The following is a 441,525-nucleotide window of genomic DNA, read 5'->3' on the forward strand; positions in this document are numbered from 1 at the left end:
CCACAGCTGCTCGGGCAGGACCAGGTCGTTCTGCACGTCGTCGAGCAGTCCGCGCCGGGTGACCGTTGCCTCGAGCACCGTTTTCACCGCGCGCTGGGCCCGGCCGAGCAGCCGGCCGGCGTCCTCGTCGAAGTCCTCCGGCAGCAGGTACTTCCCGTGCTCGAGCCGGACCGCCTTGTGACCGCGGTCCTCGACCCCGGTCCGGACCAGGACGCCGACGGTGGCGACGGCCGCGATCCCGGCCAGGACCACCGCCGACCACGCGGCCACGTCGGCCGGCAGGGTCGCCGCCATGACGATCAGCGCCAGGATCCAGCCACCGACGCAGACCGCGAGCCACACCAGCAACTGGCCGAGCGTGTTCCCGGGAGCGATCGACCAGGACGTCTCGCGCTTCGGCTTCGGCCTCCCGGCCGGCACGAACAGGTCCGGCCTGGTGCCGTACAGCCGCCGTACCCGGGCCGGAACGTCGGGTGCGAACACCGGCTCCATCGGCACCTCCACGGCGGTCGACACTGTCCGCACTCAGCGTAGCCGGGAGAGTTTCACTTCGAGGCCGTCGAGAACCAGTTCGAGACCGAACCCGAACAGTCGATCCAGGTCGTAGTCGAAGTCGAAACCGCCCTGGAACACCGCCCGGAAGCCGGCCAGGTCCTCGAGGTTGATGACGGCCGTGATCGGGCCCATGTGCTCGTCGGCCCACTCGTCGGCGGTCATCCCGGTGTCCTGCTCGGCCTGGACCTCGGCCTCCATCGCCAGCGCGATCCCGCGGACGTACGCGAACACGGTGATCGCCGTGTAGAGCGCCGTACTGCCGTCGAGCCCGAACGGACCGAGCGCCCGCAGGACGGCGTCCGTGTGCGGCAACAGGTTGGGCAGAGCCTGCGGACGGCTCAGACTGACCGCACTCGCCAGCCACAGGTGCCGCCGGTACGCCGCCCACTGCAGCCGGGCGACCGCCTCGATCGCCGCCCGCCAGTTCGCGGCCGGCTGCTTCGGGACGGGGAACTCGCCGATGGCGACGTCGACCATCCGCAGGACGAGCGCCTCCTTGCCGCCGACGTACCGGTAGAGCGCCATCGTCGACACCCCGAGGTCGGCCGCGATCCGTCGCATCGACACCGCCGCCAGCCCTTCGGCGTCCGCGATCGCGATCGCGATCCGGATCACCTCGTCCCGGTTGAGCTCGGGCACCTGCCGGGCCGGTCGCCCTCCCGGCCTCGCCCGCGGCGGCCCGACGACGGTGCCGACACCGGGCCGGGCCTCGACCAGATCTTCCTGCTGAAGCACCTGAAGCGCTTTCGTCGCGGTCGCCATCGCCACCCCGAACTCCCGGACCAGCGTCCGGGTCGACGGCACCCGGTCGCCTGGTGCCAGCTCGCCCGCCGCGATCCGGCGGCGCAGCTCAGCCGCGATCACCTGGTACGGCGCGTCCGCCATCGAGCCCTCCTGCACTAGTGCACTTGCGCCCCTGCATTGGACTTGCCGGGCAGTGCGCTTCACGGTGTACGTGTACAGCGTACGTGCACTAGCTCAGCGAGAGGAAACCACCGATGACGAAGAGCGTGCTGATCTCCGGCGGCGGGATCGCCGGCCCGGCCCTGGCCTACTGGCTGCGGCGGCACGGGTTCACCCCGACGGTCGTCGAGATCGCGCCGGCGCCCCGGCCGGGCGGACAGACCGTGGACCTGCGCGGCATCTCCCGGGTGGTGGCCGACCGGATGGGCCTGATACCGGCGATCAGGACGGCGCAGCTGCACGAGCGCGGCCTGGCCTACGTCCGGTCCGACGGCCGGACCGTCGCCGCGATGCCGACCGAACTGCTCGACGGCGCCGGCCCGGTCGCCGACGTCGAGATCCTCCGCGGCGACCTGGCCGGCATCCTGCTCGACGCGACCGCCGGCGACGTCGAATACCGGTACGGCGACGCGGTGACCGCGCTCGACCAGGACACGACCGGCGTCGACGTCACGTTCGCGAGCGGGCTGCGGCGACGGTTCGACCTGGTGGTCGGCGCGGACGGGGTGCACTCCCGGATCCGGCGGCTCGCGTTCGGTCCGGAGGAGGAGTTCGTCCAGCATCTCGGCGGCTACGGGTCGTTCTTCACCGTCGAGACGCCCGAGCCACTGGACCACTGGATGAAGATCTACTCGGCTCCCGGTGGTCGCTGGGTCGGGCTCCGGCCGGACCACGACCCGACGTACGCCAAGGCGCTGCTGAGCTTCCGCTCCCCGGTCCTCGACTACGACCGGCATGACGTCGCGGCCCTGAAGGCACTGCTGGCCGAGCGATTCACGGGACTCGGCTGGCACACCGGCCACGTCCTCGCGGCCCTGCGCGACGCGGACGACTTCTACTTCGACAGCACCAGCCGGGTCGTCGTCCCCGAGTGGTCCCGCGGCCGGGTCGTGCTCGTCGGTGACGCCGGGTACTGCGGTTCCCCGCTGGCCGGCCACGGGACCGCGCTCGCCCTGGTTGGTGCGTACGTCCTCGCCGGCGAGCTGGCCGCCGCGGACGGCGATCACCTGCGCGCCTTCCCGGCGTACCAGGGCGAGCTGCAGGCGTACGTCGACCAGCGGATGGAACTGCCTCCGGGCGGACTGAAGATGGCGATGCCGATGACTGCCGCCGGTATCTCGGTGCGCAACGCGCAGATCCGCCTCATGACCTCGCGTCCGTTCGCCGGCGTGCTGAAGAAGCTGGCGGCTGCCGGGCCGGACCGGATCGCGTTGAAGGACTACTCAGTCGAGGGGGGAGACCCAGTCGGGGTTGCGGCCGAGGAGGCCGAGTAGCTGGTCGAAGTCGGAGGCGTCGCCGGGGACCTTGACGCTGCGCTCGAACGCGGCGCCGGGGCCCCGGACCGCGTCGGTGTCCGGGATCCGGCGGGCCAGCGCGAACGCCTGCTCGACCAGGTCCGGCGGCGGCTCGTACGGGACGTCGATCGCCCGGGCCAGGTCCCAGGCGTGCACCACGCAGTCGAGCTGGTGGAAGGTGAGCGCGATCCGGCGCGGGAACGAGCCGAACTCGCGGACCTCCATTAGCCGGTCCAGCGCGCCGCCGTCGGCGAACGCGTCCGCGACCCGCGCGTTCGACCGCCGGTAGGCCCCGGACGGGTGGTCCCCGAGGCGGCCGCCGTTCCAGGCCTGTACCGGGGCCGACCCGTTCAGGGCCGCGGCCGCGAAGCCCTCGTTCTCGCTGACGATGTGGCGGAGCAGACCGCGGACGGTCCAGTCCGGGCAGGGGGTCGGGAACCACAGGTGCTCCGGCCGCACCTGCATGACGACCTCTCCGAGCACCGCGCCGGCCCTACGATCCAGATCCCGGATGTCCATCCGCGCTCCTCCCGTCGGCTGCCCCAGCCGAGCATAGGCGGCCGGGGCTGGTTTGGGCAGGGACCTGGTTCAGCACAAGGGACATCCCGCGTGGCGCGTGAGATGATGCGGCGATGGGCTTCCAGATGACCGGCCTGCCGGATGCCGACCGTGTTCTCGACGAGTACCCGTTCGCCGTCGTCCTCGGGATGATGCTCGACCAGCAGTACGGGATGGAGCACGCCTTCCGCGGCGGCTGGAAGGTGCTCAGCCGCTTCGGCACCCTCGATCCGGCCGCGATCGCGGCCGCCGAGCCGGAGGCGTTCAAGGCGCTGTGCTCCCAGCCCCCGGCGATCCACCGGTTCCCCGGCTCGATGGCGGCCCGCCTGCAGGAGCTCGCCGCCCTGGTCGAGACCCGGTACGACGGTGACGTCACCCGGCTGTGGACCGAGCCGACCACCGGCAAGGAGCTGTCCAAGCGCGTGCAGGAGCTGCCCGGCTTCGGCAAGCAGAAGGCCCAGATCTTCGTCGCCCTGCTGGCCAAGCAGCTCGGCGTCCGGCCCGAGGGCTGGGAGGCGGTCGCCGGTGACTACGCGCTGGACGGCTACCGGTCCGTGGCCGACGTCGTGGACGCCGACTCGCTGACCAAGGTCCGCGAGTACAAGCAGGCCAAGAAGGCGGCCGCGAAGGCGCCGGCCGGCTGATCAGCGGCCCGGGACGCGAGTCCGCCAGAGCAGGTAGACGAAGTACGGCGCTCCGATCAGGGCCGTCAGCAGCCCCGCGGGGATCTGTGCGGGCGCCAGCAGCGTGCGACCGAGGCTGTCCGCGACGCTGACCAGGATCGCGCCGAGCAGCGCGGCCACCGGCAGGATCCGCGTATGCCGGCCGCCCACGAGCGCCCGGGCGGCATGCGGAGCCACCAGCCCGACGAACCCGACCACACCGATCGCGGACACGGCCGCTGCCGTCAGCAACGCCGCGCAGAGCAACGCCAGCAGCCGGGTGCGCTCCAGCCGTACGCCGAGGATCCGCGGTACGTCGTCGTCCAGCGCCAGCAGATCGAGTTCGCGCCGGGCGTGCACGATCACCGGGGTCAGCACGAGCAGCGCGAGCGTGACCGGCACGACCTGCGGCAAGGTGCGGCCGTACGTGCTGCCGGACAGCCACGTCATCGCCAGGCTGATGTTCCACGGGTCGGTGGCGACGATCAGCAGCGTGATGACCGCGGTCGCACCGGACGAGACCCCGACCCCGATCAGCACCAGCCGGTCGGAGCTGAGACCACCCCGCCAGGACACCAGGTAGACCAGCGCGAACGTCGCCAGCGCGGCCGCCGCGGCGACCCCGGACAGCAGCCAGATGCTTGCTGCCGGCAACAGGACGAGCGTGATCACCGCGCCCACACCGGCACCGCCGGTGATGCCGAGGATCCCCGGCTCCGCCAACGGGTTCCGGCAGACCGCCTGGACCGTCGTACCCGCGATCGCGAGAGCCGCGCCGCACAGCACGGCGGACAGCACCCGCGGGAACCGCTGATCGAGGACGTAGGTGATCGCCCGGCCGGAGCGACCGTTGATCCAGTTGACGACGTCCCCGGTCCGCAGGAAGGCGTCACCGGCCAGCATCGCGAGCAACCCGGCGACGACCAGCAGTACGACGAGCACCACCGTGACGAGCACGAACGTCCGCCGGCTCCGCAGCCCAGAGCTGGCGCCACCCGGCGTGCGGCTCGGCCCGGAATCCCGGTACCGCCGCGCCAGCCACACCAGCACGACCGCACCGACCATCATCGTCATCACACCGGTCGGGATCTCCACCCCGGCCTGACCACCGAGCAGGGCCCGGAGTACGACGTCCGCGGCCAGAACGACCAGGACGCCGGCCAGTCCGCTCAGCGGAAGCAGGACGCGGTGCCGCAGCAGCCCCGGCACCAGTGGAGCGATCAACCGGACCAGGACCGGCGCGACCAGGCCGACGAAACCGACCGGACCGGCCACCGTGACCGCGGCGGCCGACAACAGCACGGTCAGCAGCGTGATCAGCACACGCACCCGCCGTACATGCACCCCCAGCACCGATGCGGTGTCGTCGCCGAGGGCGAGGATGTCGAGCTTGGGGGCGAGCAGCAGCGCGCCGAGGATGCCGACGGCGACGATCGGGGTCATCTGGGTGACCGCGTTCAGGTCGGTCTGGACGAGCGTGCCCGCACCCCAGGCGAACGTCCCGACCGTCTCCTCGCGGTAGAGGAGCAGCAGCAGCGTGGTCACGCCGGCCAGCGCCATCGCGACCGCCGAGCCGGCCAGGATCAGCCGGGTCGGCCCGGACGAACCGCCGGCCGACAGCGCGAGCACCAGCGCGGCCGCTGCCAGCCCGCCGAGGAAGGCGACTCCCCCGGCGGGCAGCACCGGCAGCGAAACCCCGAACGCGGCCACGACCACGACCGCGAGATACGCCCCGGCGTTGACCCCCAACGTGTCCGGCGAGGCGAGTGGGTTCCGTGCCAGCGACTGCAGCCCGGCGCCCGCGAACCCGAGCGCCACGCCGACCAGTACGCCGGCCAGCAGCCGCGGCAGCCGGGACGCGATCAGCACGTTCGCCGAGTTGTCCGTGCCCTGGCCGACCAGCAGGCGGAGCAGGTCGCCGGCGTTCACCGACGACGTGCCCTGGGTGAGGTGAACAGCGGCCAGGAGGACGACCGCCACCGTGGCGAGGACGAAGACGGTCGCCACCCGGAGTCGCCGTACCGGCTGCTGCAGGGCCTCCGGGACCTGGAGCTCAGGTCCCGGGGCGGTCACCTGGGTCAAGAGGTGACTGCCTGGACGGCCGCGTCGATGAACTGCTCGGTGGACTTCGGACCGCCGAACATCCAGATGCCGTCGGGCAGCCGGTGGGTGTCGTCGGCCTTCACGAACGGCAGGTTCTTCCAGATCGCGTTCTTGGCCAGGTCGCCGCCGAACACGTCCCCGCCGTCGGCGTCGTTGGCGATGTAGAGGAAGTTGCCGTTCGGCACCTTGGTCAGGCCCTCGAGGTCGGTCTGGGCCAGGCCGTAGTCCTTGTCACCGGCGCCGGTCCAGCCGTTCTTCAGGCCCAGCTCGGTCATCACCGCGCCGAGCAGCGAACCGGTGGTGTACATCCGGATCGAGATCGTGCTGCCCTGCTTGTAGCCGTCGGACATGGTGAAGCTCTCGCCGGCCTTGCCCGCGTCGGCGATCTTCTGCTTGGCCTCGGCCACCTTCTTGTCGAAGTCCGCGTTGATCTGCTTGGCCTGGTCGGCCTTGCCGATCGCGCTGCCGATCAGCTCCAGGTTGGTCTTCATCTGCGGGATCGCGTTGGCCGCGTCCGCGCCCCGGATGACCAGCACCGGCGCGATCTTCTCGAACTGGGTGATCGAGTTCGGCGACTCGTCGGTGGTGGTGATGATCAGCTCGGGGCCGAGCGCGGCGATCGCGTCCACGCTGGACTCGCCGCGGGTGCCGACGTCCTTCGCGGAGCCGTCCAGCTTGGCCGCGGTGACCCAGTTCGTGTAGCCCTTGACGTCGGCGACGCCGACCGGCATCACCCCGAGGGTGATCAGGTTCTCGATCGCACCCCACTCCAGGCCGACGACCTTGGTGGCCGGTGCCTTCAGGTCGATCTTCTTGCCACGCGCGTCGGTGACCGAGACCGGCTGGGCGGTGGTCTGCGCACCGGCTTCGGTGGTGGCGGGCTCGCTCGTCCCACAGGCCGTCAGCACGAACGCGGCGGCAGCGAGCAGGGCGGTGATTCTCTTCATTGGTCGACTTTCAGATAGTGGTGGTGACGCGGCTCAGGTGTTTGCCGATAGGGCGGGTGGAGACGAGGCCGGTGGCGGGGTCGGTGCCGACCTCGATGCGGATGCCGTAGGTCTCGGTCAGCGCCTCGGACTCGAGCACCTCCTCCGGCGTCCCGGTCGCGCGGACCCGCCCCCGGTCGAGCAGGGCGATCCGGTCCGCGACGGCGGCGGCCTGGTTCAGGTCGTGCAGGACGACGCCGACCGCCACCCCGTGCACGTCGGCGAGCTCGCGCATCAGGTCGAGGATCTCGATCTGGTAGCGCAGGTCCAGGAAGGTGGTCGGTTCGTCGAGCAGCAGGACGCCGGTGTCCTGGGCCAGACAGGTCGCGAGCCAGACGCGTTGCAGTTCGCCGCCGGACAGCTCGTCGACCGCACGGTCCGCCATCGCGGTGACCCCGGTGACCTCCATCGCGTGGTCGATCGCGCGTACGCCGTCCGGGTCGTCGGTCCGCCAGCGGCCGCGGTGCGGGTGCCGGCCGTAGCCGACGACGTCGCGCACGCTCACCCCATTGGGCGTCGGACGCGACTGCGACAGCAGGGTGACCTTGCGGGCGAAGTCCTTGGCGGACAGGTCGAGCGCACTCGTGCCGTCCGGGAAGGTGATCCGGCCGCCGTCGGGGTGATGAAGCCGCGCCAGCGCGCGCAGCAACGTCGACTTGCCGCTACCGTTCGGCCCGACCAGCGCGGTGACGCCGGCGGCCTCGATCCGCAACGAGGCGCCGTCGACCACCAGCGTGCCGTGATACCCCAGGCGCAGGTCGTCGCCCGCGAGCCCCACCAAGTGCTGCATGCAGCAGAGGATAGCCTTACCTAATTGAACTGTCAGCTTCGCGTTCTGTCCGTGGACCGGATCAGAGCGTGAGCGCCAGCCGGGTGGCCTGGTCGATGGCGCGCTTCGCGTCGAGTTCGGCGGCGACGTCGGCACCACCGATCAGGTGGACCGGGCGTCCGGTCGCGCGGAGTGCGTCGGCGAGGTCGCGGACCGGCTCCTGACCGGCGCAGACGACGATGGTCTCGACGTCCAGGACGCGCGCATTCGCCCGCTTCGGGCCGAAGGTCAGGTGCAGGCCGGCGTCGTCGATGCGCTCGTAGTTGACCCCGCGCAACTGCTCGACCTGCTTGTTCTTGAGGGCGGCCCGGTGCACCCAACCGGTGGTCTTGCCGAGGCCGGTCCCGATCTTGCCGGTCTTGCGCTGCAGCAGGTAGACCTGTCGCGGCGACGGCTCCGGACGGGGTGTGGTGAGGGCACCGGGGGCGAGTGTCGGATCCGTCACACCCCACTCCGCCTTCCACGCGGCCAAGTCCAGCGTGGGGGACGACTCGGTGGTCAGGAACTCGCTGACGTCGACGCCGATCCCGCCCGCGCCGATCACCGCGACCGTGCGGCCGACCGGTCTGCGGTCGCGGACGACGTCGACGTACGAGAGGACCTTCGGGTGGTCGATGCCGGGGATCGCCGGGACGCGCGGTACGACGCCGGAGGCGAGCACGATCTCGTCGAATCCGGCCAGGTCCTCGACGGTCGCGCGCCGGCCGAGGTGCAGTTTCACGCCGGTCAGCTCGAGCCGGCGCCGGTAGTACCGGATCGTCTCGGCGAACTCCTCCTTGCCCGGGATCCGCTGCGCGATCCCGAACTGCCCGCCGATCTCGTCCGCCGCCTCGAACAGCTCCACCGCGTGCCCTCGCTCAGCCGCTGTCACCGCCGCGGCCAGCCCGGCCGGTCCCGCCCCGACGACCGCGAGGTTCTTGGTACGGCGGGTCGGCAGCAACCGCAGCTCGGTCTCACGGGCCGCTCGCGGGTTGACCATGCAGCTGGCCGTCCGCTTGGCGAACACGTGGTCCAGGCAGGCCTGGTTGCAGGCGATGCAGACGTTGATCTCGTCGGCCCGGCCGCTGGTTGCCTTGAGCACCCAGTCCGGATCGGCCAGGAACGGCCGGGCCATGCTGACCAGGTCGGCGTCACCGCGGGCGAGCACCTCCTCGGCGACCTGCGGCAGGTTGATCCGGTTGGAGGTCACCACCGGGATGCTCACGTGCGGGCGGAACGCGGCGGTCACGAACGTGAACGCCGCGCGCGGAACCGAGGTGACGATGGTCGGCACCCGCGCCTCGTGCCAGCCGATCCCGGTGTTGATCATCGACGCCCCGGCCGCCTCGATCTCCTTGCCCAGCGCAACGACCTCGTCCCAGGTCTGGCCGCCCTCGACCAGGTCGGCCATCGACAGCCGGTAGATCACGATGAAGTCGGCACCGACGCGCTCCCGGGTCCGCCGGACGATCTCGACCGCGAGCCGGCGCCGGTTCTCCGGGGTGCCGCCCCAGCGGTCGGTCCGCTGATTCGTCCGCCCGGACAGGAATTGGTTGATGAAGTAGCCCTCGGACCCCATGATCTCGACCCCGTCGTACCCGGCCTCGCGGGCCAGCGCCGCGCAGTCGACGTACGCCGAGATCTGCCGCCGTACGCCGCGATCGGTCAGGGCCCGTGGCTTGAACGGGTTGATGGGCGCCTTGATCGCCGACGCGGACACGCTGAACGGGTGGTACGCGTACCGGCCGGCGTGCAGGATCTGCAGCGCGATCCGGCCGCCCTCGGCGTGCACCGCGTCGGTGACGATCCGGTGCCTGCGGGCCTGCCGGCGGCTCGTCAACCGGGAGCCGAAGGGGGTGAGCCGGCCGGCGCGGTTCGGTGCGTAGCCGCCGGTCACCATCAGGCCGACGCCGCCGCGGGCCCGCTCGGCGAAGTACGCGGCCAGCTTCGGGAGGTCCTTCGCACGGTCCTCCAGCCCGGTGTGCATCGAGCCCATGATCACCCGGTTCGGCAGCACGACATGGCCGAGGTCGAGCGGTTCCAGCAGATGCGGATATGGACTCATCCACGTCCTCGCTTCGCTCCGGGCGCGGATGAGGCACCAGACGGACTGTGCTTTTTGATGACTTCGCTCCGCTCAGTCATGACTTGTCCTTCCGCAGGGCGTCGATCACTTCGTCGCACCACTCCACGAACGACTTCTCGGCCCGGATGCCGCCGCGGAGGACGAGGTACTGGTGCAGATCCCGGCCGGTCAGGGCGGCCGGCTTCGGGAAGTCGCGTCGCTGGATCCCGCGGTACACCTCGAGCCGGGTCGCGTGCTCGGCCCGGTGCCGCTCGACCTCCCGGAGTACGACGCCCGGATCGCCGAGCGAGGCACCGCGCAACTTCACCCCGAGCCCGTCCCGCAGGACCGCGGGATCCTCCGGCTCGGCCAGCCACCGGGTCAGCTCCGCCTTGCCGGCCGCGGACACCCGGTACACCTTCTTGTCCGGCCGCCCGTCCTGGGCGACCTCGGTGTGCCGGACCCAGCCGGCCTCGTCCATCCGGCGCAGCACCCGGTAGATCTGCTGGTGGGTGGCCGGCCAGAAGTAGCCGATCGAGCGGTCGAAACGCCGGGCCAGCTCGTAGCCGGACCCGGCCCGCTCGGTCAGCGAGACCAGGATCGCGTGCTCCAGCGCCATACCCGGCAGCCTAGCTATGCAACTGGTTGCAGTGCACCTGATTGCATCCCATGTCACACCGCCCGAGGGCGAACGGACAGAGGAGAGGAGGCCGGAATCACAGCGCCGGGGGCGGCGTTGATCCAGGAGAATGGTTGCAGACGCCACCTATGACGGGATCGAGGAACCATGGACCAGCAGGCCCACCCGACCAGGACGACGTTGCCCGGGATCGGCACCCGGTACGACCTGATCACCGAGGGTGGCAAGCACGTCTCGATCGTCGTGCACAACGACGGCCGACGGTTCCTCGGCTTCCACGATCCCGACGACGACGACAACTGCAAGGACTCGGTGCCGCTGGATCCCGGGGAGGCGTCCGCGCTCGCCCAGTTGCTGATCCCGGCCCCGCTCGACCCGGTCCGCGGCGAGATCGAGATCGATCTGGTCACCGAGCACATCCCGGTCACGGCCAAGTCGCCGTACTCCGGCCGCACGCTCGGTGACACCCAGGTCCGCACCCGGACCGGCGCGTCCATCGTCGCGGTGCTGCGCCGGACCGGCGCGACCCCGTCGCCGACCCCGGACTTCCGGTTCGCCACCGGCGACACCCTCGTGGTCGTCGGCACCCGCGAAGGCGTCGCCGCGGTGTACGACCTGATCCTGGGAGGGTGAGGTGCACGGCGACACGACCGCCCTGCTGATCGAGTTGGGCGCGGTCATCCTTGCCCTCGGCATCCTCGGCCGGATCGCCTCCCGCTTCGGGATCTCGCCGATCCCGCTCTACCTGCTGGCCGGCCTCGCCTTCGGCCACGGTGGGCTGCTGCCGCTCGCGGCCAGCGAGGAGTTCGTCGCCACCGGCGCCGAGATCGGCGTGATCCTGCTGCTGTTGCTGCTCGGCCTGGAGTACACCGCGTCCGACCTGGTCGGCACGCTGAAGACGCAGTACCTCTCGGGCGTCGTGGACTTCCTGCTGAACGCCCTGCCCGGCGCGGCCGTCGCGCTGCTGCTCGGCTGGGGCCCGGTCGCCGCGGTCGCGCTGGCCGGGGTTACCTGGATCTCGTCGTCGGGCGTGATCGCCAAGGTGGTCGGCGACCTCGGCCGGCTCGGTAACCGCGAGACCCCGGTCGTGCTGGGGGTCCTCGTCCTCGAGGACCTGTCGATGGCGGTCTACCTGCCGATCCTGACCACGCTGCTGGCCGGTGTCGGGCTCGCGGGCGGCAGCATCGCGTTGCTGATCGCGCTCGGCACCGTGAGCATCGTCCTGTTCGTCGCCCTGCGCTACGGCCGGGTGATCAGCCGCGCGGTGTCCTCCGACAACCCGGAGATGCTGCTGCTGGTCGTCCTCGGGCTGACACTGCTGGTCGCCGGCATCGCCCAGCAGTTGCAGGTGTCGGCCGCGGTCGGCGCGTTCCTGGTCGGGATCGCGCTGTCGGGTGAGGTCGCGCACGGCGCGCGGAACCTGCTCAGCCCGATGCGGGACCTGTTCGCCGCGGTGTTCTTCGTCTTCTTCGGGCTCAGCACGGATCCGCGCGACATCCCGCCGGTGCTCGCGATCGCGCTCGGGCTCGCGCTGCTGACCGCGGGCACCAAGATCGCCACCGGCTGGTACGCCGCCCGCCGGGCCGGCGTGGGCACGGCCGGCCGCTGGCGGGCCGGCGGCACCCTGGTCGCCCGCGGCGAGTTCTCGATCGTCATCGCCGGGCTCGCGGTCGCGGTCGAACCACGGATCGGCCCGCTCGCGACGGCGTACGTCCTGATCCTGGTCATCCTCGGCCCGATCGCCGCCCGCTACACCGAGCCCATCGCCCGCCGCCTCACCACCCGCAAGCAAACCCCCGCCGCCCCACCCGCCGCCGAACGCCTCGACGACCCAGCCAACACCCCTACCTGAAGCGCCGGGGGTTGGTGACGTCAGCGGGCACGCATGTTCTGTGCCGCTTGGACGACTGTTTGCTCGACGCGCTTCGTGCGGGTTTCGGGGCGCTTGGCGAGGGTGATCCACTCGAGGATCGCCCGGCGGGCGGACGGCGGGAAGGCCTGGAAGTGCTGGTCCGCCGGTGGGTTCGCGGCCAGGGCCGACGCGAGGTCGGCGGGGACGATCAGGTTCTGCGCGTCGGCGAGCAGGTCCCACGTGCCGGTGCGTTTGGCCAGGTCGACGAGCTCCTGGCCGGCCGGGTCCATCAGGCCGGCCGCGGTCAGCCGCTCGATCCGCTCTCGGTTGACCTTGCTCCACGTGCTGCGCGGATTCCGCGGCGTGAAGCACTGGTACGTCGACGTGTCGTCCCGCCTCACGGTCTTGCTGTCGATCCACCCGAAGCACAGCGCGTGCTCGACCGCCTCGGTCAGGCTCGGTCCGGCCGGATCGCGGCGGACGATCAGCCAGACGGATCGCTCGACCCGCCCGTTGGCCGCCAGCCAGGCCCGCCAGTCGTCCACCGTCAGGTCCAGCGCGACCTCATCTGTGCTCATGAGAACAGCATGCGCCCGATAAGTGCTCACCGAATGAGCACTTAACTCAGAAGAGTGCGTCCCCGCGCTCGTGGTCCAGCAGCGCCTGCTTGCGCTCGAGACCGCCGCCGTACCCGGTCAGGCTGCCGGTCGAGCCGACGACGCGGTGGCAGGGGACGATGATGCTGATCGGGTTCTTGCCGTTCGCGAGGCCGACCGCCCGCGATGCGCCCGGGACCAGGCCGAGCGTCCGGGCGAGCTCGCCGTACGTCGTCGTCTCGCCGTACGGGATGTCCCGCAGCGCCGTCCACACCCGCTGCTGGAACGGCGTCCCGGCCAGGTGCAGCGGTACGTCGAACGTCGTCCGCCCGTGCTCGAAGTACTCGGTCAACTGCTCGGCGACCGCGGGCAGGACGGAGTCGTCGCGGTCGCCGAAGGTCTCCATCGGCGGGCGGTGCCGATGCTGGTCCATGTAGACGCCGGCCAGGCTGTGGTCCTTCTCGACCAGCGTGAGCGGGCCGAGCGGGCTGTCCACCACGGTGTACGTCACCGCGTCGACTCCCACTGCGCCCGGTCGATCCGGTAGAGGACGTGCCGTTGCAGCCGGTGCCCGTCCGGCAGGCGCGGGTGGTCGAAGTCGCCGGCCGCGTCGTGGATCATCCCGATCCGCTGCATCACCCGCTGGGACGGCACGTTGGTGGTCGCGGTGAACGAGACGATCTCGTCCAGCCCGGCCGGACCGAACCCGTGGGCCAGCGCCGCCCGGGCCGCCTCGGTCGCATAGCCGTTGCCCCAGGCACCTTTCGCCAGCCGCCAGCCGATCTCGACCGTGGGCATGAAGTGCGCCTCGAAGCGCGGCACCGCCAACCCGGTGAACCCGATGAACTCCCCGGTGTCGCGCACCTCCAACGCCCACAGGCCCCAGCCGGCCGCCTCGATCTGCTCGCTCGCCCGATCGACCATCGCATCGCTGTCCGCGCGAGACTGCACCGCGGGGAAGTGCTCCATCACCACCGGGTCGGCGTTCATCGCGGCCCACGGCTCACGGTCGGAGTCGCGCCACTGGCGCAGCAGCAGGCGGTCGGTGGACAGGTCGGTCATGCGCTCTCCGCGGTGGCTGGTACGACGGGTGGAATCGTGTTGATCGCGTGGTCGCCGGTGGCCCACAGGTACTGCACGGCGTACGCCCGCCACGGGCGCCAGGCCCGCGCGTGCGCGATCAAGGGCTTGGGGGCCTCGGGCAACCCTAGGCCACGGGCGGCGTAGCGGATGCCGAGATCGCTGGCCACGAACGCGTCCGGGTCACCGAGCGCCCGCATCGCGATCGACTCGACCGTCCACGGACCGATCCCCGGCAACGCGGCCAACTGCGTGCGGGCCCGGTCCCAGTCGCTGCCCGCACCGAGGTCGATCTCGCCGGCGGCCAGCGTGCCGATCAGCGTCGTCAACGTCGTACGACGCGACTTCGGGAACGCCAGCGTCTCCGGGTCGAGCCCGGCCAGCGCCTGCATCGTCGGGAACAGGTGCGTCAGTCCGCCGGCCGGATCGTCGATCGGCTCGCCGTGCCGGACCACGAGCCGGTGCGCGTGCGTCCGCGCGGCCGCCGTCGACACCTGCTGCCCGAGCACGGCCCGGACGGCGAACTCCTCGCCGTCGACCGTGTGCGGGACCCGGCGACCGGGCGCCTTGGCGATCAGCGGCGCGAGCACCGGATCGCTGCTCAGCAACTCGTCGACCGCGACCGGGTCGGCGTCGAGGTCGAGCATCCGGCGGCACCGGCTGATCGCGATCGCCAGGTCTCGCTGGTCGGTGAGGGACAACTGGCAGGCAATGTGGTCCGGCATCGGCTTCAACGCGACCACACCATGGCCGTGCGGGAGCCGGAGCGTCCGGCGGTAGTGGCCGTCACGCCACTCCTCGACACCTGGCACCCCGGTCGCGATCAGGTGCCCGAACAGGTTGTCCGGCGTCAACGGCGCCCGGAACGGGAGTCGCAGCGAGATCGTGCCCGGTGCGGTGGTCGTCGTACCTCGTCGGGCTCGGGCGCGCAGCTCGGTCGGCGCGAGAGCGAACACTTCCTGCACTGTCTCGTTGAAGGTGCGCACGCTGGAGAAGCCGGCCGCGAACGCGATGTCGGCCATCTGCAGGTCACTGGTCTCGATCAGCAGCCGCGCGGTCTGCGCACGTTGTGCCCGGGCGAGGGCGAGCGGACCGGCGCCGAGCTCGGCCTGGAGCTGACGCTGCACCTGCCGCACGCTGTAGCCGAGCTGGGCCGCAAGTCCTGGTACGCCGTCGCGGTCGACGACCCCGTCCGCGATCAGCCGCATCGCCCGGGCGACCAGGTCGGCGCGGTCGTTCCACTCCGGCGACCCGGGGCTGGCGTCCGGCCGGCACCGCTTGCACGCGCGGAACCCGGCCTGCTGGGCAGCCGCGGCGCTCGGGTAGAACACCATGTTCTCGACCTTGGGCGGCACCACCGGGCAGCTCGGCCGGCAGTAGATCCGGGTCGTCAGCACGGCGGTGAAGAACCACCCGTCGAAGCGCGCGTCCTTCGACTGGACCGCGCGGACGCACCGCTCTCTGCACTCGTACACGCCCTCCAGCATCCCTGCCGCCGCCGACAGTCTCTAGCGGTTTTACGACGTGCAGGTGTCGCGAGAAAACGACGCCAGGATCTGGGGTCGCTTTCCCGCCAGAGTCGGGGCTGCGCGCTCGGTGGACTGGAGGACATGAACGAACTGACTGACAAGTTGGCCCTGGTGACCGGTGGCAGCCGCGGCATCGGCGCGGCCACGGCGATCACCCTGGCCGAGCGCGGCGCCGACGTCGCGCTGACCTACAACAGCTCGCCCGACGCGGCGGCCAAGGTGGTGAAGGAGATCGAGACCCTCGGCCGGCGCGCCTACGCCTTGCCGGTCGACTCAGCCGACGCGAGTGCGGTGGCGGAAGGGGTCGCGCAGGCGGCCGAACGGCTCGGCGGTCTCGACATCCTGGTCAACAACGCCGGCGTCGGCGCGATCGGCCCGATGGGCGACTTCACGCTCGAGGATCTCGACCGGGTGCTCGCGGTGAACATCCGTGGCGTGTACGCCGCCGCGCAGGCCGCCGTACCCCGGATGGCCGACGGCGGCCGGCTGATCCACCTCGGCAGTTGCGCGGCCGGACGGGTGACCAGCCCGGGGATGACGCTCTACGCGATGAGCAAGGCCGCCCTGGTCGGCCTGAGCAAGGGGCTGGCCCGCGAGTTCGGGTCGCGTGGCATCACCTCGAACGTCGTCCAGCCCGGGCCGATCGACACGGACATGAACCCGGCGGACGGTCCGTTCGCGGCGGCCCAGATCGCCGACCTCGCCCTGGACCGCTTCGGCACCACCACCGAGGTCGCCGCGGCCATCGCCTACCTGGCCGGCCCGAACGCGGCATACCTCACCGGCACCGAACTAACCATCGACGGCGGCCACACAGCGTGAGCCGTCGACCTGAGCGGACGGCCTGAGCGGTCGGGCCTAAGCGATCGGGCCTGAGTGGTCGGCTCGAGCGGTTGTCGGTGGCCGCGGCTAGCGTCGCGGCATGCGCTACTCCGTCACGGTCGGTGCGGTCGGACCAGGACGCGACCCGCGCGGGCTCGCCGAGCTCGCGCGGGTGGCCGAGGACTCCGGCTGGGACGCGATGTTCCTCGAGGACTACCTCGTCTACCAGGGCGACGCGTCCCAGCCGACGTACGACCCGTGGATCTGCCTGGCGGCGATGGCGGTGGCCACCACGCGGATCAGGATCGGTACGACAGTGACGCCGCTGCCCCGGCGGCGGCCGTGGAAGGTCGCCGCCGAGGCGGTCGCGCTGGATCACCTGTCGGACGGACGGTTCGTGCTCGGGGTCGGGATCGGCGACCCCGGTGATCCCTTCCTGGACACCGCCGAGCCGAAGGTGCTGGCGGAGCTGCTGGACGAGGGGCTCGAGGTGATCGACGGGCTGTGGACCGGGGAGCCGTTCAGCTTTCACGGCAAGCACTACCGGCTCGACGGCGTGCAGCTCACCGCCCGTCCGGTGCAGCGTCCGCGGATCCCGATCTGGGTCGGCGGCAACTTGCTCGTGCCCGCGGTCCGGCGCCGCATCCTTCGCTGGGACGGCAGTTGTGCCTACAAGGGATCGACCGACGCACCGCAGCAGCTCACCCCGGACGACGTTCGCGCACTGCTGGCCGAACGCAACGATCCGGCGGCGTCCGACGTGAGCCTGCGCGGCCGTGGTCCGGCGGCGTTCGACGTGAAGGTGAGCCGGGGTGATCCGGCCGCGTTCGCCGCCGCGGGGGCGACCTGGTGGGGACGCTGGATCGCGCCCGCCGCCCCGGAGGAGACGCTCGCGATCATCCGGCAGGGGCCGCCGAGCCGTTGACAGAGCCGAGGGCGGGAGAGAGACTGCGGATGTTTTTAACGTTCAAAACGTTCGTGGGAGGGCGCCGTGGCTACCTTGAAGCAGGTCGCCGCGCACGCCGAGGTGTCGGTGCAGACGGTGTCGAACGCCCTGAACGCACCCCATCGCCTCCGCCCGGACACGCTCGAACGGGTGAACCGCTCGATCGAGTTGCTGAACTACCGGCCCAATCGTAACGCCCGCAGTCTGCGCACCAGCGCGGTCGAGCTGATCGGCTACTGCGTCCCGAGCTGGCCGAACCAGACCCACCTGGTGATGGACCAGTTCCTGCATGCGCTCTGCGCGGCCGCGGAGACCAGCGGCCGGCACATCCTGCTGTTCACCGCACCCGAGTCCGTCGAGGGCATGCCGACGTACGACGACCTGCACGCGCGCCGCCTGGTCGACGGGTTCGTGCTGTCGCAGACGCAGACCCACGACCCGCGGCACGGCTGGCTGAAGGACCAGCAGATCCCGTTCGTGTCGTTCGGCCGGGTGTGGGGAGCGTCCACCCAGCCCGGGCCGTGGGTCGACGTCGACGGGGCGGCCGGCTCCGCGATGGCCGTGCGGCACCTGCACGAGACCGGCCGGCGGCGGATCGCCTTCCTCGGCTGGCCGCACTCCTCCGGCCTGGCCGAGGACCGGCTCTCCGGCTGGCAGGACCAGTGCACGGAGCTCGGCCTGCCGACCGACGGTCTGGCGCGGCACTGTGCCGAGGACACCATCGACGAAGGCGCCCGGGCCACCGCCGGACTGCTCGACAGCGAGCAGCCCCCGGACGGGATCGTTGCCCTGAGCGACATTCTCGCGCTCGGTGCGTTGCGGGAGCTGGGCGATCGCGGGCTGACTGCCGGGGTCGATGTGGGCGTCACCGGGTTCGACGACTCGCCGCTGGCGTCCGTCGTCTCCCCGGGGTTGACCAGCCTCCGGCAACCGATGGACCAGATCGCTTCCGAGCTGATCGCCATCCTCACCGGCACTCAGGACGACGTGCCGGCCGAACGACTGCTGCAACCCGAACTGGTGATCAGGGGCAGTTCAGCCCCTGGCTGATGTGGTGCGTGCGCGCCGCAAGAAGGAGGACACCGCCATGACTCTCCGCCCAACAGTCAGACGCAGCACCGCCCCACCCCGCCGGGCCCGGCGTACGGCCGGCGTCGCGCTGCTCGCCGCAGCGACCATCCTGGCCGGCACCGCCTCCGCGACCGCCGGATCCACCCCATCGCAGGGCAATGCCGGGTCAACGTCGCCGCAGGCAACCACCGGGGCGACCAGCGGACCGTCGGAGCTCTCGGAAACCACCCGGCTGGCCGACCGGCGCTCGCTGGTCGTCGGCGACCGCGCGTACGCGATGGGCGACGAGACCGGCCTCTACCCCGCCACGGGCTGGCACATCCGCGGCGAGATGGGCGGCTTCTGGACGCAGCCGATCAAGCTCCTCGACGGACTCTGGTTCGGCCTCGACGGCGAGTGGCTCGGCAAGGACGTGGCGGCACAGAAGTACACCAGCGGCCACGGCTACAGCCGGATCGACTACTCCGGTGACGTCCGCGTACGCCGGACCGACTTCGTCCCCGACGGCGTCCGCGCGACCCTGGTCGGCCTGACGCTCGAGTCGACAACGGCGAAGACGGTCAAGCTCGACGTGGACGCGCACTCCGAACTGATGTCGTCGTACCCGTGGGGCTGGACGACCCCGAGCGCGGCCGACGCGAACCTGCCGGACACCGGTGCGTACGCCGCCGGCTCGTTGCGGTTCCGCGAGCAGGGCACGCCGTCGTACCCGAACGCGACCGCCCACGACTTCGCTGCGTTCGTCGGATCGTCCCTGCGTCCGACGAGCCACGCGCTCGGCCCGGACCATCGCGGCCCGCAGGATCCGGCGGTGATCTGCCCGGCCGACGGTACGACGCCCGCGCGCTGCGACGACTCGCTGGTCGGCAAGGGCACCGGCGGCCGGCTCACCTACGACGTCAAGCTCGCGCCCGGGAAGTCGAGGACCGTCTGGTTCGCGGTCGCCGGCTCGGACGACGGGGTGTCCGCCGCGCACCGTGAGTACCGCCGGGCGCTGAGCAGCCCGGAAGCGTTGCTGAAGGCAAAGGCCCGGGACCGCCGGCAGATCGACAGCATGTCCGCGGTGGACCTGCCTGGTGACCGGCTGCTGCAGCAGAGCGTCGAGTGGAGCAAGCAGAACCTCGCGGACTCGGTGCAGGAAGCCCGCAACCTGCGCATCCGCGATGTCAACGAGGGCAAGGACTACCCTGCCCCGGCCGGCACGGTCGAGGCCGCGCGCTGGTTCGGCGCGGGGTTCCCGGACTACCCGTGGATCTTCGCGACCGACGGTGAGTACATGGCCTTCGCCGCGGTCGCGGCCGGTCAGTTCGACACCGTGAAGGAACACCTGCGCGCGCTCCGGGACATCAGCGACCTCCTCAACGACCGCAGCGGCAAGGTCGCGCACGAGGTGGTCCCGACCGGCGACGTGTACTTCGGCTCCAACCAGAGCGCCGGGAACACCGACGAGACCGTCAAGTTCCCGAGCGCGGTCGCGCTGCTGTGGCGATGGACCGGCGACGACCGCTTCCGGGACTCGATGTACGACTTCAGCGTCCGCAACCTGCAGTACGTCTACCGCGAGCTGGACGAGGACGGCGACGGCTGGCCGGAGGGTCTCGCCAACGTCGAGCGCAGCGGGATGGGTGTCGAGAAGCTCGACAGCACCGTGTACCTCGCCCGCGGTCTGCGCGACCTCGCCGACCTGGCCGCGTCGAAGCGCGACCGGAAGATCCAGCAGTGGGCGACCGCCCGGGCCGACGACCTCGAGTCCCGGTTCGAGGCGCAGTGGTGGGTCCCGCAGGCGATGGGGTACGCCGATTCCGTCGACGACCCGGCCGACCCGGCGAACGACAACACGCCGATCTTCCAGCGGCACTGGATCGGCGTCACCCCGATGGAGGCCGTGCTGAACCGTCCTGGTCGGCCGGACGCGCCGTTGTCCTCGGCCGAGCACGCGGCGATCGCCCTCGACCAGCGCGAGAAGCCTTGTTACACGGGCGAATTCGGGCTGTACCACACGGGCACGGGGCCGACCTCGGATCCGGCCGGCAACCCGGGCCCGTCGTGCGATCCGGTCGTCTCGCAGGTGAAGAGCGAGCGCGCGATGTTCGGCCTGAACACCGCGATCATGGCGGTTGCTGAAGGCAACTACGGTCGCCTGGGCCGGGACCAGCAGCAGGTGTACACCACCGGCAACGCACGGATCCAGCTCGACCCGACGGTGTGGGAGACGCCCGGTGCGATGCCGGAGATCGCGCCGTCACCCGACGCGCCGGCGAACATCGGCCGGCCGTTCTACGACCGGTCGATGGCACTCCAGGCGTGGGGCGCGTACGGCATCCTGTGGCCGGTCGTGCACCAGCAGCTGGGCGTGGCCCCGGACCTCGGGTACCGCACGCTCGCGGTGGTCCCGCAGCTCCCGGAGGGCCAGCAGAAGGTGGCCGGAAGCAACATCCGGGTCGGCCGCGGCTCGGTCGACGTGTCCGCACGCCTTGCAGGCAACGAGTTGCGGACCGACGTGAAGGTCAGGGGCGTCGGCGCGAAGACCACGGTCGGCGCTGTCCTCCCGACCGGCGCGACGGTGAAGCGGGTCACGCTGGACGGCCGCTCGGCGTCGTACAAGCTGGTGACCACGGCGCGTGGAGTGGAGGTGCACGTCGCGGCCCGCGGTTCGTCCTCGGCGCTGCGGATCACGCTGAACTGATTGCTTGATTCAGACCCCGGCCGGCGCACAACCGTTCTGTGCGCCGGCCGGCTTGTCGTCGGTAACGACACGGAGCGGTGCCGATAAGCGCACAGAAGCGGGGCCCCTCCGAGTATGAGTCGGAGGGGCCCCGCATAGCTGAAGGAAGGTGACGTCTCCAGCCTCCCGAACGGGTCCGTTGGGCCGGCAGACCCCGTCACCGGTCTACCTCGGTGGGGATCCCCACCGCTAGGGTCCTCGGTTTCCGTTCGACCCGCCGCTCGGATCAGAAGCGGCGTGTCGACATTTCTACCGCCGCCCCCCAGGGCCGCACAACCCTTTCCAGCCAAGAGATTTCGTCAATTCGCGAGCCACCGCGTGTCGTCCACAGTGACCACGCAACCATCCACAGAAATGTTCCGGGTTATGCACACCCCCTGTGCATAACCCGGGCTCAGCCCTTCGCCGGTTTCAGCGCCAGCGGCCGCAGCAGAAGGTAGCCGACGTACACACCGAGTGCACTGACCACCAGGATGGTGGGTACGGCGACAGCGAGTGGCGGCCGCCGGTAGCCGACGCTGTCGAGCGCGTCCGCGAGCCACTGGGCGATCAGCAGGAACTCGGCCGCGGCCGCCGGCAGGATCGACAGCGGCAGCAGCGCGACGCCACGCCAGAAGCCGAACCGGTAGAACGTGATCCCGAGCAGCCAGCCCGCCGCCTCGTGCGACAGGATCAGCAGGAAGAACTCGGTGAAGATCAGCCCCGCCTGCGAGGCGTCGGTGAACAGGTGCGGGTTCTCCAGCGTCTGCGACCAGCCCCGCCAGCCGTAGACCAGGTGCTCGAGCTGGTACACCACGACCCACAGCACCGCGGTCGCGACCGCGGCACCGGTCAGATAGATGCCTGCGGCAATGGAAAACATCCGGCGGGTGACGCCCTGCGCGATCAGCAGGGTGAAGTACGCCGGGGCGATGCTGATGCCGATCGCCATCGAGAAGTACTTCGGCGACTGGGTGCCGTAGTCCCACACGCTGTGGTCGATCCCGCCGGTGGCGAGCTGGAACGCGACCCCGCCCACGCCGAACGCGACCAGCATGACAATCCAGTAGCCGCCGAGCATCGGCCGAGTACCGGTGATCACCGCCAGCAGCACCTGCCGCAGCCGGTTCACCGCGGTCGTCCCGCGCGGCAGCGCCGGCGGACGCTCGAGTACGGCGCTCATCGCCGCCCTCCCTGTCCGTTGGACGTGAGGTGCACGAAGAGGTCCTGGAGACCGACCGGGCCGATCTCGAGACCGGCCGCCCGGGCCTGCGCGAGGAGCGCCGGGTCGAGGTCGCCGAGCACCGTGGTCGACTTGGTGCCGCCGAGCTTCTCCTCGGCGAGCACGGTGAACCCGCCGGTGAACTCGTCCACCACCGCGGCCGGGCCGACGATCGACGCACCGCGGCCGCGGAGCGCGTCCACCGGTGACTGGGTGACGAGCCGGCCGCGGTCGAGGATCACGACCTCCTCGAGCATCGGGCTGACCTCGCTGACCAGGTGGGTCGACAACACGATCGTCCGCGGCACCTCGGCGTAGTCGGTGAGCAGGGCGTCGTAGAACAGGTTGCGGGACGGCACGTCCATGCCGAGGTACGTCTCGTCGAACATCGTCAGCGGCGCGCGGCTGGCGAGCCCGAGCACGACGCCCAGCGCGGACTTCTGCCCGCGGGACAGCTTCTGCACCTTCTTCGTCGTCGGGACCTCGAACCGGTCGAGGAGCTCCTCGGCCAGGTCGCCGTCCCAGTACGGACGCAGGCTCGCGGCCAGGCCGAGCACGTGCTTGACCGGTGCCGCGTCGACCAGGTCGCCCGACTCCCGGATCAGGCAGACCCGGCTGGTGACGACCGCGTTCTCGTACGGCTCGGCCGCCGTACCGAGGTCGCCGCCGTCGATCAGGACCCGGCCCTCGTCCGGTCGGCGGAACCCCGCCAGCACGGCGGCCAGCGTGCTCTTCCCGGAACCGTTCCGGCCGAGCAGCCCGTGGATCTTGCCCGCCGCCAGCCGCAGGTCGAGCCGATCCAGTGCCGGCACCCCGGCGAACCGCACCGACAGGTTCTCCGCCCGCGCGCCCAGCGCATACCCCGTCGCGGTGGCCGGCTCGGCGGATTCGAGCATCTGGTTGGTCATCAGGCGTCTCCGTAGATCGTGTCTGGTGATCCCGCGCCGTAGCGTGCCGAGTGCCGCGCAGTAGGTGCGGGATCACCAGACACGATCTGAGTGCGGATGTGCTGGACGACGTCTGTGAGAGGTACGCCGATGGCCTTGGCCTCGCGGATCATCGGGTCGACCACGTCGGCGAAGAACGAGTCGCGCCGACCGGTGCGGAGCAGGTCCCGCGCGTTCGGGCTGACGAACATGCCGATCCCGCGCTTCTTGTAGAGCACCCCCTCGTCGACCAGCTGGGCGAACCCCTTGGCCGCCGTGGCCGGGTTGATCCGGTAGAAGGCGGCGTACTGGTTCGTCGACATCACCTGCTCGTCCTCGGCGAGGACGCCGGTGACGATGTCGTTCTTGATCTGCTCGGCGATCTGCAGGTAGATCGGACTCCGGTCGTCGAACATCACCGCCTCCTCTCCGCGGTCGAAAGGTTCGTAGGTTCATTACTTGAGTAACGAACCATAGCACCGGCTGGGGCAAGCCGGTCAACCGGCTTCGTGCGACGACGCCTGCAGCGCCTTCTTCAGCGCCGGCACCACCGGGCCGACCCTGACCGCCAGTTGCGCGATCCGGTCCTTGTGCCGCTTGCGCTGCTCCTTGGTCACGACCGTCCGCAGGTCACCGGTAGCGGCCAAGGTGATCACCGCCGCGTCCCGGACGTCGATCCGGGTGACCAGCCGGGCGGGCCGCAGGGTGTCGGTGGCGTTCCGCAGCAACTGGCGCCGGACGAGCGGATGCCGCAGCGTCACCCGGTACGTCGGGAAGACGCCGAGAGCACGGTAGTGCTCGACCTTGATCAGCCGAGCGCTTTCGAGCTCGTCCCGGACGTCGCGGACGATCCGGCCGTGCCGGCGGTCGATCCACGTCCGCCACTTCCGCGGACCGATCCGGCGGATGTCCTTCAGCACCTCGGCCAGCACCGGGTCGGCCGGCGCGGCGGCCTTGGTCACCCGGGCCCGACTGTTGTCGTCGGCAAGGTTCCCCCGCAGTTGGAGATCCACGAGCGCGGCCGCGCGGAGGATCCGCCCGAGTCGGCCCCACCGGCCGGTCAGCCGGCCTGTCCGCGGATCGTAGGCGAGCAGGAAGAGCCGTGCGGCCAGGGTGTCCGGGGCCTTGACCCGGCCGAGCGCGACCACCCGCCGCCGGCTGACGGCCGGCCGGCGCGGCAGGGTGCCGCGGGCACCCCGGACGAGAGTGAGATGACTACCGCTGCTGCTACTCATCGTCTTCCTCCTTGGCCGGGCGGCCCGGACGGCGTTGCTTGCCGACCCCGGACGGGAGCCGGCCGGCGTCCGCGAGCGCCCGGCGGAGCAGGTACTCGATCTGGGCGTTGGTGCTGCGCAGGTCGTCGGCTGCCCAGCGGGCCAGCGCGTCATGCACCACGGGATCCAGCCGGAGCAGGATCTTCTTGCGTTCGACGGCCACGACGGCCGCTCACTGGTACAGCGAGCCGGTGTTGACCACCGGCTGGGCGTCCCGGTCGCCGCACAGCACTACCATCAGGTTGCTGACCATGGTCGCCTTGCGCTCCTCGTCCAACTCGACCACGTCGTGCTCGGACAGCCGGGCCAGGGCGAGCTCGACCATGCCGACCGCCCCCTCGACGATCCGCTGCCGGGCCGCCACCACGGCGCCGGCCTGCTGGCGGCGGAGCATCGCCTGGGCGATCTCCGGCGCGTAGGCCAGGTGGGTGATCCGGGACTCGATCACCCGGACCCCGGCGGCCTGCACGCGGGCGCCGATCTCGGTCGACAGCGTCTCGGTGATCTCGTCGGTGCTGTCCCGCAGCGACAGCCCGCCGTCGTCGGAGTGCACGTCGTACGGGTAGCTGTTGGCGATGTGCCGGACCGCGGTCTCGGTCTGGATCGCGACGAACTCGACGAAGTCGTCCACCTCGAACATCGCCTGCGCGGTGTCCTCGACCTGCCAGACCACGACCGCGGCGATCTCGATCGGGTTGCCGTCGGCATCGTTCACCTTGGCCACCGCGGTCTCGTGGTTGCGGATCCGGGTGGAGACCTCCTTGCGGGTGGCGATCGGGTTCACCCAGCGCAGGCCGTTGGTCCGGATGGTCCCGGCGTACCGCCCGAGGATCTGCAGCACCCGCGCCCGCCCCGGCTGCACCGGCGTCAGTCCGGCGGCCACGATCACCCCGGCCACGAAGACGACGATCGACACCACGACCAGCGCACCCTGCGACTGCCCGGCGCCGACGATGAACAGCACCACCCCGGCGACCACCAGCACGAACGCCAGCCCGGCCATCGGCCACCCGTTGATCTCCCGCGCGGCCCGCTCGGTCACCTTCGGCGCCGGCATCTCGACCGCCACGTCCAAGTCCGTCATCACTGCTCCTCTCGAATAGCTGAAAGGTAGCATTGTGATATCACATTTTCAAGGCGGCTCTCCGGTTCGCGACGCGGCCCGCGGTCAGAGCGGCTGCGCGAGAGCGGTCAGGTGGTGTTGCCAGGTGGTCGACCGGGAGTTCGGGAGCGGGTCGATCGCGGAGTCTGACCAGGCGTGCACGGGCCGGATGCCGTGCAGGGCGTTTAGGAGCCACACCTCGGTGGACCGGAGGTCGGCGGCCGTGCGGGCTCGCTCGGCCGTCTCGACGCCCTGGCTCGCGGCGATCCCGCGGAGCAGCCGAGCGGTGACCGACGGCAGCAGCGGGCGGTCGGCCGGCGGGAAGCAGAGCGTGCCGTCCTCCCACCACGCGACGGCGGAGTACGCCGCCTCGAGGACGACGCCGTCCTGGTCGCGCAGCAGGATCTCGTCGGCCCGGTGCGCGGCCGCCTCCCGCAGCTTCCCGAGCAGTTCCAGGTCCGGACCCTTCACCCGCGGCGCCGTCCGTGGGTCGGGCCCGTCGTGGACGACGACCCGGACCCGGCCGCCGGCCGGCGGTGCGGGCCGGAGCTGGACCGCCAGCTCGCCCGACGTCCGGAGCTCGAAGCGCGGGAACCAACGCCCGAACCCGGGCAGCCGGCCGACCTGGTCGCTCCAGAACGCCGTCGCGTCCACGCCCGCCGCCGCACACGACCCGGCGAACCGTTCCCGGTGCAGCTCGAGCCCCCGGACCCTGCCGTTGGCGACCAGGAACGAGTCCACCACCTGCACACCACTCATCTCCCCCACCCTTCGGCCGCGGCGTTCCCGCCGACGGCTGCTGTTGCCTTCAGCACCATTTCGTCGTACTCCGCGACCGGCTCGGAGTCGAGCACGATCGCCCCGCCCGCGCCGACCACGGTCCCGGACGGCGTCAGCACCGCCGTCCGGATGACCACGCTCAGGTCGGCCCGCCCGTCCACGGTCAGGTAGCCGAGCGCTCCCGAGTACACGCCGCGCGCACTCCACTCGAGCTCGTCCAGGATCTCCATCGTCCGGATCTTCGGCGCCCCCGTCATCGACCCCGGCGGGAAGCACGCCCGGACGGCGTCGACGGCGGACACCCCGGCCCGCAGCCGGCCGCGCACGGTGGTCACGAGCTGGTGGACGGTCCGGTAGCTCTCGACCGCCATCAGCTGCGGCACGTGCACGGTGCCCGGTTCGCTGACGCGGCCGAGGTCGTTGCGGATCAGGTCGACGATCATCAGGTTCTCGGCCCGGGTCTTCTCGTCCTCGGCCAGCGCCTTGGCCGCCAGCTGGTCGGCCGCCGGGTCCGGGTCCCGCGGCGCGGTCCCCTTGATCGGCCGGCACTCGGCCCAGCCGTCCGCGTCCACGGTCAGGAACCGTTCCGGCGACGAGCTGGCGACGGCGAGGTCGCCGTACCGGAGGAAGGCGGCGTACGGCGCCGGGTTGTGCGCCCGCTGCCAGAGGAAGAACTCGAACGGGTCGGGCACCGCCGGCAGGCGCACGCGGTTCGTCAGGCAGACCTCGTACGTCTCGCCCGCCTCGAGCGCGGCCCTGCACCGGGCAATCCCGTCGAGGTACGTCGCCCGGTCCTGCTCCAGGTGGGCCTCCAGGTCGAGCCGGGCGATCGCCGGCTCGTCCACGCCGGACATCGACCAGTGGGCCGTGATCCGGGCCGCCCGGTCCAGCCAGCCGTCGTCGGCGGTGTCGACGCTGACCAGGTAGCTGACGTCCCGGTCGTGATCGATCACGACGAACCGGTTCGCCCAGATCCACAGGGCGTCCGGCGTCGGCGCCTCGTGTTTCGCCGCTCCCCCGGTCAGCGCCTTCAGCTCGTAACCGAAGTACCCGACGTAGCCGCCGGCGAACACGCCCGCCAGCTCCTCGGGTACGTCGCCCGGCCGGGCGGCCCGGTCGGCGATCAACCCTTGCAATTCGGCGAACACGTCGCCGTCGGCAACGTCCCGGACGACCACCTGCGCCGCGCGCCCGAGCGTCGTACCCAGCACCGAGACCCGCCGGGCCGCGCGGTCGGTGAGGCTGCCGTCGAGCCAGAACGCGACGGGTTCGCCGGCCAGCAGCTCGCGGTAGACCGTCTCACCGTCGAGCGCCCGGTCGACCCTCCGGACGAACCACCGCAGCGCACTCACAGGCACACGGTACCGACCGCGGGCCTGCTCCGGGGCCGGCGATCAGGTCCCGGTCAGGGCGAGCTTGGTGCGCATGGCGGTGATCCGACGGATCGGGATCGCGACCTCGAGGCCGTCCTTCGACTCGGCCCGGTCGGCGAGCCAGCCGGCGGCGGTGTCCCGGCGGACGTCCGGCGTACCGGGCAGGTAGAGCGCGTCGACCAGGCGCTGGGCGTCGTCGCGGGTACGGATCAGGTAGACGTACCGCTCGCGCTGGCTCTCCATCACGTGGAACCCGGCGTGGTGCAGCTTGTCCTTGAGCTCGGTGATCTCGCCACCGGCCGGGAACTGCGGGGTCGAGCGCAACCGCGTGGTCAGACCGCTCAACGTGCGGATGTCACCGCGCCGGAGCGGTCGCACGGCCGGCACGATCGCGGCCAGTACGCCGCCTCGTCGCAGCACCCGGGCCGCCTCGGACAGGACCGCGGGCAGCGGCTGCAGGACGGCGAGCCCCATCGAGCAGGTGACGACGTCGAAGACCTCGTTCGCGAACGGGAGATGCAGCGCGTCCGCCTGCACCTTCGGGCCCGGTGCGCCGGCCAGCTGGGCCGGGTTGTTGTCGACGCCGACGACCCACCGCCCGTACAGCTCCCGCGCGACCGGACCGTTGCCACAGGCCAGGTCGAGGACCCGGCGGGCCTCGCCGGACACGGCCCGCACCAGCCAGCGGTACGGCGTGTGGTCGCCTGCTACCGCACGGGACAGCAGGGCTTCGGTGCTGCCCGGAGCCGCGGTGTGGAACTCCCGCAGGTACTCCGGCCAGTCGATCTCGTTCTCAGGCATCGCGGAGAGAGGCTACCTCGTGCGCACACCCTGTACAGCATCGAGCGCTGAGTGTGCGCGGTCTTAATACAGCTTTGAACGTCAGACCCGGCTGACGAAGATGTGCCCGGCCGTCTCGTCGCTGATCACGCCGCCGGCCTCCCGGCTGCCGACCAGGACGCCCTCGGCGTCGAGGGTGGAGTCGACCTCGCGGCCCGGCAGCGCACCGGCCTTGCGCAGCACGGCCATCGCACCGTCGTCGGTCTGCACCGGCTCGGCGATCCGCCGGACCAGCACCCGGACGCTGTCACCGGTCGCGCCGTCGAGCACCTTGTCCAGCGGCTCGACACCGATCCGGAAGTCCTCGATGCCGCTCGCCTGGCCGTCCTTCTGCAGCTCCTCCAGGCCCGGGATCGGGTTCCCGTACGGCGACTCGGTCGGGTTGTCCAGGATCTTCAGCAGGCGGAGCTCGACCGCGTCGCTCATCACGTGCTCCCAGCGGCAGGCCTCCGCGTGCACGTCCTCCCACTCCAGCCCGATCACGTCCACCAGCAGGCGCTCGGCCAGGCGGTGCTTGCGCATCACCCGGACCGCCTGCTTCCGGCCGACCTCGGTGAGCTCGAGGTGGCGGTCGCCCTCGACCGTGACGAGCCCGTCGCGCTCCATCCGCGCCACCGTCTGGCTGACCGTCGGACCGGACTGGTGCAGCCGCTCGGCGATCCGCGCGCGCAGCGGCAGGATGCCCTCTTCTTCCAGCTCGTAGACGGTCCGCAGGTACATCTCGGTGGTATCGATCAGCTCGCTCACGACAACCATTCTCGCCTATGCAGGCAAGCCTCACCCAATCGGCGACTACGAGCGGGTACCGATGGAGGATGCGGAACGAGACAGCGGTGATGTGGTTCCGGCGCGATCTCCGGCTCGCCGACAACCCGGCGTTGCTGGACGCCTGCGCCGCCGGGGACGGACGGGTCGTCGGGGTGTTCGTGCTGGATCCCTTGCTCTGGGACCGTTCCGGGGACCAGCGCCGTGACCACCTGACCGCCTCGCTGCGGAGCCTGTCGGAGTCGATGGGCGGCCGGCTCGTCGTCCGGCGGGGTGATCCGGTGCGGGTGATACCTGAGCTCGCCGACGAGGTGGGTGCCGCCAGTGTCCATGTCAGCGCGGACTACGGCCCGTACGGGCAGCAGCGTGACCAGGAAGTTGAAGGCGCATTGAAGTGTCCACTGGTCGCGACCGGTTCGGCGTACGCGGTCGCGCCGGGCCGGGTGCTCAACCAGCAGGGCAGTTCCTACCAGGTGTTCACGCCGTACTTCCGCGCCTGGCTCGAGCATGGCTGGCGCAAGCCGGCCGACGCGCCCTCCGACGTGACGTGGGTCAAGGCCGACGGCTCGGACCTGCCCGACGCGACGGCGACCGGAGCCGGCGAGCAGGCGGCCCGGGAGCACTGGCACGACTACCTGGAGGAGGTCGGCGGGTACGACGACGAGCGGAACCGGCCCGACCTCGACAGCACCTCGCGGATGTCGGTCCCGTTGAAGTACGGCGAGATCCACCCGCGGACGATGCTCGCCGACCTCGCCCGCAAACGCAGTGCCGGCGCGGAGGCGTACCGGCGGGAGCTGGCCTGGCGGGAGTTCTGCGCGGACCTGCTCGCGCGGTATCCGCAGGCGGCCTGGAAACCGTTGCGCCCGGAGTTCGAGCGGATGGTGTACGACGACCCCGGCGACGCGTTCGAGGCCTGGTGCGCGGGCCGGACCGGGTTCCCGTACATCGACGCCGGGATGCGGCAGCTCGCCGAGTCCGGCTTCATGCACAACCGGGTGCGGATGGCGGTCGCGTCGTTCCTGGTCAAGGACCTTCATGTGCACTGGAAGTTCGGTGCCCGCTGGTTCATGCGGCGGCTGCGCGACGGCGACCTGGCGTCGAACTCGCTGAACTGGCAGTGGGTGGCCGGCTGCGGCGCGGACCCGGCGCCGTACTTCCGGATCTTCAACCCGGTCGGGCAGGGCCTGAAGTTCGACCCCGACGGTGAGTACGTCCGGCGCTGGGTGCCCGAACTGCGGCAGCTCGAAGGCAAGGCGGTGCACGAGCCGTGGAAGTACGGCGGCGTCGAGGGCTACCCGGAGCCGATCGTCGACCACGCCGAGGCCCGCCGCGAGGCCCTGCGCCGGTACGAAGCCATCCGCTGACGTCCTCGGCTCTTGACTCGGTGTCGACGCTTACCCCTATAGTGCTAGTTACCTAGATGAATGGGGTAATCGATGATCGAGTTCCATCTGGACGGCCGGTCGGGGGTCTCGCCGTACCAGCAGATCGTCCAGCAGGTCCGGAACGCGTTGCGGCTCGGCCTGCTCCGGGAGGGGGACCAGTTGCCGACCGTCAAGGACGTGGTCGCGACGCTGGCGATCAACCCCAACACCGTGCTCAAGGCGTACCGCGAGCTCGAGCACGAGGGCCTGGTCCAGGCCCGGCCCGGCCGCGGCACGTTCGTCACCCGCACGCTGACCGACAACAGCCTCGCCGCCCACGGCCCCCTCCGCCAGGACCTGCGCCGCTGGCTCGCCAAGGCCCGCAAAGCCGGCCTCGACGACGAGAGCATCGAGGCGTTGTTCCTGACAACCTTTCGGACCGCCGCTCAGGAGGACATAGCATGACCGCCGTCCTGCAGGCCCACGGGTTGGGGAAGCGGTACGGGCGCCGGTGGGCGCTGACCGATTGTGAGCTGGAGGTTCCGGCCGGACATGTGGTCGGGCTGGTCGGGCCGAACGGGGCGGGCAAGAGCACGTTGCTCAACCTGGCGGTCGGGATGATCACCCCGACGACCGGGACCGTGGAGGTGCTGGGAACCGCGGCCGGGGTGGAGCAGGCGAAGGTCGGGTACGTCGCCCAGGACACGCCGACGTACAGCCGGCTGAGCGTGGCCGACCACCTGAAGCTGGGAGCCCGGCTGAATCCGGCGTGGGACGATTCCCTTGCCCAGCAACGGATCCAGAGCCTCGGGTTCGACCTCAAGCAGCGTGCGGGCAGGCTGTCCGGCGGTCAGCGGGCGCAGCTCGCACTGACGCTGGGCCTGGCCAAGCGTCCCGAGTTGCTGATCCTCGACGAGCCCGTCGCGGCCCTCGATCCGCTGGCCCGGCGCGAGTTCCTGCAGGACCTGATGGAGGCGGTCGCCGACCAGAAGCTGAGCGTCGTGCTGTCCTCGCACCTCGTCTCCGACGTCGAGCGGGCCTGCGACTACCTGATCGTGCTGGTCGGGTCCCGGGTCCAGGTCAGCGGCGAGATCGACACCCTGCTCGCCACGCACTACCGGCTGACCGGACCCCGGCGGGCCGCCAAGGACCTCCCCCGGAATCAGCACGTGGTGACCGAGAGCCACACGGACCGGCAGTCGACGTTCCTGATCCGGACCGAGCAGCCGATCCTCGACCCGGCCTGGTCGGTCAGCCGGCTCACCCTCGAAGACCTGGTGCTGGCCTACATGGGCCGCACCGCCCCGGCCCAGCCGGAGCGCCCGCTGCTGGAGGTACAACGATGATCTGGCTGACCTGGCGGCAGTTCCGCGTCCAGTTCCTGGTGGTCGCCGCGGTCGTCGCCGCCGCGATCGTCGTCCTGGCCGTCACCGGGCCGGGCCTCGCGGACGACTACCGGCGACTTACGACCGAGTTCATCCGCAACCTCGCCTTCGAGCGGCTCAACCCGAATCTCTACTACGTCGGCCAGGCCCTGCTGTACGCCGTTCCGCCGGTCGTCGGCGCCTTCTGGGGCGCACCGCTGATCGCCCGGGAGCTGGAGACCGGGACGCACCGACTGGTCTGGAGCCAGAGCATCGGCCGGCGCCGCTGGCTGGCGACCAAGGTCGGGATCGCCGGCCTGAGCGCGATCGCGATCACCGGCCTGCTCAGTCTCGCGGTCACCTGGTGGTCCGACCCGATCGACGACGCGCTCAACGCCGGCCAGGACTCGAACACCTACCTGCCCCGGATGTTCCCGCCGGTCTTCTCCGCCCGCGGCCTGGTCCCGGTCGGGTACGCCGCCTTCGCGTTCGCCCTCGGGGTCGCGGTCGGTCTCGTCGTCCGCCGTACCCTGGTCGCCCTCGCGGTCACGCTGGCCGTGGTGATCCTGGTGCAGATCCTGACGCCGACGTTCGTCCGGCCGCACCTGCTCGCGCCGACCGACCGGATGATCGTGGCGTCCGCGGAGAACATCCGCGGCTTCATGCTCGACGGGTCGGGGCCGGATCCACAGGTGAAGCAGATCGAGGTCGCGACCGGTGTCGTCGGCGCGTGGAAGCTGTCCGACGAGACCGTCGACAAGTCCGGCAAGGCGCTGAGCATGCTGCCGTCGTGGACGATCGAGTGCGAGCCGGGTCCGCCGCCGCACCTGCGCCAGGAAACGGCACCCAACCCGAAGCGGGACGCCTGCTTCCAGCGACTGGCCGACGAGGGCTACCGGCAGCACGTCCGCTACTTCGCCGCGGACACCTTCTGGTCCCTGCAGTGGCGCGAGTTCGGCCTGTTCGTGCTGCTGGCTCTCGGGCTGACCGGGTTCAGCTTCTGGCGGATCCGCCGCGACCTGTCCTGAGCCGTCGTCCGAGCAGGGCAACCGCGAGCAGGGCGGCGGCCACGACGGCCGAGGTCCAGGGCAGAGTGACCGCGAGGACGACGCACCCGGCCAGGCCGACCGCGTTGACGGCGCGAGGCCAGCGACGTTGGTCGGCCGGCTAGGTGAACGCGGACGCGTTCGCGATCGCGTAGTACAGCAACACTCCGAACGACGAGAACCCGATCACCCCGCGGAGATCGGTCGTCAGCACCAGCACCCCGACGACCACGGCCAGCGCGAGCTCGGCGTGGTGCGGCACCTGGAACCTCGGGTGTACGGCGGCCAGCCACGTGGGCAGATCCTGGTTGCGGGCCATAGCCAACGTGGTCCGGCCGACGCCGGCGATCAGGGCCAGCAACGCGCCAAGGCTGGCGAGCGCCGCGCCGATCCGGACCACGGGCTCGGCCCAGGCGACGCCGACCGCCTCGGCCAGGGGTGCGGTGGTCGTCGCCGGGTCGAGCACGCGCAGGAGCGCGACGCCGATCAGCAGATAGATGCCAATGGCAAGGAACAGCGCGATCGTGATCGCCCGCGGGATAGTACGCCGAGGGTCTCGGACCTCCTCGCCCATCGTCGCGATCCGCGCGTAGCCGGCGAACGCGAAGAACAGCAGGCCGGCCGCCTGCAAGACCCCGTAGACGGACGCCTCCGCGAGCACCGGCACCTCCCGGTGCGACTCGGCTCTGAACAGCAGCACCAGCACGAGCGCGAGCACCACCAAGGTGCACGACACCAGGATCCTGGTGAGCCGGGCCGTCCTGGTCACCCCGCGATAGTTGACCGCCGCCAGCCCGGCCACTGCCAGCAGCGCGACCAGTCTGCGCAGCCAGCCACCGCCGGGCACGACGTACGTGGCGAACGTCAGCGCCATCGCCGCGCACGACGCCGTCTTCCCGATGACGAAGCACCACCCGGCCGCGAACCCCCACCACTCCCCCAGCCGCTCCCGCCCGTAGACGTAGGTACCGCCCGAGACGGGGTAGACGGCCGCCAACTGCGCCGACGACACCGCGTTGCAGTAGGCAACCACCGCGGCGATGACCAGTCCGATCAGCACCCCGGATCCGGCGGCGTGGGCGGCCGGGGCCCACACCGCGAACACCCCGGCGCCGACCATCGAGCCGAGGCCGATGACGACCGCGTCGCCCAGCCCGAGGCGTCGCGCGAGCGCCGGCCGGGCGGCCATCAGACTGCCTTGAGCACACCCAGGAGGCGGGCGACTTCGGCCGCGACGGCATCGCGGGCCGGGCCGAGGTACTTGCGGGTATCGACCAGCGACGGGTTGTCGGCGAGGGTACGGCGGACCGACCCGGTGAACACGTTGTTGAGGTGGGTGGCGATGTTGACCTTGGTCATGCCCGCCTCGACCGCCCGGGTGAGGTCGGGGTCGGCCACCCCTGAGGACCCGTGCAGCACCAGCGGTACGGCGACCGCCGCGCGGAGCTCGCCGATCAGGTCGAAGTCGAGGGTCGCGGTGCGCTCGGTCATCGCGTGCGACGAGCCGACGGCGACCGCGAGCGCGTCCACCCCGGTGGCCTCGGCGAAGGCCACCGCCTCGTCGGGCCGGGTGCGGGCGCCGGGAGCGTGGACACCGTCCTTGCCGCCGACCTCGCCGATCTCGGCCTCGACGAAGACCCCGTGGTCGTGGCAGAAGGCCGTGACCTCGGTGGTGGCCGCGACGTTGTCGGCGTACTCGAGCTGCGAGGCGTCGTACATGACCGAGGTGAAGCCGAGGGAGACGGCCTCGGTGACCAGGTCGCGGTCCATCGCGTGGTCGAGGTGGACGACGACGGGGACGGTCGCGGCCGCCGCGGCGGCCAGGGTGGCCACGCCGATCGGCTTGAGCGCGCCGTGGTACTTCACCGCGTTCTCGCTGATCTGCAGGATGACCGGTGCGCCGGCCTGCTCGGCGCCGGCGATCAGCGCGGTCGCGTGCTCCAGCTGGATCACGTTGAACGCACCGATCCCGCGACCGGCCTTGGCGGCGGCGAGCACGACCTCGGCCCCGGAAACCAACGGCATGACTGCTCCTTCTAGTTGACGGCGACCTGGGGCTGCCAGCGCCGGTACGCGGCGAGATCGATGTCTCCGGCAACCGGTGTGAGGACCGCGGCGGCGGAGGCGGCGACGGCGGATTTCAGCACGGCCGGCCAGTCCGGCTCAGGCGACTCCGCGACCGCGGCGGCGACGACCGCCGTACAGGCGTCACCCGCACCGGTGGGGTTGCCGGAGACCGTCTCGACCGGGAGCGCACGCCAGACGCCCTTGTTGCTGGCAGCAACCATTCCACGGGATCCGTCGGTGATCACGGCCGCGGCCGCGCCGAGCCGGACCAGCTGCCGGGCGCCGTCCTCGACCGAGGTGTCACCGAGCGCGTCCCGCAACTCGGCCGCATTCGACCGCACCACCGCTCCGGCCTTCGCGGCGGCGGTGAGCGCGTCGCCGCCGGCGTCGATCACGGTCAGTACGTCGTGATGCCGGGCCCGGACCGCGAGCTCGGCGTACGCGTCGGCCGGCAGCCCCGGCGGCAGACTGCCCGAGCATGCCAGCACCTTGAGCCGTCTCCACGGCATCCGGTCGAGGAACGCCCGCCACTCGTCCGCGGTCACCGCCGGACCGGCCTCGTTGAAGATGGTCGCGTCCCCGTCGGCACCGTTGACGATCGCCACGGTCCGGCGTGTCTCGCCGGCGATCGGGGTCAGCAGCGCGGTCAGCCCGGCGTCGAACAGCTCCTCGGCGACGAGCTCGCCGGTGACGCCGCCGACGAAGCCGAGCACGAGCACCTGGTGCCCGAGGGTCGAGGCGACCCGGGCGACGTTCACGCCCTTGCCGCCGGCCCGCTGCCGGAGCGCGGCGACGCGGTGGCTTCCACCCAGCACGACCGAGTCCACCTCGTAAGTGACGTCCAGCGCCAGGTTCAGCGTGACGGTGCCGATCATGGTCCGATCAGTCCAGCCACGACCCGGCCCGCATCACCTTCTGGACGGCGTACTCCGCGTCCAGGAGCACCAGGTCGGCCCGCTTGCCGGTCTCGATCGCGCCGACGTCGTACCAGCCGAAGGTCTGGGCGGGCGTGGTCGAGGCCATCCGGGACGCGTCCACCAGCGAGACCCCGGCCTTGACCGCGTTCGCGTAGGCGACGTCCATCGTCAGCGTGCTGCCGGCGATCGAATGCGAGCCGTGCGCGAGCGTCACCAGCCCGTCCTTCACGTCCACCTCGAGGTTGCCGAGCTTGTACCGGCCCTCCGGCATCCCGGTGGCCTCCATCGCGTCGGTGATCAGCGCGATCCGGTTCACGCCGGCGGCCGCGAGCGCGACCCGGACGACCTGCGGATCCACGTGCAGGCCGTCGTTGATCACCTCGAGCAGCAGCCGCTCGTCGTTGATCGCGGCGCCGACCGGACCGGGGTCGCGGTGGTGGAACGGCCGCATCCCGTTGAACAGGTGGGTCGCCACCGTCGCCCCGGCGTCGGCCCCGGCGATCATCTGCTCGTACGTCGCGTCGGTGTGCCCGAGGGCCGCGACCGCACCGGCGTCGACGACCTGCCGGATCGCCTCCAGTCCGTTCTCGAGCTCGGGCGCGATCGTCACCATCCGGACGACGTCGCTCAGCACCTTCGCCAGGTCGTCGGTGAGCGGCGGGCGCAGCAGCGTCGGCTCGTGCGCGCCGCACCGGGCCTCGGACAGGAACGGCCCTTCGAGGTGGACGCCGGCGATCACGCCGTCGGCGACCAGCTCCGCCAGGCACGCGGTCTGCGCGACCAGGTCGTCCAGCGGCGAGGTCACCAGGCTGGCCAGCGTGGTCGTGGTCCCGTGCCGGGCATGGAAGGCCGCGACCTTCCGCGCCTCCTCCGGATCGGTCGTCGAGTACGTCGACCCGCCGCCACCGTGGGTGTGGAGGTCGACGAACCCCGGCACGACCGTCACGTCACCCAGGTCCTCCGGCCGCTTGCCGTCGGCGGGCATCCCTTCCGACCGCCGGCCGAAGGCGCGGATGTCCTCGTCGACCACCTGGATCCAGGCGTTCTCCAGCACGTCGTCCGGCGTGACCAGCCGGCCCACCCGATAGGTCGTCATTCGGCGTCCTCACTCTCGTCGGCGGCGACGCGGTCCCAGGCCATCTGGGCGGCGCCGAGGCAGCCGGCCTCCTCACCCAGGACCGCGGCGACGATCTCCGGCTCGCGCTGGAAGGTCAGCCGGGCGTGGATGCCGTCGCGGAGCGGCTGCAGCAGCGTCTCGCCTGCTCCGACCAGTCCACCACCGATCGCGATCCGGGTGGGCGCGACCAGGGTGGTGTAGAGGACGAGCGCGTCGACGAGGACCCGGAGCGCGTCGTCCCAGACCTGGGCGGCGTCGGGGTCACCGGCCGCGAGCAGCTCCAGCACCTCGCGGGCGCCGTCCACGGTCCGTCCGGTGCGGGCGCCGTACCGGCGGGCGAGGGCGGCGGCGGAGGCGACCGTCTCGAGGCAGCCCCACTGGCCGCAGGCGCACTGCTCGGCGGCGTCGCCGTGGACGAACCGGGTGTGGCCGAGCTCACCGGCGTACCCGTCGCCGCTGACCAGCGAGCCGTCGACCACCATCGCCGCGGCGATGCCGGTGCCGAGCGGGAGGAACATCGAGTTCGTGGTGCCGGCCAGGGCGCCGTGGCGCAGCTCGGCGTACCCGCCGGCGCGGACGTCGTGGGCGAGCACGACCGGAACCTCCTCGCCGACCGCCTCGGTCAGCGCGGCCAGTACGGGCGTCCCGACCCAGGCCAGGTTCTCGGCGCTGACGGTGCCGGTCGCGGCGTCGATGACACCGGGGACGACCACGCCGATCGCGCGCACCCGGTGACCGTCGGCGGTCGCCTTCTGGCCGAGCTCGACGACGGCCTCGACGAGCGCGTCCAGGATGGCGCGGCCGCCGCCCCGCGGATCGGGCACGGCCCGGGGAGTCGGCCTGGTCTCGCGGTGCACGACGGCACCGTCGGCGGCGACCAGGCCGCACTTCATCCGGGTTCCACCGAGATCGACGGCGACCACGACTTCACAGGGCTCCACGGAGCGCCATTATGCAGCGTTACCGGGCAGTCTGAACATCCATGAGCAGTCCATGGACACGGTTGCACCAGACCAATCGCGGCGCTGGTTCGGTTGCGTCCGAAGATCCGCGGGCAGGGCGCCGCGGGTAATCGGCCGCCACCGGGTCAGGCGCGCAGCCCCCGGTCGAACGCCGCCACCAGGAACGCGACCAGGTTCTCGGCCAGTTTGCCGGAGTTCTCCGCGTCCTCCAGTCCCGGTGCGCGTGACAGCGCCTGCGACTGGTGCAGGGCGAGCAGGCCGAGCATGTTCACGTACCCGAACGCGACCGCGTCCGGAGTCGCGTGCGGCAGCGCGGCCTGGAGCGCGGCCAGGTACCGCGCCTCGATGGGATCGGACTCCGCGGCGTACAGCTCGCGGATCCGCTGGCTCGGATCGAAGGCGATCCGGCCGATGAACCGGGCCACCACCGCACCGCGTTCACCGCGGCGCAGGACCAGGTCGAGCCCGGGCTCGATGAACGCCCGGATCAGCTGCTCCGGGTTGGGCCGGCCATTGGCCTCCAACTGGTCCAGCCGCCGCCTGCGCTCGGTGTTGACCGGCGCCATCGCGCGGGCCACCGCCGCCCGCAGCAGCGCTTCCTTCGAGCCGAAGTGATAGTTCACCGCCGCGATGTTCGCGGCTGCCGCGACCGTGATGGCGCGCAGCGAGGTCCCTTCGTAACCCCCTTCTCCGAATCGTTGCTCAGCGACGTTGAGCAACCTCTCCCGGGTCGATTCGACCGGCGTTTCCACAGAGTTCTCCTTCCCCCCGGCCACTGCTTGCTCAGGCACCCCACCTGCTCACTCGCCGTAGCCTGCAGTCAGCATAGTTCAAACGGTCGTTTGAACAGGAGTACTCAGCTCAGTTATCGCCGAGAATTCCTCAGATTTCTCTGAAACTCCTTCATTCCCATCGGGATCGCTACTCACACCTCTGTCATTCGGCTGGTTGCCCCGGTCTCCTTGTCTCGGGCTCGGGACGGCCCGGCAGCGCCGAATCGGTGACCGTGTGTGGCAACACGAACGACTGACCGTGAACGACTAGGGTCGAGGGCCATGAACGATGCGGTGTGGATCGCGAGGCGGTTCCAGGGACCGGAGAGATCCGGGAACGGCGGGTACGTCGCCGGCCGGGTGGGGACCGTGCTCGCGCGGGCCCTCGACGACGGCCGGGTGCCGCAGGTGACGCTGCGGATGCCGCCGCCGCTCGAGCGGGACCTGGACCTCGTCGCCGGCCACGAGGACGCCCGGTTGCTCGACGGGGAGGCCGTGGTCGCGTCCGCCGTACCGGTCGCTGCGGAGGTCCTCCACGACGCCACGATCGAGCCGGTGGGGCCGGAGGAGGCCGCGGCGGCGGAGGCGTCGTACCGCGGTCTGACGAACCATCCGTTCCCGACGTGCTTCGTGTGCGGGCCGGCGAACGACGGTGGCCTGCACCTCAAGCCCGGTCCGATGGGTGACGGGCGGACGGCGTGCACCTGGAAGCCGGCCGCCGATCTCGCGACCGGCGGCGACGGTCTGGTGGACGCGGTCTTCCTCTGGGCCGCGCTCGACTGCCCGGGCGGCTGGGCGATCGACCTCGAGGGCCGGCCATCCGTGCTGGGTCAGCTCACCGCGTGCATCGACGCGCGCCCGCAGGCCGGCGAGGCGTGCGTGGCCCTCGGTCGCTACCTCGGCGAGGACGGCCGCAAGACGTTCACCGCGAGCACCCTGTACGACGCCGACGGCCGGGTGCTCGCCCGGGCGCGGCACACGTGGATCACCGTCGACCCGGCGTTGTTCAACTAACGGGCGCGGGCGGCGTGGGCGCGGACCTTCGCGCGGTTGCCGCAGGTGGCCATCGAGCACCAGCGACGGCGCCCACGAGGATCCAGGAAGAGCCAGCCGCACGACTCCCCCGGACAGATCCGGATGTGCGCCCTCGACGGTCCGGTGAGCAGCTCACCCGCGTGCAGGGCGACGTGGTCGAGCGGCTGCGCGAGGTCCTCCGGCAGCTCCCAGGCGGCGCCGTCGTCCGTCGGCACGAGCTGCCGTCGCCCGGAAGCCTTCTCGACCACCCGGGCGACGGCCTCGAACGCGTCAGCGCCCGCCTGGCCGGTCAGTACGTCGTACAGGTCGGCCCGGAACTCCAGGGCCGCGGTCAGCCGGCGGGCCGCCTCCGTCGGTTTGCCGCTGGCCTGCTCGATCAGGCGGAACACTGTCGCCGGCGGCAGCAGGCCGACGTACGAGCTCCAGATCAGGAAGGCCTCGTACGACGTCAGCCACTCGGTCCGGGCCGGGCCGGGAGTGGTCCAGTCGGACCGGGTGTTGACGAAGTCGAGCACCGGGTCCGCGCCGACCGGCTTGGGCAGGACGACGCCCTGCACGAGCTCGAGGTGCGACGGCAGCCCGTTCATCGGGTCAGCGACCTGCCTGGCCGGTCTGGTTCGGCTGGGTCGGCTGGGCGGGCTGGCCGGTGGTCGGCACCGGGATGCTGACGTTGCCGTTCTGCGGGATCACCATGAACTGGATCTTGCCCGACTCGATCGCCGTCTTCAGCAGGTAGCCCTGCGCCCCGAGCATCGCCACCTGCTGCTTGACCGACTGCAGCTCGACGTTGACCTGCTGGTTCTTCTGCTCCTGCGTCGCCTTCGCCAGCTCGGCCCGCTGCTTGGCCTCCAGGCCGTCGATGATGCCCTTGTCCACCGGCGTCGGCTTCTGGATGGTGAACGACAGCTCGCCGCAGGCGTTGCTCCCGGTGTACGACGGTCCGCAGAAGTAGTCACCACCGACGGCCGCCGGCAGCAGGATCGTGAAGGCCTTGGCCGCGGCCGCCTGGAAGTCCGACTTCTTCTTCTCGTTGTTGTAGAGCTCGGCCCAGTTGTAGTTGACCGCTACCGCAGCCAGGGCCCGGTCGATCTGCGGCATCAGTCGTCGAGCTCCTTGCGTTCTGCCAGCCGCCGGATGTCGGCGAGGGTGAGGTCGGCGGTGAGCGCGACGTCGCGCGGCACCGACGGATGCGAGCTGAGCGTACGCAAGCCCTGCTCGGCAGCCGCGACCGCCCGTTCCAGCGCCCTGGCCTCGTGCAGCAGCGCCCGGTTCTCGGCGTGCAGCTCGGCCAGGGCCCGCTCGGCCTGGGCGGCCCGGCGGTACGACGCCCACGCGAACCACCCGGTTCCGATCAGCAGCACCAGCGGGATCAGGCCGAATCTGAGCATGGCCCGATTGTCGTTCATCCCAGGGCGAAAACTGGTTGAACGGACCTCCGGCGGACAGTAGGTTCGCAGTACACGCGAAGGGAGGTGGTCCAAAGCATGAATTGCCATAGGACTCGTGAGGTGGCGGCGGGCTGACCGCCAACCACTGAGAAGTGGGACACGTGGTCGGCCAGTACAACGCCGCCACCGGGCCCGCGGGCAGCCAGGTCAGTCCGCCTGGCCCAGAGGCCGACCTCCCGGTCGGGTTCTGGAAGCGTCCGCGGGCTTCTTTCTATTCGGGGACCGGGCAGTCCAGCCCGAGGGCCTCGCCGATCTCGAACAGCTGGGCCTCGAAGTAGGCGCCGGCGTCCTCCAGCGCCCAGTGCAACTGGCCGAACACCTCCATGCAGATGAGGCCGTAGAGCCGGGTCCAGTAGTTCAGCGCCAGGTAGATCGCGCCGGCCGGCATCCCGTCGAAGTACGGCGCCTTGCGGGTCAGCTGCGCCACCAGCACCGGGCCGAGCTCCTCCTCGGTCGGATGCGGGAACGGCTTCTGGTGCCAGACCTGGGCGACCAGTGCCTTGAACACCGCCGCGAACCGCATCGCCGCCTGGTGGCCCGGGGTGTCCTCGTGCCCCTCGGCGTCCGGGTCCGGGATCGCCGTCCCGAAGAGCAGCCCGAACTCGGCCGGATGGGCCAGCGCCCAGTCGCGCAGGCCGTTCGCGAGCAGGTAGAGCCGCGCCCCCAGGTCCGGGTCGGCGTCGTTGTCCTGCAACGCCATCAGCGCGGCCGTCAGCTCGTCGTACAGGTCGGCGATCAGCGCCGTGATGAGCGCTTCGTGGCTCGGGAAGTACCGGTAGAGCGCGGGTGGGGTCAGACCGAGCTCGCGCGCGACGGCGCGCAGGCCGACCGCGCCCACGCCGCCGCTGACCAGCAGCCGGCGCGCGGCCGTCTTGATCTCGGCCAGCGTCGCGGCGCGCTGACGATCCCGGCGGCTCGGCTCCACAGTGCTCCCTTGACAGGCGTGCGTACGCGATGTCTAGAGTTAACACCGTTAACAGTTAACGCTGTTCACTCCCGACGTATCCGCTCAAATCTACGCCCTGGGGGAGACTCGTGTTCGAGAAGCTCGGCCGGTTCAGCTACCGGCGGCGCCGCCTGGTCCTCGCGCTGACCGGGATCTTCGTCGCCGTCGGCCTCGCGTGGGGCACCGGCGTGTTCGGCTCGCTGGCCAACGGCGGCTTCGACGCGCCGGACACCGAGGCGGCGAACGCCGTCGCCACCATCGAGCGGACCATCGGCCGGACCGGCTCCGACGTGATCCTGCTCTACCGATCCGACCGGACCGTGGCCGATCCCGGCTTCCGCCGGTCCGTCGAGAGTCACCTGTCGAGCCTTCCGTCCGCAGACGTGACCAGCGCGCAGACGTACTGGACCACCCGCTCCCCCGCCTTCGTGTCCAAGGACCAGCACAGCACGTACGCCGTCCTGACGCTGGCCGGCGCGGACGAGGAGCAGCGGCTGGAGACGTTCCACCAGGTCGCCGACCGGTTGCGCGCGGCCCCGCCCGGACTGGACGTGCAGGTCGGTGGCGCGGTCGCGATCTTCGAGGAGGTGAACACCCAGACCGAGCGCGACATCGTGCGCGCGGAGACGATCTCGATGCCGATCGTGCTCGTGCTGCTGGTGATCGTGTTCGGCGGACTGGTCGCCGCCAGCCTGCCGCTGTTCGTCGGCGCGCTGGCGATCCTGGGCGCGTTCGTGCTGCTCCGCGGGCTGTCCGCGGTCACCGACGTGTCGATCTTCTCGATCAACATCGTCACCATGATCGGGCTCGGGCTGGCGATCGACTACGCGTTGTTCATCGTCACCCGGTTCCGCGAAGAGCTTGCCAAAGGCAACGACGTGGAGACGGCGCTGGCGGTGACGATGTCCACGGCCGGCCGGACGGTCGCGTTCTCCGGGATCACCGTGGGCGTGGCGATCAGCAGCCTGGTGCTCTTCCCGGTGATGTTCCTGCGCTCGATGGCGTACGGCGGCGCGGCCGCGGTGGCGGTCGCGATGGTGGCGGCGTTGACGGCGCTTCCCGCGCTGCTCGCCGTACTGGGGCATCGGGTGAACAGTCTGCGGATCTTCAAGGCTCGCAAGGCGGCGGTCGAGCACGGCGCCTGGTACCGGCTCGCGCACAGCGTGATGAAGCGGCCGGTGCGGTACGTGATCGTGCTCCTTCCGCTGCTGCTGGTGCTCGGGATCCCCTTCCTGCAGGCGCAATTGGGTGGGGTCGACCATCGCGCGCTGCCGTCCGGTGCGACCTCAAGGACGGTGACGGAGACCCTGCAGCGGGACTTCGCCGGCGCCGGCGGTTCGGACATCTTCGTCGCCGTGCGGTTCTCGTCGCCGCCGGCCGATCCGACGGCCGCGTTGTCCGGGTACGTCGGCGCGCTGGGGCAGCTCGACGACGTGGACGGCGTACGGCTCGGCGGCTACTCCGACGGAGTCGCCTCGGTCGTCGTGCACACGCACTTCACCGGGCAGGAGTTGCCGGCGCGGGACGTCGTCCACGACGTCCGGGCGGTGCGGGCGCCGCCCGGGACCTCGGTCGAGGTCGGTGGCGAGACCGCGTCCGTGATCGACCTGCTCGACGTCCTGGCCGAGCGGGCGCCGTGGATGGCCGGGTTCATCGTGGTAGTCACGTTCGTCCTGCTGTTCGTCGCCTTCGGCTCGTTCGTGCTGCCGGCCAAGGCACTGGTGATGAACGTGCTGTCACTGTCAGCCGCCTTCGGCGCGATGGTGTGGATCTTCCAGGACGGCAACCTCGCCGGCCTCCTCGACTTCACCCCGGCCGGGTTCCTCGACGCCACGAACCCGGTGCTGCTGTTCGCGGTCCTGTTCGGGCTGTCGATGGACTACGAGGTGTTCCTGCTCAGCCGGATCCGGGAGGAGTACGACCGGACCGGCGACAACACCCAGGCGGTCGCCCTCGGACTGCAGCGGACCGGCGGGATCATCACCAGCGCGGCGCTGCTGCTGATCATCGTGGTGGCCGCGTTCTCCACCTCGGGCATCGTGTTCGTGAAGATGATCGGGGTCGGGCTGGTGATCGCGATCGCCCTGGACGCGACCGTCGTGCGGGCGCTGCTGGTGCCGGCCACCATGCGGCTGCTCGGCCGGGCCAACTGGTGGGCACCGGCCCCGCTGGTGCGGTGGTGGGAGCGGTTCGGCTTCCGCGAGACCTCGGAGCCGCAGGCCTCTCAGGGCTGGAGCCGGGACAGCTCCCAGGAGTCCGACTTGGTACGGCGATAGCTCAGGCGGTCGTGGAGCCGGCCGATCCGGCCCTGCCAGAACTCAATCCGCTCCGGATGGACGAGGTAGCCGCCCCAGAAGTACGGCGTCGAGATCGTGGTGCCCTCCGGCCACTGGCGCTCGTACGACGCGTACTGCAGATCGAGCTCCTCACGGGACTCGACCGGCCGGCTCTGCTGCGAGGCCCAGGCGCCCAACTGGGACTCGCGCGGCCGGCCGGCGAAGTACGCGTCCACCTCAGCGGCGGGGAGCTTGCCGACAGTGCCCTCGACCCTTACCTGGCGCTCCATCGCGTGCCAGGGGAAGACGAGCGCGCAGTGCGGGTTCGCGGCCAGGTCGTCGGCCTTGTGCGACTGCTGGTTGGTGTAGAAGACGAACCCGCGCGCGTCGAGGCCCTTGAGCAGAACGGTCCGCGCGGACGGGCGGCCCTCGCCGTCCGCGGTGGCCAGCACCATCGCGTTCGGCTCGTTCAGGCCGGCGTCGGTCGCCTGCTCGAGCCAGGTCCGGAACTGGACGATCGGGTCCGGATCGACCTGGGACTCGAGGAGTTCGCCGAGGCCGTAGATACGCCGCATCTCTGCAAGGTCCACGCTCCGAGCCTACTGAGTCAGACTCCGCCAGGAGCTTCCGACGCGAGTACCGCGGAAGGCCTTCCAGGCTGCGGTCGCGGCAAGTCGCCGTACTGCGGCGTGCCGGACGAAACGGCGTACCGGCCGTTTCGGAGGCGGGGTCCGGTCGGTAGGGGCTGGGCTGACCGGCGCTGGGCGGACGCTCGCCCGCGCACTCGCCGGGAGATGCACGTTGACCTGGTCCAGGTGCTGGTCGAAGGTCGCCCGCCAGAGCGCCTGGTGCAGCGCGGCCTCGCCCGCTGCGCTGCTCGCTCCGGCGGTGGAAGCCGCCCAGAGCGTGGTCAACGAGTCCTGGTCGAAGCCGTCGACGTCCTCGAGGAGCTGCTCGATCACGTCCCGGTCGGGAGCGTCGGCGAGACAACGAATCTTCGCCGGCGCCTTCCGGGGCGCGGGCTGAGCCGGCGTAAAGAACGGGACGTCGGCCCACTCCGGGACCAGGTGACGGACGAGATCACGGTGGAGCTCGTTTCCCACTCGCTGCGCCGGGCTGAGTGCGAACGCCGACCGGACGAACGCCGGGACGAGCAGCGGTGACACGACTCCGCTGCGCTCGCCCGTAGTACCCCAGCGGCGCAGTCGCTCGACCAGGTAGAAGTAGTCGAGCATGGTCGCGTCCTCGATGCCTCCGTGTACGGCGGTCCGCAGCACGTGGTCGATCTGCTCGGCGACCGCGGCACGTGCGGGCTCGACCGGACCTGAGGTCGGTGTCAGTCTGGTGCGCAGACGGTTGCCGAAGGCCGCGAGCTTGTCGGGCAGCGGCAGCGCGTCGAGCTGCAGGACGTCGGCCGGGTAGAAGTGGCCGTGGGCAACTTCGCCGCCGGCGCCGCCGATCGCGAGATGGGTGACGTGCGCGAGGCCGGCCGGCGGTGCATGGAAGAGGTAACTGGCCGGCCGAAGTCCCTCGGCGTACCGATGCCAGCCCAGCGCGCGATTCGCCAGCGCCGGTGGTGGCGCGACCGGCTGTGGGCTGGGCCGGGTCGGCTGAGCGGGCTTCCGGCGCGTGACCGTGTGGTCGACCTGGAACGGGAGCGCCTGGACCAGCGACTCGGCCACCTCGAGCTCGCCCGGCACAGCGTCGTAGCTGTTGAGGTTCAGGTCCACACCGGCCTTGAGAAAGGCGGCCGCGACCACTCTGGAGTCGCGGCCACCGCTCAGGTCGACAGTCGGTCTGCCCGGCCACAAGCGTGCGACCGACTTCGCCACGTCCTGGAGCGCTTCGGCAGTCTCCTCAGCGGTGTCCAGGCTGTCGGTCGACCAGATGCTGGTGGTCTCGATCCGGCTGACCGTCTGCCGCTGCTGCCTGCCGTCGGCAACGATGTGCGTCGCCCCCGGTACGGCGAGCACACCTTCGTACGGCGTGCTGTCGTCCATGAACCACCCACACGCGGCAGCGAAGCTCCAACCCCGTCGAGCGGCCGTGGCTGCCACCCCCGCGAACAGCAACGCAGCGACCGGACGGTTGCTCCACACCCAGCCGTCGGGCAGGCGCACCTGGAACAGCCTGCCGACCCCGATGGAGTCGGTGAACAGGTCCAGGCGCTCCTGCAGCGGCTCCAGCACCGCCAGGGTGAACGGCGGCGCCAGGTCCAGGAAGGCGGCCGGAGTACGCCGGACCGCGTGCGCCAGCTGCCCTGGAGCGTCGTACGGCGGGAGGTCGCCCACTATGCGCTGGTAGCCGAGTGGTGTGTGCAGGCTGCCGACGCGCAGCTCACCGGTGTCGTGCCAGGACGGCCAGAAGCAGGTGCTCTCGGCCCGGTCCCAGACGTGCAGTCCGACCGTGCTGCCGTCGTACCCGTGGTGCTCGGCTTTCCGGCCCCAGAGCTCGTGGTAGTACGCCTCGACCCGTGCCCGGCCCTCGGCAGCCCTGACAGCACCATCACGGTGAAACGTGTAGGCGATCAGTGTTTCCATGCAGAGCCAGATGCCGGCTCCACGGGGAAAGTTATCGCGGTGGCTGCTGCCCGCCCGGCGGTTGCGGGCGGTAGTCCTGTGGTTGCTGCTGGCCCGGATACCCGCCGTACTGCGGCTGCTGTTGCTGTCCCGGGTAACCGCCCCACTGCTGCTGTTGCGGCTGCTGGCCGGACAGCATCCGGTAGACCTTCGCGTCCGAGGCCCAGCGCCGTGCGCCGACCACCAGCAGGACCAGCCCGAGCAGCAGCAACGATCCGTCGAACAACAGGTACGACGGTGGGAACCGGGACCCCGGCACCCGGAATGCCTTGCTGAGGTCGAACACCTGACGCAACGGCAGCACCAGGAAGGCCAGGCCGACCAGCGTCATCAGACCGCCCGCACCGACCATCACCCCGGAGCCGATGGCCGGGACCGCCATCAGCACGGCCAGCACGAGCGCGACCACGACCAGCAACGCCAGCCACGGCAGACTGCGGTTCACGTCGCTCTCGAACCGCACCGCCCGGGCCGTGGCGAGCCGCGTGGTCGCGTACGAGCCGCCGACGATGGCGGCGTACCCCACGATGACCCCGAGAACGAGTCCGAGGCCGGGAACAGGCTTGGCAGGCATGGTCTCGACGATAGCCCGGCGACCCGGTCACCGAACCTTCCTCACGGCCCGGCGGTTCACCGCTCACCCCGGCGACGTGCCGAGCGCGTCACAGATCTGTCCGGGGGTCGCCGGCGAGAACTATGCTGCCTGGGCGCCCAGCGGCGCGCCGGTCACTGGTGGACGGGCGCGCCGGCCACGAGGACGAGGGAGTCGCATGTCAGATCCGAGGACCGAGGTGCAGCACGGCCTGGAGGGCGTGGTCGCGTTCGACACGCAGATCGCCGAGCCGGACAAGGAAGGTTCGGCGCTGCGGTACCGCGGCGTGGACATCGAGGACCTCGTCGGCCGGGTGCCGTTCGAGAACGTCTGGGGCCTGCTGGTCGACGGTGCGTTCACCCCCGGTCTGCCGCCGGCCGAGCCGTTCCCGCTGCCGGTCCACACCGGCGACGTGCGGGTCGACGTACAGTCCGCGCTGGCGATGCTCGCGCCGGCGTGGGGCCTGCGGCCGTTGTACGACATCGACGACGTACAGGCCCGCGACGACCTCTCCCGCGCCGCGGTGATGGCGCTGTCGTACGTCGCCCAGGCCGCTCGTGGCATCGGGCAACCGATGGTGCCGCAACGCGAGGTGGACAAGGCGAAGACGATCACCGAGCGCTTCATGATCCGCTGGCGCGGCGAACCCGACCCCAAGCACGTGAAGGCCGTGGACGCCTACTGGACGTCGGCCGCCGAGCACGGCATGAACGCGTCGACGTTCACCGCGCGGGTGATCGCGTCCACCGGTGCCGACGTCGCGGCTGCCCTGTCCGGCGCGGTCGGCGCGATGTCCGGCCCACTGCACGGTGGCGCGCCCGCCCGCGTGCTGACCATGATCGAAGGGGTGGAGCGCAGCGGCGACGCCCGTGCGTACGTCAAGGGACTGCTGGACGCCGGCGAGCGGCTGATGGGCTTCGGCCATCGCGTCTACCGCGCCGAGGACCCGCGCGCCCGAGTGCTCCGCCGTACGGCGCGTGAGCTCGACGCCCCGCGGTACGAGGTCGCCGAGGCCCTGGAGCAGGCCGCCCTCACCGAGCTCCGCGAACGCCGTCCCGACCGCGTGCTCGAGACGAACGTCGAGTTCTGGGCCGCGATCGTCCTCGACTTCGCCGAGGTCCCACCGCCCATGTTCACGTCGATGTTCACCTGCGCCCGGACCGCGGGCTGGAGCGCCCACGTACTCGAGCAGAAGCGCACCGGCCGCCTGATCCGCCCCTCCGCCATCTACTCCGGCCCCGGCACCCGGCCGGCAACCTCCATCGACGGCTGGAGCCCTTCCTGGGCCTGACCTCGCGACGCGGGCCGGTCGTCGCTCGGCGACCGGCCGGTGCGTTGCTTGTACTGGCGGCTGAAGTAGGGCACGTCGGCGTACCCGAGGACGCCGGCGACCTGGGTGACGGTCAGTCCGGTCTCGGTGAGCAGTTGGTGCGCCCGGTCGATCCTGGACTGGATCAGGTACTGCGCCGGCGACATCCCCAGCAGTGCGACAAAGCGGCGAGTGAACTGCGCTCTGGACAGCGCGGCCCGGCGAGCCATCTCGGCCACCGTCCAGTCGTAGCTAGGGTCCTGCCGGATCTGCCGGGCCACGTCGTCGACGACGGTGTCCGTCGTACTCGGGCCGGGGTTGTGCACGGCGTCCCAGATCATCGCGAGCACCTGCTCCAGGCACAGCTCGGCCTGCCGCCGCCCGAGCGGATCCTGCCGCCGGTACGACGCGTCGCTGGTCCGCGCGAGGACGCCCAGCAACTCGCGATCCAGGACCTCGCCCCAGCGCGGCTCGGGAATGACCCCGGCCGAGTCGGTGGAGAAGTGCATGCCGAAGACGAGCAGGCGGCGGCGAGGGTCGTGGACGGCGGTCGGGGCGTCGCCGGGTGCGAAGACCGCGCAGACGCCGGGGTGGAGCTCACGCTCGGCGCCGTCCAGCGCGAGGCGTCCGCGGCCGTCCAGCACGCACCACAGGAGGTGGTCCGCGAGCGGGCGCGACACCCAGGACCAGCCGGCCTCACAGCGCCAGAACGTCGGCGGCGACAGCAGCGTGATCCGGAGCGGCTCGCCGCTCGCCAGGCCGTGGCGCTGATGTCGCGGTAGTCCTCGAGCCTGTCCTCGCTGTTGTGCCCGCTGCTGGGCGGGATGCGTCAAAAGGTCAACTCCATGCGTGGTTCGTCCGTCGCCGTTCCAGCGTTGCAAACGGAGACTAGCGGAGAGGTCGAGGTTCGGCACAGGATTCTTGCGGAGGAACGGATGAGCGTTTCGTTCAAGGAGCGGTACGACGCCGACGGGTTCGTCCTGGTGCGTGGGCTGTTCAGTCCGGAGGAGTGCGAGCGGCTGCGGGAGCACTACATGGTGCTGCGCCACCGCGGTTCGTACTCGGGTGACGACTCCGGGATCGAGGCCGGCGGCCGCGACCCGCTGAAGCGGTACCCGCGGATGACGCACGTCCACCGGTGGGACGAGACCACGCTGCAATGGCTGATCGACCAGCGCCTCGACACGGTGATGACCGAGATCCTCGGCACGTCGCCGTACGCCGTCCAGACGATGATCTTCTTCAAGCCGCCGGGCTCCCGGGGCCAGGCGCTGCACCAGGACAACTTCTACCTGAAGGCCGAGCCGGGCACGTGTCTCGCGGCCTGGATGGCGCTCGACCCGGTCGACCAGGCCAACGGCGGCCTGCAGGTGGTGCCCGGTAGCCATCGCTGGCCGATCCTGTGCACAGAGAAGGCGGACACCAGGATCAGCTACACGGACGTGACCGTCCCGCTGCCCGAGCCGGACGCCGCCGTACTCGTGGAGATGTCGCCCGGCGACGTGCTGTTCTTCCACGGCGCGCTGGTGCACGGGAGCGCGCCCAACGTGACGCCGGACCGCTTCCGGCGGGCGTTGATCGGTCACTACATCCAGGGCGAGGCCGAGCAGGTCGCGCAGTACTACCACCCGGTCCTGCGGATGGACGGCAGCGAGGTCGACCTGTCCGTCGCCGAGGGCGGCGGCCCCTGCGGCGTCTGGACCGACTCCCCCGAAGGCCCGGTAGCAGTCCTGACCGGCACCCAAACCATCACCCGCAAACACGAGTAGCCTCCCGGCGCCCGTCGGCTCCCAGCGCCCGGCCGGCTCCCGATCCGGGTGTCCCTGGGCCGGGGCGCGCCCAGCGCGGGGCTGCGACCGGCCCGTGTGCTCGCCGGCTGTCGGGTGAGACCGGGGGTGGGGGTTGGGTGGGGTGTGGGAGGATGGGGGCGCTGACAGCGTCGTCGGCCTAGTGCATGCCAGACGACGAAGGGAAACCGCTGGTGACCAGCGACATTCAGATTCCTGCAGAGCTCAAGCCCGCCGACGGCCGCTTCGGGGCCGGCCCGTCCAAGGTGCGCCCGGAAGCCGTCGCCGCCCTCGCCTCCGAGGGCGCCAAGCTGCTCGGTACGTCGCACCGCCAGGCGCCGGTCAAGAACCTCGTGGCACGAGTGCAGCAGGGCGTGGCCGACCTCTTCCAGCTGCCCGACGGCTACCAGGTGGTGCTCGGCAACGGTGGGTCGACCGCGTTCTGGGACGTCGCGACGTTCGGGCTGATCCGGGAGAAGAGCCAGCACCTGAGCTTCGGCGAGTTCTCCTCGAAGTTCGCCAAGGCCGCGCAGCTCGCGCCGCACCTCGGTGAGCCGACCATCGTCAAGTCCGACCCCGGCACGCGTCCGGCCGCGGTCGCCGAGGCCGGCGTCGACCTGTACGCCTGGCCGCACAACGAGACCTCGACCGGCGTGATGGCGCCGGTGCAGCGGGTCGAGGGCGCCGACGAGGGTGCGCTGGTCGCGATCGACGCCACCTCGGGCGCCGGCGGCCTGCCGGTCGACATCAACGAGGTCGACGTCTACTACTTCGCCCCGCAGAAGTGCTTCGCGTCCGACGGCGGCCTGTGGATCGCGGTGATGAGCCCGGCCGCGCTGGCGCGGGTCGAGGAGATCACCGCGAGCGGCCGGTGGACCCCGGCGTTCCTGGACCTGGCCACCGCGATCGACAACTCGAGCAAGCACCAGACGTACAACACGCCGTCGCTCGCCACGCTGTTCCTGATGGCTGAGCAGACCGACTGGATCAACAACCAGGGCGGTCTGGAGTGGAGCGTCGCGCGTACGACGGACTCGAGCAACCGCCTGTACACGTGGGCCGAGAAGTCCGACTACGCCACGCCGTACGTCGAGGACCCGGACGCGCGCTCGCTCGTCATCGGGACCATCGACCTGGACGACTCCATCGACGCCGCCGCGGTCGCCAAGACACTGCGCGCCAACGGCATCGTCGACACCGAGCCCTACCGCAAACTCGGCCGCAACCAACTCCGCGTCGCCATGTTCCCCGCCGTAGACCCCGACGACGTAGAAAAACTAACCCAAGCCATCGACTACGTAGTCGACCACCAGAGCTAACCACCCAAGCACCACGATCAGCCGCCCACCAACCAGGTGGGCGGCTGTTCCACGTCCCTGCACCTCAACCCCACCACCCCACACCCGCCGTACATCCCGCAAGCCACCCCCGCGCGAGGCGACCAAGTCACCCCGGCACAGCCACCACCCAGCAGGTCTGCGCCCCAGCACCGCGGCTCCCGCACCCCAGCCCCCGGCCCGCGTCCCGGCGCACGCCGCCGCGCCCGCACGGCGGCCAGGGTCTCGCGGGCGGGCGTTTGAGGGGATAACCCGTCGTTTGCCCCTTATGGGTCCTTGATTTGGGTGGAGAACGGGCTACTTCAGGGGTTATCCGCTCAAACGTCCCGGGGGCGCGGCGGGCGGGCGGCCGGCCGTTCGGCCATCCGGGTGATCGATGGCGGTGGGGGTGGGTCAGGGGTGGGTTCGGCGGTGGGGGGTGGGTGGGGACTGGCCGGTGAGGCGGGCGTTTTCGGCCATGCGGTCGAGGCGCTCGCGGCGGCCTGGGGGGAAGGTGATGACGGTGATGACGAGGGCGAACGCCGCGGCGCCGATCAGGATCCAGCGGAGGTTGTTGCTCTTCGTGGGCTCGGTGCTCGATTCGTCGGCGGTGTTCGGCTTGGGGGTCGCGGAGGCGGCCGGGGGCGTCGCGGCGGCCTTCTTCGCGGGCACAGCGACCTGGTAGACGGCGGAGTTCGCGCCCTCGCTGCCGACGAGGACGGTGGTGTCGGTCGGACCGACGGCGACCGACTCGCCCTGGGAGGCGGACACGGTCGCGCTCGCGACCAGGGTCGGGGACTCGCCCCAGGTGACGGTGGTGACGCCGGTCATCGTGCGGAGTACGACTCGCTGGCCGTCCGGGAGGAACGTGCCGTCGGTGAAGGCTCCGGCCGGGGCCGGGGCGAGCTTGGTGAGCTCGTTGGTGCCTTGGCGGGACGGGGCCGGCGGGGCGGCGTAGATCGCGCCGCCCTTCGTCGACTTGGTGACGATGTAGAGCTGGTTCGTACCGGGCTCCACCAGCAGGGTCTCGGCGTCGTGCGCGCCGTCCGGGTACGTGAAGTCGTACCGGTGGTAGCTTACGTCGGCGTCGCCGAGCTGGTCGGGCTCGGGGATCGTGTAGATCTCGACCATGTCCCGGGTGGCTCTGTTGTCGCCGATGTCGGCGATGTAGATCGTCCCGTCGCGATCCACGGCGACGGCCTCGACGTCGCGGACCTCGGCCTTGAAGCTGAGGACCATCCGGACCTTGCCGGTGGTGTCCACGCCGAACACGCGGGCGCGGTCGCCCGAGTCGTTCATCGTCCAGTAGATGCCCTCGAACTTCTGGCTCTTCGCCAGCCCGGACGACTCCTCGATCCGCTCGTCCCGGATCGTGAACAGCTTCTTCACCGCCGGCGACGGATCCGCCGCCGGAACCATCCCCCCGGCCGGCACTCCCACCGCGCTCACGGTCTGTGGCGCGGTCGCGGACCGGGAGGCGGGGGCAGATGCTCCGGCCGGGATCGTCGTACCGGCCAGGCTGAGGAATCCCGTCGCCACCAAGGCGAGGCCGATCCGGAGACGGATCACGACACCACCTCGTGGCTGTCCGTCAGGAGGAGCTGCGCCAAGCGGGGCGAGACGTGCCAGTCGTCGATCAGGGTCCGGTACTCGGACCGGAGGTCGTCGGTCGGGGTGGCGCCGGTCCGGGCGGCACGGAGGAGGAGGTTACGCGGAGTGTGTTGACTGTCCACGAACTGCACGACCTCCACCCGGTATCCAACCTGTCGCAGCACCGCCGCCCGGAGCGTATCCGTCAGGACGTCGGCGAACCGCTCACGAACGATGCCATATCGCGTCATCAGCGCATAAGGCGCCGGTGGTGTGACGCTCTTCAACTGCTTCTGGATGTCGTGATGGCAGCACGGAGCCGCGAGCACGAGCGGCGCCTCCCAGCCGACCGCCCGGGCGAGCGCGTCGTCGGTTGCGGTGTCGCAGGCGTGCAAGGCCAGTACGACGTCCGGTCGTACGTCGAGCTCGGCCGCCTGGATGGTCGCGTCGACGAACCGCAGGTGCTCCTGCCAGCCGAGCGCGGTCACCACCCGGGTGTTGCGCTTGCGGGCCGCCGGGTTGTGGTCGATGCCGGTCATGCGTACGTCGTGGCCGGCCGCGGTCAGCAGGTGGTACGCGGCGAGGGTCAGGTAGGCGTTGCCGCAGCCGAGGTCGACTACCTGCAGCGGCCGTCCGGACTCGATCCGGCCCGCTGCGATCGCCTCGTCCAGGGCAGGGGCGAGCAGCTTGCAGAACTCCTCGATCTGCTTGTACTTCGCCTGCCGCGACGGCTTCACCCGACCCTGGTGATCGCTGATCCCGAGCTCGATCAGGAACGGCGCCGCCGGGTCGAGCACCCGCTGTTTCACCCGGTCGTGGCCGGTCTGCTGCTCCCGGCTGTCCGCCTGCCGGTGGAGCAGCTCCTTGCCCTTCTTGGTGTACCGCAGTCGCAGCGTCTCCGTGGTGGTCTCGAGGTGCCACGTCCCGTACGGCAGGTCGAGCAGCTCGTCGACCGCCTTCTCCACCTCCGCGCCAGCGAAGTTGCGGGTGTGCGCCTGGCGCTCGTCGTACTCCGTGAGCTGCAGGTGACGGGTGTCCTTGAGGTCGACGTACCGGAGCTCGACGCGCTGGTAGTGCGGTGGCTCCAGACCGCGGCGGCGACCCGAGGCGACCGCGCGGACCAGGCTCGACGGGTCGAGCAGAGCCGCACGAATCACGTCGCGCGCACCGGACTCCGCGCCGGATCCGTCGGCCCGGTCGGCGGAGGTCCGCTCCGGATCCACGTCTGCCTGCATCGCGCCATTGTCCCCGACCGCTCGTCCCGATCACAAAACGGTCTCGCCCGACTCCGTTCCGGTGAGGTCGACGGGCCACGCATCGGCGGGCGCTCATTCGAGTCTCTCGTCCTCTTTGAGGAGCCCCAGGGAGCGGAGGCGGGTGGCGATGCCGCCGGGCTGGCGGCCGAGGGCCTCGACCAGCTCGTCCTTGGTGGCGCCGGCGCGGAACATGTCGGTCAGGGTCTGCTGCTCCTCGGCGGACCAGACCCGGAAGGCGTTCGGATGGTTCTTCCGGGCCGCCTTGATCTTGCGGGTCATCGACCGGACGTCCAGCAGCTCGAGCGAGCGGATCCGGGACTGCCGGTGGCGGCCGACCTCCTCGCCGTCGCGCCAGAACACCACCGCCTCCTGCTCGAACGTCATCAGGTCGGCTGGGACGTCGCAGTAGTCGGCGTCCTCGAGCATCACTCGCAGCATGGGTCGTTCTCTCCGTTTCGTCGTACGGGCCGGCGGGGCCGTGACGGCCGCGGCCGGACCCCTTTCTCGACAGAGAAGATGCCGCGCCGGGCACGCCGGCCGACCACCAATTCCGCACCTGTGGACAACCGACCGCACAAATTGTTTGCAAAACTGCTTTGCAAACAGGCTTTGCAGTTCTAAGCTCAGAACCATGACTGATGAGCAGGCGGCGAACGAGCGGACGGTCAGACTGGACCGGCACCTGGTGCGAGCGCTGGCGCACCCGATGCGGAACCGGATGCTCGGACTGCTCCGTATCTACGGACCCCAGACCGCAACCACGCTGGCCGGCCGCCTGGGGGTGAACACGGGCGCCACCAGCTACCACCTGCGGCAGTTGGCCGACGCGGGCCTGGTGTTGGAGGACGACAGCCGGGGGAACGCGCGCGACCGGTGGTGGAAGTCGGTGCACCAGGGAACGGCCTTCGACGCGGCCGAGTTGCTCGACCAGGAGCCGGAGCTGACGCTGGGGTTCCTGCACGGGCTCGGGCAGACGTACGCGGAGAACATGTTCGCGTTCATCGACTCGATGCAGACGCTGTCGCCCGAGTGGCGGGACGCGTCCATGCTGTCGGACTACATCTTCCACCTCCGACCGGAGGAGCTGGCCGCGATGGTCGCCGAGATCGTCGCCGTGTTCGAGAAGTACAAGACACCGGATCTGACCGCACCGCTGCCCGAGGGGGCCGAGCAGGTGTCGGTGCAGATCCAGGCCTATCCGCGGGAAACCCGGTGACTAAAGGGGGAGCATCCCGCGCGCCGTTGGTGGCCTTCCTGGTCGCCAACGTCGTGTCGATCTGTGGCACGCGCGTCAGTGCGATCGCGATCCCCTGGTTCGTGCTGGTGAGTACGGGGTCGCCGGTGAAGACCGGTCTGGTGGCCATGGCCGAGATGGCGCCGCTCGTGATCTTCAAGGCGGTCGGCGGCCCACTGATCGATCGGGTCGGGCCGCGGCGGATCAGTGTGCTCGCGGACACGGCCAGCATGGGTGTCGTCGCGCTGATCCCGTTGCTGCACACGCTGAACATGCTGTCGTTCCCCCTGCTGCTGGCCCTCGTCGCGATAGCCGGCGCACTTCGCGGACCGGGCGACGCAGCGAAGGGCACACTCATCCCGGACATCGCCCAAGCGGCCCGAGTCCCGCTGGAGCGAGTGACCGGACTCGAGAGCACCACCGAGCGCCTGGCCGGCTTCATCGCCTTCGCGATCGCCGGCGGTCTCATCACGCTCGTCGGCGAGGTCAACGCCCTGTGGATCGATGCGGCGTCGTTCGGAGTCTGTGCCGTCCTGATCGCCCGCTGGATACCCAAGCAGCACCAGAAGGCCGAGAGTACGGACGAAGGCAGCTACCGTCAGCGCTTGCTCGTCGGATGGCGGTTCCTGCGCAGCGACAAGTTGATGATGCCGCTCGTCCTGATGATCGCGGTGACCAACCTGCTCGACGCCGCGATCGCCGCCGTACTGCTGCCCGTCTGGATCAGGGAGCACGGCTTCGGACCCGGGCACACCAGTCTGATCCTCACGTCGTTCGGTGTGACCGCGACGCTGTTCGCGCTGGTCGCGTCGGCCATCGGCGACCGCATCCCACGGAAGCTCGTGTTCACGCTCGCGTTCCTGATCTGTGGAGCACCGCGGTTCGTGGTGATGGCCTTCGACGCACCGGTGTGGGCTGTGATGGTGGTGTACGCCGTAGCCGGCATCGGAGCCGGATTCATCAACCCCGTGCTGGGTGCCCTGTTCATCGAGCGGATCCCCCGGCACCTGCTCGGCCGGGTGAACTCACTGGCGGACGCGGTCTGCTGGACGGGTGTGCCGCTCGGTGGAGTCGTAGCCGGTGCGGCGATCGCAGGCGTCGGCCTGGTGCCCGCACTGCTCGCTGCCGGCGCCGTCTACTTCGTCGCGACGATGTCACCGCTGCTGATCGGGCGCAACGAGACCTGGAAGGCTACACCGGCCCCAGCGAGTCCCCCGCCGGCCGATCCGGTGGCACTCCCAGCTCCCTAGCCTTGGTCTCCTCGCGCCGCAGCCGGTCCACCTCGGCACCGAGCAGACCGAGCAGCACCAGGTCCAGCAGCATCCCGCCGACCGCGGCGAACTGCGTACCCGCGAACTGGAACACCTGCGTGACCAGCAAGGAGACCAGCACCGCCAGCTCGAACAGCCGGACCGCACGAGCCCTGTTCCGCTTCCGCAGCTGCCACCCACCGCGCACGGTGAACGACGCCGACAGCAAGCTCCCCGCGGCTACACCTAGGACCGGGATGTCCGCGACCAGCCCGTCGTCGAACCGGATACCGGCCGCGATGGCGGGTGCTCCGATCGCCTGGACGACCAGTACGCCGACGGCGATCGTCGGCGCGAGTGGATGGGTGGCCAGCCGGTCGAATCCCCGCTGGAGCGCCCGCCACGCCGCGTCGACCGGAGCAGCCAACTCCACTTCGTCGGCCGGGCAGGCGGCCAGCAGTTGCCGGGTCTCGTACCGCGCCTGCACCTCAGGACCGACCTGACGCAGCTGCTCGGAGGCCTGGGCGAGCCGACGACGGGACAGCCCGCCCGCGACACCTTCCACCGCGGTGTCGACCACGTTCGCGAGCTGCTCCCGCGGGTCGATCGGCCGCCGGGTGGTGAGGAACCGGGACGCCAGCACGATCAGCACGAAGACGACGTACACGATCGCGGCGGCTGGTTGGTAGAAGTAGTCGTTGTCCGAGGTGACGAACTTGCCGACCTCGTCGATGAACAGGCCGAACCCCACCCCGCCGATCAGCGCGGCCGCGGGCCGGACCACCGGGCCGACGTACGCGAGCAGCAGGGAGATCGCGACCAGCATCAGCAGGCCGCCCGGCAGCACGTGCGCGATGTGCAGGCCCTTGCCGCCGATCTGCGGGTAGCCACTGAGCCCGAGGAACAGGCGGGTGATCAGCACCGTCGCCACGCCGGCCACCACGAACGTGGTCAGGTGCTCGGCGGACCTCACGTTGCGGACCAGCCCCGCCCGCATCAGGTACGGCGATCGTGCCCCACTAGTGGTGCTCATGCGGCAAAACCCTAGTCGCCGAGAACCGTCAGCGGACGAGCGCGGCGATCACGACCATGGCGACCAGGGCGATCAGCACCAGGGAGGTCACCAGGTTGCGGGTACGCGGGTCCACGGCCTCAGGCTAATCGACCGCCTGCGGCCAGGTGACCAGCGGCTCCGGGCGGTGGACGCCGCGCGGGCGGTAGCCGACCGCGTCGGACAGGCCCAGGTAGTCCGAGAGCAGCCAGATGATGGCCAGCCACATCTCGGTGCCCTGCAGGCCGGGGATCGCCCGGTCGTCGGTCCCGTCCGGCGCGAACGCGAAGCCCTGACCGTCCACCCAGCGATCGAGGATCCGGCTGAGCTGATCCTCGGCCCACCGTACGCCGTCCGCCCGGCCGAGGTCGGTCTGCTTCCCGGCCAGCCAGAGCGGATGGATGACGTCGAGCACGTTGCACGCGTTGTACCCGTCACCGCTGAACATCCGCTTGTCGTTGCTGTGCGCAAGCACCGTCCTGACCGCCTGCTCGGGGTACGGCAGGGGCAAGCCGAACTGCGCGTAGGTACCGCGGGTCAACCGGTAGAACCCGTTCACCACCTGCAACCAGCCGTCGTCCGGATGCGGCTGGCCCCACATGCCGGACCGAGGATCCGCGCGCAGCACCAGCCACCCGAGAAGAGTCGACAGCGGCCCGGATTCCCCGTGATCCTTGAGGTTCCGGGCGAGTGCGGTGCCCAGGGCGTCGATCGCCGACCCGGCCGACCAGGCGCGCCGTGCCCAGGGAAGATTGTCGAGCTGACGCTCGAGCTCACCCGGCGCGAAGTCGGTTCGGATCGGATGCTCGAAGCAACTGTCCAGCACCTGCAGCGCGTAGCCCACACACAGGATGTGATAGCTGGCCGGCCCCTCGAGCACCGACAGCTTGTCGGTCGCCGGCACGTCCAGGCCGGCGTCGGCGAGGTCTCCTGGTGAGACCAGTCCGGTCTCCGGATCCTGGCGATGACGTAGCCGCCGGACCAGGTCGTCGCGGGTATGCCCCTCGGGCGTACGACGCAGCAGTACGTCGGCGATCTCCACGGCATCGCACCACGGACGGATCGCCGGCTCGTGGCCGAGCCCTGGCCGGTCGACGAACCGCGAGCCGTCCCAGCACCGGCGCAGTACGTCGTCCGCCTGCTCGCGGGCCTTGGCGGTGAAGGCGGCGAGCCGCTGAGCCAGGTCACCGGCGGCCGGGCGCGCCGACGTGTCCCGGGAGCGGAGTACGCGTGCCGGGTTGCCGGCCGCAATCGTGTTGGCGGGGACGTCCTTGGTGACCACAGCACCAGCTCCGATGATCGAGTGCGGACCGATGGTGACGCCGTCGAGGACCGTGACGTTCGAGCCGATCCAGACGTCGTCGCCGACGGTGATTCCCAGCGAGGTGTGCTTCTGGCGGAAGATCGGCTCCCCCGGTGCCGTGCCGTGGTTGAACGCGAGCAGCGACGTGTGCGCGCCGATCCGGACCCCGTCGCCGATGCTGATCCGGCCGCGAACTGCGGAGAACGGGTTGATCGTCGAGTCCGACCCGAGCGTGACGTGCCCGGTCACGTAGGCGTGCGCGGCGATGTACGAGCGCTCCCCCAGCGTCAGCTCGTCGCAGTACACCGCGGCCGACTCCGCGACGTACGCCGAGTCCGCGAGCGAGACCGTCCCGCCGAGCCGCTGCTGCCGTTCCAGCTGGCGTTCACGCTCCTCCCCGGACGCGAGACGCGCGTACTCCCAGGGCAGGAAATCCAGTCGCAGCGGTTCACCAGGCGTCATGGGAAAACGCTATCCAAACCGTGCGGCCGGCGCTACCCCCGAAAACTCGCTGCTACTCTCTCGGCTGTGCGGGGTGACAGGCAGACATGACGACACCCGGATCCTTGGCCGGCGGAGACAGCGCCGACGACGGTCCGGCGGGCGGTGGTGGGCGCCGGCGGGTCACGATCAGCGACCTCGCGCGCCGGCTGCACATCTCGAAGGCGTCGGTGTCGTACGCGCTCAACGGCCGGGCCGGGGTCAGCGAGGAGACCCGGCAGCGGGTGCTCGACCTGGCCGAGGAGCTCGGCTTCCACCCGAACTCGGCCGCGGTCGCGCTCTCGGCCAGCCGGACCCGCACGATCGGCATCGTGATCGCCCGCGATCCCGCGCTGATCTCGACCGAGGCGTTCTACATGCGCACGCTGGTCGGCATCGAGCAGTACCTGAACGAGGTCGACTCGTCCCTGCTGCTGCGGCTGACCGGCGAGCGCGGCGAGGATCTCGACGTACTGCGGCGATGGTCGCGGCAGGGGCGCGTCGACGGGTTCATCCTGTTCGACGAGCACGACGACGACCCGCGGATCCCGCTGCTCAAGGAGCTCGGACTGCCGTGTGTCGTGGTCAGCTCCAACGACCCCGACGACCAGGTCGGCCGGCTGATCAGCTCGCCGGTCGAGACGGTCACGCTGCTGCTCGACCACCTGGCCGAGCTCGGCCACCGCGACATCGCCCACGTCAGTGGGCCGTTCACCTTCGTACACGAGCAGCTCCGGGTGCGGATGCTGCGCGAGGAGGCCGAGAGCCGCGGGATGACGGTCCGGCACCTCGAGGGCAGCTACCGGTACGACGACGGCGCCGAGCTGACCCGCCGGCTGCTGAGCGAGCCCGGCCCGCCGACCGCGATCGTGCTCGGCAACGACCTGATGGCCGTGGCCGCGCTGCGGGTGGCGACCGACCTCGGCACCGCCGTACCGGGCGAGGTGTCGATCCTCGCCTGGGACGACTCGCCGTTGTGCGAGCTGGCCCGGCCGGGGATCACCGCGATCGACCAGAAGACGATGGAGCGCGGCCGTGCGGCCGCGGATCTGCTCCTCCGGGTGGCGGCCGGGGAGCCCCGGCTGCATGAACAGGCTCCGGCCGGGGAACTGCGCGCCCGGGAGTCGTCCGGCCCGGCCCGCGGCTGATTCTTCAGAACTCTGTGAATTCACGCGATTCCGGAGGGTGTCGGATTGCGTTTGCCCGCTGACGGGTGAAGGTTGGTCGATGTCACGAGGTAGTAACGAACCGGCCGTAACTGAACCGGTTAGGGTTTCGAAACTTAACCGGTTAGGCCACTATGGGGCCGATCCGCCTCCGCAGCTCCGCGGGGGCTCGACGGGACGAGGGAGTCCGACGTGAGACTGCGTTCGCTTGTAGCCGCAGCAGCGGCGACCGCCCTGGGAATCAGCCTGGCCGCCTGCGGTGGCAGCGACTCGGGCGATTCCTCCGGCGGCAGCTCGGGTGGAGACCAGACGCTGACCTACTGGGCCAGCAACCAGGGCACCAGCCTGGACAACGACAAGGAGGTGCTGACCCCGGTCCTGCAGAAGTTCACCCAGGAGACCGGCATCAAGGTCAACCTCGAGGTGATCGGCTGGAACGACCTGCAGACCCGGATCCAGACCGCGATCACCTCCGGCCAGGCGCCGGACGTGGTCAACATCGGCAACACCTGGGCCGCGTCGCTGCAGGCGACCGACGCCTTCCTGCCGTTCGACGGCGAGGCGATGGACGCGATCGGCGGGAAGGACAAGTTCGTGCCGACGGCGCTGGCGACCGGCGGCAAGGAAGGCACCGACCCGACCTCGGTCCCGCTCTACGGCCTGGCGTACGGCCTGTACTACAACAAGGCGATGTTCGCCGCGGCCGGGCTGCAGCCGCCGAAGACCTGGGAAGAGATGGTCGCCGCGGCGCAGAAGCTGACCAACCCGGCGAAGAAGCAGTACGGCATGGCGCTCGCGGCCGGCAGCTACACCGAGAACGTGCACTTCGCGTTCATCAACGCCGCGCAGAACGGCGCCGAATGGTTCGACAAGGACGGCAAGCCGACCTTCACCGGCGACGGCCAGGTCCAGGGCGTGCTGCGGTACCTCGACCTGATGCAGAAGGACAAGGTCGCCAACCCGTCGAACGCGCAGTACGACAACGGCACCAAGTCGGTGAACGACTTCGCCACCAAGAAGGTCGCGATGATCATCAACCAGAACAACGCCAACTCCTCGATCGTCGCGAACGGGATGAAGGGCAGCGAGTACGGCGTGGTGCCGTTCCCGGCACCGGCGGGCGCGGCCGACCAGACCGCGAGCCACGTGGCCGGGATCAACCTGTCGATCTTCAAGAACACCGAGAACAAGGACGCGGCGCTGAAGTTCGTGAAGTTCATGACGGACGCGAACACCCAGACGACGCTGGGCAAGCCGTTCGCCTCGCTGCCGGTGCTGAAGGACGCGAAGCCGGCGTTCACCGAGAACGCCGAGGAGGCCGCGATCTTCGCCGACATCTACAACACCAAGTCCAAGCCGCTGCCGCTGGTGCCGGCCGAGGACCAGTACGAGAGCACCGTCGGCAAGGCGATGAACGCGATGTTCGCCAAGATCGCCACCGGCGGGACGGTGACCGCGGACGAGGTCAAGGCGGCGCTGAAGACCGCCGAGGACCAAGTGGCCGCGAGTAGCTGACGCGACCACGGTGGCCCGGGCCGGTGACGTGTCCCGGGCCACCGATCCACGTCAGCCGACCCCGCGACCCGAAGACAGGAGGCGACCCAGCGCATGTCCGTCGCCACATCCGATGCCCCGGCGGCCGCCACCCGGCCCGCCAAGCCGAGACGCAGCGGCCAGGAACGCAGACCCGGCCTGAGCCGGTGGCTCCCCTACCTGCTGCTGGCCCCGGCCGTGCTGCTGGAACTGCTCATCCACATCATCCCGATGCTGGTCGGGATCTGGATGAGTTTCGTGAAACTGACCAAGTTCTACATCGCGAACTGGTCCGCCGCGCCCTGGGCCGGGCTCGGCAACTACAAGGTGGCCCTCGACTTCGACAACGCCGTCGGCGAGGGGCTGCTGAAGTCGTTCGGCGTCACCATCGCGTTCTCGCTGATCACCGTCGGGCTCTCCTGGGTGCTCGGCATGGCCGCGGCGGTCGCGCTGCAGCCGCCGTTCCGCGGCCGCAACTGGGTCCGGACGCTGTTCCTGGTGCCGTACGCGTTGCCGGCGTACGCCGGGATCCTGACCTGGAACTTCATGCTCCAGCGCGACACCGGCGTGGTGAACCACATCCTGGTCGACAACCTGGGGCTGACGAGTGACCGGCCGTTCTGGCTGATCGGCGGGAACGCGCTGGTCTCGCTGATCACGGTCGCGGTCTGGAAGCTGTGGACGTTCGCGTTCCTGACCCTGATGGCCGGGCTGCAGAGCATCCCGCGCGACGTCTACGAGGCCGCCGCGGTGGACGGGGCCGGCAACCTGCGGCAGTGGCGCAACATCACCCTGCCGTCGCTGCGGCCGGTCAACCTGGTGCTCGTGCTGGTGCTGTTCCTGTGGACGTTCAGCGACTTCAACACGCCGTACGTGCTGTTCGGTACGGCGCAGCCGCCGGCCGGCGACCTGATCACCTTCCACATCTACAACGCGTCGTTCCTGACCTGGAACTTCGGCTCCGGTGCGGCGATGTCCGTGCTGCTGCTGATCTTCCTGATGATCGTCACCGGCATCTACCTGCTCGTCACCGGAAGGAGGTCGCGTCGTGCGTGAGACCAAGGGGTTCAAGATCTACCGGGCGGCCGTGCTGGCCGTGCTCGGCCTGTTCGTGCTGATCCCGCTCTACGTGATGATCACCTCGTCGCTGAAACCGCTCGCGGACGTCCAGGGCGCGTTCACCTGGTGGCCGTCGAACCTGACCGTCGAGCCGTTCATCGAGATGTGGCAGACGGTGCCGCTGGCCCGGTACTTCGTGAACAGCACGATCGTCTCGGTGGTCGCGACGGTGTTCTCGGTCGCGATCGCGATCCTGGCCGCGTTCGCGGTCTCGCGTTTCCGGTTCCGCGGCCGGACGGTGTTCACCACCACGGTGCTGTCGACGCAGATGTTCCCGGGTGTGCTGTTCCTGCTGCCGTTGTTCCTGATCTTCGTGAACATCAACAACTCGCTCGGCATCCAGCTGGTCGGGACGCGGCTGGGGTTGATCATCACCTATCTGACCTTCAGCCTGCCGTTCTCGATCTGGATGCTGGCCGGGTACTTCGACAGCATCCCGCGGGAGCTGGACGAGGCCGCGCTGGTGGACGGGTGCGGCCCGATGGGCGCCCTCGGCCGGGTGGTCCTGCCGGCCGCACGGCCGGGCGTGATCGCGGTCGCGATCTACTCGTTCATGACCGCCTGGGGTGAGGTGCTGTTCGCGTCGGTGATGACGACCGAGGCGAACCGGACGCTGTCGGTGGGTCTGCGGCAGTACTCGACCCAGACCAACGTCTACTGGAACCAGATCATGGCGGCCGCCCTGGTCGTCAGCATCCCGGTCGTCATCGGCTTCCTGCTGGCCCAGCGCCACTTCGTCGCCGGCGTCACCGCAGGCGCCGTCAAGTAACTCCACCACCACAGAGGGGCTCTCCGCCGGAGAGCCCCTCTCGTGTTACCGAGGCCTGGGTCAGCCGAGGAAGTTCCATTCGCCGACGGTGGTGTAGGCCGAGCTGTGGCCGGGGCCCTCGCCGAGTCGGGACTCGATCAGTTGCAGGCTGCCTGCCGTCCAGGCGGGGCCGTCGTAGGTGTCGAAGATCCGGACCCACTTGGTGACGTCCAGCTGCCGGCGGAGGCGGGCGAGGGTGACGTGCGGGGTGAACTTCCGGCCCTCCACGGGCACGCCGGCGCGGTTGGCCGCCGCTCGCGTCGTCATCGCCAGGTGCTTGAGCGACTCGGTGTCGTCGCGCACCCCGGCGTACAGGACGCGGGCGTCGGGCACACCCGGGAAGGCGCCCGCTCCCCTGAGTTGGAGTTCGAACGGCTTCTGCCGTTTGGCGGCCCGTTCCAGCCGCTCCCCCAACTCGTCGGTCTTCCAGTCCGGCACCTCGCCCAGGAACGCGAGCGTGATGTGCCAGTGCTCGTCCGCGGCCCACCGGATGTCCTCATCCGGATGCTCCCGCCGCGGCTCGACGAACTCGCTCAGATCCTCCACAACGTCAATCGGTGGCACCACGGCCACGAACAATCGCATCCCGAAATGCTACAGACTGCTGTCGTGGACGAGTTGAAGTTGCCGTCGCCGTGTGTGGTGATCCTGGTGGGGCCGGGGGCCGCGGGGAAGTCGACGTGGGCGGCGGAGCGGTTCGCGGCGGACCTGATCGTGTCGAGTGATCGGCTGCGGGCGCTCGTGGGCGCCGGTGAGGACGATCTCGCGGCGAGTGCGGATGCGTTCGCACTGCTGGAAGAGGTGGTCGAGCAGCGGATCGGCCGGAAACTGACGACGGTCATCGACACTCTCGGGCTCGACCGGGAACGGCGGTTGCGATGGCTCGGGCTGGCCCGAGCGGCCGGGATGCCGTGTGTCGCGGTCGCCTTCGACACCCCCGCCGAGGAGTGCCGAAGGCGGAACCGAGCCCGGCAGAAGCGGATCCCGGCGGACGTGCTGACCGCGCAGCTGCGGTCGTGGACCGCGGTGAAGAAGGAACTGCCGACCGAGGGGTACGACGACGTCCTCGAGCCGGCCGTGGTTCGCGTCGTACCGTCGGCGTTCGTGGACGCCGGGGCGGCGGCGCAGCGGCAGGAGGAGGCCCCGACCGGGTTGCGTTTCGGGCTGCAGTTGAGCAGCTACACCCACAAGGCAGGGCGGGCGGGGACGGCGACGTGGATCCGGGACGTCGCGACGCGGGCGGAGGCGGCCGGGTTCGACGCGATCTACGTGATGGACCACTTCCGGCAGATCCCGCAGGTCGGCCGGGCGTGGGACGACTTCCTCGAGAGCTGGACGACCCTGGGGTACCTGGCCGCGTGTACGTCGCGGGTCCGGCTGGGGACCCTGGTCTCCGGGATCACGTATCGCAACGTCGCGCATCTGGGGAAGATCGCCGCGACCCTCGACGTACTCAGTGGTGGGCGTGCGGTGTGTGGGGTCGGGTTGGCGTGGTTCGAGGCGGAGCACAAGGCGTACGGGTGGCAGTTCCCGTCGGTCGGCGAGCGGTACGCGTTGCTCGAGGACGCGTTGCGGTTGCTGCCGGTGTTGTGGGGACCGGGCAACAAACCGTTCCACGGCAAGGTGCTCGACGTCCCGGACACGACGTGCTATCCACGCCCGCTGCAGGAGCGTTTGCCCTTGCTGGTCGGTGGAAGCGGGCCGCGAACGCTGCGGCTGGCGGCCCGGCACGCGGATGCCGTGAACGTGTTCGGCGATGTCGCGCAGGTGCGCAAGCGGGTCGGGTACCTGCGGGGGTACAGCGAGTTCGTCGAGGTCACGCATCTGTCCACCACCCTCGTGGGCAAGGACCACCGGGACGTGGACGAGCTGGTCGCGCAGTTGCGTCCGCGCAACCAGGACCCGGCCCGGTACGCCGCGACCGTCAACGCCGGCACGGTCGCCGACCAGATCGGCCGCTTCCGCGAGCTCTCCGAGGCCGGCGTCGCCGAGGTGATGATCAGCCTGCCGTCGCTCGACACCCTGGAGACCGCTGCCGAGGTGATCTCAGCCTTCCGCCGGTAGCTTCAGCTTGAGCAGGGCGTTCTCGATCAGCTCGGACATTGCCGGGTGGATCCAGTACTGGTTACGCGCCATCGAGTAGGCGTCCAGGCCGAAGCTCATCGCCTGGATGACTGGCTGGATCACCGAGGACGCCTGCGGCCCGATGATGTGGCAGCCGATGATCTGCCGGGTCTCCGGGTCGGCCAGGATCTTGGCGAACCCGGTGGTGTCCTCCATCGCCCAGCCGTACGCGATGTCGGCGTAGTCCTGACGGCCGACGACGTACGGGATCCCGCGCTCCTCGGCCTGCGCCTCGGTCAGGCCGACGGCCGCGATCTGCGGTGAGCTGAAGACCGCGTGCGGGACGAACCGGTGGTCGGCGGTGATCCGGTCCGACGGGTTCAGCAGGTTGTGCTTCACCACCCGGGCCTCGTGGTTCGCGACGTGCTTCAGCTGGTGCGGCGAGGTGACGTCGCCGAGCGCGTAGATGCCGTCGACGGTCGTCTGCTGGTACTTGTCGACGATCACCCGGTTCTCGTCGTCGACCGCGACGCCGGCGGCCTCCAGGTTCAGCGTGTCCGAGTTCGGCGTCCGGCCGACGGCGACCAGCACCTGGTCGACCACGAGCTCGTCGATCCCCTGCGGGCTGAGCATCTCCAGCGCGATCGAGCCGTCGTCCCGCCGTTTCGCGCTGACGGTGTCGTGCTCGAGGCGTACGTCGTACTTCGCCCGGGCGATCTCGGTGAAGCGCTCGGCGATGTCGGTGTCCTCGTGCCGCATCAGCAGGCCGGAACGGGCGATCATCGTGACCTCGACGCCGTACGACGAGAACACGTGCGCGAACTCGGCCGCGACGAACCCGCTGCCGATGATGCCGAGCCGGCGCGGCAGCTCCTCGATCCGCATGATCGTGTTCGAGGTGTGGTAGCCGGCCTCCTCCAGCCCCGGGACGAACGGGACGATCGGCCGGCTGCCGGTGGCCAGCACGAACTGGTCGGCGGTGAGCACGCTGGTCGTGCCGTCCTTGCCGTCGACGGTCAGCTCCTTGGCGGCGGTGAACCGGCCGGTGCCGTCGTACACGGTCACGTTCGCGTTGTCCGCGTGGTGGTGCCGGTATTCCGAGCCGCCCGCGGCGATCGGGTCGATCCGGCCGAAGATCCGGTCCCGGACCTCCGGCCAGCGGACCCGGTCCAGCGTCTCGTCGACGCCGTACCGGGAGCTGATCGACGGGGTGGCGGCCAGGTCCGCGGTGTGCACGAACATCTTGGTCGGGATGCAGCCGACGTTCAGGCAGGTGCCGCCGAACGTGCCACGCTCGACGATCGCGACCTTCCGGTCCGCGAACCGCCGGTTCACGATCGTGTTCCCCGAACCGGTCCCGATGATCACCAAGTCGTAATGAGTCACACCCCATTGTGGGGTCATCGGCCGTCAGGCGACCCGGGGTCCCGGTTCCTTGGCCGGTGACAGCACCGGATCCGGCTCGGAGATCGCCTTCTCACCGAGCAGCTCCGTCTGCGGCAGCACCTCCAGGCGGGGGCGCGGCAGCAGCCGCGGGCGGATCGACAGGCCACGGCGGCGGGAGAAGTACACCACCGAGGCGATCGTGCCGATGACCGTGAGCGCACCGCCGACGATCAGCGACCAGCGGGCGCCGAAGGTCTGCCCGACCCACCCGATCAGCGGCGACCCGATCGGCGTACCACCCATCAGGACCGTCATGTACAGCGCCATCACCCGGCCGCGCATGGTCGGCTCGATGCTGAGCTGCATGGTCGCGTTGGCCGCGGTCAGCATGGTCAGCGAGGTGAGCCCGACCAGCGGCAGCACCAGCGCATAGGTGAGGTACGTCGGCATCAGACCGCTGACCATCGCCATCACGCCGAACGCCAGGGCCGCGCCGATCACCAGGCGAGCGCGGACCCGGACCCGCCGGGCGGCCAGCAGCGCACCCGACAGCGAACCGATCGCCAGGATCGAGCCGAGGATGCCGTACTCCCCCGCGCCCTTCTGGAAGACCTCGGTCGCCATCAGCGCGGACGTCATCTGGAAGTTCAGCCCGAAGGTGCCGGCGAAGAACACGGTGACCAGGATCATCATCAGCTCCGGCCGGCGCCACAGGTAGCGCATGCCGTCGCGGATCATGCCCTTGTCCCGGGCGGCGACCTTCGGCGTGTGCAGCTCGCTCACCCGCATCAACCGCAGCGACAGGATCACCGCGGCGTAGGTGAAGCCGTTGATCATGATCACCGGACCGGTGCCGATCCAGTGGATCAGCAGGCCGGCGAGCGCCGGGCCGAGCAGCCGGGCGGCGTTGAAGGAGGCCGAGTTCAGCCCGACCGCGTTGGCGAGCTCGTCGCGGCCGACCATCTCGACCACGAACGCCTGCCGGGCCGGGGCGTCGAACGCCGTTCCGATCCCGAACAGCAGGGCCAGCAGGTACACGTGCCAGGGCGCGACCAGGCCGGAGACGGTCAGTCCGCCGAGCACGAGGGCGACCGTGGCCATCGCGATCTGGGTGCAGGTGAGCACCTGTCGCTTCGGGAAGCGGTCGGCGACGAGCCCGGCGTACGGGCCGAGCAGGAGGGCGGGCAGGAACTGCAGTCCGGTGACGATGCCGAGTGCGGTCCCGGAGTGGGTCAGCTCCAGGACCAGCCAGTCCTGGGCGACGCGCTGCATCCAGGTGCCGACGTTCGAGACGATCGCGCCGGAGGCGTAGAGACGGAAGTTGCGGACCTTGAACGCCCGGAAGGTCGGGCTCATGTGGCCGCCAGGCGTTCGAGAACAGGGGCTGCCTTGCGCAGGATGTCGCGCTCCTCGGGGGTCAGTTGCTTCAGTTTGGTCTGCAGCCACTCGTCGCGGCGCCGGCGGTTGGCGAGGATCAGCTCGTCCGCGCGGCCGGTCAGCTCGACCACGATCTGGCGCTTGTCGGTCTCGTGGGGCCGGCGGGCGACCAGGCCCGCCTCCTCCATGTTCGACACGATCCGCGTCATCGACGGCGGTTTGACCTGCTCGTGCGCGGCCAGCTCGCCGATCGTCATCGCGTCGTGCTTGGCCAGCGCGCCGAGCACGCTGAGCTGGTTGGCGGTGAGGTCGTGACCGGGCTCACGCTGCCGCCGGAGCTGCCGGGACAGCCGCAACGTCGACGACCTCAGGGCACTTGCCAGCCCGACGTCACTCTTCACCTGCTGGGCTACGACTTCGGGCATGTTCGTTACCTTAACTCATTACCTTTGCTAAAGAAAACGGCTGACCGGCCCGTGGTATTCCCGGTGAACCGCTGCCGGGGCGCTAGGGTTCGCGGACATGGGGACACCTGCGGAGCTCGAGCGGTACGAGCAGCGGTTCCGGCGGGCCGGGCTGCCGCTGTTCATCGAGGACTTCTCACCGACGCACGACATCTTCACCCGGGCCACGCCGGTGCTCGTGCTGGTGTTCCTGGCGGAGATGATCGGCGCCACCGACCTCAACTGGCCGGTCTGGCAGAACGTCCTGGCCGCGCTCGTAGGGCTGGCCGTGCTGGTCGGCGGGTTCGGGCTGCTGAACGGTGTCCGCGGCCGGCCGTTCTGGTCGCTGCCCACCCGGTTCGGCATCCCGGAGCTGGCCGTGTTCGTGCTTCTCCCGGCCCTGCTCCCGCTCGTCCAGGGCCAGGTCCGGCAGGCGCTCGGCGTTGCCGCCGGCAACCTGGTGTTCGTCGGCGTGGTGTACGTCGTCGTCGGCTACGGCCTGATCGCGACGACGTACTGGGGGCTGCGCCGGCTCGTCGGCGAGTTCGCGAGCTCGGTCGCCAGCCTGGTCCGGGCGCTGCCGTTGCTGCTCGTGTTCTCACTGGTGCTGTTCGTGAACACGGAGATGTGGCAGGTGTTCGCCGGGATGCCGATCGAGTTCATCCTGCTCTCGGTGATCGCGTTCACGCTGCTGAGCACGCTGTTCCTGCTGATCCGGCTGCCGAAGGAGCTCGACGAGATCGAGCGCGACGCCGGCTCCGGCCCGCCGCTGCGCCGGATCCAGCGGGTCAACCTCAGCATCGGCCTGGTCGTCCGGCAGTGGATGCAGGTGCTGGTGGTGAGCGCCGGCGTCGGGTTGTTCTTCGTGGCCTTCGGCATGATCGGGATCAGCGAGTCGATCTATGAGAACTGGGGCATCAGTCCGGGCGGGTGGTCGTACAGCATCGACCTGCTCGGCCATCCGCTGCTGATCAGCGCGTCCCTGGTGAAGGTTGCCAGCGGCATCGCCAACTTCACCGGGCTGTACTACTCGATCGCGCTGCTCACCGACGCGACGTACCGGACCGAGTTCCTGGACCACCTCAGCGCCGAGCTCCGGGATCTCTTCACCGCACGGGCGGAGTACCTGGAACTGCGCCGTACGACGTCGGCAGCTCAGGTCAGCCAGTCGCCGAGCGGGCCGATGGCGAAGTAGACGACGAAGAGGGCTGAGACCACCCACATCAGCGGGTGGATCTGGCGGGCCTTGCCGCGGACCAACTTGAGGATCACGTAGGAGACGAACCCGGCCCCGATGCCGGCCGTGATCGAGTACGTGAACGGCATCAGGATGATCGTCAGGAACGCCGGGAACGCGACCTCGAGATCGTCGAAGTCGATCCCCTTCACCTGCGTCATCATCAGGAACCCGACCAGGATCAGCGCCGGCGTCGCCGCCTCGTACGGGACCAGCGTGACCAGCGGCGCGACCACCATCGAGATCAGGAAGCAGACCCCGGTCACCACACTCGCCAGCCCGGTCCGCGCCCCCTCGCCGACACCCGAGGCGGACTCGATGTACGACGTGTTGCTCGACACCGACGCGGCACCGCCGGCGGCCGCCGCGACCGAGTCGACGATCAGGATCCGCTGCGTGTTCGGCGGGTTGCCGTCCTGGTCGAGCAGACCGGCCTCCGCGCCGATCGCGGTCATCGTGCCCATGGTGTCGAAGAAGTCCGCGAGCATCAGCGTGAAGATCAGCAGCAGCGCCGCCACCACGCCGACCTGCTCGAACGAGCCGAACAGGTTGAACTCGCCGAGGGTGTCCAGGTTGGGCTTGCTGATCCAGTCGTCCGGCAGCGCCGGCACGGTCAGGCCCCAGCCGCCCGGGTTCTCCGTGGTCCGCGCGCCGACCTCGACGACCGACTCGATCACGATCGCCAGCACGGTGGCGGTCAGGATGCCGATCAGGATCGCGCCCTTCACCTTGCGGGCGTACAACGTGATGATTAGCAGCAGGCCGATGACGAACACCAGCACCGGCCAGCCCCGGAGGTTGCCGCCGACACCGAGCTCGACCGGCGGACCGGTGAGCGCCTCCGGACGCCGTACGAACCCCGCGTCGATCACGCCGATGAACGCGATGAACAGGCCGATCCCGACGCTGATCGCCACCTTCAGCTGCACCGGGACGGCCTCGAACACGGCTCGTCGGAAGCCGGTCAGCACCAGGATCAGGATGATGATGCCCTCCAGCACCACCAGCCCCATCGCGTCCGCCCAGGTCATCTTGGTCGCCACCGAGAAGGCGATGAACGCGTTCAGGCCGAGACCGGTCGCCAGCGCGAGCGGGAAGTTCGCGACCACGCCCATCAGGATCGTGACCACGCCCGCCACCAGCGCGGTCGCCACCGCGATCTTCGCGATCGACGCCGCCGGGTCCGTGCCGCCGCCGACGTACTGGCCGGCGCCGTCCTTCACGGTGCCGATGATCAGCGGGTTCAGCACGACGATGTAGGCCATCGTGAAGAAGGTGACCAGACCGCCGCGGATCTCCCGGGTGACCGTGGAGCCACGCTGACTGATCTTGAAGTACGAGTCCACGAAGTTGGACCGGTCCCGGGCGGTGGCGGCTTGGGGCGAGCTCATGGCGGAATCGTGCCAGGTCCCACCCTGTGGTTGCGAGCACAAACCCGAACCCGTATCGATCCAGGCCGCTAAGGTGGGGTCGTGGCAGACGAGAAGCCGAGCAAGCGCAATGACCCGACGAGCCAGCTGGCTCGCGGTGAGCTGGTGCATGCCGAGGTCAAGCCGCTCGACCTGTCCGGCATCCCCAGCGTGATCACCGGCATCGTCGCCTGGACGGTCGCCTTCTTCGTCGTCCTGATCTTCCGCGACGAGCTCAAGGAGAACGGCCTCGAGTGGTGGCTCTGGGTCACCGTCGCCGGCGCCGGCCTCGGCCTGATCGGCCTCGTGTACTGCCGTCGCCGCTGGTCCGCCATCCAGGCCGGCCACCGGAGCCCCACCGAAGACTGACCTGGCCTGTTCCCGTCCGGGGGCTGGCCCGGTGGTGTGGTGTCATGCCTCGAGCGTGTGACGAGGAGTTGATGCTGGGATGACGGCAGGGCGAGAGATGCCGACGCAGGACGACGTCCTCGGGTACTTCGACAGCTTGTCGAACTGGGGGCGGTGGGGCGACGACGACGAGCTCGGCACGCTGAACCACATCACCGACGACGTCCGGCTGGCGGCGGCGCGGACGGTGCGGCACGGCCGGAGCGTGTCGTGCGCGTGGGAGGTCGCCGTACCGGAGGAGCTGGAGCGGTCGACGACCGTCTGCCCGCACGCCGTCGACATGCCTGGGGCCGAGCACATGCCGGCGCGGTTCCACAACGACCGGCGCTGGGGCTTCTCGAACGAGCGGCTCGGCATCATGTACCACGGCAACACGATCACCCACCTCGACTCGCCCTGCCATCTGTTCTGGGACGGACGGATGTACAACGGGCGCTCGCATTCGCTGGTCGACGCCGACACGGGATCGGCGTGGGCGGCCGTCACGGCGGCGGCGAACGGGATCACCACCCGAGGTGTCGTGCTCGACGTCGCGAGCGTCCGTGGCGTGCCGTGGCTCGAACCGGGGCAGGGCGTGTTCCCCGAGGATCTCGAGGAGGCCGAACGTCGCCAGGGTGTGCGGGTACGACCCGGCGACGCCGTACTCCTGCGGACCGGGTACGGCCGCTTCCGGCACGAGTCAGGTGACGCCGGCAGCATCACCCAGGCCGGTTGGCACGCGTCCTGCCTGCCGTGGCTGCAGGACCGCGAGGTCGCGCTGATCGGCGCCGACACTCCCCAGGACGTTCAGCCGTCCGGGTACGACGACGTGCTGATGCCGGTGCACGCGGTGAGTCTGGTCGCGATGGGCCTGTGGATGCTCGACAACTGCGACCTCGAGGCCTGCGTCACGACGGCCGCCGAGCTCGACCAGTGGGACTTCCACCTCACCGTCGCCCCGGTCCGCTACGCCGGCACCTCCGGCAGCCCGGTCAACCCGATCGCCACCTTCTGACAGTCCTAGACTCCTGGCCATGGCGTTTGACGAGCAGGGGCGGCCGGAGACTCCACTGATGGCTGGGGAGGTCGAGACGCTGGTCGGGTTCCTGGAGTACCACCGGGCGACGTTCGCCTGGAAGTGTGCGGGGCTGGACGAGGCTGGGTTGCGGGTGCGGGTCGGGGCCTCGTCGATGACGTTGGGTGGGATGCTCAAGCATCTGGCGTACTACGAGGATCACTGGTTCTCGTACCGCCTGCGGGGGAACGAGCGACAGCCAATCTGGGTCGACGAACACTGGGACGCCGATCCCGACTGGGAGTGGAAGTCAGCCGCGCAGGACTCGCCCGAGGAACTGCATGCGCTGTGGCGCGACTCGGTGTCCCGCTCCCGGGAGCTGCTCGCCGAGGCGCTGGCGGACGGCGGGCTGGACCAGCCCGCGCGGCGGAAGCTGATGAACAACCGCACCGCGAGCGTCCGGTGGATCGTGATGCACATGATCGAGGAGTACGCGCGGCACAACGGCCACGCCGACCTCATCCGCGAATCCATCGACGGCCAGACCGGCGAGTAGACCCTCAGTCCAGCACGGTCAGGGTCGTTGCCTCTCGCGCCATGGCTGCCCTGGTGTTCGCTATGCCTGGGTCGGCTCAGTCGGCTCAGCTGGCTCAGTCGGCTCGGCGGGTTGGGGTTCGTCGGGGGCCTGGGCGATCTCGGCGGCGGCCGGCTCGGTGACGTCGACCTCGGGCTCGACGGCGTCGGCCTCCAGCGCGTCGGGGTCGACGGCATCGGCCGTCGGGGTCTCGACGGTGTCGGGCTCGATGGCGCCGGCTTCGAGGGATTCGGGCGCGAGCTCGAGGTTGTCGTAGCCGGTGGTGTCGAAGGCGTGCTCGGCGGACGGCTGGTCGGGGAGGTCGATGACGGCGTCGGAGTGGGCGCCGCAGCCGTAGTCGTAGGCGACGACGCGGCCCTCGCCGGGAGCCATCTCGTTGCTGCAGACGCCGAACGCCTGGCCGAGGCTGTCCGCGAGGCGAATCCAGTAGCCGCAGCCGTTGCACTTGTACGGGACGGCCTGCGCGATCGCGGACGACGGCCCGAAGTCTCCGGCGTACCAACGCTCGGCCGCGTCCTCACGCCCGTACTGCGACAGGATGCGCTCGCGGCCGAGGCCGAGCTCCTCGACGACGGCCAGTACGTCGTCCGGGGCGCCGGTGTCGGTGAAACCGGGCTCGAGGCGGGGGTCGTCGGAATGCGTCGGGAACAGGTCGCCGGGGCGCAGGTCACCCGGCTGGACGCGGTCGGACCACGGGACCCACTCGGGCGCGACGATCGCCTCGTCGCCGGGCAGCATGACGACCTCGTTGACCGTGACCGTCTTCGCGCGCGAGGCGCGGGTGAGCGTGACTGCCCAGCGCCAGCCGCGGTACCCGGGGTGGGTCGAGGCGAAGTAGTGCGTGACCAGACGCTCGCCCTCGACCAGATGACCGAGGTGCTCGCCGACCTGCGCGGCGCCGGCCTCGGCGATCGCGGCCTCGCGCGCGGGTTCGACCGCCGCGACGCAGACGGCGTCGGCCTTGGCACGAACCGGTTCGGGAGCTCTGACGGGAGTCACAATCGCCCATTCTCGCACGCCCGCGACAGTGTTTCGAACGGGCCGTCGACCGGTCGTTCGTCCACAGGCCACCGCGCCGTGGCTACGGTCTGTCCCCTCGAGGAGGCAGGATAGTTCCATGCAGAGCCCAGACCCCGCGGACCGGAAGGCGTCGCCCGGTGCGCCCGGCGCGACCCCGCCCGGCGCCGACCCCGGCGGCGGGCGCGGCGGCGGGCGGGCTCACGGGTCCGGTGGTCGGCCGGGTGACGCGTCCGGCGGTCGGCCGGGTGGCGCGTCCGGTGGTCGGCCGGGTGACGGGGCCGGTGCGAAGGCGGGGAAGCGGGCCGGTGAGCGGATCAGCGGTGCGCGGGAGAAGCTCGGGACGGCGAGCAAGCGGGTCGGGCAGGCGTCCCGGGTCGGTGCCAGTGGGGTCGCCTCCGCGTCCCGGAAGACAGCCGTCGTCGGCGGGAAGGTCGGTCGGGCGACCGGTCGCCGGATCAGCGGGCTGACCGGCGCCCAAGGCGCCCGCGAGTCCGGGCTGTCGCGGCTGATCGAGCTCGGCGCGGTCAACGCCGCGGGCGACACCGCGTTCGCCGTGTCTCTGGCCGGCACGGTGTTCTTCGCCGTGCCCAGTGAGCAGGCTCGTGACCGGGTCGCTCTGTTCCTGCTGTTGACGATGGCGCCGTTCGCGTTGATGGCGCCGCTGATCGGGCCGATCCTGGACCGGTTCCGGCATGGGCGGCGGTGGGCGATCGGCGCGACGCTCGGTCTGCGCGGGTTCCTGGTGTGGAGCCTCGCCGCGTCGATGACGGGCAGCGCTTCGCCATGGTTGTATCCGGCCGCCCTCGGATGCCTGGTCGCCTCCAAGGCGTACGGCGTGACGCGCGCCTCCGCCGTACCACGGCTGCTCCCGGAGGACATCAGCCTCGTCACCGCCAACTCGCGGATCTCGCTGGCCGGTGTCGCCGGCGCGACGATCGGCGCGGGCATCGCGGGCGCGTTCGCGGCGATCGGGCCGGAGTGGTCGCTGCGGTGGGCCGCGCTCGTCTACACAGTCGGCCTGGTGCTGGCGATTCGTCTGCCGAGCAGGGTCGATTCGCCGGCCGGTGAAGAGATCACCGGGACGGCGGGACGTGAGGCCCGGCGGCGGGCGATCACGGCGGCGGTGGCGCGCGGGATCCGGTGCAACCTCGGGCTGCGGTTCGTGTCCGGGTTCCTGACCATGTACTTGGCGTTCCTCCTGCGGGACAAACCGCTCAGCGGGATCGACGGCGCGCTGGCGGCCGGTGCGGTGATCGCCGCGGCCGGGCTCGGCAACAGCCTCGGCACCCTGATCGGATCGTTGCTCAAGGCCCGAAAACCCGAGGCCGTCGTGCTGGTGGTGCTGCTGGCGGACGCGACGGTCGCGGTGCTGGTGGCGGTGTTCTACGGGTTCCCGATCCTGATCGTGCTCGGCCTGGTCGCCGGGTTGTGCAGTTCGCTCGGGAAGCTGTCGCTGGACGCGATGATCCAGCGGGACGTTCCGGAGACCGTGCGTACGTCGGTGTTCGCGCGCTCGGAGACCGTGCTGCAACTGTCCTGGGTGATCGGCGGCGGTTGCGGGATCGTCCTGCCGCTCATCCCCCGGCTGGGTTTCGGCTTCCTCGCCGGCGTACTCCTGGTCGTGGTCTTCCTGGTCGTCCGGATGAAACCGACCGCGATCGCCGGCGTCGGCGGCGTACGCCCGACCGGCTCGGGCGGGCCCGGATCCGGGCAAGCTGGTGCAGCTGGCGCCGGTCCGGGTGGATCCCGCCCGGGTGAGTCCGGCCGGAGCAGGCCCGAGCCGGCCGGCGCGACTGCGAGAGGTGCCGGCTCGGCAGGCACTGCGGGTGGTGTTAGCTCGCCAGGTGCTGGTGCTGCTGCTGGTTCGGCAGGTGGTGCTGCTGGTTCCGCGGGTAGTGCTGCTAGTTCGGCGGGTGGTGATCGTCGGCCGCGGGATGGCGAGTCGGAGCCGCCGACGAGCACGAGCCGCACGATCCTCACCACGAGCGTCGCCGAGCAGCGCGCCAGCCGCGAGAACAACCAACGCCAGTACGACGAGCCGACCGTGGAGTGGGCCGCGGACGACCACCGTCCACCGCGGTCCGACAGCCCGCAGGCCGCCCGGCCGGACCAGCCGGTCGGCCGCTGGTGGAGCGGCCAACCGGACGAGGACGACGAGGAAACCGTCCAGGACCAAGCCCCCTGGGCCGAAGAACCCACCGTCGAACGCGACCGCGGCCTCTTCAACCGCCGCCGCCGAGGCGGCCGCCCACCCCGCTAGTCCCCCGCCCTCAGTGAGATGCACCCCGTCGCGCGCGCGTCAGGCGGCTGGTTCGAGTTGGTTGGTGGGGGAATCGAGGGGTGGGGTGGTGCCGCGGAGTAGGAGGGTTGCGGTCACGGCGGTTGCGAGGAGGAGCGCGCAGCCGACGACGGCCACCACATTGAGGCTGTGGGTGAAGGCGTGGCGGGCTGTGGTGAGGACGGCGCCGGCCAGGTCTGCCGGGAGGTGAGCGGCTGCGGCCGTCGCGGCCGGGAGGCCTTCGCGGACGGGGGCTGCGATCGCGCCCGGCAGGTCGGTGGGGAGGTCGGCTCGGTAGGCGGCCGTGCCGATGGAGCCGAGGATCGCGATCCCGAGAGCGCCGCCGAATTCCGCGCAGGTCTCCATCACGGCCGCCGCCGACCCGGCGCGTTCCGGGGCGACCGCGCCGACCACGGCCTCGGTGACCAGCGTCATCACCATCACCAACCCCGCACCGAGCAGCCCGGACCCGGCGAGGATGACCACCAGCGACGACTCCGGCCGGACCAGCGTCAGGACGCCGTACCCGCAGGCCGCCAGGACGAAGGCGCCGCCGATCACGTAGGCCCGGTCGACCTGTCGCGCGAGAGTCGTCGCGAGCGGTGCGGCACCGGCGACGGCCACCGTCGGAACGAGGGCCCAGAGCGCGGCCTTCAGCGGACTCAGCCCGAGCACCAACTGCAGGTACTGCGTCATGAAGACCGCGTTCCCGACCAGCGCCAGCGTGCCGATCGTGTTCGCCGCGAGCGACCCACTGAAGGCACGGCTCCGGAACATCGAGAGCTCGATCATCGGGTACGACGCCATCCGCTGCCGCTGCACGAAAAGCACTCCGAACACGACCCCACCCAGGATCGCAACCACCGGCAGCACCGCCACCCCGTGCGCCGCCAGCTCCTTGATCCCCCAGATCACCGGCAGTACGGCGGCCAGCGACAGCACCGACCCGATCAGGTCGAACCGGCCCGCGCCCGGCGCCTTGAACTCCGGCAGCAGGATCGGCGCGAGCACCAGCAGCAACACCATCGCCGGGGTGTTGATCAGGAAGACCGAGCCCCACCAGAAGTGCTCGAGCAGAAGTCCGCCGAGCACCGGCCCGAGCGAGATCCCGCCCATCATCACCGCGCTCCAGAAGGCGATCGCCTTCGACCGCTGCGCCGGGTCGTGGAACAGGTTGCGGATCAGCGCCAGCGTCGACGGCATCAGCGTCGCGCCGCCGATGCCGAGGATCGCGCGGGCGGCGATCAACTGCTCCGGGTTCTGCGCGTACGCCGCCAAGACCGACGCCAGCCCGAACGCGACCGCCCCGAACAGCAGCAGCCGCCGCCGGCCGATCCTGTCGCCGAGCGAGCCCATCGTGATCAGCAACCCGGCCAGCACGAACCCGTAGATGTCGAAGATCCACAACTGCTCGGTCGCCGACACCCCGAGGTCCGCGCTGATGAACGGGACCGCGAAGTACAGCACCGAGACGTCCATCGAGACCAGCAGCAACGGCAGTGCGAGCACGCCGAGCGCGATCCACTCCTTCCGTCCCGCGCGTTCCGTCGTACTCATCGCCACTCCCCTAATCTGTGTACGGCGCACACTGTGTGCATCGTACACAGACCATACCGGCCATCTGTCTATGATGTAAACAGATATCCCCGACGACGAGGTGAGCGATGACCGAGGAGACCGAACTGCCGCGGGTGCTGGCGCAGCTGTGGGGGATCGAGGGACGGCAGCGGCCGGGGCCGAAGCCGGCGTTCCACCTCGGCGACATCGGCCGGGCGGCGATCAGGCTGGCCGACGCCGGCGGCCTGGCCGCGGTCTCGATGAGCAAGGTGGCCGCCGAACTCGGCTTCACCACGATGTCGCTCTACCGGTACGTCGACTCCAAGGACGACCTGTACGTCGTCATGCTCGACCACGCGTTCGGTGAGCCGCCGGCGATGGACCAGCCGACCTGGCGGGAGCGGATCACGGCCTGGGCCGAGGCGTTCCGGGACGCGCTGGTGCGGCACCCGTGGATCCTCCGGGTGCCGGTGTTCGATCCGCCGCTGTCACCGAACCAGCTGGTCTGGATGGAGCACGGCCTGCGTGCGTTCGACGAGACCACGCTGACGCCGCCGGAGCGGGTGTCGTCGATGCTGCTGGTCAACATCTACGTGCGCGGCGCGGTCCAGATCACCGCGGACCTGCAGACGCGAACGGCCGAGGAGACGCGGGCGGCGGACCGGCTCTACGTCGAGCGGCTGGAACTGCTGGCCGGCCCGGAGCGGTTCCCGGCTCTCCGTGCGGGCATGCTGGGGCCGGCCGCGCACGTGGACGACGGCGACCCCAGCGAGTTCAGGTTCGGCCTGGACACCGTCCTCGACGGCATCCAGACCCGCATCGACCGCCGCACCCCCTGACCACGCGCCCCGGCGGCACCACGGACCGCAAGCACGACACCGGCACCTGCGCACGACGGCGCCGCGTCCGGCCGACAGCACCCGGCCCGGATACGACGACGCCCGGTACGACGGGCGTCGTACCGGGCGGGCGTCGTACGGACGTCAGATGTCGAGCTTGTCGGCCACGCCCCGGAGCACGGTGGCGACCTGGCGGGCGGCCTTGTGGTCGGGGTGCCGGCCGCGGCGGTATCCCTCGCCGAGGTTGTCGAGCAGCTTGATCAGGTCCTCGATGACGAGCTGCATCTCCTCCGGCTTCGGCCGCATCGCCTTCGCCACCGACGGCGGCGGGTCGATCAGCCGGACCTGGAGAGCCTGTTCGCCCCTGCGTCCCTCGACGACACCGAACTCGACCTTCTGGCCGGGCTTGAGGTTGGTGACTCCCGCCGGCAGGGCGTCGTTACGGACGTAGACGTCCCCGCCCTCCTCCTTGCTGAGGAAACCGAACCCCTTCTCGGAGTCATACCACTTGACCTTGCCAACGGGCACGGGAACCCCTCTTGTGTCAATCAGGAACTGCGATGTCAATCGTCGGAACAGAACGGGCGGACCGACTGCTCGATCGGCTACCCAGCGTACGGGAACCGGCGCCGCGGCGCCTCAGGAAAACTATCTGACCAGGCAAGAACTACCGGTACTTCTCCGGGTCCTTCAACCGTTCGTTCATCGACCCGGACCGGAAGCCGCGCAGATCGACCCGGGCGGCCGGGAAGCCCTCGGCCACGACCGCGTCGACGAGCGGCTGGTGGTCGACCTGGTCGAGCAGCCGGGCGTCGATCTCGATACTCGCGGTGTCGCCGACGTCGCGGACCCGGACGTTCTCGACGCCGTACGGCGTGAGCAGCGCGCGGACCGCCTGTTCGGCCCGGTCGACCCGGGCGAGCAGGTTCGGGGTGATCCGGATGCCGTAGGCGATCCGGCTGGACAGGCAGGCGGCGGCCGGCTTGTCCGAGGTCTCCAGCCCCCAGCTCCGGGAGGCCTCGCGGATCTGCGCCTTGGTCAGCCGCGCGTCCTTCAGCGGCGTGATCGCGCCCCGCTCGAAGGCGGCCCGGATCCCCGGCCGGAATCCGGCGACCGCGTCGTCGGCGTTCGTCCCGGTCGCGATCGCGGTGATCCCGAACTCGTCCGCGATCGGCTGCAGCGTCTCGACCAGCTCGGCCTTGCAGAAGTAGCACCGGTCGCCGGCGTTGGCTTGGTACCCCTCGCGGTCCATCTCGTGGGTGTGCGGCGTGACGTGCCGGACGCCGAGATTGTCGGCGAACCGGGCGGCCGGCTCGAGCTCGGCCACCGGCAGGCTCGGCGAGACCGCGGTCGCAGCGACCACGTTCGCGGGGCCGATCGCCCGGGCTGCGGCCGCCAGCAGGAACGCCGAGTCGGCGCCGCCGCTGAAGGCGACCACGAGGTTCTTGTAGCTCGACAGCCGCCGCATCAACGCTTCCAGCCGCTGCTCGAGCACATACGCGTCCAGCCAGGCCGGGAACTCGGTCAGGTCGTTCAGTACGACGTCCGCGCCGTACGCCCGCAGTTCGTCCGCGGTGAACGGACCGGTGGCGACCGAGACCGCGACCGCCCCGGCGGCCCGGGCACCGTCGATGTCGGCGGTGTGGTCGCCGACGTAGATCGTGGCCTGGTGCTCGCGCAGCGCGATGCCCTTCTCGGCGCCGTGCAGGTCGCCGACCGGCTCGTCGACGTCCAGGCCGAGGTGGTCGAGGTGGAGCAGGACCGAGGGGGTGTACTTCGCCGACACCACCATGGTCCGGCCGCGCAACGCCCGTACGGCGGCCAGCGACTCGGCCACCCCCGGGAGCGGCAGGCTGCCGGTGATCGCGTGCGCCGGGTAGTGCTCGCGGTAGCGGGACACCATGGCGTCGACCTGCTCCGGCGGGAACCAGTTCGCCATCTCCCAGGTCAGCGGCGGCCCGAGCCGGCTCACGACCAGGTCGGAGTCGATCGCCACGCCGGTCTCGGCGGCGAGCAGGTCCCAGACCGCCTGGATCCCCGGACGGGAGTCGATCAGCGTCATGTCCAGGTCGAAGCCGACCACGAGCTCCGGCACGTCGAAGGTGGCGGGAGCGGGCTGGATCTCGGCGGTTGACACGTCCCCAACCCTACGTGCTCCGCGCCTGCTCCCCGCTCGGCAGCCCAGGTTCATTTGACATTCGTTCGCCGGGTGTCCCGACTCTTGACATTCGACCAGAAAATGTAAACCATCAGGCGCATGGACTCGTTCGCCGACCGGACCAAGCGCCGACTGCGCGACGAGCTGCTCGACAACGCGTACGACGCGATCGTCGCCGGCGGGTACGACGGACTGCGGATGAACGACGTGGCCCGGCGGACCGGCGTCTCCCGGCAGACCGTCTACAACGAGTTCGGCGACAAGTGGGGTCTGCTGCAGGCGGTCGCGGCCCGCGAGACCGAACGGTTCCTGCTGGACGTGAACACGGCGCTCGCCGAGCACTCCGACCCGATCGACGGCCTGCGGGCCGCGGTGGAGCGGGCGCTCGCACTGGCCGGGGAGAACCCGCTGGTGAAGGCCGCGCTCGGTCAGCCGGGATCGGACCAGGCCAGCCAGCTGCTGACCACACGGGGGCAGCAGGTGCTGGAGGTGGCCCACCTACGGCTGGGTGAGCACGTCAGGGAGCACTGGCCGGAGGTACCACCGGAGGACGCGACCAGCTGCGTCGACGTCGCCTTGCGCGTCGTCCTCAGCCACATCGTCACGCCAGGCCCTCCCCCGGCGACGGTGGCCGCGCAGCTGGCTCGCGTCCTCAGTCCCTTTCTGTCCGAGGCCAGGAGGCAGCACCGATGAATCAACTGCACAGGCAAGGCTTCAGCTCACTGAGGTCCGGAGGGCTGAACTGGGACGCGCTGCCGCTGCGATTGTTCGACAAGGGCAATCGCAAGTTCTGGAACCCGCGCGACATCGACTTCAGCCAGGACGCGAAGGACTGGCAGGAGCTGAGCGACAACGACCGGGAGAACGCGCTGTTGCTCTGCTCGCAGTTCGTCGCCGGCGAAGAGGCCGTGACCGAGGACCTGCAGCCGTTCCTGCAGGCGATGGCGGCCGAGGGCCGGTTCGGTGACGAGATGTACCTGACCCAGTTCTGCTTCGAGGAGGCCAAGCACACCGCGGTCTTCCGGCTCTGGCTGGACGCGATCGGCGTCACCGAGGACCTGCACCGGTACGTCGAGCACAACCCGGGCTATCGCGCGATCTTCTACGAGGCCCTCCCGGTCGCCCTGAAGTCGCTGGCCGACGACCCGTCGCCCGCCAACCAGGTCCGCGCCAGTGTCACCTACAACCACGTGGTGGAAGGGACTTTGGCCCTGACCGGCTACCACGCCTGGAACTTGCTGTGTACGTCGCGCGGCGTCCTGCCCGGCATGCAGGAGCTCATCCGCCGGATCGGTGACGACGAACGCCGGCACATGGCCTGGGGCACCTTCACCTGCCGCCGCCACGTCGCTGCCGACGCGTCGAACTGGAAGGTCGTCACCGACACCATGGAGGAGCTCCTTCCGCACGCGCTCACCCAGATCCAGTGGGCGATGGACAACTCCCCCGAGCTGCCGCCGGAGATCAACCCGACCGCCCTGATGACGTACGCCGGTGATCGCGCGACCCGACGCCTCGGCGCGATCGAGTCGGCGGTCGGCGCGGACGTGGCCGGGATCGACCTCGACTACTCTCCGGAGAAGCTCGAGGACGACTTCGGCGACGAGGACTCAGCCGCGCTGGCGGCGGTTCGCTAGCACGACGACGAGCGCGGCGGTCGCCAGCAGAGCGGGCAGCCAGGTCACGGTCGTCGTACCGAGGTGGTCGGCGACCTGGCCGCCGGCGAAGGCGCCCAGTGCGATCGAGCCGTTGTAGACGCCGACCAGTACGGCGGATGACGCTTCGGGAGCACGGGGTGCGGCCGCGTGGCCCCAGGCCTGGGTGCTGACACTCGTCCCGCCGTACGCCAGACCCCAGATCAGCAACAGGACAAGGGCTCCGGTCACCGTCGTCCCCAGGAACGGCATGACCAGGCCGGCGATCGCGATACCGCCGGCGATGACGGTCATCGCGCGGCCGGGGCGCATCGATCCGGTGAGGAAGTTGCCGAGTACGCCGGCCACGCCGTACGCGAGCAGGAGACCGCCGATCAGGGCGGGGCTGATCCCGGCGAGCTTCTCCAGCAACGGGCGGACGTAGGTGTACGCCGAGAAGTGGCCGGTGACAACCAACGCGACCAGGACCAGGCCGACGCGGACCTGCTTGATCCTCAACACGTCCAGTACGTCGCCGAGGCGGACCGCCTGTGCTGCCGGGAGCGGCGGCAGCAGGAAGGCCAACGCGACGGCGAGAGCGAGCGAGAGCAGGCCGACGGCGGCGAAGGCCCATCGCCAGCCGATGAGTTCGCCGACGTACGTGCCGGCCGGAATCCCCAGCACAGAAGCGATTCCGATGCCGCTGAAGATCAGTGAGGTCGCTGGGCCGACCGCGTGCGGCGGGACGATGCGCGGCGCCAAGCCGACGGTGAGCAGCCAAACTCCACCCAGCGAGATCCCCATCAGCACCCGCGCGACAGCCAGTACGCCGAAGCCGGGCGCGACCGCCGCGAGCAGACCGGCCGCGCCGAGAAGCGCCATCAGGCCGACGAGAACCGTGCGGCGGTCGACCCGGCCGAGAACGAGTGGCAGGACGGGTGCCGCGAGCGCCGAGACCACGCCGGTCACGGTCAGGCTGAGGCCGGCCGTGCCTTCGCTGACGTGCAGCGCGGAGGCGATCGGGGTGAGCAGGCCGACAGGCATCAGTTCGGCCGTCACCACGGTGAACACGGTGGCCGCCATCGCCACCGGAGCGGCCCAGCCTTGGGCCCTCGGTGCCACCTGGTCGGCGCAGATCGTCGTCATACCTCAAGCGTTCGGCAGCGCGAGGGTGCGGAACAACGGCGATGTGGTCATGCTTGGATGAGCTGAGCTAATCGATCGGGAGGTCGCCCGGTGGGTGTGGAGATCCGCGAACTGGAGTGCTTCCTCGTGCTGGCCGACGAGTTGCACTTCGGCCGTACGGCGGAACGCCTCTACCTCTCGCAGAGCCGCGTCAGCCAGTTGCTGCAATCGCTGGAGCGCCGGATCGGTGGGCCGCTGTTCGAGCGGACCAGCCGACGGGTCGCGCTCACGCCGCTCGGCAAGGAGTTCCTGACGTCGCTGCGGCCGGCGTACACCGCGCTGGAGCGGGTGGTGGAGAACGCGCGGGACTACGCGAACAGTGCGAAAGGCACGCTGCGCATCGGCTTCCAGGGAGCGGCGAACGACGTCGTGCTGAACGCGGTCTCGGTCTTCCAGTCGCACAATCCGAACTGCCTGATCGACGTCGCCGAACTGCCGCTGAACGACCCGTTCGGCGCCCTGCGGCGGGGTGACCTCGATGCCGCCGTCGTGATGCTGCCAGTGGCCGAGGACGACCTGGTCCTGGGCCCGGTGTTCTCCCACCAGCAGCAGACGTTGACGGTCTGCACGAGCCACCCACTCGCCGCCCGGTCCTCGATCGACGCCGAGGACCTCGCCGGCGAGGTCCTGATCGCCGTGGCCGGGCCCGCGCCCGGCTACTGGCGGCAGGCGCAGGCGCCCACCCAGACGCCGGCCGGCGCGTTGATCCACCGCGGTCCCGAGGTGAACACGCTGCAGGAAGGCCTGTCCCTGATCGTCGCCGGCCGCGGCGGCATGCTCGTCTGCCGCCCGACCGCCGAGCACAACCGCCGCGCCGACATCGTCAACATCCCGATCACCGGCCTGCCCGACTCAGCCCTCGGCCTCGTCTGGCGCCGCGGCGAGGACACGCCCTCCCTCCGGGCCTTCGCCGCCCACCTGAAGTCACAGACCGAGTAGCTCCACGGACTTCTCGCGCATCTCGACCTTGCGGACCTTGCCGGTCACCGTCATCGGGAAGTCGTCGACGAGCAGGACGTACTTCGGGATCTTGAAGTGCGCGAGCTTGCCGGTGGCGAACTCCTTCACCGCGGCCGCGTCGACCGGGTCGGCGCCGTCCTTGAGCTTGATCCAGGCGCACAGCTCCTCGCCGTACTTCTCGTCCGGTACGCCGACCACCTGCACGTCGGCGATCGCCGGATGCGTGTAGAGGAACTCCTCGATCTCCCGCGGGTACACGTTCTCGCCGCCGCGGATCACCATGTCCTTGATCCGGCCGACGATTTCGGCGTACCCGTCCTCGCGCATCACCGCCAGGTCGCCGGTGTGCATCCAGCGGGCCTGGTCGATCGCCTCCGCGGTCTTCTCGGGCTCGTCCCAGTAGCCGAGCATCACGGAGTACCCGCGCGTGCACAGCTCACCGGGCTCACCGCGCGGCACGACGAGTCCGGTCGCCGGATCGACCAGCTTCACCTCGACGTGCGGCATCACCCGGCCGACCGTCGATGTCCGGCGATCGAGGTCGTCGTCCCGCCGGGTCTGCGTCGACACCGGTGACGTCTCGGTCATGCCGTAGCAGATCGCCACCTCGGCCATGTGCATGTCGGCGACGCAGCGCTTCATCACCTCGATCGGGCACGGCGACCCGGCCATCACCCCGGTCCGCAGACTGGTGAGGTCGTACGACGCGAAGTCCGGCAGCCCGAGCTCCGCGATGAACATCGTCGGTACGCCGTACAACCCGGTGCAGCGCTCGTCCTGCACCGCCTTCAATGTCGCGGCCGGGTCGAACGCCGGCCCGGGAATCACCATGCACGCGCCGTGCGTCGTACAGCCGAGGTTGGCCATGACCATGCCGAAGCAGTGATAGAAGGGCACCGGGATGCAGAGCCGGTCCTCCTCGGTGAAGGCGATCGTCTCGGTGACGAAGAAGCCGTTGTTGAGGATGTTGTGGTGGCTCAGGGTGGCGCCCTTGGGGAAGCCGGTGGTGCCGCTCGTGTACTGGATGTTGATCGGGTCGTCGAACGCCAGCTCGGCCTCGCGCGTCCGCAACTCGACCAGGGAAACGCGATCGGCGGACGCCCGGAGCTCGTCCCAGTCGCCGGTGCCGATGTAGACGGTCTCCCCCAGCGCCGGGCAGTCCGGACGCACCTCGTCGACCATCGCCCGGTAGTCACTGGTCTTGAACTCGGTCGCCGAGATCAGCAGCCGGACGCCGGACTGGTTCAGCGCGTAGGCCAGCTCGTGCGTCCGGTATGCCGGGTTGATGTTCACCAGGATCGCGCCGACCATCGCGGACGCGTACTGCGTGATCGTCCACTCGGCGCAGTTCGGGGCCCAGATGCCGACCCGGTCACCCTTCGCGATCCCGTGGGCCAGCAGGCCGCGCGCGACCACGTCGACCTCGGCGCCGAACTCGGCGTACGTCCAGCGCCTTCCGGTCTGGACCTCCACGAGCGCGTCACGGTCGCCGTACCGGCCGACCGTGCGTCTCAGGTTGGCGCCGATCGTCTCGCCCAGCAAGGGAACCTCGGACACCCCGGACGCGTACGAAGGCAGGCTCATACCGGCCATCGTCACGCGCCCTGGACGCGCGAGCAACTGCACGTGCGGCAGGAAACAGGGGGTGGACGGCAAGCAATGTCCTTACCAACTCTCCGTCATTTCGGTCGCTGAGCGTGGCGAGCCGGTTACATTGAAGGAGAGAGGTGTGAGGTGATGGGCCGTTCCCCGGAAGGTCAGGCCCGCAGCGATCAGCCGCCGAGGCGTTCCGCGGAGGCCGCCCAGCGAACCGCTGCGGTGGTGGAGCGTGTCCGGGCCCTGGGCAACGTGCTCGCCGACGCGCTCGCGGTCGATGTCCGCGGCACCGACCTGCAGACCCTGAAACGAGGGCCCCGGCGGGCACCGCCGACGGTGTCACCGGCCGATCTCGAGCCGCACCCCGGCCCGGTCTGGGCGGCGTTCGTGCCGCACCCGCCGGGTCGCTTCCGCTGGTGGGGCGCCGAACGGCGGTACGCGCGCCGGCTGGACGCGGCCGAGGACCGGTTCGCCGAGGCGATCGAGCGGCACCGGGCGTTCGAGGAGAACCGGCGGGAGCGGGTGACCCGCGCGCTCCGGGAGCAGACCGAGCAGCAGCGCCGGCTCGACGAGGTGACCGCGGAGCAGCACGCCCGGGTCGACGCGTACCAGCGGGCGGTCGAGGGCCGGGACCGCGCGGCGGTGAGCAAGTACTTCCAGAAGGCGCTCGACAAGGTGCCCGAGCCGCTCGACTTCCCGCGCCGGCGCCGGGTCGGGTATGTGCCGGAGTCGACGCTGCTGGCCGTCGAGTGGGAGCTGCCCGGCGTGGACGTCGTACCCACCGAGGCGTCGTACGTCTACGACCGCGCGCAGGACGTGGTGACCGCGGTGCCGCGACCGTCGCAGGAGGTGCGGCTGCTGTACCAGCAACTCGTGGCCCAGTTGGCGTTGCGGGCCTTGCACCTGGTGTTCGGCAGCGACCGGTACGGCGTGGTCGACACGGTGGTGTTCAACGGGATGGTCGAGGCCGTGGACCTGCCGACGGGGCAGACCGTGCGGCCCTGCCTGATCACGTTGCGGGCGACCCGCGAGCAGTTCAAGGCGCTCGTCCTCGAGCAGCTCGACCCGGTGGCGTGCGTCCGGCACTACTTCTCCGCGGAGGTGTCCCGGCACCCGGACGAGCTGCAGCCGGTGGAGCCGGTGCTGGAGTTCGACCTGGCGGATCCGCGGACGATCGAGCCGGTCGACGTACTGAGTGAGATCGACAGCCGGCCGAACCTGCTGGACCTGAGCCCGGAGTCGTTCGAGCACCTGGTGCAGAACCTGCTCACCCGGATGGGCCTGGAGACCCGGCTGTTCCGGCGCGGCCACGACGGCGGGATCGACTGCGTCGCCTACGACCCGCGCCCGATCACCGGCGGGAAGTTCGTCGTCCAGGCCAAACTCTGGACCCGCACCGTCCCGCCGTCCGCCGTCCGCGACCTGTTCGGCACCGTCGTCGATGCCGGCGCCACCAAGGGCATCCTCATCACCACCAGCGGCTTCGGCCCCTCGAGCTACCAGTTCGCCACCGGCAAACCCCTCCAACTCATCGACGGCACCGCCCTCCTCGCCCTCTGCCACCACCACAACATCCCCGCCCGAATCCACCCCCGCCGCGCCAGCTGACCGTGTCAGACTCTGGGTATGGAGACTGGGGTGAGTGTGGTTGGGGTGGGGCAGGTCAGTGCGGCGCCGGATGTACTGCGGGTGTCGTTCAGTGTGGAGCATGTGGCGCCGGATGTGGCGGCCGCGGTGGCGCAGGTGGGGGAACGGACGGACGCGGTGATCGGCGCGTTGCGTGGGCAGGGGATCGACGCCGACGCGATCGCGACCAGCACGGTGGCGGTCTACCAGGAGTACCGGGAGCCGGGGCAGCCGTCGCCGGGGTTCCGCGGCTCGCACTCGCTGACGGCGCGGACGAAGGACCTGACCGGGTTCGGCCGGCTGCTCAACGCGGCGGTGGATGCCGGGGGCAACAGTCTCGGACTGCAGGGGCTCGAGTTCGACATCGAGGACAAGACCGAACTGCTCACCCGCGCCCGGGAGCTCGCGTTCCGTCAGGCCCGCACCAAGGCCGAGGAGCTGGCCGCGCTGGCCGGCTACTCCCTCGGCTCGGTCACGTCGATCTCCGAGACCCACGGCCACATCCCGTTCCGCGACGGCGTCAATCTCGGCGCCAAGGCGGCTTTCGACTCGGCCGTCAACATCACCCCCGGCGACCATTCCGTGCACGTTTCCCTCGAAGTGCACTTCTCCTGGGCCTGACGGACCACAAACCGGTCTAGACTCGTTGCACCTGTCCTGGGGAGGAACTCATGGCGTTGCAGCGACCCGTTGTCTCGGCTGTGCTCGCGGCCGGCCTGATGCTGAGTCTGGTCGCCTGCGGCGGCGACTCGTCACCCGAAACCGCCACGACGCCGTCGGCCACGCCGACGCCGACCACGAGCAGCAGTACGCCGTCCGCCGTACCGACGACCCCGACGCCGGTGCAGCCGGCGCCGGTGGTGCGGACGAAGGCGACGCTGACCAAGGCGTTGCTGGCGCTGGAGGACCTGCCCGCCGGGTTCGCGGTCGATCCGGAGGCCGCGGGCGACGACGGGAGCGGATTGTCGTCGACGAACTCCAAGTGCGCCAAGCTCGTCCGGCTCTTCAACGCGAACACGACCCCGGGCGCGAAGGTCACTGTGGACCGGGGATTCTCCGGCGGCCAGAACGGCCCGTTCGTCGGCGAGACCCTCGAGGCTATGCCGTCGGCGGCCGCGACCACGGCGTACCTCGCGTCGGTCAAGGCGGCCGTGAAGGCCTGCCCCAAGGCCAAGCTGACGATCGAGGGCGCGGGCAGCTCGACGGTGTCGATCACCGAGGTGGCCGCGCCGAAGGCCGGCACCACCCCGGTCGCCGTGCGCTTCTCGGCGGCGAGCGGGCCGCTGGAGGGGCTCGAGGTGACGTTCGCCTTCGCCGGGCTGGCCGACGTCCTGCTGTCGATGGACTTCGACACCTCGGACATCGAGGAGCTGGTGCTCGCGGCGTACACCAAGGCGAGCAAGGTGCTCGGCACGTCCACCAGCGGCACCTGACCGTTGCGGCGCGTCCTGACATCCCCGACCGGTGGGCGGCTACCCTCACCGCATGCCTGGTAGTAGCCACCCCGCGGGGACGACATGACGGCCGTCTACGCCGTGAGCGACATCCACGGGCACCCGGAGAAGCTCCGGGCGTCACTGCGGGAGGCCGGGCTGACCGATGCCGACGGCAACTGGGCCGGGAAGGACGCCCGGCTGTGGTTCCTCGGCGACTTCTTCGACCGCGGGCCGGACGGGATCGGCGTCCTGCGGATGGTGCGTGAGCTGATCGGCCAGGCGCCGGCCGGCGCCATCCGGGTGCTGCTCGGGAACCACGAGATCCTCGCGCTCGGCATGCACAAGTTCGGCGGCACGTTCGTCCCGCACGACGGCATCACCACCCGGAGCTTCGAGCGGTCCTGGGCGCTGAACGGCGGCCAGGACCGCGACCAGGAGCTGCTCACCGACGAGGAGGTCGAGTGGCTGCTCGACCTGCCGATGCTCGGGCTGGACGCGGGGCACCTGCTGATGCACTCCGACACCGCGGAGTACGTCGAATGGGGCGACACGATCGACCAGATCAACGCCGCGGCGTACGACGACCTGCACAGTGACGACATCGTGGTCTGGTGGGAGATCTGGCGGCGGACGACGTCGCGGTACGCGTTCCGCGGGCCGAGCGGACCGGAGATCGCCCGGATCATGCTGCAGCACCTCGGTGGTCACCGGATCGTGCACGGCCACAGCATCGTCGCCGACCAGCTCGGCATCCTCCCGGAGAACCTGACCGGACCGCACCTGTACGCCGACGGCCTGGCCCTCGGCATCGACGGCGGCGCCTTCGACGGCGGCCCCTGCCTGGTCGTGGAACTCGAACAGCTCTGACGGGAATGCGTCCGCACCCTCCCGGGTTGTTGAAACGTTGACGGTGAACCACGCCCTTGGGAGACGTTGATGCTGAAGAAGATTCCCGGACCGGACCACCCGATCACGGTCGCGAAGAATCCCGACCGGGTGGTGGTGAAGGCCGGCGGCCAGGTGATCGCGGACACCCGGAACGCGCTGTCGCTGCAGGAAGCGAGCTACGCCGCCGTCCAGTACATCCCGCGGGCCGACGTCGACCTGACGCTGCTGGACCGCACCCATCACCACTCGTACTGCCCGTACAAGGGCACCGCGTCGTACTACAGCGTCCTGCCCGCCGGCCGGGACGGGAAGAACGCGGTCTGGACCTACGAGCAGCCGTACGACGCGGTCGCCGACATCCGCGACCACCTGGCCTTCTACCCGGACAAGGTGTCGATCGAGATCATCGCCGACTGAGCAGGAACTCCCGCAGCACCGGTGCGAGCACCTCGACGGCCGCGACGTGGTCCTGGTCGGGCAGCTCGGCCAGCGTCGCGGCCGGCAGTTCCTTCGCGATCCGGTGGGCCGCGTCGACCATGAACGGCGGCGACGCGGTCCCGGCGACGACGAGGGTCGACTGCTTGATCCTCGCGAGCAGGTCGAGCGGGATCCGGCCGCCCGGCGACGCGTGGTCCATGACCGCGAAGTCGTACGCGAGGGTGTGCGCGAGGTCGACGACGCCGGGCGCGGCCGCGGTTTCCAGCGCGGCCTCGCGCGGCATACCCGCGAGCATCAGGAAGAGCTCGACAGCCTCACGCCCCCGGCCGGCCTCGATCAGCCGGAGAACCTCCGCGCCCTCGTCCTCGGTGTCGGCGTCGTCCGGCCCGTACGGCGGCTCGTGCAGCACCACCTGCGTGAACGGCAGCCCCGCCCCCGCGGCGACCGCGACCAGGCCGGCGCCCGACGAGTGGCCGTACACCGCCGCCGTACCGCCGAGGGCCGTGAGCAGCGCGCCGATGTCGTCCACCTCACGCTCGACGGTGTACGTCGTACTGTCGCCGCTGTCACCACGACCGCGCCGGTCGTAGGTCACCACGTCGAAGTCGCCGGCCAACTCGTCGGCCAGCGGCCGCAGCGCGTTGCGATCGCACAACGCCCCCGCGACCAGGACGAGCCGGGGGCCGCTGCCCTGGCGCTCGTACGCGATCGCCGTACCGTCCGCCGAAGTCACCTTGTCCATCTGTTCCTCCTCGAGTCGCCACTGACGACCGGAACGTCGGAGCCACCCGCCGGGCTTCGACACGGCCCGTCCCCCGAAGTAGGTACCGTTGGACGGATGAGCACAACCGAGTCGAGCCGCCCACGGACGCTTGCTGAGGCGTTGCGTACGTGGGACGACGCTGCACTCGGGCGGTTGCTGCAGCGGCGGCCGGATCTGGCGGTGCCGATTCCCGCGGACACGGGTCAGTTGGCCGCTCGGGCGACGACCAATGGGTCGGCGGCGCGGGCGATCAACCGGCTGGACGAGTTCGGTGTCGACCTGCTCGAGGCGCTGTCGGCGCTGCCGGAGCCGGTGGAGCTGCCGGCGCTGGCGGCCGGTGTCGACCAGCCGGTCGAGGTCGTGCGACCGCGCGTGACCGAACTGCTCGACCTGGCGCTCGTATGGGGCACCGAGGACGATCTCCGGCCGATCCGCGCAGTCCATGAGCTGCTCGGCCCGACTCCCGCCGGGCTCGGCCCAGTCACTACCAGGCACTTCGGTGATCTGGACCGGCTGATCGAGGAGGCCGGCCCGGACGCGAGGGCGGTGCTGGACAAGCTGACGTGGGGTCCGCCGACCGGTTCGGTGGAGAAGGCCGAACGTCCGGTCACGATCGCGACGGCGCGTACGCCGGTCGAGCGGCTGCTCGCGCGCGGCCTCGTCGTACCGAAGGATCCGAACACCGTCGTGCTCCCGCGACAGATCGGCCTGCACCTGCGGGGCGGGCGCGTGCTCGCGTCCACTCGGCCCGTGCCGCCGCCGCTGGACGGCAAGACGGTGTCGGCCGCGATCGCCGACCGGGCAGCGGCCGGGGCGGCGCTCGACCTCGTCCGGCAGGTCGACCGTGCGCTGGAGCAGCTGGGCACCGAGCCGCCTCCAGTACTGCGCACTGGCGGCATCGGCGTGCGTGAGCTCCGCAACCTGGCCGGCAAGATCGGTGTGGAGGAGCCGACGGCTGCGGCCGTGCTGGAGATCGCTTACGCCGCCGGACTCGTTGCCGCCGTGGAAGTCGGCACCAGCGAGTTCTGGCTGCCGACGAGCTCGTACGACGACTGGCTCGAGCTGGACCTGGCACACCGGTGGGCCCAGCTCGTCATGGCCTGGTTCACCGGGCTCCGGGCGATCGGTCTGATCGGCCGACGCGACAGCGGCGGAGCGACCGCCGCAGCTCGCGAGCGACTCATCAACGCGCTCGCACCCGACCTGGAACGCATCCTGGCGCCAGAGGTCCGTGTGCTGACGCTGCAAGCCTTGGCCGAGGCCGCTGCGGGTACGGCGCCCGCCGCCGACTCCGTGGTCACGTGGGTCGCCTGGCACCGGCCGCGACGCGGCGGGCAGTTCCGGGACGAGCTGGTCGAGTGGACCATCACCGAGGCCGCCCTGCTCGGCCTGACCGGGCTCGGCGCGCTGGCACAGCACGCTCGACCACTGCTGGCGACCGAGCCGACGGCCGATGAGCTGGCCGCGGCCATCAGCGCACTGGTCCCCGAGCCGGTGTCCGACGTACTGCTCCAGGCGGACCTCACTGCGGTCGCGCCCGGCCCGCTGGTCCGCGCCGTGCAGGACGAGCTGTCGACCATGGCCGACGTGGAGTCCCACGGCGGCGCCGGTGTCTACCGATTCAGTGAGAGCTCGGTACGTCGTGCCTTCGACCTCGGCCGGACAGCGGACCAGCTGCACAAGTGGCTGGCCGAGCACTCGCGCACACCGGTCCCTCAGCCGCTGACGTACCTCATCGACGACGTTGCCCGTCGGCACGGCGTACTGCGGCTGGGCACGGCGTCGACGTACCTGCGCTGCGACGACGAGGACGTGCTCACACATCTCCTGACCTCGAACCTGCCGGGGATCCGCTTCCGCCGGCTCGCCCCGACGGTCGTGGTGTCGCCGTCACCGCCGGACATGGTGCTGAGCCGGCTGCGTGAGGCCGGGCTGGCCCCGCTCGCGGAGACCTTCGACGGGGTCGTGCACGTGACAGCCGGGGCGACGAGGCGGGGAGAGGCGCCACGCCGCCGTACCAGCCGGGACTTCGTGGACAGCCCGCTCGACCTCACCGACGACCAGGTGAAGGCCGTGATCGAGAAGGTCCGGGCCGGCGACCGGATCGCCGCCGAACGACCCGTCGACGAGGGACTGATCGCGCCGACCGCACCGGCCGAGACCATCGGCGTCCTGGCGAACGCGGCCGAGGCCCACACTCGCACGTGGATCTCGTACGTCGACCACAACGGCAACGCCTCCGAACGCGTCGTCGAGCCGGTCCGCGTCGCCGACGGCTGGCTGACCGCGTACGACGAGGGCGCCGACCAGCCCAGGACCTACGCCCTGCACCGCATCTCGACCGCCCGGCCCGTTGTTTGACGCCTGAGGCACAATGGAAGGTCGGACAGGCGAGAGGGAGATGTAGTGACAGACGGTCCTTTGATCGTGCAGTCGGACAAGACGCTTCTGCTGGAGACCGCACATCCGGACGCCAACGACTGCCGGAAGGCGATCGCACCGTTCGCCGAGCTGGAGCGTGCTCCTGAGCACGTGCACACCTACCGGCTGACCCCACTCGGGCTGTGGAACGCACGGGCAGCCGGACACGACGCCGAGCAGGTCATCGACGTACTGCTGCGCTACAGCCGCTACCCGGTCCCGCACTCGCTCCTGGTCGACATCGCCGAGACCCTGGATCGCTACGGTCGGCTGCGTCTGGAGAAGCACCCGCAGCACGGGCTCGTGCTCATCACCACCGATCGGCCGGTGCTGGAGGAGGTGCTGCGCAGTGCGAAGGTCAAGCCGATGCTCGGCGCCCGCGTCGACGACGACACCGTCCTGGTGCACCCGTCGGAGCGCGGTCACCTCAAGCAGACCCTGCTGAAGCTCGGCTGGCCCGCCGAGGACCTGGCCGGGTACGTCGACGGTGAGACGCACCAGATCGAGCTCGTGCGTGAGGGCTGGGACATGCGCCCGTACCAGCAACAGGCGGTGGACTCGTTCTGGCACGGCGGCTCGGGCGTCGTCGTACTGCCGTGTGGTGCCGGGAAGACGATCGTCGGCGCGGCCGCGATGGCGCAGGCGTCCGCGACCACGCTGATCCTGGTGACGAACACGGTGTCCGCGCGGCAGTGGAAGGACGAGCTGCTCCGCCGGACCAGCCTGACCGAGGACGAGATCGGCGAGTACTCCGGTGCCCGCAAGGAGATCCGCCCGGTGACCATCGCGACGTACCAGGTGATGACGACGCGCCGGAAGGGCGTGTACTCGCACCTGGAGCTGTTCGACGCGCGGGACTGGGGCCTGATCGTGTACGACGAGGTGCACCTGCTGCCGGCGCCGATCTTCCGGATGACCGCCGACCTGCAGACCCGCCGGCGGATCGGCCTGACCGCGACCCTGGTCCGCGAGGACGGCCGCGAGGGCGACGTGTTCTCGCTGATCGGCCCGAAGCGGTACGACGCGCCGTGGAAGGACATCGAGGCGCAAGGCTGGATCGCGCCGGCCGACTGCGTCGAGGTGCGAGTCGACCTGGAGCAGACCGAGCGGTTCGTCTACGCGACCGCGGAGCCGCAGGACCGCTACCGGCTGGCCGCTTCCACACCGGCCAAGTCCCGGCTGGTACGACGCATCGCCGAGCACCACGCGGATGAGCCGCTGCTCGTGATCGGGCAGTACATCGACCAGCTGGACGAGCTCGGCGAACGGCTCGAGTGCCCGGTGATCAAGGGTGAGACGACGGTCCGCGAACGGCAGCGGCTGTTCGACGCGTTCCGGGCCGGGGAGATCACCAGGCTGGTGGTCAGCAAGGTCGCCAACTTCTCCATCGACCTGCCCGAGGCGTCGGTCGCAATCCAGGTCTCCGGCACCTTCGGCTCCCGCCAGGAGGAGGCCCAGCGCCTCGGCCGAGTCCTCCGCCCCAAAGGCGACGGCCGCACCGCCCGCTTCTACTCGATCGTCGCCCGTGACACCGTAGACGCCGAGTTCGCCGCCCACCGCCAACGCTTCCTGGCCGAACAGGGCTACGCCTACACCATCGTCGACGCCGAAAACCTCTTCGCCTGATGTCGGCTTTCTGCAGCTCGACAGGAGGTGTCGGGTCGCCCGGTGATGCCCGACGCTTGCCCGCGGCGGCAACCGGGGTTCTGGAGGGGACACCTCCTGTCGGTTTGCAGGCCGTCAACCGGAGAGGCGCTGCGCCAAGGCGGCACGGACGGTTGCGACGACCCAGGCAGGATCGCCGATCACCTGCTCGTAGGTGAGTCGGAGGACCAACCAGCCGGCCGCCACCAACTCGTCGTACCGCTGGCAGTCGGCGGCGAAGTCCCGCCGCGATCCGTGAAACTCGAAACCGTCCGCTTCGAGCGCCAACCGGGCCTCGCGATGCCCCAGATCGACCCGGGCCCGGAAACGCCCGCTGGACACCAGGACCTGTGGTTCGAAGCCGTCGATGCCCTCCTCGATGAGGAGCGCCCGGAGCATGCTCTCGAGGAAACTGCCGGACAGGCGCGTCGCGGCTGCTGCCGTCCTGCGGGCGTTCGGACAACCAGGGCCTCTTAGCGCGGCAGCCGCGGCGAGGAGTTCGTCCCGGCTCAGGTGCCCAGTGGCGAGGGCCGCATCGGCGACGGCGAGTGCCTCGGCGAACGGGAGGATGCGGGCACAGTCGACGACGGTCCGTTGCAGCGAGGTGATCCGGTGCCGGCGATCGTCGGCGTCGGTATCGGCCCAGTGCAGAATCGCAGGCGGTCCTGGGCGGGGACGGCGCTTGGGGGGGACTGTGACGTGCGGCTTCTCTGGCCGCACCAGGAGCGGAAGACCCATCGCGGCCGCCGCGCTGGTGTGCGAGAGGACACCGTCGTAGGCGATAGCTGCTGCCTGGTCGGCCGGCAACCCTGGCACGGCATAGATGCCTTGGGTGATTCGCTGGACCTCACCCCGCTCGAGTGCGGCTCCGAGCGCGTGGCGTGACGTCACCTGCATCAGCTCGGACAGCGATGCCCAACCACCACGTCGAACCAGCACCTCGGCGAGCGTTTCCATCCGAAGGATGGTGCCTGAGATCGGTCGACGCGTGTCGTGCCTTGTCCACAGGCGACAGCTCGACAGGAAGTGTCCCTCCCAGACTCTTCCCGTCCCGCTCAGAGGCGGGCTGCCAGGTCTCCAGTGGACATATACGTCCTGTCGAGCCGACGACCTACTCCCCTAGGCGGGTGTGGATGCCGTTGAAGTGTTTTTTCATGGAGCGGGCGAAGGAGTCGGGGTCGCCGGATTCCAGGGCCACCAGGAGGTCGCGGTGCCAGGCGGCGGCGTCGGCGGGCGAGTAGCGGGCGCCGGGCAAGCGGGCGTCCACCTGGGAGAAGGTCCGCCAGAAGACGGACAGGAGGTCGATGACGAGGGCGTTGCCGAGGGGCTCGTAGAGGGCTTGGTGGAAGGCCCAGTCCTCGTCGGGGAAGTATTCGCCGGCGTCGGCCTTGGCCTCCATCCGTTCGACGATCGGCTCCAGCGTGCCGTACCCGTGGGAGCTGAAGTAGGCGACCACGTCGTCGGCCAGGCCGACCTCTATCGCCTGGCGGACCTCCAGGACGTTCTGCACGTCCCGGAGGTCGCCGGCCATCGACTGCGACATCCGGAACGCGAGCCCGTCCTCCAGCGACTGCAGCGACACCTCGCCGACGTACGTGCCGTACCCGTGCCGGATCTCGATGATGCCGACCGCCTGCAGCGCCTTCATCGCCTCCCGCAGCGGGTGCCGGCCGACGCCGAGCTGAGCCATCAGCTCCTGCTCGTTCGGCAGCGGGTCACCCGCCTTCAGCCCGCGTTCCAGGATGTACGACTTCATCTGGTCGCGGATGAAGGTCTGATTCCCCGCCGCACCCCGTGCCCGGCTGAGCCCACCCGTCGTCACTGCCGGCCTCCTCGTCTAGGAACCGTTCAGTGTAATCCGGCCCGGTCCAGCAAGGGCCGGATCGCGGCGATCTCGGCGTCGTCCAGCGGGATCGACGGGTACGCCGTCACCGGGCAGGCGATCACGCCGAGCAGGTAGAGCCCGGCCTTGAACGCACCCAGCGCGGCCGAGCTCGCACCCATCCGGCTCCGGTCCGCCACGGTGATGATCTCGAACAACCGGATCAGCCGGTCCTGCTCGGCCCGGGCGGCCGCGGGATCTCCGGAGGTCGCCGCGTCGTACAGCCGCACGTACCCGGCCGGGTCCACGTTGCCCAGCCCGGGTACGACGCCGTCGACGCCGAAGGCCAGCGAGGAGTCGACGGTGACCTCGGACCCGGTCATGATTGCGAAGCCGGACAGCCCGGTGTCCCGGCGGTCCAGGACCAGTTGACGCAGGCTCGTCTCCTGACCGCTGGAGTCCTTCACGCCGGCGATCACGCCGCGCTCGCCGAGCGAGATCATCAACGAGGCCGGCAGCTTCACCCCGGCCCGCGGCGGGATGTCGTACGCGTACAGCGGAGTGTCCTCGGCCAGGGAGGCCAGCCGGACGAAGTGCCGTTCGATCTCGGCCGGATGCGTCGCGGCGTAGAACGGCGCGGTCGCGACCAGGCCGTCCACGCCGGCCTTCAGCGCGGCCGACAGGTGTGCACCGGCCCGGGCGGTCGACGTGTCGATGACACCGGCCAGCACCGGCACCTGACCCGCCACCTCCGCCACCGTGGTCTCCAGCACGACCTGCCGTTGTTCGTCGGTCAGGAAGGTGCCCTCACCGGAGGTGCCGAGCACGAACACGCCGTGCACACCGCCGGCCAACTGGTGCTCGATCAACCGGGCCAGCGAAGCAGTGTCGACGTCGTACTCGGGTGTGAGCGGGGTGACGAGCGGCGGTACGACGCCGGTCAACTGGGCGGAGTCGGTCAAGGGGTCTCCCAACCTCAAAGGGCGAATGTGGCGAACCGCAGAGTGGCGAAGGACGAGGTCTCACCGGCCTCGTAGAAGATCCCGACCCGGCCGTCGGGCAGCAGGACGAGATCGGAGTAGCCGGCCATGCCCTCGTGTACGACGAGCGCGGGCCGCCAGGACCGCCCCGAGTCCTCGCTCAGGAACACGGTCAGCTCGCGACGGCTGGTCGGGTTGACCGGGGTCGACAACAGCAGCCGGCCGTCGGGCAGCGCGAGCACGCTCCCCTGGATGCCGGGGGCGGCGATCTCGGGGATCCCGGCGTACGGCGCCTCCAGCGTCGCACCGCCGTCCGAGGACCACGCGTGCACGCGGGCCGGCCCGGTGCCCTGATGGTTGCGGGCGTTGAAGTACAACCGCCCGTCCGGCAACTCGGCGACGGTCGTCTCGTTGGCGTTGATCTCGGCGCCGTCGTTGCGATCGACGAACCCGACCGACCAGCTCACCCCGCCGTCGTCGCTGTAGATGCAATGGCCGCCGTTCAGCCGGATCAGATCGTCGACCGGCTCGGACGGGACGAATGAGTGGTTCGCCGGTACGACGAGGCGCCCGGACGTCAGCGCGATCCCGTGACACGGGCCGGTCGCGTACCAGCCCCAGTCGGACGGCTTCACCTGCGCGGTGATCTCGACGGTGTCGCTCCAGGTCGCGCCGTCGTCGGCCGAGCGCTGGACGAACACCCGGCGGCCGTCGACCGGGTCGGTGCCGCGGGCGAGCGACATCTCGACCGCGTGCGCGCCGTTCTCGACCGTGACCAGGACGATGTCCCCGCTCGCCGGGTCGATCACCGGGACGGGGTTGCCGCACGTCTTGCCCGGCACGGCCGAGACCACCTGCAACGGCAGCCAGGTCCGGCCGCCGTCGAGCGACCGGCGCAGTACAACCTCGATCTCCCCGGCGTCACCGGAGCCGTGCAGCCGGCCCTCGCAGAAGGCGAGCACCAGCTCGCCCCGCGCCAGGACGGACGGGATCCGGAACGTGTGATAGCCGCTCCCCTCCGGGTCGAAGACGACCTCGGCGGTGATTTCCGCGGCACCGACTCTTGAAGACATAGGACGTACTATGTCATGGTGTGGCCCTCCGATGGAAGTGAGGCCTCATGCCAGTCAGCAGAAGAACATTCCTCGGCGGTGGTCTGGCCGCCGCCGCTGTCGCGGTCACCGGTACGCCGCTGCTGGCGGGGTGCGCTTCGGACAAGAAGAACTCGGCCGCCGCGAACCTGGCGGTGAAACTGCCGACGTACACCAAGTTCGGCGACATCAAGCCTGACCTGCCCGGCACCGACGTCGTCCTCGACGGCTTCCTGAAGTACCCGGCGAACCCGGTCCGCGCGATCACCGAGACGCCGGGTGACGGCAAGCCGGTGTCGTTCATGACCAACATTCCGGGCGCGATCCCGCCGGCCGCGGACAAGAACCAGTTCTGGCAGGCCGTGAACGAGCGGCTCGGCTCCGAGCTGCAGATCAGCATGGCGTCGAACGACGAGTACAAGGACAAGTTCGCCACCCGGATCGCCGGCGGCGACCTGCCCGACATCCTGAACATCCCGGTCGACACCGTGCAGATCCCCGGCCTGGTGAAGGCCAAGTGCATGGACCTGACCGAGCACCTGTCCGGCGACGCGGTGAAGAAGTACCCGTTCCTGGCGAACATCCCGACCGAGTACTGGAAGGGCTGTGTCTTCAACGGCGCCATCTACGGCGTCCCGGTGCCGCGCGGCATGTCCCGGACCTCGCTGCCGCTGTACCGCCAGGACCTGCTCGAGGCCAAGGGGATCAAGGACCCGGCGCCGAAGAACTTCCAGGAGTTCCTCGACCTCGCGGCCGAGATGACCGCGGCCAAGCAGAACAAGTGGGCCTGGACCCGGGTGCCGATGTCGACCATCCGGCAGATGCTCGAGATCCCGAACATCTGGAAGGAGGAGGGCGGCAAGTTCACCTCGATGTACGAGCACGAGGCGCAACTCGAGGCCCTCGAGGCCGGCCGGAAGATGGTCGCCGCCGGCGTGGTCAACCCGGACGCGTTCAACGACAAGTCCAGCGCCCGCAAGCAGTGGTTCAACGGTGGGATCGCGGCGTTCGACTACGACAGCTTCGTCGCCTGGAACCAGTACTACTCCGACAACACCGCCGGCGACGCGTTCGCGGTGAACATGCTCGACGTCCCCGGTTTCGACGGCGGCCAGGGTGCGCCCTGGATGGGCTCGGCGCTGAACAACGTGACCGCCTTCAGCAAGGACAGCAAGCACTCGGCCGAGACGCTGCTGAAGATCGCCAACTGGATGGCCGCCCCGTTCGGCACCGAGGAGTACCTCTTCCGCAAGTACGGCGTGGCCGGCCGCCACTACGCGTTGCAGGGCACCGACCCGGTGCCGACGAAGACCGGCGTGGTGGAGACCGGCATCGGCCTGCAGTACATCAGCGACTCGGCGCTCGCGCTCTACTGGGCGGGCAAGCCCGACGTCCCGCAGAAGCAGCACGCCATCCAGCAGAAGGTGGCATCCCGGCTCGTGTACGACGCGTCGTACGGCCTGTACTCCGACACGCAGTCGAAGAAGCAGGCGCAGCTCACCAAGACGATGAACGACCTGGAGAGCCAGATCGTGCAGAGCAAGAAGCCGGTGTCGGACTGGACGGCGGCGGTCCAGACGTGGAAGTCCTCGGGCGGCGACGCGATGCGGTCCGAGCTCGAGAAGGCCTTCTCCGAGGCGGCAGGGAAGTAGGTCGATGCTCCAGCGATCCAAGACGCGAGGGCAGCAGCAGTTGAGCCTGGGGCAGCGGCTGCTCCGGGACAAGGTGCTGCTGCTGTTCGCGCTGCCCGGGACCGCGCTGATCCTCGCGTTCCACTACCTGCCGCTGCTGGGGAACGTGATCGCGTTCAAGGACTACCAGCCGTTCCTCGGCATCAACGGCAGCGACTGGTCCGGCTGGACGAACTTCGGGGTGATCTTCAACGGCGACCCGGCGTTCCTGCGGGCGTTGCAGAACACGCTGATCCTCACCACGCTGCAGTCGATCTTCGTGTTCCCGGCACCGATCCTGCTCGCCCTGCTGCTGAACTCGCTGTTCTCCGAGCGGATCAAACGGATCGCGCAGAGCATCCTCTACCTGCCGCACTTCATGTCGTGGGTGATCGTGGTCGCGCTCTTCCAGCAGATGCTGGGCGGCAGCGGCCTGCTGAACAACTACCTGCGGTCGCACGACCTGGGCACGATCAACATCATCGGGAACTCCGAGCTGTTCCACGTGCTGCTGACGTCGCAGATCATCTGGAAGGACACCGGCTGGGCGACCATCCTGTTCCTGGCCGCGCTGTCCCAGATCGACTCCCAGCTCTACGAGGCGTCCAGCGTGGACGGCGCGAGCCGGATGCGGCAGCTGTGGCACGTCACGCTGCCGGGGCTGCGCGGGATCATCATCCTGCTGTTCATCCTGCGACTGGGCGACTCGCTGACCGTCGGCTTCGAGCAGATCATCCTGCAGCAGCAGGCGGTCGGCCGGGACGTCAGTGAGGTCCTCGACACCTACGTCTACAACAACGGCGTGATCGGTGGGGCCTGGGGCGTGGCCGCCGCGGTCGGCCTGGTGAAGGGTCTCGTCGGCGTCGCGCTGGTGCTGGCCGCGAACAAGGTGGCGCACATCTTCGGCGAGCAAGGGGTGTACCAGCGATGACACGCACAATCGTCAACGGCGTACCGATGCCGTCCTGGCCGATAAGGGCCTTCAAGGGCCTGGTCCTGCTGGTGTTCTGCGCGGCGGTGATCATCCCGTTCGTCGGGGTGATCTCGACCAGCGTCGCGCCGAACAAGCAGATCAACGAGTCCGGTGGGCTGGTGCTCCTGCCCGAGTCGATCAGCTTCGCGGCGTACGAGTCGCTGTTCGCCGGCGGCGTGGTCACCCAGGCCCTGTTCGTCAGCGTGTTCGTCACGGTCGTCGGTACGGCGCTCAGCCTGACGGTGTCGTGTCTGCTCGCGTACGCGCTGTCCCGGCCGTCGTTCACCGCGGGGCGACCGATCCTGCTGGTGATCCTGTTCAGCATGCTGTTCTCCCCCGGCATCATCCCGACGTACCTGGTGGTCAAGGGGGTCGGGCTGCTGGACAGCATCTGGGCGCTGATCGTGCCGACGATGGTCAGCGCGTTCAACGTGATCGTGCTGCGGGCGTTCTTCATGAACCTGCCGAACGAGCTCACCGAGAGCGCGCGGATCGACGGCGCGAGCGAGCTGCGGACCTTCACCCAGATCGTGCTGCCGCTGTCGAAGGCGGTGCTTTCGGTGATCGGGCTGTTCTACGCGGTGGCCTACTGGAACGCGTTCTTCAACGCCTTGCTGTACCTGAACGACAGCAAGCTGTGGCCGCTGCAACTGGTCCTGCGCACGTACGTGATCAACGACACCCAGCTGGGCAGCGCCGAGCTCGGCACCGAGCTGCTCCCGCCGCAGGCGTCGATCCAGATGGCGATCCTGGTGGTCTCGATCGTGCCGATCCTGCTGATCTACCCGTTCCTGCAGCGGCACTTCGCGAAGGGCGTGCTCACCGGCGCGGTCAAGGGGTAGCCGTCCTGCACGATCTCGTCGCGGCCGCGTGACGGCCGGGTCACGAACGGTGGCCCGGAGCCTACCCAGGGGTTGCCCAGGGCAACGCCAGGGTTGCGCCTGGGCAAATCCTGAGCGAACGCCGGGTACCGTCGAAAACTATGGGGACGCAGGCGCTGGAACGGGTGGGAATCGGTGGGGACGGCGAGGGGCGGGACGGGAGGCCCGCGCCGGTCGTCTGGCGGGTGGTGCGGGAGGCGGTCCTGCTGGCCACGCTGTTCCTGGTCTACAGCGCGGGCCGGCAGTTCGCCGCGAAGCACACCGGCTCCGCGTTCGACCACGCCCGCGAGCTCCTCACCTTCCAGGGCTGGCTGCACCTGCCCGACGAGGCCTCGATCCAGCAGGCGGCCCTGAAGGTCCCGCAACTCGTCGAGGGCGCGAACCTGTACTACGCCGGCGTCCACGCACCGCTGACCGCGGCAGTCCTGCTCTGGTTGAGCATCTGGCGGCCGAAGGCCTACCCGCACGTGCGCTGGACGATCGTCGCGGTCACCGGGCTGGCGCTGATCGGGCACATCGTCTTCCCGCTCGCGCCGCCGCGGATGATGCCCGGCTTCGTGGACACCGGCCTGCACTTCGGCCAGTCGGTGTACGGCGCGGAACGCTCCGGCGGAGTCGCGAACCAGTTCGCCGCGATGCCGAGTCTGCACGTCGGCTGGGCCGCGCTGATCGCCCTGGCGATGATCCTGATCGCCCGGTCGCGGTGGCGCTGGCTCTGGCTGCTGCACCCCGTCATCACCTGCGCGGTCGTCGTGGTGACCGCCAACCACTACTGGCTGGACGGGATCGTCGCCCTGCTGCTGATCGCGGTCAGCCTCCCGCTCCTGCTCCGCCCCGGCCTGCACCAGGACCTGCGCGGGCGTAATTCGGTTTCCCCCCGGCGGGTGCTCAAGTAACGTGGCTGGGCTTCCCCACCCTTTGCCGGAGGTTTGCTGTGCCCCCTGATACGTCCGACATCCTCCAGGCCGAGAAGGACTACCTGAAGACGTCGCGGGCGGCGCTCGCGGTGATGCGGGAGAAGACCGGCGCGCTGGAGATCCACAGCGCCGACCGGGTGAACCGGGAGTTCCTCAAGGCCGCGATCTGGCGGCGGATGAAGGAGCTCGAGGACGACCCCGACGTCCCGCTGTTCTTCGGCCGGCTTGACTACCTCGAGCCGACCACCGAGACGTTCCACATCGGCCGCCGGCACGTGAACGACGAGCTCGGCGAGCCGCTCGTGGTCGACTGGCGCGCGGACATCTCGGTGCCGTTCTACCGGGCCAGCCGGACCGAGCCGATGGGGGTCGGCGTCCGCCGACGGTTCGGCTTCACCCACGGCGAGATGACCGCGTTCGAGGACGAGGACCTCACCTCCGCGGCGCCGGCCGACGCGCACAGCGACATCCTGGACGCCGAGATCGAGCGGCCGCGCTCCGGCCCGATGCGCGACATCGTGGCGACCATCCAGCCGGAGCAGGACGTGATCGTCCGGGCCGGCGTCGAGGACACCATCTGCGTGCAGGGCGCGCCTGGGACCGGGAAGACCGCGGTCGGTCTGCACCGGGCGGCGTACCTGCTCTACGCCTACCGCGATCAGCTCAGCCGGGCCGGGGTGCTCGTGGTCGGGCCGAACGCGAGCTTCCTCCGGTACATCGGTGACGTGCTGCCCGCACTGGGCGAGATCGAGGCGAAGCAGACGACGGTGGAGGAGCTGGTCGCGCGGGTCCGCGTCGCCGGGCCGGGGGCCGCCGCGGTCGACGTACTCAAGGGCGACGCCCGGATGGCCGAGGTGCTGCACCGGGCCGTGTGGTCACAGGTGCAGCTGCCGAAGGAGGCGCTCGTGGTCCCGCGCGGGGCGCACCGCTGGCGGGTCCCGGCGTACCAGGCCGAGGAGCTGGTCAACGAGCTGCGCACCCGTGGCGTCCGGTACGGCGCCGGCCGGTCGATGCTGCCGCAACGGCTGGCGCACGCAGTCCTGCTACGGATGGAGGCGGCCGGTGACTCACCTGACGACCGGGTGCAGGACGCGGTCGCACGGAGCCGCCCGGTCAAGCAGTACGCCGAGGCGCTCTGGCCCGCCGTGGACCCGGCGAAGCTGGTCTTCCGGCTGTTCACCGACCCGGAGCTGCTGGCCGAGCACGCCGACGGCATCCTGACGGCCGAGGAGCAGGCACTGCTGCTCTGGGACAAGCCGCCGCGGTCGGCCGGCGCCGCGAAGTGGTCGGTCGCGGATGCCACGCTGATCGACGAGGTCGCCGACCTGGTCGACCGTACGCCGTCCCTTGGGCACGTCGTCCTGGACGAGGCGCAGGACCTGTCGGCCATGCAGCTGCGGGCGGTCGGGCGCCGGTGCTCGACCGGCTCGATGACCGTCCTCGGTGACATCGCGCAGGGCACCACACCGTGGGCCACCCCGTCGTGGGACGAGGCGCTCAAGCACCTGGGCAAGACCGGCGCCCACACCGAGGAGCTGACCGCGGGCTTCCGCGTGCCCGGTCAGGTGATCGAGTACGCCGCCCGACTCCTCCCGTCGATCGCACCGCACCTCACACCGCCGACCGCAGTACGACGGGCGCGCGGTGAGCTCACCATCTCCCGCGTACCGGACAGCCTGACGGCAGCCGTGTCGACGGTCGAGGAGGTGTCGGCACGACCCGGTTCGATCGGGCTGATCGTCCCGGACGCCCTCGTGGCCGCGACCCGGAAGGCCCTGCAGGACAAGGGCATCGCGTTCTCGGTGCTGGGCGACGAGGACGACGTGGACGCTCACCTGGACGTCGTACCGGCGTCACTGGCCAAGGGCCTCGAGTTCGACCACGTGGTCCTGGTCGAGCCGGCCGGCATCGTCGCCGGCGAGGCCGACGAGCGCACCGGCCTGCGCCGGCTGTACGTCTGCCTGACCCGTGCGGTCACCTCGCTGGCGGTCCTGCACAGCGAGGACCTGCCGGAGGTTCTAGGCGCTGTCTGACGAGCGCCGCGGCTTGGCCGGGGCACCGAGCCCACGCCATGCCGGGACGGGCTGACCCGCGAGCCGCGCCTGCGCACAGGCCAGCCGCCAGCGTCCGTACCCGACCGTGGCCCGGACGCCCTGCAACTGCTCCTGGTCGGGTTCGCCCTCGAGCACTCGGCCGGCAGTGGCGTACGCCGCCTTGGCCGCTTGCACGTCCGCGTCCGCGTCGCTCGTCTCTCCCAGGCGCTCCGGCGGCAGGTTCGCGGCGTCCAACTCCGCGCCGAACCGGGTGACGTCCTCCTGCACAGCCGCTCGCTGCTCCTCAAGGGTGCCCAGCTGCTCCGGCTCGGACTCGTCCGGCGCAGCGCGCCCGTCCAGTTGACGGCGTGACTGCCACCACCAGAACGCCACCCCGCCCACCAGCAGCACGGCCACCACGATCAGGAAGGCCAGCAGCCAGCCCGGGAACCCGCTCGGCGCCTCAGGCACGTTCAGCTCGTCGAGCACCCCGTTCAGCAGGCCGACCGCGTCGGAGCGGGCGTGCTTGGCCCGCTGGTCGCTCAGGATCGGGCCGATCGAGTCGTTGACGCCGACCGCGCTCCCCCACGTCATCCGGTCGCCGAAGACGACCAGGTAGATGCCCTCGGAGCCGTGCTTGTAGGCGACCGTCTCCACGAACGCCTCCGCGGACATCTGCTTGTCCCGACGCCCGTCGTCGAGCGCCTCGGTCGGGACCACGGCGATCCGGATGTCCGGGCGGTGGTCCCGCACCCGCTCGGCCAGCTTCGCGGCCTCCTCGTCCGGAACCAGGGCCCGCTGCGTCGGGTCGACGTACACCGGTGACGTCTTCCAGCCCTCGACGATCGAGTTGGGAATGCTGGAGCCGGTCACCGTCGACGTGAGCAGCAGCAGCGCGGCCAGAAAACGCATGGCCGTAGCCTGCCTCAACCAGGGTCCGAGTCAGTAAACGGACTGTCAGATCGAGTCGGCGACCGGCTCCAGGACCTGGTCATCGTCGAGGTGCTCGAGCCGTTGCAGGGCCGGGTCGCGGCGCAAGGTGACGAGCAGTCCGAGTACGGCGACGTCGAGCACGGCCGCGACCAGCGGCAGCACGGTGACTCCGGCCAGCTGGATGACCAGACCGCCGACCACCGCGGACAGTCCGGCGCCTAGATAGATCGCGGAGGCGTTCAGCGAGATCAGCAGGCCGCCGCCCAGCTCGAGCAGCAGATTCTGGATCGGCGGGTTGAAGGCCCAGGTGAACATGCCCCACAGGAACAGCGCGAGACCGGCGCCGACCACGGTCGTCGCCGAGAGGTCCAGCGTCGCGACCATCACGATGCTGCCGAGCGTCACGCCGTACAGGGTGCGGAGACTGCCGAAGCGGTCGGTCGCCCGGCCGCCGAGCAGGTTGCCGACGACCGCGCCGACGCCGTACACGAGCAGCAGGATGCTGACCGCGCTTCCGCCGAGCTGCACGGTCTCCTTCAGCAGCGGCACGATGTAGATGTAGACGCTGAACGCGGCGAGCACTCCGATGACCGACATCGCCAGCACGATCTGCACTCGGCGGTCGGCCACTCCGGCGAACCGCTGCCGCAGACCGACCACAGGCGGCGCGTCCACCTTCGGCAGCGCCGCGCGCTCCGCGATGGCAACCAGTACGGCGACGACCGTGATCAGCGCGAACACACCCTTGTAACCGAGCGTCGGGCCGAGCAGCGTGCCTGCGGGTACGCCGAGCACGAGTGCGAAGGTGAGCCCGCCGAACACGACCGCGACCGCCCGGCCGCGCTCCTCCGGTGGCAGCAGACCGGTGGCGAACAACGTGGCCGCCGGCGTGTAGACGGCGGCACCGAGGGCAGCCACCACCCGGCCGACGATCAGCACGGGGTAGTTGGTGGCCAGCGCCGCGATGAGATTGCCCAGCGCGGCCAGGACGAGCGCGGCGATCAGGAGGGTACGACGCTCCCACCGGCCAGTCAGCGTGGACAGGATCGGCGCACCGATCGCGTACGACAACGAGAACGCGGTGGCGAGCTGGCCCGCGGCCGTCAGCGAGACATGCAGTTCCGAGCTGACGTCGGGGAGGACGCCGGACACGACGTACGCGCTGGTGCCGACCGCGAACGCGCCGGCGCCGAGCAGGTAGATCCGTGCGGACATGAAGACCTTCCGGTCGAGGACGAGTTAATTCGACCAGGATCGTACTACGAAGATCATCGAAGTTCGACCGGCGTCGTATGATGTGGACATGACCAGAAGGGCGTTGCCGCAACCCGCGCGCGAGGACATCCGCGTCGAGGCGGTCTTGCAGGCCCTCGGCGAGCCGGTCCGGCTGCAGATCATCCGCGCGCTGGCCGACGCCCCCGACGGCATCGCCTGCGGCGAGATCGAGCTCCCGGTCACCGCCTCCACCCGCGCCCATCACCTGCGCATCCTGCGCGAGGCCGGCGTGCTCACCACCCACACCGAAGGCACTCGCCGGATCAGCTCGCTGCGCCGCGACGACCTCGACGCCCTCTACCCGGGTCTGCTCTCGGGCATCCTCACCGCCCGTCGGTAGCGGCCGGCTGCGGTCAACTGTGCGGCGCCCGCAAGGTCGCAGTGGGGTGATCGAGCAGTTGTCGTGGGGGTGGGCTGGCAGACTGTTGCGGTGGTGGAGCTTCGGGCGCGGTGGGACGGCCTGGTGCCCGGCTCGGCTCGGCTTGTCGACGAGCTGGTCTCCCGGTACGTCGACCGCGACCGCCGGGCGTACCGCGACCACTACCTGGACACCGTCCTGACCGCGCTGGACTCGCTCATCCAGCTCTCCACCGACCCGACGTCCGTACGGCTCGCCGCCTGGTTCCACCGGGCGGTCCACGAGCCCGGCGGCCCTCCGGCCGAGGACGCCGAGTCCTCCGCCCGGCTCGCCGAGGAGCTCCTGCCGCGGTACGGCGTACCGCCGATCCGCATCGCCGAGGTGGCCCGCCTGATCCGGCTCACCGGTGACCTGGCCGCACCACCGCCCGACTCCTACGCACCACCTCGCCGCGACGCCAACGGCGACGTCCTACTGGACGCGGTCAACGCCGTCCTCGCCGCCGATCCCAGCCGGTACGCCGTCCACACAGCCGAGGTACGACGGGACGCCGGCGACCGCCGGGCCGCCCTCGAACGCCGGTACGACGAGGTCCGCCAACTGCTCGACGGCCACCTCTACCGGACCCAGCTCGCCCGCCAACGCCTCAGCCCGGTCGCCCGCGTCAATCTGGAGTCGGAGCTCGCCCTCCTCGACAGCGAACTGCCGGCGCCCTGGCGTGGCTGGCAGCAGGCTGCGCTGACCGCGACGGCGACCTTCAGCGCGATCGCCGCCGCCATCGTCGCCATCGCCGCGTCGGGGGCGTCCTGGCAGGTCCCGGCGTTGGAGGACGAGGTCGGGTGGCCGCCCGTCGTACTGGCCGCGGTCGCCCTGGTCAGCGCGCCCGCACTGTTCCGGTGCGCTCGCAGTGCGAGCCAGCGGTCGCGACTGATCGCAGGCTCGGCACTGGCGACCGGAGTGACCGGTCTGCTCGTCGCGTGGGCTCAACTGCCCAGAACCAACCCTGCTGTCGGCGTCGGCCTCCGCGTCCCACTGCTCATCTCGGCCTTACTGCTCTTCGTGCTGGCCGGTACAGCCGCTCTGGTCGCGTCCCTGCTGCGGACCCGGGCCGCCCGCTACCTACCCGCCAGGAACGTCGGCCAGCAACTGTCCTGGCTGGTGGTCCCCGCGGTCGTGGCACTCGCGCTCCTGCTGATCATCCAGCCACTGGCACGCAACTACGTGCTGAGCGCCAACGAGCGAGTGGAGGATTCGGGCCGCCCGGCCGGCAAGCCGTCGGCGTCGGCCGTGGACGGGACCGTCGCGTGGGTCAGCAAGTCGGTCCGCGGCTCCGGTGCCGAGGAGGCGATCGGGACCAAGCACGGCATCGCCATCCCCCGGCAGTCCGGCGTGATCGAGATGCTCGACGCGGCCACCGGCGTACTGCGCTGGCGCTACAGCCGCTCCGACTCCGACGAGAAGCCGAACCTCGTCGCGACCGGCGACGGCGAGTACGTGCTCGCCGAGTTCGACGACATCGGCTATCTGCTGCTGGACGCCGACACCGGCGAGCGGAAGGCCGCCTGGCCCGGCCGTACGCGCGACTACGTCCTGCACCAGGCCGACCCGCTGCTCACCGGCGAACGCGTCGCCCGCGGGTCCGACAAGCTTCGCGGGGTCGACCCGGACGGCGACGAGCGCTGGACGTTCGAGCCGGGCCGGTGCACCGGGATCGGCGCGGTCGCGACCTCCGACACCGTGGTCACCTTCCTCGGGCGCAGCTGCGGCGAGGAGCGCGACGAGCTGGTCGGCCTCGACCTGAAGTCCGGCAAGCAGCTGTGGTCCAAGGACGCCACCGACAACTACCGCCGGCCGGTCGTCGTCGCCGGTCTGGTCGTCGTGGCCGAGCCCGGTGGCGACAGCGACGTACCGGCCGCGCTGACGGCGATCGAGCCGCGCACCGGTGAGCTCAAGTGGCGCTGGCCGGTGCCGCGCGACTGGGCCTGCCGCACGCTGATGAACGCCGCCGGCCGCTATCTGGTCGTGGTCGACTGCCCGACGGCCAGGAAGTTCGAGGTCGGGCGGACCGTGGTCACCGCGATCGACGCCACCACCGGCCGGACCGCGTGGCAGACGACCGCGCCGGTCAGCCCGCGGATGAAGGTCACCGTCACCGCGGACGGCAGGGTGATCTCGCTCAGCCGCAGCGACGACGCCTGCTGGGCCAACGTGATCAGCCGGACCGGTTTCCGCCAGGTCCGCCTGCCCACCGGCATCTCCTGCAGCCGGGACGCCCGGGCCATCGGCAACCTCGTGCTCACCTCCGGCTCGGACACGATCATCGCGCTGCGTTGAGCTGCTCCTCGGCCGCCGCGAGCAGCTCGACCACCCGGGTCCCGAAGGCCACGTCGACCGGATGCGACTCGCCCGACTCAGCGGCCGCGACCAGCTCCTCCACGGCCCGCTGGAACGACTCCTCCGGCGGCGGCAGCTCGTCCTGCGGCAGGATCGCCGTACCCGCCTCACCCCAGACGCCGGTCTCGAAGCTGCTGCCCGCCGGCGGGACGAACAGCGACAGGCTCGCCGTACTGGTCGCACCGGACTCGTGCCGGACGACCAGGTGGACCAGGTCGCCCTCACCGCCGACGGCCGTCAGCTCCGTGATCGGCCCGAGCATCACCATCAGGTTCGACAGCGCGTGCGGCCCGATGTCCCAGAGCGCCCCGCGCTCCCGCCGCCAGGGCGAGTCGGTGAACGGGTTGCCCGGCTCGTCGAGCGCGGCCAGCATCCGCGACCAGCCGCCCTTCCACCCGCTCCCGGCCTGCACCTCGGCGAAGAACTCGCGGCTCGGCACCTCGAACCGGTGGGTGAAGAACACCACCGAGGCGATCCCCTCGTTCGCGACCTCGTCGGCCAGCGCCCGGGCGTCCTCGAGCGAGTCCGCGACCGGCTTGTCCAGCAGCAGGTGCTTGCCGACCGCGGCCGCCTCGAGCGCCATCGACGCCTGCACCTTCGGCGGTACGGCGAACGCGACCGCGTCGACCGCCTCCAGTAACTCCGCGTAGTCGCCGTACGCCGGAACCTCCAGGTCGGCCGCGATCGCGGCGGTCCGGGCGGCGTCGCGGCCCCAGACGCCGACGAACTCCGCGTCCCGCGCGGCCCGCAGGCCGGGTCCGTGCGTCATCCTGGCCCACGGGCCGGTGCCTACCAGGCCGAATCGCATGCCGCCTCCAGATCAGTGCCGGTTGCCCCGATCGGTGTGACCTGGGCCGCAGTTGCACGGGTGGAACTCGATGCCGGACGCACCGATCGCGCCGGTCAGGTGACGAGCCGGTATCGCTTTGGCCACGAGACTATCCGTCACCCCGGGATCGGTCGGCCCAGGCTCCCGACGGGTGCAAGACTCGCAGCCATGGACCTGCGCGACCAGTGGAATCGCCTGCTGCCGCACGCGCAGCCGTTGGGCGAGGACCTGCTGGCTCGTTACGCAGAGCAACATCGCCACTATCACGACCAGCGCCACCTGACCGAGGTGCTGACCACCGTCGACGAGCTGGCCGGCACGGCGGCGGACGCCGACACGGTCCGGCTGGCGGCATGGTTCCACGACGCGATCTACGACCCGCGAGCCGACCCCGGCGAGAACGAGGAGGTCTCGGCGCAGCTGGCCGAGCTCGAGCTCGCGGCGTACGGCGTGGACGCGGAGCGGGTCGAGGAGGTCGGCCGACTGGTCCGGCTGACCGCCAAGCACGACTGCGAGCCGGACGACGCGAACGGCGCGGTGCTCTGCGACGCCGACCTGCGCATCCTCGGCATGCCGGCCGAGCGGTACGACGAGTACGCCGAGGGCATCCGGCAGGAGTACGCGCACATCGGCGACCGTGAGTTCGCCCGCGGCCGGATGACGTTCCTGCAGGGCCTGGCCGAGACGCGCCTGTACGCGACCGCGCGCGGCCACGACGAGTGGGAACAGGCAGCCCGGGACAACCTCGCCCGGGAGGTCGAGTCCTGGGGCCCTAAGGCGGCCCGGCCGATCGGCGGGCTGATCCCGATCGTGTACTTCGGCGCCGCCCTGGGTGCCGTGGTGGCCGCGTCCGTCCTGCTCGGCCGTGGCCTGGGCGCCGCTCCGAAGTGGCCGGCGAACCCGGACCAGGTCACCGGCTTCCCGGTCTGGGCCCCGATCGCCGGGACCGCGCTGTCCGCCGGACTGGCGTGTGCCTGGTTCCGCCGGACCCAGCCACGACTGGTCGCTGTACCCGCGCTGGCCTTCGCTGTGATCGGAGTGGTCGCGGTCGGCCTGTGCTGGTGGCGCTGGCCGGCCGCACAGCCCGGTGCGGCGATGTCCGAGCGGTGGCCGTACCTCCTGCTGGCTTCGGTCGCGCTGGTGCTGGCGGGTGCTCTGCTGGCGCTCGCGAGACGTCTGCGGCTCGCCCCGGCGTACTCGCAGGCTCCACCGCGTCTGCTGAGCCTGGGGATGACGGTGCTGTGCGCGACCCTGCTGGCCTGGATCACCGTGTCCGCCGGCGAGCCGTTCGTCCAGGCCCGGCTCGAGACCGCCAACACGGTCAGCACCACGACTACGACCAGCCCGGAGCAGCGGCCGGTCCAACTCGACGGAGCGCTCGCCTGGAGTCGCGAGGTGCCGGCCACCGGTGCCATCGCGGGTACGGCGGGCGGCGTCGCCGAACTGCGGCCGGACGGCGTGGTCATGTCCGACGCGAACACCGGTCAGATCCGGTGGCGCTACTCCCGCGCCGACGTCGACGACGCGGCCGACAGCGGCTCCAAGGGCCTCCTGGTCTCCAGTGACGGCCGCACGCTCGCCGCCCACCTTCCATACGGCGGGACGCGGGCGCCGAGTGGCATCGACCTTCCGACGTACGCCGTACTGGATGCGGTCAGCGGGAAGGTGCTGACCGAGGTGCACACCGACGGCAAGGCGCTCGCGGTCGACGCGAACCACCTGCTGGTCGCGGAGGACAACTACGTGGTCGCCCACGGCGTGAGCAGTCCGACGCACTGGCGGACGCAGTTGCGGTGCACCGTGACGCAGGGCGAGTTGGTGGGCGACCAGGTCGTGGTCGTCGACGCGTGTGCCGGCAACGGCGCCGCCGTACGTGCGCTGGACCTGAAGAACGGCGACCAGCGCTGGGAGGCCGACCTGGGTGACCGGTTCGACCTGAGTGCCGAGCTGGACCCGGCCACGTGGGTGGGTGACCTGGTCGCCGTACCGGACACGCGGGAGGTCTCCGGACTCATCTGGACCGGTGCTGCCGGGGGCACGCTCCACCAGTGGGCGGTCGACGTCGGTGAGGGCCGCATCCTCTGGACCACGCCCGTGCCGGGCACGCCGCGGCCGCGACTCGGCTCGGCGTCCTGCGACGCGCAACTCGCCGCCACCCACGCTTCCCTGGTGCTCGTGACGTGCCGGAACGCGACCGACCCCGGACAGGCGCAGACGTACGACGTGTCCGCGGTCAGCCCGGCGGACGGGACACCGCAGTGGCACCACCTGCTGGAAGTGCCGCCGAAGTTGCAGCAGCCGGCGTACCCGCGGGACGGGTTCGGCCTGCTGCCAGACGGGCGAGTGGTCACGCTGATGCCGCAGCCGAACGGCAGTTGCTCACCGGTCATGATCGGCACCACCGGCATCCAGCCGCGCCCGATCCTGGCCGGCCCGACCGCCGAGTCGGTCGCCCAGTCCGAAGAGGTCACCTGCAACAAACCCGCCGTCACCGTGGCCGCCGCCCGCCCCGTCTTCTCCGACGGCACCCGCCTCTTCGCCCTCAACTGAGGCCCCGGAATTTCTGTTGCCCCGGGCAGCGTTACTTCCTACTGTGATGGACATGTTCCGCGTGGTTCTCGAGCACGACCTGTCAGGCACCGGCCTGACGGGCGCTCCCACGTGGGCAGCGTCAGTCGATTCAGCCTTCTGCACCGGCGCGCGAATCCGACCCTCCTCCTGCTGAGCAGGACCCGCGGAGGAGGGTGGTCGCTCACCGGCCCCCTCCGTGCGGGTGACAGCCGCGGAGGGCTTGCCGGAGGGTCCTGGCTCCGACGAATCTTCTGACACGCAAAGGAAACACGCATGGCCAAGAGCCAGTTCGTGCGGACGAAGCCGCACCTCAACATCGGCACGATGGGTCACGTCGACCACGGCAAGACCACTCTGACCGCCGCGATCACCAAGGTGCTCGCCGAGCGCGACCCCGGGACCAACCGGTTCGTCGCGTTCGACGGCATCGACCGGGCGCCGGAGGAGGTCGCGCGCGGGATCACCATCAACATCTCGCACGTCGAGTACGAGACCGCCACCCGGCACTACGCGCACGTCGACATGCCCGGGCACGCCGACTACGTCAAGAACATGATTACCGGCGCCGCCCAGGTGGACGCCGCGATCCTGGTCGTCTCCGCGCAGGACGGCGCGATGCCGCAGACCCGGGAGCACGTGCTGCTCGCGCGCCGGGTCGGCGTACCGTACCTCGTGGTCGCGCTGAACAAGGCGGACACCGTCGACGACCCCGAGCTGCTCGACCTGGTCGAGCTGGAGGTCCGTGAGCTCCTGTCGGAGTACGGCTTCCCGGGCGACGACGTACCGGTCGTGCGCGTCTCCGGACTGCGGGCGCTCGAGGGTGACCCGCGCTGGACCGCCGCGATCGGTGAGCTGCTGGACGCGATCGACAGCTACGTGCCGACGCCGGACCGCGAGCTGGGCGAGCCGTTCCTGATGCCGATCGAGAACGTGCTCACCATCAGCGGCCGCGGCACCGTGGTCACCGGCGCGGTCGAGCGCGGTTCGCTCAAGCTCGGTGACACGGTCGAGGTCGTCGGCCTCGGCCCGACGGTGACCAGTACGGCGATCGGTCTCGAGACGTTCGGGAAGTCGCTGGAGTCCGCGGAGGCGGGCGACAACGCGGCGGTGCTGCTGCGTGGCGTGAAGCGCGACGAGGTCCGTCGCGGCCAGGTGGTGGCGTTGCCGGGCAGCGTGCAACCGCACCGGAAGTTCCGGGCGCAGCTGCACGCGCTGTCCACCGCCGAGGGCGGCCGGCACAGCCCCTTCGGCTCGGACTACCGTCCGCAGTTCTACTTCCGGACGACGGACGTCGACGGCGGCATCGACCTCGGCGACATCGAGCTCGTGCTGCCGGGTGACACCGTCGACCTGACCGTGGAGCTGTCGAAGCCGATCGCCATGGACACCGGCCTCGGCTTCGCCGTCCGCGAGGGCGGCCACACCGTCGCCGCCGGCACGGTGACCGAGCTGCTCGACTGAGAACCGCGGCCCTCAGTTGCCCCAGGCAACTGAGGGCCGTGTCACGTGCCCTTGCGGTGGCGGAGGCCGGCGGCGATCAGGCGGCGGACGAGCTCGCGGCTGGACACCGGTACCGCGCCGGCCGCGACCAGATCGTCGTACTGGTCGCTGGGGACGTCGTAGTGGTCCCGGTCGAAGCCGCGGGCGGGGATGCCGGCCGCGCGGGCGAAGGCGTGCAGCTCGTCGTACGACTCGTCGCTGACCAGGTGGGACCAGACCCTGTTCCACGCCGGCCAGGCCGGTGGATCGATGAGGATCACGCGGCGGACCCTCGGTCGTCCTGGGCGTCGAGCAGGTTGCGCCACGCCCGGACGAACCGCGAGTTCACGTACGCCTTCGTCCACGAGCCGTCCTGGCGCACCGACGAGCCGACGTGGAAACGCCGTACGCCGCTCTGGTACAGCCACGGCACGTGCTCCGGCTGCAACGAGCCGCCGGCCATCATCACGCTCGCCACCGCCGGCTCGTCCTTGGCCAGCTTGCACAGGTCGTCCAGCCCGTGGCCGACCCCGAGCGCCGACCCGGCCGTCAGTACGCAGTCCAGCCCCGGCAGCGTCCGCAACGCGCGCCACGCCGGCCGCTGCTCCAGTACGGCGTCGATCGCGCGGTGGAACGTCCACGGCGTACTCGCGAACGTGCTGGCGAGCGCGGCCGTCGACTCGACGTCGACCTCGTTGTCCGGCGTCAGGAACCCAAACACGAACCCGTCCGCGCCCGCGGACAGGTAGGACTGCGCCATCGCGGTCAGGCGGTTGAGCTCGGCGCCGTTGGTGGTGAAGGAGTCGGACAGCCGCAGCATCACCCGCAGCGGCAGGTCGGTCGACCGCCGGATCGCGCTGACCGTCGACACCGACGGCGACAACCCGTCGGCCTCCATCGACGCACACAGCTCCAGCCGGTCCGCCCCACCCTCCTGCGCCGCCTCCGCATCCGCCGGATGCAACGCGATGACCTCCAGCAACGACCCCATACCGCCATCATCCCGCATGAGGTACCGAACGACAGGAGGTGTGCACCATCCGCCCCTCGCGCCCCGCCTGGCTCCCGCGGACGCCGGCCGCGTAACGGCAGTACCTCCTGTCCTTCGGTCCCGCCCAGAAATACCCCTTGCACTCCTCCAGGGTCTTCTGTATCGTTTTTCTAGAACGATCTAGAAGATCGATTCAGAAGACTGTGGAGAAGCAGTCCCGAGGAGAGGAGACGAGAGATGGCCGGAGTCACGCTGAAGACCGTGGCGCAGGCCGTCGGGGTGTCCCCGTCGACCGTCTCCAACGCCTACAACAAGCCCGACCAGCTGTCCGCCGCCCTGCGCGAGCGGATCCTGGCCACGGCCCACGAGCTCGGCTACGCCGGACCCGACGCGTCCGCCCGGGCGCTGCGCAGCGGCAAGGCCGGCGCGATCGGCGTGCTGTTCACCGACAAGCTGGCGTACGCGTTCTCGGACCCGTACGCGGTCGGCTTCCTGGCCGGCCTGGCCGAGGTCGCCGAAGAGTTCAGCACCAGCCTGCTGCTGATGCCGCTCAGCTCGGCCGACCTGGTCGGCGGCAGCAACGCGGTGCAGCAGGCGGCGATCGACGCGGCCGCGATCTTCTGCGTACCGGGCGACCATCCGGCGGTCGACGTACTGACCGCGCGCGGGATCCCGACCGTCTCGACCGACCGCGGCGACCACCCGGACCTGAGCTGGGTCGCGATCGACGAGGTGGAGGCCGCCGCCAAGCTGGGCCAGCACCTCACCCGGCTCGGGCACCGCGACATCGTCGTCCTGGTCGACAAGCCCGAGGCAATGGGCGGAGCGGTCGAGCTGTCCTTCGACGAGGTCGGCTGCAGCGACTGCGAAGCCCGCATCCAGGGTCTGGAGAAGGCGATGCCGGACGCGCAGATGCGGATCGTCTCCGGCGGCTACAACTCCTTCGGCTCCGGCCTGAAGGGAGCCGAGTACGTGCTCGATTCCCAGGACCGGCCGACCGCGATCGTCGGGCTGAGCGACGTCCAGGCGCTCGGCGCGATGGAGGCGATGAAGGTCCGCGGCCTGATCCCCGGCCGGGATCTGACCGTGGCCGGATTCGACGACATCCCGGCGGCCGAGCCGGCCGGGCTGACCACGGTCCACCAACCGATCAAGGACAAGGGCCGCGCCGTCGGCCGGATCCTGCTCGACCCGGCGACGACCGAACGCCAGGTCCTGATGCCCACCGAACTCGTCGTCCGCGCGAGCAGCGGACCCGCACCCCGCAGGTAACAACCTCCCACAACGTCACAGCACCACCACCCGGCAGCCGGCTGACGGCTCCCGGGGCGATCAACCACGACCTCCGACGGCCGCCCGGCCGCCGGCCGACCGAACACGCTCTCAGGAAGGGAGCAGAACCATGACGTACTTCATCGCCGGTAACACCGCCGTCGAGAACGCTCGCAACCTGGCGCAGTCGGCTCTTCCGAACGCTCCGCAGCAGCCGTACGACGAGCCGACCCCGCGCCGCACGCTCGCGGTCCGTGCCCGGATCAGCGCCGTACTGCGCACTGCCGCCGAACGCGAGCTCCGCCTCGCCGAGCGGATCGATCCCACCCCGGCCTGCACCGCCAACTGACCCCTGACACCGGCCGCCACACCCCACGTCGCTGCCTGCGGCGTGGGGTTTGTCGGTGCGGCGTGGCACTCTGAAGGGCGATGAACGAGCCTGGGGTGTTGCTGACCGCCCGCGCCATGGTGCTGCACGACCTGGCCGCGCGGGGATTCGACGATGCGGTGATGGTGTCGGTACTCGAGGACGCGGTGGCCGGCCGGCAGTGGTGGCTGGACCAGTGGCCGGACGGCGCCGAGCACATCGCCGGCCTGGTCGCGCAGGACGTCCAGGACCGGCTGGTCGACTCCGGCGTCCGCTGGCCGCGCTGCACTGCCTGCGACGACCTCAACGACCACGAGCTCAGGATCGAGCCCGAGCTCGGCCCGGACCCGCACTGGGTCTGCGAACGCGCCGGCATCACTGTCTCCCCCCTCGGCCACCTCACCTGACCCACGCTCCCGGCTCGTCCTCAGGGTGATACCTGATTGCTCTACATGTAGGCTCACTACTATTGTCTGTCTACATGAAGTCTCTCGTCGCCCTCCGGCTGGTCGCCGCGGCCCATGCGGCCGCGATCTGCCTGCAGCCGGTGCTCGCGGGCGTCTACCTGGACGGCACCGGCGGTGCCCAGCGGATCCACCAGCCAGTCGGCCTGGCCGTCGCCCTGATCGCGATGCTTCAGTTGCTGATAACAACGATCTGGTGGCGGCTCGGTGGCACGGTGATCGCGCCGCTCGTGTGCGTGCTGCTCCTGGTCGGTGAGACCTTTCAGATCGCCATGGGCTTCACCCGCCAGATGACCCTGCACATCCCACTCGGCATCGCCCTGGTCGGCGCCGGGGTCGCCTTCGCGGTCTGGACGCACCGTCAGCAGGCGATCTCATGACCGTGTCAGCACACACCGACCTCACGACCACGAAGGTACGGCGACCACGCGCCTCCCTGTGGACCCTCCGGATCACCCTGCTCCTGCACGCTGCCCTGGTGGTCGCCCAGCCGATCCTGGCCGGGTACTTCCTGTCCGGCGAGGTCGACGCGATGAACGTGCACAGCCCGATCGGCTCGACACTGTGGATGCTTGCGATGATCCAGTTCGTCGTCGCGGTCCTCTACTGGATGCCGGGCGGCGGCCGGAGCTGGCCGCTGCTGCTCACTGCCGTCCTGTTCGTCGCCGAGTTCGTCCAACTGACGTTCGGCCACCTGCAGAACTTCGCCGTCCACGTCCCGCTCGGTACGGCGATCGTCGTCACCGTCGTCTGGATGACCGTCTGGTCGTTCCGTCCGGTCGCGGGCCGCGGCCGAAAGGAGCTCTCCCGATGAATCTGTCCCGCCGCGGTTTCCTGGCCGTTGCCGGCGGCACCGGTGCCGCGCTCACGCTGACCAACTGTGGCCTCGACCCGTCACCCGCGCAGGCCGGAGAGCTCCTGCGCAGCAAGGCTCCGCTCCCCGAGCCGTTCCAGGTCCCGCTCCCGATCCCTCCGGTGAAGAAGCCGGTCCGTACGCAGGCGGGCGTCGACTACTACCGCGTCGTACAACAGAAGGCGAGCCTCGAGATCCTGCCAGGTCTCAAGACCGAGATCCTCGGGTACGACGGCCTGCTGCCCGGACCGACGTTCGACGTACGGAGTGGGCGGACGACTGTGATCGAGCAGGTCAACCAACTCGACGTACCGACGGCGGTCCACCTGCACGGCGGTCACACCCCGGCCGCGAGTGACGGCTGGCCGCTGGATCTGCTGATGCCGCCAGGCGGTCATGAAGGACATCACGGACACCACGGCATGACCGGCGGGGACGTGAAGACGGGCAGCCGCCTTCACACGTACCCGAACACGCAACGGGCCGCGACGCTCTGGTATCACGACCACCGGATGGACTACACCGCACCGCAGGTCTACCGCGGACTGTTCGGTTTCCACCTCATCCGCGACGACGAGGAGGACCGTTTGCCCTTGCCTGCGGGCGATCGGGAGATTCCGTTGGTGATCGCGGACCGGGCGTTCGCGGAGGACGGCTCGTTCCTCTACCCGCAGGCGAAGGACCGGCCCGGCGTCGAGTCGGCGTACATGGAGGGGGTGATCGCCGACGTGACGCTGGTCAACGGTGCGCCGTGGCCGGTGCACGAGGTGGACGCGGTCCGCTACCGCCTCCGGATCCTCAACGCGGCGAACGCGCGCCGCTACGAGCTCGCGTTCGACCACGGGCCGGCGACGTTCGTCCAGATCGGCAGCGACGGCGGTCTGCTCGACGCGCCGATCGAGCACCGGACCCTGGTGATCGCGCCGGCCGAGCGGTTCGACGTGATCGTCGACTTCTCGCAGTACCAGGTGGGCGACGAGGTCACGCTGGTCAACAAGCTGGACGGCAACGCGAACGTGTTGCGGTTCAAGGTCGCCCGGAAGGCCGCCGACGACAGCAGCGTCCCGGCCAGGCTGTCGTCGTACGCCGTCCTGCCGAAACCGGCGAACGCCGTCCGGCGGAAGTGGCGGTTCAGCCGCGGTGACGCCGGCGGCCACCAGGGCTGGACGATCAACGGCAAGGCGTTCGACCCGCAGGTGATGCAGGCGCAGGTGAAGCTGGACCAGGACGAGATCTGGACGTTCGTCACCGATGTCCACCACCCGGTGCACGTCCACCTCGCCCCGTTCCAGGTGCTGAGCCGCGGCGGCGGCCGGATCGGCGCGTACGACGCCGGCTGGAAGGACACGGTGGACGTGCGACCGGCCGAGGTGGTCGAGGTGCTGGTCAGGTTCACCGGCCACAAAGGCAAGTACCTGATCCACTGCCACAACCTCGAGCACGAGGACATGGCAATGATGGCCGGCTTCGAGACGCACTAGGTACGGCGCAGCACGCGAAGCGCGAGCAGGACGGTCCAGGTCAGGCCGATGATCACGGCGAGCCGTTGGAAGAGTCCGGCCACGTCCACCAGCACGGCGGTCTGACCGAACCCGGAACTGGCGAGCACGTCACACACCAGGAATGCCGTTGCGCTCAGCAACGAATAGACCAGCCACTTCCAGCCACGGCCGCGGGACAGCACGACCTGCGCCGCCGCCAGGGCGACGAAGGCCGGCAGCGAGAACGCGTCGTGGAGCGCGCCGACCGTGGTGTAGTCGATGGCGTCCGGCGTACCGACCGGGAATCCGCTGACGGGGTCGGTGACGAACAGTCCGGCTCCGATCAGACCGACTCCCCACACGCCGATCAGTACGGCGCCGACGCGAAGACCGGATCGCCACAGCCCGACGGCGAACGCGAGGGTGAGCAGACCGGTGAGGAGGAAGTTGGCCGTCTGCACCCAGCCGTGGTCGCCGAGGGCGAGAGAACTGACCGGGTGCCGCATCCAGTCGTAGCCCGAGCCCTTCACCGCCCCCTGGATCAGGAAGGCGACGACGAAGAGCGGCCCGGCCACGAGTCCACACGAGAGCAGGCGGCGAGTTGTCAGGTTGCGTTCGGCCAGGACGCTCATCAGCGGGCACCTCGGGCGAGGGCTTCGGCGACCCGGTCGCGGAGTGCGACCCGGTCGACGCCCGCTGCCTGCAGGGCGCGGGCGACGCGGCCACGGTCCGTGTCCAGGAGGCCGGCCAGGATGCGGACCGAGCCGATCCTGGTGCCGCCGACCTTCGGCTCGGCGTCCAGGGCGCGCTTGAGCAACAACCTCACCGACTCCCCGATGCCCGGGTCGTGACTGTGGTCAGGCGTTGCCTCAGGCAACTGCTCGGCCCGGACCGCGATCCCGGCGACCGCCAGGCTGCGCTCCCACTCACGGTCCAGCGCCGCCCGGATGGTGTCCTCGGTCAGCCCGGCCTCGGCCAGCAGCCGGGCCGCCGGGTTGTCCGCCATCGCGGCGAGCGCGAGCAGCACGTGCTCGGCCTCGACCGTCCGGGACCCGTCGTTGCGGGCCATCTCCCGCCCAGCACGCACCAGAATCGTGCGAACGTCCTTCGCGTCGGACGACATCAGCGCCTCCTCAGGGCGACACCCGCGGCGATCAGCCGCTTGGCGTGTTTCTTGTGCACGGCCTGCCGGGTCACTCCCAGCACCTCGGCCACGTCGGCCCAGCTCCAGCCGGACCGCATCGCCTGCTCGACCTGACTGTCCTCCAGCCGGTCGGCGAGCCGGCGCAGCGCCACCACCGCGGCCAGCCCGGCCGCGGGGTCCTCGGGATCCACCAACTCGTTCATCTAAGCAACTTAGGTTGACAGCCTCAGAATGTCAACCAAAGTTGCTCAAACCACCCTCTTGACGCCCGCACCCACAGCTTCCTATAGTCAACACATCAGTTGATCAAGGGAATGGTTGATAAAGATGGCAGTTGACGACGAGCAGCTCGACCGGGCCTTCGCCGCTCTCGGTGATCCGGTCCGGCGGGCGATGATCGCGCGGCTGTCCCGCGGGCCGGCCACCGTGAACGAACTGGCCGAGCCGTTCCCGATCACCAAGCAGGCGGTGTCCCGGCACATCCAGGTGCTCGAGGCCGCCGGACTGATCTCCCGGAGCCGCGACGGCCAGCGCCGTCCCTGCCACCTGGAGCCGGACGTCCTCGAGGCGCTCACCAGCTGGATCGACGAGTACCGGCTGGAGACCGAACGCCGGTTCCGCCGGATGGACGCGCTGCTGCGGACCGTGCAAAACCCCGACAAGTGACGAGTAGGCAATGAACCCACAGATCGTGAAGGAGCAGGAGACCATGAACGCCACCACCATCAACGCCCCCGCCGGCACCCCGTTCGTCGAGGTGACCCGGGAGTTCGACGCCACCCCGGCCCAGCTGTTCAGGATCACGACGGATCCGGACCTGATCGCGCAGTGGCTCGGCCCGCGCGGCATCGACATGACGGTCGAGAAGTACGACGTCCGGTCCGGCGGCAGCTACCGCTACCTCCACCACGACGAGAACGGCGAGTACGCCTTCCGCGGCGTCTTCCACACCGTCGAGCAGGACAAGTACGTCGTCCAGACGTTCGAGTGGGAGGGCGCTCCCGGCGAGGTCTGCCTGGAGAAGGCGACGTACGAGCCGACCGAGACCGGCGTCCGGCTGCACCAGCGTTCGGTGTTCCAGTCGGTGGAGAGCCGGGACGCGTTCGTCGAGTCCGGCATGGAGACCGGCATCAACGACTCGATGGACCGGCTCGCCGAGCTGATCGCGAAGGAGGGCTGATCATGCCGCAGGTCGTCGTGGACATCTCGGTCTCGCTGGACGGGTACGTCGCCGGCCCGAACGTCAGCCTCGACAACGGGCTCGGCGACGGCGGCGAGGCACTGCACGAGTGGGTCTTCAACGGCACCGCCGAGGACCGCAACGTGCTGGACGAGGCCTTCGCGGCCACCGGCGCGGTCATCCAGGGCCGGATCCTGTTCGACGTCATCGACGGCCCGAAGGGCTGGAGCGACGAGCTCGGGTACGGCGCCAAGCCGACCGGCGAGGTGAACCCGCCGATCTTCGTCGTCACCCACAAGGCGCCGGAGACGACCCGGCTCGGGGACCGCTTCCGCTTCGTCACCGACGGCGTGGAGAGCGCGGTCGCGCAGGCCCGCGAAGCCGCCGGCGACCAGGACGTCTACGTGATGGGCGGCGGGCAGATCTGTCACCAGGTGCTCGCCGCCGGGCTGGCCGACATCGTCAAACTGCACGTCGCACCCGTCGTCCTGGGGGACGGGACCCGGCTGTTCCCGGCCGACGCGGCACCGACGTACTCGCTCGACCTGGTCCGGTCGGTCTCGACCCCGGGTGCCCAGCACCTCACCTATCGGGTCAAGAAGGAGAAGTGACGATGGGCAAGGTCATCGCCTCCGCGGTCGTCTCGCTGGACGGCTTCGTCGCGGACACCGAGGACGGGGTCGGTCCGCTGTTCGACTGGTACTTCAACGGGCCGGTCGAGATCCACGGGACCGATCCCGGCCGCGCCTTCCACGTCGGCCAGGCGAGCGCCGACTACCTCAACTCGGTCTGGCCGAACATCAGCTCCTGCGTGATCGGGCGGCGGCTGTTCGACATCACCAACGGGTGGAACGGTGTACCCGCGGTGGGTGACCACGTGTTCGTGGTCACCCACGAGCCGCCGACCGACTGGCCGTTCCCGGACGCGCCGTTCACCTTCGTCGACGGGATCGAGGACGCGATCGCGCAGGCCAAGAACCACGCCGGGGACGCCGACGTCTCGCTGACCGGCGGCAACCTGACCGGCCAGGCCCTCGCGGCCGGCCTGGTCGACGAGATCGCCTACAACGTCGCGCCGGTCGTCTTCGGCACCGGCATCCCGTTCTTCGGTGAGTACGCCGGACCAGTGGTCCTCCTGGACAACCCGAAGGTCATCGAGGGCGACCGCGTGACCCACCTGCACTACCGCGTCAGCAAGGGATGATCCGCGACGACGGTCCGGGACCCGGGCTCCACCTCGGTGAAGCCGGCGTCCTGGACCACGGGAAGCCCGCTGTCCAGCAGCTTCCCCCATTGGCGAGGGGTGGCGGTCCGTACCGCCAGCGCGAAGTCCGCCGCCACCCATTCCTTGCGACCCGCCGTCGACAGCGCCAGCCAGGCGAGGTGGGCAGCGTGGCCGCACTGGGCCATCGCCTTCCCGCTCGACATCTCCAGGCCGGGGTTGATCCACAGCACCGGCTTACCGGGGTCCGGGTCGGGCAGTTCCGCCGGATCCTCGAAGTCGGTTCCGGTCACCTGCAGCTTCGCCAAGTCCCTCGGTACGGCGTCCAGCAGCACCGGCGGAAACACCCGCACCTCGACCCCCGAACCCGCGCCGCCCTGCTCACCGACGTCCGCGGTGCTTGTCACCGTGATTCCGGGGAGGGCTTCGGCGCGACGCCACTCGGCTCCACGCGCCCGCCGTACCACCTTGCGGATCCTGGCGTCCTGCCACGCGTGCATCGCCGCGGCCCACTCGCCGTCGCCGCTCGACCGTTCGTCCGCAAGGATCGCGAGCACCGCCCGCGCCGCCGTCTCCAACGCCTCCGTCTGACCCGGCCGCGCCCCCTTCTCGACCCGCACCACCACCGTCAGCACGTACTCGTCCACGGCGCGAGTCTTTCAAACGGACTGTCGGCGGGTGGGAGTAGGTTGGCGCCATGCAGCAGTACCTGGAGCTTCTTCGGCACGTGCTGGACCACGGGGTCGAGAAGGGCGACCGGACCGGGACGGGCACGCTGAGTGTCTTCGGGCACCAGTCGCGTTACGACCTCCGCGCGGGCTTCCCGGCGGTGACCACCAAGAAGCTGCATCTGCGCTCGGTGATCGGCGAGCTGATCTGGTTCCTCAGCGGCTCGACCAACATCAAGTGGCTGCACGAGAACAACATCTCGATCTGGGACGAGTGGGCCGACGCCGACGGCGAGCTCGGCCCGGTGTACGGCTACCAGTGGCGGTCCTGGCCGACCCCGGACGGCCGGCACGTGGACCAGATCGCCGGCGTGATCGAGTCGATCCGGACCAACCCCGACTCCCGCCGGCACATCGTGAACGCGTGGAACGTCGCCGACGTCGACGACATGGCGTTGCCGCCGTGCCACACGATGTTCCAGTTCTACGTCGCCGAGGGCCGGCTGTCGTGCCAGCTCTACCAGCGGTCGGCCGACATCTTCCTCGGCGTGCCGTTCAACATCGCGTCGTACGCGCTGCTCACCCACATGGTCGCGCAGCAGACCGGGCTCGAGGTCGGCGACTTCGTGCACACCCTCGGCGACGCCCACCTGTACCTGAACCACCTCGACCAGGCGCGCCTGCAGCTCACCCGGGAGCCGCGGCCGCTGCCGACGCTGAAGCTCCACCAGCGGGACGCGATCGACGCGTACGAGATCGCCGACGTCGAGCTGGTCGGCTACGACCCGCACCCCGGGATCAAGGCGCCCATCGCGGTATGACGGTGATCCTGATCGCCGCGGTCGGGGCGAACGGCGTGATCGGGCGGGACAACGACCTGCCGTGGCGGATCCGCGAAGACCTGCTCCACTTCAAGGAGCTGACCCTCGGCCACACGCTGATCATGGGCCGGAAGACGTACGACTCGATCGGCCGCCCGTTGCCCGGCCGCCGGACCGTCGTCGTCACCCGGCAACCCGGCTGGTCGGCCGACGGCGTCGAGGTCGTCCACACTCTCGACGAGGCGCTGAAGTACGACGGCGACCTCTACGTGGCCGGCGGCGGCGAGATCTACCGCCAGGCCCTCCCGTACGCCGACCGCCTCGAGCTGACCGAGGTCGAGCAGTCCCCCGACGGCGACGTCACCTTCCCCACCCTGGACCCCGCGGACTGGACCGAAACCGCCCGCGACCCCCACGACGGCTTCACCTTCGTCAGCTACCGCCGTAGGTGACAACGAGTAGCTAACGTCGGTCCCGGTGGGACCCGGAACCGCGTAGATTGTGTGCGCGTCACGGAGGTGACAGCGCAACTGCCGGGGGAAGCAGCGGAGGGGATCGACGATGACTGAAGCCGACAACACAGCAGGTGTGCCGGGCGCGGCCGCCGGGCAGCCCGCCGCAGCGGCCGCCGCGCAGCCTGCCGCACCGGCTCAGCCGGGCGCGGCGGCGCCGGCTCCGTTGCAGCCGCCGACGGCGACCGCGCCGGGGCTGATACTGACCGCTCCGCCACCCTCACAGCCGGTCGCCGCGACCGCCGCGCCGACCATGGCGCCGCAGGTCGACGCGGCCGCACTGCCCGGCCTGGACGCGAAGGTGGACAGCTTCCTGGCCGCGCTGATGACGGCCGAGCCGCGGTCGCCGGAGTTCGCCGCCAAGGCCAGTGACGTCCGGAGCATGGGCGACGTCGACATCCGCGCCGCCGCGGACAGCTCGAACCGGCTGCTCAAGTCGCCGGTGCGGGCGCTGCAGGAGGGCGGTCTGTCCGAGGGCTCGACCGTCGGCAAGACTCTGCTCGAGCTGCGCCGTACGGTCGAGGACCTGGACCCGAAGGAAGCGACCGGGCCGAAGAAGCTGCTCGGGATGATCCCGTTCGGCGACAAGATCGAGGACTACTTCCGCAAGTACCAGAGCGCGCAGAGCCACCTCGAAGGCATCCTGCACGCGCTCCGCAACGGCCAGGACGAGCTCGGCAAGGACAACGCCGCGCTGAACCTGGAGAAGCAGCAGCTCTGGGACGCGATGGCCCGGCTGAACCAGTACGTGTACGTCGCCGAGCGGCTGGACGCCCGGTTGTCCGCGGCCATCGCGGACCTGGAGGTGACCAACCCGGACAAGGCGAAGGCGTTCCGCGAGGACGTGCTGTTCTACGTCCGGCAGAAGCACCAGGACCTGCTCACCCAGCTCGCCGTGTCGATCCAGAACTACCTGGCCATCGACATCGTGATCAAGAACAACATCGAGCTGATCAAGGGTGTCGACCGCGCGTCCACGACGACCGTCTCGGCGCTGCGTACGGCGGTCATCGTGGCGCAGGCCCTCGGCAACCAGAAGCTCGTGCTCGACCAGATCAGCGCGCTGAACACGACCACCAGCGGGATGATCGAGCGCACCTCGCAGATGCTGCGGGACAACTCGGTGGCGATCCAGCAGCAGGCCGCGTCGGCGACCATCGGGCTGCCGCAGCTGCAGGCGGCGTTCGCGAACATCTACGCGACCATGGACGCGATCGACACGTTCAAGGTGGAGGCGCTGGACAACATGGCGGCCACCATCGGGACGCTGGAGACCGAGGTGACCAAGTCCCGCGCGTACCTCGACCGGGTCGCGCAACAGGACCAGCGCGTCGTCCACGGGAGCCTCGACCTCGACCTCGGTCGCTGACCGGAGCCGGTGGGGGGACGGGGACTGCATGGGGCTCGGAGACTTCTTCGCGCGGCTGACCGGCCGCAAGGCGGAGGCTGCGCACGCGCCCGTACCGGTTCCCCGTCCGCCCACGACCGACGACCTGCTCGCCTCGTTGACCCGGGTCGAGCAGATGGTTGCCGAGGGCGCCGTACCGGCCGTGGTGGCGTCCCGGGTCGCACGGGTGGTCCGGGTCGTGCGGGAGACGATCCCGCGGCTCGGCAACCTGGGCGGCAGCGCGCAGGCGTACTCCGTGATGGCGACCGCGACCGATTACCTGCCGGAGGCGATCGGCGGATACCTGCGACTGCCCCGGCAGTGGGCGGACACCCGGCCGGTGGACAAGGGCAAGACGTCGCTGATGGTCCTGATCGACCAGTTGGACCTCCTGGGCTCCACGATGGACAAGGTGTTCGACGCGGTGAACCGGGCGGACGCGGCGGCGCTGATCGCCCACGGCCGGTTCCTGCAGGAGAAGTTCGGCACCGGGTCGACCGGCGGAGGACTCGCGCTCGGCCCGCCCACAGGACCGTTGGATCCACCACCCGGACAAGGAGGAGCATGAGCGGCGAGGGGGGCACGTCACTCCAGCAGGCACTCACCGACCTGCTGGCGGTTGCTGCTCGTGCCGGCGTTCCGGACGACCGGGCACGCGCCGAGGGGTTGTCGTTGGCGGCGGCGCTGGCGGAGTCCGCTCCGGGTGCGCCGGCGGACTGGGCGAAGGCGACTCCGGGCGCGACCACACAGGACTTCTTCGACGCGGCGGTCCGCGGACGACGCTGGCGTGGCGCGCCGACCGCCGTACTGACCGAGCTGGTCACCGCGGGGTCGGCCGAGAAGGTCGCGTACGCCGAGGCGCTCGCCGAGATCGCGTCGGCCGCCTGCACGCTGGGCGAGCCGACGATGCGGGTGGTCGGAAACGCATCGGTGGCCGCGGCGGCACAACTGCAGGCCGCGGGCGCTCGTCCGCTGCAGGTTGGTGGTGAGGCCAAGCCCGCGCCTCCAGTCGCGGTGGAGCCTGAGCAGGCTGCGGAGCCGGCGAAGACAGTCGAGGAGTTGCTGGCCGAGCTGGACGCGTTGACCGGGCTGGCGAAGGTGAAGCGGGAGGTCCACCGGCAGGTCGCCGTACTGCGGGTGGAGAAACTGCGGGCCGAGGCCGGGTTGAAGAGTCCGACGATCACCCGGCACCTGGTGTTCGTGGGGAACCCGGGCACCGGGAAGACGACCGTGGCGCGGCTGGTGAGCGGGATCTACAAGGCGCTCGGGTTGCTGTCGAAGGGGCAGCTGGTCGAGGTCGACCGGTCCGAGCTGGTCGCCGGGTACCTCGGCCAGACCGCGACCAAGACCGCCGACGTGGTCGCGTCGGCGGCCGGCGGGGTGCTGTTCATCGACGAGGCGTACAGCCTGACCGCGGGCGACTTCGGCGCCGACCAGTACGGCCGGGAGGCGGTCGACACGCTGGTCAAGGAGATGGAGGACCGGCGCGACGACCTGGTCGTGATCGTGGCCGGTTACCCCGAGCCGATGGCGACGTTCATCGCGGCGAACCCGGGGCTGGCCAGCCGGTTCCGGACGACGATCGGGTTCGACGACTACAGCGACGACGAGCTCGCCGAGATCCTCACCGGGCTCGCCGAGGGCGCCGACTACGAGCTGACCCCGGAGGCGCTGGCGAAGTTCCGGGAGATCCTCGCGGCCACCCCGCGGGACCGGTCGTTCGGCAACGGCCGGTTCGCCCGGAACGTGCTCGAGGCCGCGATCGGCCGGCACGCCTGGCGGCTGCGCGACGTGACGGCACCCACCACGGACCAGCTGCGTCAGATCCGCGCCGAAGACCTGACCGACGAGCCCGAGCCCCAGCCGACCGCGGAGGCGCCGGACCAGGCTCGGCCGGTTGAGGGTGAGAGCTTGCAGAGGGATCTGCCTGAGCAAGGAGACGAGGCGTGACCCAGACCCAGAGTGCGCCGCCCGCGACCTGGTCGCCGCCGGCCCAGCAAACGGCCCCGCCCGCGAACCAGCCACCCGGCTCCCCCGCGGCCCGCGGCCCGATCGCCCGGTGGTTCGACGGCACGCCCGGCCGGATGCGCGCGTTCCTCATCCTGGCCGCGGCGATGAGCGTGGTCTTCGGCCTGGCCGCCGCCCAAGGCTTCCGGCAGTCCGACGGCGCGCTCACCCGCGCCGAGGCGAACGCCGCCCAGCTGGTCCGGATCCAGGCGATCCACACCAACCTGGTTAGCGCGAACGCCGACGCCACCAACGCCTTCCTGGTCGGCGGCCTCGAGCCGCCCGCCCAGCGCCAGCACTTCGTCGACTCGCTCGCCGAGGCCGCGCGGCTGATCGCCGAAGCCGCGACCGCGCAGCCCGCGGACCAGGACGCGCTCGGCGCCCTCAACCAGACGCTGATCACGTACGACGGCCTGATCGAGCAGGCCCGCGCCAACAACCGCCAGGGCCTCCCGATCGGATCGCAGTACCTCCGGGACGCGAACGCCGTCCTGCAGAACGACTCACTGCCACTGGTGAAAGCACTGGTGCAGGCCAACGAGGAACGCGTCGACACCGAGTTCGACGGCATCGGCCGGGGCAACCTCTGGGTCGTGATCGCCGGCCTGCTGACGCTGGTCGTCTTCGTCATCACGCTCCGCTGGCTGGCCCGTCGTACGCACCGCTACCTGAACGTGCCGATCGCGGCCGGCGCGGTGCTGGTCCTGCTCACCGTGCTGATCGGCGGCGTCGCGCTGTCGAGCGCGGCCGGCAAGGCCGACGACACCCGTACCGGCGCGTACGACCAGACCCTGGCGTTGTCGAGGGCAAGGATCGCCGCGTACGACGCCAGGTCGAACGAGAGCCTCACCCTGATCGCCCGTGGTTCCGGCGACGCCTTCGACAAGGCCTACAAGGCGTCGGCCGGGTCGGTCGTCGAGCAACTGGGCAAGCTCAACGAGGGCGGGCTGCGATCGCAGTGGACGGACTACGACCAGGTGCACAAGTCGGTCCGCGGCCTGGACGCCAAGGGCGACTGGGACGGCGCGGTCGCCCTTGCCGTCGGGAAGGCGCCGGCGGCGAACTCCGTGACCACGTTCACCGCGTTCGACACCAGCTCGAGCGACCGCCTCAAGGCGACGAGCGGCGAGGTCAGCACCAGGCTGACCGACGCCCGCGACGGCCTGCCGCCGATCGGCTGGCTCGGCCTCCCGATCGGCATCGCCGCCGCCCTCCTGGTCGCCTGGGGCATGTCACAGCGCCTGGAGGAGTACCGATGAAGAAGCTCGCCCCGCTCGCGCTCGCCCTGACCCTCCTCCTCACCGCCTGCACCACCGGCGACTACGAAGCCACCCAGATCCCGCCGAAGGCACAACCCCCCGAAGCCCCGGCCGCCCCGCCGGCCTCACCGCAGAACTGCGAGAACCCACTGGCGTCGTACGCACCGGTCGGCGCCATGCCGGCACCCAACGCGATGCCGGCGGGTACGCACATGGCGGCGATCCAGGCACGCGGCCGCCTGATCGCCGGCGTCTCCGCGGACAGCTACAACCTCGGCTACCGCGACCCGATCACGGGACAGATCCAGGGTTTCGACATCGACATGATCAACGCCGTCGCCCGGGCGATCTTCGGCACCGAGAAGGGCAAGGTCGAGCTGCGGGTCATCTCCAGCCCACAGCGGATCCCGGCCGTCAAGAGCGGGCAGGTCGACATCGTCGCCCGGAACATGACGATCAACTGCGCCCGGTGGCAGGAGATCGCCTTCTCCGCCGAGTACTACCGGTCGGGTCAGAAGACTCTCGTGCCGCTCGACTCGACCGCGAAGAAGTTGGCCGACCTGGACGGCAAGACGATCTGCGCCCCCGCGGGTTCGACCAGCCTGGACAACCTGAAGAAGGAGAATCCGCGGGCCATCCCGATCACCGCCGACACCGATACCGGCTGTCTGGCGTTGTTCCAGTCCGGCAAGGCGTACGGCATCACCGGCGACGACACGGTGCTCGCGGGTGACGTCGCCCAGGATCCGTACGCGAAGGTGCTCCCGGAGCGGTTCAGCGACGAACCGTACGGCCTGGGCATGTCGAAGCAGCACCCCGAGTTCGTCCAGTTCGTCAACCAGGTGCTCGACCAGATGAAGGCCGGCACGACCTGGATGGAGTCCTACAACAAGTGGCTCGAGCCCGCGCTCGGCAAGCTGACCTCGCCGCCGCCGTCCCTCTACGGCAGGGCCGTGGGCACATGACGGTTCGTACGCCGACGGCTTCGGCGCCGGCGCCTCCCGGGAGGATCGGCAGCAGCGTTCCGGCGGCGGAGCTGCTGTCGTTCCTCGATGCGCTCGGGATCTGGCGCGACCGGCGCAAGGCCGAGCTGGAGGAATTGGACCAGGCCGCGTTGCACTCCCCGGATGCCGATGCGTTGAGCGCGGACGTCGTCCTGAGTATGGCGGTGTGGAAGGCGGTCTCGGACCGGTACGAGCTGATCCTGGTGACCTGGGACTCGGGCCGGGTCGGGCCGAAGGAGACCGAGCGGATCTCGACGCTGATCTGGGGCGGCCTGGACACCGGCGGCGCCGGCGGCTCACTCGCAGTTTCATTGCCTGAGGCATGCAAACTGTCCGATGCCCTGGCGTCGAGCCTGCGGGCCAAGCTTGCGCTGGAGCCGGGTGACGCCGACCTCACCGCGCGGCTCCGGCACCTGCGCGCCGAGGTCGAGCGGATCAATGATCTCGTCAAGCAGGAGCCGGCAACCACCCGCAACGCGGCGATCGCGGAGCACCACGACCTCGACCGCCGACTCACAGATCTTGCCGAGCGCAACAAACGCGGCGCCGACATCGGCGGGCTGATCGGACCGCTCGAGATCGACGCTGCCCGGACCGAGCGGGACCTGATCGTCGGCGCCGCCACCCGCAAAGAACGTGCGGCCGACGTCGCCCGAGCCCGCTCATTGCGCAGCGAACTGGAGGCCCAGGGGACGGCGGTCCGCGCACTCGCGGACAAGGCGGTCGCAACCGTCGCCCCGGCTCCACGACTCGCCGTGCCGGACGTGACCGCGCTCGGATCGGTGCCGAACACCCCGGCCGAGCTGGAGAAGTACCTGACCCGGCTGGACGCCGTACGGCGGGCGCTCGGTCAGGCCCAGGCGGCGTACGGCACCGCGCTGGAACGGCGGGACGAGTTGGCCGCCCGCCTGGACGCATACCAGGTGAAGGCGTCGACCATTGCCGAGGGCAACGAGGACTTGACCGAGCTGTATCGGCGCGGCCGCGCGGTGGTCGAGTCGGAGCCGGTCGACCTGATCCGGCTGGCCGCACTCGTCACGGCGTACCAGGCCTACCTGGACAGCACAGGAGGGACCAGATGACCACGACCACCGCCTGCACCCAGCCGGGCTGCACCGGCACCATCCTGGACGGGTACTGCGACGTCTGTGGCTCCCCCGCAGCCGCGAAAGCCTCGCAACCCTCGGGTGGCTGCACCCAGCCTGGTTGCACCGGCACCTTCGTGGACGGGTACTGCGACGTCTGCGGCTCCCCCGCGCCCGATGGAACCGCCAGCCCGTCCGCCGTCAGCGGCGCTCCGGCCGTGGCGAGTGATCCGGAGCCGCTCAACACGCCGTCGACGGTCTCCCGCGCGTCCAACCGCCTCGCGTCCACTCCACTCGGCTCGGCCAGGGCCGCAGCCGCCGGTTCGAAGCTGACCCGCCGGCTCGGTACATCGTCCACCCGGCTGCGCGGCGCACGGCTCGGGGCCGGGCTGACGCACGTCCCGTCGATCCCCGCGATCGACGCGAGCAAGGCGATCCTGGCGAACCCGATGGTCCCGGAGGACCGCCGCAACTGTCCCAACTGCGGCAACGAGGTCGGCCGGTCCCGCGGCGACCAGCCGGGCCGGACCGAAGGCTTCTGCCCCAAGTGCCGCAGCCCGTACTCGTTCTCGCCCAAGCTGCACCCGGGCGACCTGGTCGGCGGCCAGTACGAGGTGGCCGGCTGCCTGGCGCACGGCGGCTTCGGGTGGATCTACATGGCCCGGGACAAGAACGTCTCCGATCGCTGGGTCGTGCTCAAGGGCCTGCTGAACTCGGAGGACCCCGATGCCGTCGCGGCCGCGATCGCCGAGCAGCAATTCCTCGCGCGGGTCGAGCACCCGCTGATCGTGGAGATCTACAACTTCGTCACCCACGAGGGCGCCGGCTACATCGTGATGGAGTACGTCGGCGGCACCTCGCTGAAGACGTTGCTCAAGCAGCGGATGGCCGCCAACAACGGCCAGTACGACGCGCTGCCGGTCGACCAGGCGATCGCGTACATCCTGGAGATCCTGCCGGCCTTCTCGTACCTGCACGATCTCGGGCTGCTGTACTGCGACTTCAAGCCGGACAACATCATCCAGGTCGGCGACGCGGTCAAGCTGATCGACCTCGGCGGGGTCCGGCGGATCGACGACCTGGACTCGGCCATCTACGGTACGGTCGGCTTCCAGGCGCCCGAGGTCGCCGAGGTCGGCCCGTCGATCGCCTCCGACATCTACACGCTCGGCCGGACGCTGTGCGTGCTGGCGATGGAGTTCCGCGGGTACCAGTCCCGGTTCGTGGCGTCGCTGCCGCCGGTGGCCGACGTACCGCTGTTCCAGAGGTACGACTCGGTCTACCGGCTGCTGCTGAAGGCGTGCGCGAAGGACCCGGCGGACCGGTTCCAGACCGCCGACGAGCTCCGCGTGCAGCTGCTCGGCGTACTGCGGGAGGTCGTCGCCGACAAGCAGGGCACGAAGGCCGCGCAGCACTCCGCGTCGTCCTTGCTCTTCGGTACGCCGGGCGACAAATCCGCCGGACTGGGTGACCAGGCCGCGCCGTGGCAGCAACTGCCGTCGCTGATGCCGGACGAAAGCGACAAGATGGCCGGCTGGCTGAAGACCGTGAGCGTGCCGGACTCGTCCAAGCGGCTCGAGCTACTGGTGGACGCACCGGAGTCCTCACCGCAGACGCTGCTGGAGATCGCCGAGGCCGCGCTCGAGATCGGCGAGTACCGCTACGACATGGTCGACACCGCGGTCTCCGACCTGCTCGCCGCGGACCCGTGGGAGTGGCGCGCGGTCTGGATGGCCGGACTGGTCGCACTGGCCCGAGGCGACGCCGCTGCCGCACAGTCGGCGTTCAACGCTGTCTACGGCCAAGTGCCGGGTGAGCTCGCCCCCAAGCTCGCACTCGCGATCTCGTGCCAGCTCAGCGGTGAGTACGACGTTGCCGAGGGCCTCTACCTCACCTGCGCCCGGACGGACGCGAACTACATCGCGCCTTCGGCGTTCGGGCTGGCCGAGATCCGCACCCAGCGGAACGACCTGGACGGCGCCATCGCGGCCCTCGACCTGGTGCCGCGGACGAGCGGCGCGTACATCCGCGCTCGTCGCCTCCGAGCCGGTCTACTGGCAGGATCAGGGCGTGGCCTGCCGGCGCTGGCCGATGCGATGGACAGTATCGAGTCGCTGACCATCGACCCGGTCGACCGGGCCAACCTGGCCGCGGACGTGTTCCGGAGTGCGCTGGCCGAGGTCCAGCAGTCCGGTCCGCAGCAGGGGGTGCGGATCGACGGCCGGGAGGCGACCGAGTCGTCCCTGCGGGACGGGCTCGAGGCCACCTACCGTCAGCTGGCGGGCCACGCGCAGAGCCGGCAGGAACGGATCGCCCTGGTCGACCTGGCCAACGAGGTTCGAGGATGGACGTTGCGATGACGAGTACGACCCAGACCGTCTGCCCCAGCTGTGGCAGCCCGGTGTCCGAGGCGGACCGGTACTGCGAGGCCTGTGGGGCCGAGCTGAGGCCGACCGCGCCGAGCACACCGGCGCTGGACACGGACACCGAGCCGACGGTCGAGATCAACACCACCCCGGCGAGCCCGTGCCAGTCGTGCGGCGGTGTGGTCGGTGCCGACGGCTACTGCGAGACCTGTGGGACCAAGGCCGCCAAGCCGCGCGATCACTTCGACGAGCAGCCCGCACCCTGGGTGGCCGGAGTGTGCGACCGAGGCATTCGGCACAGCCGCAACGAGGACGCCATGGCGCTTGCGGCCGACCCCGAGCCAGGCACTCGCGCGCTGCTGGTCGTCTGCGACGGTGTCAGCTCCTCGCTCGACTCGGACGTCGCCAGTCTGGCGGCCGCCCGCGCCGCTCGCGACGTACTGGCGGCCGGCCACGCGCAGGGCCTAGGCACTGAGTCGTCCCGGAGCAGTGCGATCGCGGCCCGGCTCAAGGCGGCTGCCGATGCCGCCAACGACGCCGTACTGGCGAACACGAGTCCGGACAGTCCGAACCCGGCGTCCTGCACGTTCGTGGCCACGGTGCTGGAGGACGGTCTGCTGGTGGCCGGGGTGGTCGGCGACAGTCGCGCGTACTGGTTCCCGGACAACGCCGAGGCGGTTGCGCTGACCGTGGACGACTCGTGGGCCGCCGAGCTGATCGCGACCGGCATCCCGCGGGCCGAGGCCGAGTCCGGTCCGCACGCGCACGCGATCACCCGCTGGCTGGGCAAGGACGCGCCGGACCACACGCCCCGGACGACGACTCTCCAGGTCACCGGGCCGGGCTGGCTGGTGGTCTGCTCCGACGGGCTCTGGAACTACTGCTCCGAGGCGGCACCGCTGGCCGACCTCGTCCGTCAGACCGCTGCGGAGCACGGGGGCGAGCCGCTGCCGACCGCGTCCGCACTGGTCGACTGGGCCAACGCCCAGGGCGGTCAGGACAACATCACCGTCGCTCTGGCGCGGCTCTAACCGAAGGAAGGACGACAGATGGCCGACTTCACCGCCACCGTCTACCAGAACGAGTTCCTGCCGGACGGCGGAACCGACGTGCACGCCATCGTCACGGTGGACTGCAGCGGCGCCGGCGCGGCCGGGCAGTCCGGCAGCGGTGACGCGGGCGAGATCATCATCGTCGACACCTCCGGGTCGATGGGCGCCGACGGCGTCCGGGCCGCGGCGTACGCCGCGCAGACCGCGCTCGACCAGATCCTCGACGGCGTCTGGTTCGCGGTGATCTCCGGCAACGATCGCGCGCAACTGGCCTTTCCGCCGTCGCCGGAGCCGGTGATGGTGCGGATGGACCAGTTCACCCGGCAGGCGGCGAAGGAGGCGGTCTCCCGGTTCTACGCCGACGGCGGGACCGCGATGGGCACCTGGCTGCGGCTGGCCTCGCGGGTGTTCGCGACCGTACCGTCGCTGTCGCAGAAGCACGCCATCCTGCTGACCGACGGCGAGAACCAGCACGAGACGCCCGAGGTGCTGACCCAGACCATCGAGGCGGTCACCGGCCAGTTCCAGTGCGACTGCCGCGGTGTCGGCGTCGCCTGGCAGGTCGACGAGGTACGGCGGATCGCGACCGCACTGCTCGGCACGGTCGACATCATCCCGGCCCCGGACCAACTGGCGGCCGAGTTCGCCAAGCTGATCCAGAACGCGATGAGCCGTGGCGTCGCCCAGGCCGACCTGCGCGTCTGGGCCCCGCAGGGTGCCGAGGTGCTGTTCGTCCGTCAGGTCGCGCCCACGGTCGAGGACCTGACGTCCCGCCGTACGGCGATCAATCCGCTGACCGGCTCGTACCCGACCGGCTCGTGGGGTGACGAGTCGCGCGACTACCACGTCGCGATCCGCCTGGCCGCCAAGGCGATCGGGCAGGAGCAACTGGCGGCCCGCGTGCAGCTGGTGCTTGGTGACGACGTGGTCGCGCAGGGCCTGGTCAAGGCGCTGTGGTCCGCGGACGAGGCGCTGACGACGCGGATCAGCCCGGAGGTCGCGCACTACACCGGGCAGACCGAGCTGGCCGAGGCGATCCAGGAAGGCCTGGCCGCGAAGGCCGCGGGTGACACCGCGACCGCGACCACCAAGCTCGGCCGGGCGGTCCAGCTGGCCGCGCAGACCGGCAACGAGGAGGCGACCACCCGGCTGCGCAAGGTCGTCGACATCGAGGATCAGGACACGGGTACCGTGCGGCTGAAGCGCACGGTCGAGAAGGCCGACGAGATGGCCCTCGACACCGCGTCCACCAAGACGACCCGGGTGAAGAAATGACGACAGTCAGCTGTCCGAGTGGGCATCCGTCCGTCTCGACCGACTACTGCGACGTCTGCGGTCTGCCGATCGGTGCCGCGGCCACCCCGGCCGCGGTCTCGATTCCGGCGCCGGCCGCGGCGGCTCCCGCACCGGCCACCCAGACGTGCCCGAACTGCTCGGAGTCGGCCGCCACGGACGCGCTGTTCTGCGAGAACTGCGGCTACGACTTCACCACCGGCACCATGCCGCGGCCGGCCTCGTCGCTCGACCTGCCGTCCGCCCCGCCCTCGGTGCCGCCGGCACCGGTCGCGACCGCCGACTGGGTGGTCGAGCGCTGGGTCGACCCCGACTGGTACGCCGTCCAGCAGAGCGACGACCCGTGTCCGTCGCCCGGGCTGCCGGTCGTGATCCCGCTGACCGAGAAGAGCGTGCTGATCGGCCGCCCGTCCCGCAGCCGCAACATCCACCCGGAGATCGACTGCGGCGACGACACCGGCGTCAGCCGCCGCCAGGCCCAGCTCAGCACCGACGGCACCCGCTGGTGGGTCGAGGACCTGCAGTCCTCCAACGGCACGTACGTCGCCCCCGCCGCCGGCCCGCTCCCCGACGACCCGATCGTCCCCGGCCAACGCCGCGAACTGAACCCCGACGACCGCATCTACGTCGGCGCCTGGACCCGCCTCGTCGTCCGCAAAGCCACCCCCGAAGAAAAATCCGGCCACGCCTGAGCTAATTGCGGAAGGAAGTTCGCCGCATTGGTTTCTAGGGTGAGGGCATGACGACGAAGACAGAGATCAAGCCCTTTCGGATCGAGATTTCGCAGGCTGAGGTGGACGACCTCAGGGCGCGGTTGAACGGCGCTCGGTGGCCGGCGACCCCCTCGGTGGACGACTGGAGTCGGGGGGTGCCGGTCGGGTATCTGAAGGAGTTGGCGGAGTACTGGGCGGACGGGTACGACTGGCGGGCGGCCGAGGCGGCGCTGAACGAGATCCCGCAGTTCGTCACCGAGCTGAGCGGGCAGCGGATCCACTTCTTCCACCAGCGGTCGGCCGAGCCGGACGCGTTGCCGCTGATCCTGACGCACGGCTGGCCGGGGTCTCCGGTCGAGTTCCAGCAGATGATCGGCCGGCTGACCGACCCGGTCGCGTACGGCGGTGACGCCGCCGACGCGTTCCACGTCGTCGTACCCTCGCTGCCCGGGTACGGGTTCTCGACGCCGCTCGGGCCGGGTGGGTTCAACCTGTTCGGGGTCGCGCAGATGTGGGCCGAGCTGATGAGCCGGCTCGGGTACGAGCGGTACGCCGCGCACGGGACGGACGCCGGATCCGGGGTGGCCGGGATGTTGCCGATGGTGGACCCGGGGCGCGTGGTCGGCGTACACCTGGCCGGGGTGAGCGGAGGCGCGCCATTCGGGGACCCGCTGCCGCTCGATGGACTGTCGGACGCGGACCGGGCGCGGGCGGAGCGGTTCAACACGATGATGGACGAGGGATTCGGTTATCTGGTGCTGCAGTCGACCCGGCCGCAGACGCTGGCGTATTCGCTGAACGACTCGCCGATCGGGCAGCTCGCGTGGATCGTGGAGAAGTTCGCCGAGTGGACCGACCCGATTCACACACTGCCGGACGAGGCGGTCGACCGCGACCAGTTGCTCACGAACGTCAGCCTGTACTGGTTCACCGGCTCGGGTGCGTCGTCGGCGCACGCGGTGTACGACGGGATGCAGGCCTGGAAGGCGTACGCCGCCCAGCAGAGCGACGGCGATTCCGGGAGCTGGGGCGACGTGCCCGGGCCGCCGACCGGCGTCGCGGTGTTCGGCGCCGAGACCGCGATCAAGCAGTTCATCGACCCGGCCGGGACGATGACCCACTGGACGGAGTACGAGCGCGGCGGTCACTTCGCCGCGATGGAGGTGCCGGACCTGCTGGCCGCGGACCTCCGGCTGTTCTTCGGCCCGCTGCGCTGACCCTCACCTGCCGGGCTGGGCCTCCTTGGTCCAGTCCGGCATCGGCCGGAAGCACATCCACTCGATCAGCAGCGAACCGACCACGATCGGGATCGCCCACGACCACGGCTGCTGGGCCGCGCTGACCACCAGAATCGCTGTCCACAAGGCGATCCAGCCGCCGCCGTACCCCCGCAGCACCCCGCGGTACCAGAGCCCGCCGGGCGCCTCGGCGGCCCGCTGACCGATGTAGACGAACAGGTACGACGCGACCGAGATCGGCCAGAAGAACCACAGCCGGCCCCAGTCGTACGGGACCATCACCAAGGCACTCAGGCAGACGATCGCGATCGCCCAGTGATAGACCTCGCCGGCCCAGTTCAGGCCGCGCCGGCGCAACGTGAGGACGATCGCCAGTGGCCCGAACAGGACCGCCAGCACGCCCGCGGCGACATGCAGGATCAGCGCGATGTCACGCATCGCCGGTCCGGCCCTGTCCCCGGCACCCCCCGGAGCTCTCTGACATGTCAGGGAGCCTATTGCTCGGACTCGCTACCGTCGCCCCTCGGCGCGCCGTCCGTGCGCCCTCCGTGCGCCCTCCGTGCGCCCCTCGGCGCGCCGCTGCGGACGCGCCGAGGGCCGGCGTCAGCTCGCCGGGAAGGACAGCACCAGACGGACCGCGAAGTTCCGGTAGTTGAGGCGCTCGAAACTCCGGGCCATCGGCACGTTGCCGAAGTCGGTGTCCGCGGTGATGCGCTCGGCACCGAGCTCCGCGAGCACGTGGGTGATCTCGGCCAGCAGGTCGTCGCTGTAGCGATGACCGCGGTGCTCGGCCAGGACGCCGAGGTAGCCGACCGTGAAACCACCCTGGTTCGCCGACGGGATCGCGAACCCGACCAGCTTGCCGTCGCCGTCGTACGCCAGCCGCCACCAGGACCGGTCGCTGTTCGGCATCGACTTGTACACCGCGAGCTCCTCGCGGGCCGCGCCGTCCGCGCCGAGGCGGGCGATCGCGCGCGCGGAGGCGGCGTCCAGGCTGCCCTCGTGCACCCGACGGAACACGTCCACGAACGCCTCGTCGTCGGCCTGCTCGAACCGCAGCCGGGTCGATCGCGGCGGCAGTCCGTACTCCGGCTTCCAGTCGTACCGCAGCCGCTCGGTGACCGCGGTCAGGCCGGCCGCCTCGGCTGCCTTCCGGCGCGGCTCGAGCTCGGCGACCACGTCCGGCCGGTCCTTCCAGTCGGCGTCCAGGAAGAAGTGGTACTCCGGCGGCTCGGCGTCGGCCGGGAGGGTCGTCAGGGTGTGCTCGATGAGCGCCGTCCAGGCCGGCACCGGGTCGCCGTCGCCGGCGTAGTACAGGCCGTCGATGCTGAACGGGTGGTCGTGCTCGGGCAGCCCCCACCAGATGGCCAGCGCCCGGATCGCGCCGTTCTCCTCGACGACCCAGGTCCGGTCGTGGCGGTAGGTGCCATCGGCAAGGAAGCTGTCGTAGCGCTCACGGGTGACGGTGTTGACCGACTGGTGCTCGATCAACGAGTGGATGGTGTCGAGGTCGGCCTCGACCGTGGTGCGGATGTTCACGAATCCTCCAACAGGAGGCGCGGTCGGCTCCGCTCAGTGCGAGCTGTGCGAGCGGACCGGGCGCGCCGGGAAACAGGTGAGTGTCCTCATCGGTCGCTCCTTCCACTCGGGATGTCTCTCGCCGCGCCAGACACTAGGGCCTGGCGGGGTCATAGTCCACCTGTTATTCACAGCTGAGATGTACCGAGGCTGCTCGGCCCGGGAAGCCTCCGGCACATGAGAAGACTCATCGCCGCCCTCACCCTCGCCACCGCGACCACCTTCGGCTCGACGGCGTACGCCGTACCCGCTGAGCCGACCGCGGTGACCACCGTCGCCGCCATCCCCACCTGCGCGCTCTCCTCGCTGCCGTCGCAGGCCTCCGACACCCTCGACCTGATCCACTCCGGCGGGCCGTTCCCGTACGAGCAGGACGGGACCGTCTTCCAGAACCGGGAGGGCATCCTGCCGGACGAGTCCACCGGCTACTACCACGAGTACACCGTGAAGACCCCGGGCTCCGACGACCGCGGCGCCCGCCGTCTCGTCGGTGGCGGCGCCCTTACGTCCCCGGAGTACGTCTACTACACCGACGACCACTACTCGTCGTTCTGCGAGGTCGACGGCTGAGCCTTTGAGACTTCTGCGGCGCGGCCGGTCGGGGCGTGCCGCAGAAGTCTCCACCATCGGCTTCAAAGATACGATTGATGCACATGAGGCTGACCGATGACGAGCGCCGGGCCGTCACGCAGTACGCCGTGGACTGCGCCGAACGCGCCCTGCCGCTGTTCGAGGCGGCCGCCCCGGGCGACACCCGTCCCCGCGAGGCGATCGAGGCCGCCCGGGCCTACGCGAACGGCGACGCCCGGACCAAGTGGCAACGCGCGGCCGCGTGGGCGGCGCAGAAGGCTGCCGGCGAGGTCGGCGATCCGGCAGCCGCGGCCGCGGCCCGTTCCGCGCTCGGTGCGGCCGGAGCGCCGTACATCCACGACCTCGACAATCCGGACCAGGTGAAGCACGTGCTCGCCTCCGCTGTCTACCTGGCGCAGGCCCGCGAGTTGGCGACCGGCGATCCCGCGGCGGGTGACGCCGAGATCGGTTGGGCGATCGACCATGCCTCACCCGTCGTCCGCGACGTCGTACGCCGATGGCCGGCCCGCACTCCCGGCCGTACTCGACAAGGCACGCTCTACTACAAGCTGGACGCGGGTCTCCGGTAGCTCAGGGAGCCGGAGGCACGGCGGTGGTTTCGCGGGGTGGTTGTGGTTGTGGCTCCTCGGGCGCTCCTTCGAGTTGTATGTCGGGGACGATGCGGTCCAGCCAGCGCGGCAGCCACCAGGCCTTGTCGCCCAGGAGCGTCATCACCGACGGCACCAGGATCATCCGCACCACGCTCGCGTCGATCAGCACGGCGACCGCCATCCCGACGGCGAGCATCTTCACCGTCGGGTCGTCGTCGAGCACGAAGCTCAGGAAGACCACGATCATGATCGCCGCGGCGGTGGTGATCACCCGCGCGGTCGCGCCGATCCCGATCGCCACCGCGCGATGGCTGTCTCCGGTCGCCACCCAGGCCTCGTGCACCCGGGACAGCAGGAACACCTCGTAGTCCATCGACAGACCGAAGACGATCGCGAACATCAGCATCGGCACGAACGACGGGATCGGCACCGTCTCGTCGATCCCGACCAGCGACGACCCCCAGCCCCACTGGAAGACCGCGACGATCACGCCGTACGCCGCCCCGACCGACAACAGGTTGAGGATCGCCGCCTTCACGCCGATCACGATCGACCGGAACGCCACGGTGAGCAGGATGAGCGCGAGCAGTACGACCGCCCCGATCAGCCACAGCATCCGGCCGGACACCTTCTCGGTGAAGTCGACGTACCCGGCGACCGTGCCGACGACGTACGTCGTCCCGGCCACGCCGGGGAGCACGTCGCTGCGGATCCGGTTGACCAGGTCCTCGGTGTCGGCCGACGACGGCGAGGTCGTCGGGATGACATTGACGGCGGCCGTCGTGCCGGACTCGTTGGTCGACGGCGGCTGGACGGCGGCCACGCCCTCGGTCTTCTGCAGCTCACCGGTCAGGTTGGTCAGCAGGGTCTGGTTGGCGCTCGCGTCCTGGCCCGGCAGCGAGACGACGACGGTCAGCGGCCCGTTGGCGCCGGGGCCGAAGCCTTGGGCGATCAGGTCGTACGCCTTACGGCTGGAGTCCTGCGGCGGGTCGGTGCCGGCGTCCAACTGGCCGAGGTTCAGCGAGAGCAACGGAATGGTCAGGACGAGGAGCAACAGGGTCGCGATCGTTCCGTACGTCCACGGCCGGTCGCTGACTCGGCGTCCCCAGCGCGCGAACGCGCTCTGCTCGTGCTTGGCGTCCCGGACCGCCCGCTCCTCGGCCCGGTGCGCGGCCACCGCGGCGGGGTCCAGGTCGGCCTCGAGTGCCCGCTCCTCGACGACGTGCTTGCGGTCCGCCCGGTTCAGCACCATCAGCTTGGCCAATCCGAGCAGCGCCGGGATGAGGGTCAACGCGGCGAGCACGGTGACCGCGACCAAGATGGCCGACGAGAGACCGAGCGCGCCGACGAACGGTACGCCGGAGACGTACAGCCCGAGGATCGCGATCACCACGGTGCCACCGGCGACCAGGATGGCCGCGCCGGACGTCGACTCGGCCCGGCCGATCGACTCCTCGACCGCCATGCCGTTGTCCAGCTGCTCGCGATGCCGCGAGACCAGGAAGAGGCCGTAGTCGACCGCGACGCCGAGGCCGAGGAGCGTGGCGACGGTCGGCGCGGACACCGGGAACTCCTTGACGGCCGCGAGCAGTCCGAGAATGGCGAGACCGCCGCCCACGCTGAAGATCGCGGACAGCAGCGGCAGCCCGGCCGCGACGATCGACCGGAACATCAGGAACAGCAGGATCAGCGCGAGCCCGAGCCCGATCGCCTCCGACAGTTGGTCGTCGGCCTGCTTCCCGATCTGCCCGGCGCCGCCGCCGTACTCGACCTCGAGGCCGGCGTCGCGCGCCGGCTTCACGGCGGTGTCCATCTGCGCGAGGTAGTCGGTGTCCAGCGACGCCGGCACCACGGAGAACGAGACCGGCGCGTTCACCACCGTGCCGTCCTTGGACACGTATGGCGAGGGCGTGGACGTCGACGCGAGCGGGTCGGTCGCGGCGACCACGTTCGGCAGGCTGCCGAAGTTCGTCATCGCCGTCTTGACCGCGGCGGCCTGGTCGGACACTGTGCCGGACGGCGAGTGGAAGACGATCGAACCGGCGTACCCGCCCTGCTTGGCGAAGTCACGGTTCAGCACGTTCAGGCCGGCCGACGACTCGCTTCCCGGCACGGTGTAGTTGTTGACGTACGTGCCGCCGAAGAACGAGCGGAGGACGAACAACCCGACGACGATCACCAGCCAGGCACCGATCACCGGCCAGTGGTGACGAGCGGCCCCCCGCCCGAGACGTTCCAGAAAAGCGTGCATCGCGCACCCCCCGGCGCCCACCCCTGGACACCCGAATTCGACACTACGGCGCCTCTGAATCCCTGACAACCCGTAACCGTCAAAGGCCTGTCATCACGGTCGGTAGTCAAACGGGCGACCTGGCCGGACCAGACGCCACAACAGCAAGCGGTCCCGGGCGTCGTGCCCGGGACCGCTTGTCGTGCTGTGTGCTGTGTGCTGTGGGACCTCAGTGGATCAGAAGTCCATGCCGCCCATGTCCGGGGCGCCACCCGGAGCGGCCGCGGCCTTCTCCGGCTTGTCGGCGATGACCGCCTCGGTGGTGAGGAACAGGGCCGCGATCGAGGCCGCGTTCTGCAGCGCCGAACGGGTCACCTTGGCCGGGTCGATGATGCCGGTGGCGATCAGGTCGACGTACTCACCGGTCGCGGCGTTCAGACCGTGACCCGGCTCGAGGTTGCGAACCTTCTCCACCACGACGCCACCCTCGAGGCCGGCGTTCACGGCGATCTGCTTCAGCGGGGCCTCGACGGCCTGGCGCACGATCTGCGCACCGGTCGCCTCGTCACCCTCGAGCTCCAGCTTCTCGAACGCCGCCACGGACGCCTGCAGCAGGGCCACGCCACCACCGGCGACGATGCCCTCCTCGACGGCCGCCTTCGCGTTGCGCACGGCGTCCTCGATGCGGTGCTTGCGCTCCTTCAGCTCGACCTCGGTGGCCGCGCCGACCTTGATCACCGCGACGCCGCCGGCCAGCTTGGCCAGCCGCTCCTGCAGCTTCTCGCGGTCGTAGTCGGAGTCCGACTTCTCGATCTCGGCGCGGATCTGGTTCACCCGGCCGGCGATCTGGTCGGCGTCACCCTCGCCCTCGACGATGGTCGTCTCGTCCTTGGTGACGACGATCTTGCGGGCCTGGCCGAGCAGCTCCAGGTCGACGGAGTCGAGCTTGAGGCCGACCTCCTCGGAGATCACCTCGCCGCCGGTGAGGACGGCGATGTCGACCAGCATGGCCTTGCGGCGGTCACCGAAGCCCGGCGCCTTGACGGCGACGGCCTTGAAGGTGCCCTTGATCTTGTTGACGACCAGGGTGGCCAGCGCCTCGCCCTCGATGTCCTCGGCGATGATGGCCAGCGGCTTGCCGGTCTGCATCACCTTCTCCAGCACCGGGACCAGGTCCTTGATGCTGGAGATCTTGCTGTTGACGATGAGGATGTACGGGTCGTCGAGGACCGCTTCCATCCGCTCGGTGTCGGTGACGAAGTACGGCGAGATGTAGCCCTTGTCGAAGCGCATGCCCTCGGTGAGCTCGAGCTCGAGGCCGAAGGTGTTGCTCTCCTCGACGGTGATGACGCCTTCCTTGCCGACCTTGTCCATCGCCTCGGCGATGATCTGGCCGACCTGGTTGTCGGCGGCGGAGATCGAGGCGGTGGAGGCGATCTGCTCCCGGGTCTCGACGTCCTTGGCCAGCGACAGCAGCTGCTCGCTGACGGCCTCGGTCGCCTTCTCGATGCCCTTCTTCAGGCTCATCGGGTTGGCGCCGGCCGCGACGTTGCGCAGACCCTCGCGGACGAGAGCCTGGGCCAGCACGGTGGCGGTGGTGGTGCCGTCACCCGCGACGTCGTCGGTCTTCTTGGCAACTTCCTTGACGAGCTCGGCCCCGATCTTCTCGTACGGGTCCTCGAGCTCGATCTCCTTGGCGATGGAGACACCGTCGTTGGTGATCGTGGGGGCGCCCCACTTCTTCTCCAGCACGACGTTGCGGCCCTTCGGGCCGAGCGTCACCTTGACGGCGTCGGCGAGGGTGTTCATCCCCCGCTCGAGGCCACGGCGCGCCTCTTCATTGAAAGAAATCAGCTTGGGCATTCTCCGCGAGTCCTCCCGCGTCGAGTCTTTGTGGTCCAGCCGGCCGGGATGCCCGCGACGGACGGCACCGGCACCGCGGCGGTCACGTCCCGCCACGCTCCGGCACCTCATCGAGGCCGTCTTCTGTCACACGCCCGGGCCCGAGTGGTTATCACTCTCACCCGTGGAGTGCTAACCAAGTATTAGCACTCGCCCCAACCGAGTGCAAGCCGGGCCTCGCTACCGTAGGCCCATGGTCGAGGTGCGAGCAGCCGGGCCGGACGCCTGGGCCGACGTGGCGGCGGTGATGGGCGAGCGCGGAGACCCGGCGCGCTGCTTCTGTCAGTACTTCCGCCTGCGCGGACAGCAGTGGGACGCCGCCACTCGGGACACCAACCGGCGCGACCTGCGGAACCAGGTCCGCAAGGACGACGTCCCGCCCGGCGTCCTCGCGTACGACGGCCGGACGCCGGTCGGGTGGTGCGCCGTCGGCCCGCGATCGTCGTACCCCCGGGTGGTCGCCTCGCCCAACTGGCGCACCGACCACAAGGACGCGTGGGTGATCACCTGCTTCGTCGTACCGGTCGGACACCGCCGCCAGGGCCTGGCCGGGGAGCTCGCGCTCGGCGCGGTCGAGTTCGCCCGGTCGCAGGGCGCCGCGGTGGTCGAGGGCTGCGCGGTCGACATCTCGACCGCGAGCCGCACCTCCTCGGCGGACCTCTACCGCGGCCCGCTGTCCGTCTTCCTGACCGCCGGCTTCGCCGAGATCAGCCGGACCAACGACCGCTGGGTGCTCGTCCGCAAGCACCTCTGAACCGGTTCCGCTTGTGTTGAAGATTAACATTCAATCAAGCAACGGCAGGTTCGTGAGGAAAGGTGGACGGTGGCTGCGGAGCTGACGCTCGTCGACGGGGAGCGGCCGGGACTGTCGGCGACGCGTGACTGGGCGCTGGAGCACCTCTGCAGGCCGATCACCGTGCAGCAACTCGCGGACCACGCGGGGATGCCGCGGCGGACGTTCATCCGGCACTTCGAGCGGGAGACCGGACTGCCCCCGATGCGCTGGGTCGTGCGGCAGCGTGTCCTGACCACGCGGCGGCTGCTGGAGACGTCGGACTGGACCGTCGAGCGGATCGCCGCCGCGGCCGGCTTCGGCACCGCGAGCACCTTCCGCGAGACGTTCCACCGGGAGACGGGCATCACCCCGTCGGCCTACCGGACGTCGATGCAGGGACTGACAGCGGGCTCCACAGCGTCGTGACTCGCGCACGTAGGTGAAGATTTCCGAGGAGTTCTGATGGTCGTCGAGCACTGGTTCGACTTCGTCTGTCCGTACTGTTACGTCGCCCAGGACCGCAACCGCATCCTCCGCGACGGCGGCCTCGAGGTGGTCGAGCACGGCATCCGCATCCACCCCGAGATCCGGCCGGGCGGGAAGGCCGCCGGGCCGCGGGTCGGGCCGGCGTACGACTTCCTCACGCGGGAGGCCGAGGCGGCGGGACTGCCACTGCGCTGGCCGGCCCGGCTGCCGTACACGCGGACCGCGTTGGCGGCCCACGCGTGGCTGAACAGCACCCGCCCGAAGGTCGCCCAGCGGTTCGCCGAGTCCGTGTTCACCGCGCACTTCGCCCAGGGCCAGGACATCGAGTCGGTCAACCTGCTCGCCACCCTGGCCGAGGCGGCCGGTGGCAGCGGGACCCGTCTGCGGACCGCCTTCGCCGACCGCACGGCGTACGCCGCCCTGGAGCGGTCGGAACGCCAGGCGAAGGAGTACGGCGTGACCGGAACGCCCACGTGGAACGTCCTCGGCCAGTCCGTCAGCGGGCTGCGGCCGCGCGCGTGGTTCCGGGATCTGACTACTGTGCTGCGTCCAACTGGCTGACCAGCCGCTTGGGGGCGCTCAGGCGCCAGGCGTCCGTCACCAGCTCGCGCAGCTCCCCGTCGTCGGCGGCGGCGATGGTGACGTCGAGCCAGGCGAACCGGCCGGACGCCCAGGACGGCGCGTAGACGTCCGGATCCTCGGCGACGAGGGCCTCCTGCTCCTCACGGAGCGCCTTGAGCAGCAGCCGGGCGCCGTCCTCGGACATGTACGCGAAGCTCTTGCTCCGCACCTTGAAGACCGGTTGCCCCGCCCAGCCCTCGTGTTCCTCGACCTCCGGCAGCCCGAGCACGACCTTCGTCAGCACGTCCACGTCCATCCCCCGACCGTACGGGCGGCCACCGACACTTTTGTCGCCCCTGGTCAGACACCTTCCGCCGGGTCCGAAAGTCGTCAGGGCCCTGCCTCGGGGTCCCCGGGGTCTTGCCAGGGTCGGGTCGGTACCGATCCGGATGTGGCGGAGGCCCCGCAGGCGGGAGAGTTGAACCATGACGAACTCCAACGCACCGTTCTCCAACCTGTCCGGCAAGGTCCTGCGTCGTTCCCGCGAGCAGCGGATGCTCTCGGGTGTCTCCGGCGGCATCGCGGAGTACCTGAACATCGACGTCACCCTGGTCCGCCTCGGCATCGTCGGCCTGACCCTGATCACCGGCGGCACCGCGCTGCTCGGCTACGTGATCGCCTGGGTCGTGATCCCGGAGTCCGACGGCAAGGCCGTCTGGCAGAACGTCCAGCAGTCGGTGAACCAGCCGCAGCAGACCCCCGAGGCCGACATCGCCTCCCGCATCTACGACGACAGCACCACCAACAACAAGCCCCCGGCGGCATGACCGACACCGCAGCGGGGTGACGCGCTCCGGTAGAGCCGTCACCCCGCTGCCCGGTCCTGGCACACTTCTGGCGTGCAGAGCGCCGGCGAGGTCACCAACTGCCCTGACTGCGGGCACCAACTCCGGGTCGAGCTGCGTGGGGAGCTTTAGACGTTCAGTGTCGTCCTGCGCAGGGCGGCGACGGCCTGGTCCGGGTGGTCGGTGAAGACTGCCTGGACACCAAGCCGGGTGAAGCTGGTGAGCTCGGTACCGAAGTCCGTGCCGGTGGGCAGGAAGCGGCGTTCGGCCCGGAAGGTCCAGACCTGGACGGCGAGGCCGGCTCGGTGGGCCAGGTCGACCAGGCGGGTGGGCTCGCCCAGTGAACCGTCCGGGCCGCGTGGGACGACCAGGTCCTTGTGCGGGGCCAGGACATGCGCGTACGTCGAGATCTCGCGCAACCCGGCCGGTGCGATCAGATCCGCGAACGAGCGCCCGTCACCGGTCCGCAGGAAGTCGTGCGGTGCGCTCTCGGAGTCCACCAGCTGCACCAGCGGCACCCGGGTCATCACCGACAGCCGACGCAGGCTGGTCGGCTCGAACGACTGCACCATCACCTCGTCGTCCCGCAGCCCGAGCGTCAGGATCCGCTCGGTCAGCAGCTCCTCGAGCGGCAAACCGAGCCGCCGGAAGTACGCCGGGTGCTTGATCTCCGGCAGTACGCCGATCCGCCGGCCGAGTCGCTGGGATTCCTCGCGGGCCAGCGCCACCACCTCGTCGAAGGTGGGCACGGCCTCCAGCCCGTCGTACGCGGTGTTGCCGGCGCGCAGGCCGGGCATCCGCTCGCGGGCCCGCAGGCTGCGCAGCTCCTCGTAGGTGAAGTCCTCGACGAACCAGCCGGTCACCGCGGTCCCGTCGACGATCTTGGTGATCCTCCGGTCGGCGAACACCGGGTGGTCGGCGACGTCCGTCGTACCGGAGATCTCGTTCTCGTGCCGGCAGACCAGGACGCCGTCGAGGGTGGCGACCAGGTCCGGTTCCAGGTAGTCCGCTCCCTGTTCCGCAGCCAGGCGGTATGCCGCCGGCGTGTGTTCCGGGCGGTAGCCACTCGCTCCCCGATGCGCGATCACCAGCATGGTTCCAGGACAGGCGGCGCACATGGCGGCCCGGGAACTCGTTGCCCAACGCAAGGTGAAGCTCTTTTGTGCGCCGGGAGACCGTGACGGCACCGACGGTGACCGTCCCCAGGTGCGAGTAATTCGCATGCGACTGTCGGTGGCGGCACCTAGCCTGAGGAGGTCATGAAACAGCTGCCACTCGCCGATCCCGGCGTTCCCGATCACCGCTCCCCGACCCGCTACCTGCTCTGGGTCGCGCGCGGTCAGTCCCGCACGCTCGCCGGCGGGATGGCGTTCGGCATCCTGTGGATGGGTGCGCAGGCGTTCATCCCGGCGATCCTCGGGCGGGCGATCGACGAGGGCATCGCCGCGCGCGACGGCGAGCGGCTGCTGCAGTGGTCCGCGGCGCTGTTCGTGGTCGGCGTGGTGCAGGCGTTCGCCGGCATCATGCGCCACCGGTTCGCGGTGACGAACTGGCTGTCCGCCGCCTACCGCACGGTCCAGGTGGTGACCCGGAAGTCGGCCGACCTGGGCGCGACCCTGCCGAAGAACCTGGCCACCGGCGAGGTGGTCAGCATCGGTGCCGGCGACCTCGCCTACATCGGCAACCTGATGGAGATCTCGGCCCGGTTCACCGGCGCGATCATGGCCTTCGTCGTGGTCGCCTCGATCCTGCTGTCCACCTCGACCACGCTCGGCCTGGTCGTGCTCGTCGGCGTGCCGCTGATGCTGTTCTGTCTCGGCCCGATGCTCCGGCCGCTGCACCGGCGGCAGTCGGCGCAGCGCGACGCGGTCGGCGAGCTGAACTCACTGGGCTCCGACATCGTCGCCGGCCTGCGCGTGCTGCGCGGCATCGGCGGCGAGGACTCCTTCTCCCGGCGGTACCGCGGCGAGTCGCAGCAGGTCCGGCAGGCCGGGGTGAAGGTGGCCCGGATCCAGTCCGTGCTCGACGCCGCCCAGGTGCTGCTGCCCGGTGTCTTCGTCGTGCTCGTGGTCGGCATCGGTGCGCACTTCGCGCTCCGCGGAGAGCTCAGCGCCGGTTCGCTCGTCGCCTTCTACGGCTATGCGACCTTCCTGGTGCTGCCGCTGCGGACGGCGACCGAGTTCGCCAACCAGCTGATGCGCGGACTGGTGGCGGCTCGCCGGGTGATCCGCGTGCTGTCGCTGGAGTCGGACATCACCGAGCCGGCGAAGCCGGTGCGGCTGCCCGACGGCGGTGACCTGGTCGACCCGGTCTCCGGCATCCGCGCCCGCGACGGGCGGCTCACCGCGATCGTCTCGGCCGAGCCGGACTCCTACAACGACCTCGCCGACCGCCTCGGGCGGTACGACGACACCAGTGAGGTGCGGTACGGCGGCGTGACGCTGGCCAGCGCGACCCGGGAGGACGTCCGGTCCCGGATCCTGGTGAGCGACACCGGTTCCCAGTTGTTCACCGGGACGTTGCGCCAGGAGCTCGACCCGGACAACCGGCGTACCGACGAGGAGTTGATGGCTGCGCTGCGGACGGCGTCCGCCGAGGACGTGCTGGTCGCGCTGGCCGACGGGCTCGACTCCGAGGTCGAGGAGAAGGGCCGGTCGTTCTCCGGCGGTCAGCGGCAGCGGCTGGTGCTGGTCCGCGCGCTGCTGGTGGACCCGTCCGTGCTCGTGCTGGTCGAGCCGACGTCCGCGGTGGACGCGCACACCGAGGCGCGGATCGCGGACCGGCTGCGCGACCACCGGGCGGGCCGGACGACCGTCGTACTGACGGCGAGCCCGCTGCTGCTCGACCGGGTCGACGAGGTGATCTTCGTGGCTGCCGGCCGAGTGGTTGCCACCGGCAAGCACCGCGAGCTGCTCGCGAGCGAGCCGCAGTACCGCAGGACGGTGACCCGGCAGACCGAGGCCGAGCTGCTCGACGGGGAGGAGGTGCTCACATGAGGCAGATCCTGCCCGTGGCGGGCTCGGCCGAGATCCGCCGGCACGCGCGCCGGCTGGCCCGTCGGCATCCGCGCGCCCTGCTGGTCGCTCTGCTCCTGCACGGTGTCGCGGCGATCACCGGCCTGGCCGCGCCGCGGCTGATCGGTGAGCTGGTCGAGGACGTCCAGCGCGGCACGACCGCCGGCAAGGTCAACCAGGTGATCCTGGTGATCTCGGTGTTCATCGTGGCCCAGTCGCTGCTGACCCGGTGGGCGCGGTTCAAGTCGTTCGCGCTCGGCGAGCAGGTGCTGGCCGAGCTGCGGGAGGAATTCGTCGACAACGCCCTCTCGCTGCCGATCGGCACGGTCGAGCGGGCCGGCACCGGCGACCTGCTGTCCCGCACGTCGCGGGACGTCGACACGCTCTCGCGGACGGTCCGGTTCGCCGTACCGGAGACGATCATCGCGTTCGTCACCGTGCTGTTCACCGTCGGCGCCACGCTGCTGGTGGGCGTCTGGGTGCTGGTCCCGCTGCTGGCGATGGTCCCGGCGCTCTGGCTGGGCACGTGGTGGTATCTGCGTCGCGCGAAGGACGGCTACCTCCGCGAGAACGCGGCGTACGCGCAGATGACGAGCTCGCTCGCCGAGACCGTCGAAGGCGCCCGCACGGTCGAGGCTCTGCGGCGGTACGACGAGCGCGTACGACGGACCGACGCCGACATCCGCGGGTCGTACCTGGCCGAGCGGTACACGATGTTCCTCCGGACGATCTACTTCCCGGTGGCCGAGGTCGGGTATCTCGTGCCGGTGGTCGGGACGCTGGTGTTCGGCGGCTGGCTGCACATCAACGGTCACGTCTCCCTGGGCGCGGTCACGGCCGCGGTGCTGTACGTGAACCAGCTGATCGACCCGGTCGACCGGCTGCTGTCCTGGCTGGACGAGCTGCAGTCCGGCGGCGCCGCGTTCGCGCGGCTGCTGGGCATCAGCGACGTCCAGGACGACCGGACGCCGTCCGGGCGCTCGCCGGACGGCGAGCTGGTCGAGGCGCGCGACGTCCGGTTCTCGTACGTCGACGGCCGCGACGTGCTGCACGGCGTCGACCTGACCATCCAGCCGGGAGAGCGGATCGCGATGGTCGGCCCGTCCGGTGCGGGCAAGTCGACGCTCGGGCGACTGGTCGCGGGCATCCATCCGCCGCGCACGGGTTCGGTGACGGTCGGCGGTGTCGGGATGACCGAGCTGCCGCTGGACGAGCTGCGCAAGCAGGTCGCGCTGGTGACCCAGGAGCACCACGTGTTCGTCGGCACCCTGCGGGACAACCTCTCGATGGCCCGGCCGTCGGCGACCGACGCCGAGCTGCTGGACGCACTCGCGGCGGTCGACGCCCGCGAATGGGCCGAGGCGCTGCCGGAGGGGCTGGACACGCGCGTCGGGTCCGGGCAGCTGTCGTTGTCGCCGGCGCAGGCGCAGCAGTTGGCGCTGGCGCGACTCGTGCTGGCCGACCCGCACACCCTGGTCCTGGACGAGGCGACCTCGTTGATCGACCCGCGGGCGGCCCGTCACCTGGAGCGCTCGCTGGCCGCCGTACTCGAGGGCCGGACGGTGATCGCGATCGCCCACCGGCTCTACACCGCACACGACGCCGACCGGGTCGCGGTGGTGGAGGACGGGCGGATCTCCGAGCTGGGCAGCCACGATGAGCTGGTCGCCCGGAAGGGTTCCTACGCCGCCCTGTGGACGTCCTGGCACGCCTGACGGTTGCCGACAGCAATGACCCTCATCGGTCACCTCTGACCGGTGGGGGCCGTTGCTCCTTCTACCGTTTGCGCAGTACGAGGACTGCTGAATCGACATGCGGCGGCGGGGTGAAAGCCTTGCGGGGAAGGCGTAGACCGATCGACAGGTCGTAGTGGCGGGACCAGCGGTTCGCACCAGGTGCGTCGCCGCGAGACCACCGGTTCGCCACCGCCCGCTGCAGCACCAGATCAGCCGACACCAGGCGGGAGCCCGGCGCCAGCAGGCGCTTCAGCAGGGCGGTGGAGACGTTGTACGGCGGACTCGACACCACCCGGAACGGCCGTGACGGCAACCGCAGCTCGGCGGCATCGACGCGGAGCACCTTCACCGGCGCATCCGCGAACCGCCGACGCAGTCGGTCGGCACGACCTGGGTGGAGCTCGACGGCGATCACCTGGGCTCCGGCCCGGACCAGCGGTGCGGTCAGCGCACCGAGGCCGGCTCCGACGTCGAGGACGAGTTCACCGGGTCTGATCCCGGCGGCGTCCACGACCCGTTGGGCCCAACGACTATCGAGCGGATGCCATCCCCAGGCACCCCTCGCCTGCCCGGAGGCGGGCACGACGGACCATCACGAAGTACGCACTCATGCGGCCGACCATAGACCGCCGGACCGCGGGTCATCAAAGCATTTTCGGTGCCGCACCCAGTGACGTGACGGTGGCCGTCGTCCGGCGTTCCGCGCGCTCGAGCCGGGTCCGGCGGGCCGCGGCCAGGCCGGGTTTCGCGAGCTCCCGCCGTACGTCGAGAACTCGCACGGGCAACGCGTCCGTCATCAGCAGCGGCGCGTACCCGGCCTCGGCGGTCGTCCACCGGTCGCCGTTCCGCTGGAAGGTGAAGCGGACGAGGAGGCCCTCGGCCTTGGGGCTGGTGGGTTCGCGATGGGCGGCGATCAGGTTGCCGAGACCGTACGCGACCCACTTGCCGTCGATCCGCTCCATCGGCTGGACGACGTGCGCGTGGTGGCCGAGCAGAAGGTCGATGTTGCTGTCGGCAAGCAGTTGTGGAGCGACCTCGCGTTGCTGGTCGTTGAGCCTGCTGGAGTACTCGGTGCCCCAGTGGCAACTGACGACGACGATGTCCGCGCCGGCCTCGCGGGCCTTCCTCGCCATCGCCTTGATGCTCGGTACGTCGATCGTGCCGGCCCGCCAGGTGTCGCCGTCGGGGTAGGGCATGCCGTTGAAGCCGTACGTGTAGCTGAGTAGTGCGACCTTGACGCCGCGAACGTCGACGATCGTAGGAGTTTCGGCCTCGGCCGGCGTACGGGCGGTGCCGGCGTGGCGGAGGCCGGCTCGCTCGAGGGTCTTCAGCGTGCGGTCGACGCCGGCGCCTCCGCTGTCGAAACTGTGGTTGCTTGCGGTGGTGCAGACGTCGTACCCGGTCTGCTTGAGGGCGGCGGCGATCTGCGGCGGGCCTTGGAAGAGCGGGTAGCCGCGATACGGGCCGCCGGCCGGAGCGAGCGGGGTTTCGAGGTGGCAGACCGCGAGGTCGGCGGCCTCGACCAGCGGCTGCACACTCTGGATGATCGGGGCGAAGTCCCAGTCGTCGCTGCTTCCGTCGCGTTTCGCGGTCGTCCACAGGCGTTCGTGCAGCAGTACGTCGCCGGTCGCGACGAGCGTGATCCGGTCGGGCTGGGTCGGCTTGGTTTCCTGGGGTTTCTGCTGCTTCGGAGGGGTGTCCTTGGTCGGGCTGGTCCCGGTGTCCGCGGCGGTGTCTGCGATGCAGCCTGTGGTCGCGAGTGCTCCCGCTCCGGCAAGCATCGCCCCCAGGACAGTCCGCCGCCGTACTGCCATCGCTCGCCCCCAAGCGTCGTTCCCCAGTTACGGGTGGAGACGCTTTCGCGAGCTGGTTTGTTCGCTAGGCGATCAGGTTGGAGTCGTCCTGGGCGTCCGGGTTGTCCTGGCAGGCTTCGACCAGGGTGTCCAGGGAGAGGTCGAGCGTCGCGGCAACCGCAGCGACGGTGAACAGCGCCGGCGTCGGGATTCGGCCGGTCTCGATCTTGCGGAGGGTGTCCACGGAGACGCCGCAGGCGGCCGCGACGTCGACCATGCTGCGCTCACCGCGCGCCTCCCGGAGCAGTCGGCCGAGTTGGCGGCCCCGCTCGCGGTCCCAGCTGGACAGAGGTGGTCGTACCATGACCGTGATAATAGTACCGGTATAGTTATCCGGGAAGGCCGCCACCGCGGATGGGGCGGGATCGATGGGCGAGGAGCAGGCATGGTCGAGTTGAAGACTCCGGCGGAGATCGAGCGGATGCGGGCAGCCGGCCGGGCTGTCGCTGGTGCGCTCGCCGCGGTCAAGAAGGAAGCCGCCGCCGGGATGACGTTACGCGAGCTCGACGCAGTCGCGCGCGACGTCCTGCGTTCGGCCGGTGCGGTGTCGCTGTTCGAGGGGTACCAGCCCACGTTCGCGACCAGCCCGTTCAGCGGCGTGATCTGCACCTCCGTGAACGACGCCGTGCTGCACGGTCCGCCCGGTGACCTCGTCCTGCAGGACGGCGACCTGCTGAACGTCGACTGCGGCGCCTCGATCGACGGCTGGTGCGCCGACTCCGCCATCAGCTTCTCCGTCGGTACGCCGCGCGCGGAAGACCTGGAGCTGGTCGCGACCACCGAGGAAGCCCTCGCCGCCGGCATCGCCGCCGCGGTCCCCGGCAACCGCCTCGGCGACATCAGCGCCGCCATCGGCCGGGTCGGCAAGGCGGCCGGCGTCGGCACCAACCTCGACTTCGGCGGCCACGGCATCGGCCGCCGTATGCACGAGGACCCGCACATCCCCAACGGCGGCCGCCCCGGCCGGGGCCTCAAACTCCGCCCCGGCCACGTGTTCGCCATCGAGCCCTGGTTCTGGAGCGGCCCCGGCAGCACCTACCTCATCGACGACGATGGCTGGACCCTCCGCTCCGCCGACACCACCCGAGGCGCCCACGCCGAACACACAGTCGCCGTCACCGAAGACGGCCCCCAAATCCTCACCCTGCTGTAGCCCGCCGGCCTGACCGGAGCCCTCAAGTGAGTCTCAGCAGCTCACAGCACTCCCCACCGCTTGGCTCAGTTGGGGTGGAGGGTGTCGTGGGCGGCTTCTACTGCTGCGGTGCGGAGGTCTTGTGCGGGGACGCCTTCGAAGGCGACGGCGCAGTCGGAGAGGCCGCCGATGGCGACCATGCCTCGGACCTGGTCGGCGAGGGTGGGTGCCTCGCCGATCAGGAGCGCGATGATGCGGCGGCGCCAGTTGCCGACATGGTTGGTGAGGTGCATCTCCTGCAACACCGAGAGATCGCGGATCGCGAGCAGCAGCAGCGCACGATGTTTGTACGTGAGGTCGAAGAAGGACCCGAGCAGCTCGCGGTGGTCGGCGGGCGGGTCGGCTTCCATCGCGGCGACGTTCGCGTCGAAGTCGTCGATCAGCGGTTTCGCCAGACTGCTGACCAGGTCGTCGCGCGAGCGGAAGTGGTAGTACAGCGCCGGCTTCGTCATTCCGAGCCGGTCCGCGATGTCCTGCAGGCTCGTCTGCTGCACACCCTTCGCACCGAACAGCTCCATCGCCGCCTGGCTGATCCGCTCCCTGGTGTCCGAACTGCGCGCCCTCGGCATGGTGACGAGCCTAACTGACGACCGTTAAGTAAACCATTGACGCCACCTCACCAGATCGCTTACCTTCCGTTAAGTAAACAAACCCGCGGGAGGGTTCAATCGTGAACAAGGTCCTGATCTCGGGCGCCAGCGTGGCCGGCCCGGTGCTCGCGTTCTGGTTGCGCAGGTTCGGTTTCGAGCCGACCGTGGTCGAGCGCACGCCGGCCCTCCGGCACGGCCTCGGCGGGCACGCGGTCGACCTGTTCGGCTCGGGCGTCGAGGTCGTCCGGCGGATGGACCTCGACCAGCAGATCCACGAGGCACGCACCCTCACCACGAGGATGACGATCGAGCGCACCGGCAAGCGTCCGGTCGACGTTGACATCGCCAAACTCAGCGCCGGCATCTCGGACCGGCACGTCGAGATCCTCCGCGGCGAACTGACCAAGATCCTGTACGACGCGACGCGCGACGACATCGAGTACGTGTTCGGCGACTCGATCACCGCGGTGACGGATGACGGCGCGGGCGTCGACGTGACGTTCGAGCATGCGGAGCCGCGACGCTTCGACCTCGTGATCGGCGCCGACGGACTGCACTCGAAGGTCCGCCGCCTGACCTTCGGCCCCGAGGAGGGACTGCGCCGCCACCTCGGCGGCTACCTCGCGGTGTACTCGCTGCCGGACCTGTTCGACCTCGGCAACCGGATGCTCGTCAACCTCGACGTCAATCGGCTCGTGAGCACGTACGGCGTACACCAGACCGGTGAGGCTCGCGCCGCCTTCCTGTTCCGTACGCCGGCGGAACTGCGCTTCGACCACCGCGATCGGGACGAGCAGCGACGGATCGTCGAGGCTGAGTTCCGCGGCCACGGCTGGCGAGTCCCGCAGCTGCTCGAGTACCTCGCGACGGCAGAGGACTTCTACTTCGACGCGATCAACCAGATCACGCTCGACACCTGGCACCGCGGCCGAGTCGGCCTCGTCGGCGACGCCGGCTTCAGCCCCGGCCCGGCGATCGGTGGCGGCACCACGCTGGCCGCCGTCACGGCGTACGTCCTCGCCGGTGAACTCGCCGCGGCCCGGGACGACCTCCCCGCCGGACTCCGCGCGTACGAACAGAGGATCGGCAGGTCCGTCACGCTCAGCCGAGCCGCCGCCCGGAAGACGATGAAGTCGGTGATCCCGACCAGCCGCGCCGCCGTACGAATGGTGCCGTGGGCAACAGCCGCGTTGGTCAAGCTACCGGCGTCCGTCCAGAAACTCGCCTGGGCGCAGAACGGCCTGGGCAAGTCCCTCAACGCGCTCGACCTACCGAACTACGACAACCTCACAGTCCGTCGTTGAGCACCACCTAGAAGAGGGTCTGCTGGGCTGGGTCGGGGTGCTGGGCGGGGACGGAGGCTGGCGGGTGGCGATGACGGGGCCCGCGAAAGCGGGCTGTGGTTGGAGTGGTCCGGGCAGGGGATCGGGCGGAGGGATCGCCAGGCAGCGGGTCTGAACGGTGGCGGGAGGAGCGACCGAAGCCGTGCTTGTCGAGCAGCGGGCGGACCTTGGACTCGAAGGCTGATCGATAACTCGGGGCGGCGTTCGGGCCGTGGGCGTAGAGGGATTCGTACCGGGCGACCAGGCCGGGCCGCTCGTGGGCCAGCCAGCTCATGAACCACTCCTTCACGCCAGGGCGCAGATGCAGGACGAGCGGGGTCACTCCGGTCGCGCCGGCGGAGGACAGCAGGGCGAAGAGGTGGTCGAGTTGCTCGGTGGAGTCGGTGAGCCAGGGCAGGACGGGGGCGACCATCACGCCACACGGCAAGCCGGCTTCGCGAACTGCGCGGATCAGGTCCAACCGACCACGGACGGACGGGACGCCGGGCTCGACCACCCGACGGAGCTCCTCGTCGGCGAGAGCAAGCGAGATGCTGATGCCGACCGATACCTCAGAGGACGCCGCAGCCAGCAGGTCGAGATCGCGCCGCAGCAGCGTCCCCTTGGTCAACACCGACAGCGGTGTGCCCGACGCCGCCAGCGCCTCGATGATGCCCGGCATCAGGCGATACCGACCCTCGGCCCGCTGGTAAGGATCCGTGTTGGTGCCCAAGGCAACTTGCTCGCCGGACCAGGACGGCCGGGCGAGCTCGCGGCGCAGGACCTCGACCACATTCGTCTTGACCACGATCTGGCGGTCGAAGTCCTCACCCTGGTCGAGCTCCAGGTAGCTGTGAGTCGGCCGGGCGAAGCAGTATCTGCAGGCGTGCGTGCAGCCCCGGTACGGGTTGATTGTCCAGTTGAACGGCAGCGAGGTGCCAGGGACGGAGTTCAGCGCCGAGCGCGCCAGCACCTCGTGGAACGTGACACCGCGGAACTCCGGAGTGGTCACCGATCGGACCAGGCCCGCGATCGACCCGAGCCCCGGTAACGTCCCCGGGGTCTCCGCATCGACCTGCTGTCCAGCCCATCTCATGCGTAACAGTCGAACACATGTTCGCCAGATCTTCAAATCCGCCATGTGCGCCAATCGACATTCCCGTATACCCTACGGAAATAACCGGAGAGGGAGGGAACGCATGACCATCCTGGTGACAGGCGCCACCGCCAGCGTGGGCCGCCTGCTCGTCGACGAGCTCGTCAGCCACCAAGTCCAGGGGATCCGCGCGCTCACCAACAACCCCATCAAGGCCGCGCTCCCGGACGGAGTCGAGGTCGTGCGGGGCTACCTCGGCAAACCCGAGACACTCCCCGCCGCGCTCGAGAACGTCGACACGGTCTACCTCCCACCACTTCCGGCGTACGTCGACGAGTTCGTGGCCGCCGCACGACCGGCCGGCGTACGGCGGGTCGTCGTACTGTCCGGTGAACCGGCGGAGTATGAGAAGCAAGGCGATCCGGCCGAGTGGCATTACTACAAGATCGAGCGGGCGATCGAGGAGGCCGGGTTCGAGTGGACGTTCCTTCGGCCAGGGCAGTTCATGAACAACACGCTCGACTGGGCCACGTCGATCAAGGCGGAGAACGTCGTCCGGGCGCCGTACCCCGCCGCCGTGCAGACACCGATCGACCTCAGCGACATCGCCGCCGTGGCCCGCGTGGTCATCGCCGACGAGAGCTACACCGGCCAGAAGCTCACCATGAGCGGCCCGGAAGGGCTGACCGCTCCACAGCAGGTCGCGTACATCAGTGAGGCGATCGGCCGGGAGGTGAAGTTCGAGGAGCAGACTCCTGAGCAGTACCTGGCGCTCTGGACGCCGATCGTAGGCGAGGAGACCGCGCAGTGGCTGCTCGACGGCTTCCGGATGATGGCGGAGTACCCGATGACCCCTGAGCCCACAGTGTCCGCGCTGATCGGTCGCCCGGCGGTCACCTACCGCGAGTGGGCCATAGCCAACGCCGACGCCTTCAGGTGAGGCATGCGAGGCTGTGCACGTGACAGTGCGGCACAGCGGTGGAGGGCAACCGGAGCGTACGCTCGCGCTGCTCTGGCGCAACCACCGACCCAGCGACGTACGGCGGAGTGCGGGCAGACGGCCCTCCTTGGACGTCGACGCGGTCGTGCGGGCCGCCATCCAGCTGGCCGACGAGCAGGGACTCGACGCAGCCTCGATGAGCGGAGTGGCGAAGGCGCTCGGCGTCGGCACTATGACGCTCTACACCTATGTGCCCTCGAAAGAGGAGCTGCTGGACCTCATGGTCGACCAGGTGCTGGCTGAGCGACGGTTGCCCGCTCCAGGTGAGCCGAGGCCGGCGGACTGGCGTGAACAGGTGGAGGTGTACTCCGAGGAGACCCGTGCGATGTTCCAGCGCCACCCCTGGCTCGCTCGGGTCTCCACCGTCCGGCCGCCCGTCGGCCCGGGCATGCTGGCCGGCCGCGAGTACCTGCTGTCCACCCTGCTCCCCCTCGACCTGACCCCACGCGACACGAACACGGCCGCGCTCGCGATCACGACGTACGTCGACTCCGCCGCCGGCGAGGAAGCCGAGAGCCTCCAGGTCGAACGGGTGACCGGGCAGAGCCACGAAGCCTGGTGGTCCGAGCGCGACGAGCTCTGGGAGACGTACTTCGACGTCGACAGGCATCCCGCGATGACGACGATCTGGCACGCGAACGGGTACCAGGACACCGTCCGCGAAGCCGCCACCGACGCGTACCGCTACGGGCTCGACCGGCTCCTGGACGGTATCGAGGCGCAGGCGAAAACCCTATAGATCAAGGGTGATCCAGGCCGGATCGTGATCGGTCCCGTCCCGCTCGAGCTTCCGCCGCCGGCCGATGAACGCCTCCCGCAACCGCGGCGCCAGCGCCGGTGACAGCCAGATCTGATCGATCAGGTCGAACACCCGCGGCTGCCCGGACGCCTTGAACGTCGACGTCCAGGCCGGGTTCGGCGGCAGCGTGACCGACGTGGTCACGGAGCCGATCTCGGTCGGCGTCAGCAGCGCGTTCACCAGGCCGGCCTTCTGGTACGACGCCAGCGCGGGCGAATCCGGGGTGTCGTTCATATCCCCGCACAACAGGAACCGTTGCCGGGTGCTCGTCCGCTGGGCGATGATCCGCATGATCATGTCCGCCTGCTGCGTCCGCAGCAGCTGCGCCGCCGCCGCGGCCGCCTCCGGGTCCTCGACGGTGAAGTCGACGAACTTCGACTTCAGGTGCGTGCCGAACACCGTCAGTACCTTCCGCCCGCGCGCGTCCAGGATCTCCGCCTCGACCAGGTCGCGGGAGAAGATCGGCCGGTCCGGCACGTCCGGGTGGAACGCCCGCTGGTAGCTGGTCACTCCGCCGAGCGGCCGCCGCGACAGGATCCCGATGTCGATGAACCGGGTCGAGTCGTTGCCGTCGATCACCATCACGTGCGGGTACGCGCCGTCCAGGTGATCGCGGTTGAACTCGCGCAGTACGTCGGAGTTCTCGACCTCCTGGACGACCCAGACGTCGACGTCCGCCGCGAGCAGCCGCTCGGCGACACGGTTCGTGTCCTCAGGCTTCTTCGCCACCAGCAGCTTGCCCCGGCCGTCCAGCTGCAGCCGCCGGCGGTGCTCGTCGTCGAACGTGTACGTCGCCGGCACCGAACTCGTCCCCTGCGCGAGCACGTCCACCGCACCCGCGAAGTTCCACCGGTCGAACAGGTTGTTGAGATTGAACGTCCCCACCGTCAGTGTCATAGCCCCTCCCCCTTGCTCACAAAGTACGCCGTCCCCAACCCCCCGTCACCAACACCAAGCAAACAGTTGCCAACACCTGTGGCCCGACCGACCATGATCGCGATGCACGCTGAGAGGTGGACGTGACCGGAGTTGATGATCCTCGGACGAACCTCGTCGTACGCACGGCCGAGCAGACGGACCGCGCGGAGATCCGTCGCCTGCTTCGCGAGCTCCACCCGGACGGGGCGGAATCGCTGACCCTGCCTGCGATCCGGGTGGATGCTCAGACGTTCATCGCCCGAGTCGGTGAGGACGCCGTCGGGTTGGCCGTGGTGACGTTCGTGGACTACGGGCATGAGCCGTACGGGATGCTCGAGGAGCTGGTCGTGGATTCCTCCCGGCGCGGAACAGGCGTCGGGAGGGCACTCGTCGAGGAGTGCCGGGCATGGCTGGGCCGTCTCGGGGCGGAGGTTGTGTTTGTCTCGGCGGTCGACGAGCGGGCGGCTGAGTTCTACCTCGGGACCGGGTTCGAGCGGTGTAGTGGGCCGTGGCTCTTCGGGGCGGTCAGGGGCGGCTGACTACTCCCACTCGATGGTGCCGGGGGGCTTGCTGGTGATGTCGAGGGCCACCCGGTTGATCTCGTCGACCTCGTTGGTGATGCGGGTGGAGATCTTCTCGAGGACGTCGTACGGGAGGCGGGCCCAGTCGGCCGTCATGGCGTCCTCGCTGGTGACCGGGCGGAGGACCACCGGGTGGCCGTAGGTGCGGCCGTCGCCCTGGACGCCGACCGAGCGGACATCCGCGAGCAGTACGACGGGGAACTGCCAGATGTCGCGGTCGAGGCCGGCCGCGGTCAGCTCGGTGCGGGCGATCAGGTCGGCGGCGCGGAGGATCTCCAGGCGTTCGTGGGTGACCTCGCCGATGATGCGGATGCCGAGGCCGGGGCCCGGGAACGGGTGCCGGTAGACCATCGCCTCCGGCAGGCCGAGGGCGAGGCCGAGCTCGCGGACCTCGTCCTTGAACAGCGTCCGCAGCGGCTCGATCAGGCTGAACTGCAGGTCGTCGGGCAGCCCGCCGACGTTGTGGTGCGACTTGATGTTCGCGGCCCCGGTGCCGCCGCCGGACTCGACCACGTCCGGGTAGAGCGTGCCCTGGACCAGGAACTCGATGTGCCGCTCGGCGTCCAGCTTCCGCGCGGTCGCCTCGAAGGTCCGGATGAACTCGCGGCCGATGATCTTCCGCTTCTCCTCCGGGTCCGTCACGCCGGCCAGCGCGGAGAGGAACTGGTCCTCGGCGTCGACCACCTCGAGCCGGATCCCGGTCGCGGCGACGTAGTCCTTCTCGACCTGCTCGGACTCCCCGGCCCGCTGCAGGCCGTGGTCGACGTACACACAGGTCAGCTGGTCGCCGATCGCCTTGTGCACCAGGGCGGCCGCGACCGCGGAGTCGACGCCGCCGGACAGCGCGCACAGCACCTGCTTGTCGCCGACCTGCTCGCGGATCAGCTCGACCTGCTCGTCGACGACGTTCGTGGTCGTCCAGTCGCCCCGGCAGCCGGCGATCTCGTAGAGGAAGTGCTCGAGCACGGCCTGCCCGGCCTGTGAGTGCAGGACCTCCGGGTGCCACTGCACGCCGGCGAGCCGGCGGTTCAGATCCTCGAACGCCGCGACCGGCGCACCCTCGGAGGCAGCCAGTACGGCGAAGCCGGCCGGCGGCGCGTGGACGGCGTCACCGTGCGACATCCACACGTTGAGGTCCTCGGGGATCCCGGCCAGCAGCGTGCCCGCCGAGCTCACCGTCACCGGCGTCCGGCCGAACTCGCGCAGCCCGGTCCGGCGGACCTCGCCGCCGAGCGTCTGCGCCATCGCCTGGAAGCCGTAGCAGATCCCGAACGCCGGTACGCCGGCCTCGAACAGCCCGGACTCGACCCGCGGCGCGCCCTCGGCGTACACCGACTGCGGCCCGCCGGACAGGATGATCGCCTTCGGGTTCCGGGCGAGCATCTCCTCGACCGGCATCGAGTGCGGCACGATCTCGGAGTACACCTTGGCCTCGCGGACCCGGCGCGCGATCAACTGCGCGTACTGCGCCCCGAAGTCGACAACCAGAACCACCTCATGCTCACTCACCCGCAAAGCCTATCGGTGCACCTCAGCCCGCCTGTAATCCACACTCTCCGGACGCCGGCGCCGATTATCAGGGTTCGTGATCACGCCGTTACACTCAGCCGCACCACGAGCTGACCGGACACCTGAGCAGACCCGAGAGATGCCGAAGGCCCGCCGGCGTTCACCGACGGACCCTCAGGCAATCGTGTAACGGAGAGACCTGCCTCCGCCTTCACCGACAGCTTAGGATCATGCCTCCACCGAATCAAACTCCCGACCATCACGCCCTGGTCGCCGCCAAGCTCAGCTCACCACGCCTCGCCCCTTACCTCACCGCGACCCAGGACAACGTCCGTCAGGCACTGCGTCTGTACCAGTGGAACATCGAGGTGTCCGGCGCTGTGTACGAGTGCCTTCACCGCTTCGAAGTCATTCTGCGCAACGCACTCGACGAACAACTCTGTCGGTGGAACAAGACGCAGCGCGACCGCCGGAACGGGCGGCAGCACTCGTCGGACTGGCTGGTGGATCCGGCCCGGCTCCTCGTTCGCCTGGCGGGTGATGACATTCACAAGGCTGTACGGCGGGCGCGGACCGCCCGGCGTGGAGCCCGGAATCCACCAGGGCATCCCGACATTCTCGCCCAGCTCAGCTTCGGCACGTGGCGATTCCTGCTGCCCGACAACGACCCGGGCAGGCAACTGCTCTGGAACAAGGCCCTCGCCGCGGCCTTCCCGAAGCTGGCCGGCACGCCGGGCGAGCTCGTCGACCACGTAGACCACATCTACAAGCTGCGCAATCGCGTCGCGCATCTCGAACCCCTGCTCAACGCCGGTATGGTCGCCGACCGCTTCGGCCGGATGAGGACCGTTCTTCTGGCGATCGATCCGGCCCTGGAGACGTGGTTCGTGTCCAGGCAGCGTGTCACGGCGACTCTCGGCGCCAAGCCGTAGGACCGCTGTGACGGCGGCGTTCGGTGGGGGTGATCTTCAGGTCATCGCGACCAGGAGGCGGGTGGGGGCTTGGAAGGAGAGGAGGTTGAGGAGGGGTGGGCTTTCTAGGAGGTGTACGGCGGGGAGGAGGGTGGCGGCGGATTCGAGGGCTACTCGGGTTTCGAGGCGGGCGAGGCCGGCGCCGAGGCAGCGGTGGATGCCGATGCCGAAGGCCAGGTCGGCGGGGCCGCCGTGGCCGGTGAGGCCGAGGAGGACGGGGGCGCCCGCGGGCAACTCGACCTCGCCCACCACCGCGGGCCGCGCGGTGACCCGGCGCCAGGTCGGCACCGAGGACGCCTCACGCAGAACCTCCTCCACAAGATCAGCCGCTGACGGTCGAACTCTGCCGCCAGCCTGATCAGCCGCTGGCGGTCGGACACTGCCGCCAGCCTGATCAGCCGCTGACGGTTGGACCCTGCCGCCGGCCTGATCAGCTGGTGACGGTTGGACTCTGGCTTCGGCGTGGAGTTGGTGATGGAAGGCGGTGGAGATCAGTTGGGTGGTGGTTTCCTGGCCGGCGATCAGGAGGAAGTAGGCGACGGCGCAGACCTCCTCGGTGGTGAGGCCGAGGGTGATGAGGGTGCCGAAGAGGTCGTCGGCGGATGCTCGGCGGGCGGCCGCCGTACGCGATCGGAGCCAGTCGTAGAACTCGGCGGCACTGTGGGCGAGCTCCAGCTGCCGGTCCTCGTCGGGCCAGCCCCAGAAGAGCTCGAGCGAGTCCCGGCTCCACGCCTTCAACGCAGGTACGTCGACGTCGCGCAACCCGAGCAGGTGGAGCAGGACCAGGGCCGGCGGCTCGGCAGCGATCGCCTCCACCAGATCAACCTGCGAGCCAGCAGCCAACCGCTCGGCTGCCGAAGCGACCCGCGACGACGTCAGCGATCGAGTCAGTGGCTCCACGGCCGCTACCCGAGCCGGGCTGAAGAGCCGCGCCACCGTCGCCCGGATCGGCCGGTGCGACTCCCCCGCGTTGTTCGCCAGCGTCGGCGGCAGCGCGAACCCGACCGACGACAGCACCCGCAGCGCCTTCACTGACAGCGGCGTGTGCGCGAGTACGGCGTTGTCCGGCCGGAACGTCTCCGGGTCGAGCAGCACCTCCCGGGCCAGGGCGGGATCGTCGACCACCCAGTACCCGAGCTCCTTGTCGTACCGGGCGGGACAACCGGTCACGCGAACCAGCCGGGCGCGTCGCGCGCAAAGGTCTCGAGCTCAGCCGCGCCCGCGGGAAGCCGCCCGATGACCGGTACGCCGGTCACGGCCGGCAGATCCTCCAGGTTGCACCGCTCGGCCAGGTCGGGGTCGGCCCACGAGCCGATGATCAGCCCCTCGATCGGCAGGTCGCGGCGGCGCAGAGCCTCGACGGTGAGGCCGGTGTGGTTGAGCGTGCCCAGCCCGGCGCGCGTCACCACCACGAAGGCGAAGGGGATCGACAGCTCGGTGGCGAGCTCGGCCAACCCGCGCCCGTCCTCGTCTAGCCCGACCAGCAGTCCCCCGGCACCCTCGACCAGGACCTGGTCGCGAGTCGCCGCGAGCTCCGAGATGAACGCGGCGTGCTCCTTGAGGGTCGGCAACCGAACGCCTTCTCGCCGAGCCGCGGTAGTCGGCGCCAGCGGATCGCGCAGCCGGATCCCCTCGTGCAGATCCGTGCAACCGGAGAGCCGCTCGACCTCGGCCAGGTCCCCCGGCTCGTCTGGAGCAACGCCCGTCTGCGCAGGCTTCACCACCGCGACCGACCCCGAGGCCGACGCGCGTACGGCGAGCGCCGCAGTTGCGATCGTCTTGCCCACACCGGTGTCAGTACCGGTGACGATGGTGATCACGAGCACCCTCCCGTGCCGGTGACTGCGGGGATCATGAGGCTCGTCCGATCGCGTCAAAGACGACGGAGCAGGCTCGGTTGAGGTCTTCGGGAGTCAGGCCGGCGTTTGCGGTGAGGCGGAGGCGGCTGATGCCGTCGGGGGTCGAGGGTGGGCGGAAGCTGCCGACTCGGATGCCGGCGTCGAGGCAGAGTTGGGCGGCGTGGACGGTTTCGCGGGGGCCGGGCATCGGGACTGAGATCACAGGACCGGAGGCCGGTGGGACTCCGCACGCCGACGCCAGGCGGGCTGCTGCCGCGTGGATCGCGGCAGGGCGAGCCGGCTCGGCCTGCAGGACGCGGAGAGCGGCGAGTGCGGCCGCGCAGGCTGCCGGGTTGAGGCCGGTGTCGTAGATGAACGACCGCGAGCGGTTGATCAGATGCTCACGCAACAGAGCCGGACCGAGGACGACACCACCCTGCGAGGCCATTGCCTTCGACAACGTCATGGTGACGACCACGTGGTCCGCTCCGGCCAGCCCAGCCGCGTGGACCGAGCCGTGCCCCCCGCCGGTGACGCCTAACCCATGCGCCTCGTCGACGAGCAGCACAGCGTCGTGGGTGGCGGCGGTGTCGGCAAGCGCGGCGAGGGGCGACGAGTCGCTGAGGACGGAGAAGACCGATTCCGTCATCACGACCGCGTGGGGTTCGTTGCGTTCGGCAAGGAGCTTCTCGACCGCGTCGACGTCGTTGTGCGGAAAGACCTCAACCCGGGAACGCGACAGGCGGCAGGCGTCGACGAGTGAGGCGTGGACATGCTCGTCGGACAGCAGGAGCGTGCCGGGACCTCCCAGGGCGGTGACGACGCCGAGGTTGGCGAGGTAGCCGGAGGAGAAGACGAGGCCGGACTCGTGATCGGTGTACGACGCCAGCGCGGATTCCAGTTCCTCGTGCAACGACGTCGTACCGCTGACCAGGCGCGAAGCAGTCGAGCCGGTCCCCCAGACCTGCAAGGCTTCGGCGGCCGCGGCGACCACTCGCGGGTCACGGGACAGGCCGAGGTAGTCGTTGCCGGCCAGGTCGATCAGGTTGTCGTCGGCGGCTCGGGGCCGCAGGCGCCGAGTGAGGCCGCGAGCTTCCAATGCGGCGGCCTTTGGGCCGAGCCAGTCTTCCAGCATCAGCCGACCTCCCGCACCGCACCGGTGATCGCCGCACCGATCGTCGCGATCTCGTCCTCGGTGCAGACGTACGGCGGCATCGTGTAGACCAGATCGCGGAACGGCCGGACCCACACGCCCCGCCGCAGGACCGCCTCCGTCATCCGCTTCATGTCGACCGGCCCGCCCAGTTGGACGACACCGACCGCGCCGATCACCCGGACGTCCTTCACCCCGGGCAGTGACGCGGCCGGCGCAAGCCCGGCCGACAGACCCGCGGAGATCTCCGCGACCCGGCCGGCCCAGTCCTGCGACAGCAGCAGGTCGATCGAGGCGAGCGCGGCCGCGCAGGCCAACGGGTTGGCCATGAAGGTAGGCCCGTGCATCAGGGCACCACCCGGGCCGTTCGAGACAGTGTGGGCAACCTCTGTGGTGCAAAGCATGGCGGCGAGGGACAGGTAGCCGCCGGTCAGGGCTTTGCCGATGCAAAGGATGTCCGGATCGACGCCGGCGTGCTCGGAGGCGAACAGCGTGCCCGTACGGCCGAAGCCCGTGGCGATCTCGTCGAAGATGAGCAGCAGACCGTGCTGATCCGCGATTTCGCGGAGGACGCGGAGGCAGGCGGGACTGTAGGGGTACATGCCACCGGCGCCTTGCAGCACCGGCTCGACGATGATGCCGGCGAGCTCCGGCGCGTGCTGCGACGCCAGGGCGGTCACAGCGTCGGCCCAGGCCAGGAACTCGGGGTCGTCGTCCGGACGATCGAACCCGGCCGGCGGCTGTGGGCCGAACACCTGCTCCGTCAGCGCGCCGGTGAACAGCGAGTGCATCCCGTTGACCGGGTCGCACACGCTCATCGGCGCGAACGTGTCGCCGTGGTACCCGCCGCGGACGGTCAGCATCCGGGTCCGGCCACTGTTGCCCCGGGCAACCTGGTACTGCAGGGCCAGCTTGATCGCGACCTCGACCGACACCGATCCCGAGTCGCAGAAGAACACGTGCCGCAGCGGTTCCGGAGTGATCCCGACCAGCCGCTCGGCCAGCGAGATCGCCGGGTCGTGCGTCAACCCGCCGAACATCACGTGGCTGAAGTCGTCCACCTGGCGCTTGACCGCGTCGTCCAGGACCGGATTGCGGTAGCCGTGGATCATGCACCACCAGGACGCCATCGCGTCGATCGCCTCGACCACGCCGCCCGCGCCGTCGTCGAGATGCAGCCGTACGCCGGACGCGCCCCGGACCAGCCGCACCGGCGACGGGTCGGTCAGCGAGGAGTACGGGTGCCAGAGCAGCTCCGCGTCCCGGGCCAGCAGGCCGGACATCAGGACGAGACCTCGCCGTGCACCGAGCAGCGGGCGGTCCAGCCCATCGGGTGGACCTGGACGACCATCCGCCGGCGGCACCGGTCGCAGTACCGCGGTGGTTCGAGCGTCAGCGCCTGCCGGCAGGCGTCGTGGCTTCCGTCGGCGGTCTCGCGGCCGCAGTGACCGCAGTACACCAGGGTGGTCATAGCGTCTTCTGGAGCTCCTTGACCGGCATCTTCAGCTCGGCCAGCAGGTCGAGGTCCGCGGTCGCCGGCCGTCCGAGGGTGGTCAGGTAGTTGCCGACGATGACCGCGTTGATCCCGCCGAGCAGGCCGTCACGGGTGCCCAGGTCGCCCAGGGTCAGCTCGCGGCCGCCGGCGTACCGGAGGACCGTGCGCGGCATCGCCAGCCGGAACGCGGCGATGGTCCGCAGCGCGTCCTTGCCGTCCATGATCTCCAGGTCGCCGAACGGCGTACCCGGGCGCGGGTTGAGGAAGTTCAGCGGCACCTCGTGCGGGTCCAGCTCGGCCAGTTGCGCGGCCAGCTCGGCGCGCTGCTCGACGGTCTCCCCCATGCCGACCAGACCGCCGCAGCACAGCTCCATGCCGGACTCCTTGACCATCAGGCAGGTCTCCCAGCGCTCCTCGAACGAGTGCGTGGTGACCACGTCGCCGAAGTACGAGCGGCCGGACTCGAGGTTGTGGTTGTACCGGTGCACGCCCCAGGAGCGGAGCTCGTCCACTTGCTCCTGGGTCAGCATGCCGAGCGAGCAGGCGATGTTGATGTCGACCTCGGCGTTGATCGCCTCGATGCCGGCCTTGACCTGCGACATCAGCCGCTGGTCCGGTCCGCGGACGGCGGCGACGATGCAGAACTCGGTCGCGCCGGTCTTCGCGGTCTCCTTGGCGGCCTCGACCAGCTCCGGGATGTTCAGCCAGACCGAGCGCACCGGTGAGGTGAACTGACCGGACTGCGAGCAGAAGTGGCAGTCCTCCGGACAGCCGCCGGTCTTCAGCGAGATGATCCCCTCGACCTCGACCTCCTCGCCGCACCACTTCACCCGGACCTCGTGCGCCAGGGCGAGCAGGTCGGCCAGTTGGTCGTCCGGCGACCGCAGCACCTCGACCAGTTGCTCCTGGGTCAGGCCGACGCCCTGCTCCAGAACCTGCGCCCGGGCCACCTCGAGGATGTCGCTCATCGTTCTCCTGCCTCATCTGACGGTCGGCCCACAGTAAGTCAGGCCGCATCGAAGTCTCTGCGAGGGGCGTCACGTGGAACACCGCAGGCCCGGGTGACTCAGCACTCTCCGCAGCCTCCAGAAAACTTTCCGGAATTTCTTCGGAACCTCGTAACCCCCTGTAGAGGGCGTCGTTGATGTGTGCAGAGGCGGTTACCGCAAGGAAGACCGCCACCCGGTTACCAGGAGCAAACGAATCGCCGATCATTACGATCGGCACGCAGAGTGGTCACAACCACTCGCGAAGGCTCGAAACTCCGGAAATCGGATGTAAGGTAGTGACCAAGAGCTCGGGTCGCCAGCTGTGGCTGGTGACCCGATCCCAAAGCGCCGGGCGCCTCACCCCGGCTTGAGTGGGTCCCTCGGGAAACGATTTGGGCGGAAACGTTCCCGAGGGACCTGCTCCCTTTTCCAGGCCTTTTCGAATTACCTCTCGAACCTCAGCAGCCACACCAGTTGCTGAGGTTTTCTCATTTCACCTGACCGTGCGTGAACTATTGTCGTTGTGTTACGGCTTCGTCACAGGCTGCTTCGGCACGATCGGCAGCCGCAACGCCCCCGGTGCATCGGCCGGGACGACGGGATGCGCCGGCTTCACCGGCTGCACCCGCTGGTACGCCGACCCGACCGGCGGCCGGACGTCCTGGTCACCCTTGTTCGGCCAGAACGACAGCGCGCGCTCGGCCTGGGCGGTGATCGTCAGCGACGGGTTCACCCCGAGGTTCGCCGAGATCGTCGACCCGTCCAGGATGTGCAGGCCGTCGTACCCGTAGACCCGGTGGTACGGGTCGACCACGCCGGTCTCGGGTGAGTCGCCGATCGCGCAGCCGCCGATGAAGTGCGCGGTCATCGGGACGTTGAACGGCTCGCCGATGGTGCCGCCCGGCGTCCCGTTCATCAGCTTCGCCATCCGCCGGACCACCTGGTTCGCGACCGGGATCCAGGACGGGTTCGGCGCTCCGTGGCCCTGCTTCGACGTCAGCCGCCAGCGGCCGAACCGGTCCCGCTTGCCGTACGTCGTGATCGAGTTGTCCGCGGTCTGCATGACGAGCGCGATCACGGTCCGCTCGGACCAGTGCTTCAGGTCGTACAGCCGGCGGATGTTCTTTCGCTGGACGCCGAGCTCGCGCACCCACGTCCGCCACCGGGGCCGGTCGCCGTCGCCGTCGGTCAGCACGGTCTGCAGCAGCGACATCGCGTTGCTGCCCTTGCCGTACCGCACCGGCTCGATGTGGGTGATGTCGTCGGGGTGGAAGGACGAGGTGATCGCGACCCCTCGGCTGTAGTCGACGTCCCGGTCCCGGGCGATGGCCCCGAGCAACGACTCCGAGTTGGTCCGGGTGAGGACGCCGAGCCGGTCGGACAGCCGCGGCAGTTTGCCCTCGTCCCGGAGCCGGTGCAGCAGTTTCGCCGTACCCAGGGCGGACGCGGCGAACACCACCTGCTGGGCGGTGAACCGGCGCGTGCTCCTGCGGTTGGCGGTCCGCCGGGTATCCACGGCGTACCCTCCGTCCGGCAGCGGCTCGACCGAGGTGACTGTGGTCATCGGATAGACGTCGGCGCCGGCCTTCTCGGCCAGGTAGAGGTAGTTCTTGGTCAGCGTGTTCTTCGCGTTGTGCCGGCAGCCGGTCATGCACTCGCCACAGTCGATGCAGCCGGTACGGCGGGGGCCCGCGCCACCGAAGTACGGGTCGTCGACCTCGACGCCGGGCTCGCCGAAGAAGACGCCGACCGGCGTCGGGTGGAAGGTCTCGCCGACGCCCATCTCATCGGCGACCTGCTTCATCACCCGGTCGGCCGGGGTGAAGTGCGGGTACGTCGTCACGCCGAGCATCCGCTTCGCCTGGTCGTAGTACGGCGCGAGCTCGGACTTCCAGTCGGTGATGTGCGCCCACTGCCGGTCGGTGTAGAACGCGGGCAGGGGCTCATAGAGGGTGTTCGCGTAGACCAGGCTGCCGCCGCCGACGCCCGCGCCGGACAGGATGATCACGTCCCGCAGCGCGCTGATCCGCTGGATCCCGTACCAGCCGAGCCGTGGCGCGAACAGGAACCGGCTCTTGTCCCACGAGTTCTTCGCGAAGCCGGCGTCCTCGAACCGCGCGCCGGCCTCAAGGACGGCGACCTTGTATCCCTTCTCGGTCAGCCGCAGGGCGCTGACGCTGCCACCGAACCCCGACCCGATGACGACGACGTCGTAATCATTCTGCCTCACGCACGTCCTCGCTTCGCTCCGGGCGCGCCTGAGGCAGAAACACCGCTGTGCCGTTCGATGCCTTCGCTTCGCTCAGTCATGGCCGGCCCAGCTTCTTGAGGACGCGGAGGGCTCCGGTGATCAGCTCGGCGTACGTCTCGTCGGAGACGCCGTGCGAGGCGGCGATCGGGAGCAGGCGCTGGGTGGCGATCGCCTGCGGGTCGACGTACCGGCGGATGCCCTCGACGCCCTGACGGCGGCCGAGCCCGGACGCGCGCATGCCGCCCATCGGGGTGTCGATCGAACCGAAGGTCGCGCCGTACGCCTCGTTCACGTTGACCGTGCCGGCCACCAGTTGGGCCGCGATCGCCCGGCCGCGGCGGCCGTCGCGGGTGTAGACGCTCGCGTTCAGCCCGTACTCGCCCTCGTTCGCGCGCTGGATCGCCTCGGACTCGTCGGAGAACCGGTAGATCGACACCACCGGCCCGAACGTCTCGTTGTCGAAGCACTCCATCTCCGGCGTCACCCCGGACAGCACGGTCGGCTCGTAGAACAGCGGGCCGATGTCCGGCCGGGCCTTGCCACCGGCGAGTACGACGGCGCCCTTGGACCGGGCGTCGTCGACATGCCGGGTCACGGTCTCCAGCTGGGCCTTCGAGATCAGCGAGCCCATGTCGACGTCCCAGCCCGTCCCCGCGGACAGCCGGAGCTTCTTCACCCGGTCGATGAACGCCGTGACGAAGGCGTCGTACACCTGGTCGGCGACGTACAGCCGCTCCATCGAGACACACAACTGACCGGCGCTCGAGAAGCACGCCCGGACGGCGCCTTCCGCGGCCCGGTGGATGTCTGCGTCACGCAGGACGAGCATCGGGTTCTTGCCGCCGAGCTCGAGGCTGCAGCCGATCAGCCGCTCGCCGGCCTGCTGCGCGACCAGGCGGCCGGTCCGGGTCGAGCCGGTGAAGCAGATGTAGTCGGCGTTCTGGATGAGCGCGCCACCGACGGTCGGGCCGTCGCCGTTCACCGGCTGCCAGACGTCCCGCGGCAGGCCGGCGTCGTACAGCAGCTCGAGCGCCCGGAGCGCGGTCAGCGGGGTCTGGCTGTCCGGCTTGTGCACGACGGCGTTCCCGGCGAGCACGGCCGGGAGACCGTCGGAGATCGCCATGCTGAGCGGGTAGTTCCACGGCGAGATGATGCCGACGACACCTTTCGGCACGAACCGCTGCTCGGCCCGGGTGAGCAGCGGGAACATGCCCAGCTTGCGCTGCGGCTCGAGCAGCTCAGCGGCCTTGCGGCCGTAGTATCGCGCGGTGAGGGCGACGTGCGCGACCTCCTCGAACGCCTGCTTGCGCGCCTTGCCCGACTCGAGGATCACCAGGTCCACGAGCTCGTGCCGGTGGTCGAGGACCAGGTCGTGGTAGCGCAGCAGGATCGCGGCCCGCTCGGCCAGCGGCACCCGCTTCCAGGTCTGCTGCGTCCGTCGCGCCGACCGGACCGCCGCCACCACGTCGTCCGGGCCGGACAGCGGCAGGGTCGCGATCGGCTGACCGGTCGCCGGCGCGTACGACGTCCGCGGGCCGGCCGAGGCGCGCAGCAGTCCCGACAACCGGCGGACCACCGACTGATCGGTCGCGTACGACGCGGTCGGGTCGAGCTCGGGGTCGGCAGGAATCGACGTCTGCTCGCTCATGGGTCAAGGCTACCTGTCGGTAATAGCCATGTCAGTACCGGAAAACGCTCGTGTCAGCCCTCAGTGTTCCGCCCCGTGGAGCACTAAGGTGTTCGGTTGAACCTGCGAAGGGGTGGAACGTCGAGATGGTGGACAGCGGGGGGCTTTGGACGCCTCCTGAGGACGAGCTCGCTGAGGCTCTGCAGACTGCTCAGGTCCTGATCGAGGAAGGCCGTGCCGACGAGGCCGGGCCGTACCAGCAACGTGTCATCGAGCTGGCCCGGGAACGTGCCGAGGGGCACCCGGACCACTACGAGGCCAAGCACCTGATGGCCGCGACGCAGTACGAGCTGGCCGGCTCGCTGAACGCCGCGGGGCGGCACGAGGAAGCGCTTGCCGCATTGCACGAGGCCCAACTCGGCTACACCGAGCTCAGCGACGCGGGCGTTCTGGACGCCACCTCCTTCCTGGCCGACGTGCGCGCCCGGCGGGCGATGACCCAGGCCCACCGCGGTCACGGCGCGACCGCCGTACTGGAGATGGACGGCGCGGTGATCGCGTACGGACAGCTGGTCGGCGGTGACGACGGGCTGAAGCACCAGCCGGACTTCGCCCGCGTGCTGGCGATGAACGCGCTCATCCTGCGCCGGTACGGCGACCCCGCGCTTGCGGTCGCGTCCGCGGACGCGGCGACCCAGCTGTTCCTGCGGCTGGCCGATCAGATCAACGAGAGCCCGCAATCCCTGTCCTACGCGCGCTACCTGTGTACGGCGACCGCCGTGTCCGCCGACGTCCACGCCGCCGAGGGCCGGCTCGACCTCGCGCTCGAGGCGGACGAGATCGGGCTGACGACCGCCGACACGCTCGCTGACTCGGAGTCGGCCACCGACCTGCGGACGCTGGTCGCCGCACTCACCCGCAAGGGCAAGCATCTCAGCGTCGTCGGCCGGATCATGGAAGGCGAAGGCTGCCTGAGTACGGCGTTCGCGACCGATGCGGAGACCGCGCAGCGGGTGACCGAGGAGCTGGACCGCGGACTGCCGCTGACCCTGGTCGCGGCGCTCGAGAACGCGGAGATCAAGCTCGGGCCGTTCGAGCAGTACCACCGGCTGCTGGCGCTGAGCGAGCCCGCTCCGGGGATGACGCTGGCGACCGTCTCCGGGCGGACCGACCCGGAGTCGGCGGCGATCCGCGCGAGCGAGCTGGCCGAGCTGGTCCGGCCGCTGCTGGTGCAGGACGTCGACACCGCGCTCACGCTGGGCATGGAGGCGCACTACCTGTTCGCGATCTCGTCCGAGCGCGAGTCGCACCGGATGCGGTACGAGACCAGCAAGTACGCGCCGATCTGGGCGCAGCTGCTGCTCGACATCTCCGAGGCCTACTACCAGGCCGGCCGGACCGACCTCGCCCTCGACCTCGGCGGCTGGTGCGCGGAGGTCGCGACCGCGCTGATCCCGTTCACCGACGACGACTCGGTGATGAAGGACCTGGCCGGCTCCTGCTACCGGCACCACGGCGACCTGCTCGCGGCCACCGGCGACATGATGGCCTCCCAGCACGCCCACGAGGCCGCGCAGCAACTGCAGCTGGGTCGGTAACCGCTGGGTAATTGACGGTCCCTCTCCCCGGGCGGACGCTGACGCTGAGAGGGGGAACGGACATGCATGTGGTGCAACTGCACAATCGAACGGTCGACAACTTCGCGCTGTTGGTCAATCAGGTGAGCTCCGACCAGTGGAGCGCTCCGACGCCCTGTGCGGACTGGAACGTGCGCGAGCTCGTGAACCACGTAGTGGGTGAGGAGCGCTGGACAGTCCCGCTGATGGAGGGCAAGACCATCGCGGACGTCGGCGACTCGCTGGACGGCGACCTGCTCGGTGAGGACCCGGCGGCCGCGGCGACGGAGGCCGCGCGGGCCGCTCAGGCAGCGGCGGACCGGCCGATCGAGAAGGTGCATCTGTCGTACGGCGACGAGGAGTCGGCCGAGTACCTCCGGCAACTGGCCGCCGATCACCTCATCCACGGCTGGGACCTGGCCGTCGCGATCGGCGCTGAGCCACGGATGGACCCGGAGCTTGTCGACGAGATCGCGACCTGGTTCGCGGACCGTGCCGACCTCTACCGGTCGTCCGGTGCCGTGGCCGACCCGGTCGAGGGGTACACCGACCCGGCCGACCGGCTGCTCGGCGCCTTCGGCCGGATCCCGCGCTGGTCCACCGCCGACTCCGTCGTCGCCCGCTTCGGTACGGCGTTCGGCCAGGGCGACCTGGACGCGGTGATGGCGCTCGTCACCGACGACTGTGTCTTCGAGTCCACCTCGCCGTCGCCAGATGGGACCCGGTTCGAGGGCGCGGACGCGGTCCGGGCGGAGTGGGCGAAGCTGTTCGCGAACACCACCGACCCGCGGTTCGAGACCGAGGAGTCGGTGATGCTCGGTGACCGGGCCGTCGTGCGGTGGACGTACTCCTGGCAGGATCCGTCCGGTGACCGCGGCCACGTCCGCGGCGTCGACGTACTGCGGCTGCGTGACGGGAGGATCGCGGAGAAGCTGTCCTACGTGAAGGGTTAGAGATCCTGCAGGTCGGTCTTCAACGCGCCGACGAACAGGCCGGCCTCGGTCTCGGTCATTCCGGTCTCGGAGACGACCAGGGCCGTGGCCTGGTGCAGCTCGCCCTGGGCCTTGAGGGCGCGGGTGCGCTCGGCCAGGTTCGTCCCCGGGACGCGGACGACCGGCGTCTCGGTGACCGGCGCGACGTACCGGCCGAGGCGGATGTCGTCGACCAGGCCCTTGGCATGCTTCAGGTCCAGGCCGGTGCGGTCGCGGATCAGCTTGACCGCGTGCACGGTCTTCTTGGTGGTGATCAGGAAGCGCACCTGATCCACGTCGTCGGAGGATAGTCGTGCCCGCGCGGCGGCGAGGGCAACGTTGTCGGCGTCCTGGCTGCTCCGTCGGCTGAACAATCCCATGCCGTCATCCTTCCAGAACCGCCCAACCCGTGAGGACTCGACGCACGTCGCCCACCGAGGACCGGCGGAAGGAGCGCGGACCGCCCCGAAGTCAGCCGGCGAGGAGTTTGCGGACGTCGGCCCAGGCCAGTGCGCCGAGCTCCCGGTCCGCCTCCTCGGTCCCGCCGCGGGCCATCCGCTGCCCGCCCGTCTTCGGCGTCTCTCCGGGAAACAGCACCCGATGACCGGCCCGCGCCGCGACCACCGTGCGCGTCGGCAGACCTGCACGTGCGGCGGCGATCCGCTCGGCGAACTCCACCGACGGCCAGAGCCGGTCGTCCCCGCCGGCGACGAGCAGCAACTCCCCGCGGATCCGCTCCACCGGGATGCGCGCCGCGTCAGCGCCGTACTTCCGCAGGCTCTGCCGGTACAGACCCGTGAAACTCGGCGGATCATCGTCTGCCTGCCACTCCTGGTCGAAGGGCACGTACGGCAACGGCTCCCCCTGCCAGGTCCACGCCGACGTCTGCTCGCCGTCCTCGATCCAGCCCCAGACGTACGCGGTCGGGGCGAGCGCGATCACCGCGTCCACCCGCTCGTCGAACGCGCCGAGCAGAAGCGCCGCCTCCGCGCCGCGGGACACACCCATGACCGCGAGCCGGTCGTTGCGGGCCGCCAACTCGTCCAGCGGGAAGGACTCCAGCGGGATCTCGCTGATCTTCTGGTCGAACCAGCGTGGCGCGAGGACGTCGTACCCCTCGGCCTCGAGGATCCGGGCCCGCTCCACGTCCAGCGTACCGCTCGAACCGTGCAGGAGCAGGACACCGGTGGTCAACCGACGACGACCTCGACTCGCTGGAACTCTTTGAGTTCGGTGTAGCCGGTGGTGGCCATGGCTCGTTTGAGGGCGCCGACCAGGTTCATCGTGCCGTCCGGGACCCAGGACGGGCCGAACAGGATCTGCTCGAGCGTCCCGGTGACGCCGACCTCGACCCGCTCGCCGCGCGGCAGGTGGGAGTGCCACGCCTCGGCGCCCCAGTGGTACCCGCCGCCCGGGGCATCGCTCGCCCGGGCCAGCGGCGAGCCGACCATGACCGCGTCGGCACCGCAGGCGACCGCCTTCGCCACGTCACCGGACCGTCCGACCGAGCCGTCCGCGATGACGTGCACGTACCGGCCGCCGGACTCGTCCATGTAGTCCCGCCGGGCCGCGGCCACGTCGGCCACCGCGGACGCCATCGGCACCGCGACTCCCAGCACCTTGCGGGTGGTGTGCGCCGCGCCGCCGCCGAAGCCGACCAGCACCCCGGCCGCCCCGGTCCGCATCAGGTGCAGCGCGGCCTGGTGCGTCGCGCACCCACCGACGATCACCGGTACGTCGAGGTCGTAGATGAACTGCTTCAGGTTGAGCGGCTCGGCCTGACCCGAGACGTGCTCCGCCGACACCGTCGTCCCCCGGATCACGAAGAGGTCGACGCCCGCGTCCACCACGTGCTTGGCGAACTGCTTCGTCCGCTGCGGCGACAGCGCCCCGGCCACGGTGACGCCGGAGTCGCGGATCTCCTGCACGCGCTGCGAGATCAGCTCGGGCTTGATCGGCGCGGAGTAGATCTCCTGCAGGCGGTGCGTCGCCTGCTCCTTGCTGATGCTGGTGATCTCCTCGAGCAGGTTGCTCGGATCCTCGTACCGCGTCCAGAGACCTTCGAGGTTCAGCACGCCGAGACCGCCGGCCTTGCCGATCGCGATCGCGGTCGCCGGCGACATCACCGAGTCCATCGGCGCGGCCAGGATCGGCAGCTCGAACCGGTACGCGTCGATCTGCCAGGCGACCGAGACCTCCTCCGGGTCCCGCGTCCGCCGCGACGGCACGATCGCGATGTCGTCGAACGCGTACGCCTGCCGGCCCCGCTTGGCGCGGCCGATCTCGATCTCGGTCATCTGGTGTCCTTACGGGTTGCAGGCGGGGTCAGCGGCCGGAGTAGTTCGGCGCCTCGACCGTCATCTGGATGTCGTGCGGGTGGGACTCCTGCAGGCCGGCCGAGGTGATCCGGACGAACCGGCCCTTCTCCTGCAGCTCCGGCACCGTGCGGGCGCCGGTGTACCACATCGACTGCCGCAGGCCGCCGATCAGCTGGTGGGCCACGGCCGACAGCGGGCCGCGGTACGGGACCTGGCCCTCGACGCCCTCGGCGATCAGCTTCTCGTCCGAGCCGACGTCGCTCTGGAAGTAGCGGTCCTTGGAGTACGACTTGCGCAGGCCGCCGGACTGCATCGCACCGAGCGACCCCATCCCGCGATAGGCCTTGAACTGCTTGCCGTTGATGAACACCAGGTCGCCCGGCGACTCCTCGCACCCGGCGAGCAGCGAGCCCAGCATGACCGTGTCCGCCCCGGCCACGAGCGCCTTGGCGATGTCACCGGAGTACTGCAGGCCGCCGTCGCCGATCACCGGCACACCGGCCGGCTTGCACGCCAGCGAGGCCTCGTAGATCGCCGTGACCTGCGGTACGCCGACGCCGGAGACGACCCGCGTCGTACAGATCGAGCCCGGGCCGACGCCGACCTTGACGCCGTCCGCGCCCGCGTCGACCAGCGCCTGCGCACCGGCGCGGGTGCCGACGTTGCCGCCGACCACGTCGACGCCGCGGGTGGCCGGGTCGGCCTTGAGTTTGCGGATGATCTCCAGCTGCGCCTGGGAGTGACCGTGCGCGGTGTCCACCACGAGCACGTCGACGCCGGCCTCGACCAGCGTCATCGCCCGCTTGTACGCCTCACCGAAGAAGCCGATCGCGCCGCCGACCCGCAGCCGGCCGGTCGCGTCCTTGGTGGACAGCGGGAACTTGTCGCGCTTGACGAAGTCCTTCAACGTGATCAGGCCGGTCAGCTTGCCGGCGTCGTCGACCAGCGGCAGCTTCTCCACCTTGTGCCGGCTGAGCAGCGCCATCGCGTCGTCGGCGGAGATGCCCTGTTTGCCGGTGATCAGCGGCTGCCGGGTCATCACCTCGCGGACCGGCCGGGAAAGGTCGTTCTCGAACCGCATGTCCCGGTTCGTCACGATGCCGACCAGGACGCCGGCGTCGTCGACCACCGGGACGCCGGAGATCCGGTACTGCCCGCAGAGCGCGTCGGCCTCGCCGATGGTCGCGTCCGGGCCGATCGTGATCGGCTGAGCGATCATGCCGGACTCGGACCGCTTGACCAGGTCGACCTGCTGGGCCTGGTCCTCGATCGACAGGTTGCGGTGCAGCACGCCGAGGCCGCCCTGGCGGGCCATGGCGATCGCCATCCGCGCCTCGGTGACGGTGTCCATCGCGCTGGACAACAGCGGGATGTTGACCTCGATGTTGCGGCTCACCCGGGACCGGGTGTTCGCCTCGGAGGGGATGACGTCGGACTCGTTGGGCTGCAGCAGCACGTCGTCGAAGGTGAGACCGAGGACGGCGAACTTGTCGGGAACTCCAGCGGGGGTGATGTCCATGAGGAAAACGAGCACCTTTACACGGCGAGAACGGGACACCATCCTATGCCGCCGCCTCCCGGTCGCCCGAATCGCCTGTCCACAGGCGGGGGCTTCCGGAGAGTACGACGTACCCGCCCGGGCGGTGCCGGACGGGTACGCGGAGTGATCAGTTCGTCGGCTTGTTGACGACGCCCAGGATCTTCAGTACGTCGGACGACGCGGTCGAGCCGTGGGCGCGGGCGATCGCGGCGTGCCTGCCCTCGGCGTACCGGCCGCTGGAGTGCTTGCCCTTGGCGTACGCCTTCTTGACCGAGCCGGTGGTCACCTTGCCGCTGGAGTGCTTGCCCTCGGCCTTCGCGTTGCCGAAGAACTTCGTCGCCCCCGGCACCTCGACCGGCGCACCGGTCGGCGTCGGCAGGACCTTCTCCAGCAACTCCGTCAACGAAGCCTTCACCGGCTCCCGCCGGTCGCCCCCCGGCTTCTGCTCGTCGGCCGGCTTCTGCTCGTCCGCGGGCTTCTCGTCGGCGGGCGGGTTGTCGTCGGGGGCGTCCTCGATCGGCTTGGTGTCACCGGCCGGCGGCTGCTCCTGCGACGGCGCGTCGTCCCCGGACTCCCCGGTCCCCGTGTCCGACCCCTGGTCCGACCCGGTGTCCCCACCCGACGGCGCCGTCGGCGTGGTCGTCGGGTTGGTACCGGTCTCCCCGGTCTCTTCGTTGTTCGGCGGCGGAGTCGTGGTCGGCGGCGGGTCCGACGGCTCCGGCGTGGCCGGCGGGTCGGACGGCTCCGCGGGCGGCGGTGTGGTGACCGGCGGCTCCGACGGCTCCTGCGTCGGCTCCTCGGTCGGCTCGCCCGTCGGCTCCTTGGTCGGGTCGTCGGCCGGCTTCTCCTCGGTCGTCCCGTCCTCGGTCTGCTCGGGCGCGGGCGTCGTCGGCGCAACCGGAGGTGCCGTCTTGACGGTCGGCTTCTCCACCTCCGGCAGCATGCGCTGAAGCACCTCGGGCAGCGCCTGCTGCACGACGGACGCCGGCGGGACCGGCTCCTGCTTGTCCGCCGTCTGCTGCTCGGCCTTCTTCCGCTCGTCCTGCTTCTTCTGGTAGTCCTTCGCGACCTTGACGATCTTGGTCTTGTCGACGACCGGCATGCCGTCGAGTTGTTCGGTCGGGAAGCTGGTCTGCGGGCGGACCGCGTCGACCATCTTCTCGATGACCTTCTCGTACGGCGACAGCGGGTCGCCGGTGACGGCCGCCGCGACGCCGGAGACCGACAGCGCGGCGACCGCGGCGACGCCGAGTGCCAGACCGCGGGTCGCCACCTTGCGGGCGAACGGGTCCGTCACCGGGTTGAGCGCCGCGCAGCGCGCCAGGAAGCTCTCCGGGTCGTCGATCGTCTCGACCGGTAGTTCGTCCTCGACCTCCACGGCGAGCCGCAGATCGGCCAGCAGCTTCACGGCCGGGTCCTGCTCACCCGCGGTCCGCGCGGACTCCCCACCAGCGGCCAGCAGGTCGAGTAGTGCGTCATCGGCGTCGATCGCGTCGAGGTCGAAACGGTCAGCCATGATGCCCCTCCCCTGCTCCTCGTTCCAGCCCTGCCTCATGCCCCACAAACCCCCTGAGCGTGTTCAACGCTCGATGTTGTGCGACCCTCACCGCCCCCGGTGTCATCCCCAGTGCCCGGCCGGTCTCCTCGGCTGACATCCCCGCTACCACCCGGAGCCGCAGGATCTCCCGCAACTTCTCCGGCAACTTCTCCAGCAGCCCCATCGCGTGCTGGACCTCTGAGTCCCGCACCGCGTGCTCCTCCGGCGTCGGCGCGTCGTCCGCACCGTCCGGCAGCTCCGGCGTCGAGACGTCGGCCACTGCGAACGCACGCTGGGCATCGGCGACCTTGCGGGCCGCGATGCCGTAGACGAACGCCTCGAAGGGCCTCCCCTCGTCACGGTACCGGCCGAGTGCGCCGAATACCGCGACACAGACTTCCTGTGCGACGTCGTCGACCATGTCGGCGCCGCCTGGGTACGTCCAGAGCCTCGACCGCACGTAGCGGTGGGCCACGGCACGCACCCGTGTGAGCAGGTCGTTGAGAGCTGTCCGGTCGCCTCCGCTCGCAAGCGCGGCTAGATCCCTGAGCTCGACCCGGTCGTGGGTGTGCGGTACTTGGACCTCGGTCACCCCTCGCCCCCTCGTGTTGGACCGGTCAGCCTGAAAGATGGTACGGCTCTCATCTTCTCTTGCCTAGTGGCAATTCGTGATCACCCCGGACTTTTCATCACGATCTGTCACTACCCGCCCGTACGTACGGGGAGATCTGCGGGACCTCAGCTCAGGTAGGTCAGGCGGACGGCCGGATCGAGTTTCTCCACGGCGTACCGGAGGGCGGGCCGGGGCATGCGGTCGGCGTACCGATCGAGGAAGGCGCGCAGGGCGGGCTCGTCGGCGGTGCCGGCGTACTTGAGCGCGATGCCGACAGGTTTCGACACGACCGGGTCGGTGTCGTCGACGAGCAGCTCCGCCAGCGCGAACAGGTCGGCCAGTGCGTCGGGATCGCCGGCGCCGGTGAACGCGAGCGGCGCGGTCATCGCCGTACGCCGGCGAAGTGGATCGGCCGATCGGGCCAGCTCGAACAGCGGCGTACGCGGCTTGTCGAGCAGGTAGCTGCCGACGACGCGCGGCGCGGCCCGGTCGACCATGTCCCAGCTGTCGATGCGATGGTGCCGGCCGAGGTAGAGCTCGTAGCAGCCGCGACGCTCCTCGGCCGGCAGTTTCGTCTTGCGTACCTTGAAGTCCAGCACGCAGAACGCCGCCAGCCGCGGTTCGTACTCCGCGACGTCGAGCAGCCGGTCCACCTCGGTCAACGGCATCGCGGTGAACCGCTTGGCCACGTCGAAGAGTGTGCCCATCCGTACGCCGAGAACGCCGGCCGAGCCGTGGTAGTGCTTCTGCGGACGCTCGTCCGGACGAGCGTGCGACCGCAGCTCGTCGACCAGCGCGGATGCCGTCAGCTCCATCCCAGGAGCGTATTCACTCCGGGGGTTCGAAGTGGAGGAGGTGGGAGGCACGGTCGCCACCCCAGTCGATCGGGGTCCGGCCGGTCTCCCGCCAGCCCGCCCGCCGGTACAGCGCGATCGCCGCGGCGCCCGGCTGGTCGACCACCTCGAGCGACAGCCTCCGCCCGAACTGTGCGGCCATAGTCACGCAGTGCGCGAGCAACTGCCGGCCGACACCGGCCCGGGTTGCCTTCGGGTCCACGAACAACCGCTCGACCTGCGCACCGTCCGGCCCGTCGGCCGTCAGAGCCACGTGCCCGACTACCCGTCCGTCGACCTCGGCCACCCAGCAGCCGAGGCCTTCGACCGGGGTCAGCCACTGGCGCGGATCCGCCGGCCAGTTGACCGGATACCCGGCCAGGTCGTGCACGTCCCGCAACAGCTCGACGCACGTCGCGACGTCCGCGTCCGCGCGCTCCCGAATCTCGGCCACCCGGCAACCCAATCACACCGGTGGCGCAAGAAACCGCCCGCTGGTCCGTGGACCAGCGGGCGGTTCCTGTGGTTACGACCTGAGGATCAGTGGCCGTGACCGTGGCCGTGACCGGCCGCGGCGGGCTCCTCTTCCTCGGGCTTGTCGACCACCAGGGTCTCGGTGGTCAGCAGCAGCGCGGCGATCGAGCCGGCGTTCGCGAGCGCGGACCGGGTCACCTTGACCGGGTCCAGGACACCCTGCGCGAGCAGGTCGCCGTACTCGCCGGTGGCAGCGTTGAAGCCGCTGCCGGACTCGAGCTCCGCGACCTTCGAGGTCACGACGTAGCCCTCGTAGCCGCCGTTCTCGGCGATCCAGCGCAGCGGCTCGACGATTGCCTTGCGGACGATCCGGACACCGGTGGCCTCGTCACCTTCGAGGTCCAGGCTGTCGTCCAGGACGGTGGCCGCGTGCACCAGGGCGGAACCGCCGCCGGCCACGATGCCCTCCTCGATCGCGGCCCGGGTCGCGGACACGGCGTCCTCGATCCGGTGCTTCTTCTCCTTCAGCTCGACCTCGGTGGCCGCGCCGACCTTGATCACGCAGACGCCGCCGGCCAGCTTGGCCAGCCGCTCCTGCAGCTTCTCGCGGTCCCAGTCGGAGTCGGTGCGCTCGATCTCGGCCTTGATCTGGTTGACCCGGGCCTCGATGTCGTCGGACTTGCCGGCGCCCTCGACGACCGTGGTGTTGTCCTTCGAGACCACGATCCGGCGGGCCGAACCGAGCACCTCGAGGCCGACCTGGTCGAGCTTCAGCCCGACCTCCGGGGCGACGACCTGCGCGCCGGTCAGCGCGGCCAGGTCCTCCAGCATCGCCTTGCGGCGGTCACCGAAGCCCGGCGCCTTGACGGCGACCGAGGTGAAGTTGCCGCGGATCTTGTTCACCACGAGGGTGGACAGCGCCTCGGCCTCGACGTCCTCGGCGATGATCAGCAGCGTCTTGCCGGACTGCACGACCTTCTCCAGCAGCGGCAGCAGGTCCGCGATCGCGGAGATCTTGCCCTGGTGGATCAGGATGTACGGGTCCTCCAGCACCGCCTCGCCGGCCTCGGCGTCGGTGATGAAGTACGGCGAGATGTAGCCCTTGTCGAACTGCATGCCCTCGGTGAACTCGAGCTCGGTCCCGAAGGTGTTCGACTCCTCGACGGTGATCACACCGTCCTTGCCGACCTTGTCGAACGCGTCCGCGATCAGGGCGCCGATCTCGGCGTCCCGGGCGGAGATGGTGGCCACGTGCGCCATGTCGCCCTTGTCGTCCACCGCGCGGGCGGTGTCGACCAGCTTGGCGGACACGGCCTCGACGGCCGCCTCGATGCCACGCTTGAGGCCCATCGGGTTGGCGCCGGCGGCGACCGCCCGCAGGCCCTCGTGCACCAGCGCCTGCGCCAGCACCGTCGCGGTGGTGGTGCCGTCACCGGCGATGTCGTTGGTCTTGGTGGCGACCTCCTTGGTCAGCTGCGCACCAAGGTTCTCGAACGGGTCGTCCAGCTCGACCTCACGGGCGACGGTGACACCGTCGTTGGTGATGGTCGGGGCGCCCCACTTCTTGTCCAGGACGACGTAGCGGCCCTTCGGCCCCAGCGTCACCTTCACCGTGTTCGCGAGCTTGTCGACGCCGCGCTCCAGCGCGCGCCGCGCGTTCTCGTCGAACTCGAGGATCTTCGGCATGGGTAAAACCAGTCCCTCTCTGAATGTTTCTTCGTTGCGGTCAGCCGGATCCGATCCACTGCTGCCCCTCCGGCGCCGGCGTGCCGGCCTCCGCCGGAGATGTCTCCCCGGCCTCGGCGGGCCGCCCCACCGGACCCAGCCGGTGCTCGCACCGTCCGGACGGACGGCGGCGGTCGTCCGCGGCGCTGGTCGCGCGGCGGGTCTCCGCCGGCCGATCGCCGGCCGGTCCGGGCACCTTCCGGACCCGGTCGTCCCCGGAGTGAGACTCCGGGCGCCGGATCGACTCCGCCCCGGCGCCGGTGTGCGGCACCGGGGCGGTGTCGGTCAGGAACAGCGAGCGGTCGTCACTTGCTGACGACTGCGAGGATGTCGCGGGCGCCCAGGATCAGGTAGTCCTGGCCGTCGTACTTGACCTCGGTGCCGCCGTACTTGGAGTAGATGACCTTGTCACCCACGGCGACGTCCAGCGGGACGCGGTTGCCGTTGTCGTCGATCCGGCCCGGACCGACGGCGAGGATCTCGCCCTCCTGCGGCTTCTCCTTGGCGGTGTCCGGGATCACCAGGCCGGACTTCGTGGTCTGCTCGGCTTCGAGCGGCGCGACGAGGACGCGGTCCTCGAGCGGCTTGATCGTGACCGACACTTGCTGACCTCCACGGTCGATTCGCTTGTCTGTGCTTCTCGGGTGGTCGCGCTCCCCTGCCGTCGCGGGGGTCAAGGGCCGGACCGCTGGCACCCTCCACCGGAGAGTGCCAACACCGAATCTAGGCCGCGATTAGCACTCGGTCAACTCGAGTGCCAGACTTCACCGGGTCCGGCGATGTTGTGACCGTTCGAGTACGGATCGTGGTCGAGCCCTGGCCTGGCGGAGGTCGTCGTGCGACGGTTCTCTGTACGGCGTCCCGACTGCCCGCGGGACCAGGGTCGGAGGAGTGCCCATGGCCATCAGCTTCCCGTCACTGCCCAAGCTGTCCGGCCGCACCGTGGCCGTCCTCGCCGCGGCCGGCGCACTCGCCGTCGGGGCCGTGGCCGCCGGCGCCGCCAAGGATCAGCCGGCCCCGAGCGCGGGCGCCCCGGCCGTCGGCCCACCGCCGCAGGTCGCTGCCGACCAGGCGGCCGACACAAGCCGCGCCTCCGCGGCGGCCGCGCTGACGCAGTGCCGCTCGGCGATGCTCGTGCCGGTCAACCGCACCTGGGGCATCCCGATGCCGTCCGTGTACGGCGCCGCCAGCACGTACTGCAACCTGATGTACGGCGACGACCCGTATCGCGGCTCCTCGGCATCCGGCGACCCGGACACCGCGATCCGCGTCCTCCAGCGCAACCTGAACTTCTGCTACGGCACCAAGCTCGCTGTCGACGGCGTCTACGGCGGCAACACCCGCGCGGTGGTCCGGATGGTCCAGCGCAGGCACAAGCTGGTCGCCGACGGCATCTACGGCCCGAAGACCCGCTCGGCGATGAACTGGCGGCTCTACTCGATGGCGACCCGTAGCTGGAGCAAGGGCTGCTCGAGCCCCCTCTAAAGTGGCGGGGTGACAGTCACCGGCCTGCTCGACGGCCCCGGCGCGGACGTCCTCGCCGATGCCTGTGCGAGCTACCAGCCGGGCCGGGAGCTCCAACTCGTCGAGAAACTTCGCCGGCGGTACGACGCCACGCTGGTGACCACCGCGGTCACGCAGGCCTCGTTGCGCCACCGCGCCGTCGCCAAGTTCGGCCCGGACGCGGCCCGGATGTACTTCACCCCGGACGGCCTCGAGCAGGCCACCCGCAGCACAGTCGGCGCGCACCGAGCCGCACGGATCGCGGCCACGTTGCCGGGCAGCAGTGTGGTCGACCTGGGCTGCGGCATCGGCGGCGACCTCATCAGCGCCGCCCGCGCCGGTCTGAGAGTCACCGGCGTCGAACGCGACCCTGCCACCGCGCAGGCCGCCCGCGCGAACCTGAGGGCCCTTGAGCTGCCCGGTGAGGTCGTGGTCGGCGACGCCGAGTCCTTCGACCTCTCGCCGTACGACGTGGTGTTCGCGGACCCGGCGCGGCGTGCGGACGGCCGACGGGTGTTCGACCACAACGCCTACTCGCCGCCGTGGAGCTTCGTGACCGCACTGCTGGGACGGACTGCGTGTGTCAAGGTCGCACCGGGCATCCCGCACGACGCCGTACCGGATGGGGTCGAGGCAGAGTGGATCAGCGACGCCGGTGAGGTCAAGGAGGCCGCGCTGTGGTCCGGTCACTTGTACGCGGGTGTTGATCGGCGGGCGACGCTGCTGCCGAGTGGGGCTTCGGTGACCGAGGCGCCGGAGGCTGAGAGCGGTCCGGCAGCGAGGTACATCTACGAGCCGGACGGAGCCGTCGTACGGGCTGGACTGGTGACTGCGGTCGCGGCTGCGGTTGACGGGTGGTTGCTGGATCCGCGGATCGCTTACGTCACTGCGGCGGAGTTGGTGCCGACGCCGCTCGCGTCGGCGTACGAGGTGGTGGAAGAGCTGCCGTACAAGGAGAAGGCGCTGCGGGCCTGGGTTCGCGCGAACGGGATCGGGACGCTCGAGATCAAGAAGCGTGGGGTGGATGTGGACCCGGCACAGCTCCGGAAGAAGCTGTCGCCCAAGGGATCGGCGACGGCTACGTTGATCGTCACCCGCATCGGCCGGGACGCGGTGGCCTATTCCTGTCGCCGAGTTGCGCTGTGAGTACAGTCGAACATATGATCGATCCTACGTGCGGGCCTTCGGGAGACTTCCGGTGGGCGAGGTGCTGCGTCTGCTGCTGCAGTCTCCCGAGGGCTCGCCACTAATCGGTCACGCGGCTGAGGTCGCGCGTTCACCTCGCTCGGGCAGAGTTCCAGGCGAACCGGTTGGCCGCTGGCCGTTCACCTGGGGATCAAGCGGCGCAGTCACCCCAGGTCTTTGCCCGCTGCCGTGCCCTTCCCCGCACTGCAGCGCGCGACCACCGGCAGCCGAAGCCGCGCCACCGCGATGGACAACACCGCACCCGCGGTCGAGGACCGCCCGGACCGCGGAAGCAGCACGTCACGGTCGTCCGGCCCAGAGGACGGCGCAGCGCCGGGTCCGGGAAACGGGTTGGCGGGCGGCTCGGGGGATTGAGCGGGCGGCTCGGGGGATTGAGCAGGCGGCTCCGGGGATTGATTGGCGCCGGCCGCAGTCGATGGTGTTGCGAGAGCTGCGGTGGTGAAGTCGGCGACCAGGGTGTTCCAGTCGTTGTGACGGCGGAGCATGGGGTGGGTTTCACCGGCGAGTTGGAAGAACCTGACCGGAGTTCCGGCGGACCGTAGGCGCTCGGCGTAGGCGGCGGTGGCACGTGGGTCGGTGATGGTGTCCTCGGTGCCGTGGGCGAGGGTGATCGGCGGCCGCAGCGCGGTGAGCGGCTCACCGGGCGGCAGCCACGGCGCCAGCGCCAGCACTCCCGCCACCCGTGGGTGATCGCCGGCCGCGACCACGGCTCGCCCACCCATCGAGTGCCCGATCAGCACCACCCGGCGAATCACCGGCGGCAGGTCGTCGAGCACCGTCCGGAGATCGACGGCAGGATCCGCGGCCACGCCGTTCCATCCGCGGTACCGGTACCGCATCAAGCCGATCGCAGCCGCCGGCACGGCCGTGCGAACCGCCCAGGCGAACGGCCACATCCGGAGGATCGGCGGCTGCCACGACTGCGGGACGGCTTGCGAGTTCTCCATCCCGCCGTGCGCCAGCAGCACCAGGTCCGTCGCCCCGGCCGGCGGCCGGACCAGATCCATCCCCGGACGCGTCATCGGCGGCCGTACAGCTCCGCCGGATCGCGGCGGATGACCATCATCCGGTCCGGGTCCTCGAGCCCGGCGAACCCGTAGCTGCGGTAGAGCTCGTGCGCGTCCGCGGTCGCCAGCATCGTCCGACGGACACCCCTGAGGTCCGGGTGCTCGAGCAGCGTGGACACGACGAACCGCCCGAGCCCGTGCCCCCGGTACTCCGGCAGCACGAACACGTCGGCCAACCAGGCGAACGTCGCCCGGTCCGTCACCATCCGCGCGAACGAGACCATCGTCCCGTCCGCGGCGTACACCCCGAGATTCAGCGAACCGGCGATCGACCGCTCGACGACGTCCCGCGGGAACCCCTCCGCCCAGTACGACGTACTCAGAAAGCCGTGGACGACGTCGACGTCGACGCGGTCCGTGGAGTCGTCGGCCTCGAAGCCGTCCGGCCCGGTCCATCTCACGTGTTCAGCACCTCGGTGATCGGCATCGACGAGTCGGCCGGCAGCCCGAGCGGCGACGGCGTCTTCCCGGCCCGCACCAGCTCCGAACCGAGCGCCGCGACCATCGCGCCGTTGTCCGTGCACAACCCCGGTCGCGGCACGCGGACGGCGATGCCGGCCTCGGCGCACCGCTCCTCCGCCATCGCGCGCAACCGCGAGTTCGCCGCGACCCCGCCGCCGATCAGCAGGTGCTCGAAACCACGGTCCTTGCACGCGTCGATCGCTTTCCGGGTGAGCACGTCACAGACCGCCTCCTGGAAGGCGGCGGCCACGTGGTTCACCGGCACGTCCTCGCCGTCGCGGCGGCGAGCCTCGACCCAGCGGGCGACCGCGGTCTTCAGACCGGAGAAGGAGAAGTCGAAGCGGTGCCGCTCGAGGTCCCGCTGCGAGGTCAGGCCGCGCGGGAAGGTCACGTACAGCCGGTCACCGCCGTCACGCGCCGCTTTGTCGACATATGGGCCACCCGGGAACGGCAGGCCGAGCACCCGCGCGACCTTGTCGAACGCCTCGCCCGCGGCGTCGTCGATGGTGCTGCCCATCGGCTGCACACCTTCGGTGATGTCCTCGACCGCGAGCAACGACGAGTGCCCGCCGGACACCAGCATGGCGACACAGCCCTTCGGCAGGTCACCGTGCTCCAGCGTGTCGACGGCGACGTGGGCCGCAAGGTGGTTCACGCCGTACAAGGGCTTGTCGAGCGAGAGCGCCAGGCCCTTGGCCGCGGCGACCCCGACCAGCAGCGCACCGGCCAGGCCGGGACCGCTGGTGACCGCGACCGCGTCCACGTCCGTCGGCTTGATGCCCGCGGTCTCGCAGGCCCGCCGGATCGTCGGGACCATCGCCTCCAGGTGCGCGCGACTCGCGACCTCCGGTACGACGCCGCCGAACCGGGCGTGCTCCTCGACACTCGACGCGATCGCGTCGGCGAGCAGCGTCTGCCCGCGGACGATGCCGACCCCGGTCTCATCGCACGACGTCTCGATCCCCAGGATGAGGGGCTCGTTGCCTGTCACTTGTCCTCCCGCCACCGCATGATCACCGCATCCTCGCCACCGGCGTAGTACCCGCGCCGCCGGCTGATCTCCTCGAATCCGAAGGCCTGGTAGAGACCCCGGGCCGCTTCATTGCCCTCAGCAACTTCCAGCATCACCGTCCGGCCCGCGCACCGCGCCAGCGCCGCCGTCGTCAACTGACCGCCGATCCCGGTCCGGCGCCCGGCCGGGGCGACCGCGATCCGCAGCAACTCGACCACGTCCGGCGCGACCGGCGGCACCAGCAGGACGACATACCCGACCAGGTCGCCCTCGTCCGCGACGAGGATGGCCCGGTCGTCGGACAGCCGGTCGAACTCGGTCGTCCACGAGACCGTACTCCACGCCTCCGCGCCGAAGCACACCTTGTCCAGCGCAACCACCGCGGGCAGGTCGTCCACGGTGGCCGGCCGAATGGCAGGTCTCACTTCGGCAGCACGCTCTTGGGTCCGCCGGACAGCGTGACGTCCGGACGGCGCAGGTAGAGCGGCTCGGGCCCGACCACGTCGAGCGTCCCGGTCACCACGCCCGTCGCCAGCACCTCGGCCGACGGGTACTCGGCGACGTCGACGTCCGCGACCCCCAGCACGTCGCCGTACAGCACGGCGCCACGACCGATCACCGGCAGGCCGGACAGCACGTGCGCGACGTCGGCGGGCCGGTCGACCGCCGGTCCTTCCAGCCGGCGCCGGCTCCCGTTCGCGGCCGGACCGTCGTACAGCGCCCAGTAGACCTCCTTGCGCCGCGCGTCCGTCGCCACGGCGACCGGCAGCGTCAACTCGGACTGCCGGGCCAGCAGGTCGAGGCTGCACACGCCGGCGACCTCGATCCCGAGTACGTCGGCCATCGTGCGAGCGGTCACCAGGCCGACGCGCAGCCCGGTGAACGGGCCCGGCCCGACCCCGACCGCGATCCTGGTCAGCTCGCGCGGCGTCGCGCCCGCGGTCTCCAGCGCCGAGGCGATCGCCGGCGCGAGCAGCTCGCCGTGGCGCAGCGCGTCGACGGTCGTGGACGACGCCAGGATCTCCCCGCTGACCGGGTCGGCCAGCGCGACGGTGACCGCGGCACTCGAGGTGTCGAAAGCAAGCAGCATCAGTAGTTCTCCAAAGCAGGCGGCCGCGCCGAGGTGCTGAGCACGGACACGCGGATGCCGGACGCCGCCCAGCGCGGGCCCACCGGCGTGATCCTGATCTCGCGCGTCTCGTCGGTGTCGTCGTCGCCGCGGGTCACCACGATGTCGAGCCGGTCCGGGGCCAGCGTCTCGGCGAGCCCGTGACCCCACTCGACCACCGTGACCGCGTCCTCCAGGCTGGCGTCCAGGTCGAGGTCGTCGAGCTCGGCGATCCCGCCGATCCGGTACGCGTCCACGTGCACCAGCGCCGGCCCACCGGCGAGCGACGGATGCACGCGCGAGATCACGAACGTCGGCGAGGTGATGTCACCCCGCACCTTCAGCCCGGCCCCGAGCCCCTGGGTGAACGTCGTCTTACCTGCCCCCAGGTCACCCGACAGGACGAGGACGTCGCCCGCCCGCAGCTGGCCCGCGAGCTCCTCGCCGATCGCCCGCATGTCGTCGGCCGTCGGCACCGTGAGCTCGACCGGCATCGCCTTCGCGTAGATCAGGTTGGGGTCGTGCTGCTCGACGACGGAGTACCCTCGCCGCCGCCAGAATTCCACGGTGTCCGGCAGTTCGACCCTGGCGATCAACTGCACCCGGCTGAGCCCTCGCCGTACGGCGACCTCCTCGGCGCACCCGACCATCGCTGACGCGACCCCGCGGGCCTGGTGCCGCGGGTCGACCGAGACCCGGCGCAGGTTGAGGGTGTCTCCCGACTCCTCGAACAGCACCGCGCCGGCCGGGCTGCCGTCGATGCGGACCAGCAGGCCGCCGTGCTTGGTCACCGCGTCGGTGACGGTGGCCGCGTTCTCGGACAGTGCGGTCGACGGCGGGTCGAGAACCCGGCGGGCGGAGAACGCGTGGTGGATCACCCCGACGATCTCGTCCGCGTGCTCGGCGCTGGCGTCGACGACGTGCAGGTCGGTCATGAATGTCCTAGTAGAGATGTTTCGGCTCGTTCGATCATGCCAAGGAGGGCGGCGGTGAACTCACGGTGGTGCTCGATCAGGCCGAGGTGGCCGCAGTTCTTCACCTCGACCAGCTCCGCGCCGGGCACGTGCCGGACGATCTCCTCGGCGTGCTCGAACGGGGTCAGGTGGTCCTTGTCGCCACCGATCACGACGCACTCCACCTTCTGCAGCGGCTCCAGGGCGTCGTACTTGTCGTGCAGCGCGAAGATCGGGTAGAACTCCGCGATCACCGAGATCGGCGTGGCCGCGATCATCTCGTTGACGAACTCGGTGAACGCCGGCGGCACCTCGGAGCCGAACGAGTACTTGCGGGTCAGCAGGTAGCTGATGTCCGTGCCGGCCTTGCGGCTGCGTTCGACCACGTCGGGGATCCGGGCCAGCGCGGCCACGGTCGGCGTCGCCAAGGTGCGGGCCAGCATGCCGACCTTGCCCGGGAACACGATCGGCACCCGGTCGAGCGCGCCCGCGCTGGTGGAGCAGAGGCCGACGCCGATGATCCGGTCGCCGAAGAGCTCGGGATGCTGCTCGGCCAGCGCCATGATCGCCATGCCGCCCATCGAGTGCCCGATCAGGACCACCGGACCGGTCGGCGCGAACTCCTCGAGGATCCCGTGCAGGTCGCGGCCGAGCTGGTCGATGCTGACGTTCTCCTTCGCCGACCGCCCGGACCGGCCGTGCGACCGCTGGTCGTAGAAGACCATCGTGCCGATCCCGGCCAGGTCCCGGCGCTCGAAGTGCCAGCAGTCCATGTTCAGCCCGTAGCCGTGTATGAAGATCACGGTCAGGTCCTCGGGTGGCAACGGCAGCTTCTTGCCGAATCTCCGCTTCGGCGGCTGGGCCGGCCGGCGGGATCGCTTCAGCTCGTCCACCTCGACGTACAACTCGACGCCGTCGTCGGCGGTGAACACGTGCGGCGTCCCGCGCAGCGAGCCGAACGGCTCGGCCTCCAGCTGCGCACGCTGCCCCGACCGCCGACCGATCACCTGGCGCTCGACCGCCACTCCGGCCGCGGCTCCCGCCGCCAGCACTCCGACCGCGGCCCCGATCAGCCCGGCGGTCCGTGACACCTTGGACATGCCGGTCTACCTCTCGACCGAGGCGGTGGAGCCGGGCGCGGCGCTGTCGACGTACCGTCGCGGGATCCTGGGTCCGAGCCGGGTCACGATCTCGTAGTTGATGGTGCCCGCGGCCTCGGCCCAGTCGTCCGCCGTCGGCTCGCCGCCGGTCCCCGGTCCGAACAGCACGACCTCGTCCCCCGCGGCCGCCTCGTCGTCCTCGAGGTTCACCACGCACTGGTCCATGCAGATCCGGCCGACGACGGTACGGCGCCGGCCGCGAGCCTGGACCGGGGCGCCGTTCGACGCGTGCCGCGGCAGTCCGTCGCCGTACCCGAGCGGGATCAGGCCGAGGGTCGACGGGCGCGGCGCGGTCCAGGTCAGCCCGTAGGAGACGCCGGCGCCGGCCGGGACCCGCTTCACCATCGCGAGCCGGGCCGTCAACGTCATCGCGGGCACCAGCCCGAGCTCTTCCGACGGCAGCGCGTGTCCGAACGGCGAGAGCCCGTACGTCGCGACGCCGGGACGGACCAGGTCGAAATGGGTGTCCGGCAGGGCGAGGGTCGCGCCGGAGTTGGCCAGGTGCTTGAACTCGGCGTCCACTCCGAACGACTCCGCCAGCTCGACCGCCTCGGTGAACGTGGCCAGCTGGGCCTCGTTCGCCGCGCTCTTCGGCTCGTCCGCCGAGGCCAGGTGGGACCAGATGCCCTTGATCTCGATCCGGCCGGTCCGCTGCTCCCGCAGCGCGGCCCGGATCAGCGCCGGCCACTCCTCCGGTACGGCGCCGCCGCGGGACATGCCGGTGTCGATCTTCAGGTGGACCCGGGCCGGCCGCTCGGTCACGCCGGCGGCGAGCTCGTCGATCTCCCACGGCGCACCCGCGGACAGGTCGATACCGGCGGCGATCGCGTCCTCGAGCGGCTCGCCGGGTGTCGTCAGCCAGCAGAAGACCGGCCCGGTGTCACCGGCCGCCCGCAACGCCAGCGCCTCCTCGAGCACGGCCGCGCCGATCCAGTCGGCACCGGCTTCGCGCGCCGCCCGGGCGACCGGGACCATGCCGTGGCCGTAGCCGTCGGCCTTGACCACGGTCATCAGCTGGGCACCGTCCGCGCGGGCACGCAGCGTCGACACGTTGTGACGGATCGCGGCCAGGTCGACGACCGCTTCGGCGCGGACCGGGCGGCCGCCGCCAGGTGACTGGAGGGTAGACATAGCCCCTCCAGTGTCTCAGGCCCGGTCGAGCAACTCCGCCAGGGCAGCCATGTCGTGGAACACCGCGGTCGCCGACGACAACTTCGCGGGGTCCGTCATCCCGGCGTACCCGAACACCGTCATCCCGGCCGCGTTGGCCGCGGCGACGCCGAGCGGGCTGTCCTCGACGACCACGCAGTCGCCGGGTTTGACGCCCATCGTGCTCGCCGCGTGCAGGAACAGGTCGGGTGCGGGTTTGCCGTGGGCAACGTCCTCCGCGCTGAAGATCCTGCCCGCGAACCGGTCCAGAAAACCGACCGCGGTGAGCGCCGTCCGGATCCGGCGATGGGTCCCGGACGAGGCCAGGCAGTAGGTGACGCCACCGGCGTCCAGGTGGTCGAGAACCGCCTCGACCCCCTCGATCGCCCGCAGGTTGGCGAACCCGTCGAACAGCCGCTGGTGGTAGCGGTCCTCCAGGTCGGCCGGCAGCGGGCCGCCGAGGCGCGCCTCAGCCTTCTGCCGCATGGACGCCATGCTGCCGCCCATGAAGTCGCGCACCGTTTCCTCGAAGGTGTAGGGCAGGCCGGCCTCGGTGAGCAGCTCGGCCAGGATCGTGTTGGCGAGTCGCTCGGAGTCCACCAGTACGCCGTCGTTGTCGAAGATCACCAGACCGGTCACGTGCTGAACCCTATGCGGCCGCCACACCCTTGGGGTGCGGCGGCCGCGGGAAGCGGGGTGCGCTCAGTTCTCCTGGATGGAGAAGTCGGTGAAGGCGAACCGCTGCTTGGTGTTGCCGGTGGAGACGACCTCGACGCCGTAGTCGACCTGCCAGGTGGTGGCCTTCGGGGCCCAGCCACGCTTGACCATGTCGTCGAAGAAGCTGGCCAGCGGCATCGTGCCGGACTTCTGCGTCACCTGGGACACGTACGCGGTGTACCCGTTGGTGTGCCAGACGTCGTAGGTGAACCCGCCGAAGGTCACGGTGTCGACCTTGCGGCCGGCCGGGACCTGGCCCTTGTTGTCGGTCCAGATCATCAGCTCGTTGTTCAGGCCGTCGCCGATCCACGCGTCGAACGCGACGTTGTAGATGCAGGCCGCGCAATTGGCCGGCGTGGTCGCCGCGAACGTCGCCGACTTGATCTTCGACAGCGGGACGTCGTCGTAGTCCTTGTGCACGTTCGGGTACGCCTGGACGCCCTTGTCGCCCGGGAGCGGCTGGGTGACGTCGACGTACCAGTTGTCGAAGTTGCAGGCGCCCAGCGTGTAGGTGCCGTTCTCGTTGTTCCACATGTTGTTGTGGACGTAGTACGCGCCGAAGTTCCGGCCCGCGCCCTGGTTGTTGGTCGCCGTGGTGGTCCACACCGGGTTGGTGCAGCTCTTCACCGGGCTCCCGGTCGAGGTGGGCGTCGACGTCGCCGTCGGGGTCGACGTACTGGTCGTGGTCGACGTCGGAGTCTTGGTGGGTGTCTGGGTCGGCGTCGTGGTGGTCGGAGTGGCCGTCGGCGTCTTCGTCGGGGTCGACGTGGCCGTCGGCGTCGGCGTGGTGGGCTGCGGCGGCGCGGCCGCGAAGTCGTAGTGCGCGGTGTACTGCAGCTTGGTGCCGGCGCGGTACCGGTCGCCGTCACGGTCGAGGGCCCGGAGGCGGAACGACTTGTCGGTGGTCTGGCCCGGGTCGATCGACAGGATCGACGGTCCGGCCGCGGTCGCCGTGATGGCGGCCGGCTTCGCGCCGAAGCCGTGCAGCACCGTACAACTGGAGGACGCGTCCAGGACGCAGGTCTCCACGCGTCCGACGCTCGGGAGGGTGGATGCCGTGCTGTCCGTCGCGGCGCCGGTGTTGGTCGCAGTCACCGGGGTGTCCTTGGCCGCCTGGACGGCGATCGGTGCGGCGATGAGCGCGCCGACGGCAAGGAACAGCGCTGGGATCACGACGCGGCTCCGGGCAGTTCGGGTGGGGGGCATGCGAAACATTCCTCGTCTGTCCGGCGGACCGCCCCACGTGCCCCAGAACTGCAGGAACGGCCCACAACTGTTCTGTTGGGTCCCCAGAGAGGCCTGGACCAGCCGACGCCCCCGAAGCGCCGAACCGTTCCGGGCAGACCGGGCGATCCAGCGGCCCGGCCGTGTCCTGCTCGTTCACTCTCGCGCGTACGGCGCCCGACGTTATCCAACCGTGATCTGAAAAGCCAACCCAGGACCCCCATTTCACGCAGCGTATCCGCGCACTCCGCTTGAGAGGGCGTGTTGCTGGAACCTGGTGCGGACAGGTACCTTGTGTCGCATGGTAGCGGAGAAGGTGTTCACGCAGCTGCGCCGCGGGACGCTGGAGTACTGCGTGCTCGCGCTGCTGCAGGGAGAGCGTCGTTACGGTTTCGAGTTGGTCAAGGCGCTCGGCGCGGTCGACGGACTGGTCACCACCGAAGGGACGATCTACCCGCTGCTGGCGCGGTTGCGGCGTGAGGGTCTGGTGGAGACCAGCTGGCAGGAGTCCGAGTCGGGCCCGCCGCGGCGCTACTACACATCGACGCCCGCGGGTAGCCGGGCACTGGCCGAGTTCACCGCGGACTGGCAACGGTTCTGCCGGTCGGTGGACAAGATCTTGCAGAGTGGGAGACGGGGATGAGCAGGGAACTGGACAGCGATCGCCTGGTCGACGCGTACCTGAACGAGCTGGCCGCGGAGGCTGCCGAGTTGCCGGCCGGCCGGCGCGACGAGTTGCTCGCCGACCTGAAGGCGCACATCGCCGAGGCGCGCGCGGGCGGCGCGACGTCGGAGGACGAGATCCGCGAGGTGCTGCACCGGCTCGGCCGGCCGAGTGAGATCGTTGCCGCCGCCACCGACGGCCTGGTGCGGGTCGAGCTCCCGCCGCGGCTGCGCCCGCGGGACTTCGTCGCGGTCGGGCTGCTGTTGGTCGCGCCGTACCTGCTGGAGCTCAGCTCGCTGGTGGCCGTGATCGGCTGGGGGATCGGACTCGGACTGCTCTGGACCTCGAACCGCTGGACCGTGCTCTGGAAGCTGATCGGCACGTTGATCTGGCCGATCGGCTACGCCGCGGCCCTGTTCCTGGACGTGTTCTTCCAGCCCCGGATCTGGGTCATCCAACTGGCTGACTTGGTGATCACGCTCGTTCTGATCACCGCCTTGGTCCTGAACGCCCGCCCACCGCGTCAGGCCTCGTAAACGATCGAGGCACCTAGGAGCTGCGGTGCAACGCCGGGGCGGGTTGGGGCGTCCGTAGGGTGTGAGGATGCGGATGGTCGCCGTGGTCGGTGCCGGGGTGCTGGCGCTGGCTGGGTGTGGGGACGAGTCGGGCGTGGGTGGTTCGGACGGTGGTGCGTTGAAGGGCCGCACCTACCTCTCGTCGGCGGTGGTCGAGGACGGGAAACCCAAGCAGCTCGTGCCGAACAGCCGGGTGCGGTTGACGTTCACCGATGACGGGCGGCTGATCGCCGAGGCGGGGTGCAACTCGATGCAGGCCCCGGTGGACACCGGCGGCGGCAAGCTCGCGGTCGACGAAGAGCTGGCGGTGACTGCGATGGGATGTGACGCAGCACGGCACCGGCAGGATGACTGGCTGATGAACGTACTGCGGTCCGATCCGGGCTGGAAGCTGGAGGCCGAGCAACTCACTGTCACCTCCGGGGGTACGACGATCACGCTGACGGATCGCGAGACGGCCGAGCCGGACCTCGCGCTCGACGGCACCAGGTGGACGCTGGACACGGTGATCACCGGCGAGACCGCGTCGCATCAGGCCGGTGCGGAGAAGGCGTGGATCACCCTGAACGGCGAGCGGGTCACCGGGTCGACCGGCTGCAACGAACTCCAGGGCAAGGTCGCCCGTGACACCGGCAAACTCACCTTCGGCGAGCTCGCCACCACCCGACGAGCCTGTGCCGGCGACGCGGGAAAGCTCGAGCAAACGCTCCTCGGCTCCCTCAAAGGCGCCGTCACCTACGAGGTCGACGCCAACCGCCTCAAACTCCGCACCCCCACCAGCGGCCTGGACTTCACCGCCACCCGCTAGCCCCAAAACCATCCGAAAGCGCCGGGGCTGCTAGCTCTTCAGAGTCATCCGGGTGGCCTCGGGGAGGGCGGCTGCTACTCCGAGGGCTGTGGTGGGGCCGGAGGCTGAGGCGAGGTTAGCGGCGGCGGCGTGGAGGTAGGCCGCGACCGAGGCGGCGTCGAGGGCGGTGAGGCCGGCTGCGAGAAGGGCTCCGCACAGGCCGGCCAGGACGTCGCCGGCTCCGGCGGTCGCCAGCCACGGGGTGGCGTTGGTGTTGACGCGGACCTGACCGTCGGGCGCCACGATGACCGTGGTCGAGCCCTTCAGCAGGACGGTGGCGTCGTACCGCTCGGCTGCCAGGCGGGCGTGCTTCAGGCGCTCGGCTTCCACCGTCGACCGGTCCACACCGAGCAGACGCGCCAGCTCGCCGGCATGCGGTGTCGCGAGTACGCCGGTGTGATCGCCGGAGTCCTCCAGCGCTCGCAGACCGTCCGCGTCGAGAACGATCGGCTCCTCGGCGTCCAGCAGATCCCGGACCCGGGCGACGTCGAGGTCATCACCGAGACCGGACCCCACGGCCCATGCCTGCACGCGTCCCTCACCGGCCACGATCTCCGGGTGCGCCGCCCGGACCTCGGCCGCCACCGCGTCCGGGCCGACGTACCGGACCATGCCCAACGGGCCGCCGAGAGCACCGGCGGTGGCGATCACGGCAGCGCCCGGGTACTGCGCCGAGCCGGCCATCAACCCGAGTACGCCGCGCGAGTACTTGTCCGACTCACCCCGCGGCACCGGATACAACGCCCGTACGTCGGACGCCTGCAACGACTCGACCGCGGGCGGCGGGAGCTCGAGACCGATGTCGACCAGGTGGACCGGGCCGCACGCGCTCGCGCCGGGGTCGACGAGGTGGCAGATCTTGTGCGTGCCGAAGGTGACGGTCAGCGCGGCGTGGACGTGCGGCTCCGGCGTCTCGCCCGTGTCGACGTCGATACCCGATGGGATGTCGACGGCAACGATCGGTACGCCGTGCTCGGCGGCCGACTCCACGGCGGCCAGTGCATCGGGACGTAGGCCAGGACGCCCACCGATTCCGACGATGCCGTCCACGACGACGTCCGCAGCGGCGATGTCGTCGGCCGATCCGACCCGCCCGCCGACAGCGCGCAGCGCCTCCAGACCGGCCGCGTGTGCCTTGTCCGACAGCAGTACGGCGGTCACGCGGGCACCACGACGGGCCAGCCGGACCCCGGCGTACAGGGCGTCGCCGCCGTTGTCGCCGGAGCCGACCAACAGGACCACGCGAGCGCCGTACGTGTGGCCGAGGAAGTTGCTGATGGCAACCGCGAGGCCGGTGGCGGCGCGCTGCATCAGGGTGCCCTCGGGCAGCCGCGCCATCAGGTCGGCCTCGGCCGCCCGGACCTGTTCGACGGTGTGCGCGCGGCGCATGTCAGCCCTCCAGGATGACGACGGCGGACGCGATGCCGGCGTCGTGGCTCAGGGACAGGTGCAAGGTCTGGACGCCGAGCCGGGCGGCCGCGTCGGCCACCGTGCCGGTGATCTCCAGCCAGGGCCGGCCGGTCTCGTCGGTCTGCACCTCGGCGTCGTGCCAGTGCATCCCGGCCGGGGCGCCGAGCGCCTTCGCGAGCGCCTCCTTCGCGGCGAACCGGGCGGCCAGGGAGGCCGGTGGTTTCACCGCCTCGACCGGCGTGAAGACGCGGCTCCGCAGACCGGGCGTGCGCTCGAGGGTCTGCATGAACCGCTCCACGTCGACCACATCGATACCCACGCCGACGATCATGCGCATCACCCTAGCCGCCTCCCGCCGGAGCAACGCGCCCACCGGCAAGCTCTTAACCGGGCGGCGGCTCCGCCGTGGATTGGCGGAGGCGTAACTCGACGGCGAGGTCCAGGCGGAGTGCGGCCGGTGTGACGCCGCGGGCCAGGTCGAGCACCAGGCGGGTGGCCAACTCCGCCATCTGGCGTAGTGGCTGATGGACAGTGGTGAGGGTCGGCGAGACCCATTGCGCCACCGGCAGGTCGTCGTACCCGACCACGGACAGGTCGCGCGGGATCTCCAGCCCGAGCTCGCGCGCCGCCTGGTACACACCGAGCGCCTGCAAATCACTGCCGGCGAAGATCGCCGTCGGCCGGTCGGGCAGCTTCAGCAGCGCCAGGGCCTCCTGACGCCCGGTGCCCACGCCGAACTCCGTCGACCGGATCAGCGCGGGATCGACCTCGACCCCGGTCGACCGGAGCGCGTCGGTGTACCCGTCGACGCGCATCCGCGCGCACAGCGTCTCCACCGGCCCGCCGATCACCCCGATCCGGCGGTGACCGAGCTTGCGCAGGTGCAGCGTCGCCATCCGGCCGCCACTCCAGTTCGCCGCGCCGATGGAGGGTACGTCGTCCCCGACCTCACCGACCGGATCGACCACCACGAACGGGATCCGGCGCGCCTCCAACTGCGCCCGCTGATCGGCGTCCAGGTCGGAGAACACCATGATCACGCCGAGCGGACGGCGGAGCAGCACGGACTCGATCCACTCCTGCCGCGGCCGCCGGGCACCCCCGCACTCCGACAGCACCAGCTCGACACCCTCGGTCCGGACGACCTCTTCGACGCCGCGGATGAGCTCGACCGCCCACTCGCCGCCGATCTCGTTGAACACCAGGTCGATCATCGGGCTGCTCGCCGTACTGGTCGCGCGGCGCCGGTAGCCGTGGGCCTGGATCAGGCTCTCGATCTTCGCCCGGGTGGCTTCGGCGACGTCGGCGCGGCCGTTCAGCACCTTGGAGACGGTGGGCACGGAGACGCCGGCCTGCTCCGCGATGGTCGCGATGGTCACCCGCTGACCCACAGTGTCCCTCCGCCCGCCTCGAGGCCGTGCCCGCACAGTACAACCTAGCCGGTGGCCGAAACTTTCGACGGTCGGTCACCCGTAGATCGTGCGGCCGAGGGCGTCCGGTACGCCGCTGAGGCGGTAGAAGTACGTGTTCACCTGGTCGCGCCACTCGCGCGCGTTCGCCACCTGTCCTTCGAGCCGCGCGGTGATGTTGTCCCGGGCGGCCGGGTCGAAGCGGTCGGCGATGGCTTTCCAGCGGACGAGCATGGCTTCGACTTCGTCGTACCCCTGGAAGTGCGTGTCGTAGATGTGCTGCAGGACCGTGGTGCCGCTCTGCAGCACGTGGTCGTAGGGGACGTGATGGAAGAACAGCAGCAGCTCGTCGGGGCAGGTGTGCACGTTCTCGTAGCGACTGGCGAGTGGCTCCGGGTACTGCCTGGTGAAGCCTGAGCCGGTTGCGACCGTGCGGTCCACGCCGACGCCGTAGCGATCCGCGAAGTGGTACGCGCCGGACGCGGAGTACTCGTACCCGTTGACGCTCGGCCCGTAATGCGTGCCCGGTGTCACCATGAATCCCACGCCGAGCGGCGCGGTGTAGCGCTCGTACGTGAGCCACGAGCCGGCCATGATCCCGACCAGCTCCGCCCGCGTCCGGTCGTCGATCGGGAACGTCGCCGCGGCCCACTCGTGCAGCAGGCTGACCGGATCCGCGGCCGGGTCCCACGCCAGCCGTCCGTACGCGTAGAGGTTGCTCTGGGCAAGTTTGTGGCCGGTCCAGTTCGGGTCGTCGCCGACGTTGGCCACGGCAACGATCATCTCGGTGCGCTCGGCAACGGTCGGTCCTCCGCCGCCGGTCGTGTCGAACTGCAGGATCTCCCGCCACCACGACCCCAGGTAGCACAGGTCCTTCTGCTGGCCGGAGTACTCCTGGGTCACCTGCAGCTCAAGCGCGAACCGCGTCTCCTGCAACTCCCCCAGCAACGGCGACACCGCCTCCCGTACCTGGAAGTCCAACGGTCCGTGCTTGACCTGCAGTACGACGTTGTCGTCGAACATCCCGTCCAGCGGGACGAAGTGGTCGTACGCCGCCCGCGCGCGATCCGTCGTCCGGTCCCGCCAGTCCTGGTCCGGATCGTCGACGAAACACCGCCAGTGCACGGTCCCCCGGTACGGCGCCAGCGCCCGCGCCAGCAGGTTCGCGCCGTCCGCCTGGTGCCGCCCGTACGTCGCCGGCCCCGGCCGGCCCGCCTTCACCACGAACCCACCGAGGTCGGGTACGGCGTCGTACACGCGCCCGGCCGCGGCCGCCCACCACCGGGCCACCCGGCCGTCGAGCGGATCGGCGGTGTCGAGGTCACCGAGCACGATCGGGGCGGCGAAGTTGACCGACAGGTGGACGGTGATTCCGTACTCCCGGAAGACCGCGGCCAGCCGGGCCACGTCCGGCAGGTGATCAGTGATCAACCGCGTCTCGGCCGGACCCACGGTGCTGTTGTTCAGCACCACGGCGTTCAGGCCGATCGACGCGAGCAACCGGGCGTACGCGCGGACGCGGGTCAGGTCCTGGACCACGCGGCCGTCGCGGAAGAAGATCGATCGACCTGAGTAACCGCGCTCGACCGCGCCGCTGAGGTCGTCCCAGTGCGCCAGCATCCGGACCGGGACAGCCGGTCGCTCGACCACGGTGAAGTCGCCAGTCATCCACTCGAAGTACCGCAGGAGATAGAAGTACCCGTACAGCAGTCCCCGACCGGTCTCTGCGGTGACGACCAGGTGGTTGCCGCGTCGCATCACCAGGAAGCCCTCGCCGCCGAGCCCGTCGACCGGCAGCGCCTGCTCGACCCAGGCGGCCAGCGGCGTCTCCTCGAGCCGGCCGAGGGTGCACAGGGCAACTTCCACCTCGTGCTGCACGCGCCGGGTCTGCCGGAGCTCGGCCCGGATCGTCTGCGCCAGCGCACCGGAGGCGTGCACGGTGACCTCGGGCAGTCGTTGGCCACCGAGCCAGCAGGGGTCGAAAGTCATGAGGCCGAAACACCAGCTTCGTCGCGTCGTGGCCCCCCGGACGCCGGCGATCCTCGCACACGACCCGGTCACCCCGATGACCCCGAAACTTTCGCACGTCGGCGGTGCTACCACGGCAAGCAAGCGTTTGCCAGCAGTGGAGGTGCGGGTAGTTGAGACGTAAGCCACGCCCGTCCGGGGTGGGTCCGTTCCCACGGGGGTGGGAAGAATGGGGCACATGCTGCAGCCGACACGGGAGGTGACTCCCTACACCGAGCTGGACCGGGCCGCCTGGGCGCAACTCGCCGAGACGACCGTGTCCCCGCTGACGGCCGAGGAGATCGAACGGCTGCGTGGTCTCGGCGACGAGATCGACATGGACGAGGTGCGTGAGGTCTACCTGCCGCTGTCGCGGATCCTCTCGCTGTACGTCCGGCATGCCCGGGCCCTGCACGCCGACACCGAGAGCTTCCTCGGCAAGCCGGCCGCGACCCGGACGCCGTTCGTGATCGGCATCGGCGGCTCCGTTGCCGTCGGCAAGTCCACCACCGCGCGGTTGCTGCGTGAGTTGCTGGCCCGGTGGCCGGAGCACCCGCGGGTCGCCCTCGTCACCACCGACGGCTTCCTCTGGCCGAACGCCGAGCTCGAACGCCGGAACCTGATGATGCGCAAGGGCTTCCCCGAGTCGTACGACCGCAAGGCCCTGCTGCGGTTCGTGGTCGAGGTGAAGTCCGGGATGGACACCGTCGAGGCCCCGGTCTACTCGCACCTGCACTACGACCGGATGCCCGGCGTCCGGACCACCGTCGAACAGCCGGACATCCTCCTGCTCGAGGGCCTGAACGTCCTGCAGCCCGCACCCCGGCACGCCGACGGCAAGAGCGGCCTGGCGGTCAGCGACTTCTTCGACTTCTCCGTGTACGTCGACGCGGCCGCCGATGACATCCGGTCCTGGTACGTCCACCGCTTCCTGAAACTGTGGGAGACGGCCTTCCGCAACCCGGAGTCGTACTTCGTCCGGTACGGCGAGCTCAGCCGGGACGAGGCGGTGAAGAAGGCCGAGTCACTGTGGGACGGGATCAACGGCCCGAACCTGCGGGAGAACATCCTGCCCACCCGCTCCCGCGCCACCCTGGTCCTCCGCAAAGGCGCCGACCACACAGTCCGTTACGTGCGGTTGCGGAAGCTCTGAACCGCAGGGACGATCGCGACCGCGACGACCAGAGCGGTCAGACCGAAGGCCATCGAGTACCCGGTGCCGGCGACGATCGCTCCGAAGACGATGGCGCCGATCCCCCAGCCGCCGTCGTACGCCAGGTTCCAGAGTGCGCTGACTTGACCGTAGCGGGACTTCGGGACCCGGTTGTACATCAGCGACAGCGTCAGGTTCTGCGCTGCCCCGAAGCCGATGCCGAACAGGGCCGACCCGACCACGATGGCGACCACACTGCCGATCAGGACCAGCGCACCCGCTCCCACCGCGGCCAGGACCAGCGCCGGGGCGAGCAACCGGGCCGGGCCGATGCGGTCACCGAAGCGGCCGGCCAGCCAACGGGCTGCGGGAGCGGCGACCGACTGCAACAGCAGGGCGGTGGCGACCACCGAGTGCTTGTCTTCGGCAACGGCCAGCGGGAGGAAGGTGACACTGATGCCCGCGGCCACGGTGACCGCGGCGAACACGAACGTCGGCATCAGCAACCCGCTGCCGCGCAGACCACCCAGCACCTTGACGTGCTGGTCGTCCACGCTCGCGTGCTTCGGCAGTCCGCGCAGCGCGAGCAGGCCGGCCAGCGAGGCTACGGCGGCCAGCACGAACAGGGCGTCGAAGCCGATCACGGTGGTCAGGTAGACGCCGAGCGGCAGTCCGATCGCGGCCGGGAGACCGACCACCACGCCGTACACCCCGAACGCCTCGCCGCGCCGGTGGGCGGGTATCACCTCGGCGATCAGCGCGACCGCACCGACGACCAGGATCGCCAGTCCGGCGCCGCGGACGACGCAGATCAGCAGCACGACGGGCAGCGACGCGGTGGCCAGCAGCACCAGGGACGGTGCGCCCAGCAGGACCAGTCCGAGGCCGAGGACGACCTGGTAGCCCCAGCGGGCGATCATCCGGGGGACGACCAGCTCGACGCCGACGGCGGACAGCATCATCGCGCCGGTGGACAGCCCGGCGCCGATCCCGCCGGAGCCGCTGGCGGCCAGGTAGAGCGGGACCACCGACGTGAGCAGGTACATGCTCAGCGAGGACCCGAAGACGGTCACCAGCAGGCGGCCGAACGAGCCGCTCAGCAGGCGCGGAGTCGAAGGAACGTGGACTGTCGGGAGCTCGCAGATGGTGGTCATGCATCAAAGCTAGAAGCGGACCGGTCTCCCCTACAGATCCAGTTCTAGCACCACTGAGAGGACCAGTTACGGCAGCTGGTCGGTGATCAGGGCGGCCAGGCGGTTGAGGGCGGCGTCGATCTGGTCCGGGGTGACCGAGCTGCAGGACAACCGGAGGGCGTGGATCGGCGGGCCGGCGTCGTAGAAGTGGCTCATCGGCGTCCAGAGCACGCCGTACTCGTGCGCGGACTTCTCCAGCAGTACGTCGTCGACCGGGAACGGCACGGTGACGACCACGAAGAACCCGCCCGCCGGCACCGTCCAGGTCACCTCGCCGCCGGGGAACCGCGCGGCCAGTCCGTCGGTGATCGCCCGCAGGTTGGCGGCGTAGATCGCGCGCTCCCGCCTGTTCGCGGCGACCAGGCTGCAGTCGTTCGCGAGCAGCTTGCCGCCGATCACGGCCTGGGCGACCGGCGAGGTGTTCACGGTGACTATGCTCTTGATCTTCGACAGCTCGTCGGCGAGCAGACCGATGGCTCCGTCCGGCGTCTCGATTGTCTGGTCGGCGACGACGTACCCCACCCTGGCGCCGGGGAGTCCGGTCTTGGCGAACGAGCCGAGGTAGACGACCCGGCGTTCGGTGTCGAGCGCCTTGAGCGTCGGGACCCGGTCGACGCCGTCGGCCGGGAACAACCCGTACGGGTTGTCCTCGATCAGCAACAACTCCTGCTCGGCGGCCACCTCCAGCAGCCGCCGCCGGGTGTCCAGGTCCATGCTCAGCCCGGACGGGTTGGCGAAGTCGGGCATCACGTAGCACGCCCGCGGCCGCAACCCGTCCGCCCGGGCCGCCTTCACCACCGTGGCCAGGTCGTCGTCCTCGGTCACCGGCAGGACCGGGAAGTCGAGCAGACGGGCGGCGCCGGTGATGCCGACGTACGTCGGGGAGATCGCGAGCAGTACGTCGTCCGGACCGGCACGCAACGCGCGCAGCGTGAGGACCATCGCCTCCTGGCAGCCGACCGTGATCACGATCGCCTCGGGGTCGACGTGGATGTCCTCATCGACGGCGAGGTTGCTGGCGACCAGGTCGTGCACGATGCCCTTGGTCCGGCCGTACTGGAGGATGGTCCGCCTGACCGCCTCGTCGTCGTGTCCCTGGGCACGCAGGTGCCCGGCGAACAGGTCGAGGTAGCGGTGCACGTCGCCGAGATCGAAGAACTCCTCGGTCGGGCGTCCGGCGGCCAGCGAGATCGCGTCCGGGTGGTGGTGGGAGATCTCGTTCAGGAAGTTCATCGAGTTGAGCGCCCGGTCCGTCAGCGAACCGTGCAACTCGGTCAGTCTCAGGTCGGCCATCACGCTCTCCCCGTCGTCAGCCCGGCCACCGCGGCCAGATCCGCACACCCGGCCAGCAGCATCGCGTCCCGCACCTCACGCCGCAGCACCCCAAACGCCTCGTCGGCAGCGTCCACCGCCAGCGCCCACAGCAACGGCCGCCCGACCAGTACGGCGGACGCGCCCAACGCCAGCGCTTTCACCACATCGATGCCGCTGCGGACACCACTGTCCAGCAGTACGTCGCAGTCATTGCCGATCGCATCGACAACGGGGCCGAGGGCATCGATCGACGCAATCGCACCGTCCAACTGCCGGCCGCCATGATTGGAGACCACGACGCCCACGGCACCGGCATCCACAGCCCGGCGAGCATCACGCGGATCGAGGACCCCTTTCACCGCCAAGGGAAGCTCGGTCGAGCCGCGGAGCCACTCGAGATCACGCCACGAGACCGCCGGCTCGAAGGCGGACGCCGTATGCGCGGCCACCGCGGACAGCCCCGGGACAGCCACGTGTGCCTCTGTCGTCATGTCGACAAGATTGGCCGCGACCACGTCCTCGGGCAGCGCGAACGCGTTCCGTACGTCGCGCAGCCGGCGACCCATCACCGGGACGTCGACCGTCACCATCAGCGCGGTGCAGCCCGCGTCCTCGGCACGGCGTACCAGGGAGGTCAGCAACTCGCGATCGCGCAGCCAGTAGAGCTGGAACCAGGAAGGCGCCTCGGCGGCGATCTTCTCCAGCGGGAAGCTGCTCAAAGTGCTGATGACGTAGGGGATTCCGGCGTCGGCGGCTGCTCGGGCAAGCAGGAGTTCACCCTCGGGATGGAGCAGGCGTTGGTAGGCCATCGGGGCTACCAGGGTCGGCAGGGCGATGGTGGAGCCGAGGACGGTGCAGGTGGTGTCCGGCTCGTCGATGCCTGCCAGCACCCGAGGCGTCAACGTGACCGAGTCGAAGGCGGTCCGATTGCGTCGCAGGGTGGTCTCCGAACCGCTGCCGCCGGCAACGAAATCACGAACGGCGGCCGGTAGCACGGCGGCCGCCTCCTGTTCGTACCCGTCGAAGGTATCAACCATCCTTGAAGATCCCACCCAGCCAGGAGGCGGCCTCGACCATCGCCTGTCGGCCGCCGTCGAGGATGCCCGACATGGCGAAGAAGCCGTGCACCATCCCGTCGTACCGGCTGAGGGTGGTCGGGACCCCGGCGGCGTGCAGCTTCTCGGCGTAGTACTCGCCCTCGTCCCGCAGCGGGTCGTACTCGGCCGTGATCACCAGCGCGGGCGGGAGATTCGCGTGCGATTCGGCCAGGAGCGGTGAGGCCAGTGGGTTCTGCCCGTCGGCAGGGTCGGTCAGGTAATGATCCCAGTACCAGCCGACCGAGGTCTTGTTGAAGAGGTACGGATCGTCGCCGGCGCGCATGGAGATGGTGTCCGAGCCGTAAAGCGTGTTCGGGTAGACCAGCAGCTGGCCGGCCAGGGCCGGACCGTTGTCCCGGGCAAGCAACGTGACCGCGGCGGCGAGGTTCCCACCAGCGCTGTCGCCACCGACGACCAGCCGATCCGGATCCGCCTGCACTTCGTCGGCGTGCTCCGCGATCCATCGGGTGGCGTGATGACAGTCGTGGACCGCGGCCGGGAACGGGTTCTCCGGCGCGAGCCGGTAGCCGACCGTGATGACCTGACAGGGAACGGCGTTCGCCAGCTTGCGGCTGATGCCGTCGGCGGTCTCGATGCTGCCCAGCGTCCAGCCGCCGCCGAAGAAGTAGATCAGCGTCGGCAGCGGACCGTCGAGATCCGGCCGGTAGAGCCGCAGTGGCAGCCCGTCCCCGGTGACGAGGTCCTCGACGTGGTGGACCTCCTCCACCACACCGCCGGCGGCCTGGATCGACGCCAGGTCGGCGGCCCGGGCCTCGGCCAGCGTCTGGGTGTAGAGCTGCGGTACGTCGTTGGCCGCGCGTTCGGCACGCATGGCCTCGACCTGCGGGTCCAACGGCATGGGATCACCCCAATCGGATCGGCATGGACTCGTGTCCACGCAGCAGCAAGCTACGGCTCCGCACCGGTTCGCTCGCGAGCCGGAGACCGGGGAACCGGCGGAACAGCTGCCCGAACGCGGCCCGCCCCTCCATCCGGGCCAGCGCGGCCCCGACGCAGTAGAACGGCCCCGCGCCGAACGACAGGTGCTGCAGATCGTCCCGGCCGGGATCGAAGGCGTCGGCGTCGGCGTGCTTGGCGGGATCGCGGTTCGCGGCGCCCGGCAGGATCAGCACCAGACTGCCCGCGGCGACGGACTCGCCGGCCAGGTCGATGTCGGTCGACGCCTGCCGGCTGATCAGCTGCACCGAGCTCTGGTGCCGCAGGATCTCCTCGACGTAGTCCGACGCCAGCCCGGGATCGTCGCGTAAAGCGTCGACGAGTGCCGGCTCGGCCAGCAGCAGCTCGAGGCCGTTCGTCAGCAGGTTCATCGTGGTCACGAAGCTCGCGTTGACCAGCACGAGCAGGTTGTCGATCAGCTCCTGCTCGTCGATCCCCGACGTACCGGAGTCGAGCGCGTGCACCAGCGAACCGACCAGATCGTCGCGCGGACGGATCCGGCGGTGGGCGATCATCCGGGCGTAGTAGGCGTTGAGCTCGTCGGCGGCCTGGTTCGCCGCGTCCAGCTTCTCCGGCTCCTTCCCCCCGAGGTCGAGGTACTCGTCGATCCGCTGGGTCCGGTCGCGGAACCAGCCGAGGTCGGAGCGCGGGATGCCCAGGAACGTCCCGATCACGGTGATCGGCAACCGGTAGGCGAAGTCGACGAAGTCCACCTGCTGCCGGTTCGACCCCGCCTTGCCGAGGTCGTCCAGCAGCTCGGCGACGAGGTCGTCGACCACCGGCTCGAACCCGGCCAGACGGCGCGGTGTCAGCACGGCCTGGAAGACCTTGCGCATCCGCAGGTGATCGGGCTCGTTGCGGAACATCATCGACCCGCCGAGCCGGCGCAGGACCGAGTCCTGCGGATCCGGGTCGGCGGTGAGCAGGCGGTGGAACCTGGTGTCCTTCAGTGCGTCCTGGGCGGCGTCGTACCCGTTGACCACCACGGCGTACGGCGAACTGCCCGGCTCGAGGCGGCAGACCGGGCCGATCCGATGCAGCTCCGCGAAGAGCGGCATCGGATCACGGCGACCTTGCTCGGAACCGAGGGCGGCGAGAATTTCGTTCGCGGTCCGAGTCATGGCGGTCAGCGCACCAGTTTGAGCGGGACCGAAGCTGCCATCGCCTGGTAGCCGGCGTCGTTCGGGTGGATGTGGTCGCCGGAGTCGAAGGCCGGGTTCAGCCGGCTCGGCGCGGCCGGGTCCCGCAGCACCTTGTCGAAGTCGAGCACGCCGTCGAACTCCTTGCTCGACCGCAGGTAGCTGTTCACCGCCTGCCGGGTGGCCTCCTTCGCCGGAGTCCAGCTGTCGGTCCCGCCCATCCCCTCGAACGGCGTGATCGTGCTGACCAGGCTGCGCAACCCGCGCTGCTGGACCTGCGCGTTCAGCTGCCGGAGCGCGCCGATGATCTCGGCCGCGGAGTCGTCGGACATCCAGATGTCGTTGATCCCCAACTCGGTGATGACGGTGCGTACGCCGGTCTGCGCGAACACGTCCTCGTTCAGCCGGGCCAGCGAGTTCACGCCGACCTCGTTGAACCCGGGGAACGCGCCGTTGTCGGACGGCTCGCTGCCCTCGTGGTTGAGCCGGCTGCCGGCCAGACCGGCGTTCAGCACACTCGGCACCTGGTCGCGCCGGCCCGCGGACGCGATCAGGCGCTCCGCGAGCTGGTCGGGCCAGCGGTTGTTGGCGTTGAAGGTGCTCGCGGTGCCGTCGGTGATCGAATCGCCGAGGACGACGATCGACCCGGCCGACCTGTCCGTCTCGACGTCGACCCCGGACAGGAAGAACCAGCAGCAGCGCCGGGTCAGCGTGTACGCCGCTCCGCCCGGCTGGGTGACCAGGTTCGACGGGCCGACGAAGTTGTCCTGGATCGAGGAGCCGTGGAACGTGGTCGGGCCGGTGTTCTCCGGGAAGTACAGGCTGACGACGAGGTCGTCGAGGTTGCCCAGCCGCAGGTTGACCGGGTCGCTGAGCAGCTCGCTGCCCTTGACCATCGACGCCGACCCGGCACCGTTGAACGTCAACGTCCGCAGGGTAGCGGGGTCGATGTCGGACAGCTCCGGCGTCGACCTGTCGGGCTTGGCCACGGTCGCGGCGCCCACGGTGACGGTCTTCTCGCCGTAGATGTTCGACAGCCGGATCCGGATCCGGTCGCCGCCGACGGTCGGCCGGACCACCAGCCGGACGCTCTGGTCGGTCAGGCCGACGTGGGTCGAGCCGGAGGCGTTGCCGTGGGTGACCGCGGTCGCCCAGGTGCCGACCCACTCGTCGTCGCGGTGGTCACCGCCGTAGCTCGCACCGGCCAGGCCGGAGCCGGCCAAGGTGAGCGCGGCGGTCACCGCGACCGCGCGCCAGCTGCTGGAAATATGCATGGACGGACCTCCTGGCGGAATCGGATGGCGGACGGAACGTAATACGCCCCGACTAATCCGGTCAATGCAACGGAAAGGCATTCGGCGGCGATTTCCGGACGTGCACCGGCAGCGGTTAGCGGACCGGTTCCGCACCCGGATCGCTAGGGTATTCCTTCACCCTGCGGGCGGCGCGGATCGAGTACAGTCACAGGGACGGCTGGGGGGCCGGAGTCGAGGACTCGCGTCAGTTGTGAGGGTGCCGGAATGCCGCCTGAATTCGTCCTGCCCGGGAACAGTAACAATTACGTGGTGCGCGCCCTGGCGCTGTTCCGGGAATTCTCCGGGCGGCCTGCCTTGGCACGCGGTGACCGGTCCGCCACGTACGGTGAATTGATCGCCGACGTCCTGCGGATCGCGGCCGCGGTCCGGGACGCCGGCATCCGTCCGGGCGCCCGGGTGCTGGTGATGGCGGCCAACTGTTTCGACGCGCCGGCGCTCCAACTCGCGCTCCACCTGCACGGTTGCCGGGTGTTGTGGTGCGCGCCGATCACGTCGCGCCGAGAGATCGACCGGTTCGCCGTTCTCGCCGACGCCGACGCCTTCGTGTACGACGGCGGACTGGGTGCCGAGCTGGCCGAGTCGCTCGCGCCGATGCCGGCCTTCACGCTGACCGAACTGGCGACGACGTCGGGCGGGGCGCCGTACGGGATCGATCCGGCGGTGCCGGCGCCGGACTCGGTTCTGCAGACCAGCGGGACGACCGGTGACCCGAAGCTGGTGCACCACACGCAGAGCTTCTACGAGCAGATCCTCGACCTGGCCGCGGCCTTCGTCGCCAACGGGTTCCCGCTGCTGCGGCACTACTCGGGCTCGCCGCTGTGGCTGGCGAGCGGGCAAATCACCAGCTTCTTCAACCTGTTCACCGGTGGGGTGCTGTTCCTCACCGACACCTGGTCACCGGACGAGTTCTACCGGATCGTCCCGGCGGAGAGGATCACCTCGACCTATGTCACCCCGCCGATGCTCTACGAGCTGCTCGACCATCCCGGTGGCGAGGACGTCGACTGCAGCAGCCTGTTCATGCTCAACGTCGGTGCCGGGCCGGCCACGCCGGCGCGCCTGCGGCAGGCGATCGCGCGGTTCGGTCCGGTGCTGCGGATCGTCTACGGGCTGAGCGAGGCCGTCGTCGTCACCGCGCAACCGGGGCTGACCGAGGACCCGGCCCACCCCGAGCGGCTGGCGTCGGCCGGTACGCCGTACGGCGACGTGCGGATCGAGATCCGGGACGACGACGGGAAGGTGCTCGAGCCGGGACAGACCGGCGAGGTGTGGGTGCGGAGCAAGCTCACGTTCGCGGGGTACCTGAACAAGCCCGAGCTGACCGCGGAGACGCTGGTCGACGGCTGGCTGCGGACCCGCGACCTCGGGTACGTCGACGAGGACGGCTACCTGTTCCTGGTCGACCGGGTGCACGACATGATCGTCACCACCCGGCGCAACTGGGCGATCTTCTGCCGCCCGATCGAGGACGTGCTGGCCACGCATCCGGCGGTCCGGACGGCTGCGGTCATCGGCGTACCGGATCCGGTCGTCGGCGAGGCCGTGCACGCCTTCGTCGTACCGCGGCGGCCGGTGTCCGCGGAGAGTCTCCAGCAGCTGGTGACCGACACGCTGAACGAGATGTGGGCGCCGGCGTCCATCGACTTCGTCGACCGGTTGCCGCTGACCCGGATCGCGAAGGTCGACAAGGTTGCTCTGCGCAAGCTTCATGCCGAGTTGCACCCGGCCTCGGCAGCCGGGGCGAGGGGGAATCATGATCGGTAGGTCTCGATGACCCCCAGGCGGGGGTTGGTTGTACTGTTCGCCGCGGACGTCCTGTCGGCGGTCGGCAGCCGGGTGTCGATGGTGGCCATCCCGTGGCTCGTGCTGGTGACGACCGGCAGTGCGGCCCGGATGGGGCTGGTGGCGGCCGTCGAGATGGTGCCGTACATCGTCGCCAGCATCATGGGCGGCCCGGTGATCGACCGGCTCGGCGCCCGCGCGGCCTCGATCATCGCGAACCTCGCCAGCGCGGTAGCTGTAGCCGCGATCGCGGCTACCACCGAGCTCGGCTTCGCGACCTTGCTGTTGCTGGTGGCGATTGCTGGTGCGCTGCGTGGGGTAGCGGACCGATCCAAGGAGTTGCTGGTACGACCGATGGCCCAGGCCGCCGAGGTCGCGCTGATCCGGGTGACCTCGTTGCACGAGGCATTCGCTCGCGGAGCCACCTTGCTGGGCGCCCCGCTGGCCGGGTTGCTCATCTACTGGACCGACGCGGCCTCGGTGCTGTGGCTCGACGCCGCGACGTTCGTGGTGTGCGGGCTGCTGGTCGCCGGTTTCGTCCGTCCGCCGGACGCCCCGATCGAGGCCCGCCGGGACAAGTACTTCCGCTCGCTCGCGGTGGGTTTCGCGTTCGTACGCCGGGACGCGCTGCTCGCGACGATGCTGATCACCACCTTCACCATCAACGTGTTCGCCAGCGCGAGCACGGCGGTGTTCATCCCGCTCTGGGTCGCGGAGGAGCTCGGCTCACCGGCCGGACTCGGCCTGACCCTCGGCGCGTTCTCGGCCGGTGCCCTGCTCGGCAGCATCGGCTTCGCCGTCCTTGCCACCAAGGTGCCGCGGTACCTGACGTTCGCGATCGGTGCACTCATCGGGGGCAGCCCGCGCTTGCTCGTGCTCGGGCTGAGTGACCATCTCGTCCTGGTGATGGCGGTGACGTTCCTGTCCGGGATCGGGATCGCCGCGATCAACCCGGTGTTCGGCGCGGTGCTGTACGAGCATGTGCCGACGAACCTGCAGGCGCGGGTGATCGGCCTGGTCGCGGCCTCGTCGTTCGCCGGTCTCCCGCTCGGCGCGCTGCTGGCCGGCGAACTCGTCAGCGGCTTCGGGCTGATCCCGGCGCTGATCGGCTGCGGGATCGCCTGCCTGATCGTCAGCGTCTACCCACTGGTCCGGCGCGGGCCCGGCCGGATCCTCGACAATCCCGCCCCGACGCCGCTGGAGGCCGCGTGAACGAGGCCGACGATCCCTACTGCCTCCGCCCCGGGGAGAGCGCGGAGTTGCTGGCCGGCCATCCGTGGCGACGGTTCGCCGTACTCGGCGACAGCGTCGCGGAAGGTCTGTGCGAGCCCGTCGACGGCTACAGCGAGCTGCAGTGGGCCGACCGGATCGCCGCTGAACTCGGCGCCGTCCAGCCGCTCGACTACCTCAACCTCGGGGTCAGCGGGTTGCGCACCCGGGAGATCCTGGCCACCCAGCTCGAGCCGGCCGTTGCCTTCGGCCCCGACCTCGCCCTGGTCGTCGGCGGCGGCAACGACGCCTTCCCGGCCACCTACGACCCCGACCGGGTCGACCGCGAACTGACCACGATGATCACCACGCTGCAGGACGCCGGCGCCGACGTGATCACGCTGGGCATGTTCGACGTCTCCTACAGCCCGGCCGTCGTCGAGTGGCTCCGCCCCGGTCTCCGCCAACGCATGCGCACCCTGTCCACCCGCACCGCAGCCCTCGCCGAGAAGCTCGGCACCATTCACGTCAACCTCACCGACCACCCCCTCTCGACCGACCCAGGCCTCTACAGCTCCGACGGCCGCCACGGCAACGCCCGCAGCGACGCCATAGCCACCACCGAAACCCTCCGAGTCCTCGCTCGCCACCTGGCGTCGGTACGCTGAGCGCTGAACTCGGGGAGGTGCCTGCGGTTGATCGAAGCGTCGGACTTGACGCGCGACTACGGCATCGCCGCTGAGGAGATCCGGCCGCATCCCGGCGGATTCAACAGCGACGGCTGGGTCGCGGACTCTCGGTGGTTCGTCAAGGTCTGGCGCCGCGGGACCCCTGAGGACCTCGACCTGCTGCGCACTCTCGCTGCCACCGGCCTGCCCGTACCCGCTCCCATCCGGACGACGGCCGGCCGACTCCACGCGATCGCCGACGGCAAACCGTACGCCGTCTTTCCGTATGTCCACGGGCGGTTGGCGACGCACCACGACTGGCGTCCGGCAGCGCGGGCGCTGAAGCGCGTGCACGCCCTCGAAGGCATCGACCTCCCGGCGGCCACCATGGACGAGCCGGCGATCTGGCCGCTGCGGGAGATCCTCGACCATCCATGGATCGCAGACCGCCGCGACGTACTGGTCGCGAGCATCGACCGGCTCGAGCGCGCGATCGACCGCGCGCGGACGAAGACGGTCCGGCAGGTCGTGTGCCACCTGGATCTCCACGGCGCCAACCTGATCCTGGACGGCACCGGCGAGATCGCCGCGATCGTCGACTGGGAGCAGGCGGTGATCGGCCCGCGCGAACACGACGTCTGGATCGCCGCGGAAGGTGAGCACCTGGAGAAGTTCGTCACCGAGTACGGCGCCTACGACCTCGATCCCGACCATCTCGAATACGCCCTGCTGGCCCGCGGGCTCCGGGACCTGGCCGCGCGGGTGTTCAACGAAGTGGACTGCCCGGGCGTGGACACCTGGGGGTTCCGGCGGATCGCCAGGCTGGACAGCGATCTGGCCCGCTTCCGGCCCTTCTGCCGCTAGCTGGTACCGACGGACAGGAGGTACCCCATGTCCGCCCCCGATCTGCGGTGGACTGAAGCGGCGGTGGGCGTTCAGTGGGCGTATACGTCCTGTCCTTCGGTCCCCGGCCTACCTCTTCAGCAGCAGGCCGCTGGTCAGGGCGCCTTGGCCGACGTTGACCACGGGGCCGGCGCCGGGGGTGGCGAAGCGCAGGTAGGCGCCGGCGGGGGTGCCGCCGAAGAGGTACGGCGCGATGCAGAACGGGACGTCAGCCTCATGCACCTCGCCGGTCGCCACCTCGATGAACTGCATGGTCAGCCGATCGACCGGCACATGGGCTTGCAGGACATACCCACCTTCGGCGATCGCCGCGTCCAGGGCCGCCTCCCAGTCGTGCGCCGACACCTCCGGCCCGACGACGACACCCACTCCGCCGTACGAGCCGGACGGTTTGAGGACGAAGCCGGTCCGGTTCGCGACGGCCCGCGGACGCAGTCCGGCCGACAGCACGAACGTCTGCGGAACATGACGCCGGACCACCTCAGCGTCCTCGGCGGACAGCTGGTCGAGGTCGTCCCACAGCCACGCGAAGATCGACTTGCTCGCGAGCAGCCAACTGGCCGACGCGGTGAACATCCGGACCGCTCCGGTCTTGACCGCGGTCGCCAACGCGTCCAGGCCGGCGCTCGGCGTCGTGCCCTGCGGGACAAACATCCGGAGTACGGCGTCGATCGGACCGTCGTCCACGCACGGCCGGCCCGAGTCGTCCAAACTCAGCCACTCGACCGGGAACACCCGCATGTCCAGCCCGAGCTCGCGACCGCGTTCGCTGAACGGCTCGAGCAGCTTGATCATCGCCTGCCCGTCCTGCGAGCCCGGATACGTGCCGCCGGTGGTGAACAGCATCGCCAGCCGATCTTCACCCGTCAGGTCGAGCGCAGACCGCACAGCCTCGTAGCGGGCGTCCACAGCCGACGGTGGCGTGGTCAGCCCGACTCCGTCGAGCACCGGATCCCCCTCGTACGCCGCCAGGAACCGTCGCGCGACCCCGTCGGAGTCGTGTGCGCCGCCCAACGCGCTGTCGATGTTGGCCTCGACCACGTACGGCGTCCCGCCGGCCAGCAGGATGTCCGCCCGCACTCCCCCGATCAGGTCCTCGGTCAGCGGCAAGTCCTCGTCCAGCAGGTCGATCGCGTCGACCCGCATCCCGAGTGCCTGCCGCAACTCCCCCGCGGTCGTTGCCCGGCGCAGACACGCGTCCACGATCAGCCGCGCGACCGTCGCCGAGATGCCGGTCATCGCGTCGTACGCCGACGCCGCCATGATCGGCGGCCGGAGCGGTCGCCACTCCTTGTTGTGCGTGGCGACCCCGTCGTACACCTGCTGCCACGACTCGACTCCGCGCGCGACCAGCGCCGTACGGACGTCCTCGGACAAGCGGGGCCACAGGTCGGTCATGGTTTCTCCAGTACGGCGTGGATCGCGGCGATGAGGTGGTCGCGGCCGGGTTGGACCGCCCGGTCCAGCGCGAGAGCGAACGGCAGTACGGCGCCGTCCGGCCTCGTGACCCGGCGGGGTGGGGAGTCGAGCGTGCAGCGTTCGGCCGCGACCGCGAGGATCTCGGCGGCGAACCCGCTGGTCCGGTTGGAGTCGTCGATCACGACCAGCCGGCGCGTCCTCGCCAGGGAGGTGGTCAGGCCGTCCGCGTCGAGCGGGTACACGGTCCGCGGGTCGAAGACCTCGACCGAGATGCCCTGGCCGGCCAGCTCGTCGGCGACCACGAGCGCGTCCTGCACCAGGTGGCCGAGGGCAACGACCGTGACGTCGGACCCGGGCCGGGCGACCCGGCCGACGCCGAGCGGCGCGGGTGCGAGCGTGGTGAAGTCGAGGTCGTCCCGGATGCCGAGCGCTCCCGACGGCGCGAACACCACGACCGGGTCGTCATCCCGGATCGCCGAGCGCAGCAGGCCGTAGGCGTCCGCCGGGGTGGCCGGGACCACGGTCTTCACGCCGACGTGCGCGAACAGGGTGTACGGGTGGTCCGAGTGCTGGCCGGCCCAGCCGGTCCGCGAGCCCGAGCCCGGTACGACGTACGTCACCGGGACCGTGCACTGGCCGCCGGTCATCAACGAGAACTTGTGCGCCTGGTTGGCGATCTGCTCGAACACCAGGAACAGCAGCGACGGGATCTGGAACTCGATCACCGGCCGCATCCCGGCCAGCGCCGCACCGGTGGCGAAGTTGGTGAACGCCTGCTCCGACAGCGGCGTGTCCAGCACCCGCTCCGGACCGAACCGGCCGAGCAGACCGGCGGTCAGGTTGGACGCGGCCACCCGGATGTCCTCGCCGAGCAGGAAGACCGCCGGGTCGTCGGCCATCGCGTCGCCCAGCGCCCGGTTGAGCGCCTTCAGGTAGGACAGCTTCACCGCATCACCTCCGGGGAGGCGTAGAGGTACTCGAGGGCGGCGGCCGGGTCGGGATGGGCGCTGCCCAGCGCGTCCCCGGCCGCCGCGTCGAGCAGGGCCTCGACCTCGGCATCGACGGCCGCGCGCTCGGCGGCGGCCAGTCGTGCGCCCTGGATCTCCACTGGGTCCCGCGACCACCCAGCGGAGACTTCCTCGGTCGAGCGATAGGTGAGCCGCGTCCGGTGCTCGAAGGTGTGGTGAGCATCGAAGCGGTACGTCGTACATTCCAGGAACGTCGGCCCTTTCCCCGCGCAGGCCCGTTCCACGGCCGAGGCCGTTGCCGCCAGCACCTTCTCCGGATCCTGCCCGTCGACGGTGAAGGCCGGGATGCCGAACGCTCGGGCGCGCCCGGTGATGCTGCCGGCCACCGCCGAGGCGACCGGCATCGTGGTGGCGTAGCCGTTGTTCTCGCAGACGAAGATCACCGGCACCCGCCAGAGCGCGGCCAGGTTGAAGGCCTCCAGCAGCATGCCCTCGTTCATCGCGCCGTCACCGAAGAACGTGGCCGCGACGGTGTCCCGGCCCTGCCGGCCGTACGCCCAGGCGGCGCCGGTCGCGATCGATGCGGCCGCGCCGACGATCGCGTTCGCCCCCAGGATGCCGAGCCCGAAGTCGGCCGCGTGCATCGAACCGCCACGGCCCTTGTTCAGGCCCGTCTCCCGGCCCATCAGCTCGGCCAGCAACCGCGCCGGATCCACCCCGCGAGCCAGCACATGCCCATGTCCACGGTGCGTGCTCGTGATCACGTCGGAGGGCCGCAGCGCCGCACACACCCCGGCCGCCACGGCCTCCTCCCCGATGTACGGATGGATCCCGCCGACGATCTCACCGGACCGGACGAACTCGATCGCCCGCTCCTCGAACCGACGAATCAGCCGCACAGTCCGGTAGAGATCGACGCCGCTCATGGCTCAGCCCTTCACCGCGGCGAGGATGGCGTCCCAGAGGCGGGCGCGGGCGGCGAGCGCAGTGTTGATGGTGTTCGCGCAGGCCTCCCACTTGGCCGGGTCGTCCCCGCACAGGTCGGTGACCATCTGCATCGCCATCGGGGTGTGCTGCTCGCCGTCCACCTCGATGTGCCGCTCGAGGTAGTCGACGAACGTGTTGAGCCTGTTCGACCGCTCGTTCACCGCGACCACCTGGGTGAACATGTCCGGGATCAGGTCCTCGCGCCCGAACGCGAACGCGGCCGCCTGGCAGTGCACCGGCGCGTTCTCGATGATGTCCCAGGTGGTGGCGGCGAAGTCGACCGACGCCTGCGGTACGCCGGCCTCTCGCAGCGAGGTCACCACCGGCGCGCCGTCCCGGAGCAGGTGGATCAGCTTCTGGATGGCCGTGGTGTCGGCCCCGGCTTCCTTCATGCCGTTGACGTAGAGCTCGAAGTGGCTGATGAAGCCGTCGCCGAGCTCGTCGCTCTCCTCGACCATGACGATGTCGTTGATCAGCCGGCGGCTGCCGGGGTGCGGGGTCGGGATCCACGGCACGGTCACACAGGTCAGCTCACGCTGCAGTGACTTGAGCAGGGACATGAAGTCCCAGACTGCGAAGACGTGATGCTCCATGAACGTGACGAGTGCCTCGTGGGTGTCCAGGTTCGCGTAGAGCGGGTGCTGGACCACCTTGTCGCGGGCCTCCGAGACCGCCTTCTCCAACTGCTCGATGCCGGGATGGGTCTGACCCCAGTCGTACCGTGACATGTGCGGCTCCTTAACGGTTGGCCCAGAGGGTCGGGCAGAAGTCGGGGTCGGCGTAGTCCGGGTGGCCTTCGGCGGTACGGCGTACCAGGACGTCGTGGTTGTAGGCGGCGAGCGTGCCGTCGGACAGGGGGAACTCGCGGTAGTGGTTCGCGCCGTCCTGCAGGTGCAGGGAGATCGCCCGGCGGGGACGGTCGCTGACGTTCGGGCCGCTGCCGTGGTACGTGCGGCAGTGGTGGAAGTTCATGTGACCGCCCGGGATCGTGATCGGGACCTTCGTCACCTCGGCGTTGTTGTACGCCGCGTTCTCGGCCAGCATCTGGTCGAGCTGGGACCGGTCGCGTTCGGCGAAGTGCCGGACGACGGTGTCGTCGGAGCCGATCTCCCGCCAGCGGTGACTGCCGTCGACCATGGTGATCGTGCCCATCTCCGGCGGGCAGTCGTGGAACGGGATGAACGCGGTCAGCATCCGGTCCGACGCCGAGGACGACCAGTAGTGCTTGTCGAAGTGCCAAGGCACGATGTTGCTCGGCTCGCCGGAGATCGGCGGCTTGTAGATCAGCGTGGACTGGAAGATCCGGATCTCGTCGGTCTGCGCGAGCCGGGCGGCGACCGCGCCGATCAGCGGTTTGCGCAGGATCTTGGCCAGCGCGTCGTGCTCGTAGTGCACGTAGTCGTTGTGCCGCTGGACGTCACCCTTCGACGGGTCCCAGTAGGCCAACTTCGGCGGTGCCTTCGGCAGGGTCCGGTCGCGTTCGCCGGCGTAGTACCGCTCGCTGGCGTTGACCAGCTCCTCGGTCTCGTCGTCGGTGAGCAGCTTCTTGGACAGGTACCAGCCGTGCTCGTGGTAGAAGGCAACATCCTCGTCGGTCGGCAGCAGTGCGACCTCTTCCTCCGACAGCTTAAATTCCAGCGGCATGCGCCAGCTCCCGTTCCTTCGCTTCGTACAGGGCCTTGATGTTTCCGCTGCCGAACGTCATCGCGCCGCGCCGCTCGATGATCTCGAGGAACAGCGTGCGCCGGACGTGCATCGACTCGGTGAAGATCTGCAGCAGCTGACCCCAGTGGTCGCGGTCGACCAGGATGCCGAGCTCCCGCAGATCCTCGATCGGCGTGTCCACGTCGCCGACCCGGTCGGACAACGCGTCGTAGTACGTCGACGGCGTACCGAGGAAGTTGACGCCGCGGCCGGACAGCGTGCTGACCGCTTCGACGATGTCGCTGGTCCGCAGGGCGATGTGCTGCACGCCGGCGCCGGCGTGCCAGCTGAGGAAGTCGTTGATCTGGCCGGGGCGGCGGCTCGGGTCCGGCTCGATCAGGGTGAAGGTGACGTGCTTCGACGGACTCTGGACGACCTTCGAGTCCATCCCCTGGCCGGCCACCTCGATGTACTCCTCGAAGATCCGCGGGAACCCGAACACGTCCTCGTAGAACTTCGCGGTCGGCTCCAGCTCGCCGGACGGCACGCAGATCGCCAGGTGGTCGATCTCGCTGAACAGCTTCTCGTCCGGCCCGCGGGTCGGCTCGGTGATGTGGATCAGGCCGGGCAGGAACTCGTGCCGCGGCCCGTGCCGCTCGACCAGCCGGTGGATCACATCGCCGAACCCGGCCACCTCCGCGACCACGACGGCGGTGTCGCCGGCCTCGTACCGGACCGGCTCCCGCAGCCCGTCCGCGCCCCGGGCCACCAGTTCGCCGTACGCCGCGGTGGCGTCGTCGACCTCGAGTCCGACGATCGCGACGCCGTCCCCGTGCCGCTGCACGTACGCCGCCGCCGGGTGGTCCGCGGCCAGGCCGGACGTCAGCACGATCTGTACGGCGTCCTCCCGCAGGAGCAGCGACCGCTGGTCCGGCAGCCCGGTCTCGGGGCCACCCTGTCCGTGAATCTGCAGGCCGAACGCGTGTCCCAGGTAGAACGCCGCCTGCCGAGCGTCTCCCACGTACAACTCCACGTGGTCGATCCCGTAGATCTCCATCACAACCTCACCTCACTGTCGATGTGTCGCCGTTCCGGAGTACTGGCGCCGCCGAGAAGCAGGCTCACGTTCTGGCCACCGAACCCGAACGAGTTCGACAACGCGTACTCCGGCCGGATGTCGCGGGGGTCCTTGCGGACGTGGTCGACCGGACACGCCGGGTCCGGATCGTCCAGGTGGTACGTCGGGGGCACCAGGCCGGTGGTGATCGCGAGGGCGGTCGCCGCCGCCTCGACCACGCCGGAGGTGCCGAGCATGTGACCGGTCAACGCCTTCGTCGAGCTCACCGCCGGTCTGTGGTCGCCGAACGCCAGCCCGATCGCGACCGACTCGGCGACGTCGCCGAGCTTCGTGCTCGTGCCGTGCGCGTTCACGTAACCGACCCGGGCCGGATCGACTGTTCTGATGGCCTGTCGCATGCACGCCGCGGCGCCGGCCCCGTCGGGACGCGGTGCCGTCGGGTGATGCGCGTCGGAGTTGACGCCGTAGCCGACGACATCGGCGTAGCCGGGTGCGTTGCGGGCGGCTGCGTGTTCCGCGCTCTCGAGCACCAGGAGCGCGGCACCCTCACTCAGCACGAAACCGTTGCGGCGCAGGTCGAACGGGCGGCTGGCCTCGGACGGGTCGTCCCACCCGCGCGCCAACGCCCGCGCGTTCGCGAACGTCTCCGCGAACGTCGGGAACAGCGGTGCCTCGCTCGCTCCGCACAGTACGACGTCCGCCTCGCCGGACCGGATCAGCCGGACCCCGTCCGCGATCGCCTGAGCTCCGGAGGCGCACGCCGTACCGACCGACGAGGTGTAGCCGCGGAGACCGAACCGGATCGCCACGCGAGCGGCCGGCATGTTGGGCAGGATGCCGGTCAGCAGGTACGGGCTGACGGCCGCGCGACCGCGTTCCGCCCGGGCGAGGACCTGTTGCTCGAGGGTCGCCATCCCGCCGACTCCGCCGATGATCACGCCGATGCGTTCCGGGTCGACGTTCTCTCCGACGGTCAGGCCGGCGTCGGCAAGGGCGTCCTCGGCGGCGAGTTGGGCGAGGATCACGGTCCGGTCCGTCACCTTGCCGTCGGGGCCGGACGCGAGCTTGCCCTGGTCGAACGGCGGGAGGATGCCGGCGAGTTCGACGGAGTTCGCGACCGGGTGGTCGGCCGGGGGTTGGACGATCCCGGACCGGCCGTGCAGCAGGGCGTCGTACACCTGGTCGGGCCCTCGGCCGACCGGGGTCAGCAGGCCCATGCCGGTGATCGTGACGGCGGGCGCGCTCATGCGTCCGCTCCCGTCAGCCGCTGCTCCCGCAGTGCGACCTTGCGGACCTTGCCGGTCACCGTGACCGGTACGTCGTCCGCCGCGACCGCAGTCACCGTACGGACGATGGCGGCGACGTCCTCGCCGACGGCGGCCTTCACCTCGGCCGAGCGGTCCCGGTCCGCGGCGGCCGGATCCAGCTCCAGCATGACGTCGGCGACGTACCTGCCGTTCTCCTGGACGATGACGACCGTGCAGTCGGCGACGTCGGGCAGGGCGGCGAGGATGCGTTCCTCGGACATCGACGTGAACAGCTGCGGGCCCTCGAAGCCGGCGACCGCGTCGGGGATCCGGTCGAGGTGGAAGTAGTGGCCGGTGTCGTCGCGGTACGCCAGGTCGCCGGTGAGGAACCAGCCGTTCAGGCGGAAGCGGTACGTGTTGACCGAGTCGTTCCAGTACCCCGGCGAGACCGACGGCGAGCGGAAGCCGAGCAGGCCGACCTTGCCGGGCGGCAGTTCCTCGCCGGTCGAGCTGAGGACGGCGGCCTCGGCGAACTGGTACGGCTTCCCGATGCACCGGCCGTAGTGGTCGCTGTCGATCGTGTGCGTGATGTGGAAGCCGTTGTGACCCATCTCGCTGGACCCGAGACCGTCGACGAAGTGCGAACCCCGGACGGTCGTCCGCCCTTGCCTGGTCACGGTCTCCCGGGTGCCGACGGCAACGAGTTTGCGGATGTGCGGCTCGTGCGCACAGTCGCCGGTGTTGAACCACATCCGCACCGAGTCCAGGTCGTGCGCGCTTAGGTCCTCGCGGGCGAGACCGGCCCAGGTGACCGCGAAGCCGTAGACCGCGCGCGGCTTCCAGCGTTCGATCTGCCGCAGTACGCCGGGTGCGTCCTGGCTCGACAGCAGCAGCATCTCGGCCCGGTTGCCGAGGACCTGGTTGACCATCAGGACGGTCGCGGTGTGCGGGATCGGCAGCGCGTTGAGGATCCTGTCCGTGCCCTGTGCCTGCGGCATCGTGAGCAGGTGCTTCAGAGCGGCGTACAAGGTCGTGTGCGTGTGCAGGACGGCCTTGGGTACGCCGGTCGTGCCGCTGGTGTGCGTGATCACGACCGGGTCGTCGGCGTGATGCCGGTAGTGCTCGGGTGACTTCGCGGGATCGCCGGTGCCGAGCTCCCGCGGCTCCCCCAGCACCTCGGTCTGCAGGAGCGGGCGATGAGCAGCATCGGCGAGTACGGCGGTGACGCGCAGCCGGCGGATGAACTCGTCGGCGATCGCCGGGGTCATCTTGCCGTTCATCAGCGCCGGGATCGCGCCGACCCGGTTCAGGGCGAGGAAGCTGAGGACGATGTCCTGGGCCTCGGTCGCCCAGATCGCGACCACGTCCCGCCGCCCGATGCCGTGCTCGTGCAGCCAGGCGGTGCGGGCCTGCACGCGTTCGTCCAGCTCACCGAGGGTCAACGGGTGCTCGGCCGGGTAGTGGTCGACCGCGGTGTCGAAGGTCAACCCCGGTCCGTCCAGATCGGCGCCGTGGGCAATCACTCGCTCGAGGACGTTGCCGGTGCCGATCGCCGGATCGGCCGCCAGCCGGGCTCGCAAACTCTTCATGGTCGGGCTCCCGCACTCACGATCCGGGCGGCTGCCTGCTCGGCCCGGACCTCCACGATCAGCACCTGGTCGGCGTCACCGTCGCCGATCAGCAGGGCGGCCTCGTCGAGCCCGCCGTCGGTCACGCAGACCACCGGTCCGCGCAGGTCCCACTTCGCCGCGATCAGGCCGGCGACGCTGTTCGGCACCGACTGGAAGAAGAACAGCGGCCCGATGCGTTTGCCGTCGGCAACGGCTTGCTGGACGTGCTCGGCGCTGACCCGGTCGCCGTCACTCACGAGCACGATCCCGGTGATCCCGTCGGGCGGCTGCGGTCTCTTGGTCAGGCAGCGATCGGCGGCGACGGCTGCGAGCGGATTGAACGTCGACAGCACGAACCCGGGCAGAGCGGGCGGCCCTGCCGCGACGTCGTCGTCCGGCTCCGGCCAGTAGCCCTCCGCGAGCACGACCAGGTCATGAATCTCCAACACCGCGCTCATCCCGCCCGCACCACCAACGCGGTGTTGGCGCCACCGAACGCCGAGTTCAACGACATCCCGTACGGCGACTGCGCCGGCCGCGGCGCATCCAGGATCAGATCCAGCGGACAGTCCGGATCGGGTTCCAGGAACCCCGCATTCACCGGCAACTTCCCGCCCCGCAACGCCTGCACCGTCACCACAAGCTCCACCAACCCCGAAGCCTCCAAAGCATGCCCGTGCACCCCCTTCGAAGAACTCACCGCCACCCCCGTCGCCGACCGCCCAGCCACCGCCCCCGAACCCACCGAACCCACCGGCCCCGCCCCGAGCCCCTGCCCCGCCTCGAGCCCCTGGCCCGACCCGCGCCCGCTCGCCTCACCGTTCACCATTTGGTGGGTTGACCCGTGAGCTTGTGGGTTCTCCACCGTGAATCCGGGTGTAGAACCCGCCATTTGGCTGGTTGACCCATCAAATGGGCGGCCGAAGACAGTGGTGATGGCGGCGGCCTCGGCGGCGTCGCTGAAGGTGGTGCCGGTGGCGTTGGCGTTGATGTAGCCGATCAGGTCGGGCGACAGGCCGGCCCGGGTGAGTGCGGTCCGGATGGCCGTCGCCAGGCCTCGACCGTCGGGGGACGGCTGGCACGGGTGGTACGCATCTCCGGCGCGACCCCAGCCGACGATCTCCGCGAGACCGTCGCCGGCCTCGAGAACCACCGCAGCCACCCCGTCACCTAGCAGGAGACCCCGGCGGTTCAGGCTGAACGGTCGGACGGCGTGATCGTCGGCCAGCGCTCGGCCGGCGTCGAACAGCGCGTACTGGTCCGGTTCGACCAGATAGCCGGCCGCGACGACGATGCGGTCGGCCCGGCCGCTGCGGATCAACGTCGCGGCATCCGCGATCGCCGTACTGGCTGAGACGCAGGCGCTCGTGTACACGCGTCGCTGGCCGAAGTCGAAGGTCGGGGCCGAGTGCAGTGCGAGCAACAAGGGCGTTGTACGGCGGTCGGCGCCGGCCTGACCGCAAGCAGTGGCAATGGCGAGATCCAGCTCCTCCTCCAGCGTGCCGACATCGGCGACCGTGGCGGCGTGGTGCACGCGACGGTTGCTGGTGTCGAAGCGGCGTACCTCGCTGAAGGCCGGCGAACCGGCGAGCTGTGCCTCGGGGCCGCGGCCGAGCGCGGTGAGCACGGAGAGGCCGGTGATGGAGACCGGTCGGGGTTCAGACATGGCTCGTCAGCACCTCGGCCAGTACGGCGACCGCGTCGTCGACCGTCGTCATCCGCTCGAGCTGGTCGTCGGCCAGCTCCACGCCGTACCGCTGCTCGACCTGATGGACCAGCCAGGCCAGCTCCATCGAGTCGATCCGTTCGGCGCCGGGTGGCCGCTCGCCGAGGCCTGCCAGCCAGGTGATGATGTCGTCCCGCCCGGGCGGGGGTGGGGTCGAGGTCATCAGACTTGCTGGGCTACCCGGCCGGCCACCTCGGTGGTGAACTCGCCGACCGTCATCAGCGCCAACTGCTCGGACTCGTCGTCGGAGAACCGGACGCCGAACCGGTCCTCGACCCGTACCGACAGGTCCGCGAGCGCAAGCGACTCCAAGTCGACCCCGGCCGGACCCAGCGTGGTGTCGTCGTCGATCCCCTCGGTGTCGTAGTTCATGTCCTGCAACTGCGCGATGACGAAAGCGCGAACCTCGTCCTTCATCGGGATACCTTCTTTCCGTGGGTGATTCGGTACATGTCTGGGCGGCGCCGGCCGGCGCCGAGCCACGAGCCGCGGCCCACAACCTCCTGCTGGACCTCGCCGCCGAGCTGGTCGGCGGCTCGCCGGTACTGCGGCACGAGGCGACCGGACGCCCGTACGTCGACGGCCTCGACGTGAGCATCAGCCACAGCCGCAACCTGCTCGCGGTCGCAGCTGCGGTGACCGGACCGGTCGGGGTGGATGTCGAGGACGTGTATCCGCGCGCGGTCAGCGGTCTGGCCGCGCGGTGGTTCGATCCGTCCGAGCTGGAGTGGATGGCACGGCAACCCGACGAGCTGGTCGCCTTCCTCCACCTCTGGACCGCGAAGGAGGCGGTGGGCAAGGCGCTCGGTCTGGGCTTGCGGCGGGCGGGTCTCCGCCGGTGCGTTCCACTTCCTATGCCATCGGACGGCGCCGCCCTTGCAGCGAGTCGGATTGCCTCCGACGGCGACCTTGAGCTCGCCGTGGCTCATCTGCCGACTGGACAAGCGGCTGTGCTCGCGGTTGCGTTGCCGGCAGCAACGACCGACGTACTTCTGACCGAACATCACGGCGCTGCCTTGCGCAGGATCGTGACGTCCCGGACGAGTTTCCCGGTCGTCGTGCGCGGAAGCTGATCGAGGATGCGCACGGTCCGCGGGCGTTTGTAGGGCGCCAGCTGTTGCGCGAGCTCCGTCTCCAGCACGCTGATGTCCCGGCGCTCCTTCAGCTGCAGGTACGCCGTGATCGAGCCGTCGAACACCACGACCGCCGCGTCGACACCGCGCAGAGTGCCCAGCGTGTACTCGACCTCGGTCAGATCGACCTTCATCCCGCCGACCGAGACCTGCGAGTCCAGTCGACCCTTGATGCTGACCAGCCCGGTCTGCGGATCGACCACGCCGGCGTCCCGCGTCCGCAGCCAGCCGTCCGCCCAGCGCGCCGGGTCGACCAGCCCGAGGTACGGCGACTCCGGTCGGCGGATGTGCAGCTCACCGTCGACCGCGCGGACCTCGATCCCCGGCGCGGGGCGGATCGCGGGCCGATGCTCGCCGTACAGATCGGTGCCGATGACACCGACCTCCGTCATCCCGTACATGTTGCCGAGCGGTACGCCGTACGTCGCCTCGAACGCCTGTGACACCGCGGCCGGCACCAGCTCGCCGCCGGTCGTCATCCGCTTGAACTGCGGCAGTTTCGGCGGGTCCTGCACCGACGCGAGCAGCCCGAGGTGGAACGGCACCCCGAGCACGGTGGCCGGAGTGCTCTCCGCCGCGATCGCCTGGACGATCGCATCACCCGTGAGCCGGGCCGGCGGAACCAACTCGACGCCGGCGTGCAGTCCGTACATCAGCCCGCCGACCAGTCCGAGCACGTGCACCATCGACGGCAGCAGGATCAGCCGCTCGCCGCGCTGCGGGACGCCGTCGATTTGCGTGTAGCGCAGGACCTCCTCGACCAGGTCCTTCGCCGACCGGCCGATCACCTTCGACGGCCCGGTCGACCCCGAACTCAGCTGTACGACGGCGTGCGTCGTACCGGCCGGATGACCGGAGTAGCTGGCCACGTCCGTCTCGACCTCGACGAACGTACGCAACCCTGACGGCACCGGCCGCTCCGGCGAGACCACGACCTGCGGGACCAGTCGCTCGATCGCCCGCCGTACCTCGTAGTCGGTCAGCCGGTGATCCAGCAGGATCGCCTGGCCGCCGCTGCGCCAGACCGCCAGCAAATGCGTCACGAACGCCATCGACGGCGGTAACCTCAAAGCCGCGGCACCACCGGGGCGAAAACCGGAGGCGGCCAGTTCGGATTGGCGATCCCGCACCAATCGGCGCAGCATTGCCCGGTCCACCGGATCCGGCAACCGAAAACAAATATCGTCCGCCGGGCCGGCCAGCAACACGTCATCGACCCACTGAGCACCCTGGGTGGTTCCGGGCACCACGACAGCACCGTCCATGGTCATCCGAGCTCCGAAGTTCGTTGCACACAAAGGATTCGAAGACCAGAACCCCCACCAAGGCCTGGCGATGACTGGACGATACGACACGATCACACAACCGCGCTACGAACCAGGAGTAATGATCCCATCACCCCCGGCAACCCCCGCGGAACTACATTCCCGTTAAATCACTTCTAACCGCAGAATCGTGTCCCACCAGTTAGCCTTCCGCCGACAATCCCTGTCAACGAAGGGTAACCCGCAGCATTTCCAGAATACCTACCAAGCCATTTCCCGGCGCCCGACCAGAAATATCCGCCCAGTACCCCACCCCAACCACCGCACCTCCACCACCGACACCCACCGGCCTCCACCACCAGGCGTGCCAACTCTGGGGCGCTGCCACACCCTCCGGTCCCCTTGAACACGAAATAACGTGTCCACCCCCACCACGTCCTGTTCACACCCCCGACGCCCACACCCGCCCGCACCCGCCCGCACAGTCCGTCGCGCAACCACGGGGACGCCTGCTGCCGGTGAGCGGCCGCTCCGAGGGCGTCGACACGCAGGCGCCGCGCGGCGGTGTCCTTCACCGCCCCAGGCGCGCTTCCCCGGAGGCGCGCTCGCCCGCCGCGAGCGCGGTGGCTTGGGGCGTTTGGATCAGGCCGGGGCGCCGAGGGTGGTCAGGGCGGTGGCTACTCGGCCGTGGGCGGCTTCGAGGGCGGCTCGGGCCTCGGGGATGGGGGAGCCGGTGAGGAGGTGGACGAGGGCCGGCTTGAGTTCACCGTCGGCGTCGGCGAGGGCGGACTCGCAGGAGGCCGGGTCGGCGCCGGTGGCTTCGGCGAGGATGCGGAGCATGCGGCCGCGGAGTTTCTTGTTGGTGGCGACCAGGTCGACCATCAGGTTGGACCAGGTGCGGCCGAGCTTGATCATCAGCGTGGTGGAGAACGCGTTCAGGATCATCTTCTGCGCGGTGCCGGCCTTGAGCCGGGTGGAGCCGGCGATGACCTCGGGCCCGGTGTCCGCGGCGATCACGATGTCGGCCAGCGGCGCCAGCGGGGCCGCGGGGTTGGAGGTGACCAGGACGGTGGTCGCCCCGGCCGCGCGGGCGGCCTTCAGGGCGCCGGCGACGTACGGCGTGCTCCCGGAAGCGGCGAGGCCGATGACGAGGTCCTGGCCGGTGACCGTGGCCGCGTCGGCCGCGCCGCCGTCCTCGGAGTCCTCGACGTTCTCGACCGCGCGGAGCAGCGCCTCCATGCCGCCGGCATGGTGGGCGACCACCAGGCCCTCGGGCGCGTGGAACGTCGGCAGCAGCTCGGCCGCGTCCAGCACGGCCAGGCGGCCCGACGTACCGGCGCCGAAGTAGTGCACCCGGCCGCCGCCGCGGACCGCCTCGACGGCGGCATCCACGGCGCGGGCCAGCTCGGGGACGACGACACCGACCGCGCCGGCGACCCGGGCGTCCTCGGCGTTCACCATCCGGAGGATCTCGGTCGTGCCCACCGCATCGATGGCGAGCGTCCTGGGGTTGCGCTGCTCGGTCGGCGTGGTCACAGCGTCGATGTTAGTTTCCTACTGAAGGATTTTCAATTCCGTTGATCGTTGACAGACCGTACCGGCCTACTCCGACCCCTTCAGCCGGTGCCCGCGGACCGAGCTCGCGGTCTCCTCGAGCGCCTTCCGGGCGTCCGGAAGCACCTTCTGTGCGACCCCGATGAACAGGCAGTCGATCACCGTCAGTTGCGCGATCCGGCTCGACATCGCCCCGGAGCGGTACGTCGTCTCACGCGCGGCCGTGGTCAGCACGAGATCCGCCGTCCGGGCCAGCGGGGACCGCGGGAAGTTGGTCACGGCCACCGTGGTGGCGCCGTGCTTGGCCGCCTCCTCGAGCGCCTCGACGACCTCCACCGTCGTCCCCGTGTGGGAGATCCCGATCGCGACGTCGCCGTCGCCGAGCAGCGCCGCGCTCGGCAGCGCCACGTGGACGTCGGACCAGGCGAACGCGACCCGGCGGATCCGGTGCAGCTTCTGCTGCAGGTCGAGCGCCACGAAGGCGCTCGCCCCGAAGCCGTACAGGTCCACCCGCGGCGCGTTCACGACCGCGTCGACCACCTTCGCCAGGCTGTCGACGTCGACCTGCTGGGCGGTCTCGCGGACCGCCCGCTCGTCGGCGAACGCGACCTTGCCGACCACGTCCGCCAGCGAGTCACCGGGCTCGATGTCACCGCCGACCTCGGGCCGGACGCTCTCCTGCGCCGACTGGGCCGCCAACTGGAGGCGGAGCTGCGGGTAGCCGGGGACGCCGATCTGCTTGCAGAACCGGATGACCGTGGTCTCCGAGGTGGACGCCACCTCGGCCAGTTCGGAGATCGTCATCGCCGCCACTCCGCCCGGGTCCGCGAGGACCGCGTTCGCCACCCGCTGCTCGGCCGGGGCCAGCGCGGGCATCACCGCGCGGACCCGGACCAGCAGCGGCCCCGTGGGTTCTGGAGAGGAAACTGAGTTCATGACAGCACGGTACGGCGACTTACCACCGAGTGGTGTCACCGACGCGAAAGTCTCCAACCCGTTGCGGTAAATGATTCAGGCGTTCGTTCTCCGTCGAGAAGAACACCACTCCTGCTCGTGATCTTCACACCGTCGACGTACACGCCGCGGCCCTGGTAGAGCGCGTCGGAGGTGTAACGCCAGCGGAGCGTCTGGTCACCGGGCGCGAGATCGGCGAACACCTGGTGCCAGTGCCGGTCGCCGGAGCCGCTGATCGTCCCGTCGGTGTCGATCACGGATCCCCGGTCCAGCACGGTGAACGGCACCTGGGACCAGGTCGTCCCGTCGGTCGAGGACTCCAGGTACAGCAGGTCCGTCTCCTCGGTGTCCACGAACAGGTCGAACGACAGCTTCGCCCCGGTGGCCGGTACGGCGACCGGCACCGCGAGGGTCGTGGTCGCGCCGTCGGTCGTCCCGGAGAACCAGGAGTCCTTGCCGTGCCGTGGTCCGACGCCGAGCGCGAGGGCGAGACCCTGCGCGACCGCCCGCCGCGCCGGGTTGTTGCTGCCCCAGTTGCGGCTCGGGTGGACCCGGTTGGTCAGCAGGATCGCGAACGAGCGGGAGTCGAAGTCGATCACCAGCGACGTGCCGGTGTACCCGGTGTGGCCGGCCGTGCGCGGACCGGACAGGCCGCCCATGTACCAGCGCTGGTTCAGCTCGAAGCCGAGCCCGTGGTCGTTGCCCGGGAACGCGCCGTTGAAGTTGGTGATCATCGCGGTCACCGAGGATTCCTTGAGGATCCGGGCGCCGCGGTAGCTGCCGCCGTTGAGCAGCGTCTGGGCCAGGATCGCCAGGTCGTCCGCGGTGCTGAACACGCCGGCATGGCCGGCCACGCCGTCCAGCGACCAGGCGTTCTCGTCGTGCACCGAACCCCAGACCATCCCGCGCGGCGGCGTCGCCTGGAACTCGGTGGCGGCGATCCGCTGCTTCTTCCGCGGGTCCGGGTTGTAGCCGGTGTCACGCATCCGCAGCGGCTTGGTGATGCCGTCGGCAACCAGCTTGTCGAGCGTCTTGCCGGTCACCCGGTGCGCCAGCTCGCCGAGGGCGATCAGGTTCAGGTCGCTGTAGAGGTACTTCGTCCCCGGCGGGTTCTGCAGCTTGGCGGTCAGTGCCAACTGCAGACGCTCGGCCGGGTCCTTTCCGGTGCTCCACAGCGGCAGCCAGGACGGGAAGCCGCTCGTGTGCGTGAGCGCCTGCCGGACGGTGACGGCCTCCTTGCCGTTCGCCGCGAACTCGGGCACGTACTGCGCGATCGGCGAGTCCAGGCCGACCTTGCCCTTCTCGATCAGCTGCATCACCACGACCGAGGTGAACAACTTGGACACCGACGCCATGTCGAAGATGGTGTCGGTGCGCATCGGGATCTGCTGGTCGGCGGGCAGCTCGGTGCCGTCGCCGTCGGCGTACTTCAGCGCCATCCCGGTCGCCGTCCGGGTGACGATCTTCCCGTCGTGGCCGAGCAGCGTGACCGCGCCGGCGTACAGGGGTTTCGTCGTACCGGCCGGGCGGGTCCAGCCGTCGACCTGGGCCAGGGCGGCGGTGATCGGGGCAGGGTCGAGACCGGCCTTCGCCGGGGTGGATTCGCGCAAGAGAGTCGTCTTCGGTGCGTAGCCGTCGTACGGTCGGTCGAACCGGCCGGACCTGTTGCCGTTGGCAACCGCCGGGGTGGACATGGCGAGCATGAGGGTGGAGACTACCGCGATTCCGAGGACACGTCTCACCGGTGCGCTCCCTTGTACAGCAGGTACTTCGCCCGGCGCCGGGTCCAGGCGTCGGTCTCGGACTTCCAGGCCGCGACGATCTGCTCCGCGGTGGCGTTCGCGGTCAGCATCGTCCGGAACCGGTCGGACCCGGTGAGCAGGTCGATCCATCGGCCGGGCGGGTTCTCGGCGCGCCAGGCGAACTCCGGGTAGAGCCGCCGGGCCTCGACGATCATGTGCGTCGCGGCGGTGATCGCCTCCACCTTGTGCGGGTCGGTGATCTGCACCTGGACGCCGCCGCACAGCACGTTCACGTTCTTGCTGATGAACGGCGTGAAGTACGCCTCCCGGAAGTCGACCCCCGGGATGTTCTTCGCCTGCAGCGCCTCGGCCCACTTGTAGTCGATGTACGGCGCGCCGATCAGCTCGAACGGCCGCGTCGTACCGCGTCCCTCGGAGAAGTTGGTCGCCTCGAACAGGCACGTGCCCGGGTAGACCAGCGCGGTGTCCGGGGTCGGCATGTTCGGGCTCGGCATCACCCAGGGCAGGCCGGTCTCCTCGTACAGCTGCTCGCGCCGCCAGTTCTTCAGCTGGATGACCTGGAGCTCCTTCAGCCGCTTGCCCTCGGCGTCCAGCGGCAGGTACTCCGCGTTGAACAGCCGGGCCAGCTCACCCACGGTCATACCGTGCTGCTGGATGATCTCCTCCTTGCCCACGCCCGAGGTGTACCCGGGCTTGAGCATCGGGCCGCGCGCGTACCCGCCGATCGGGTTCGGCCGGTCGAGTACAACGAACTTCGCGCCGGTCCGGGTGGCCGCGATCATCGCCTCGTACATCGTCCAGATGTAGGTGTAGAACCGGGCGCCGACGTCCTGGATGTCGAAGACGACCGTCTCCACCCCGGACTTGGTGTAGAGCTCGACGAGCTTGGCCGCGTTCGCGCCGTACGCGTCGTAGACCATGATCCCGGTGCGCGGGTCGATGTGGTCACCCTCGGAACCGCCGGCCTGGGCGCTGCCGCGGAAGCCGTGCTCGGGTCCGAACACCGCGACCACGTTGACCTTGCGGGACGCGTGCATGACGTCGACGATGTGCCGCAGGTCGGGCAGGATCCCGGTCGGGTTGCTGATCACGCCGACCTTCTGGCCGGCCAGCGCCCGCCAGTCGTCGGCGGCCAGCACCTCGGCTCCGGTCATCGTCCGGCGGTGGCTGGGCCTGCCGGCGTGGGCCGCCTGGACGTCGATCATGGGGGCGGCGGCCAGGGCACCGGCGCCCGCGAGCAAACTGCGGCGCTTCATCAGAATCTCCTTCGGCAGGGGCGTTACGGGCGGAAGTACAGGTCGGCCACCACGGGGCGATGGTCACTGGCCGCTTGCTCGGGAGGAACAGAGGCATGCCGGACGCGGAAGCCCGCGCCGACGGTGACGAAGTCGATCCGCTTGACCGGGCCGACCGCCGGATAGGTGTTCGGGCCGCCGGCCGTGGTGGCGGCCGCCGTCCAGGTGTCGGTGAGCCGGGTCCACAACTTGGCCAGCTCTGGGGCGTTCGCCTCGGCGTTGAAGTCGCCGGTGAGGATCTGCAGGTCCTTCCGGCGGTCCCGCGCGAGGATCTTCATGGTGTCGGCGACCTGGGCCTGCCGGACCGACGGATCGGCCCGGTAGTCCAGGTGCGTGGAGTACACGTGCACCCGGCGGCTGCGGACGTCGATCTCGGCCTCCAGGAAGCCTGGCGCCGGCGCGGGCACCGGGTTCGGGTCCTGCGTGGACAGCCGGGTGATCGGGTGGTTCTCGGTCCGCACCAGCGGGAAGCGCGACAGTACGCCGACGCCGTACTGCCGGCGTGGTTGCCCGGCCTCGACCGGGTCCAAGTCGTAGATCGGCGCGAACCCGGCGTACATGCCGAGCTTCGCGGCCAGCTCGGCGAGCGTGTTGCGCCACTCACTGCGCGCGGACCAGTGGACGTCGACCTCCTGCAGCCCGATGACGTCGGCATCCAGCGCCTTCAACGCCTGCGCGGTCCGCTCCAGGTCGAACACGTTGTCCGACCCCGCACCGGCATGGATGTTGTACGCGGCAACGGTCAGCCGGGTGTCGCGGGCGTCGAAGGTGAGCCCGTGGCCGTACGGGTACAGCGTCTGGGCCGGGTCCGGCTGTGCCGGGATCGCGACCGGCAGCTTCCCGGCCGGCGCGAGCTCGCCGTACAGGACCTTGGCCAGCGCCTCCATCGACACGGCCGCGTAGCCGTAGGTGGTCAGCGTGGTCTGCGCCGACGGGAAGTACGCGACGTCGTACGGGTCCCGGACGGCGACCACGATGACGGGCCGGCCGGTGGCGAGCAAGGTGTTGACGAGCTTCTGCTGCTTGGCCTGCTTGTCGGTGACGGTGGTGTCCCACGCCTTCATCGTCAGGACCACGGTGAGGTCGGCGTCGGCGGACGCCGCGACCGCGTCGTCGATCTTCGCGTCGGTCGGCGTCGCGCCGGTGTCCTTCACGATCGTCGTCGCGCCCCGGCCCTGCAGCGCGGTCGCGAGGACGGCCGGGGTGTACCCGGCGACCAGGATCTTCCGCGGCGCCGGGGACAGCGGGACCAGGCCGGCGTCGTTCTTCAGCAGGGTCGTACTGCGGTCGGCGATCCGCTGCGCGGCCGCGTAGTTGGCCGGTGTACCGACCACCTTCGCGACCCGGCTCAGGTCGACGTACGGGCGGTCGACGACGCCGGTGCTCACCTTGAGCTTGAGGATCCGCTCGACGCTCTGGTCGATCCGCTCCTCGCTGATCCGGCCACCGCGGACGGCGTCGAGGACCGAGTTGTACGCCACTTCGGGCTTGGCCGGCATCAGCAGTTGGTCGACCCCGGCCTCGATCGCCCGCAGCGGGATCTCGGCGTCGCCGTACTTCTCCCGGACGCCCGCCATGCCGAGCGAGTCGGTGATCACGACGCCGTCGAAGCGCAGCCGCTCGCGCAGGATGCCGGTCATGATCGGCCGGCTCAATGTGGCCGGGTCGCCGGACGGATCCAGCGACGGGACCACGATGTGCGCGGTCATGATCGACTCGATGCCGGCCCGGATCGCCGCGCGGAACGGCGGCGCGTCGATCGTGTTCCACTCCTCGAGGGTGTGGTCGATCGTCGGCAGCGAGGTGTGGCTGTCGTCCCGGGTGTCACCGTGCCCCGGGAAGTGCTTCGCGGTCGACACGATCCGGCCGTCGCGCTGGTAGCCCTTGACCTGCTCGGCGGTCAGGTCGGCGACCAGCCCGGGGTCGGAGGAGAACGAGCGGACGCCGATCACCGGGTTCAGCGGGTTGACGTTGACGTCGGCCACCGGCGCGAAGTCGGTGGTCACGCCGACCGCGCGGAGCTCCCGGCCACCGATCCCGGCCGCGAGCCGGGCGTACTGCGACGAGCGCGTCGCCCCGAGCGCCATCGCGCCCGGGAACTGCGTGGCGGGCGGTCCGACCCGGAACACCACGCCGTACTCCTGGTCGGTGCTGATCTGCAGCGGGATCCCGGTGCTGCCGACGGCCGCGCTCTGCAGGCCGTTGGACAGGCGGGCGATCTGCTGCGGGTCCTTGGTCGAATCGGTCCAGGCGAAGTAGATGACGCCGCCGAGGTTGAACTTGCGGACCACCTCGGCCGGTGTCGCCACGCCGTACAGCGTGGTGTTGCGCGGGTCGGCCGTGTCCGCGGTCGCGCCGTACGCGTAGCAGACGAAGAGCTGGCCGACCTTCTGCTCCAGCGTCATCCGCCGGAGCGTGTCGCGGACCCAGCGGTCGGAGCCCGCGTGAGCGGTCGTCGTACCCGCGATCGTCGTACCGGCGACTGCTGCCGCCGCGAGGCCGAGGGTCTGTCGTCGGGTGAAGTCCATGGTCACCAGGTCATTCCGTGGCCGAAGGGATAGAGGGCGGTGTCCGGCTGGCCGGCGACGGGGATGTCGACGGGCAGCTTTCCGGTCGGCTTGATCTCACCGTAGAGCGTCTTGGCCAGTGACTCCATCGAGACCGCGGCGTAACCGTACGTGGCCAGGTACGTCGGGGCGGCGTCGAAGTACGCGATGTCGTACGGATCCCGCACGGCCACCACGATCACGGTCCGGCCGGTCGCGAGCAGGTCCTTCACCAGCTTCTGCTGCTTCGCGAGCTTGTCGGTGACTTTCGTGTCCCACGCCTTCTGCGTCAGGACGACGGTCACGTCGTTCTGCTGGGCCTTGGCGACCGCGTCGGCGATGGCCGCGTCGGACGGTGCCGCGCCGGTCTGCGCGACCGTGGTGGTGGCCCCGCGCTTGGTCAGGGCGGCGGCCAGCGACTGCGTCGTACTGACTCCCCAGCCGGTGACCAGGATCTTCCGCGGGTCGGCGGTCAGCGGCAGCGTGTTCGCGTCGTTCTTGACCAGCGTGACGCTCTTGTCGACGATCCGCTGCGCGGTCGCCAGGCTGGCCGGCGTTCCGACCTTGGTGGCCACCTTCGCCGGGTCGACGTACGGGTTGAACAGGACGCCGTTCTTCAGCTTCATCAGCAGGATCCGCAACAGGCTCTCGTTGATCCGCTGCTCGCTGATCCGGCCCGAGCGGACGGCGTCCAGGACGGCGTTGAACTGGACGTCGGGCGCCGGCGGCAGCAGCAACTGGTCCGCACCGGCCTCGATCGCCCGGACGGCCACCTCGGCGTCGCCGTACTGCTGGCGGACCGCGGCCATCTCCAGCCCGTCGGTGACGATCACGCCCTTGAAGCCGAGCTGCTTGCGCAGCACGCCGGTCAGGATCGGCTTGCTCAGCGTCGCCGGGTCCCCGGACGGGTCCAGCGACGGGACCACGATGTGCGCGGTCATGATCGAGTCGATCCCGGCCTTGATCGCGGCCTTGAACGGCGGCGCGTCGATCGCGTTCCACTGCTCGAGGGTGTGGTTGATCGTCGGCAGCGCGGTGTGGCTGTCGTCGACGGTGTCCCCGTGGCCGGGGAAGTGCTTCGCGGTGGCCGTGATGCCGGCGTCGCGCTGGAAACCCTGGACCTGCGCGGCGGTCAGGTCGGCGACCAGCTTCGGGTCGCTGGAGAACGACCGGACGCCGATCACCGGGTTGAGCGCGTTCACGTTCACGTCGGCGACCGGCGCGTAGTCCTGCCGGATGCCCATCGCCTTCAGCTCGCGGCCGGTGATGCCCGCCGCGGTCCGGGCGTCCGCGGTGTTCCGGGTCGCGCCGTGGGCCATGTTGCCGCCGAACTGCGTGGCGGGCGGTCCGATCCGGACCACCACCCCCTGCTCCTGGTCGGTCGCGATCGTCAGCGGGACCCGCAGGCCGGTGCTCGTCGCGGCGGACTGGAGCTGGTTCGAGAGCGTGGCCACCTGGGTCGGGTTCTCCACGTTGCCGCGGCCGTTGAAGTAGATCCAGCCGCCCGGGTGGTACTTCGCGACCACCTCGGCCGGCGTGGCGACGCCGTACAGGGTGGTGTTGCGCGGGTCGGGCTTGTGCGCGTCCGGGCCATAGGCGAACAGCACGAACATCTGCCCGACCTTCTCCTCCAGCGACATCGTCTGGATCGTCCGGCCGAGGGCGGCGGCCGAGGTGGGCGGTTCGGGCGGCGGAGTGCCGGCCGCGGAACCGACCCCCACTCCGGAAACGGCGGTGGCGAGGGCAAGGCCGGCGAGACTCCATCGGCGCAAGGCGGACATGACAGACCCCCTACAAGTTATTGAATTACAGGCGCGCCCCCGCGACGCGAAAGTTACCCACACGGCCACAGCGGGTCAAGGGGAAACTACTAACTGACGTTGCGTAGTCGGCGCCTCAGGCGCGGGGCGCGGCCGTCGTGCCGCCCGGTTGCAGCTTGGCCGGGACCATCTGCGGCGGCAGCGGGTCGGCGCCCTCCAACTGCCGGATGAGCGCCTCGGTGCCCAGCTGGCCGAGCTCGGGGCCCGGGGTTCGCATGATCGTGAGCTCGGGATCGGTGAGCACCGCGGTCTCGGGCACCATCAGCAGCGGCAGGACGGAGAAGTCGTCCGGCACCGCGCGGCCCATCCGGTTCAGGGCGGAGACGACGCCGAGCGCGGCGTACTCGTTCAGGACCAGGATCGCGGTCGTCCCGGGATGCTCGCGGACCAGCCGTTCGGTCACGTCCTGACCGGCGCGGGTCGTGTCCGAGCACGGCAGTACGACGGTCTCCAGTCCGTACTCCGCGGTGACGCGACGGTACGCGTCCTCGGTGCGGACCCAGGGCCCGTAGGCGTGGAAGCGCGGGTCGTCGAGGTCGCCGGAGACGAGCACCATCCGCCGGTGGCCGAGCTCGTACAGGTGCCCGACCGCCTCCTCGACGGTCGCGTCGAAGTCGATGTCCACGTGCGCCAGACCCTCGAGGTCCGAGGTCCGGCCGATCATCGCGAACGGCGTACCGGTCTGCCGCAGGATGCCGACCCGGGGATCGTCGAGCTGGACCTCCATCAGGACGACACCGTCGACCAGCCCCTGGCCGAGCAACTCCCGCAGCTCGACGCCGTCGTTGCCGACCGGCCAGAGCACCAGGTGGTAGTCCTCCTTGCGGGCCGCCTCGGCCGCGCTGGTGAAGAACTCAGCGGTCGACATCCCGAACTTGTGCTCCAGCGCCGGGTACGCCATCGCGATGATGTGCGTCCGCCGGCTGGCCAGCGCCCGGGCGACCATGTTGCGGCGGTACCCGAGGTCGGCCATCGACTGCTCGACCCGCGCCCGGGTGGCGGCGGTGACCGGCTTGGTGCCGTTCAGCACGAAGGAGACGGTCGCGATCGACACGCCCGCGCGATCCGCGACGTCCCGCATGTTCACCATCGAAGTCGACCTCTCAAGAGATTCCTTCCCCACCCCACCGACCCGGTCTGAACTCTTGACACCGGTGTGACCCAAGGAACATAGTCCTTGGACACCTCAGTTAAGCGGTTTACCGACCAGCCCACAAGTGAACGGCACTCATCGGCGGCCCGCGGTTAAGCGTTTTGATCAACGCGTCCCCAGCGGTCCCCGGCCCATCCTCCGAAGGAGCGCAACTCATGATCAGCAAGCGGATCACCGCTGCGCTGGCGGGTGCGACGACCCTGTCGCTCGTGCTGGCCGCCTGTGGTGGCGACGGTGGCGATTCCGGGTCGTCCTCGTCCGGCGACACCGTCAAGAGCCTGACCGTCCTGGACTACTACAACAACGACCCCGACAAGTCACTCGTCCAGAAGGGCCTCGACTCCTGTGCGAGCCAACTGGGCGTCACCATCCAGCGGGAGACGGTGCCTGGTGACACCTTGATCCAGAAGGTCCTGCAGCAGGCCTCGTCGAAGACGCTGCCCGACGTGCTGATGCTGGACAACCCGGACGTGCAGCAGATCGCCGCGACCGGCGCGCTGGCGCCGCTGAACGACCTGGGCCTGAGTGGCGACGGCGTCATCCAGGGCATGGTCGACGCGACGTCGTACGACGGGAAGCTCTACGGACTGGCGCCGGTGACGAACACGATCGCGCTGTTCTACAACAAGGACATGCTGGCCGAGGCCGGTGTGCAGCCGCCGAAGACGTGGGACGAGCTGAAGGCCGCGGCCAAGAAGCTGACCAGGCCTGGCCGCTACGGGATGGCCTTCAACGCCAACGCGACGTACGAGGGCTCGTGGCAGTTCCTGCCGGCGATGTGGACCAACGGCGGCGACGAGACCGACCTGACCAGCCCGCAGGTGTCCGAGGCCCTGCAGTTGTGGGTGGATCTCGTGCAGTCCGGGTCGGCGTCGAAGAGCGTGATCAACTGGACCCAGGGTGACGTGAAGGACCAGTTCGTGGCGGGCAAGGCCGCGATGATGGTGAACGGTCCCTGGCAGATCCCGGCGCTGCAGAAGACCCCGAACGTGAAATGGGACGTGGTCACGTTCCCGCTGAACAAGCCGGACCAGACCCCGGTCGCGCCGCTCGGCGGCGAGGCCTGGACGGTCCCGCTGAACGAGGACCAGGCCAAGCAGCAGAAGGCCGCCGACTTCGTGAAGTGCCTGAACTCGGACGAGAACGAGCTGGCCTGGGCGAAGGCCCGGTTCACCATCCCGACCAAGACCGCGCTGCTCGACCAGTACGTCCAGGAAGTGCCGTCGATGAAGGCCTTCACCGAGCAGGTCCGGACCGCCCGGGCCCGGACCGGCAAGCTGGGCGACAAGTGGCCGGAGGCCGCCAAGGTGATCTACCAGGCGATCCAGCTGGCGCTCACCGGCAAGGCCCCGGCCCAGGACGCCTTCAAGCAGGCTTCCGGCGGCTGATCGCGATGGCCCAGGCAACCCTCACGCCGACGACGGAGGCGACCGGTCCGGAGCCTGCTCGCAGGTCCCGTGGCCGGCGCCACCGGGGTGAGGACCTGACCAAGGTCCTGTTCGTGCTGCCGGCCGCGCTGGCGATGGTGGCGCTGTTCGGCTACCCGGTGGTGAAGAACCTGCTGATGAGCCTGCAGGACTACGGCCTGCGGACCTTCTTCACCGGGGACGCGCCGTGGGTCGGGCTGAAGAACTACACCACGGTGGTGACCGACAACCTGTTCTCGCAGGCGATGGTGAACACGGCGCTGTTCACGATCGGGTCGATCGCCTTCCAGTTCGTCATCGGGCTCGGGCTGGCGCTGTTCTTCCACCGGCGCTTCCCGCTCAGCGGCGTACTGCGGTCGTTGCTCCTGCTGCCGTGGCTGCTGCCGCTGATCGTCTCCAGCGCGACCTGGCGGTCGATCCTCGAGCAGGACAGCGGCATCCTCAACCGCACGCTGACCGGCCTTGGCGTGATCGACGACCCGGTGCCGTGGCTGAACTCGCCGTCGGTCGCGCTGATCGCGGTGATCGGCGTGAACATCTGGATCGGCATCCCGTTCAACGTCACCCTGCTGTACTCCGGCCTGGCCGAGATCCCGGACGAGCTCTACGAGGCCGGCCAACTGGACGGCGCGACCGGGTGGCGGGCGTTCTGGTACATCACCTGGCCGAACCTGCGCGCGGTCGCGAGCGTGCTGCTGATGCTCGGGGTGGTCTACACGATCAAGGTGCTGGACATCATCCTCGGCCTCACCGGCGGCGGTCCGGCCAACGCCACCCAGACGCTGGCGACCCAGTCGTACGAGCGGTCGTTCATCGACTTCAAGTTCGGCGAGGGCGCGGCGCTGAGCAACATCCTGATCGTGATCTCGTTCGTGTTCGCGATCTTCTACCTGCGCAGCACCCGCCGCGCCGTCGACGAGTAGGGAGGACAGCATGCGACGTACGGGCTACACCGTGGTGGGCATCCTGATCCTGGCCGTGATGCTCTTCCCCGTCTACTGGATGCTGAACGCGTCACTGCAACCATCCGGCAACACCCTCACCGCCGGCTTCCTGCCCTTGGATCCGACCTTCGCCGGCTACCGGCGGGCGCTCAGCGAGCAGGGCGACAACCTGGTCACCAGCATGATCATCGCGGCCGGCACCGTGGTGCTCAGCCTGGCGATCGCCACCCCGTGCGCGTACGCGCTCTCGCAGTTCCGGTCCCGCTGGGTGTCGGTCGGGCTGCTGGCGATCCTGATCTCGCAGATGATCCCGGGCATCGTGATCGCCAACGCGCTCTACACGGCGTACGAACGGCTCGGGCTGCTGAACTCGATCCCGGGCCTGATCGTGGCCAACTGCAGCAGCGGCATCCCGTTCGCGATCCTGATCCTGCGCTCGTTCATGCTCTCGCTGCCGCCGTCGCTGGTGGAGGCCGCGCGGGTCGACGGGGCCGGGCTGTTCCGGGCGTTCGTCGCGATCGTGCTGCCGATCAGCAAGAACTCGCTGATCACCGCGGGCCTGTTCAGCTTCCTGTTCTCCTGGAGCGACTTCCTGTTCGCGCTCACGCTGACCACCAAGGGCGGCGTCCGGCCGGTGACGCTGGGGATCTACCAGTACCTCGGCACCCAGGTACAGAACTGGAACGCGGTGATGGCGACCGCGGTGCTCTCGGCGATCCCGGCCATCGTGCTGCTGGTCGCCGCGCAGAAGTACATCGCCGCCGGTGCCATCGGCGGAGCCGTCAAGTAACCCCTCTTCGAAGGACTGACACTGATGACGATTCGCGTACTCGTCTGGGGCGAGAACCGGCACGAGCAGGTCGAGCCGCACGTCCGGGAGATCTACCCCGACGGCATGCACGAGACCATCGCCGCCGGGATCCGCGAGAACCTCGAGGCCGAGGTCTCAACCACCACGCTCGACGAACCCGAGCACGGACTCACCGAGGAGGTGCTGGCGGAGACCGACGTCCTGGTGTGGTGGGGTCACGCCGCCCACGGCGAGGTCGAGGACAAGGTGGTCGAACGGGTCTACCAGCACGTGCTGTCCGGGATGGGCCTGGTCGTGCTGCACTCCGGCCACTGGTCGAAGATCTTCGGCAAGCTGATGGGGACGTCGTGCACGCTCCGCTGGCGCAGTGAGCGGGACCGGGAGTTGGTCTGGACGGTGAACCCGACCCACCCGATCGCCCAGGGCGTGCCGCACCCGATCATCATCGAGCAGCAGGAGATGTACGGCGAGTTCTTCGACATCCCGGTGCCGGACGACCTGGTCTTCGTCTCGTCGTTCAGCGGCGGCGAGGTGTTCCGGTCCGGCTGCACGTTCCGCCGCGGCCACGGGAAGATCTTCTACTTCTCGCCGGGTGACCAGGACTACCCGGTCTACCACCACCAGGACGTCCGCAAGGTGATCGCGAACGGGGTCGCCTGGGTCCGGTCGGACCGGCCCGAGCGCGCGGTGCCGACGTTGCTGCGGTACGAGACCGAGGACTTCTTCAACGGTCACGGCTACACCGGCCCGATCGAGGAGCCGGCGGATGCCTGACCCGCTGCGCATCGTCCAGGTCGGTGCCGGTGGCATGGGTCGCGCGTGGCTTCGTACGATTGCCGACAATCCTGATGTCGACCTGGCCGGCTTGGTCGATCTCGACGTACCGCTGGCCCGGACGGCTGCCGACGAGCACGGGTACGGCGACGTGCCGGTGGCGGCATCGCTCGAGGAGCTGGGGATCGCGGCCGACGCGGTCGTCGACGTGACCGTGCCGGTGGCGCACCCCACCGTGAGCGTGGACGCCTTGCTGCGTGGGCTTCCCGTGCTATGCGAGAAGCCGTTGGCCGAGTCGGTGCGTGAGTGCCTGCTGATGGTGGCGGCCGCCGAGGTGAGCGGGCAGCTGCTGATGGTGTCGCAGTCCCGGCGGTACTTCCGGGCCGTCGACGCCTTCGGCCGGCAACTCGCCGAGCTCGGCCCGATCGGGTCGCTGTCGTGCGAGTTCTTCAAGGCGCCGCACTTCGGCGGTTTCCGCGATCGGATGGCCGAGCCGTTGTTGGTCGACATGGCGATCCACCAGTTCGACCTGGCCCGGAAACTGATCGGGTCCGAGCCGGTGTCGGTGTACTGCGAGTCGTACAACCCGGACTGGAGCTGGTTCGACGGCAACGCGGCCGCGTCCGCGATCTTCCGGTTCGCCGACGGGACGCGGTTCGCCTTCACCGGCAGCTGGTGCGCCCCCGGTCTGGAGACGTCCTGGAACGGCCGCTGGCGCGCGAGCGCGTCCGGCGGTACGGCGACGTGGGACGGGGCGAACGCGCCGGTCGCCGAGCTCGCGTCCGGTGAGGCGTTGCCGGCGGTCATGACGGACGACCCGGAGGAGATCGCGGGCTCGCTGGTGGAGTTCGTCGACGCGGTCCGATCGTCGACAATCCCGCAATCCGAAGTGCACGCCAACGTCGTCAGCGTCGCCATGGTCGAGGCCGCCGTACGGTCCGCCTCGACCGGGTTGCCGGTGACGATCGCCGACGTACTCGAGACCGCCTATCAGGAGGCGCTCGAGACCGTCCAGGATCCCGCTCTGCAGGCGGCCCTCAAGGCCTGGCCCGACGTTCTCAAGGTGGTCGGTCTGGAGGCCCGAAGCTCCGGGTAATCCGGTACCCGGAAACCGGTACGCGCGGAGAAGCCCTGGGTTGCGGCTTCTCCGCGCGTACTCACGTCACGCCCGCGTGCTCACGTCAGGCCGGCTGCTCACGTCAGGCCCCAGAGTGCGGCGACCAGTGGGCGGCGGAGGTCCGCGCGGCGGGCGCACAGGCCGATCGTCAACGGCTCGAGCTCGGCGGGCAGCTCGGTCAGCCGGCCCGCCGCCGGCGAGGACTCCAGCACGAGGCGGGGCACGATCCCGATGCCGCACCCAAGGGCGACCAACGCGAGCAACGCCTCGTGCCCGTCCGGTTGGGCGGCGATGACCGGCTTGATGCCGGTCCGGCGGAACCACCGGAAGGCCGCTTCCCGCACGAGCCCTCGCGCCGGCACGACGTACGGGCCGGTCGACTCGCCCGCGGTGACGAGCACGAGGTCGGTCTCGGCCACCGCACGCGTCACCAGCGTCTGCGGCAGCCGCTTCGGGATCCCGGCCACGGCCGCGTCGACCTCGCCCTCGTCGAGTCTCGCCAGCGCCGCCGCCGCGTCGCCGGTCCGCACGTCCAACCGGATCTGCGGGTGGGCCGCACGCAGCGGCGCGAGCAGGTCGGGCAGCAACGCCTGGCACGCCGTCACGGTCGCGAAGATGCGCAGCTCGCCCGTCAGGTCGGCCGTTTCCTGGTCGCCCGCGTGATAGTCGGCCCACAGCGCCAGTGCCTGCTCGGCGTACGTCGTGAAGCGCCGGCCCTCCGGAGTGAGTGCGACTCCGCGCGGACCGCGGTCGAGCAGGCGGGCACCCGCGCGGACCTCGAGCCGCTGGATCGTCCGCGTCAAGGTGGCCGCGCTGACGTGACACTCGAGGCTGGTGCGGCCGTAGTTCAGCGTGCGCGCCAGATGCAGGAACAGTTCCAGCTCGCGATGCTCCATCTTCCACTCCCCGCAACGGTGCGATGCATATGTTGCGCTTGCCGCAATACTCGCAGACCGCCTTCACTGAAGGGCATGAGCACCTTCACCTCGTCGGTCTTCCGCACCGAGACCATGACCGTTCCGGGAGGAACGGAGACCATCCTCCGCGGCGGGCGGGACCTGTTCCCATTGATCTCCGAGGCGTTCCACGGCGTACGGCGGATCGGCGTGATCGGCTGGGGTCCGCAGGGGCGCGCCCAGGCGCAGAACCTGCGCGACTCGCTGGCCGGGACCGACGTGACCGTGACCGTCGGGCTGCGTCCGGGGTCCGCGTCGGTCGAGGACGCCCGAGCGCACGGGTTCACCGAGGCCGACGGCAGCTTGGGTGACTGGCTGGCCGTGGCGGCGGCGTCCGACCTGGTGATCCTGCTGATCGCCGACGCAGCGCTGGCCGCCGAGCACGACCGGATCTTCGCCGTGCTGAAGCCTGGCGCCACCATCGGCCTGTCGCACGGCTTCCTGCTCGGCCACCTACGGGCCGTCGGCAAGGACTTCCCCGCCGGCCATCCGGTGATCGCGGTCTGCCCCAAGGGCATGGGCGACTCGGTACGGCGCCTCTACCAGCAGGGCGCGACCGTGAACGGCGCCGGGATCAACGCGAGCATCGCCGTCCACGCGGATCCGGACGGTCACGCGACGGATCGTGCGCTGGCCTGGTCGGTGGGACTCGGGTCGCCGTACACGTTCCTGACCACGCTGGAGAACGAGTACAAGTCCGACATCGTCGGTGAGCGGGCCATCCTGCTCGGTGCGGTCCATGGGCTGGTCGAGGCGCTCTACCGGCACTTCCGGATCGAGGGGGTGGATCCGGTCACGGCGTACGAGCGTTCGACCGAGTCGATCACCGGGCCGATCGCGCGCACCATCTCCGCGGCCGGGCTGCCTGCGGTCCGGGCCGCGCTGACCGGCGCCGACCAGGACCTCTTCGACCGGGCCTACACCGCCGGCTACGGACCGGCCCGTGATCTGGTCGCGGAGATCTACGACGAGGTTGCCGACGGCACCGAACTCCGCAGTGTCATCCTCGCCGAACGCCGCCTCACCACCCGTCCGATGACCCCCATCGGCACCAGCCCGATGTGGTCCCACGCCGCCGAAGCCGACGCCCGCCGCAGTACCACGCCTACCGGGATCGACCCAGTCACGGCGGGGTTGTTCGTGGCGACCATGGTGGCGCAGGTGGACGAGTTCGTCGAGCGCGGGCACGCGTGGTCGGAGATCGTGAACGAGTCGATCATCGAGGCGGTCGACTCACTCCTCCCGTACATGCACGCCCGTGACGTCGCCTACATGGTCGACAACTGCTCCCGCACGGCCCGCCTGGGCACCCGCCGCTGGGGCCCCCGCTTCCAGGCCGCCTACGAGCAGCTCGCCCTCCCCGCCCTGGACGCCCCCGCCGACCCCACCCTGGTCAAGAACTTCCTCGAGAACCCCACCCACCAAGCCCTCACCGAAGCCGCCACCCTCCGCCCCTCGGTCGACATCTCCGTCTCCTGAGTCGTGCATCGGCCGCACGGCCCGTGGTGTGATCGCCGGCATGATGCTTCCTGACGACGACCAGGCCACGAAGCTGCTCGAGTTCTGCGGTGTCTCGGCACCGGACCGCGACGCGATGCTCGCCGCCCGTCCGGATCCGGTCCGGGATGCGGAGTGGTGGGCGGTGCTCGAGGAGCGGGCGAGCGAGCTCGATCGTGGGCTGGACCAACCGATCGAGGCGAACGGATTCAGCTCGTGGCCGGCGATGCCGGAGTCGGCGTCGCCGGTGGGGTTGTTCGTGGAGGCCTGGGCGCTCCTGTCCCGATTGCCCCAGCTGCTCGACGTACACGCACGGCGTGGTGTGCCGGAGTCGATCAGCAGGTCGACGGCGTCAGCGCTCGGCGGCGTGATGGCGACGCACCGCCATCTGAGCGGACGAGCCGGAGTCGGCCTGATGCCGCTCTGGAGCCCACCGCTGCGGTTCCGAGGCGCCGACATCGAGATGGGCCGGCACTGCTTCACCCGGTCCCGCATCGCGCTCGGCGACGGGCCGGCAGGGTTCGGCCTCATGGTCCACATCCCACCGATCGGGCCACTGGACCCGGTCGCGTCGGAGGAGTCGATCGCGGCGGCGGAGCGCCTCTTCGCCCAGTGGTATCCCGAGGAGCCGGTGGCGTTCTTCACCTGCAAGTCGTGGCTCCTCGACCCGCAACTCGCGGAGTACCTCGACCCGGGCTCGAACATCCTCCGCTTCCAGCGCCGGTTCATCGTGCTCCCCGAACCGCCGCCAGACGATCCGGGCGAAGCCGATCGCGAGCTGATGCGGTTGGGCCTGCACCTGAACACACCGGCCGGGGACCTGACCGAGCAGGACCTCGCCAGGGTTCCCCAGGACACCAGCCTGCAAAGGGCCTTCGTCGCCCACCTCAGGTCAGGCCGCCACTGGACCGTACGAACCGGCATCCGGTTGCCGGCCGAGCGCGGCGCCTGACCTTCAGAGCTTGAGTGAGGTGGCTACTACGTCGGCCAGGGAGTGGGCGATGTCGTGGGCCGTGTCGGAGGATTCGGCTTCGACCATGACGCGGACCAGGGGCTCCGTGCCGGAGGGGCGGAGGAGGACCCGGCCGGTGTCGCCGAGGCGGGTAGTGGCTTCGGCGACCGCCGACTGGACGGCGGGGTCGGTGCCGGCGCGGGACTTGTCGACGTTCTTCACGTTGACCAGGACCTGCGGCAGCCGGGTCATCGCGCCGGCCAGGTCGCTCAGCGTCTTGCCGGTCTGGGCGACCCGGGCGAGCAGCATGACCGCGGTCAGCGTGCCGTCGCCGGTGGTGGCGTGGTCGGACAGGATCACGTGCCCGGACTGCTCACCGCCGAGCTTGTGCCCGCCGGCCTTCATGGCCTCCAGCACGTACCGGTCGCCGACCTTGGTCTGCTCGACCGCGATCCGCTCCCGGACCATCGCCTGGACGAACCCGAGGTTGCTCATCACGGTCGCGACCACGGTGTCGTTGGACAACCGGCCGCTGTCCCGCATCGCCATCGCCAGCACCGCGAGGATCTGGTCGCCGTCGACGAGCTCGCCGTTCGCGTCCACCGCCAGGCAGCGGTCCGCGTCACCGTCGAGCGCGATGCCCACGTCGGCCCGGTGCCCGAGCACCTCGCGCTGCAGGCCCTCCATGTGCGTGGAGCCGCAGTCGAGGTTGATGTTCAGCCCGTCGGGGGCGGCGGCGTACGTGATCACCTCGGCGCCGAGCCGGCGCAGAGCCTCCGGCGCGGTGTGCGAGGCGGCGCCGTTCGCGCAGTCGACCACGACCTTCAGTCCGTCGAACCGGTTCGGCGCGGAGCGGACCAGATGCGAGACGTACGTCTCGAACCCCTGCCCGTCGTCGAACACGCGGCCGACGGCGGCACCGGTCGGCCGCTGCCACTCCTCGCCCATCCGGGCCTCGATCGCGTCCTCGATCGCGTCGTCCAGCTTGATCCCGCCGCGGGCCAGGAACTTGATGCCGTTGTCCGGCATCGGGTTGTGGCTGGCGGACAGCATCACGCCGAGGTCGGCGCCGGTCGAGCCGGTCAGGTAGGCCACGGCCGGGGTCGGCAGGACCCCGAGCCGGACCACGTCGACGCCTGCGCTGGCCAGACCGGCCACCACGGCGGCTTCCAGGAACTCACCACTGGCGCGTGGATCCCGCCCCACAACGGCGCGCGGCCGGTGCCCTTCGAAGGCACCGGCCTCGCCGAGTACGTGAGCTGCCGCGACCGAGAGGTCGAGCGCCAGCTCCGCGGTCAGGTCCACGTTCGCCAGGCCACGGACTCCGTCCGTGCCGAACAAACGGCCCATCAGATAATCAGCGCTTGCTGTACTGCGGCGCCTTGCGGGCCTTCTTGAGACCGGCCTTCTTCCGCTCCTTGATCCGCGCGTCGCGGGTGAGCAGACCGGCCTTCTTCAGACCCGGGCGGTTCGCCTCCTGGTCGGCCTCGTTCAGGCACCGGGCCACGCCCAGCTGCAGCGCACCGGCCTGGCCGGTGATCCCGCCACCGTTGATCCGGGCGATCACGTCGTACGAGCCCTCGAGGCCCGCGACGACGAACGGCTCGTTCACGTGCTGCTGGTGCACCTTGTTCGGGAAGTACACGTCGAGCGGCTTGCCGTTGACGGTCCACTGACCGGTGCCCGGCACGAGGCGGACGCGGGCGACGGCCTCCTTGCGGCGACCGGTGGCGCCGGCCGGGTTGATCACCGCGACCCGACCCGTCTCGGCACGCTGCTCCGGAGTCGGGTTCGTCTCGGAGGTGTAGGCGACCGGGCCCTCGCTGTCGATGGGGACCTCGGGGTCGAACTCTTCGGTCTCGGTGGTGATGTCGCTCACGCTGGGAATCCTCGTTTACCTGACTCGTCGATCGCTTACTGGGCGATCTGGGTGATCTCGAACGGCTTCGGCTGCTGGGCGGTGTGCGGGTGCTCCGGACCGGCGTACACCTTCAGCTTGGTGAGCAGCTTCCGGCTCAGGCGGTTCTTCGGCAGCATGCCCCAGACAGCCTTCTCGACGGCCTTGCGAGGGTCCTTCTCGAGGATCTCGCCGATCGGCGTGGCCGTCAGACCACCCGGGTGACCCGAGTGGCGGTACGCCAGCTTGTCCGTCCGCTTGGTGCCGGACAGGGCGACCTTGGAGGCGTTGACGACGACGACGAAGTCACCGCCGTCCACGTGCGGTGCGAACGTCGGCTTGTGCTTGCCGCGCAGCAGGGTGGCGATCTGGACGGCGAGCCGACCGAGCGTGACGTCGGTGGCGTCGATCACGTGCCACTCACGGGTGACGTCAGCAGGCTTCGGGCTGTACGTGCGCACGGTCGTTGACCTTCGTTTCTCAGAGGTTGACAAAACTGGTACGTCGGCGAGCGGTCCGCCGACGGGCTGGGACCTGGAACGCACAACAGCAGCCCAGAATACCGGCGGTGTCGGCCCCGGGTCAAAGCGAGCAGATCCCCGTCGGGGCCCCCGGCTTGGAAGGAGACTCCGACGGCACTAGTTTAGCGGTGAAGATTGCAGTCCGAACCGCGTCCCGCCGGCTGACGATAACCCTCACTCACCAGGCGATGGCGCCAGCTTCCGAAGAGGGCATTGTGACCGATCAGTCGCTCACCGTCCGGGACAACCGGACCGGCAAGGACTTCGACCTTGCCATCACCGATGGCACCATCCGTGCCTCCGATCTCAAGCAGATCAGTGCAACCGACGGCGACGGTGGCCTGGCCACCTACGACCCGGGGTTCGTGAACACCGCCTCCTGCCGTTCGTCGGTCACCTTCATCGACGGCGACAAGGGCATCCTGGAGTACCGCGGGTACCCGATCGAGCAGCTCGCCGAGCAGTCGAACTACCTCGAGGTGGCCTACCTGCTGGTCAACGGGAAGCTGCCGAACAAGGCGGAGTACGAGGCCTGGGCCCACGACGTGACGTATCACACGTTCGTGCACGAGAACCTGAAGACCTTCATGCAGGGCTTCCGGTACGACGCCCACCCGATGGGCATGCTGCTGGCTTCGGTCGGCGCGCTGTCCACCTTCTACCCGGAGTCGCGCAACATCTTCGACGAGGAGTCCCGGGCGCTGCAGATCCGGCGGCTGATCGCGAAGATGCCGACGCTGGGTGCGTTCGCGTTCCGGCACGCCCAGGGCAAGCCGTACGTCTACCCGGACAACGAGCTGAGCTACTCGGCGAACTTCCTGTCCATGCTGTTCAAGATGAGCGAGCCCAAGTACGCCGCCGACGACCGGCTCGTGCGGGCGCTGGAGATCCTGTTCATCCTGCACGCCGACCACGAGCAGAACGCGTCCACCAACGCGGTCCGGGCGATCGGCTCCACCCAGGTCGACCCGTACACGGCCGTTGCCGGCGGCATCGGCGCGCTCTACGGCCCGCTGCACGGCGGCGCCAACGAGGCCGTGCTGAAGATGCTGCGCCGGATCGGCGGCGTGGAGAACGTGCCGTCGTTCATCGAGGGCGTGAAGAACGGCAACGAGCGGCTGATGGGCTTCGGCCACCGGGTCTACAAGAACTACGACCCGCGCGCCAAGATCATCAAGAAGGCCGCCGACGACGTCTTCGAGGTGACGGGGATCAACCCGCTGCTGAAGATCGCGGTCGAGCTCGAGAAGATCGCCCTGGAGGACGAGTACTTCGTCTCCCGCAAGCTCTACCCGAACGTCGACTTCTACTCCGGCCTGATCTACGAGGCCCTGCAGTTCCCGCCGGAGATGTTCACCGTCCTGTTCGCCATCCCGCGGACGTCGGGCTGGCTGGCGCAGTGGCTCGAGATGCTGAACGACGGCGACCAGAAGATCGCCCGCCCCAAGCAGATCTACACCGGCGAACGCGGCACCCAGTACGTCCCCATGGGCGACCGCTGACCCAACCCCGAACGGCCCCTCCACCCGGAGGGGCCGTTTCTGTTTGGCGCAGGGGGCGGCGTTAAAGAACGGAAGCGGTTAGCTTCTGGGGATGGGTTTGCTTGCGGGGAAGGTTGCGCTGGTGACGGGGGCCAGTCGGGGGGTCGGGAAGGGGATCGCTCTCGGGCTCGGTGAGCAGGGGGCGACCGTCTTCGTGACCGGGCGGACGGAGGTCGGCGGTCCGCCGACGACGCCGCTGGACGGCACGGTTCAGGGAACGGCCGAGGAGGTCACGGCAGTCGGCGGTCGCGGCGTCGCGATCGCCTGTGATCATCGCGACGACGAGCAGACGAAGCGGGCCGTTGCCCGAGTAGCGGCCGAGACCGGCCGGCTCGACGTACTCGTGAACAACGTCTGGGGCGGCTACGAGTACTTCTGGGACGGTACGGAGTTCTGGCTCGAGCAGGGCTTCTGGACCGTCCCGATCGACCGCTGGGACGCGATGTTCCAGGCCGGCGTCCGCGCCCACTACGTCACCAGCGCGGCCGCCGCCCCGACGATGGTCGCCCAGGGATCAGGCCTGATCGTCAACGTCTCCTCGGACGCGGCCGGCAAGGACGACGCCGGGGTTCCGTACGGCGTCGCGAAGGCCGCCACCGACCGCATGGTCGCCTGCATGGCCCACGACCTCCGTCCCCACGGCGTCGCTGCCGTCTCCCTCTACCCAGGCCTCGTCCGCACCGAGTCAGTTCTCCGAGCCGCGGAGTACTTCGACCTCTCCGACTCCGAATCCCCACAGTTCGTAGGCCGCGCCGTCGCCGCCCTGGCCGCCGACCCCGACGTCATCCGCCACACCGGCCAGGTCGTCCGCTCAGCCGACCTCGGCCGGCAGTACGCCTTCACCGACCTCGACGGACGCCGCCCCGGCACCAACGACAAGCCCTTCCGGCTCTAACGTCGAGCGACGGCGACGGCGTCGACGACCAGGTCGGCCAGTACGTCGGAAGCCGTCCAGAACGCGCCGTGGTCGTGCCCGGGCAGCACCCGCAGCGTCGCCTGCGGAAGCAGGTCGACCAGCGCCTGCGCGCCCTCGTGGAAGAACGCCGGCGAGTTCTCCCCCACCACGACCTCGACCGGCCGCGCGACGTTCCACCGATCGGTGGGCAGCGGCTTCCCGTCCTGCGTGCCGGCCGCGATCTGAGCGTCGTACGGCAGTGTGTGGGCGTAGCGGCACATCGTCTCCCAGGACGGGTCGGCCTGCATCGGCCCGACGTACTCCGTCGGTACGCCGACCACCTGCGTGAAGAAGTACTCGACCGCCTCGCTGCGCCGGTCCTCCCGCAGCAGGCCCTCCACGTGCTCGCGGAAGTCGGTGGGCACCGGCCGGCCCGGGCCGACGATGAGCGGCGGCTCGTACAGGAAGAGGCCGGCGACGCGCTCGCCGAGCGCGGTGGCGGCGTCCAGCGCGAGCAGGCAACCGCCGGAGCCGCTGGCCAGCGTGACCGGCTCGCCCAACTCGTCGAGCAGGGCGGCGATGTCCTCGACCTCGCGGGCCGGCGTATAGGGCTGGGTGTCGCCGCTCTCACCCCGTCCGCGCCGGTCGTAGTTGACGACCGTGCACCGGCTCGCGAGCAGGCCGGCGATGGCGTCGAGGCCGTGGCGATCATCCAGCGCGGTCCCAACGAGTACGACGACCGGACCGCTGCCGGTGCGCTCGTAGGCGATCGTGGTCCCGTCGGCAGAAGTGACGGTGGGCATGGCTGTCTCCTTACCGCTCGACGTGGTCGCCGAGCGTGTCGAGGGCCTTGGAGAGGCCCGTGATCATCGTTCGTCGTCCGGCTCCCGCAGGAGTTCGTCGAGGCGGTCGATGCGCTCCTCCCAGATGCGGCTGAACGTGTCGAACCACGCGTCGAGCTCCTGGAAGGACTGTGCGCGCAGCCGGTAGATCCGCTGCTGCGCCTGCCGGTGCGCCTCGACCAGGTCGGCCTCGCCGAGGATGCGCAGATGCCGAGACACCTGCGGCTGGGCGAGCCCGAGCGCCGTGACGATCCCGCCGACGGACCGCGGCCCGGAACGCAACAGCTCCACGATCCGGAACCGGTTGGGCTCGGCCAACGCGGCCAGCCTCCCTGCAACGTCGGCGCTCACAGGATCGAATATGTATCATGGTGTATATGCACGTCAATAGATAAGCTGGACTCAATTGACAGGCGCTGGGGCGGAAAACGACGAGAGCCGGAGCGGCTACCGGTGCTAGCGTCGCCGCGATGTCGAGCCCACTGATGAGTAGTGACGTCGTCGTTGTCGGCGCCGGCATCGTCGGCGCTTCGGTGGCCTATCACGCCGCTCGGGCGGGCGCTGCCGTGACACTCGTCGACGCCGGGCGGCCCGGTGGGGGCGTGACGGCCAACTCGTTCGCCTGGGTCGGATCGTTCGGCGTACTCAACAGCCCTCCCGCCGGTCCCGCTGCCACCGGTCTGCGGGCAACGGCGACAGACGAGTACCGGCGGCTCGAGGCTGAGCTGCCGGGACTGCCTATTACCTGGTCCGGATCACTGTCGTGGCGTGCGGGAGAGAGCGCGCCGGACGTTCAGCCCGGCCAGGAGATCGTCGACGCGGCCACTGCGGCGGCACTCGAGCCCAACCTGCGGCAGCCGCCGGACTGGGCCGTCTGGGTAGCCGGCGACGCCGCCGTCGACCCCGTTGGCGTGACCGAACGCCTGATCGCGGGCGCCCGTGAACACGGCGCCAAAGTCCAGCTGGACACCCCGGTGAGCGCCGTACGACGAGACGCCGAGGGACGGACCGTCGGAGTCGACACAGCCGCAGGGCCTCTCGCTGGGGCGACTGTGGTGCTCGCGGCCGGAGTGGCAACGGCCGCACTGGCCGCGCCACTGGGCGTACGCGTCCCGGTCGAACCCTCGCCGGCGACACTCTTCCGCTTCCGCGCACCCGCCGCTCTGGTCCGAACGCTCGTCAACACTCAGGACTTCGACCTCCGCCAGGTCGCCGACGACCAACTCATCGCCGCCGCCGACTCGCCCGACCAAACCCTGGCCGCCATCCGCTCCACCTTCCGCGGCGCCGACGACGTCGAACTCCTCAGCACCCACGTCGGCCAACGCCCCATGCCCACCGACGGCGAACCCATCATCGGCCCAGCCACCGAGACCCCCGGCCTGTACATCGCCGTCATGCACGCAGCCATAGCCCTGGCCCCCACCACAGGCCACCTAATCGCCCAAGAACTGCTCCACGGCACCATCGAACCAGCTCTAACAGCCTGCCGCCCAAGCCGCTTCTAGCCGAGTCGCAGCCCCCGCAGTTCGCTCCAGTCGACCGCGTGGTGCAGTTCGACAGGAGGTGTGGGGTGTTTGCGGCCATTCCGGGGCGGATTCACGCGGGGAGCGGTCGGCAGTGGGTGTGTATGTCCTGTCGGACTGCACCGGAGCGGCCACCGCGGGCACGCCGTGGTTAATGTGTAGTGAATTAACCAACTATGGGGTATTGACCGGTTCTAGGGTCAGGTTAATGCTTTCACCATGAGTAGGGAAGGGCGTACGACGCTTCGGGATGTGGCGGTGGCTGCCGGGGTTTCGGTGGCTACGTGTTCGTACGTGCTGAGTGGGCGGGCGGACCGGACGACCCCGCTGCCCGAGCCGACCCGGAAGCGGGTCGAGGAGGCTGCGCAGAAGCTCGGGTACAAGGGGAACACCGCCGCCCGGAGCCTGCGCCGGCAGCGGTCGGAGTTGATCGCGCTGGTGTACGCGCCACCCGTCGGCCCCTGGCTGGACCGGTTGACGATGCAGTGCGAGGACATCGCCGCCGCCCACGGCTACTCCGTCATCGGGGTTCCGGTACGCCGCCTCGATCGGGCCGCCCAGTCGCTCCGGGTCATCACCCGCGGGCACGTGGACGGTGCCATCTTCGCGCCCGGCCTCAGCGACGACCTGGAGCTCACCGCCGCCCGTCGATCCACGCGGGCGTTGATGGCCTTCAGCGACCACCTGGACCTCAAAGGCGTGGACGTCGTCCGTAACAACGTCCGGCAGGCCGTGGCCGAAGCGACCGAGTACCTGCTCGGCGCGGGCCGGCAGCGGATCGCCTTCCTGTCCCACACCACCCCGCACGACGACCGGTACGGCGGGTACGTCGACGCACTGCGAGCGCACGGGCTCGCCGTCGATCCGGAGCTCGTCCGGATCGGGGCGGCGTCGCGGGAGGAGGCGGTCGTCGTGGTCCGCGACCTGCTGAGCTCACCGACCCCGCCCGACGCGATCGTGTCGGAGTCGGATCGGGGCGCGTTCGCCGCACTGCAGGCGGCGGTCGACCGCGGGTTCAAGGTGCCGGACGACCTGGCCGTGATCGGCACCGGCAACACCCTGGAAGCGACCTACTCGTCGCCGCCGCTGACCAGCGTCGGCATGTACCAGCTCGATTTCACCGAAATGGTCGAGGCGCTGTTCGCGCGGATCGACGACCCCTCGCGGCCGGCCCGGGAGCTGTCCATGCCCTGGGTGCTCAACCACCGCGAATCCGCCTGACCCCAAGCGGCCGGCAGCCGCGAACCAGCACGTCACCACACCGCACTCCGCCGTACCCGAAAGGTTTCGTCATGCCCTCTCTCGACCGCCGCTCGTTCCTTCAGCTCGGGCTCGGTGCCACCGTCCTCGGCGCGGTCGGCACCGGCTGTTCGCCGGCCACGCCGGCGGCGAAGAAGCAGGACGCCCGGACGTTCACGATCTACTGGAACGCCGGCCACGGCTACCAGGTCTACAAGGACGTGATCGACCAGTTCGGCAAGGATCACGACCTGGAGATGAACTGGCAGAAGTTCCAGTGGCCGGACCTGACCACCAAGCTGACCGCGGACTTCCGGTCGGGCAACGTGCCGGACCTGGTCGAGGAGGTGAGTGCCGGCACCGGGACGCAGTACGGGCTGGCCGGCAACGTGCTCGCGCTGGACGAGTTCGCCAAGGCGGACCAGGCGTTCGGTTTCCCGGGTGACTTCATCGACCAGGCCGTGGTCGCCCGGCAGTACGAGGGCAAGACCTACTCGATCCCGCTGCACCTGACCGCGAACGGGCTGGTCTTCTACAACAAGGCGATGGTCCCGAAAGCGCCGGCGACGTGGGACGAGTTCCTCGACATCGCCCGGTCGACCACGAAGGACAAGGTCAGCGGTACGGCGCTCAACTCCGACGCCAGCTACGCCGCTCCGTTCTACAGCCAGCAGGGCGTGGACTTCAGCAAGGTCGGCGCGAAGCAGTTCATGGTCCCGGAGGATGCCGCCCGGAAGGCGCTGCAGTTCATGCAGGACCTGATCTTCACCCACAAGGCCTCCCCCGCGCCGGTGGCGACGACCGACTACTCCGGTCCGCAGAAGCTGTTCTCGGCCAAGCGGGCGGCGATGTTCGTGTCCGGGCCGTGGGACATCGGCCCGATCCGGCAGGGCAGCCCGGACATCGACCTCGGCCTCGCCGTACCGCTGACCGGCTCGGTGCAGGCGTCCTCGATGGCCGGCGCCGGCCTGATGATCCCCGCGAAGGCCAAGGACCCCGAGCTGTCCTGGGAGCTGATCACCAAGCTGACCGCGGTGAAGACCGAACTGGCCGCCACCAAGGAGTCGGGCATGTCGATGCCGCGGAAGAGCTGGGCCGCGGATCCGGCCGTCGCCGCCGACCCGAACCTCGGCACGATCGCCAAGGCGCTCGCGGTCGTGGCCGAGCACGACGTCGCGCTGTCCGCGAGCGGGAAGGCCGCGCAGATCACCGAGCTGTGGAAGAAGGCGTACCAGCAGATGATCATCCAGCACGCGCCGGTGGAGCAGACGCTGGCCGACTTCCGCAAGCAGGCCGGGGCCGCGCTGTGACCCGTCGGCGTCAGGCGGCGACCGCATGGCTCTTCCTGACTCCGGCGGTGCTGTTCTTCACCCTGATGTTCTTCCTCCCGATCGGCAACCAGTTGCTGACCGGCCTGTACGACGCCGACGGCGTCTCGTTCGTCGGTCTCGGCAACTTCAGCCGCGCACTGGGCGACCCGGAGGTCGTGCACTCGTTCCTGATCACGCTGCTGTACGCCGCCGGCACCCTGATCGTCGGTACGGCGGTGGGCCTCGGACTGGCCGTGATCCTCAACCAGGCGCTGCCGGGCCGGACGCTGTTCCGCTCCGTCCTGCTGATCCCGTACCTGACGTCGGTCTCGATCGTCGGCCTGCTGTGGCGGAACATCCTGGATCCGCAGGTCGGCATCCTCAACCGGTTGCTCGACTCCCTCGGCCTGCCCGGTCAGACGTGGCTGAGCACGCATCCGCTCGCGACGATCGTGGGCATCACGGTCTGGTCGGGGGCGGGCTACACGATGGTGCTGTTCCTCGCCGGCCTACAAGGCATCCCCAGCCTGTACTACGAGGCCGCGCGGATCGACGGTGCTGGGCCGTGGCGCCGGTTCTTCGCGATCACGCTGCCGCTGCTCGCGCCGACGACGCTGTTCGTGTCGATCATCGGTCTGATCAGCACGCTGCAGCAGTTCGCCCTGCCCTACATCGTGACCGGCGGCGGTCCGGGCAACGCGACCTCGTTGTACGCCCACCGGCTGTTCATCGTCGCGTTCAACGACAACGACTTCGGGTACGCGTCGGCACTGTCCGTCCTGCTGCTGATCGTCGTACTGATCCTGTCGCTGGCGCAGTTGCGGATCGGAGACCGGGCCAATGCGTGAGCGTCTCTTCCCCGGCGACCGGCTGGCGGCGTACGTCGTCCTGGTCGCGCTCGGCCTGGTCACCGTCGTCCCGTTGCTCTACATGATCGTGCTGGCGTTGCAGAGTGACGCCGAGGTGCAGTCCGGTGATCCGGTGCTGTGGCCGGCCGAGCTGCAGTGGGGCAACTTCACCCGGTTGTTCGAGGCCGCGCCGTTCGGGCGGTTCTTCGTGAACAGCTTCGTGATGGCCGGGGCGATCACGATCGCGCATCTGGTCTTCGACCCGCTGGTCGGGTACGTGTTCGCGAAGATGGACTTCCCCGGCAAGCGGATCGCGTTCGTCGCGGTGCTGTCGACGCTGATGGTGCCGTTCTTCGTCCGGATGCTGCCGATCTACGCGATCTTCGCCAACCTGGGCTGGATCGACAGCTACCAGGGTCTGATCGTGCCGTTCCTGATGGATGCCTACGGCATCTTCCTGATGCGGCAGTTCATCAAGCCGCTGCCGGACGAGCTGATCGAGGCGGCCCGGGTGGACGGGGCCGGCGAGTTCCGGATCTACCTGCGGGTGATCCTGCCGCAGTGCAAGCCGGCGATGGCTGTGCTCGGCCTGTTCACCTTCGTCTTCCAGTGGAACGAGTTCCTCTGGCCGCTGATCGCGACCAGCCGGACCGAGATGCGCACGCTGCCGATCGGGCTGACGCTGTTCAACCAGGAGTACTTCACCCAGTGGAACCTGACCGCGGCGGGTGCGCTGCTGCTGTTCGTCCCGACCGCGTTGTTCTTCGTGATCACCCAGAAATTCCTGGTCGAGGGCATCGCGCTCTCCGGCCTCAAGTGAGGACTGTTGATGCGCCCTAATGTGATCGTCTTCTTCACCGACCAGCAGCGCTGGGACACCGTCGGCGCCGCCGGGAGTCCGCTCGGCCTGACGCCGAACCTCGACCTGATGGCCCGGCACGGCACGTTCTTCGAGAGCGCCTGCACCACCAACCCCGTCTGTGCGCCGGCCCGGGCGGCGATGCAGACCGGTCGGTATCCGACCAACACCAGTGTCTTCCGCAACGGGGTGCCGCTGCCCACGGACGCTCCGACGCTCGGCCGGCTGTTCGGCGCCGCCGGCTACCGGACCGGCTACATCGGCAAGTGGCACCTCGGCACCCAGGACCCCGTGCCCGTCGAGGAGCAGGGCGGGTACGACTTCTGGCTGGGCTCGAACCTGCTCGAGTTCACCTCGGACGCGTACCGGACCGTCGTCCACGACCGCGACGGTCAACCGGTCCGCCTCCCCGGCTACCGCCCCGACGCGCTGACCGACGCGGCGATCCGCTTCGTCACCAGAGCCTCCGACGGCGACCGCCCGTTCATGCTGTTCCTGTCGCTGATCGAGCCGCATCACCAGAACGAGCACGACGACTACCCGGCACCCGAGGTCTACCGCGACACGTACAACGGCGCCTGGCTGCCGCCCGACCTGGCCTCACTCCCGGGTACGGCGCACCGGCACGCGGCCGGGTACTACGGCCAGATCAAGCGGGTCGACGAGTGTCTCGGCCGACTGCGGGACGCCCTGGTCAGCCTGGACCTGCTCGACGACACCCTGGTGGTCTACACGTCCGACCACGGCTCGCACTTCAAGACGCGGAACAGCGAGTACAAGCGGTCCCCGCACGACGGGTCGGTCAGGGTCCCGCTGGTCGTGGAGGGCCCCGGCTACCGCGGTGGTACTCGCGTCGGCGTACCCGTGAGCACGGTGGACGTAGTACCGACGGTGCTCGACGCGGCCGAGATCGAGTTGCCCGATCATCTGGACGGCGTACCTCTCCGGGAGCGTACGGCGAGTGAGGGCGTGCTGATCCAGGTGAGTGAGTCGGAGGTCGGTCGGGCGCTGCGGACGGACCGGTGGAAGTACTACGTGCACGCGCCGGAAGCCGGTGATGTTCCGGGAGCGGATCGTTATGTGGAGCGGGCGTTGTACGACCTGGTGGCGGACCCGTACGAGCTGGACAACCTGATCGACAGCGCCAACCATCAGGAGATCGCGGCCGAACTGCGGACCGTCCTGGTCGGCGAGATCGCCCGGATCGAGCGACAGACCGTCACGATCGAGCCGTATCCGGACGTCCGCGACCGTGGCCGGTTCCCGGAGACCACGGTCCGGCGGCTGAAGCTGGACGGTCGCCGGCTGGAGTGAGGCTGTAGCCGGGCCGGCGTGCTCGCCGGCCCACGGCTACTCCGCCGGGACTCAGGGTCTCCCTGAGTCGTACGCCGGCTGCGGTACAGCAACTGCCCTCGACTGCCCGACGCGGCGGGCGGGTGGTTTTCGCGACGCTGATGGCACATCGATCGCGACAGGAGAAACCACCATGAATGCCTTGCTGTACAAGGGAAACAAGCTCGCCGACTGGCTCGGCCGGCAGAGTGTCGACATCCTCCGGGTCAGCCTCGGGCTGATCTTCCTGGGGTTCGGCGTCCTCAAGTTCTTCCCGGGTGCGAGCCCGGCGGAGGCGTTGGTGATGCGGACCGTCGACACCCTGACGCTCGGCATCGTCGAGGGGCGAAACGCGGTCCTGCTGACCGCACTGATGGAGTGCTTCATCGGGCTGACGTTGATGACCGGCAAGTTCCTGCGCACCGGGCTGCTGGTGCTCGGGCTCTCGCTGGTCGGGATCATGTCGCCGCTGGTGCTGTTCTTCGGGGACCTGTTCCCGGGGACGCCGACGCTGGAGGCGCAGTACGTGCTGAAGGACATCGTGCTGGCGGCCGCCGGCCTGGTGATCGCCGCGAAGGCACTGGCCGCCGCACCTCTGCGGCTGCGGGCGTGACGGCGGGCGCGACGCTCGACATCCAGGTCGGCGCGAAGGTCGGCGCGCGGGTTGGCGTGAAGGTTGGCCATTGGAGATGGCCCCGGGCGGGCTCAGTTGCCTCGGTCCGGGGCCATCCGTGCGCTTCTGCCGACTATGACGTGGCCGGGGGATTCGCCGGTTCCAGCAGCTGTGCGACCAGTTCGCCGAGCCGGCCCCGAGCCCGGGCCATCGCCACATGATCGACGTAGTCCCGCGACTCCACGATCAACCCCTCCCGAACCCGCATGACAAACACACAGGGCACTCTGAACGTCTCGCCGGTCGCGACCGCGCTCCCCGTGTAGGTGAACTCGGCGACGATCACCTCGGGGTCGGTGGTGTCGTGGACGCGGATGTCGGTCGGCCGGAACTCGACATCGCCCTCCGCCCGTGGCGCGTTGGCGCCGAAGTGCTCCCGGAGCGCGTCCCGGCTGAGCAACGGCGGTGCGCCGTACGGGCTCATCGGATGGCGTACGTCGGTCCGCTCGGCGTACAGCTCCGGGAGCGCGGCGTAGTCGCGGTCGGCGACACCGTGGACGAGTTTCCGGAAGACCTCTTCAGGCGTCATTCGGAGTCCTGCTCTCAGATAAGCGGAGTGGATACTCCGAATATACGGAGTATCAACTTCGCTTACAACCCGGAGGGCACAGCCGACGTCTCCTAGGCTGAGGCCGAAGAAGGGATGCAGGGTGCGAGCAGACGCGCGGGACAACCGGGCCAGGATCATGACCGCGGCGGACGAGGTCTTCGGCCGCTCGCCGACCGCGTCCACCGACGACGTGGCGAAACTGGCCGGCGTCGGCATCGCGACGGTGTTCCGGCACTTCCCGACCAAGATCGACCTGCTCGAGGCCGTGCTCACGCTCCGCCTGGAACGCCTCCGCGACCGGGCCATCGAGCTTGCCGACAGCAACCATCCGGGCGAGGCGTTCTTCGGGTTCTTCACCCAGGTGGTCGCGGAGTCCGCCTCGAAGCTGGCCATCGCCGAGGCGCTCACCGCCGCCGGATCGGTCGCCGGCGCCGAGGCGAAGAAGGCCGGCGCCGGGCTCCGGGAGGCCTTCAACACCCTGCTCACCCGAGCCCAGGAGGAAGGCATCGTCCGCCGGGACGCGCGGCTGACCGAGGTCTACGCCCTCCTCATCGGGGCGTCCCGCGGCGCGACCGCGGCCGGCCTGGAGCAGGAAGGCCGCGAGCGGCTGCTCGCCATCGTCTTCGACGGTCTGCGTCCTCGACCGTGAAGCGGCGCTGGCAGAGCTGGTCCCGCACGCGCCGAGTCCTCACCGCCCTCGCACTCGCCTTCGCCCTGCTCATTCCGGTACCACTCGGGTCGTACGCCGTCTCGCTGCGAGTCCGGTACGTCGGCGAGCCGACCGCCGATGCGCGGACGCGGAACAACGACGCCCTGTGGCTCGGCCACGCCTGGGTGGACGGGCGGAAGACGGAGGCCGACGTGACCGCGCTGGCCCGTCGACTCGAAGGCACCGGGATCCGGGACCTCTACGTCCACGCCGGCCCACTCGAGCACGACGGGACGTTGCCGCTCGCACAGGTGTCACCCAAGGCGGGCTGGTTCACGGCGGCGATGCGGGCCGCCGCTCCCGACGTACGCGTGCAGGCGTGGCTGGGCGATCTCGTGCAGCCGGGGAAGAACCCGGGGATGGATCTGGACGACGCGACCGTGCGGACGCGGGTCGTCGCGTCGTCGGCAGCCGTACTCGATCAGGGCTTCCAAGGCATCCACTTCGACTTCGAGCCGGTGCATTCCGGGTCGGCCGGTTTCCTCGCCGTACTGGACGAAACGCAGGTGCTGACCGAGCAGCGCGGCGTACCGCTGTCCGTCGCGGCGGCCCAACTGGAGCCGCTGTGGCGGGTGAACGCGCTGCCGTTGGCGCTGACCGGCGAGGGCAAGTGGTGGTCGCAGGAGTACTTCGCCGAGGTGGCCCGCCGGGTCGAGCAGATCGCCGTCATGTCCTACGACACCGCGATGCCGTTGGAGTCCTTGTACGGCGGGTACGTCGCACAGCAGACCGCGCTCGCGCTGGAGGCGACTCCGGCGTCGACCGACCTGTTGATGGGCCTGCCCGCCTACTGGGAGAGCAACCCGTCGCACTGGGGTCACGCGGAGACGGTCACCGCAGCCGTCCGTGGCGCCCGCCTCGCGCTCGGCAGCTCGGACCGGCAGAACTTCGGGCTGGCCATGTACGTCGACTTCACCGCCACCGACGCCGACTGGGCCGCCTACCGGGACGGTTGGTGCAAATCTCCCTAGCTGACGGATAAAGCAGCTGTTATCGTCAGCAAGCATGGAGTATCCGCTGCTCGGCACCGAGCCGCTCGTGGTCGAGTTCGCCAACACCTGGTACGACGACGGCGCGGTCGACTACCTGGCCACGCCCGAGCTCGTCCGGGGCTGGTTCCAGGCGTACGGCGACCTGCACACCGTCGACGTGGACCGGGTGCCGGCGCGGGACGCGACCCGAGTCCGCGAGTTGCGCGACCACATCCATCGCGTGCTGAGCGCGGTCGCCGACGGCGAGCATCCCGGTCCGGACGCAATTGCCGCCCTCAACGATTGCGCGGCACTGGCGTACTCCTCGGTCCAGCTGAGCTGGCCAACGGGTGGACAACCTGCGGCTGCGACCGATTCGGCGACGTCCGGGACGACTCGGCTGCTGGCGGCGCTCGCGAGCGAGGCGATCGAGCTGGCGGCCGGGGAACGCCGGATCGGCCGCTGCGAAGGGCCTGGCTGCCGGATGCTGTTCGTCCGCATGCACGGCCGGCGGCGTTTCTGCCACGCCTCCTGCAGTCAGCGCGGGCGGCAGGCGCGCTACTACCGTCGAACGCATTAGCTGACTTTTACCGTCATCAAGGGGAGGATCATCATGACCTACCGGTTCCGCAGGGTCACGCGGGACGACTTCGGCCTACTGGCGCAGTGGCTGGCGAACCCGCACGTGGCGCGCTGGTGGAACCACGAGACCAGTCCGGACGCGGTCGAGCGGGACTTCGGCACCAGCGCGGACGGACGGGAGCCGTCCGAGGACTGGCTGGTACACCTCGACGACGAGCCGGTCGGCCTGATCCAGCGCTGCCGGCTGGCCGACTATCCGGAGTACCTGACCGAGTTCGAGAAGCTGACCGACGTACCCGCGGGCGCGCTCACCATCGACTATCTGATCGGTGAGGCCGGGCGGACGGGGCAGGGCGTCGGCACCGGGATGATCGCGGACATGGTGTCGGACAGCTGGACGGCGTACCCGGACGCCGAGGCGATCATCGTCGCGGTGGTCGCGGGCAACCGGCAGTCGTGGCGCGCGCTGGAACGCGCCGGCTTCCGCCGGGTCGCCGAAGGCCCGATGGAGCCGGACAACCCGATCGACGACCCGCTCCACTACGTCTACCGCATCGACCGCCCCCACTGATCGCAGCAGCAGCCGACCACCGCGCCGACCACACGCCCCCGCGGACCACCGACCGCCCCCGACGCACGGCCCGCAGACCGACCACCCGGCGCCGACCGTCAGCGAGCCCGTTCGACCCGGCCTTCGTCCCAGACCGGCTCGTCGGACTCGTACACCGAGCCGTCGGCGCCGAACACCAGGTACCGGTCGAACCCACGCGCGAACCACCGGTCGTGCGTCACCGCCAGCACGGTCCCGTCGAAGGAGTCGAGCCCCTCCTCCAGCGCCTCCGCCGACTCCACGTCCAGGTTGTCCGTCGGCTCGTCGAGCAGCAGCAGCGTCGCCCCGGACAGCTCCAGCAGCAGGATCTGGAACCGCGCCTGCTGACCACCGGACAGACTGTCGAACGTCTGCTCGGCCGCATGCGCCAGCTCGTAGCGGTCCAGCTTCCGCGACGCCAGCTCGCGTCCCATGCCCTCCCGGTGCTCGTCACCCCGGTGCAGGATCTCCAGCAGCGTACGGCCGACCAGCTCCGGGTGCTCGTGCGTCTGCGCGAACCACCCCGGTCGCACGCGCGCACCCAGCTTGGCGTTGCCACTGTGCGCCACCGGAGCGATCTGTACGTCCCCGACCGGCCGGTGCTCCACATCGGGATCGGACCCACCGTTGGCGAGGAGCCGGAGGAAGTGCGACTTGCCGGACCCGTTCGACCCCAGCACGGCCACGCGTTCGCCGTACCAGACCTCCAGGTCGAAGGGCTTCATCAGCCCGGTCAGCTCGAGGCCCGTGCAGACCACCGCGCGTTTCCCGGTCCGGCCGCCGGTCAGCCGCATGCTGACCTTCTGCTCGCGTGGGATTGCCTGCGGCGGCCCGGCCTCCTCGAACTTGCGCAGCCGGGTCTGTGCGGCCCGGTAACGCGAGGCCATGTCGGAGTTGTACGCCGCCTTCTGCTTGTACATCAGCATCTGCGCCCGGAGCTTCGCGTGTTCCTCGTCCCAGCGCCTGCGCAGCTCCTCGAACCGCTCGAACCGGTGCTGCCGGGCCTCGTGGTACGTCCTGAAGCCGCCACCGTGCGTCCACACCGTGTTGCCGGCGGCACCGAGCTCCACGGTGACGATCCGGGTCGCCGTGTTCGCCAGCAGCTCCCGGTCGTGGCTGATGTAGAGCACCGTCTTGTCGGTGCTGCGGAGCTGCTCCTCCAGCCAGCGCTTGCCGGGGACGTCGAGGTAGTTGTCCGGCTCGTCGAGCATCAGGACCTCGTCGGGTCCACGCAGCAGCGCCTCCAGGACCAGGCGTTTCTGCTCACCGCCGGACAGCGTCTTCACCTCACGCCAGCGACAGCGGTCGAACGGGATGCCGAGGGCGGCCGTCGTACACACGTCCCACAGCACCTCGGCGTCGTACCCGCCGACCTCGCCCCAGTCGGCCACGGCCTGGGCGTACTTCAGCTGGGTCTTCTCGTCGTCGGCCTCCATCATCGCGAGCTCGGCCTTGTCCAGCCGGGCCGCCGCGGTCTGGATCGCCTCCGGCGCGACCGACAGCAGCAGGTCGCGCACGGTGGACGAGTCCCGCACCGAGCCGACGAACTGCCGCATCACGCCGAGCCCGCCGGAGCGCGAGATGCTGCCGCTGTGCGGCTTCAGGTCCCCCGCGATGATCCTGGTCAGCGTGGTCTTGCCCGACCCGTTCGCCCCGACCAGCGCGACCTTGGCCCCGTCCCCGACCCGGAACGTGATGTCGTCCAGCAACACCCGCCCGTCCGGCAACTCGAACCCGACCCCACCGACATCCACATGGCCCATCACACCAGTCTGACAAGGCACCCCACCCCGCCGCGACCCGATAAACGACCCCCAGGCGCGCGATGATCGGCGGCGACCACGGGCGAGGAAGAGGTGTCATGCAGGGCAACGCTCAGTACGAGCAGATCGAGGCTGAGCTGCAGCGACTGCTGGACCGGCTGTACGGCGCGGATCCGGCGACCGTGGAGCGCGAACGCCACCGGCTCCGCGCGCTGGCCGGACAGGTCCAGGACGAGAAGTGGCGCCGACGCGCGATCAGACGGGCCGACCAGCTGCCGAGCCTGCTGTCCGGACCGCCGCCGGCGACGAGCAGTGCGTACGCCGAGGCGCAGCGGCTGTACGCCGAAGCCGTCAACTCGACCGCCGCGCCCGATGACCGGGCCGACGAGCTCGTCCAGGTGATGGCACGGATCACCGACCTGGCGGCCCGGGCGCCCGTGCCGGAGGCCGGCGCGATCAGGCAACTGAACAGCTCGCTCTTCCGGCTGCTGACCAGCCTGCGACAGGAGCTCCGGTGACGAACCCTCTCTCTTCCATCGTTGTGCAGCCCCGCGGCCCGGAGATCCTTCCGGGCACCCCGGAGTACGAGTGGGTCGCGAGCATCATCCGTGCGGTCGAGCGGCGCGCTGGGCTCCCGGGTGGCTGGAACGGACGGCTCTACGAGGAACGCAATCCGGGTGTCGGTGGCGCCATCCACCGGGACGGCGCCGTGAGCATGCAGTCCGCGATGCTGGACGTGGTCCGTGAGGCGTACACCGAGCAGGGGCCGTTGATCGACGACGACAAGCTCCTCGTCCGGTTGACCGCGGTCACCGTCGTGCACGAGGCCCGGCACCTCCTGACCGACCTCGGCGACGAGCGGGCACCGGACGCGGTCAAGATCATGTCGCCCGAGGAGTTTGTGCTCGAGGAAGGCCTCAACGACACCTGGACACACCGGCACGTCGACGCGATCCTGCAGGACATCGACATGGACACCGCGGTCCCCGAGGTCATGGGCGTCCAGGCACCGGCGAGCTACCCCGGATTCATGAAGGCCACCGACGGGCTGGTCGACGGCGTGGCGCGGATCTCCGGGCAGACGCCCGAGCAGGTCCGCGACACTCTGCACCGCACGCCCAGGCCGCAGCGGTTCAACGCGCTGGCCGACCTGGTCATCGACAGCCGGCTCGGCGACCTCATGCCCGACAGCCATCGCGCGCAGCTTCGGCACCGACTGTCCGGACCGGTCCGTCGGGAGCTCGCCAACTTCGCCGAGCTGGGGGTGGCGGCCGGGATCCCCGCGGAGACCCTGGCCGAATGGGGTGAGCAGCAGGGCGGCAAGGCGATCGCCGGACTCGACGCCGAGCTCGGCAAGGTCGAGACCCACTACCGCGCCTGGCACGAACAGAACCCCGGCGCGGAGTCGGAACCGCCCAGGCCGCAACCGTCGAGGCAGGAGCTCATCCTGCTGCGCCAGTTGAAGGCCTACGCCGAGAGCGAGCCGCCGCAGCCCGCGGTCGCCGAGGCGGCTCCGGACGTAGCTGCGGCCGCCGCGCCCCGCGAGCCATCGACGGCCGGGCGACCCGGAGGGCCCGCGACGGCCGGGCGGTCCGGAGGGCCCGCGACGGCGCGCGAGGTCGCGCACCTGCAACAGTTCCTGGGATCGCACACGGCGTCGAGCCGTCCGGCCGGCTCGACGGTGGACAGCGGTGACCCGACCGGCCAACGTCCGGAACCTGCGCGGCGACCGCGGGATGGGACCGCGCGACTGAGCGCTCGTTACCAGCCCTCGAGGGCGTTCAGGTAAGTGCCTCCGGGTGGGCGGGCGGCGCCGGTCATGAAGAGCTTGAGGGGGGCGGCGTACAGGCCGTAGGTGCGGGTGCCGGTGAAGAAGCCGGCGGCGTCGCAGCCGTCGTACTGCACCCAGACCTCCTTCACGCCGGCGGACGTGCCGAACCGCAGCACGATCGCCTCCTTCGGCTGCGCGGTCTGCGGGGCGCACTTGAACACCGGGAGGTCCGGGTTCCGCTCCGGCAGCACCTTGATCGCGTCGACCACCTGCTGCGCGACACCGGCGTCGAAGCTCTGCTGGCCGAGCAGCATGGGTGCACCAGGCCCGAGCCGGTAGCGGCAGGCGTGCAGCCCAGACACCGGCGTCCCGAGGTCCAACCCGGTCCCACGCGGTACGGCGGTCAGTCCGCCACCTCCCTGGATCACGTGATCGGCCGGGCAGCCCGCAGCGTCGGCAGGTGGCACGAACTCGGGCGACGTCCGTCCGGAGCTGGAGGCGCCCTTGTCGGCGGCACCACCTTCGCTGGAGCTCGAGGCGATCGGCGACGGATCCCCGACCGCGTTCCAGACACCACCGATCGCGGCAGCCACCACGACCGCGGCCGCAGCCATGGTCATCCCCTGGCGGCGCCTGCGGACCCGCCGGCGAGCCTCTGCCGCCAGCGCACTGCCGCGCGGACCAGTGGCCGCGTCGGCCCGGCGCTGGAACGCGTCGGCGATCTTGGGGCCGAGCTCCTGCTCAGGCTCGTGGTCAGGCATCCTCGGCTCCTTCCTTGCTCAGCGTGGTCTTCAGTGCGGCCAGTGCCCGGTGGACATGCGACCGCGCGGTCGCTTCGGCGCAGTGCAGCAGCGCACCGATCTCGGCGTACGAGAGGTCCTCGTAGAAGCGCAGTACGACGGCCGCCCGCTGCTTGTCCGGCAGCGTCGCGCACAGCGCCCAGACCGCGTCGGACTCGGCTCTGTCCACGGCACCGTCCGATGCCGGCGGCCCTGATCGGACCGGGTCGGGGATCGGAGCCTCGCGGCGGCGGAAGCGGCGCCACCAGGAGATGTGCGCGTTCACCACCATCCGTTTCACGTACGCCTCGGGGTCGTCGGCACGGCTGACCCGTCCCCAGCGGGCGCAGGCGGTCGTCAGGGCGTCCTGGACCGCGTCCTCGGCCAGGTTCTTGTCCCCGGTCAGGACGTAGGCGAAGCGGAGCAGCGCGTCCGCCTTCTCGGTGACCCAGAGCTCGAAGTCGAGCTGGCCCGTCCGTGCCTCTGCTGCCGCCAAGGCTGCCTCCATACCCTCAGGACGGCGACGGACCCGCGTTCGTTGCACGCAGGACCCGGAACCCCTTCGCGCTGCCGACCCGTTCGCAGGGGTAGCCCTGCTCGGTCATCCAGCGCTGCAACGAGTCGCCGCCCAGGTTCTTGCCGACGACGAACCATGCCACGCCGCCGGGGGCAAGCCGGGCCAGCCAGTGCAGCAGCATCCGGTGCAGCTCGGCCTTGCCGATGTGGATCGCCGGGTTCGACCACAGCTGGTCGAACCGCACGTCCTCCGGTACGCCGTCCGGCAGCACCGGGTGCACCCGGTCGGCGACCCCGGCCCGGCCAGCGTTCTCCGCGGTCAACTCGAGTGCCCGGGTGTTCACGTCGACCGCCCACACCTCCGCTTTCGGCGCCTCCACCGCCAGCGCGCACGCGATCGGCCCGTAGCCGGTCCCCAGGTCCAGGAACGTCCCCGGCCCGGCCGGCGGCTCCACCTCACGCAGCAGGACCGCCGTACCGATGTCCAGGCGGTCCCGGGAGAACACCCCGGTCGCGGTGGTGAAGGTGTACTCCCGTCCCCAGATCCGGGCCTCGACAGTACGGCGTACGTCGGCCGAACCGGGCTCCGCCGAGAAGTAGTGGTCAGCCACGCTGGTGCACCTCTCCCCTGACCTGACGGGCCTGCAGCGCCCGTGCGGCCAACTCCTCGTCAGCCGGGTAGCGCACTTCCTCCAGTGTGAGGCCGTGCGCGGGCAGGACCGACACAGCCGAGTCCCGCACCTTCCCAGCGAGTACGGCGGCCGGCCACTCGACGTCACGTCGTCCGTCGCCCACGGGGATCAGTGCACCCACGAGCGCCCGGACCATCGAGTGGCAGAAGGCATCCGCGATGACGGTGCCCTCCAGCTGTCCGACGCCGGTCCGCTGCCAGGAGTACTCCAGCAGCGCCCTGACCGTGCTCGCGCCCTCCCGCTTCTTGCAGAAGGCGGCGAAGTCGTGCTCTCCGAGCAGGCCGGCCGTGGCCGCGTTCATCTTGTCCACGTCCAGCGGGCGGCCCACGCGCAGTACATGTCCGCGCTGCAGTGGGTCCCAGCCGGCGGGGTCGTCACAGAGGCGGTAGACGTAGCGGCGGGCCAGAGCGGAGAAACGGGCGTCAAAGCCCGCTGGAGCCGCACTGACGGCTGTGACAGCCACGTCCTCGGGCAGGACGCCGTTCAGGCTTCTGAGCAGCCTCAGCGGCTCCACAGCGCCTTCGACGTCCACATGGGTGACCTGGCCGCGGGCGTGCACGCCGGTGTCGGTCCGGCCCGCGCAGGTGACGGTCACCGGCTCGGGCAGGCGCAGTACGACGCGGAGGGTCTCCTCCAGCACGCCCTGCACGGTCCGGAGGCCCTCCTGACGGGCCCAGCCGTGGAAGGCCGTTCCGTCGTACCTCAGGTCGATCCGCCAGCGCACACGGCAATCTAACGCAACAGCGCCCCCTCACCGTGCAGTGAGGGGGCGCTGCGTGAGCAACCGGTGTTACTTGTCGTCGTCCTCGGTCTCGCCGGCCTTGGTGAAGCCGGCGGCCTCGGCGTCCGCCTCCGTCTTGAACCAGACCTCGGCCTCGGTCTGGTCGTACCACGGCGACTCGGCGGTGTGGTACTTCATCGAGTTCTCGTTGCCCTTGATGTCGAAGCCGGCCGGCGCGCTGCCGTCGGCGTTCGGGGCGGCGGAACCCTCGTACTTGCCCGCGACAACGTCCTCGGCCTTGTCGTCCGCCGTGTCGTCGGCCTTCTCCTCCGCCTTCGGGGCGGCCGCCTTCTTGGCCGGGGCCTTCTTCGCGGTCTTCTTCGCCTTCGGCGAGTCGGCCAGCGCCTCGACCAGCTCGATCCTCACCATCGGCGCGTTGTCACCCTTGCGCGGGCCGAGCTTGGTGATCCGGGTGTAACCGCCCGGACGGTCGGCGTACCGCTCGCCGATCTCGGTGAAGAGCACGTGCACGACGCTCTTGTCCTTGATCCGCTTCATCACCTGGCGGCGGGAGGCGAGGTCACCACGCTTCGCCTTGGTGATCATCTGCTCCGCCAGCGGCTGCAGGCGCTTGGCCTTGGCCGCGGTCGTGGTGATGGCGCCGTGCTCGAACAGCGACGTCGCGAGGTTGCTGAGGATCAGCTTCTCGTGCGCCGGGCTGCCGCCCAGCCGGGCACCCTTGGTGGGGGTAGGCATCTCTTACTCCAGGTATCTCAGGCCGGGTGGCCCGGGGTGGGTGTCAGTACTGCTCGGTCTCGGCGAAGCTCTCGTCCTCGTCGTCCGACTCGGTGCCGTAGGCCTCGGCGGCCGCACGCAGGTCGAAGCCAGGAGGCGAGTCCTTCAGCGACAGGCCCATCTCGGCCAGCTTCAGCTTGACCTCGTCGATCGACTTCGAGCCGAAGTTGCGGATGTCCAGCAGGTCCTGCTCGCTGCGCGAGATCAGCTCACCCACGGTGTGGATGCCCTCACGCTTGAGGCAGTTGTACGACCGGACGGTGAGCTGCAGGTCCTCGACCGGCAGCGCCAGGTCGGCCGCCATCTGCTCGTCCACCGGCGACGGGCCGATGTCGATGCCCTCGGCCTCGACGTTCAGCTCGCGGGCCAGGCCGAACAGCTCGACCAGGGTCTTCCCGGCCGAGGCGACCGCGTCCCGCGGCAGCATCGACGGCTTGGTCTCGACGTCGACCACGAGGCGGTCGAAGTCGGTGCGCTGCTCGACCCGGGTGGCCTCGACCTTGTAGGTCACCTTGAGCACCGGCGAGTAGATCGAGTCGACCGGCATCCGGCCGATCTCGGCGTCGGCGGACTTGTTCTGGATCGCGGAGACGTAGCCCCGGCCCCGCTCGACGACCAACTCCATCTCGAGCCGGCCCTTCTCGTTCAGGGTGGCGATCTTCAGGTCCGGGTTGTGCACCTCGACACCGGCCGGCGGCGCGATGTCCGCGGCGGTGACGTCACCGGGGCCCTGCTTGCGCAGGTACATGGTGACCGGCTCGTCGTGCTCGGAGGAGACGACCAGGTCCTTCAGGTTCAGGATCAGCTGGGTGGCGTCCTCCTTGACCCCGGCAACGGTCGAGAACTCGTGCAGCACGCCGTCGACCTTGATGCTGGTCACGGCGGCGCCGGGGATGGAGGACAGCAGGGTCCGGCGGATCGAGTTGCCGAGGGTGTAGCCGAAGCCCGGCTCGAGCGGCTCGATCACGAACCGCGAGCGGTGCTCGTCGACGACCTCTTCGGTCAGGGTGGGGCGCTGTGCGATAAGCAACTTCGTGTTCCTTCTCTGTTCGCGACGACCACTATTTGAGGTCGCGAGGGGTGAAGAACACCGATCCGGCCGGCGGCGCGAGGCCACCGGCCGGAGCCGGATCAGTTCTTCGAGTAGAGCTCGACGATCAGGTGCTCGGCGACCTGGGTGTCGATCTGCTGCCGGGTCGGCAGCTGGTGGACGAGGATGCGCAGCCGCTCGGGCAGCACCTCGAGCCAGGCCGGGACGACGCGCTCGGAGTGCGTCTCCCGGGCGATGATGAACGGGGTCGTCTCGACCGACTTCGCCTTGACATCGATGATGTCGTGGGCGGCCACCCGGTACGACGGGATGTTCACCTTGACGCCGTTCACGGTGAAGTGACCGTGGACGACGAGCTGACGGGCCTGCCGGCGGGTCCGGGCCAGGCCGGCGCGGTACACCACGTTGTCCAGCCGGGACTCCAGGATGATCAGCAGGTTGTCACCGGTCTTGCCGGAGCGCCGCGAGGCCTCCTCGTAGTACCGGCGGAACTGCTTCTCCAGCACGCCGTACGAGTAGCGCGCCTTCTGCTTCTCCCGCAGCTGGAGCAGGTACTCGCTCTCCTTGGGACGGCCGCGGCCGTGCATACCCGGCGGGTACGGACGACGCTCGAACGCCTTGTCGCCACCGACGAGGTCGACCCCGAGACGGCGCGACTTCTTGGTCATGGGTCCGGTGTAACGGGCCATTGTGTGTGCTCCTCTCGGAAGGTCAGACCCGGCGCCGCTTGGGCGGGCGGCAGCCGTTGTGGGCGGTCGGGGTGACGTCCTGGATGGTGCCGACCTCGAGGCCGACGGCACCCAGCGAACGGATCGCGGTCTCCCGGCCGGAGCCGGGACCCTTGACGAACACGTCGATCTTGCGCATGCCGTGCTCCATCGCGCGGCGCCCGGCGGCCTCGGCGGCCATCTGCGCGGCGAACGGGGTGGACTTGCGCGAACCCTTGAAGCCGACGGTGCCCGCGGAGGCCCACGAGATGACCGCGCCGGTCGGGTCGGTGATCGTCACGATCGTGTTGTTGAACGTGCTCTTGATGTGCGCGTGGCCGGCGGCCACGTTCTTCTTCTCCTTGCGGCGCACCTTCTTCGCGCCGGCCGCGGTGCGGCTCTTGGGAGGCATAGGTCAGTTGCTCCTGGGGTGGTCGCTGGAAAGATCTGCAGTCATCCGGGTCATCACTTCTTCTTCTTGCCGGCGATCGCCTTGCGACGACCCTTGCGGCTGCGGGCGTTGGTCCGCGTACGCTGACCACGCACCGGCAGGCCGCTGCGGTGCCGGCGACCCTGGTACGACCCGATCTCGATCTTGCGGCGGATGTCCGCGGTCACCTCGCGACGGAGGTCACCTTCGATCTTGTAGTTGCCTTCGATCCAGTCCCGGAGCTTCACCAGCTCCTCGTCGCCCAGCTCGTGGACGCGCTTGTCACCGGAGATCCCGGTGGCTTCGAGCGTCTTCAGGGCGCGAGTACGACCTACACCGAAGATGTAGGTGAGAGCGACCTCGATGCGCTTGTCGCGCGGCAGGTCGACCCCTACGAGGCGTGCCATGTGGCGGTGTTCCTTTCGTCGGCAGAGGTGTGGTGGCGCGCCGCGTCCCCGCCCGCCTCGGTGTCGCTGTGCTTCACCGGCGGGGCCCCGGCCTCTGTTCCGGGGGCGACGTCAGGCCGTGTTGCGGTGGCCGGACGAGCGTGCGCGCTGTGGTGCGAAAGTGCTGGGTGCTGCTCGACTGCGGGCTGTCAGCCCTGCCGCTGCTTGTGCCGCGGGTTCTCGCAGATCACCATGACCCGGCCGTGACGGCGGATCACCTTGCACTTGTCGCAGATCTTCTTGACGCTCGGATTGACCTTCATCGAGCTTCTTTCTTCGACAGGTGTTGGTGGTGGTGTTACTTGTACCGATAGACGATGCGACCCCGGGTGAGGTCGTACGGCGACAGCTCCACGACGACCCGGTCCTCGGGGAGGATCCGGATGTAGTGCTGCCTCATCTTGCCGCTGATGTGCGCGAGCACCTTGTGCCCGTTGGACAGCTCAACACGGAACATCGCGTTCGGCAGGGCCTCCACGATGGTGCCCTCGAGTTCGATGACTCCCTCTTTTTTGGGCATGTCCTCGCACTTCTGTAGACGACGTACTGAATGATGGTCCTGGCCTTGGTGCCCTCCTGACGCGAGCGTCAGGCAGCCGCGGGCACGACGAGCCAGAGGCTACAAAGAGCCAAGGAAAGAGTGTACGCCACTCACCCAGGCGAAACCCAATCGAGACCGCTCAACCGGCCGCCTGGCCCGCCCGCGAAGCCTCCAGCACCTCGAGGTGCTCGGCTCCCCAGGCATCCAGTGGCGCCAAGGCCACGTTGAGTGACTGACCGAGCGCGGTCAGCGAGTACTCGACCCGAGGTGGGACCTGCCGGTAGACCTCACGGTGAACGATGTCACGGGACTCCAGCTCGCGCAGCTGCTGGATGAGCATCTTCTCGGTCACGCCGGCGACCTCCCGGCGCAGCTCGCCGAACCGCATCGGCCCGTGGTGCAGCGCCCAGAGGATCCGCGGTTTCCACTTCCCGCCGATCACGTCGGCCGCGGCGTCCAGGCCACAGGTGTACGGAAGCATTACTTACCTTTCGGTCAGTACCTGACTAATTAGTGGGTACTTGCCCATCCTAAAGGGCGCCCGCAAGGGTTGACGGCATGAAGACTCCCGTCACCGTCCTCGGCCTCGGCGCGATGGGCACCGCCCTCGCCCGGGCCTTCCTGGCCGCCGGCCACCCGACCACCGTCTGGAACCGGACCCCCGGCCGCTCCCGCGAGCTCGACGCCCTCGGCGCCGTCCGGGCCGCGTCAGCAGCCGAAGCCGTCGCCGCCGGTCCGCTCGTCGTGGTCTGTCTGCTCGACGACAGCACGGTCCGCGCGACCCTCGAGCCGCTCGCCGCCGACCTGACCGGCCGCACCCTGGTCAACCTCACCAGCAGCCTGCCCTCCCAGGCCCGCGCACTCGCGGAGTGGGCCGCCGGGCACGGCGTCGACTTCCTGGACGGCGGCATCATGGCCGTCCCGGTGCTGATCGGCGGTCCGCAGGCGTTCATCCTCTACAGCGGGTCCACCGCCGCCTTCGAGCAGTACGCGTCCGACCTCAAGGCCGCCGCGCGACCGGCGTACGTCGGCAAGGACCCGGGCATGGCGTCATTGCACGACTTCACCCTGCTGAGCGCGATGTATCCGATGCTCGGCGGCGCCGCGCACGCGCTCGCCCTGATCAGCGGCGAGGACATCTCACCGACCGCGTTCACCGACGACTACCTGGTGCCCTGGCTGAGCGCGATGCTCGGACAGTTGCCGGCGATGGCGAAGGACCTGGAACACGGCCCGGACGGACCGGCCGGCTCGAACCTGGCCATGCAGGCGAACGGCTTCCACGAGCTCGTCGACCTGGCCGTCGAGCAGGGTGTCGACCCGGCCATGATCGCCCCGATGGAGAAACTGCTGCAGCGGGCGGTCTCCGAAGGTCACGGAGACGAGGACCTGGCCGCTCTTGTCCCGCTGCTCAGGGGTGGTGCGTAGCGGCCCACTGCTCGCCTTCGCGCCAGATCTGCTCGGGCATCAGGTCGAGCAGGTCGCAGGCCGCGTCCAGTTGCGCGAGGGCGGTGGCCGCATCGCGGTACGCCGGCAGGATCGCGACGAACCGCCGTCCCTCGCAGCTGAACCCGAACGGCGGTACGGCGGCCAGCGCCTCGACCGCCCGTGGATGCAGCACAGCCTCCGCGTGGTCCTCGCGACCGTTGAACAGGCAGTACCGCCCCGGGAGGCCCTCGACGTTCACCGTCATCGGCAGCAGGCTGGCGGCCGCGACCGGAGCCAGGGCGGCCGGCAGCACCTGCAGCGGCGGCAGCGGCCGGTCCACCTGCAGGTCGAGGAAGTCGAACCCGAGCTCGCGCCGGCCGACCTTGTGCCGGAACTGCCCGGTCGAGAACTCCCGGCCACGGTGCCGGCCCGACGTCACGTCGTACACCTCGGCGCCGGGGTCCACCGAGAAGGGCGGGAACGGCCAGCGCTGCAGCAGCTCCGGCCGGTCCAGACTGAGCCGCCAGCCCATCTGCCCGACCACGTCGCCCCAGGCCTTGCGCCGCCGGCTTTCGGCCACCCGCAGGCCGAGCGTGAAGCCCACCAGCACCAGGAACCAGGCCAGCATCATCCAGCCGACCCACCGCGGCTTCAGCAGCAGTCCGGCGATCGCGACCGGGGTGGCGACCGCGAACCAGATCACGTAGACGAGCGCCGACCCCTGCCGCAGCTGCCAACCCCAGTCCGGCCGCAGACGTGGGCCGGTGACGCGACGGGTGACCGGGGCCGCTGTCAACGGCGCTTTCCGAGGTTGCTGAGGGCGAACAGCGTCCAGGGGATCATCAACCAGACCGGCCAGAAGTGCGGCCAGTGCCCGCCGTTCGCGACCCCGATGACGAACCAGATCACCACGTTCAGTACGACGACGCCGGTGAACCCGCCGCCGAGCGCGGCCAGCCCGTTCCGCTGCGGTTGCGCGTCCTTCTTCCGCTCCGGGAACTCACCGGGCGCCGGAGCCGGCTTGCTGTCCTGCACCACCGCCGGGGTCTGGTACGTCCGCACCGGCGGCAGGTCGCGCACCAGCGGCTCCAGCTCGCCGTACGTCTGCACGGAGTACAACTGGTCGAGGCGGGAGGTGAACTCGGGCTGGTCCAGCCGGCCGTCCGCGAACGCGTCCCGCAACCGGCCGGCGATCTTGTCCCGGTCGGCTTCGGTGAAACGCTGGTGCGGCTGGTACTGAGGCATAGCTCAAGTGTGCCTCAGCGGCAGGTTTACGGCGTCCCCCGACGGGTGGACGCACGTCGTCCACCGCTACGCCGGGTCAGCGGACCTCGCCGTACCGTGACGGCTCAGTCGGCGAGCGCGCCGACCTTCACCCCGAGCTCGGCCAGCTTGGCCTCACCGCCGTCGAGCGCGGTCAGCACCCACGGGCCTTCCGGGGTCAGGGTGAAGGTGTGCTCGGTGTGCGCGGCGGCCAGGCCGTCATCGGTGACGACCGTCCAGTCGTCCTCGAGCGTGTGGTTGTCCTGCCGGCCGAGCGTGAGCATCGGCTCGACCGCGAGCGCCATCCCCTCGACCAGCTTCGGGCCGCGACCCGGGCGGCCGAAGTTCGGCACGTTCGGCGGCTGGTGCATCGCCGACCCGATCCCGTGCCCGACGAAGTCCTCGACGATCCCGTACGACGAGTTGCCGCGCACGTGCTCCTCGATCGCGGCCGAGATGTCGGTCAGCCGGCCGCCGAGCCGGGCCGCGGCGAACCCGCGCCACATCGACTCCGCGCAGATCCGGGCCAGCTCGAGCAGCTCCGGGGCGACCTCGCCGACCGGGACCGTGATCGCGGCGTCGCCGTGCCAGCCGTCCACGATCGCACCGCAGTCGATCGAGATCAGGTCGCCGTCGGCCAGCACCCGGTCACCGGGGATGCCGTGCACGATCTCGTCGTTCACCGACGCGCAGATCGAGCCGGTGAAGCCGTGGTAGCCCTTGAACGACGGCGTCGCGCCGGCGGACCGGATGTGGTCCTCGGCGATCGCGTCCAGCTCCCGGGTGGTGATCCCGGCGCGGACCTCGCCGCGGAGCAGCTCCAGCGTGCGGCCGACGACCAGGCCGGCCGCACGCATGGAGAGGATCTGCTCACGGGTCTTGATCTCGATCCCGCGGTCCCTGAACATCACCGGACCTCAGCTACTCGGTGACGGTCTTGAGGGCGGCGAGCACGCGCTCGCTCACCTCGTCGATCTCGCCGACACCGTCGACCTCGACCAGCACGCCGCGCTGGGCGTACACCCGCAGCAGCGGCTTGGTCTCGGCGGTGTAGACGTCCTGCCGGTGCCGGATGACCTCCTCGGAGTCGTCCGACCGGCCCTCGGTCCGGGCCCGCTTGGTCATCCGCTCCACCAGCACCTCGGTGTCGGCGATCAGCGCCACCACCGCGTCCAGCTTGTGGCCGTGCTCGGCCAGGATGTCGTCCAGCGTGCCGACCTGGGCCAGCGTCCGCGGGTAGCCGTCCAGCAGGAAGCCGTCGCCGGCGTCCGCCTCGGACAGCCGGTCACGGACCATCGCGTTGGTGACCTCGTCCGGGACGTAGTCACCGGCATCCATGTAGCGCTTCGCCTCGAGCCCGAGCGGCGTCTCGTCCTTGACGTTCGCACGGAAGATGTCGCCGGTGGACACGGCCGGGATATTCAGGCGTTCCGCAAGCACCTTTGCCTGCGTGCCCTTGCCCGCCCCGGGCGGACCCATCAGCAACATTCTCATCAGCGCAAAAACCCTTCGTAGTTACGCTGCTGCAACTGAGACTCGATCTGCTTCACGGTGTCCAGACCCACGCCGACCATGATCAGGATCGACGTACCGCCGAACGGGAAGTTCTGGTTCGCGTTCAGGAGCACCAGCGCGACCAGCGGGATCATCGAGATCACCGCGAGGTAGAGCGCGCCGGGCAGCGTGATGCGGGACAGCACGTAGCCCAGGTACTCCTCCGTCGGCCGGCCCGCCCGGATGCCCGGGATGAAGCCGCCGTACTTCTTCATGTTGTCCGCGACTTCCTTCGGGTTGAAGGTGATCGAGACGTAGAAGTACGTGAAGAAGATGATCAGGGCGACGTAGGAAATCATGTACACGGGGTGGTCGCCGGTGACCAAGTTCGCCTGGATCCACTGGGCCCAGGGCTTCTCCTGCTGGAACTGGCTGACCAGCACCGGCAGGTAGATCAGGCTGGAGGCGAAGATGACCGGGATGACCCCGGCCTGGTTCACCTTCAGCGGGATGTACGTCGACGTGCCGCCGAACATCTTGCGGCCGACCATGCGCTTGGCGTACTGCACCGGGATCCGGCGCTGCGCCTGCTCGATGAAGATGACCGCGGCCATGATCACCAGACCGACCGCGAGCACGACGATGAAGATGCCGAGGCCCTTCTCCTTGCGGATGCTCCACAGCTGCGAGGGGAAGGTGGCGACGATCTGGGTGAAGATCAGGATCGACATACCGTTACCGACGCCACGGTCGGTGATCAGCTCGCCGAGCCACATGACCACACCGGTGCCGGCCGTCATGGTCAGCACCATCACGACCACCGGGAACCAGCTGTCGTCGTGCAGCAGCGGCTCCTGGCAGCCCTGGAACAGGCGGCCGGGGGTGCGCGCCAGCGCGACGAACGCGGTCGCCTGCAGGATCGCCAGCCCGACGGTGAGGAACCGGGTGTACTGGGTGATCTTGGCCTGTCCCGCCTGGCCTTCCTTCTTCAGCGACTCCAGCCGCGGGATCACCACGGTGAGCAGCTGCAGGATGATGCTGGCGGTGATGTACGGCATGATGCCGAGCGCGAAGATCGCGAGCTGCAGCAGCGCGCCGCCGGAGAACAGGTTGATCAGGTTGTACAGGTTCGCGTTGGCGCCGCCCTGGGCCTGCTTGAGACAGACGTCCAGCGAGTTGACGTTGACGCCCGGAGCCGGAACGACCGAACCGATCCGGAAGATCACGATGATGAAGAGCACGAACAAGAGCTTCCGGCGCAGGTCCGGAGTCTTGAACGCGTTGGCAAAGGCGCCTAACACCCTGTCCTCCCACATGTTTCCTCTGCCCGGTCAGGGCAGGGGCCTAGCAAAGCAGCTTGGCAAGAGACGAACCAGGGCTCGTCCGAACTCCAGCGCACGATATCAAGCGCCGGCTCGCACGAGCCCTGGACACATCACACCTCGGTGGTGGTCCCCCCGGCCGCCTGGATCTTCTCCTGGGCGGACTTGGAGAACTTGTGCACCGAAACCTGCAGTGCCACGGTCAGCTCGCCGTCACCCAGCACCTTCACCGGCTGACCGCTGCGGACCGCGCCCTTGGCGACCAGGTCGGCCACGCCGACCTCACCGCCTTCGGGGAACAGTTGTCCGAGCTTGTCCAGGTTAACGACCTGGAACTCCACCCGGTTCCTGCTCTTGAAGCCCTTCAGCTTCGGGAGCCGCATGTGCAGCGGCATCTGGCCACCCTCGAAGTACTCGGGGATGTTGTTGCGGGCCTTGCTGCCCTTGGTGCCGCGACCGGCGGTCTTGCCCTTGCTGCCCTCACCACGACCCACGCGGGTCTTGGCGGTCTTGGCGCCGGGCGCCGGGCGCAGGTGGTGAACCTTGAGCGCCATGTCAGTCGACCTCCTCGACGGTGATGAGGTGGCGAACCGTCCGGACCATGCCGCGGACCTCGGGCTTGTCCTCGTGGACGGCGCTGTCGCCGATCCGCTTGACGCCCAGGGTGCGCAGCGTGTCGCGCTGGTTCTGCTTGCCACCGATACCGGAACGGACCTGGGTCACCTTCAGGCGTGCCATCAGGAAGCCACCTCCGCCCGCGCCTTCAGCAGCGCGGCCGGCGCGACGTCTTCGACCGGCAGGCCACGGCGCGCGGCCACGGCCTCCGGGGTCTCCAGGTTCCGCAACGCCTCGACCGTGGCGTGCACCACGTTGATGGCGTTGGCCGAACCCAGCGACTTGCTGAGGACGTCGTGAATGCCGGCGCACTCCAGCACCGCACGCGCCGAGCCACCCGCGATCACACCGGTACCGGGCGCGGCCGGACGCAGCAGCACCACGCCGGCGGCCTTCTCGCCCTGGACCGGGTGCGGGATGGTGCCCTGGATGCGCGGCACCTTGAAGAACGCCTTCTTGGCCTCCTCGACACCCTTGGCGATCGCCGCGGGCACCTCCTTGGCCTTGCCGTAACCCACACCGACGGTGCCTTCCCCGTCGCCGACGACCACGAGGGCGGTGAAGCTGAAGCGCCGACCACCCTTCACGACCTTGGCGACCCGGTTGATGGCTACCACGCGCTCGATGTAGGCGGTCTTGTCCGCCTGCTGACCACGACCACCGTCGCGGCCACGGCGCTCACCACCGGCGCCGCCTCCGCGACGCTGCTGGCCTCCGCTCATGTCGAACTACCTCTTCCTTTGATCGCCTGTCAGAAGCCGAGCCCGCCCTCGCGGGCGGCGTCGGCCAGGGCCGCGATACGGCCGTGGTACTTGTTCCCGGCCCGGTCGAAGACGACCGAGTCGATGCCGGCGGCCTTCGCCCGGTCGGCGATCAGGCCGCCGACGGTCTTGGCCTTGTCCGTCTTGTTCGCCTCCGCGCCGCGCAGGTCGGCCTCCATGGTGGAGGCGGACGCCAGCGTCTTGCCGGCCACGTCGTCGATGACCTGCACGAACAGGTGCTTCGAGGACTTGGTGACCACCAGCCGCGGCCGGTCGGCCGTGCCGTTGATCTTCTTCCGGACCCGGATCTGGCGACGCAGCCGCGACGCCGTCTTCTTGGCGGAGTGCTTGTGCGGACGCAGTCCGATCGCCATGGTTACTTACCAGCCTTTCCGACCTTGCGGCGCACCTGCTCGCCGGCGTACCGCACACCCTTGCCCTTGTACGGCTCGGGCTTGCGCAGCTTGCGGATGTTGGCGGCAACCTCGCCGACGGACTGCTTGTCGATACCCTGCACCGAGAACTTGGTCGGCGACTCCACCGCGAAGGTGATGCCGTCCGGCGCCTCCACCGTGATGGTGTGGCTGTAGCCGAGCGAGAACTCCAGCGTGCCCGGGCCCTTGGACAGGACGCGGTACCCGACGCCGACGATCTCGAGCTTCTTCTCGTAGCCGTCCGTCACACCCGTCACCAGGTTGGCGATCAGGGTGCGGGACAGGCCGTGCAGTTCCTTGCTCTTGCGCTGGTCGTCCGGGCGGGTGACGGCGATCGCGCCGTCGTCCTCCCGGTTGACCGCGATGGGCTCAGCGACGACGTGCGACAGCTGACCCTTCGGACCCTTCACGGTGACCGTCTGGCCGTCGATCGTGACGTCGACGCCGGACGGGACCGTGACCGGGAGCTTACCGATGCGAGACATGAGAGTGGTCCTCCTTCCGGTTCTTCGTCACCAGACGTAGGCGAGGACTTCCCCGCCGACGCCCTTGTTCTTGGCCTGCTTGTCGGTCAGCAGTCCCTGGGACGTCGAGATGATCGCGACGCCCAGGCCACCGAGGACCTTGGGCAGGTTGGTCGACTTCGCGTAGACCCGCAGACCCGGCTTGCTGATCCGGCGGACGCCCGCGATGGAGCGCTCCCGGCTGGGGCCGAACTTGAGGTCGACGACCAGGGTCTTGCCGACGGCGCCCTCCTTGGGCTCCTCCACCGTGTAGGAGGAGATGTAGCCCTCCTGCTGGAGGATGTCGGCGATGCCCTGCTTGATCTTGCTGTACGGCATCGAGGTCGACTCGTGGTACGCCTGGTTGGCGTTGCGCAGACGCGTCAGCATGTCTGCGATCGGGTCGGTCATCGTCATGGCCTGGGGCCTCTTTCCCGCCGTGGTTTCGCCGGCCGGCGACCTACGGTGACTAGATGGTGAATGGAGAAAAGATCGGAGGTGCGGACGGTCACCAGCTGGACTTGGTCACGCCGGGCAGCTCGCCCCGGTGCGCCATCTCCCGCAGGCAGATCCGGCACAGGCCGAACTTGCGGAAGACCGCCTTCGGCCGGCCGCAGCGCTGGCAGCGGGTGTAACCGCGCACCGCGAACTTCGGCTTCCGGGCCTGCTTGACCTTGAGTGCTGTCTTCGCCACGTCAGTTCTCCTTGAACGGGAAGCCGAGCGCCCGCAGCAGGGCCCGGCCCTCGTCGTCGTTCTTCGCGGTGGTCACCACGGTGATGTCCATGCCCCGGACCCGGTCGATCCGGTCCTGGTTGATCTCGTGGAACATCACCTGCTCGGTCAGGCCGAAGGTGTAGTTCCCGGTGCCGTCGAACTGCTTCGCCGACAGCCCACGGAAGTCGCGGATCCGCGGCAGCGCGAGCGCCAGCAGCCGGTCCAGGAACTCCCACATCCGGTCGCCGCGCAGCGTCACGTGCGCACCGATCGGCATGCCCTCACGCAGCTTGAACTGCGCGATCGACTTGCGCGCCTTGGTGACCTGCGGCTTCTGACCGGTGATCGCGGCCAGGTCCTTCACCGCACCGTCGATCAGCTTCGAGTCGCGGGCCGCCTCGCCGACGCCCATGTTCACCACGATCTTGGTGAGGCCGGGCACCTGCATGACGTTCTCGAACTGGAACTGCTCCTGCAGCTTGCCGACGACCTCGTCGCGGTACTTCGTCTTCAGCCGCGGCTGAACCTTCGTGTTCTCGGTAGCCGTTGCAGTCATCAGATCTCCTCGCCGGTACGCCGCGCGATCCGGACGCTCCGGTAACCGGTGTACGTCGAGCCGTCGGGGCGCCGCTTCTGCACCTCGACGCGGTTGTAACCGACGCGGGTGGTCACCTTCTGCTTCTTGCCGTCCTTCTCGACCTCGACCAGAAGCGCCACGTTCGACACGTGGATCGGGGCTTCCTGGGTGACGATGCCGCCGGTGGTGCCGCCGCGCTGGGCCTGCTGCACCTTGGTGTGCTTCTTCACCCGGTTCACGCCCTCGACGATGACCTTCTCGTCGTTCGGGAAGACCTGGATGATCTTGCCCTCGAGGCCCTTGGACTTGCCGGCGATCACGCGAACGAGATCACCCTTCTTCACGTGCAGCTTCTTGTTCTGGGCCATCTCAGAGCACCTCCGGGGCGAGCGAGATGATCTTCATGAAGCGCTTCTCGCGCAGCTCCCGGCCGACCGGCCCGAAGATGCGGGTGCCGCGCGGCTCGCCGTCGGCCTTCAGGATCACCGCGGCGTTCTCGTCGAACCGGATGTAGGAGCCGTCCGGACGCCGGCGCTCCTTCACGGTCCGCACGACGACCGCCTTGACGACGTCACCCTTCTTCACACCACCGCCCGGGATCGCGTCCTTGACGGTGGCGACGATCGTGTCACCGACACCGGCGTACCGCCGACCGGAGCCGCCGAGCACGCGGATGCACAAGATCTCCTTGGCACCCGTGTTGTCGGCGACCTTCAGTCGCGACTCCTGCTGGATCATCTGTTGATCTCCTGGTTGTCTCGCTGGTTCTCACGTCCGTGAGCCTTGCGGAACGAATGATTTCGATTGGTTGCCGGTCGGGACCGGTAACTACTTGGCCTTCTCGAGGATCTCCACGACGCGCCAGCGCTTGGTCGCCGACAGCGGCCGGGTCTCCATCAGGAGGACGCGGTCGCCGATACCGGCGGCGTTCTGCTCGTCGTGCGCCTTGAGCTTGCTGGTGCGACGGATGACCTTGCCGTACAGGGCGTGCTTCACCCGGTCCTCGACCTCGACCACGACGGTCTTGTCCATCTTGTCGCTCAGCACCAGGCCCTCACGGGTCTTCCGGCGGCCGCGCGCCTCGGTCGTGTTCACGGTCTCGTCCTTCACGTTCTCGGTCATGCCTTGCTCCCGGCCTTCTCGCTGTCGTCCGCCGGCTCTTCGTCCGACCCGGCCTCGGCCTCGGCGTCAGCCGCGACCGGGGCGTCGACCTCCTCGGTGATGCCCAGCGAGCGCTCGGTCATCACCGTGTAGATGCGGGCGATGTCCTTGCGGACGGCGCGCAGCCGGCCGTGGGACTCCAGCTGACCCGTGGCAGCCTGGAACCGGAGGTTGAACAGCTCCTCCTTGGCTTCACCGAGCTTCGTCAGCAGCTCGTCCCGGCCCAGGTTCCGCAGCTCGGCGGCGGTCAGGGTAGCCATCAGTTCTCACCTGCCTCTCGGGTGATGAAGCGGCACTTCATCGGCAACTTGTGGATCGCGCGGCGCATGGCCTCGCGAGCGATCTCCTCCGGAACACCGGACAGCTCGAACATCACGCGGCCGGCCTTGACGTTGGCGATCCACCACTCCGGCGAACCCTTGCCGGAACCCATCCGGGTCTCGGCCGGCTTCTTGGTCAGCGGGCGGTCCGGGTAGATGTTGATCCACACCTTTCCGCCACGCTTGATGTGCCGGGTCATCGCGATACGCGCGGACTCGATCTGCCGGTTGGTGACGTAGTGGCTCTCCAGCGCCTGGATGCCGAAGTCACCGAAGGCCAGCGTGGTACCGCCCTTGGCAGCGCCGGAGCGCTTCGGGTGGTGCTGCTTGCGGTGCTTGACCTTGCGGGGGATGAGCATCGGTCAGCTCTCCGTTCCGGTCGTCTCGGCGGGCTTGTCGGCAGCCGGCGCCTCGGCCCGGGGGGCCTCGTCGCGCTGACCCCGACGGTCGTCCCGGCGGTCGCGGTCGCCACGGCCACCACGGTCGCCGCCCCGGCCACCGCGGTCGTCCCGACGGGCCGGCCGGCGCTGCTGGGTGGCGGCCCGGGCCGCGGCCTGCGCCTCGCGCTCGGCGCGGGAGCCGGCGACGTCACCCTTGTAGATCCAGACCTTCACGCCGATCCGGCCGAAGGTCGTCCGGGCCTCGTAGAAGCCGTAGTCGATGTCCGCGCGGAGCGTGTGCAGCGGCACCCGGCCCTCGCGGTAGAACTCCGACCGCGACATCTCCGCGCCACCGAGCCGGCCGGAGCACTGGATCCGGATGCCCAGGGCGCCGCCACGCATGGTGGTCTGCATCGCCTTGCGCATCGCGCGGCGGAACGCCACGCGGCCGGACAGCTGCTCGGCCACGCCCTGCGCGACCAGCTGGGCGTCGACCTCGGAGTTCTTCACCTCGAGGATGTTCAGCTGCACCTGCTTGCCGGTGAGCTCCTCCAGGCTGCCCCGGATCCGGTCCGCCTCGGCGCCGCGGCGGCCGATGACGATGCCCGGACGGGCGGTGTGGATGTCGACCCGGACCCGGTCACGGGTGCGCTCGATCTCCACGCGGGAGATGCCGGCGCGCTCCATGCCCTTGCTCAGCAGGCGGCGGATCTTGACGTCCTCGCCCACGTAGTCCTTGTACAGCTTGTCGGCGTACCAGCGGCTCTTGTGGTCGGTGCTGATGCCGAGACGGAACCCGTGCGGGTTTACCTTCTGTCCCACAGTCAGGACTCCTTCTTCTCAGCGGTGGCCTTCTTGGCGGCCGACTTCTTCGCGGTCGCCTTCTTGGCCGGCTTGTCGGCGGACCCGCCGTCAGCCGTGGCCTTGTCAGCCGCCGCCTTCTTGGCCGGGGCCTTCTTGGCCGCGGTGTCCGCCTTGGTGGCGGACTTCTTCGCGGACTTCTTGGCGGGAGCCTTCTCGACCGGCTCCTCCTCGACCCGCGGCGTGACCACGACGGTGATGTGGCTGGTCCGCTTGTCGATCCGGGTGGCCCGGCCCTGGGCACGCGGGCGGTGACGCTTCAGCGTCGGCCCCTCGTCCACCAGGACCTTGGTCACCACCAGGTCGGCCCGGCTCAGGTGCTCGGTGCCCTCGGCGTTCGCCGCGGCGCTGTCGACGACCTTGTACACGGTCGCGGCAGCGGCCTGCGGGGCGAACTTCAGAGTGGCGAGTGCGTCGTCGACGCCCAGACCGCGCACCAGGTCGCCCACGCGGCGCGCCTTCATCGGCGTCACGCGGACGAAGCGCGCGACCGCGAAGGCCCCGGGCTCGTCGCCCAGCAGGCTCTCGCGACGGGCGCTGACCGCCCTACGCTCTTGAACGCTCATGATGTTCGAATCTCTCCGTAGGTTGCTTTCGCTTCGTCACTGACCACAGGTCAGCGACGCCGTGACTTCCGGTCGTCCTTCTCGTGACCCCTGAACGTCCGGGTCGGCGCGAACTCGCCGAGCTTGTGCCCGACCATCGCGTCCGTCACGAACACGGGCACGTGCTTGCGGCCGTCGTGCACCGCCAGCGTGTGACCGATCATGTCCGGCACGATCATCGATCGGCGGGACCAGGTCTTGATGACGTTCTTGGTGCCCTTCTCGTTCTGCACCTCCACCTTCTTCATCAGGTGGTGGTCGACGAACGGGCCCTTCTTCAGGCTGCGTGGCATCTGGCCGGCTCCCTATCAGCGCTTCTTGCCGGCCTTGCGGCGCCGGACGATCATGCGGTCGCTTTCCTTACGGGTGCGGGTACGCCCCTCGGGCTTGCCCCACGGGGACACCGGGTGGCGACCACCCGAGGTCTTGCCCTCACCACCACCGTGCGGGTGGTCGACCGGGTTCATCGCGACACCGCGGACGGTCGGGCGCTTACCCTTCCAGCGCATCCGGCCGGCCTTGCCCCAGTTGATGTTCGACTGCTCGCCGTTGCCGACCTCACCGAGGGTGGCGCGGCAGCGGACGTCGACCATCCGGACCTCGCCGGACGGCATCCGCAGGGTGGCCATCCGGCCTTCCTTCGCGACCAGCTGGATGCTGGCACCGGCCGAGCGGCCCATCTTGGCGCCGCCGCCCGGGCGCAGCTCGACGGCGTGCACCGTGGAACCGACCGGGATGTTGCGCAGCGGCAGGTTGTTGCCCACCTTGATGTCGGCGGCCGGGCCGTTCTCGACGATCGTGCCCTGCTTCAGGTTGGCCGGGGCGAGGATGTAGCGCTTCTCGCCGTCGACGTAGTGCAGCAGCGCGATCCGGGCGGTGCGGTTCGGGTCGTACTCGATCTCCGCGACCTTCGCCGGGACGCCGTCCTTGTCGTACCGCTTGAAGTCGATCAGCCGGTACGCCCGCTTGTGGCCGCCACCGTGGTGCCGGGTGGTGATCTTGCCGGAGCTGTTCCGGCCGCCCTTCTTCGGGAGCGGACGCAGCAGCGACTTCTCCGGGGTCGAACGGGTGAGCTCGACGAAGTCGGCCACGCTCGAGCCGCGGCGGCCCGGCGTCGTCGGCTTGTATTTGCGGATACCCATTACGACTGGCCTCCGAAGATGTCGATGCGGTCGTCACCCTTCAGGGTCACGATCGCCCGCTTGGTGTCCGGGCGCTTGCCCCAGCCGGACCGGGTCCGGCGGCGCTTGCCCTTGCGGTTGATGGTGTTCACGTCGCTGACCTTGACCTTGAACACCTTCTCGACCGCGAGCTTGATCTCGGTCTTGTTGGCGTTCCGGTCGACCTCGAACGTGTACTTCTGCTCGTCCAGCAGGCCGTAGCTCTTCTCGCTCACGACCGGCCGCAGCAGCACGTCCCGCGGGTCCTTGTTGACTCCGTGGCTCATGCTTCTACCTCCTCGGCTTCGGTCGACGTCGCGACAGCCTTCACGGACTTGCCCTTCGGGGCGCCGGCGACGAACGCGTCCAGCGCACCCTTGGTGAACACGACCGCGTCACTGACCAGTACGTCGTACGCGTTCAGCTGGTCGGCGGCGATCAGGTGCACGTGCTGCACGTTGCGCAGGCTCAGCCAGGTGAGCTCGTCGGCACGCTCGACCACGACCAGCGCCTTGCCCGGGTCGGTGACCTCGGCCAGTACCTTCAGCGCGGACTTCGTCGACGGCTTGTCGCCGTCCACGAACTGCTCGACCACGTGCACGCGGCCGTCCCGGGCCCGGTCCGAGAGCGCACCGCGGAGCGCGGCGGCGATCATCTTCTTCGGGGTCCGCTGGCTGTAGTCCCGCGGCACCGGGCCGTGGACGACGCCACCGCCGGTGAACTGCGGCGCGCGGGTCGAGCCCTGGCGGGCGCGACCGGTGCCCTTCTGCCGGTACGGCTTGGCGCCGCCACCGGAGACCTCACCACGGGTCTTGGTCTTGTGCGTGCCCTGACGGGCCGCGGCCAGCTGGGCCACCACGACCTGGTGGATCAGCGGCACGTTGACCTGGACGTCGAACAGCTCGGCCGGAAGCTCGGCGGAACCCTTCTTGCTGACCTTGTCGCCCTTCACGACGACGACGTCGACGGTGTTCGATGCGGGGCTCACTTGGCTGCTCCCTTCGCGGCGTTGCGGATCAGCACGAGGCCGCCCTTCGGACCGGGAACCGCGCCCTTGAGCAGGATCAGGCCGCGGTCGGCGTCGATCGCGTGGACCGACACGTTCTGCGTGGTGACCTTCTCGTTGCCCATCCGGCCGGCCATCCGCAGGCCCTTGAAGACCCGGCCGGGGGTGGCGCAGCCGCCGATGGAGCCCGGCGAGCGGTGCTTCTTGTGCACACCGTGGGTGGCCCGCAGACCACCGAAGCCGTGCCGCTTCATCACACCGGCGAAGCCCTTGCCCTTGCTGGTGGCGGACACGTCGACCAGCTCACCCGCGGCGAACGCCTCGGCCTTGATCTCCTGGCCCAGCGTGTACTCGCTCGCGTCGGCGGTGCGCAGCTCCAGCAGGTGGCGCCGCGGCGTCACGCCGGCCTTGTCGAAGTGACCGCGCATCGGCTGGGTCACCTTGCGCGGGTCGATGTCGCCGAAGGCGATCTGGACGCCGTCGTACCCGTGGCTGTCCGAGGTGCGGACCTCGGTGACGACGCACGGGCCGGCCTGGATCACGGTGACGGGGACGACGCGGTTGTTCTCGTCCCAGGTCTGGGTCATGCCGAGCTTGGTGCCCAGCAGACCGCGCGTGTTCTTCTGCTTGCTCATTGGTTGTTCGCGTCCCTCAGAGCTTGATCTCGATGTCGACACCGGCCGGCAGGTCGAGCCGCATCAGCGAGTCGACGGTCTTCGGCGTGGGGTCGATGATGTCGATGAGCCGCTTGTGGGTGCGCATCTCGAAGTGCTCGCGGCTGTCCTTGTACTTGTGCGGCGAGCGGATGACGCAGAACACGTTCTTTTCCGTCGGCAACGGCACCGGGCCAGCAACCTTCGCACCAGTACGCGTCACCGTGTCGACAATCTTGCGCGCCGAGCTGTCGATGACCTCGTGGTCGTAGGCCTTCAGCCGGATGCGGATCTTCTGTCCCGCCATCGCTTCGCTTCGTCCTTCTCTATCGTCAACGTCTGTGTTGCTCCGACCCCCGCGGTCGGGTGTGTCGCGGACGCGGCACGCGCGCGACTCACCGCTTCGTCGACCTGGAATGGTGATCGGGGCCCGGTCTCGGACCGGAACCTCGGCATGGTCTCCGGTCCGGCGCACCAGCCCGACTGATGATCGGGGGCGCGCCCCGGCGGCCTCGCCTGAGCAACCTGAATATTGTGCCAGAGATCGGCGCCGGAACGCCAATCGGGTGGCTTCACGCCTGATCCGGCCCACCTGAGCGCCGGATCGGGCGCAAAGCAGAGGTCCGCGGGGGCTCAGGTTCGAGCCCTCGCGGACCTCGTGGGATCACTTGATGATCTTGGTGACCCGGCCGGCGCCGACGGTGCGGCCACCCTCGCGGATCGCGAACTTCAGACCGTCCTCCATGGCGATCGGCTGGATCAGCTCGACCGACATGTCGGTGTTGTCGCCCGGCATGACCATCTCGGTGCCCTCGGGGAGCTGCACGACACCGGTCACGTCCGTGGTGCGGAAGTAGAACTGGGGCCGGTAGTTCTGGAAGAACGGCGTGTGCCGGCCGCCCTCCTCCTTGGACAGGATGTAGACCGAGGCCTCGAAGTTCGTGTGCGGGGTCGTGGTGCCCGGCTTGATGACGACCATGCCGCGCTCGACGTCCTCGCGCTTGGTGCCACGAAGCAGCAGACCGACGTTCTCACCGGCCTGGCCCTCGTCCAGCAGCTTGCGGAACATCTCGATACCGGTGACCGTGGTGGTCTGCTTCTCCGGACGGATGCCGACGATGTCGACGGTCTCGTTGACCTTGATGACACCGCGCTCGATCCGGCCGGTGATGACGGTGCCGCGACCGGTGATGGTGAAGACGTCCTCCACCGGCATCAGGAACGGCTTGTCGATCTCGCGCTCCGGCTGCGGGATGTACTCGTCGACCGCGTTCATCAGCTCGAGGATCGACTCGCCCCACTTGGCGTCGCCCTGCAGCGCCGGGTGAGCGGCGACCCGGACGATCGGCGCGTTGTCGCCGTCGAACTCCTGCTCCGAGAGCAGCTCGCGGACCTCGAGCTCGACGAGCTCCAGGATCTCCTCGTCGTCGACCATGTCGCACTTGTTCAGGGCGACGACCATCGCCGGCACGCCGACCTGACGGGCGAGCAGCACGTGCTCACGCGTCTGCGGCATCGGGCCGTCGGTGGCGGCGACGACCAGGATCGCGCCGTCCATCTGGGCCGCACCGGTGATCATGTTCTTGATGTAGTCCGCGTGACCCGGGCAGTCGACGTGGGCGTAGTGCCGGGCCTCGGTCTGGTACTCGACGTGCGCGATGGAGATGGTGATACCGCGCTGACGCTCTTCGGGCGCCTTGTCGATCTGATCGAAGGCCGACGCCTCGTTGAGGTCCGGGTACTTGTCGTGCAGCACCTTGGTGATCGCCGCGGTAAGAGTGGTCTTACCGTGGTCGATGTGACCGATGGTGCCGATGTTGACGTGCGGCTTAGTCCGCTCGAACTTCGCCTTCGCCACTGGGGCCCTCCTAGATAAATGTTGACTACGCCGTACGCCGACGCGCTTGGGGTGTGGTGGTCAGGAGCGAGAGACTACTCGCCCCGGGCCTTCTTGATGATCTCTTCCGCCACGTTCTTCGGAACCTCGGCGTAGGAATCGAACTGCATCGAGTAGGACGCGCGCCCCTGCGTCTTGGAACGCAGGTCACCGACATACCCGAACATCTCCGACAGCGGCACCAGGGCCTTGACGACCCGGCTGCCACCAGGGCCCTCGTCCATCGACTGGATCTGGCCACGGCGGGAGTTGAGGTCGCCGATCACGTCGCCCATGTAGTCCTCGGGCGTGGTGACCTCGACCGCGAACATCGGCTCCAGGATGACCGGCCCGGCCTTGCGGGCGGCATCCTTGAACGCCATCGAGCCGGCGATCTTGAACGCGAGCTCGGAGGAGTCGACGTCGTGGTAGGCGCCGTCCTGCAGCGTCACCTTGACGTCCACCATCGGGTAGCCGGCCAGGACGCCGAACTCCATCGCCTCCTGGCAGCCCTCGTCCACCGACGGGATGTACTCCCGCGGGATGCGGCCACCGGTGACGGCGTTGACGAACTCGTAGCCACCCTCGCCGCCGGCCTCCACCGAGGTCGGCTCGATGTCGATGATCACGCGACCGAACTGACCCGAACCACCGGTCTGCTTCTTGTGCGTGTAGTCGACCTTCTCGACCTTCTTGGTGATGGTCTCGCGGTAGGCGACCTGCGGCTTGCCGACGTTCGCCTCGACCCGGAACTCGCGCTTCATCCGGTCGACCAGCACCTCGAGGTGCAGCTCGCCCATGCCGGCGATGATCGTCTGGCCGGTGTCCTCGTCGGTCCGGACCTGGAAGGTCGGGTCCTCCTCGGCGAGCCGCTGGATCGCGACGCCCAGCTTCTCCTGGTCGGCCTTCGACTTCGGCTCGATGGCGACCGAGATGACCGGGGCCGGGAACTGCATCGACTCCAGCACGACCGGGTTCGCCGGGTCGGCCAGGGTCTCGCCGGTGGTGGTGTCCTTCAGGCCCATCACGGCGACGATGTGGCCGGCGCCGATCGACGCGATCTCCTCACGCTTGTTCGCGTGCATCCGGTAGATCTTGCCGATCCGCTCCTTGCGGCCCTTGGTCGGGTTCAGCACCTGGGTGCCGGTCTCGAGCTTGCCCGAGTACACCCGGATGAAGGTCAGCTTGCCCAGGTGCGGGTCGGCGGCGATCTTGAACGCCAGCGCCGAGAACGGCTCGCTGTCGTCCGGCTTGCGCAGCACGACCTGCTCGGTGTCCTTGATGTCGTGGCCCTCGATGGCCGGGACGTCGATCGGGCTCGGCAGGTAGTCGTTGACCGCGTCGAGCAGCGGCTGGACGCCCTTGTTCTTGAACGCGGTGCCGGTCAGGACCGGGGTCAGCTTGCTGGCCAGGGTGGCCCGCCGGATGGCGGCCTTCAGCTGCTCCTGGGTCGGCTCCTCGCCCTCCAGGTACAGCTCCATGACCTCGTCGTCGGCCTCGGCGACCGTCTCGATCAGCTTGTCGCGCCACTCGGCGGCGAGCTCGGTGTGGGTGGCCGGGATCTCCTCGACCGTGTAGTCCTCACCGATCTTGGTCTCGCCGCGCCAGGTCAGCGCGCGCATCCCGACCAGGTCGATGACGCCGATGAAGTCGGCCTCGGCACCGATCGGCAGCTGCATGACCAGCGGCACCGCGGCGAGGCGGTCCTTGATCATGTCGACGCAGCGCATGAACTCCGCGCCGGTCCGGTCCAGCTTGTTGACGAAGCAGATCCGGGGTACGCCGTACCGGTCGGCCTGCCGCCAGACGGTCTCGGACTGCGGCTCCACGCCGGCCACACCGTCGAACACCGCGACGGCGCCGTCGAGCACGCGCAGCGAGCGCTCCACCTCGACGGTGAAGTCGACGTGGCCCGGGGTGTCGATGATGTTGATGGTGTGGTCTTTCCAGGTGCAGGTCGTCGCGGCGGACGTGATCGTGATGCCGCGCTCCTGCTCCTGCTCCATCCAGTCCATCGTGGCGGCGCCCTCGTGGACCTCACCGATCTTGTAGGTGATACCGGTGTAGAAGAGGATCCGCTCGGTCGTCGTCGTCTTGCCGGCGTCGATGTGAGCCATGATCCCGATGTTGCGGACCTTGGCCAGGTCGGTGGTGATTTGTACGGCCACCTCGGTGGTCTACCTCTCGATTCTGTACTGCGTCAAAGGGGTGAGCGGTGGGGTCCGGAGCGGACCCCGGATCACCAGCGGTAGTGGGCGAAAGCCTTGTTGGCTTCGGCCATCTTGTGCGTGTCCTCGCGGCGCTTGACCGAGGCGCCCAGACCGTTGGAGGCGTCCAGGATCTCGTTCATCAGGCGCTCGGCCATCGTCTTCTCGCGACGGGCCCGGGAGTACGTCGTCAGCCAGCGCAGCGCGAGCGTGGTGGACCGGCCCGGCTTGACCTCGATCGGCACCTGGTAGGTGGCGCCACCGACCCGGCGGCTCTTCACCTCGATGCTCGGCTTCACGTTGTCCAGCGCACGCTTCAGCGTGATGACCGGGTCGGTGCCGGTCTTCGTCCGGGTGCCCTCGAGCGCGCTGTAGACGATGCTCTGCGCGATCTGCTTCTTGCCGTCGACCAGGATCTTGGAGATCAACTGGGTGACGAGCGGCGAACTGTAGACCGGGTCGATGATGACCGGCCGCTTCGGGGCGGGACCCTTGCGCGGCATTAGCTCTTCTCCTTCTTCGCGCCGTAGCGGCTGCGGGCCTGCTTGCGGTTCTTCACACCCTGCGTGTCGAGCGAGCCGCGGATGATCTTGTACCGGACACCCGGCAGGTCCTTCACCCGGCCGCCGCGGACGAGCACGATCGAGTGCTCCTGCAGGTTGTGGCCGACGCCGGGGATGTACGCGGTGACCTCGATGCCGCTGGTCAGGCGGACACGCGCAACCTTGCGAAGGGCCGAGTTCGGCTTCTTCGGCGTGGTGGTGTAGACGCGCGTGCACACACCGCGACGCTGAGGGGAACCCTTCAGGGCGGGCGTCTTGTTCTTGGACACCTTGTCCTGGCGGCCCTTGCGGACCAGCTGCTGAATGGTGGGCACCGCGTAGGTCTCTTTCTGTCGTCCGGCTTTCTTCTGCTGCTTCTCGCCTGACCCCCGCGGTCGGGTGTGTCGCGTGCGCACGGGCGTACCGAAAGCCGTAATCTTCCAGACTGTCGGCAGGAGTCCCGTGCCACGCGCGCAGACCCGAACGACCAGGGGCACGCATGACGGCCCAGGATGACCCGGGCACGATCGTTAAGACTAGCGGCTGCCTCATGCACGGTCAAAATGAGTAACCGACCGGTGCCGAAGCCCCTCCGCTTCTCCAGTCTACAGGCTCTACGGAGTGGTCGTGGCGGCCAGGAAAGCGGCTGCCACCGCCGGGTCGCCCTCGACCGTCAGGACGGTGCCCGGCAAGCGTTTCCACAGGCACAGGTCCAGCTCGGCCGCAGTGCCCGAGACGACCGCGTCGCCGGCCGCCTTCCCGCGCTCCACCCGCGGGGCCTCCCCCTCGGCCGCGGGCGTCAGCGTCCACTCGTCGCCGGTGTCGGACGCCCGTACGCCGACCTGCCGGGTGACCGCCGGCGCGAACCCGCGGGACAGCATCCGGGCCAGGAACACCCCGAACACCTCGTCCACCCCGTCGGCCGCGAGCCGCGGAGGTACGACGGTAAGACCACTGGTCACGTGATCGGCCGGATCGGCGCCGGCCTGGACGGCGTCCACGAGGTGGATGAGCGTCTCATGCATGCGCCGGCGCGACCAGAATCCGGCGCGCTGCTCGACCGGCGCGAAGTTCCAGCACGGTTCGTCCGGGTCGACGGCCCGGATCGCGGCGGCCAGGGCGGCCGTCGTACCGGCATACCAGTCGGCCCACGAGATCGTCGTCCGCAGGACCTCCGGGACCTTCTGGCGGGTGCCGGTGAGCAGGATGGCGGCCGCCCAGCGCTGCCCCGAACCGAGGTGCAGCGCCAGGTCGGCCAGCGTCCAGCCGGGACAGGCCGGCACGGCCGCGGCCGGGTCCACCCGGTCGAGGACGGCCGCGAGCTCCGCGGCCGTCCGTTCGAACTCCTCCAGATGGTCGACGGGATCGTCAGACACGGAACTGGACTTCGGCGATCAGTCCGTCGGTGACGCGGTAGAGGGCGATCATCGGGGTCGGCTCGCCGGAGTCGTAGGCGAGCACGTGCTCGACCACCCACTCGCCGAGCATCAGCTTCTGCACCACCTCGGTCTTGCAGTGGCCGGCGTCGAACCGGGGCCGGTAGTACTCGCGCAGGAACCGGCGGCCCTTCAGCTCACCGCCGTCGGCCAGCTCGATCCGGGCGGTCGGCGAGTACATCGCCAGGAACGCCTCCAGGTCGTGCGCCGCGTACGCCGCGTGCTCCCGGGCCACCACCCGGCCCGCGGGGGTGTCAGCAGTAGCCGCCGCCACCGTCGCGGCCGCGACGCTCGCGAGTGGGGTGGCAGCCGGCGTGGCGGGCTCGGTCGGGGCGGACGTGCCGGTGAGGTTCGACGCGTCGGCCGCGGCCAGAGCGGGGGTCGTGGACGGTTTGGTGACCGGGGCCGGCGCAGGAACGGGGGCGGCGGCGGGAGCCGGGACGGCCGGGTCGGCGGCCGGTGCCTGCGGGGAGGTGGCTGCGGGAGCGGGGCCGGCCGTGGACGGCTTGGTGACCGGGGCCGGCGCGGAGGCGGCGGCGGGCGGGGCAGAGGTGGGTGGTGTGGTGGTGGCTGGGGTGGAGGTGCGCTTGGGCCGGGCGGCGGGGGCCTTGGCCTGCTTCACAGCGACGGAGGTCGTGGTGGCGGGAGGTGGGGGGACGAGGAGTTTTTCCTGGCCGTCCGGCTCCTGGCCCAGGTGGGCGATCGCCCAGTCCAGGGCCTTGGTGACGGCGGCGCGTGATTCTTCGGTGTGGTCGAGCATGTCGAACCCGTGGTGCCCTTTCGGTACGTCGATGATGTCCAGCGCGGTACCACCGGCGGAGACGAACTCCGCGACCGGACCGGCGAGCTCCTCGGGCTCGAGTCCGGCTCTGGTCAGCAGCACCGGCAGATCTCTGCTTGATTCCTTCCCCACCCCACCGACCCGGTCGTGCTTGCCGATCACTTCGGCGGCATGAACCAGCTCCTCGACACCGGGCGGGGTGGCGAGCAGGGGGTAGGTCAGGGCGACCCAACGCAGCCAGACGGGGCGGCTGTCCAGCCACTCCCCCGCAAGCAGGCCGGCGCCGGAGAAGAACCACAGGCCGACCCGATCGGGGTCGACGCGTGGATCGGATCGCAGTACGCCGACCGCGGCCTCCACCTCGTCCGCGGCCGTGACCAGCTGGTCGAGGCCGTGGATCAGGCTGTGGTCGACGACAGCGGCCACCACGCCACGCCGGGCGGCGGCGGTCGCATATCCCCGGAACACCGGCCAGTCCCGAGGCATCACCTCGAGGCCGTCGGGCCCAGGACCCCCGTGCACGAACAGAATCGCACCGGTCCGGGCGGTCCCGGGCGGGCGGTAGAAGTCGATCTCCCCGAGCCGGTCGACCCGGACGTCGTCGCCGTCCAGGACCCCGAGGACGAAGGGCCGCAGGTAGGCCGGGAGATCCGTCATGGAGCAATCTTGGCGCATCCGGCGGACACTTTCAGCCGCCACCCCGCGTGTGCTGCACACTCCGCTGCGCGAGCTCGGTCAGGACGGCGGAATCCACGTCGGACAAGCGTTTGACGTACAGGCAGCCGACGCCGGTGGTGTGCGGGCCGAGCCGTCCGAGGAGCTCGTCGTACCCCTCGAAGCCTTCGGTCAGGTAGAGGGTCAGGGCCTGCTTGCGGGCGGCGAAGCCGACCTGGAACCAGTCCAGTTCGCGGCCGCTCTCGTACTTCAGGTGGCGGTCGCCGAAGCCGACGATCGACGAGCCCCACATCGCCGGCTCGAGACCGGTCGCCTCGGCCAGCAGGTCGTTGAGCTCGCGGGCGTCGTCACCGCGGGAGCCGGCGATGCCGGCCAGGTAGTCGTCGACCGACGCGTCGGTCTTCACGGTCTTGTTTCCGGCCATGGGCCATAGTGCCCGAAACCAGGCGACCGCGGCACCCCTGAGTGGAGGTGCCGCGATCGCCGTCGATCAGGAGGCCGGGAACAGCGCCGCGAGTTGGTGCATGGACTCGGCACCGAAGGTCACCGCACCGACCGGGACCTGGTGGCCGGTGGCTGCCGCGATCTCGGTGGCAGCCGCCGGCCCCAATCCACCGCAGAGCTCGATCGACTGCGCTCCACCGGCGACGAGTTCCCGCGCCACCGCGACCGCCGACTCCCGGTCGGGTACGCCAACAACCGTCGTGGTCAGGCCGCCCGCGGCGATGACCGCCCGGTCGCGAGCCGGGTCCTCCTGGCCCACACCGAGGTAGATGAACGCCCAGTTCGTGAATGCCATGGCACAACTCCTTCGTCGTTAGCTTGGCATCAAGCTATCTGGCTTGATACCAAGTAAACTCACGAAGGTGTCCGAAGATTCCGTCGACCGGATGGTGGCCGCCTGGGCCGCGTCCGAGCCCGGCCTCGACGTCAGCCCGCTCGAAGTCGCGGGACGTGTGCTGCTGGGTGCTCATCACCTGCAGAAGGCCCTCGTTGAGGCGCTGCGGCCGCTGAACCTCAGCTTCGCGGACTTCGACGTACTCAACACCCTCCGGCGCCGGGCTGACCCCGACGGCACGAATCCGAGCGAACTGGCGCACTCCGCGCTCATCACGACGGGCGCGATGACCACCCGGCTGCACCGTCTCGCCGAGGCGGGACTGGTACGCCGGGTCCCGGATCCCGACGACGGCCGGGCCGTCCGGGTCCTGCTCACCGCTCGTGGACGCACCCTCGCCCGGCAGGCGCTCGACGCCGTACTCGCAGCCGACGAGGCGTTCATCGCGCCCCTCAGCCGCACTCAGCGGGCGGCTCTCGTCGACGCACTCCGCACCGCGCTGCTCCCCTACGAGCCCGACCGGCTCTGAGAGCCCCCGGAACGCCGCCGAGGGCGGCACTCCGACTGGGAGTGCCGCCCTCGGCGGTGGTGATTCGGCTCAGTTCTGGTAGGAACCGAGGTCGAAGTCGTCGAGCGGGACCGACTGCCCGGAGGACGGGCCGAAGTCGTAGTCGTACGACTCGTAGCCGACCATCGAGTACATCGCGGCCTTCGCCTCCTCGGTGGGCTCCACCCGGATGTTGCGGTACCGGTCCATGCCCGTACCGGCCGGGATCAGCTTGCCGATGATGACGTTCTCCTTCAGACCGACCAGCGAGTCGGACTTGCCGTGGATCGCGGCCTCGGTGAGGACGCGGGTCGTCTCCTGGAAGGAGGCGGCCGACAGCCACGACTCGGTCGCCAGCGAGGCCTTGGTGATACCCATCAGCACCGGACGGCCCGAGGCCGGCGTACCGCCCTCGGCGACCACCCGGCGGTTCTCCGCCTCGAAGGTGATCCGGTCCGCGAGCTCACCCGGCAGCAGCTGGGCGTCGCCCGACTCGATCACCGTGACCCGGCGCAGCATCTGCCGGACGATGATCTCGATGTGCTTGTCGTGGATGGCCACACCCTGCGACCGGTACACCTCCTGGACCTCGTCCACCAGGTGCTCCTGCGCCTTGCGGACACCCAGGATCCGCAGGACCTCCTGCGGGTCCGGCGTACCCTGCGTCAGCTGCTGGCCGACCTCGACGTGCTGACCCTCCTCGATCAGCAGGCGGCCACGCTTCGACACCGGGTAGGCGACCTCCTCGGAACCGTCGTCCGGGGTGAGCACCAGCTTCCGGGTCTTGTCGGTGTCCTCGATCGAGATCCGGCCGGCCGCCTCGGAGATCGGCGCCTTGCCCTTCGGCTGCCGGGCCTCGAACAGCTCGACGACACGCGGCAGACCGTGGGTGATGTCATCACCCGCGACACCACCGGTGTGGAAGGTCCGCATCGTCAGCTGCGTCCCCGGCTCACCGATGGACTGGGCCGCGATGATGCCGACCGCCTCGCCGATGTCGACCGGCTTGCCGGTCGCCAGCGAACGGCCGTAGCACTTCGCGCAGGTCCCGGTCTTGGCGTCACAGGTCAGCACCGAACGGACCTTGACCGACTCGATCCCGGCCTCGACCAGCTGGGCGATCGAGACGTCGCCCAGGTCGCTGCCGGCCTGGAGTACGACGTTGCCCTCCGGACCGATCGCGTCCGTGGCCAGCGTCCGGGCGTAGGCGCTGGTCTCGACGTTCTCCGCGTGCACGACCTTGCCGTCCGCGCCGGGCTCGCCGATCTTCTTCGGCAGGCCCCGCTCGGTGCCGCAGTCCTCCTCGCGGATGATCACGTCCTGCGAGACGTCCACCAGACGACGGGTCAGGTACCCCGAGTCGGCGGTCCGCAGCGCGGTGTCGGCCAGACCCTTCCGGGCACCGTGGGTGGCGATGAAGTACTCGACCACCGACAGGCCCTCACGGAAGTTGGACTTGATCGGCCGGGCGATGATCTCACCCTTCGGGTTGGCCACCAGGCCACGCATACCGGCGATCTGCCGGATCTGCATCATGTTGCCCCGGGCACCCGAGTGGACCATCATCCAGATCGGGTTGGCCTTCTCGAAGTTCTCCTCCATCGCCTTGCCGACCTCGGCGTTGGCGCCGGTCCAGATCTCGATCAGCTCCTGCCGCCGCTCGGACGAGGTGATCAGGCCCCGCTCGAACTGCTTCTGGACCTTCTCGGCCTGCGACTCGTACCGGGCCATGATCTCCGGCTTGGACGGCGGCGTACTGAAGTCGTCGATGGACACGGTGACACCGGACCGGGTGGCCCAGCGGAAACCGAGGTCCTTCAGCGCGTCGAGGGCGTTGGCGACCTCGACCTTCGAGTACCGCTCGGCCAGGTCGTTGACGATCCCGCCCAGCTGCTTCTTGCCCACCTCGACGTCGACGAACGGGTAGTCCGCCGGCAGCGCCTCGTTGAACAGCGCCCGGCCGAGCGTGGTCTCCAGCGAGAACCCGCCGTCCGGCAGCGCGGTCGCACCCTCCGGCGCGGAGGACTCGTCCAGGCGCAGCGTGATCTTCGCCTGCAGCGACAGCTCGTTGCGGTCGAAGGCCATCAGCGCCTCGGCCACCGAGCTGAACGCCCGGCCCTCGCCGAGCGCACCGTCCTTCATCATGGTGAGGAAGTAGATGCCGATGATCATGTCCTGCGTCGGCATCGTCACCGGCCGGCCGTCGGCCGGCTTGAGGATGTTGTTCGTCGACAGCATCAGGATCCGGGCCTCGGCCTGCGCCTCGGCCGACAGCGGCAGGTGCACCGCCATCTGGTCACCGTCGAAGTCCGCGTTGAACGCGGAGCAGACGAGCGGGTGGATCTGGATCGCCTTGCCCTCGATCAGCTGCGGCTCGAACGCCTGGATGCCCAGCCGGTGCAGCGTCGGTGCGCGGTTCAGCAGCACCGGGTGCTCGGTGATGACCTCTTCCAGCACGTCCCAGACCTGGGCGCGCTGGCGCTCGACCATCCGCTTGGCGGACTTGATGTTCTGCGCGTGGTTGAGGTCGACCAGCCGCTTCATCACGAACGGCTTGAACAGCTCCAGCGCCATCGCCTTCGGCAGACCGCACTGGTGCAGCTTCAGCTGCGGGCCGACGACGATCACCGAACGACCGGAGTAGTCGACGCGCTTACCGAGCAGGTTCTGCCGGAAGCGGCCCTGCTTGCCCTTGAGCATGTCGGACAGCGACTTCAGCGGCCGGTTGCCCGGGCCGGTGACCGGACGGCCGCGGCGGCCGTTGTCGAACAGCGCGTCGACGGCCTCCTGCAGCATCCGCTTCTCGTTGTTGACGATGATCTCCGGCGCGCCCAGGTCGAGCAGTCGCTTGAGCCGGTTGTTCCGGTTGATCACCCGGCGGTACAGGTCGTTCAGGTCCGAGGTGGCGAACCGGCCACCGTCGAGCTGGACCATCGGCCGCAGGTCCGGCGGGATCACCGGGACGCAGTCGAGCACCATGCCCATCGGGCTGTTGTTGGTGGCCAGGAACGCGGTGACGACCTTGAGCCGCTTCAGGGCGCGGGTCTTGCGCTGGCCCTTGCCGGTCTTGATCGTCTCGCGCAGGTTGTCCGCCTCGGCCTTCAGGTCGAAGGTCTCCAGCCGGCGCTGGATCGCGGCGGCACCCATGGCGCCCTCGAAGTACTTGCCGAACCGCTCCTTCATGGCGCGGTAGAGGATCTCGTCGCCCTCGAGGTCCTGGACCTTCAGGTTCTTGAACCGGGTCCAGACCTCATCGAGGCGGTCGATCTCGCGCTGCGCGCGGTCGCGCAGCTGCTTGACCTCACGCTCGGCGCCTTCCTTGACCTTGCGCCGTACGTCGGCCTTGGCGCCCTCGGACTCGAGCTGCGCCAGGTCCTCCTCGAGCTTCTTCATCCGCGTCTCGATGTCGTTGTCGCGCCGGTTCTCGAGCTGCTTGCGCTCGACGTCGGTCCGGCCCTCCAGCGACGAGAGGTCGCGGTGGCGCGCCTCTTCGTCGACGTCGGTGATCATGTACGCCGCGAAGTAGATGACCTTCTCCAGGTCCTTCGGGGCGAGGTCGAGCAGGTAGCCGAGTCGCGACGGGACACCCTTGAAGTACCAGATGTGGGTGACCGGCGCGGCCAGCTCGATGTGGCCCATCCGCTCACGGCGCACCTTGGAGCGGGTGACCTCGACGCCACACCGCTCGCAGATGATGCCCTTGAAGCGAACGCGCTTGTACTTGCCGCAGTAGCACTCCCAGTCCCGGGTGGGACCGAAGATCTTCTCGCAGAAGAGACCGTCCCGCTCGGGCTTGAGGGTCCGGTAGTTGATCGTCTCGGGCTTCTTGACCTCGCCGTGCGACCACTGGCGGATCTCATCCGCGGTCGCCAGGCCGATCCGAAGCTCGTCGAAGAAGTTCACGTCGAGCACGATGTGTTATCTCCCGATTGTTGAAGCGGTCTGAGTGAGTTGACTGTTGATCTCAAGCGGCAACCCGCTCAGACCTCCTCGACGCTGTTCGGCTCCCGCCGGGACAGGTCGATGCCCAGTTCCTCCGCGGCACGGAAGACGTCCTCCTCGCTGTCGCGCATCTCGACCCGGCTTCCGTCGGACGAGAGCACTTCCACGTTCAGACACAGGGACTGCATTTCCTTGACCAGAACCTTGAAGGACTCCGGGATGCCCGGCTCCGGGATGTTCTCGCCCTTGACGATCGCCTCGTACACCTTGACCCGGCCGACCACGTCGTCGGACTTGATCGTCAGCAGCTCCTGCAGCGCGAAGGCGGCACCGTAGGCCTCCAGGGCCCACACCTCCATCTCGCCGAACCGCTGACCGCCGAACTGGGCCTTACCACCCAGCGGCTGCTGGGTGATCATCGAGTACGGACCGGTCGAGCGCGCGTGGATCTTGTCGTCGACCAGGTGGTGCAGCTTCAGCATGTACATGTAGCCGACACCGACCGGCTCCGGGAACGGCTCACCCGAACGACCGTCGAACAGCCGGGCCTTACCGGTGTTGTCGACCATCCGGACACCGTCGCGGTTCGGCAGCGTGGAGCCGAGCAGGCCGGTGACCTCCTCCTCCTTGGCGCCGTCGAAGACCGGGGTGGCCACGTTCGTCATCGGCTCGGCCGAGCCGGCGCCGATCTTGATCAGCCGCTGCGCCCAGTCGTCCTTGTTCGACGAGTCGATCTCCCAGCCGCGGCTGGCGACCCAGCCGAGGTGGGTCTCGAGCACCTGGCCGACGTTCATCCGGCCGGGCACGCCCAGCGGGTTCAGGATGATGTCGACCTGGGTGCCGTCCTCGAGGAACGGCATGTCCTCGACCGGCAGGATCTTCGAGATGACGCCCTTGTTCCCGTGGCGGCCGGCCAGCTTGTCGCCGACCGAGATCTTCCGCTTCTGGGCGACGTACACGCGGACCAGCTGGTTCACGCCCGGCGGCAGCTCGTCGCCGTTGTCGCGGTCGAAGACGCGGACGCCGATGACGGTGCCGTTCTCGCCGTGCGGCACCTTCAGCGAGGTGTCGCGGACCTCACGGGCCTTCTCACCGAAGATCGCGCGCAGCAGCCGCTCCTCCGGGGTCAGCTCGGTCTCGCCCTTCGGGGTGACCTTGCCGACCAGGATGTCACCGGTGGTGACCTCGGCGCCGATCCGGATGATGCCGCGCTCGTCCAGGTCGGCGAGCATCTCGTCGGAGACGTTCGGGATGTCCCGGGTGATCTCCTCCGGCCCCAGCTTGGTGTCGCGGGCGTCGACCTCGTGCTCCTCGATGTGGATCGAGGTCAGCAGGTCCTGCTGCACGACGCGCTGGCTGAGGATGATCGCGTCCTCGTAGTTGTGGCCCTCCCACGGCATGAACGCGACCAGCAGGTTGCGGCCGAGGGCCATCTCGCCCTCGTCGGTGCACGGACCGTCGGCGAGCGGGCTGTTCACCTCGACCCGCTGCCCCGCGTCGACCAGCGGGCGCTGGTTGATGCAGGTGCCCTGGTTCGACCGGCGGAACTTCGCCAGCCGGTAGGTCTGGTACGTGCCGTCGTCGGCGGCGACCTCGATCAGGTCGGCCGAGACCTCCTTGACCACACCGGCCTTGTCGGCCACCAGCACGTCACCGGCGTCGACCGCACCGCGGTACTCCATGCCGGTGCCGACCAGCGGCGCGTCCGCGGTGATCAGCGGAACCGCCTGCCGCTGCATGTTCGAACCCATCAGCGCGCGGTTGGCGTCGTCGTGCTCGAGGAACGGGATCATCGCGGTCGCCACCGACACCATCTGGCGCGGCGAGACGTCCATGTAGTCCACGTCGTCGACGAGCACGAGCTCGACCTCACCGTGGCGCCGGCGGACCAGCACCCGGTCCTCGGCGAACCGGTCGTCGTCGGTCAGCGCGGCGTTCGCCTGCGCGATGACGAACCGGTCCTCCTCGTCCGCGGTCAGGTAGTCGACCTGGTCGGTGACCTTGCCGTCGACGACCTTGCGGTACGGCGTCTCGACGAAGCCGAACGGGTTCACCCGGCCGTACGTCGCGAGCGAGCCGATCAGGCCGATGTTCGGGCCTTCCGGGGTCTCGATCGGGCACATCCGGCCGTAGTGGGACGGGTGCACGTCGCGGACCTCGAAGCCGGCCCGCTCACGGCTCAGACCACCCGGGCCGAGCGCCGACAGCCGGCGCTTGTGGGTCAGACCCGCGATCGGGTTGGTCTGGTCCATGAACTGCGACAGCTGGGAGGTGCCGAAGAACTCCTTCAGCGCCGCCACCACCGGGCGGATGTTGATCAGGGTCTGCGGCGTGATCGCCTCGACGTCCTGGGTCGTCATCCGCTCCCGGACCACGCGCTCCATCCGGGCCAGGCCGGTGCGCAGCTGGTTCTGGATCAGCTCGCCGACCGTGCGCAGCCGGCGGTTGCCGAAGTGGTCGATGTCGTCTTCCTCGACCACGACCTCACCGGTCGGCGCGGGCAGCTCGGTCTTGCCCTCGTGCAGGGCCACCAGGTACTTGATCGTGGCGACGATGTCGTCGATCGTCAGCACCGCGGTGTCGTGCGCCTCGTCCCGGCCGAGCTTCTTGTTGATCTTGTACCGGCCGACCTTGGCCAGGTCGTAGCGCTTGCCGTTGAAGTAGTAGTTGTCCAGCAGCGCCTGCGCGGCCTCGCGCGTCGGCGGCTCACCCGGCCGCAGCTTGCGGTAGATGTCCAGCAGGGCGTCGTCCTGGCCGGAGGTGTGGTCCTTCTCCAGGGTGAGCCGGATCGACTCGTAGTCGCCGAACTCCTCCAGGATCTGCGCGTCGGTCCAGCCGAGCGCCTTCAGCAGGACGGTGACGTTCTGCTTGCGCTTGCGGTCCAGGCGGACACCGACCATGTCGCGCTTGTCGACCTCGAACTCCAGCCACGCGCCGCGCGACGGGATGATCTTGGCGGTGAAGATGTCCTTGTCCGACGTCTTGTCCGGCGTGCGCTCGAAGTACACACCGGGCGACCGGACCAGCTGGGACACGACGACCCGCTCGGTGCCGTTGATGACGAAGGTGCCCTTGCGCGTCATCAGCGGGAAGTCACCCATGAAGACGGTCTGGCTCTTGATCTCGCCGGTCTCGTTGTTCATGAACTCGGCCGTGACGAACAGCGGCGCGGAGTACGTGACGTCGCGCTCCTTGCACTCGTCGACCGTGTTCTTCGGCGGCTCGAATCGGTGGTCGCGGAACGACAGCGACATGGTGCCGCTGAAGTCCTCGATCGGGGAGATCTCCTCGAAAATCTCTTCCAGGCCGCTGGGGCCGGACAGGTCCGACCGCCCCTCGGCCTCGGCGGCGGCCACGCGGGCCTGCCACGTTTCGTTGCCGACCAGCCAGTCGAAACTGTCCACCTGCAGCGCAAGCAGATCCGGAACCTCGAGAGGTTCGGAGATCTTCGCGAAGGAGATGCGGCGGGAGCCGGAAACGTCGGAAATGCTGTCGGACTGGGGGTTGCGCGAGGCGACCAAGGGGCGTCCTTCCACGGGCTCGCAGAAATCACTTCGGTGCTGGGAGCGCACGCCGAACCGCCCAAGTCAAGTTTTGAGCCGGACCAGGGTGGGGTTAAAGGCAGCGCAAAGCAATAGGCTACCCGATCAGGGCAAGCCTGTCCAATGGGGTCCGATACTATGCCTTCGGACCACCCACTCCGTCAAGGATCAACCCGGGTTCTCCAGCGGACCGCTACTGTCAGCCGCACCCGCGAGCCGCCCGGGACACCCTCTCCGGAGTCACAAAGAGACTACAGCCCGGCAATCTCCTGGACCAGCCATTGATCGCCGTTTCGGACCATCGTGAACCGGGTCCGGTTGAGATCCACGCGAGGCTTACCCTCCGTGATCGTGCTCGTGGTCGTCTGGTTGACGAAGATGACCAGCGTGACCCGGTCGGCGTCGCCATCGCGGACCCCGACGTCGCGCACCTCGGCCCGGACCGTCGCCTTGGTCTTGGTGGCCAGCTCGCCGGCCACCTTGGCGGTCTCGTCGAACTTTCCGGCGAACTCCGGGGTCATCGTCGCCCGGGCCGCCGCGAAGCTTTTGTCCAGGTCACGGTAGTCGTAGCTGAGCGCGGTCTCGGCCGCTTTCCGGCCGGCCGCGGCGGCCTGGTCGCGGGCGTCCTCGGCCTGCTTGCCCTGCCACGCCTTGACCCCGAGCACCACCGCGAAGGTCAGCACCAGGACGACGAGTACGCCGAGCAGCGCCGACAGCACACCACCGAGCGAGCGACGCCGTTCATCACTCTCGGTAGCCGTCGAGGGCTCCTCGGGCGTGTCCCCAGAGGTCTCCGGAGCCTCGGGTGTGGCCGGGGTCACGTCCTCGGCGACCGGTTCCGAGGCCTTCGTTGTCACCTCGACCGGCTCGTCGACCGTCGTTTCGGCCGACACCGGGGTGTCCGTTCCAGCCGACACCGGGGTCGGCGTACGGCGCTGGCCGGCGATGCGGGGGCGGTTGCGGGAGCGGTCCGGCATCAGCCCACCGCCTGCAGGTCGGCCGTCAGCCAGCGGTCGTCCTCCCGGACCAGGTCCAGCTTGATCCGGTAGCGCCGCTGCACGCCCTCGGTCGAGGCCGTGTTCGTCACCACCGCGTCCACGATCACCAGGACCTGGGCGGAGTCCTTGTCGTTCGAGACCACCGCGGCCTCCTTCACGTCGCCCTTGGAGGTCGCCTTGTTGGTCTGCACCTGCGCCTTCACCACCGTCAGCCCGGCCTGGAACTCCTGCTTGAACTGCCCGGTCGAGTCGTCGAGCACGCGCTTGGTGTCGGCGTCCCAGGTCTTGTAGTCGTACGTCGTGAAGTCGAGCGCCAACTGCCGTCCGGCCTTCATCGCGCCCTCGCGCTGCGCCTTGTCCTCGCTCTGCCGGTGCAGCGCGACGATCGACAGGGTCGCGCCGACCAGGGCGACGACGAGCAGGACGCTCAGCGCCCACGCCAGGATCACGGGGCCACGCTTGGTCTTACCAACAGTCACTTGCCGGTCACCGGTCCGAGGATCAGGGCTTTCCAGGAGTCGCTGCCGAGCAGGTCGGCCTGGCCGCCGGTCGAGCCGAGCACCAGCTCCGGCATCCCGCCGGAACCACCCGCCCGCCCGGTCGCCGGATCGTAGCCGACGCCGTACCCGGTGCGGTTGCGGTCCTCGCGGGAGGACGGGCTCGGCTTGTTCTGGGCACCGCGGACGTTCACGCCGGTCGACGGGTCCGCGGTGCAGCCCGCCTTGCTGTTGGCGGCCTTATTCGTGGTGTCCTGCGGGATCCGCTTGCTGGTCCCGCCGTACCCGGCCCGGCAGGCGGCCGGCGAGAGGCCGAGCACCAGGCCGAAGTGGGCGTCGTAGTGGCCGGTGTTCCTGTCCTTCGCCGGGACGACGTACCCGCCCATCGAGACCGCCGGGTAGACCACCAGCAGCTGCTCGACGGCGTCCAGGCGGACGGCGGTCAGCTCGCTCACCGTCAGCAGGTTACCGAGCAGCACCGCGATGTCCGCGCGGTTCTCGCTGATCAGGGCGGTGACCTGCGCGGAGGCACCGGAGCCCTGGTCGATCACCTGACGGATCTCGGCATCGGAGCTGACCAGGGTGTCGGACAGCAGGGCGAGGTTCTTCGCCCAGGTTTTGATCGCGTCCCCGCTGGCGACCTGGGTGGCCAGCACGGTGTCGCCGTCGTTGATCAGCTTGATCGTCTGCAGGATGTTCGCGTCCGCGTCGTCGATCAGCTTGCCGGAGCTGTCGATGATCCTTTGCAGGTCGGTGCCCCGGCCCTTGAGCGCGGCGCCGAGCTCGCGGACGGTGGTCCGCAGGCTCTCCTTGTCGACGGAGTTGACCAGCTGGTCCAGGTTCAGCAGCAGCTCGGTGGTGTCGATCGGGATCGCGGTGTCCTCGCGGGCGATCGTCGAGTTGTCCTTCAGGTACGGGCCGCCGTCACGCCGCGGCTGCAGGTCGACGTACTGCTCCCCGATGGCGGACCGGTTCGCGACCACCGCGAGCAGGTCGTTCGGAATCTTCACGCCCTTGTCGATGTCCAGGTCGACCTCGACGCCGTCGGACAGCAGCGTCAGCTCGCCGACCCGGCCGACCGGCTGGCCGCGGTACGTCACCTCGGCGCCGGAGAAGATGCCGCCGGACTCGGCGAAGCTGGCGCTGACGGTGTAGTCGTCGTCGAACAGCAGCTTGTCGATCTGGGCGTACTTGCCGCCCACGTAGGCGATCCCGAGCACGGTGATCAGCAGGAACACCATCAGCTGGATCCGGACCGTTCTGGTGATCACTTCGCCACCCCCGGCATCAGCACCTTGGCCAGCTCCGGGTCGAACCCCGAGCGGTTCAGCTTCGGCGTACACACGGGCAGGCCGAGGATCGTCGTACAGGTGGTCCCCGCCCCGGTCGGCACCGGCAGCGGCGGCAGGCCGTTGCTGGTCGGGTTGTGCACCGGGACGCTGAGCCGGGGAATCGGGACGGATGCCGGACCGACGGTCGGCAGCTCGATCCCGAGCAGGCCCTTCAGCGCCTGCTGGGTGTTCACGTCCAGCGTGATGCCCAGGTTGGTGAAGTCACCCTGGACGGCCTTCGCGGCCGCGTCCGGGAACGGGTAGGTGAACAGCAACTCGAGGGATTTCGGCAGGTTCTCCCCCGCCTCGGCCAGCTTGGTCAGGATCGGGTAGAGCGACTGCAGGTTGGCGACCAGGTCCTTCTGCGAGGCGGTGATCACCCGGGTCGCGGTGTTGCCCAGGGTCGCCAGCGCCTGCAGCGTCTTGACCAGCGCCGCGCGTTGCTTGTCCAGGGTCGCGATCGACTTCGGCAGCGAGTCGATCGCGGTCGCCAGCGTCGCCTTCTGCGCGTTCAGCTTCTTCGCCAGCGCGTCGACCGCGGCGATCGCGGTGACGATCCGCTGCTTGTTCTGGTCCAGGGTGCCGACGAACGTGTTCAGCTGGGTCAGCACGCTGCGGATGGCCGGCTCGTTGCCGGTCAGCGCCTTGTTCAGCTCCTGGGTGATGATCTGCAGCTGGGCCACGCCGCCGCCGTTCAGCAGCAGTGACAGCGCGGACAGGACTTGCTCGACCTCGACGTTGCTGGTCGTCCGCGACAGCGGGATCAGCTCGCCGTTGTCGAGCTTGCCGCGGGGCTGCTCCGACCCGCTCGGCGGCGCGAGCGAGACGAACTTCTCGCCCAGGAGGCTGGTCTGGCGGATCGTCGCGCGCGCGTTGTCCGGCAGCTCGAGGCTCTTCGGCAGGCGGATCCGGACCTTGGCGACGTACCCGTCCAGCCAGACCTTCTCGACCGTGCCGACGGTGACGTCGTCCACCTTCACCGTCGACTTCGGCACCAGGTCCAGTACGTCGGCGAACTCGACCGTGACCGTGTACGACGGCCCCTTGATCTTCGCGCCACCCGGCAACGGCAGCGAGTACACGCTGAAGTCGCACCCGGTCAGCAGCATCGCCATCGCGAGCAGGCCCGCGACGATCGGCGTACGTCGTCTCATCGGACCAGGCCTCCGAGTGTCGGGTCGACCGGGTCGGGGCTGTTCAGTGGTGCCTTGGGTTGCGGGGCCCACGGCGTACCGGCCGGGCCGCCGCTCGCCGGGGCGCCGCCGGTGAGCTGGCTCAGCAGCGGCAACTTGGCGAGGGCGTCGAGGACCGGCTTCAGCGCCGAGCAGGTCGTCAGCGGCTGGTTCGCCTGCCGCAGGAGCGAGCAGATGAACGTCGCCGGGTCGTCCAGCTGGGCCAGGTTCAGCCGCTGGTCGAGCGTCCCGTACTGCGGGTTGTACACGCGGGCCAGGTTGCCGAGCCCGAGCGGCGCCGTGTCCAGGACCTCGGCCAGCGCGGCCTTCTCCTTGACCAGGATCTGCGACAGCTCGGTCGCGCTCGAGATCGTCGTCTTGAGCAGCGCCCGGTTGTCCTTCACGAACGTCGCGACCTCGCCGAGCGCGGTCGCCAGCAGCGACAGCGCCTTGGCCAGGTCCTGGCGTTCGCCGGCCAGAGTGGTCGAGGTGGCGGCGAAGTTGGTGTTGAACTGCCGGACGAGCTGATCGTTCGCGGCCAGCGCGGACACGAACGTCTGCAACTGCCGGATCGTCGCGAACAGGCTCTGCGAGTTGCCCGCCAGCGTCCCGGTCAGCTTGGACACGTCGGTGATGGTCTGGTTCAGCTTCGCGCCCTGGCCGTTCAGGTTCTTCGCCGAGACGTCCAGCAGTCGCGCGAGCGCGCCCTGGTCGTTCGCCCCCTTCGGACCGAGCGCGACGGACAGGTCGTTCAGGCTCTGGTAGATCTGGTCGAGCTCCAGCGGTACGGCGGTCCGGTCGATCGGGATCTCCGCCCCGTCGGCCATCACCTCACCCTTGGAGTACGCCGGGGTGAGCTGCACGTACCGGTCGGCGACGATCGACGGCGCGGCGATCACGGCCTTCGCGGTCGCCGGCACCTTGTGCTCGGCCTCCCACCAGAACTTGACCCGCACGGTCCGCCCGGCCGGAGTGACGCTCTCGACCTCGCCGACCTTGATGCCGAGGATCCGCACGTCCGAGCCGGGGTAGACCGACACCGCACGCGGGAAGTACGCCGTGGCGCTCACCCGCTCCGGGTTCGGCCAGAGCGAGATCACGCTGACCGCGACGATCACCAGGACCACCGCGATCGCGACCAACCGGGACAGCGACGCGACCTTCATCAGCCGCCACCTCCCAGGACCGGCGGCAGCCCGGGAATCGGCACCGGCGGCAACGGGATCTCCGGGACCGGGACCAGGTTCTGCAGGTAGACGTCGAACCACGGGCCGGTGCCGAGGGTGTTGGTGAAGACCCGGACGAACGGCGCCAGCCCGCGGATGCTGGCGTCCAGGTCCTTCTGGTTCTTCAGCAGCACCGCGAGCACGGCGTTCACCTTCTGCAGCGTCGGCGCCAAGTCCTTGCGGTTCTCCCGGACCAGCGCGGTGATCTGGGCGGACAGCTTCTGCGTCGACACCAGCAACTGGTGGATCAGCGCCCGCCGGGCCTGCACCGCCTGGAAGACGGTGTTGCCGTCCTTCATCAGCTTGATCAGCTGCTGGTTGCGATCGGCAAGGACCTTGGTGACCACGTTCGAGTGCTGCAGCAGCAGTTTCAGCTGCTCGTCGCGCTTGGCCACGTTCCGCGACAGCCGGGACAGCCCGGTCAGCGAGGCCTGTACTTCCTCCGGGGTGTTCTTGAACGTCGTCGACAGCGTGTCCAGGGCCTTCGCCAGCTGGGCGGTGTCGATCCGCTCGGTGGTGTTCGCCAGATCGCTGAACGCGTCCACGACGTCGTACGCCGAGATCGTCCGGGCCAGCGGGATCTCGGCGCCGGCCTTCAGCTGACCGTCGCCGGCCGGGTTCAGCTTGAGGTACTTCTGCCCGAGCAGCGTCTTGATCTTCATCTCCGCGCCGGTCTCGTCGCCGAGCTTCACGCCCTTGTCGACCACGAAGTCGACCCGGACGTGCGTGCCCTCGAGCTCGACCGCCCGGACCTGCCCGACCCGGACGCCGGCCACCCGGATCTCGTCCTTCGGCTTCAGCCCGCCGGCCTCGGAGAACTGCGCGGAGTACTTCGTCCCGCCGCCGATCAGCGGCAGGTCCTGCGCCTTGAACGCGGCCAGCATGATCAGCCCGAGCACCGTCAGCCCGACGACGCCGATCGTCACCTGGTTCTGCTCGCGGAAAGGCTTCACTTGGCGCACCTCGCCGAGTTGTTGTCGTAGGCGACCGGGACGCGGGTGCCGGTGGGCAGGTAGACGTTGCCGTCGAAGTTGCACAGGTAGAAGTTGAACCAGGAGCCGTACGACGCGGTCCGGGTCATCGTGTTCAGCTTCTCCGGCATGGTCTGCAGCGTCTTCACCCAGATCGCCTGGGTGTCGTCCAGCGTGGTCGCGACCGCGCGCAGCCGGGCCAGGTCGGCCTTGATCGGCACCCGGGTCTGCTGCAGCAGGCCGGCGGTCTTGGTGTTCAGCGAGTTGATCGAGCCGACCGAGTTCAGGATCGGGTTGATGTCCTGGCTCAGGCCGGTGATGAACTGCTGCAGGTTCACCAGCAGCTGGGAGAAGTTCTGCTGCCGCTGGGAGACGATCTGCAGCGTCGAGGTCAGGTTGGTGATCAGGTCGCCGATCACCTGGTCCGCGTCGGCCAGCGTCGTGGTCAGCGAGGCGGTCCTGGCCAGCAGCGACTCGATCGTGCCGCCCTCGCCCTGCAGCACCTTGATCACCTCGAAGGCGAACTGGTTCACGTCCTTCGGCGTGAGCGCGGTGAACAGCGGCTTGAACCCGTTGAACAGCACCGACAGGTCCAACGCCGGCGCCGTCCGCTCCTTCGGAATGACGCCGTTCGCCTTCAGCCGCTCGCCGCCGCCGACGCCGTCGGTGAGGGCGATGTATCGGTTGCCGACGAGGTTGCGGTAGCGCAGGGTCGCCTTCGTGGACTCGTCCAGGACCTGGTCGGAATCGACGCTGAAGGTCACCATCGCGAGCGTGTCCTGGTAGAGGGCGATCTTGTCGACCTGCCCGACCTTCACCCCCGCGATCCGGATGTCGTCACCCTTGTTCAGCCCCACCGCGTCGGTGAACACCGCCTTGTACTTCGTCGTCGGGGTGAAGCTGATGTTTCCGATCGTCACCGCCAGCAGCGCGGTGGCGACCGTGGTGACCACGACGAAGATCGCCAGCCGGACGGTGTCCAGCGACGTCTTCTTGTCCAGCAGCTTGCTCACTTCAGGTTCACCTGCCCTCCGCGCAGCAACGGCCCGACCATCAGGGTGGTCAGATCCGGTACGTCGGCCGGCGCGACCCCGAGCTCCGGGCCGACGACCGACCCGATCACCTTCTGCTCGGCCGGCGTACCGACGCCCTGGGTGTCCAGGTCGAAGCCGGGAGCGGCCCGGTTGAGCTGCAGGTCGAGCGGGAAGCGCTCGTTCTTGTTGTGGTCGCCGATCACGCCGTCGTCACCGGTGATGTACGGCGCCGGGTTCTCCTGGGTGTACGGCCCCGGCTTCTCCCCCGGGTGGCTGTAGTTCTTGCCGACGCAGGTCGGGCCGCGGCGGTCCTTGTACGCCGGCAGCTCGTTCGGCTCGTACGGCGTCGGCTGGTTGGTGATCAGCTCGAGGTTGATGTTCAGCCGGCCGTCGCGGAAGGTGTCGTTCAGGATCGGCGCGGTCTCGGTCATCACCTTGAGGAAGCACGGGAACTCGGGCGAGTAGCGCTCCAGCAGGTCCAGCACCGGCTTGCTCACCTCGCCGAGGCGGATCACCCGGTTCTCGTTCTCCTTCAGGAACACGTTCGTCGTGCCCGACAGCTTCTGGACGTCGACGAAGAACTTCTGCAGCTGGACCTGCTTCTCCACCACCGTGTTCCCGGTGACGGTCAGGTTCCGCAGCGCGCGGACGAGATCCGGCGTCGCGTCGCCGTACAGCTGGGAGACCTGGGTCAGCTTGGTGAGCGCGGCCATCAGCTTCGGGACGTTCGGGTTCAGCTTCTTCAGGTACGCGTCCAGCTGGGTCAGCGTGCTCGCGATCTCCGTGCCGCGGCCCTCGAGGGCGGTGGCCAGCGTGTTCAGGGTGGCGTTCAGGTCGGCCGGGTCGACCGCCTGCAGCAGCGGCAGGGCATCGTTCAGGACCTTCTCGATCTCGATGCCGACCGCGGTCTTGTCCCGCGAGATGACGTCACCGGCCCGGATGTGCCGGCCCTGCGACCCGCTCGGCGGGACCAGCGCGACGTACTTCTCCCCGAACAGCGTCTTCGGCAGGATCCGGGCGCTCACCGCGCTGGAGATCTGGGACACCTGCTCCGGCTTCAGCGACAGCTGCACGGTCGCTTCGTCGCCGTCGGTCGAGACCCCGCGGACCTCGCCGACGATGATGCCGCGCAGCTTCACGTCCGCGTGCTCGTTCAGCTGCAGGCCGATGTGGCTGGTCTTCAGCTGCACGTCGACCGTCTCGGTGAAGACCTTGGCGTAGAACGCGTAGGTCAGCCAGAGCAGGAAGCACAGCACCCCGATGAAGGCGACACCCAACACTCGTCTGGTCATGGCGTCACCCCGCCAGCCTGACCGTGGTCGTCGTACCCCAGATCGCCATCGACAGCAGCAGGTCGACGACGTTGATCACGACGATCGACGTCCGGACGGCGCGGCCGACGGCGACGCCCACCCCGGCCGGACCGCCGGTCGCGTGGTAGCCGTGGTAGCAGTGCACCAGGATGACCAGGACCGCGAACACCAGCACCTTCCCGAACGACCACAGCACGTCGCCGGGTGGCAGGAAGAGATGGAAGTAGTGGTCGTACGTGCCCGTACTCTGCCCGTAGAACGTGGTCACGGTGAGCCGGGTGGCGAAGTACGACGCGAGCAGGCCGACGACGTACAGCGGGACGACCGCGATCAGGCCGGCGATGATCCGGGTGGTGACCAGGAACGGCAGCGACGGGATCGCCATCACCTCGAGGGCGTCGATCTCCTCGCTGATCCGCATCGCGCCGAGCTGCGCGGTGAAGCCGCAGCCGACGGTCGCGGCCAGCGCGATACCGGCGATCAGCGGGCCGATCTCGCGGGTGTTGATGTAGGCGCTGACGAAGCCGGCGAAGGCCGACGTACCGATCTGGTTCAGCGCCGAGTAGCCCTGCAGGCCGACCTCGGTGCCGGTGAAGAAGGCCAGGAACGTGATCACGCCGACCGTGCCGCCGATGACCGCGAGCGCCCCGGTGCCGAGCGTCACCTCGGCCAGCAGGCGGAGGATCTCCTTGCGGTACCGGGTGATCGACTTGCCCGACCAGGCCAAAGCCTTGAGGTAGAACGCGAGCTGCTCGCCGAGCTTGTCGAGCGAGCTCAGCGGCTTCTTGACCAGGGTTTCCACCAGGGCCGGCACGTCACGCCCCCTTCGGCGGGACGAGCTGGAAGTAGATCGCGGTCATCGAGAAGTTCGCGACGAACAGCAGCATGAACGTGATCACGACGGACTGGTTCACCGCGTCGCCGACGCCCTTCGGCCCGCCGCCCGCGTTCATCCCCTTGTACGACGCGACGACCGCCGCGATGAACCCGAACACCAGGGCCTTCGCCTGGCCCTGCCACAGATCGGGCAGGTGCGCGAGCGCGGTGAAACTCGCGATGTAACTGCCGGGGGTGCCGTCCTGCAGGACGACGTTGAAGACGTAGCCGCCCATCACGCCGACCACGCTGACGAACCCGTTCAGGAAGAACGCGACCAGCATCGTCGCCAGCACCCGCGGCACCACCAGCCGCTGGATCGGGTCGATGCCGAGCACCATCATCGCGTCCAGCTCCTCGCGGATCTTCCGCGCGCCGAGGTCGGCACAGATCGCCGACCCGCCGGCCCCGGCGATCAGCAGCGCGGTCGCGATCGGCGACGCCTCCCGGACCACGGCCAGTACTGCGGCCGACCCGGTGAAGGCCTGCGCGCCGAACTGCTTGATCAACCCGCCCACCTGCAACGCGATCACGGCACCGAACGGGATCGCGACCAGCGCGGTCGGGATGATCGTCACGCTGGCCACGAACCACGCCTGCTGGAGGAACTCCCTCAGCTGGAACGGACGGCGTACCGACGCCCGCGCGGTGTCGAGCGCGAACGAGAACAGCGAGCCGGCATGCTTCAGCGGGGCGGTGGCAGAAACCGTCACGTGGCCCCCACGACATCGGGGGCGAAGGAACCCGGGGGCGGGGTGACGCCGTTCTCGCGGCACCACTCGCCGGGCGGGCGCTGGGTCGGCCGGATCACGCCGCTGCTCGGCAGCTGCTGCACCGGGATCGGCGGCAGCGGCGGCAGCTCCTGGTCGGCCTCGCGGGCCAGCTCGTCGGCGTCCTTCTCCTCGGACATGCCGATCGGCCCGACCCGCTGCGCGTTCAGGAACTGGCGGACCACCGGCTCCTCGCTGGACAGCAGCATCTCCCGCGGCCCGAACATCGCCAGGTGCCGGTGGTACAGCAGGCCGATGTTGTCCGGCACGGTGCGCGCGGTGTTGATGTCGTGGGTGACGATCAGGCAGGTCGCCTGGGTCATCTCGTTCAGGTCGATGATGAGCTGGTTGAGGAACGCCGTACGCACCGGGTCCAGCCCGGAGTCGGGCTCGTCGAACAGCAGGATCTCGGGCTCGAGCACGAGCGCGCGGGCCAGGCCGGCCCGCTTGCGCATCCCGCCGGAGATCTCGCCCGGCAGCTTCCGCTCGGCACCGACCAGGCCGACCATCTCCATCTTCTCCATCACGATGGAACGGATCTCGGCCTCGGACTTCCTCGTGTGCTCCCGCAGCGGGAAGGCGACGTTGTCGTAGAGGTTCATCGAGCCGAACATCGCGCCGTCCTGGAACAGCACGCCGAACAGCTTGCGGACCTCGTACAGCTGCCGCTCGGAGCAGGTGGCGATGTCGGTGCCCTCGATGTGGACGTGACCCTTGTCCGGCTTGAGCAGACCGATCAGCGTCTTCAGGAAAACGGACTTCCCGGTGCCGGAAGGGCCCAGCATCACGCAGATCTCACCCGCGGGCAGCGTCAGGGACACGTCGCCCCAGATCAGCTGCTTTCCGAAGGACTTCGTCAGACCTTCGACACGGACTTCTACGCCCACCGGTCCTCCTCACGGGATTGAGCTGGCCCCGAACCGACGACGTTCTGCCGTGTCCAACGACGGGGCAGTGGCCTAGGTTACGCACGAGTACGGTTTTGCGTAACCCCCGCATGTCAAGCGACGGTGACCAGTTCGTCACGCTCCGGTCACGTCGATCACGATGCGTTGATCGGTGGACACGATGTGCTGATCGCATGCGGCTCCGGTGATCCTAGCGGTAGCGCGAGACCTGTCCCGACCGCGACCCGAAAGTTAGCGTCGATCAGAGGTAACGCAGCGGTCGAGGAGGGCAGGGCGGATGAGCATCGAACGACGTACCTTCCTGAAGGGAAGCGCAGCCGTCGCGGGCGGCGTACTCGCCGGCGGACCGTTCCAGGGATTCGTGGCCGCCGAGGCCGCGGCCACCCCACCGGGTCACCGGCCCTCGCCGCGGCTGCAGGCGATCCCGGACCTGCGCGACGGCAACGTCCGGCTGCACCTGCCGAAGGGCTTCGCCTACCGCTCCTTCCACGACACCGAGTTCCCGGTCGTGCTGACCGACGGCACCACCCTGCCCGGCCGGCACGACGGCATGGGCGCGTTCAGGCGGCGCAACGGCAACGTCGTACTGGTCCGCAACCACGAGCTGAACAACCCCGGTCCGCCCTTCGGGCCGGGGACGCCGTACGACGCGATGGCGCAGGGCGGGACCACGACGGTCGAGGTGACCCGCTACGGCCAGGTGGTCGAGGCGTACACCAGCCTGAACGGCACGATGATGAACTGCAGCGGCGGCATCATGCCCTGGGGCAGCTGGATCACCTGCGAGGAGACGGTGAACGGGCCGGACGTCGGCCCGGACTTCACCGGCACGCCGAACCTTCCGCTGACCAAGCCGCACGGGTTCGTGTTCGAGGTGCCGGCCCGTGGTCAGTCGGACCGCGAGCCGATCACGCACGCCGGCCGGTTCGCGCACGAGGCCGTGTCCTTCGACCCGAAGGACGGCTACCTCTACCTGACCGAGGACAACTTCGCGTTCCCGTCCGGGTTCTTCCGCTACCGGCCGCCGCGGCACCCGATGAAGACCAGGCGCATCCTCGACGGCGGCCGCCTGCAGATGCTGGCCGTCAAGGGCCGCCCGAACCTGAACCTCGCCGCCGAGCAGCCGCGGCGGGCGACGTATGACGTCCACTGGGTCGACATCGACGACCCGGCGCCGACCTTCCCGTACACCCCGGGCCAGCCCGCGCCGACGACGAACGACCAGGCGCTCGTGTACGTCGGCGACCAGGGTCGCGCGCAGGGAGCGGCGTACTTCTCCCGGCTGGAGGGACAGGTGTACGACGACAACGTCGTGTACTTCACGTCGACCCAGGGAGGTGGCCCGGCCGAGACCGGTCCCGACGCGGTCGGTGGCTACGGCAACGGCTTCGGGCAGGTGTGGGCGTATCACACCCGGGCGCGGAAGCTGCAGCTGATCTACCAGTCGCCGAACCGGGAGACGCTGGACTTCCCGGACAACGTGACGACCAGCAAGCGCGGCACGCTGGTGCTCTGCGAGGACAACGTCGACGACAACTACCTGCGCGGTCTGTCCCGGGGTGGTCAGCTGTGGGACATCGCGCTGAACCGGCTCACCAGCAGCACCGGGGTGCCCCGCTTCAACGACGAGTTCGCCGGGTCGACGTTCAGTCCGGACGGGCACACGCTGTTCGTGAACATCCAGGCCAGTCGGGGGATGACGTTCGCTATCTGGGGGCCGTGGCATCGCATCGGTGTCTGAGCAGGACGTTCTGAGCTGGCTGCACGACGACTCGGCGGCCGCCCGGGCGGTCAGTGACGCGACCGAGTTGGCGCCGCTCGCGGTGGCCGGGGGCGTCGTACTGCTCGTGCTTCTGGTCCGGCAGCGATGGCGGGATGCAGTGTTCTTGACGGTCGGCGTCGGTGTGGTGTGGGCGGTGAACCCGCTGCTGAAGCGGGTCTTCGAACGGTCGCGGCCGGACCTGTGGCCGTTGCCGGCGGACGTGTCGGAGTACAGCTTTCCGAGTGGGCATGCGGCCAACACCGCGGCGCTCGTCGCCGCTCTGGTGCTGCTTCTGCATCGCCGCCTGCCGGCTGGGTTGCTGGGCGCGGTCGTGCTGCTGGTTGCGGGCTGGGCGCAACTCGCACTCGGCCGGCACTATCCGACCGACGTACTCGCGGGCTGGCTGTGGGCGCTCGCGTGGGTGGTGCTGGTCCGGAACGTGACGAAGGGCGGCCCTGGGTAGGACCGCCCTTCGGCGTACTGCTTTGTCGTGCGGCTCACGCCGCACAGGTCACTTCAGGGTGACGGTGGCGCCGGCGCCCTCGAGGGCCTCCTTGGCCTTCTCCGCGGCAGCCTTGTCGACCTTCTCCAGGACGGCCTTCGGGGCCGACTCGACGAGGTCCTTGGCCTCCTTCAGACCAAGGCTGGTGAGACCGCGCACCTCCTTGATGACCTGGATCTTTTTGTCGCCGGCGCTCTCGAGAACGACGTCGAACTCGTCCTGCTCGGCAGCCTCCTCGGCCGGGGCGGCGCCGCCCGCGGCCGGAGCGGCGGCAACGGCGACCGGGGCGGCGGCGGTGACGCCGAACTCCTCCTCGAACGCCTTAACGAACTCCGACAGCTCCAGCAGGGTCAGTTCCTTGAACTGGCCGAGGAGCTCTTCGGTGCTGAGCTTCGCCATGGTGGCGGTCCTTCCTAACTGTGGTACTTCGTGATCACTGATGGGGTACTACGGGTGAGGCGCCTCAGCTGTCCGCTGCGGCGGTCTCCTCGGTGCTCGCCTCGGCAGGTGCCTCGACCGTGTCCTGCACGGCCGGCGCCTCGTCCGCCGCGGGTGCGGCGGCCTCGGCCGGCAGCTTCTCCTGCAGCGCCGCGAACAGGCGCGCGGCCTGCGACAGCGGAGCAGCGAACAGCGACACCGCCTGCTGCGGAGCCGCCTTCATCGCACCTGCGAGCTTCGCGAGGAGAACCTCACGCGACTCCAGGTCAGCGAGCTTGCTGATCTCGTCAGAGCCGAGTGCCTTGCCTTCCAGCACTCCACCCTTGATGACGAGCATGGGGTTCGCCTTGGCGAAGTCACGCAGACCCTTGGCCGCAACCACCGGGTCGCCCTTGATGAAGGCGATGGCCGACGGACCCTCGAGCAGCGAGTCGAACGACTCGACACCCGCGTCCTTGGCCGCGATCTTGGTCAGCGTGTTCTTCACCACGGCGTAGTTCACGTCGTCACCGAGCGCAGTGCGCAGTTGCCGCAGCTGCGCCACGGTGAGCCCGCGGTACTCGGTCAGCACGGCGCCGTTCGAGCTCCGGAACTCGTCCGTGAGCTCGGCGACAGCGGCTGCCTTGTCCGGCCTCGCCATGGGGTCTCCTTCTCTTGGCTTCCACGCCTCGGACCCCTGGCACAAGAAAACGCCCCTGCGCAGGCGCAAGGGCGTGAAACGTACGTACTGCTGTCACACTGTCCAAGTCACCTGCGCGGGCCGCCCACCTGAGTGGGACCTTCAGTCACCCGGAGGCAACAACCAGCGGTCTTCGGCAGCCAACAGTGTGCCTTGCGTACACACCTTTAATCAAATCGACTCCGGATGAGGCGGGATCCAGCGGTGCATGGCGGTCGCCGCGGCCCAGCCGGTAGCAGCCATGATCACGATCGCCGGCCCGAGTCCGAGGACCGCGGTGGCGCCCGCGAGCAGCAGCGGGCCGGCACCGTTCCCGGTGTCCGCGAACAGCCGGAACGCCCCGAGGAACTGCGCGCGCCCGACCGGTGGAGAGGCATCGGCGCCCAGTGTCATGATCACGCCGGCGCCCAGGCCGTTCCCGATTCCCATCAGCAGGGCGACCGCGGTGAGGGTGACGGTCGAGTGGGTGAGCGGCAGCAGCAGATGCGCCAGCCCGAGGACGATCATCGACGGTACGGCGACCCACTTGCGGCCGAGGCGGTCCATGACCGAGCCGGCCGGATAGAACAGCAGCATGTCGACCGCACCGGACAGCCCGAAGATGATGCTGGTCGTCTCCGGATCGAGCCCGATGTGCAGCGCCCAGAGCGGGATCACCACCTGCCGTGACGCCCGGACCGCACCGACGAGCAGTGCGCCGACACCGAGAGTCCGCAGCACCGGCAGGTGTTCGCGGATCACGGTCCACGTCGACTGCGCGGCAACCGGCCGGCTCTCGCGCGTACGTCGTACCGACTCGACGTCGGGCAGGCTGAGCAGAACACCGCAGGCAAGGACCGCGCCCGCCAGATGGACCCAGTAGGCGCCGTCGGTGCCGAGGAAGCGCATTGCGAACGCGCCCAGGAACGGGCCGATGAACGACCCGATCCGCTGGACGCCGCCGAGCGTGGACAGCGCCCGGGCGCGCATCTCGAGCGGGACGACCTCGCTGAGGTACGCCTGCCGGGCCAGCCCCCACACGGCCCCGGCCACCCCGGTGGCGCCGATCGCGATCGCCAGCCCCCAGGCCGTCGGGACCAGCAGACAGGCGACCAGCGCGAGCGCGACCAGGCCGGTCGCGAGAAGCATGGCCCGGCGCTCGCCGATCTTGTTCGTGAGCGCACCGGCCGGGATGTCGCCGATGACCTGACCGAGGCCGGCGGCCGCGACGACCAGGCCGGCGGCGGCGACCGATGCGCCGAGGTGGGTCGCGGACACTGCGACGACCGGCGCGATGGCGCCTTGGCCGATGCCGTAGAGGAGGGCCGGGAGGTAGACGGACGGCGCGATCCGCCAGAGGTTCATCGGACCGACCCGGCCGGCGCGGACGCTCGCGCCGTACAGAGGTCCCGGCTCGCCTCGGTCGCGCCCAGCAGTTCGGACACCGACCACGCGGCCGGGACGATCAGCTCGCCGAGCTCCTCGAGTCGTTCGGGCGCCATCCGCATCTCCGGGCCGGAGATCGACAGGCAGCCGGCGACGTGGCCGGAGTACCCGAAGACCGGCGCCGCGACCGACCGGATGCCCGGGGTGCGCTCCGACAGCGATTTGGCGAACCCGCGGGTCCGGATGTCCGCGAGTTGCGCGGCGAGCACGACGGGATCGGTGATGGTCTGTGGAAGCACCTGCTCGAGCGGCGCCGCGAGCACCGCCGCCTGCCGCTCCCACGGCGAGAACGCGAGCAGCACCTTGCCCGGCGCCCCGAGCGGCAACGGCACCGGGATGCCGAATTCGGTGTACGTACGGCGCAACTGGTGCCGGCTCTCCACCTGGTCGAGGACGACGCGCTCGCCGGTCGGGAGCAACTCGTGCACCGCGGCCGTCTCCTCGGTCTCGTCCCGGAGCTCCCGCAGGACCGGCATCGCGGCGTCCCGCAGGCCGGCCGGGATGCCGCCGCTGTGCGCCAGTTGGGCGACCAGCGGGCCGATCGCGTACCGGCGGTGAGCGGTCTGGCGGATCAGGCCGTTCTCCTGCATGGCCAGCAGCAAACGGTGGACGGTGCTGGTGGACAGGCCGGTCGCGCGGGCCAGATCGCTGATGCCGAGCTCGGGCGTGCGCGCGTCGAAGCACCGCAGGATCGCCACCGCCCGGTCGATCGACTGGACCGACCCACGACGCACCTCCGCTTCCTGCATGGCGAAAGACTATCCCACCATGCGGGAAGCTAGCTTTACGGAACTAGGCTGGCGCGTGCGACCATCCGCAACCTCTCGGAGGACCCCATGTCCGGCACTTTCGTCCAGCTCGCCACTGCCAGGGTTGCCGGAGGCGATGAGCTGGCCGTGCTGGTGGATCCGGACCGCGGCGTGATTCCTGCGGCCGACCTGGGCTACGACGGCGACGCGCTCGCGGTCCTCACCCGGGCGTCATTGAGCGAGCTCGCGGACGCGGCGGCCACCGCGGACTGGCGTGATCCGGCCGGCGTCGAGTTCGTCGCGCCGCACCGGCATCCGCGCAAGCTGTGGGGCATCGGGCTGAACTATCTCGAGCACGCCGGCGACCTGTCCGAGAACGTGCCGACCGAGCCCGCGTCGTTCATGAAGGGCGACCACACGATCATCGGGCCGGGCGACCCGATCCCGGTGCCGTCGCAGAGCCGCCGGACCACGGCCGAGGCCGAGCTCGGGCTGGTGATCGGGCGGGAGTGCTACCAGGTCGAGGAGGACGAGGCGCTCGACTACGTGTACGGCGTCGTGCCGGTGCTCGACCAGACCGCCGAGGACATTCTCGAGCGCAACCCGCGCTTCCTGACCCGGTCGAAGAACTTCCCCGGCTTCTTCTCCTTCGGCCCAACGATCGTCGGCCTCGACGCCGTCCGCGCATACTGGGGCTCACTCGCGGCCGTCGAGGTCTCCACGGTCCTGAACGGGTCGGTCCACCGCAGCAACACCGTCGCCAACATGGCCTTCAGCCCGGCGTTCCTGGTCAGCTTCCACAGCAAGGTGATGCCGCTCTACCCCGGCGACATCATCTCCACCGGCACCCCCGGCGCCACCCCCATCACCCCCGGCGACACCGCCGAATGCCGAATCCCCGGAGTCGGAGTACTCAAGAACCCAGTGACCGCCGGCCGCTGACAGTCACCGGGACGACGGTGAGCAGGTCCTCGAGACCTCTGAAGTCGTCGGGGTTCGTGGTGAACAGCGGAAGTTCCTCGGCCACCGCGATGCTGGCGATCATCAGATCGGCCACCCGCCGGCGCGGCACGCGGCCCGCGGCGACGACCGCCGCGCGGATCCGGCCGTAGATCCGGGCCGCCTCGGCATCGAACGGGATCGGGTCGAACTCGCTCTCCGCGCGCTGCAGGAGATCCGTCCGCCGGGCCCGCTCGGCGTGCTCGTCGTACCCGGCGCCGGCACGGACCTGGTGCGGACCCGCGGAGAGCTCGGCCAGCGTGACGGCCGTGATCGCCATCTCGGCCGGCAGCTCCGCGGGGTCGATCGACTTCCGCAGGATCACGATGTTGGTGTCGAGCAGACCCTGGGCATGGTCAGCGGGCATACGGGTCGTCCGGCTCCTGCTCGGTGAGCGCGTCCTGATCGGCCCGGAAACTGTCCACGGACACCGCCGGTGCCGTGCGGGACATCGCGGCGAACTCGTCCCGCGGGACGAACCGGCGTCGCCTGCGCAGCGGCACCAGCTCGCCGATGCGGTGGCCGTCCCGCGTGACGATGAAGATCTGTCCGCCCTGGACGGCGTCCATGATCTCCCGCGACCGCGTGCGCAGATCGCGCTGGGTGATCTCGGGCAGTCCGTTCATGAAGCCAGCGTACCGCGCTGTAGCACCTGGTGCTACCGCGTGGCACCGTCAGGTCAGGACGGCGAGGGCGTCGATTTCTACCAGCATTTCTTCTTTGGGGAGGCCGGTGAAGACGGTGGTGCGGGCGGGGAGGACGCCGCTGGGGGTGCGGGTAGAGAGGTACTCCTCGTAGGCCTCGTTCATCGCGGTGAAGTGGTCGCGGGTGGTCAGGTAGACGCGCACCATCACCAGGTCGTCGAGGGAAGCGCCGCCGGCGGTGAGGATGGCCTCGACGTTCTGCAGGACGCGGGTGGTCTGGCCCTTCACGTCGTCACCGAAGACGAACTCACCGGTGGCCGGGTCGACCGAGCCCTGGCCGGACACCTGTAGGAGGTTGCCCTTGCGGACCCCCTGCGAGTACACCGGCATCGGCGCGGGGGCGTCGGTCGTGAAGACGGCGGTCTTGTCGGACATCGGCGTCATACCTCTCAGTTGTAGTCGGCACTGATCGCCTTGGCAGTGGCGAGCAGGTCGGGCAGGAGCTCCAGCACCTGCTCGTAGTTCAGCAGTACGTCGGGCACCGAGACGGACACCGCCCCGACCACCCGGCCGTCGTGATCGGTCACGGGTGCGCCGATGCAGTTGATGAAGGACTCGTGCTCGGCCCGGTCCTGCGCCCAGCCCTGCTCCCGGACCGCGTCCAGCTCCGAACGCAGTACGTCGGGATCGGTGATCGTCCGCGGCGTGAAGGCGTGGTAGTCGATCGACGTCAGCAAGGCCTCCCGCTGCCGCTCCGGTTGGGCGGCCAGCAGCACCTTCCCGACCGCGGTGCAGTGCAGCGCGGCGGGTACGCCGATCTGCGAGTACATCCGCACTGATCGCACACTGTCGAGCTTGTCGACGTACACGACCTCACCGTTCTCCCAGGCCGCCAGATGCACGGTCTGCCCGGTCTGCTGGTTCAGCCGCCGCAGGTGCGGCGCCGCGACGGCGCGGACGACGTACTCCTCCCGGGCCGCCTCCGCCAACGCGAACAGCCGCGACCCCAACCGGTAGCGATGCGACTCGTCCCGCCGTACGAACCGGTCCGCCTCCATGGTCCGCAGCAACCGCAGCACCGTCGTCTTGTGTACGTCGAGCTCGGCCGCGAGCTGATCCAGCGACCGGTCGCCCTCCCCCAGACTGGCGAGGATTTGCAGCGCCCTGGCAAGGCTCTGACTCACGGCAGCTTCACGCCCGCCGGACCGACCCGCACGGCGGCCCACTCGTCGTCGGAGCAGTCCAGCAACTTCTGCCGGACAGCAGGGTCCAGCGGCGCGGCGTGGTCCTCGGGCACGGCCAGCACCGCAGCCGCACCCAGGTGCCCGAGCCGCAGCCGCTGCTCCATCGGCAACCCCTGCAGCGTCCCCGCGAGGAAACCGGCCGCGAATGCGTCACCCGCGCCGACCGGCTCGACCACCTCGACACTCAGCGCGGGAACCTCGGTACGACGACCATCCGCCTCCACCACGAGCGCAGTGTGCGCGTCGTCCTTCATCACCAACGTCGACCGCGGTCCCAGCAGTTCACGCAGCTCAGCAGGGTCACTGGTCCCGGCGAAGACCTCAGCCTCGTCAGCTCCGATCAGTACGACGTCGGCCGCCCGGAGCACCCGCCACAACGCCGCCGGGTCCTTGTCCCGCCACAACGCCGGCCGCCAGTTCAGATCGACGCTGAGAACGAAGCCCCGCGACTCACCAGCTAATCGCTCGAGCATCGCGGCCGCCGTGGTCGAGATGGCCGCGGTGATACCGGTCGTGTGCACGAGGTCCGCCCCAGCCAGCCGCGTCCGCACGTCCGGCCGATCCAGGAACGACGGGTCCATCGCCGCCGCGGCCGAGCCGGAGCGGTAGTAGTGCATCCGCGACGTACCGCCCTCGGAGTGCTTCACGTAGAGCGCGGTCGGCCGCTCCGGGTCGAGCTCGACGCCCCCGACCTCGACGCCGCGCGCGCGGAGATCACGCAGGACGTGCCGGCCGAAGCCGTCGTCACCCAGCCGCGAGATCCAGCTCGTGGTGATCCCCAGCGCGGCGAGCCCGCCGGCCACGTTGCACTCGGCGCCGCCGACCGATCGCCGGAACGTCTCGACGTCCTCCAGCGGACCGTCGGCGGCGTCTCCGGTGTCCCTGGTGAGCATGATCATCGCCTCGCCGAGACACAGGGCGCGTGAGACGGCAGCCACCATCGGCGTTCTCCCGGGATGCTTGTCTTTGACGGGAATTCGGCGCGATGCTACAACGGACAGGACAGAATGCGCAATGAGCGTTGCGTATTCTGCAATCAGCGACCACCAGAGGGACAGATGCCCACTTCGTACGATGCCGCCGCTGTCGCCGCACTCGCGGACCAGGAGGTGAGCTGGCGGGACAAGGCTCTCCCGCCTGCGTTCTGGGGGCGGACGGTCGCCGACGTGCTGGCGGACAAGCCCCGGCTTTCACAGCTGCCCACTCCCCTGCTGACGCTGTCGGCGCCCGGGCTGCGGCACAACGTGGACACGCTCGCGCGCTGGTGCGCCAACCACGGTGTCGAGCTGGCTCCGCACGGCAAGACGACGATGGCGCCCGCTCTGTGGGCCATGCAGCTCGAGGCCGGCTCCTGGGCGATCACGCTCGCGAACGGCTTCCAGCTCGGCGTCGCCCGTGCGTACGGCGTGAGTCGCGTGCTGATCGCGAACGCGGTCGTCTCCCCGCTGCAGCTGCGCTGGATCGCGGACGAGTTGGCGGCCGACCCGGCGTTCGAGGTCCTGGTCTGGGCCGACTCGGTCCGCACGGTCGAGCTCATGGAGGCCGCCCGGTCGGCGTACGTCGGCCCGGACGCGCGACCGCTCGACGTCCTGGTCGAGGTCGGCGGACTCGACGGCCGGACGGGCGCCCGGGACGCCGAGACCGCGCTGGCGGTCGCGGAGGCGATCGCCGGAGCGTCCACCTTGCGGCTGGCCGGCGTCGCCGGGTACGAGGGCGCGATCGGCCATGGCGTCGCGGAGGCCGAGCTCGAGACCGTGCGCGCGTACCTGCGGTCGCTCGGCGGTATCCACACCACGCTGCGCAAGAGAGGCTGGTACCACGAGGACGTCGTACCCGTCGTCAGCGCCGGAGGCAGTCAGTACTTCGACGACGTGGCGCGGGTGCTGGCGCCACTCGGTGAGGACGGCGCGCGCGTCGTGCTCCGCTCCGGCGCCTACATCACGCACGACGACGGCATGTACCGCCGGTTGTCACCGCTCGGCGAGGCGCCGCGAACGGACGGGGACCGACTGGTTTCCGCGATGCACGGCTGGGTCCGGATCACCTCCCAGCCCGAGCCCGGGCTGGCGATCTTCGACGCCGGCCGGCGCGACCTGCCGTTCGACCAGGACCTGCCCGAGCCCCAACTGATCCGGCCGCGGTCGGAGGGCGAGCCCGCCCTGGCGGCGGAGGGTATGACCGTGACCAAGCTGAACGACCAGCACGGGTTCCTGCGGTTCGACGGCACTCCGGTGATGGTCGGCGACGAGCTCCGGGTCGGCCTGTCCCACCCGTGTACGGCGTTCGACAAGTGGGGCCTGATCCCGGTCGTGGACGATCCGGACGCCGCCGACCCGGTCGTGGTCGACCTGGTGAGGACCTTCTTCTGAGATGGCCGACCTGCTGATCACGGGGGCCACGGTCCTGGACGGCTCCGGCGCTCCCGGCGTCCGGGCCGACGTAGCCGTCGCGCAGGGCCGGATCGTGGCTATCGGCAACGACCTTCCGGCGGCCCACCGGACCATCGCGGCCGACGGGCTGGTGCTGTCGCCCGGCTTCATCGACATGCACGCTCACTCCGACCTGCAGATCCTGGCGAACCCGGACCACACCGCGAAGGTCAGTCAGGGCGTCACACTGGAGGTCCTCGGTCAGGACGGTCTGTCGTTCGCGCCGATCGACGAGCCGACCCGGGCCACGGTCCGGCGCCAGATCGCCGGCTGGAACGGTGAGCCGGACGACTTCGACTTCTCCTGGTCGACCGTCGGCGGGTACCTCGACCGCCTCGACCAGGGGATCGCGTGCAACGCGGCGTACCTGGTCCCGCAGGGGACGCTGCGGATGATGGTCGTCGGCACGGAGAACCGCCCGGCCACCCGCGCCGAGCTGGACGAGATGAAGCGGCTGCTGGCCGAAGGCTTGCAGCAGGGCGCGGTGGGGATGAGCAGCGGCCTCACCTACACCCCCGGCATGTTCGCGAGCACCGACGAGCTCGTCGAGCTGTGCACGGTCCTCGCGCAGTACGGCGGTTACTACAGCCCGCACCAGCGGTCGTACGGCCAGGGCGCACTGGACGCGTACGGCGAGATGGTCGAGGTCGCCCGCCGATCCGGGTGCGCGCTACACCTCACGCACGCGGTGATGAACTTCGAACCGAACCGCGGCCGCGGCGCGGACCTGGTCGCGATGATCGACAAGGCGCTCGCGAACGGGGTCGACGTCACCACCGACACCTATCCGTATTTGCCTGGAGCAACGACTCTGGCCGCGATCCTGCCGAGCTGGACGGCCGAGGGCGGGCCGGACGCACAACTGGCGCGCTTGCGGGACGTCGAGCTGCGCGCGCGGATCGCGCACGAGCTGGAGTACGTCGGCTCGGACGGCTGCCACGGGTGCGTGGCGGACTGGGACACCATCGAGATCGGCGGTGTGAAGAATCCGGCGCTGGACGGCGTTGTCGGCAAAACGGTCGCTAGGCTGGCAGTTGAAAGCGGAGTGCGGCCGGCCGATGTGTTCTTCGACCTGCTGATCCGCGACAACCTCGCGACCTCGATCCTGCAGCACGTCGGCCACGAGGAGAACGTCCGGGCGATCATGCGGCACCAGAGCCACACCGGTGGCTCGGATGCGATCCTGGTCGGCGCGAAACCGCATCCGCGGGCCTGGGGCACGTTCCCGCGCTACCTCGGCCGGTACGTCCGCGAGCTCGGCGTACTCGAGCTCGCCGACTGCATCCACCACCTCACCGGCCGGCCCGCGCGGCGGCTGCGGCTGCCGGACCGCGGGCTGGTCCGGGAGGGGTACGCCGCGGACCTCGTGCTGTTCGATCCGGAGACCGTGCGCGACACCGCGACGTTCGCCGAGCCCCGGCAGCAGGCCGAGGGCATTCCGTACGTCTTCGTCGACGGCGTCCCCGTCATCGACGACGGCCGCCGTACCGACGCACTCCCCGGCGGCGCCGTCCGCCGGACCGATCCCGGCGGCGCTGCCCGCCGTACTGACTCCGGCGGCGCCGTCCGCCGTTCTGACGCCGGCGGCGCTGTCCGCCGGACCGATCCCGGCGGCGCCGTTCGCCGGACTGTCTAGAGAGGACGCTTCATGCTGGACCTGCTGCGCGCCGACCGGGTCGTGACCGTCGTCCGGGCGCCCGAGATCGGCGACGCCCGCGACCTGTGCGCGGCGTTGGTTGCCGGGGGCATCCACGTCGTGGAGCTGACCTACACCACGCCCGACCTCCCCCGGCACCTCGAACGCGCCGCTTCGACCGCGGCCGAGACCGGTGCGGTGGTCGGCGCCGGCACCGTGCAGACCGGTGCGCAGGCCAAGCAGGCGATCGACGCCGGTGCGCAGTTCCTGGTCACCCCTGGCCAGGGTCCGGAGGCGGGGGCGATCGCCGAGGCGGCGCGCGCCGCCGGGATCCCGCTCGCTCTCGGTGCCCTGACGCCGTCCGAGGTGATGACGGCGCTGGCCCTGGGATCCGACGCGGTGAAGATCTTCCCGGCGCACCAGTTCGGGCCGAAGTACTTCAAAGACCTGAGCGGCCCGTTCCCCGGCGTCCCGCTGATCCCGTCGGGCGGGGTGAACGCCGGCAACGCGCGCGACTTCCTCGCGGCCGGCGCGCTGGCCGTCAGCGCCGGTACGGACGTCGTCTCACCCGCCGACGTGGCCGCGGGCAACTGGCCGGACATCACCGCCAAGGCCGCCGCCTTCTGCAAGGCGTTGCAGTGAGGATCACCGCGATCGAGACGGTCCGTCCACGCATCCAGTCGAACCTGTGCTTCGTCCGGCTGCACACCGACACCGGGCTGACCGGCCTCGGTGAGTCGTTCTTCGGCGCACCGGCGGTGGAGGCTCACGTTCACGAGACCGTCGCGCCGCTGCTCCTCGGCCTGGAGGATCCGGCGCCACAACAGGTCGCGACGCTGCTGTCGCCGTACGTCGGCTATCAGGGCGGCGGCGCCGAACTGCGCGGCAACGGAGCGGTCGACATCGCCTTGTGGGACCTGATCGGTCAGCACACCGGTCTGCCGCTGGCGCGTCTGCTCGGTGGGCCGGTCCGCGATCGCATCCGCACGTACAACACCTGCGCGGGCGGACGCTACATCAGCACGACCACACTGCAGAGCTCGTCGAACTGGGGTCTGCCGGCGGACGCCGGTGAGTACGAGGACCTGTACGCCTTCATGAACCACCCGGCCCGCCTCGCGCGCGAACTGTGGGACGAAGGCACGCGCGGGATGAAGATCTGGCCGTTCGACCGGGCCGCCGAGGAGAGCAACGGCACCGACATCTCGCCGCGGGCGCTCGCGGCGGGTCTCGACATCGTCGCCGCGATCCGTGCCGAGGTCGGGCTCGAGATGGACCTGATGATCGAGTTGCATGGCCTGTGGACCCGGACCGCGGCGGTCAAGATCGCCCGGGCGCTGGCGGAGTTCCGGCCGTTCTGGATCGAGGATCCGCTCCGGCCGGACGCGGCCGACGCGCTCGGCTTCCTGCGCGCGGAGATCGACGTACCGATCGCGACCGGGGAGACCTGCATCGGCCGGCGTGGGTTCCTGCCGCTCTTCCAGCGCGGGGCGGTCGACGTCGCCACGCTCGACATCGGCTGGACCGGCGGCATCACCGAGGCGGTCAAGATCGCCTCACTCGCCGACGCGTACTCGGTCCCGATCGCACCCCACGACTGCACCGGCCCGGTCTCCCTCGCGGTCGCCACCCACGTGGTCTGCAGCCAGCCCAACGGGCTCGTCCAGGAAACCGCCCGGTCCTTCATCCGGACCTGGTACGGCGCTCTGGTCGAAGGCCTCCCGGAGCTGGTGCCCGGCGAGGTGGTGCTACCCACCACGCCGGGCCACGGCGTCCGCCTCCGCGACGACCTGGACGCGGTCGTCCGGCTAACCGATCAGCTCTAGCACCGGCCCTTCATGGAGTGCCCGGTACACCTTGTCGCGTAGTTGGTTCGCCTCTGCGTCGGTGAGCGTCCGGTCCACCGGCCGGAGGACCAGTCTGACCAGCACGTTGCGCTGACCGGGCTGTAGCTGGAGCCGATCACGAGCGCCCGGCGGCAGGTCGTCGTACGACGTCTCACCGAGGACGTCGAGGGACTCCGCGGCGTCGGCGTCGGCTCCGAGTGCGGTGCGGACCTTGTCGCCGAGTGCTTCCGGCGACACGTCGGTGTCCGCGTCGACCACGACCGACAGGTCCCGGCGTACCGGTGGCATCGACGAGACCGGCTTGTACGGCGTGAGGTCGAGCATCTGGCCGGCCACGCGCGGATCCGTTGACCTGAGCAACCGGATGTCGCGGATGCCCTTGCGGAGCATCAGCAGCCGGTCCAGGCCCGGCCCCATCGCCAGACCGGTCCAGCTCTCGTCCAGACCGGCCATGCGGAGGACGTGCGGAGCGGCGACCCCGCACTCACCGATCTCGATCCACTGGTCGTCCAGCAGTACGTCGATCTGCCGGCCGTGGATCGTGTACGGATGGACCGCCGGCACTGTCCGGTACGTCTGACCCGGCAGGACGGTGTCGACGAGCCGGGCGATCATGTCCGCCAACTCGGGCTCTCCGAGCGTGACGTTGCGACTGATCCGCCACAGGTCGAGCTGGTGCGGCGTACCCGTGTGCTGCCAGTCGACCGAGTCGCGGCGGTAGCAGATGCCCGCGCAGACCATCAGTACGTCGGACGACGCCGAGCCGGCCAGCTCACGCAGGGCGGGCGGGATCATCGCCGACGTGTGGCTGCGCAGCACTTCACCGTCGGACGCGTAGCGGGTGTAGCGGGCTTCCCGGGTGACCGCGTCGGCGGCGTACCCGAGGTTGTCGTAGTTGTCGGCCAGCGTGACGACCGGATGGTCGCGTCTGGTCCAGATCTCGGTGTACGGCCAGGCCTGGCCGAGCGCCGTACGGATCGAGTCGACGACGAGCTGGATGGCGTGCGGGCCCTGGGCCGGGTCGGTCAGGTCGCGCAGGGACAGGGCAGCGTGCAGTTCTTCCACAGTGATGGACATGAGGGTTCTCTCCTGGTGACGGTCTCGACGGGGGTCCACCCCGGTCGGCCGCGGTCACCTCAGGAGAGAGCGCAGCAGCAGCTCACCCCGTCGGCACCGTCGTGCCGGCCGGGGCGCAGAAATCGCCGCCCGTACTGCGTCATGCCGTCCACTGTACCCGGGCGGACCCAGGGCGGGTGCGACGATGGGGCGCATGCGATGGATCGACACCCTCGAAGCCGCGGCCGCCGACAAGCTGCCCGAGCCCGTCCACCGGTACTTCCGGCAGGGCGCGGCCGGCGGTGTCAGCGCGGGGGAGGCCGTCGAGTCCTGGTCGGCGTACCGTTTCCGGCCGCGCGTGCTGAACGACGTGTCCGCGGTCTCGGCCGCGACCACGGTGCTCGGGACGCCGGTCGACGGACCGGTGCTGGTCGCGCCCTCGACGATGCACCGGATGGCGGATCCGGACGGCGAGGTCGCGATGGCGAACGGCGTGGCCGCTGCGCACTCGATCGTCGGCATCTCCAGCAACGCGGGGACGACGTTCGCCGACGTCGGCGCGACCGGAGCGCCGTGGTGGCTGCAGATCTACATCGTGCGGAACCGCTCGATCACCGAGCGCATGCTGGACGCGGCGGTCGCGGGCGGTTCGCGGGCCGTCGTACTGACTGTCGACACTCCCGTGGTCGGCCGCAAGGAGGACACCGGGGAGACGGTGTGGGATCTCGTCCGGCCCGGTCAGTTGCTGGCGAATCTGCCGGACGGCGAGTGGACCGACGACGATCTGGCGAAGGCGGACGACCTCGGTCCGGACGCGATCGGCTGGCTAGCCGAGCGCACCGGATTGCCGGTGGTGGTGAAAGGCGTGCTGCGTGGTGACGACGCGAAGCGCTGCGCGGACGCCGGCGCCGCCGGGGTGATCGTGTCGAACCACGGCGGACGCCAGCTCGACGGCTCGGTGGCGACCGCGCAGGCGTTGCCGGAAGTCGCGGAGGCGTTGGCCGGCACGAGGACGGAGGTGTACGTCGACGGTGGCATCCGCCGAGGTGAACACATCCTGGCCGCGCTGTCGCTCGGCGCTCGAGCCGTCTTCGTCGGCCGGCCCGCCCTGTGGGCGCTGACCGTCGGCGGCGCCGCGGGGGTGACCCGCCTGCTCGCCGACCTGGGCGCCGAGTTCGAGCACTGTCTTCGCCTGGTTGGCTGTCCGCGGCCCGACGACCTGACCCCTGACCTTGTCACCACACGATCGATGGACCCACTCTGATGACCGAAAACCAGACGCCGCTCCGGATCGTCACGCTGAACGCGTTCCTCCCCGGCTATCGCCTGCTGCACGAATTCGCCGAGCGGAACGGGCACGAGATCGTGCTCGTCGTGACGCTCCCCCAGACCGATCGGTACGGCTCGGGCAGTCCGCTCGCGGTCGACCTTCCGCCCGGGAGCAACGCGCTGATCACCAGCAAACTGCGGACGGTCGCGGCCCCGGTGATCGAGGCGCTCCGGCCGGACGTGGTCATCTCGGCCGCGTTCCCGCGCCTGATCCCGGGCGAGATCCTCGAGATCCCGAAGTACGGCGCGATCAACTGCCACCCGTCCCCGCTGCCGGCCGGGCGGGGGCCGACCCCGCAACGGCTGATCTACGAGGGTGACGAGCGGGTCGGCGCGACCGTGCACCGGACGGCTGCCGAGTTCGACACCGGGGCGATCCTCGCGCAACACATCGCGCCGCTGCCGGACGACCTGAACGGGCCTGCGATCATGAAGACTTGGCGGACCCTGCTCAGCCGGTGCCTCGACGACGCCGTCCCCCGCCTGGTCGCCGGCGAGCCGGGCACGCCGCAGGATCCCGCGCTGGCGACCGAAGCGCCGTTCTTCACCGACGCGGAACGCCGGCTCGACCTCACCGAGCCCGCAGCCGTCATCCGCCGCAAAGCCGCCGCCCTGAACGTCACGTCCCCCACCGCCCAGGTGACGGTCGACGACACCACCCACACCGTCACCCGAACAGACCCGGCCACCACCATCCATCCCCCCGCCCCACCCGGCACAGTCCTGGCCACCACCCCCACCGGCTGGACAATCCAAACCGCCGACCACCCCCTCCACCTGACCCGCCAATCCCCCTGACCACCCCGACTCCACCCCCCGTTGCCGTATCTGCCTGAAGACGCAGAAAGGCCCCGGTCGGGTGACCGGGGCCTTCTGGTGCCTTTGCGGATCAGGCGTCGGCGGATTCCTCGGTGAGGTTGCGGGTGAGGTTGGGGTCAACCTGGACACCCGGGCCCATCGTGGTCGAGAAGACCGTCTTCTTGATGTAGCGACCCTTCGAGCTGGCCGGCTTGAGCCGGAGGATCTCCTCCAGCGCGGCGCTGTAGTTCTCCACCAGCTGGGCCTCGTCGAACGACGCCTTGCCGATGATGAAGTGCAGGTTCGCGTGCCGGTCGACCCGGAACTCGATCTTGCCGCCCTTGATGTCGGACACGGCCTTGGTCACGTCCGGGGTGACCGTGCCGGTCTTCGGGTTCGGCATCAGACCGCGCGGGCCGAGGACCCGGCCGAGCCGGCCGACCTTGCCCATCAGGTCGGGGGTCGCGACGACGGCGTCGAAGTCGAGCCAGCCGTCGGTCACCTTCTTGATCATGTCGTCGTCGCCGACGAAGTCGGCGCCGGCGGCCTTGGCGGCCTCGGCCTTGTCACCGGTGGCGAAGACGAGGACCCGTGCCGTCTTGCCGGTACCGTGCGGAAGGTTGACGGTGCCACGCACCATCTGGTCGGCCTTGCGGGGGTCGACCCCGAGGCGCATCGCGACGTCGATGGTGGAGTTGAACTTCTTGCTGCCGGCCGCTTCCTTGGCGAGCTTGATCGCCTCCAGCGGGGTGTACAGCTTGTCGAAGTCGATCTTCTCCGCGATCGTGCGGTAGGCCTTGCTGCGCTGTGCCATGGGATTTCCTCTCTGGGGTGTGGTCTGCGGGCGGCGCTTCGCCCTGCCACAACTGCGTGACGTTGTTCCCGGTACGCCGGTCGCGCGACGGCGTCGCCGTACCTGGAGAGACGGACTCAGCCGTCGACGGTGACGCCCATCGAGCGCGCGGTGCCCTCGATGATCTTCATCGCGGCGTCGATGTCGCGGGCGTTCAGGTCCGGCATCTTGGTGGTGGCGATCTCGCGGACCTGGTCCTTGGTGATCTTGCCGACCTTGTCCCGCTGCGGGACGGCCGAACCCTTCTGCAGACCGGCGGCCTTCTTGATCATCTCCGGCGCCGGCGGCGTCTTGGTGATGAAGGTGAAGGAACGGTCTTCGTAGATGGTGATCTCGACCGGTACGACGTTGCCGCGCATGGACTCCGTCTGGGCGTTGTACGCCTTGCAGAACTCCATGATGTTGACGCCGTGCGGACCGAGCGCGGTACCGACCGGCGGGGCCGGCGTCGCGGCACCGGCCTGGAGCTGCACCTTGACCAGGGCAGCGATCTTCTTCTTGGGAGGCATTCTGTCGGGTCCTTAGACTTTCTGGATCTGGCTGAAGCTGAGTTCCACCGGGGTCTCCCGGCCGAAGATCTCCACCAGCGCCTTGATCCGCTGGGCGTCGGCGTTGATCTCCGTGATCGTGGCGTGCAGGGTCGCGAACGGCCCGTCGACCACCATGACCGAGTCGCCGACACCGAAGTCCGCGACCTCGACCTTCTTCTTGGCCGCGGTCTTGGTCGGTGCGGCGCCGGCTTCGGCGGCCGCCGCCTCGGCCGCCGCCACGACGGCCGGAGCGAGCATCTTCTCCACCTCTTCGAGGCTGAGCGGGACGGGCTTCTGGCTGTTCCCCACGAAGCCGGTCACCGACGGCGTGTGCCGCACGGTCGACCAGGACTCGTCGGTCAGGTCCATCCGGACCAGCACGTAGCCGGGGAGCACGGTGCGCTTCACCATCCGGCGCTGCCCGTTCTTGATCTCGGCGACCTCCTCGGTCGGCACGATGATCTCGAAGATGAAGTCCTCCATGTTCAGGGAGTTGATCCGGTTCTCCAGGTTGCCCTTGACCCGGTTCTCCATCCCCGAATAGGTGTGCACGACGTACCAGTCGCCGATCTGCGAGCGCAGCCGGCTGCGGAGCTCCTCGAGCGGGTCGCCCGGCTCCTCCGGCTCGGCCTCGGCCTCGTCCTCGTCGTCCTGCGTTGCGGCGGAGGCGGCAGCCAGGGCGTCCACGTCGGCGTCGTCGTCCGCCGTACCGGAGTCACCGGCGGAGAAGACCAGCTCGTCGGTCGCCGGCGCGGCGGCGACGCTCTCCTCGCCCGCGCTGTCCGCGGCGGCCGGGTCCGTGCCGGCGGTCTGGGCGGCCAGCTCGTCGGTGGCCTCCTCGACGTCGGCCACGGTCACCACCTCGTCGTCCTCCGCGGCGTTGGCGGCGGCGACCACCACGACCGGCTCGTCCTCGGAGTCGTCGGCGTCGGCCGGACCCTCCTCGGCCTCGTCGTCCGCGGAGTACTCCTCGACCTCGTCGTCGTCCGCGTCGTCGGAGCCGGCGTCCGCGAACGGGTCGTCGTCGCCCTCGGCGAACAGGTCGTCATCGTCGTCGGAGTCGTCCAGGTCGAGATCGAGGTCCAGGTCGAGCTCGTCGTCGGAGTCAGCGGATACGTCGAACTCGTCCTCGTAGTCGAGGACCTCGTCGTCGCGCTCGGACACGTTGTACTCCGTCATCTCTGCATCGGTCTTGTCTGCTTCGGGTCGGGCCGCGGCCCGGGACCCCCGGCTCAGGGTGTTCGTGGGCGGCTGCGAACCGTCAGCCGAAGATCTTGAACATCGCCCAGCCGAAGGCGAGGTCGAGCGCCGAGACGATCGCGATGACGACCACCACGAAGGTCAGCACGACCACGAAGTAGGTGGAGAGCTGCTTGCGGGTCGGCCAGACGACCTTGCGGAGCTCGGCGACCACCTGGCGGTAGAAGCGCAGCAGGCGGTTGCCCGACTTGCTCTCCGCAGGCTTGCCGGCGCCGGACGGTGCCGGGGTGCGCGTCTCCGTCACGACCTACCTCTTTCGCTAGCGGCGGCCTGACCGGCCCTGCGCCGGTCAGGATTTGCAGGGCACGAGGGACTTGAACCCCCAACCTTCGGTTTTGGAGACCGATGCTCTGCCAGTTGAGCTAGTGCCCTCTGCAATCCTCCGGACGCCGCGGGACCTGATCTCGGGCATGCCGATTCAGGGCCACCAACGCCCGGACTAGAAGAGTGTACGGGGTCCGGGCCACCTGGTCGAACTGAGGCCCAGCCCGTACGACCCCACCGGGCGTCGCACCGCGACCAGAACCATACAGCCTCCACGGGTTCCCAACGGCCCGGGGGCCCGGAGTGTTCCGGAGGTCGCGGACCGCCACGCCATCACAACGGCGCGGCCGCGGCGTTGGCCCCCGGAGGCCGCCGGGAATCGCGCGGTTGTGATGGCCTGGCGGTCCGGTCCGGGCGCCGCAATGCCAGGATGGGCCCATGGGTTCCAGGGTTTCGGCGCGGATCGGCGCCATCAGCGAATCGGCGACGCTCGCGGTCGACAGCAAGGCGAAGGCGCTCAAGGCGGCCGGGCGGCCGGTGATCGGTTTCGGCGCCGGCGAGCCGGACTTCCCGACGCCGGACTACATCGTCGAGGCCGCGGTCGAGGCCGCCCGGGACCCGAAGAACCACCGCTACAGCCCGGCCGGCGGCCTGCCGGAGCTCAAGCAGGCGATCGTCGACAAGACCAGGCGGGACTCCGGCTACGAGATCGAGGCCGCCCAGGTGCTGGTCACCAACGGCGGCAAGCACGCGGTCTACAACACGTTCGCGACGCTGCTCGACCCGGGTGACGAGGTCCTGCTGCCGGCGCCGTACTGGACGACGTACCCGGAGACGATCCAGCTGGCCGGCGGCGTCCCGGTCGAGGTGCTCGCGGACGAGACGCAGAACTACTGCGTCACCGTCGAGCAACTGGAGGCGGCCCGGACCGAGAAGACCAAGGCCCTGCTGTTCTGCTCGCCCTCGAACCCGACCGGCGCGGTCGACAGCCCGGAGGCGATCGAGGCGATCGGCCGCTGGGTGCTCGAGCACGGCCTCTGGGTGATCACCGACGAGATCTACGAGCACCTGACGTACGGCGACGCACGGTCGACGTCGATCCCGGTCGCCGTCCCGGAGCTCGCGGACCGGACGGTCGTGCTCAACGGGGTCGCCAAGACGTACGCGATGACCGGCTGGCGGGTCGGCTGGATGATCGGCCCGAAGGACGTGATCAAGGCCGCGACGAACCTGCAGTCGCACCAGACGTCGAACGTGTGCAACGTCGCCCAGCGGGCCGCGATCGCCGCGCTGACCGGCGACCTGACCGCGGTCGAGGAGATGAAGCAGGCGTTCGACCGCCGCCGGCAGACGATGGTGCGGATGCTGAACGAGATCCCCGGCGTCGAGTGCCCGGAGCCGACCGGCGCGTTCTACGCGTACCCGTCGGTCAAGGGCGTGCTCGGCAAGGAGATCAACGGCCGGACACCGGCGTCGTCGACCGAGCTCGCCGAGATCATCCTGGACGAGGCGGAGGTGGCCGTGGTCCCGGGTGAGGCGTTCGGGGCGCCGGGGTACCTGCGGTTGTCCTACGCGCTCGGCGACGCGGATCTCGCCGAGGGTGTCGGCCGGATCGCCAAGCTGCTGAGCTGAGGTGACCGGGACGATTTCTGTCCGGCCGCGTTCCGTCGGTAACCTTCTGTGATGACGCATCGGGATCTGCGGGTGCTGCCCAAGGCGCACCTGCATCTGCACTTCTCGGGCTCGATGCGGCACCTGACGCTGGTCGAGCTGGCGGACAAGCACGGCGTCCGGTTGCCCGACGCGCTGCGGACCGACTGGCCGCCGGAGCTGTCGGCGGCCGACGAGCGCGGCTGGTTCCGGTTCCAGCGGCTGTACGACATCGCCCGGTCGGTGCTGCGCACGGAGGACGACGTACGGCGCCTGGTCCGGGAGGCAGCCGAGGACGACCGGGCCGACGGCTCGCGCTGGCTCGAGATCCAGGTCGACCCGTCCGGGTACGCGAACCGCTTCCACGGCATCACCGAGTTCACCGACCTGGTCCTGGACGCGGCCCGGGACGCGGCCGCCTCGACCGGGATCGCGGTCCAGGTGGTGATCGCGGCCAACCGGACGCGGCACCCGCTCGACGCGCGGACGCTCGCCCGGCTGGCCGCGCAGTACGTCGGGCGCGGGGTGGTCGGGTTCGGCCTGTCGAACGACGAGCGCCGGGGTACGACGTCCGAGTTCGCGCCCGCCTTCCGGATCGCCCGCCAGGCCGGGCTGCTCGCGGCGCCGCACGGTGGTGAGCTGTGCGGGCCGGCCACCGTCCGCACCTGCCTGGACGAGCTCGGCGCCGGCCGCATCGGTCACGGGGTGCGCTCGGTCGAGGACCCGGATCTCCTGAAGCGCCTGGTCGACGCACAGGTCGCCCTCGAGGTCTGCCCGGCCTCGAACGTCTCGCTCGGCGTCTACCGTCGCCCTGAGGACGTGCCCCTGCGCGAGTTGTACGAAGCCGGCGCCCGCATCGCCCTCGGCGCCGACGACCCGCTGCTCTTCGGCTCCCGCCTCGCCGAGCAGTACGAAACCGCCCGCGCGGTCCACAACTTCACCGACGAAGAGCTCGCCGACCTCGCCCGCGGCTCCATCCTCGCCTCCACCGCCCCACCCGAGACCCAGAAGGCTCTCCTGGCCGAGATCGACGAGTGGCTCGGCGTTACCGCCCCGGCCGCAGTCCCGGCGACCTGAAAATGCCGGACGAGGGCCGGTCCGGTTCCTCGGCAGGTCATTGTCGAGGGCATCGGCCGGGGATTACGTTGCGTGCATGACGCCGACGAAGATCTTGTTACCTGAGGACGAGTTGCCGACGCGGTGGTACAACGTGCTCCACGACCTGCCGACGCCACCGCCGCCGGTGCTGCATCCGGGGACGGGGCAGCCGGTGGGGCCGGACGATCTGGCGCCGCTGTTCCCGATGGACCTGATCATGCAAGAGGTCTCGCAGGATCAGTACGTCGACATCCCCGGTGAGGTGCTCGACGTGTACCGGCTGTGGCGGCCGAGTCCGCTGTACCGGGCGCACCGGTTGGAGAAGGCGCTCGAGACGCCGGCGCGGATCTACTACAAGTACGAAGGTGTCTCCCCCGCGGGATCCCACAAGCCGAACACGGCCGTCCCGCAGGCCTACTACAACGCCAAGTCCGGCGTCCGGAAGCTCACCACCGAGACGGGTGCCGGCCAGTGGGGGACGGCGCTGGCGTTCGCGTGCGCGCAGTACGGGCTGGAGTGCGAGGTGTGGCAGGTCCGGGCGTCGTACGACCAGAAGCCGTACCGCCGGACGATGATGGAGGTCTTCGGCGCGACCGTGCACCCGAGTCCGTCGGAGCTGACCGAGGCCGGGCGGAAGATCCTGGCCGGCGATCCGGAGTCGACCGGGTCGCTCGGGATCGCGATCAGCGAGGCGGTCGAGGCCGCCGTCCAGGACGAGACGGTGCACTACGCGCTCGGGTCGGTGCTCAACCATGTGCTGCTGCACCAGACGATCATCGGCGAGGAGGCGCTGATCCAGCTCGCCATGGTCGGCGAGACCCCGGATCTGCTCGTCGGCTGCACCGGCGGCGGGTCGAACTTCGGCGGCCTCGCGTTCCCGTTCCTGCGGGAGAAGGGGGCCGGCCGGATGGCGCCGGTCGTCCGCGCGGTCGAGCCGGCCGCCTGCCCGTCGCTGACCCAGGGGACGTACGCATACGACTTCGGCGACACGATCGGGATGACGCCGCTGATGAAGATGCACACCCTCGGCCACGACTTCGTCCCGGACCCGATCCACGCCGGCGGCCTGCGGTACCACGGGATGAGCCCGCTGATCAGCCACCTCTACGAGACCGGTGAGATCGAGGCGGTGGCGAAGCCGCAGTCGGAGTGCTTCGCGGCCGGCCTGCAGTTCGCGCGGACCGAGGGCATCGTGCCGGCGCCCGAGCCGACGCACGCGCTCGCCGCCGCGATCGAGGAGGCCCAGCGCTGCAAGGAGTCCGGCGAGGAGAAGGTGATCATCACCGCGCTGTGCGGCCACGGTCACCTCGACCTCGCGGCGTACGACGCCTATCTCACCGGCTCGATGACCGACCGGGCCTGGGACGACGCGGAGATCCAGGCCGCCGTGTCCCAGGCACTCACCCGGCTGCCGGCGCTCAGTTAGCCGCCGCGCTTCCACCAGGGTTTGGGCCGCTTGGCGACTGCGGTCAGCCAATCCGCCGGGATGGCCCATCCCCTGGTGCTGAGGGCTGCGAAGTACTGCGCTTTCAGGCTGTCCGGCACCCAGTACGCCGCGGTGGACTGGTCGGCGGCCTCGAAGTACGTCGTGCGCCGGCCGGGGCTCCACACCGTCGCCAGGGTGGAGCAGTGGGCGAGCCGCACGTAGTCCCACCGGGCCTGCTCGTCCGACAGGTCGTACGCCCGCTCGGTGACGTGCAACAGTCGGCGCTTGGGCTGGGGCTCCTGGTCGATCTCTTCGATCAGGTCTTGCACGACCGCGCGGTCGTCGGTCATCTCGTCGGGCAACCGCAGTCCGACCGGATCCAGTACGGCGGGGCCGAGCCGCGGCATCGCCACCTCCAGGAACACCTCGAGCAACGCGAACGCCTCCTCGGCCCGGTCGAACCGCGTCAACCCGGCGTGCAAGGTCGTCACCGCTTCCTCGGCCACCTGCCACACCCTAAGACGCCCGCGGCCACCGGCTGGGCCGAATCTGCCCCGCGATGCCCCGAGATGCCCCGATTGCTCACGCTCAGCTAACCCGTCCCGGACCACGATCTGCCCGGTACGACGCCCGCGACCGGTCGGCCGGGTGCCGGAAAGCCCCTCCGCGGCGGGGATTCCGGGGCAGCGCGGGGCATGCCGGGGCAGCTTGGGGCAGATCATCCACAGACCCCGTTTTCGTGGTCGCGGACGGTGGCCGGGCACCTACAGTTACGGCCATGCCAGAGCCCAACGAACTGCTGCGAGCCGCCCGGGAGCGGACGGCGTCGCGGCGCGCGCCCGGTGAGCAGATGTCCCGGGCCGAACTCGCGGAGGCCGTGTGCGGCTGGCTGTGGGAGACCACCGAGACGAAGTACGAGCTCGACGGGCACTACATCGCCAAGCTCGAACGCGGCGCGGTCCGCTGGCCGGGGGCGGCGTACCGGTCGGGGCTGCGGTACGTGCTGAACGTCGCCGACGACAGCGAGCTGGGCTTCGTCCCGCCGGGCGGTCCCGGCATCGTCGACCCGGAGCCCGGCACCAGTTCGATGCTCGGTCTCGAGGACGACCTGGTGCAGTCCGGCGACGAGTCGGTCGCGCTGCTCGCGCTCGCCGAGGAGTCGAACGTCGGTGACCTGACCGTCGAGCAGCTGCACGCGGACATCCTGCGCATCACGCAGAACTACCTGCGCACGCCGACGAAGGCGCTGTTCGTGCGCAGTCGCGCCGTCCGCGACCGTGCCTTCCGGTTGCTGTCCGGCCGGCAGCCACCGCACCAGACGCGTGACCTGTACGCCACGGCCGGCTGGGCGCTGACGCTGCTCGGCTGGATGGCGGTGGACCTCGGGCGGCCGGACGTTGCCGAGAGCCACACCCGGACGGCGTGGGCCTGTGCCGAGGCCGCCGATCTCGACGACCTGCGCGCGTGGGTGCGGGCCACGCAGCACACGGCCGCGTTCTGGCAGGACGATTTCGCCGGGGCGGCGACGTACGCACAGGACGGGCTGGGGTACGCCCGAGGCAGCTCGGCCTTGTTCCTGGCGAGTGTGTCCGCGGTAGACCTGGCCAGGTCGGGCCGGCATGCCGAGGCGCGCGACGCGCTGGCGATCGCGAAGCGCACGACGGTCCGCACCGATGTGCCCGAGCTCGGCGGCCCGTTCCTCTGTACGCCGGAACGCGCCGCGGGCATCTGGTCCGACGCGCACCTGGCACTCGGCGAGGCGGACGAGACGCTGAAACACGCCGAGCATGGGGTCTCGCTGTTCGAGTCCGCGCCGCACTCGGCGCGGAACTTCGGCTCCGAGCGGATGGTCCGGCTGCAACTCGCCAAGGCGCATCTGCAGCTCGGGGAGCTGGACGGCGCGACCGAGGCGGTCTCGGCGGTCCTCAGCACCCCGGTCGAGTACCGCGTCCGTCCGTTGATCCACCGCATCAGCGAGGTCGCCGCCCTCACCCGGCTCAGCCGGCACGCGACCGATCCCAAAGCGCTTGCGCTGCACGACTCGATCCGGGTCTTCATCCGTCACCCCGCCAGCCGGGCGACACCGAGCAAGTAGACCGAGCAAGGAGGAGTGCTGATGTTCGAGGAAGTCCGCGACCACTGGTACTGGCGACCGGGGTGGCGGCCCGACCGCAGTTTCTACACCTGGCACGTGACGTTCGAGGACCGGCCGGAGCTCGCTGCGCTCCAGGCGTCGTACGCCGAGCTGCTGCACGACCTGCCCGGATTCACGCCGGTCCCGGTGGAGTGGCTCCATCTCACGGTGCAGGGCGTCGGGTTCGCCGACAAGGTGCCGGCGGCGGACCTGGCCGAGATCGTCGAGGCCACCCGTCTCCGGTTCGCCAAGGTCGAGCCGTTCCCGGTCACCATCGGCCCGGCCGTCCTCGACCTCGAGTCCATCCAGCTCCCAGTCCGCCCGGTCGAGCCCCTCCAGCACCTCCGCGACCTCACCCGGGCCGCGATCACGGACGTCTGGGGCGACGACGCCGTACCCGAGCTCCCCGACCTCGACCCCCACATCACCCTTGCCTACAGCAACCACACCACCCCCGCCGCCCCCATCACCACCCGCCTCCTCGCCCACACCCCCCACTCCACCGCCCTCTCCATCACCGCCCTCACCCTCCTCACCCTCACCCGAACCCACCACCTCTACCACTGGACCCCCACCCACACACTCCAGCTCTGACCACACCACTCAATGCAGTCCCGCCCCGGCCCACGCCTCCACACGTTCGTCGACGAGAACAAGTCCCGCGGCCTCCTGATGGCTGCAGCCAGCTGCTCGCGCCGCACCTGGACCCGTTGCTGTGGGTGCCGGACGCCGTGGTGTGGGCCTGGGCGAAGGGTGGCGAGTGGCGGGAGCAGGTGCGTGCGTACTGCGACCTGAGACCACTCTGAACGCGCAGAACCCGGCTCACCAACCGTCCGGATGGCTGCCGGGTTCACTTCCGCAGGCTATTGCCCTAGGCACCGACCACTATATCCACTGCACGCGTCTCCCGCCACCGAGAAGAAACCACTCAACTGCCGTAGGCGCGGATTGAGGTGAGGTGGGCTCGGGGGGAGCCGTTGGTTTGGAGGGCTCGGAGGCGGAGGGCGGTGGTGGTGAGGGTTACCGGGTGGTGGTGGGTTCGGTGGTGGTTGTCGGTGACCGTGGTGATGGTGTGCCAGCCGGTGGGGGTCTGGGCTTCCAGGGCGTACGTGTGCAGGAGGGTGGGGAGGACGTCGAAGGGGGTGCGGTGGTGGTGGAGGTTGATCAGGTCCTCTTCGACGTCGTCGTCGAGGATGACGACGATCTCGGTGAGGTCGACCGGTGTCGGCCAGGTGAGCTGGATCCAGGGTTCGGGGTCCCAGGCGAGGTCCTCGGAGCACCACAGCTGCGGGCCGCCGTACGGGCGGGAGTAGCCGCCGACCACGTTCGAGGCGGCGTACGCCGTGGTCTCGCCGAGGCGGAGGCAGAGGCCGTCGCGGGGCAGAATGTGCTTCCAGGAGCGGAACTGTTCGGTCCACTCCTCGTCCGGTGCTGGGTCGCGGTGGGTGAAGAAGATCGTCCCGGGCAGCGCCGACGAGGCGGTGTGCACGGAGACGTCCGGGTTCGCCCGCAGTACGACGATCGCGTTGCCGGACGCACGCCATGCCAGAGGTACGTCGATCCAGCGCTTCTCGCCAGCCGGGACAGTCACCGTGGACGAGTCGAGGAGGGCGAGCGGCAGGTAGTTCTGCGGCTTCACCGGATCGTGCAGCTCGACGGTCAGCGACGTGTCGGCCGAGGCGTCGACCAGCACCGACAACCCCGTCGGCGACGGCAGCACCATGGCCAGGTCGGAGGTCAGGGCGAGGGTGCCGGACGACACCTCGACGGCCGGCTCGCGCAGCGTGGACGAAGCTGTGACGGCTGCATCGAGAGCGAGGTTGGCGGGATCGTCGTCGACGACCCCGAGCACGGACGCGTCCGCACGCTGCAACGCCCGGCGCATCAGCTCGAACCGCTCGGTCGCCAGCTCCCGCGGCGACAGCCCGTTGCTCAAAGCAACCGAAGCCCCGATCCCCACTGCCTCACCCAGGACGGCGCAGGTCGCCATCACCCGGGTGGTCCCGAAGGCGACGTGGCTCGCGCTGATGTTGCGGCCCGCCATCCACAGGTTCGGCACGTTCCGCGAGTACAGCGACCGCAGCGGGATGTGGTAGTTCCCGTCCGGGTGCCAGTGCTTCGACCCGCGCTCCGCCGCGTACACCCCACCCGGAGGATGCAGATCGATCGACCAGCCACCGAAGGCCACCCGGTCCTCGAACTCGACCTGCCCGAGGACGTCGTGCTGCGTCAACACGTGATCCCCGAGGAACCGCCGGTACTCCCGCTTCCCCGGCACCGAACCGATCCACTCCAGGGTCAGATTGTCCGCGTCGAACCGGCCGGAGTTCTTGAGGTAGTCCCAGATCCCGTAGACGACGGCCTGCAACTCGTCCCGGATCCGCTCGTTGTCGTCGACGACGTCGAGCTCCCCACCCCACTCGATCCACCAGTACGCGCACCCGTTCAGGTCCGACCGGATGATCCGCCGGTCCGGGATCGCGGTCTCGGTGATGTCCCGCGCGAACGACGGCGGCACGAACCGTACCGGTGCGCCGGTGTCCTTGGTGTAGAAGAGGATCGTGCTCCCAAGCGTGTTCCCGTCGGGTACGTCGGGCGCCCACGACTCGCCGTACTGCGACCGCGGCTCGCGCCCGGTGGCGAAGTCCGCACCGGCGAGGTACCCGACCAGACCGTCGCCCGAGCAGTCCGCGAAGGCCGGGCTCCAGAAGGTGATCGACTTCTCCGAGCCCATCTGCCACCCGTTGACCGACCGGATCGAACCGTCCGGCGCGGTGTCCACGGTGCGCACGTCCGTGTTCAGGAACAACGAGATCCGCGGCTCGGCCCGGACCGCCTCCAGCAGCACGAGGTCCCAGTAGTACGGGTTCCCCTCCGGGTTGCGGTACTGGTTCTCCACGAACAGCTCGCCCATGATCCCGGTCTCCCGGGCGAAGTGCTGGACGCCGTGCGCGGTCGCCCCGCACACCCAGACGCGCACCTCGCTGGAGGAGTTGCCGCCGAGCACCGGCCGGTTCTGGACGAGGGCCACGGTGCTCCCCTGCCGGGCCGCGGCGATCGCCGCGCAGACTCCGGCGAGGCCCCCGCCGATCACGGTCAGGTCGGAACGGACGTCGAGCTGCTGCATACAGGAAAACCCCTCAGGTGATGGTGTCTGGTCGTACGACGGTGTCCGGATCGAGCACGGCGTCCGGATGGACCACCGGCTGCCCCGGCCCGTTCGGGTGGTTGGCGGTCAGATGATCGGGAACGCGTTGCGCCACCAGCACGAACAACAACCCGGCGGTGAGGACGTCGCTCGCCCGCCCGGCGAAGAACTCGGTCCACGTGGTCCCGTTCGGCGTACCGGTGTCGAGCGTGACGTCGGCCAGCCGTCCGATCGGCGCGTCGACGACCCCCGTGATCGCGACGGTCAGCGCGCCCTCGCCGGCGGCTCGTTCAAGGAACCCCAACGTGGTCGCGTCCGTCCCCGATCGGCTGATGACCAGGGCGACGTCGCCCGCCCCGAGCAACCCCGCGCCGATCTGCGACGACTGCGGTCCGTCGAAGAACCACACCGGGATCCCGATCCGCAGCAGCCGGATGTACAGCTCCCGCGCCGGGATCGCGTCCCCCCACTCCCCGTAGATGTGGGTACGACGAGCGCCGGCGATCGCGTCCGCGACCCGGGTGGCCGCGGGCAGGTCGATCGCGGCCAGGGCGTTGCGCAACGCGTTCGCCTGGGTGGACGCGAGCACGTTCAGCACCTGCTCCGGCGGATCCGCCGGGCCGATCGCCAGCCCGATGTCACTCGCCCAGCCCGCCTCGAGCCCGCGCCCGATCTCCATCGCGAGCGCGGCCCGCAGTGCGGGATACCCGGCGAAGCCGAGGTGAGTCGACAGCCGGGTGACCGTGGCGGCCGACGTCTGCGCGGCCTCGGCCAGCTTGGTGATCGACCCGCGCGCGACCTCGTCCGGGTGCGCGAGCAGGTGCTCGGCGACCCGCTGCATCGCGCCGTTCAGGTCCGGCAGGGCGCGCTTGACCAGCTGCAACGGGCTCGGGTTACCGGCTCGGTCCATCGAAGAAGATCCCATCCCGTGATCATCACGTATAGACGAACTGGGCACTCGCCACACCGTCGGTGTCGCTGACCACTCGCACCCAGTGCGCACTGAACCCCGGCGGGAACACATGCGTCCGCACCTGACCCGGCTCGACCACCAGCGAGTGAACGGCTCCGAAGCGCCCGTGCCCGTGGAAGTCGATCTCGATCGTGATGGTCATCGGCGACGCGGAGAAGTTCTCCAGATGCACGCACTTCCCGTCGAACCCGGTCATCAGGTACGGATCCGACGGCTCCCCGGCCCGCACCTCCGTCTCCCACCAGGGACCACCCCACCCGGCCGGCTTGCCGAAGCTCCACAGGTCGTCGGTCTTGCCGAACCACAGCCCGGACTGCGGTTCGGCCGTGGTCGGGTTGAGCCCGTGACTCGGCGACGCGTTGTCCGCGCCGGCGACCAGCATCCCGCGCCACGAGCAGAAGTCCCCGAGCACCCAGAGATGGGTCGAGATCGGCCGCACGCCCCAGATCCGGCCGCCGTACGCCCACGGCGACAGCTCGTAGAACATCCCGTGGTGGTCCATCAGCAGCCGCTCGTGCTCGACCTCGCGGATCCGCGGCCACTCGGTCTGCCACTTGTGGTCGAAGCAGTGCGACGCCTTCGGCAGCCGGTACCGCGTCCAGCGGTCGTCCGCCTCGGTGTACACCTCGAGGATCGCCGACGCGCGGTCCCACCCGGTTGCGAAGATCGTCCCGCCGAACTCGTGCCGCCCGCCGATCGCGGTGAACGGGTCCCTCCGCAGGATGGTCCACGACGAGCCGTCGTACTCCGCCAGTCGTCCGCGCGACCGTTCACCGGCCCACTCGGGCTCGGCGTACTCGTTGGAACAGACAACGAGCCGGCCGAACGACGTGTAGCAGTCCTTGTAGTGGACCTTCATCTCGCCGTCCGTCCGCAGCTCCTCGTTCAGGTCGAAGAGCTGGGTGCACTCGTACGTGGTCAGGTCGAGCTCGAGCAGCTCGCCTTCCATCGCGAGCACGTACACATGTGTGTCCGGCTTGGTCAGGTGGCGCGACGTACCGCAGACCCGCAGCGGTTGCAGCTCGGGGATGGTGACGATCTTGTGGTCGGCCGAGATCACGTGCGGTCCGAGGACCAGCTGCGACGTCGGGAAGTGCACGAACCGGTTGGTGTACGTGCCGTCGACGCCGAGCGTCTCGGGCACGAGCTCCATCGACAGGTCCGGCTCGATCCGGCGCAGGCTGACCCCGGCGCCGGAGCGTGCCTTGTGCGAGTTGTAGTTCTGGACGTAGAGCTTCCCGTTCCACGGCATCAGCGAGCCGACGCCGAGTTCGCTGCGCGGCGGGCCGAAGTCGCCGATCTGGGCGAGATGGGGGAAGACACCGGACACGTTCATTTGATCCCCGTATGGGTCATGGCCGCGATGAAGCGGCGTTGCAGGACGATGAACACGAGCAGCACCGGGACGATCGAGATCACCGAGGCGGCCATGGTCAGGCCGGGGGCGATCTGGCCCTGCTCGTCGACGAAGTTGGTCAGGCTGAGCGGCAGCGTGTACCGGTCGGGGTTGCTGATCAGCACCAGCGGGGTCTCGTAGTCGTTCCACGACCAGACGAACGCCAGGATGCCGAGCGCACTCAGCACCGGAGTCGCCAGCGGCAGGTAGATCCGGCTGAACACCTGCCACTCGTTCGCGCCGTCCATCCGGGCCGCCTCGGCGAACTCGGCCGGCTGGCTGACGAAGAACTGGCGCATCAGGAAGGTGCCGAGCACGGTGAACATGCCGGGCAGGATCAGCGCCCACAACGTGTCGTACAGGCCGAGCTTCTGGAAGTAGATGAACCGCGGCACCAGCAGCAACTGCGCCGGGATGATCGCGGTCGCCAGGTACAGCAGGAACAGCTTGTCCCGGCCCTTGAACGACATCCGGGCGAACGCGTACCCGGCCATCGTCGCGGTGACCAGCTCCCCGGCCACCCGCAGTACGGCGACGAAGACGGACCGGCCGAACGCCGGGAGCACGGACGTCGCACCCGACAGCACCGTGCTGAAGTTGTCCCACTGGAACGGGTCCGGGATCCACTGCATCGGGATCCGGTACGCGTCCACGTCGGCCTTCAGCGCGGTCGACAGCATCCACGCGAACGGCGCGAGGAAGGCGATCGCCAGGATCCACAACGGGATCCCCCACCACCACTTGCTGTGCCTAGTCATGCAGAGCCCTCCCTCGCTGCGCGCGCCAGGTCACGAGCGTCAGCGCGAGGACGCCGAGGAACGTCACCAGGCCGATCGCCGAGGCGTAGCCGAAGCGGTAGAACTGGAAGCCGGTCTGGTACATGTAGTACGAGATCGTCGTGGTCGAGTCGCCCGGACCGCCGGCCGTGATCAGCGCGATCAGCCCGAAGCCCTGGGACGCCCCGATGATCAGCGTCACCAGCAGGAAGATCGTTGTCGGCAGCAACGACGGCCAGGTGATCACGCGGAACTTCGCCCAGACCCCGGCCCCGTCGATGTCGGCCGCCTCGTACAGCTGCCGCGGCGCGTCCTGCAACGCGGACAGATAGATCAGCGAGCAGTACCCGACGCCTCCCCAGACCGCCATCACGATCAGCGCCGGCAAGGCCCAGTGCGACGACGCGAACCATCCCGGCTGCAGCCCGAAGACGTCGAGCACCTGGTTGACCAGGCCGGCCTTCGGGTTCATCAGCATCAGCCAGGTCATGCCGATCGCGACCACGTTGACGATGTACGGCAGGAAGAAGATCGCCCGCAGGACGGCGCGTCCCGGCAGCGGCCGGTTCAGCGCGATCCCCAGGGCCAGCCCGAGTACGACGGTCAGCGGCACGCTCACGCCGACGTACACCAGCGTCAGCCCGACCGCCCGCCAGAACCCGGGGTCCTGGGCGATGGCGACGAAGTTGTCGAGGCCGTTGAAGGTGATGCCGCCGAGGCCGGACACCAGGTTCCAGTCAGTGAAGGCGAGCACTATCACGCTGACCAGCGGGATCAGGGTGAAGGCGATCACGCCGAGCAGGTTGGGGGCGATGAAGAGGAAGCCGATCCAGCCCCGCGGCTTGATCCCGGGGCCGGTCCCGTTCCCGGCCGGCGGCGCCGGGCTGACGGCTTTCGCGGGGGTCACGACCGTGGCGGTGGCCATCACGACCTCCTCTCGTTGCGGGCGATCGCGGCGTCGGCGAGCCGCCGTACCTCGCGGATGGCGACGCCGGGGTCCTTCTCGCCCAGCCAGCACAGGTCGCGCTGCTGCTTGACCGCGAGGCTGATCTCCGGAAAGCCGGTCAGCCGGGTGTCGGTGGCGAGCCTGGGGTCGGCGTCCAGGACGACGCGGTGGAACGACTCGACGTCGAAGTACTTCTCCGGCTCCTTGCCGAGCATCCCGGTGATCACCTGGTCGTCGGTGACGTTGCCGAGGGTCGGCAGCTTGCCGGCCTTGAGCATCGGCGCGGACCCTTCGGTCAGCCAGAACTTCACGAACTCCCAGGCTGCCTCGAGCTTCGGCGACGTCGGGTTGACCATCACGAAGTTGCTGTAGCTGCCGCCGTTCCAGTCCTTGCCGCCGACCGTCGGCGGCGGGGCGAACGACACCTTGAAGTCGTGCGGGTACTTCTTCGGGTCGTACAGGTAGCGCAGGTTGAACGGCGCCGTCGACCACAGGTGGAACTCCTCGCGGAGGAAGGAGTTCTGCTGGTAGGCGTCCAGATGCCGCGACAGCACCTCGGTCCACGGGAAGGCGGAGCCCTCGGCGATCATCTCCTGCCCGAGACGGAATCCCTGCTCGAAGTGCGGGTCGCCGAAGTTCGAGCGGTCACCGTCGTACCAGTAGTTCGGGCCGAGGGCGATCCGGGCGACGTCGGGGATGGTGTAGGCACCGATGGTGTCGCCGGTGGTGAGCTTCCGCGCGACGGCGCGGTACTCCTCGATCGTCCACTGCCGCGGCAGCTCGGCACCGGCCTGCTGCCGCAGCTTCTCGTTGAAGAGCACGAAGGACGGCTCGCGGGCGGTGGCGAGGGCCTTGACCTTGCCGTTCTCGATGTACGCCCGGGGCTCGACCGTGTCCAGGAACGGTTTCAGGTCCGGGTCCGCGGTCACCCGGTCGGTCAGGTCCGCCGCCAGTCCGGACCCGGCCCGCAACGCCATCGACGCCTGCGTGTAGGTGAAGTACACGTCGATGTCGAGCCCGCCCTGCAACGCGGTGTCCAGCTTGAGGTTGCCGCGGGCGTCGTTCACGAACCGCGTGTAGTTGACCTTGTACTGCGGAAACTTCCGCTGGAACGCCTCGACGACGGCCGCCGGGCCGGACGCGGCCGGGACGCCGCCCCACACCTGCAGCGCACCCGATCGCGCGCCGCCGGACGAACATCCCGGCACGACGGCCGCGGCGGCCGCCGCGCCCAGCCCGGCGAGAACCTCCCGCCGTGAAAATCCTTTGCGCCTCACACTCCACCTCCCACCAGATTTCGCAAAAGATTAGCGAGGGAGGCGCGGTTTGCCTAGGGTCTGTGCAAAACTTTTTCAGGACACGTCGGCGATGCCGGCCTTGCCTGCCTCGACTGTGATGCCGGCTCGGGTGAGTACCGGGGAGTCGGGCACGGTGACCTGGGGTACGACGCGGTAGTCGGTCCGCCACTCGTCGCGGGTCACCACGCAGCGCTGGTAACCACGCTGGCTGTTGTGGAACTTCATGTGCGGGTTCTCCGCCAGCCAGGTGACCCCGAGGGCGTCCATGTCGGCGCCGTTGCCGCCCGAGCTGATCGACGTACCGAGGAACTCGGTGCCGACGGTGCGCGACGACGGGTCGGCGAAGTTCAGCTTCAGGTCGGCGGCCACGCTGCGGTGGGCGTCGCCGGTGATCATCACGAAGTTGTCGACCTTCCGCTGGACCACGCCGTCGAACAGTCGCTGCCGGGCGGCGGCGTACCCGTCCCAGGTGTCCATGCCGTACCGCTCGGACACGCCCGCCTCGTGGTCCGCCTCGAACGCGAAGATCTGGTTGCCGAGCACGTTCCAGCGCGCGTGCGAGCGGCCGAGCCCGTCGAGCAGCCACTTCTCCTGCTGCGCGCCGAGCATCGTCCGGGCGGGATCCCAGCGACCGTCGCAGTTCTGCGCGCACTGTTCGAGCTGGTCGGTGCGGAACCGGCGGGTGTCGAGCATGTTCAGCTGCAGCAGGTTGCCGAACGACAGCCGCCGGTAAACCTGCATCTCGGGTCCGCGCGGCATCGACGTACGGCGCAGTGGCAGATTCTCGTAGTACGCCCGGTACGCCGCCGCCCGGCGCTGGCGGAACACCGCCGGGTCCTGGTCCGGCTCGGTGTCGAGCTGCGAGATGTCGCCGGCCCAGTTGTTCTCGACCTCGTGGTCGTCGGGCGCGACCACCCATGGCGCGGCGGCGTGCGCGGCCTGCAGGTCGGGGTCGGACTTGTACTGGCCGTACCGGACGCGGTAGTCGGCCAGGCTGAACACCTCCGCGGCCGGCAGGTGCGGCCGGCCGATCGTGCCCTGGTTCCCGCCTTCGTAGATGTAGTCGCCGAGGTGGACGACGACATCGAGGTCCTCGTCGGCCATGTGCCGGAACGCGGTGAAGTACCCGTCGGCGTACGCCTGGCAGCTCGCGAACGCGAACGTCAGTCCGTTGAGCCGGCTGTACCAGGCGGGCGCGGTCCGGGTCCGGCCGACCGGGCTCACCTGGTCGCCGACGACGAAGCGGTACCAGTACTCGCGGTCCGGCCGCAGCCCGTGCACCTCGGCGTGCACCGAGTGCGCCCACTCGGGTACGGCGTGCTCGACGCCGCGACGGACGATCCGGCGGAACCGCGGGTCCTCGGCGACCTCCCACTTCACCAGGACGCGCTTGGCCGGCATCCCGCCGTACCCGTCCGGCGCGACCGGCTCGGGTGCGAGGCGGGTCCACAGCACGACGCTGTACGGCTCCGGATCACCGGAGGCCACGCCGAGCGTGAACAGGTCACCGAGCCGGGATGAGGCTCGCGCTTCCGGGACGACGGCGGTGGCCACTGCCGCCGCGCCGGCCAGGGTGAGGAACTGTCGACGGCCGAACTGGTCTCGCATGAATCCTCCTGCTACGGGGTCGGAAACCGTAAGTCATTCACAGCTACCGAACCCCGAGCCGAAGAACAAGGGAACGTTCAGAAACTTGCGTTCACCAGGACGGGTTCGTTGACCAGGGTGATGCCGAAGGCCTGGTGGACCTGGGCACGGAGGTGGGCGGCGAGCGCCAGGATCTCCTTGGTGGTGGCACCACCGCGGTTCGTCAGCGCCAGCGTGTGCTTGGTCGACACCGAGGCGGCCCCGATCGCGAAGCCCTTCGCGATCCCCGAGTGTTCGATCAGCCAGGCCGCGCTGGTCTTCACCCGGCCGTCCGGCTGCGGCCACTGCGGCGCACCCGCCGGTACGTCGGCCGCCGTGTCCAGGATCGGGTTCGTGAAGAACGACCCGGCGCTCCAGGTGTCGTGGTCGGCCTCGTCCAGCACCATCCCCTTGCTCCGCCGGAGCCCGAGAACGGCCTCGCGGACGTCGGTCATCGGTGCGCGCGACCCGGGATCGACCTCGAGGACGCGGGCCAGCTCGGCGTACCCGATCGGGGCGGACAGGTCGCCGAGCCGCAGCTGGAACGTGACCTCGAGGACGACGTACCGGGACGGGTCCTGCTTGAAGCGCGAGTTGCGGTAACTGAAGCCGCAGTCGACCGCGTGGATCGTGCGGACCCGGTTGTCCACCCGGTCCCAGACCCGGACCCAGGCGATCGTCTCGGCCACCTCGTGCCCGTAGGCGCCGACGTTCTGCACCGGGGTCGAGCCGGTCAGCCCGGGGATCCCGGACATCGACTCCAGGCCGCTCCACTCCTCGGCGATCGCGCGCTGGACCACGACGTCCCAGTCCTCGCCGGCCTGGATGCTGACCATCGCGCCGGAGCACATGTCGGCGTCGACCTTGATCCCACGGGTGGCGATCTTGATCACGGTGCCGCGGAAACCGTCGTCGCCGATCACGACGTTGCTGCCGCCGGACAGCAGCAGCACCGGCTCGCCGGCCGCGTCGGCGTCCCGGACCGCGGTGATCAGGTCGTCCTCGGTGGTGACCTCGACGAGGCGGTCGGCCAACCCTCCGATCCGCAGGGTGGTGAAGTCGGCGAGACGTACGTGGGTCTTCACCGGACTCTCACGACCGCCCTGGCCCGGCCGAGGACCTTCTCCTCGCCGGCAATCGCGGTGATGTCGATCTCCGCCTGCCCGTCCGCGACCTTGTCCACTTTCGCCGAGAAGGTCACGCTCGCGCCCTTGTCGTCGTCCGGCACGACGACCGGCTTGGTGAACCGTACGCCGTACTCGACGAGGTCGGCCGGGTCGTCGAGCCAGTCGGTGACGACCCGGACCGCGGACGCCATGGTGAGCATGCCGTGCGCGATCACGCCGGGCAGGCCGAGCGCGGCCGCCATCCGGTCGCTCCAGTGGATCGGGTTGAAGTCGCCGCTGGCCCCGGCGTACCGGACCAGGTCCTCGCGGCGGAAGGTGACGGTCAGCGGCGGGAGCTCGAGGCCTACCTCCGCGGTCTTCATGCGCCCGCCCGGTTGTGCGAGATCGTGGAGGTCGAGGTGGCGATCGGCTCGCCGGCGACGGTGCTCAGGGCGGTCTCGTACATGATCACCTCGACGTCACCGGCCTTGCGCACGGTGGTGATGGTCGCGGTCGCGGCGATGTCGTCGCCGGCCTTGATCGGGCGGGTGTAGGTGAACTTCTGCGCGCCGTGGACGATCCGGTCCAGCCGCAGCCCGAGCTCCTCGTCGCCCAGCAACTGCTCGAGCGCCCGGCTGCCGAGCATGAACGCGAAGGTCGGCGGCGCGACCGCGTCCGCTCCCCGGTACGCCGGGTTGGGGTCGCCGATCGCGTCGGCGAACTCGCGGATCTTCTCCCGGCCGACCTGATAGGACTCGGCGGCCGTGTAACTCCGGCCGACCATCGTGGCGTCGATCGTCATATCCCCAAACCCTACTGGCAGACTGTGACGGCGAGTGCCGCCACCCACTCTCGGTAAGACCGACTGGGGAAGGTAGAACGTGACGGCAGTGACGGCGTTGGCCCGGTACGCGCCTCGGTACAACCTCGAGATCGGCGAGCCTTCCGGTGATGAGTGGCTTCCAGTCGATCGGATCCTGGAGCCGGACGGGCCTGAGCTGACCGAGCTCCTCAAGCGCGACCACGACGCCAGCGGACACACGTCGGCGCACGCGAACGCGCTCAGTCTGATGTCGTTCTACGCCGGCCGGGCGCCCGCGACCGCGCTCCTGCTCTGGGCGCTCGAGGGCCGCGTCCTCGACATCCGCCCGGAGAACCTGTGGGTCCGGCCGCACGACGGCCACGGTCTCGCCGCGGTCGCCGTACGCTCGGCCCGCTTCCTGCCCGGCGGTCTCGAGACGCTGTACGACGTCGTGCTGCGACAACACCTGCTACCACTGTCCGCCGAGCTCCACCGGCGTACTCGGGCTGGTCTTCGGCAGTTGCACGGAGGTGTCGCGGCCGGCTGCGCGATGGCCTTCTGCGCGGCGACCCGCGAGGCCGAGACGGTCTCGCCTGCCTACCTGCTCGACCGCTGGCAGACCTTCGTCGCCAAAGCCCCCGGCGGGCTGGCGCGGCTGGGCGACGTCGAACTCGCCGCCGGCAAACTCGTCTACCTCCGCAACACCTGCTGCCTCTACTACACCAGCCAAGCCGGCACCAACACCCTCTGCGGCTCCTGCTGCCTAACCCCCCGCCCCAACCGCCGAGCCGCCTACGAAGCCGGCCGCCCAATCATCACGGTGTGAAGCTGTCGGTTGCAGAGGGTATAACTGAGTCTCCTCGAGCCGAGACGCCCCGGCACAAAAAAACGGCCCCCTGACGGGGGCCATTCCAGCCGGCCGAACCGGCATCGATGAGACGAACTTTACCACGGCGGTGCCCTCGGCACGGCTCGTCGCACGTTTGGGGGCAGCATGGCGACCGTCGCCGCCTACATCGACGGCTTCAACCTGTATCACGGCATGAAGACCAAGTTCGCCCGGCGATACCTCTGGCTCAATGTGGTCGAACTCGTCCGGCAGCTCCGGCCTGACGACGAGGTCGTCGTGGTTCGCTACTACACGACTCTCGTGCGAAGCGAGCCGGACGCCGCGCTCCGCCAGCAGCACTACCTGGACGCGTTGCAGATGCGCTGCGGCGCTGAACTCGAAGTACGCCTCGGGTGGTTCAAACCCAAGAAGCTCGCGCCTTGCAAGCGGTGCGCTCAGGACTGGCTGTGCGGCTGTCCTCGAAAGGTTCGATCCTATGAGGAGAAGGAGACCGATGTCGCCCTGGCCACAGCGATGGTCGCGGACGCTGCCCGCAGACTGGCAGACGTCACCTTGCTGGTGAGCGCTGACTCGGATTTCGCGCCTGCCGTGCGAGCAGTGAAAGACGTACGCCCTGAGCAGCGCGTCATCCTCGCGATGCCGCCTGGCAACGCCAAGCCACACAAGCGCTTCACCGACCTCGGATCGTTCAGCATCAACGAGACCGCTCTGCGCCGGTCCCAGCTTCCCGAGGTCGTCCGGGACGGCAAGACCCGAGCCGAGCGACGCCGACCGGAGAAGTGGCTGTGAAGCTCACCCGACCGGGTCCCGGCACAGCGAAAGGCCGCTTCGGGGTTCGAAGCGGCCCTCGCGAAGAGCTGAGGTCAGCGGGTTTCGCGGGGAGCCCCGCCTCCCGCGAGCTTGCTCGCTCACAGCGAAAGGCCGCTTCGGGGAACCGAAGCGGCCTCGCGGAAACTCAGGGGCTGAGGTCAGCGGGTTTCGCGGTGGTCGGTGTGGTCGTTGCAGCGGGCGCAGTACTTCTTCAGCTCAAGACGATCCGGGTCGTTGCGCCGGTTCTTCTTGGTGATGTAGTTGCGCTCCTTGCAGACGGTGCACGCCAGCGTGATCTTCGGGCGGATGTCGGTTGCCTTGGCCACTGCTGCCTCTTCTTGTTCATGAGTGCGCAACTTGGGTGATCGCACTCTCGAGCTACTGCATTGGTGGGTAGCGGGGGCGGGAGTCGAACCCGCGACACCACGATTATGAGCCGTGTGCTCTAACCACCTGAGCTACCCCGCCGGGAGAGTCCGTCACCTCACCCGGCGGACCGGGCGAGGTGTCGTGCTCAGAGCCCCTTTACGGAATCGAACCGTAGACCTTCTCCTTACCATGGAGACGCTCTGCCGACTGAGCTAAAGGGGCGGGCCGAGGAGAGAGATTACACGGTCCGCAGCCTCGATGTGAAATCGAGCCAGGCGCACCCTGTGGCCCCCTCTGTCCGACCCGGAAAGCATACCGGTTCCACAGAGTGCTGCTGACCAATTTTCAGCCCAGTACGCCGTCATCGGCGGAAAAGTCGTCCGACGCATCCACGGGCGGATTCGCCAGATGCCAGCGCACCGATCGCCGCAGACTCTCCACCGGATCCGCCGGCGACCAGCCGAGCACCGTCCGCGCCTTCCACGAGTCCATCAGCAGGTGCTGATCCAACGCCCCGGTCAGCGACAGATCGTCCGGCAACACGTCGTCCCGAACCCGGACCAGTTCGACGTCCGACGCGTCCGCCGCGGCCAGGATCTGCTCGGCGAACAGCCGGTACGGCGCCGTCACCGGCTCCACGATGTTGAACGCCTCACCGCGATGATCCCCGGGCAGCGCCAACGACACCGCGGCCGCCACGTCCCCGACGTACACGCGACTGAACAAGAACTGCCCTGACCCGATCGGGATCCGCTTCCGCCCGGCCCGGACCCGCCGGAGCACGAACTCGAACCGCCGCTGGTAGTCGTGCTCGCCGTACACCGCCCCCAACCGGAGCACGGTCGCGCCCCGCGGCAGGTAGCGCTCCTCCATCTCCAAGTTCTCGTACTGCGGCCCGTCGACGTACCGCCGATCGCGCAGCGGCGACTCCTCGGTCAACGGCAGCCCGTCACTCGTCCACCCGGAGTGCAGACCATCGTACGCGCGGTAGACATCGCCACTCGAGATCGCCACCAGCCTCACCGACGGCCCGACCGCGCCCAGCGCCGCGTCGGCCGCGGCCGCGTTCATCCCGGAGATGTCGACGAGGGCGTCGACACCGAACGACTCCACGGCCGAGGACAGCGCCGCCCCGTCGTGACGGTCGAGATGGGCATGCGTGACGGCCGGCAGGTCGGCCGGCTCGTGCTCGCCGCGATGCACGACGAGTAGTTGATGCCCCTCGGTCGACAGTCGCTCCACGACGGCCCGCCCGATGAACTGAGTACCGCCGAGGATCGCGATCCGCATGCGTCAGTCGTACCCGTCCAGAGCCCTCGGCCGCAGCAACATCTGCGCTCAGCAGACGGCCTTATACAGGTCCGCAAGGGCTGCTCGGCGCCATTTCACGAGTGATCCGCATCACGCGTGGATTCAACTACCCACGGGTCGGATTCACGCCTGGACGCCTACGAGGCGGCAAGAGCCCCTCACTGTCCGTGGGCGATTTCGTTCACCTGCGCGACATCTGCGTTTGAGGAGCCGTGACCTCCTCGTTATGGTCGTTCGAGCCGCTGTACCCCTCGCAGCGGCTGCCCCTCCCTGGAAGGCCCCTCCCCTGTGTCTCCTCAGAACGACGTCCCGGTTGCCCCGCGCCGGGCAGCCAAACATCGCTCCGGCCGCCGAAGTACCGGCCGCCGCACGCAGCTGATCGGCATCACCGCCGCTCTCGCTGCTGCGGCCGGCACCACCGCGGTCGGCCTGTCGTCCTCCGCCACCGGATCCTCCACGGCGAGCCCCGGCCTGAGCCCCTCACAGGCCGACGCTCTGACCGCGGCGCGGGTCGAGCGGCGGGACCTGGCGTCCCGCGACGCCGGCCGCATCGACCTGTCGCTGGAAGCGACCCGCAAGGCGCAGGCCGAGAAGGCCGCGCAGGCCCGGGCGGCCCGGCTGGCCGCCAACGCGACCCTGACCCAGCGCCGGGCGCTCGCGCTCGCCGCCGCCAAGGCGGCCGCCGCGAAGAAGGCCGCCGCTCAGGCCCGCGCGCTGGCCGCGGCCAAGGCGGCCGCGATCGCCAAGGCGAAGGCCGCCGCGGTCGCCGAGGCCGAGGAGCGGGCCCGGGCGCCGAAGGTCGTCCTCCCGACCACCGGCTACCGCCTGACCGCCCACTTCGGCGAGGGCGGAAGCCGCTGGGCCCGCAACCACACCGGCCTCGACTTCGCCGCCCCGCTCGGTACGTCGATCCGCTCGGTGCTCGCCGGTGAGGTCATCCAAGCGTCGTACGCCGGCGCCTACGGCCGCCAGGTCAAGGTGCGGCACGCGGACGGCACGGTCACGTCGTACAGCCACATGTCCGAGTTCGCCGTCTCGGTCGGCGACACCGTGGCCGCCGGCGACAAGGTCGGCGCGATCGGCGTCACCGGCAACACCACCGGCCCGCACCTGCACTTCGAGGTCCTCCTCGGCGGCGACAACCAGGTCAACCCGGAGCCGTGGCTCCGCGACCGCGGCGTCAACCCGTAACACCGAGCAACCTCGCGACCGTCGTCACGAACGCGGCGTCGTCGATCCACGGATAGCGGGCGACGCCCGTACCCCAGTCGAGCGCCCCGGCCACCACCAAGGCCGGGGCGTCGACCTGTGCCAGCGCGCCCCGGATCTTCCCCCGCTAAGGTTCCCCCAGCCAACCCAAGAGGGGGAACTCTTGAAGCTGTACACGTCCGCACTCGCCGCCGGCGCTCTCGTGGCCGCCAGCCTGGTCACCGTCCAGCCGGCCCACGCGGTCACCGAGCAGTCCACCGCGGTCTGCTCACTCGTCCCACCATCGCGCATCAGCATCAAGGCCAGCATCAACACCTTCTCCGCCAAGCTGGGCTCGAACTGCCCGGGGACCGTCTACACCGCGGTGTGGAAGAGCACGCCGTGGGCGACCATGCACCCCGACGGGAGGCTGGAGTTCCGGTACGCCGCGCGCGAGACCGGGTTCACCATCACCGGGACGGCTCCGGTGATCGGCACGGTGACCTGGAAGCCCGCCGGTGGAGCGACCAACTACGACGGCGTCAAAGTGGCTGACCTGACCTCGGCGACGTCGGTCTCGAAGTGCGCGTCGGCCGTTGCACTCAGCGGCGGCCGCAAGGGCAGCAGGACCGCGCTGCTCACCACAGTTTCCTACTGGCACCCGAACTCCGACCGCTACATCCGGTGGGCGAACAAGCAGGTCCTGCTCCAGTACCAGGACATCGGTACGTCGACCTGGAAGGGCCTCGCCTACGTCACCACGAACAGCGTCGGCCAGGTCACCTACAACTACTACCCCAACAGAACCCGCCGCTACCGCGCCTACGTCCCCGGCACCAGCAGCGTCTGGAACATCTTCTCCCCAGTCATCAGCCGCTGACCGCACCCGCGTTGCCCGGGGCAACACCTTGCCCCGGGCAACTACAGCGTCAGGGCCATGTCGACCGAGTCGATGTAGGTGCCGTCGATCAGGTATTCGTTGGGGTGGATGCCCTCGACGACGTAGCCGTTGCGTTCGTAGAGGCGGCGGGCGGCGGTGTTGGTGCTGTGGACGTGCAGGCTGATCTTGCGCGCTCCGAGGAGTCGGCCTTCCGCGGCCGCGGCGTCGAGAAGGGCGGTGGCGATCCCACGTCCGCGAGCCTCTTGGGCGACCGCGAGGCCGTTGATCGTCAGCACGCCCGCGCCTTCCGGAAACGTGTACTTGTCCTGCAGCCGCAGATACCCGACCACCGCGCCGTCGTACTCGGCCACGAGGTGCGCCTCCGGCCCGCTGCGGGCGAAGAAGCTCTCCCGGATGTGCTCCTGGTACGACGGGAAGCCGGTGCTCGCGTCCCACGAGGTCTGGTCGATCCGGAGGAGTACGTCGTCATCGGCGACGACGGCACGGCGTACGGTCAGGCGGTTGGCACTCACCGCCCAATCCTCACCCGCCAACGAGGTCAGCCCCCGCCAGGGTGGCGACTGGGCTAGCGGGTCTCCTCGGGTGGGTCCGGGAGTACGGCGAGCGGGCGCTGCCGCCAGTGGACGTCGTGCCAGGCGCCCAACTTCCACCCGATCCGGCGGTAGGTGCCGATCTCCTCGAAGCCGAGCGCCGTGTGCAGTCCCACGCTGGCGTCGTTCGGCAGCGTCATCCCGGCGGCCGCCGTACGGAAGCCTCGCTCGGTCAGCCGCTCGAACAGCGCCTCGTACAGCGCCCGCCCACCGCCGGTCCGGCGCCGGCCGAGCTCCAGGTAGACGCTCACCTCACACGACCAGCGGTACGCCGCTCGCGGCTTCATCGGACCCGCGTACGCGTACCCGACCACCCGGCCCTCGTCGTCCTCGAGCACCATCCAGGCGTACTTCGTCTGCGCGTCCGCGATCCGCTGCGCCAGCTCGGCCGCGGACGGCGGCTCGATCTCGAAGGTGATCGCGGTGTCGGTCACGTACGGCGCGTAGATCGCGGCGCATGCCTCGCCGTCCAGTGGTGAGGCGTCTCTGATCTTCGGCATGTCACGATAGTAGCCATAGATGCCGCTATAGTGGCAAGCATGTTGGATGAGCTGTCCGCCTCGCTCGCCGCGACCGTCCGGGCCGCGCGGGTCGCACAGGAGCTGTCGGTCAACGCGCTGGCCGAGCGTTCCGGGGTGTCCCGGGCAATGATCGGCAAGATCGAACGCGGTGAGGCCCAGCCGACCGCCGTACTGCTCGGACGGCTCTCCGGCGCGCTCGGGATGACGCTGTCCGAACTGGTCGCCCGCGCGGAGAACACCGGCGACCTCCTCCGCCGCCGGGCCGACCAGCCGGTGTGGACGGACCCCGCGACCGGCTATCTCCGCCGAGCGGTCTCCCCCGTCACCGACGGCCCACTCGAGCTGGTCGAGGTCGAGCTTCCACCGGGCGCCTCGGTCTCGTACCCGGCCGACGCGTACGTCTTCAAGTACCAGCAACTGTGGATCCTGGACGGCCACCTCCGGTTCCACGAGGGCTCGGTGGTCCACGACCTGCACACCGGCGACTGCCTCCAGCTCGGCCCGCCGTCGCCCACGGCGTTCCACAACCCCGGCGCGGTCCCGTGCCGCTATCTGGTGGCCCTGGTCAAGGGTCGTTCGTAGTTGGCCGGGGACAACGGCGGGTCCGGCGTGATTGGCTGAACTCACTACCACGCGCCGTACGGGAGGGAACGATGACCGTGTCACCGCTGGTGTGGGTCCTGACGCTGGCCGTGATCCTCGCGCTGCTCGCGTTCGACTACTTCTTCCACGTCCGGTCCGCGCACGTGCCGACGGTGCGGGAAGCCGCCATCTGGTCGAGCGTGTACGTCGGGATCGCGCTGCTGTTCGGCGTCGGCTGCTTCGTCTTCGGCGGTACGGCGATGGGCTCGGAGTACTTCGCCGGCTACATCACCGAGAAGGCGCTGTCGGTCGACAACCTGTTCGTGTTCCTGATCATCATGACCAGCTTCCGGGTGCCGCGGGAGGACCAGCAGAAGGTCCTGCTGTTCGGCATCGTCTTCTCGCTGATCGCCCGGACCGGGTTCATCTTCCTCGGATCGGCGCTGCTGAACACGTTCTCCTGGGTGTTCTACCTGTTCGGCATCGCGCTGCTGCTGACCGCGGGCAACATGCTCAAACCCGAGACCGAGGAGTCGCACTCGGCGCAGAACGTCGTCGTCCGGCTGGCCCGGCGCTGGCTGCGGACCAGCGACGAGTTCGACGGCGACAAGCTGTTCACCGTCGTCGACGGGCGCCGCGTGCTGACCCCGATGGTGCTGGTGATGGCGGCGATCGGCGGCACCGACCTGCTGTTCGCGCTCGACTCGATCCCGGCGATCTTCGGCCTCACCCAGAACGTGTACATCGTGTTCACCGCGACGGCCTTCAGCCTGCTCGGTCTGCGACAGCTGTATTTCCTGCTGGACGGCCTGCTCGACCGGCTCATCTACCTGTCGTACGGGCTGGCCGCGATCCTCGCGTTCATCGGCGCGAAGCTCGTGCTGCACGCGCTGCACGAGAACAACCTGCCGTTCGTGAACGGCGGCGAGCACGTCGACGTCGCCGAGATCAGCACCGGCGCGTCACTGCTCGTCATCCTCGGCGTCCTGGTGATCACCATCCTCGCGTCGCTCTTCAGCACCCGCGGCCGCACCCAGACCGCGATGGCCCGCATCCGCCGCGACGCCGCCGCCTACCTCGACTCCGAGTACACCGCCGACCCCCACGAGCGCGAACGCATCTTCTCCCGCCTCCTCGCCGACCGCGAACACATCATCGCCCTCGGCCCCAAGGCCCGCCAGCAGGTCAAGAACGAACCCGAACTCATGGACCTCTGCCGCCGAGCCGCCGACAGCCACGCCATAGCCCACACAGACCACGAAATCCGCCCCGGCCTCTAACCACCCCGCCCAACCTGCGGAGCATGTGGTCGACCCACGCGGCGACTACGCGTGCTCCTGCGTCGCCCGCTACGCAGCCGCTCCCACCCACCCTCGGGTCTGCGGGCTGCCGCCCGCGCTCGCGGCTACCGCAGCCTTCGACTACACCGTGGTCGTGGCGGGCAGGGGGTGACACAGCCGACCGCATTGGAAGCCGCCGGCACCACCGACGAGCTCAGTTGCGATCCACGCTCTCGGCTTGCCGACTCCCCAGCTGCCAGAGCTGTTGTCCGGCCGGTGACCAGCCTGCGGGTCTCGCCGACCACCGTCCGCCGACCCGCCCGTCTTCCGGCCCCCCGCCCGAACCACTGCGGACCGCCAGGCCATCCCAATCACCGAGACCTGCGCGGGCGCACGCTCACCTGACCGCGCCGAGCGAGATTGTGATGGCCTGGAGGTCCGCGTCAGACGACGATCGTGCAGCTGCACCTTGCGGCCACGCACTCGAGTGCAGGTGGCACGGCACACCCTTCCGTGGGATGGTCCGCCCACCGTGGCTGACCGCGCGCGGCAGCCCGCGCGCTCAGCGCGACAGCGCGCACACCCGGTAGGTGGTAGCGACCGGCGAGCACGGCGACGCAGAAGCCGCGCGTAGCGGACGCGCGGGCACACCACAGTCCGCCGACACCACCGTCCACCCCGTCAGCCCTTGACGGCTCCGGTTGCGAGGCCGGTTACGTAGAAGCGTTGGAGGGCTACGTAGAGGATGACGCACGGGATCATGGCGATGACTGAGCCGGCGACCAGGGAGCCGAAGTTGACTTCGCCGTAGGCGCCGGCCTGGACGTTCACCAGCGCGACCGGGAGGGTGTAGAGCTCGTCCTTGGTGAGGAAGGTCAAGGCGCCGAGGAACTCCGTCCACGCGGCCAGGAAGGCGTAGAGCGCGACGGTGGCCGCGCCGGGGGTGACGAGCGGGCGGAGGACGGAGCTGATCATTCGGAGGGTGCCGCAGCCGTCGACGTGGGCCGAGTCTTCGAGTTCGACGGGGACCGAGGAGAAGGAGTTGCGCATGACGAAGACGCCGAACGGCAGGTTGACCGTGGTGTAGAAGAGCACCAGGCCGAGGAGGCTGTCGGTGAGCCGGAGGACGTTCATCTCCAGGTAGAGCGGGGTCAGGATCGCCTGGAACGGGATCATCATCGAGACGACCACCAGGGCGAACAGCAACGGCCCGCTGCGGAAGCGGAAGCGGGCGAAGCCGTAGCCGGCCAGGGTCGCCAGCAGAGCGGTCAGGACGGCGGTGCTCAAGGCAACGATTAAACTGTTGCCCACAGCCCGCATCAGGTTGCCTGGTCCCTCGATCAGGGTGCGGAAGTTGTCCCAGGTCAGCTGGAAGAAGGTGGACGCATCCGGTGCGGCGACGATCACCTCGTTCGGTTGGACGGACCGGAAGAGGGCCCACAGCAACGGGACGGTGAACACCAGGAAGGCTCCGGCGCCGCCGACGACGTACAGGACGTTCTTGAGCCTCATGGCGTCAGTCCCTCTCCCGGAGCAGCCAGAACTGGGCCGCGGTGACGAGTCCGACCACGACGACCAGGACGATCGACAGCGCGGTCGCGGCCCCGAGTTGCAGCTGGACGAAGGCGCGGTTGTAGATGTACTGGACGACCGTGGTGGTGTCGGTTCCCGGACCGCCGCGGGTCAGGATGTAGAACTGCGTGAACGCGAGCAGCGAGCCGACCACCGAGATGATCACCGACATCGCGATCGTCGGCCGCAGCACCGGGATGGTGATCTCCCGCTCCTGCCGCCACCAGCCGGCGCCGTCGAGCTCGGACGACTCGTAGTACTCCCGCGGGATCGCCTGCATGCCGGCCATCAGCAGCATCATGGTGAGCCCGGAGACGCCCCAGATCACCAGCACGCAGATCAGCCCGGTCGCGAGCGGCCCGTCCACCAGCCAGGCCGTCGTCCCGTCGGTGATGCCGAGTTCGCGGAGGATGATGTTGATCGCGCCGCTGTCCGGCTGGGCCTCGAGCACGGTGACGAAACTCAGCGTGGACAGGCCGACGACGAACGGCAGGAAGAAGACCGTTCGCAACAACGTCGCCCCGCGCCGCTTGCGGCGTACCAGTACGGCGAGCGCGTAGCCGAGCACCAGGATCGGACCGGTCACGATGGCCGTGTAGAGCAAGGTGTAGAGGACCGACTTGGCGAATGCGGCGTCGGACACGATCGCGGTGTAGTTCTTCAGCCCGGCGAACTCCACCGTGCCGATCAGCGGCCAGTTCGTCAGCGAGATCACCAGGGCGAACCCGAGCGGCACCAGCACGAAGACCGCGACGAACAGTACGGCGGGTGTCACCAGGAGGAGACCGGTCCGGGACGGATGGGTCAGCGAGCCCCGGCGGCGAGCGCGAGCCGGCGTCGGGCGCCGGGATTCCAGGCGCGGGCGGACCTCCGTCGTACTCATGCCTGCCCCTGGGCGAGGATGCGGTCGAAGTTCTGCTGGGCTTCGGTCATGGCGGCCTCCAGCTCGCCGTCGAACACAGCCCGGCGGAACATCTGCAGCCACGGGCCGTCCGGCTGGTTGTAGAGCAGGTTGTAGGAGAGCGTGGTGGGCGCGTAGCCCTCGGAGATGCGTTCGAGCGGCAGCGTCGCGAGCGGGAACCTCTCGGCGAACTCCGGCGTCGCGGCGTCCGAGCGGACCGGCGTGTACCCACCGGCCGGGAGCTCGATCTGCTGCGGCAGATCGAGGGCGAACCGGACGAACTCCCAGGCGCCGGACGCGTTCCGCGCACCGCGCGGGATGCACATGTTGTCGCCGCCGTCGAAGAAGGCAGCGCCCCCGTTCGGACCGGAGAGCAGCCTGGGCGTCACCTTCTGGTGGAACGCCTCGTCCGACCCGGACACGACCACGGCGTAGTTGGACGGGAAGATGCCGATCGTGCCGGCCCGGAAGTCGCTCCCCCACCGGGACGCGTCGTCGGAGAAGTTCGCCCGCGGCACCAGCCCGTCGACCCACAGTTGCCGATGCAGCTCGAGCATTTGCCGGACGACGTCGTTCCCGACGATGTCGCCGGACTGCTCGCCGACCTCGCCCTTGATCAGGTCGGTGTCCGCGGCCCAGATCATCGGCTGCACGACGAAGCCGAGGGCGCCCGGGCTGTTCGCCGGGAAGCTCCACGCGTAGATGTCGTCGCCGAGCCTCCGCAGCTTCCGGGCCGCCTCCAACAGACTGTCGAACGACGTGATCGCCTCGGACGGGTCGACCTCCGCCCGGTCGCACAGCTCGGTGTTGAACCAGAACAGCGAGTTATCGGCCAGGTACGGTACGCCGAACACCCGGTCGTCCTTCGTCGCCAGCCGAAGGTGGCCGGGGCTGAGCTTGTCCGCGTAGTCCAGCGCCTGCAGCGGCTCGGTGAGGTCGGTGAAGGCGTCGCGGTAGATGAACAGCATCGAGTTGATGTCGTCGATGTCGACCAGGTCCGGCACCGACCGGCCGCGGATCGCGGTCGCCAGCTTGGTCACGTACTGCGCGTCCAGGACCGGGGTCAGCTCGACGGTGAGCCGGTCCTGGGACTCGTTGAACTTCTTGACCAGGTCGGTCAGGCCGGTCTGGGTCGCGGCTCGGCACCACACCTGCACGGTGCCGGTGGCGTCCTGCCCGAACCCGGCCGCCTGGACGTCGGGTTCGGGCAGGACGGAGCTGCAGCCCGGCAGGGCGCCGGCCGCGGTCGCCGCAGCCGTGAGTCCAAGGAACTTCCGCCGGGTGAGCATCATCAGGCCCGGGGCAGCCAGACGCGCATGGCGCCGATCTCGCGGTTCGCCCAGGCGTAGTACGGCACCGCGACCACGTCGACCTCGTCACCCACGGCGTCCGCGGCCTCGGCGGTGAACGGCCAGCCGCCCCGATGTCCGGTGCCGGCCCGACCACGGGTCCGCAGGACTGTCACGCCGTCCAGTAGCCCGTCGTCATGGCTCGTGGCAACTGATGCCGAAGGCAACACGTGGAGGTCGTCGACCTCCACCTGCTGATCGGCCTGCTCAACCGCGTAGACCAGCGGACCGCGTTCCAGCGCGACACACCCCCGTACGGCGTCGACGCGTGGATCGGCCGCGATCACTCGAGTTGCCATCGGCAACTGCAGGTCGATCTCGGCGGCCTCGACGCGCGCGTAGGTGCCGGCCTCGACCGGCTTTCCGTTCACGGTCGCGCCTTCGGCCCAGGCGGGGATCCGCAGCTCCACCGTCGCAGGCCCGCCGGCGGTGATCCGGACGGCCTCGTCCCACGGGTAGTTCGTCTCCACCCGAAGCTCGACGTCCCCGGCCTGCACGACGCCGGCGGCGTACTGATGGAGCTGGATCGCGCCGTCACCGCTGCTCGCGAGGTAGCCGTCCAGGCTGGCCAGCGTGCGCATGATGTTCGGCGGGCAGCACGCACAGTCGAACCAGCCGCGCCGACCGTGCGCCGGGCTCCGGCCGTTGTCCGGATGCGCCCCACCACGCAGCTGCAGCGGGTTGACGTAGAAGTACTCCGTCCCCTTGAGCGAGACGCCGGCGAGGAAGCCGTTGTACAGCATCCGCTCGATGGCATCCGCGTACGACGCCTCACCCGTGGCCAGCAGCATCCGCCAAGCCCACTGGATCCCGCCGATCGCCGCGCAGGTCTCGGCGTACGCGCGGTCCGGCGGCAGCTCGTACTCGTCGCCGAACGCCTCGCCTTCCCACCGGGCGCCGAGACCGCCAGTGATGTAGGTCTTGGTCGACCACATGTGCTCGAACTGCACCTTCAGGGCGTCGAGCAGCTCGGTGTCACCGGTCTCCAACGCGACGTCCGTGGCGCCCGCGGCGAGATACACGGCCCGGACCGAGTGGCCCTCCACCGTGGTCGCCTCGCGGACCGGGAGACGGTCGGAGAAGTACGTCGGCTCGTGGCCGTGCTCCTTGATGATCCCGTGGCCCCGCGCCTCGACGAACCACTTGGCCAGGTCGAGATAGGCCGGCGTACCGGTTTCTCGATACAACTCGACCAGGGCCATCTCGATGACCGGGTGGCCGTCCACGTCGACGGTCTGGCCTTCGCCGTCGCCGAACGTGGCGACCAGGTGGTCGGCGAGCTTGGTGGCGACGTCGAGCAGCTCGCGGTCGCCGGTGCAGCGCACTTGCGCGACGGCCGCCTGGATGAGATGACCGGCGCAGTAGTGCTCGTGGCTCCAGACGAGCTGCTGGTAGCGACCCTCGTCGCCGTACCGGAGCTGGACGACGGAGTCGAGGTAGCCGTCCTCGCGCTGGGCGGCCGCGACGACCGCGGTGAGCTCGCGCTGGCGCTTGAGCAGGTCCTCGTTCGGGTTGCGGCCGTACTCCCACGCGGCGGCCTCGAGCCACTTGTAGACGTCGGAGTCGGCGAACACCGGGCCGATCGCCTCGCCCTCACCGATCCCGGCCGCGAGCCGGAGGTTCTGCAGGTTGCCGGCCGACTCCAGCTGGTCCAAGCCGCTCGGGATCGCGCTCTCGCCGTTGCGGTCCTGGCGCGGCGCCCAGAAGCCGCCGGTGATCCGCGCCTGGCCGAGGCCGACGGGTTGCCAGCGGCCCTTGCTGCTGGCGGCGGGGCTGCGGGAGGACGTGACGGCGTCCGGAGATGTGCTCATACGGGGAAGCTCCTGGGAGGGTCGCGGAAAATCCAGAACACGTTTTCCTTGACGAAGCTAGAGACGTCGGACGACCTGGTCAACCCCTCGGACCTGGTCAAATCCGGACCGGCCGAGATCCGTGCTGTACTGTTTCCGGAAAGTTCGGAAAGGAGTTGCCGGATGGCGTCACGTGGTCCTGCCCTGCCCCGGATCACCGATGTGGCCGCGCTGGCGGGGGTCTCCACGAGTACGGCGTCCAAGGCGCTGAACGACACCGGCCAGCTCCGCGAGGAGACCCGACAGCGGGTACGCCGGGCCGCCGAGCAGCTCGGGTTCACGCCGGACAGCCGCGGCCGGGCGTTGTCGTCCGGGCGCAGCTTCACCGTCGGGCTCATCACCACCGACAGCTCCGGCCGGTTCAGCATCCCGATCATGCTCGGTGCCGAGGACGCGCTGAGCGCGGGCGAGATGGGCCTGCTGCTGTGCGACACCCGGGACGACCCGCTCCGCGAGCAGCACTACCTGCGATCGCTGGTGTCCCGCCGGGTGGACGGCATCATCGTGACCGGGCGACGCACCGAGCCGCGCGTGCCGGTCGACGTACCGATTCCGGTGATCTACGCCTTCAGCCCGTCGACCGACCCTTCCGACACGTCGGTGATCGTCGACGACCACGGCGGCGCCGGATCGACGGTGCGACACCTGCTCAGCCTCGGCCGCCGGCAGATCGCGCACGTCACCGGGCCCGAGTCGCACCACAGCGCCCAGACGCGCGCGGCGGCGACCGTCGAAACGGCCGGCGACGCTCTGGTCGGCGAGCCGATGCACGGCGAGTGGAGTGAACGCTGGGGACGGCACGCGGTCGACGTACTGCTGCGGACGGCGCCGGACCTGGATGCGATCTCCTGCGGCAGCGACCAGATCGCCCGCGGTGTCTGCGACCGCCTGCGCGAGCTCGGCCGGTCCGTGCCCGACGACATCGCGGTGACCGGCTACGACAACTGGTCGGTGATGGCGCTCGCGAGCCGGCCGCCGCTGACCACGGTCGATCTGGAGTTGGAGGAGCTCGGCCGCCGTACGGCGAACCTCCTGCTGGACGCGATCGCCGGGTCGATCCATCCGGGATCGATGGCGCTTCCGACCCGCCTGGTCCCCCGTGAGTCGACGCTCGGCACCTGAGGTCACCGAATCGTCGCCCGTCGGACCGCCACTGTCCGCCTGGCGTCGGTAGATTGCGACAGTGCTGCGCAAGCTCCTGATCGGCGTCGCGGTGATCGCCACGCTGGTGGCAGGTGTGGGCACCGCCCGTCTGGTGCTGCCGACCGATCCCACGCCAGGCGTGGTCAAGCAGTTGACCTACCTGCGGGCCGAGATCGAGGCCGGCGCCGACCATGCCGCGCAACAGCAGTTCCCGGAGGGGTACTTCTTCCTCAACGCCCTCTACGGACTGACCTGGGTGCAGGTCGGGCTCGCGGATCCGTCCCGCGCGGTCGACGCCACACGCGAGGCTCGCTGGGCTCTCGACCGGCTGAAGTCCCCGGACGGGACCGCCGTGTTCGACGCGTCACTCCGGCCGAAGTACGGCGTCTTCCACGCCGGCTGGACCAACTGGCTGCGGGCCGGGCTGATCGCCCTCAAGCAGTCCGACGCGGCCGAGATCGACGAGTTCACCAGCGCCTCGGTCGAGCTCGCGACCGCGTTCCGGACCGCCAGGACGCCGTACCTCCAGGCGTATCCGGGCCAGGCGTGGCCGGTCGACTCGACCGTCGCGATCGCCTCGCTGAGCGCGTACGACGAGCTCGTGGCGCCCCGGTTCGGCGCGACCACCGCCCGCTGGGTGGCCGCGGTGAAGACCAAGCTCGATCCCGGGACCGGGCTGATGCCGCACCAGGCCACACCGGAGACGACCGGTGCGCGGGGATCGTCGCAGAGCATCATCCAGAGGTTCCTGGTCGAGATCGATCCGGCATTCGCGCGGGCGCAGTACGAGACGTTCCGGGACCGGTTCGTCACCAGGCTCGGCGTCCGCGAGTACCCGAAGGGCGTCGGCGGGCCGGGGGATGTGGACTCGGGTCCACTGATCCTCGGGCTCAGTCTGTCCGCGACCGTGGTCACGCTGGGGGCGGCCGTGGTCCAGCACGATCCGCTCGCCGGCCGGCTCGCCCGCCAGGGCGAGTTGCTCGGCCTGCCGCTGACCGGCCTGACGACGAAGCGGTACGCGTTCGGACTGATGCCGATCGGGGACGCGTTCCTGGCGTGGTCCAGATCCGCGCGGCCGCTCGTGGCCGCCGAGCAACCGGAACTCGAGGGCGGTTCCGGTTGGTGGCGTGTGCCGTGGCTGGTGGTTCTGTGGCTGCCTGCCCTGCTGCTGTGGTCACTCGTCCGGTTCAGGCGGTCGCGACGGCGGCATTAGGGTGAGGACGTGCAGCGGATCTCGACTCGGAACGCCCGGTTCCAGGTGTGGCAGTCCTACCTGACGAACCGGACCAAGCGGCACCGGGCCGGTGAGTTCCTGGTCCAGGGTGTGCGGCCGATTTCGCTTGCCGTGGACAACGGTTGGCCGGTGCGGACGGTGATCCACGACGCGTCCCGGCCGCTGTCCACCTGGGCGCAGGAGCTGTACCGGCGGCTGCCCGGCGTCGAGCGGGTGGCGATGGAGCCGGCGTTGCTGGCTGAGCTCGGCGAGAAGGACGCCGAGGTGCTCGCGGTGGTGGAGATGCCGCCGGACGACCTCGACCGGATCCCGGTCCGGCCGGACTTCCTCGGAGTGGTGTTCGACCGGCCGACCGGTCCGGGCAACATCGGGTCGATCATCCGGTCCGCGGACGCCTTCGGCGCGCACGGCGTGATCGTCACCGGGCATGCCGCCGACGTCTACGACCCGAAGGCGGTCCGGGCCACGACCGGGTCACTCTTCGGCGTTCCCGCCGTACGCGTGCCGTCGCATCGTGAGGTGATCGAGTGGGTACGGCGATCGGCCGACGTACCGATCGTGGTCGTCGGGACGGACGAGCATGGATCGGTCGATGTGTTCGAGCACGACCTCACGCAGCCCACGCTGCTGCTGATCGGCAACGAGACCAACGGACTCAGCATTGCGTGGAAGGAGGCCGCCGACGCGCTGGTGCGGATTCCGATCACCGGGTCGGCGAGTTCGCTGAACGCGGCCAACGCGGCGACGGCCGTGCTCTACGAGGTGTCGCGGCAACGCTCCCATTCGTCCAAGACCCGGTAGGGCCGCTCGTCCTACCGTCGGTCGCATGAGACCACAACCATTGATCGCGGTGAGCGATGTCGAGAAGAGCAGTGCCTGGTACTGCGCTGTGCTCGGTGCGGCCAGTGCACACGGCGGCCCGGAGTACGAGCGGCTCGTGGTCGACGACGTACTGGTGATGCAGTTGCACAACCTGGCCGTCGACCACCATCACGGACCGTTCGGCGATCCCACCTACCCGTTGGGCAACGGGGTCGCGGTCTGGTTCGAGACCGACGACCTGGAGGCGGCCGCCGAGCGCGCTCGTGCCGTCGGCGCCACCGTCCAGACCGAGATCCACCACAATCCGAACGCCGATCATGACGAACTCTGGCTTCGCGATCCGGACGGGTACCTCGTCGTCCTCGCCTCCGTCTGATCAAGCGGTGCAGAGCAGTTCGCCGTGCAGGATGGCGATCCAGCCGTCGGGCCGCGCGGCCCAGGTGCGCCAAGCCTGTGAGATCCGCTCGAGCGTCTCCTCGGGTACGCCGGCGCGCCGAGCCTGATCCGCCATCGCCGACTGCAGGATCCGGTCGGCCCACATTCCGCCCCAGAACGCGCGCGAGTCCTCGTCGGCGAACGTCCACGTGCTCGTGGTCGCGTCGACCTGTTCGAAGCCGGCCTCCAGCGCCCACGACAACAGTCGACGGCCGGCGTCCGGCTCGCCCTGGTTGGCGCGCGCCATCCGCTGGTAGAGCTCCATCCACTCGTCCAGCTCGGGCAGCTCCGGATACCAGGTGAAGCCGTGGTAGTCGGAGTCGCGGACGGCCACGACTCCGCCAGGCTTGCAGACGCGGCGCATCTCACGCAGCGCACGCACCGGATCCGCGACGTGCTGCAAGACCTGATGGGCGTGCACGACGTCGTACGAGTCGTCCGGTAGATCGAGGGCGTGGACGTCGCCGACCACGAAGCTCACGTCCAGGTCGAGGGCGGCGAACGTGGCCTTGGTGATGTCGAGGGCGGCGTCGTTCGCTTCGAGCGCGGTGACCTGACCGGGCTCGACCAGCCGGGCGAGGTCGGCGGTGATGGTGCCCGGTCCGGCGCCGACGTCGAGCAACGACATCCCCGGCCGCAGGTGCGGGAGGAGATAGCCGGCCGAGTTCTCCGCGGTCCGCCAGCTGTGCGAACGCAGTACCGACTCGTGGTGGCCGTGGGTGTACACGTTGCTCATCACAGGCTCCTTTGCCGTGGTCACTGTCGTCAGGCTAACTCGACGTCTTGTTAAATGAGACATATCGTCTTGGATAATGGACAGAGGATGATGGCCGATTCTGGCCGGACATCAGGCGGTCGAGGCTGCACGCTGAGGAGGTTCCCGACCTCAGGAGGAAGTCAGTGACGACGTTGCGGGAGTTGCACGAGCGGCCGCCGCTGGTGCTGCCGAACGCCTGGGACGCCGGCTCGGCGCGGGCGATCGAGGCCGCCGGTGCCCAGGCGATCGCGACCACGAGTGCGGGCGTCTCGTGGGCCGCGGGCGTGGAGGACGCCGGTGGCTTGAGCCGTCCGGCGGCGATGGCGGCATTGCGGGCGATCGTCGCGGCGGTGACGGTTCCGGTGACCGCGGACATCGAGTCCGGGTACGGCGACGTCGAGGCCACGGTCGCCGAGGTCCTCGAGATGGGTGCCGTCGGCATCAACCTGGAGGACAGCTCCGAGGGCACCTTGATCGATCCCGCGGTGCACGCCGGACGGATCGCGGCAGCCCGTGCGGTGGCAGTCGCCGCCGGGATCGATCTCGTGATCAACGCCCGGACCGACACCTACCTGTACGGCGACCGCACCGGCACCATCCAGCGGGCCGAGGTCTACGCCGAGGCCGGCGCGGACGTGCTGTTCGTGCCGGGTGTCGTGGACGCGTCGACGATTCGCGAACTGGTCGCGGGCTCACCGCTGCCGGTCAACATCATGGCCGGTCCCGGAGCTCCGACCGTCGCCGAACTGGCCGCGCTAGGGGTCACCAGGATCAGCGTCGGCCCGGCCATCACGACCGCCGCCTACGACCTGGCCACGGCCGCCGCGAGGGAACTCCTCACCACCGGAACGTACGAAATCCTCGCCAAGACCTGATGCCTCGCACGTCCGGCGGCGTCTCTGAACGCGAGTCTTACGTTGGGGTGGCGGCTCGTGTGTGGCCATGGCTAGGGTGCGGCGGTGCAGTCGAAGCCGATGGTTGTGGTGGTGAGCGGCCCGCCGGGGACCGGCAAGACGACGCTGGCGCACCGGATCGCCGCGGCGATCGGCTGCCCGGCGATCTGCCGGGACGAGATCAAGGAAGGCATGGCGCACGCCACCCCCGGCTTTGTTCCCGGCCCGGGTGACCCGCTGACGATGCGGACGCTGTCGACGTTCTTCGACGTGATCGGACTGCTCGTCGGCCGCGGTACGACGATCGTCGCCGAGGCCGCGTTCCAGGACCGGATCTGGAGTCCCGGACTGACCCCGCTGCTCAACCGGGCCGACGTACGGATCGTCCACTGCGTCACCCCGGCCGACGTCGCGCTCGCCCGCATCCACGCCCGGACCGCCTCCGACCCGAACCGCGGCGCGCACGAGGACGCCCAGATCGCCGACGATGCCCGGCTGCGCACGCACAACGCCTTCCAGGCCGTCGATCTCCCCGTCCCCGCCATCACCGTCGACACCTCGACCCCGTCGTACGCCCCACCCCTGCCGGAGATCCTCAGCTTCCTGTCGCGCTGATCCACTCGCGCGGGCAGTGCGCCCGGACATCACCTTCCGCCAACACCTCCGCGCGATCGATGAGTCAAGTTGGTGCAGTTCGACAGGACGTACATGTCTGCTACTGGCTGCTCACCGCCTGAGCCGACCGGTGATCGCGCTCGAGGACGCGATACCTCCTGTCGAACTGCACACCAGCCCGGCGGCATCAGCTGACCGCGGCGCGGACCGCTGGGGCGACTTCCTGGGCCCAGCGGGCGAGTTGTGCGTCGTACGTGTCGGGGCCGGTCGGGAAGAGGGTGAAGCCGGCGGCGCCGTGGTTGAGGACGGCGTCGGTGAGTTCGTCGATCCACTGGGCCGGCGATCCGCCGATCCACCGGCCGTCGTCGGCCCGCGTACGACGTACCGGAGTTTCCGTGATCGCCCCCGGGAGGTTGTAGATCGTCGCCACGTCGGACGGCTTGCGGCCGGCGGCCAGCGCGGCCTCGTCGATGATCGGCCGCGACCACCGGTAGCGCTCGCTGAGCCAGTCGGCCGCGTGGCCGGGGATCCAGCCGTCGGCCTGCCGGCCGGTCGCGGCGAGCGACTTCGGGCCGTTCGAGCCGGTCCAGATGGGTGGGGCGGGAACGGCCGTCGGCTTGAGATTGCCGATCGGATAGTGCTCGGTCGGCGTCGGCCGGCCGCCCGCCGACATCGACCGGACGAGTTGCATCGCCTCCTCGAAGGCCCGCACCGCCTGGGCCGGCCGCAGGTCCGGCACGCCCATCGTGGTGATGTGGTTCCACGCGCCGCCGGCGCCGAGACCGAGGATGAACCGGCCGCCGGACAGTGCCGACAGTGCGGACGCCGTACGCGCGAGGACCGGTGCCGGACGCAACGGCAGGTTGGTCACGTTCACGAACGCCGAGAGCCGCTCGGTCCGGCCGAGCAGGAAGGCGACGGTCGCGTAGCCGTCCAGCAGGTCGGCGACGTACGGGTGGTCGGACAGGCTGACGTGGTCGAGCCCGTCCCGGTCGGCCTGCGCGGCCAGGCGCAGGATGCGGTCCACGTCGCGGACCTTGTCGGGTGAGCCGTAGCCGAAGCGCACGTCCATCTCGTCTCCTCGAATAGTTCGTAGACCTAAATAGTAGTCCTACGAACTATCGGATCAACGAACTGTCCGTGACTACAGTGGAGGTATGGCGACCACGACAGCGCAGGAGGCGGACCTGTCCGGCGCGCTCGTCCAGGCGATGCACGTCCTGCAGGACCTGTACGCCGAGACCAGCCGACCACTCGGGCTCACGCCGCAGCAGGCTCACCTGCTCTGCGTACTCCTCGCCGGCCCGCTCGGGATGACGGAGCTGAGCCGCATCCTCAGCATCGAACGCTCCAGCCTGACCAGCATGGTCGACCGCCTCGAGCGCCGCGACCTGGTCGCCCGCATCCCCCACCCCACCGATCGCCGCGCCTGCCACATCAACCTCACCCCCGCCGGCCTGTCTCTCGCCGACGAAGCCCACGACGCCTTCACCACCCGCATCGAAGCCCTCACCGCCAACCTCAGCCCCACAGCCCGCCGCACCCTCACCACCACCCTCCTCGCAGTCTTCAGCCCGTCCTGATGCACGAGTACGTCGCCCTGAACGGCGCGCGCATCGCGTACCGGGTCAGCGGCGACGGCCCGGCCCTGGTCCTGCTCAAGAACAACCGCCGCCCACTCGACTTCCCGGCAGCTCTCGAGTTGTCCCGGCGCTTCCGCGTCGTGCAACTCCAACCTGTCGGCTTCGGCGCGGCCGACCGCCCGGATACCTACGACTTCGGCAGCATCGGCGAGCAGGTCCTCGCAGTCCTGGACCACCTGTCGATCAACCACTTCGCCGTCTGGGGCTTCTCCCAAACTGCCGCCATGGCAGCCCTCACCGCCTGCGCCACCTCGCGCGCAACCGCCCTGGTCATGGGCGGCTTCACACCCTTCAACTTCCCCACCGACACCGAAATGCGCCGCCTGGAACGCGAGCCTCGCCTACCCCACTCAGCCTTGGCCTTCTGGCGCGCGTACCGCTCCCACGACTGGCACCACGAACTCCGCGACCTTTCCACGCCCGCCCTCGTCTACATCGGCACCGCCGACCCGGCCATCAAACGCATGCGCCACCAGGCCGCCGTACTCAAATCCCTCGGCTGCACCTACCTGGAACTGCCCGACCTCAACCACCACACCACCAGCTTGAGCGCCCCCACGAACACCGCCCTCCTCAACAGCATCACCGGCTGGTTGAACGACCGAATCTGACGGCGAGGGCGAGGCCGAGGGCGGCGGCGAGGGCTGCGGTGGTGAAGGCTGTGGGGCGGGTGGTGGTGGCGGCGGTCAGGCCTAGGGTGATGGGGCCGAGGGCTTGGGCTACGTCGATGCTCATGGTGACGGTGGCCATGGTGGCGCCTCGTTCGGTGGCGGGGGCTCGGTTGAGGGCGAGCGTCATGATGGCCGGGGTGCCGAGGGCCACGCCGATGCCGAGGAGGACCGTACCGACGACGAGGCCGGGGACGGTTTGCCAGGTGGCGATCGTGGTCAGGGCGATCGTGGTGCAGAGCAACGAGATGCGGACGCTGCGGAGGGCGCCGAGGCGGTCGGGGATGCGGGCGCCGACGCTGCGGATGACGACCACGATCGCGGCGAAGCCGAACAGGAAGAAGCCGGCTCCGGACAGGCCGAGGTCGAGGGCGTACAGCGGGACGAAGGCAAGGAACCCGGCCATCCCCCAGATCAGCGCGAGCAACAGCAGCGCAGGTACGACGGCCGCCGGCGGAATGAGCCTGGACCGCCCCGCACTGGGCCTGGCCGCCCCAGGTTCCCGGGTGTCGCCGACGCGGAGGGACAGGAGTACGGCGAGTAGCGCGGAGGCGGCCGAGACCAGCCAGATCGTGTCGAAGCCGGCCGTGTTGACGACGACTTCCCCGATCAACGGGCCGACCGCGAGGCCGACGTATAAGGAGAGGGAGAACAGGCTGATCGCTTCGCCGCGGCGTTCGGCCGGAGCGAGGTCGCTCATCGCGGTGACCGCGCCGACGAAGAAGAACGCGTCGCCGACGCCGGTGAGCAACCGCAGCGCGGACAGTACGACGATCGAGTCGGCCAGACCGTAGCCGGCGACCGACGCGGCGAAGACGATGCCGCCGCCGATCATCGCCAGCGATCGGCCGTGCCGGTCCGCGAACCGCCCGGTCCACGGCCGGAGGACGAGCGCGGACAGGCTGAACGCCGCGACCGCTACGCCGACGGCGATGTTACCGCCGGTAAGTTCGCTCGCGACGTACCGCGGAACGGCCGGGACGAGCATCCCGTCGGCGAGGAAGTACGCCAGCGAGGCCGAGCCCAGCAGGACGAACTGCGAGGTGACCAGCCGTGGTCCTGCCGTTGCTGTTGTGCTCATGAGGCTCACAATGGCCGTACGGCAGATGCCCGGGCATCGGTAGATCTGCCCATCCTCGGGAGGGCGCGATGGGACCGCAGGAGCCGCGACTCGCCGAGCTCCTCTGCGCCCTGTCGGTCTCGCTCGACCTGGCCATGGCCCAGCCGCCGGAGAAGTCGATCCGCAGCTGCCTGGTCGCCGCCCGCCTGGCCGAGCGCCTCGACGTCGCTGACAAGCGCACGGTGTACTACGCGACCCTGCTGCGGCACCTCGGCTGCACAGCCACCACCCACGAGGAGATCCACCTGGCTGGACCACGGGCGGCCGAGCTCCGCCCACTCGCCGAGCGCACGGACTCCGGCAGCGGCACGGAGGTGCTCCGCTACCTCAGCCAGGTCGGCAAGGGCACAGGCATCAGACGCCTCCAGTACGTCGCGCGGACCGTGACCACCGGTGAGGACGACATCCTCCGGGCCATCTGCGAAGTCGGCAGCATGCTCGCCGAGCGACTGGGACTCGGCCCGGGCACCGCCGAAGCGCTCTACCAGAACGTGGAGCGCTGGGACGGCAAGGGCAAACCGAAAGGCCTGGCCGGCAAGGAGATCCACGTCGCCACGCGCATCGCCGAGGTCGCCACCCAGGCCGTCATCGTCGGCGGCGAGACCTTGCGCAAGCGGAAGGGCGGCTGGCTCGATCCGGAGGTCGTCGACGCGTACGACGAGAGCCTCACCGCCGACCTGGACGAGATCGACGTCTGGCAGGCGACGCTGGACGCCGAGCCGCAGCCCTGGTGCCCGACACCGGACCTGGACGAGCTGGCCCGCACCTTCGCGTACTTCGTCGACCTCAAGTCGCCGTACCTCTTCGGCCACTCCACCGGCGTCGCCGCACTCGCCGACGAAGCCGCCCGCATCCTGCACCTCGACGACCACGAGAGAGCCACCATCAGACGCGCCGCGCTGCTGCACGACCTGGGCAGAGTCGCCGTGCCCACAGCCGTCTGGGAACGCACCGGCCCACTGCGGCGTGCGGACTGGGAGCAGGTGCGTCTGCACCCGTACCAGTCCGAGCGGATCCTCTCGCGATCCCCCGTGCTCGAGCCGATCGCCGTACTGGCGGCTCTGCACCACGAGAGGCTGGACGGCAGTGGCTATCCGAAGCAGGCGAAGGGTGGCGAGCTGTCCACCGCGGCACGGATCCTGGCCGCGGCCGACTGCTACCAGGCGCTCACCCAGGACCGCCCACACCGGTCCGCGCACTCGCCCGAGGGTGCGGCCGAGCTGATCCTGGCCCAGGTCGCGGCCGGCAAGCTCGACGGTCGCTGTGTGAAGGCTGTGCTCGCGGCGGCCGGGCAACAGGTACCCGGCCGCCGGTTGAGCCGTCCCGCCGGTCTCACCGAGCGCGAGATCGACGTACTGCGTCTGCTCGCGCGCGGCTCGTCCAACGCCGACATAGCCCGTGAACTGGTCGTGTCACGTCGTACGGCGGAGCATCACGTCCAGCACATCTACGGCAAGATCGGTGTCTCGACCAGAGCCGCGGCCGCGCTGTTCGCCATGCAGCACGGGCTCTTCACACCGTGACGAGCTTCTCGAAGAAGAACTCGTGCTTGAGGAACGACGTGTCGTACTCGTGCCCCGGGTACGGCGGGAGCAGCTGCGCGGCCTGGAACAGCCGCCAGCCGTCCTTCAAGGCGTCCAGCCCGGTCGCGTACGGCGGAACGTCGGAGTCACCCGTCGTCGGGTGAGTCTGCCCGGTCCCGTCGTACGTCGACCAGCCGACGACACGGGCATCCAGTGCGGACGAGGCCAGGTAAAGGACCAGGACCTGTTGCCGGACGGTGGTCTGCTGCGTGGTCTGTTGCGTGGTCTCGGTGGCGGGGGCGGTCATGCCATCTCCTTCTTCGCGTGCCGGGCGGCGTGCGGGTTGAGGCTGCGCTGGGCGACGACGCGCTGCGGGCGGTTCGAGACCCGGGTGACCCAGAACTCCGGGTCGTAGGTGTCGTCACCGGTGAGCGCCTGCCACAGCTTGATCCGGTTGTACTTCTCCAGCCGGCCGGTGGCGTTCTCGTACCACGGGAACGACTGGTCCAGCTCGCGCGCGACCTCCTCGTCGTACAGGTCCTCGAGGTTCCACAGCCGGACCTGGCGGACGGTCGGGTTGAACCGGATCTTGAACATGTAGCGGTCGAGGTCGCTGTCGTTCTTGCGGCCGCCGTGCCAGATGCCGTGGTGCAGGAACTGGACGGTGCCGGCCGGGCAGACCAGCCGGGTCTGGCCGAGCAGGTTCTGGTAGCGGCCGGTGTCGGACTCGTTGGTCCGGCGCAGGTGGCTGCCGGGCACGCTCAGGGTGCCGCCCATCTCGAGCGTCACGTCCTGCGGGTAGTACATGAGCTGGACGTCGAACGCGTCCGGGCGGACGTCGATGATCGCGTCCCCGTGCAGGTTCTGCGCCTCACCCTCGTTCGCCTTCCGGATGTGCACGGCGTGGTGGTCGACGGTCGGTTCCGGGCCGACCAGACTGTGGATCGCGCCCGCGACCTCCGGCAGCTGCACCAGCCGCTGGACGAACTCGCTGTCCACGAACGCCTCGGACAGCGGGGTGCCGTACGGGACCCCGGGGATACCGGCCTTCAGGACCTCGATCGCCTGCCGGTTCATCTCGTCCGGTACGACGGCGTCCATCCGGAGCGACCCGGTGGCCACGAAGTGCGCCATCTGAACCGAGGTGAGCAGGTTCTTCTGATGCGGGTGGGGCATGAGTCTCCCTCTCGGGGGTAGTGGTCACTACTCCACCAGGCTACGGTCGGACAGCGATTGCGCGCGTGGGATGTGTTCACCACTGGTGGTAATTTCTCACCATGATCGCGTTGCACCTGGCCGAGCCGCCGGACGTCGTCAACGTCGGAGCGGGGATCCACGGCGTCCGCGGCCTGCGGGACGTGTTCCGGCTCCCCGACCTGTGGCAGCTGCACCTGTACAGCTACTCCGCCGACCTGACGCTCGACGGTACGACGTACGCCGTGGCGCCCGGCTACGTCAGCCTGACCCCGGCCGGGACGCAGGTGCAGTTCGACTACCGCGGACGCTCGGAGCACCTGTACGTCCACTTCCGGCCCGCGGTTGCCGGCGAGCCGTCGTACGTCCCGGTCGTCCAGGATGCCGGCTCGGCCGCGCCGGTGCTCGCGGAGCTGCTGCGCTCGGCGTTGGAGGCGTCGCCGTCGGGGTCCGCGCGAATGACGGCCGAGGTGTGGACGGCATTGTGGCGGATCGCGGAGCTCGGTTCGGCGTCGAGCGCCGAGCCTGCAATCCATCCGGCGGTCTCGGCGGTGATCGCGTACGTCGAGGCGAACCTGGCCCAGCCGTTGACGGTCCCCGCGCTCGCACAGTTGGCCGGCGTCTCGCACAACCACCTGACCCGGCTGTTCCACGCCGAGACCGGCCAGACCGTGATCGCGTACATCCGCCACCGCCGCATGACCCGCGCCCGCCACCTTCTGGTCTCGTCCACCCTCTCGATCCCCGCGGTCGCGGCCTCGGTCGGCATCCCCGACCTCCAGGCCTTCAACAAGACCTGCCGCCGCGAGCTCGGCGCCTCACCGAGAGCAGTGCGAAACACGGTGGCCGGTACGACGCCGGCGGGTTAGCGTGCGCGGCATGTACGAGCTGATCCCGGTGGCCGCGGCGCCCGAGTTGGACGAGGAGGCCGGGCGTCGGTTCGTCGAGGACTGGCCGGAGTTCATCTTCCACGACCTCGAGGTGAAGCGGTACAGCGATCGGCGGGTGGAGTACTTCCGGGACTGGGAGTTCTATCTGGTGACCCCGGAGCGCCGGCTGATCGCGGGGTGCTGGGGCGTGCCGATCGCGTGGGACGGGACGATCGGGGATCTTCCGGGCGGCTACACGGACGCGCTGGCGCGGGCGGTGACGTCGTACGAGGAGGGCGTCGTACCGGACACGTTCGTGCTGATGGCGGCCGCCGTACGGAACGACGAGCAGGGCCAGGGGCACGCCGGGCGGGTGATCAGCGCGGTGCGGCAGCGGGCGATCGACGGTGGGTTGCCGCAGGTGATCGCGCCGGTGCGGCCGACGTTGAAGTCGCGGTATCCACTAGCTGGGATCTCGGAGTTCATGACGTGGACGCGGGCGGACGGGCTGCCGCTGGATCCGTGGGTGCGGACGCACGTCCGGCTCGGCGCGACCGTCCTCGGGCCGGCTCCGGTCTCGCAGACGATGACCGGGACGGTCGCGGAGTGGTCGGAGTGGACCGGGATGGTGTTCCCGGCGTCCGGTTCGTACGTGATCCCGGACGGGCTTACGCTGCTCCAGATCGATCGTGACGCCGACGTCGGGGTGTACCGCGAGCCGAACATCTGGATGCGGCACGCCTAGGCTGACAATGGGAACGCTGTGGCCACGGCGGCGGTGCGGCTGGTGACGCCGAGGCGTTCGTAGATGTTCTCCAGGTGCTTGCGAACGGTGCCTTCAGCAACGAACAGCCGGCGGGCGATCTGGGTGTTGCTGTGGCCTTCGGCAACGAGCCGGAGGAGTTCCAACTGCCGGGTGGTCAGGTCGGGGATGCCGGCCCGACGGCGTTCGAGGTCGCGGTGCACCTCGATCAGGTGCGGGCGGAGCATCCGCAGCAGCAGGCGCTCGCGCTCGCTGAAGTCCCGGCCGGTACCGCGGAACAGCAGCAGCCTGCGGTCCTCGGCACCGGCCGCCGGGAACGGCACGGTGATCTCACTGCGCATGCCGATCACCCGGAACCACTCGCCGACGGTCGACCTCGCCAGCCGCTGCGCGGACAGGTAGTCCGACACCTTCCAGACGCTCACGTAGTCGCCGGTGCGCTGCGGCCGGCTGCACGCCTCGCTGTCCCAGTACGACCGCCAGAACAGGTCCTCCCAGCCCGGGGCGGAATCGACCTCCTCCTCGGTGACCTCCTCGTACGCCACGAACTCGCGATCGAGCGGACGGCTGACCTGGAACGTGACGTCGTCGGCCGGGATCAGCTCGGCGAGCGCCCGCAGCAACTCCCGCGGGTACACCTCGTCCGGCCCGGCCTCTCGCCCCCGGTCGATCACGTCGAGCATCGTGCGCAGGTCGCGCTCGGTGACGGTCAACTGCTCCATGACTTTCCCCTCCCACTGCCCAGGCTAAGCCCGTTCCGGCAGGCAGCGAATACGTCGAACTGCGTATGGCTCCGAGCTGTCCGCCGCGGTCACGGTTGGTCGTGAAAGTTCCACAAATGGGAGGGAAACCATGAAACCGCTGTCTCGCCTGGCCGCGCTGACCACAGCACTGCTGGTGACCGTCGTCGCACTGTCCGGTACGGCGTACGCCAAGCTGCCGCCGAACGACCCGGACACCGTCGCTCCACCGGTGTACGACGCCGGCGAGCCGACCGTGGTCGTCGAGAGCGGCCTGTCGCTGCTCCAGGTGATCGGGCTGATGCTCCTCGCCGCGCTCGCCGCCACCGTCGTCACCGCGATCGCCGGCCGCCGGATCCCCCGGATCACCGCGGGCCGCGCGCTGCAGGCCGGAGCCCGGTGATGTTCGGAAGTCTGCGGAGGTGGCCGGCCGTGCTGGCCGCCTCCGCCCTGGCACTCACCACCTGGTCCCCAGCCGCTGCGGTCGGATCCAGCACCTCCGGCGGCGCCACGGCCGCAGTCGGCTCCACCGGCTCCTTCGGCGCCACGGGCTCCGGTCGGTCGGCTGCTTCCGGCTCCTCGCTCTCCCCGCCAGGGGTCGGGGCTTCGGCTGAGCCGGTGTTGACATGGAGCCGGATCGCGGCGCAGTCGATCGCCGCGTCCGGGCGGCCGCCGGCGGCGACCGAGGTGTTGATGGGGATTGTTCACATTGCGATTGCCGACACCGTGGCCGGCCTGGGACACGGCCGACCTCACGTCGCCGACGTACGTCCCGACCGGCACGCGTCGGCCGCGTCCGCAGTCGCCACCGCGGCGTACGACGTACTGAAGGATCGGGCTCCGGGTGCAGCGCTCGAGACCGCGTACGCCGACTACCTGGCCGGTGTGCCGGACGGGCGAGCCAAGGCTCGTGGGATCACGCTCGGACGGGCGGTGGCGGCCGACGTACTCGCGTGGCGGGCTGGAGACGGTTTCGAGAAGCCGGTGACGTACGTGCAACGTCCGCCGGGCCCAGGCGTGTGGGAGCCGACCGCGCCGACACCGCCGGTGGATCTGGTGCTCACGCAGGTCAGGCCATTAGTACTGCGTCATCGCGCGCAGTTCCGGCCGGACGGGCCGGACGCGCTGACGAGCAAGCAGTACGCGCGTGACGTGGCCGAGGTGGCGCTGCTGGGTCGTAAGGACGGCAGTCCCCGGACCGCTCGGCAGACCGAGACCGCGCTGTTCTGGTCCGAGCACACCGCCAACCAGTGGAGCCGTGCTCTGCTGCGCCTGGCTGCCGAGAGGCACCTCGGGTTGTCGGAGGCGGCCCGGATGCTAGCGCTGGTACACGTGACCACGGGCGATGCGCTGATCGCGTGCTGGGACGCGAAGTACCACTACCGCTTCTGGCGACCGGTCCACGCCATCCAGCGCGCCGACACCGACGGCAACCCGCGAACGACGGCCGACCCCACGTGGCAGCCGCTGCTCAACGTCAACCACCCGGACTACCCGTCGGGACACGCCTGCTTCACTGCCAGCGCCACCCGCGCGCTCCAGGCCTACTTCCACACCAACCGACTGCCGCTGACCTTCGACAGCGTCGTCACCGGCACCACCCGGTCGTACGTCCGATTGTCAACAATCCGCGCAGAGGTCCAGGAAGCCCGGATCCTCTCCGGTCTCCACTTCCGCCACGCCATGCAGGACGGCGACGACCTCGGCACCGAGGTCGCCCACTGGGTCACCCACCGCTTCCGTTAGGACAGCGCCAAGGGTGCGAGGCCGCCGGGCCCGAGTACGCCGCGGAGGATGTCGATGCAGCCTTCGCGGTCGGGCCCGGTGAGGGCTTGTTCCGCCCAGAGCGCGACGTCTTCCAGCGCTCTCGCGTGCCGGTAATACGAGATCGCGTCCTGGTCGAGGGCGACGTCGCCGTACCCGGTGAAGAAGGCGGTCAACTGCTCGGTCGTCGTGGGGCCGAGCGAGCCCATGCCGCCGAGCAGGAACATCAGGTCCTGCTCGCGGGGCGCGAGCACCACGTCGTCCCAGTCGATCAGGTGGACTCGATCGTCGACGAGCACGTTGCCGAGGTGCGGGTCGGCGTGACAGACGACCCGCGGCCCTGCCGGCTCACTTATACGGGCGGAGAGCAGGCCGGTGATCGTCTCTTGGCGCTCCTTCCACACTGCCGCGAGCTCCTCTTCCAGCTCGTCCTCCGGCGCTCGCGTCGTGAGCCGGACCTGCAGCTCCTCGGCCAACGCCGGGATCCGCCCGTTGACCGGACTCCGCTTCGGCAACGCGTTGCGGAGACGTTCGGGCGGCTCGGCTTCGTGAACCCGACGCAGCAGTACGCCGTACTCCGCCCACTGCGCGACCGTCAGCCCGGTCTCAGCGGCCCGCACACCGTCGATCCACGGCGTCACCGTCAGCCGCTTCTTCTTCCCGTGGAACGTCCACAGCCCACCCTCCACGGTCCGCACCGGCTCCGGCACACCCGGGATCGTCTCCGCCAGGAACGCCGCGACCTGATGCCCGGTATTCGTCCCCGCCCCACTCCACTTCACGGCGTACGTGTTCGCGACCGTAGCCGCCTTCCACACGTCCGCGGCGACGTCGGCGCCGTGCCCGACCGGCGTGAGCTCCCCCACATCCAGCCCAAAGTCCTCCCGAACCCACCGCCGCACCTTCTCCACGCCCCCAGCATGCCCACCCCCGCCGACACATACGACAGCTTTTCCACCGACGCCGCCACCCAACCGACCAGGTGCTGGTTCCGCCGGAAACGGCCGGGCGCTCACCCCGGGCGACGCGGCCGGATCGGACGCCGCCGTACCGCGGCGGCGTCCTCCGGCCCGGGGATCAGCGGTAGTTGACGAACTGGACGGCGAAGTCCAGGTCCTCGCCCTTGATGAGTGCCTGGACGGCCTGCAGATCGTCGCGGCTCTTGCTGGACACGCGGAGCTCGTCGCCCTGGATCTGCGCCTTCACGCCCTTCGGGCCCTCGTCGCGGATCAGCTTGGACAGCTTCTTCGCGTTCTCCTGGGTGATGCCGGCGCTGATCGTCGCGTTGATCTTGTAGACCTTCCCGGACAGCTTCGGCTCGTCGGCCTCCAGACCCTTCAGCGAGATCTGCCGCTTGACCAACTTGTCCTTGAACACGTCGAGTACGGCGTTCACCCGCTCCTCCGTGTTCGCCTGCATGTCGATCGCCTCACCGGACCACTTGATGCCCGCGTCCACGTTCTTGAAGTCGAACCGCTGGCTGATCTCCTTCGCCGCCTGGTTGACGGCGTTGTCCACCTCCTGACGGTCGACCTTGTTCACGATGTCGAAGGAGGACTCCGATGCCATGGGCAGTTCCTTTCCGATTTGCTGTCAGGGGCACTCTCTGTTGTATCGTCTCCCACGCCGGTTCACGAACCGGCAGCACCCTGGCGGGTTGCCCGAGCGGCCAAAGGGAGCAGACTGTAAATCTGTCGGCGTATGCCTACGCAGGTTCGAACCCTGCACCCGCCACCAGCGAGAAACCAGCCCCTGACCTGCGAAAACGCAGCTCAGGGCCTGTCTCATGCTGTCCGGCTGTGTCCGGCTGTCACCGGCGATCTACGGCCGTCTGTGCGGAATGCCTGCGGAAGTTGCCGCGCTCCAGGCGCGCTACGACTCGAAGTCCTGTATTGGCTGACCGTAGCTGCGGCCGTCGACGAGCATGACAGCCTGCAGGGGCTCCCACAGTCGGCTACGCGAACAAGCCCGGCAAAACGGAGGCTCTCGCACTGGCTGGCTCCGATGTGGTGGTCCAGGCGATGGCTGATGTGACTGCCGCAATCCTCTGAGACACGCTCCAAGCTGGTCTCCGGTCTCCATTGAGGCCAGAGTGTTGCCCACGCCGCTGGCTTGTGCTGAGGTCCGCTACGACTGAAAGGCGAGATAGTGATCATATTCGATACGAATCAGCTTCGCGGATTGCCGCTGACGGGATCCCTAGCAGCGATGCTGGTGGCAATCGCAACTGATGCTGGCCAGACCTTGGCTATCTCGAAAGTCACGGAAGACGAATATCGCTCGGCGCGCAGGAGAGAGTATCAACAGCGACTTGATAACGTCCTTTCGTCGATCAAATCGCTGCGGAAACTGACGCCAGGCTGGCAACCTCCGGAGCTGGGGTTTCCGCCCGTGGAATCGCTTGTCGAGCGCGACCTAAGTCGCGTGACGGAGATCTTCACTGTGCTGCCGCTAGACGGCGATGACGCGATTGAAGCATTGCAACGCGAGGCGGATCGCAAACTTCCGGCCTCTCAAGATGCTGAACCTGGAACGGGCGGCCGTGATGCGGCGATTTGGCTAACCACTCGGCGGCAGTCGACAACCGATGGAAAACCCGTCTACCTCGTGTCCGCCGACTCCAAGGCTTTCGGCAAGCGATCACTACATTCGGACCTCGCAACTGAAGCTGCTGCTAACAGCGCCGAAGTGATTCTCTGCCCTAGTGTTGCCGACCTGCTCGATCAGTTCGCAACCAAGGACTCAACAAATATCGACGTAGCTGCGCTACTTGAGAGCACAGAATTGGCGGACTCCGTTCGTCAACTACTAGGCGCCTCTAGCTTCCTCGAAGCAGCAGCAGTTGTCCCCGAAGGGGAGTCAGCGTTTGAGAGCGACGGCGTCCATGATCTTTCTCTGCGCGACGCTGCGGATATCCAGGCATACGAAGTTCGAGGGGAAACTTGGATTGCGGTCCGAGGCACGTGGACGGGCAGGCGGAACATGATACGCAAACTTGCTGGCGGGTCGGTGGTCGAAGACTGGGAGGTCGACCTTGACCAAAGGATCAGCCTGCTCGTGCGCGTTAGCGACGGCCAGATTCGAGGCGCAGATGTGGTGAGCTTGGGCTCACCAAAGGCTGAGGTGAAGAAGAAGTCCGTCACTGTGCATCTCGGGACCGCACACGAGATAGACACTGCATTCCCAGTTACGATCGAGCGTGTCGAGTTGGGTTGATGGAGGTTCGAGTGAGCGCCGATTCTGAAAATCGCCCCGACGGCTTTGATGTAGCGGAAGTCAATTCGTCGCAGCCTAGGCAGATGTTGGCGGCAGTGACAGGTGGTGTCCATCCGACCCGGCTCGGATGGACGCTTGAGGACTCCGTTAAGTTCAAGTTCCTTGGCGCCACCTGTGAATTGTTCATCCGCCACGGCGTCTTCAACATGTTCATTGAGGGTGATCGGCCCGAGGATTTTGCTACGTTTCTAAACCAGATCCACTCGATGATACAAGGATCGCTTGATTCACTGGGATTCTTCATGGCGGCACCTCTTCGTGGTGAGATCCTGTCCATGATTGTGGACGGTGTCGAATTGCATCACCGTGACCTACAGTGGGAGCAATTGTTGCCCGAAGGGTCGGATCGGGCGCGCGTTGAGGGTGTGAGACTTCAGCCATTTACGAATATGGCCATATCGGAGTCGTCCGTGCGGCTCGCACTCGCGGATCTGCGGTCGGCACTCGACTCTCCAGGTGAGACCGTGATGCTGTGCTTTCGAGCTATCGAAAGCATTCGGCACTGGTTTTTGGATGGTGAACCAGACGACGACTCTGCTCGCAAGCGATCGTGGCAAGCGTTGCGGACTCAACTGGACATCAGTCGTGACGAGATCAGGCCGTTGGAGGATATGGCGACTTCCCGTCGTCACGGCGCCGAACCGTTCGCGACCGAGCAGCAACGCCTGGATGCCTTGCTGTTGGCGAGAAAGATCGTGGAGCGCTTCGTCGCCTATCGCGTATCCACCACCACGGATGCCCACACGGCTGGCGACTAGAGGCCACCGTCAGCCAGCGAATTACGAGGCGCGATTGCCTTGCGTAGCGGGAAGTTCGCACTGGATGGCAACGGACCAATCACGACCGCTCGGTCCAGGTGTCGTTAGGCGGAAGGTCGCGGTGCCGGCGTCCGGGCGCGACCTTCGGATGGCGTAGCTTTCGCCTGACCCGACAGGCCATGCGAAGCGATCGATCCGCCTAGTGCCAGCAATGCTGTCTACAAGTTGATGTCCTACGGTGCCGATCTCAAGAACGCCTCTCACTACGTCGCTGGGGCCGTCGTTAATGAAGGTGATCGCGTCACTACCGTCTTCGACCAGATGATGCCAGGCCCGGATCTTCGGCCGCTGCATGTCGTGCCATTGCTCCTCGATGATGCGGAGCTGATCTCGAGCTGCGGTGGCTTGTGCGCGAGTCGCGCTGGCCTGGATGTAGGTGAAAATTGCGCTCAGGGCGCTGACCACTATCGCCACGATCGACAGGATCGTTGCCAGTTCCATGCGACGCGATGCTAGTGCGCTCGGCGGTCACAACCGGACTCGCCACGCTTGCAGTACTGGGGCCAGGATGCCCAGCAGGTGCTGCACGTCCCGAGCGTTGTGTGCGGAACTGCTGCGGAAGGCGCGCCCTAGGTGCGCTCCGACGCAGGTCAGAGTGGGGGCATCACCCCTCTGTAAATCTGTCGGCGTATGCCTACGCAGGTTCGAACCCTGCACCCGCCACCAGCACGATAGAGCCTCTGACCTGCGAAAACGCAGCTCAGAGGCTCTCTTGCTGTTGGGGGTGGTGTTTGACCGTTCGACAGCGTGGTGGCGGTCGGGTGACTACGCCGTGAGGCGGTCTGCTTCGGTCAGGAGCTGATGGCCGAAGGGCTGGAAGTTGATGCTGGTGGCGTAGACGCCGCTGAAGACCCGGTGGATGGTTCCCCATTCCCAGATGGCGGTGGCATCCACGCCCGTGCGCGAAGCCAGTCGCACGGTGCGCGCCCTGAGATCGTCGCCGAGGTCCGGGGTGCAACGCACGATGGTGCCGAGATCGCAGGCCGGTTCGGCCCGCAACCCGGCCGGATCGATGAGCTTGTAGCTGCCGTCACTCGCCTGCAGGGCGTTCATCTCGTGGATGTCACCGTGGACCAGGACCGCGGTCCGATCGTCGTGGGCGACGCGACGACGATGCATGCAGCTCAGCGCGTCCGCCAGGGTGGCCGGCGAACACGGTCGCCCGGCCTGCTCCCAGAGTTCTGGCAGCCGATCGGCGTACTGCGCAGCCAGCGTCGCGCCGGTTGGAAGGTCGATGTCAGGACCGACCGGACGCCACAGGCGAACCGCGACTTCGCACAGCAAGTCGTGACGGCTCGCACGGTCGGCCACGATGTCGAACATGGGGGCCCCGAGGCGCTCCAGCAGAAGCGCTTGCCGACCCAAGTCCGCGCGCAACAGCTTGGCGCATGCACCTCCGTTCGCCAGGCGCAACACCGTGGCCTCCGGACCGACGTCGTGGCCTGGCACACCGATTTTGAGGACTGCCGGAGTGCCGTCAACCGTCGTCACCGCGACGGCCAGGGCGGCGTGACCGCCCGCGAAGCTCGACCCGATCCTAAGAGACCACTCCTGTGCCAGCGAGTCGACCATACCCGGCAGTTCGTCCAGCCAGGATTGGTTTCCGTCGGCCACCACCTTCTGGCGGACCTGGTCAGGAATGTCGAGGCTCACATCCGTCAGCCTACAGACGGAAACTGCGGGCACGACCCGCCGCCGACGTTATTCGGGGGCGCCCCAGACCAGGCAGAATTCGTTGCCTTCGGGGTCTCTGAGGGTTTCCCAGAGGGGGCCGTCGTAGATGTCGGGGGCGGGGGTGGCGCCCAGGTCGAGGGCGCGGGCGATTGCCTCCTCCTTGGCCGACGGCGGGACGTAGAGGTCCAGGTGCAGGCGGTTCTTCTTTGACTGCTTGGTCTCAGGGACCTGAATGAAGTCGAGGCGGACCCGGCCGCCGTGGAGTTGGGTGACGCCGGGCTCGGGGCTGCGGAGCTCGCCGCCCAGCAGCGCCTGCCAGAACCCACTGAGCCGGCCCGCGTCGGCACAGTCGATCGCCACCGCATCGATCACCGGCACCGGCCGGTACGGCGTGCCTGCGTCGGGTCCTCCAGCGACGCGGTCTCCCATTTCTTCGTCAGCCACCGCCTCAGCCTAGTGAGATGTCACAGCTCTGGCGTGGTCGGCGTCTCGTGGGGGAGATACCGATGAAGGTGGAGAGCTGTTGTGGATGTTGTGTTGTGGGTTGTGGCCGGGGTGCTGGCGGTTGCGTACTTCGCCGGCGGCAGCGGGAAGGTCCTCGTCCCGAAGGAGAAGATCTACGCGTTCGGGCCGAGTGCGCACTGGACCGAGGACTTCAGCCCGGCCGCGGTGAAGGCGATCGGCGTGCTGGAGGTGCTGGGCGCGATCGGGTTGATCCTGCCGGCCGTCCTCGACATCGCGCCGGGGCTGGTGCCGGTGGCCGCGGTAGGACTGGCGCTGATCATGGTCGGCGCCCTGATCACCCGGGGACGGCGGCGTGAGTACAAGCTCATGGCCGTGGACGCCGGCTATCTCGTCCTGGCCGCGTTCGTCGCCTGGGGCCGGTTCGGACCCGAGTCGTTCACCGCGTGAAGGCGCCGGCAGCCCCCTCGATGCCGAGAGGGCTGTCAGCGCGTGACCGGGGTTTCGAGCTCGACGCGGGAGAGTTTCTCCGGGTTGCGGACGACGTACAGGCCGGTGATGAGGCCGTCCTCGATGCGCATGGCGACGACGTCGTCGATCTCGTCGCCGATGCGGATGATGAGAGCCGGGCTGCCGTTGATCTGGACGGGCTCGACCGTGACGTCGCCGGGAAGCTTCGGCAGGCCGGCCTCGAGCAAGCGCGCGACCTTGTCGGCGCCCACGATCGGACGCGGGACGGCCTGGCGTACGCCGCCGCCGTCGCCCATGAGTACGACGTCCGGCGCGAGCAGATCGAGCAGACCCTGCAGGTCGCCGGTCTCGATGGCGTGCTGGAACGCCTGGACCGCACCCCGCGACTCGGCCGCCGATACCAGTCCGCGAGGACGGCGGGCGGCGACGTGGTTCCGGGCCCGGTGGGCGATCTGCCGTACGGCGGCCGGCGACTTGTCGACCGCCTCGGCGATCTCGTCGTACTCGAGGGCGAAGACCTCGCGGAGGACGAAGACGGCCCGTTCGGTCGGGGTCAGGGTCTCGAGGACGAGCAGCATCGCCATCGAGACGCTCTCGGCCAGCTCGACGTCCTCGGCCACGTCGGGGGCGGTCAGGAGCGGCTCGGGCAGCCACGGGCCGACGTACGACTCGCGCCGGCGGCCGAGGGTGCGCAGCCGGGTGAGCGCCTGCCGGGTGGTGATCTGGACCAGGTACGCGCGGTGGTTCCGGACTTCGTCGAGGTCGACGTCCACCCACCGCAGCCAGGTCTCCTGCAGGACGTCCTCCGCGTCGGCCGCCGAGCCGAGCAGCTCGTAGGCGACGGTGAACAGCAGGTTGCGGTGCGCGACGAAGGCCTCCGTCGCGGTGTCCATACGCTGGTTCATCCAAGCTCCCGTCTCACTGTCTCATGCACGGGACGCCGGCAACCCCGGCTGTGTGACATCCGGTCGAGGTGGCGCACGTCACAGTCACAGCGCCGGAGCGGCCGACATCTCGTGGTCGTACGGATGCCACGAGATGAGGACGACGCTATGCGATTCAACCTGATGGAGAACGCGTTCGCGCTGCGGCTCGGCAAGCGGATGGCCGGTCTGCACCAGCTGCTCGAGCAGTCGGCCCTGCCGAAGTCGACGCAGGAGCTCGTCAGCCTGCGCGCCAGCCAGATCAACGGCTGCGGCGCCTGCATCGACATGCACACCAAGGAGGCCGCGGCCGCCGGGGAGACGTCGGTCCGCCTGCACCTGGTCGCCGGCTGGCGCGAGTCCACGGTGTTCACCGAGGCCGAGCGGGCCGCGCTGGCCCTGGCCGAGGAGGGCACCCGGCTCGCGGACGCCCACCACGGCGTGTCCGACGAGACCTGGGCCAGGGTGCGCGAGCACTACGACGACGACCAGATCGCCGCTCTGGTGATCCTGGTCGGCCTGATCAACGCGGCGAACCGGATGCAGGTGATCGTCCGCAACCCGGGCGGCTCGTACCAGCCCGGCATGATGACCCAACTCGTCGACAACTGAGCCCGTCGACAACTGGTCTGTCGACACCTGAGCCCGTCGGGACCTGGCCTGTCGACACCTGGTCCGTCCACACCCGAGCGCGTCGACATCAGGTTTGTCGACAATCGACAGCTCTGCGCCCGGCCCACCGGAATAGCGGTGGGCCGGGCCGTGGTTTCCTCTGAGGACCGACAGTTCGAGAGGAGCGGGCGTTGAAACCGACCGAGTTCGTGAAGGTGAACACTCAGTTCTGGGGCGATCACCTCAAGAGTGTGAGTGACCACCTGCCGGGCAGCCACGCCGGCGAACTGCCGGGCCAGCTCCTCTACCCCCGGATGATGGTGCTCACCGAGACCCCGGACTGGAACATCGTCGAGCTGGTCGGTGTGAGCCGTGAGTACCGTTCCCTCGAGGTACGGCGGCAGAAGTCGACCAGCATCGAAGAGTACTTCGGCCTCGGCGACGGCTCCCCGGTCCTCTCGCTGCCCGGCGAGAACATCGTCAAGGACGCGACCGTCGCCACCGAGACCGCCCGCCGCGACCTGGTCGACTGGTTCCCCGGGATCGAGAAGATCCTCGGCACCGAGCACGTCGGCCCCGGCGACCAGCTGCTCCGGTTCACGCCCGGCAACTACTCCACCTTCGACCGGGTCCTGCTCGCGCACTCCGCGGGCCGGTCCGTCCGGCTGCACTGGACGTTCTTCGCGCTCGCGATCCACCGGTCCGAGCCGGCCGGCAAGTACCTGGACTTCCTGCGGAACTTCGCGAACGCGGCCCCACACCTCGACCCGGTCGGCACGGTCAGCGCGCCGCGCGGCGACGAGGGCCTGAAGAGCGAGGCCTTCACCAGCACGTACCTCGCGCACGGCCTGCAGAACTCCACCCCGGAGACCTTCCTCGCCGAGCACGAGAACATCCTGCTCGCGGCGTACGACGCCACCCGCCTCATCCCGCGGCCGTCACTCGAGGGCCCGGACGGCACCATCACCCCGGACTTCATCCTGGAGCGCGCCGACGGCACGCACATCGTCGGCGACCTCGCCCTCCCGCTCCGCGAGCCCGGCAAGAAGCACCGCCGCTCGGCCACGGTCCGCGAGAGCGCGGCACAACTCGCGACGTACGCCGGGTACTTCGACGACGCCGAGAACCGCGCCTTCGTACAGACGAAGTACGGCGTCGAGGTCAGCGAACCCCGCCGCCTCCTCATCGTCGGCAGCCACCAGCCCGTAACCGCCGACGACCTCACCGCCACCTCAGCCGAAATCGTCGACTACGACACCACCCTCCGCCTCTACCTAGCAGCCAAGTCCTAGACCGGCAGGATGCAGACGGGCTTCGGCCAGGTGACCGGGTCGCCCTCAGGGGTGAGGGTGCCGGTGGTGGGGGTGCGGGTGAAGGTGGCGATGGTGGAGGAGCGTTCGTTGGCGGCGTACAGCGTGGTGCCGTCGTTGCTGAAGGCAAGGTGCCGGGGCCAGTCGCCGCCGGAGGCGATCGTCTGTACGAGCTCGACCGACAGGCCGTCGGCGGCGATGGCGAAGACGGCGACCGTGTTGTCGCCGCGGTTCGAGCCGTAGAGGAAGCGGCCGTCGGCGGAGATCAGCAGCTCGGCCGGGAAGTTCTCGCCCGGGGAGTCGGCCGGCCGGGTGGACGCGGTCTGGACGATCTGCAGCTTCCCGTCGGCGTAGCTGCACACGGTCAGCGTGGAGTCGAGTTCGTTGATCACGTACGCCGCGCCCGCGCTCGGGTGGAACACCAGGTGCCGTGGACCGGCGCCCGGGTGGATGTGCAGCCGGTCGACCTCCTCGAGCCGGCCGTCCTCGGTCAGCGTGTTCACGTAGACCGAGTCCGAGCCGAGGTCGACGTCGAGCGTGTACGTGCCGGACGGGTCGAACGCGATCTGGTGCGCGTGCGGGCCCTCCTGGCGCTCCTGGTTCGGCCCGGTGCCCTCGCGCTGCAGCACCTGGGTGGCTTCGCCGAGCGAGCCGTCCGCCGAGATCGGGTGGATCGCGACCGACCCGGACGTGTAGTTCGCCGACAGCAGGAACCGGCCGGACGGGTCGATGTCGAGGTGGCACGGGTGGTCGCCGCCGGTCGGCTGCGTGTTCAGCGGCTGCAGCCCGCCGTCCGGCTGGATCGCGAACGCGCTGACGCTGCCGTTCTCGGTCTCGTTGGTGACGTAGAGGAACCGCCCGTCCGCGGACCTGACCAGGAAGGACGGGTCGGCGGTCGTCGCGACCAGCCCGAGCTCCGCCAGCGGCCCGAACCCGACGCCCTCGCCGCCGCCCGGCTGACTCGTGTAGCTCCCGACATAGATCCGCTCAGAAGTCATGGCCCTACCCTGCCAGGTCACGGCGGCGACGGCATGCCGTGTCCATGTCCAAGTCCCCAGTTAACGCAGCCGCAACCCGTAGAGCGCCGACCCCGAGCCCAGCTCCGGCACGAGCACCTGCCAGCCCTTCCGCCGGTACAGCCGCGGCGCCGGCCGGTCGTCGACGTACGTCGACAGCAGCGCCCGCTCGTGGGGAAGGTCGGCCATCAGCGCGTCGTGCAGCGCGCTCCCGACCCCACGGCCCTGCGTCTCCACCGCGACCGCCAGCTCGACGAACTCGAAGTGCCCGCCGACCCACTCGTCCACGATCTCCGCCGGCGCAGTCTCGGCCAACCGGTCCGACCACCACTGCCCGCGCTGCCCGGTGTACCCGTACGCGAACCCGACGACCCGGCCGCCCGACCGGGCCACGACCAGCTTGAACCCGTCCCGCTGGGAGTGCAGCGGCAGCTGCTCGTTCCCGAACCGCTCGGCCCGCGCGGGCTCCTCGTCGTACCCCGGCGCGCCGAAGGCGGACAGGTAGACGGCCGCAAGCTGGGGCGCGGCCTGCAGCGACTGAGGTACGTCGAGTACGTCGATCATCCCGCCTAGCCTAGGGCGCGTGGACACTCAGGCGTTCCTGCGAAGGATCGGAATCAGCGAGTACGACGGCCCGCCCCGGCTGGAGGCGTTGTCGCGGCTGCACGAGGCGTACGTCGACCAGGTGCCGTACGAGTCCGTGCAGTTCCAGCTGACGCCGGGTGACCCACTCGACCCCGACAGAACCGCGCGGCGGATCGTCGCACGAGAGACCGGCGGCTACTGCTTCCAGCTGAACGGGACGTTCGCGCTCCTGCTGACCGAGCTCGGCTACCGAGTGCGGATGCACCGCGGCGGCGCGCAGACGGCGAACCGGCCGGGCGACGTCGATGCCAGTCATATGGTGCTGACGGTCAGCGGGCTGGTCGAGGATCCCGAGCGCGTCTGGCTGGTCGACGCCGGCCTGGGTGAGGCGTTGACGCGCCCGATGCCGCTGGAGGTGGGCAGCACGTACCAGGAGCCGTTCGCGCTGGGGTTGCGGCCGTCCGAGAAGACCGACGGCTGGCGGCTGGACCACGACCCGCGGGCGAACCTGATCGGCATGGACTTCGAGTCCGCCGCGGTCGGCCTGGACGCCTTCGCCGCTCAGCACGCGACCCTCTCGACCGACCCGGAGTCGCCGTTCCGCCGGCTCGCGTCCGCGTTCCGCCGGAAGCCGGCGTCGGTCGTCGTACTGCGGTCTGTCGGTTTGAGCGAGATCTTCGCCGACCGGATCGACACCTCGACGCTCGAGAACCCGGCCGACTATTTCGCCGTCCTGGCGGACGTGTTCCATCTCCCGCTCCCGCACTTCAGCCGCGCCGACCGGGACCGGCTCTGGCGGCGCGTGTGGGCGCAGTACGAGGACTTCCTAGCGGCTGGTCCGGAGAATGAGGATGGCGGTCGAGCCGTCGGCGGCCTTGAGGGCGAGGGTGTGGGATCGGTCGCCTGATCCCCAGCCGGCGACACCGTTGCCGCTGGCACTGACGTCGAACGCCGAGCCGTTCGCGTGCTTGCCGGTGAGCCGCACCTTGCCGTCCACCACCGTGACCGCGATCGGAAGACCCTCGACGGTGAGCGTGGCCGACTCGCGTACCAGGACCTCACAATTGCCGTCCGCGCAGGCCGCATAGTTCTGCCCGTCCGCTGCGGCCGGGAACGGCGTCGTCGCCGCAGCCTCACCGCCGGCGGTCCCGACGGTCCCAGCACCCCCAGCCGTCCCCCCGTCGTCGGACGAACAAGCGGTCAGCGCAACCACTGCCAGCGCTACGAGAACTCCGCGTGCGATCACCCGCAGCAGCCTAGGCAGCGAGAGGCCGACCCGGGCGCGCTTGTCCTGAAGGTGTCAGGTGGCGAGCGCGAAGAGCGTGCTGGGGAGGACCGAGAGTACGGCGGCGGTCGCGGCGCACAGCGAGATCATGGCGACCGCCGGGGACTCGATGTCGACCGAGAACGGGTCGTCGGCCGGCAGCCGGAACAGTTCGGCGACCCAGCGGAGGTAGACCGCCAGACCGATCATCACGTTGATCGCCATCACGATCGCCAGCCAGCCGAGATGCGCGTCGATGACCGCCTGGAACGCGGCGAACTTGGTGAACAGCCCGGCGAGCCCCGGCGGCAGGCCGGCAAGCACGACCAGGAAGAAGATCAGCGCGACCGCGAGCCCCGGCTCGGAACGCACCATGCCGCGATAGTCCGACAGCAGTCCGCCCGGCCGGTGCCTTTGCACAACGGCGACCGACCCGAACGCGCCCAGCGTGACCACGACGTACGCCGCCAGGTACCCGACCACGGCCTGGGCGTCACCGACCGCCAGGGGCGCGAGCAGGAAGCCGACCTGACCGATGGACGACCATGCGAGCAGCCGGACGGCTTCCACCTGACGCAGTGCGGCCAGGTTGCCGACCGTCATCGTCACGGCGGCGAGTACGGCGACCACCGTCCGCAGGTCGGATCCGTTCGGGGCGATCCCGGACGTCACGAGGACGAGCAGACCGGCGACGCCGGCCGACTTCGACACGACGGCGAGGAAGGTGGTCACCTCGACCGGCGCACCGACGTACGTGTCCGGCAGCCAGGCGTGGAAGGGTACGGCGGCGATCTTGAAGGCGAAGCCGACGATCACGAACAACCCCGCCGCGAACGCGACCCGCTCGAGGTCCGGGTCGAGCCCGTTGAGCCGGTTCGCGATCGTGGTCAGGTAGAGCGAGCCGGTGACGCCGTACAGGTAGGAGATGCCGAACAGCATCACCGCGGTCGACAGCACCGACACCAGGAACGCCTTCAGCGCACCCTCGGAGCCGCGGCGGTCGCGGCGCAGGGCGACCAGCGCGAAGCTGGGCAGTGACACGACCTCCAGGCCGATCACCACCGTGGCGAGATCCCGCGCGCCGGCGAGCACGGTGGCGCCGACGAGGGCGCTGAGCAGCAGGAAGTGGTACTCGCCGATCGGGATGTCCGACGCCAGCAGCCGGTACGCCGAGAGGCCGACGACCCCGAGCCCGCCGATCAGGAGCACCGCCCACAGCCCGGCCGTCATCGGCTCGAACACCAGGCTGCACTCGGCCGGCCCCTCGACCGCCTGCCGGCAGAACGCCGGCTTGAAGTCGTCCCGCTGCGCCCACACGAACACCAGCCCGAACAGGATCACCGCGCCGGTCAGCAGCGTGATCACCGTGTGCCGGAGCTGCGCCGAGGCACTCCGCCAGAAGCCGTCGATCAGCAGTACGGCGACCGCCCCGATCGCCAACGCGAGCGGCACAGCCACGGCCTGCCAGTCAGTCCATGAGAGCGTCACAGGCTGCTCCACTGGTGGAGGAGGAGGCCGGGCCAGACGCCGAGGAGGACGGTCAGGACGATAAGCGGGGTCCAGGTGATCAATTCGATCCGGCTCAGGTCGACCGCGAAGGCGGAGGCGGGGTGCTCGGCGGGGTCACCCTGGCAGAGGTTGCGGACCAGGCGGAGGAAGTACGCCGCGGTCAGCACGGTCCCGAGGCCGGCGATCACCATCAGCACCAGGTAGGTGGTCCGGGGCAACAAATCGTTGGGGTCGTACGCACCGAGCAGGACCAGCATCTCGCCCCAGAACCCGGCCAGCCCCGGCAGCCCGAGCGACGCGAGGCAGGCGAACGTCAGCAGCGCCCCGATCCGCGGCAACCGCGCGTACAGCGCCCGCCCGATCGCCCGCAGGTCGCTGGTGTCGTGCCGGTCCTTGATCGCGCCGGCCAGGAAGAACAGCAGGCCGGTGATGATCCCGTGCGCGATGTTCGCGAACAGCGCGCCGCGCAGTCCGGCCGGCGACAGCGTGGCGATGCCCAGCCCGATGAAGCCCATGTGGCCGACGCTCGAGTACGCGATCAGCCGCTTCACGTCGGTCTGCGCCAGACACGCGAGCGACCCGGCGACGATCGCCACGGTGGAGAACCCGGCCAGGTACGGCGCGATCGTCACGGTCGCGTCCGGAAGCACCGGGACCAGGATCCGGATCATGCCGTACGTACCCAGCTTCAGCAGCACGCCCGCGAGCAGGACCGACCCGACCGTCGGCGCCTTCGCGTGCGCGTCCGGCAACCAGATGTGCAGCGGCCACAGCGGCACCTTGACCGCGAGACCGACCGCGATCAGGACCGCCGCGGCCAGTGGGATGCCGTGTCCACCGAGCACCGGCGTGTTCGTCAACTGCACGATGTCGAACGTCCCCGCCTGCCGGTAGACGAGCAGGAACCCGAGCAGCATCAGCGCCGACCCGAGCACTGTCATCAGCACGAATGTGTTCGCGGCCCGCTTGCGCCCGGCCGGGTCGTGGTCGTCGCCCCAGATGTCGATGACCAGCCACATCGGGATCAGCACGAGCTCGAAGCAGAGGAAGAACAGCACCAGGTCCATCGCCGAGAACGTGCCGATCACGCCGGCCTCGATGACCAGCAGCAACGCGATCAGCGACCGGGTCCGGCCGATCCGCGGGGTGATCCGCAACGAGTACAGGCAGCAGAGGAACACCAGCAGCGCCGTCAGCACGATCAGCGGCATCGAGATCGAGTCCACCCCGACGTGGAACCGCACGCCGAGCGCGGGGATCCACGGCACGTTCGTCACCGCCTGCAGCGGCCGGACGCCCTCGCCGAGGACCTCGTCGAGCAGGTCCGAGTACGCGAACCAGCCACCGGTCGGCCAGAGCAGCACCGACCCGACCAGCACGAGCCCGGAGATCACCGAGCCGTAGAGCGCCGCCAGCCGATCGCCGACCGCCGCCGGCACCGCCCACAACGCGAGGGCCGCCAGCAAGGGCAACGCGAGGATCCCCAGCAAGATCGCGTTCACGACCCGATCACCCCAGCCAGCACCGCCAACGCGACCACGCCCACCACGGCCGCGGTCAGGTACGTCTGCACGTTCCCGGTCTGCAGTCGCCGGAAGCCCTGTGAGACCAGGGTCCCGGTGCGTCCGGTCGCCCGTACGTAGGCTCCGATCACGTCCTGGTCGCCCGCGACCGTCAGTCGGGCAAGCCAGCGCACCGGTACGGCGAACAGCCGGTGGTACAACGGGTCGACGCCGAACTCACGCTCCAGCACGACCGGCCGTGGGTCCGCGCCACGCGACCACAACGAGTACGCCGGAAGCGCACCGAGCAGCACGAGCACAGTGGTCACCAGCGCGACGATCCAGTTGAGGTGCACGCCGTCGACGTACCCGAGGACGATCGAGGCGAGAGCGAGCAGGACCAGCGGGGACAGCATCACCCACGGCGCGTCGCGCAGCTTGGACGTGTCGGGCTCGTCGATGTCGGCCATCGCGTCGTCGTCCTCGAAGGCCCCGACCGCACCGGCGAGCGCGGGCGTCCGGAAGAACACCCACAGCCACAGCCGCACGCAGTAGAACGCCGTCAACGCCGCCGTCAGGCACACCGAGACCAGCACGACCCAGCCGACGGCCGACCCGTCCCGCGCGTGCTCCCACGCTGCCTCGACCACAGTGTCCTTGGAGAAGAACCCGGCGAACCCTGGTACGCCGGCCAGCGCGGCCAGACCGACCGTCATGGTCGCGAACGTGACCGGCAACGCCTTCCGCAACCGCCCGCGGCGCGTGTAGCGACGCAGTACGACGAAGGCCGCGCTGCCGACCTGGTGGAGCAGGACGCCGGCGCAGAGGAACAGCAGGCCCTTGAACGCGGCGTGCGTGACCAGGTGGAAGAGCGCGGCGTGCCGGCCGTCGTCCGTCCCCAGCGAGAGGCCGGCGAACATGATCGCCAACTGGCTCACGGTCGACCAGGCGAGCACCCGCTTCACCTCGACCGCGGCCATCGCGCACAGCGCGGCGAACAGCATCGTCACCGAGGCGACGATCGCGAGCACGGTCAACGTGGTCGAGGAGGCGGCGAAGACGTCGTACAGCCGGGCGATCAGGAAGACGCCCGCGGCAACCATCGTCGCCGCGTGGATCAGCGCGCTGACCGGGCTCGGGCCCGGCATGGCGTCCGGCAGCCAGGTCTGCAACGGCACCTGCGCCGACTTGCCGACCACGCCGACCAGGAGCAGCAGCGTGCCGGTGGTCAGGACACCCGAGGACATCTGGCCAGGGTCGAGCTCCGAGATCCGGAACGTGCCGGCACCGACGCCGAGGACGAAGATGCCGAAGAGGAAGCCGACATCGCCGAGCCGGGTCATCAGGAACGCCTTGACCGCGCCGGAGCGGGCGTCGCGGCGCTCCCAGTAGTGACCGATCAGCAGGTACGAGCACGCGCCCATCACCTCCCACCCGATCAGCAGCAGGAACAGGCTGTCCGCGACCACGACCGTCACCATCGCCGCGGTGAACAGCGTGACCAGAGCGTGGTACGACGCCGGTCGCTCGTGCAGGTAGCCGAGGGAGTACACCTGGACGCAGGTCGCGATCACCCCGACCACCGCGAGCAGCAGCACGGTCAGGTCGTCGGTGCGTACGGCGAAGCCGAGGGTGAGACCGTCGATCGACGAGTTCAGGAACGACCCCTGGTCGGGCTCGGCGCCCGCCAGCAGACCGGCGAGCAGCACCACGAGCAGGGAGAAGCCGACGCCGGTCACGCGCCAGACGGTCGCGATCACGTGGCCGCACCCTTCTGCTGCTTGATGGCGTCCTGCTCGGTGACGTCCTGCTCGGTGACGTCCTGCTCGGTGACGTCCTGCTCGGTGACGTCCTGCTCGGTGGCGTCCTGCTCGACGAGGTCGCGGGCCGCGTCCGCGTCGACGTGACCGTGGCCGCGGAACAGCAGCAGCACGATCGCGAGACCGAGCCCGATCTCGGCCGCGGCCAGCGTGATCACGAACACCGCCAGCGTCTGGCCGGTCGCGAGCCCGTCCAGCCGCCAGGCGTCGAACGCGACCAGGTTGAGGTTGACCGCGTTGAGCATCAGCTCGAAGGACATCAGCAGAGTGATCGCGTTGCGGCGCGCGAGGACGCCGTACACGCCGATGCAGAACAGCAGGACCGCCAGCAGGAGCGGGAGGATCAACGGCACGTCAGTCCTCCTTCTTGCGCTGGGACAAGGCGATCGCGCCGATCAGCGCGGCCAGCAGCAGCACCGAGAGCACCTCGAACGGCAGCACCCAGGTCTTGAAGACCGCCGTCCCCACGGCCTCCGCGGACCCGTCCGGCACCGGCTCGATCTTCTCGTTGCCGAAAGCAATGACCACGCCGGTGCCGAGGAGCAGCGCCAGCGCTCCGGCGACCACGGCCGCGAACGGACTGCGCCCGGACGTCAACGTGGGCAGCGGATTCGTCGGGGCCTTGGTGAGCATGAGGGCGAACAGGACGAGTACGACGATGGCGCCGACGTACACCAGGATCTGGACGAGCGCGACGAACTCGGCGTGCAGCGCGCCGAAGCAGCCGGCCACCGCGCCGAGGGCGACGACCAGCCAGAGGGCGGCGTGCACGATCCGGCGCGAGGTGACGACGATGACGGAGGCGACGAGAGCGACAGCTCCGGCGATGCAGAAGAGTGCGGTCGTCACGCCCCACCCTCCGGCGCAGACGCCCCGGGCGCAGACGTCCCCGGCGAGGCTGTCCCGTTCGAGGCTGTCCCGTTCGAGGCTGTCCCGGGCGAGGCTGTGCCCGGCGGACGTGTCGCCGGTCGAGCCGTTTCGGCTGGGGCGGTTTCCTCGGCCGTCACGGTCGGGCCCGGGTCGATCGGCTGCGGCGCCGGCACCGTCCACATCCAGTCGCGGAGGCGTTCCTTCTCGTGCGTCAGGTTGCGGATGTCGGTCTCGGCGTACTCGAACTCCGGCGACCAGAACAGCGCGTCGAACGGGCACGCCTCGATGCAGATCCCGCAGTACATGCACAGGCTGAAGTCGATCGCGAACCGGTCCAGCACGTTCCGGCTGCGCTCCCGGGCCTGCTCACCGACCGACGGCGCGGTCTCGGTGTGCGAGTCGATGTAGATGCACCAGCTCGGGCACTCGCGGGCGCAGAGCATGCAGGAGGTGCAGTTCTCCTCGAGCAGGGCGATCACGCCCCGGGTCCGCGGCGGCAGCTCCGGCTGGACGTCCGGGTACTGCTCGGTGACGGAGCGGCGGGCCAGGGTCTTGGCGGTGACCTTCAGCCCCTCGATCAGCCCCTTGCCAGGTACACCCACGCCTCCTCCTCCCGTCAGTAGGACCCCTGCTAGCAGGACACTAGTCGTTCCCGGCGCAAACTGCCGCGACCCGAGGCCTCCCAGCCCTGCAGCCGTACCCGACCTTACTGAAACCGGCCGCCGCGCCGACTCCGGTTTCGAGGTGCCGCCGGCGCCTCTACCTTCGGGAGATGGGGAGGTTCCAACCGCTGCTGGGCGCCGCTGTGTTCGGCGCCTTCGTCATGGTGGTCGCGAACGTGGTCTTCGCCTGGTTCGCGAGCGGACCCGACCACTACGAGTGGACCGATCCCGCGATCTTCATGAGTCCGTTCGCGGCCGCGTTCGGCGCGATCGCCGGTGCTGCCGTGGCGGCGCTGACGAAGCGGCCGCCGCCGCGGCGGCCGGACGGCCGGCGGGACAAGCGCAAGTACCGGTAGGTCATCGGACCGGGTTTGGGTCCATGTAACGACTGGCGATCTTGGTGGCGCGGTTGCGCAGGGCGGTTCGCAACGACTGTGGGGAGAGGGCTTCCGCGTCCGTGCCGAGCTGCCACAACGCCCATACGGCGTGTCGGGAATCCTGGAACGTCACCTCGAGTCGAAGCCAGCCGTCCGCCTCCGGCTCCTCGGCCCGGACCGCCACCGCAGTGTCGAGCAGGTCCTCCCGTCGCGCCGGGCTCACCCGAACCTGTACGGCGAGATGCCCGTCGGACAGGAACTGCGCGCAGCGCTCCCGCCAGATCCGGTCGAGGTCGACCCGGCTCGGCCGTTGCGCCGGCTCGGGGAGCTCTTCGGCGGCCAGCACCCGCGACAGCCGGTACGTGCGGTCCGCGCCGGATCGCGTGGCCAGTAGGTAGACCCGGTCCCGGACCGTCACCAGGCCGATCGGGTCGACCGTGCGCCACTGTGGTTCCTGGTCCGAGGCCGCGTAGTGGATACGCAACCGGTGTCCGCCGAGCACGGCACGCCGTACCTCGATCATCGCGGCGGGCGCCACCTCCTCGGTGACCAGCCGGCGGGAGAGCAGGTCGGTCTCGGGCTCGACCAGGAAGCGCTGGGCCGCGTCGCTCGCGGTCGCCCGGTGGCTTTCGGGCAGCGCGTCGACCACCTTGCGCATGGCCGAGGCGAGCGCCGAGCCGAGGCCGAACACCTGCTCGCCGCGCCCCGATCCGGCCGTCAGCAAGGCCAGCGCCTCGTCGTGATTCAGTCCGGTCAGCTCGGTCCGGAAGCCGGGCAGCAACGAGAACCCGCCGTGTCGTCCACGCTCGGCGTACACCGGTACGCCGGCCGCCGACAGCGCCTCGATATCGCGCAGCACGGTCCGGGTGGACACCTCCAGCTCGCGGGCCAGCGTGTCCGCTGTCAGCCGGCCGCGCTGGCGCAGCAGCAAGACCAGCGAGACCAACCGGTCGGCGCGCATACGGGGAAGGTAGCAAAATACATGACGAAGGGTGTCGTGATTTGCCGGAAAGCTCGGGCTCCGTGGGCAGCGGCGACGGGCCGCTGACGCTTGAATGGAGCAGCTGTGGCAACAGAACGAACGGCAGTCAACCCGGTGAAGTGGTCGGTGGAGATGGGGTTCAATCAGGGCGAGGTCGTCTCGGGACACACCCGGACCCTGTACTGCTCGGGGCAGACCGCGATGAGTGCCGACGGCAAACCCCAGCACGACGGGGACATGGCCGCGCAACTGGCGCTGAGCCTCGACAACCTGGAGGCGGTGCTCGGGGAGGCGGGGATGTCGCTCGCGAACCTCGTCCGGCTCAACGTCTACACCACCGACGTCGACCTGCTTTTCCCGCACTACGGCGTACTCGCGTCCCGGCTGGGCGCCGCCGGGGTCGCGCCGACCACGACCATGCTCGGCGTGACCCGCCTGGCGATCCCGGGTCAGCTAGTCGAGCTCGAGGGAACGGCTGTCGCGTGATGCTTGCCTCCGCTGCTCGTCTTCGCACGGGCAGCGGGGGCCTGTCCAGGAGGTGATTGCCGATGGTCCGATTGTTGACAATCGGCGTTTACGGGTTCGACGCCGAGTCCTTCCTGCGGGAGCTACGGCGGGCTGACGTTCGCCTGCTGCTCGACGTACGCCAGCGCCGCGGTGTCCGCGGACCCAAGTACGCCTGGGCGAACTCACTCCGCCTCCAGGCCGCCCTCGCTGAGGCGGGGATCGCCTACGAGCACCACCCCGAGCTCGCCCCGACGACGGAGCTACGCCAACTCCAGTACGCCGAAGACGCCCGCCAAGGAGTCGGCAAGCGCACCCGCCACGAACTGTCGCCCGCCTACACCCACCGCTACACCACCGAAATCCTCGACCACGCCGACCTCACCCCGCTCATCACGTCCCTTCCCACCCTCGGAGCCACAGCCCTCCTCTGCGTGGAACGCGACCCCGAAGCCTGCCACCGCTCCCTCATAACCCACCGCCTAACCACCCACCCCAACATCACGATCGACCACCTCCGCCCGCGCTGACCTGAACCGACCCACGCTGCTCTGTGGAGGGGTTCGGGTTAGGTGTGGCGGTAGCCCTCGTGGAGGGTCAGTTCGAGGACGGACCCTGGTGGAGGCGGGGCTGCGGGTTTCCAGCTTTGGGTGTGTTGGTCGTCGGTCACAGTGAGGCTCAGGTGGTGTCCGTCCATGAGGACCGTGCCGTCTGGTGCGAGGACCCGGAGTTTGCTGAACGCGTCGCCTCGGTGGGTCAGGATGAACGTGCCGCGGTTCGCGATAACTTCCAGGCCGTGCTCGGCCAGCTCGGGAGCGTTCACAGTGCCCGGTCGCCAGGGGACGGTGACAACGCGGACCTTGTCCTCGGCGAGTACGAGGAAGTCGACGACGAGTGAGGTGATCGTGCCGTCCTCGGCCACTCCCCAGTAGCACGGGTACGCGCCGTCGCCGTACCCGCTCGTCACGATCACCGCATCGTTCACCTCGCCGGTGAGGCTGAACACCGAGCCCCTGCAGTCCGCGAGCCGCTCGGACTGCTCCTGGAACAGTTCCTCGACCTGCTCGGCTTCGCAGCGTGCGAGTGTCGCGACGTCGAGGATCACGACGTTTCCGGCGTCGACCCCGATGATATTCGACCCGCCGGCCAGTTCCGCGGGATGCCAGCTGACCGCCGGGGCCTCGGAGACGATCAGGCGCAGTGCGACGTTCGTACCTGCGGTGCCGGAGACCTCGGCCCGATAGGTGCCGGCGTGCAGCCGTCGGGTCAGCGGTGCCAGGCCGAAATCGCCGTACCCGAAGTCCCGGACCGTGAGCACACCCGAGCCGCTCGTGACTTCTCCGAGCTGAACGACCTCCAGGGCGACCGGCTCGCCGAAGGGTGCTACCTGACGCCCGGCCACGAACAACCCCGGCAGGTCGAGCTCCAGGTTTGCGGGCAACTCCGGCAGGTCGGCGTCGAAGCTTGCGGCGCTCACCTCACCCTGACTCACGAGGTGACAGTACCGGCCGCAGGCATCCGGTTCTCACAGGGCGGCAGCGCGCGTACGGTCGGCAGATGGGCAGGTACTACCCGCTGGTGGGCGCGGTCGTCGGAGCTGTGGCGATGGTCGCCGCCAACGTCGCGTTCGCCTGGTTCAATACCGCGCCTACCCACTACGAATGGACTGATCCCGCGGTGTTCCTGAGTCCGTTCGCGGCAGTCATCGGTGCCTACCTCGGCGCCGTGATCGGCCATCTCGCTCGACGCCGCGCACGACGACGTTCCGCGGGATCCGAGAACGGGTGAAGCTCAACCCGGGTGTGGGGTCAGAGGTTGGCCAGGCGGGCCTTCAGGTAGGTCTGTTCGGCTTGGTTGGCGGTGAGGGTTAGGGCTGTTTGGTAGGCGGTGCGGGCTTCCTCGGGGCGGTTGAGGCGGAGGAGGAGGTCGGCTCGGATGGCGTGGAAGAGGTAGTAGGAGCCGAGGTCGAGGTCGTCGATGACGTCGAGGGCGGCGGACGGGCCTTCGACTTCGGCGAGGGCGACGGCTCGGTTGAGGGCTACGACCGGGGTCGGGTCGAGGGTCAGGAGGTGGTTGTAGAGCTGGAGGATCTGGGGCCAGTCGGTGTCGGCGGCCGTGAGGGCATCCGTGTGTACGGCGTTGATCGCGGCCTGGAGCTGGTACGGACCAGGGTGGTTGCGGCGGAGGCAGCGGCGTACCAGCTCGTGGCCCTCCTCGACCAGGTGCCGGTCCCAGAGCGAGCGGTCCTGGTCGGCCAGGCGGGTCAGCGAGCCGTCGGGGCTGATGCGGGCGGCGCGGCGGGAGTGCTGGAGGAGCATGAGGGCGAGCAAACCGGCGGCCTCGGGTTCGTCGGGCATGAGGTCGACCAGGAGGCGGCCGAGGCGGATCGCCTCGGTGCAGAGGTCGTCGCGGACGAGGGTTTCGCCGGACGAGGCGGCGTACCCCTCGTTGAAGATCAGGTAGACGACGGCGAGGACGCCGCGGAGGCGCTCGGGCAGGTCCGCCTCGTACGGCACGCGGTACGGGATGCCGGCCGCCCGGATCTTCGCCTTCGCCCGGACCAGGCGCTGCGCCATCGTCGGCTCCGGGACCAGGAACGCGTGCGCGATCTCGGCCGTGGTCAGGCCGCCGAGCATGCGCAGCGTCAGCGCGACCCGGACGGTCAGCGCGAGCGCGGGGTGGCAGCAGGTGAAGATCAGCCGGAGGCGGTCGTCGTGCACGGCCCCCTCCTCGACTGGCTCGTCCTCGGCATGTAGCAGCGCCGCTTGCGTGTACTTGTCCTCGCGCACCGCCTCCCGCCGCAGCCGGTCGATCGCCCGGTTGCGCGCGGTCGTGATGATCCACCCCGCCGGGCTCGGCGGTACGCCGCTCGCCGGCCACTTCTCCACCGCCGTCGCGAACGCGTCCTGGACGGCGTCCTCGGCGATCTCGAGGTCCCCGAACACGCGCGTCAGGACGGCGACCGCACGCCCGTGCTCGGCCCGGAACACCCCCGCGATGTCAACACTCACGCGTGGCAGGACGGCTCGTCCGGCGACAGGACTGAGGGCCGGACCTCGATCGACAGCGGGCTGAGCACCTGCGCGAGCCGGCGCGCCCAGCCGAGCGCCGCATCCAGGTCCTCAACCTCGATGACGGTGAATCCACCGAGGTGTTCCTTGCCCTCGGTGAACGGCCCGTCGGTCACCAGCACGTCGCCCCCACCCGCCTTCACCACAGTCGCGGTCTCCGGCGGATGCAACCCGGCCGCGAACACCCAGACCCCGGCAGTCTTCATCTCCGCGTTCAGAGACCGCAACTCCCGCATGATCGGCTCGAGAAACTCCTCCGAGGGCGGCGGCCCGTCCGGCTGATAGATGCTGAGCAGGTACTGGTTCATAACCACCTCCAGGTAGGCGAGCTCTCACCACCTACACGAACCCCGCAGCCAAGAATCGACACCCGACCTCAGCCTAATTCCACCCCGGTCCCCGGAGCTCGCGTCCGTCGGCGGTTGTGCTAGGCGGGGGTGGTGGGGAGGGTGAGGGTGATTTGCAGGCCGCCGCCGGGGCGGGGGGTGGCGGTGACGGTGCCGGCGTGGGCTTCGGCAACCGAGCGGACGATGGAGAGGCCGAGGCCGGCGCCTTTGCCGCCGACGAGTCGTTCGGTGCCGAGGCGGTAGAAGGGTTTGAAGAGGGATTCGACTTCGTACGGCGGGATGTCGGGGCCGGTGTTGGTGACGACCAACTCGACGTGGTCGCCGGCCGTCCTGCTGACGACTCGCACCCACCGCTCCGCCGGAGTATCGGACGCCCGGCCCATCACAATCGACGATTCGTCGCGGTCGCCCGCTCGGTGACCCGGTTGCTGGTCGATTGTGATGGCCTGGCGGTCCGCGGCGGCGACATTGTGTCGGATGCCGTTCTCGACCAGGTTGTGGACGAGGCGCTCCAGCAGCAGCGCGTCGCCGGACGTGGGGGCGTCGCCGGGGGCGTGGTACAGGGCGACGCCGGCGGTGGCGGCTTCGGCTGACAACTGGCCGGCGACGTGGGTGACGATGTCGCCGAGGTTGACCGGGTAGACGGTGGTGAGCTGCTTCTCCGAGTCGGCCAGGATCAGCAGCCCGTCGATCAGTTGCTCGTGGCGGGCGTTGATCGTCAGCAGACTCTCGCCGAGTTCCTTCACGTCCGCGGACGCCGTACGGCGGTGCATCGCGACCTCGACCAACGCCCGTCCGAGCGTGAGCGGCGTCCGCAGCTCGTGGGAGGCGTTGGCCACGAACCGGCGCTGGCCGTCGAACGAGTGGTCGAGGCGTTCGACCATCGTGTCGAAGGCGTCGGCGAGGTTCTTCACCTCGTCGTCGGGGCCGCGCAGGGCGATCCGCTCGTGCAGGGCGGCCGGGGACGCGGCGATGCGTCGCGCGGTGTCGGTGACCCGGTGGAGCGGCGCCAGCACGCGCCCGGCGACCAGCCAGCCGAACCCGGCCGCCAGACCGCCGACGACGACCAGGGCGATGCTGCCTTGGGTGAGCAGCGACTTGATCGCCGCCTGCCGCACCTGCTCCCGCTGCTCCTGCACCGCTTGGTCCGCGGCCGGCCCGGTGAGTACGTCGCCGTCCTTGTTCAGCACGTAGACCTGGTTGGGCAACCGCGTTCGGGGTGCCCCCGGCGACGGTGTGGCTCCGTCGGCCGGTGGACTGAGGTGCGTCCCCTGCACCAGCACCCGGTAGCCACCGTTGAGGTTCTGGCTGAACAGCACGTAGGTCACACCCAGCAGCAGCACACCGGCGACCATGAACAGCCCGCCGTAGATCAGCGTCAGCCGGCCCCGCAACGTCAACCGCCCCCGCAGCGTCAGCCGCCTCATAGGATGCGGTACCCGACCCCGGTCACCGTCTCCACCAGCCCCGGCTCCCCCAGCTTCCGCCGTAGCTTCAGGATGGTCAGCCGAACCGCCCCGGTGAACGGATCCACGTGTTCGTCCCATGCCTTCTCCAGCAGTTGTTCGGCCGAGACGGTCGCGCCGTCGGCCCGCAGCAGTTCGGCCAGTACGGCGAACTCCTTCTTGGACAGCGGTACGTACCGCCCGTCCCGGAACACCTCGTGCCGCGCCGGGTCCAGGGTCACCCCGGCACGCCGCAGTACCGGCGGATCGGCCGGCCGGCTCCGGCGGCCCAGCGCGAGCACCCGGGCGGCCAGCTCGGCGAACGCGAACGGCTTGGTCAGGTAGTCGTCCGCCCCGAGCCCCAACCCGGCGACCCGGTCGGTGACCGCGGCCGCCGCCGTCAGCATGAGCACCCGCGTGGCCGACCCGGACTCGACCAGCCGCCGGCACACCTCGTCCCCGTGCACGACGGGGATGTCCCGGTCCAGCACGAGTACGTCGTACTCGTTCACCGTCAGCCGCTCGAGCGCGGCACCGCCGTCGCCGGCCACGTCGACCGCGTGGGAGTCGTCCCGCAACCACTCCGCGATCGCTGCCGCCAGCAACGGTTCGTCCTCGACCACCAGCACTCGCACGCACTCCATGATCCCCGACGCGCGTGTTTCCTCCGTGTTATCGGGTCCGGAAACGGTGGCGAAACGGTCCGCGGCCAAGGCTGGGGCGGCAGAAACACCGATCTCGAGGAGACGTGATGCGTAAGACCACTCTGGCCGCGGCGCTGCTGGCGACCGCCGTACTGCTGACCGGTTGCGGCTCGGAGGAGCCGGACAACCAGGTGGCTTCGGGGACCGGGGCGCAGGCGGAGGCGACCACGCCCAGCAGCGCGCCGGCGAGCATGAGCCGGGACGAGAAGGCGATCAAGTTCACCCAGTGCCTGCGGGAGCAGGGCCTCGACGTGCCGGACCCGGAGCCGGGCAAGGGACCGATGCTCAAGTTCAACCGCGAGTCGGGCGTCACCCAGGAGAAGGTCCAGCAGGCGATGGAGGCCTGCAAGGAGTTCAACCCGCAGGGTGAGAGCGGCCCGAACCCGCAGCAGGAGGAGAACGGCCGCAAGTTCGCCGCGTGCATGCGGGAGAACGGCGTGGAGAAGTTCCCGGACCCCGAGCCGGGTCAGCGCGGCATCATGGTCGGCCCGGGAGTCGGTGACGACCCGGACTTCAAGAAGGCGCAGGAGACCTGCCAGCCGATCATGGCCGGGAAGCAGAAGTGATGCGCCGAGCACTGACCGCTGTGGTCGTGCTGGCCGCCGGGGGCGCCGCGAGCGCGTTCCTGGTGAACCGGGGCGACACCAGCCAGGCAGCAGACCAGACCGCGGCCGCAGTACCCGTCAACACGACCAAAGTCGCGCAGCAGACACTCAAGGACACCGAGAGCGCCGACGGCGAGCTCGGCTTCGGTACGACATCCGCCGCGGTCAACCGCGCGGCCGGGACGATCACCGGCGTACCCGACAGCGGACAGGAGTTCCGCCGCGGCCACACCGTCTACAGCGTGGACAACAAGCCGACCACGCTGATGTACGGCGCTCTGCCGGCGTACCGGAAGCTCGTGGACGGCACGGAAGGGACTGACGTCCTGCAACTCGAGCAGAACCTCAGTGCGATGGGCTACACCGGGTTCACCGTCGACGACGAGTACACCGACGCCACGGCCGAGGCGGTCGCGGAGTGGCAGGAGGACCTCGGTCTGGAGGAGACAGGGGTCGTGGAGCTCGGCAGTGTGCTGTTCGCGCCCGGGCACATCCGGGTGGACAGCGTGCAGGCGGCGGAGGGCGCACCGATCGGCCCGAACCAGAACGTCCTCACCTACACCGGTACGACGAAGGCGGTGACCGTCCAGCTGGACGCCGCCGACCAGCGGCTCGCCAAGCCGAAGGCGAAGGTCGACGTCACCCTCCCGGACGGGGGCGTCGTGCCGGGCCGGGTGGAGAAGGTGTCGACGGTGATCATCCCGGCCGAGAGCGCGGAGAAGGACCCGGAGACGAAGGTCGAGGTCATCGTGGCCATCGACAACCAGAAGGCGGTGGCCGCGTGGTCGCTGGCCTCCGTCGACGTCACCTTCACCGCGTCCGAGCGGAAGAACGTGCTGACCGTCCCGGTGGCCGCGCTGGTCGCGCTCCGCGAGGGCGGGTTCGGCGTCGAGGTCGTCGACGGTACGGCGTCGCGGTACGTGCCGGTGAAGACCGGACTGTTCGCCGGCGGCCAGGTCGAGATCAGCGGCGCCGGGATCAAGGCGGGCACCGAGGTGGGGATCCCGAAGTGATCGAGCTGACCGAGGTGACGAAGGTGTACCCGGGCGGCGTCACCGCGCTCGGCGGCGTCAGCCTGCGGATCGACCGCGGCGAGCTGATCGCGATCGTCGGGCCGTCCGGCTCGGGCAAGTCGACGATGCTCAACGTCCTCGGCACGTTGGACCGGCCGACGTCGGGCACGGTCCGGATCGACCGGTACGACGTCGCGCGGTTGTCCGACTCGGGTCTGTCCGCGCTGCGGGCGACCCGGATCGGCTTCGTGTTCCAGCAGTTCCACCTCGCGTCCGGCGTACGCGCGCTGGACAACGTGGCCGACGGGCTCCTGTACTCCGGGCTGCGGCCGTCGGCCCGGAGGAAACGGGCGGCGACCGCGTTGCGACGGGTCGGCCTCGAGCACCGCATGGACCACGAACCGCATGAACTGTCCGGTGGCGAGCGGCAACGGGTCGCCGTCGCGCGGGCGGTCGCGGGCGAGCCCGCCGTACTGCTCGCCGACGAGCCGACGGGGGCCTTGGATTCGGCGTCGGGGGCCGGGGTGATGCAGTTGCTACGCGACCTCCACGCGAGCGGTACGACGGTCGTCATCATCACGCACGACCGGGACATCGCGGCGTCGCTCCCGCGCCAGGTCCGGATGCGCGACGGCCGCATTCTCGAGGAGGTGTTCGGATGACCGCGAGTCCTGAGCTGAAGCCGGCGAAACTGTGGCCGCGGGACGTGGTCCGGGTCGGGGCGATCGGGTTGCGGACGCGGCCGATGCGGGCGTTCCTGTCGGCGCTGGGGATCGCGATCGGGATCGCCGCGATGGTGGCCGTGGTCGGCATCTCGTCGTCCTCGCGGGCCGAGCTCGACGGCCAACTCGATGCCCTGGGCACCAACCTGCTGACGGTCGCGCCCGGCACCCGGCTGACCGGCGAACAGGCCCAGCTCCCGCTCACCGCGGAGGCGATGGTCGGCCGGATCGGCCCGGTCCTGGCGCAGTCGGCGGTCGGCCGGGTGGACGACGCGTCGGTGTACCGGAGCGACAAGATCCCGGAGGTCGAGACCAACGGCATCATCGCGTACGCCGCCCGGCCGAATCTCCTGGACACGATCGGCGGCGTCGTCCGCAGCGGGAAGTGGATCGACGCGGCGACCGGCCGCTACCCGGCGACCGTGCTCGGGGCGAGCGCCGCCGAGCGGCTCGGCGTCACGCGGGCGGGTCCGGACACGCAGGTGCTGATCGGCAACACGTGGTTCACCGTGCTCGGCATCCTCGAGCCGGCCGCGCTCGCGCCGGAGCTGGACAGCGCCGCCCTGATGGGGTGGCCGGCGGCCGACACCACGCTGGACTTCGACGGGCATCCGACCACGATCTACACGCGCTCGGACGACTCGCAGGTGGAGGCGGTCCGATCGGTGCTCGGGGCAACGGCCAACCCGGAGGCGCCCAACGAGGTGGACGTCTCCCGGCCGTCGGACGCGCTGGCCGCCAAACAGGCCGCCGGCGAAGCGTTCACCGGTCTCCTCCTCGGCCTGGGCGCGGTCGCGTTGCTCGTCGGCGGGGTCGGCGTCGCCAACATCATGGTGATCTCGGTGCTGGAACGCCGCGCCGAGATCGGGCTTCGCCGCTCCCTGGGCGCGACCCGGGGCCAGATCCGCACCCAGTTCCTGACCGAGTCGCTCCTGCTCTCCGCCCTGGGCGGCGCCGGCGGAGCCCTCCTCGGCTCCGCGGTCAGCGCCGCCTACGCGTCGTACCAGAACTGGCTGACGGTGATCCCGCTCTGGTCCCTGGCCGGTGGCGTGGCCGCCACGCTCGTCATCGGGGCCCTGGCCGGCCTTTACCCCGCCGTCCGGGCCTCCCGCCTCTCCCCCACCGAGGCCCTCGCCACGCCCTAACCCGATTCGGGGAGGATCTTCCCCCGATCCGGGGGCAAGATCCTCCCCGAACCGTCAGAAGACCGTGACGCCGATGCCGGTGAGGGCGAGTTGGAGGAGGGCGATCGGGACGAGCGCCTGCCAGGCGAGCCGCTGGAGTTGGTCGGCGCGGAGCCGGGGGAAGGAGACCCGGACCCAGATCACCACGACCGCGACGAAGGCGATCTTGACGATGGACCAGATCCAGCCGATCGAGTCCGGCCCGGGCCCGCTCCAGCCGCCGAGGAACAGCACGGTCGTGAGCCCGGCGAGGACGACGATCCCGGCGTACTCCGCGAGCAGGAACATCGCGAACCGCAGGCCGGTGTACTCCGTGTACGGCCCGAAGATCACCTCGGAGTCCGCGACCGGCATGTCGAACGGCGGCCGCTGGAGCTCGGCCAGCCCGGCGATGAAGAACACCACCAGCCCGGGCAGCTGCCAGAGCAACCACCACGGGTTCCACGCCTCGGCGATCCCGGTGAGGCTCAGCGTCCCGGCCGCGACCGCGACACTCGCCGCCGACAGCACGAACGGCAACTCGTAGCTCATCAACTGCGCCGCGACCCGCAGCCCGCCGAGCAGGCTGTACTTGTTCCCGCTCCCCCAGCCCGCCATCAGCGAGCCGAGGACGCCGATGCTCATCACCGCGAGCACGAAGAACAACCCGGAGTCGAGGTCCGCACCGACGATTCCCGGTGCCAGCGGGATCGCGGCGATCGCGGCCAGGTACGGCAGGATCGCGACGATCGGGGCCCACTCGAACACCCGCCGGTCCGCGGCGGCCGGGACCACGCTCTCCTTCTGCACGAACTTCACGCCGTCCGCGACCAGTTGCGCCCAGCCGTGGAACGCGCCCGCGTACATCGGGCCGAGTCGCGACTGCATGTGCGCCATCACCTTGTGCTCGGCCTGACCGACCAGCAAGGGCGCCACCAGGAAGGCGACGACCACGCCGACCACCCGCACCACGAACTCGACCATGACCGCACCCTACCGACTACCGCTTGACCTCAACCAACGTTGAGGTCACAGGGTGGGTCGCATGAATTCGCACAGCACCGTCCTTGTCATCGGAGCCACCGGCCGCGTCGGTCGCCATGTCGTCGCCGGGCTGCGGGCCGCCGGCGTTACCGTCCGCGCCTTGGTCCGTACGCCGGAGGTCGCCGGACTACCGCCGGACGTCGAGTTGGCCCAGGGTGACGTCTACGACCCGGACGCCGTACGACGGGCGGCGGACGGCGCGGACGCGGCGTTCCTGCTGTGGCCGTCGTTCAGCGCGGACGGCGCCGAGCCGGTCGTCGCGGCGTTGCCGAAGCGCGTGGTCTACCTGTCCGCCGTGACCACGAGTGGCGTGTGGGGTCACGTGGAGGAGCTGCTTGCCAAGAACGGGAGGGACTGGACCTACCTGAGACCGACCGGTTTCGCGGTCAACGCGCAGGCCTGGGCGGAGGACTTCCGGACCGGGGACACCGTCCGGCTGCCGTTCCCGGAGGCGGGTCGATCGCTGATCCACGAACGGGACATCGCGGCCGTCGCCGTACTCACGCTGCTCGACGACCGGCACGTGGGCGAGACGTACGTGCTGACAGGACCGGAGGTGCTCACGCAGGCCGAGCAGGTGCAGACGATCGCCCGGGCCGTCGGCAAGCCGATGCGGATCGAGGAGCAGTCGCCGGCCGAGGCCCGCCAGTCGATGCTCGATATGGGCGCTGACCCGGCCCTGGCCGACTCGTCGGTGACCTACTGGTCCTCGCTGGCCGACGACCCCGAACCGGTCACCACCACCGTCCCCCGGCTCACCGGACGTCCCGCCCGCACCTTCGCCGAGTGGGCCGAGGAACACGCCGACGAGTTCCGGGTCCTCTCCACCGCCGAGATCGCCGACCGGTACGTCGCCGCGCTGAGCGCCGGCCGGGTCGACGACGCGCTGGCGTTGGCCGCTCCCGACGCGGTCCGGGTCGCGCCGCTCGAAACCGACGGCGAGGAGGTCGAACTGCAGGGCACCGAGGCCGTGCTCGAGAACGCCCGACGACTGAGCGTCGACGTCGAGTACCTGGCCGTCGACCTCCTCGGCCCGTTCGTCCTCGACGACCACTTCGCCGTCCGCTTCACCTTCGACCAACGCAACACCCGCAGCGGCCGGCGCTACCGGACCACGAAGCTCTCCCTCTGCACCGTCGCCGACGGCCGCATCGTCCGGGAAGAGGTCTTCTACTACACCCCACCCAACGGCAACTGAACCCAGCCGCCGATGTCGTGGCGGCCGGCCTTCAGCGCGGCGCTGCGGGCGCCGGTGTTGGCGGCGTGGATGGTCCCGGTCAGGAGCCGGGTCTTGTCCGGAAGGGCCTGCGCCAGCAGGGCGGTGAGGTGCGGACCGTAGCCGTGACCGCGGTGGGCGGGCGTCAGGATGAGCTCCTGAACGACGTACGTCGGAAGCCCGGCCGTGTCCCCGCTGTCGAGGGTCGCCGACACGTAGCCGGCCCATTCGCCGTCGACGGTGACGTCGAACAACAGCCCGACGTCCGCGGCCTCCTGGAGATCGTCGCGGTCCTGCAGTGCGGCCTGTCCGGCGTGGGCCGGGTGGTCGGCGTCCATCGCGTCGTACGCCGTCTGCGCTTCGTCGTAGTGGTCGACCTTGGCGGCGGGCCGCAGAGCGAGGCCGGCGGGTACGTCGTGGGGCTGCAACTCACTGATCGGCGCGGAGAGGAACCGGCGGTCGGGGTGCGTGCCGCGGATGCGCGGCTCGGCGCTCCACAGGCGGAGGTAACGCGGGCGGTGGATGCCGTAGGCATCTAGTGCTGTGGCGGCCAGGGCGGTCAGGTCCTCGGTCCGGGGTGAGCGCGTCATCGGGGTGGCGTCGACGAACGGTTTCGTGGGGTCGAGGCCCTCGAAGCGCATGCTGAACATGGCGTGCAGGTCGCCGGCGGGGAGCCAGCGGTTGAGCATCGACTCGGCCGGCCGGCCCGGGGCGAAGCGCTCGGCGCGGGCGGTCGCGATCGCGAGATCCGTGGCCAGCAGTACGTCGACTTCGTCGTGCTGCTTGGTGAACGCCGCGAGCAGGGTCGCGTCATCCACCCAGGTCCGCAGCAGCCGGTGCTGACGTTCGAGGGTGTAGACGGCGAGCTCAGCAGCAGCCGGAATCACGACGGCTCGGCCGACGACGCCCCGTCCTCAGGCTTCGGTGGCGGCTCGGTTTGTTTGCGGGCTCGGCGTTCGCCGGCGGCTCGGCGGGGGCGGGCCGGAGTGGACGCCGCCTGTGCCGGCGCCAGCGGATCCGGATCAGGCGAACCCGGCGGGCGCGGCCCCCAGGTCTCCGGGTCCGGCACCCCGGGCGGCAGGGTCCGCCGGCGACTGGGCGCGCCGTGCGACGGCGCGTGGTCGGACTCCCCCGGCTCCTTCGCCCCCGGCCACGGCTTCGCGACCCGCGACGCGAGCACGAACTCCTTCCGCAACGGATTCCCCTCGAACCCGTCCGGCAACAACAACGGCACCAGGCCGGGGTGATCCGCGAAGACGATCCCGAACATCTCGGCCGTCTCCCGCTCGTGCCAGTTCGCCCCGGCGTACAGCTCCGACAGGGTCGCCAACTCGGGTTTCGCCCGCGGCACCAACGTCCGGACCAGCAGATGCTCGACGTGCGACCCGCCCCAGAAATCGGCCAGATGCGACACCACCCGGAACCCGTCGGTGAGCTCGTCGCTGGCCGTCAGGAAGTCGAAGAACGTCAACCCGACCGCGTCCCGCAGTACCTCGTGCGCGGCGACCCACGACTCCGCCGGTACGTCGATCGCCGCCGGGCCGAAGCTGTCCGCCTGGGTCGCGGCGATCCCCGCCTCGGTCAGCGCGTCGAGGGCGTCGGTGCTCACTGCGGCGGCCCCGGACGGGTCGGCGTCACCAGGTCCCGGGTCAGCGCGGCCGCGGACGGCTCGTCGTACCGGCTCGGCATGTTCTCGCCGGCGATCTTCTCCTGCAGTTTGAGGATGCCCTGCAGCAGCGCCTCCGGCCGCGGCGGGCAGCCGGGCACGTAGACGTCGACCGGGATGATCTGGTCGACGCCCTTGGTCACGCAGTACGAGTCCCAGTACGGGCCGCCCGAGTTCGAGCAGGAGCCGAACGAGATCACGTACTTCGGCTCCGGCATCTGGTCGTAGAGCCGCTTGATCGCCGGCGCCATCTTGTCCGTGACAGTGCCCGACACCACCATCAGGTCGGCCTGCCGGGGCCCCGGTGCGAACGGGATCACTCCCAGTCGGATGAAGTCGTGCCGGCCCATCGACGCGGCGATGAACTCGATCGCGCAGCAGGCGAGGCCGAAGTTGAACACCCAGAGGGAGTACTTCCGGCCCCAGTTCAGCAGGTACCGGACCGGCTCGGGCGCAAGCCGCGCCAACGCACCCACGTCCGGCCGCACGGTCGGCAACGGCAGCTCGGTCTGGGCCATGGGGTCAGCCTAGTCCGACAATCTCCTCGGCGAGGATCTCCGGGTACTCGAGCGGGGCGTAGTGGCCGACGCCGTCGACGTACCGGAGCCGTTCGTCGCTGAAGAAGTCGTCCAGCCGGTCCGACCACGCGCGCGGGAACAGCGGGTCGAACTCCGGCCACAGCACCACCGTCGGTACGGCGATCCGATCGTACGACGCCGGCGCCGTCTCGGCCGCCGACGTGGCGACCGAGCCCGCACCGGCCCGGTACCAGTTGATCGACGCCGTGAACGCACCCGGCCGCGAGTACACGTCGACCAGGTGATCCAGCTCGGGCTCGAAGCCGGGTCCGGACCAGTGCGTCCAGAAGTGCCCCAGGTACGACCGGACCGCGGCCGGCTTCCCGTCGATCAACTCCTCGATCACCGGCAACCGGTGGAACGCCTGGTACCAGAACTCCGCCTGGGCATGCTCGGAGAACACCCGCTTCCCGATCCCCGGCAACGGTGGCGCGAGCACCATGCCGCGGACCAGGTCGGGCCGGCTCCGCGCGATCCCCTGCGCGATCCGGCTGCCGATGTCGTACCCGGCGAGGACCGACTGGTCGAGCCCGAGCTCCTCGATCAGCCCGACAACGCTCCGTCCCTGCGCCGCGACGCCGTACTGCATGGGGTCCGCCGACGACCTGTCGGACTCGCCGAAGCCGCGGAGATCGGGCACCACCACGTCGAGTCCGCGCTCGACCAGCATCGGCGCCAGGATCCGGTAGTCGGTCCGGTCGCCCGGCCAGCCGTGCAGCAGTACGACGGCCGGTCCGTCCCCGTCCCGGTCGTACGCGAGCGAGAACCCGTCCACCGCGCTACTCCGCATGCTGCTCATTCTTGACCACCCGAACGGCCCGGGCCTACCGTGATTGGACAGGACTGGACAGGTTCATTCGGGTTGGAGACGGCATGGCCGATCAGCTTGAGGTGCGGGGACCGGAGACGCGGGCGCTCGCGGTGGAGAGCAACGGGCTGAACGTGATCGCGGACGAGGAGCGGAAGGGCCGGCCGAGGCAGCTGTTCTGGCCGTGGTTCGGGGCGAACGTCTCGGTGCTCGGCCTGAGCTACGGCGCGTTCGCGCTCGGGTTCGGCATCTCGTTCTGGCAGGCGCTGATCGCCGGCGTGGCCGGCATCGTGTTCTCGTTCCTGCTCTGCGGGCTGATCTCGCTGGCCGGCAAACGCGGTTCGGCACCGACGATGGTGCTCAGCCGGGCCGTGTTCGGTGTCCGCGGCAACAAACTCCCGTCACTGGTGTCCTGGCTGCTGACGGTCGGCTGGGAGACCGTGCTGACGATCCTGGCGACGCTCGCGACCGCGACCGTGTTCGAGCGCCTCGGCTGGGGCGGCGGCGCGACGACGAAGGTGATCGCGCTGATCGTGGTCGGCGTACTGATCGTCGCCTGCGGGGTGCTCGGGTTCGACCTGATCATGCGGGCGCAGGCGGTGATCACCATCGTCACCGGCGTACTCACGGTCGTCTACATCGTCCTGGTCGCCGACCGGATCAGCTGGAGCACGGTGTCCGACCTGCAGAGCGGGTCGAGCCAGCAGCTGATCGGTGCGCTGGTGTTCCTGATGACCGGCTTCGGCCTCGGCTGGGTCAACCTGGCGGCCGACTACTCGCGCTACCTGCCGCGGCAGTCGTCCAACGCCGGCGTGGTCGGCTGGACCACGTTCGGCGCGTCCGTCGCGCCGGTGATCCTCTTCGGCTTCGGTCTGCTGCTGGCGGGTTCGTCGACCAAGCTCAGCGAGGCGATCGCGGCCGACCCGATCGGCGCGCTCGCGGCCGCGCTACCGACCTGGTTCCTGGTGCCGTTCGTGATCGTCGCGGTGCTCGGTCTGGTCGGCGGCGCCGTACTCGACATCTACTCCTCCGGCCTCGCCCTGCTGTCGATCGGCCTGCCCGCGCCCCGGTACGTCGCCGCGTTCATCGACGGCCTGGTGATGATCGCGGGCACGATCTACGTGGTCTTCTACGGTGACGAGTTCCTCGGCGAGTTCCAGGGCTTCCTGATCACGCTCGGCGTACCGGTCGCGGCTTGGTGCGGCATCATGCTCGCCGACATCGCCACCCGCCGCCGCGACTACGCCGACACCGACCTCTACGACCCGCGCGGCCGGTACGGCGACGTCCGCTGGCTGCCCGTCGCCACGATGGTGGTTGCGACCGCCATCGGCTGGGGACTGGTCACGAACACGTTGGCCGGCTGGCTGACCTGGCAGGGCTACCTGCTCGACGTCGGCAGCTCCGAAGGCCTCTGGGGCTACCTGAACCTCGGCGGCAAGGAAGGCCCCTGGGCGTACGCGAACCTCGGGGTCCTGTTCGCGTTGGTCGCCGGCTTCGTGGTGCAACTGGTCGGCGGAAGGTCCGCCGTACGCAGGCAGGAAGAGGTGGGCTGATGGCTCCGGTACTCGCGCTGATCGACCTCCAGCGGATCTTCGCGGACCCGGACTCAGGCTGGGCCGCCCCGGACTTCCAGCGGGTGGTCAAGCCCACGAAGGAACTGATCGAGATCCTCTCCCCGCAGGTGGTCTTCACCCGGTTCGTCGCGCCCGAGAAACCCGTCGGTTCCTGGGCGACGTACTACGAGCTCTACCCGTTCGCCCTGCAGCCGCCGGAGTCGGACGACTACCAACTCGTCGACGAGTTCAAGGGCGCGCCGACGCTCGACAAGACCACCTTCGGTGCCTGGGGACCCGAGCTGGCCGAACGCGTCGGCACCGGCGGGCACCTGGTCCTGGCAGGCGTGACCACGGACTGCTGCGTGATCACGACGGCGTTGGCCGCGGTCGACGCCGGTGTCTACGTCCAGGTGGTCGAGGACGCGTGCGCCGGCGCGGACGACGTCAGCCACCAGAAGGCGATCGACATCATGCGGCTCTACTCGCCGATGCTGGAGATCGTCACCGTCGACCAGGTCCGCGCGCTCAACCAGTGAGCCGCCGATGCCCGACATCTCACTGAAGCACGAGCGCATCGCCGCCGTACTCGCCCGGGAGATCCGATCCGGCCTGGTACGGCGAGGCGCCCAGCTGCCCGGTGAGGTCGAGCTCGCCAAGCGGTTCTCGGTCAGCCGGAACACGGTCCGTTCGGCCCTCGCCGTACTCACCGAGGACGGGCTGATCACCACCCGGACCGGCAAGGGCTCGTTCGTGCTGTTCGACGGGCGGCCGCTGGACGGACGGCTCGGCTGGACGCATGCCCTGGCCGAGCAAGGCGTCGAGACCCGGATGCGGACTGTGCGGATCACCCTCGAGCAGGACGTGGTCTTGGCTTCGCGGCTCGGGCTCGAATCCCCGGACGTGGTCGTGATCGAACGGCTGCGGCAGCTCGCGGACGGTGAGGCGATCTCGCTCGAACGCAGCCGGATCCCTGCGCTCGCATCCCTTCGCGACCTGCCCGGCCGCGGTCTCGACCACGGCTCGATCGCCGCCACGCTGCACGGGGCCGGCCTGCACCTCGACCACTGCGAACAACGACTCCGCGGCCGCCCCCTGGATCCCGCCGAGGCCGCCTTGCTCGGCCGGGCGGAAGGCACGTGGTTCCTCCACACCGAACGCACGAGCTGGACCGCCGACAACCGCTTCGCCGAGTACGCCGAGAGCCTCCTCGACCCCGAACACTTCGAACTCAGCCTGTCCTACAGCACCTGACCCGCCCATCCCCCGCCCCCGGCTGTCGCACCGAGGCCCGCGTGGGGTGACTGCTTGCGGAGCGCCGCGTGAGATGGCTGGGGCGCGATCTAAGGCGCGGGTGGGGCAGGCCTAGGGAGTTGTGCCGATGTGGGGGTGGACCTCAGGCGAGCACTGTCGTGGCATCGACAAGCTCGCGGAGGAGATCATGCTCATCTACTCGACCAGCTCCGTCCAGGCAGAGGTCAAGTACCGCCAGGACCGGATCAAGCGGGACTTCCAGCGGCCGTTCTGGTTCCAGCGCAAGCCCAGGACGGTGGCGCCCGCACCCCGCAAGCCCGAACTACGGGCCCGTCCGGCGATGTGAGCGCAAGATCACCGCCTGACCCCCACCCACCAGCGCGGCCGGCTCCCAGCCGGCCGCGCTTCGTCGTGCGGGCGGCGCTTCTGAGGGTTCGGTCGGCCGCCTAGGGAGTTGTGGGGGTGGGGGATAGGGAGGAGTTCTGATGTGGGGGGCTACCTCAGGGGTGGAGATTGGGGGCATCGGCAGGGAGCCGAGGACACGACTGGAGGAGCAGCGATGTTCACGAACGAAGCGGTCAAGGCGGAGGTCGACTACCGCAGGGAGCGTCTCAGCCGCGACTTCCGGCAGCACCGGACCACGCGGTCGCGCCGGCACCTCGTCCACCTGTTCGGCCGGAAAGCCTGAGGGGAGGCAGACACCATGTTCATGACACCTGAATCGATCAAGGCGGAGACCGCCTACCGGCAGGAGCGGATCACCCGCGAGTTCCGCGCGGCCGCCCGTCGGAAGCGCGCGGAGGACACCGGGCGCACCGAGCGGACCGAGCCGCGGCACGCTCGCCGGGCTCTCCGACCCACCACCGCGGCATGACCGCCGAGACCGCCGTCCCTGACTCCGAAGTAACCGTCAGGGACGGCGTTTTCGTTGCTGCCACCGGCGCCCACCGGCAGGGCTGCCGTCGATTTGTGTCGGCTCCAGGGGCGAAGATGGACGACGTGCCCTGGACTTCGACACCTCTCGTCGGCCGCTCTGCCGAGATGGCCGCCCTGCTCAGCGCCGTCGACGACGCCAAGACGCGTCGCGCCGGCGCCGTTCTGCTGTCCGGTGACGCCGGCGTCGGCAAGACCCGGCTGCTCGACGAGGTGGCCACCGGCGCGCACGAACGCGGCTTCGGCGTCCTGGTCGGGCACTGCACCGACTTCGGCGACGCCGGCCTGCCGTACCTGCCGTTCTCCGAGATCTTCGGGCGGCTGTCCGGCGACCGGCCGGATCTGGTCGAGAGCGTGCTCACCAACTTCCCGGCGATCGGCCGACTGCTGCCCACCCACCGCCTGATCGGCGCCCAGCCCGTGCCGCAGGAGGCCCAGCTGGACCGGGCGGCCCTGTTCGACGCCGTGCTCGGCGCGTTCACCGCGCTGTCGACCAGCGAGCCGCTGCTGGTGATCATCGAGGACGCGCACTGGGCCGACGACTCGACCCGGGATCTGATCGGTTTCCTGATCACCCGGCTCACCGCCCAGCGGCTGGCGCTGGTCGTCTCCTACCGCAGCGACGACCTGCACCGCCGGCATCCGCTCCGCCGCCCGATCGCCGAGTGGTCCCGCAATCCGCGCGTACGCCGGGTCAACCTGCTGCCCCTGGACGCCGACGAGTCCCGCGTCCTGCTGGACTCGCTCGTCACCGAGCCGCTGCCGGAGTCCGAGGTACGGCGCATCCTCGAGCGCGCCGGCGGGAACGCGTTCTTCACCGAGGAGCTGGTCGCGGCCGCCTCGATGGGCGACGGCGACGTCGTCCCGCCGGATCTGGCCGACCTGCTCCTGGTCCGGCTCGATCCGCTGTCGGACGCGGCCCGGCAGGTCGCGCGGGTGATCGCGGTCGCGGGCCGCCGGGTCCCGCACGACCTGCTCACCGCGGTCGCCGGGCTCCCCGACCGCGAGCTCGACAACGCGCTGCGCGAGCTCATCGACGCCCACATCATCGACGTACCGGCCAACGATCGGTACTACTTCCGCCACGCGCTGCTGGCCGAGGCGGTGTACGACGACCTGTTGCCGGGCGAGCGTGTCCGGCAGCACTCGGCGTACGTGCAGGCGCTCAAGGACCAGACGGTCGCGGGGACGGCGGCCGAGCTGGCCGGGCACGCGACCCGCTCGCACAACCTGGCCGAGGCGTTCGAGGCCCGGGTCCGCGCCGGTGAGGAGGCCATCTCGGTCGCCGCGCCGCAGGAAGCGCTCAAGCACTACGAGCTGGCGATGGAGCTGTTCCCGAACCGGTCGCCCGAGAGCGGGATCGACAAGACGTGGCTGACCGTCGAGACCGCGACCGCCGCGACGCTGTCGTCGCAGCACCTGCGCGCGCTGAAGATCCTCCGCAAGGCGCTGGCCGAGCTGGCCGCGGACGCGCCTAAGCTGCAGCGGGCCCAGCTGCTGCTGCCGCTGGCCGACATCGCGCTGATCATCGACCAGGACCAAGAGGCGAACGAAGCGATCTCGCAGGCGCTCAAGCTGGTCAATGACGAGCCGGCCAGCGTGTTCAAGGCCCACGTCGCATCGCTGTACGCCCGGGTCTCGGACGCGCTCGGCCGGCCGGTGGACGCCGAGCGGTGGGCGTTGCGCGCGCTCGAGATCGCCCGTGAGGCCGGCCAGGAGTCGGCGATGGGCGACGCCGGGATCACCCTGGCCGTCCTCCGTCGCCGGGCCGGGGATCCGGTCGGCGCGGTCCGGCAGCTGGAGGAGGCCGCGGTCCGGGCGCAGCTGGCGGGCGACGCGGCGGCGGAGATCCGGAGCCGGTTCCTGCTCGGCTCGACGCACTACGAGCAGGGCGACCTGCAGAACGCGAAGGCGGCACTCGCGCTCGCGATGCGGCGGGCCGGGGAGCTCGGACGGCAGTGGGCGGCGTACGGGTTCGACGCGCGGCGGATGCTCGCGCTGACCCAGTTCGTCCTCGGTGAGTGGGACGACGCGGCGGCCACGGCGCGGACCGACTCGATGACCCCGAACGCGGCGTCGGCCGCGTTGCGCGCGGTGGAGTTCGCGGTCCGGAGCGGGCGCGGCGACACCGCGGTGGCGGAGGAGCTGGAGCGTCTGCGCAACTGGTGGGACCTCGACGTGATGCTGCCGATCATCGGGCTGCAACCGGCCGTCGCGGCCTACTGTCAGCTGGACCGGCCGACGGAGGCGGCGAAGCTGATCGCCGACGTGTCCACGCTGTGCGAGGACGTGTTCCAGAGCGAGTGGTTCATGGCGCGGATCCGGTTCTCGACGCTCGGGTTGCAGGTGTTGTGCCACCGGGCGGTGGGTGAGCCGTCCGCGGCCGCGGAGCTCGTGGCCAAGGGCTCGGAGCTGCTGACGGCCGGGCTCGCGACCGCCGAGAAGGGGCTGCCGCCCGGGCGGTTGATGGGTGTCGAAGGGCTGGCGTGGCTGGCGCGACTCGAGGCGGAGTGGGAGCGGCTGCGATGGCTGACCGGCATCGACCCGCCGACGCCCGAGGAGCACGTGTCCGCGTGGGAGCGGACAGTCGATGCGTTCGGGTACGGCTACGTCTACGAGCAGGCGTGGTCGCGGGTGCGGTTGTCGGCCGCGCTCCGGGCCGCGGGCCGGGTCGCAGAGGCGAACGAGCAGGTGGCGCTGGCCGCCGAGGTCGGGCGTGAGCTGGCGTCGAAGCCGCTGCTCGACGAGGTCGGTGGCGCGGAGGGCGGTGGCGGCGGGGCGACCAGCCTGACCTCCCGGGAGACCGAGGTGCTCGCGCTGCTCGCCGAAGGCCGGACGAACCGGCAGTTGGCGCGCGAGCTGTACATCAGCGAGAAGACGGTCAGCGTGCACGTCTCCAACATCCTGGCGAAGCTCGGTGTCCGCTCCCGCACCGAAGCCGCCGCGGTCGCCCGCCGCGACGGCCTCCTCGACTGAACCACCGCGAGGACCCCGCCGACTGGACGACCCGAGCCGGCGGCCGACCGCGCCCACTGCCGTCCGTAGGCCCGGCGGCTCGACCCGGGCAGGGCGCCGGGTCGGCCTGGGCCCATCCACCGGGTCGCTCACGTTCGGCGCTGTGCGTGTCCGCCGAACGCGAGCGATCGGTGTTTGGGCGGAACCCGGGTGTGGGGCCCGGGCGTTCTTGAGTTCTGCTACCGGCACTCAGCCGTGGCCGCGGCGGCGACCGGTGTCCTCCTCGGCCTGCCTGGCCCGTGCCGCGGCGCGGTCTCGCGCGCGGGCGATCTCGTCGTCGGAGAGGCCCGGCCGGCTACTCTCCGTCGGTCCGTCCAGCTGAGTGATGTCGTCGAAGACGTGCTGCGCGTGCCGCATTCTTGTCACGGCCAGTACCACGACTCCGGCCGCGACCAGCGCGATCACCACCCAGAGTTGCCACGACATAGCCTCACCGCCCTGTGTACACCCCGTGTCCCCGCGTGATCACCATAGCTGCGATCTCAGCGATTGGCGACGGGGTGTACGCATTCCGTTATGCCGGCGGCCGACTTCGTGACGTTCGTTGCCAAATGCAATCACAAAGGGTGATCGGGCAACGATTCGTCAGCCTGGAGGAAAACTACGCTCAGTCACCGCGAGGGGTCAGCCGGCCCCCGTGGAAGAGGTACGCCGCTCGCCCGCCGACCGGATCACGGAACGCGAGCACCTCGTGCACCCCACGCTCCGGCTCGGCCGCGATCAGCCGGGACTCGTCCAGCCCGACGAACCGCTTCCGCCGCGGCTCCGGCAGCACCGCCTTCGCCTCCTCGCTGACGGCCGCCTCCAGCGCCCAGACCTCGCCGTCCTCGACCGTGACCGCGACGCTCGTCAGCACCCCGTCGTACCGGCCGGTGACCAGGTCGGGCGAGATCGCGGCCGGCTCGGTCGGGGGCACCGGTCGCTTCGGCAGCTCGACCCCGGCGGTCTCCCGCAGGACGTGGCCGACGAGCTCGTCGTACAGGGCCGGGGAGTCGCCGCCGTTCGTCAGCAGAGCGACCGCGACGCCCTTGCCGGGGACCAGACGGAAGTACGCCGACTGCCCGATCGTGCCGCCGTCGTGGCCGTACAGCGGGCCGCCGTCGACGGTGAAGATCATCCAGCCGAGCCCCCACCGGTCGGCGAACCCGCCGATCGCGGGGACGTCGACCTGCGGCTCCCACAGGCTGTCGATCGCGGCCCGGTCGAGGAGGGTCGCGTCCAGGTAGGCGCGGCCGAAGCCGATCAGGTCGCGAGCGCTCATCGACAGCAACGCTCCCGCCGGCCCCATCGCGTGCACCAGGCTCCACTGCGGCGCGGCCCGCAACGGCGCCCCGGGCGTCGGCGAGACGTGCCCGAGCGCGGTCCGGTAGAGCAACGCCTCGTCCGGGATCGTCGCCACGTGCTCCAGCTCCAGCGGTACGGCGATGTGCTCGCGCAGCAGCTCGTGGTACGGCTTGCCCCGCAGCACCTCCGCGATCCGGCCGAGGATGACGAAGCCGGCGTTGTTGTACGAGAAGCCGGCACCCAGCGGCACCTCCTGGGCGAGTCCGGGGGCGACGTCGCGGACGTACAGCTCGACGCCGTCGTCCCCGCGCGAGGTCGGCGTGAAGGCGTCGCCGGAGAAGCCGCCGGTGTGGACCAGCAGGTGCCGGGGCGTGACCGCGGCCGCGACCTCCTCGTCCGCGAGCTTGAGCTCGGGCAGGTAGTCGCGCACCGGGCGGTCCAGGTCCACTTTGCCCTCGGCAACCAGTTGCATGATCAGCGTGGTCGTCCACAGCTTCGTGATCGAGCCGACCTGGAAGATCGCGTCGGTGGTCGCCTCGACGCCGGTGTTCAGGTTCAGCACGCCGGCCGCGGCCGCGCTCACCTCGCCGTCGGCGAGCACCGCGATCGACGCGGCCGGTACGTCGTACTTCCCGATCAGGCGGGCGAGGTTCTCGTCGAGCCAGGTCTGCACGGTCTCACTCCTTCGACAGGACGCGGATCAGGTTCTCGCCGAGGACCTTGCGGACGGTCGCTTCCGGCATCCCCCGGCGGAGCAGTGCCTCGGTGACCAGCGGCATGCCGGCCGGTCCCTCGAGGCCGGGGACGTACACCTCGGCGTCCAGGCCCTGCACGATCAGCGGACGGTCGCAGGCCGGGATCTTCTCCGCGAACACCTCCGCAACGAAGTCGCTGCCCAGCCCGACGTGGTCCTCGCCGGCGACGTCGACGACGTACTCGAGGTGGTCGGCCAGGTGGTCGATCGTCGGCTTCTCAGCGTCGGTCAGGAAGCCGGCGAAGAAGTTCACGCAGACGACGCCACCGGTCGCGGCAATGCCGCGGAGCTGCTCGTCGGTCAGGTTGCGGTGGTGCTCGCGGAGCGCGAACGCGCTGGAGTGCGAGGCGACGACCGGCTTGGTCGCCAGCTCGAGGATGTGCTCGACGCCGCCGCGGCCGACATGCGAGACGTCGATCAGTACGCCGAGCTCCTCGAGCAGGCCGACCGCCTCGACACCGGCGTGCGTGAGCCGGCTGCCGGCGGCGTCCTCACCCGACCCGTCACCGAGCGCGCTGCGGCCGAAGTGCGTGAACGACACCATCCGTACGCCGAGCCGGTGCAGGGTCTGCAGGAGCTCGAGGTCGTTGTCGATCTGCGGACAGCCTTCGAGCGCGAGGAGCAACGCGATCCGGTCACCGCGGCCGGCCAGGTCGGCGGGCGTCGTACAGAGCACGACCTCGTCGGGGTTGGCCTCGGCGACGCGGTGCGCGGCCTCGATCATCCGCAGCGTCTCGCGCAACGATCCTTCCGGGCGGAACTCGTCGTCGATGAACACCGGCAGCACCTGCACGTCGATGCCGCCCTGCCGCAACTGCGGGATCCAGCGGTCCCGGAAGTACTCCGCCCAGACCTCCTTCGGCCGCCGCGCGACCAGCATCAGCAGGTCGTTGTGCGCGTCCGCCACCACCGCATCCCGGTGCAGCTCGTCCATCAGCTCCCCTTAGCTCGGCGGGGTCCAGAGTGTCGGCGGGGTCCAGAGTAACGTCGGGGCGGTGAAGGTGTTCAGTGCTGAGGATGTCCGGCGGGCGGTGCCGATGGGTACGGCGATCGACGTCGTGCGGGACGCGTTCCGGGAGTTGGCCGCGGGGCACTTCGTGCTGCCGGCGCGGCAGATCTTCGGCGACGGTGCGGTGCTGGTGATGTCGGCGTACCACTCCCCGACCGGGACCGCGGTGGTGAAGAAAATCGGCATCGCGCTCGACCAGCTGCCGGCGATCCGGGCGACCGTGATCTGGACCGGCGGCGGCCGGCAACTCGTCGCGGACGGCATCTCGATCACGACCCTGCGGACCGGCGCTGTCGTCGGGGTCGCCACTGATCTGCTCGCTCCGGACGACGCGTCCCGGCTCACGCTCATCGGCACCGGCGCGCAGGCACCCGACCAGGTCCGCGCGGTCCTCGCCGTACGGCGTATCTCCGCGGTCACCGTCACCGGTCGCTCGGCCGACCGCGCGGCCGCCCTGAGCAAGACGCTGGCCGGCGAGTTCCCCGACGTGAAGTTCACCCCGAGTACGTCCATCGACGACGCGATCGCGGACGCCGACGTCATCTGCTGCGCGACCTCGTCGTCCACCCCGCTCTTCGACGCCGACGCCCTCCCGGACCGCGTCCACGTGAACGCCATCGGCGCCTTCCGCCCCACCATGCGCGAGCTCCCCCGCGAGCTGCTGGCCACGGCGTCGACTGTCCTGGTCGACCAGCGCGAAGCAGCCCTCGAGGAATCCGGCGAGATCATCGACGCAGTTCACGCCAAAGCAGTCACCAACCTGGTCGAACTCGGCCCGGCCCTCGCTCAACCACCCACCTCGACCGGCCGCACCGTCTTCAAGTCGGTCGGCGTCGGCGTCCAGGACTGGGCGATCGCCGCCGCGCTGGCAGGCGATGCGGACGCCCAGGCCATCACAACGCGGGCTGCCCGACAGGCCTGAGCGTGGCGGCGCCGAGCGCCGTCGATTGTGATGGCCTGGCGGTCCGCCTCAGGTCCAGCGGAGGACGCCCTTGCGGTAGGCGTAGAGGAGGCCGACCGCGACGAAGGCGAGGAAGATGAACATCTCGACCAGGGTGGCGAAGCCGAGGGCGGCGAAGATGGTCGCCCACGGGAACAGGTAGATCGCGTCCACGGCGAAGATCACGTAGAGGTAGGCGAACAGGTAGTACCGGATGTGGACCTGGGCCCAGCCCTCGCCGACCGGGTCGACGCCGGACTCGTACGTCTTGAGCTTGCCCTCGGTCGGATACGTGACGGTGAGCGCCTTGTTCAGCGCGAACGCGCCGATCAGTCCGAGCAGCCCGAGGACGACGACCGCCGCGATGACCCCATAGCTCTCGGACACGGGCAGAAGTCTAGTTCGTACACAGCATGATCGAGTCGACCGCGACGTACGGGCCGTAGCCGGACTTCACGTCGGTGACCTGCAGCCGGAGCCGGGTGACGCCGAGGATCTTGTGGTTCAGCCAGGTCTCGGTCTCCTGCTTCTGCAGTACCGACGTCATCGCCTTGGTGCCGTTGTGCAGCGACGTCCGCACGGTGCCGTCGGTCAGGTTGCCCAGCCAGTTCCGGACGTAGCTGCAGCCCGTCGAGTTCACGTCGCCCCAGACGTACCCACCCTTGTCCGCCAGCAGATCCGCCTCCGCCCGCCGCGGCCCCTCGGCCGGCGGGATGACGGTGAACTGCGGCCCGCGATTCCCGCCGGCGGCCAGCAGGCCCTTCCGGAAGATGCCGCGCCAGACGTAGTGCTTGAAGCTGATCATCGGCGAGACGGCCGCCGCGTACGGCGCCTGTGGGCCGACCGCGATCCGGTAGGTCCGGACCGATCCCGGCTGCACGGTCCTGATCGTGACGCTCGCCCCGGACGAGTACCCGTGGGCGACCTCCTGCCAGCGGCGGGCGGACGGGATCCACTGGTGCAGCGGGATCCGGGTGCCCGTCTTCGGCGCCGGCGACAGCGTGCCGACCACTGTGATCACGCCCTTCGTCGCGTCCGTCGTCCGGATGCTGTGGATCTTCGCCGTCCGCGCCGGCGCCGTCACCGATGCCGGTGCGACGGAGGCGGACGCCGTCCGGCCGAGACTGAGTGCGCTGTCCGCGGGCGCCACCGGGGCGGCGCATCCGGTCAGCGCGAGGGCCGACAGTCCGACGACGGAACGCAGCAGCGGGCGACGGCCCATGGGAACTCCAACCGGTGGATCACAGTGTGCCGACGCCACCCTGCCGGTTCCCGTTCCGGATCGCAAGCGCGCGGCTGCGGAGGGTGACGCCCTGGAGGTCTCACTTCTACCGCAGAGGTCCAGCACTCAACACCCGCGTCCCAGGCTGTGGACCACCGGGGCTTCCGCATGGTTCCGTACTAAGGGCGAACTAATATTGGGGTTATCGCCCTCAACTGGGGGGATCGACCGTCGTCCACGAAACGGCCGGCCGACCCAAGCTTGGACTTGGAGATGAACAGAACAGTGACCATCGAGGTCAAGCAGCTCGACCGCGTGGTGATCCGCTTCGCCGGCGACTCCGGCGACGGGATGCAGCTCACGGGGGACCGGTTCACCGCGGAAACGGCATCGTTCGGCAACGACCTGTCGACGTTGCCCAACTTCCCCGCAGAGATCCGGGCACCAGCCGGGACCCTGCCGGGGGTGTCGTCGTTCCAGCTCCACTTCGCCGACCACGACATCCTGACGCCTGGTGATGCGCCCGATGTGCTGATCGCGATGAACCCCGCCGCACTCAAGGCGAACCTGCGCGACGTGCCGCGCGGCGCCACCCTGATCGTCGACACCGCCGACTTCACCGCGCGGAACCTGAAGCGGATCGGGTACGACGAGAACCCGCTGGAGACCGGTGAGCTCGAGGCCTACCACGTCGTACCGCTGAACCTCACCGGCATGACGGTGGAGTCGGTGAAGGAGTTCGGGCTGTCCCGCAAGGACGCCTCCCGGGCGAAGAACATGTACGCGCTCGGCCTGGTGTCCTGGTTGTTCCAGCGGCCGGTCGAGTCGACGATCACGTTCCTGGAGACCAAGTTCGCCGGCAAGCCGGACATCCGCGACGCGAACATCGCGGCCTTCCGGGCGGGCTACAACTTCGGCGAGACCGCCGAGGAGTTCTCGGTCCGGTACGAGGTGAAGCCGGCCAGCATGGCGACCGGCACCTACCGCAACATCTCCGGCAACCTCGCGCTCGCGTACGGCCTGGTGGCGGGCGCCCAGCGCTCCGGTCTGCCGCTGGTGCTCGGCGCCTACCCGATCACCCCGGCCTCGGACGTGCTGCACGAACTGTCGAAGCTCAAGCGGTTCAACGTGACCACGATTCAGGCCGAGGACGAGATCGCCGGTGTCGGCGCCGCGCTCGGCGCGTCGTTCGGTGGAGCGCTCGGCGTGACCACGTCGTCCGGCCCGGGGATCAGCCTGAAGTCGGAGACCATCGGCCTCGGCGTGATGCTCGAGCTGCCGTTGGTGGTCTGCGACATCCAGCGCGCCGGCCCGTCGACGGGGATGCCGACCAAGACCGAGCAGGCCGACCTGCTGCAGGTGATGTTCGGCCGCAACGGCGAGGCCCCGCTGCCGGTGGTCGCGGCCCAGTCCCCCGCGGACTGCTTCGCGATCGCGGTCGAGGCCGCCCGGATCGCGGTCACCTACCGGACGCCGGTGATCGTGCTGTCCGACGGCTACCTGGCCAACGGTTCGGAGCCGTGGCAGATCCCGGTGATCGAGGACCTGCCGACGATCGACCCGGACTTCACCCTCGAGCCGAATTCGACCAACGACAAGGGCGAGCCGGCGTACCTCCCCTACCTGCGCGACCCGGAGACCCTGGCCCGCGCCTGGGCGATCCCGGGTACGGCGGGCCTGGACCACCGGATCGGCGGGCTGGAGAAGGAGGACAAGACCGGCAACATCTCCTACGACCCGGCCAACCACGACCTGATGATCCGGACCCGGCAGGCGAAGGTGGACGGCATCGCCCGGTCGATCGAGCCGCTCGAGGTCGACGACCCGGACGGCGAGGCCAAGGTGCTGGTGCTCGGCTGGGGGTCGACGTACGGACCGATCGGCGCCGGTGTGCGCCGGGTCCGCAAGGTCGGCGGCAAGGTCGCGCAGGCCCACCTGCGGCACCTGAACCCGTTCCCGCCGAACCTCGGCGACGTCCTCGGCCGGTACGAGAAGGTCCTGGTCCCGGAGATGAACCTGGGACAGCTGGCGATGCTGCTGCGGGCGAAGTACCTGGTCGACGTGGTCTCGTACGCACAGGTTCGCGGGATGCCGCTGGGCGCGGCCGAGCTGGCCGAGGTGATCGGCAACCTGGTCGAGGAGACCGAGGGCATCGACGACGACGCCCGTCACCTGGGTGAGGCCGCGGCCGCCCTGAAGCACGGTGAGGCGCTGGCCGACTCCAACGGCCACCTCAGGACGGAGGGAGCACGATGAGCACGGTCGAGCTCGGCATGCCGAGTGTGCCGAACGGTCTGAGCGGGATCCCGGTCGCGACCGAGCCGCAGAACCGCAAGGAGTACGTGTCCGACCAGGAGGTCCGCTGGTGCCCGGGCTGCGGCGACTACGCCGTCCTGGCCGCGTTCCAGGGGTTCCTGCCGGAGCTCGGGATCAAGCGCGAGAACGTCGCGATGGTGTCCGGGATCGGCTGCTCGTCCCGCTTCCCGTACTACCTGTCGACGTACGGCATGC

The 441,525-nt window shown here is 69.8% G+C and carries 453 protein-coding genes, 4 tRNA genes and 3 pseudogenes (2 of these 460 running past the window's edge); 182 read left to right on the top strand and 278 right to left on the bottom strand.

All coding sequences use genetic code 11. The features are described from left to right. Both ACQPYZ_RS29845 and ACQPYZ_RS29850 read right to left on the bottom strand, forming a co-directional pair. Nucleotides 1–516, bottom strand: the 5' portion of a protein-coding gene (locus ACQPYZ_RS29845) for a hypothetical protein (RefSeq protein WP_433161941.1). The gene continues 384 nt to the left of window position 1, outside the view; the window shows 516 of its 900 coding nt (coding positions 1–516); it begins with the start codon at nt 514–516; its stop codon lies beyond the left edge, outside the window. 9 nt (nt 517–525) lie between these two features. Continuing rightward, a complete protein-coding gene (locus tag ACQPYZ_RS29850; protein WP_433161943.1) occupies nt 526–1,440 on the bottom strand; it encodes a GntR family transcriptional regulator in 915 nt (304 codons plus the stop codon). Between the two features lie 113 nt (nt 1,441–1,553). On the opposite strand from ACQPYZ_RS29850, the gene ACQPYZ_RS29855 reads away from it, so the two are divergent. Then, complete coding sequence (locus ACQPYZ_RS29855) at nt 1,554–2,792, top strand: FAD-dependent monooxygenase (protein ID WP_433161945.1); 1,239 nt, start codon at nt 1,554–1,556, stop codon at nt 2,790–2,792. Here the strand turns inward: ACQPYZ_RS29855 and ACQPYZ_RS29860 are convergent. Then, on the bottom strand, nt 2,742–3,332 hold the full coding sequence (locus ACQPYZ_RS29860; RefSeq protein WP_433161947.1) for a TIGR03086 family metal-binding protein: 591 nt from the start codon (nt 3,330–3,332) through the stop codon (nt 2,742–2,744). The genes ACQPYZ_RS29855 and ACQPYZ_RS29860 overlap by 51 nt on opposite strands. 113 nt (nt 3,333–3,445) lie before the next feature. On the opposite strand from ACQPYZ_RS29860, the gene ACQPYZ_RS29865 reads away from it, so the two are divergent. After that, complete coding sequence (locus tag ACQPYZ_RS29865; protein WP_433161949.1) at nt 3,446–4,015, top strand: HhH-GPD-type base excision DNA repair protein; 570 nt, start codon at nt 3,446–3,448, stop codon at nt 4,013–4,015. Here the strand turns inward: ACQPYZ_RS29865 and ACQPYZ_RS29870 are convergent, their stop codons facing one another. From ACQPYZ_RS29870 to ACQPYZ_RS29890, 5 genes are all read right to left on the bottom strand, one after another. Further along, entirely contained in the window at nt 4,016–6,106 is a 2,091-nt protein-coding gene (locus tag ACQPYZ_RS29870) for an iron ABC transporter permease (RefSeq protein ID WP_433169793.1), read from the bottom strand. Between the two features lie 5 nt (nt 6,107–6,111). Next, nucleotides 6,112–7,083: an ABC transporter substrate-binding protein gene (locus ACQPYZ_RS29875; RefSeq protein ID WP_433161952.1), complete on the bottom strand. Its 972-nt coding sequence runs from the start codon at nt 7,081–7,083 to the stop codon at nt 6,112–6,114. Nucleotides 7,084–7,093: 10 nt separating this feature from the next. Next, nucleotides 7,094–7,912, bottom strand: a complete 819-nt coding sequence (locus ACQPYZ_RS29880; RefSeq protein ID WP_433161953.1) for an ABC transporter ATP-binding protein — start codon at nt 7,910–7,912, stop codon at nt 7,094–7,096. Nucleotides 7,913–7,973: 61 nt separating this feature from the next. Next, complete coding sequence (locus tag ACQPYZ_RS29885) at nt 7,974–9,995, bottom strand: FAD-dependent oxidoreductase (RefSeq protein ID WP_433161954.1); 2,022 nt, start codon at nt 9,993–9,995, stop codon at nt 7,974–7,976. Between the two features lie 76 nt (nt 9,996–10,071). Then, nucleotides 10,072–10,614: a PadR family transcriptional regulator gene (locus tag ACQPYZ_RS29890; RefSeq protein WP_433161955.1), complete on the bottom strand. Its 543-nt coding sequence runs from the start codon at nt 10,612–10,614 to the stop codon at nt 10,072–10,074. 168 nt (nt 10,615–10,782) lie between these two features. Between ACQPYZ_RS29890 and ACQPYZ_RS29895 the strand changes: the two genes are divergently transcribed. Together ACQPYZ_RS29895 and ACQPYZ_RS29900 are read left to right on the top strand one after the other, a co-directional pair. Further along, nucleotides 10,783–11,268 (top strand): cation:proton antiporter regulatory subunit, encoded by a 486-nt coding sequence (locus ACQPYZ_RS29895; protein WP_433161956.1) that lies wholly within the window; start codon nt 10,783–10,785, stop codon nt 11,266–11,268. Nucleotide 11,269: 1 nt separating this feature from the next. Next, the gene (locus ACQPYZ_RS29900) at nt 11,270–12,487 is read left to right on the top strand and encodes a cation:proton antiporter (protein ID WP_433161958.1); all 1,218 of its coding nucleotides are present in this window, start codon (nt 11,270–11,272) and stop codon (nt 12,485–12,487) included. A gap of 20 nt (nt 12,488–12,507) precedes the next feature. Here ACQPYZ_RS29900 and ACQPYZ_RS29905 read toward each other — a convergent pair whose 3' ends face one another. The 4 genes from ACQPYZ_RS29905 to ACQPYZ_RS29920 are packed head-to-tail and all read right to left on the bottom strand — an operon-like array spanning nt 12,508 to nt 15,638. Next, the gene (locus tag ACQPYZ_RS29905) at nt 12,508–13,065 is read right to left on the bottom strand and encodes a YdeI/OmpD-associated family protein (protein ID WP_433161960.1); all 558 of its coding nucleotides are present in this window, start codon (nt 13,063–13,065) and stop codon (nt 12,508–12,510) included. A gap of 46 nt (nt 13,066–13,111) precedes the next feature. Continuing rightward, nucleotides 13,112–13,594, bottom strand: coding sequence for a methylated-DNA--[protein]-cysteine S-methyltransferase (locus ACQPYZ_RS29910; protein ID WP_433161961.1), 483 nt, complete (start codon nt 13,592–13,594; stop codon nt 13,112–13,114). Next, nucleotides 13,591–14,145, bottom strand: a complete 555-nt coding sequence (locus ACQPYZ_RS29915) for a GNAT family N-acetyltransferase (RefSeq protein ID WP_433161963.1) — start codon at nt 14,143–14,145, stop codon at nt 13,591–13,593. Before ACQPYZ_RS29915 ends, ACQPYZ_RS29910 begins: the two co-directional genes overlap by 4 nt. Beyond that, on the bottom strand, nt 14,142–15,638 hold the full coding sequence (locus tag ACQPYZ_RS29920; RefSeq protein ID WP_433161965.1) for an AlkA N-terminal domain-containing protein: 1,497 nt from the start codon (nt 15,636–15,638) through the stop codon (nt 14,142–14,144). The genes ACQPYZ_RS29915 and ACQPYZ_RS29920 overlap by 4 nt, the downstream gene beginning before the upstream one ends. Nucleotides 15,639–15,773: 135 nt before the next feature. On the opposite strand from ACQPYZ_RS29920, the gene ACQPYZ_RS29925 reads away from it, so the two are divergent. From ACQPYZ_RS29925 to ACQPYZ_RS29940, 4 genes are all read left to right on the top strand, one after another. Next, on the top strand, nt 15,774–16,514 hold the full coding sequence (locus ACQPYZ_RS29925; protein ID WP_433161967.1) for an SDR family NAD(P)-dependent oxidoreductase: 741 nt from the start codon (nt 15,774–15,776) through the stop codon (nt 16,512–16,514). Nucleotides 16,515–16,614: 100 nt separating this feature from the next. Then, nucleotides 16,615–17,439, top strand: coding sequence for an LLM class flavin-dependent oxidoreductase (locus ACQPYZ_RS29930; RefSeq protein WP_433161969.1), 825 nt, complete (start codon nt 16,615–16,617; stop codon nt 17,437–17,439). A gap of 66 nt (nt 17,440–17,505) precedes the next feature. Continuing rightward, on the top strand, nt 17,506–18,510 hold the full coding sequence (locus ACQPYZ_RS29935; protein WP_433161970.1) for a LacI family DNA-binding transcriptional regulator: 1,005 nt from the start codon (nt 17,506–17,508) through the stop codon (nt 18,508–18,510). Between the two features lie 37 nt (nt 18,511–18,547). After that, nucleotides 18,548–21,217 (top strand): glycogen debranching protein, encoded by a 2,670-nt coding sequence (locus ACQPYZ_RS29940; RefSeq protein ID WP_433161972.1) that lies wholly within the window; start codon nt 18,548–18,550, stop codon nt 21,215–21,217. Nucleotides 21,218–21,650: 433 nt separating this feature from the next. Here ACQPYZ_RS29940 and ACQPYZ_RS29945 read toward each other — a convergent pair whose 3' ends face one another. The 10 genes from ACQPYZ_RS29945 to ACQPYZ_RS29990 all read right to left on the bottom strand — a co-directional run bounded on the left by ACQPYZ_RS29945 (nt 21,651) and on the right by ACQPYZ_RS29990 (nt 29,508). Further along, entirely contained in the window at nt 21,651–22,418 is a 768-nt protein-coding gene (locus ACQPYZ_RS29945) for a hypothetical protein (RefSeq protein ID WP_433161974.1), read from the bottom strand. Continuing rightward, nucleotides 22,415–23,365: an ATP-binding cassette domain-containing protein gene (locus ACQPYZ_RS29950; protein WP_433161975.1), complete on the bottom strand. Its 951-nt coding sequence runs from the start codon at nt 23,363–23,365 to the stop codon at nt 22,415–22,417. Before ACQPYZ_RS29950 ends, ACQPYZ_RS29945 begins: the two co-directional genes overlap by 4 nt. Next, complete coding sequence (locus ACQPYZ_RS29955; protein WP_433161977.1) at nt 23,365–23,799, bottom strand: GntR family transcriptional regulator; 435 nt, start codon at nt 23,797–23,799, stop codon at nt 23,365–23,367. Before ACQPYZ_RS29955 ends, ACQPYZ_RS29950 begins: the two co-directional genes overlap by 1 nt. A gap of 81 nt (nt 23,800–23,880) precedes the next feature. Then, nucleotides 23,881–24,618: a GOLPH3/VPS74 family protein gene (locus ACQPYZ_RS29960; protein WP_433161978.1), complete on the bottom strand. Its 738-nt coding sequence runs from the start codon at nt 24,616–24,618 to the stop codon at nt 23,881–23,883. After that, the gene (locus ACQPYZ_RS29965; protein WP_433161979.1) at nt 24,611–24,820 is read right to left on the bottom strand and encodes a hypothetical protein; all 210 of its coding nucleotides are present in this window, start codon (nt 24,818–24,820) and stop codon (nt 24,611–24,613) included. Before ACQPYZ_RS29965 ends, ACQPYZ_RS29960 begins: the two co-directional genes overlap by 8 nt. Nucleotides 24,821–24,829: 9 nt before the next feature. Beyond that, nucleotides 24,830–25,741, bottom strand: coding sequence for an SPFH domain-containing protein (locus ACQPYZ_RS29970; RefSeq protein WP_433161980.1), 912 nt, complete (start codon nt 25,739–25,741; stop codon nt 24,830–24,832). An 84-nt stretch (nt 25,742–25,825) separates the two neighbouring features. After that, the gene (locus ACQPYZ_RS29975) at nt 25,826–26,518 is read right to left on the bottom strand and encodes an aminotransferase class IV (protein WP_433161982.1); all 693 of its coding nucleotides are present in this window, start codon (nt 26,516–26,518) and stop codon (nt 25,826–25,828) included. Then, nucleotides 26,515–27,891, bottom strand: a complete 1,377-nt coding sequence (pabB, locus tag ACQPYZ_RS29980; RefSeq protein ID WP_433161983.1) for an aminodeoxychorismate synthase component I — start codon at nt 27,889–27,891, stop codon at nt 26,515–26,517. Before pabB ends, ACQPYZ_RS29975 begins: the two co-directional genes overlap by 4 nt. Before the next feature lie 42 nt (nt 27,892–27,933). Continuing rightward, nucleotides 27,934–28,713 carry a class I SAM-dependent methyltransferase gene (locus tag ACQPYZ_RS29985; RefSeq protein ID WP_433161985.1) on the bottom strand — a complete coding sequence of 260 codons (780 nt, stop codon included), beginning with the start codon at nt 28,711–28,713 and terminating at the stop codon, nt 27,934–27,936. A gap of 81 nt (nt 28,714–28,794) precedes the next feature. Beyond that, a complete protein-coding gene (locus tag ACQPYZ_RS29990) occupies nt 28,795–29,508 on the bottom strand; it encodes a metal-dependent transcriptional regulator (protein ID WP_433161986.1) in 714 nt (237 codons plus the stop codon). Between the two features lie 59 nt (nt 29,509–29,567). Here ACQPYZ_RS29990 and ACQPYZ_RS29995 point away from each other — a divergent pair, with 59 nt between their 5' ends. The 4 genes from ACQPYZ_RS29995 (at nt 29,568) to ACQPYZ_RS30010 (ending at nt 33,276) form a co-directional block, all read left to right on the top strand. Further along, complete coding sequence (locus ACQPYZ_RS29995) at nt 29,568–30,884, top strand: cryptochrome/photolyase family protein (protein ID WP_433161988.1); 1,317 nt, start codon at nt 29,568–29,570, stop codon at nt 30,882–30,884. 72 nt (nt 30,885–30,956) lie between these two features. Continuing rightward, the gene (locus tag ACQPYZ_RS30000) at nt 30,957–31,349 is read left to right on the top strand and encodes a GntR family transcriptional regulator (protein ID WP_433161991.1); all 393 of its coding nucleotides are present in this window, start codon (nt 30,957–30,959) and stop codon (nt 31,347–31,349) included. Then, nucleotides 31,346–32,230, top strand: a complete 885-nt coding sequence (locus tag ACQPYZ_RS30005; protein WP_433161993.1) for an ABC transporter ATP-binding protein — start codon at nt 31,346–31,348, stop codon at nt 32,228–32,230. The genes ACQPYZ_RS30000 and ACQPYZ_RS30005 overlap by 4 nt, the downstream gene beginning before the upstream one ends. Further along, entirely contained in the window at nt 32,227–33,276 is a 1,050-nt protein-coding gene (locus ACQPYZ_RS30010) for an ABC transporter permease (protein WP_433161995.1), read from the top strand. Before ACQPYZ_RS30005 ends, ACQPYZ_RS30010 begins: the two co-directional genes overlap by 4 nt. A 139-nt stretch (nt 33,277–33,415) precedes the next feature. Here the strand turns inward: ACQPYZ_RS30010 and ACQPYZ_RS30015 are convergent, their stop codons facing one another. The 6 genes from ACQPYZ_RS30015 to ACQPYZ_RS30040 form a co-directional block, all read right to left on the bottom strand. Beyond that, nucleotides 33,416–34,483, bottom strand: a complete 1,068-nt coding sequence (locus tag ACQPYZ_RS30015) for an APC family permease (RefSeq protein WP_433161997.1) — start codon at nt 34,481–34,483, stop codon at nt 33,416–33,418. Further along, nucleotides 34,483–35,319, bottom strand: coding sequence for a class II fructose-bisphosphate aldolase (locus ACQPYZ_RS30020; protein WP_433161999.1), 837 nt, complete (start codon nt 35,317–35,319; stop codon nt 34,483–34,485). The genes ACQPYZ_RS30015 and ACQPYZ_RS30020 overlap by 1 nt, the downstream gene beginning before the upstream one ends. An 11-nt stretch (nt 35,320–35,330) precedes the next feature. Then, nucleotides 35,331–36,236, bottom strand: coding sequence for a 1-phosphofructokinase family hexose kinase (locus ACQPYZ_RS30025; protein WP_433162001.1), 906 nt, complete (start codon nt 36,234–36,236; stop codon nt 35,331–35,333). A gap of 7 nt (nt 36,237–36,243) precedes the next feature. After that, on the bottom strand, nt 36,244–37,374 hold the full coding sequence (gene nagA, locus ACQPYZ_RS30030; RefSeq protein ID WP_433162004.1) for an N-acetylglucosamine-6-phosphate deacetylase: 1,131 nt from the start codon (nt 37,372–37,374) through the stop codon (nt 36,244–36,246). After that, complete coding sequence (locus ACQPYZ_RS30035) at nt 37,371–38,336, bottom strand: ROK family protein (RefSeq protein WP_433162006.1); 966 nt, start codon at nt 38,334–38,336, stop codon at nt 37,371–37,373. Before ACQPYZ_RS30035 ends, nagA begins: the two co-directional genes overlap by 4 nt. Before the next feature lie 146 nt (nt 38,337–38,482). Then, nucleotides 38,483–39,109: a TetR/AcrR family transcriptional regulator gene (locus ACQPYZ_RS30040; RefSeq protein ID WP_433162008.1), complete on the bottom strand. Its 627-nt coding sequence runs from the start codon at nt 39,107–39,109 to the stop codon at nt 38,483–38,485. A gap of 303 nt (nt 39,110–39,412) precedes the next feature. Here ACQPYZ_RS30040 and ACQPYZ_RS30045 point away from each other — a divergent pair, with 303 nt between their 5' ends. Beyond that, nucleotides 39,413–40,144: a hypothetical protein gene (locus ACQPYZ_RS30045; protein WP_433162010.1), complete on the top strand. Its 732-nt coding sequence runs from the start codon at nt 39,413–39,415 to the stop codon at nt 40,142–40,144. On the opposite strand, the gene ACQPYZ_RS30050 is transcribed toward ACQPYZ_RS30045, so the two are convergent. From ACQPYZ_RS30050 to ACQPYZ_RS30065, 4 genes are all read right to left on the bottom strand, one after another. Next, complete coding sequence (locus tag ACQPYZ_RS30050; RefSeq protein WP_433162012.1) at nt 40,141–40,752, bottom strand: CGNR zinc finger domain-containing protein; 612 nt, start codon at nt 40,750–40,752, stop codon at nt 40,141–40,143. The two genes, ACQPYZ_RS30045 and ACQPYZ_RS30050, sit on opposite strands and share 4 nt — an antisense overlap. 4 nt (nt 40,753–40,756) lie before the next feature. Continuing rightward, nucleotides 40,757–41,263: a hypothetical protein gene (locus ACQPYZ_RS30055; RefSeq protein ID WP_433162014.1), complete on the bottom strand. Its 507-nt coding sequence runs from the start codon at nt 41,261–41,263 to the stop codon at nt 40,757–40,759. After that, complete coding sequence (locus ACQPYZ_RS30060; protein WP_433162015.1) at nt 41,263–41,553, bottom strand: hypothetical protein; 291 nt, start codon at nt 41,551–41,553, stop codon at nt 41,263–41,265. The genes ACQPYZ_RS30055 and ACQPYZ_RS30060 overlap by 1 nt, the downstream gene beginning before the upstream one ends. A gap of 271 nt (nt 41,554–41,824) precedes the next feature. Further along, nucleotides 41,825–42,538 carry a TetR/AcrR family transcriptional regulator gene (locus ACQPYZ_RS30065; RefSeq protein ID WP_433162016.1) on the bottom strand — a complete coding sequence of 238 codons (714 nt, stop codon included), beginning with the start codon at nt 42,536–42,538 and terminating at the stop codon, nt 41,825–41,827. 110 nt (nt 42,539–42,648) lie between these two features. On the opposite strand from ACQPYZ_RS30065, the gene ACQPYZ_RS30070 reads away from it, so the two are divergent. Next, complete coding sequence (locus ACQPYZ_RS30070; RefSeq protein ID WP_433162018.1) at nt 42,649–44,835, top strand: MMPL family transporter; 2,187 nt, start codon at nt 42,649–42,651, stop codon at nt 44,833–44,835. Here the strand turns inward: ACQPYZ_RS30070 and pdxH are convergent. The 3 genes from pdxH to ACQPYZ_RS30085 are packed head-to-tail and all read right to left on the bottom strand — an operon-like array spanning nt 44,784 to nt 47,988. Beyond that, the gene (pdxH, locus tag ACQPYZ_RS30075) at nt 44,784–45,425 is read right to left on the bottom strand and encodes a pyridoxamine 5'-phosphate oxidase (protein WP_433162020.1); all 642 of its coding nucleotides are present in this window, start codon (nt 45,423–45,425) and stop codon (nt 44,784–44,786) included. The genes ACQPYZ_RS30070 and pdxH overlap by 52 nt on opposite strands. Before the next feature lie 9 nt (nt 45,426–45,434). Next, nucleotides 45,435–47,375 (bottom strand): hypothetical protein, encoded by a 1,941-nt coding sequence (locus tag ACQPYZ_RS30080; protein ID WP_433162022.1) that lies wholly within the window; start codon nt 47,373–47,375, stop codon nt 45,435–45,437. A gap of 31 nt (nt 47,376–47,406) precedes the next feature. Then, nucleotides 47,407–47,988: a hypothetical protein gene (locus ACQPYZ_RS30085; protein ID WP_433162024.1), complete on the bottom strand. Its 582-nt coding sequence runs from the start codon at nt 47,986–47,988 to the stop codon at nt 47,407–47,409. Between the two features lie 196 nt (nt 47,989–48,184). Here ACQPYZ_RS30085 and ACQPYZ_RS30090 point away from each other — a divergent pair, with 196 nt between their 5' ends. After that, nucleotides 48,185–49,297 carry a citrate synthase 2 gene (locus tag ACQPYZ_RS30090; protein ID WP_433162025.1) on the top strand — a complete coding sequence of 371 codons (1,113 nt, stop codon included), beginning with the start codon at nt 48,185–48,187 and terminating at the stop codon, nt 49,295–49,297. Here the strand turns inward: ACQPYZ_RS30090 and ACQPYZ_RS30095 are convergent. Next, the gene (locus tag ACQPYZ_RS30095; protein ID WP_433162027.1) at nt 49,234–50,148 is read right to left on the bottom strand and encodes a helix-turn-helix domain-containing protein; all 915 of its coding nucleotides are present in this window, start codon (nt 50,146–50,148) and stop codon (nt 49,234–49,236) included. The genes ACQPYZ_RS30090 and ACQPYZ_RS30095 overlap by 64 nt on opposite strands. A 102-nt stretch (nt 50,149–50,250) precedes the next feature. Between ACQPYZ_RS30095 and ACQPYZ_RS30100 the strand changes: the two genes are divergently transcribed. Next, entirely contained in the window at nt 50,251–51,084 is an 834-nt protein-coding gene (locus ACQPYZ_RS30100; RefSeq protein ID WP_433162029.1) for a phytanoyl-CoA dioxygenase family protein, read from the top strand. A gap of 212 nt (nt 51,085–51,296) precedes the next feature. Next, nucleotides 51,297–52,421 (top strand): phosphoserine transaminase, encoded by a 1,125-nt coding sequence (serC, locus tag ACQPYZ_RS30105; protein ID WP_433162031.1) that lies wholly within the window; start codon nt 51,297–51,299, stop codon nt 52,419–52,421. Nucleotides 52,422–52,832: 411 nt separating this feature from the next. On the opposite strand, the gene ACQPYZ_RS30110 is transcribed toward serC, so the two are convergent. The 3 genes from ACQPYZ_RS30110 to ACQPYZ_RS30120 form a co-directional block, all read right to left on the bottom strand. After that, complete coding sequence (locus ACQPYZ_RS30110) at nt 52,833–53,987, bottom strand: hypothetical protein (RefSeq protein ID WP_433162033.1); 1,155 nt, start codon at nt 53,985–53,987, stop codon at nt 52,833–52,835. Continuing rightward, on the bottom strand, nt 53,984–55,243 hold the full coding sequence (locus tag ACQPYZ_RS30115) for a class I SAM-dependent methyltransferase (protein WP_433162034.1): 1,260 nt from the start codon (nt 55,241–55,243) through the stop codon (nt 53,984–53,986). The genes ACQPYZ_RS30110 and ACQPYZ_RS30115 overlap by 4 nt, the downstream gene beginning before the upstream one ends. Nucleotides 55,244–55,336: 93 nt before the next feature. Next, complete coding sequence (locus ACQPYZ_RS30120; RefSeq protein ID WP_433162036.1) at nt 55,337–55,702, bottom strand: hypothetical protein; 366 nt, start codon at nt 55,700–55,702, stop codon at nt 55,337–55,339. A gap of 193 nt (nt 55,703–55,895) precedes the next feature. On the opposite strand from ACQPYZ_RS30120, the gene ACQPYZ_RS30125 reads away from it, so the two are divergent. Both ACQPYZ_RS30125 and ACQPYZ_RS30130 read left to right on the top strand, forming a co-directional pair. Continuing rightward, on the top strand, nt 55,896–56,480 hold the full coding sequence (locus ACQPYZ_RS30125; protein ID WP_433162038.1) for an ArsR/SmtB family transcription factor: 585 nt from the start codon (nt 55,896–55,898) through the stop codon (nt 56,478–56,480). Beyond that, on the top strand, nt 56,477–57,748 hold the full coding sequence (locus tag ACQPYZ_RS30130; RefSeq protein WP_433162040.1) for an MFS transporter: 1,272 nt from the start codon (nt 56,477–56,479) through the stop codon (nt 57,746–57,748). Before ACQPYZ_RS30125 ends, ACQPYZ_RS30130 begins: the two co-directional genes overlap by 4 nt. Here ACQPYZ_RS30130 and ACQPYZ_RS30135 read toward each other — a convergent pair. After that, a complete protein-coding gene (locus ACQPYZ_RS30135; RefSeq protein WP_433162042.1) occupies nt 57,690–58,781 on the bottom strand; it encodes a hypothetical protein in 1,092 nt (363 codons plus the stop codon). The two genes, ACQPYZ_RS30130 and ACQPYZ_RS30135, sit on opposite strands and share 59 nt — an antisense overlap. 124 nt (nt 58,782–58,905) lie before the next feature. Beyond that, complete coding sequence (locus ACQPYZ_RS30140) at nt 58,906–60,564, bottom strand: acyltransferase (protein ID WP_433162043.1); 1,659 nt, start codon at nt 60,562–60,564, stop codon at nt 58,906–58,908. Between the two features lie 86 nt (nt 60,565–60,650). On the opposite strand from ACQPYZ_RS30140, the gene ACQPYZ_RS30145 reads away from it, so the two are divergent. From ACQPYZ_RS30145 to ACQPYZ_RS30160, 4 genes are all read left to right on the top strand, one after another. Next, entirely contained in the window at nt 60,651–61,730 is a 1,080-nt protein-coding gene (locus ACQPYZ_RS30145; protein WP_433162044.1) for a LacI family DNA-binding transcriptional regulator, read from the top strand. 210 nt (nt 61,731–61,940) lie between these two features. Then, nucleotides 61,941–63,263 carry an ABC transporter substrate-binding protein gene (locus tag ACQPYZ_RS30150; protein ID WP_433162046.1) on the top strand — a complete coding sequence of 441 codons (1,323 nt, stop codon included), beginning with the start codon at nt 61,941–61,943 and terminating at the stop codon, nt 63,261–63,263. A gap of 93 nt (nt 63,264–63,356) precedes the next feature. Further along, entirely contained in the window at nt 63,357–64,337 is a 981-nt protein-coding gene (locus ACQPYZ_RS30155) for a carbohydrate ABC transporter permease (RefSeq protein WP_433162048.1), read from the top strand. Continuing rightward, a complete protein-coding gene (locus ACQPYZ_RS30160) occupies nt 64,330–65,169 on the top strand; it encodes a carbohydrate ABC transporter permease (RefSeq protein ID WP_433162050.1) in 840 nt (279 codons plus the stop codon). The genes ACQPYZ_RS30155 and ACQPYZ_RS30160 overlap by 8 nt, the downstream gene beginning before the upstream one ends. A 60-nt stretch (nt 65,170–65,229) precedes the next feature. Here the strand turns inward: ACQPYZ_RS30160 and thpR are convergent, their stop codons facing one another. Continuing rightward, on the bottom strand, nt 65,230–65,793 hold the full coding sequence (gene thpR / locus ACQPYZ_RS30165; RefSeq protein WP_433162052.1) for an RNA 2',3'-cyclic phosphodiesterase: 564 nt from the start codon (nt 65,791–65,793) through the stop codon (nt 65,230–65,232). Nucleotides 65,794–65,817: 24 nt separating this feature from the next. On the opposite strand from thpR, the gene ACQPYZ_RS30170 reads away from it, so the two are divergent. Continuing rightward, nucleotides 65,818–67,272, top strand: a complete 1,455-nt coding sequence (locus ACQPYZ_RS30170) for an LLM class flavin-dependent oxidoreductase (protein ID WP_433162054.1) — start codon at nt 65,818–65,820, stop codon at nt 67,270–67,272. Here the strand turns inward: ACQPYZ_RS30170 and ACQPYZ_RS30175 are convergent. The 3 genes from ACQPYZ_RS30175 to ACQPYZ_RS30185 are packed head-to-tail and all read right to left on the bottom strand — an operon-like array spanning nt 67,255 to nt 70,460. Next, a complete protein-coding gene (locus tag ACQPYZ_RS30175; protein WP_433162056.1) occupies nt 67,255–68,658 on the bottom strand; it encodes a mycothione reductase in 1,404 nt (467 codons plus the stop codon). The genes ACQPYZ_RS30170 and ACQPYZ_RS30175 overlap by 18 nt on opposite strands. 24 nt (nt 68,659–68,682) lie before the next feature. Further along, nucleotides 68,683–70,014, bottom strand: coding sequence for an MFS transporter (locus ACQPYZ_RS30180; protein WP_433162058.1), 1,332 nt, complete (start codon nt 70,012–70,014; stop codon nt 68,683–68,685). After that, nucleotides 70,011–70,460 (bottom strand): MarR family winged helix-turn-helix transcriptional regulator, encoded by a 450-nt coding sequence (locus ACQPYZ_RS30185; RefSeq protein WP_433162060.1) that lies wholly within the window; start codon nt 70,458–70,460, stop codon nt 70,011–70,013. The genes ACQPYZ_RS30180 and ACQPYZ_RS30185 overlap by 4 nt, the downstream gene beginning before the upstream one ends. A 97-nt stretch (nt 70,461–70,557) precedes the next feature. On the opposite strand from ACQPYZ_RS30185, the gene ACQPYZ_RS30190 reads away from it, so the two are divergent. Beyond that, nucleotides 70,558–71,673 carry a hypothetical protein gene (locus ACQPYZ_RS30190; RefSeq protein WP_433162061.1) on the top strand — a complete coding sequence of 372 codons (1,116 nt, stop codon included), beginning with the start codon at nt 70,558–70,560 and terminating at the stop codon, nt 71,671–71,673. On the opposite strand, the gene ACQPYZ_RS30195 is transcribed toward ACQPYZ_RS30190, so the two are convergent. Next, nucleotides 71,634–73,106 carry an NCS2 family permease gene (locus ACQPYZ_RS30195; protein WP_433162063.1) on the bottom strand — a complete coding sequence of 491 codons (1,473 nt, stop codon included), beginning with the start codon at nt 73,104–73,106 and terminating at the stop codon, nt 71,634–71,636. The genes ACQPYZ_RS30190 and ACQPYZ_RS30195 overlap by 40 nt on opposite strands. 81 nt (nt 73,107–73,187) lie before the next feature. Between ACQPYZ_RS30195 and ACQPYZ_RS30200 the strand changes: the two genes are divergently transcribed. The 3 genes from ACQPYZ_RS30200 (at nt 73,188) to ACQPYZ_RS30210 (ending at nt 75,082) form a co-directional block, all read left to right on the top strand. Further along, the gene (locus ACQPYZ_RS30200; protein WP_433162065.1) at nt 73,188–73,493 is read left to right on the top strand and encodes a DUF2530 domain-containing protein; all 306 of its coding nucleotides are present in this window, start codon (nt 73,188–73,190) and stop codon (nt 73,491–73,493) included. 79 nt (nt 73,494–73,572) lie between these two features. Further along, nucleotides 73,573–74,526 carry a cyclase family protein gene (locus tag ACQPYZ_RS30205; RefSeq protein ID WP_433162067.1) on the top strand — a complete coding sequence of 318 codons (954 nt, stop codon included), beginning with the start codon at nt 73,573–73,575 and terminating at the stop codon, nt 74,524–74,526. 19 nt (nt 74,527–74,545) lie between these two features. Beyond that, nucleotides 74,546–75,082, top strand: a complete 537-nt coding sequence (locus tag ACQPYZ_RS30210; protein ID WP_433162068.1) for a DinB family protein — start codon at nt 74,546–74,548, stop codon at nt 75,080–75,082. 285 nt (nt 75,083–75,367) lie between these two features. Here the strand turns inward: ACQPYZ_RS30210 and ACQPYZ_RS30215 are convergent. Then, nucleotides 75,368–76,123: pseudogene (locus ACQPYZ_RS30215) on the bottom strand (DUF3027 domain-containing protein); the annotation flags it as partial. A 115-nt stretch (nt 76,124–76,238) separates the two neighbouring features. Between ACQPYZ_RS30215 and ACQPYZ_RS30220 the strand changes: the two are divergent. Further along, nucleotides 76,239–78,401 (top strand): MFS transporter, encoded by a 2,163-nt coding sequence (locus tag ACQPYZ_RS30220; RefSeq protein ID WP_433162070.1) that lies wholly within the window; start codon nt 76,239–76,241, stop codon nt 78,399–78,401. A gap of 39 nt (nt 78,402–78,440) precedes the next feature. Here ACQPYZ_RS30220 and ACQPYZ_RS30225 read toward each other — a convergent pair whose 3' ends face one another. Beyond that, nucleotides 78,441–79,976, bottom strand: a complete 1,536-nt coding sequence (locus tag ACQPYZ_RS30225; RefSeq protein ID WP_433162072.1) for an MFS transporter — start codon at nt 79,974–79,976, stop codon at nt 78,441–78,443. Between the two features lie 107 nt (nt 79,977–80,083). Between ACQPYZ_RS30225 and ACQPYZ_RS30230 the strand changes: the two genes are divergently transcribed. After that, the gene (locus ACQPYZ_RS30230; RefSeq protein WP_433162074.1) at nt 80,084–80,815 is read left to right on the top strand and encodes a TetR/AcrR family transcriptional regulator; all 732 of its coding nucleotides are present in this window, start codon (nt 80,084–80,086) and stop codon (nt 80,813–80,815) included. 144 nt (nt 80,816–80,959) lie between these two features. Here ACQPYZ_RS30230 and ACQPYZ_RS30235 read toward each other — a convergent pair whose 3' ends face one another. Both ACQPYZ_RS30235 and larE read right to left on the bottom strand, forming a co-directional pair. Next, nucleotides 80,960–81,343: a cold-shock protein gene (locus ACQPYZ_RS30235; protein WP_132317338.1), complete on the bottom strand. Its 384-nt coding sequence runs from the start codon at nt 81,341–81,343 to the stop codon at nt 80,960–80,962. A gap of 139 nt (nt 81,344–81,482) precedes the next feature. Further along, on the bottom strand, nt 81,483–82,952 hold the full coding sequence (larE, locus tag ACQPYZ_RS30240; RefSeq protein WP_433162076.1) for an ATP-dependent sacrificial sulfur transferase LarE: 1,470 nt from the start codon (nt 82,950–82,952) through the stop codon (nt 81,483–81,485). Between the two features lie 120 nt (nt 82,953–83,072). Between larE and ACQPYZ_RS30245 the strand changes: the two genes are divergently transcribed. Both ACQPYZ_RS30245 and ACQPYZ_RS30250 read left to right on the top strand, forming a co-directional pair. Then, on the top strand, nt 83,073–83,666 hold the full coding sequence (locus ACQPYZ_RS30245; protein WP_433162078.1) for a TetR family transcriptional regulator: 594 nt from the start codon (nt 83,073–83,075) through the stop codon (nt 83,664–83,666). Continuing rightward, nucleotides 83,663–84,610, top strand: coding sequence for a R2-like ligand-binding oxidase (locus tag ACQPYZ_RS30250; protein ID WP_433162080.1), 948 nt, complete (start codon nt 83,663–83,665; stop codon nt 84,608–84,610). The genes ACQPYZ_RS30245 and ACQPYZ_RS30250 overlap by 4 nt, the downstream gene beginning before the upstream one ends. Here the strand turns inward: ACQPYZ_RS30250 and ACQPYZ_RS30255 are convergent. Further along, nucleotides 84,584–85,753, bottom strand: coding sequence for an MFS transporter (locus ACQPYZ_RS30255; RefSeq protein ID WP_433162082.1), 1,170 nt, complete (start codon nt 85,751–85,753; stop codon nt 84,584–84,586). The two genes, ACQPYZ_RS30250 and ACQPYZ_RS30255, sit on opposite strands and share 27 nt — an antisense overlap. A gap of 90 nt (nt 85,754–85,843) precedes the next feature. On the opposite strand from ACQPYZ_RS30255, the gene ACQPYZ_RS30260 reads away from it, so the two are divergent. Continuing rightward, nucleotides 85,844–86,731, top strand: coding sequence for a LysR family transcriptional regulator (locus ACQPYZ_RS30260; protein WP_433162084.1), 888 nt, complete (start codon nt 85,844–85,846; stop codon nt 86,729–86,731). Here ACQPYZ_RS30260 and ACQPYZ_RS30265 read toward each other — a convergent pair. Beyond that, nucleotides 86,717–88,336, bottom strand: coding sequence for an AMP-binding protein (locus ACQPYZ_RS30265; protein ID WP_433162086.1), 1,620 nt, complete (start codon nt 88,334–88,336; stop codon nt 86,717–86,719). The genes ACQPYZ_RS30260 and ACQPYZ_RS30265 overlap by 15 nt on opposite strands. A gap of 153 nt (nt 88,337–88,489) precedes the next feature. On the opposite strand from ACQPYZ_RS30265, the gene ACQPYZ_RS30270 reads away from it, so the two are divergent. The 5 genes from ACQPYZ_RS30270 to ACQPYZ_RS30290 all read left to right on the top strand — a co-directional run bounded on the left by ACQPYZ_RS30270 (nt 88,490) and on the right by ACQPYZ_RS30290 (nt 92,715). After that, entirely contained in the window at nt 88,490–89,956 is a 1,467-nt protein-coding gene (locus tag ACQPYZ_RS30270) for a restriction endonuclease (protein WP_433162088.1), read from the top strand. 18 nt (nt 89,957–89,974) lie between these two features. Beyond that, complete coding sequence (locus ACQPYZ_RS30275; RefSeq protein ID WP_433162090.1) at nt 89,975–90,595, top strand: SIMPL domain-containing protein; 621 nt, start codon at nt 89,975–89,977, stop codon at nt 90,593–90,595. Nucleotides 90,596–90,645: 50 nt separating this feature from the next. Further along, nucleotides 90,646–91,407 carry a hypothetical protein gene (locus ACQPYZ_RS30280; protein ID WP_433162091.1) on the top strand — a complete coding sequence of 254 codons (762 nt, stop codon included), beginning with the start codon at nt 90,646–90,648 and terminating at the stop codon, nt 91,405–91,407. An 84-nt stretch (nt 91,408–91,491) separates the two neighbouring features. Then, complete coding sequence (locus ACQPYZ_RS30285) at nt 91,492–92,277, top strand: metallophosphoesterase (protein WP_433162092.1); 786 nt, start codon at nt 91,492–91,494, stop codon at nt 92,275–92,277. Between the two features lie 69 nt (nt 92,278–92,346). Further along, nucleotides 92,347–92,715, top strand: a complete 369-nt coding sequence (locus ACQPYZ_RS30290) for a DUF427 domain-containing protein (protein WP_433162094.1) — start codon at nt 92,347–92,349, stop codon at nt 92,713–92,715. On the opposite strand, the gene ACQPYZ_RS30295 is transcribed toward ACQPYZ_RS30290, so the two are convergent. Then, complete coding sequence (locus ACQPYZ_RS30295; RefSeq protein WP_433162095.1) at nt 92,702–93,478, bottom strand: alpha/beta fold hydrolase; 777 nt, start codon at nt 93,476–93,478, stop codon at nt 92,702–92,704. The genes ACQPYZ_RS30290 and ACQPYZ_RS30295 overlap by 14 nt on opposite strands. 96 nt (nt 93,479–93,574) lie before the next feature. On the opposite strand from ACQPYZ_RS30295, the gene ACQPYZ_RS30300 reads away from it, so the two are divergent. Further along, on the top strand, nt 93,575–95,860 hold the full coding sequence (locus ACQPYZ_RS30300) for a helicase-associated domain-containing protein (protein WP_433162097.1): 2,286 nt from the start codon (nt 93,575–93,577) through the stop codon (nt 95,858–95,860). A 45-nt stretch (nt 95,861–95,905) separates the two neighbouring features. Continuing rightward, nucleotides 95,906–97,546 carry a DNA repair helicase XPB gene (locus ACQPYZ_RS30305; protein WP_433162098.1) on the top strand — a complete coding sequence of 547 codons (1,641 nt, stop codon included), beginning with the start codon at nt 95,906–95,908 and terminating at the stop codon, nt 97,544–97,546. A gap of 114 nt (nt 97,547–97,660) precedes the next feature. Here ACQPYZ_RS30305 and ACQPYZ_RS30310 read toward each other — a convergent pair whose 3' ends face one another. The 4 genes from ACQPYZ_RS30310 to ACQPYZ_RS30325 all read right to left on the bottom strand — a co-directional run bounded on the left by ACQPYZ_RS30310 (nt 97,661) and on the right by ACQPYZ_RS30325 (nt 101,439). After that, entirely contained in the window at nt 97,661–98,521 is an 861-nt protein-coding gene (locus ACQPYZ_RS30310) for a DUF559 domain-containing protein (RefSeq protein WP_433162100.1), read from the bottom strand. Nucleotides 98,522–98,675: 154 nt separating this feature from the next. After that, nucleotides 98,676–99,386: a FadR/GntR family transcriptional regulator gene (locus tag ACQPYZ_RS30315; RefSeq protein ID WP_433162102.1), complete on the bottom strand. Its 711-nt coding sequence runs from the start codon at nt 99,384–99,386 to the stop codon at nt 98,676–98,678. A gap of 26 nt (nt 99,387–99,412) precedes the next feature. Beyond that, entirely contained in the window at nt 99,413–100,348 is a 936-nt protein-coding gene (locus ACQPYZ_RS30320) for a dihydrodipicolinate synthase family protein (protein WP_433162104.1), read from the bottom strand. A gap of 14 nt (nt 100,349–100,362) precedes the next feature. After that, nucleotides 100,363–101,439 carry a sialidase family protein gene (locus ACQPYZ_RS30325; protein ID WP_433162105.1) on the bottom strand — a complete coding sequence of 359 codons (1,077 nt, stop codon included), beginning with the start codon at nt 101,437–101,439 and terminating at the stop codon, nt 100,363–100,365. 47 nt (nt 101,440–101,486) lie between these two features. On the opposite strand from ACQPYZ_RS30325, the gene ACQPYZ_RS30330 reads away from it, so the two are divergent. The 5 genes from ACQPYZ_RS30330 (at nt 101,487) to ACQPYZ_RS30350 (ending at nt 107,931) form a co-directional block, all read left to right on the top strand. Beyond that, entirely contained in the window at nt 101,487–103,109 is a 1,623-nt protein-coding gene (locus tag ACQPYZ_RS30330) for an extracellular solute-binding protein (protein WP_433162106.1), read from the top strand. Between the two features lie 4 nt (nt 103,110–103,113). After that, nucleotides 103,114–104,058 (top strand): ABC transporter permease, encoded by a 945-nt coding sequence (locus tag ACQPYZ_RS30335; RefSeq protein WP_433162108.1) that lies wholly within the window; start codon nt 103,114–103,116, stop codon nt 104,056–104,058. Further along, nucleotides 104,055–104,942 (top strand): carbohydrate ABC transporter permease, encoded by an 888-nt coding sequence (locus ACQPYZ_RS30340; protein WP_433162110.1) that lies wholly within the window; start codon nt 104,055–104,057, stop codon nt 104,940–104,942. The genes ACQPYZ_RS30335 and ACQPYZ_RS30340 overlap by 4 nt, the downstream gene beginning before the upstream one ends. A 140-nt stretch (nt 104,943–105,082) precedes the next feature. Next, nucleotides 105,083–105,877 (top strand): phosphatase PAP2 family protein, encoded by a 795-nt coding sequence (locus ACQPYZ_RS30345; RefSeq protein WP_433162111.1) that lies wholly within the window; start codon nt 105,083–105,085, stop codon nt 105,875–105,877. A 38-nt stretch (nt 105,878–105,915) separates the two neighbouring features. After that, nucleotides 105,916–107,931 carry a HelD family protein gene (locus ACQPYZ_RS30350; RefSeq protein WP_433162112.1) on the top strand — a complete coding sequence of 672 codons (2,016 nt, stop codon included), beginning with the start codon at nt 105,916–105,918 and terminating at the stop codon, nt 107,929–107,931. Here ACQPYZ_RS30350 and ACQPYZ_RS30355 read toward each other — a convergent pair. Together ACQPYZ_RS30355 and ACQPYZ_RS30360 are read right to left on the bottom strand one after the other, a co-directional pair. Beyond that, complete coding sequence (locus ACQPYZ_RS30355; RefSeq protein WP_433162114.1) at nt 107,917–108,843, bottom strand: hypothetical protein; 927 nt, start codon at nt 108,841–108,843, stop codon at nt 107,917–107,919. The two genes, ACQPYZ_RS30350 and ACQPYZ_RS30355, sit on opposite strands and share 15 nt — an antisense overlap. Before the next feature lie 45 nt (nt 108,844–108,888). Then, complete coding sequence (locus ACQPYZ_RS30360; protein ID WP_433162115.1) at nt 108,889–110,079, bottom strand: MFS transporter; 1,191 nt, start codon at nt 110,077–110,079, stop codon at nt 108,889–108,891. Nucleotides 110,080–110,167: 88 nt separating this feature from the next. On the opposite strand from ACQPYZ_RS30360, the gene ACQPYZ_RS30365 reads away from it, so the two are divergent. Then, nucleotides 110,168–110,479 (top strand): ArsR/SmtB family transcription factor, encoded by a 312-nt coding sequence (locus ACQPYZ_RS30365; RefSeq protein ID WP_433162116.1) that lies wholly within the window; start codon nt 110,168–110,170, stop codon nt 110,477–110,479. 90 nt (nt 110,480–110,569) lie between these two features. Then, on the top strand, nt 110,570–112,831 hold the full coding sequence (locus ACQPYZ_RS30370; RefSeq protein ID WP_433162117.1) for a PQQ-binding-like beta-propeller repeat protein: 2,262 nt from the start codon (nt 110,570–110,572) through the stop codon (nt 112,829–112,831). Here the strand turns inward: ACQPYZ_RS30370 and ACQPYZ_RS30375 are convergent. After that, entirely contained in the window at nt 112,815–113,699 is an 885-nt protein-coding gene (locus ACQPYZ_RS30375; RefSeq protein ID WP_433162119.1) for a Gfo/Idh/MocA family protein, read from the bottom strand. The genes ACQPYZ_RS30370 and ACQPYZ_RS30375 overlap by 17 nt on opposite strands. A gap of 189 nt (nt 113,700–113,888) precedes the next feature. Between ACQPYZ_RS30375 and ACQPYZ_RS30380 the strand changes: the two genes are divergently transcribed. Beyond that, on the top strand, nt 113,889–116,270 hold the full coding sequence (locus ACQPYZ_RS30380; protein ID WP_433162120.1) for a hypothetical protein: 2,382 nt from the start codon (nt 113,889–113,891) through the stop codon (nt 116,268–116,270). A gap of 294 nt (nt 116,271–116,564) precedes the next feature. After that, nucleotides 116,565–117,752, top strand: a complete 1,188-nt coding sequence (gene tuf / locus ACQPYZ_RS30385; protein ID WP_433162122.1) for an elongation factor Tu — start codon at nt 116,565–116,567, stop codon at nt 117,750–117,752. A gap of 41 nt (nt 117,753–117,793) precedes the next feature. Here the strand turns inward: tuf (ACQPYZ_RS30385) and ACQPYZ_RS30390 are convergent, their stop codons facing one another. Beyond that, nucleotides 117,794–118,051: a DUF4031 domain-containing protein gene (locus ACQPYZ_RS30390; RefSeq protein WP_433162124.1), complete on the bottom strand. Its 258-nt coding sequence runs from the start codon at nt 118,049–118,051 to the stop codon at nt 117,794–117,796. After that, nucleotides 118,048–118,761 carry a copper homeostasis protein CutC gene (locus ACQPYZ_RS30395; RefSeq protein WP_433162126.1) on the bottom strand — a complete coding sequence of 238 codons (714 nt, stop codon included), beginning with the start codon at nt 118,759–118,761 and terminating at the stop codon, nt 118,048–118,050. Before ACQPYZ_RS30395 ends, ACQPYZ_RS30390 begins: the two co-directional genes overlap by 4 nt. A 237-nt stretch (nt 118,762–118,998) precedes the next feature. Between ACQPYZ_RS30395 and ACQPYZ_RS30400 the strand changes: the two genes are divergently transcribed. From ACQPYZ_RS30400 to ACQPYZ_RS30425, 6 genes are all read left to right on the top strand, one after another. Next, complete coding sequence (locus ACQPYZ_RS30400) at nt 118,999–120,033, top strand: LacI family DNA-binding transcriptional regulator (RefSeq protein WP_433162127.1); 1,035 nt, start codon at nt 118,999–119,001, stop codon at nt 120,031–120,033. Nucleotides 120,034–120,163: 130 nt separating this feature from the next. Then, nucleotides 120,164–120,382, top strand: a complete 219-nt coding sequence (locus tag ACQPYZ_RS30405) for a hypothetical protein (protein ID WP_433162128.1) — start codon at nt 120,164–120,166, stop codon at nt 120,380–120,382. An 80-nt stretch (nt 120,383–120,462) separates the two neighbouring features. Next, complete coding sequence (locus ACQPYZ_RS30410; RefSeq protein WP_132324830.1) at nt 120,463–120,807, top strand: hypothetical protein; 345 nt, start codon at nt 120,463–120,465, stop codon at nt 120,805–120,807. 74 nt (nt 120,808–120,881) lie between these two features. Continuing rightward, entirely contained in the window at nt 120,882–121,244 is a 363-nt protein-coding gene (locus tag ACQPYZ_RS30415) for a hypothetical protein (RefSeq protein ID WP_433162130.1), read from the top strand. Beyond that, nucleotides 121,241–121,678: a hypothetical protein gene (locus ACQPYZ_RS30420; RefSeq protein WP_433162132.1), complete on the top strand. Its 438-nt coding sequence runs from the start codon at nt 121,241–121,243 to the stop codon at nt 121,676–121,678. The genes ACQPYZ_RS30415 and ACQPYZ_RS30420 overlap by 4 nt, the downstream gene beginning before the upstream one ends. After that, entirely contained in the window at nt 121,675–123,198 is a 1,524-nt protein-coding gene (locus tag ACQPYZ_RS30425; protein WP_433162134.1) for a multicopper oxidase family protein, read from the top strand. Before ACQPYZ_RS30420 ends, ACQPYZ_RS30425 begins: the two co-directional genes overlap by 4 nt. Here the strand turns inward: ACQPYZ_RS30425 and ACQPYZ_RS30430 are convergent. Genes ACQPYZ_RS30430 through ACQPYZ_RS30440 form a run of 3 tightly spaced genes read right to left on the bottom strand, consistent with a single transcriptional unit; the run spans nt 123,195 to nt 124,545 of the window. Beyond that, nucleotides 123,195–123,830 (bottom strand): DUF998 domain-containing protein, encoded by a 636-nt coding sequence (locus tag ACQPYZ_RS30430; protein ID WP_433162135.1) that lies wholly within the window; start codon nt 123,828–123,830, stop codon nt 123,195–123,197. The two genes, ACQPYZ_RS30425 and ACQPYZ_RS30430, sit on opposite strands and share 4 nt — an antisense overlap. After that, nucleotides 123,830–124,321: a Clp protease N-terminal domain-containing protein gene (locus tag ACQPYZ_RS30435; protein WP_433162138.1), complete on the bottom strand. Its 492-nt coding sequence runs from the start codon at nt 124,319–124,321 to the stop codon at nt 123,830–123,832. Before ACQPYZ_RS30435 ends, ACQPYZ_RS30430 begins: the two co-directional genes overlap by 1 nt. Next, nucleotides 124,321–124,545, bottom strand: a complete 225-nt coding sequence (locus tag ACQPYZ_RS30440) for a hypothetical protein (RefSeq protein ID WP_433162139.1) — start codon at nt 124,543–124,545, stop codon at nt 124,321–124,323. The genes ACQPYZ_RS30435 and ACQPYZ_RS30440 overlap by 1 nt, the downstream gene beginning before the upstream one ends. A 124-nt stretch (nt 124,546–124,669) precedes the next feature. Between ACQPYZ_RS30440 and ACQPYZ_RS30445 the strand changes: the two genes are divergently transcribed. From ACQPYZ_RS30445 to ACQPYZ_RS30460, 4 genes are read left to right on the top strand one after another with little or no spacing between them, the layout of a single operon-like run. Next, nucleotides 124,670–125,008 carry an ArsR/SmtB family transcription factor gene (locus ACQPYZ_RS30445; RefSeq protein WP_433162141.1) on the top strand — a complete coding sequence of 113 codons (339 nt, stop codon included), beginning with the start codon at nt 124,670–124,672 and terminating at the stop codon, nt 125,006–125,008. Between the two features lie 10 nt (nt 125,009–125,018). Then, nucleotides 125,019–125,522: an SRPBCC family protein gene (locus tag ACQPYZ_RS30450; RefSeq protein ID WP_433162142.1), complete on the top strand. Its 504-nt coding sequence runs from the start codon at nt 125,019–125,021 to the stop codon at nt 125,520–125,522. A gap of 2 nt (nt 125,523–125,524) precedes the next feature. Continuing rightward, nucleotides 125,525–126,133 (top strand): dihydrofolate reductase family protein, encoded by a 609-nt coding sequence (locus ACQPYZ_RS30455; protein ID WP_433162144.1) that lies wholly within the window; start codon nt 125,525–125,527, stop codon nt 126,131–126,133. 2 nt (nt 126,134–126,135) lie between these two features. After that, complete coding sequence (locus ACQPYZ_RS30460) at nt 126,136–126,726, top strand: dihydrofolate reductase family protein (RefSeq protein ID WP_433162145.1); 591 nt, start codon at nt 126,136–126,138, stop codon at nt 126,724–126,726. On the opposite strand, the gene ACQPYZ_RS30465 is transcribed toward ACQPYZ_RS30460, so the two are convergent. Beyond that, complete coding sequence (locus tag ACQPYZ_RS30465; protein ID WP_433162146.1) at nt 126,705–127,391, bottom strand: peptidyl-tRNA hydrolase; 687 nt, start codon at nt 127,389–127,391, stop codon at nt 126,705–126,707. The genes ACQPYZ_RS30460 and ACQPYZ_RS30465 overlap by 22 nt on opposite strands. A 50-nt stretch (nt 127,392–127,441) precedes the next feature. Between ACQPYZ_RS30465 and ACQPYZ_RS30470 the strand changes: the two genes are divergently transcribed. The 13 genes from ACQPYZ_RS30470 to ACQPYZ_RS30530 all read left to right on the top strand — a co-directional run bounded on the left by ACQPYZ_RS30470 (nt 127,442) and on the right by ACQPYZ_RS30530 (nt 142,128). After that, nucleotides 127,442–128,233, top strand: coding sequence for a thymidylate synthase (locus ACQPYZ_RS30470; protein ID WP_433162148.1), 792 nt, complete (start codon nt 127,442–127,444; stop codon nt 128,231–128,233). Then, nucleotides 128,230–128,685 carry a dihydrofolate reductase gene (locus ACQPYZ_RS30475; RefSeq protein ID WP_433162150.1) on the top strand — a complete coding sequence of 152 codons (456 nt, stop codon included), beginning with the start codon at nt 128,230–128,232 and terminating at the stop codon, nt 128,683–128,685. Before ACQPYZ_RS30470 ends, ACQPYZ_RS30475 begins: the two co-directional genes overlap by 4 nt. 109 nt (nt 128,686–128,794) lie before the next feature. Continuing rightward, nucleotides 128,795–130,114: a toxic anion resistance protein gene (locus ACQPYZ_RS30480; protein WP_433162152.1), complete on the top strand. Its 1,320-nt coding sequence runs from the start codon at nt 128,795–128,797 to the stop codon at nt 130,112–130,114. A gap of 28 nt (nt 130,115–130,142) precedes the next feature. Then, nucleotides 130,143–130,700 (top strand): hypothetical protein, encoded by a 558-nt coding sequence (locus tag ACQPYZ_RS30485; protein ID WP_433162153.1) that lies wholly within the window; start codon nt 130,143–130,145, stop codon nt 130,698–130,700. Further along, nucleotides 130,697–132,082 (top strand): AAA family ATPase, encoded by a 1,386-nt coding sequence (locus tag ACQPYZ_RS30490; RefSeq protein WP_433162156.1) that lies wholly within the window; start codon nt 130,697–130,699, stop codon nt 132,080–132,082. The genes ACQPYZ_RS30485 and ACQPYZ_RS30490 overlap by 4 nt, the downstream gene beginning before the upstream one ends. Beyond that, on the top strand, nt 132,079–133,398 hold the full coding sequence (locus ACQPYZ_RS30495) for a hypothetical protein (RefSeq protein WP_433162157.1): 1,320 nt from the start codon (nt 132,079–132,081) through the stop codon (nt 133,396–133,398). Before ACQPYZ_RS30490 ends, ACQPYZ_RS30495 begins: the two co-directional genes overlap by 4 nt. Beyond that, a complete protein-coding gene (locus ACQPYZ_RS30500; RefSeq protein ID WP_433162159.1) occupies nt 133,395–134,363 on the top strand; it encodes a glutamate ABC transporter substrate-binding protein in 969 nt (322 codons plus the stop codon). The genes ACQPYZ_RS30495 and ACQPYZ_RS30500 overlap by 4 nt, the downstream gene beginning before the upstream one ends. Then, nucleotides 134,360–135,484 carry a hypothetical protein gene (locus tag ACQPYZ_RS30505; RefSeq protein WP_433162161.1) on the top strand — a complete coding sequence of 375 codons (1,125 nt, stop codon included), beginning with the start codon at nt 134,360–134,362 and terminating at the stop codon, nt 135,482–135,484. The genes ACQPYZ_RS30500 and ACQPYZ_RS30505 overlap by 4 nt, the downstream gene beginning before the upstream one ends. Next, nucleotides 135,481–137,847: a tetratricopeptide repeat protein gene (locus ACQPYZ_RS30510; RefSeq protein ID WP_433162162.1), complete on the top strand. Its 2,367-nt coding sequence runs from the start codon at nt 135,481–135,483 to the stop codon at nt 137,845–137,847. The genes ACQPYZ_RS30505 and ACQPYZ_RS30510 overlap by 4 nt, the downstream gene beginning before the upstream one ends. Then, nucleotides 137,832–138,884, top strand: coding sequence for a protein phosphatase 2C domain-containing protein (locus ACQPYZ_RS30515; protein ID WP_433162164.1), 1,053 nt, complete (start codon nt 137,832–137,834; stop codon nt 138,882–138,884). The genes ACQPYZ_RS30510 and ACQPYZ_RS30515 overlap by 16 nt, the downstream gene beginning before the upstream one ends. 18 nt (nt 138,885–138,902) lie before the next feature. Next, nucleotides 138,903–140,180, top strand: a complete 1,278-nt coding sequence (locus tag ACQPYZ_RS30520; protein ID WP_433162166.1) for a VWA domain-containing protein — start codon at nt 138,903–138,905, stop codon at nt 140,178–140,180. Next, nucleotides 140,177–140,890, top strand: coding sequence for an FHA domain-containing protein (locus ACQPYZ_RS30525; RefSeq protein WP_433162167.1), 714 nt, complete (start codon nt 140,177–140,179; stop codon nt 140,888–140,890). Before ACQPYZ_RS30520 ends, ACQPYZ_RS30525 begins: the two co-directional genes overlap by 4 nt. Before the next feature lie 47 nt (nt 140,891–140,937). Next, nucleotides 140,938–142,128: an epoxide hydrolase family protein gene (locus ACQPYZ_RS30530; protein WP_433162169.1), complete on the top strand. Its 1,191-nt coding sequence runs from the start codon at nt 140,938–140,940 to the stop codon at nt 142,126–142,128. A gap of 3 nt (nt 142,129–142,131) precedes the next feature. Here ACQPYZ_RS30530 and ACQPYZ_RS30535 read toward each other — a convergent pair whose 3' ends face one another. Further along, a complete protein-coding gene (locus tag ACQPYZ_RS30535) occupies nt 142,132–142,587 on the bottom strand; it encodes a hypothetical protein (protein ID WP_433162172.1) in 456 nt (151 codons plus the stop codon). Between the two features lie 165 nt (nt 142,588–142,752). Continuing rightward, complete coding sequence (locus tag ACQPYZ_RS30540) at nt 142,753–143,688, bottom strand: GNAT family N-acetyltransferase (RefSeq protein ID WP_433162174.1); 936 nt, start codon at nt 143,686–143,688, stop codon at nt 142,753–142,755. 216 nt (nt 143,689–143,904) lie between these two features. On the opposite strand from ACQPYZ_RS30540, the gene ACQPYZ_RS30545 reads away from it, so the two are divergent. Then, nucleotides 143,905–144,297 (top strand): ribonuclease domain-containing protein, encoded by a 393-nt coding sequence (locus ACQPYZ_RS30545; protein WP_433162176.1) that lies wholly within the window; start codon nt 143,905–143,907, stop codon nt 144,295–144,297. Nucleotides 144,298–144,380: 83 nt separating this feature from the next. Further along, complete coding sequence (locus ACQPYZ_RS30550; RefSeq protein WP_433162179.1) at nt 144,381–144,887, top strand: putative immunity protein; 507 nt, start codon at nt 144,381–144,383, stop codon at nt 144,885–144,887. 1 nt (nt 144,888) lies between these two features. On the opposite strand, the gene ACQPYZ_RS30555 is transcribed toward ACQPYZ_RS30550, so the two are convergent. Together ACQPYZ_RS30555 and groL (ACQPYZ_RS30560) are read right to left on the bottom strand one after the other, a co-directional pair. Then, nucleotides 144,889–147,159, bottom strand: a complete 2,271-nt coding sequence (locus ACQPYZ_RS30555; RefSeq protein WP_433162181.1) for an MMPL family transporter — start codon at nt 147,157–147,159, stop codon at nt 144,889–144,891. A gap of 216 nt (nt 147,160–147,375) precedes the next feature. Then, on the bottom strand, nt 147,376–149,001 hold the full coding sequence (groL, locus tag ACQPYZ_RS30560) for a chaperonin GroEL (RefSeq protein WP_433169795.1): 1,626 nt from the start codon (nt 148,999–149,001) through the stop codon (nt 147,376–147,378). Nucleotides 149,002–149,233: 232 nt separating this feature from the next. Between groL (ACQPYZ_RS30560) and ACQPYZ_RS30565 the strand changes: the two genes are divergently transcribed. The 3 genes from ACQPYZ_RS30565 (at nt 149,234) to ACQPYZ_RS30575 (ending at nt 150,862) form a co-directional block, all read left to right on the top strand. Then, a complete protein-coding gene (locus tag ACQPYZ_RS30565; protein ID WP_433162183.1) occupies nt 149,234–149,794 on the top strand; it encodes a GNAT family N-acetyltransferase in 561 nt (186 codons plus the stop codon). Between the two features lie 69 nt (nt 149,795–149,863). Next, a complete protein-coding gene (locus ACQPYZ_RS30570) occupies nt 149,864–150,241 on the top strand; it encodes a helix-turn-helix domain-containing protein (RefSeq protein WP_433162184.1) in 378 nt (125 codons plus the stop codon). A gap of 36 nt (nt 150,242–150,277) precedes the next feature. Then, nucleotides 150,278–150,862 carry a DsbA family oxidoreductase gene (locus ACQPYZ_RS30575; RefSeq protein WP_433162186.1) on the top strand — a complete coding sequence of 195 codons (585 nt, stop codon included), beginning with the start codon at nt 150,278–150,280 and terminating at the stop codon, nt 150,860–150,862. Here ACQPYZ_RS30575 and ACQPYZ_RS30580 read toward each other — a convergent pair. Beyond that, complete coding sequence (locus ACQPYZ_RS30580; protein ID WP_433162188.1) at nt 150,837–151,178, bottom strand: MmcQ/YjbR family DNA-binding protein; 342 nt, start codon at nt 151,176–151,178, stop codon at nt 150,837–150,839. The two genes, ACQPYZ_RS30575 and ACQPYZ_RS30580, sit on opposite strands and share 26 nt — an antisense overlap. A 169-nt stretch (nt 151,179–151,347) precedes the next feature. Between ACQPYZ_RS30580 and ACQPYZ_RS30585 the strand changes: the two genes are divergently transcribed. Then, entirely contained in the window at nt 151,348–151,689 is a 342-nt protein-coding gene (locus ACQPYZ_RS30585; protein WP_433162190.1) for a PspC domain-containing protein, read from the top strand. A gap of 146 nt (nt 151,690–151,835) precedes the next feature. Here ACQPYZ_RS30585 and ACQPYZ_RS30590 read toward each other — a convergent pair whose 3' ends face one another. After that, complete coding sequence (locus ACQPYZ_RS30590) at nt 151,836–152,801, bottom strand: glycerophosphodiester phosphodiesterase (RefSeq protein WP_433162192.1); 966 nt, start codon at nt 152,799–152,801, stop codon at nt 151,836–151,838. Nucleotides 152,802–152,966: 165 nt separating this feature from the next. Here ACQPYZ_RS30590 and ACQPYZ_RS30595 point away from each other — a divergent pair, with 165 nt between their 5' ends. Both ACQPYZ_RS30595 and ACQPYZ_RS30600 read left to right on the top strand, forming a co-directional pair. Beyond that, complete coding sequence (locus ACQPYZ_RS30595; RefSeq protein ID WP_433162193.1) at nt 152,967–154,703, top strand: ABC transporter ATP-binding protein; 1,737 nt, start codon at nt 152,967–152,969, stop codon at nt 154,701–154,703. Next, a complete protein-coding gene (locus tag ACQPYZ_RS30600; RefSeq protein WP_433162195.1) occupies nt 154,700–156,436 on the top strand; it encodes an ABC transporter ATP-binding protein in 1,737 nt (578 codons plus the stop codon). The genes ACQPYZ_RS30595 and ACQPYZ_RS30600 overlap by 4 nt, the downstream gene beginning before the upstream one ends. Nucleotides 156,437–156,497: 61 nt before the next feature. On the opposite strand, the gene ACQPYZ_RS30605 is transcribed toward ACQPYZ_RS30600, so the two are convergent. The 3 genes from ACQPYZ_RS30605 to ACQPYZ_RS30615 all read right to left on the bottom strand — a co-directional run bounded on the left by ACQPYZ_RS30605 (nt 156,498) and on the right by ACQPYZ_RS30615 (nt 158,614). Next, nucleotides 156,498–157,040: an rRNA adenine N-6-methyltransferase family protein gene (locus ACQPYZ_RS30605; protein ID WP_433162197.1), complete on the bottom strand. Its 543-nt coding sequence runs from the start codon at nt 157,038–157,040 to the stop codon at nt 156,498–156,500. A 61-nt stretch (nt 157,041–157,101) separates the two neighbouring features. Beyond that, complete coding sequence (locus ACQPYZ_RS30610; RefSeq protein WP_433162199.1) at nt 157,102–158,271, bottom strand: CapA family protein; 1,170 nt, start codon at nt 158,269–158,271, stop codon at nt 157,102–157,104. A 64-nt stretch (nt 158,272–158,335) separates the two neighbouring features. Then, nucleotides 158,336–158,614, bottom strand: coding sequence for a helix-turn-helix domain-containing protein (locus ACQPYZ_RS30615; RefSeq protein ID WP_433162201.1), 279 nt, complete (start codon nt 158,612–158,614; stop codon nt 158,336–158,338). An 81-nt stretch (nt 158,615–158,695) separates the two neighbouring features. Between ACQPYZ_RS30615 and map (ACQPYZ_RS30620) the strand changes: the two genes are divergently transcribed. Then, nucleotides 158,696–159,463 carry a type I methionyl aminopeptidase gene (gene map, locus ACQPYZ_RS30620; RefSeq protein ID WP_433162203.1) on the top strand — a complete coding sequence of 256 codons (768 nt, stop codon included), beginning with the start codon at nt 158,696–158,698 and terminating at the stop codon, nt 159,461–159,463. A 65-nt stretch (nt 159,464–159,528) separates the two neighbouring features. Here map (ACQPYZ_RS30620) and ACQPYZ_RS30625 read toward each other — a convergent pair whose 3' ends face one another. After that, the gene (locus ACQPYZ_RS30625) at nt 159,529–160,071 is read right to left on the bottom strand and encodes a TetR/AcrR family transcriptional regulator (protein WP_433162205.1); all 543 of its coding nucleotides are present in this window, start codon (nt 160,069–160,071) and stop codon (nt 159,529–159,531) included. A 101-nt stretch (nt 160,072–160,172) separates the two neighbouring features. Between ACQPYZ_RS30625 and ACQPYZ_RS30630 the strand changes: the two genes are divergently transcribed. Then, the gene (locus tag ACQPYZ_RS30630; protein ID WP_433162206.1) at nt 160,173–161,396 is read left to right on the top strand and encodes an FAD-dependent monooxygenase; all 1,224 of its coding nucleotides are present in this window, start codon (nt 160,173–160,175) and stop codon (nt 161,394–161,396) included. A gap of 7 nt (nt 161,397–161,403) precedes the next feature. Here ACQPYZ_RS30630 and ACQPYZ_RS30635 read toward each other — a convergent pair whose 3' ends face one another. After that, a complete protein-coding gene (locus ACQPYZ_RS30635; RefSeq protein ID WP_433162208.1) occupies nt 161,404–162,510 on the bottom strand; it encodes an Rv2578c family radical SAM protein in 1,107 nt (368 codons plus the stop codon). A 103-nt stretch (nt 162,511–162,613) separates the two neighbouring features. Between ACQPYZ_RS30635 and ACQPYZ_RS30640 the strand changes: the two genes are divergently transcribed. Then, entirely contained in the window at nt 162,614–163,450 is an 837-nt protein-coding gene (locus ACQPYZ_RS30640) for an NmrA family NAD(P)-binding protein (RefSeq protein ID WP_433162210.1), read from the top strand. A 127-nt stretch (nt 163,451–163,577) separates the two neighbouring features. Continuing rightward, entirely contained in the window at nt 163,578–164,249 is a 672-nt protein-coding gene (locus ACQPYZ_RS30645; RefSeq protein ID WP_433162212.1) for a TetR/AcrR family transcriptional regulator, read from the top strand. Here ACQPYZ_RS30645 and ACQPYZ_RS30650 read toward each other — a convergent pair. Continuing rightward, nucleotides 164,244–165,206: an endonuclease/exonuclease/phosphatase family protein gene (locus tag ACQPYZ_RS30650; protein WP_433162213.1), complete on the bottom strand. Its 963-nt coding sequence runs from the start codon at nt 165,204–165,206 to the stop codon at nt 164,244–164,246. The two genes, ACQPYZ_RS30645 and ACQPYZ_RS30650, sit on opposite strands and share 6 nt — an antisense overlap. A 116-nt stretch (nt 165,207–165,322) precedes the next feature. Here ACQPYZ_RS30650 and ACQPYZ_RS30655 point away from each other — a divergent pair, with 116 nt between their 5' ends. After that, nucleotides 165,323–165,766 carry a GNAT family N-acetyltransferase gene (locus ACQPYZ_RS30655; protein WP_433162216.1) on the top strand — a complete coding sequence of 148 codons (444 nt, stop codon included), beginning with the start codon at nt 165,323–165,325 and terminating at the stop codon, nt 165,764–165,766. On the opposite strand, the gene guaA is transcribed toward ACQPYZ_RS30655, so the two are convergent. Then, on the bottom strand, nt 165,767–167,317 hold the full coding sequence (guaA, locus tag ACQPYZ_RS30660) for a glutamine-hydrolyzing GMP synthase (RefSeq protein ID WP_433162218.1): 1,551 nt from the start codon (nt 167,315–167,317) through the stop codon (nt 165,767–165,769). Between the two features lie 230 nt (nt 167,318–167,547). On the opposite strand from guaA, the gene ACQPYZ_RS30665 reads away from it, so the two are divergent. Next, nucleotides 167,548–168,249, top strand: a complete 702-nt coding sequence (locus tag ACQPYZ_RS30665; protein ID WP_433162220.1) for a hypothetical protein — start codon at nt 167,548–167,550, stop codon at nt 168,247–168,249. 36 nt (nt 168,250–168,285) lie between these two features. On the opposite strand, the gene ACQPYZ_RS30670 is transcribed toward ACQPYZ_RS30665, so the two are convergent. The 8 genes from ACQPYZ_RS30670 to ACQPYZ_RS30705 form a co-directional block, all read right to left on the bottom strand. Further along, nucleotides 168,286–169,458 carry a hypothetical protein gene (locus ACQPYZ_RS30670; RefSeq protein ID WP_433162222.1) on the bottom strand — a complete coding sequence of 391 codons (1,173 nt, stop codon included), beginning with the start codon at nt 169,456–169,458 and terminating at the stop codon, nt 168,286–168,288. After that, on the bottom strand, nt 169,455–170,108 hold the full coding sequence (gene bioD, locus ACQPYZ_RS30675) for a dethiobiotin synthase (protein ID WP_433162223.1): 654 nt from the start codon (nt 170,106–170,108) through the stop codon (nt 169,455–169,457). The genes ACQPYZ_RS30670 and bioD overlap by 4 nt, the downstream gene beginning before the upstream one ends. A gap of 31 nt (nt 170,109–170,139) precedes the next feature. Further along, the gene (locus ACQPYZ_RS30680; RefSeq protein ID WP_433162225.1) at nt 170,140–171,261 is read right to left on the bottom strand and encodes an 8-amino-7-oxononanoate synthase; all 1,122 of its coding nucleotides are present in this window, start codon (nt 171,259–171,261) and stop codon (nt 170,140–170,142) included. Then, nucleotides 171,261–172,562 carry an adenosylmethionine--8-amino-7-oxononanoate transaminase gene (locus ACQPYZ_RS30685; protein ID WP_433162227.1) on the bottom strand — a complete coding sequence of 434 codons (1,302 nt, stop codon included), beginning with the start codon at nt 172,560–172,562 and terminating at the stop codon, nt 171,261–171,263. Before ACQPYZ_RS30685 ends, ACQPYZ_RS30680 begins: the two co-directional genes overlap by 1 nt. Next, on the bottom strand, nt 172,562–172,750 hold the full coding sequence (locus ACQPYZ_RS30690; protein ID WP_433162229.1) for a hypothetical protein: 189 nt from the start codon (nt 172,748–172,750) through the stop codon (nt 172,562–172,564). Before ACQPYZ_RS30690 ends, ACQPYZ_RS30685 begins: the two co-directional genes overlap by 1 nt. Further along, complete coding sequence (gene bioB / locus ACQPYZ_RS30695; RefSeq protein WP_433162230.1) at nt 172,747–173,742, bottom strand: biotin synthase BioB; 996 nt, start codon at nt 173,740–173,742, stop codon at nt 172,747–172,749. The genes ACQPYZ_RS30690 and bioB overlap by 4 nt, the downstream gene beginning before the upstream one ends. Before the next feature lie 547 nt (nt 173,743–174,289). Beyond that, nucleotides 174,290–175,993, bottom strand: a complete 1,704-nt coding sequence (locus ACQPYZ_RS30700) for a GMC oxidoreductase (RefSeq protein ID WP_433162232.1) — start codon at nt 175,991–175,993, stop codon at nt 174,290–174,292. Between the two features lie 76 nt (nt 175,994–176,069). Beyond that, complete coding sequence (locus tag ACQPYZ_RS30705; RefSeq protein ID WP_433162234.1) at nt 176,070–177,662, bottom strand: succinic semialdehyde dehydrogenase; 1,593 nt, start codon at nt 177,660–177,662, stop codon at nt 176,070–176,072. Between the two features lie 125 nt (nt 177,663–177,787). Here ACQPYZ_RS30705 and ACQPYZ_RS30710 point away from each other — a divergent pair, with 125 nt between their 5' ends. Both ACQPYZ_RS30710 and ACQPYZ_RS30715 read left to right on the top strand, forming a co-directional pair. Beyond that, the gene (locus ACQPYZ_RS30710; protein WP_433162236.1) at nt 177,788–179,239 is read left to right on the top strand and encodes a hypothetical protein; all 1,452 of its coding nucleotides are present in this window, start codon (nt 177,788–177,790) and stop codon (nt 179,237–179,239) included. A gap of 62 nt (nt 179,240–179,301) precedes the next feature. Further along, a complete protein-coding gene (locus ACQPYZ_RS30715) occupies nt 179,302–180,210 on the top strand; it encodes a TIGR03086 family metal-binding protein (RefSeq protein WP_433162238.1) in 909 nt (302 codons plus the stop codon). On the opposite strand, the gene ACQPYZ_RS30720 is transcribed toward ACQPYZ_RS30715, so the two are convergent. The 11 genes from ACQPYZ_RS30720 to groES form a co-directional block, all read right to left on the bottom strand. Next, nucleotides 180,207–180,608 (bottom strand): hypothetical protein, encoded by a 402-nt coding sequence (locus ACQPYZ_RS30720; protein WP_433162240.1) that lies wholly within the window; start codon nt 180,606–180,608, stop codon nt 180,207–180,209. The genes ACQPYZ_RS30715 and ACQPYZ_RS30720 overlap by 4 nt on opposite strands. Before the next feature lie 91 nt (nt 180,609–180,699). Further along, the gene (locus tag ACQPYZ_RS30725) at nt 180,700–181,422 is read right to left on the bottom strand and encodes an acyl-CoA thioester hydrolase/BAAT C-terminal domain-containing protein (protein ID WP_433162242.1); all 723 of its coding nucleotides are present in this window, start codon (nt 181,420–181,422) and stop codon (nt 180,700–180,702) included. Continuing rightward, nucleotides 181,419–182,525 carry a GuaB3 family IMP dehydrogenase-related protein gene (locus tag ACQPYZ_RS30730; RefSeq protein WP_433162243.1) on the bottom strand — a complete coding sequence of 369 codons (1,107 nt, stop codon included), beginning with the start codon at nt 182,523–182,525 and terminating at the stop codon, nt 181,419–181,421. Before ACQPYZ_RS30730 ends, ACQPYZ_RS30725 begins: the two co-directional genes overlap by 4 nt. A gap of 28 nt (nt 182,526–182,553) precedes the next feature. Then, entirely contained in the window at nt 182,554–184,065 is a 1,512-nt protein-coding gene (gene guaB / locus ACQPYZ_RS30735) for an IMP dehydrogenase (RefSeq protein ID WP_433162245.1), read from the bottom strand. A gap of 148 nt (nt 184,066–184,213) precedes the next feature. Beyond that, entirely contained in the window at nt 184,214–185,602 is a 1,389-nt protein-coding gene (locus tag ACQPYZ_RS30740) for a hypothetical protein (protein WP_433162246.1), read from the bottom strand. Continuing rightward, a complete protein-coding gene (gene shbA, locus ACQPYZ_RS30745) occupies nt 185,595–186,215 on the bottom strand; it encodes an RNA polymerase sigma factor ShbA (protein ID WP_433162247.1) in 621 nt (206 codons plus the stop codon). Before shbA ends, ACQPYZ_RS30740 begins: the two co-directional genes overlap by 8 nt. A gap of 146 nt (nt 186,216–186,361) precedes the next feature. Beyond that, nucleotides 186,362–187,051, bottom strand: coding sequence for a DNA alkylation repair protein (locus ACQPYZ_RS30750; RefSeq protein ID WP_433162249.1), 690 nt, complete (start codon nt 187,049–187,051; stop codon nt 186,362–186,364). Between the two features lie 13 nt (nt 187,052–187,064). Further along, nucleotides 187,065–187,523: an N-acetyltransferase family protein gene (locus tag ACQPYZ_RS30755; protein WP_433162250.1), complete on the bottom strand. Its 459-nt coding sequence runs from the start codon at nt 187,521–187,523 to the stop codon at nt 187,065–187,067. A gap of 86 nt (nt 187,524–187,609) precedes the next feature. Next, the gene (gene groL / locus ACQPYZ_RS30760; protein ID WP_433162253.1) at nt 187,610–189,229 is read right to left on the bottom strand and encodes a chaperonin GroEL; all 1,620 of its coding nucleotides are present in this window, start codon (nt 189,227–189,229) and stop codon (nt 187,610–187,612) included. Nucleotides 189,230–189,269: 40 nt separating this feature from the next. Beyond that, a complete protein-coding gene (locus ACQPYZ_RS30765; protein ID WP_433162255.1) occupies nt 189,270–189,539 on the bottom strand; it encodes a hypothetical protein in 270 nt (89 codons plus the stop codon). Between the two features lie 34 nt (nt 189,540–189,573). After that, the gene (gene groES / locus ACQPYZ_RS30770) at nt 189,574–189,870 is read right to left on the bottom strand and encodes a co-chaperone GroES (RefSeq protein ID WP_130384566.1); all 297 of its coding nucleotides are present in this window, start codon (nt 189,868–189,870) and stop codon (nt 189,574–189,576) included. Nucleotides 189,871–190,165: 295 nt separating this feature from the next. Between groES and ACQPYZ_RS30775 the strand changes: the two genes are divergently transcribed. Beyond that, on the top strand, nt 190,166–190,753 hold the full coding sequence (locus ACQPYZ_RS30775) for a peptidoglycan-binding domain-containing protein (protein ID WP_433162256.1): 588 nt from the start codon (nt 190,166–190,168) through the stop codon (nt 190,751–190,753). A gap of 9 nt (nt 190,754–190,762) precedes the next feature. Then, a complete protein-coding gene (locus ACQPYZ_RS30780) occupies nt 190,763–191,917 on the top strand; it encodes a class I SAM-dependent methyltransferase (RefSeq protein ID WP_433162258.1) in 1,155 nt (384 codons plus the stop codon). 203 nt (nt 191,918–192,120) lie between these two features. On the opposite strand, the gene ACQPYZ_RS30785 is transcribed toward ACQPYZ_RS30780, so the two are convergent. From ACQPYZ_RS30785 to ACQPYZ_RS30830, 10 genes are all read right to left on the bottom strand, one after another. Beyond that, nucleotides 192,121–192,999 (bottom strand): alpha/beta fold hydrolase, encoded by an 879-nt coding sequence (locus ACQPYZ_RS30785; protein ID WP_433162259.1) that lies wholly within the window; start codon nt 192,997–192,999, stop codon nt 192,121–192,123. Then, entirely contained in the window at nt 192,996–193,445 is a 450-nt protein-coding gene (locus tag ACQPYZ_RS30790) for a GNAT family N-acetyltransferase (RefSeq protein ID WP_433162261.1), read from the bottom strand. The genes ACQPYZ_RS30785 and ACQPYZ_RS30790 overlap by 4 nt, the downstream gene beginning before the upstream one ends. Then, nucleotides 193,442–194,497 (bottom strand): tRNA (adenosine(37)-N6)-threonylcarbamoyltransferase complex transferase subunit TsaD, encoded by a 1,056-nt coding sequence (gene tsaD, locus ACQPYZ_RS30795; RefSeq protein ID WP_433162262.1) that lies wholly within the window; start codon nt 194,495–194,497, stop codon nt 193,442–193,444. The genes ACQPYZ_RS30790 and tsaD overlap by 4 nt, the downstream gene beginning before the upstream one ends. Next, nucleotides 194,494–194,943: a GNAT family N-acetyltransferase gene (locus ACQPYZ_RS30800; protein ID WP_433162264.1), complete on the bottom strand. Its 450-nt coding sequence runs from the start codon at nt 194,941–194,943 to the stop codon at nt 194,494–194,496. Before ACQPYZ_RS30800 ends, tsaD begins: the two co-directional genes overlap by 4 nt. Continuing rightward, nucleotides 194,940–195,608, bottom strand: coding sequence for a tRNA (adenosine(37)-N6)-threonylcarbamoyltransferase complex dimerization subunit type 1 TsaB (tsaB, locus tag ACQPYZ_RS30805; protein WP_433162266.1), 669 nt, complete (start codon nt 195,606–195,608; stop codon nt 194,940–194,942). Before tsaB ends, ACQPYZ_RS30800 begins: the two co-directional genes overlap by 4 nt. Beyond that, complete coding sequence (gene tsaE / locus ACQPYZ_RS30810) at nt 195,608–196,561, bottom strand: tRNA (adenosine(37)-N6)-threonylcarbamoyltransferase complex ATPase subunit type 1 TsaE (protein ID WP_433162267.1); 954 nt, start codon at nt 196,559–196,561, stop codon at nt 195,608–195,610. Before tsaE ends, tsaB begins: the two co-directional genes overlap by 1 nt. Continuing rightward, entirely contained in the window at nt 196,558–197,679 is a 1,122-nt protein-coding gene (locus ACQPYZ_RS30815) for an alpha/beta fold hydrolase (protein ID WP_433162268.1), read from the bottom strand. The genes tsaE and ACQPYZ_RS30815 overlap by 4 nt, the downstream gene beginning before the upstream one ends. 6 nt (nt 197,680–197,685) lie before the next feature. Further along, nucleotides 197,686–198,870 carry an alanine racemase gene (alr, locus tag ACQPYZ_RS30820; protein ID WP_433162269.1) on the bottom strand — a complete coding sequence of 395 codons (1,185 nt, stop codon included), beginning with the start codon at nt 198,868–198,870 and terminating at the stop codon, nt 197,686–197,688. 15 nt (nt 198,871–198,885) lie between these two features. Beyond that, a complete protein-coding gene (locus ACQPYZ_RS30825) occupies nt 198,886–199,527 on the bottom strand; it encodes an HAD family hydrolase (protein ID WP_433162272.1) in 642 nt (213 codons plus the stop codon). Nucleotides 199,528–199,590: 63 nt separating this feature from the next. Then, the gene (locus ACQPYZ_RS30830) at nt 199,591–200,778 is read right to left on the bottom strand and encodes a GH12 family glycosyl hydrolase domain-containing protein (protein WP_433162274.1); all 1,188 of its coding nucleotides are present in this window, start codon (nt 200,776–200,778) and stop codon (nt 199,591–199,593) included. Between the two features lie 352 nt (nt 200,779–201,130). Between ACQPYZ_RS30830 and ACQPYZ_RS30835 the strand changes: the two genes are divergently transcribed. The 3 genes from ACQPYZ_RS30835 to ACQPYZ_RS30845 all read left to right on the top strand — a co-directional run bounded on the left by ACQPYZ_RS30835 (nt 201,131) and on the right by ACQPYZ_RS30845 (nt 202,876). After that, on the top strand, nt 201,131–201,472 hold the full coding sequence (locus tag ACQPYZ_RS30835) for a PadR family transcriptional regulator (protein ID WP_433162275.1): 342 nt from the start codon (nt 201,131–201,133) through the stop codon (nt 201,470–201,472). After that, nucleotides 201,469–202,029: an HAAS signaling domain-containing protein gene (locus tag ACQPYZ_RS30840; protein ID WP_433162277.1), complete on the top strand. Its 561-nt coding sequence runs from the start codon at nt 201,469–201,471 to the stop codon at nt 202,027–202,029. Before ACQPYZ_RS30835 ends, ACQPYZ_RS30840 begins: the two co-directional genes overlap by 4 nt. A 67-nt stretch (nt 202,030–202,096) precedes the next feature. Continuing rightward, a complete protein-coding gene (locus ACQPYZ_RS30845) occupies nt 202,097–202,876 on the top strand; it encodes an META domain-containing protein (protein WP_433162278.1) in 780 nt (259 codons plus the stop codon). Between the two features lie 30 nt (nt 202,877–202,906). On the opposite strand, the gene ACQPYZ_RS30850 is transcribed toward ACQPYZ_RS30845, so the two are convergent. The 4 genes from ACQPYZ_RS30850 to ACQPYZ_RS30865 all read right to left on the bottom strand — a co-directional run bounded on the left by ACQPYZ_RS30850 (nt 202,907) and on the right by ACQPYZ_RS30865 (nt 207,723). Continuing rightward, complete coding sequence (locus ACQPYZ_RS30850; RefSeq protein WP_433162280.1) at nt 202,907–204,304, bottom strand: NAD(P)H-hydrate dehydratase; 1,398 nt, start codon at nt 204,302–204,304, stop codon at nt 202,907–202,909. A 1-nt stretch (nt 204,305) separates the two neighbouring features. Next, nucleotides 204,306–204,656 carry a holo-ACP synthase gene (locus ACQPYZ_RS30855; RefSeq protein ID WP_433162282.1) on the bottom strand — a complete coding sequence of 117 codons (351 nt, stop codon included), beginning with the start codon at nt 204,654–204,656 and terminating at the stop codon, nt 204,306–204,308. A 52-nt stretch (nt 204,657–204,708) separates the two neighbouring features. After that, the gene (locus ACQPYZ_RS30860) at nt 204,709–205,704 is read right to left on the bottom strand and encodes a LacI family DNA-binding transcriptional regulator (protein ID WP_433162284.1); all 996 of its coding nucleotides are present in this window, start codon (nt 205,702–205,704) and stop codon (nt 204,709–204,711) included. 87 nt (nt 205,705–205,791) lie between these two features. Then, the gene (locus ACQPYZ_RS30865) at nt 205,792–207,723 is read right to left on the bottom strand and encodes an alpha-glucuronidase family glycosyl hydrolase (protein ID WP_433162286.1); all 1,932 of its coding nucleotides are present in this window, start codon (nt 207,721–207,723) and stop codon (nt 205,792–205,794) included. Nucleotides 207,724–207,940: 217 nt separating this feature from the next. Between ACQPYZ_RS30865 and coaA the strand changes: the two genes are divergently transcribed. Then, a complete protein-coding gene (gene coaA, locus ACQPYZ_RS30870) occupies nt 207,941–208,894 on the top strand; it encodes a type I pantothenate kinase (RefSeq protein ID WP_433162288.1) in 954 nt (317 codons plus the stop codon). Here coaA and ACQPYZ_RS30875 read toward each other — a convergent pair. The 6 genes from ACQPYZ_RS30875 to ACQPYZ_RS30900 form a co-directional block, all read right to left on the bottom strand. Continuing rightward, nucleotides 208,870–210,048 carry an MFS transporter gene (locus ACQPYZ_RS30875; RefSeq protein WP_433162290.1) on the bottom strand — a complete coding sequence of 393 codons (1,179 nt, stop codon included), beginning with the start codon at nt 210,046–210,048 and terminating at the stop codon, nt 208,870–208,872. The two genes, coaA and ACQPYZ_RS30875, sit on opposite strands and share 25 nt — an antisense overlap. 66 nt (nt 210,049–210,114) lie before the next feature. Further along, nucleotides 210,115–211,380 (bottom strand): PLP-dependent aminotransferase family protein, encoded by a 1,266-nt coding sequence (locus ACQPYZ_RS30880; protein ID WP_433162292.1) that lies wholly within the window; start codon nt 211,378–211,380, stop codon nt 210,115–210,117. Further along, entirely contained in the window at nt 211,380–212,438 is a 1,059-nt protein-coding gene (locus ACQPYZ_RS30885) for an alpha-hydroxy acid oxidase (protein WP_433162295.1), read from the bottom strand. Before ACQPYZ_RS30885 ends, ACQPYZ_RS30880 begins: the two co-directional genes overlap by 1 nt. Further along, on the bottom strand, nt 212,431–213,357 hold the full coding sequence (locus tag ACQPYZ_RS30890) for an alpha/beta hydrolase (protein WP_433162296.1): 927 nt from the start codon (nt 213,355–213,357) through the stop codon (nt 212,431–212,433). Before ACQPYZ_RS30890 ends, ACQPYZ_RS30885 begins: the two co-directional genes overlap by 8 nt. Before the next feature lie 4 nt (nt 213,358–213,361). Further along, nucleotides 213,362–214,576 (bottom strand): cytochrome P450, encoded by a 1,215-nt coding sequence (locus tag ACQPYZ_RS30895; protein ID WP_433162298.1) that lies wholly within the window; start codon nt 214,574–214,576, stop codon nt 213,362–213,364. A gap of 5 nt (nt 214,577–214,581) precedes the next feature. After that, on the bottom strand, nt 214,582–215,868 hold the full coding sequence (locus ACQPYZ_RS30900) for an SGNH/GDSL hydrolase family protein (RefSeq protein ID WP_433162300.1): 1,287 nt from the start codon (nt 215,866–215,868) through the stop codon (nt 214,582–214,584). A 246-nt stretch (nt 215,869–216,114) separates the two neighbouring features. On the opposite strand from ACQPYZ_RS30900, the gene ACQPYZ_RS30905 reads away from it, so the two are divergent. From ACQPYZ_RS30905 to ACQPYZ_RS30920, 4 genes are read left to right on the top strand one after another with little or no spacing between them, the layout of a single operon-like run. After that, the gene (locus tag ACQPYZ_RS30905; RefSeq protein ID WP_433162302.1) at nt 216,115–217,674 is read left to right on the top strand and encodes a class I adenylate-forming enzyme family protein; all 1,560 of its coding nucleotides are present in this window, start codon (nt 216,115–216,117) and stop codon (nt 217,672–217,674) included. A gap of 6 nt (nt 217,675–217,680) precedes the next feature. Next, nucleotides 217,681–218,904 carry an MFS transporter gene (locus tag ACQPYZ_RS30910; protein ID WP_433162304.1) on the top strand — a complete coding sequence of 408 codons (1,224 nt, stop codon included), beginning with the start codon at nt 217,681–217,683 and terminating at the stop codon, nt 218,902–218,904. Continuing rightward, a complete protein-coding gene (locus ACQPYZ_RS30915; RefSeq protein ID WP_433162305.1) occupies nt 218,901–219,569 on the top strand; it encodes an SGNH/GDSL hydrolase family protein in 669 nt (222 codons plus the stop codon). Before ACQPYZ_RS30910 ends, ACQPYZ_RS30915 begins: the two co-directional genes overlap by 4 nt. Before the next feature lie 27 nt (nt 219,570–219,596). Continuing rightward, entirely contained in the window at nt 219,597–220,433 is an 837-nt protein-coding gene (locus tag ACQPYZ_RS30920) for a phosphotransferase enzyme family protein (RefSeq protein ID WP_433162307.1), read from the top strand. Between the two features lie 108 nt (nt 220,434–220,541). On the opposite strand, the gene ACQPYZ_RS30925 is transcribed toward ACQPYZ_RS30920, so the two are convergent. The 12 genes from ACQPYZ_RS30925 to ACQPYZ_RS30980 are packed head-to-tail and all read right to left on the bottom strand — an operon-like array spanning nt 220,542 to nt 231,568. Continuing rightward, a complete protein-coding gene (locus ACQPYZ_RS30925; protein WP_433162308.1) occupies nt 220,542–221,870 on the bottom strand; it encodes a hypothetical protein in 1,329 nt (442 codons plus the stop codon). Then, a complete protein-coding gene (locus ACQPYZ_RS30930) occupies nt 221,867–222,838 on the bottom strand; it encodes an alpha-ketoacid dehydrogenase subunit beta (RefSeq protein ID WP_433162310.1) in 972 nt (323 codons plus the stop codon). The genes ACQPYZ_RS30925 and ACQPYZ_RS30930 overlap by 4 nt, the downstream gene beginning before the upstream one ends. Then, complete coding sequence (locus ACQPYZ_RS30935; protein ID WP_433162311.1) at nt 222,835–223,785, bottom strand: thiamine pyrophosphate-dependent dehydrogenase E1 component subunit alpha; 951 nt, start codon at nt 223,783–223,785, stop codon at nt 222,835–222,837. The genes ACQPYZ_RS30930 and ACQPYZ_RS30935 overlap by 4 nt, the downstream gene beginning before the upstream one ends. A 3-nt stretch (nt 223,786–223,788) precedes the next feature. Continuing rightward, a complete protein-coding gene (locus ACQPYZ_RS30940; protein WP_433162312.1) occupies nt 223,789–224,574 on the bottom strand; it encodes a DUF3050 domain-containing protein in 786 nt (261 codons plus the stop codon). Nucleotides 224,575–224,584: 10 nt separating this feature from the next. Further along, nucleotides 224,585–225,490, bottom strand: a complete 906-nt coding sequence (locus ACQPYZ_RS30945) for a phytanoyl-CoA dioxygenase family protein (RefSeq protein WP_433162314.1) — start codon at nt 225,488–225,490, stop codon at nt 224,585–224,587. Continuing rightward, a complete protein-coding gene (gene hppD, locus ACQPYZ_RS30950; protein ID WP_433162316.1) occupies nt 225,474–226,547 on the bottom strand; it encodes a 4-hydroxyphenylpyruvate dioxygenase in 1,074 nt (357 codons plus the stop codon). The genes ACQPYZ_RS30945 and hppD overlap by 17 nt, the downstream gene beginning before the upstream one ends. Then, on the bottom strand, nt 226,547–227,815 hold the full coding sequence (locus ACQPYZ_RS30955; RefSeq protein WP_433162317.1) for a beta-ketoacyl-[acyl-carrier-protein] synthase family protein: 1,269 nt from the start codon (nt 227,813–227,815) through the stop codon (nt 226,547–226,549). Before ACQPYZ_RS30955 ends, hppD begins: the two co-directional genes overlap by 1 nt. Continuing rightward, nucleotides 227,812–229,404, bottom strand: a complete 1,593-nt coding sequence (locus ACQPYZ_RS30960; protein ID WP_433162318.1) for a class I adenylate-forming enzyme family protein — start codon at nt 229,402–229,404, stop codon at nt 227,812–227,814. Before ACQPYZ_RS30960 ends, ACQPYZ_RS30955 begins: the two co-directional genes overlap by 4 nt. Next, complete coding sequence (locus ACQPYZ_RS30965; RefSeq protein ID WP_433162320.1) at nt 229,401–229,883, bottom strand: beta-ketoacyl synthase chain length factor; 483 nt, start codon at nt 229,881–229,883, stop codon at nt 229,401–229,403. The genes ACQPYZ_RS30960 and ACQPYZ_RS30965 overlap by 4 nt, the downstream gene beginning before the upstream one ends. Then, nucleotides 229,880–231,091, bottom strand: a complete 1,212-nt coding sequence (locus ACQPYZ_RS30970; protein ID WP_433162321.1) for a beta-ketoacyl-[acyl-carrier-protein] synthase family protein — start codon at nt 231,089–231,091, stop codon at nt 229,880–229,882. Before ACQPYZ_RS30970 ends, ACQPYZ_RS30965 begins: the two co-directional genes overlap by 4 nt. After that, complete coding sequence (locus tag ACQPYZ_RS30975) at nt 231,084–231,314, bottom strand: acyl carrier protein (RefSeq protein ID WP_433162323.1); 231 nt, start codon at nt 231,312–231,314, stop codon at nt 231,084–231,086. The genes ACQPYZ_RS30970 and ACQPYZ_RS30975 overlap by 8 nt, the downstream gene beginning before the upstream one ends. Then, the gene (locus ACQPYZ_RS30980) at nt 231,314–231,568 is read right to left on the bottom strand and encodes an acyl carrier protein (RefSeq protein WP_137259095.1); all 255 of its coding nucleotides are present in this window, start codon (nt 231,566–231,568) and stop codon (nt 231,314–231,316) included. The genes ACQPYZ_RS30975 and ACQPYZ_RS30980 overlap by 1 nt, the downstream gene beginning before the upstream one ends. 17 nt (nt 231,569–231,585) lie before the next feature. Between ACQPYZ_RS30980 and ACQPYZ_RS30985 the strand changes: the two genes are divergently transcribed. After that, nucleotides 231,586–232,224 carry a 4'-phosphopantetheinyl transferase family protein gene (locus ACQPYZ_RS30985; protein ID WP_433162326.1) on the top strand — a complete coding sequence of 213 codons (639 nt, stop codon included), beginning with the start codon at nt 231,586–231,588 and terminating at the stop codon, nt 232,222–232,224. Here the strand turns inward: ACQPYZ_RS30985 and ACQPYZ_RS30990 are convergent. The 8 genes from ACQPYZ_RS30990 to ACQPYZ_RS31025 all read right to left on the bottom strand — a co-directional run bounded on the left by ACQPYZ_RS30990 (nt 232,155) and on the right by ACQPYZ_RS31025 (nt 244,571). Further along, entirely contained in the window at nt 232,155–233,336 is a 1,182-nt protein-coding gene (locus ACQPYZ_RS30990) for a class I adenylate-forming enzyme family protein (protein WP_433162328.1), read from the bottom strand. The genes ACQPYZ_RS30985 and ACQPYZ_RS30990 overlap by 70 nt on opposite strands. A gap of 855 nt (nt 233,337–234,191) precedes the next feature. Next, nucleotides 234,192–235,085: an N-acetylmuramic acid 6-phosphate etherase gene (murQ, locus tag ACQPYZ_RS30995; RefSeq protein ID WP_433162329.1), complete on the bottom strand. Its 894-nt coding sequence runs from the start codon at nt 235,083–235,085 to the stop codon at nt 234,192–234,194. A 66-nt stretch (nt 235,086–235,151) separates the two neighbouring features. Beyond that, complete coding sequence (locus tag ACQPYZ_RS31000) at nt 235,152–236,039, bottom strand: MurR/RpiR family transcriptional regulator (RefSeq protein ID WP_433162331.1); 888 nt, start codon at nt 236,037–236,039, stop codon at nt 235,152–235,154. A gap of 35 nt (nt 236,040–236,074) precedes the next feature. Beyond that, nucleotides 236,075–237,799 carry a serine hydrolase gene (locus ACQPYZ_RS31005; RefSeq protein WP_433162332.1) on the bottom strand — a complete coding sequence of 575 codons (1,725 nt, stop codon included), beginning with the start codon at nt 237,797–237,799 and terminating at the stop codon, nt 236,075–236,077. Further along, nucleotides 237,796–239,076 carry an exo-beta-N-acetylmuramidase NamZ family protein gene (locus tag ACQPYZ_RS31010; protein WP_433162334.1) on the bottom strand — a complete coding sequence of 427 codons (1,281 nt, stop codon included), beginning with the start codon at nt 239,074–239,076 and terminating at the stop codon, nt 237,796–237,798. The genes ACQPYZ_RS31005 and ACQPYZ_RS31010 overlap by 4 nt, the downstream gene beginning before the upstream one ends. A 23-nt stretch (nt 239,077–239,099) precedes the next feature. Next, the gene (locus tag ACQPYZ_RS31015) at nt 239,100–241,643 is read right to left on the bottom strand and encodes a glycoside hydrolase family 3 N-terminal domain-containing protein (RefSeq protein WP_433162335.1); all 2,544 of its coding nucleotides are present in this window, start codon (nt 241,641–241,643) and stop codon (nt 239,100–239,102) included. Between the two features lie 2 nt (nt 241,644–241,645). Further along, on the bottom strand, nt 241,646–243,442 hold the full coding sequence (locus tag ACQPYZ_RS31020; protein ID WP_433162336.1) for a glycoside hydrolase family 3 protein: 1,797 nt from the start codon (nt 243,440–243,442) through the stop codon (nt 241,646–241,648). A gap of 115 nt (nt 243,443–243,557) precedes the next feature. After that, nucleotides 243,558–244,571, bottom strand: a complete 1,014-nt coding sequence (locus tag ACQPYZ_RS31025) for a LacI family DNA-binding transcriptional regulator (protein WP_433162338.1) — start codon at nt 244,569–244,571, stop codon at nt 243,558–243,560. A 218-nt stretch (nt 244,572–244,789) separates the two neighbouring features. Here ACQPYZ_RS31025 and ACQPYZ_RS31030 point away from each other — a divergent pair, with 218 nt between their 5' ends. Genes ACQPYZ_RS31030 through ACQPYZ_RS31050 form a run of 5 tightly spaced genes read left to right on the top strand, consistent with a single transcriptional unit; the run spans nt 244,790 to nt 249,686 of the window. Next, on the top strand, nt 244,790–246,022 hold the full coding sequence (locus ACQPYZ_RS31030; protein WP_433162339.1) for a sugar ABC transporter substrate-binding protein: 1,233 nt from the start codon (nt 244,790–244,792) through the stop codon (nt 246,020–246,022). Between the two features lie 5 nt (nt 246,023–246,027). Beyond that, nucleotides 246,028–246,984 carry a carbohydrate ABC transporter permease gene (locus ACQPYZ_RS31035; protein ID WP_433162341.1) on the top strand — a complete coding sequence of 319 codons (957 nt, stop codon included), beginning with the start codon at nt 246,028–246,030 and terminating at the stop codon, nt 246,982–246,984. Nucleotides 246,985–246,994: 10 nt separating this feature from the next. Continuing rightward, on the top strand, nt 246,995–247,795 hold the full coding sequence (locus ACQPYZ_RS31040; protein ID WP_433162342.1) for a carbohydrate ABC transporter permease: 801 nt from the start codon (nt 246,995–246,997) through the stop codon (nt 247,793–247,795). Nucleotides 247,796–247,819: 24 nt separating this feature from the next. Further along, nucleotides 247,820–248,590, top strand: a complete 771-nt coding sequence (locus ACQPYZ_RS31045; RefSeq protein ID WP_433162343.1) for a ThuA domain-containing protein — start codon at nt 247,820–247,822, stop codon at nt 248,588–248,590. Beyond that, nucleotides 248,583–249,686 (top strand): Gfo/Idh/MocA family protein, encoded by a 1,104-nt coding sequence (locus tag ACQPYZ_RS31050; protein WP_433162344.1) that lies wholly within the window; start codon nt 248,583–248,585, stop codon nt 249,684–249,686. Before ACQPYZ_RS31045 ends, ACQPYZ_RS31050 begins: the two co-directional genes overlap by 8 nt. A 98-nt stretch (nt 249,687–249,784) precedes the next feature. Here ACQPYZ_RS31050 and ilvY read toward each other — a convergent pair whose 3' ends face one another. Then, nucleotides 249,785–250,603 carry an HTH-type transcriptional activator IlvY gene (gene ilvY, locus ACQPYZ_RS31055; protein WP_433162345.1) on the bottom strand — a complete coding sequence of 273 codons (819 nt, stop codon included), beginning with the start codon at nt 250,601–250,603 and terminating at the stop codon, nt 249,785–249,787. A gap of 75 nt (nt 250,604–250,678) precedes the next feature. On the opposite strand from ilvY, the gene ACQPYZ_RS31060 reads away from it, so the two are divergent. Then, nucleotides 250,679–252,142, top strand: coding sequence for a ketol-acid reductoisomerase (locus ACQPYZ_RS31060; protein WP_433162348.1), 1,464 nt, complete (start codon nt 250,679–250,681; stop codon nt 252,140–252,142). A 40-nt stretch (nt 252,143–252,182) separates the two neighbouring features. Further along, nucleotides 252,183–253,112, top strand: coding sequence for an acyltransferase domain-containing protein (locus ACQPYZ_RS31065; RefSeq protein WP_433162350.1), 930 nt, complete (start codon nt 252,183–252,185; stop codon nt 253,110–253,112). 3 nt (nt 253,113–253,115) lie between these two features. Here ACQPYZ_RS31065 and glmM read toward each other — a convergent pair whose 3' ends face one another. The 3 genes from glmM to rplM are packed head-to-tail and all read right to left on the bottom strand — an operon-like array spanning nt 253,116 to nt 255,470. After that, complete coding sequence (glmM, locus tag ACQPYZ_RS31070) at nt 253,116–254,462, bottom strand: phosphoglucosamine mutase (RefSeq protein ID WP_433162351.1); 1,347 nt, start codon at nt 254,460–254,462, stop codon at nt 253,116–253,118. Between the two features lie 7 nt (nt 254,463–254,469). Continuing rightward, nucleotides 254,470–254,991, bottom strand: coding sequence for a 30S ribosomal protein S9 (gene rpsI, locus ACQPYZ_RS31075; protein WP_433162353.1), 522 nt, complete (start codon nt 254,989–254,991; stop codon nt 254,470–254,472). A gap of 35 nt (nt 254,992–255,026) precedes the next feature. Beyond that, nucleotides 255,027–255,470 carry a 50S ribosomal protein L13 gene (gene rplM / locus ACQPYZ_RS31080; protein WP_132318789.1) on the bottom strand — a complete coding sequence of 148 codons (444 nt, stop codon included), beginning with the start codon at nt 255,468–255,470 and terminating at the stop codon, nt 255,027–255,029. Between the two features lie 275 nt (nt 255,471–255,745). Between rplM and ACQPYZ_RS31085 the strand changes: the two genes are divergently transcribed. After that, nucleotides 255,746–257,032, top strand: a complete 1,287-nt coding sequence (locus ACQPYZ_RS31085; RefSeq protein ID WP_433162355.1) for a citrate synthase — start codon at nt 255,746–255,748, stop codon at nt 257,030–257,032. 121 nt (nt 257,033–257,153) lie between these two features. Beyond that, nucleotides 257,154–257,966: an SDR family NAD(P)-dependent oxidoreductase gene (locus ACQPYZ_RS31090; RefSeq protein WP_433162358.1), complete on the top strand. Its 813-nt coding sequence runs from the start codon at nt 257,154–257,156 to the stop codon at nt 257,964–257,966. Here the strand turns inward: ACQPYZ_RS31090 and ACQPYZ_RS31095 are convergent. Beyond that, entirely contained in the window at nt 257,963–258,769 is an 807-nt protein-coding gene (locus ACQPYZ_RS31095) for an alpha/beta fold hydrolase (RefSeq protein WP_433162360.1), read from the bottom strand. The two genes, ACQPYZ_RS31090 and ACQPYZ_RS31095, sit on opposite strands and share 4 nt — an antisense overlap. Nucleotides 258,770–258,832: 63 nt before the next feature. Then, nucleotides 258,833–259,159, bottom strand: coding sequence for an ArsR/SmtB family transcription factor (locus ACQPYZ_RS31100; RefSeq protein WP_433162362.1), 327 nt, complete (start codon nt 259,157–259,159; stop codon nt 258,833–258,835). Between the two features lie 119 nt (nt 259,160–259,278). Here ACQPYZ_RS31100 and ACQPYZ_RS31105 point away from each other — a divergent pair, with 119 nt between their 5' ends. The 7 genes from ACQPYZ_RS31105 (at nt 259,279) to ACQPYZ_RS31135 (ending at nt 266,535) form a co-directional block, all read left to right on the top strand. Further along, the gene (locus tag ACQPYZ_RS31105) at nt 259,279–260,316 is read left to right on the top strand and encodes an NAD(P)/FAD-dependent oxidoreductase (RefSeq protein WP_433162364.1); all 1,038 of its coding nucleotides are present in this window, start codon (nt 259,279–259,281) and stop codon (nt 260,314–260,316) included. Between the two features lie 237 nt (nt 260,317–260,553). Further along, nucleotides 260,554–261,555, top strand: a complete 1,002-nt coding sequence (locus ACQPYZ_RS31110) for a LacI family DNA-binding transcriptional regulator (protein WP_433162367.1) — start codon at nt 260,554–260,556, stop codon at nt 261,553–261,555. 71 nt (nt 261,556–261,626) lie between these two features. Beyond that, complete coding sequence (locus ACQPYZ_RS31115; protein WP_433162368.1) at nt 261,627–262,883, top strand: extracellular solute-binding protein; 1,257 nt, start codon at nt 261,627–261,629, stop codon at nt 262,881–262,883. After that, nucleotides 262,880–263,731: a carbohydrate ABC transporter permease gene (locus tag ACQPYZ_RS31120; protein WP_433162370.1), complete on the top strand. Its 852-nt coding sequence runs from the start codon at nt 262,880–262,882 to the stop codon at nt 263,729–263,731. The genes ACQPYZ_RS31115 and ACQPYZ_RS31120 overlap by 4 nt, the downstream gene beginning before the upstream one ends. After that, nucleotides 263,724–264,551 carry a carbohydrate ABC transporter permease gene (locus ACQPYZ_RS31125; RefSeq protein WP_433162373.1) on the top strand — a complete coding sequence of 276 codons (828 nt, stop codon included), beginning with the start codon at nt 263,724–263,726 and terminating at the stop codon, nt 264,549–264,551. The genes ACQPYZ_RS31120 and ACQPYZ_RS31125 overlap by 8 nt, the downstream gene beginning before the upstream one ends. A gap of 9 nt (nt 264,552–264,560) precedes the next feature. Further along, complete coding sequence (locus ACQPYZ_RS31130; protein ID WP_433162374.1) at nt 264,561–265,904, top strand: sulfatase-like hydrolase/transferase; 1,344 nt, start codon at nt 264,561–264,563, stop codon at nt 265,902–265,904. 172 nt (nt 265,905–266,076) lie between these two features. After that, nucleotides 266,077–266,535 carry a DoxX family protein gene (locus tag ACQPYZ_RS31135; RefSeq protein WP_433162376.1) on the top strand — a complete coding sequence of 153 codons (459 nt, stop codon included), beginning with the start codon at nt 266,077–266,079 and terminating at the stop codon, nt 266,533–266,535. Between the two features lie 133 nt (nt 266,536–266,668). Here ACQPYZ_RS31135 and ACQPYZ_RS31140 read toward each other — a convergent pair whose 3' ends face one another. Beyond that, nucleotides 266,669–267,124 (bottom strand): nuclear transport factor 2 family protein, encoded by a 456-nt coding sequence (locus ACQPYZ_RS31140; RefSeq protein ID WP_433162378.1) that lies wholly within the window; start codon nt 267,122–267,124, stop codon nt 266,669–266,671. A 121-nt stretch (nt 267,125–267,245) separates the two neighbouring features. On the opposite strand from ACQPYZ_RS31140, the gene ACQPYZ_RS31145 reads away from it, so the two are divergent. The 4 genes from ACQPYZ_RS31145 to ACQPYZ_RS31160 are packed head-to-tail and all read left to right on the top strand — an operon-like array spanning nt 267,246 to nt 269,978. Next, a complete protein-coding gene (locus tag ACQPYZ_RS31145) occupies nt 267,246–267,794 on the top strand; it encodes a TetR/AcrR family transcriptional regulator (protein ID WP_433162379.1) in 549 nt (182 codons plus the stop codon). Further along, nucleotides 267,791–268,825, top strand: a complete 1,035-nt coding sequence (locus tag ACQPYZ_RS31150; RefSeq protein WP_433162380.1) for a hypothetical protein — start codon at nt 267,791–267,793, stop codon at nt 268,823–268,825. The genes ACQPYZ_RS31145 and ACQPYZ_RS31150 overlap by 4 nt, the downstream gene beginning before the upstream one ends. A gap of 34 nt (nt 268,826–268,859) precedes the next feature. Next, on the top strand, nt 268,860–269,405 hold the full coding sequence (locus ACQPYZ_RS31155) for a CGNR zinc finger domain-containing protein (RefSeq protein WP_433162381.1): 546 nt from the start codon (nt 268,860–268,862) through the stop codon (nt 269,403–269,405). A gap of 33 nt (nt 269,406–269,438) precedes the next feature. Then, nucleotides 269,439–269,978, top strand: a complete 540-nt coding sequence (locus tag ACQPYZ_RS31160) for a GNAT family N-acetyltransferase (protein WP_433162382.1) — start codon at nt 269,439–269,441, stop codon at nt 269,976–269,978. A 98-nt stretch (nt 269,979–270,076) separates the two neighbouring features. Here the strand turns inward: ACQPYZ_RS31160 and ACQPYZ_RS31165 are convergent, their stop codons facing one another. Then, on the bottom strand, nt 270,077–271,759 hold the full coding sequence (locus ACQPYZ_RS31165) for an ABC-F family ATP-binding cassette domain-containing protein (protein ID WP_433162384.1): 1,683 nt from the start codon (nt 271,757–271,759) through the stop codon (nt 270,077–270,079). A gap of 98 nt (nt 271,760–271,857) precedes the next feature. Between ACQPYZ_RS31165 and ACQPYZ_RS31170 the strand changes: the two genes are divergently transcribed. Next, nucleotides 271,858–272,277 carry a hypothetical protein gene (locus tag ACQPYZ_RS31170; RefSeq protein ID WP_433162385.1) on the top strand — a complete coding sequence of 140 codons (420 nt, stop codon included), beginning with the start codon at nt 271,858–271,860 and terminating at the stop codon, nt 272,275–272,277. Then, on the top strand, nt 272,274–273,548 hold the full coding sequence (locus tag ACQPYZ_RS31175; RefSeq protein ID WP_433162386.1) for a hypothetical protein: 1,275 nt from the start codon (nt 272,274–272,276) through the stop codon (nt 273,546–273,548). Before ACQPYZ_RS31170 ends, ACQPYZ_RS31175 begins: the two co-directional genes overlap by 4 nt. Here the strand turns inward: ACQPYZ_RS31175 and ACQPYZ_RS31180 are convergent. From ACQPYZ_RS31180 to ACQPYZ_RS31235, 12 genes are all read right to left on the bottom strand, one after another. After that, on the bottom strand, nt 273,521–274,291 hold the full coding sequence (locus tag ACQPYZ_RS31180) for a hypothetical protein (RefSeq protein ID WP_433162388.1): 771 nt from the start codon (nt 274,289–274,291) through the stop codon (nt 273,521–273,523). The two genes, ACQPYZ_RS31175 and ACQPYZ_RS31180, sit on opposite strands and share 28 nt — an antisense overlap. Continuing rightward, nucleotides 274,284–274,805 (bottom strand): SigE family RNA polymerase sigma factor, encoded by a 522-nt coding sequence (locus ACQPYZ_RS31185; RefSeq protein ID WP_433162389.1) that lies wholly within the window; start codon nt 274,803–274,805, stop codon nt 274,284–274,286. Before ACQPYZ_RS31185 ends, ACQPYZ_RS31180 begins: the two co-directional genes overlap by 8 nt. A 16-nt stretch (nt 274,806–274,821) precedes the next feature. Next, nucleotides 274,822–275,436: a class I SAM-dependent methyltransferase gene (locus ACQPYZ_RS31190; RefSeq protein WP_433162390.1), complete on the bottom strand. Its 615-nt coding sequence runs from the start codon at nt 275,434–275,436 to the stop codon at nt 274,822–274,824. Beyond that, nucleotides 275,429–276,241: a tRNA pseudouridine(38-40) synthase TruA gene (gene truA, locus ACQPYZ_RS31195; protein WP_433162392.1), complete on the bottom strand. Its 813-nt coding sequence runs from the start codon at nt 276,239–276,241 to the stop codon at nt 275,429–275,431. Before truA ends, ACQPYZ_RS31190 begins: the two co-directional genes overlap by 8 nt. Nucleotides 276,242–276,307: 66 nt before the next feature. Further along, nucleotides 276,308–276,994 carry a 50S ribosomal protein L17, sunset domain variant gene (rplQ, locus tag ACQPYZ_RS31200; protein ID WP_433162394.1) on the bottom strand — a complete coding sequence of 229 codons (687 nt, stop codon included), beginning with the start codon at nt 276,992–276,994 and terminating at the stop codon, nt 276,308–276,310. Between the two features lie 43 nt (nt 276,995–277,037). Beyond that, nucleotides 277,038–278,063 (bottom strand): DNA-directed RNA polymerase subunit alpha, encoded by a 1,026-nt coding sequence (locus ACQPYZ_RS31205; protein ID WP_433162396.1) that lies wholly within the window; start codon nt 278,061–278,063, stop codon nt 277,038–277,040. Nucleotides 278,064–278,164: 101 nt separating this feature from the next. Continuing rightward, nucleotides 278,165–278,773, bottom strand: coding sequence for a 30S ribosomal protein S4 (rpsD, locus tag ACQPYZ_RS31210; protein ID WP_433162397.1), 609 nt, complete (start codon nt 278,771–278,773; stop codon nt 278,165–278,167). A 22-nt stretch (nt 278,774–278,795) separates the two neighbouring features. Then, entirely contained in the window at nt 278,796–279,203 is a 408-nt protein-coding gene (gene rpsK / locus ACQPYZ_RS31215; protein ID WP_012923659.1) for a 30S ribosomal protein S11, read from the bottom strand. Between the two features lie 53 nt (nt 279,204–279,256). Further along, nucleotides 279,257–279,628 carry a 30S ribosomal protein S13 gene (gene rpsM / locus ACQPYZ_RS31220; RefSeq protein ID WP_012923660.1) on the bottom strand — a complete coding sequence of 124 codons (372 nt, stop codon included), beginning with the start codon at nt 279,626–279,628 and terminating at the stop codon, nt 279,257–279,259. A 188-nt stretch (nt 279,629–279,816) separates the two neighbouring features. After that, nucleotides 279,817–279,930: a 50S ribosomal protein L36 gene (gene rpmJ / locus ACQPYZ_RS31225; protein ID WP_008361054.1), complete on the bottom strand. Its 114-nt coding sequence runs from the start codon at nt 279,928–279,930 to the stop codon at nt 279,817–279,819. A 35-nt stretch (nt 279,931–279,965) separates the two neighbouring features. Further along, nucleotides 279,966–280,187: a translation initiation factor IF-1 gene (infA, locus tag ACQPYZ_RS31230; protein WP_012923661.1), complete on the bottom strand. Its 222-nt coding sequence runs from the start codon at nt 280,185–280,187 to the stop codon at nt 279,966–279,968. 160 nt (nt 280,188–280,347) lie between these two features. Continuing rightward, a complete protein-coding gene (locus tag ACQPYZ_RS31235; protein WP_433162400.1) occupies nt 280,348–280,689 on the bottom strand; it encodes a winged helix-turn-helix transcriptional regulator in 342 nt (113 codons plus the stop codon). A gap of 77 nt (nt 280,690–280,766) precedes the next feature. Between ACQPYZ_RS31235 and ACQPYZ_RS31240 the strand changes: the two genes are divergently transcribed. Beyond that, nucleotides 280,767–281,636, top strand: coding sequence for an NAD(P)-dependent oxidoreductase (locus ACQPYZ_RS31240; RefSeq protein ID WP_433162402.1), 870 nt, complete (start codon nt 280,767–280,769; stop codon nt 281,634–281,636). Here the strand turns inward: ACQPYZ_RS31240 and ACQPYZ_RS31245 are convergent. From ACQPYZ_RS31245 to ACQPYZ_RS31410, 34 genes and pseudogenes are all read right to left on the bottom strand, one after another. Next, the gene (locus ACQPYZ_RS31245) at nt 281,620–282,432 is read right to left on the bottom strand and encodes a hypothetical protein (RefSeq protein ID WP_433162404.1); all 813 of its coding nucleotides are present in this window, start codon (nt 282,430–282,432) and stop codon (nt 281,620–281,622) included. The genes ACQPYZ_RS31240 and ACQPYZ_RS31245 overlap by 17 nt on opposite strands. Next, the gene (locus ACQPYZ_RS31250) at nt 282,429–282,881 is read right to left on the bottom strand and encodes a DUF1707 SHOCT-like domain-containing protein (protein ID WP_433162406.1); all 453 of its coding nucleotides are present in this window, start codon (nt 282,879–282,881) and stop codon (nt 282,429–282,431) included. The genes ACQPYZ_RS31245 and ACQPYZ_RS31250 overlap by 4 nt, the downstream gene beginning before the upstream one ends. Nucleotides 282,882–282,985: 104 nt before the next feature. Beyond that, on the bottom strand, nt 282,986–283,807 hold the full coding sequence (gene map / locus ACQPYZ_RS31255; RefSeq protein WP_433162408.1) for a type I methionyl aminopeptidase: 822 nt from the start codon (nt 283,805–283,807) through the stop codon (nt 282,986–282,988). 13 nt (nt 283,808–283,820) lie between these two features. Next, entirely contained in the window at nt 283,821–284,393 is a 573-nt protein-coding gene (locus tag ACQPYZ_RS31260) for an adenylate kinase (RefSeq protein ID WP_433162410.1), read from the bottom strand. Next, nucleotides 284,393–285,694, bottom strand: coding sequence for a preprotein translocase subunit SecY (secY, locus tag ACQPYZ_RS31265; RefSeq protein WP_433162412.1), 1,302 nt, complete (start codon nt 285,692–285,694; stop codon nt 284,393–284,395). Before secY ends, ACQPYZ_RS31260 begins: the two co-directional genes overlap by 1 nt. A gap of 134 nt (nt 285,695–285,828) precedes the next feature. Further along, entirely contained in the window at nt 285,829–286,269 is a 441-nt protein-coding gene (gene rplO / locus ACQPYZ_RS31270; RefSeq protein ID WP_132318733.1) for a 50S ribosomal protein L15, read from the bottom strand. Between the two features lies 1 nt (nt 286,270). Beyond that, nucleotides 286,271–286,453, bottom strand: a complete 183-nt coding sequence (gene rpmD / locus ACQPYZ_RS31275) for a 50S ribosomal protein L30 (RefSeq protein WP_167205893.1) — start codon at nt 286,451–286,453, stop codon at nt 286,271–286,273. Next, nucleotides 286,453–287,052 (bottom strand): 30S ribosomal protein S5, encoded by a 600-nt coding sequence (gene rpsE / locus ACQPYZ_RS31280; protein ID WP_350280938.1) that lies wholly within the window; start codon nt 287,050–287,052, stop codon nt 286,453–286,455. The genes rpmD and rpsE overlap by 1 nt, the downstream gene beginning before the upstream one ends. 29 nt (nt 287,053–287,081) lie before the next feature. Continuing rightward, a complete protein-coding gene (gene rplR / locus ACQPYZ_RS31285) occupies nt 287,082–287,465 on the bottom strand; it encodes a 50S ribosomal protein L18 (RefSeq protein WP_132147629.1) in 384 nt (127 codons plus the stop codon). Nucleotides 287,466–287,467: 2 nt separating this feature from the next. Further along, nucleotides 287,468–288,010 (bottom strand): 50S ribosomal protein L6, encoded by a 543-nt coding sequence (gene rplF, locus ACQPYZ_RS31290; protein ID WP_433162415.1) that lies wholly within the window; start codon nt 288,008–288,010, stop codon nt 287,468–287,470. Between the two features lie 27 nt (nt 288,011–288,037). Then, nucleotides 288,038–288,445, bottom strand: a complete 408-nt coding sequence (rpsH, locus tag ACQPYZ_RS31295) for a 30S ribosomal protein S8 (protein WP_433162417.1) — start codon at nt 288,443–288,445, stop codon at nt 288,038–288,040. 91 nt (nt 288,446–288,536) lie between these two features. Further along, the gene (locus ACQPYZ_RS31300; RefSeq protein WP_012923674.1) at nt 288,537–288,722 is read right to left on the bottom strand and encodes a type Z 30S ribosomal protein S14; all 186 of its coding nucleotides are present in this window, start codon (nt 288,720–288,722) and stop codon (nt 288,537–288,539) included. 1 nt (nt 288,723) lies between these two features. Then, nucleotides 288,724–289,299 carry a 50S ribosomal protein L5 gene (rplE, locus tag ACQPYZ_RS31305; protein ID WP_433162419.1) on the bottom strand — a complete coding sequence of 192 codons (576 nt, stop codon included), beginning with the start codon at nt 289,297–289,299 and terminating at the stop codon, nt 288,724–288,726. Then, nucleotides 289,299–289,688, bottom strand: a complete 390-nt coding sequence (rplX, locus tag ACQPYZ_RS31310) for a 50S ribosomal protein L24 (RefSeq protein ID WP_433162422.1) — start codon at nt 289,686–289,688, stop codon at nt 289,299–289,301. The genes rplE and rplX overlap by 1 nt, the downstream gene beginning before the upstream one ends. A 1-nt stretch (nt 289,689) precedes the next feature. After that, nucleotides 289,690–290,058, bottom strand: coding sequence for a 50S ribosomal protein L14 (gene rplN, locus ACQPYZ_RS31315; protein WP_012923677.1), 369 nt, complete (start codon nt 290,056–290,058; stop codon nt 289,690–289,692). Between the two features lie 90 nt (nt 290,059–290,148). Next, nucleotides 290,149–290,442 carry a 30S ribosomal protein S17 gene (gene rpsQ / locus ACQPYZ_RS31320; protein WP_433162424.1) on the bottom strand — a complete coding sequence of 98 codons (294 nt, stop codon included), beginning with the start codon at nt 290,440–290,442 and terminating at the stop codon, nt 290,149–290,151. Next, complete coding sequence (gene rpmC, locus ACQPYZ_RS31325; RefSeq protein ID WP_433162426.1) at nt 290,439–290,741, bottom strand: 50S ribosomal protein L29; 303 nt, start codon at nt 290,739–290,741, stop codon at nt 290,439–290,441. Before rpmC ends, rpsQ begins: the two co-directional genes overlap by 4 nt. Then, a complete protein-coding gene (rplP, locus tag ACQPYZ_RS31330; RefSeq protein WP_132147608.1) occupies nt 290,741–291,160 on the bottom strand; it encodes a 50S ribosomal protein L16 in 420 nt (139 codons plus the stop codon). Before rplP ends, rpmC begins: the two co-directional genes overlap by 1 nt. 3 nt (nt 291,161–291,163) lie before the next feature. Further along, nucleotides 291,164–292,003 carry a 30S ribosomal protein S3 gene (gene rpsC, locus ACQPYZ_RS31335; protein ID WP_433162428.1) on the bottom strand — a complete coding sequence of 280 codons (840 nt, stop codon included), beginning with the start codon at nt 292,001–292,003 and terminating at the stop codon, nt 291,164–291,166. Between the two features lie 143 nt (nt 292,004–292,146). Further along, nucleotides 292,147–292,608 (bottom strand): annotated as a pseudogene (rplV, locus tag ACQPYZ_RS31340) (50S ribosomal protein L22); the annotation flags it as partial. A gap of 50 nt (nt 292,609–292,658) precedes the next feature. Further along, on the bottom strand, nt 292,659–292,940 hold the full coding sequence (rpsS, locus tag ACQPYZ_RS31345) for a 30S ribosomal protein S19 (RefSeq protein ID WP_131512848.1): 282 nt from the start codon (nt 292,938–292,940) through the stop codon (nt 292,659–292,661). 15 nt (nt 292,941–292,955) lie between these two features. Continuing rightward, nucleotides 292,956–293,789: a 50S ribosomal protein L2 gene (rplB, locus tag ACQPYZ_RS31350; RefSeq protein WP_433162431.1), complete on the bottom strand. Its 834-nt coding sequence runs from the start codon at nt 293,787–293,789 to the stop codon at nt 292,956–292,958. Next, a complete protein-coding gene (rplW, locus tag ACQPYZ_RS31355; RefSeq protein ID WP_433162433.1) occupies nt 293,789–294,094 on the bottom strand; it encodes a 50S ribosomal protein L23 in 306 nt (101 codons plus the stop codon). The genes rplB and rplW overlap by 1 nt, the downstream gene beginning before the upstream one ends. Then, complete coding sequence (rplD, locus tag ACQPYZ_RS31360) at nt 294,091–294,795, bottom strand: 50S ribosomal protein L4 (RefSeq protein ID WP_433162435.1); 705 nt, start codon at nt 294,793–294,795, stop codon at nt 294,091–294,093. The genes rplW and rplD overlap by 4 nt, the downstream gene beginning before the upstream one ends. Beyond that, nucleotides 294,792–295,448, bottom strand: a complete 657-nt coding sequence (gene rplC / locus ACQPYZ_RS31365; RefSeq protein WP_433162437.1) for a 50S ribosomal protein L3 — start codon at nt 295,446–295,448, stop codon at nt 294,792–294,794. Before rplC ends, rplD begins: the two co-directional genes overlap by 4 nt. Nucleotides 295,449–295,464: 16 nt before the next feature. Further along, entirely contained in the window at nt 295,465–295,773 is a 309-nt protein-coding gene (gene rpsJ / locus ACQPYZ_RS31370) for a 30S ribosomal protein S10 (RefSeq protein ID WP_012923688.1), read from the bottom strand. Between the two features lie 357 nt (nt 295,774–296,130). Then, nucleotides 296,131–297,324, bottom strand: coding sequence for an elongation factor Tu (gene tuf, locus ACQPYZ_RS31375; RefSeq protein WP_132318709.1), 1,194 nt, complete (start codon nt 297,322–297,324; stop codon nt 296,131–296,133). Nucleotides 297,325–297,398: 74 nt separating this feature from the next. Continuing rightward, a complete protein-coding gene (gene fusA / locus ACQPYZ_RS31380) occupies nt 297,399–299,510 on the bottom strand; it encodes an elongation factor G (protein WP_433162439.1) in 2,112 nt (703 codons plus the stop codon). Between the two features lie 71 nt (nt 299,511–299,581). Continuing rightward, nucleotides 299,582–300,052 carry a 30S ribosomal protein S7 gene (rpsG, locus tag ACQPYZ_RS31385; protein WP_360527719.1) on the bottom strand — a complete coding sequence of 157 codons (471 nt, stop codon included), beginning with the start codon at nt 300,050–300,052 and terminating at the stop codon, nt 299,582–299,584. Beyond that, the gene (rpsL, locus tag ACQPYZ_RS31390; protein WP_012923692.1) at nt 300,052–300,426 is read right to left on the bottom strand and encodes a 30S ribosomal protein S12; all 375 of its coding nucleotides are present in this window, start codon (nt 300,424–300,426) and stop codon (nt 300,052–300,054) included. Before rpsL ends, rpsG begins: the two co-directional genes overlap by 1 nt. Before the next feature lie 279 nt (nt 300,427–300,705). Beyond that, nucleotides 300,706–301,467, bottom strand: coding sequence for a maleylpyruvate isomerase N-terminal domain-containing protein (locus ACQPYZ_RS31395; protein ID WP_433162442.1), 762 nt, complete (start codon nt 301,465–301,467; stop codon nt 300,706–300,708). Beyond that, nucleotides 301,460–302,965 carry a nuclear transport factor 2 family protein gene (locus tag ACQPYZ_RS31400; RefSeq protein WP_433162444.1) on the bottom strand — a complete coding sequence of 502 codons (1,506 nt, stop codon included), beginning with the start codon at nt 302,963–302,965 and terminating at the stop codon, nt 301,460–301,462. Before ACQPYZ_RS31400 ends, ACQPYZ_RS31395 begins: the two co-directional genes overlap by 8 nt. A 31-nt stretch (nt 302,966–302,996) precedes the next feature. Beyond that, nucleotides 302,997–303,407, bottom strand: coding sequence for a DUF1801 domain-containing protein (locus ACQPYZ_RS31405; RefSeq protein WP_433162446.1), 411 nt, complete (start codon nt 303,405–303,407; stop codon nt 302,997–302,999). Between the two features lie 66 nt (nt 303,408–303,473). Beyond that, the gene (locus ACQPYZ_RS31410; RefSeq protein ID WP_433162448.1) at nt 303,474–303,782 is read right to left on the bottom strand and encodes a DUF6506 family protein; all 309 of its coding nucleotides are present in this window, start codon (nt 303,780–303,782) and stop codon (nt 303,474–303,476) included. Nucleotides 303,783–303,849: 67 nt separating this feature from the next. On the opposite strand from ACQPYZ_RS31410, the gene ACQPYZ_RS31415 reads away from it, so the two are divergent. Then, a complete protein-coding gene (locus ACQPYZ_RS31415; protein WP_433162450.1) occupies nt 303,850–304,350 on the top strand; it encodes a MarR family winged helix-turn-helix transcriptional regulator in 501 nt (166 codons plus the stop codon). Between the two features lie 69 nt (nt 304,351–304,419). Here ACQPYZ_RS31415 and ACQPYZ_RS31420 read toward each other — a convergent pair whose 3' ends face one another. From ACQPYZ_RS31420 to ACQPYZ_RS31480, 13 genes are all read right to left on the bottom strand, one after another. Next, nucleotides 304,420–308,280: a DNA-directed RNA polymerase subunit beta' gene (locus ACQPYZ_RS31420; RefSeq protein ID WP_433162453.1), complete on the bottom strand. Its 3,861-nt coding sequence runs from the start codon at nt 308,278–308,280 to the stop codon at nt 304,420–304,422. Between the two features lie 68 nt (nt 308,281–308,348). Beyond that, nucleotides 308,349–311,831, bottom strand: coding sequence for a DNA-directed RNA polymerase subunit beta (gene rpoB, locus ACQPYZ_RS31425; RefSeq protein WP_433162455.1), 3,483 nt, complete (start codon nt 311,829–311,831; stop codon nt 308,349–308,351). Nucleotides 311,832–312,103: 272 nt separating this feature from the next. After that, the gene (locus ACQPYZ_RS31430) at nt 312,104–312,829 is read right to left on the bottom strand and encodes a hypothetical protein (protein WP_433162457.1); all 726 of its coding nucleotides are present in this window, start codon (nt 312,827–312,829) and stop codon (nt 312,104–312,106) included. Beyond that, nucleotides 312,829–313,299 carry a hypothetical protein gene (locus tag ACQPYZ_RS31435; protein WP_433162460.1) on the bottom strand — a complete coding sequence of 157 codons (471 nt, stop codon included), beginning with the start codon at nt 313,297–313,299 and terminating at the stop codon, nt 312,829–312,831. The genes ACQPYZ_RS31430 and ACQPYZ_RS31435 overlap by 1 nt, the downstream gene beginning before the upstream one ends. A 26-nt stretch (nt 313,300–313,325) precedes the next feature. Continuing rightward, nucleotides 313,326–314,618, bottom strand: a complete 1,293-nt coding sequence (locus ACQPYZ_RS31440; protein ID WP_433162462.1) for an MCE family protein — start codon at nt 314,616–314,618, stop codon at nt 313,326–313,328. Beyond that, nucleotides 314,615–315,832 (bottom strand): MCE family protein, encoded by a 1,218-nt coding sequence (locus tag ACQPYZ_RS31445; RefSeq protein ID WP_433162464.1) that lies wholly within the window; start codon nt 315,830–315,832, stop codon nt 314,615–314,617. The genes ACQPYZ_RS31440 and ACQPYZ_RS31445 overlap by 4 nt, the downstream gene beginning before the upstream one ends. Then, nucleotides 315,829–317,016, bottom strand: coding sequence for an MCE family protein (locus ACQPYZ_RS31450; RefSeq protein WP_433162466.1), 1,188 nt, complete (start codon nt 317,014–317,016; stop codon nt 315,829–315,831). The genes ACQPYZ_RS31445 and ACQPYZ_RS31450 overlap by 4 nt, the downstream gene beginning before the upstream one ends. After that, complete coding sequence (locus ACQPYZ_RS31455; protein ID WP_433162468.1) at nt 317,016–318,029, bottom strand: MCE family protein; 1,014 nt, start codon at nt 318,027–318,029, stop codon at nt 317,016–317,018. The genes ACQPYZ_RS31450 and ACQPYZ_RS31455 overlap by 1 nt, the downstream gene beginning before the upstream one ends. After that, complete coding sequence (locus ACQPYZ_RS31460) at nt 318,026–319,060, bottom strand: MCE family protein (protein WP_433162469.1); 1,035 nt, start codon at nt 319,058–319,060, stop codon at nt 318,026–318,028. The genes ACQPYZ_RS31455 and ACQPYZ_RS31460 overlap by 4 nt, the downstream gene beginning before the upstream one ends. Then, nucleotides 319,057–320,373, bottom strand: a complete 1,317-nt coding sequence (locus tag ACQPYZ_RS31465; RefSeq protein ID WP_433162470.1) for an MCE family protein — start codon at nt 320,371–320,373, stop codon at nt 319,057–319,059. The genes ACQPYZ_RS31460 and ACQPYZ_RS31465 overlap by 4 nt, the downstream gene beginning before the upstream one ends. A gap of 4 nt (nt 320,374–320,377) precedes the next feature. Then, a complete protein-coding gene (locus ACQPYZ_RS31470) occupies nt 320,378–321,208 on the bottom strand; it encodes an MlaE family ABC transporter permease (protein ID WP_433162472.1) in 831 nt (276 codons plus the stop codon). A 1-nt stretch (nt 321,209) separates the two neighbouring features. Then, nucleotides 321,210–321,983 carry an MlaE family ABC transporter permease gene (locus tag ACQPYZ_RS31475; RefSeq protein WP_132216138.1) on the bottom strand — a complete coding sequence of 258 codons (774 nt, stop codon included), beginning with the start codon at nt 321,981–321,983 and terminating at the stop codon, nt 321,210–321,212. After that, nucleotides 321,980–322,927 carry an ABC transporter ATP-binding protein gene (locus ACQPYZ_RS31480; RefSeq protein WP_433162474.1) on the bottom strand — a complete coding sequence of 316 codons (948 nt, stop codon included), beginning with the start codon at nt 322,925–322,927 and terminating at the stop codon, nt 321,980–321,982. Before ACQPYZ_RS31480 ends, ACQPYZ_RS31475 begins: the two co-directional genes overlap by 4 nt. 298 nt (nt 322,928–323,225) lie before the next feature. Here ACQPYZ_RS31480 and ACQPYZ_RS31485 point away from each other — a divergent pair, with 298 nt between their 5' ends. Both ACQPYZ_RS31485 and ACQPYZ_RS31490 read left to right on the top strand, forming a co-directional pair. Beyond that, nucleotides 323,226–324,689 (top strand): PhoX family protein, encoded by a 1,464-nt coding sequence (locus tag ACQPYZ_RS31485; protein ID WP_433162475.1) that lies wholly within the window; start codon nt 323,226–323,228, stop codon nt 324,687–324,689. Beyond that, the gene (locus ACQPYZ_RS31490; protein ID WP_433162476.1) at nt 324,682–325,173 is read left to right on the top strand and encodes a phosphatase PAP2 family protein; all 492 of its coding nucleotides are present in this window, start codon (nt 324,682–324,684) and stop codon (nt 325,171–325,173) included. Before ACQPYZ_RS31485 ends, ACQPYZ_RS31490 begins: the two co-directional genes overlap by 8 nt. Nucleotides 325,174–325,221: 48 nt before the next feature. Here the strand turns inward: ACQPYZ_RS31490 and rplL are convergent, their stop codons facing one another. The 4 genes from rplL to ACQPYZ_RS31510 form a co-directional block, all read right to left on the bottom strand. After that, nucleotides 325,222–325,611 carry a 50S ribosomal protein L7/L12 gene (gene rplL, locus ACQPYZ_RS31495; protein WP_433162478.1) on the bottom strand — a complete coding sequence of 130 codons (390 nt, stop codon included), beginning with the start codon at nt 325,609–325,611 and terminating at the stop codon, nt 325,222–325,224. Between the two features lie 64 nt (nt 325,612–325,675). Continuing rightward, the gene (gene rplJ, locus ACQPYZ_RS31500) at nt 325,676–326,290 is read right to left on the bottom strand and encodes a 50S ribosomal protein L10 (RefSeq protein WP_433162479.1); all 615 of its coding nucleotides are present in this window, start codon (nt 326,288–326,290) and stop codon (nt 325,676–325,678) included. A 210-nt stretch (nt 326,291–326,500) separates the two neighbouring features. After that, complete coding sequence (locus ACQPYZ_RS31505) at nt 326,501–327,673, bottom strand: MFS transporter (RefSeq protein WP_433162480.1); 1,173 nt, start codon at nt 327,671–327,673, stop codon at nt 326,501–326,503. Then, nucleotides 327,670–328,503, bottom strand: a complete 834-nt coding sequence (locus ACQPYZ_RS31510) for an IclR family transcriptional regulator (RefSeq protein WP_433162482.1) — start codon at nt 328,501–328,503, stop codon at nt 327,670–327,672. The genes ACQPYZ_RS31505 and ACQPYZ_RS31510 overlap by 4 nt, the downstream gene beginning before the upstream one ends. Nucleotides 328,504–328,590: 87 nt before the next feature. On the opposite strand from ACQPYZ_RS31510, the gene ACQPYZ_RS31515 reads away from it, so the two are divergent. After that, on the top strand, nt 328,591–329,445 hold the full coding sequence (locus ACQPYZ_RS31515; protein WP_433162485.1) for a fumarylacetoacetate hydrolase family protein: 855 nt from the start codon (nt 328,591–328,593) through the stop codon (nt 329,443–329,445). Here the strand turns inward: ACQPYZ_RS31515 and ACQPYZ_RS31520 are convergent. From ACQPYZ_RS31520 to ACQPYZ_RS31540, 5 genes are read right to left on the bottom strand one after another with little or no spacing between them, the layout of a single operon-like run. Beyond that, the gene (locus tag ACQPYZ_RS31520; protein ID WP_433162487.1) at nt 329,417–329,869 is read right to left on the bottom strand and encodes a type II toxin-antitoxin system VapC family toxin; all 453 of its coding nucleotides are present in this window, start codon (nt 329,867–329,869) and stop codon (nt 329,417–329,419) included. The two genes, ACQPYZ_RS31515 and ACQPYZ_RS31520, sit on opposite strands and share 29 nt — an antisense overlap. After that, nucleotides 329,859–330,128 (bottom strand): prevent-host-death protein, encoded by a 270-nt coding sequence (locus tag ACQPYZ_RS31525; protein WP_433162488.1) that lies wholly within the window; start codon nt 330,126–330,128, stop codon nt 329,859–329,861. Before ACQPYZ_RS31525 ends, ACQPYZ_RS31520 begins: the two co-directional genes overlap by 11 nt. Before the next feature lie 48 nt (nt 330,129–330,176). After that, a complete protein-coding gene (locus tag ACQPYZ_RS31530; RefSeq protein WP_433162489.1) occupies nt 330,177–330,581 on the bottom strand; it encodes a RidA family protein in 405 nt (134 codons plus the stop codon). 14 nt (nt 330,582–330,595) lie between these two features. Beyond that, nucleotides 330,596–331,330: an IclR family transcriptional regulator gene (locus ACQPYZ_RS31535; RefSeq protein WP_433162491.1), complete on the bottom strand. Its 735-nt coding sequence runs from the start codon at nt 331,328–331,330 to the stop codon at nt 330,596–330,598. Next, nucleotides 331,327–332,331 (bottom strand): sugar kinase, encoded by a 1,005-nt coding sequence (locus ACQPYZ_RS31540; RefSeq protein WP_433162492.1) that lies wholly within the window; start codon nt 332,329–332,331, stop codon nt 331,327–331,329. Before ACQPYZ_RS31540 ends, ACQPYZ_RS31535 begins: the two co-directional genes overlap by 4 nt. Before the next feature lie 117 nt (nt 332,332–332,448). Between ACQPYZ_RS31540 and ACQPYZ_RS31545 the strand changes: the two genes are divergently transcribed. From ACQPYZ_RS31545 to ACQPYZ_RS31560, 4 genes are read left to right on the top strand one after another with little or no spacing between them, the layout of a single operon-like run. Continuing rightward, the gene (locus ACQPYZ_RS31545) at nt 332,449–333,759 is read left to right on the top strand and encodes an amino acid deaminase (protein WP_433162494.1); all 1,311 of its coding nucleotides are present in this window, start codon (nt 332,449–332,451) and stop codon (nt 333,757–333,759) included. Between the two features lies 1 nt (nt 333,760). After that, entirely contained in the window at nt 333,761–335,455 is a 1,695-nt protein-coding gene (locus tag ACQPYZ_RS31550; protein ID WP_433162495.1) for an N-acyl-D-amino-acid deacylase family protein, read from the top strand. Nucleotides 335,456–335,467: 12 nt separating this feature from the next. Then, nucleotides 335,468–336,097, top strand: a complete 630-nt coding sequence (locus tag ACQPYZ_RS31555) for a bifunctional 4-hydroxy-2-oxoglutarate aldolase/2-dehydro-3-deoxy-phosphogluconate aldolase (RefSeq protein ID WP_433162497.1) — start codon at nt 335,468–335,470, stop codon at nt 336,095–336,097. After that, a complete protein-coding gene (locus ACQPYZ_RS31560) occupies nt 336,094–337,281 on the top strand; it encodes a mandelate racemase/muconate lactonizing enzyme family protein (RefSeq protein WP_433162499.1) in 1,188 nt (395 codons plus the stop codon). Before ACQPYZ_RS31555 ends, ACQPYZ_RS31560 begins: the two co-directional genes overlap by 4 nt. On the opposite strand, the gene ACQPYZ_RS31565 is transcribed toward ACQPYZ_RS31560, so the two are convergent. Further along, entirely contained in the window at nt 337,264–338,379 is a 1,116-nt protein-coding gene (locus ACQPYZ_RS31565; RefSeq protein WP_433162500.1) for a hypothetical protein, read from the bottom strand. The two genes, ACQPYZ_RS31560 and ACQPYZ_RS31565, sit on opposite strands and share 18 nt — an antisense overlap. A gap of 193 nt (nt 338,380–338,572) precedes the next feature. Between ACQPYZ_RS31565 and ACQPYZ_RS31570 the strand changes: the two genes are divergently transcribed. Both ACQPYZ_RS31570 and ACQPYZ_RS31575 read left to right on the top strand, forming a co-directional pair. Continuing rightward, nucleotides 338,573–339,622 (top strand): alpha-hydroxy acid oxidase, encoded by a 1,050-nt coding sequence (locus ACQPYZ_RS31570; RefSeq protein ID WP_433162502.1) that lies wholly within the window; start codon nt 338,573–338,575, stop codon nt 339,620–339,622. Next, complete coding sequence (locus tag ACQPYZ_RS31575; RefSeq protein WP_433162504.1) at nt 339,622–340,485, top strand: methionyl-tRNA formyltransferase; 864 nt, start codon at nt 339,622–339,624, stop codon at nt 340,483–340,485. Before ACQPYZ_RS31570 ends, ACQPYZ_RS31575 begins: the two co-directional genes overlap by 1 nt. A 91-nt stretch (nt 340,486–340,576) precedes the next feature. Here ACQPYZ_RS31575 and rplA read toward each other — a convergent pair whose 3' ends face one another. The 5 genes from rplA to ACQPYZ_RS31600 all read right to left on the bottom strand — a co-directional run bounded on the left by rplA (nt 340,577) and on the right by ACQPYZ_RS31600 (nt 343,500). Then, entirely contained in the window at nt 340,577–341,299 is a 723-nt protein-coding gene (gene rplA / locus ACQPYZ_RS31580) for a 50S ribosomal protein L1 (RefSeq protein ID WP_433162505.1), read from the bottom strand. 116 nt (nt 341,300–341,415) lie between these two features. Beyond that, entirely contained in the window at nt 341,416–341,847 is a 432-nt protein-coding gene (rplK, locus tag ACQPYZ_RS31585; RefSeq protein ID WP_132319511.1) for a 50S ribosomal protein L11, read from the bottom strand. Nucleotides 341,848–341,859: 12 nt separating this feature from the next. After that, complete coding sequence (gene nusG / locus ACQPYZ_RS31590; protein ID WP_433169797.1) at nt 341,860–342,690, bottom strand: transcription termination/antitermination protein NusG; 831 nt, start codon at nt 342,688–342,690, stop codon at nt 341,860–341,862. Nucleotides 342,691–343,129: 439 nt separating this feature from the next. Beyond that, complete coding sequence (gene secE / locus ACQPYZ_RS31595; protein WP_132319515.1) at nt 343,130–343,372, bottom strand: preprotein translocase subunit SecE; 243 nt, start codon at nt 343,370–343,372, stop codon at nt 343,130–343,132. A gap of 55 nt (nt 343,373–343,427) precedes the next feature. Next, nucleotides 343,428–343,500, bottom strand: a tRNA-Trp gene (locus tag ACQPYZ_RS31600). A 330-nt stretch (nt 343,501–343,830) separates the two neighbouring features. On the opposite strand from ACQPYZ_RS31600, the gene ACQPYZ_RS31605 reads away from it, so the two are divergent. From ACQPYZ_RS31605 to ACQPYZ_RS31615, 3 genes are all read left to right on the top strand, one after another. Continuing rightward, complete coding sequence (locus tag ACQPYZ_RS31605; RefSeq protein ID WP_433162508.1) at nt 343,831–345,024, top strand: pyridoxal phosphate-dependent aminotransferase; 1,194 nt, start codon at nt 343,831–343,833, stop codon at nt 345,022–345,024. Nucleotides 345,025–345,075: 51 nt separating this feature from the next. Further along, nucleotides 345,076–346,119 carry an adenosine deaminase gene (locus ACQPYZ_RS31610; RefSeq protein WP_433162511.1) on the top strand — a complete coding sequence of 348 codons (1,044 nt, stop codon included), beginning with the start codon at nt 345,076–345,078 and terminating at the stop codon, nt 346,117–346,119. Between the two features lie 76 nt (nt 346,120–346,195). Then, nucleotides 346,196–347,566 (top strand): TrpB-like pyridoxal phosphate-dependent enzyme, encoded by a 1,371-nt coding sequence (locus tag ACQPYZ_RS31615; RefSeq protein ID WP_433162514.1) that lies wholly within the window; start codon nt 346,196–346,198, stop codon nt 347,564–347,566. Here the strand turns inward: ACQPYZ_RS31615 and ACQPYZ_RS31620 are convergent. After that, entirely contained in the window at nt 347,563–348,072 is a 510-nt protein-coding gene (locus tag ACQPYZ_RS31620) for a hypothetical protein (protein ID WP_433162515.1), read from the bottom strand. The genes ACQPYZ_RS31615 and ACQPYZ_RS31620 overlap by 4 nt on opposite strands. 272 nt (nt 348,073–348,344) lie before the next feature. Here ACQPYZ_RS31620 and ACQPYZ_RS31625 point away from each other — a divergent pair, with 272 nt between their 5' ends. Continuing rightward, a complete protein-coding gene (locus ACQPYZ_RS31625) occupies nt 348,345–349,661 on the top strand; it encodes a hypothetical protein (protein WP_433162517.1) in 1,317 nt (438 codons plus the stop codon). Nucleotides 349,662–349,682: 21 nt separating this feature from the next. After that, nucleotides 349,683–350,294, top strand: coding sequence for a 2'-5' RNA ligase family protein (locus ACQPYZ_RS31630; RefSeq protein ID WP_433162518.1), 612 nt, complete (start codon nt 349,683–349,685; stop codon nt 350,292–350,294). Nucleotides 350,295–350,628: 334 nt separating this feature from the next. Here ACQPYZ_RS31630 and ACQPYZ_RS31635 read toward each other — a convergent pair whose 3' ends face one another. The 10 genes from ACQPYZ_RS31635 to ACQPYZ_RS31680 all read right to left on the bottom strand — a co-directional run bounded on the left by ACQPYZ_RS31635 (nt 350,629) and on the right by ACQPYZ_RS31680 (nt 361,771). Then, nucleotides 350,629–352,827 (bottom strand): FAD-dependent oxidoreductase, encoded by a 2,199-nt coding sequence (locus ACQPYZ_RS31635; protein ID WP_433162520.1) that lies wholly within the window; start codon nt 352,825–352,827, stop codon nt 350,629–350,631. Between the two features lie 13 nt (nt 352,828–352,840). Continuing rightward, nucleotides 352,841–353,758, bottom strand: a complete 918-nt coding sequence (locus ACQPYZ_RS31640) for a MurR/RpiR family transcriptional regulator (protein WP_433162522.1) — start codon at nt 353,756–353,758, stop codon at nt 352,841–352,843. Nucleotides 353,759–353,783: 25 nt separating this feature from the next. Further along, nucleotides 353,784–355,157 carry a hypothetical protein gene (locus ACQPYZ_RS31645; RefSeq protein WP_433162523.1) on the bottom strand — a complete coding sequence of 458 codons (1,374 nt, stop codon included), beginning with the start codon at nt 355,155–355,157 and terminating at the stop codon, nt 353,784–353,786. Further along, the gene (locus tag ACQPYZ_RS31650; protein WP_433162526.1) at nt 355,154–355,975 is read right to left on the bottom strand and encodes a carbohydrate ABC transporter permease; all 822 of its coding nucleotides are present in this window, start codon (nt 355,973–355,975) and stop codon (nt 355,154–355,156) included. Before ACQPYZ_RS31650 ends, ACQPYZ_RS31645 begins: the two co-directional genes overlap by 4 nt. Then, entirely contained in the window at nt 355,968–356,918 is a 951-nt protein-coding gene (locus ACQPYZ_RS31655) for a carbohydrate ABC transporter permease (RefSeq protein WP_433162528.1), read from the bottom strand. Before ACQPYZ_RS31655 ends, ACQPYZ_RS31650 begins: the two co-directional genes overlap by 8 nt. After that, nucleotides 356,918–358,216 carry an ABC transporter substrate-binding protein gene (locus tag ACQPYZ_RS31660; protein WP_433162530.1) on the bottom strand — a complete coding sequence of 433 codons (1,299 nt, stop codon included), beginning with the start codon at nt 358,214–358,216 and terminating at the stop codon, nt 356,918–356,920. Before ACQPYZ_RS31660 ends, ACQPYZ_RS31655 begins: the two co-directional genes overlap by 1 nt. A gap of 75 nt (nt 358,217–358,291) precedes the next feature. Further along, nucleotides 358,292–359,845, bottom strand: a complete 1,554-nt coding sequence (locus ACQPYZ_RS31665) for an alkaline phosphatase D family protein (RefSeq protein WP_433162531.1) — start codon at nt 359,843–359,845, stop codon at nt 358,292–358,294. 77 nt (nt 359,846–359,922) lie between these two features. Beyond that, nucleotides 359,923–360,948: a UDP-N-acetylmuramate dehydrogenase gene (locus ACQPYZ_RS31670; RefSeq protein ID WP_433162532.1), complete on the bottom strand. Its 1,026-nt coding sequence runs from the start codon at nt 360,946–360,948 to the stop codon at nt 359,923–359,925. Continuing rightward, nucleotides 360,945–361,352 carry a MaoC/PaaZ C-terminal domain-containing protein gene (locus tag ACQPYZ_RS31675; protein ID WP_433162534.1) on the bottom strand — a complete coding sequence of 136 codons (408 nt, stop codon included), beginning with the start codon at nt 361,350–361,352 and terminating at the stop codon, nt 360,945–360,947. The genes ACQPYZ_RS31670 and ACQPYZ_RS31675 overlap by 4 nt, the downstream gene beginning before the upstream one ends. Further along, nucleotides 361,349–361,771, bottom strand: coding sequence for an FAS1-like dehydratase domain-containing protein (locus tag ACQPYZ_RS31680; protein WP_433162535.1), 423 nt, complete (start codon nt 361,769–361,771; stop codon nt 361,349–361,351). Before ACQPYZ_RS31680 ends, ACQPYZ_RS31675 begins: the two co-directional genes overlap by 4 nt. A 79-nt stretch (nt 361,772–361,850) precedes the next feature. Here ACQPYZ_RS31680 and ACQPYZ_RS31685 point away from each other — a divergent pair, with 79 nt between their 5' ends. Beyond that, nucleotides 361,851–362,597: a hypothetical protein gene (locus tag ACQPYZ_RS31685; RefSeq protein ID WP_433162536.1), complete on the top strand. Its 747-nt coding sequence runs from the start codon at nt 361,851–361,853 to the stop codon at nt 362,595–362,597. Between the two features lie 168 nt (nt 362,598–362,765). After that, nucleotides 362,766–363,410 carry an NYN domain-containing protein gene (locus ACQPYZ_RS31690; protein WP_433162537.1) on the top strand — a complete coding sequence of 215 codons (645 nt, stop codon included), beginning with the start codon at nt 362,766–362,768 and terminating at the stop codon, nt 363,408–363,410. 179 nt (nt 363,411–363,589) lie between these two features. Here the strand turns inward: ACQPYZ_RS31690 and rpmG are convergent, their stop codons facing one another. The 4 genes from rpmG to ACQPYZ_RS31710 form a co-directional block, all read right to left on the bottom strand. Continuing rightward, entirely contained in the window at nt 363,590–363,757 is a 168-nt protein-coding gene (gene rpmG / locus ACQPYZ_RS31695) for a 50S ribosomal protein L33 (RefSeq protein ID WP_133800754.1), read from the bottom strand. A 68-nt stretch (nt 363,758–363,825) separates the two neighbouring features. Next, nucleotides 363,826–363,899, bottom strand: a tRNA-Met gene (locus ACQPYZ_RS31700). Between the two features lie 50 nt (nt 363,900–363,949). Then, nucleotides 363,950–364,022: transfer RNA gene (locus ACQPYZ_RS31705), tRNA-Thr, on the bottom strand. A gap of 123 nt (nt 364,023–364,145) precedes the next feature. Next, a complete protein-coding gene (locus ACQPYZ_RS31710; RefSeq protein ID WP_433162539.1) occupies nt 364,146–365,090 on the bottom strand; it encodes an NAD-dependent epimerase/dehydratase family protein in 945 nt (314 codons plus the stop codon). Nucleotides 365,091–365,399: 309 nt separating this feature from the next. Here ACQPYZ_RS31710 and ACQPYZ_RS31715 point away from each other — a divergent pair, with 309 nt between their 5' ends. Then, on the top strand, nt 365,400–366,302 hold the full coding sequence (locus tag ACQPYZ_RS31715; protein ID WP_433162541.1) for a M23 family metallopeptidase: 903 nt from the start codon (nt 365,400–365,402) through the stop codon (nt 366,300–366,302). Between the two features lie 181 nt (nt 366,303–366,483). Continuing rightward, on the top strand, nt 366,484–367,179 hold the full coding sequence (locus tag ACQPYZ_RS31720) for a hypothetical protein (protein WP_433162542.1): 696 nt from the start codon (nt 366,484–366,486) through the stop codon (nt 367,177–367,179). 41 nt (nt 367,180–367,220) lie between these two features. Here ACQPYZ_RS31720 and ACQPYZ_RS31725 read toward each other — a convergent pair whose 3' ends face one another. Together ACQPYZ_RS31725 and ACQPYZ_RS31730 are read right to left on the bottom strand one after the other, a co-directional pair. Then, nucleotides 367,221–367,712: an N-acetyltransferase family protein gene (locus ACQPYZ_RS31725; protein WP_433162544.1), complete on the bottom strand. Its 492-nt coding sequence runs from the start codon at nt 367,710–367,712 to the stop codon at nt 367,221–367,223. A 53-nt stretch (nt 367,713–367,765) separates the two neighbouring features. Further along, complete coding sequence (locus ACQPYZ_RS31730) at nt 367,766–368,290, bottom strand: N-acetyltransferase family protein (RefSeq protein WP_433162546.1); 525 nt, start codon at nt 368,288–368,290, stop codon at nt 367,766–367,768. Between the two features lie 39 nt (nt 368,291–368,329). Here ACQPYZ_RS31730 and ACQPYZ_RS31735 point away from each other — a divergent pair, with 39 nt between their 5' ends. Next, nucleotides 368,330–368,893 carry a helix-turn-helix domain-containing protein gene (locus ACQPYZ_RS31735; RefSeq protein ID WP_433162547.1) on the top strand — a complete coding sequence of 188 codons (564 nt, stop codon included), beginning with the start codon at nt 368,330–368,332 and terminating at the stop codon, nt 368,891–368,893. A gap of 71 nt (nt 368,894–368,964) precedes the next feature. Continuing rightward, nucleotides 368,965–370,173: a TerC family protein gene (locus tag ACQPYZ_RS31740; RefSeq protein WP_433162550.1), complete on the top strand. Its 1,209-nt coding sequence runs from the start codon at nt 368,965–368,967 to the stop codon at nt 370,171–370,173. Between the two features lie 681 nt (nt 370,174–370,854). On the opposite strand, the gene ACQPYZ_RS31745 is transcribed toward ACQPYZ_RS31740, so the two are convergent. Genes ACQPYZ_RS31745 through ACQPYZ_RS31760 form a run of 4 tightly spaced genes read right to left on the bottom strand, consistent with a single transcriptional unit; the run spans nt 370,855 to nt 375,806 of the window. Further along, the gene (locus tag ACQPYZ_RS31745; RefSeq protein WP_433162552.1) at nt 370,855–371,685 is read right to left on the bottom strand and encodes a carbohydrate ABC transporter permease; all 831 of its coding nucleotides are present in this window, start codon (nt 371,683–371,685) and stop codon (nt 370,855–370,857) included. Between the two features lie 4 nt (nt 371,686–371,689). Beyond that, nucleotides 371,690–372,628, bottom strand: a complete 939-nt coding sequence (locus ACQPYZ_RS31750) for a carbohydrate ABC transporter permease (protein WP_433162553.1) — start codon at nt 372,626–372,628, stop codon at nt 371,690–371,692. Beyond that, nucleotides 372,625–373,938, bottom strand: coding sequence for an extracellular solute-binding protein (locus ACQPYZ_RS31755; RefSeq protein ID WP_433162555.1), 1,314 nt, complete (start codon nt 373,936–373,938; stop codon nt 372,625–372,627). Before ACQPYZ_RS31755 ends, ACQPYZ_RS31750 begins: the two co-directional genes overlap by 4 nt. Further along, a complete protein-coding gene (locus ACQPYZ_RS31760; protein ID WP_433162557.1) occupies nt 373,938–375,806 on the bottom strand; it encodes a glycoside hydrolase family 127 protein in 1,869 nt (622 codons plus the stop codon). The genes ACQPYZ_RS31755 and ACQPYZ_RS31760 overlap by 1 nt, the downstream gene beginning before the upstream one ends. A 162-nt stretch (nt 375,807–375,968) precedes the next feature. Between ACQPYZ_RS31760 and ACQPYZ_RS31765 the strand changes: the two genes are divergently transcribed. The 4 genes from ACQPYZ_RS31765 (at nt 375,969) to ACQPYZ_RS31780 (ending at nt 379,420) form a co-directional block, all read left to right on the top strand. Beyond that, nucleotides 375,969–376,967: a LacI family DNA-binding transcriptional regulator gene (locus tag ACQPYZ_RS31765; RefSeq protein WP_433162559.1), complete on the top strand. Its 999-nt coding sequence runs from the start codon at nt 375,969–375,971 to the stop codon at nt 376,965–376,967. Nucleotides 376,968–377,028: 61 nt separating this feature from the next. Next, complete coding sequence (locus tag ACQPYZ_RS31770) at nt 377,029–378,201, top strand: hypothetical protein (protein ID WP_433162561.1); 1,173 nt, start codon at nt 377,029–377,031, stop codon at nt 378,199–378,201. Between the two features lie 9 nt (nt 378,202–378,210). Beyond that, the gene (locus ACQPYZ_RS31775) at nt 378,211–379,023 is read left to right on the top strand and encodes a TrmH family RNA methyltransferase (RefSeq protein ID WP_433162564.1); all 813 of its coding nucleotides are present in this window, start codon (nt 378,211–378,213) and stop codon (nt 379,021–379,023) included. Between the two features lie 25 nt (nt 379,024–379,048). Continuing rightward, complete coding sequence (locus ACQPYZ_RS31780; RefSeq protein WP_433162566.1) at nt 379,049–379,420, top strand: VOC family protein; 372 nt, start codon at nt 379,049–379,051, stop codon at nt 379,418–379,420. On the opposite strand, the gene ACQPYZ_RS31785 is transcribed toward ACQPYZ_RS31780, so the two are convergent. After that, entirely contained in the window at nt 379,421–380,215 is a 795-nt protein-coding gene (locus tag ACQPYZ_RS31785) for a class I SAM-dependent methyltransferase (protein WP_433162568.1), read from the bottom strand. A 164-nt stretch (nt 380,216–380,379) separates the two neighbouring features. On the opposite strand from ACQPYZ_RS31785, the gene ACQPYZ_RS31790 reads away from it, so the two are divergent. Next, nucleotides 380,380–381,111, top strand: a complete 732-nt coding sequence (locus ACQPYZ_RS31790; protein ID WP_433162569.1) for an isocitrate lyase/PEP mutase family protein — start codon at nt 380,380–380,382, stop codon at nt 381,109–381,111. Between the two features lie 84 nt (nt 381,112–381,195). Beyond that, nucleotides 381,196–381,744: an AAA family ATPase gene (locus ACQPYZ_RS31795; protein ID WP_433162571.1), complete on the top strand. Its 549-nt coding sequence runs from the start codon at nt 381,196–381,198 to the stop codon at nt 381,742–381,744. A gap of 187 nt (nt 381,745–381,931) precedes the next feature. Here ACQPYZ_RS31795 and ACQPYZ_RS31800 read toward each other — a convergent pair whose 3' ends face one another. Continuing rightward, the gene (locus tag ACQPYZ_RS31800; protein WP_433162572.1) at nt 381,932–382,816 is read right to left on the bottom strand and encodes an LLM class flavin-dependent oxidoreductase; all 885 of its coding nucleotides are present in this window, start codon (nt 382,814–382,816) and stop codon (nt 381,932–381,934) included. 85 nt (nt 382,817–382,901) lie between these two features. Here ACQPYZ_RS31800 and ACQPYZ_RS31805 point away from each other — a divergent pair, with 85 nt between their 5' ends. Both ACQPYZ_RS31805 and ACQPYZ_RS31810 read left to right on the top strand, forming a co-directional pair. After that, on the top strand, nt 382,902–383,327 hold the full coding sequence (locus ACQPYZ_RS31805) for a MarR family winged helix-turn-helix transcriptional regulator (RefSeq protein ID WP_433162574.1): 426 nt from the start codon (nt 382,902–382,904) through the stop codon (nt 383,325–383,327). Beyond that, nucleotides 383,327–383,998: an alpha/beta fold hydrolase gene (locus ACQPYZ_RS31810; protein ID WP_433162576.1), complete on the top strand. Its 672-nt coding sequence runs from the start codon at nt 383,327–383,329 to the stop codon at nt 383,996–383,998. The genes ACQPYZ_RS31805 and ACQPYZ_RS31810 overlap by 1 nt, the downstream gene beginning before the upstream one ends. On the opposite strand, the gene ACQPYZ_RS31815 is transcribed toward ACQPYZ_RS31810, so the two are convergent. Further along, nucleotides 383,970–385,136: an MFS transporter gene (locus tag ACQPYZ_RS31815; RefSeq protein ID WP_433162578.1), complete on the bottom strand. Its 1,167-nt coding sequence runs from the start codon at nt 385,134–385,136 to the stop codon at nt 383,970–383,972. The genes ACQPYZ_RS31810 and ACQPYZ_RS31815 overlap by 29 nt on opposite strands. 68 nt (nt 385,137–385,204) lie before the next feature. Between ACQPYZ_RS31815 and ACQPYZ_RS31820 the strand changes: the two genes are divergently transcribed. After that, nucleotides 385,205–386,698 (top strand): HD domain-containing phosphohydrolase, encoded by a 1,494-nt coding sequence (locus ACQPYZ_RS31820; protein ID WP_433162580.1) that lies wholly within the window; start codon nt 385,205–385,207, stop codon nt 386,696–386,698. Here ACQPYZ_RS31820 and ACQPYZ_RS31825 read toward each other — a convergent pair. Then, on the bottom strand, nt 386,688–387,005 hold the full coding sequence (locus tag ACQPYZ_RS31825; protein ID WP_433162581.1) for a hypothetical protein: 318 nt from the start codon (nt 387,003–387,005) through the stop codon (nt 386,688–386,690). The two genes, ACQPYZ_RS31820 and ACQPYZ_RS31825, sit on opposite strands and share 11 nt — an antisense overlap. After that, nucleotides 387,002–387,874, bottom strand: a complete 873-nt coding sequence (locus ACQPYZ_RS31830) for a phytanoyl-CoA dioxygenase family protein (protein ID WP_433162583.1) — start codon at nt 387,872–387,874, stop codon at nt 387,002–387,004. Before ACQPYZ_RS31830 ends, ACQPYZ_RS31825 begins: the two co-directional genes overlap by 4 nt. A gap of 101 nt (nt 387,875–387,975) precedes the next feature. On the opposite strand from ACQPYZ_RS31830, the gene ACQPYZ_RS31835 reads away from it, so the two are divergent. Both ACQPYZ_RS31835 and ACQPYZ_RS31840 read left to right on the top strand, forming a co-directional pair. Further along, nucleotides 387,976–388,761, top strand: coding sequence for a helix-turn-helix domain-containing protein (locus ACQPYZ_RS31835; RefSeq protein WP_433162585.1), 786 nt, complete (start codon nt 387,976–387,978; stop codon nt 388,759–388,761). A 10-nt stretch (nt 388,762–388,771) separates the two neighbouring features. Next, entirely contained in the window at nt 388,772–389,506 is a 735-nt protein-coding gene (locus tag ACQPYZ_RS31840) for a hypothetical protein (protein WP_433162586.1), read from the top strand. Here ACQPYZ_RS31840 and ACQPYZ_RS31845 read toward each other — a convergent pair. After that, nucleotides 389,503–390,246, bottom strand: coding sequence for a response regulator transcription factor (locus ACQPYZ_RS31845; RefSeq protein WP_433162587.1), 744 nt, complete (start codon nt 390,244–390,246; stop codon nt 389,503–389,505). The genes ACQPYZ_RS31840 and ACQPYZ_RS31845 overlap by 4 nt on opposite strands. 130 nt (nt 390,247–390,376) lie before the next feature. On the opposite strand from ACQPYZ_RS31845, the gene ACQPYZ_RS31850 reads away from it, so the two are divergent. Both ACQPYZ_RS31850 and ACQPYZ_RS31855 read left to right on the top strand, forming a co-directional pair. After that, complete coding sequence (locus ACQPYZ_RS31850) at nt 390,377–390,667, top strand: hypothetical protein (RefSeq protein ID WP_433162589.1); 291 nt, start codon at nt 390,377–390,379, stop codon at nt 390,665–390,667. 215 nt (nt 390,668–390,882) lie between these two features. After that, a complete protein-coding gene (locus ACQPYZ_RS31855; protein WP_433162591.1) occupies nt 390,883–392,010 on the top strand; it encodes a vanadium-dependent haloperoxidase in 1,128 nt (375 codons plus the stop codon). Here the strand turns inward: ACQPYZ_RS31855 and ACQPYZ_RS31860 are convergent. Continuing rightward, nucleotides 392,007–392,939, bottom strand: a complete 933-nt coding sequence (locus ACQPYZ_RS31860; RefSeq protein ID WP_433162593.1) for a phosphotransferase — start codon at nt 392,937–392,939, stop codon at nt 392,007–392,009. The two genes, ACQPYZ_RS31855 and ACQPYZ_RS31860, sit on opposite strands and share 4 nt — an antisense overlap. A gap of 166 nt (nt 392,940–393,105) precedes the next feature. Then, complete coding sequence (locus ACQPYZ_RS31865; RefSeq protein ID WP_433162595.1) at nt 393,106–393,597, bottom strand: YajQ family cyclic di-GMP-binding protein; 492 nt, start codon at nt 393,595–393,597, stop codon at nt 393,106–393,108. Between the two features lie 82 nt (nt 393,598–393,679). On the opposite strand from ACQPYZ_RS31865, the gene ACQPYZ_RS31870 reads away from it, so the two are divergent. The 3 genes from ACQPYZ_RS31870 (at nt 393,680) to ACQPYZ_RS31880 (ending at nt 396,062) form a co-directional block, all read left to right on the top strand. Continuing rightward, nucleotides 393,680–393,765, top strand: a tRNA-Tyr gene (locus ACQPYZ_RS31870). 411 nt (nt 393,766–394,176) lie between these two features. Beyond that, nucleotides 394,177–395,244, top strand: a complete 1,068-nt coding sequence (locus tag ACQPYZ_RS31875; protein WP_433162597.1) for a PIN domain-containing protein — start codon at nt 394,177–394,179, stop codon at nt 395,242–395,244. Nucleotides 395,245–395,255: 11 nt separating this feature from the next. Continuing rightward, a complete protein-coding gene (locus ACQPYZ_RS31880; RefSeq protein WP_433162599.1) occupies nt 395,256–396,062 on the top strand; it encodes a hypothetical protein in 807 nt (268 codons plus the stop codon). Nucleotides 396,063–396,083: 21 nt separating this feature from the next. Here ACQPYZ_RS31880 and ACQPYZ_RS31885 read toward each other — a convergent pair whose 3' ends face one another. The 3 genes from ACQPYZ_RS31885 to ACQPYZ_RS31895 form a co-directional block, all read right to left on the bottom strand. Next, the gene (locus tag ACQPYZ_RS31885) at nt 396,084–396,563 is read right to left on the bottom strand and encodes a hypothetical protein (RefSeq protein WP_433162601.1); all 480 of its coding nucleotides are present in this window, start codon (nt 396,561–396,563) and stop codon (nt 396,084–396,086) included. A gap of 324 nt (nt 396,564–396,887) precedes the next feature. Then, complete coding sequence (locus tag ACQPYZ_RS31890; protein WP_433162603.1) at nt 396,888–397,775, bottom strand: aminoglycoside phosphotransferase family protein; 888 nt, start codon at nt 397,773–397,775, stop codon at nt 396,888–396,890. A gap of 48 nt (nt 397,776–397,823) precedes the next feature. Further along, nucleotides 397,824–398,240 (bottom strand): VOC family protein, encoded by a 417-nt coding sequence (locus ACQPYZ_RS31895; RefSeq protein WP_433162605.1) that lies wholly within the window; start codon nt 398,238–398,240, stop codon nt 397,824–397,826. A gap of 81 nt (nt 398,241–398,321) precedes the next feature. Between ACQPYZ_RS31895 and ACQPYZ_RS31900 the strand changes: the two genes are divergently transcribed. After that, entirely contained in the window at nt 398,322–398,708 is a 387-nt protein-coding gene (locus tag ACQPYZ_RS31900; RefSeq protein WP_433162607.1) for a DoxX family protein, read from the top strand. Nucleotides 398,709–398,743: 35 nt separating this feature from the next. Here the strand turns inward: ACQPYZ_RS31900 and ACQPYZ_RS31905 are convergent, their stop codons facing one another. Further along, nucleotides 398,744–399,634: an RNA polymerase sigma-70 factor gene (locus tag ACQPYZ_RS31905; RefSeq protein WP_433162609.1), complete on the bottom strand. Its 891-nt coding sequence runs from the start codon at nt 399,632–399,634 to the stop codon at nt 398,744–398,746. Between the two features lie 147 nt (nt 399,635–399,781). Here ACQPYZ_RS31905 and ACQPYZ_RS31910 point away from each other — a divergent pair, with 147 nt between their 5' ends. Together ACQPYZ_RS31910 and ACQPYZ_RS31915 are read left to right on the top strand one after the other, a co-directional pair. Then, a complete protein-coding gene (locus ACQPYZ_RS31910; protein WP_433162611.1) occupies nt 399,782–400,264 on the top strand; it encodes a carboxymuconolactone decarboxylase family protein in 483 nt (160 codons plus the stop codon). Between the two features lie 191 nt (nt 400,265–400,455). After that, nucleotides 400,456–401,556, top strand: coding sequence for a hypothetical protein (locus ACQPYZ_RS31915; RefSeq protein WP_433162613.1), 1,101 nt, complete (start codon nt 400,456–400,458; stop codon nt 401,554–401,556). On the opposite strand, the gene ACQPYZ_RS31920 is transcribed toward ACQPYZ_RS31915, so the two are convergent. Together ACQPYZ_RS31920 and ACQPYZ_RS31925 are read right to left on the bottom strand one after the other, a co-directional pair. Beyond that, a complete protein-coding gene (locus tag ACQPYZ_RS31920) occupies nt 401,553–402,572 on the bottom strand; it encodes a lactonase family protein (RefSeq protein WP_433162615.1) in 1,020 nt (339 codons plus the stop codon). The genes ACQPYZ_RS31915 and ACQPYZ_RS31920 overlap by 4 nt on opposite strands. 60 nt (nt 402,573–402,632) lie before the next feature. Further along, nucleotides 402,633–403,154, bottom strand: a complete 522-nt coding sequence (locus ACQPYZ_RS31925) for an N-acetyltransferase family protein (RefSeq protein ID WP_433162617.1) — start codon at nt 403,152–403,154, stop codon at nt 402,633–402,635. A gap of 19 nt (nt 403,155–403,173) precedes the next feature. Between ACQPYZ_RS31925 and ACQPYZ_RS31930 the strand changes: the two genes are divergently transcribed. Beyond that, nucleotides 403,174–404,082, top strand: coding sequence for an arylamine N-acetyltransferase family protein (locus ACQPYZ_RS31930; RefSeq protein ID WP_433162619.1), 909 nt, complete (start codon nt 403,174–403,176; stop codon nt 404,080–404,082). On the opposite strand, the gene ACQPYZ_RS31935 is transcribed toward ACQPYZ_RS31930, so the two are convergent. From ACQPYZ_RS31935 to ACQPYZ_RS31965, 7 genes and pseudogenes are all read right to left on the bottom strand, one after another. Beyond that, nucleotides 404,002–404,421, bottom strand: a complete 420-nt coding sequence (locus ACQPYZ_RS31935; protein WP_433162621.1) for a hypothetical protein — start codon at nt 404,419–404,421, stop codon at nt 404,002–404,004. The two genes, ACQPYZ_RS31930 and ACQPYZ_RS31935, sit on opposite strands and share 81 nt — an antisense overlap. A gap of 54 nt (nt 404,422–404,475) precedes the next feature. After that, nucleotides 404,476–405,927, bottom strand: coding sequence for an NADH-quinone oxidoreductase subunit N (locus tag ACQPYZ_RS31940; RefSeq protein WP_433162623.1), 1,452 nt, complete (start codon nt 405,925–405,927; stop codon nt 404,476–404,478). Continuing rightward, on the bottom strand, nt 405,924–407,450 hold the full coding sequence (locus ACQPYZ_RS31945) for a complex I subunit 4 family protein (RefSeq protein ID WP_433162625.1): 1,527 nt from the start codon (nt 407,448–407,450) through the stop codon (nt 405,924–405,926). Before ACQPYZ_RS31945 ends, ACQPYZ_RS31940 begins: the two co-directional genes overlap by 4 nt. Next, complete coding sequence (locus ACQPYZ_RS31950; protein ID WP_433162627.1) at nt 407,447–409,210, bottom strand: NADH-quinone oxidoreductase subunit 5 family protein; 1,764 nt, start codon at nt 409,208–409,210, stop codon at nt 407,447–407,449. Before ACQPYZ_RS31950 ends, ACQPYZ_RS31945 begins: the two co-directional genes overlap by 4 nt. Further along, nucleotides 409,207–409,623 (bottom strand): NADH-quinone oxidoreductase subunit NuoK, encoded by a 417-nt coding sequence (gene nuoK / locus ACQPYZ_RS31955; protein WP_433162629.1) that lies wholly within the window; start codon nt 409,621–409,623, stop codon nt 409,207–409,209. The genes ACQPYZ_RS31950 and nuoK overlap by 4 nt, the downstream gene beginning before the upstream one ends. Nucleotide 409,624: 1 nt before the next feature. Beyond that, nucleotides 409,625–410,119 carry an NADH-quinone oxidoreductase subunit J family protein gene (locus tag ACQPYZ_RS31960; RefSeq protein WP_433162631.1) on the bottom strand — a complete coding sequence of 165 codons (495 nt, stop codon included), beginning with the start codon at nt 410,117–410,119 and terminating at the stop codon, nt 409,625–409,627. A gap of 272 nt (nt 410,120–410,391) precedes the next feature. Continuing rightward, a pseudogene (locus tag ACQPYZ_RS31965) lies at nt 410,392–410,583 on the bottom strand (4Fe-4S binding protein); the annotation flags it as partial. Between the two features lie 329 nt (nt 410,584–410,912). Here ACQPYZ_RS31965 and ACQPYZ_RS31970 point away from each other — a divergent pair. Next, nucleotides 410,913–411,158, top strand: coding sequence for a hypothetical protein (locus ACQPYZ_RS31970; protein ID WP_433162632.1), 246 nt, complete (start codon nt 410,913–410,915; stop codon nt 411,156–411,158). A 1-nt stretch (nt 411,159) separates the two neighbouring features. On the opposite strand, the gene ACQPYZ_RS31975 is transcribed toward ACQPYZ_RS31970, so the two are convergent. Then, complete coding sequence (locus tag ACQPYZ_RS31975; RefSeq protein WP_433162634.1) at nt 411,160–412,140, bottom strand: helix-turn-helix transcriptional regulator; 981 nt, start codon at nt 412,138–412,140, stop codon at nt 411,160–411,162. 153 nt (nt 412,141–412,293) lie between these two features. On the opposite strand from ACQPYZ_RS31975, the gene ACQPYZ_RS31980 reads away from it, so the two are divergent. After that, nucleotides 412,294–412,647: a RidA family protein gene (locus tag ACQPYZ_RS31980; RefSeq protein ID WP_433169799.1), complete on the top strand. Its 354-nt coding sequence runs from the start codon at nt 412,294–412,296 to the stop codon at nt 412,645–412,647. Between the two features lie 74 nt (nt 412,648–412,721). Then, on the top strand, nt 412,722–413,195 hold the full coding sequence (locus tag ACQPYZ_RS31985; protein ID WP_433162636.1) for a DUF488 family protein, N3 subclade: 474 nt from the start codon (nt 412,722–412,724) through the stop codon (nt 413,193–413,195). A gap of 38 nt (nt 413,196–413,233) precedes the next feature. On the opposite strand, the gene ACQPYZ_RS31990 is transcribed toward ACQPYZ_RS31985, so the two are convergent. Beyond that, nucleotides 413,234–414,157: a DUF4241 domain-containing protein gene (locus ACQPYZ_RS31990; RefSeq protein WP_433162638.1), complete on the bottom strand. Its 924-nt coding sequence runs from the start codon at nt 414,155–414,157 to the stop codon at nt 413,234–413,236. A 65-nt stretch (nt 414,158–414,222) separates the two neighbouring features. Between ACQPYZ_RS31990 and ACQPYZ_RS31995 the strand changes: the two genes are divergently transcribed. Further along, the gene (locus tag ACQPYZ_RS31995; protein WP_433162640.1) at nt 414,223–414,453 is read left to right on the top strand and encodes a hypothetical protein; all 231 of its coding nucleotides are present in this window, start codon (nt 414,223–414,225) and stop codon (nt 414,451–414,453) included. A 20-nt stretch (nt 414,454–414,473) separates the two neighbouring features. Here the strand turns inward: ACQPYZ_RS31995 and ACQPYZ_RS32000 are convergent, their stop codons facing one another. The 4 genes from ACQPYZ_RS32000 to ACQPYZ_RS32015 form a co-directional block, all read right to left on the bottom strand. Then, nucleotides 414,474–415,676, bottom strand: coding sequence for an RNA polymerase sigma factor (locus tag ACQPYZ_RS32000; protein WP_433162642.1), 1,203 nt, complete (start codon nt 415,674–415,676; stop codon nt 414,474–414,476). Then, a complete protein-coding gene (locus tag ACQPYZ_RS32005; protein WP_433162644.1) occupies nt 415,673–416,044 on the bottom strand; it encodes a YciI family protein in 372 nt (123 codons plus the stop codon). The genes ACQPYZ_RS32000 and ACQPYZ_RS32005 overlap by 4 nt, the downstream gene beginning before the upstream one ends. A 119-nt stretch (nt 416,045–416,163) precedes the next feature. Further along, nucleotides 416,164–417,510 carry a sensor histidine kinase gene (locus tag ACQPYZ_RS32010; RefSeq protein WP_433162645.1) on the bottom strand — a complete coding sequence of 449 codons (1,347 nt, stop codon included), beginning with the start codon at nt 417,508–417,510 and terminating at the stop codon, nt 416,164–416,166. Beyond that, complete coding sequence (locus ACQPYZ_RS32015) at nt 417,507–418,163, bottom strand: response regulator transcription factor (protein WP_433162647.1); 657 nt, start codon at nt 418,161–418,163, stop codon at nt 417,507–417,509. The genes ACQPYZ_RS32010 and ACQPYZ_RS32015 overlap by 4 nt, the downstream gene beginning before the upstream one ends. A 116-nt stretch (nt 418,164–418,279) precedes the next feature. Here ACQPYZ_RS32015 and ACQPYZ_RS32020 point away from each other — a divergent pair, with 116 nt between their 5' ends. The 4 genes from ACQPYZ_RS32020 to ACQPYZ_RS32035 are packed head-to-tail and all read left to right on the top strand — an operon-like array spanning nt 418,280 to nt 421,717. Then, a complete protein-coding gene (locus ACQPYZ_RS32020; RefSeq protein ID WP_433162648.1) occupies nt 418,280–418,798 on the top strand; it encodes a hypothetical protein in 519 nt (172 codons plus the stop codon). After that, a complete protein-coding gene (locus ACQPYZ_RS32025; protein WP_433162649.1) occupies nt 418,798–419,850 on the top strand; it encodes a peptidoglycan-binding protein in 1,053 nt (350 codons plus the stop codon). Before ACQPYZ_RS32020 ends, ACQPYZ_RS32025 begins: the two co-directional genes overlap by 1 nt. Next, nucleotides 419,847–420,512, top strand: coding sequence for an ABC transporter ATP-binding protein (locus tag ACQPYZ_RS32030; RefSeq protein WP_433162651.1), 666 nt, complete (start codon nt 419,847–419,849; stop codon nt 420,510–420,512). Before ACQPYZ_RS32025 ends, ACQPYZ_RS32030 begins: the two co-directional genes overlap by 4 nt. After that, complete coding sequence (locus ACQPYZ_RS32035) at nt 420,509–421,717, top strand: ABC transporter permease (protein ID WP_433162652.1); 1,209 nt, start codon at nt 420,509–420,511, stop codon at nt 421,715–421,717. Before ACQPYZ_RS32030 ends, ACQPYZ_RS32035 begins: the two co-directional genes overlap by 4 nt. A gap of 54 nt (nt 421,718–421,771) precedes the next feature. Here ACQPYZ_RS32035 and ACQPYZ_RS32040 read toward each other — a convergent pair whose 3' ends face one another. Then, on the bottom strand, nt 421,772–422,719 hold the full coding sequence (locus tag ACQPYZ_RS32040; RefSeq protein ID WP_433162653.1) for a complex I subunit 1/NuoH family protein: 948 nt from the start codon (nt 422,717–422,719) through the stop codon (nt 421,772–421,774). Between the two features lie 61 nt (nt 422,720–422,780). On the opposite strand from ACQPYZ_RS32040, the gene ACQPYZ_RS32045 reads away from it, so the two are divergent. Continuing rightward, nucleotides 422,781–423,977, top strand: coding sequence for an NAD(P)H-binding protein (locus ACQPYZ_RS32045; RefSeq protein WP_433162655.1), 1,197 nt, complete (start codon nt 422,781–422,783; stop codon nt 423,975–423,977). Here ACQPYZ_RS32045 and ACQPYZ_RS32050 read toward each other — a convergent pair. Genes ACQPYZ_RS32050 through ACQPYZ_RS32065 form a run of 4 tightly spaced genes read right to left on the bottom strand, consistent with a single transcriptional unit; the run spans nt 423,953 to nt 427,029 of the window. Then, nucleotides 423,953–424,882, bottom strand: a complete 930-nt coding sequence (locus tag ACQPYZ_RS32050; RefSeq protein WP_433162656.1) for a GNAT family N-acetyltransferase — start codon at nt 424,880–424,882, stop codon at nt 423,953–423,955. The two genes, ACQPYZ_RS32045 and ACQPYZ_RS32050, sit on opposite strands and share 25 nt — an antisense overlap. After that, nucleotides 424,879–425,604 (bottom strand): NADH-quinone oxidoreductase subunit C, encoded by a 726-nt coding sequence (locus ACQPYZ_RS32055; protein ID WP_433162657.1) that lies wholly within the window; start codon nt 425,602–425,604, stop codon nt 424,879–424,881. The genes ACQPYZ_RS32050 and ACQPYZ_RS32055 overlap by 4 nt, the downstream gene beginning before the upstream one ends. Continuing rightward, nucleotides 425,601–426,179, bottom strand: a complete 579-nt coding sequence (locus ACQPYZ_RS32060; RefSeq protein WP_433162658.1) for an NADH-quinone oxidoreductase subunit B — start codon at nt 426,177–426,179, stop codon at nt 425,601–425,603. The genes ACQPYZ_RS32055 and ACQPYZ_RS32060 overlap by 4 nt, the downstream gene beginning before the upstream one ends. Nucleotides 426,180–426,183: 4 nt before the next feature. Further along, nucleotides 426,184–427,029 (bottom strand): alpha/beta fold hydrolase, encoded by an 846-nt coding sequence (locus tag ACQPYZ_RS32065; protein WP_433162659.1) that lies wholly within the window; start codon nt 427,027–427,029, stop codon nt 426,184–426,186. Between the two features lie 83 nt (nt 427,030–427,112). Here ACQPYZ_RS32065 and ACQPYZ_RS32070 point away from each other — a divergent pair, with 83 nt between their 5' ends. From ACQPYZ_RS32070 to ACQPYZ_RS32100, 7 genes are all read left to right on the top strand, one after another. Beyond that, a complete protein-coding gene (locus ACQPYZ_RS32070; RefSeq protein WP_433162660.1) occupies nt 427,113–428,603 on the top strand; it encodes a purine-cytosine permease family protein in 1,491 nt (496 codons plus the stop codon). Beyond that, complete coding sequence (locus tag ACQPYZ_RS32075; protein WP_433162662.1) at nt 428,603–429,142, top strand: cysteine hydrolase family protein; 540 nt, start codon at nt 428,603–428,605, stop codon at nt 429,140–429,142. Before ACQPYZ_RS32070 ends, ACQPYZ_RS32075 begins: the two co-directional genes overlap by 1 nt. Before the next feature lie 7 nt (nt 429,143–429,149). Next, nucleotides 429,150–429,857 (top strand): GntR family transcriptional regulator, encoded by a 708-nt coding sequence (locus tag ACQPYZ_RS32080; protein WP_433162663.1) that lies wholly within the window; start codon nt 429,150–429,152, stop codon nt 429,855–429,857. Between the two features lie 127 nt (nt 429,858–429,984). Next, nucleotides 429,985–430,203, top strand: coding sequence for a hypothetical protein (locus tag ACQPYZ_RS32085; RefSeq protein ID WP_433162664.1), 219 nt, complete (start codon nt 429,985–429,987; stop codon nt 430,201–430,203). Between the two features lie 213 nt (nt 430,204–430,416). Further along, nucleotides 430,417–430,545 carry a hypothetical protein gene (locus ACQPYZ_RS32090; RefSeq protein WP_433162665.1) on the top strand — a complete coding sequence of 43 codons (129 nt, stop codon included), beginning with the start codon at nt 430,417–430,419 and terminating at the stop codon, nt 430,543–430,545. Nucleotides 430,546–430,566: 21 nt separating this feature from the next. Beyond that, on the top strand, nt 430,567–430,731 hold the full coding sequence (locus ACQPYZ_RS32095) for a hypothetical protein (RefSeq protein WP_433162666.1): 165 nt from the start codon (nt 430,567–430,569) through the stop codon (nt 430,729–430,731). Between the two features lie 116 nt (nt 430,732–430,847). Then, nucleotides 430,848–433,766 (top strand): helix-turn-helix transcriptional regulator, encoded by a 2,919-nt coding sequence (locus ACQPYZ_RS32100; RefSeq protein WP_433162667.1) that lies wholly within the window; start codon nt 430,848–430,850, stop codon nt 433,764–433,766. 228 nt (nt 433,767–433,994) lie between these two features. Here the strand turns inward: ACQPYZ_RS32100 and ACQPYZ_RS32105 are convergent, their stop codons facing one another. From ACQPYZ_RS32105 to ACQPYZ_RS32115, 3 genes are all read right to left on the bottom strand, one after another. After that, nucleotides 433,995–434,231: a hypothetical protein gene (locus tag ACQPYZ_RS32105; protein WP_433162669.1), complete on the bottom strand. Its 237-nt coding sequence runs from the start codon at nt 434,229–434,231 to the stop codon at nt 433,995–433,997. Nucleotides 434,232–434,412: 181 nt separating this feature from the next. After that, nucleotides 434,413–435,762: a serine hydrolase domain-containing protein gene (locus ACQPYZ_RS32110; protein WP_433162670.1), complete on the bottom strand. Its 1,350-nt coding sequence runs from the start codon at nt 435,760–435,762 to the stop codon at nt 434,413–434,415. A 4-nt stretch (nt 435,763–435,766) separates the two neighbouring features. Continuing rightward, nucleotides 435,767–436,777: a dipeptidase gene (locus tag ACQPYZ_RS32115; RefSeq protein WP_433162672.1), complete on the bottom strand. Its 1,011-nt coding sequence runs from the start codon at nt 436,775–436,777 to the stop codon at nt 435,767–435,769. 61 nt (nt 436,778–436,838) lie between these two features. On the opposite strand from ACQPYZ_RS32115, the gene ACQPYZ_RS32120 reads away from it, so the two are divergent. Beyond that, the gene (locus ACQPYZ_RS32120; RefSeq protein ID WP_433162673.1) at nt 436,839–437,774 is read left to right on the top strand and encodes an ornithine cyclodeaminase family protein; all 936 of its coding nucleotides are present in this window, start codon (nt 436,839–436,841) and stop codon (nt 437,772–437,774) included. Between the two features lie 48 nt (nt 437,775–437,822). On the opposite strand, the gene ACQPYZ_RS32125 is transcribed toward ACQPYZ_RS32120, so the two are convergent. Together ACQPYZ_RS32125 and ACQPYZ_RS32130 are read right to left on the bottom strand one after the other, a co-directional pair. Continuing rightward, nucleotides 437,823–438,179, bottom strand: a complete 357-nt coding sequence (locus ACQPYZ_RS32125) for an NADH-quinone oxidoreductase subunit A (protein WP_433162674.1) — start codon at nt 438,177–438,179, stop codon at nt 437,823–437,825. Nucleotides 438,180–438,189: 10 nt separating this feature from the next. Continuing rightward, nucleotides 438,190–439,014 carry a hypothetical protein gene (locus ACQPYZ_RS32130; protein WP_433162676.1) on the bottom strand — a complete coding sequence of 275 codons (825 nt, stop codon included), beginning with the start codon at nt 439,012–439,014 and terminating at the stop codon, nt 438,190–438,192. Between the two features lie 273 nt (nt 439,015–439,287). Here ACQPYZ_RS32130 and ACQPYZ_RS32135 point away from each other — a divergent pair, with 273 nt between their 5' ends. Both ACQPYZ_RS32135 and ACQPYZ_RS32140 read left to right on the top strand, forming a co-directional pair. Next, on the top strand, nt 439,288–441,270 hold the full coding sequence (locus ACQPYZ_RS32135) for a 2-oxoacid:acceptor oxidoreductase subunit alpha (protein ID WP_433162677.1): 1,983 nt from the start codon (nt 439,288–439,290) through the stop codon (nt 441,268–441,270). Then, nucleotides 441,267–441,525, top strand: the 5' portion of a protein-coding gene (locus ACQPYZ_RS32140) for a 2-oxoacid:ferredoxin oxidoreductase subunit beta (protein WP_433162678.1). The gene runs 821 nt beyond the window's last position; the window shows 259 of its 1,080 coding nt (coding positions 1–259); its start codon is at nt 441,267–441,269; the stop codon falls past the right edge of the window. The genes ACQPYZ_RS32135 and ACQPYZ_RS32140 overlap by 4 nt, the downstream gene beginning before the upstream one ends.

This window comes from Kribbella sp. CA-247076 (assembly GCF_050942445.1).
In the GTDB taxonomy this organism is placed as follows: domain Bacteria; phylum Actinomycetota; class Actinomycetes; order Propionibacteriales; family Kribbellaceae; genus Kribbella.

What these genes read in the sequence shown, in the direction of transcription:
- ACQPYZ_RS32035 (WP_433162652.1), top strand. Translation starts at nt 420,509, where the DNA reads ATGACCGCGAGTCCTGAGCTGAAGCCGGCGAAACTGTGGCCGCGGGAC.
- ACQPYZ_RS30015 (WP_433161997.1), bottom strand. Translation starts at nt 34,483, where the DNA reads ATGGCCGCCCGGCCGGCGCTCGCGCGACGCCTCGGGCTGGGCGACGCG.
- ACQPYZ_RS31465 (WP_433162470.1), bottom strand. Translation starts at nt 320,373, where the DNA reads ATGACCAGACGAGTGTTGGGTGTCGCCTTCATCGGGGTGCTGTGCTTC.
- ACQPYZ_RS30610 (WP_433162199.1), bottom strand. Translation starts at nt 158,271, where the DNA reads ATGGCAGTACGGCGGCGGACTGTCCTGGGGGCGATGCTTGCCGGAGCG.
- ACQPYZ_RS31040 (WP_433162342.1), top strand. Translation starts at nt 246,995, where the DNA reads ATGCGACGTACGGGCTACACCGTGGTGGGCATCCTGATCCTGGCCGTG.
- ACQPYZ_RS31235 (WP_433162400.1), bottom strand. Translation starts at nt 280,689, where the DNA reads ATGCTTCCGTACACCTGTGGCCTGGACGCCGCGGCCGACGTGATCGGC.
- ACQPYZ_RS30355 (WP_433162114.1), bottom strand. Translation starts at nt 108,843, where the DNA reads ATGCGTTTTCTGGCCGCGCTGCTGCTGCTCACGTCGACGGTGACCGGC.
- ACQPYZ_RS30730 (WP_433162243.1), bottom strand. Translation starts at nt 182,525, where the DNA reads ATGACCGAGATCGAGATCGGCCGCGCCAAGCGGGGCCGGCAGGCGTAC.
- groL (WP_433162253.1), bottom strand. Translation starts at nt 189,229, where the DNA reads ATGCCGAAGATCCTCGAGTTCGACGAGAACGCGCGGCGCGCGCTGGAG.
- ACQPYZ_RS31785 (WP_433162568.1), bottom strand. Translation starts at nt 380,215, where the DNA reads ATGAGCAACGTGTACACCCACGGCCACCACGAGTCGGTACTGCGTTCG.
- ACQPYZ_RS30975 (WP_433162323.1), bottom strand. Translation starts at nt 231,314, where the DNA reads ATGACCTCGACCCCACCCCCGCCCGGGCGGGACGACATCATCACCTGG.
- ACQPYZ_RS31405 (WP_433162446.1), bottom strand. Translation starts at nt 303,407, where the DNA reads ATGGCCGGAAACAAGACCGTGAAGACCGACGCGTCGGTCGACGACTAC.
- ACQPYZ_RS30535 (WP_433162172.1), bottom strand. Translation starts at nt 142,587, where the DNA reads ATGCGTGACATCGCGCTGATCCTGCATGTCGCCGCGGGCGTGCTGGCG.
- ACQPYZ_RS32075 (WP_433162662.1), top strand. Translation starts at nt 428,603, where the DNA reads ATGGCTCCGGTACTCGCGCTGATCGACCTCCAGCGGATCTTCGCGGAC.
- ACQPYZ_RS30380 (WP_433162120.1), top strand. Translation starts at nt 113,889, where the DNA reads ATGGACCTGCGCGACCAGTGGAATCGCCTGCTGCCGCACGCGCAGCCG.
- ACQPYZ_RS30965 (WP_433162320.1), bottom strand. Translation starts at nt 229,883, where the DNA reads ATGAGCGCGGTGTTGGAGATTCATGACCTGGTCGTGCTCGCGGAGGGC.
- rpsK (WP_012923659.1), bottom strand. Translation starts at nt 279,203, where the DNA reads ATGCCTCCCAAGAGCCGCACCGCGGCCGGCGCGAAGAAGGTGCGCCGC.
- ACQPYZ_RS31135 (WP_433162376.1), top strand. Translation starts at nt 266,077, where the DNA reads ATGAATGCCTTGCTGTACAAGGGAAACAAGCTCGCCGACTGGCTCGGC.
- ACQPYZ_RS29860 (WP_433161947.1), bottom strand. Translation starts at nt 3,332, where the DNA reads ATGGACATCCGGGATCTGGATCGTAGGGCCGGCGCGGTGCTCGGAGAG.
- ACQPYZ_RS29970 (WP_433161980.1), bottom strand. Translation starts at nt 25,741, where the DNA reads ATGACGGACTTGGACGTGGCGGTCGAGATGCCGGCGCCGAAGGTGACC.
- ACQPYZ_RS30935 (WP_433162311.1), bottom strand. Translation starts at nt 223,785, where the DNA reads ATGAGCGGCGTCGATCTCTACCGGACTGTGCGGCTGATTCGTCGGTTC.
- ACQPYZ_RS31740 (WP_433162550.1), top strand. Translation starts at nt 368,965, where the DNA reads ATGACCGTGTCACCGCTGGTGTGGGTCCTGACGCTGGCCGTGATCCTC.
- ACQPYZ_RS30460 (WP_433162145.1), top strand. Translation starts at nt 126,136, where the DNA reads ATGGGCAAGGTCATCGCCTCCGCGGTCGTCTCGCTGGACGGCTTCGTC.
- rplF (WP_433162415.1), bottom strand. Translation starts at nt 288,010, where the DNA reads ATGTCTCGCATCGGTAAGCTCCCGGTCACGGTCCCGTCCGGCGTCGAC.
- ACQPYZ_RS31545 (WP_433162494.1), top strand. Translation starts at nt 332,449, where the DNA reads ATGCCCACTTCGTACGATGCCGCCGCTGTCGCCGCACTCGCGGACCAG.
- ACQPYZ_RS30210 (WP_433162068.1), top strand. Translation starts at nt 74,546, where the DNA reads ATGGCGTTTGACGAGCAGGGGCGGCCGGAGACTCCACTGATGGCTGGG.
- ACQPYZ_RS30025 (WP_433162001.1), bottom strand. Translation starts at nt 36,236, where the DNA reads ATGATCGGCACCGTCACGCTGAACCTGGCGCTGGACGTCACTTACGAG.
- ACQPYZ_RS30005 (WP_433161993.1), top strand. Translation starts at nt 31,346, where the DNA reads ATGACCGCCGTCCTGCAGGCCCACGGGTTGGGGAAGCGGTACGGGCGC.
- ACQPYZ_RS30410 (WP_132324830.1), top strand. Translation starts at nt 120,463, where the DNA reads ATGAACGAGCCTGGGGTGTTGCTGACCGCCCGCGCCATGGTGCTGCAC.
- ACQPYZ_RS29995 (WP_433161988.1), top strand. Translation starts at nt 29,568, where the DNA reads ATGCGGAACGAGACAGCGGTGATGTGGTTCCGGCGCGATCTCCGGCTC.
- ACQPYZ_RS31540 (WP_433162492.1), bottom strand. Translation starts at nt 332,331, where the DNA reads ATGGTGGCTGCCGTCTCACGCGCCCTGTGTCTCGGCGAGGCGATGATC.
- ACQPYZ_RS31010 (WP_433162334.1), bottom strand. Translation starts at nt 239,076, where the DNA reads ATGAAGCGCCGCAGTTTGCTCGCGGGCGCCGGTGCCCTGGCCGCCGCC.
- ACQPYZ_RS31710 (WP_433162539.1), bottom strand. Translation starts at nt 365,090, where the DNA reads ATGCGGATCGCGATCCTCGGCGGTACTCAGTTCATCGGGCGGGCCGTC.
- ACQPYZ_RS31615 (WP_433162514.1), top strand. Translation starts at nt 346,196, where the DNA reads ATGACGCCGACGAAGATCTTGTTACCTGAGGACGAGTTGCCGACGCGG.
- ACQPYZ_RS30270 (WP_433162088.1), top strand. Translation starts at nt 88,490, where the DNA reads ATGGGCCGTTCCCCGGAAGGTCAGGCCCGCAGCGATCAGCCGCCGAGG.
- ACQPYZ_RS31130 (WP_433162374.1), top strand. Translation starts at nt 264,561, where the DNA reads ATGCGCCCTAATGTGATCGTCTTCTTCACCGACCAGCAGCGCTGGGAC.
- ACQPYZ_RS30345 (WP_433162111.1), top strand. Translation starts at nt 105,083, where the DNA reads ATGGGGACGCAGGCGCTGGAACGGGTGGGAATCGGTGGGGACGGCGAG.
- ACQPYZ_RS30050 (WP_433162012.1), bottom strand. Translation starts at nt 40,752, where the DNA reads ATGAACGGGCTGCCGTCGCACCTCGAGCTCGTGCAGGGCGTCGTCCTG.
- ACQPYZ_RS30590 (WP_433162192.1), bottom strand. Translation starts at nt 152,801, where the DNA reads ATGCTGGTGATCGCGCATCGGGGAGCGAGTGGCTACCGCCCGGAACAC.
- ACQPYZ_RS31920 (WP_433162615.1), bottom strand. Translation starts at nt 402,572, where the DNA reads ATGACTTCTGAGCGGATCTATGTCGGGAGCTACACGAGTCAGCCGGGC.
- rplJ (WP_433162479.1), bottom strand. Translation starts at nt 326,290, where the DNA reads ATGGCGAGGCCGGACAAGGCAGCCGCTGTCGCCGAGCTCACGGACGAG.
- ACQPYZ_RS30785 (WP_433162259.1), bottom strand. Translation starts at nt 192,999, where the DNA reads ATGACGCGTCCGGGGATGGATCTGGTCCGGCCGCCGGCCGGGGCGACG.
- ACQPYZ_RS30510 (WP_433162162.1), top strand. Translation starts at nt 135,481, where the DNA reads ATGACCACGACCACCGCCTGCACCCAGCCGGGCTGCACCGGCACCATC.
- ACQPYZ_RS31805 (WP_433162574.1), top strand. Translation starts at nt 382,902, where the DNA reads ATGGCGACCACGACAGCGCAGGAGGCGGACCTGTCCGGCGCGCTCGTC.
- ACQPYZ_RS29990 (WP_433161986.1), bottom strand. Translation starts at nt 29,508, where the DNA reads ATGGTTGTCGTGAGCGAGCTGATCGATACCACCGAGATGTACCTGCGG.
- ACQPYZ_RS30255 (WP_433162082.1), bottom strand. Translation starts at nt 85,753, where the DNA reads ATGACGACGATCTGCGCCGACCAGGTGGCACCGAGGGCCCAAGGCTGG.
- ACQPYZ_RS30290 (WP_433162094.1), top strand. Translation starts at nt 92,347, where the DNA reads ATGCTGAAGAAGATTCCCGGACCGGACCACCCGATCACGGTCGCGAAG.
- ACQPYZ_RS30090 (WP_433162025.1), top strand. Translation starts at nt 48,185, where the DNA reads ATGTCAGATCCGAGGACCGAGGTGCAGCACGGCCTGGAGGGCGTGGTC.
- ACQPYZ_RS30280 (WP_433162091.1), top strand. Translation starts at nt 90,646, where the DNA reads ATGGCGTTGCAGCGACCCGTTGTCTCGGCTGTGCTCGCGGCCGGCCTG.
- ACQPYZ_RS31650 (WP_433162526.1), bottom strand. Translation starts at nt 355,975, where the DNA reads ATGACTAGGCACAGCAAGTGGTGGTGGGGGATCCCGTTGTGGATCCTG.
- ACQPYZ_RS31450 (WP_433162466.1), bottom strand. Translation starts at nt 317,016, where the DNA reads ATGAAGGTCGCGTCGCTGTCCCGGTTGGTCGCGATCGCGGTGGTCCTG.
- rplK (WP_132319511.1), bottom strand. Translation starts at nt 341,847, where the DNA reads ATGCCTCCCAAGAAGAAGATCGCTGCCCTGGTCAAGGTGCAGCTCCAG.
- ACQPYZ_RS30505 (WP_433162161.1), top strand. Translation starts at nt 134,360, where the DNA reads ATGACGGTTCGTACGCCGACGGCTTCGGCGCCGGCGCCTCCCGGGAGG.
- groL (WP_433169795.1), bottom strand. Translation starts at nt 149,001, where the DNA reads ATGCCCAAGCTGATTTCTTTCAATGAAGAGGCGCGCCGTGGCCTCGAG.
- glmM (WP_433162351.1), bottom strand. Translation starts at nt 254,462, where the DNA reads ATGGGCCGTTTGTTCGGCACGGACGGAGTCCGTGGCCTGGCGAACGTG.
- ACQPYZ_RS30650 (WP_433162213.1), bottom strand. Translation starts at nt 165,206, where the DNA reads ATGACACTGACGGTGGGGACGTTCAATCTCAACAACCTGTTCGACCGG.
- ACQPYZ_RS31655 (WP_433162528.1), bottom strand. Translation starts at nt 356,918, where the DNA reads ATGGCCACCGCCACGGTCGTGACCCCCGCGAAAGCCGTCAGCCCGGCG.
- ACQPYZ_RS31730 (WP_433162546.1), bottom strand. Translation starts at nt 368,290, where the DNA reads ATGCCGAAGATCAGAGACGCCTCACCACTGGACGGCGAGGCATGCGCC.
- ACQPYZ_RS30045 (WP_433162010.1), top strand. Translation starts at nt 39,413, where the DNA reads ATGAACGATGCGGTGTGGATCGCGAGGCGGTTCCAGGGACCGGAGAGA.
- ACQPYZ_RS30775 (WP_433162256.1), top strand. Translation starts at nt 190,166, where the DNA reads ATGGCCATCAGCTTCCCGTCACTGCCCAAGCTGTCCGGCCGCACCGTG.
- ACQPYZ_RS30205 (WP_433162067.1), top strand. Translation starts at nt 73,573, where the DNA reads ATGACGGCAGGGCGAGAGATGCCGACGCAGGACGACGTCCTCGGGTAC.
- rpsQ (WP_433162424.1), bottom strand. Translation starts at nt 290,442, where the DNA reads ATGACCGAGAACGTGAAGGACGAGACCGTGAACACGACCGAGGCGCGC.
- ACQPYZ_RS31625 (WP_433162517.1), top strand. Translation starts at nt 348,345, where the DNA reads ATGCCAGAGCCCAACGAACTGCTGCGAGCCGCCCGGGAGCGGACGGCG.
- ACQPYZ_RS29895 (WP_433161956.1), top strand. Translation starts at nt 10,783, where the DNA reads ATGGACCAGCAGGCCCACCCGACCAGGACGACGTTGCCCGGGATCGGC.
- ACQPYZ_RS30680 (WP_433162225.1), bottom strand. Translation starts at nt 171,261, where the DNA reads ATGCTGGAAGACTGGCTCGGCCCAAAGGCCGCCGCATTGGAAGCTCGC.
- ACQPYZ_RS30360 (WP_433162115.1), bottom strand. Translation starts at nt 110,079, where the DNA reads ATGTCCGCACGGATCTACCTGCTCGGCGCCGGCGCGTTCGCGGTCGGC.
- ACQPYZ_RS30580 (WP_433162188.1), bottom strand. Translation starts at nt 151,178, where the DNA reads ATGGACGTGGACGTGCTGACGAAGGTCGTGCTCGGGCTGCCGGAGGTC.
- ACQPYZ_RS32045 (WP_433162655.1), top strand. Translation starts at nt 422,781, where the DNA reads ATGAATTCGCACAGCACCGTCCTTGTCATCGGAGCCACCGGCCGCGTC.
- ACQPYZ_RS31170 (WP_433162385.1), top strand. Translation starts at nt 271,858, where the DNA reads ATGCAGGGCAACGCTCAGTACGAGCAGATCGAGGCTGAGCTGCAGCGA.
- ACQPYZ_RS31050 (WP_433162344.1), top strand. Translation starts at nt 248,583, where the DNA reads ATGCCTGACCCGCTGCGCATCGTCCAGGTCGGTGCCGGTGGCATGGGT.
- ACQPYZ_RS30335 (WP_433162108.1), top strand. Translation starts at nt 103,114, where the DNA reads ATGCTCCAGCGATCCAAGACGCGAGGGCAGCAGCAGTTGAGCCTGGGG.
- ACQPYZ_RS31260 (WP_433162410.1), bottom strand. Translation starts at nt 284,393, where the DNA reads ATGAGAATGTTGCTGATGGGTCCGCCCGGGGCGGGCAAGGGCACGCAG.
- ACQPYZ_RS31510 (WP_433162482.1), bottom strand. Translation starts at nt 328,503, where the DNA reads ATGCAGGAAGCGGAGGTGCGTCGTGGGTCGGTCCAGTCGATCGACCGG.
- ACQPYZ_RS31605 (WP_433162508.1), top strand. Translation starts at nt 343,831, where the DNA reads ATGGGTTCCAGGGTTTCGGCGCGGATCGGCGCCATCAGCGAATCGGCG.
- ACQPYZ_RS30375 (WP_433162119.1), bottom strand. Translation starts at nt 113,699, where the DNA reads ATGCGATTCGGCCTGGTAGGCACCGGCCCGTGGGCCAGGATGACGCAC.
- ACQPYZ_RS30665 (WP_433162220.1), top strand. Translation starts at nt 167,548, where the DNA reads ATGCCTCCACCGAATCAAACTCCCGACCATCACGCCCTGGTCGCCGCC.
- ACQPYZ_RS30115 (WP_433162034.1), bottom strand. Translation starts at nt 55,243, where the DNA reads ATGCAGGCAGACGTGGATCCGGAGCGGACCTCCGCCGACCGGGCCGAC.
- ACQPYZ_RS30140 (WP_433162043.1), bottom strand. Translation starts at nt 60,564, where the DNA reads ATGACGCCTGGTGAACCGCTGCGACTGGATTTCCTGCCCTGGGAGTAC.
- ACQPYZ_RS31885 (WP_433162601.1), bottom strand. Translation starts at nt 396,563, where the DNA reads ATGGAACTGGCAACGATCCTGTCGATCGTGGCGATAGTGGTCAGCGCC.
- rplB (WP_433162431.1), bottom strand. Translation starts at nt 293,789, where the DNA reads ATGGGTATCCGCAAATACAAGCCGACGACGCCGGGCCGCCGCGGCTCG.
- ACQPYZ_RS30395 (WP_433162126.1), bottom strand. Translation starts at nt 118,761, where the DNA reads ATGGGGTCGTTGCTGGAGGTCATCGCGTTGCATCCGGCGGATGCGGAG.
- ACQPYZ_RS29975 (WP_433161982.1), bottom strand. Translation starts at nt 26,518, where the DNA reads ATGAGTGGTGTGCAGGTGGTGGACTCGTTCCTGGTCGCCAACGGCAGG.
- rpsG (WP_360527719.1), bottom strand. Translation starts at nt 300,052, where the DNA reads ATGCCGCGCAAGGGTCCCGCCCCGAAGCGGCCGGTCATCATCGACCCG.
- ACQPYZ_RS31630 (WP_433162518.1), top strand. Translation starts at nt 349,683, where the DNA reads ATGTTCGAGGAAGTCCGCGACCACTGGTACTGGCGACCGGGGTGGCGG.
- ACQPYZ_RS30970 (WP_433162321.1), bottom strand. Translation starts at nt 231,091, where the DNA reads ATGTCTGAACCCCGACCGGTCTCCATCACCGGCCTCTCCGTGCTCACC.
- ACQPYZ_RS30230 (WP_433162074.1), top strand. Translation starts at nt 80,084, where the DNA reads ATGACCGAGGAGACCGAACTGCCGCGGGTGCTGGCGCAGCTGTGGGGG.
- ACQPYZ_RS31505 (WP_433162480.1), bottom strand. Translation starts at nt 327,673, where the DNA reads ATGAACCTCTGGCGGATCGCGCCGTCCGTCTACCTCCCGGCCCTCCTC.
- ACQPYZ_RS31925 (WP_433162617.1), bottom strand. Translation starts at nt 403,154, where the DNA reads ATGATCGACGTACTCGACGTACCTCAGTCGCTGCAGGCCGCGCCCCAG.
- thpR (WP_433162052.1), bottom strand. Translation starts at nt 65,793, where the DNA reads ATGCGATTGTTCGTGGCCGTGGTGCCACCGATTGACGTTGTGGAGGAT.
- ACQPYZ_RS29885 (WP_433161954.1), bottom strand. Translation starts at nt 9,995, where the DNA reads ATGAGTCCATATCCGCATCTGCTGGAACCGCTCGACCTCGGCCATGTC.
- ACQPYZ_RS32070 (WP_433162660.1), top strand. Translation starts at nt 427,113, where the DNA reads ATGGCCGATCAGCTTGAGGTGCGGGGACCGGAGACGCGGGCGCTCGCG.
- ACQPYZ_RS31430 (WP_433162457.1), bottom strand. Translation starts at nt 312,829, where the DNA reads ATGCCGGACCGCTCCCGCAACCGCCCCCGCATCGCCGGCCAGCGCCGT.
- ACQPYZ_RS31515 (WP_433162485.1), top strand. Translation starts at nt 328,591, where the DNA reads ATGTCCGGCACTTTCGTCCAGCTCGCCACTGCCAGGGTTGCCGGAGGC.
- ACQPYZ_RS31910 (WP_433162611.1), top strand. Translation starts at nt 399,782, where the DNA reads ATGCGATTCAACCTGATGGAGAACGCGTTCGCGCTGCGGCTCGGCAAG.
- ACQPYZ_RS30155 (WP_433162048.1), top strand. Translation starts at nt 63,357, where the DNA reads ATGTCCGTCGCCACATCCGATGCCCCGGCGGCCGCCACCCGGCCCGCC.
- ACQPYZ_RS31645 (WP_433162523.1), bottom strand. Translation starts at nt 355,157, where the DNA reads ATGAACGTGTCCGGTGTCTTCCCCCATCTCGCCCAGATCGGCGACTTC.
- rplW (WP_433162433.1), bottom strand. Translation starts at nt 294,094, where the DNA reads ATGAGCCACGGAGTCAACAAGGACCCGCGGGACGTGCTGCTGCGGCCG.
- ACQPYZ_RS30625 (WP_433162205.1), bottom strand. Translation starts at nt 160,071, where the DNA reads ATGCCGAGGGCGCGCAGTTCGGACACCAGGGAGCGGATCAGCCAGGCG.
- ACQPYZ_RS29865 (WP_433161949.1), top strand. Translation starts at nt 3,446, where the DNA reads ATGGGCTTCCAGATGACCGGCCTGCCGGATGCCGACCGTGTTCTCGAC.
- ACQPYZ_RS31060 (WP_433162348.1), top strand. Translation starts at nt 250,679, where the DNA reads ATGAGCACCTTCACCTCGTCGGTCTTCCGCACCGAGACCATGACCGTT.
- ACQPYZ_RS30080 (WP_433162022.1), bottom strand. Translation starts at nt 47,375, where the DNA reads ATGGAAACACTGATCGCCTACACGTTTCACCGTGATGGTGCTGTCAGG.
- ACQPYZ_RS30415 (WP_433162130.1), top strand. Translation starts at nt 120,882, where the DNA reads ATGAAGTCTCTCGTCGCCCTCCGGCTGGTCGCCGCGGCCCATGCGGCC.
- ACQPYZ_RS31110 (WP_433162367.1), top strand. Translation starts at nt 260,554, where the DNA reads ATGAGTAGGGAAGGGCGTACGACGCTTCGGGATGTGGCGGTGGCTGCC.
- ACQPYZ_RS30010 (WP_433161995.1), top strand. Translation starts at nt 32,227, where the DNA reads ATGATCTGGCTGACCTGGCGGCAGTTCCGCGTCCAGTTCCTGGTGGTC.
- ACQPYZ_RS30960 (WP_433162318.1), bottom strand. Translation starts at nt 229,404, where the DNA reads ATGAAGAGTTTGCGAGCCCGGCTGGCGGCCGATCCGGCGATCGGCACC.
- ACQPYZ_RS30475 (WP_433162150.1), top strand. Translation starts at nt 128,230, where the DNA reads ATGACGGTGATCCTGATCGCCGCGGTCGGGGCGAACGGCGTGATCGGG.
- ACQPYZ_RS31810 (WP_433162576.1), top strand. Translation starts at nt 383,327, where the DNA reads ATGCACGAGTACGTCGCCCTGAACGGCGCGCGCATCGCGTACCGGGTC.
- ACQPYZ_RS31865 (WP_433162595.1), bottom strand. Translation starts at nt 393,597, where the DNA reads ATGGCATCGGAGTCCTCCTTCGACATCGTGAACAAGGTCGACCGTCAG.
- ACQPYZ_RS31980 (WP_433169799.1), top strand. Translation starts at nt 412,294, where the DNA reads ATGGGGTTCAATCAGGGCGAGGTCGTCTCGGGACACACCCGGACCCTG.
- ACQPYZ_RS30945 (WP_433162314.1), bottom strand. Translation starts at nt 225,490, where the DNA reads ATGCCGCTGGAATTTAAGCTGTCGGAGGAAGAGGTCGCACTGCTGCCG.
- ACQPYZ_RS32085 (WP_433162664.1), top strand. Translation starts at nt 429,985, where the DNA reads ATGTGGGGGTGGACCTCAGGCGAGCACTGTCGTGGCATCGACAAGCTC.
- ACQPYZ_RS30425 (WP_433162134.1), top strand. Translation starts at nt 121,675, where the DNA reads ATGAATCTGTCCCGCCGCGGTTTCCTGGCCGTTGCCGGCGGCACCGGT.
- ACQPYZ_RS30710 (WP_433162236.1), top strand. Translation starts at nt 177,788, where the DNA reads ATGGTGGACAGCGGGGGGCTTTGGACGCCTCCTGAGGACGAGCTCGCT.
- ACQPYZ_RS31840 (WP_433162586.1), top strand. Translation starts at nt 388,772, where the DNA reads ATGTACGAGCTGATCCCGGTGGCCGCGGCGCCCGAGTTGGACGAGGAG.
- ACQPYZ_RS30420 (WP_433162132.1), top strand. Translation starts at nt 121,241, where the DNA reads ATGACCGTGTCAGCACACACCGACCTCACGACCACGAAGGTACGGCGA.
- ACQPYZ_RS29890 (WP_433161955.1), bottom strand. Translation starts at nt 10,614, where the DNA reads ATGGCGCTGGAGCACGCGATCCTGGTCTCGCTGACCGAGCGGGCCGGG.
- ACQPYZ_RS30445 (WP_433162141.1), top strand. Translation starts at nt 124,670, where the DNA reads ATGGCAGTTGACGACGAGCAGCTCGACCGGGCCTTCGCCGCTCTCGGT.
- ACQPYZ_RS30500 (WP_433162159.1), top strand. Translation starts at nt 133,395, where the DNA reads ATGAAGAAGCTCGCCCCGCTCGCGCTCGCCCTGACCCTCCTCCTCACC.
- ACQPYZ_RS30720 (WP_433162240.1), bottom strand. Translation starts at nt 180,608, where the DNA reads ATGGGATTGTTCAGCCGACGGAGCAGCCAGGACGCCGACAACGTTGCC.
- ACQPYZ_RS31140 (WP_433162378.1), bottom strand. Translation starts at nt 267,124, where the DNA reads ATGACGCCTGAAGAGGTCTTCCGGAAACTCGTCCACGGTGTCGCCGAC.
- ACQPYZ_RS30575 (WP_433162186.1), top strand. Translation starts at nt 150,278, where the DNA reads ATGGTCGTCGAGCACTGGTTCGACTTCGTCTGTCCGTACTGTTACGTC.
- infA (WP_012923661.1), bottom strand. Translation starts at nt 280,187, where the DNA reads ATGCCCAAAAAAGAGGGAGTCATCGAACTCGAGGGCACCATCGTGGAG.
- nagA (WP_433162004.1), bottom strand. Translation starts at nt 37,374, where the DNA reads ATGACGACCTATCGGGTGGGCCGGCTGGTCACGCCGGACGACGTGCTG.
- ACQPYZ_RS31765 (WP_433162559.1), top strand. Translation starts at nt 375,969, where the DNA reads ATGGCGTCACGTGGTCCTGCCCTGCCCCGGATCACCGATGTGGCCGCG.
- rplL (WP_433162478.1), bottom strand. Translation starts at nt 325,611, where the DNA reads ATGGCGAAGCTCAGCACCGAAGAGCTCCTCGGCCAGTTCAAGGAACTG.
- ACQPYZ_RS31820 (WP_433162580.1), top strand. Translation starts at nt 385,205, where the DNA reads ATGGGACCGCAGGAGCCGCGACTCGCCGAGCTCCTCTGCGCCCTGTCG.
- rplE (WP_433162419.1), bottom strand. Translation starts at nt 289,299, where the DNA reads ATGACTGCAACGGCTACCGAGAACACGAAGGTTCAGCCGCGGCTGAAG.
- ACQPYZ_RS30455 (WP_433162144.1), top strand. Translation starts at nt 125,525, where the DNA reads ATGCCGCAGGTCGTCGTGGACATCTCGGTCTCGCTGGACGGGTACGTC.
- ACQPYZ_RS30365 (WP_433162116.1), top strand. Translation starts at nt 110,168, where the DNA reads ATGACCAGAAGGGCGTTGCCGCAACCCGCGCGCGAGGACATCCGCGTC.
- ACQPYZ_RS29930 (WP_433161969.1), top strand. Translation starts at nt 16,615, where the DNA reads ATGCGCTACTCCGTCACGGTCGGTGCGGTCGGACCAGGACGCGACCCG.
- ACQPYZ_RS32135 (WP_433162677.1), top strand. Translation starts at nt 439,288, where the DNA reads ATGAACAGAACAGTGACCATCGAGGTCAAGCAGCTCGACCGCGTGGTG.
- ACQPYZ_RS31555 (WP_433162497.1), top strand. Translation starts at nt 335,468, where the DNA reads ATGCTGGACCTGCTGCGCGCCGACCGGGTCGTGACCGTCGTCCGGGCG.
- ACQPYZ_RS30435 (WP_433162138.1), bottom strand. Translation starts at nt 124,321, where the DNA reads ATGTCGTCCGACGCGAAGGACGTTCGCACGATTCTGGTGCGTGCTGGG.
- ACQPYZ_RS30515 (WP_433162164.1), top strand. Translation starts at nt 137,832, where the DNA reads ATGGACGTTGCGATGACGAGTACGACCCAGACCGTCTGCCCCAGCTGT.
- ACQPYZ_RS30310 (WP_433162100.1), bottom strand. Translation starts at nt 98,521, where the DNA reads ATGGAAACGCTCGCCGAGGTGCTGGTTCGACGTGGTGGTTGGGCATCG.
- ACQPYZ_RS30085 (WP_433162024.1), bottom strand. Translation starts at nt 47,988, where the DNA reads ATGCCTGCCAAGCCTGTTCCCGGCCTCGGACTCGTTCTCGGGGTCATC.
- ACQPYZ_RS30615 (WP_433162201.1), bottom strand. Translation starts at nt 158,614, where the DNA reads ATGGTACGACCACCTCTGTCCAGCTGGGACCGCGAGCGGGGCCGCCAA.
- ACQPYZ_RS30835 (WP_433162275.1), top strand. Translation starts at nt 201,131, where the DNA reads ATGGTAGCGGAGAAGGTGTTCACGCAGCTGCGCCGCGGGACGCTGGAG.
- tsaE (WP_433162267.1), bottom strand. Translation starts at nt 196,561, where the DNA reads ATGACCGACCTGCACGTCGTCGACGCCAGCGCCGAGCACGCGGACGAG.
- ACQPYZ_RS29905 (WP_433161960.1), bottom strand. Translation starts at nt 13,065, where the DNA reads ATGAGCACAGATGAGGTCGCGCTGGACCTGACGGTGGACGACTGGCGG.
- ACQPYZ_RS30190 (WP_433162061.1), top strand. Translation starts at nt 70,558, where the DNA reads ATGGGGACACCTGCGGAGCTCGAGCGGTACGAGCAGCGGTTCCGGCGG.
- ACQPYZ_RS30100 (WP_433162029.1), top strand. Translation starts at nt 50,251, where the DNA reads ATGAGCGTTTCGTTCAAGGAGCGGTACGACGCCGACGGGTTCGTCCTG.
- ACQPYZ_RS30185 (WP_433162060.1), bottom strand. Translation starts at nt 70,460, where the DNA reads ATGCCCGAAGTCGTAGCCCAGCAGGTGAAGAGTGACGTCGGGCTGGCA.
- ACQPYZ_RS30285 (WP_433162092.1), top strand. Translation starts at nt 91,492, where the DNA reads ATGACGGCCGTCTACGCCGTGAGCGACATCCACGGGCACCCGGAGAAG.
- ACQPYZ_RS29880 (WP_433161953.1), bottom strand. Translation starts at nt 7,912, where the DNA reads ATGCAGCACTTGGTGGGGCTCGCGGGCGACGACCTGCGCCTGGGGTAT.
- ACQPYZ_RS30440 (WP_433162139.1), bottom strand. Translation starts at nt 124,545, where the DNA reads ATGAACGAGTTGGTGGATCCCGAGGACCCCGCGGCCGGGCTGGCCGCG.
- rpmJ (WP_008361054.1), bottom strand. Translation starts at nt 279,930, where the DNA reads ATGAAGGTCAATCCGAGCGTCAAGAAGATCTGCGACAAGTGCAAGGTG.
- ACQPYZ_RS31565 (WP_433162500.1), bottom strand. Translation starts at nt 338,379, where the DNA reads ATGTCCATCACTGTGGAAGAACTGCACGCTGCCCTGTCCCTGCGCGAC.
- ACQPYZ_RS31240 (WP_433162402.1), top strand. Translation starts at nt 280,767, where the DNA reads ATGAAGACTCCCGTCACCGTCCTCGGCCTCGGCGCGATGGGCACCGCC.
- ACQPYZ_RS30890 (WP_433162296.1), bottom strand. Translation starts at nt 213,357, where the DNA reads ATGCCGTTGGACCCGCAGGTCGAGGCCATGCGTGCCGAACGCGCGGCC.
- ACQPYZ_RS29960 (WP_433161978.1), bottom strand. Translation starts at nt 24,618, where the DNA reads ATGAGTAGCAGCAGCGGTAGTCATCTCACTCTCGTCCGGGGTGCCCGC.
- ACQPYZ_RS30450 (WP_433162142.1), top strand. Translation starts at nt 125,019, where the DNA reads ATGAACCCACAGATCGTGAAGGAGCAGGAGACCATGAACGCCACCACC.
- rplO (WP_132318733.1), bottom strand. Translation starts at nt 286,269, where the DNA reads ATGGCGCTCAAGGTTCACCACCTGCGCCCGGCGCCCGGCGCCAAGACC.
- ACQPYZ_RS29955 (WP_433161977.1), bottom strand. Translation starts at nt 23,799, where the DNA reads ATGTTCGACGACCGGAGTCCGATCTACCTGCAGATCGCCGAGCAGATC.
- ACQPYZ_RS30275 (WP_433162090.1), top strand. Translation starts at nt 89,975, where the DNA reads ATGGAGACTGGGGTGAGTGTGGTTGGGGTGGGGCAGGTCAGTGCGGCG.
- ACQPYZ_RS30840 (WP_433162277.1), top strand. Translation starts at nt 201,469, where the DNA reads ATGAGCAGGGAACTGGACAGCGATCGCCTGGTCGACGCGTACCTGAAC.
- ACQPYZ_RS30520 (WP_433162166.1), top strand. Translation starts at nt 138,903, where the DNA reads ATGGCCGACTTCACCGCCACCGTCTACCAGAACGAGTTCCTGCCGGAC.
- ACQPYZ_RS30530 (WP_433162169.1), top strand. Translation starts at nt 140,938, where the DNA reads ATGACGACGAAGACAGAGATCAAGCCCTTTCGGATCGAGATTTCGCAG.
- ACQPYZ_RS30925 (WP_433162308.1), bottom strand. Translation starts at nt 221,870, where the DNA reads ATGACCGACCTGTGGCCCCGCTTGTCCGAGGACGTCCGTACGGCGCTG.
- rpsH (WP_433162417.1), bottom strand. Translation starts at nt 288,445, where the DNA reads ATGACGATGACCGACCCGATCGCAGACATGCTGACGCGTCTGCGCAAC.
- ACQPYZ_RS30145 (WP_433162044.1), top strand. Translation starts at nt 60,651, where the DNA reads ATGACGACACCCGGATCCTTGGCCGGCGGAGACAGCGCCGACGACGGT.
- ACQPYZ_RS32095 (WP_433162666.1), top strand. Translation starts at nt 430,567, where the DNA reads ATGACACCTGAATCGATCAAGGCGGAGACCGCCTACCGGCAGGAGCGG.
- coaA (WP_433162288.1), top strand. Translation starts at nt 207,941, where the DNA reads ATGCTGCAGCCGACACGGGAGGTGACTCCCTACACCGAGCTGGACCGG.
- ACQPYZ_RS30910 (WP_433162304.1), top strand. Translation starts at nt 217,681, where the DNA reads ATGACCCCCAGGCGGGGGTTGGTTGTACTGTTCGCCGCGGACGTCCTG.
- ACQPYZ_RS30245 (WP_433162078.1), top strand. Translation starts at nt 83,073, where the DNA reads ATGGACTCGTTCGCCGACCGGACCAAGCGCCGACTGCGCGACGAGCTG.
- ACQPYZ_RS31690 (WP_433162537.1), top strand. Translation starts at nt 362,766, where the DNA reads ATGGCGACCGTCGCCGCCTACATCGACGGCTTCAACCTGTATCACGGC.
- ACQPYZ_RS30490 (WP_433162156.1), top strand. Translation starts at nt 130,697, where the DNA reads ATGAGCGGCGAGGGGGGCACGTCACTCCAGCAGGCACTCACCGACCTG.
- ACQPYZ_RS32080 (WP_433162663.1), top strand. Translation starts at nt 429,150, where the DNA reads ATGCCCGACATCTCACTGAAGCACGAGCGCATCGCCGCCGTACTCGCC.
- ACQPYZ_RS32100 (WP_433162667.1), top strand. Translation starts at nt 430,848, where the DNA reads ATGGACGACGTGCCCTGGACTTCGACACCTCTCGTCGGCCGCTCTGCC.
- ACQPYZ_RS29940 (WP_433161972.1), top strand. Translation starts at nt 18,548, where the DNA reads ATGACTCTCCGCCCAACAGTCAGACGCAGCACCGCCCCACCCCGCCGG.
- ACQPYZ_RS30875 (WP_433162290.1), bottom strand. Translation starts at nt 210,048, where the DNA reads ATGACCACCATCTGCGAGCTCCCGACAGTCCACGTTCCTTCGACTCCG.
- bioB (WP_433162230.1), bottom strand. Translation starts at nt 173,742, where the DNA reads ATGAGCGACATCCTCGAGGTGGCCCGGGCGCAGGTTCTGGAGCAGGGC.
- ACQPYZ_RS30180 (WP_433162058.1), bottom strand. Translation starts at nt 70,014, where the DNA reads ATGAGCCCGACCTTCCGGGCGTTCAAGGTCCGCAACTTCCGTCTCTAC.
- ACQPYZ_RS30905 (WP_433162302.1), top strand. Translation starts at nt 216,115, where the DNA reads ATGCCGCCTGAATTCGTCCTGCCCGGGAACAGTAACAATTACGTGGTG.
- ACQPYZ_RS30855 (WP_433162282.1), bottom strand. Translation starts at nt 204,656, where the DNA reads ATGATCGTCGGCGTGGGTATCGATGTGGTCGACGTGGAGCGGTTCATG.
- rplR (WP_132147629.1), bottom strand. Translation starts at nt 287,465, where the DNA reads ATGGCGATCGGACTGCGTCCGCACAAGCACTCCGCCAAGAAGACGGCG.
- ACQPYZ_RS31815 (WP_433162578.1), bottom strand. Translation starts at nt 385,136, where the DNA reads ATGAGCACAACAGCAACGGCAGGACCACGGCTGGTCACCTCGCAGTTC.
- ACQPYZ_RS31065 (WP_433162350.1), top strand. Translation starts at nt 252,183, where the DNA reads ATGATGCTTCCTGACGACGACCAGGCCACGAAGCTGCTCGAGTTCTGC.
- rplP (WP_132147608.1), bottom strand. Translation starts at nt 291,160, where the DNA reads ATGCTCATCCCCCGCAAGGTCAAGCACCGCAAGCAGCACCACCCGAAG.
- ACQPYZ_RS32010 (WP_433162645.1), bottom strand. Translation starts at nt 417,510, where the DNA reads ATGAGGCGGCTGACGCTGCGGGGGCGGTTGACGTTGCGGGGCCGGCTG.
- rpmC (WP_433162426.1), bottom strand. Translation starts at nt 290,741, where the DNA reads ATGGCTACCCTGACCGCCGCCGAGCTGCGGAACCTGGGCCGGGACGAG.
- ACQPYZ_RS31035 (WP_433162341.1), top strand. Translation starts at nt 246,028, where the DNA reads ATGGCCCAGGCAACCCTCACGCCGACGACGGAGGCGACCGGTCCGGAG.
- ACQPYZ_RS31680 (WP_433162535.1), bottom strand. Translation starts at nt 361,771, where the DNA reads ATGACGATCGACGCCACGATGGTCGGCCGGAGTTACACGGCCGCCGAG.
- ACQPYZ_RS31525 (WP_433162488.1), bottom strand. Translation starts at nt 330,128, where the DNA reads ATGAACGGACTGCCCGAGATCACCCAGCGCGATCTGCGCACGCGGTCG.
- ACQPYZ_RS30845 (WP_433162278.1), top strand. Translation starts at nt 202,097, where the DNA reads ATGCGGATGGTCGCCGTGGTCGGTGCCGGGGTGCTGGCGCTGGCTGGG.
- ACQPYZ_RS30815 (WP_433162268.1), bottom strand. Translation starts at nt 197,679, where the DNA reads ATGTCCAAGGTGTCACGGACCGCCGGGCTGATCGGGGCCGCGGTCGGA.
- ACQPYZ_RS30900 (WP_433162300.1), bottom strand. Translation starts at nt 215,868, where the DNA reads ATGCATATTTCCAGCAGCTGGCGCGCGGTCGCGGTGACCGCCGCGCTC.
- map (WP_433162203.1), top strand. Translation starts at nt 158,696, where the DNA reads ATGGTCGAGTTGAAGACTCCGGCGGAGATCGAGCGGATGCGGGCAGCC.
- ACQPYZ_RS30020 (WP_433161999.1), bottom strand. Translation starts at nt 35,319, where the DNA reads ATGCCGTTGGTTTCCGGGGCCGAGGTCGTGCTCGCCGCCGCCAAGGCC.
- rplX (WP_433162422.1), bottom strand. Translation starts at nt 289,688, where the DNA reads ATGGCCCAGAACAAGAAGCTGCACGTGAAGAAGGGTGATCTCGTTCGC.
- ACQPYZ_RS30895 (WP_433162298.1), bottom strand. Translation starts at nt 214,576, where the DNA reads ATGACTCGGACCGCGAACGAAATTCTCGCCGCCCTCGGTTCCGAGCAA.
- ACQPYZ_RS32130 (WP_433162676.1), bottom strand. Translation starts at nt 439,014, where the DNA reads ATGGGCCGTCGCCCGCTGCTGCGTTCCGTCGTCGGACTGTCGGCCCTC.
- ilvY (WP_433162345.1), bottom strand. Translation starts at nt 250,603, where the DNA reads ATGGAGCATCGCGAGCTGGAACTGTTCCTGCATCTGGCGCGCACGCTG.
- ACQPYZ_RS29945 (WP_433161974.1), bottom strand. Translation starts at nt 22,418, where the DNA reads ATGAGCGCCGTACTCGAGCGTCCGCCGGCGCTGCCGCGCGGGACGACC.
- ACQPYZ_RS31095 (WP_433162360.1), bottom strand. Translation starts at nt 258,769, where the DNA reads ATGCCCACCGTCACTTCTGCCGACGGGACCACGATCGCCTACGAGCGC.
- ACQPYZ_RS30600 (WP_433162195.1), top strand. Translation starts at nt 154,700, where the DNA reads ATGAGGCAGATCCTGCCCGTGGCGGGCTCGGCCGAGATCCGCCGGCAC.
- ACQPYZ_RS30055 (WP_433162014.1), bottom strand. Translation starts at nt 41,263, where the DNA reads ATGCCGCAGATCGACCGGGCCCTGGCTGCGGTAGCGGTCAACTACAAC.
- ACQPYZ_RS30225 (WP_433162072.1), bottom strand. Translation starts at nt 79,976, where the DNA reads ATGAGTACGACGGAACGCGCGGGACGGAAGGAGTGGATCGCGCTCGGC.
- ACQPYZ_RS31250 (WP_433162406.1), bottom strand. Translation starts at nt 282,881, where the DNA reads ATGCCTCAGTACCAGCCGCACCAGCGTTTCACCGAAGCCGACCGGGAC.
- ACQPYZ_RS31975 (WP_433162634.1), bottom strand. Translation starts at nt 412,140, where the DNA reads ATGCGCGCCGACCGGTTGGTCTCGCTGGTCTTGCTGCTGCGCCAGCGC.
- ACQPYZ_RS30060 (WP_433162015.1), bottom strand. Translation starts at nt 41,553, where the DNA reads ATGCTCAGATTCGGCCTGATCCCGCTGGTGCTGCTGATCGGAACCGGG.
- ACQPYZ_RS30470 (WP_433162148.1), top strand. Translation starts at nt 127,442, where the DNA reads ATGCAGCAGTACCTGGAGCTTCTTCGGCACGTGCTGGACCACGGGGTC.
- ACQPYZ_RS31155 (WP_433162381.1), top strand. Translation starts at nt 268,860, where the DNA reads ATGGAGTATCCGCTGCTCGGCACCGAGCCGCTCGTGGTCGAGTTCGCC.
- ACQPYZ_RS30585 (WP_433162190.1), top strand. Translation starts at nt 151,348, where the DNA reads ATGACGAACTCCAACGCACCGTTCTCCAACCTGTCCGGCAAGGTCCTG.
- ACQPYZ_RS31635 (WP_433162520.1), bottom strand. Translation starts at nt 352,827, where the DNA reads ATGCAGCAGCTCGACGTCCGTTCCGACCTGACCGTGATCGGCGGGGGC.
- ACQPYZ_RS30430 (WP_433162135.1), bottom strand. Translation starts at nt 123,830, where the DNA reads ATGAGCGTCCTGGCCGAACGCAACCTGACAACTCGCCGCCTGCTCTCG.
- ACQPYZ_RS32025 (WP_433162649.1), top strand. Translation starts at nt 418,798, where the DNA reads ATGCGCCGAGCACTGACCGCTGTGGTCGTGCTGGCCGCCGGGGGCGCC.
- ACQPYZ_RS30340 (WP_433162110.1), top strand. Translation starts at nt 104,055, where the DNA reads ATGACACGCACAATCGTCAACGGCGTACCGATGCCGTCCTGGCCGATA.
- ACQPYZ_RS31575 (WP_433162504.1), top strand. Translation starts at nt 339,622, where the DNA reads ATGACCGAAAACCAGACGCCGCTCCGGATCGTCACGCTGAACGCGTTC.
- ACQPYZ_RS29985 (WP_433161985.1), bottom strand. Translation starts at nt 28,713, where the DNA reads ATGCCTGAGAACGAGATCGACTGGCCGGAGTACCTGCGGGAGTTCCAC.
- ACQPYZ_RS31835 (WP_433162585.1), top strand. Translation starts at nt 387,976, where the DNA reads ATGATCGCGTTGCACCTGGCCGAGCCGCCGGACGTCGTCAACGTCGGA.
- rpsM (WP_012923660.1), bottom strand. Translation starts at nt 279,628, where the DNA reads ATGGCACGCCTCGTAGGGGTCGACCTGCCGCGCGACAAGCGCATCGAG.
- rplQ (WP_433162394.1), bottom strand. Translation starts at nt 276,994, where the DNA reads ATGCCTACCCCCACCAAGGGTGCCCGGCTGGGCGGCAGCCCGGCGCAC.
- rpsD (WP_433162397.1), bottom strand. Translation starts at nt 278,773, where the DNA reads ATGGCCCGTTACACCGGACCCATGACCAAGAAGTCGCGCCGTCTCGGG.
- ACQPYZ_RS30955 (WP_433162317.1), bottom strand. Translation starts at nt 227,815, where the DNA reads ATGAGCGCGCCCGCCGTCACGATCACCGGCATGGGCCTGCTGACCCCG.
- ACQPYZ_RS29925 (WP_433161967.1), top strand. Translation starts at nt 15,774, where the DNA reads ATGAACGAACTGACTGACAAGTTGGCCCTGGTGACCGGTGGCAGCCGC.
- ACQPYZ_RS30550 (WP_433162179.1), top strand. Translation starts at nt 144,381, where the DNA reads ATGAGGCTGACCGATGACGAGCGCCGGGCCGTCACGCAGTACGCCGTG.
- rpsS (WP_131512848.1), bottom strand. Translation starts at nt 292,940, where the DNA reads ATGCCACGCAGCCTGAAGAAGGGCCCGTTCGTCGACCACCACCTGATG.
- ACQPYZ_RS30300 (WP_433162097.1), top strand. Translation starts at nt 93,575, where the DNA reads ATGAGCACAACCGAGTCGAGCCGCCCACGGACGCTTGCTGAGGCGTTG.
- ACQPYZ_RS30980 (WP_137259095.1), bottom strand. Translation starts at nt 231,568, where the DNA reads ATGAAGGACGAGGTTCGCGCTTTCGTCATCGCGCAGTTGCAGGACATG.
- ACQPYZ_RS31995 (WP_433162640.1), top strand. Translation starts at nt 414,223, where the DNA reads ATGGGCAGGTACTACCCGCTGGTGGGCGCGGTCGTCGGAGCTGTGGCG.
- ACQPYZ_RS31445 (WP_433162464.1), bottom strand. Translation starts at nt 315,832, where the DNA reads ATGAGACGACGTACGCCGATCGTCGCGGGCCTGCTCGCGATGGCGATG.
- ACQPYZ_RS30125 (WP_433162038.1), top strand. Translation starts at nt 55,896, where the DNA reads ATGACTGATGAGCAGGCGGCGAACGAGCGGACGGTCAGACTGGACCGG.
- ACQPYZ_RS31970 (WP_433162632.1), top strand. Translation starts at nt 410,913, where the DNA reads ATGGGGAGGTTCCAACCGCTGCTGGGCGCCGCTGTGTTCGGCGCCTTC.
- ACQPYZ_RS31800 (WP_433162572.1), bottom strand. Translation starts at nt 382,816, where the DNA reads ATGGACGTGCGCTTCGGCTACGGCTCACCCGACAAGGTCCGCGACGTG.
- ACQPYZ_RS31665 (WP_433162531.1), bottom strand. Translation starts at nt 359,845, where the DNA reads ATGCGAGACCAGTTCGGCCGTCGACAGTTCCTCACCCTGGCCGGCGCG.
- ACQPYZ_RS31160 (WP_433162382.1), top strand. Translation starts at nt 269,439, where the DNA reads ATGACCTACCGGTTCCGCAGGGTCACGCGGGACGACTTCGGCCTACTG.
- ACQPYZ_RS31570 (WP_433162502.1), top strand. Translation starts at nt 338,573, where the DNA reads ATGCGATGGATCGACACCCTCGAAGCCGCGGCCGCCGACAAGCTGCCC.
- ACQPYZ_RS29850 (WP_433161943.1), bottom strand. Translation starts at nt 1,440, where the DNA reads ATGGCGGACGCGCCGTACCAGGTGATCGCGGCTGAGCTGCGCCGCCGG.
- ACQPYZ_RS30120 (WP_433162036.1), bottom strand. Translation starts at nt 55,702, where the DNA reads ATGCTGCGAGTGATGCTCGAGGACGCCGACTACTGCGACGTCCCAGCC.
- ACQPYZ_RS30525 (WP_433162167.1), top strand. Translation starts at nt 140,177, where the DNA reads ATGACGACAGTCAGCTGTCCGAGTGGGCATCCGTCCGTCTCGACCGAC.
- ACQPYZ_RS32115 (WP_433162672.1), bottom strand. Translation starts at nt 436,777, where the DNA reads ATGGACGAGCTGCACCGGGATGCGGTGGTGGCGGACGCGCACAACGAC.
- ACQPYZ_RS30640 (WP_433162210.1), top strand. Translation starts at nt 162,614, where the DNA reads ATGACCATCCTGGTGACAGGCGCCACCGCCAGCGTGGGCCGCCTGCTC.
- ACQPYZ_RS31780 (WP_433162566.1), top strand. Translation starts at nt 379,049, where the DNA reads ATGAGACCACAACCATTGATCGCGGTGAGCGATGTCGAGAAGAGCAGT.
- ACQPYZ_RS31675 (WP_433162534.1), bottom strand. Translation starts at nt 361,352, where the DNA reads ATGAAGACCGCGGAGGTAGGCCTCGAGCTCCCGCCGCTGACCGTCACC.
- ACQPYZ_RS31640 (WP_433162522.1), bottom strand. Translation starts at nt 353,758, where the DNA reads ATGGACCGAGCCGGTAACCCGAGCCCGTTGCAGCTGGTCAAGCGCGCC.
- ACQPYZ_RS31845 (WP_433162587.1), bottom strand. Translation starts at nt 390,246, where the DNA reads ATGGAGCAGTTGACCGTCACCGAGCGCGACCTGCGCACGATGCTCGAC.
- ACQPYZ_RS30295 (WP_433162095.1), bottom strand. Translation starts at nt 93,478, where the DNA reads ATGGACAAGGTGACTTCGGCGGACGGTACGGCGATCGCGTACGAGCGC.
- ACQPYZ_RS31115 (WP_433162368.1), top strand. Translation starts at nt 261,627, where the DNA reads ATGCCCTCTCTCGACCGCCGCTCGTTCCTTCAGCTCGGGCTCGGTGCC.
- ACQPYZ_RS30485 (WP_433162153.1), top strand. Translation starts at nt 130,143, where the DNA reads ATGGGGCTCGGAGACTTCTTCGCGCGGCTGACCGGCCGCAAGGCGGAG.
- ACQPYZ_RS29875 (WP_433161952.1), bottom strand. Translation starts at nt 7,083, where the DNA reads ATGAAGAGAATCACCGCCCTGCTCGCTGCCGCCGCGTTCGTGCTGACG.
- ACQPYZ_RS30545 (WP_433162176.1), top strand. Translation starts at nt 143,905, where the DNA reads ATGAGAAGACTCATCGCCGCCCTCACCCTCGCCACCGCGACCACCTTC.
- tuf (WP_433162122.1), top strand. Translation starts at nt 116,565, where the DNA reads ATGGCCAAGAGCCAGTTCGTGCGGACGAAGCCGCACCTCAACATCGGC.
- ACQPYZ_RS31105 (WP_433162364.1), top strand. Translation starts at nt 259,279, where the DNA reads ATGTCGAGCCCACTGATGAGTAGTGACGTCGTCGTTGTCGGCGCCGGC.
- ACQPYZ_RS31830 (WP_433162583.1), bottom strand. Translation starts at nt 387,874, where the DNA reads ATGCCCCACCCGCATCAGAAGAACCTGCTCACCTCGGTTCAGATGGCG.
- ACQPYZ_RS31905 (WP_433162609.1), bottom strand. Translation starts at nt 399,634, where the DNA reads ATGAACCAGCGTATGGACACCGCGACGGAGGCCTTCGTCGCGCACCGC.
- ACQPYZ_RS30480 (WP_433162152.1), top strand. Translation starts at nt 128,795, where the DNA reads ATGACTGAAGCCGACAACACAGCAGGTGTGCCGGGCGCGGCCGCCGGG.
- rpsJ (WP_012923688.1), bottom strand. Translation starts at nt 295,773, where the DNA reads ATGGCGGGACAGAAGATCCGCATCCGGCTGAAGGCCTACGACCACGAG.
- ACQPYZ_RS32020 (WP_433162648.1), top strand. Translation starts at nt 418,280, where the DNA reads ATGCGTAAGACCACTCTGGCCGCGGCGCTGCTGGCGACCGCCGTACTG.
- ACQPYZ_RS30635 (WP_433162208.1), bottom strand. Translation starts at nt 162,510, where the DNA reads ATGAGATGGGCTGGACAGCAGGTCGATGCGGAGACCCCGGGGACGTTA.
- ACQPYZ_RS30990 (WP_433162328.1), bottom strand. Translation starts at nt 233,336, where the DNA reads ATGGCGTTCGTGACGCATTTGCTGGCGGTCTGGCGCAGCGGCGGCCAG.
- ACQPYZ_RS32065 (WP_433162659.1), bottom strand. Translation starts at nt 427,029, where the DNA reads ATGCGGAGTAGCGCGGTGGACGGGTTCTCGCTCGCGTACGACCGGGAC.
- ACQPYZ_RS31165 (WP_433162384.1), bottom strand. Translation starts at nt 271,759, where the DNA reads ATGGGCCATGTGGATGTCGGTGGGGTCGGGTTCGAGTTGCCGGACGGG.
- ACQPYZ_RS30220 (WP_433162070.1), top strand. Translation starts at nt 76,239, where the DNA reads ATGCAGAGCCCAGACCCCGCGGACCGGAAGGCGTCGCCCGGTGCGCCC.
- ACQPYZ_RS31735 (WP_433162547.1), top strand. Translation starts at nt 368,330, where the DNA reads ATGTTGGATGAGCTGTCCGCCTCGCTCGCCGCGACCGTCCGGGCCGCG.
- ACQPYZ_RS30865 (WP_433162286.1), bottom strand. Translation starts at nt 207,723, where the DNA reads ATGACTTTCGACCCCTGCTGGCTCGGTGGCCAACGACTGCCCGAGGTC.
- ACQPYZ_RS29950 (WP_433161975.1), bottom strand. Translation starts at nt 23,365, where the DNA reads ATGACCAACCAGATGCTCGAATCCGCCGAGCCGGCCACCGCGACGGGG.
- ACQPYZ_RS31610 (WP_433162511.1), top strand. Translation starts at nt 345,076, where the DNA reads ATGACGCATCGGGATCTGCGGGTGCTGCCCAAGGCGCACCTGCATCTG.
- ACQPYZ_RS31410 (WP_433162448.1), bottom strand. Translation starts at nt 303,782, where the DNA reads ATGGCATTCACGAACTGGGCGTTCATCTACCTCGGTGTGGGCCAGGAG.
- map (WP_433162408.1), bottom strand. Translation starts at nt 283,807, where the DNA reads ATGTTCAGGGACCGCGGGATCGAGATCAAGACCCGTGAGCAGATCCTC.
- ACQPYZ_RS31000 (WP_433162331.1), bottom strand. Translation starts at nt 236,039, where the DNA reads ATGAACTCAGTTTCCTCTCCAGAACCCACGGGGCCGCTGCTGGTCCGG.
- ACQPYZ_RS31755 (WP_433162555.1), bottom strand. Translation starts at nt 373,938, where the DNA reads ATGATGCTCACCCGGCGGAAGTTCCTTGGACTCACGGCTGCGGCGACC.
- ACQPYZ_RS30195 (WP_433162063.1), bottom strand. Translation starts at nt 73,106, where the DNA reads ATGAGCTCGCCCCAAGCCGCCACCGCCCGGGACCGGTCCAACTTCGTG.
- alr (WP_433162269.1), bottom strand. Translation starts at nt 198,870, where the DNA reads ATGTCTACCCTCCAGTCACCTGGCGGCGGCCGCCCGGTCCGCGCCGAA.
- ACQPYZ_RS30740 (WP_433162246.1), bottom strand. Translation starts at nt 185,602, where the DNA reads ATGGCTGACCGTTTCGACCTCGACGCGATCGACGCCGATGACGCACTA.
- ACQPYZ_RS31020 (WP_433162336.1), bottom strand. Translation starts at nt 243,442, where the DNA reads ATGTCCGCCTTGCGCCGATGGAGTCTCGCCGGCCTTGCCCTCGCCACC.
- rplA (WP_433162505.1), bottom strand. Translation starts at nt 341,299, where the DNA reads ATGGCACAGCGCAGCAAGGCCTACCGCACGATCGCGGAGAAGATCGAC.
- ACQPYZ_RS31520 (WP_433162487.1), bottom strand. Translation starts at nt 329,869, where the DNA reads ATGCCCGCTGACCATGCCCAGGGTCTGCTCGACACCAACATCGTGATC.
- ACQPYZ_RS31750 (WP_433162553.1), bottom strand. Translation starts at nt 372,628, where the DNA reads ATGAGTACGACGGAGGTCCGCCCGCGCCTGGAATCCCGGCGCCCGACG.
- ACQPYZ_RS31180 (WP_433162388.1), bottom strand. Translation starts at nt 274,291, where the DNA reads ATGCCTGACCACGAGCCTGAGCAGGAGCTCGGCCCCAAGATCGCCGAC.
- ACQPYZ_RS30330 (WP_433162106.1), top strand. Translation starts at nt 101,487, where the DNA reads ATGCCAGTCAGCAGAAGAACATTCCTCGGCGGTGGTCTGGCCGCCGCC.
- rpmD (WP_167205893.1), bottom strand. Translation starts at nt 286,453, where the DNA reads ATGGCACGCCTGAAGGTGACCCAGGTCCGTTCCGGTATCGGTGGCAAG.
- ACQPYZ_RS31550 (WP_433162495.1), top strand. Translation starts at nt 333,761, where the DNA reads ATGGCCGACCTGCTGATCACGGGGGCCACGGTCCTGGACGGCTCCGGC.
- rplC (WP_433162437.1), bottom strand. Translation starts at nt 295,448, where the DNA reads ATGAGCAAGCAGAAGAACACGCGCGGTCTGCTGGGCACCAAGCTCGGC.
- ACQPYZ_RS30685 (WP_433162227.1), bottom strand. Translation starts at nt 172,562, where the DNA reads ATGTCCGGCCTGCTGGCCCGGGACGCGGAGCTGCTCTGGCACCCGTAC.
- ACQPYZ_RS30715 (WP_433162238.1), top strand. Translation starts at nt 179,302, where the DNA reads ATGCATGTGGTGCAACTGCACAATCGAACGGTCGACAACTTCGCGCTG.
- ACQPYZ_RS30325 (WP_433162105.1), bottom strand. Translation starts at nt 101,439, where the DNA reads ATGTCTTCAAGAGTCGGTGCCGCGGAAATCACCGCCGAGGTCGTCTTC.
- ACQPYZ_RS31400 (WP_433162444.1), bottom strand. Translation starts at nt 302,965, where the DNA reads ATGACGGATCTCCCGGCCTACCTGCGGCCCTTCGTCCTCGGGGTCCTG.
- guaB (WP_433162245.1), bottom strand. Translation starts at nt 184,065, where the DNA reads ATGGACATCACCCCCGCTGGAGTTCCCGACAAGTTCGCCGTCCTCGGT.
- ACQPYZ_RS31045 (WP_433162343.1), top strand. Translation starts at nt 247,820, where the DNA reads ATGACGATTCGCGTACTCGTCTGGGGCGAGAACCGGCACGAGCAGGTC.
- ACQPYZ_RS29915 (WP_433161963.1), bottom strand. Translation starts at nt 14,145, where the DNA reads ATGACCGACCTGTCCACCGACCGCCTGCTGCTGCGCCAGTGGCGCGAC.
- ACQPYZ_RS30000 (WP_433161991.1), top strand. Translation starts at nt 30,957, where the DNA reads ATGATCGAGTTCCATCTGGACGGCCGGTCGGGGGTCTCGCCGTACCAG.
- ACQPYZ_RS31485 (WP_433162475.1), top strand. Translation starts at nt 323,226, where the DNA reads ATGAGCATCGAACGACGTACCTTCCTGAAGGGAAGCGCAGCCGTCGCG.
- ACQPYZ_RS31025 (WP_433162338.1), bottom strand. Translation starts at nt 244,571, where the DNA reads ATGGTGAACATGCGGGACGTCGCGGATCGCGCGGGCGTGTCGATCGCG.
- ACQPYZ_RS32005 (WP_433162644.1), bottom strand. Translation starts at nt 416,044, where the DNA reads ATGAACCAGTACCTGCTCAGCATCTATCAGCCGGACGGGCCGCCGCCC.
- ACQPYZ_RS31850 (WP_433162589.1), top strand. Translation starts at nt 390,377, where the DNA reads ATGAAACCGCTGTCTCGCCTGGCCGCGCTGACCACAGCACTGCTGGTG.
- ACQPYZ_RS30880 (WP_433162292.1), bottom strand. Translation starts at nt 211,380, where the DNA reads ATGGCCGACCTGAGACTGACCGAGTTGCACGGTTCGCTGACGGACCGG.
- ACQPYZ_RS31825 (WP_433162581.1), bottom strand. Translation starts at nt 387,005, where the DNA reads ATGACCGCCCCCGCCACCGAGACCACGCAACAGACCACGCAGCAGACC.
- ACQPYZ_RS30555 (WP_433162181.1), bottom strand. Translation starts at nt 147,159, where the DNA reads ATGCACGCTTTTCTGGAACGTCTCGGGCGGGGGGCCGCTCGTCACCAC.
- ACQPYZ_RS30940 (WP_433162312.1), bottom strand. Translation starts at nt 224,574, where the DNA reads ATGTCACGGTACGACTGGGGTCAGACCCATCCCGGCATCGAGCAGTTG.
- ACQPYZ_RS30690 (WP_433162229.1), bottom strand. Translation starts at nt 172,750, where the DNA reads ATGACCACCCTGGTGTACTGCGGTCACTGCGGCCGCGAGACCGCCGAC.
- ACQPYZ_RS31745 (WP_433162552.1), bottom strand. Translation starts at nt 371,685, where the DNA reads ATGAGGCTCAAGAACGTCCTGTACGTCGTCGGCGGCGCCGGAGCCTTC.
- ACQPYZ_RS30135 (WP_433162042.1), bottom strand. Translation starts at nt 58,781, where the DNA reads ATGAGCACCACTAGTGGGGCACGATCGCCGTACCTGATGCGGGCGGGG.
- ACQPYZ_RS32060 (WP_433162658.1), bottom strand. Translation starts at nt 426,179, where the DNA reads ATGGCCCAGACCGAGCTGCCGTTGCCGACCGTGCGGCCGGACGTGGGT.
- ACQPYZ_RS32090 (WP_433162665.1), top strand. Translation starts at nt 430,417, where the DNA reads ATGTTCACGAACGAAGCGGTCAAGGCGGAGGTCGACTACCGCAGGGAG.
- ACQPYZ_RS32105 (WP_433162669.1), bottom strand. Translation starts at nt 434,231, where the DNA reads ATGTCGTGGCAACTCTGGGTGGTGATCGCGCTGGTCGCGGCCGGAGTC.
- ACQPYZ_RS31125 (WP_433162373.1), top strand. Translation starts at nt 263,724, where the DNA reads ATGCGTGAGCGTCTCTTCCCCGGCGACCGGCTGGCGGCGTACGTCGTC.
- ACQPYZ_RS30405 (WP_433162128.1), top strand. Translation starts at nt 120,164, where the DNA reads ATGACGTACTTCATCGCCGGTAACACCGCCGTCGAGAACGCTCGCAAC.
- ACQPYZ_RS30565 (WP_433162183.1), top strand. Translation starts at nt 149,234, where the DNA reads ATGGTCGAGGTGCGAGCAGCCGGGCCGGACGCCTGGGCCGACGTGGCG.
- rpsE (WP_350280938.1), bottom strand. Translation starts at nt 287,052, where the DNA reads ATGAGCGGAGGCCAGCAGCGTCGCGGAGGCGGCGCCGGTGGTGAGCGC.
- ACQPYZ_RS31760 (WP_433162557.1), bottom strand. Translation starts at nt 375,806, where the DNA reads ATGAGCACATCTCCGGACGCCGTCACGTCCTCCCGCAGCCCCGCCGCC.
- ACQPYZ_RS30595 (WP_433162193.1), top strand. Translation starts at nt 152,967, where the DNA reads ATGAAACAGCTGCCACTCGCCGATCCCGGCGTTCCCGATCACCGCTCC.
- hppD (WP_433162316.1), bottom strand. Translation starts at nt 226,547, where the DNA reads ATGGAGATCTACGGGATCGACCACGTGGAGTTGTACGTGGGAGACGCT.
- ACQPYZ_RS31015 (WP_433162335.1), bottom strand. Translation starts at nt 241,643, where the DNA reads ATGGACTTCACCCGACGACAGACCCTCGGCCTCGCGGCGGCAGCAGTC.
- ACQPYZ_RS30850 (WP_433162280.1), bottom strand. Translation starts at nt 204,304, where the DNA reads ATGCGCCGCGCGCACACCGTCGAACAGGTCCGGGCGGCCGAGGCCGAC.
- ACQPYZ_RS30265 (WP_433162086.1), bottom strand. Translation starts at nt 88,336, where the DNA reads ATGAGCCTGCCTTCGTACGCGTCCGGGGTGTCCGAGGTTCCCTTGCTG.
- ACQPYZ_RS29855 (WP_433161945.1), top strand. Translation starts at nt 1,554, where the DNA reads ATGACGAAGAGCGTGCTGATCTCCGGCGGCGGGATCGCCGGCCCGGCC.
- ACQPYZ_RS30250 (WP_433162080.1), top strand. Translation starts at nt 83,663, where the DNA reads ATGAATCAACTGCACAGGCAAGGCTTCAGCTCACTGAGGTCCGGAGGG.
- ACQPYZ_RS32040 (WP_433162653.1), bottom strand. Translation starts at nt 422,719, where the DNA reads ATGGTCGAGTTCGTGGTGCGGGTGGTCGGCGTGGTCGTCGCCTTCCTG.
- ACQPYZ_RS30885 (WP_433162295.1), bottom strand. Translation starts at nt 212,438, where the DNA reads ATGGTTGATACCTTCGACGGGTACGAACAGGAGGCGGCCGCCGTGCTA.
- ACQPYZ_RS31530 (WP_433162489.1), bottom strand. Translation starts at nt 330,581, where the DNA reads ATGTCCGACAAGACCGCCGTCTTCACGACCGACGCCCCCGCGCCGATG.
- rplN (WP_012923677.1), bottom strand. Translation starts at nt 290,058, where the DNA reads ATGATCCAGCAGGAGTCGCGACTGAAGGTCGCCGACAACACGGGTGCC.
- ACQPYZ_RS30750 (WP_433162249.1), bottom strand. Translation starts at nt 187,051, where the DNA reads ATGGAGCTGACGGCATCCGCGCTGGTCGACGAGCTGCGGTCGCACGCT.
- tsaB (WP_433162266.1), bottom strand. Translation starts at nt 195,608, where the DNA reads ATGCTGCTTGCTTTCGACACCTCGAGTGCCGCGGTCACCGTCGCGCTG.
- ACQPYZ_RS31030 (WP_433162339.1), top strand. Translation starts at nt 244,790, where the DNA reads ATGATCAGCAAGCGGATCACCGCTGCGCTGGCGGGTGCGACGACCCTG.
- ACQPYZ_RS30400 (WP_433162127.1), top strand. Translation starts at nt 118,999, where the DNA reads ATGGCCGGAGTCACGCTGAAGACCGTGGCGCAGGCCGTCGGGGTGTCC.
- ACQPYZ_RS30705 (WP_433162234.1), bottom strand. Translation starts at nt 177,662, where the DNA reads ATGAGCGAGCAGACGTCGATTCCTGCCGACCCCGAGCTCGACCCGACC.